Origin of the sequence: Edaphobacter modestus (assembly GCF_004217555.1) — a bacterium.
Lineage (GTDB): Bacteria > Acidobacteriota > Terriglobia > Terriglobales > Acidobacteriaceae > Edaphobacter > Edaphobacter modestus.
This window is the reverse complement of sequence record NZ_SHKW01000001.1, coordinates 1,499,462-1,960,834: the sequence shown is the minus strand read 5'-3', so window position 1 is coordinate 1,960,834 and position 461,373 is coordinate 1,499,462. Positions and strand designations below refer to the sequence as shown.

Here is a 461,373-nt window from a genome sequence, read left to right as displayed (position 1 = left end):
GAAGTGATCGAACAGGTTGGGCTGGACTTCGAAGGGCTGCACGAGCGCTTGCCCTGGCAGCTTTCAGGCGGCCAACGACAAAGGGTGGGGTTTGCCCGCGCTCTGGCGCTTGATCCGGCTGTACTTCTGATGGACGAGCCGTTCGGCGCGCTCGATCCCCTGACGCGGGGAGAGATGCAGACGATGCTCAAGGGACTGTTGGAGCGAATGGGGAAGACGGTTCTCCTGGTCACTCACGATCTGGATGAGGCGCTCTTCCTGGCTGACCGCGTCGTGATTCTGTCCAAAGGAGGGGTCGTAGCGGACCTACTTTCTGGCGACGTTGCCAGATCTCAAAACCCTCATGTAAAAGATTATGTTTCCGCCGTACACCGTATGGTGGGAAGATGATGGATCTCCTGCGGCAGCACGGCTGGGAGATCGCGCGACTGACGTTTGAGCACCTGTGGCTGACCATGAGCGCGATGCTCTTTGCGGTTCTCATCGGGCTTCCGCTTGGAGTTCTGCTGACCCGAAGACGCCGCTGGGCCCACCCTGTGATCGGGTTTGCGAATGTGATCCAGACGGTTCCGAGCCTGGCGCTCTTCGGCCTGTTGCTGCCCGTACCTTGGCTGGGAGAGAACGCCGCCCGGCTGGCGATCGTTGCCCTGACCGGATACGCGCTGCTGCCGATCCTTCGGAATACGTATGCCGGCATCGAGAGTGTAAGCCCGGAGTTGACCGGCGTTGCCGACGCGATGGGGATGACAGGGTGGCAGCGCCTAAGGAAAGTCGAGCTGCCGATTGCGGCGAGCGTCATTCTGGCCGGCGTGCGGACGGCGACGGTGATCTGCGTCGGGGTGGCGACGATTGCGGCTGCAATCGGGGCGGGAGGTCTGGGTGAGCTGATCTTCCGCGGCGTGGCGAGCGTGGACAACGGCCTGGTGCTGGCCGGTGCTATTCCTGCCGCCCTGCTGGCCCTGATCGCGGACGCGGGTCTGGGATGGGTGGAAAAGAAGCTTGCGGTGCGGCAGTCATGACGGAACGGCTTGCGAGAGCGCATACCGCAGTCGCTTCGCGGTTTTTGAACGGAAGCTTGATCTGTCTTTTGTTGTTTTGCATGGCCTGCGCCCCGCCCCGGTCGTCCCGGGTGACGATTGGGGCCAAAAATTTTACCGAGCAGGTGGTGCTGGGCGAGCTGCTGGCGCAGGAGATCGAAGCGGTAACCGGTAAAGGGGTGGAAAGAAGGTTTTACCTTGCGGGAAGTTATATCTGTCAGCAGGCACTGGTGAGCGGCCGCATCGATGGTTATGTCGAGTACACCGGAACGGCGCTCACCGCGATCCTGAAGCAGCCGCTGCCGCCGGTAGGGCAACGCGACGAGGCGCGAGTCTTCGAGACGGTACGGCGTCTGTACGCGCAGCGTTATCATGTCCGTGTTGAACCGGGGCTGGGATTCGAGAATACGTTCGCCATGGTGGTTCGTGGCGACGAGGCACAACGGTTCGGGCTGAAGACGATATCGGATGCGGTTCCGCACGCCAACACGATGAGGCTGGGCGTGGGGTATGAGTTCGAAGAGCGGCCGGACGGATTGCGCGGGCTTGAGGCGGCCTATGGGCTGAAGTTCGGCGACGAGCCGCGAACGATGGATCTGGGCCTGCTGTATCGGGCGCTCTCGTCGGCTCAGGTGGATATGGTTGCGGGGAACTCGACCGATGGACCAATCCGAGCGTTGCGACTGGTTGCTCTGGAGGATGACAAGCACTACTTCCCACCGTACGAGGCGGTTCCTTTGATCCGGGAGGATTCGCTGCAACGGCATCCAGGGATTCAGACCGCGATGGATCGGCTCGCAGGAAAGCTGACTGAAAATGAGGTTCGCGGAATGAACGATGCCGTGGATGGACAGCACAGGGATGTGGCTGACGTGGTGCGCGAGTTTCGGAGAAGCAAAGGGCTTTGAGGGAAGCCGACGGGCGCTCCGAATTTGAGTGAACGGATCGGAGTGTGGTCTCGGTCCGGGAGGTTCAGACTTGCCTCAATGGTCAACAGACCACGAGGTGGTGAGATGGCTGAGATTCGAGTGATTGCGTTGCCGACAGAGACGGCGAAAAAGGTGCTGGAGACGAAGAGCTCGCCGGGCTATGGACATCCGGCCCATACCGAGATTGCGCGAGGACATGGTCCCTGCAGACACTGCCTGAGACCGTTTCGAGTTGGCGAGGAGAAGAGGACCCTGTTTACGTGCAATCCGTTTTATAGGCTGGCTCCGGTGCCCGCGCCGGGCCCGGTGTTTATTCATGCGGAGCTGTGCCAGCGGTTCGATGAGGAGTCTGGTTATCCGGCGGAGCTGGTGCCTTATCCGGTGGTGCTGGATGGATACGATGGGGAACAGAGGCTGGTGACGGAACGGAGAGCGGCTGCTGGTGATCAGGAGGGGGTGATCGCCAGGATCTTTGAGGATGCTTCGATACGGTATGTGCTGGTACGGGATGGCGAGGCGGGATGCTTCGACTTCCGCGTAGAGAGGATGGAGGTGTCTTGATGGCAGGCGAGAGAGTTGAGCCCTGGCTTCGGGGGACGCGGAGTGAGGTGGATGCCGTGCGACGCGGGGTGCTGCACGCGCTGGAACTGGCAGCTGAGGACGTTGCGCGGTGGTGTGATGAATTGAATGGTGAGGAGATGGAAGCCCGTCCCCTGGGGCTTCCTTCGGTGGGATTGCAGTTGCGGCATGTCGCGCGTTCGCTCGATCGGCTGTTGACCTATGCCGATGGCCAGCAGCTCACGCCGCGCCAGTTGAAGCTGTTGAAGACGGAAGAAGAGTTCGTGGATCGCGAAGCGACCCTGATGGAGTTTGCCGAGGCGATTGAAGTTTCGATCAGGCGCGTGCTCGCTTTCTCGGACAGGAGCTACGACCAGCCGCGGGGGGTGGGAAGAAAGAAGCTACCGACTACCGTCGGCGGGCTGCTGGTGCACTGCGCGGACCACACGCAGCGCCACGTCGGGCAGGCCATCACAACTGCAAAAGTTGTGATGGAGCTTCGCGCGAAGTAGCCGATCACTTCTTGCGGTTGAGAAGACCGCCCAGTGCGTCGTTCAGCGAATCGGCTGGGTTTTGATTCTTCTGGCCGGGGGCGTTTTTTGTGCCGCCGGTGAAGGCTGAAGCGCCACTGCTGACGGCTCCGCTGAGGTTAGGCGCGAAGGTGGGGTTTGAGGTCGTGCCTCCGATTGCGACGGGAATGCCATTGCGCAGGGCGCTGGTGGCGACTCCCCCGACTGCGCCGGCGGTTCCACTGTTGGGAATCATGCCCATAAGCTGACCGGCGATGCCCCCGATTCCGGGAGCGCTTCCTGCGTTGCCGGTTCCCACGAGGCCCGTGAGCTTGAGGATGACGTTATAGTTGAGCGCGCCTGAGGGGGCGACGGTTCCGGCTCCGGTTGCGGTTCCGAGCGCGGGGACGTCGAGAGCAAGATTGTCGGTGCGGACGTTTCCTCCGTCGACGCGGATGTTGGTGCTGAGGGAACGGATCGCGGTGACCGATCCGGTTTTGGCTCCGGTAAGCGCGCTCACGGTCGAGAGCTTGGAACCGAGATCGAAGCCTGCAAGATTGGTGTTATCGAGACGAATCGGCCCGCTGATGATGGGATTGGCTGTGGAGCCGGTGACGTCGAGATTCGCGGTGAGGGTCCCACCCTGCAGGCGGGAACCGGTGGGGAGATTCACGCCGATGGAGGGAAGGAAGGCCTGGATCTCGTCGATGGAGAGCGACGGTGCGGAGACCTTCAGGTTGATGGCGGTGGTGGTTGGCCCGCTCGTCTGGTAGGTTCCGTTGATGTTGACGACGGCATTTCCAATCGTGACGGTTGCGCTCGGGATCTGCCCGGTCTGTTGCTGCACATTGTGCGCGAGGGTTACCTTCAGATCGACGGGCTTGTCCGAAGGAGTTCCGTTGCGGGCGAGACGAAGGTTCTGAGCGTTGGAAGAGACATTGGCGTTGATCGTTTTGCCGTCGGAGACAGCTTTGAGGTCCACGTTGGCGAGGCCGCTGATCCCGGTCTCGGGAGCGATAAGGCCGCTCGATGCGAGATCGATGTGATTGAGGACGGCGTGCGTGTTGAGCGGCGTGGCCGATGCGTCCTTGTAGTTGATTGGGCCGGCGGTTCCGTCCGCGTTGAGTGAGCCTCCGCCGGGGACCTGCGCACTGAGTTTGAAGGGCGAGGACGCGATGGGCGACAGGTTGGAGACCTCGGCGTTGAGCTGCTGGTAGACGGCTGGCTTCGACTGGCCGGCAGTGGACAGGGCGAGCGTGCCGTTCTTCACTTGCAGATGGTCGGCAACGAGGGTGCTCAGCATGTCGTTGCTATCGGGTGCGTTTGGGGCGCTGGCGGCTGGAGGGGTGCCCTTGCGGACGACGGTGAGATGAGGGGTGTCGACGGTGAGATTCGCGACGTGAAGCTGTTTGCCATTCCAGGTGGCTTCGACGTCAACCGCGTTGATGAGACCGGTGATTCCCTCGAAAGGTTCGAGGAAGCCCGAGGCTACGGGATCAAGGTGCTTGATTGCGAGCTTGGCTCCGAAGGGAGTAAGGGAGGCGTCAGTCGAATTGATGGGACCGGCGTTACCGTTCAGGTTGACGGTCCCGTCCCCTGGCAAGTGCGCCGAGACTGTGAAGGGGAACGTCCTGCTGAAGGCGAAGTTCTTCGCTTCGAGATTCACCTGGTCATAGGTCCGCTTGGGAGTTGCGGGAGTTCCCGGGGCCGATTCGGTGGAGACGCTGACCTGTCCGTGAGTGACCGTGACGTGGCCGACGGTGACGCCGCCCGTCATGGAACTGGATCCGTTGCCGTTGCCGGAGGATTTCGATGACGCGGCTCCGATGGTGGAGTAGTTCCAGGTGCCATTCGTATGGCGAATGAGATTGATCTTCGGCGTGTCGATGGAGAAGCCGGTGATATGAACCTGGCGGTTGAGGATGAGCGGAATCATCTCAACGTTGATCTTGACCGAGGCAGCCTGCAGAAAGGGCTGGTTGCTGAATGCGGGATTGTCGGCCAAGGTGGCATTCTGAGCAACGAGGCTTCCAGACCAGACGGAGAGGTCGAGCTTGCCCAGGGTTACCTTCCTGCCGAGCGAGGTGGAGAGCTCATTTTCGATGCGGGCGCGGAAGTTGTCGGCATTCAGAAACAGAGGGACAGCGAGGATGGCGATGACGACCAAAGCAACAAGACTACCGAGGATGATGAGGGGAGTTCGGTACCGTGCGGCCATTTGCAATCCCTTTCGTTGCCGACAGAGCTACTTGCAGATGCGATGCAGTTTATCTGAGATTCGGTGGCTGACCGTGGCCGCGTCTCTTGAATTTATGTACAAGTTGTTTTATTTGAGCAATTTCATTAAAACTGTCCAAGTTGTTCTTGAATGGGGCCGTCCGCACGAGTCTACTACTTGGGGAAGATTCCTCGATGAAAATGGCTCCCTCCAAAATCCTCGGCGCGGATGCTTTGAAGCTGGGTGGAATCGGGGAACGATCGTTGTCGCTAGCTAACGAGGTGGCCCATCTTTTCGCGCTTGGTCTGGAGGTAGCGCGCATTGGTCGGTTCGGGGGGAACCTCGGCTGAGATGCGCTCGACGACTTTGATTCCGGCTACTTCGAGGGCCTCGACCTTGGCTGGATTGTTGGTGATGAGGCGTACCGCAGGAACACCAAGCAGCTTGAGCACCTCGGCGGGAAGCTCGAACTCGCGGCAGTCAGCCTTATAGCCGAGCTCAAGGTTGGCCTCGATCGTATCAAGACCCTGATCCTGAAGCTCGTAGGCACGAAGCTTGGCCATCAGGCCAATGCCGCGGCCTTCCTGCTGCTCATAAAGCAGAATTCCTGAGCCGGTCTCGGCGATCATCGCCATGGCGAGCTCGAGCTGCTGGCGGCAGTCGCAGCGCAGGGAATGGAAGACGTCGCCGGTGAGGCACTGGGAGTGGATCCGGACGATGGGGGGAGCGTTGTGGATGTCTCCCATCACAAGAGCCACGGCGCCTTCAATGCGACGGGCGGGAGCGGGAAGAGCACCGTTACAGGATTCGGGCTTGTCGATGATGCCTTCGAAACCGAGGATACGGAACTGTCCCCATCGGGTGGGGAAATCGGCGTCGGCGACCTTGTTTACGGCGGTGAAAGGCATCTCTTTTTGATTATACGTTTTGGCGCTCACGAAGATTGGATTCCGGTGGAGGTGCCGACGATGCAGGATGCGGGGCAGGTTCACCGGAGGTGCCTGGACTTCGCCCTCGCGCAGGGTGACTGGATTGAGGTGGGGTTATGCCCCTGGGGTGCGCTGTCGTGGCCGCGGGAGGTATTGCAGTTTGAGGGAGAGCGTAGATTAAGGGGGTGGTGCATATCTCACAATCGCTAATTCTGATTACGCTGCTGGTGGAGCTGGGCGTGGCGGCGGCGATGTCGAGCTCGCTGGCGCGATCGAAGAAGTTCAAGGACACCCTGCTCGCACCGCGCAAGACGACGCGCCAGAAGGTCGAGCTGGTGGCGATGATCTGCGCACCGATGGTTCTGGGCGTGATGGTGCGGGTAAAGGTACCGAATTTTCTTGCGGCGGACCTCTCCCTTGAGACGACTATTCTGCTTGGAATCCTGGTGGGACCGCTGGCGGCGATGGCGGGAGGCGCAGCGCTTGCGATCCCGGCGCTTCTGCATCACGAATACTGGGCGTTGCCGGTGAACCTGATTGTGGCGGCGGTTGCGGGGAGCTTTTCGCGGTTTGCCGATCCTGAAGATGTGTGGTCGTTCTCTCCCATGATCGACCTGAGTCTCTATCGGTGGATCAGACGAAACCTGGAGCGGCCCCATCTGGACAGGCAGGTTCTGCTGCTCGTGCTGATTGCGGGCATGCAGTTCTGCGCAAGCCTGATCTCCTGGTTCAATCCGAGGCGATATTTCAGCCTGCACTCTACAGAGTGGTGGGTGGAGCTACTGATCTGTGCGAATGCCCCGGTGGTAGTGGGAATTCCTTTGAAGATATGGAATGCGGTTCGGGTGGAGAGAAAGCTGGAGGAGCAGGAGCGCCTTCTGCTGGAGGCACGGCTGGATGCGTTGCAAAGGCAGATCAATCCGCACTTCCTGTTCAACACGCTGAACTCCATCACCTCACTGGTGCGATCGCAGCCCGAGCTGGCACGGGAGATGATCGTGAAGCTGGCAAATATTCTGCGGGTGTTGCTGAAGGACCGGGACGCCTTCGTGCCTTTCCGCGAAGAGCTCGCATTTACCGATGACTACCTGGATATCGAGGTTGTCCGGTTCGGTGCGAAGCTGCGGGTGGTGAAGGAGATTGCCCCGGAGACGCTGGACATCGTAGTGCCGGGAATGCTTCTGCAGCCGTTGATCGAGAACAGCATCAAGCACGGCCTGGATCCGAGGATCAGCGGGGGAACAGTCACGCTGCGAAGCAGGATCGATGAGACCGGAATGCTGGTGGTTGAGGTCGAGGACGACGGGGTTGGAATGTCGATCGAGCGCAACCAGGTGTCCGGAGCTGAGTCGATGGTGCGGCAGGGCGCAGGGATCGGTATGAAAAACGTCCGGGAGCGGCTGGAGGTTCAGTATGGCAGTCCGGCGAGCGTAGAGGTGAACAGCAGGCCGGGGCGTGGGACGAAGGTCACGCTGCGAATGCCGGTGCTGGAAGCGCAGACCTGGTCCCAGAGCGGAAGGCATGTGCTGGAAGCTGCGGTGAGCGCCGTGGATGATGTGATGCGGCGGGCGAAGGTGCGAGGGTAAGGCTTTCTCCCGCAAGGCTTCGAACTGCGAGTTGGGATGACATCTCAGGTGCGGTCGAGGACACGTTGGTAGAAGTCCTCGTACAGCGGGATGATGCGCGTGGTGCAGAAGCGATCCTGCGCGGTGCGGCGGGCTGCCTGCGACATGGCCTCGAGGCGGCCAGAATCGGTGAGCAGAGCGACGGCGGCGCTGGCCATGGCATCGACGTCGCCGATCTCGAAGAGAAGGCCATTCACGTTGTCGTCGATCAGTTCGGGAACGCCGCCGACACGCGTAGCGATGGCGGGAACCCCACAGGCCATGGCTTCGAGCGCGGCGAGCCCGAAGGACTCCATCTGGCTGGGCATGAGCATGAGGTCGGCGAGAGGAAGCAGCTCGTGGACGGCATCCTGCTTGCCGAGAAAATGGATGCGGTCCTGGACCTTATAGCGAAGGGCGAGATGCTCGGCGAGGCTGCGGTCGGGTCCGTCGCCTATGAGCATGAGGCGCGCGGGAACGGAACGGACGATGCGGGCGAAGGTCTCGATGACATCGGGGACGCGTTTGACGGCGCGAAAGTTGGAGAGGTGTACGAGAAGATGCTCGCCGGGAGAGGCGAAGCGGGGACGCATCGCGGCGACGAGTTCGGGCTTCCGAACGTAGAGATCGCAGTTGACGAAGTTGCGGATGACCTCGATCTCGGATGTGACGCCGAAGGCCTCGCGGGTGCGGTCGGCCAGATGGGAAGAGATCGCCGTGACGCCATGAGAGCGCTCGATGGCGAAGCGGGTAATGGGCAGATAGGACGGGTCCAGGCCGATGAGGGTAATGTCGGTGCCGTGAAGCGTGGTGATGAAAGGAAGGCTTCGGCGTCGAGCAACGAGGGAGTGAGACTCGATCATCTGGCTGGCGAGGAGGGCGCTGACGGAGTGAGGAATGGCGTAGTGAACGTGGAGCAGGTCGAGCGAGTAGAAGTCCGCGACCTCGGCCATGCGAGTGGCAAGAGCCAGATCATAGGGTGGGTATTCGAAGAGGGGATAGGTGGAGACGGAGACTTCGTGAAAGTGAATGTTCGCCTCGCGTCCGGTGAGACGGAAGGGCTGCGACGAGGTGATGAAGTGGATCTGATGGCCGCGGGCGGCGAGCTCGATGCCGAGTTCGGTGGCGACGACGCCCGAGCCGCCGTAGGTGGGGTAGCAGGTGATGCCGATCTTCATTGAAGCTCCTACGGCTAAGGTGTGGAATCTAACGAACGTTGACGGCGTTCGGCCGTGAACTGTCTGCCGAACCAAGGCTACCGTAATGGATGAGCTCGATGCCGTTTGGTTGCGCGAGGGCCGGAGGGATGGTGGTGAGGAGGGCCTGCATCTCGATCTCCCGGTGCGAGCGGAGTCTCGTGGTAACGCGGTCGAGGTCGCGATCGTTATAGCCGGGGTGGCAGACAAGCTCAAAGGTCCCGGTTGCAGGCATTGCGCTCAGAATCTCTCCAAGAGTGGATGTGTTGAGATTTCCGGTGGCGGACACGCCGAGCGTTCCTTCGGTCGTGAGAACCTTCTGGTCGCCTACCTGAGGCTGACGTTCGAATGCAGGCCTCAGACGGTTGAGGATCTGGATCTGAAGCCGTCGCTTGATCCCTGCATGGGCAAGGCGTTGTGTGAAAGTGGGTTCGAAGGGATTGCGAATGGCGTGAATGTTTGAGCGTGCGAGAACCCGGAGAAGGGGGCGGGCAACGGCGGGAAAGAGGTGGGTGTGTTTATGCGTGTCGACGTGGGTAATGGTGATTCCCGCTTGTTGCAGCTTGTCGATTTGGGCCTGAGCCTCGCGTTCGATATCAGCCTCGCGGATCTGGCCGCGCAAAAGAGCGCGGACGAAGTCGAGCAGCGACGGACGGAAGGTCTTGCCATCGGGACCGAGAAGCGATGGAATGCTTTGGAGGGGAGCGGCCGGGACGCCGTCGGTGAGGACGATATGGCAGCCGACACCGAGAGACGGAATGCCGCGCGTCACGGAAATGGCGTCTTCGAAGGCGGGCCCTGTAGCCATGAGGGTGGCCGAGGTAAGGACACCGGCGTAGTGGAGCTCTGCAATGGAGCGGTTTATGCCTGGAGTAAGGCCAAAATCGTCTGCGTTGATGATGAGGCGGGAAGGCATGAGATCAACGACAGGATAGACACTCGCGAATAGGCGAACGTCGCACTGCTTGCATTACTTTAGCAGGAGATGCGTCGGGGCAGGGGTGTGAATGCTCGACGATATCGCGACAGCAAAATTACATTCGAGGTGAATCGCACGGTGATCTCTAAAGTCCAATCCTCATGTTGAAGACGGACGTATTTGTCTGCGGGGGTGGGCCTGCTGGCCTGGCGGCTGCGATTGCGGCTCGACGCCAGGGCCTGGATGTGATGGTTGCCGATTGCTTTAAGCCGAGGATCGACAAGGCATGTGGCGAAGGTTTGATGCCAGATGGCCTGGCGGCCCTGGCTGCACTGGGAGTGACCCCGACGGAGGAGGAGACGGGGACTTTCCATGGAATTCGATTTGTGGAAGACGGCCGTTCGGTGGAGGCGCGTTTTCCCGAGGGAGTGGGTAGGGGAATCCGGAGAACCGTTCTTCATGATCTGCTGCATCAGAACGCGATGGAGCTGGGGGTGAAGTTTCGGTGGTCGACGCAGGTTCTGAACGTACGCGATGGTGTGGTGCGTGCGGGAAGCGAGGAGATCCGGACGAATTGGTTGGTGGGGGCGGATGGGATTCGCTCACGCGTTCGCGAATGGTCAGGGCTTGGTGGAGGGAGGCGTCTGAGTCGACGGATTGGTCTGAGGCAGCACTTCAAGATCCGGCCCTGGGGTGAATTCATGGAGATTTATTGGTGCAATGGCGGCCAGGCTTACATGACACCCACTGGAAAGGATGAGGTCTGTGTGGTGGTCGTTGCCTCGCATCGTGTGAGATCGGTTCGCGAGGCTCTCGCTTCCTTTCCCGAACTCGCTTCGCGGCTGAAGGGGGCGGAGCCGGTAAGCACGGAACGAGGAGCGTTGACCGAGGGACATCTCTACGACCGAGTGACGGCGGGACATACGGCACTGATCGGGGACGCCTCCGGCTCGGTGGATGCGATCTCCGGCCAGGGGCTGGCACTTTCGTTTCTACAGGCAGAGGCGCTTGGGATTGCGTTGAAGAGCGGCGACCTACGGTTTTACGAAGCGGCCCACCGGCGTATTCGGAGAGTTCCGCTGTTTATGTCGCGGACGATGCTTCTGATGGACCGCTTTGGCCCGTTGCGGCGCTGGACCCAGGGAGCCTTTGAGAAGAACCCACGCATCTTCGAACAGATGCTCTCGGTGCATGTGGGGGCGACTCCGCTGACGACGTTGGGAATCGGCGGCATTCTAAGCGTCGGAATCCAGACTCTGATGCAGCAGGAAGGATAAGTTGCAGGCGGAGTTCGTCGAGGAGTTGCGCCGCGGCACGAAGAAGATCGACTAGCCGGGAGTGGGAGCATCCTTTGGGTAAGGATCGACTTTGGGAGAACGATCCCTATGCTGGCGGTGGTTGACCTGACGGTTCGCCACCAGGAACATTCCAGAGAAGGTCATGAGGATGAGCAGCGTGGCCTGGATGCCATGGACCTGGCCGGCGTCTCCATGGAGAAGTGCGAGTCCGACAAAGACGAAAAACAGATGGGCGCAGAAGACCGCGAGCGAGGCCTTCCCCAAGGTAAGGAACGGTTCGATGCTGACGATGCGCTTGACCAACCTTCGCGAACCATAGAGGAAGAGACCAAAGGCAAAGAGGTTGAGCATGCGAAGGGGACCGAGCTGCCACTTATCGAGCTGAAGTCCGAAAAACTGTGGGGAGAGTTGCGACCCGAACCAGGAGTGTCGAACGCCCATAAAGAAGAGACAGACGATTGCGCTCGAAAGATAGACGAAGCGGGGCAGCCGGGGAGCTGGCAGATCTCGGTCGGCAATCGAAGCCCCCACCCACAATCCGAGCACCCAGATAAGCTGCCAGGCGAACAGGTTGAACGCGCCCGTCTCCTGCAGCGGGATGTGGAGCCTGGTAGTCGCTACGACAACGTTGTGAACCCATCCTCGAAGACCGAACTGAGCCAGCAGCCAGATGCTGCCACTTGCCGCGAGAATCCATCCCCAGCCCTTTCGGGCGGCGAAGAGGAGCAAGGGCGGCGTGGCAAACATGAAGACGATGTACATCGGCAGGATATCGAGGAGTGGAGGGCAGTAGATGAGCAGGAGAGAAGAGATGATGGCCGAGAGCGGGTGCGAAAGGTAGTAGTTAAGAAGATTGAAGAGAGCGGTGCGGTGCGCGTGAGAGGCCACTGATGCCGCGACCGTGAAGGCGAACATCAGCATGAAGAGGTGGTACCCGTAGATGTGAAGGCTGCGCTTCCAGATCTTGTCCCGCATCTGCTCGGGCTCTTCCGCGGCGCGGCGAATGGAAAGCATCGCCAGCAGAAGGCCCGAGAGAAAGACAAAGCCCTCGGCGGAAGAGACGAAGCCGAAGGGTTGATTGACGTATTCGCTTAGCCGGGTAGGCAGATGGGTGAGGGTCATCCAGACCAGGAAGAAGCCGCGAAGGGCATCCAGTTCGGGCCTGCGCCTCGAGTGGCCGGAGTGAGAGACGGCGGTCGATGTTTGCTCTCTATCCGTTGCCACCGCAGTTACTCCTGTTTATAAAGACGCTCTCCTGGATACGATGTTGCGTTCTGTGGATTAGTTTCTGGTCGGAGAGCCGATGCGGAGTGTATTGCGAAGGGAATCGGTCGATCCGCGTTATCCGGTCAAGACAGCATCTTTTGATGCATCATCCTAGCTAAGGGGAGCGGAAAAAGAATGATTCTGAGGACGGTGAGCAGAGACTGGGTGGTCTGTCCTGGCTGCGGAGCAAAGCACGGCGAATGTGCTGACTGGGTGAAGAGCATGCCGCACAGGGAGATTTGTTCCTGCGGCGCGGAGATGCTGTGTTGGTTTGAGAGCGAGGTTACGTATCACGCAGAGATTGCAGGGCAACCAGCGCGAAAGAAGAAGAAAAAAGAGGGGAAGAACAAGAAGAAAAAAGCTGAGAAGAAAGACTTGAAGAAAAAGAAGAAGAATACAGAAGGAAAAAAGCGGAAAGAGCCTCGATGAGGCAGGCTTCGACCATTTCTGTACGGTTTAGCAGATTTACTTGGTGGGCAGAGAGGGACTCCGGAATATGGGGGCTAATTTCCCACTTTGTCCAAATCGGTCAACGTGCATTGTCTTCTAACGTACCGTAGGCCCAGATCAGTTGTTCGACACGCGAATGGGGCATAGGCATAGGTGATACTGGCACAATTTTAGTTTGGAGCAAAGACTCCAAATCTACCGATGTTCCGACTCGCTTCTGGAGGCCCCCAGAAATTTGATCATTAGGACAAAGGCGACAAGACCTTCGACAAACGTCAATGGAAAGACTAGCTGGATTGACTTGAACGGAAAAATCGAGCGAACTGCATATAGAACAATCACGTGGAAAAAGAGCAATAACCCTATGGCCGTCCAAAATCGTGGATGGCCTTTACGCGACCAGATTCCTGATATCACTGCACCAAGTACAAACACCGAATATAGTGCCATTTGTATGAATGAAGTGTGGCTTGGCCAGAACGCAATTCCGACAACGCCGAGTGTACCTACCGCAATTCCTGAAAGCGCTGATGACAATTTTGTGCTCATGTATAGAAATCCAATTCTCATCTACTTTTATGGATTTCACTTGGCAATTTTATGTGGGACCCGGCACACGACCATCATCCCCTTCGTTGTAAGACACCTTCGTCGTTGTAAGAAAAATTAGCCGAAGAAACCTAATTGCACGAAAATTCTGAACAAATTGAACACAATCGTTCTGCCCATAAGGTGGTTATTATGAGTTATTTGCGTTTGTTTTCAATCGTTTACGAAGTGGTTTGGTGGGCAGAGAGGGACTCGAACCCCCGGCCTAGTGCTTGTAAGGCACCCGCTCTAACCAACTGAGCTATCCGCCCACTTCGGAAAAGTGCAACGAAATTAAGTGTATGGGACAGGCGCGAGAGATGCAATGTTCCGTCGCTTAGGGACGATCGGTTTGTCAGGGGCCGAGGTTCGGGATATCTTCGTGACTTATGTGCGGTTGACAGCCTGGAGCGAGAGGAACGACAAGCATGGGGATTCGTTTGCATTTCTGGGGCGCGGCAAGGACGGTCACGGGATCGTCTCATCATCTGGAGTGTGCAGGGCGGCAGATTCTTCTGGACTGCGGACTTTTTCAGGGAAGACGGCAGGAGGCGCAGGAGATCAATACGCATCTGGCCTTGCACGCCGAAGAGCTGTCGAGCCAGAATGGCAACGCTCTGAGTGCTGTGGTGCTTTCGCATGCGCATATCGATCACAGTGGGAACCTGCCGGGGCTGGTCAGCCAGGGATACCGTGGGCCAATCTATACGACGCCGACGACAATCGATCTCTGTGATCCGATGCTGAAAGACAGCGCGCACATTCAAGAGGGTGACGCAGAGTTTATGAATCGGCGGCGATTCCGCCGGAAGATGGTTGGCGTGCCACTCGGCGCAGAGCCTTTCGAGCCGCTTTATACCCAGGAGGACGCAGAGCAGACGTTGCGACAGATGCGCCCGATAAAGCTGCATGAGCCTACCGTACTCGCAGGCTCGACCAGAGACGAGGGATTCAGCATATCGCTTACGAATGCGGGACACATGCTGGGCTCGGCATCGGTTCTGGTCGAAGCGGTGGAGCGCGGTCAAAAGACGAAGCTACTGTTCTCGGGCGATGTGGGCAGAAACAATCTGCCGATCATCCAGGACCCCGATAAGGCTCCCGTGGCTGACTATCTGATTATGGAGAGCACTTATGGCAATCGCCTGCATCAGCCGCCTGGACCTGTGAAGCAGAAGCTGGCACGACTGGTGAAACGTGTTGCCGCTCGCGGTGGCCGCATTATCGTTCCCGCGTTTGCTGTAGAGCGGACACAGCAGCTGGTGATGCTGCTGCATGAGCTGACTACGGAGAAGCAGATTCCTCAGCTTCCCATCTTCGTCGATAGTCCGCTGGCCAGCAAAGTTACCGATGTATTTCGCAAACACACGGAAGACTGGGACAGAGAGATCAGCGGTTTCTCTGAGAATGGGATCGATCCATTTGGCTGGGAGCAGCTGCGATACACGCAGACCGTGCAGGAGAGCAAAGCTCTCAACGACCTTCATGTTCCGTTTATCGTCATGTCGGCGTCGGGGATGTGTGAGGCGGGCAGGATTCTGCATCATCTGAAGAACGGAATTGAAGATCCGCGGAACCTTATCCTGATTACGGGATATCAGGCCGCGAACACGCTTGGGCGAAAGCTGGTGGACCGGCTTCCTGAGGTAAATATCTTCGGCGAGCCGATGCGCCTTCGGGCCGAGGTCGACTCGATCGGCGAGCTAAGTGGACATGCGGATCAGAACGAGCTGCTGTCGTGGATGGAACCGGCGGTGACGGGACTGAAGAAGGTCTTCCTGGTGCACGGCGAGCCTCTTGCCCAGCAGGCTTTGCAGGAGGAGATTGAGAGGCGATACAAGCTGCCGGTGGTCTGCCCAGCGCGCGGAGATCGCTTCGAGGTCAGCTAGCCCTGATACGCTACCCCTCACCCCGCCGAAGCCGCTGAAGAAGCTCAGGATCTCGGAATGATTCTGTTCCCCCAGGCTTCAAAGTGGAGATTGCCGCGGCCAGGTTCCCCATGGCTGCGCAGGCTTCGAGAGACTCTCCCTGGACGAAGCGGGAGAGGAAGCCCGCGTTGAAACTGTCGCCCGCGCCGATCGTATCGACGGGAGATGCGGTTGCGGGCGGAATCTCCCATCGTTGTCTCTGCTGCTGCACGATGGCGCCGCGGGAGCCGCACTTTACCGCGACGATCGGGACACGCTGCGCGAGCCAGTCGATGGCCTCGCTGAGATCGTCGTGCCGAGCCATTCGCCTGGCTTCTGCTTCGTTGGGCAGAAGAATGTCGATGACTGGAAGCATCGAAGAGAATGCATCTCCCCATCGATTGTCCGGATCGTCGTTGGTATCGAGAGAGACGGTCAAGCCGTGGGAGCGAAGGCTTCGGCAGAGCTCCGGAAGTCCCTTTTGCAGGGCCTTCTGCAGAAAGAAGGACGAGATATGGAAGTGCTTCGAATCGGCAAGATACTGGACATCGAGGTCTTCCGCACCCAGTTCGGCCATTGTTCCCAGGTAGGTGAGGATGTGCCGGCTCGCGCCGTGATGTAAAAGAACAGTGACGCCGGTCTGTGTGGCATCGACTGCCTCGATGCATCGAGAGAGATCGACGCCTGCCTGTCGCAGACGCCCGAGTGCGATGCTGCCCATCTCATCGTGTCCGACCTTGCCGATGAGACCCACCTTGCACCCCAGCGCCGCAAGATTGTGCGCCAGAATTGCGGAGGAACCTCCGAGCGTCAGCTTGAAGTCGTCTGCCAGAAGCTCGCGCTCTTCAGGCATCTGCGCAGGCAGACCATAGAGGATAAGGTCAAGGTTGATATCGCCCGCAATCGTAACGTCGAAGGTCTTCATTCCGGGTTTAGATCGTTACCACGCGGCTCAGGTTCCTGGGATTATCTGGATCGAGGCCTTTGGCAAGGCCGCGGTAGCTGCCGAAGAGCTGACCCCAGACGACGTAGACGGCGATGCGGGCAAGCTCCGGTACGGAAAGGCCAAGCTCAATCAGCAGATCCGCGGTGTTGCGCAGGGCAGGCGAGGCCGTGTTTGCGACCGCCATGGTATAGGCGTCGAGTTCTTTCATCTCACGCAGCACAGCCGCTTCCTGCTCGTAGCCTGTCTCTGAAAGCAGTGCGCCAACCAGGGTCTTCGGGCCCACGATGGATTTGGGGCCGTGGCGGAATTCGAGTGTATGGAAATACTGCGCATAGGTGCAGGAGGTTTCCATCACCTTCAGCGCTGTCTCCGATGCGATGGGATAGAGCGCTCCTTGCCCGAGAAACGCAACGTCCTCCACATCGATTTGCGCGAAGCTCTCGATCCTGGGGGTGTAGATCTCGAGCAGGCGGTTCAGCTCGGCTGGGAGTGTCTTCAGAGAATCAAGAAACTGCGTCTTGCCCGCGAGCGTTGCGGCCAGATATTGAAGCCCGAGCAGCATGGACGTGAACGAGGAGGTCATCACGGTGCTCTTCTCGACGACGGGCATCCTGAGCACGCGAGGCGTCATGTCCGTAAGTTCACGGCCGTCGCAGGTGACGGCGAGAAACGAGATGCCCTGGGACTGAAGATGTCGGGCTACCTGCAGAACCTCCGAGGTGTGGCCCGAACGGGAGATCAGTACCGGGAAATAGGATTTGCGGTCGTGGGGTACGACCAGCGTGGGGAACAGGAGGAACTCCGATGCCGGGATCGCTCGTGCGGAAACGCCGAGAAGCAGGTTGAGACTGGATGCTGCGGCTTGAGCAAGATAAAAGCTGGTTCCGCAGCCGATGAAGATCCACTCCGCTCTTTCCGGCTCGCGTCCCGCCACCAGTCCGCTGAGATCTGTCTGTTGCAGCATCCCGAGACATTCATTCCAGACCTGTGGCTGGCTTTGAATCTCGCGCAGCGTCCAAACATTCTCATGCATAAGAAGACCTTCCTTCGGGCGGTGTCCGACCGATACTGCCATGATATTAGAAATAAAACGAAAGAAAACAATAACAGCGAAACGTGCCGGTCGGTCTCATGCGCGAATTACGTCAATGCCCGAACTGCGAAGCGATTCGTAATCCTTTTCTGAAATCTGACGATCCGTGATGACGGTGTGGATTGCCGAAGGTGGAACGATGAGCGCCAGACTTCGGCGATCGAACTTCGTGGAGTCGCACACCGCGACCACTCGCCGGGATGCCTTGACCATCGCGCGATTGACCCTCGATTCAAGGACGTTTGGCGTGGTAACTCCGACAGCTGGATCGAAGCCATCCACACCAAGAAAAAGAATGTCTGCGTGAATCTCGCCCAGCATCTCCTCCGCCAGGGGGCCCACCAGGGAGAAGGAGTTTTTACGCATGGTGCCGCCGATGAGAATCACCTCGAAGTTGGTGCTGGCGAGCTCAGTGGCAATATTGACCGCGTTCGTAATCACCGTCAGGGAGTTGAAGCGGCGCAGAGCCTGTGCGACTGCTGTCGTCGTGGTGCCGGAGTCAAGAAGGACGCACTGACCGTCGTGCACGAGTTTCGCGGCTGCTTCGGCGATCCGTAGCTTTTCCTTGAGTCGCTGACGCTGTTTCTCCTTGAGCGTAGGGTCCATCAACGAGGTTGCCTGCGGAGCGAGCGCTCCTCCATGTGTTCGCTGGAGCAGTCCCCGGGCTTCGAGATTGTCGAGATCTTTGCGGATGGTGATCCGTGAAGTGCTAAGGGAGTCAGAGAGTTCAGCGACAAGCACTCGGCCGTTCTTATGGATCTGGCTCAGCACGTGCTGCCGCCGTTCCTCAATCAACATCGGACCGGCCTTTCTTTCAATCTGTGTCGTTCTCTTTTTCATGGTCGTTTCTGGTGGGGTCTATCCTACATCTTCTTTACACGCAGACATTGCTTGGATGCGTGGCAGGAGGATGCGGTCACTTTTTTGACGCAGAGGGCCCGGTTCATTATCTTTCGGGAAGCTATCTTACGGGGAAGACGCTGCGCTCAATGAAGAAGACGGATCTGAACGATAAGTTTGTCGATATGGTGACGGCCACGGCTGAAGTCGATCTGCGGCTGAGCGACTTTCGCCCGCGATCCTCGCTGGCGTTGGACGAGCATGCTGTCTTGAAGCCAAAGTATCCGGCGATCGATTATCACAATCACCTGGACTCCACCGAGCCGCGGGACGTGCTTGCCATCATGGATCGCTGCGGCGTGGAACACGTGGTGAACATCACGATGCAGGTAGGGCAGGCGGCGTTGGAGACGATGGATCGCTTCCATCGCGCGGCCCCGGGGCGGTTCTCCTCGATCGGCTGGATGGACTGGAATGGCGTGGATCGCAGCGACTTCGCCGAAGTCACGATCGATCGGCTGAAGCGGCTCGTGGATCATGGGGCCTGCGGCATCAAGTTCTGGAAGGATCTCGGCCTGACCCTGCGGGATGCCAATGGCTCGCTGCTGCGGATTGATGACGAGCGTTTCGCGCCGATCTTCGCGGCATGTGGAGAGCTCGGGCTTCCGGTCATGTTTCACACCGCCGATCCAACGGCTTTCTTCCAGCCGATCGATGAGTGCAATGAGCGGTACGAAGAGCTGGCGGCGCATCCGGACTGGAGCTTCCACGATTCGCCCGTGTCGAAGCGCGAGCTGCTGGAGCAGCGTAACCGCGTGATCGCTCGCCATCCGGAGGTGACCTTCGTTGGAGCGCACTGCGCGGAGTCTTCGGAGGATCTGCGCTTTTTGGCGCAGCAGCTCGACGCATTGCCGAATCTGCAGGTCGACATCAGCGCGCGGACCCCGGAGCTGGGACGGCAGCCCTACAGCGCGCGCGAGTTCTTCCTGAAGTACGCGGACCGCATCTTGTTCGGCACCGACCTGCTGCCCGATGACGCGATGTATCGGCTTTACTTCCGCTTTCTGGAGACTGCCGACGAATACTTCGAATATCCATCGCATGCATCGCGGCAGGGACGGTGGAACATCTACGGGCTCTATCTACCGGATGACGTTCTGCGCAAGGTCTACCGCGAGAATGCTCTCAAGCTGATGCCTCATCTCCGTTAGCGAGACGAGGCAGAGCGAATCGGGAAGAGTTGGCGGATACGCAGTTCGCGAAGCCAGAGACCGGCCCAGACGACAACTCCGACGAGGGCGGGAATCAGGCTTGCGCCAATGGATTCACCACCACGAAGGTTGATGGCTGTGGCCCCGCCAAGATAGCCGGTCATCAAAACGGCCCCGAGGAACGATGTGGCTGGAAACAGATACAACGCGGTGCAGGCAATCTCGAGGAAGGCAAGATGATGAATGTGATGAAGAGGGAAGGTTGGTGGTGGAGCGCCTGCCGGGGGCGTATAGATGAACTTCATCGCAGCGGTGAAGAGAATGAAGAGAGCCGAGATCGCTGTGAGCACATAGCCAGTCCGAAGTAGCTTTTTGGATGGGTTGGGTATAACTGCGGTTGAGCGGTGGGTCACAGGAAAGAGATCGCGAAGGCTCCGGTCGCGCAGCCAGATGCCTCCCCAGATAAAGAGAGCGATGTAGATGGGGAAGAGGGTGTGCGTGAAGAGTGGGTTGTCGACGCGTAGGTGCAGCGCGATGGCGCCGCCGAGATGGCCCGTGAGCATCAATGCGCCGAGCACCGATGTTGCTGGAATGACGTATAACCCGATCGAGACTAGCTCGAGGACCCCGATGCCCGGCAGGAGCCGCATGGGGAAGCCGAGTTGAGCCTGCGCCTGGACAACGTGCGGGTCGGTGGTGAACTTCATCCCCGCGTCCAGCAGGAGGAACAGGACGGCGAGCGTAGTAAAGGTGTAGCCGGTGTAGAGCCGGGTCTTGGATGGGGCGGCTTGAATGTCGACTGTCATGTTCGATCTTCTCTCTGTATTCGATTTGGCAGGCCGCGGCGTTGGACAGCGCCGCGGCGGCTGACGTGGGCGGATCAAGCTTACTTCTGGCGGGAGGCGAGCTCGGCACGGAGACGTTCTTCGCTCTCGCGTACCTCGGCGGGAAGCTCGGGGCCGAAGTCCTCGAGTTCGAAGACCTGGCGGATCTCGATCTCGCTCTCTTCATTGAAGGGATTGGGGCAGCGCTTTACCCATTCAATGGCCTCTTCCTTCGACTTGCACTGCCATATCCAGAAGCCGGCGATCAGTTCTTTCGTCTCGGAGAAGGGACCGTCGACTACGGTGCGTTTGTCGCCACTGAAGCGAACGCGCGCACCTTTTGAGCTGGCCTGGAGCCCCTCGCCCGCGAGCATGATGCCCGCGGCGACGAGTTCCTCGTTGAATTTGCCCATCTCCGTGAGCAGTTTTTCGTCCGGTGGTGTTCCATCCTCGGAGCTGGGAGTGGCCTTGATGATGATCATGAATCGCATTGGATTTAGTTTCCTTTCTCGAATAAGTGGTACTGGTTTGTCGTGGGTCAGGATGCTTTTTTGCTGTGCGGCTGCATTTCTGTGAAGCCCGCTGCGGCTTTTTGGACGTCGGCTGGAAAATCGGCGAGCTCCTGGACCTGGCGAATTTCAATGACTTCGTTTGCAGAGGCGGGGCAGCGTTTGGCCCACTCGATCGCCTCTTCGCGCGATCGAACCTGGATCATCCAGTAGCCGCCCAGAACCTCTTTGACCTCTGCAAAAGGACCGTCGGTGACGTGTGGCCTTCCGTCAGGAAAGCTTACGCGTGCCCCCATGGAAGGCGGATGAAGGCCGTCGAGCGCGAGCAGCACGCCGGCCTTTTTGAGGGATTCGTTGTACTTCATCATCGCCGCTACGGCTTCTGCGCTCGGCATCTCTCCTGGCTGGGCGCTCTCGTAGCCTTTGGGAATCATCAACATCATGAATCGCATGGGTTGCTCCTTAGGCCTGGTGGCTCAGTTTGACGGATTCAATGCAGTTGTCTGAATCGTGGACGAGGCGAATCTCCACCTCCCCATCCCCGGCGACATCGAGGAACTCACGCGCCTCCGCGATGGCCTCTTGCTTCGAGTTGACACGGAAGAGAGCAAAGCCCGCGATCAGCTCTTTCGCTTCGGAGAAAGGGCCGTCCGTTACGCTTAGCTTTCCCTTGGACAACTGCACCTTCGCTCCCTTGCTGGTGGCAGCGCAGCCTTCGGTCGAGAGCAATTTGCCTTCTTCGATCTTCTTTTGGATGAGGGTGCCCATCCGGGCCATCATCTCGGGCGTGGGAGGAACACCGGCTTCTACGCTGGCTGCATCGGAGGGACGATAAAGCATGAGAAATCGCATTCGAAAGAACTCCTTCGTTGTTCCGCTCTGTATTTCAGGGCTGGTTCAGGCCGTGGGCTGGTTGCAGTTGATCATCCAGGGAATGCCAAACCGATCCGTAAACATTCCGAATCGTGTTGCCCAGAAGGTCTGCTGCAAGGCCAGCGTAATCTTGCCCCCGGCGGAGAGCTCGTTGTAGACGCGCTCAGCTTTGGAGACTTCATCAATCTGAAGACTGACGGAGAATCCTCCGGGAGCGCTGTAGTGCTCAGGAGGAGCATCGGAGGCCATCAGGACAGCCTCGCCGACCGTAAGACGGGCGTGCATGATCTTGTCGCGCCACTCGGGCGGGGTGTTCTGTTCAGCGGGAGTTCCGGCGTGGGGGAGCAGGGCGTCAATCTTGCCATTGAGGACGCGCTCGTAGAATTTGAAGGCTTCTTCGCAATCGCCTTTATAGAAGAGATACGGCTGGATCTGCATGTGTCTGCTCCTTCGTGTTTTTGGGAGCGGTTTTTCTGCCGCTCTACATGTACGTCGAACGGGAACGAACAGAATCGACACAAACGTTGAAATTTTTAAATTATTTTTCGCGGAGAGACTTCAGGCGTGCGAACCCCGTGACGAGGAGGGATTTCCTCTGCCGCCGCTCCATGTGGAGACGGACCTAGTAGCGGAAACCTATTGAATGGCTGCGGTTTGTGTCCGGAGGAGTTCTTCGGCGTCGGCGGCCATGGTCTTTGAGGCGTGGAGGGTCAGTTCCTGGGCGTAGTCGGCGGGGAAGTCGGAGGCTTCGACGACCTGGCGAACCTCGGCCTGGGCGTCGAAGCTGCCGGTGAGTGTGGGGCATCGGCGGGCCCAGCGGATGGCCTCTTCGAGGGAGGGGACCTCGATGAGGATGAAGCCGGCGATGAGTTCTTTGAGCTCGGTGAACGGGCCATCGACGACGGTCTGCCTGCCCTGAGAGGCGACGATGCGTGCGGACTTAGCCGTGGGGCGGAGCCATTCGCCGGCGAGGAGGACGCCGGCGTCGCGCATGTCCTGGTAGTAGCGGCCGACGGCTGCGAGGAGGGCCTTGTCGGTGAGGGCTCCGGCTTCCATGTTGGCGTCGGATCTGCGGAGGATCATGAATCGCATGGTGAGTCTCCGATGCATATCCCAGAGGCTGAAGCCCCTGCTTTTAGGAGTCTAGAGGGATGGCCGAGCCTGGAGGCTTGCGTACCCAGAGGCAACGGCAAAATGAAACGTCATGAGCCTATCATCCTTCGAGGCCCCAGAACATCAGGCCCGATCATTTACAGAGGGAAACGAAACGTATCTCGCTGGTCACAAAAGGCTATGATGATCGTGTTCCGGTCTGATCCGGCTGGGCGATGAGTCTTATCGACGATCTGAGGGGGTCCATGGCTTTGAAGGGAAGAGATGTTTCGACACTTGTGGTATTTGCGTTGGTTGCGTGTTCGGGCATGAAGAATGAGGCGCTGGCGCAGACGCCTGCGATACCGGCACATAAGGCCGCGGTGGTTCTGTTCGATGGGAAGACCCTGAACAACTTCGATGTGTTTCTGAAGAGCAAGGGACTGAACGACGATCCGGATCATGTCTTCCAGGTGGAGAACGGAGTGATTCACGTCTCGGGCAAAGACATGGGCTACATCATCACGAAGAAGGAGTATCAGAACTACTATCTGCGGGCGGAGTTCAAGTGGGGAGAGGGGACGTATGGGTCGCGCGAGGGGAAGGCGCGGGATAGCGGGATTCTCTATGACATCCAGGGAGAGCAGAAGGTGTGGCCGCGGTCGCTGGAGTTCCAGATTATGGAGGGCGGCACGGGAGACTTCTGGATGACCGATGGGGCGGCGCTGACCGGCAAGGACGGCGTTCGGGTGGAAGGGCCGGCGGGGAAGGCGATGAAGATCGATCGCTTCGGCAAGGGGCCGTCGGAGAATGTCGTGGGTTTTCGCGATCCAGTGGGAGAGGTGGAGAAGCCTCATGGGGAGTGGAATGTCGTGGAGCTCGTGATCCAGGGGAACGACGTGAAGCAGTATGTGAATGGAAAGCTGGTGAATGAGGGGATGAATCCGTCGCCGACGAGCGGGAAGATTCTGTTTCAGTCCGAAGGGGCGGAACTTTACTTTCGGGATATGAAGCTGTATCCGCTGAAGTAACTCGGCGGTCTTACTCTCACTAGCAGTTCAACCCTGAGCAAACGGAGAAGATCATGCGCCTATGCCGAGATTTTATGATCGTCCCTCTGTTTCTTTGCGCTGTGGGTGGGTTCGCAATCGGCGGAGGGGTACAAGCTGCAGCGAATGATTCGGCGAAGTCTGCGGCGTCAAGCGACCAGCAGGCGCGGTTTACCGGGACGTATCGTTATGCGGGGAGCGCGCAGGGGGAAGAGGCGCGGAGGGCGGCGATTGATCATGCGGTCGAAGGGTTTTCTTTTGTCACTCGATCTACGGCGCGAAACCGCGTCTCGGCGACGACACAGATTTTGGGTTTCTATAGCTTCTCGTTTGAGCCGGGGAAGATCGTTGTTCGTCCGGAGGCTCGTCCGGAGATGGTCTCCGGGGATAAGGGAGAGCCAGTCGACTATGTGTACAACGGCAAGCACAGCACACTGACGCAGGTGCTTGCGGCTGACCGAATCTCGCAGGTTTTTGTATCGGACGACGGCAGGCGCGAAAACGAGTACACGCTCTCGAAGGATGGGAAGACGGTGACACTGAAGGTTACGTTGACAAGTGGCAGGCTTTCTAGTCCGGTTGCTTATAGCTTGTCTTACAAGAAAGCGGATTGAGTTCACGAAGGGGAGGAAAGAGCACCTCAGCGGACGAAGCCGCGTTTCTGGCGGGGTGATTGCGGCACGGCTGAAGCCGTGCCCTTGAGCGAGGCGGGTTCGAGTTGAAGCTCGAATGAACCCACATCTCAAAATCGAGATGTGGGGCACCCGGCGAGTATGAAAGCACCTGTGCCGTCTAATCTGTCACAGATGTGAACTCTCCTGAGACGAAACTTTGAGATGTTTTATCCCAGCTCCAACGACGGCGTTCAATGCGGATCAGGCGCTTCTCCACCCCATTCTCTCCCTCGAGAAAAGTTGTCGCGCGTGTCTCTTCTAAACTGCCATCTGGGAATGGCTGAAGCGTGCTTTGCTGTTCGACGGTCTTGTCCTCTGGGAGGCTTGTTTGCTTGCTGTACTCAGCGGTTCTGAGAACTGTGGACAGATGTCCGGTATCCACGGCGAACAGCAGCAGCATATCGTTCTGTACATAGCCGGAGCCGTGGCCAAGGTTGACATGATGGGCCAACACGGCTTGCTGGACGTGTCCGGGAATTGAAAGCAGTTCATAGGTTGCGTCCCCGTACCAGCAATCAAGTGGCACGTTCTCAGCCACGCGCCAGCCCTGCTTCGCAACTGGCCGGAGAAGTAACAGATGGGCTGTCGGAACTCCAGGGCCTGTGCAGGGCAAGAACAGGACGTGCATATTCTTGCCCTCAAGGCTGTCAACTTTGATGGTTGTCTCGGTGGTCGCCACGGATGCCTCGTGGGCAATTCCGGGGTGTACGCCAAGTCGTTTGAGCAGATCTTCGCGTTGCCCCGGTTCGCCTAATTGGAATTCGCTCCTCAACTCGTCTGCGGACACGGGGATAGGCAGTGGGCCAGAAGGATAACCCACCCTGTAATTCTGGTAATTCTGGGACCATGCCCGACTTTGAAAGCCATGATGAAGAAGCAAAAGGGAGAGAACGGTTGCCACTAAAGGCGCTCTGCCGATCAAACGAGAACCAGGCAATTGTAGTTTCATTGGGTTAGTGAAGGCCTTCGCTACGGCGATAGTAGGGCTATCGACACTATTCCACAAGGCCTTCTCTGCGAAGGAGTCTCTGTGATGATTTGAGCGAACCGATCGTTGCGCAAGCATCCAGGAACCCACCCTGAAGTCCAGGAATTAGCACTTGTCCGAAAAGTAGGCATTTCGGACAAGTGGCTCAATGGGGTGGGGGAATTCGTCCTTTTCTAATGCAACCCACCACTACAATTACTCGGCATCATTCGGAATGATGGGTTACCGCGCCATCCGTTCGAGGTGGCGGAAGCCTCCGGTAGCAATGAAAAGTGTGAGGAAGACCGAGAAGTTGTAGCTTGCGTGGACCACGGTCGAGCAGGCCACCGAGCGCGTTCGGATGCGGACCAGCGTCAGGATGAGCGAGACAAAAAACAGAACGCCGAGGGCGGCCCAGGCGTGGGCGAGCTGCTCCGCGTGAAGAAGAGCAAAGAAGATGCTCGAGAGGATAGCGGCAAAGACAAGCGATGCAGGGGAAAGCGCGGTGGTGATATGCCAGCGTTCGCGGGCGGCTGGAGTTTTGGGCAGCGAGAGCCAATCGTAGGCGATGGCAAATGCAGGAAGCAGAAAGCCGCGGAAACAGATCTCCTCAAACATGGGAGCGAGCAGGGTTCCGAAGGCGGCGACGAGCCAGACGTCGGAGGGTGTGCGGAAGAAGTTGTCCATCGGGATGGACTTCGGAACCGGAATGAGCGAAGAGATCGCCTGCACCGCGAAGCCTGTAATCAGGCCGATGGGAATGAGCTTGTGGAGATTGCGACGGGCGGTGCTGAAGTCCCACTGGATGCCGTTGCCGAAGCTGCGCTGCCAGAGAAGCGGAAAGACGAAGAAGGAACCGAGGAGCGTGATGACGTAGGTGATGGCCATCGCCGCCACCAGCAGCTTGGGATGCGCGGCAGCTGTGACCATCTTCTGAGCGTCCACGGCTGCATGGGTCATCCCCAGGAGAACGGTCTGGGTGAGGATAAGTACGAGTCCGGCGAAGGAGACAAAGAGGAGCGCGTGACCAAGGTGGGGAACGCGGGCGGGAACTCCGGGACCGGGCGCTTCCGACGGTGGAGGAGCCTCGATGACAATGGCGGTTCTACTGGGTGGGAGAGAGGGATCATCCGCTACCGGGTTCAGCGGCGGCGTAGAGAAGACTCGCGGGACTTCGTCCGGCAGCGGCGGGATGGTGGAGTGACTCATGTCTTCTTCTTCGGTCGTGCGACCTTTTTCGTCGCCGGAGCGGCTTTCTTCGAACGCGGCTTTTCAACCGCTTCGGCCAGTTTAGACGGGCGCGCGGTTGGAACGCCCGTTTTCTTCTCAGGGGCGACAAACTTCGACTTCAGCTTTTTGTCGGGATCAGCCGCAGCACCAAGGTTTGCAGGCTGCGGACCGGCATGGCTGGTGCCGTTGCGGCTGGCAAGTGTTGCCGGATCGTAGTGGCGGGCAAGAAACTCCGCTGTATAGGAACCGGCCACGGTGGCGACCTGCTCCGGCGTTCCATGGGCGATGATGCGTCCGCCGCCTTCCCCTCCCTCAGGGCCGAGATCGAGGATGTAGTCGGCGTTGCGGATGATGTCCAGGTTGTGCTCGATGATCATGACGGTATTTCCCAGATCCGTCAGCCGGTGCAGCACCTCGAGAAGCTTGCGGACGTCGTCGAAGTGAAGGCCGGTGGTGGGTTCGTCGAGCAGGTAGAGGGTGCGGCCGGTCTGGCGCTTCGAGAGCTCGCGGGCCAGCTTCATGCGCTGGGCCTCGCCGCCAGAGAGCGTGGTCGCGGACTGGCCGAGGTGAATGTAGCCGAGGCCGACGTCGACGAGGGTCTGCAGCTTGGCGTTGACGGTAGGAATGTCCTTGAGGATGGGCAGCGCGTCCTCGATGGCGAGGTCGAGAAGGTCGGCGATGGAGTAGCCGTTGAACTTTACGGCGAGGGTCTCCTGGTTGTAGCGGCGGCCGTTGCAGACCTCGCACAGGACGTAGACGTCGGGCAGGAAGTTCATCTCGATGCGCCGCTGGCCTTCGCCCTGGCAGGCCTCGCAGCGCCCTCCCTGCACGTTGAAGCTGAAGCGGCCGGGTTTGTAGCCGCGCTCGCGCGACTCGGGCAGCATGGCGAAGATGTCGCGGATGGCGGAGAAGACTCCTGTGTAGGTCGCTGGATTCGAGCGCGGAGTGCGGCCGATAGGAGACTGGTCGATCTGGATGACCTTGTCGAGCTGCGAGATTCCGCGCACCTTGCCGTGCTGTCCAGGCTCTTCGCGTGAGCCGTAAAGCTCCTTGGCGAGCGCGCGGTAGAGGATGTCGTTGACGAGAGTAGATTTGCCGCTTCCGCTGACGCCGGTGATGACGGTCATTACGCCAAGCGGGAAGTGGGCGGTGACGTCCTTGAGATTGTGCGCGTGCGCGTTCTCGACGGTGATCCAGTTGCCGGTAAGCGGGCGTGGAGCCTGGTTGGGAGTGGGGCGCGTGACGATGTCGATCTTTCCGGCGAGGTACTTTCCGGTGATGGAAGCATCGTTGTCCATAATCTGCTGTGGTGTTCCGTCCGCGATCAGGTGGCCGCCGTTCTTGCCGGCTCCGGGGCCGAGGTCGAGGACGTAGTCTGCCTTGCGGATGGTGTCTTCATCGTGCTCGACGACGAGGACGGTGTTGCCGAGGTCGCGCAGGCTCTCGAGCGCCTGGATGAGGCGCTGGTTGTCACGCTGGTGCAGGCCGATGGAGGGCTCGTCGAGGACATAGAGGACGCCGCGAAGGCGCGAGCCGATCTGGGTTGCGAGGCGGATGCGCTGGCCTTCTCCTCCGGAGAGAGTCGCGGCTGAGCGATCGAGAGACAGATAGCCGAGGCCGACGGCGTTCAGGAACTCCAGTCGCTCGATGACCTCACGCTGCAGGCGGTCGGCGATGATGCGATCGCGGCCGGTGAAGTTCATCTGGCGGGCATGCTCGAGCGCCCTTTCGAGAGACAGCCCGGTGAAGTCAGCGATGCTCTCGTTGTTGACGGTGACCGCGAGCGATTCGGGCCGCAGACGCTTGCCGTGGCAGCGCGGGCATGTGGTCGCGGACATGTACTGCATCATGTACTCGCGATACCCTTCGGACTTTGAATCCTCGAGATTGGCGCGGAGGTAGGCGAAGATGCCGTGAAAGCCCGTTCGTCCGGCCTCGCCCTTGGGAGGGCCGTAGAGGAAGAGGTTCTGCTGCTCGCTGGTGAGTTGATCGAAGGGCTTGCGGATGTCGATCTTGTACTTTTCCGCGGCGAGCTTGATGAGCCGCAGAAGATACTGTGAGGCCGATCCGGGTCCCATGGCTCCGTCGATCAGGGGCTTGGACCAGTCGGTGATGGTCTTGGCGGGATCGAAGTCGTAGATGGATCCAAGGCCGTGGCACTCGGGGCAGGCTCCGTAGGCGGAGTTGAAGGAGAAGCTGCGCGGCTCGAGCTTGGGGACGTTGATGCCGCAGTCCGGACAGGCCATCGAGGAGGAGTAGAGAGTCTCCTCCTGCTTGCGGGTGACCGGGTCCTGGATGCCGATGAGGACGAGGCCGCTGGCCATCTGCAGCGCTTTGGCGACGGCGGCTTCGAGGCGGCGCGTGTCGTACTTCGGTGAACCTGCCAGTGCGGCGTTCGCGTTTTCCGGCGGCAGCGGCTTGAGGATGATGCGGTCGACGATGGCCTCGACGGTGTGGTTCTTACGCTTCTCGAGGCGCATGCCTTCGGTGATCTCGGTCAGCTCGCCGTCGATGCGGACGCGGAAGCCCTGCTTGTCGATCGCCTCGAGCTCATCGCGGAACTCGCCTTTGCGGCCGCGGACGATGGGAGCGTAGATGGTGATGCGTTCGCCGGGGGAGAGGGAGACGATTCGCTCGACGATCTGGTCGGCGGACTGGCGCGAGATGGTGCGGCCGCAGTTGGGGCAGTGCGGCTGGCCGACGGAGGCGTAGAGAAGTCGGAGGTAGTCGTAGATCTCGGTGATGGTCCCGACGGTGGAGCGAGGGGAGCGCGAGGTGGTCTTCTGCTCGATGGAGATGGCGGGGCTTAAGCCATCGATGGAGTCGACGTCGGGCCGCTCCATCTGGTCGAGGAACTGGCGCGCGTAGGCGGAGAGCGTTTCGACGTAGCGGCGCTGGCCTTCGGCGTAGATGGTGTCGAAGGCGAGCGAGGATTTGCCGGAGCCGGAGAGTCCGGTGACGACAGTCAGCGTATTGCGCGGGATGGAGACCGAGACGTTGCGCAGGTTATGTTGCCGCGCGCCGCGCACGGTGATATGCGTGATGCCCTTAGGAGGCCGGGAGGATGTTTGCGTCGTGCCCATAGACGGTAGGTCAGGCTTTATGGCCAAGCATCTAGGATACGGCATCCGGGCTCTGGCGTGCAGGGGAGCGGAGTGGGACCGGAGCTGATCCAAAATGGGCCAATGTACCCGAAAACATACTATCGATCAGCGTGCAGGGCATTGTAATCGGGCCTGAGTCTGGGACAATAACCAGAGGAAATGATTCAGGAGTGGCAGTGAATTCGTCGATCGTTCTTATCTCTGCGGTGCTGGCTTCGCTGGCCGTGGGTGTGCTGGCAGCCCATGGGATCTGCATGACCATGTTTCGTCTTTTCCGGATCCATGCCCGGCAGGTAGCCGCGGAGAGACAGGCGCGGACCGTGGTTGCGCCGAACCGGGTCGCAGAGAGCTAGTACCCCCCCTTCATCCATCTTTATAACTTGTTTGTTTTGTTTATTTTACGTTGAGTTGTCCTTGTAAAATATTCAAAATAGATGGCTTATGGGGCAAAATATTGGAAAATAAGGACTTAAAGAAAGCCCCGGGTTTCCGGGGTTTTCTTTTGCTGGTTCTATTTTAGCAAGGGGAAGAAATCTAATCGGCATTTGGATGTGGTTTGTTTTGTTGTGTTTCGGTGGGTTTGGGGGTTGACAGGATTTTGGGAGGTTTGGCTGAAGCTGGAACGGTAAGTATGGTTCGAGCTTTCGTTGCTTGTCTGGATACGGAAGCGAGATTCAGGGGATGGCAGCCGTATCCATTTGGGGGAGATCCTGCAAAGAGATACTGGGATTCTTCGCCTTCGGCTCAGAATGACCCCGTGTGGGGGAGATTTTGATGATGGGCGTGTGGGGTGATGACGTCCGTGTGGAGAGGTTTTTGGGGAGGCAAGCGGTTCACGCCGATGATGGGTGCCGGAGGGTAGGAGTTGCTACCTGGATTACTGCTGTTGCCGGAGTTTCATGAGCTGGTCGTAGATCTGTTGGGGCGTCTTGACAGCATTGGGATCGGAGCTGGCGGGATCCTGTGGAGTTCCGCTGGGTGAGGTTGCTGGGGTCGCCGCTGGTGCGGCCGCCGGGGTGGCCGCTGGTGTGGGCGGAGCGGGCTGTTGCGGGGTGGCGACTGACTCCGACTCGGATGGGGGTTCGGGTGGATTCATCGGTGGGTCGTCCGAGTCGGCGCGTTCGTTGAAGCTCATGGAGCTGGGGCTGGGAGGAGTCGGGCCGCCTCGGCGCGGCGTGAGGATGAGCTGAGCCGGTTGGTCTTCGGTGCTCGAGATGAAGAGCATGTTGCTTGCGGTTCCGTCGAGGAGCTGATCGAGGATCTGAGAGGGGCTGGTGGGGCCGTAGCTGCCGAAGACCCGCTCTTCGGCGACGCCACCGGTGATGGTGATTCCGACGAGCTGGGAGACCTCATGGAGGATCTGATTGAGGCTGGAGTTATCGGCGGTGACGGTGAGCTGGTGGTCGAGATAGGTGATTCTGGCGTGATTCGCGGGGGGAAGCGGCGGTGGTGGTGGGGCCGCCGTGGGGGCAGGGGCAGGCTGCGACGGTGCAAGCGATGCCGTGGGGGCGGTGGATGGAAGCTGCGTGGACGCGGCGGGTGTCTGCGAAGGTGGTGGGGACGGGGCTGGTGTCTGTGGGGACGGAGCTTGTGTCTGCTGGGGCGGTGGGGACGACATTTGCGAATGACGGGAGTGTGCGTAGGGTGCGGACTGACCGGCGAGAGGCGCGGAGAGGCAGAGCAGGAGGAACAGTCGGATTGGTGTCTGGGTGGTCATGCTCTCAGACTGCTGGCGTAATGATACGACGCGCGGCTGAGCGAAAGGTAAACAGAGCCAGGTGTTTTGAGGGGACGAGGAGAGGGTGAACCGCAGGTCCTTCGACTTCGCCTCCTCGCGGTGAGACTGCGAGGAGGCTCCGCTCAGGATGACACTTTTTTTCAGGGCCAGAACTGTGATCCAGAGAGAGGTGACCCTGATGTGAGGCTAATCCGCCTGATTCCAACTGAGTCGCCGCGATGCCAGGCTGAACAGCTCGATGCGAGCTGGGTTGGCCTGGTACCGGAGCGGGCTTAGGTGTGGCGGCGGTATCCGGGGCGGAGATCCTGCAAAAAATGCTGGGATTCTTCGCCTTCGGCTCAGAATGACGGCGGCAAGGGGGCGGTGGCTCAGGGTGACGGCGGTTAGGGTGACGGCGGTTAGGGGCTGCGGCTCAGGGTGACGCTGCGGCCCAGGGTGACGGCAGTGAGGGGCTGTGGCTCAGAATGCTGTTCGTCTCTGATGTGGTCTATGCCTCCCCTGAGATCAGGCGGTGCGGGGCTCGCCCAGACGTGGAACGAGCAGCTGGAAGATCAGCAGGGCGGTGACATAGGCGAAACCGGCCATGGCGAAGATGGGCAGAGGGTGGAGAGAGAAGTAGTGGGAGACGATCCAGGTGAAGATGGCTCCGCCGATGGCCCCTGCAGTTCCTCCGATTCCGACGACTGTGCTTACGCTGGTGGAGGGGAACATGTCTGTCGGGGTGGAGAAGAGATTGGCGGACCAGCCCTGGTGAGCCGCGGTGGCGAGGCAGAAGAGGGCGATGGCGGGCCAGGCATTATTGGGGAAGAGGTCGTGCATGTGGGGCACGAGCATGATGGGCAGAACGCAGACGGCGCAGACGAGCATGGCGAACTTGCGGCCGGAATTGACGCTGTGTCCGTGCTTCATGCGGAAGCCGGAGAGCCAGCCGCCTGCGATGGAGCCGACGCTGGCGACGGTGTAGATGACGATGAGCGGGTATTTGACGTGGTTGAGATCGAGACCGTAGTTGTCATTGAGGAATTTGGGGAGATAGAAGAGATAGAACCACCAGATGGGGTCGGTGAGGCCCTTGCCGATGCAGAAAGCCCAGAAGCCGCGATGGCGTACGAGGACGGAGTAGATGGGACGGCCCCTGGTGACGGGAGCGAGATCGGCCTGGGTCTGGGTGAGGCCGCGCCGGAGTTTGTTGTAAGGGAAGAAGAGCCAGATGACACACCAGATAAGGCCCATGGAGCCGGTGGTGATAAAGGCTGCGTTCCATCCCCAGCGCATGGTTACGGCGGCGATAAGAACAGGTGCGACGAAGGCCGAGGCGTTGGAGCCGGAGTTGAAGAGGCCGGTGGCGAGTGCGCGCTCCTCGGAGGGGAACCACTCGGTGGTGGCCTTGATGGCGGCAGGGAAGTTTCCGGATTCGCCGAGACCGAGGAAGATGCGGGCGATGCAGAAGCCCATGACGCTGCCGACGAGGGAGTGGCTGATGGAGGCGCATGCCCAGACCAGGATGGCGATGGCGTATCCGGTCTTGGTGCCGAGCCTGTCGATGATGCGGCCGGCGAAGAGGAAGCCGATGCCGTAGGCGATCTGGAAGCAGATGAGGATGCGGCCGTAGTTCAGGTTGTAGACGGTTTGATGCGCGGCGTCGATGCCGGGAACCCAGCCCATGAAGTCGAGGTGAAGGAGCGGCTCGATGAGGGAGAAGACCGAGCGGTCCATATAGTTGATGGTCGTCGCGAGGAAGAGAAGGAAGCAGACGAACCAGCGAACATTGGACTTGTCTGGAGCGGAGGTGGTAAAGCCCGTATCGGACGGGCGGATGGCAGGATTCGTCGACATGAATCAAAGCTCCGGCGCAATGCAGGTCAGACCATTGCTGGAAGAGGGCCGCTAAGGCCGTTGGAAGTCAATGGAATATGTTCTGGATGAGGATAGTCGCTGGCGGGTCAGGTGTGTCAAGGAGCAAACGAGATACCCGGAGCAGGAAGTGGTCTATCCATTCTTAGGGAAAATGCCTGGGGACGCTAGAAGCTGCTGACGGCGGATGACGGCGAAGAAGCAGAAGACGAATGTGGATCTGCGGGTGTGGATGGATGGGATTCTACGATGGTGAAGTAGTGATTCAGGGGCTGAGGGAGGCGGTTCGAGCTTCGTTCGGCTGCCCCACCTTCGGCGCGATAGAGCTGCGCCGAAGGTGGGGTACTCGGTTTGTGGCGAGAGCCGGAGGTGGACACCGGCCATGGGGATGGCTGGTGTCACTTCACAGGCGATTTGCTTTTGAGATCCTGCAAAAAATACTGAGATTCTTCGCCTTCGGCTCAGAATGACGGCTGTGGGCGTGGGTCGTGGGCGTGGGTAATGATGCGATAAGGGTGGGTGATCATTTGGTGGTGTTCAGGACGAGGACGGTGGCGATGGGGTCCAGCGCCTTTGCGGGAAGCTGGACATCGAGCGCTGTGCCGTTCTGGGTGAACTTGAGCGGCTTGTGGGCGGAGTCGGCGAGCAGGTAGGCGCTGGCGACCTTACGGGGCATCTTGTCGACGTGGAAGGTGTTCTGCCATTCGAAGATTTCGACGTAGACCTTGTTGCCCTTGGTGGTGGAACGCCAGTTCCAGGTAGGAATGAACTTGGGCTGACCGCTGTGGCCCTTCTCGGTGGCGGAGAAGGTTCCGGTGGGGACATCGAAGAGGGTGGCGCTGGTTCCGTAGATGGCCTCGCCGTTGACCTTGAGCCACTGGCCGACCTGTTGCAGGCGCTCTACCTCAGGTTGCGGAACGATGCCCTTGGAGTCGGGACCGATGTTGAGGAGGTAGTTGCCGCCCTTGGAGGCGATGTCGATGAGGTTGCGGAGGAGGGTATCGGTGGGCTTGAAGTTGGTGTCGAAAGATTTGTAGCCCCAGGTGTCGTTCATGGTCATGCAGGACTCCCAGTCGCGGCCGGGGTAGCCCTGGGCGGGGATGTACTGCTCGGGGGTCTCGGTGTCGCCCTTATAGGTTCCGCCGAGGCGGTTGTTCCAGATGAGGTTGGGATGCTGGTTGAGGAGCTTGACGATCTCGGCGGAGCGCTCGGGGGTCATCATCTTGGTTGGGGTGTCGAACCAGACGACGACGGGGTAGTCCTTGTAGTTGGTCAGGAGCTCTTTGATCTGCGGGATGGACTTCTTGTGGAGATAGTCGTCGAAGCTGCCATCCTGAGCCTTGTCCCAGTGGCCGGTCTCCTTGTTGTGATCGCCGCGGACGGCGGCGGCTCCGCCGGGGGCGGTCCAGTCCTGGGCCTGGGAGTAGTAGAAGCCGAGCTTGATGCCCTGCTTGCGGCACTCTTCGGCGAGCTCCTTGAGCGGATCACGCTTGAACGGAGTCGCGGCGACGATGTTGAAGGGGTCGACCTTGGAGTCGAACATGGCGAAGCCGTCGTGGTGCTTGGCGGTGATGACGATGTACTTCATGCCGGCGGCCTTGGCGAGGGCCACGATGTCGTGCGCGCTGAAGCCGGTGGGATTGAACTGCGGGGCGAAGGCCTTGTAGTCGGCGACGGGGATGGAGAGGTCGTTCATGATCCATTCGCCGATGTGGTCGGTGCGCTTGCCGTGCCATTCGCCGGCGGGGATAGAGTAGAGGCCCCAGTGAATGAACATTCCGAAGCGGGCATCGCGCCACCATGCCATGCGCGCATTGCGCTGAGCGGGGGTCTCGGTGTCCTGGATGGCGGGAACCGGATGATTGGTGGGGGTGGCATCCGCTTTGCTGCCTTCGAGCTGGGCGTAGCTGAGCGAAGCGGATGCGAGGATGAGGCCGGTTGCGATGCTGCGGTGCAAAAGCTTCACGGGGATTCCTTTGGGTGAATTTATGGCACGGGAATTATAGGTGAAAGTTTACGTTTATTGGCAAACCTATTTTTGCGGCTGCTCTTTGTAGAGCGAAATTTTCCCGGGGGCATCTTATCTGGCGCAGGCCTGCTCGTGCAGGTTTTCGAGGGCTCCGGTCTTGCCAGGAGGAGGGTCGATGATGAGGCGGGTGGCGGTCGATAGGTTCGGCGTGACTTCGGCGAAGAGCTTCGACGAGGTTTTGCGTGGACTTGAGAAGGGGATCGGCAGACCCGATATGCGGGTTCTCAAGCCGCAGATGGATGGAGCCGAGTCTCTGGAGGAGTTCGAGAGGCTGATTCATGCGGCGGTGGGGAGCGCGGACCTTATGGATTTTCTGCGGCTGGATCTGGGAGCTGCGATCAAGAAAGACCCGGCGGCGAAGTCATTTCGAATCGTGAGAATCATCGCGGGGAATCCGCTGATCATGAAGCAGATGGTCGAGCGCGTTCCGGATGCGGGGTCGTATGCTCCGGTGACGATCCTGGTCTACGAGAATGACGGTGGAGTGCATCTGGCCTACGACACCATGTCGAGCTATTTAAATGGATGCGGAGATGAGGCAGTTCTTGCGGTGGCTCGGTCTCTTGACGAGAAGGTGATTGCCCTTCTGACTGAGGCTGCGGGTTGAGACGATGTGCCTGCGGCGCAGGATATGATCGCTGACGTGGACAGGAAGACGGCCGCATCAGGCAACGAGATCGAGAGGATGGTGGCGAGGCTGCGCCAGGGAGATGTGCGGGCGCTGGCCAGGGCGATCTCCATGGTGGAGGATGGCGCTGAAGGGGCGGAGACTCTGCTGGCCGAGTGCAGGAGATCCCGAGTGAAGGCTCTGAAGATTGGGGTGACGGGACCGCCGGGGGCGGGGAAGAGCACGCTGGTGGATCAGATGGCGCGTTGGCTGCGAGGGCGGGGAGAGGCGGTGGGGGTGATTGCGATCGACCCTTCGAGTCCTTATACAGGAGGGGCGCTGCTGGGTGACCGGATCCGGATGCAGGAGCCGGTGGGAGATGCGGGGATCTATGTGCGCAGCATGGCCTCGCGGGGTGCGGTGGGAGGAGTTGCGCGGGCGGTGCGTGATGTGTGCGACGTGATGGAAGCCTCGGGTCGCGGAAAGATCCTGATCGAGACGGTGGGGGTGGGGCAGGATGAGGTGGAGATCGCCCGGCTTGCCGATGTCACGGTGCTGGTGCTGGTGCCGGGCATGGGGGATGACGTGCAAAGCCTGAAGGCGGGCCTGATGGAGATCGCGGACGTGTTCGTGGTGAACAAGAGCGACCGCGAAGGGGCGGAGCGGGTGGTGGCGGAGATTGTCGGGATGCAGGGGTTGGCGAGTGTGCCTGGAGAGCGGGTTCCGGCTGTGGTGCAGACGGTAGCGACGACGGGTGAGGGTGTCGAGAAGTTGATGGATGCTATCGCGGAGTCGATGGATGCGATTGCGCGATGCGGCGAGGAGAAGAGCACGAGGGATGAGTCGCACGGGGCGCGAGAGTGGATGAGCGAGCTGGGCAACGAGCTACGGTTAGATCACCTTGGGGTTGCGGTAAAGAGTATCGCGGGAGCGCGCGGTTTTTACGAGATGCTGGGGATGGCAGTTGCGCAGGAAGAGAGGGTGGAGCATGAGCAGGTGAAGGTGGCGATGCTTCCGATGGGGGAGAGCCGGTTAGAGCTGTTGGAACCTACGGCGGAGGATTCGGTGATTGGGAGATTCCTGGCGAAGCGCGGCGAGGGGCTGCACCATATCGCGATGAAGGTGGCGGATGTGGATGCGATGTTTGTGCGGCTGAAGGAGAACGGTGTGAGGCTTGTGAGCGACCAGGTTCGCAGGGGCGCCGGGGGGCACAGGTATTTTTTTGTGCATCCCGCGAGTACGGGAGGGGTGTTGCTGGAGATTGTGGGTGAGGGATGATGCGACTGCTGCTGATTGATACAAGTGGAACGGAAGGCAGCGTTGCGCTGGCAGAGGGCGAGGGGGAACCGAAGGTTGTGGCGTCGGAGGTACTGCCAGGGCGAAGTGCTTCGGAGAGACTGATTCCGGCGATACGACAGAGGATGGCGGCGGAGGGCTGGAAGTTGAGCGAGCTTACGGCTATCGCTGTTGTGCATGGGCCGGGATCGTTTACCGGGGTGCGGGTAGGGCTGAGTGCAGCCAAAGGTTTGAGCGAGGCGGGGCGGGTTCCCCTGATTGCTGTCTCGCGGCTGGCGGTTCTGGCGGCGGCTGCGGGGAGTGTTGAAAGCGATGTGTGCGCGGTGCTGGATGCAGGCCGCGGGGAGTTTTACGGCGGTGTTTATGCGGCGGGTCGAAGGCGAAGCGAGGCGCTGTTGACCGCGCAGGAGGTGGCGGTGTTGGCGGAAGGAGCAAGCGCGGTGGTGGTATGTGAGCCGCGAGTTGCAGAGGCTCTGGTGGCGCTGCGACCTCGAGTAGTGGAGGAGCCCACAGCGAAGGATGTCCTGCCTCTGGCAGTGGAGCGGGTGAGAAGAGGGCAGTTCGACGACGTGGAGGCGATCGACGCGAACTACCTTCGGCGAATGGATCTGGAGATTCTGGCCAGGATAGGAAAGGGCTCCGAGGGGTGACGGGCGAGCTGAGGATAAGGGTGGCTCGAGCGGGCGATGTGGGGGCGGTGATTGCGCTGGAGCGAATGATCTCGACTGCACCCCATTGGGCCGAGAGGGAGTATGCGGGGATTGCCGAGGCCGATGAGGGTGATTCGGTAAAACGGGGTCTGCTGGTGGGGGAGGAAGGGACGTATCTGGTGGGGTTTGCCGTGGGCAAAGTGATTGGGGCCGGAGCCGGCTCGATTGCAGAGCTGGAGAGCGTTGTTGTGGCGGAGACGGCTCGAAGGAAGGGAGTTGGGCGGGCCCTGTGCGAGGCGGTGATTGCCTGGTGCGGAGCGAATGGAGCCGCTGGCGTGGAACTGGAGGTCCGTTCGGCGAATGCCGCCGCGATCGCACTGTATCGTCGCTTGGGATTTGTCGAGTTGGGGCGGAGGAAGGGGTACTACAGCGAGCCCAAAGACGATGCCGTGTTGATGCGGTTGGAGATGGCCGGGCCGGGCAGAGAGGGCTCGCCGCAGAGACCTTGAAGAGGATCGAAAGGTCCGATTTTCGACGGAAACAGCGATACAAAACGGTGGATAACTGGCTTTGCCTCACTTTGACGGGCTGTGTTAGCTTGTTGAGCCAGCGTTGGGAAGTTGAATGACCCTGGAGGTATCGATCGGATGCAGACTGCTAAATATACGGAGCTCCCGAATGTTACACAGCACTTATCCATTCAGCAGCTTGAGCAGGAACACAGCCTGTATGATCGCAGGCTGGACACGTTGCGTTCGAAGTTATTTCTGACCGAACCGGAGAAGCTGGAAGAGATACGACTCAAAAAGCTGAAGCTGAGCCTGAAGGATGAGATGGAGAGGCTTCGGCGTATGGAAGCATCAGACTCGCAGCACTGAGGGTTGAGAAGCCCGCTGGACTCAGGGGGATGCGCCGGAAGGTCAAGTGTGCGCATGGCCGTATAATCGTCACTTATGGTTCGAGATGGATATTTGTACGCGCTGGGTTTGGGAGTCGTAGCGGCAGCAATCTGGCTGCTGACGCACTCCTGGATTCTGCTGGCGCTTCCGCTGCTGCTTGCGGTTTTTTTTCTTTGGTTTTTCCGAGATCCGGAGCGCACGATTCCTACGGGGGCGGGCCAGATTGTATCGCCCGCCGACGGGCTGGTTACCGATACGGAATGGATCGAGACGACTGCCGGAAGCCGGTTGAGATTGAGCATTTTTCTGAATGTCTTCGACGTGCATGTAAACCGCTCGCCGGTGGCCGGTACGGTGAAGCTGGTTGAGTTTCGAAAGGGTGAGTTTCTGAATGCGATGAAGGCGGAGTCGGTTCTTAATAACGAACAGACCCTGATTGTGATCGACGCGGGAGACTATGAGGTAAGCTTCAAGCAGATTGCGGGCCTGCTTGCCCGTCGCATTGTGTGCAATGTGAAGGCGGGTGACAGAGTGGAGCGGGGACAGCGCGTCGGGCTGATCAAGTTTGGGTCTCGCGTGGACGTGTTGCTGCCTGCGGAGGCAGAGCTTAAGGTCAAGACGGGCTCGCGGGTACGAGGCGGGTTATCCGTGCTCGCTGAGGTAACGGATTCCGGGAACCGCTCAGCCAAGTCGGCTGCGGCGGCGGTGGCTTAATGGGAGCCGGACCATCTGATCTGGGGCAAAGAGGAGCGGCGGGAAGAGAGAGACGCCTGCCCAGCCGGGGTATGTATGTGCTGCCCTCACTCTTTACCGCAGGAAACATCGCGGCGGGGTATTACGCGATTACGCAGAGCATTCAGGGGTCGTTTGCTCAACCAGCGTTCTTCGACCGGGCCGCGATTGCCATAGGTTTCGCGGTGCTGTTCGATGGCGTCGATGGAATGATCGCGCGGCTTACGAATACGGCAAGCGATTTCGGCCGGGAGCTGGATTCTCTGGCTGATGTGATCACGTTCGGAGTGGCTCCAAGCCTGTTGGCTTATATGTGGGGATTCCGGATGCTGCCGCCGCTGACGGAGTATGTCCACCTGCGAGATCGCATCCTTCACCTGGGCGTCTTTGTCTGCTTTCTGTTTCTGATCTGCGGGGCGAGCCGATTGGCTCGATTTAACATCAGCGTCAACCCGCAGCCGAGGAATCCCGGGAGGCCAGGAAAGAAGTATTTCGTCGGCATGCCCATTCCGGCCGGCGCCGGCGTAATCGCTTCGGTCGTGCATTTCGAGAATGGAGATCCGATTGGGGATCCGCGATGGTCGGCTGTCTGGCTCTGCCTGATTCTCTTCACCGGATTTTTGATGGTAAGCACGTGGCGATTCTGGAGCGGGAAGGAGATCAGCCTGGGTCAGCGGCATCCCTTCCAGTTAGTAGCGGTGATCGTTGCGGTTGGCGCATTAATCGCGCTGTATTCGGAGTATGTGTTGATTGTTGTGGCGCTGGGATATCTGGTGTCGGGGGTTCTGGCGCGTTTGGCGTACTCGTGGGGACAGAAGAGGCGGCAGGCGGGCGTGCCGAGTTGAAGGTTTGACCGAATCTATTCAGTGCAGGTGGAGATGACAGGCAAGGTCTATCGGATTGGTGTGGTCGGAGCGTCGTCGCTGGCGGGGAAGGAACTAAGCGACGAGCTGGGTGAATCTCTGCTGGCGGCCTCGAACGTTGTGCTGCTTGAAGATGAAGAGGAGAGCACGGGCCAGCTGACTTCTGCGGGGGAGGAAGCGGCATTCATTCAGAAGATTGATAGCGGTTCTTTCGAGCACATGGACTTCGTCTTTTTTGCGGGAGATGGGAAGGGCACGTTGAGGCACTGGCAGGAAGCCCGGAAGGCAGGAGCGAGCATCATCGACCTGACGTATGCGCTTGAGGGCGAGAGCGAGGTGCTGGTGATGTCTCCGTGGGTGAGCGAGGCGCTTGGCAGGCAGGCAGCACTTGAGGTGGGGCTGCATCTGGGAACGCAGGCTGTGATTCCGGCGCACCCTGTGGCAGTGATGCTGGCGCTGGTGGCTGCAAGACTCCAAACGCGGATCCCGGTGAAGACGCTGGCCGCGACAGTGATGGAGCCGGCCTCGGAGCATGGGCGCGCGGCGATGGATGAGATGCACCAGCAGACGGTGAGCCTGCTGTCGTTCCAGGAATTGCCAAAAGAACAATATGATTCGCAGGTCTCGTTCAACCTGCTGCCGTCCCTGGGGTCTGCGGCGAAGGTAGAACTGGGAGCCACAGAATGGCGGATTCGAGCACAGTATAAGGCGCTTGCGAATAAGAAATTGCCTCCGTTGAACATGCAGCTGGTGCAGGCTCCGGTGTTTCATGGCTATGTCGCATCGGTGTTTGTGGAGACCAGCGATGCTGCAACCGTGGCGGAGTTAGAGGGGGCGCTGGCAGGAGAGCATCTCGATATCGTCACAGAGGGCTCGGAACCGCCAAGTAATCTGACCGCAGCCGGACAGGAGGAGATTATGGTCCGTGTGGTGCCCGATAACGATGACGAGGATGGTGGAACGCGATTCTGGTTATGGCTGGCGGCAGATAATCTTAAATTGACCGCTCTGCATGCGATTGCCTGCGCGGGGGAACTGCGCCGGCTACGACCTTCCGGGAAGGTGCAATAAATGATGAGAGAAGCGGTTGTTTCTAGAATGAGATCTATCTCCAAACCGAAAAGGATGACGGCAAAGTGCTGCTGAAGGAAAGGAATTTGCGGCCAGTGACTGAAGTGGGTATGCGTATTGGGATCGATCTTGGAGGGACCAAGATCGAGGCACTGGCAATGGATGAGCAGGGCAAAGAACTGGCTCGCTATCGCGTGGATACACCGAGAGATGATTACGATGGAACGGTCGCAGCGATGGCGGGGTTGGTTCACCTGCTGGAAGAGAAGACGGGAAGGACGGGAAGCGTCGGAGCAGGAATCCCGGGGAGTATCTCTGAGAAAAGCGGTCTGGTAAAAAATGCAAACTCGACATGGCTGAATGGTCGACCTTTGGATAAGGACCTTAGTGCGGCACTGGGACGTGAGGTTCGGATTGCAAATGACGCGAACTGCCTGGCCGTTTCGGAGGCGACGGATGGTGCGGCGGCAGGGAAGCGCGTTGTATTTGGGGTGATTCTGGGCACAGGTTGCGGAGGTGGCGTGGCCATCGACGGACGAGTCCATGCCGGCCCGAACGGTACGGGCGGCGAGTGGGGACATAATCCGCTGCCATGGCCTAATGCGGAGGAGAACCCGGGACCGCTTTGCTATTGCGGAAAACGCGGATGTCTGGAGATGTGGGTTTCCGGCACGGGGTTGGCGCGGGATTACCAGCAGACCACAGGGCGACAACGAAGCGCACGAGAGATTATTGCAGCGTTTGAGGCGGGAGAGAGGGAAGCAGCTGCAATCGTGGATCGACTGGAAGATCGGCTGGCGCGGGGTCTGGCTACAGTGATCAATACTCTCGACCCGGATGCCTTTGTGCTGGGGGGAGGACTCTCTTTGGCACAACACCTTTATGAGAGCCTCCCGAAACGTTTGCCTACGTACGTATTTGGACGAGAGGTGGACACACCGATCCTGCAGGCAAGATTTGGCGATTCAAGCGGTGTGCGAGGTGCAGCGTGGCTATGGCCTGTCTCACGAGAACGATCTACATTCTCGGCTTAGCTGGGCGTTTTTTTTATCTCAGTCAGAACCCTTCGACATGTATCCATGTGTGTTCGCAAGGCAACAAGCCATAACGGCCCTGACAGGAGAAGTTTTGTGAAATTAAATGTCGAGGGGAGTCTCTTCGCACTCTTTCTCGGAGCCCTTGCCGCGCTTCCTAGGCGCGCATTGCCGCGAATGCGACATCTGCAATGGCAGAGAAATTCTGCAACTGTTTTCCACTCCGAACGCGAAGGAGAGCCACGACACTCTGGTGCGACGATCAAGTCCAACGACGCATTGAGCCGTCACATTTCCTGCCGTTATCCTCGGCTTTTCTCAGCACATGAGTATGTCCACATCCTGTCAGTAAACGCGGGGTTCTTCGACGACAGGTAGAACCAGGGACTAAGGAGTGATGAGGAGCTTTCTATCGCTGCTTCGAGAAAGTGTGACCCTTGCCTTCGATGACCTCGAGGATATGGTCGGGAACCGGAGGTGGATCGAAGACCTCGGTAGAGCCGTTCGGCCAGCGAATCTCGATGGAATCAAGCTGAGTATCCGAGCCGAGCCCGAAATGGAGCCGGAGGTCGTTGGATGAGTTGTAGCTGGACCCGCTGCGAACCTCGTCGACCCATACGCGCGTACCGGCGCGGAGAGTGACGCGTGCTCCGATGGCGTCGCGGTTGGAGGTGGTTCCGACGAGGTGCACACCAAGCCAGTGGTTTCGATTGCGAGCGAGATTGACGAGAAGCATGGTGTCATCGGATAGGTTATTGATGACAGCCTCGATACGTCCGTCGTTGAACAGGTCGGCAGTCGCGAGGCCGCGTCCAGATAGGGGATTGAGCAATGCCGGACCGGATGTCTTGCTGATGTCCTTGAATTTCACGAGCCCGGAGGAAGTATGTCCGAGGTTGTAGTAGAGAAAGCGGGGCTCACGGAAGAAGGAGCCAAGACGAGCGGAGTCGACCTCGGGATAGACGTGTCCATTCGCGATGAGAAGGTCTGGCCATCCGTCATTGTCGACATCGGCGAACATGGTGCCCCATCCTAGCGCATCGGTGTTGATGGCGATCCCGGCAGAGTGAGTCTCGTCGGTGAAGGTGCCGTCACCCTGGGAGCGATACAGAGTGGACGTATCGTCGGAGAAGTTGGTTTTGAAGAGATCTAGATGGCCGTCCCGATCGTAGTCGGCGGAGGTGGAACCCATGCCGGCTTGCTCGCGGCCGTCCTCGTTGAAGGCGGCCCCAGCGTCGGCAGCTACGTCGGTGAAGGTGCCGTCATGATTATTTCGGTAGAGGATGGAAGGAGTGGAATCACAGGCGATGTAGACGTCGGTCCAGCCGTCTTCGTTGTAGTCAAGGGTGGTAACGGAAAAGCAATAGTGGCCGTTGGTGCGTTCGATGCCGCTCGGTTTGCTGACTTCTTCGAAGCGGACCGATTCTCCAGCACGACCGCCCCCGAGATTATGAAAAAGAGTGTTGGCGGCGTAGGGCAGTCCGCGTGGTCCACACATAACCGGGACACCCTTCCACATGCAGCCGGGACCGGAGCCGGGCTTAGGGATGGTGGCAAGGTCGAAGTGGACGTAGTTGGCGACGATGAGATCGAGTCGGCCGTCACGATCGTAGTCTACGAAGGCGCAGCCGGTACCCCATTCCTTCCCAGTACCAGAGACTCCGGACTGTTCGGAGACGTCTTTGAAAGTTCCGTTTCCTTGATTGTGGAAGAGATGATTTTTACCGTAGGCGGTGATGTAGAGGTCGTCGTATCCATCATTGTCATAGTCGCCGACACATGCGCCCTGGCCCCAGCCGGAGAAAGCGATCCCCGCACGAACGGTGACATCGGTAAAAGTGCCGTTGCGGTTGTTATGGAAGAGGTGGCTGGTGGGCTTGCTTTTCGATTTGGCGGCGTCGAGCGTGGTGCCATTAACGAGGAAGATGTCCTGCCAGCCGTCACGGTCGTAGTCGAGGATGGCAACGCCGGAGCCGGTGGCCTCGAGGATGTAGCGCTTGGCTTCCGCGCTTCCGTTGACGTTACGGACGAGAATGCCGGCCTTGGCCGCTACATCGACGAACCATGCAGGGGAGGGATGATCTGCGTTGGCTGGATAGAGTTGCGTTTGGCCGTGGGCGGCAAGGGGAGAATAAAAGAGGGCGACCGTGAGCAGGAGGCTGCAGAAGAAGTGGATCTCTTCACGGCGTCGACTTCTGTGCCGCGCTTGGGCGAGAAGCTTCCTGATTTGTTTAGGAATTGGGAACATCAGGACTTCGGTTCTGTAGTCTTCGATTCGATCCGCCCCATAGGAAGGGTCTTGAGAAGTTTGCCGCCTTCCTGAATGACGTAGAGATTGTTGGCGGCGAGTGCAGGAAGCTTGTCGATGGCCCCGGAGGGCCAGTGGATCTCAACGTCAGCCTTCGCGGCGAGGTCGAGGCCGAAGTGGATGCGGAGGTCGTTCTGTGAGAAGTAGCTGCCGCCACTGCGGACCTCATCGATCTGGACGAAGGGCTTCGCCTGGGGCTCATGTTGCGTGGTGATAAGAATGCGTGCGCCGATGCCGGTGCGATTTGATTTTGTGCCGACAGTTCGGATCTTAATCCAGTTGCGGCCAGTGGTGGAATCGCAGCGGAGGAGTTGTGGGAGGCTGTTGACACAGTTGACGGCGACGTCGATGTCGCCGTCGTTGTCGAAGTCGCCGAAGGCGGTGCCCCGAGCAGCGGCGGTCGCGTTGATTCCGGGACCAGCCTCGGCGGTAACCTCTTCGAACTGTCCGTTGCGGAGGTTGCGGTAGAGGTATTTGTGCTGGGCATAGGGTGCATCAACATTGGTGCCTTCGACCTCGGGATATACATGGCCGTTAGACATGAGCAGATCAGGCCAGCCGTCATTGTCCATGTCGAAGAAGCCGACACCCCAGCCCAGGAAGCGCGTGTTGACGCCCAGACCGGAAAGGTAAGTGTGGTCATCGAAGTTGCCACCGCCGAGGTTGACGTAGAGAGAGTCGGTATCTCCGGCGAAGTTGGTCTTAACGATGTCGAGCAGGCCGTCGCGGTTCAAGTCGCCGATGGACACTCCCATACCGGCTTGTGGTTTCCCGTCTGGAGAGTAGGCGATACCGGACTCGATGGCGACGTCCTTGAAGGTGCCGTTTTTCTGGTTCTGGTAAAACGTGGAGGCAGTGGAGTCGTTCGCTACATAGATGTCGGGCCAGCCATCGTTGTCGAGATCGGCGACGGAGACAGAGAGAGCGTAGGTCCCGATCGTCTCCCACATGCCGGATTTTTCCGAGACGTCTGTGAAGGTACCGTCACCGTTGTTGCGATAAAGAATGTTCTTCCCGCCCTGGAGACCGGGTGGACCGCAGGCGACCTGAATGCCTTTGTACGCGCAACCGGCAGCTTCGGGAAGCGGAGCCGTCTTGATGTCAAAGTCGATGTAGTTGGCGACGAAGAGGTCGAGATGGCCGTCGCGGTCATAGTCAAGAAAAGAGCATCCGGTGTTCCAGCGAGTCGTCGGTTGCGTAAGGCCGGCTTTAGCTGTGACGTCCGTGAAAGTTCCATCACCATTGTTGCGATAGAGAATGTTCTGACCGTAGTAGCTGACAAAGAGATCGTTCCAGCCGTCGTTGTTGTAGTCGCCGACGCAACAGCCCTGTCCCCAGCCGCTGCGACCGAGCCCGGCCTTTTGGGTGACGTCGGTGAAGGTCCCATCGCGATTGTTTTTGAAGAGATGGGAGAACGGTTCCTGACCCTTCGGAAAACCTTCAATGCGGGAGCCGTTGACGAGGAAGATGTCGAGCCAGTCGTCGTGGTCATAGTCGAAGAAGGCGACGCCGCAACCAGTCGTTTCGAGAAGATAACGATTCTTGTGCTCGCCACCGTAGATGGTTTTAGCGTTGAGGCCCGACTGCCGGGCCACATCGAGGAAGCTGACGCCGAGCGGAGTTCCAGCGACGGGGGAAGGCGGACCTTTGGGAGCGGGGCGTGGTTTGGCGTCGTAGGTAGGACGCGAGCCGATCTGCGGTGTGCTAGGAACCTGGGAGCCCTGTGCCAGGGAGAGAACATCATCGAGCGTGAGGACGAGCGCGGTTCGAGAGAGAGAGGTAAGGAACGTACGACGGGACCATGTCAAGATCGAGACTCTCCCTCTGTGGCCGCGATGCTAAAGGCTGCCCTAACGGGCATGGCCACGGTGCGTGAAGTATAGAGAAAGGTTGAATGCGAGGCAACGTGTTGTTATGGATCTCGAAAAGCGGACCATTCCATGACATGGCTACACCGATTGCTTCGTAAATCACGGATAGGAATCTGGTTTGGGCTGCGCGAGCCGTTGGGCTTGCTGACGCTCGAGCGCGGCATCGGCAGTCCGGCCCTGTTGTGTGAACGCCTCGGCGAGTGCAGCGTGAGCTTCGGCGAAGTCAGGATCGGCAACGACAGCAGCCTGGAGTTGCGTAATGGCTTCGGCAATCTGGCCGCGTTTCAGCAGGGCTCGTCCACTGTCGAGTGAGAAGTTTGCGCGCTGGCGGCTAACGGCCAGACGGCTCAGGTCTGCCGCAATTTTTCGCTCGGATGCGGCGCCCGTCGTGTCCCCCTGCCGAACGAGAATTGAGGCGAGGGTGATATGCGGGCTGGGCTGGTTTGGCATGAGCTGGATGGCACGCCGAAGAGCATCGATGGCTTTGTCAGGCTGATCGTTCTGCTTGTAAACATTGCCCAGCATCGCCCAGGCGTCGCCATGCCCCGGTTGCAATGAGGTGGCACGCTCAAGCTCCACCTGGGCTTCGGGAAATCGGGCGAGTTGCATATAGAGGATGCCGAGCGTGTAGGGCGGATCGGGGAGTTCAGGATCGAGTTTCGCCGCTTGCTCGAACTCGGGGATTGCGGCGTTGATATCGTCCTTGAGCTTGTAGGCAAGGCCAAGGTCGTAGTGGAGATGAGGGTTGGCGGGATCGACGGCGAGGCCGGCGCGGAACTGCTCGATGGCATGGTCGAGATCGGCCTGCTGCAGGAAGGCGACACCGAGATCTTCGCGAAGCGTTGGGCTTGCGGGTGTGAGCGTGAGAGCCCGCTTGTAAAGAGGAATGGCAGTTTTAGCGTCGCCGACCTGGACGAGAGCGAGAGCGTAGTTGGTGAGCGTGGGAGCATCCTGTTGCCGGACTTTGGCAACCTGCTGGAACAGGGGGAGTGCTTCGCGTGCGTTTCCACTGGCCTGAAGGCTGAGCGCCAGTTCGTACATTGCGTCGATGGAAGTGGGAACGAGTTGCAGCGCGTGGCGCAGGGTTGCGATCGACTGCTCATCCTGATTGGCGGCGCGAAGCGCGCGGCCAAGTTGAAGAGAGTATTCAAGGTTGCTGCTTGAGAGCCGGCTTGCCTGCGTGAGAGGCGCCAATGCACTGGCTGGATTGCGTTCAGCAAGATAGAGGGAGCCTAAGTGATAGTGCGCCGAGGCAAGCGAAGGATCGAGGGCGATCGCTCGCAGGAAATGGGGTTCGGCTTCACCGTATTGTTCCCCCCGAGCGAGCAACGTGCCAAGGGCATCAAAAAGCGTAGCACTCTGGGGCGAAGTTGTGAGGGCTTCTTCGATACGAACCTTTGCGGCAGAAAATTGAGCGGTGGCCTGGAGTGCGCTGGCGTAGGCGATCACCTGCTCAGCAGTGAGCGGTTGATGCACTTTGTCCACGGCCTGGAACAGTGGGATGGCTTTTGCGTTGTAATGAAGCTGCACGTAAGCGAGAGCGAGGTTGAGGATGGCATTGGTATCGTGTGGGTCAAGCTTTTGGGCCAGTTCCAGTTCGGAGACAGCTGCCTTTGGGTTGTTTTCGGCCAGCAGCACGGTGGCAAACGCGGTATGTCCGGCAGCGACGTTAGGAGCGAGGCGTACGACCCGGGCAAACTGGGCGTGGGCCGTGCGTAGGTCGTTGCGTTGGTAGGCTTCGGAGCCGGCACGAAAAGCGGCGTTAGCGGCTTTGAGATTGCCGGTAGCTGGGGGCGATGGGCTGCTGCTCTGAGCGTATGCGGCGCCAGCCATCAAGAGATAAAGGAATGTGATGCGTAGGACACAACGGCTCGTGAGACATCCTCGCATTTGGATGCAATCCTACGACTTGAAGAGCGGCTTCGCAACGCTAGCTTGTCATAAGCTCCCCGCGTAGTCTTTTTTTATTTCAGGCTGGCGATCCAGACCGCGTAAGCAGGTAACGCGATTCCGGTGAGGCTGGGCCGCCGATGTTCCAGCTAGGCGTCGCTTGCGAGAAAGCATGTTACCTCGCCGAGGGTGAGATGGTCGTTGGTGGGTTGAGTCTGCGCCAGCACCGCCTCGGGAGCGATGAGTGCGAGTGTCACAAAAAGAAGGGAATCGTGCGGCCAATGCGGGCGAGCCAATCTGTATATCTGTATCTTGACATGGGCGTGATACTTCATGTCGATCGCAGAAGACTCTAGCAGCACCACGCAGAAGATGACGCGGTGAATGGAACAATCCTCATGGCGTACTAGCAGGATGTTTTTTGAGTGAAGGACGAATAAAGCGCAAAGATGGCGCGAGGTCAGACCGATGGGGGCTTGTGCGGTAGGAGCCCGGTGGTCTTCCAGTTGCATCTGGAAGCCACGAACATTGCCGTTGACATTCTTCAGCAATGCGAGTACCGTTCGCGTTCGAACAGGGCTTTGGATTTTTGCTGTGCGAAGAGTGCTGAACCCCGGAGTCTAAGATCCTGCCTCAGCCAGAGGAGCTTGCGAACCACTCACGCGTCCGATAAGTTCGCAAAAGCACCCTTAGCAATGGGACAGGACAGAGCAGCATCCTTTTAGGAGAGTCTTGTCATGAGCGTCGCGACTCGAATCAAATTATTGTCTGTCGTCTTTTTTCTGGTAATCCTTTCGACCTCAACTCAAGCGCAGGCTGTTTACGGTTCGATCTATGGAACCGTCACCGATGCCACCGGTGCCGTAGTGCCGAACGCAGCCGTTACGGTAACAGATACTGCGAAGGGAACAACGAGCGTAGTTCAAACTAACGCGAGCGGTGAGTTCACGGCTGACCACCTGATTCCCGACATCTACGACGTGAAGGTTACAGCCCCGGGATTTCAAGGCTTTCAACAGTCAGGTATCCAGGTCTTTGCCGATACCTCGGTGAAGGTGCAGATCAATCTCACCGTGGGCTCCTCAGACCAGACCATCGAGGTTACCGCTGATTCCGTGCCGCTGCTGAAGACGGATCGCGCAGATATATCGACTGTATTCAACTCGAGGGAGGTCCAGAACCTGCCCCTTGTTGGGCGCAATTTCACCGGACTACAGCTGCTGTTGCCTGGGGCACAGGAACTGGGGTGGAGCCATGCCGCGAGCGAGAACCCGCAAGGCAGCAAACAGATCATGGTCGATGGTCAGGCCTTTGCCGGAGTGGCGTACGAGTTGGATGGAACGGATAATCAGGATCCCATCCTCGGCATCATCGTCGTCAATCCGAACCTCGATTCGCTGTCAGAGACCAAGATCACGACGCAGAATTTCGATGCGGAGTTCGGAAAGGCTGTCTCCTCTGTCGTGACAGCTCAGACGAAATCGGGCTCGAACAAGTTCCATGGCTCTGCATTTAACTATCGTCAAAGCGCCGCGAATCTTGCCAGAAACCCATTCACACAGGGACCGACCCAGGGCAAAATTCCACAAGCATTGAGGAACCAGTTTGGCGGTTCGATCGGCGGTCCAATCATCAAAGATAAGCTCTTCTTCTTCGGCGATTATCAGGGTGTGCGACAGAAGGTTGGAACATCCCAAACACAGACGGTCCCATCTTCCTTGCTGGTCCAGACCTGCCTTGGGAAGCAGGTAGGGCCAAGCGGTATTCCCGGTTGCGATTTCAGTGAATATGCAGCCAATGTAACCCCCGCGGGCGCCGGTGTCATTTATCAGCAAAACGGTCAGCCCTATCCCGGAAACGTCATTCCTGCGTCGCAGGTTTCACCCCAGGCCAGGAACTTCTTCGCAATGCTGGAGCCATACGCGCCGAATAATCCTGGGACCTTCAACGGACTCAGAAATAATTACAGCGGCGGCGGGACGGGCGGCCTGAACAGCGACCAATGGGACGTGCGCGGCGACTTCCAGATGAATGAGAAGGTTCATTTCTTCGGGCGCTTCAGCCGGTTCACCGATACTTTAAGTGGCGGAACGATGTTTGGCGCGGCTGGAGGAGCAGGATTTGGTTTAGGTGGCTATGGCGGCACATCGAAGGGGGCCAATGATAGCCTTGCCCTTGGCACAGACATCGTTTTGAATCCAAAGCTGGTGACTGATATCCGCCTTGGCTACTTTCGCTACAACATCATCACCTCAAAGTATGATCAGGACGTTCCACTCGCCAACGACCTCGGCATTCCGGGCATGAATCTGGGCACTCCTGCTACCGGGGGAGCTCCAAGTTTCCAGTTGGCTGAGGTTGGAACGACCACAGGACCGCAGCCCGCAAATCCACAGAGCCAGGGACCTCAGTACGGTGCAGGTCTCAACGTCAACCGTTGCAATTGTCCTTTGACCCAGAGAGAAGATCAGTACCAGATCGTGAACAACTGGACAAAAATACTTGGGACACACTCCATCAAAGTGGGCGCTGACCTGCGTTATGCTCGCAATCTACGTGTCCCAAGCGATAACGACCGCACAGGAATCCTGTTCTTCAGCAACCAGCCAACCTCGAATCCCTTGATCACCACCGGCCCCCAGGGTGGTATCGGTTTTGCAACCTTCGCCTTGGGCCAAGTGACGGGTTTCCAACGGTTTGTGAGTACTTCCACGAATGCGAAGGAGTTTCAGAAACGTTACTTCTTCTATATGCAGGACACGTGGCGCGCTACCGACAAATTGACCCTCAACTACGGGCTGCGCTACGAATTCTACTTTCCAGAGACAATCAACGCCCCAGCCAATGGTGCTCTGCTGGATATGAACACTGGTTACCTGAATGTTGCCGGTGTAGGGGGTGTTGCAAGCAATATGAATTGGGGCAGGAATACGAATACCTACAGCCCGAGAATTGGCGTAGCTTATCAGATTCGTCCCACCACGGTACTCCGAGCTGGATATGGGCGCAGCTTCGACATCGGTGTCTTCGGCTCGATCTTTGGGCACGCCGCCACGCAGAATCTACCCGTTCTCTCAAGCCAGCAAGTAGTCGCCACTGGCGGTCCGTTGAGCCAGGCGTTTACTCTCGCGTCGGGCCCCCCTGCTCCGGTGCCCATTGCGGTGCCTTCTAACGGGTTACTGCCGAACCCTGGTTACGCTGTCAACTCACGTGCGCGGCCCAATCCACTTCGGCTTCCAACTCTCGATGCCTGGAACCTGAGTCTGCAGCAGTCGCTGACGCCCACGCTGTCACTAACAATTGCCTATGTCGGCAACAAGGGCACCCATACTATGGGCGACAACAGCGCCAACACGGTCAATCCCATGGAAGCAGCAATCAATCTCCCCGCGGAGTACAGTATTACGGGTCAGCCTCTCCACTATGATTCTTCCGTCAGCTCAAGCACCAACTATGGTGTGAGGGCATTGAATGGACAGCCCGTTGTTGGCATCGCGCCCAATGGAGGTACGAACAACTCAATCTATCTACAGCGTTACTATGGCGGTAAGCTTGCGGCGTGTTCGGCTCCGGGCTATCAGACAAATGACCCGCTTATCTCAAATGGCCAGTGCGGCTGGACAAACGGCATCACGGACTACAGCAACAATTTTGACACGCACTATAACGCGTTGCAGGTCTCACTTGCCAAGCAGTTCGCGCGTGGGTTCTCTCTCAACGCGAACTATGCCTGGCAGCGTGCAACAAGCTGGGCACCGGGCTTCTCGACCTGGGACAAGAACGCAGTCAAAGGCCGGGACAGCGCGCTCAGGCAGCAGCAGATCATTATTTACGGTTTTTTCCAACTGCCGTTTGGCCGTAACAAACCCTTGTTTGGCCAGGTAAATCCTGTCGTCAACCAGATCATCGGCGGATGGGAAGTCATCCCGGTGATCAATTACTCAAGCGGCCTTCCCTTTACACTTTCCTACGGCTCATGCAGCACCAGCATTCCTTCATCGGCGCCCTGCTATGTGAATGGAAACCCCGGGGCGTTTCGTCCTCAGATATCCGGTTCTCCAGGGCATAACCTCACCTATTTCAAAGCACAAACATTGGGAGGCACCTTCACCGCCCCTGGTCCCGGTCAGATTGGAAACATCGGAAGAAACAGCGTCTTTGGCCCGAACTTTTTCAATTCGGACATGGCTATCCAGAAGAACTTCTCCGTTAAAGAGATGGCAACGCTCCAGTTCCGCATGGATGCCTTCAATGTCTTCAATCACATTAACTATGGCCTACCAACTGGCAACATTGAACAGGACGGTATCATTAGTGCAGGCCCAGGTGTCGATGGCACAACCAACCCACGTCAGTTGCAGTTCTCGTTCAGAGTGCAGTTCTGACTTCTTCAAGGAATGTCAATAAGGGGGAGCCATGGGTTCCCCCTTTGTCTATACACTCATGTTCACCATGGATCTTCCAATGTCGTTCAGGAGAGCACTGGCTCTGTCCGCGGTGATTGCGGTTGCGTCCTTTGGAAGAGGACAGCAATCTGGCTCGAGCGTGGTGAATTCACCCTCAAGCGCAATTGCCAACCTCACTCAACTGCGCCAGATGATCGATCGCGGCCACGCCGCCGAGGCTTTACAGCAGCTCGATCAACTGAAATCGCAGTCTTCGAACATTCCTGGCGTTGACCGGTTGCGGGGGGTTGCTTTCTATACGCAGAATCGTTTTGCGGAGGCGGATATCGCGTTCGCCTCCGCGCTCAAGCTGGACTCGCGCGATGAAGAAGCAATACAGATGCGCGGCTTGACTCTTTTCCGTTTGGGCAAACCGTCTGAAGCGATTCCCCTGCTCGAGGCGGCTCACAACTGGACTCAGGAGACGAGAACCGATCCCAGTTATGTCCTGGCGCTTTGTTACATCGACACTCGTCGTTACGACGATGCCCGCCGCGCCTTTGCCAGTCAGTATGGATTCCCTCCCGACTCGGCGGCCGCCTATCTGCTGGCGGCTCGCATGTTTCTGCGTCGTGAGTATGTTCCGGTCGCGAAGGAGTCTGCGATAAAAGCGCTCGATCTGGACCCGAAGCTGCCGATGGCGCACGTGTTGCTAGGAGAGATCGCGCTGGCCGGGGAGCATCTCGACGATGCGATCGCAGAGTTTGAGAAAGAGCGCGTTCAGAATCCATTGGAAGCCAGCAGCTATGACAGGCTAGGTGATGCGTATACGCGAGCAGGTGACTACACGCGAGCACAGCAGGCCCTACAGCAGGCCCTACTGCTGGAACCGAATTCAACTGGACCTTACATCCTGCTAGGAAAGGTGCTGTTGAAGCGTCAGGATGGCGTAAACGCCGCCATGTACCTGGAGCGCGCAGCAAAGATGGATCCCAGTAACTCCATGACCCACAGCCTGCTTGGACAGGCATATCGTCTCTTGGGGAGGACCGAGGATGCGAGCCGCCAGACTGAACTGGCGGAAAAACTCCAGTCTGCCAATCAGCCGAAGTTACAAAATATCCGGTAGCGTCGACCGTGTTGCCGGCCTGTATGCATGGAATCAGCTACTCGCAAAGTGAAGAAGTGCGAGAGAGGCAGCCTCGCTGCTCAAAGGCATAGCCATCCACACTACGTTGGTCATCCGTCAGCCAAGATGTTTGTAGACGAGCAGCTTCGCAGCAGGCCACCTCATCTTTTATATGGGAAGGCATAGTAAAACCCGCCTTCATGCTTGACCGAGCCGGTGACTGCCATCGTATTAGTGGAGTACGAAAGCGTACAGGGTGTCGCCCGCTGCTGCTACGACGTATTGCAGGCCATCGAGCTCGTAAGTGATAGGGCCATTGCTCACTATGCTATCGAGCCCAGCGTGCCACAGAACGGCGCCTGTAGCTGCGTTGAAAGCGACCAGGTTCGATGTGGTGTCGCCAGTGAAGAGCAGGTTACCGGCCGTGGTCAGAATCCCGGAGCGGCCGCCCGCACTGGGCCATTCATGGTTCCAGCGGATTTTTCCGGTCTTGTAATCCAGGGCGCGAAGCGATGCGCGTGACCATCCGCCACGGTCATTGCCGGCCCAGCCTTCGGGCTTCTTATTGTTGTCGTAGACGTAATAGACGCTGTAGGCGTCATAAGCCGGAACATAGAAGAGGCCGGTGGACGGGCTGAAGCTAGGTGGATACCAGTTGGCCGCACCTGCCTGGTTCGGCGCGACAAGCGCTCCGTTGGGTTTCGCCATCTTTTCGGGATTCGGAATCGGCGAACCTTTCGCGTCGACGCCAAGCGTCCAGTTCTGCTTCGCGAAGGGCGTGCTCAGCAGAGCCTTGCCGTTGCTGCGATCCAGAAGGAAGTACCATCCGTTACGGCTGGCCTGTGCGAGCAGCTTGCGTCTCTGGCCGGCGATGATGCCGTCGATCAGCACCGGCGTCTGTACAGCGTCCCAGTCGTGGGTGTCATGGGGATTCGGCTGGAAATACCAGACGAGTTTGCCGGTGTCGGGATTCAACGCGCAGATGGTGGAGGTGTACAGGTTTGCACCGGGCCGCGCGGCGCCGTTGATAACTGGCTGTGCGTTGCCGGTGCCGAAGTAGTAGAGATTCAGATCGGGATCGTAGGTTCCGGCGACCCATGTCATGCCGCCACCGTGCAGCATGGCTTCGTCATTCGGCCAGGTCTTAGCCTCGGGTTCGCCCGGATTGGGATGCGTGTACCAGCGCCATTGCAGAGCGCCGGTTTCCGGGTCGTGTGCTTCGATGTAGCCGGGAATATCGAAATCGTCGCCGCTGAGGCCGACCATCACATGATTCTTCACGATGACCGGCGCCACGCTGCCAAAGTAGAACTGGTCCGGATTGCCGATGGAAACGTGCCACTTCTCCTTACCCGTGTTGATGTCAATGGCAACAAGATTGCAGTCTTCCGTTTCGAAGTAAACCGTGTTGCCCAGAACAGCGGCGCCGCGATTGCCGATGGTCTCGCCACCCTTGCTGGGCCAGTCGAACTGCCAAAGCTTCCGTCCACTGCGAGCGTCGACAGCCCATACGTGACTGGGCACAGTGAAGTAGAGAATACCGTTCACTTCGAGCGGCGTCGCCGAGATTCGCTTACCGCCTCCGGTAGTGGTTTCGACTCGGAAGCTCCATGCGAGCGACAACTGCTTCACAGTCGTTGTATTGATCTTTGCCAGCGGGCTATAACGGCGGCCGGAGTAGTCGCCGTTGTAGGTGGGCCAGCTATCGGTTAGCTTCGCAAGGTCAGGCTTCGTCATCTCAGGCGTCAGCTGTGCATGGACTGCAACTGACGAGAAAAACAGGGCGAGTAGCGATTGAGTCAAAAGGTTCATTTGAGCGTTGCCAGATATGTTGTCATGTTATGGATGTCGGTATCGGTGTACTTGTCCAACAGATCGGCATGCGCAGCAAAGGGATCGACTGTCGTCACCTTTGTTCCCGCCGTGCGATTGAAAGAGCGGTATTGGCCCGACTTCTCCCGAAGCGCAATCGTGAAGTCGTCGATACGGATGAGATCGCCGGTGTAGATCTTGCCGGAGGGCAGATTTACTGTTACCTGCACCTTACGGCGAATGAACAGGCCATAGTTGGGGAAGAGGAACTTCTGTTGCAGCGCAGAGGGCGGGTATCGCTTTGCCAGGCCTGCGAGGTCGCCTGTTGCGGAGTGACACCTGCTGCATCCACCCGCCCCGTTGAAGTATGTCTCACCTGCCGTTGCATCGCCGCTCAACAGGTTTGTGGGTTCAGCGTTGTAGCCGCTCCTCAGGATGCCGTTGACCGATGCGGTTAGAAACTGCGATAGGTCGGCGAGCTGTTTTTCGTCGTACTTGAAGTTGTGGTTTGGGCCCGTCGTCAGCAGTGGACCAAGCTCCTTGCCGTACAGCATCTGACGACGGTCATGCAGAACAGCCAGCGAGCGCAGCAGATCGGGCGCGGTTGCCGTGCCGCGTGCATCATCTCCATGGCAACGCGCGCAGTTGCTGGCGTAGATTTTGGCTCCACTGTCTGCAGAAGCGGGATCCACGGTGGAGTGTGGAAACTGAGCTCGCAGTGGAGCAGCAGTGAGACATAGCAGAAACGTGGCATGCGCAAATTTCGAGAACGGCTTTTTCACTTTGTATTTAACTCCGCACGTTTCTATCAAAATCCATTGATCACACGCAATTTATAACGTACAGCACGCATGGAGTGTACCGCGTATCCTTTTTACTTTATACTTTGCTCGCCGCATAGGAGATCAATGAATCGTCGCGAGTTCCATAAATTATCGATGGTCGCATCGCTTACGTCTTTCTTGGCCGGTGGCGATGCGTTCGCCTCACCCGCTGCTGCTGCGCCTCCCGACAACGACGGCCATAAATTCTCCATCATGCTTTGGACGCTGCCCAAGAGCCTCACCTTCGAGCAGCAGCTTGACATGGCGTCGGCGGCGGGTTTCAACGGTGTCGAGGTTGGCAATGAGTATGAGAAGTGGACGCCGGAGGAATGGAAGCGAAATCTTGCAAAGAAGCAGGCGCTTGGCATCGAGGTCGACAGCGCCGTGCCGGGGCGCAACGCTCTCGCCGATCACTCCAAGCGCAACGCTCTTCATGACGATCTGATGAGAGCCATTCCCGGGGCAAAGAAGCTGGGTTGCAAACAGTTCATCTACACCGCGTTTACACGCGTGCCGGAACAAACACCAGAACAGCAGAGGGCGGCAATTGTTGACACACTGAAGTACGCCGCAGATGTCCTCGAAAAAGAGGAGATTGAAATCGTGCTGGAGCCGATTGATCTTCTGGAGCATAAGCAGGAGGCCGTGACCAGCGTTGCTGAGGCCTTCGAGATCACACGCGCTGTTGGGAGTCCACGGATAAAGGTGTTGTACGATTTCTACCATGAGCAGCGTCAGGCTGGGAACCTGATCGAAAAACTTGAGAAGAACATCGATCAGATCGGCCTAGTGCACATTGCAGACGTTCCGGGACGCCACCAGCCGGGCACGGGCGAGGTGAACTACAGCAATATCTACCGCAAGCTGGCCGCGCTGCACTATGACCGCTATATCTGTATGGAGTTTTCGCCCGTAGGTGATCCGGTGACGGTTCTAAAGTCCGCACGACTCGAGGCTATTGCGGCGATGAAGGTTGGTTAAGTGCTTTGTGGTGCAGGGGATTGAGTTCGGCTTGCCTTTCCTGCTTTGTGCAATTCGAAACTCTTACACGCATCAGCCCCTTGAAATTGCCGGCAGCTTGACGCTGCAGGCGATGCGTCAAGCCTCTCGAGGTACATCAGCGTCTCCGATCAACAGGCACCTGTTATTCCGAAGGATTTAACGCGAACGGCGGATTCAGCTTCGACCAACAGTGTGAGGATCAGTTTGAAGACAATGGAGACTTCGATGCATTCGCCTGGGCTGCGTTGGTAAGGACGATATTCTCCTGATCCTTGGTTTCGATCTTGTTATAGAAGGAACGCAAACTGGGGTAGTTCTTCGTTTCGAAGATAAAGTCGCCCATGCTGAAGTCGCGACGGATCGTGACGGCATCCGGCGCCTGTTCGCTCGTAAGCGTGTAGAGCGCATACTTTTCGAGCTGCTGCTTGTCAGAAGCGGGCACGGACTCAGCCCTGATGCCAGGCGGAAGATGAATGCGGACGGCATCCTGCACCATATAGGGGTAGTCAAAATAGACGGCAAGCTCCCGCTTTTCGTGTGGGAACATCGCTTTCGAGTTGCCGACAAAAATATCAGCAGGAACGAACAGACGCTTGCCGGTAGGCGCCCCGATTGGTCCCTTGATACTGTATTCAATGGTGAGCGGCTGCTCGTAGCTATCAGGCGGGGAGATAGATTTGATCTGTATGTTCGTGCCACCCGGAAGCAGGTGCTCACGGTTGGTGCAAAGTTCACGCTGAAAACTCTCATTGTCTCCCAACAGCGAACGGTGACGCCATACGAGCGCGGGCTCGCCCATGTATGTGATCTTGACAATGCCGTTGACTTCACCGTGCTCATCCATCTTCAGGTCCGCAATGCGTTGTGTGCGTGAAAAGCTGTACGAATCACCGGGTGTATCACCGAGAGTGGTTCCATTTTCTGTTTGGCGAACACCCGCTGTGAAGGTGTGCTTCCAGTCGAGGTGACTATAAGGGCAATAGCGCGATCCAGGATCGAAGAACAACTCCTTGCCGTCTACATTAACGACGGCGATGTAGTCATCGAGTTGCGACGTGCTGAGGTAGGAGTTTGTAAAAATGCTACGATCCCGATTGGTAACAGCAAAGAGGTAGGCCTTCAAACCTGTGGCACGGGCCATCGCAACAAAGAGCTCGGTGAGTTGATCTGCCGTACCGCGCTTGCGCTCAAGAATATCGTCGGTGTCACGAATCTCCCGCAGACCGGAGGCTTTGTCCTCCGACCGCTCATGCTCTCTCGTGAAATCGGTGTTCTCAAGAAGCATCACCGCTGCGTATAACTTGCGGAGCTTCTGGTCCTGGCTATCAGCGGACGTCGTTAGTTCGCGAACAGCGGCTGTAACCTTTGGGCCGGGTCCGATGAACTTGTCACGATCTTTAGACCAATACTTGCCTTCGCTCTTCCAATATTCGTCAGATGTGCGGTAAGGGGAGTAATAGAAGAGAACGCGATACGTGAAGCTGGAGATGGGTGGCATGTACTCCTCTCGAGGTGCGGGAGGAATATCGTGTACATGAAGATCAAAGATAAGCTGGCCGTCAGGGTCTGGTGAGATAGGTGGCAGCCGCGTCTGCTGGACCGTCATCCCCGAAGGAAGAATAGGAAGCCAGCCAATGCTGTTTGTAAGTTGTTCACGTCCATCTCGTTTGCTGACCAGCTGTTTGCTGGTAGGCTTCCAGACGTAGTGGCCTTTACGCAGATAAAGATCGGACTGGATATACCAATCGGGCGACATGTACAGGTGGTCATCGTAGCGCAAGGCGTAACGGTATTCGATGATGCTGCCAACCTCGACGTCGGGCATGGTGAAGACCTTAGCCATATGCTTATAGCCTTCGTAGCCTTGCGTCTTCTCGATCAGTTTCTCGTAGGGCTTTCCTGTAAACGGGATGATGGTGCCATCCGGGTGAATCGTGCGTCCAGAGATATCGTTGACCGTGTAACCGCCGCCACTGTTAGAGGAGCCATACTTCAACTCGACATTGGCATAGTCTTTACCTTTCTCAGTAAGAACTTTGAGACGCACATAGACGTTCCACATGTGCAACTTGTCCTCGGTGATCTCTTCGCGATCGAGGTAGACGCCAGCGATCCCGGGATAACCTTCCTGTGAGGTCATCGACAGCTCTTCCTTCGTGGGCGTAGTCCACTGGTCGGCATAGAGCAGTGGAGCGGCACTGGCAAGTACTGCAAGAATTGTGGCACAGAGGAGGTGCGAACCCCGGTTCATTTTCCACTTCCTTCTTCATCGGCAGTGGTTTCACTGCTTCTTGAGAACAACGCGGCTCTGTTCATCGGTGGCAATCACACTTGAGAGTTTTTGCAGGGCATCGTATTTTTCGGCAGTAAGGGTAACCTGGCGAACGGTATAGGTTCGCGAGTAGTGAAGGGCGTTCCCTTTCAGACGGGTAGAGCTTTCGTAAGAGGCAAAGCCGAGATCCAGCATGACGGCTTCTGGCAATTCATCGACAGCAAAACCAGCAGGGAGTTCGATATCGTATTCATCCTTCACCTGCATCGTCTCGCGAAGATCTATGGGAATCTTCCGGACCTTGTTATCGACGGGCGGTGCTTCTTCGCCAAGCACGCGCGGTCGAACGGTAAGGAGCGGTCCCATGGCACGGGCGTACCGCTCTACCTCAATGCTGTATGAGACAGTGAGATTTTTATTGAGAGCTTCAGCGTTCTCCACCCTCACGTCAGAAACCTTAAAGGTCGTGAAGTCCCGTCCGAGGACACGATCGAGATACTCGTTCTGCTCTTTGGCGTCGCCATGAGTATAGAGAGCACGCCGGCGGTCGGAGAGATCGCCAAAGCGATCTTCGGTTACTGTGCCTTTAAGGGAACCGTCCGGTGCGAGTTGCAGGCTGCCGACTCGATGGACGGTATTTAGCTCAGGCGCAAGTAAAGGCAATGCGATCACCTGGCTGTCCGATCCCTCCATAAGGAGACCATAGCCACCCTGTAACTCGTGTTCGAGCTGACCGAAGGGCGTCTTCTCCCAGGTGGGATCGAAGACGAGATAGCTGCGACCCGTCTTCGCGGTGACGACACTGCGAAGCTTCGGTGAACTGTAGCCCTTTGGAATCTCAATGGCGGTAACCATGTGGTTTCCGACAATGGAAGGCGCGTCCGGATCGATGACTCCGCGCCGGTCGTCGACCATGAGAAGCGCCGTGTGAACGCCCACTGTTGAAAGCATGGAAGAAAGGAGGGTTGCTTTGTCTTTGCAATCTCCATATCGATTGCGGTAGATGTCCCCTGCAAAGTGAGGCTGGTAACCACCGATGCCCATCTCGATGGCGAAATAGCGAACCTGTTTCTGAACGAACTCAGCGATGCCTCGGTTTTGTCGTAAAAGTCTGTCTTACCGGCAGTGAGTTCACTGGCCTTGGCGGTGATCTCGGGGGTTGACACGAGCCGATCGTGAGAGAGACGGTCGTACCACTCGCCGATACCCTGCCAACCATCCTTGCGAGCGGCGGACGAGGGGGCATATCGGACAGTCATCCGTCCGGCTAATGAGAGTTCTGACGGACTATGAAGAACGTGTTCCAGGTCGATGGCGGGGGTATCTTTGATCTCCCAGCGCCATCGCCGATTCTCTAAATCGGCGGCCTGAACCGTTGCATGATGAGCCCACACCGTGGTGTAGCTGAAGCCGGCCGGGAGCTCGAGTGTGAATACCTGATGGAGTCTTGGATTGCTGCCCTGAAGGAACCAGGTCTTTTCGGCAACATAGGGAAGCATGTGCTGCTCGTACTCGTAGGCAATGGTGCCGCCGGGATCCCGTCCGGGCGGCTTGGCCGCGCGAACGCGTGCGTCTTCGTAAAGATTTCCCTGGCCTGGATAGCCGAACTCGACCATCTCCTTGTCGCTGAGAGCGTACTCATGACCATCCGGGCCAACACTCCATACATGCATGGAGAGAATCTTCCGATCCTTATCGAAGGGAAGATAGACAAGGCCAGCATCGCGTCCCTGGGGACGAAGAATCTTGATTACGGTACGCGAATGCTCGATAGCGGTGCCGTCAGGATTAACAGTATAGGTGGTGTCATCGAGGAGTACGACGGCCTTCGTTTCAGGGGGATAGGAGGGCACGGCCTGCGCAGCAGCCGCTCGGACCCAATCGGGCACACTATCTTTAGCGAGAGCAGATAACGGAGAAAGCAGACACCAACCAAGGACAAACTTAGCTCTCAAACCCGGTCGCAGAAAATCAAAATTTCCAGCCATTCAGCCTCATACACGCAGGCTCACTTATGCCGGAAAGGTCAGTTGCCAATCCATGCGAGGTCCAGTTATCTGCGTCTGGTTGTTATACGACGAGCAAGGATTCTGGTTCAAGCAAATAGTTAGAGAAATCCACGATTCCGCGCCTCATGTGTCCGTTTCGGGCACAGACCGGCCTATGACGATGGATTCGGCGGAGTCGCCTCCTGATTGGGAGCATGGCGCTGCGTGTCGTACGAGATCGAGAGCGATCGGGTTTTTACGAAGTCTGCGCGTCCACGACGGCCAATATACTGCTGCCGAGCGAGTCGTTTGCTGGCTGCCAGAACTACCCCAGGTGTAAGTATCGCAACCAAATCGAACAATCAGTACATTGGTCGAGTGGATCACAAGTTCAAGAACTCAATCGTTACATCTATGGCATGCGTGACTTTCCGAACATGGATACGAACCTGAACTTCCGCTACACGGGAACATATCCTGTGCACAACGCAGCGCTGCAGTATATCCATGTCTTCTCGCCTGTGCTGGTGAACGAGGTTCGAGCGGGTGTGAATCTGCGTGGTCTGATAGCAAGCGATATGAACAGCAGCAATATCCGCGCAAAGCAATAATGTCGTAGCTCTGCCGTTTTCGGGCGCTTTGGAATTACTTCCTACAATGTATCGTCCGTCGCCCGACTGCAAGAGAAAAGCGGATGGACGAGAGCAGTCTGCGTCAATGTATCCGGCCTTTTTGTGGAGAGTGTTCCCGTGACCATGATGAGTTTCGCGCGTGCCTGTTCCTATAAGCCGAACGGCCGTGAAGACCATTGTCGGAAGCAGATTTCAGGCACGCCGTTGTGACTGTTCGTTCGTCTTCCTGTTCTGGTGCAGGCCTCGGTGGGAAGCTTGGGTTGTGTCTGGGTGGGCTACCTGTCCATATACAGTCGAGGCTCCGAGGTTTCCGACTCTCCCTTCGGAATGTATTCCGTTTGCTCTCCAGGAAGCGCAAATATATCCAATTTGAATCGCAGGCTCATTGCGGGTGAAGCAGGCGGGATATGCATGGCTTTCCGTGTGAGTGTCTTGTTACCAGCTGTGGGTAGCTACAACGACCGTTGATACCGGTTTGAAGTCCACGACCTTTATCTGCAGCACTGCCTGAAAATTTCGCGAGGACCATCGGGGTCCTAGCGCAGCGATGAGCTGGTCGAGATTTCCTGGCTTCGACACCAGTTCCGCGGCGGCGAGGGTGCCGTATTGGCCGAGGCCAGCGACGGCGAGCATCGGAGCTATATCCTTCGACCCAAGCAGGCGCGAGACGATGGCGTAATCTTCGGTGTCGTGAGAGTCGCTGGAGGCATGAAGCTCCCAGAAGCGGTTGGGGGCGGTACGGTCGATGATGCGATTTCTTCCCGCGAGGACGAAGGGAAGATTGCGAGTCAGCTCGAGTGCGGTGGGATTGTTGAAGCCGCCGATCAGAATGGTGGGATGATCGCGGACCTCGGCGAAGGAGCTATCGTTTGGGAAGCGTTCTTCAAAGTCCTGACCGAGGCGCGTCAGGGTACGGACGGCTTCGGAGGCTGCGGCGACGTCCCCCAGCGCGACGAAGCTGTCAGGGGCAGGATGGAGCCCGGTAGACGCCAGGGACTGATTCGGCGCAAAGGGCGGAAAAAACTCCATTCCTCCGCTTGTGATCTCATGCTGGCGAATGTATTCGTCAACCTGGGGATCGGCGACCCTATACACCGCATTACTGCCGATCGAAATAAGGACGGACTTGGAGTTTCCCAAAAATGGACTCCAGAAGGTGTGAAGCGTTCGCGTTCCTCTTGGCTGGTACCATGCTGCGCCCATCGCGACTGCAGCCACCAAGATGACTATTAACGCTATAAGCAGCCAACGCCGCATCGCAAGGCGAGGAGGAGCGGGAGGTGCTTCCCAGGCGATTGTAGGAGCGACTGGAGGAAGGAGCTGGCCGTGCAGGTGGCCTTCGACCGTCCCGCGCAGATCGACCGACGACGATGGAGTTTTCGGAGGTTCTTCTACTGTGTGGACGGCAGGTACGGTAGGGTGGTCTGCGGGTGGATTCCAGGTAAAGACGGCTTTGTAGGAGCCGGGCGGAACCTCGATCCGAAGCTCCGGGCTTTTGGAGAGCGACTGGTAATAAATCGCCAGACGCTTGCGAAGGTCGACAGCGCGGAGCCGCACGACAGGATCCTCACCAGGTTCGTAGTCGGGGCGGCGGCCGAAGACCTCCTTGCCGATCACCCGCTCCCGAAGCAAGGCCAATTCGCCGCTGAGGGTATGGTCGACGATGTACTGGAGAAGGTGCTGGCATTGTTGGCTGGACCGGAGGGACGGACTGGCGAGCAGCTCTTTGAGGCCCTGACGGATCTTACTCTTCTCGGTCTCTGAGAGCGAGAGAGTGGTATCAGGAGTCTGCGCATCCCGCGAACTGCTCTCAGTCCTGATCACAAGTACAGTATCGTACTGATCGGTTGCGAGAGAAGTCAATCTAATCAAATCAATCGCTTAGCGTGAAAATACCGTAGTGAACCTTGTCAGTCGTTTAATGCGACGCGTCTAGTTCTCTCGCTACGCAAAGCCCATCGATCATGACGCTCCAAGCGGTTGGAATGTCGCTCTACGAGACGTGGGCCTCTCTTGGGAGCGAAACGGAAGCGGAAGGAAGCAATGAATATTGGCAGGATCGCAGTCGCAGGAAGAGTCTTTTCTCGCACACTCTGCAGGATATCGGGCTGGGCAACAGGTGCCGGATTGATCTTGCTCTCATGTTGGTCGATGCAGGGACAAGAGGTGCTGGACCGGGGTCCGGCTACTGTGCTCATCGAGCCCTATGCTCCGAATATCGTCCGGGTAAGTTTGAGCCTGCGGCGCGAGGACGCGATTGCGGGTCCCGGATTTGGAATTCTCGCGAAGCCGTCGGCGGTGGGCTGGAGTTCGAGCCACAATGCAACCGGTGACGGGATGCAATCCGCAGCGCTGAGGGTTCAGATAACTCCGGCGCCCCGGCCCCGAGGTGAAGACGCCAACGAGATTGCCAGGTTCTTCAACGGATCGACGCCGTGGGTGAATGTGAGCTTCTCGACCGGCGAGGGTAAGCCCCTGGTCCAGATGCAGGAGTGGAGCATGGCAGTCCCCAACTATAAGGATGGGACCGCGTGGCTGAACAACGACCGCCGACCATCGGACCCACCGTTCTTCACCGTGGGAGCGAAGTTCTCGGCTGCCACTGACGAGCACGACTATGGGATGGGCCAGAACCAGGAGGGATATCTCGATCATCGCGGACGGGTTCTCCGCTGCGCGCACGATTACAACGCTCCGGGAGGCCAGAGCATCTGCGTTCCATTCCTTGTCACGAATAAAGGCTATGGCCTGGTGTGGGATAACGCTTCGAGGACGACCGCGGCGTTCGGTTTCAATAGCCAGAATGCGTTCTTAAGCGAAGTAGGGCAGCGGGTCAGCTTCTTCATCATTGCGGGAGACTATGACGCGATCTACCAGGGCTTTCGCCTGCTGACGGGGGACACTCCGATTCCGCCGAAGTCCGCCTTCGGTTATCTCCAAAGCAAGCAGCGCTACAGCACGCAGGCGGAGGTGCTGAGTGTAGCGCACGGATATCGGGAGCGGCATCTGCCGATCGACGACCTCGTGATCGACTGGTTCACCTATACGAAGATGGGCGAGATGGACATGGACCCGGCGAAGTGGCCGGACCCGGCGGCGATGAACCGTGAGCTGCACGCGATGAAGTTTCACACGATGATCAGCGTGTGGCCGAGGTTCGTCCCGGAAGACCGCTACTATAGCACCATCCTGAAGAACGGCTGGTTCATGCATCTGGCCGATGGCACACCGACCAATGGACTGCCGTATGACCGGGCCGGTGCGGACATCGACACCACGAATCCCGACGCAGCGCGCTGGTACTGGAATATCGTTCGCGAGAATTACGTGACGAAGGGCTTCGACGCGTTTTGGGCTGATGAGACCGAACCCGATCTTCCACCGAACGGAAGCTACTTCCATGTAGGTCCGGGAACGCAGTTCTTCAATGTGTATCCGCTGTTTCACACGGAGGCCTTTTACAAGGGGATGCGCGACGATATGGATCAACGCGCGGTGATCCTGGCGCGCGACAGCTATCTGGGGGCGCAGCACAATGGCGCGATCTTCTGGTCGAGCGACATTGCCCCGACATGGGACGTACTGCGGCGGCAGGTACCTACGGGAATCAACTTCACGGCGAGCGGCATGCCGTACTGGTCGACGGACATCGGTGGCTGGCAGAGCCTTTCGAGTGTGCACAAGCCGGAACATCCGCCTCTGCTGGACCCCAGTGATGCGCGGGACAACGTTGGCGGTTATGACGACTATCCAGAGCTTTACACGCGGTGGTTTGAGTACGGCGCTTTTCAGCCCAACTTTCGATCTCACGGTTCACGCAAACACAACGAGGTGTGGAGCTATGGCAAGGCTGCCGAGCCGATTCTGAAGAAGTATCTGCGGCTGCGCTATCAGCTGATGCCCTATATCTATTCGCTGGGCTACAGCGCGAACCGGACGGGCGCTCCCTTTATGCGGGGGCTTTTCCTGGACTTTGGTAGCGACCCCAAGGTTGCCGACATTGGAGATGAATATATGTTCGGGCCGGCGTTTCTGGTTGCGCCGGTGACCGAACAGGGCGCGACTTCACGAAGCGTATATCTGCCCGCAGGAGCGGATTGGTACAACTTCTGGACCAACGAGCGGCTCCACGGCGGACAGCGGATCACGGCGAAGGCGCCGATGGACACGATCCCGCTGTTTGTGCGTGCGGGGTCTATCGTTCCGATGGGTTCTCCGGTGGACAGCACGGTCGATAAGCAAACGATCGAGCAGGTGCGGGTCTATTCCGGGGCCAACGGCAGCTTCACGCTGTTCGACGATGACGGACAGACCTATGGCTACGAGGCGGGCCATTTCACCGCGACGGAGCTGCGATGGGACGATGCACGCCGGGAGCTGACGCATCGCGGTCCTTCGTCCTGGCAGGCGCCTGACAGCACTGTGGTGAAGGTGATTCGTCCTTGACGGGATTCGCGCCGCCGGTCCGGGCGTTTGCCTGGCAGAACGAGGCGAGCGGCAGACAGATGCGCGCAAAGAAACTTAGAGGGCAGGCCCATGGCAGGAAGATGCTTCAACAGCGAAGGCAGGTAATAACAATGAAACACCTGATTTTTCGATACCTCCACACCCTTGCAGTAGGAACAGCGTTGGCTGCTCTTGTTGCCGTGTCGCCACAAATGCTGGCACAAACTACAGCGAGCCTGTCGGGCACCGTACAAGACTCCACCGGAGCGGTGATTGCCGATGCCCACGTTACCCTGACCAACCTAGCTACGAATGAGGTCCGGACATTAGATAGCAATTCGTCAGGTTACTTTAGCTTTGCTGGCATTCTACCCGGAACCTACAAGGTAAATATCACAGCCAAAGGTTTCCGAGGCATTGAGCAGTCGGACATCATGGTCAATCCTGGCGACACGCGCACACTGAAGAGCCTGGTGTTGGAGGCCGGGAGTGCCACCGAGTCAATTACCGTGCAGAGCAGCGCCAACTATGTGGCTCCGGAGGACTCGGGAGAACGATCGGCACTGCTGACAAGTAGGGACATCGAACGTCTTCCCTTGGCCAGCCGCAACGCGTCCGAGTTGCTGAAGATTCTTCCCGGTGTGACGACAACAGCGAGCGGTACGGGGAATGGACCGGGCTTTGACTTTACCGACGCAGGCTCTTCAGGCTCAACCGTAGGCGTTGGCCTGAACACGAATGGTGCTCCCTACCGAGGAGGCACGGCTTATCTGCTGGATGGTGCAAGCATCATCGATCCCGGTTGTGCCTGTTGGTCCATCGCCACGGTAAATCCAGACATGACGCAGGAGGTGAAGGTGCAGTCGTCGAACTTCGGTGCCGATTCTCCGCAGGGGCCTGTCGTTATCAACGTGATCAGCCGCTCTGGCAGTGCGCAATTTCACGGCCAGGCATACCTGTATGTACGCAACGCGATCTTCAATGCGAACTCATGGCAGAACAAGCACAGCAACAACCCGACGCGGCGGCCGGATGCAGCGTACTACTATCCCGGCGGCAGCATCGGCGGACCGATTCTGATTCCGCATACCAATTTCAATCACAATCGCAAGCTGTTGTTCTGGGCCGGATTTGAAGCTTTTCGGCAGACGCTGCCCGCATCTTCGCCGCTCACTTCGTATGTGCCGACATCGGCTATGCGCAATGGCAATTTCAGCCTGAGCGATCCTGCAAATGCCGCACTGTGCGCTCAAAGCACGGGTAGCGGTGACTTCTGTCAATCGCTGACTGGAGGTTTCGCTCCCGACGGCACGCCGCTGAGCGGATATCAGATCCCTTCACAATATCTCGACCCTGGTGCACTTGCGCTGCTCAAGCTGTTCCCGGCGGCCAACACCGACCCTTCCACCAACGGCAGCGGGTATAACTATTACCTGCAGACGACGAGCCAGCACAATGGCTATATCTATCGCGGCCGTGTCGATTACAACCTGAGCGATCGCAATAAGATCTTCGTCAGTTATCAGTATGGCACCGACACATCGACCACACCGGCGCACATCTATTACACCCCCAGTAACTCAATTGCGTATCCCGGCGGCAACCTCATCAGCCCGGTACACTCTCATGTGCTGAGTGGAAGTTTTATCCACATTTTCAACGCATCGGCAACCAACGAGCTTCGCATCTCGCGCGGCTGGCTGGACAATCCGTACACGGCTTCGGATCTGGACGCCATTACCAAGAGCGCGGTCGGTTACACCTATGGCACGGTGTATAACAGCGCTTCAAACCTTGTTCCCTCGTTCTATTCGGCAGGCCCCCGTACGTTCCCTGAGGTTTCACAGCCTGACCTCTTTCAGCAGAATGGCACCTATAACTCTGTCAAGACATCGCCGTCCGTGTCGGACGACTTCACCGTGGTCTATAAAACGCACACGTTCAAAGTTGGCGGATACTGGAGCCAGGCAGGCAACAAGCAGGGTAGTTACGGCTATGCGAACGGCGTCTTCTCCTTTGGCAGTGGTATACAGGTCGACTCGGGAAATCCGAATAATTTCATCGGCACCAACAACCCGCTTGCTAATTTTCTGATGGGTGTTGCCAGCGCCTATCAGCAGACGAGCGTCAACCCCGTGAACGATATGCACTACAACACCGCCGCGGGTTACTTCCTCGACAACTGGAAAGTGATGCCGCAGCTCACCCTTAACCTTGGACTTCGTGTAGAACACGTTGGCCGCTGGAAGGATGGGACGGGGACAGGACTGGCGGTATGGGAACCCAACCGATATGGGAGCGACCTGGGTTCAGGCAAAGCTTACCCCGGCGTCTACTGGCACGCGATCGACGGCTCAGTACCGCTCAGCGGTGGGCCGGTGCAGAGCTTATTCCTCGAGCCACGCCTTGGCCTAGCCTATGACGTTCACAAGAATGGCGGAACTGTGATCCGTGGAGGTTGGGCTGCTTACCGCTGGAACGATCAATACAACGACTATGCCGGTCCTCTACAGACCTCGCTCGGTGTAAAGACTTACAACTCAAACTCCAACCAGGCGATCACTTTCAAAGAAGTCAGCGCGCTGGGCACCAACTCGGCTTCACTTGGCTCCTTGCCGTCCAGTGTCTACGCCGTCGATCAGACCGACGATCAGGTCGGTGTGACTTACTCTTATAACCTCACCATCTCGCAACGCTTACCGCGAGCGATGTTGATGGAGTTGGCCTATGTTGGCAACAACTCAGAGAACATCCTCATGGGTGGACAGAGCAATGGCTCGGGCGTGGCCAGCGGCAACTTCGTCAATCAGAACAAGATTCCTCTGGGCGGTCTCTTCCGTCCGGATCCGGTGACGGGCGCGCCTGCTCCTGCCGATCCGGAGAACGTGCCCAATGTCGTCGACTACTATCCGTACTACAAGGGCTACGGCAGCAATGCGATCAATGTTTCGTCGCACGTGGGATACGCGAACTATAACGGCGTGCAGGCCAGCCTACTGAAACAGACTGGCCACATCACATTCAATACCAATTACACTTACTCGAAGAGCCTGGGCATTGTGGCGAATACCTTGGATGCTTTTGTGGTGCGTAACAACTATGGCGTGCTGAACATTGACCGTCCTCACGTTGTGAACACTTCCTATGCCTTTGATCTCGGGCAGCCGCTTCACGGTAACTTCCTACTCAATGGCATCGTCAACGGCTGGACGCTTGCGGGGACCACAACCTGGCAGGCGGGCGGCAATATGCAGGCCAACCTTAGCCAGAATCTCGGTCTCACGATCAAGAACACGACGTTGAACCATAACATCGGTTCGTCCACTTATTACGGAACTCCGGTGCAGACGGTGCTGCCGGTCTACACCTGCAGTCCCAACTCAAACCTCGCATCGAACCAACATATTAATCTGTCCTGCGTTACAGCGCCGCAGATTGGACAGGTCGGTCCTCGGCAAGCACCTTACCTCAGCCTGCCCGCTTACTGGGACTCTGACTTGGGCATCTACAAGAGCTTCCACATTGCAGAACATCAGGCGCTGGAGGTTCGCGGTCAGGCCTTCAACTTCTTGAATCATCCGCTGCCGGGCTACAGCAGCAGCAGCCTTGTGCAGCCCAGCCTGGTAACAGCGGATAACAAGACCTTCACGCCGGCGGTTTCGAACATAGGCCGTGGCATTACCGATGCGAAGTACACACAGCGCACCATGTTACTCGCGATCAAGTACACCTTTTGATGGTTGCAGCGTTTGGCCGGAGGGTTTTTTCCGCGAGAAGACTGCCCTCCGGCCACAGCTTTGCTCAAATGCACCCAGGCAGTACTGGTGTTTGTACATTGTGGAGGCATATGACGGATTCTGAACGATCCATGTGGATCGCAAAGAGGGTAGGGCTGTGGGATTACAGAGCATAAAAACTATGGGAGAAACGCAGCCTGCTTGCAACACGCTGATTGAGTGCGGGGGTATCCGTCGCGTTTCTTCAGCAACCCCATTATGGAATCTGTGCGTCGAGTTTCGCGTAAAGCTTGCTGCGTTCCAGGCGAATGGCGCGACGCATCGTGAACTCAACACAAACCCAACCGACCTTTACGAGAGGCCAGATCGCATGCTTCGTCGATTTTTGTACCGATTCCAAAGTATTGCCCGCATCGCAATTGCCTGTATTGTGGCGGTGCAAGCGCCATTATGCATGGCGCAAGGGCCCTATCCATTTCAGAATCGAAAGCTCGACACGGAGGCGCGGATTACCGATCTGCTTTCGCGCATGACGCTCGAGGAAAAGATCGATGCGTTGAGCACGAACCCCGCGGTACCGCGCCTGGGAGTTGTAGGCACGGGCCATGTGGAAGGGTTGCATGGGCTCGCTCTTGGCGGTCCGGGAGGATGGGAAGGGAAAAACCAGACCGTCATCCCAACAACGACATTCCCGCAGGCTCGCGGCCTCGGGCAAACATGGGATCCAGCGATGATCGAAAAGCTGGCTGCCGAGGAAGCATTTGAAACGGACTATGCCTTCGGCAAGTATCATCGCGGTGGCCGCGTGGTGCGGGCGCCCAATGCTGATCTGAGCCGTGATCCGCGCTGGGGTCGCAGCGAAGAATCCTATGGTGAAGATCCGTTTCTCGTCGGCACGATGGCGACATCCTTTACTCGCGGGCTGCAGGGAGACGACCCACACTATTGGACTACATCGTCTCTGCTGAAGCACTTTCTTGCCAATAGCAACGAAGACGGCCGCGGCGGCTCTTCGTCAAACTTCGACGAGCGATTGTTCCGCGAATACTACTCCGTGCCATTCCGGATGGCGATCCAGCAGGGTCATGCGAATGCCATGATGACCGCGTATAACGCATGGAACGGAACTCCGATCGAGGTCAACGCAGTTCTGCGCAATGTCGTGATGAAGGAGTGGGGCTTTGACGGAGTTTTGTGCACGGACGGTGGAGCGCTCACCAATCTCGTCAAAGAACATCATGCCTTTTCTGATCTTCCGCATGCTGCGGCAGCTTCGATTCACGCGGGGATCAATCAGTTTCTGGATGACTATAAGGGCCCTGTGCGGCAGGCTGTTTCCGATGGCTTGATTACCGAAGACGATATTTCCAGGAACTTACGCGGCGTGTTCCGCGTTATGATCCGCCTTGGCATGCTGGATGCCGAAGCGCGTTACAACAGCATCGGTGAGAACACACATCCGGGGGAGGATCCGTGGTGGTCTGAGGGGAACCGTGTGCTGGCGCGCAAAGCGACAGAGGAGTCCATTGTCCTACTGAAAAATGAGGGTCAGATGCTTCCACTGCGCACGCCGAAGTCGATTGCGGTGATTGGTCCTCTTGCAGATCGCGTAGCCCTGGACTGGTACAGCGGGACGCCGACCTTTGTTGTCACACCGTTGGCAGGTATTCGCGCGCGAGCGCACGGAGCCGAGGTTTCTTATAACGAGGGCAGTGATATCGTCTCAGCCGCCGCGCTGGCGAAGAAGGCTGACGTGGTTATCGTTATCATCGGCAATCATCCAACGTGCGATGCAGGATGGGCTAAATGCCCGCTTCCGAGCGACGGTAAGGAGGTGATCGATCGCAAGAGTCTGACGCTGGAACAGGAGGCAATTGCAAAAGCGGTTTACGCCGCGAACCCGCGTATGGTGGTCGTGTTACAGGCCAGCTTTCCTTACACGACGACCTGGACCCAGGAGCATGTGCCAGCCATCGTTGAGATGGCTCACAGCAGTGAAGAACAAGGCGATGGGCTTGCCGACGTGCTGTTTGGAGACTACAACCCGGCCGGGCATCTAACTCAGACCTGGGTTGCAGATATGAGCGATTTGCCACCTATGATGGACTACAATCTGCGCGATGGACGGACGTATCTCTGGGCGCGGAGCAAGCCACTGTATGCGTTCGGATATGGATTGAGCTATTCGCAGTTCAGGTATTCGCACTTGAAGCTGAGCACTCACGAGCTACGATCAGGGCAAACACTCGATGTTTCAGTGGAGATATCCAATACCAGTGGTCGCGATGGAGACGAGGTTGTGCAATTCTATGCTGCACATCGAAACTCTGCGATCCAACGCCCGTTGGAAGAACTGAAGGATTTTCGTCGCGTGTTTGTTCCAGCCGGTAAGACGGTCGAGGTTGTGCTGCATCTTTGTGCGGACGATCTGCGCTATTGGGATGCAAGCCGCGATGCCTTCGTGCTCGAGAGCGATACCGTGGAAGTTCGGATTGCAGCAGCATCCAACGACATCCGCCTAAGGGGCAATGTCAGCGTTAGAGGCAGTTGAGTAAGTAGTCGTACACATCACAAGGGAAGAAGCGATTCATCTTTGAAGGAAACCCCCAGCCAGGCTCTTGATGGGACATGCGAAACCCTCTTTCATAACGATGGGGTTGGTGATCAGGTCGTCGATTCAGTCGAAGCTCGCCGTGCCGAAGGCGTTGGGTATTGTCATCAGAAGCGGTACGTCATATTCCTTATAGTAGTGGGCAGCACGGGTATATGGTGCTCTGCTGCCAACGCCGCAGAGGTCACGCCAGGCCTCCACAGAGCCGAGCCGTAAGATGTCTGGTTGCCAAAGGTCGAGAGCTCTTTTAGCGATAAGTTCTCTCAGTGCGACCAGGTTAAATTCGCGCTCTCCCATGGCCAGTGAGGCTCCTGCATGTTGACGCAATTGCTGGTAGCCGTCGAAGTCGGTATGGTTGAGCGGCTCTTCAAACCACGTGATCGCAGGCCGCGCACTGCCTATGCGAGGGCCATGGCGCCAGCCAGATCCATGCCCTGATTCGCATCCCATCATCATCGGTCTTGATGGGTGCCGTCCTCTCTGCGAGTGCAGTCTAGCTTTTACTTTTGTTCTTCTCGCCACACGGGATTAGAAAACGCCCCGCCTCCTGCTATGTCCCAAAGAGCGACACGAGCCACCTCAATGCAGGGGCGTTTACATTTTCACTGAAAAGCACGTTTTTCGAACTCATGCGTTGTGTCGAGTTCAAACTGTTCTGTGTGAGTGGTTTTGCCGTCCCCCCAAGCCACTTCAGCTATTCGGAATGGAAAAGTTGAGGATGTTTCAATCTTCACACATATGGAGCCACTGCCCGCTGAAGAGATTTTTGATTGCGGCATGAAGACCTCGCCCGTCGAAATAAAATATCGCCTGGAACTTCGTATCAAAAACGAACGATGCTGTTGAAAAACTCGTTGCGGCAAGTTGCTTCATTAAGTACTCGAAGAGTAGAGTGCTTTGAAAACTCTTGTAGCAGGAGCGAGGGTGTGATTCCGCTCTGACAGCGGCGGAGGGCACCGGGATGATGGGATGTCAGAGCGCGCAGGAGCAGCTTTTCTATTCATTTCGGTTTGAGGATCACATTCCCGGCGATCACCTGTTGCGGCAGTTCGACCTGAACTGATGCTGAGGATCTTGTTGATTGGCTATGTCTATGGCATTCGATCAGAGCGGCAGTTATGCAGCGAGGTTCATCTTAATCTTGCCTATCTCTGGTTTTGCCGCTTGGGACTTGAAGGAGTTGTGCCGGATCATTCCACCTTCTCTAAGAATCGTTATGGGCGGTTTCGTGAAAGTGGTATTTATCGGGTGCTGTTCGAGGACGTTGTTGGGCAGTGCTGTAGTGCAGGATTGGTGAGCAGCGAAGGCTTCGCCGTAGACGGCAGTCTGATAGGCAGCGATGCTGGACGTACCCGGCGGGTTGAGAGCGTGAACGCGATCCGAGAAGGAGAGGCTAGAAGCAGACCAGTGCGCGAGTATCTGGAGGCACTCGATGCCGGCAATCCGGTTCATCCGAACGAAGCGCGATATCTTTTGCCGACCGCTCCCGCCGCCGCGTGGAATGTGAAGGAAGGACGGGGTAAATTCGGATACTTCAATAACTATCTGATTGATACCGATCATGCCGTCATCGTTGATGTCGAAGCCACTCCGGCTCGACTGGCGCAGGAGATTATCGCCACCAACGCGATGCTGGAGCGTGTAGAAGAAAAACACCATCTCAGACCCGAAAGGCTGGCGGCTGATAAGGCTTACGGCACAGGCCCGTTTCTGGGCTGGCTATCGAAACGCAAGATCATCCCACATATTCCAGTGCTGGATCGACGGCGCCAGACAGACGGCCTGCTGCCGCGCGAGGCCCTCACCTTCAATCCCGACAGCAACCACTACACCTGCCCACAGAACAAGATTCTCAAGCACTGCACGGCGCGCACAGACTCTCCGATCCACATCTATCGTGCGATGGTTGGCGATTGCAAATCTTGTCCCATTCGCCAACAATGCACGCGCGGCACGCAACGTAGTTTATCGGTACCCTTCGACGAGAGCACTCGGCAAGAAGTCATGGCACTGCAGAATACGGAAGCCTTTCAACACTCGCGCCGCTTACGAAAGAAAGTAGAGATGCTGTTCGCTCACATGAAGCAACACTTTCGCTTCACGCGGCTTAAACTTCGAGGGCTGGCTGGAGCCGCTGAGGAGTTTTATTGGTGGCGACTGTTCAAAATCTGCGTCGCCTTGTACGACTTTGTCCGCCTGCGATTGCTGATACGCCTTGCCTCTCGACCACATGACGGGAAGCAGGCAAGCAAAACAAGCTCATACAGAGGCTAAACCGTAGACAACGACTCTCAAGAATGGACGCAGTCACCGCGGATTTTTCCTTCTCATTAGAAACACCACAAATCAAAAGTTGAAGCCGCTTCAGCAGAGAGTTTTCCAACAGCATCGAAGGTTAGTGCAACGATCTTCCCTTGTAGAAAAGCCCTGCATTTCGCATGCATAAAGGTATTGCGATTGGCTTCCTAAAGGCGACAGGTTTTCGCAACAAAGCTAAACGTACGATTTTTGACGTTTGGTGTGGTGACCCCAGCCTGCTCCATCAACTACCATCGGGAAGAGATGCAGCGTTTACCAAGCAGCCTGCCACCTGGCCGTGCCCACGCTGCCAGGGCCCCATGCGCGTGATCGAACGGCTCACCGCAGCGCAGATCCTCTTCGCCGAAACCAGACTTACATGCTCTTATAACACGTCCTGACCGCACCCTGAATCCGGCTACGTGTGCATACCTCTGGCTATGCTTTTGAAGCTGTATACCCACCCTCAGAAGAGGTCCCCGCAGCGATGTAACTACTGGCACATCCTCCCCTCTCGCATCGCCGCTCTGCACTCGCAGACGTCGCCGCCCGCAACTGCCGCGAGTTCCAGCAGCAACTCCGGCTATCCACGCCATTGAAAACCCATAGCCCCATCATCCTGCCCCGACCGCACCACCGGCTTCCTTCTTTACGGCTCTTTCCGATCGCTCCGCAAACAGCACTTGTCTCGATAGACCATGATGAGGTGGAGCGGTTCCGATAGAGTCCTACGTCACTCGGGAGCTACGCGCAGGTAAGGCAGAACCGCGGATCACTTCTGCTATGCCGAATTTTCGTTACCTCTCGAGGCGAAAACCTCGGCCCGCTCTTTATGTAGGCCCGATGCTTCACAACAAGGTCGGCTCATCAAATACCTCTCATGACCTGATCGTTCACCGACAGCATCCTCAGAATCTCCTTCTCCAATGCTGGCCACGAAGATCCTATCGGCGCCGCAATCTCGAAGTGACCAAGATCGGCGAAGCTGATCAGACTCACTTTCTCGTTGCTTCTTCTCGCAGCTTCTACGTAGCTCTCACCTAGAGAGATCGGCGCGAACTGGTCGCGCCGTCCCCACACCAATGTTTGTGCCACGCCCAGAGGCAGCTTACTGATCGCCGACGTATCGTAGTATCGTTGCGGAACTTCTGTGGGAGTTCCCCCAAGCATCTCTTCCACCACGTCTCGACCACAACCGCGCTGGAACGGAAGGAGAGCCGTCATATCAGGGGGGCCGGCAAGATCGATAACGCCGCGTCGCCGGAACAGGTTTCGAAATGGCTGAAGGTCCACTATCCCAGCAACGAGAGCATGCGCGTGTCCACGAAACCATCTACCGCAGCTTATTCATCCAGGCCCGGGCAGTGCTGAAAAAAGAGCTGATTCAGCACCTCAGGTCCAAGCGGCTGATACGTCGCTCACGGCACTCGCGGGCTGGCGGACAGTCCCGAGGTCAGATCGTCGATGCCATCTCTATTAGGGAAAGACCTGCGGAGGTTGAAGACCGCGCCATTCCCGGTCATTGGGAGGGCGACCTGCTTAGCGGCAGCAGCAATAGTCATGTCGCAACCCTGGTGGAACGACATTCGCGTTTTACCATGCTGGTTAAAGTGCCCAGCAAAGATACAGCGACGGTCGTCGCCGCGCTGAGCAAGCACGTGCGTAAACTGCCCGCGTCCCTGCGGCGCTCCTTGACCTGGGACCGGGGGCACGAGATGGCAAAACACAAGAGCTTCACGGTGGACACGAATGTGAAAGTCTACTTCTGTGATCCGCAGAGCCCCTGGCAGCGCGGCACCAATGAAAATACCAACGGCCTACTGAGACAATACTTCCCTAAGAAAACCAACTTATCCGGTTACTCTCAAGCCGATCTCAACAAGGTAGCTCTGCGCCTAAATCAACGCCCCCGAAAGACCTTGGGCTTTGAAACCCCGGCGAGTAAACTTCAAGCCAGTGTTGCATCGACCGGTTGAGACCGCCCGGGTTTTCGTGCACCTCAGTATCAGTTGACGATTCGGATTCGTGCACTCGCTTTAGGTTGTGGAGAGGTGCCATAGTTCTATCCTGAAGCGGTTGGCCCTATCGTCGGAATGGCAACGCCCCGTATGAAGAAGCATGTGCAGCATGTTGTCACCGCAAGGAGACCTGTATTCCCGAGGCACAAGCCGGCCTCCATTGATCACGCGCAAACCCCTATTTCTATTGACTCCAGCGAGGTATAGCACTATGTCACCAGTCTCTGGATTCTTCGCTCCGCTCCGAATGGAGATCGAATGATCCTTATCAGAGCGTCGATTTTCAGTGCTTGACTTCAGATTCTACATAATTGCAATTCTCGTTCGATGGCTGATGGAACCGGAAACCCGCCCATGTTCGCTGAACGAGCTTCTTGTCTTGACGGCTCAAACAGGCAACGAGTGGAACGATACCGCCCGTGATGTAGAAGCACACATACTCCCCCTCCTACATAAACACAACATTCGATTTGTCCAGGTGGCCCGACACGGACATCTTGAATCTGATGGGATTTCCTGTTTTATCGGGCACAAGAACCCGGATCGCCTTTTCGTCGAAGGAGATTACAAGCTCTCTGATGAACTCTTGTCATCCGGAAACAGCAATCCATCTCTCGGAGAGGGATTCAGAAACAGTACCTCTACAAATGTCCCACTGCAAGCAGAATGATCGATCTCGTCGGGCGGTAATTTCCTTCTAGTGTTTTTCAGAATCCGGAGAGTCATTAAATGAGAGTGGGAGTCCGTTGATGAAACTCCCACTCTCGCGTTGTGAGATAGTTTTAGGCTTCGATGAGCGACTTAGGTGCCTCAAGTCTTGAAGAGTTTTGAGAAGTCCCGATCGCCGGGTCCGTAACGCTGTCCTCGCCCGTCTCGATGTGGCCGGCGAGTCGGCGTTCGAAACTGGCATCTGGCACGGACTGAATGACGAAATCGTACCAGCCGTGAGTGGCGTGGCAATTGTAGTTCTGAGAGATAATCTGTCCAAGCCTGAGTTCATGGCGAACCGTTTCGCCGCTATAGACATCGGTGATCGCGATATCCCCGGCGACTCCGCGGTTGGTGATCTGAAGTGTGATGAGGCTCGCCAGCGGGTTATACATCGCAACCACGTCAAGATTTACTTTCTGGCCTCCTGAGATGCTTCCCTTCAGCGAGCGGACGAAGCCGTTTGGGCCATAGACGGACAGATCGTAGATCGACTCGTTGGAAGCACCGATATTCCAGGTGTCCTGGACCGTGTGACCAGCTTCGACCGTGTAGGTCCAGGGACCCACGGGAGCGTTGGTCTGTATGTTGGAGCGCACGTGGAAGACCGCCGTCGCTCTGCCAGTGTTGAGGAAGGTAAGCTGCACCCTCTCGTGCGCCAGATCTGCCGAAGCGAGAAGATTGAGCTCATAGGGAACCGCACGCGCCGGACGTGTGCCTGACTCCTGAACCGGAAGGGTCTGGTCAGTCGGAGGAGCCGGAACATAGTCCTCATGGCGCTTATTGTCCGGTGGCTGATAAGCCGCTGTGCTGGGAAGCGGAATCGACGCTGAGTTCGGCGACTTGAAGTTGAAGGCTGAGGTGAGATCTCCCGAGACTGACCTCCTCCACTTCGTGATGTTCGGTTCGTTGAGTCCGCGGAACTGGTTGCCGAAGCGCTTTTCGACGAAGCGGATCATAGAGGTGTGATCGAAGACCTCGGAGCTAACGTAGCCCCCCTTGCTCCATGGCGAGATAACGACCATCGGAACCCGCATACCAAGGCCGTAAGGTCCCGCAGGATTCGCTGCGTTGCCGGCGAAGATCTCATTCTCGATTGAGACGGTTGACTTACCCTGCGAACGGGTCTGCGGCGGAGTCGGAGGAACAACGTGATCGAAGAAGCCGTCGTTCTCGTCGTACATCAGGAAGAAGACGGTCTTGCTCCAGACCTCGGGGTTCGAGGTCAAAGCGTCGAGAATCTGCGAGACGTACCAGGCCCCGTAGTTCGCCGGCCAGTTCGGATGTTCGGTATATGCTTCGGGAGCCACCACCCATGAAACCTGGGGAAGATTGCCGGACTTTACGTCGTTCTGAAAAATCTCGAAGAGAGATTGGCCGCCGAGAGCATTCGTGCCGGTCCGACCCTTCTCCGCGAGCGGCGATCCCTGGGGAGCATTCTGGAACTGGTGAAAATAGAGCAAGGAGTTGTCGCCATAATTGCCGATGTAGGGGTTATCGCCGGTCCATCCCCAGGATCCGCTGGCGGTCAAACCCTCGCCGATGTCCTGGTAGATCTTCCACGAGACACCTGCCTTCTCCAGGCGCTCAGGATATGTCGACCAGTCGTACCCGGCCTCTGCGTTGTCGATCACTGGACCGCCGTTCTTCCCATCGTTTCCGACCCAGCCCGTCCACATGTGATAACGATTCGGATCGGTGGGGCCCAGCAGCGAGCAGAAGTAGGCATCGCATACCGTGAAGGCATCAGCAAGAGCATGGTGATAAGGAATGTCGGAGCGGGTAAGATGCGCCATCGTGGTGGCTCCCTTTTGCGGAACCCACTGATCGTTATGGCCGTTGTTCCACGCCGCATGCGTCGTGTCCCAGTCGTGCGCGAGATCCTGCAGAAACTGCAGGCCCAGATTCGGCCCGCCAGGATGAAATGGCAGAGTGTAACCGGAACCATTGGGCTGGTACCAGACAGGATTGCCGGTAGATAAAGTAACGGGGTGCGGATCGCCAAATCCTCGAACACCTCGCAACGTGCCGAAATAATGATCGAAAGAGCGGTTCTCCTGCATCATGAAGACGATGTGTTCCACATCGTTGATCGTGCCGGTGCGGTGGTTAGCGGGAATCTCAAGCGCACGGGCGATGCTGGAGGGAAAGCTTGCCGAGAGCGCAGAGGTACTGAGGAGCTGCAGGAAGGAGCGGCGATCAAGAGCCATAATCGGGGAGGCCTCGTGTAGGGGAGTAAATTTCAAGGCCGAGAGTATGACGAGGTTGTTGCGACAACATGAATGTAAAGATGAAGAAATGAGGTATTTCCTTCCAGTCGGTGGCAGCGTGAATACTTTCATCCGAACTGACAGCTCGCAGCGAATCTCGACCTGCACCGGCAGCCTGTGTTCGTAGATTCTGGGGAGCAGCCTATTTCCGCGAAAGATTGGAGAACGAGAATAAATGTCAGATTCTAACCAAACCTCTACCGTACATACGAACCGATGTACCGGTCATCCACTTCGCGGCTAGTGAAATCATGAACCTAAAAGCTCGGGGATTTCCTCTGGTCGAGAGGAGCGGCTCATGCTGATCGGCCCCGGTCTTTCTGAGCCAAAGTGAATGTTAGTCTTCGGCAAAATCTGAAAGGGGAGATTTTGCATGAAGAAGAAGCGTTTTTCGGTGGAGCAGATTGTGTTCGTGCTGAAGCAGGCAGAACTGGGAGTGCCTGTGGCGGAGGTGATTCGCAAGGTTGGGATCAGCGAGCAGACCTTTTATCGATGGAAGAAGCAATACGTTGGCAAGTTGACCGACCAGGCTCGGCAGATGAAGCAACTGCAGGAAGAGAACAGCCGGTTGAAACAACTGGTTGCAGATCTGAGCCTGGATAAGACGATGTTGCAGGTCGGCAACCCTTCCGTTACGCGCCCGGAAGATTTGTGCTTTTCTATTGACAAAGACTGGGTCGAAAATCGCTAGGAACCAAGCGACAGCCCCGAAAAGCATGATTCCGAAGCTCATTTGTAAATACTGGCCGACTTGCCGTTACTCCTCTGCTGAGATCATTCAGTCTCAGTCCATTCACTGTGTAACTTCGCCATCGCTACTAGCAGCTGTCTCGGAGGACTTCTGGAGAATTTGACTGGTTAGAGGGCATATTGGTCGGAACTTTCATAAGCTCGCCTGCGTAACTGTGAAAAAGGGAGCGTGCCTGTGCAGTCCTATCTTGATTACAAGCGTGCGATTTGGACCTTCTTGTTGGCTTACGTCGCGATTACTATCCTAGCGACGGGTTTCTCTGTTGCCGTTGCGAGGTTCATCCACTTTCCCGCAACAAGCGATACCGCTTTTCCTGGGCCTGCGTACCAATTCGCTGAGAGGTTTCTTCCATTGCTAAACCTATCGGTTTGGATGGCATTCGGGTGGTTGTACTTTCGCAGACGGCACAGCGATGAGCCAGGACTGGCCAGAGAGGCTCTTGTGCTGGGTGCTTTCTGGTTGGCGGGTGCTGTGATCGTGGACTATGTCTGCTTCGTGCGGATTAAAAACCCCATCTCGCTCAATGCGCACGATTTTTACATCGGGCAATTTCCATGGATATATCTGATTTATGTAACGGTGCTATTTGGTCCACTCTGTGGGATGATACTGCGCGGCAGGCCGACCTTATCGCAAATGGGAGTAGGTGGTGACGCCTGATGGTGTGTTGCAGTCCTGCGCTGGTAGCGGCGATCGTCAGAGGACAGACCGCTGCCAGCACCGCATCGCAGCTCTCTCCTTCGATCGCAGGATCGCGCTGACGGCATTTGGCGCTGTTGCTGTCAGCGTGACCGTCTTACGTCAGTGGGCAGTTGCGATATTTTTGGCCCCAATCACTCATCGAGGATGAGTTGCTGTCCTCTCTAAGAGGATTAGTAACGCTAAACGCCGTAGGGTGCGAAAGACCGGGTTGAAGATCTGGATCATGCTGTTTGCCACGGCGATTGGAGGCCGTATCAATGGCAAAGAGCAAGATGAAGCGCAAACGGGCACCCAAGTCCGTTCTGAAGCTCCCGGACCTCGAGCAGTCCAAGTTCGCTGTTCTGAATAGCCTGAGTTCTATATGTTCACAACGGACCTATGATCACTTCTTGTCGGAGGCGCCCAACGGCTCGCACGCGTCGTCTACCACGTCTTACACAGCAAAGAACCCTACACAGAGACAGTCTTCCACCACTGCGATGAACAAGAACAGCAACGAGCCGAAATGCGCCTTCGCAAACACGCCGCACTACTCGGCTTCCAACTCCTACCCATCCCAACAAATCCAGCAACTTAGTAAATTAGTTCCTGAGGAGTCGGCTTTTGACCAAGTTCGCGTTGGCGCGTCTCTGGGCCGGGTGAACTTGGCGAAAACCCCGTATTGCGGGAGGTTCGCTCGTCATTTCAGCTATGGCATGTTTACGCAGTTACTGCCTGGGGGCGGGCAGGCATTCGCTATGCGGTATAAAGTAGTCGGAGGTTCGCAGTTGACATTTGCCTCATATTTCTCACTTCGGAACGAATCATGGACGCGGCACAAGGCTCGCCAGTAAAAACACTCTGGCCAGTGTGGGTTTCGATTGCGTTGCCACTTCTTTTGGTCGCTCTCAACTCCACGCCCATCGGCTTGGATTTTACTTTCGTGATACTCGGTATCCCCGCCTTGCTGGGTGTGTGGGCGTGTTTGGGAATTTGGACGCTGGTCCTCACCGTTCGACATCTGCTAAGCCGTGAATGGTCGCGTGCAGTGGTCAGCGCCGTTCTCCCTTTGGTCATACTTGGCGCGGGCCTACGGTTCTGGCAGTTTATCCATCTCTGCAACGATGGCGGAGATGTTGGATATTTCTTAGCTGAACGTTCGTCCTACCTCGATAAGATTCGCACAATGCCGCCCAATGGAGAGCCTCGCCTATTGGTTTTCAACCGTGGCGGGATGTTGTGGGCGTCGCGAGGCTATGTGTATGACGAGAGCGATGAAGTCATGCGCGAAGAGCCTCTACGATCTACTAAATGGAGGGCGCGGGCGGACAACACGGAACTCACTTGCGGCTATTACGCCCAACCATTTCCCGGCCATTTCTCGTTCACACAACACTGGTATCTGGCTTCGTTCAATTGTTAGCGTGAAGTCTCTCGGCTGATGCGTTCCTTTTTTCGGAATCGAACTGCCGCTAAAGTCCGGTTATCGGAAAACGTCGCCAAAGAACTGACGGTCAGGGCATATGTTCAGGGCTGCACGCAACGCACGAGACCAAGTCTTCACCCGTCGCGTACCATGCAGCACCTTCCCTCTGGGGGTGCGGGAGAACCGACCACTCCACATTGTCATAGACGATGTGGCGGCTCTCATCGAAATCGCTTGTGATGCTCACTAAGGTCGCGATCACAACCTGCCCATCGCTGAAGTTCATCCGAACACGACGATCCTGGAAGGCCCGCAAGGCTTGGAACTCTTCGAGCGTCATTGGATCTCCTTTTCCCTATCCAACTTCAGGCTAACCCGTGAGTAGGCGCCTTGAAAGTCCGCTTTTGACCAAGTTCGCGTTGGCGCGTCTCTGGGCCGGGTGAACTTGGCGAAAACCCCGTTTGCAGGATGTTCGCTCCCTCTTATGCTAAGCCCATATCAACAGCAGACATGAACATGACCGCGTTTTCAGCGTATAGTGCCGTTAAAAAGAAGCTTTGTTGACAGAGGTTTAAGGGCACGCATGTTAAGCGCAATCTTCTTGCTCGCGATCGGGTTGGCATGGTTAGGTTCCGGTCTCTTTATGTTGGCTCGACCAGAGTCAGCCTTGCGCAAAACTCAATGGCCTTGGACTCGGCTCCCGAAATGGGGGATGCGACTCGCTGGCGTTATCGTTGTGGCGGGTGGTGGCTGGACTTTATATTTCGGTATCACCAAGATTCATCAGTAACGTTTGCGCTGCCGGTCTCTGTCGAGATATTCGACCATTCCTGAACCCTGCGGCTAGGTGCATGCCGCTGCTGTTGTCGAACATCCTGGAAAGTCGTGCGAGCTCAACCGGTCGATGCAACACTATCTAATCAGCTGATCCACAGATGCTTACCCTGAAGAATCGATCTGTTTGGCTGATGTGGCCAAACCTAGCCAGGGTAAGGTTCCGGCTGATCTAACCCTAGCCAGCGCATTTAGCTTTTGTTTTCAATGAATGTGGTCTGAGCTGAGTGTTGCGTCGACCCATTGAGACCACCCTGGTTTCCGGCAAGTTCGAGGGGTGCGGACCCAGAATGCGAAGTTGCCGAAATCCCCGTTTTGCACTTGTCCGAGAAGCCGACTATTCGGCAACTTGCCTCGATCTCATTGTCAATGAGTGAGTTGGCGATTGTGCGTCAATTGAATTCTCAGCCCGTAATCATTCCAAGTTTCATGCCGTTAGAGCATCCACCTTCGATTCGGCGATATAACTCCTCATCGCCTGACTCAGTTGCGAAGGCTCTGTTGCATTAACTCAAAATTGGCTTCTCGGCATACAAGCTGTAGCGGGCAAGCGCTACCTTCACCCCCTACAGCTTGTGGCTCGAAAAGTTAACGCAACAGAGCCAGCAAAAGCGCCTCTCAAACATTGGCCATCCTTTTCAGAATCACGAAGAGGTTTTTGAGAGGTTTGGCTCAATTGGATAACAATTTTGTGCCCACAATGGCGGCAGAGTCTAGCAGTAAGCTACGGTCTCCAAGTTCATCAGGTGGAATTTTCGAACGACACCCAATTCGTTTGCGACAGCCTGACAGCGAAATAGACTGTTGGGATGAACATCTCTCGCTCTTTGTTAATGCGAATTGTTTCTTGTGTGACGGTTATGCCTGCGGTAGTGGCGGTGCCTCGTGTTGTGGCGCAGTCACATGCGTCGGGGCAAGCTTCGTTGCTGGATAGGGGATTTCGTACGCCTCCGGCTGCGGCGAGGCCTTGGGTGTTTTGGATGTGGCTGCGGGTGAAGTCAAATCGCACAGCGATCACGGCCGATCTTGAGGCGATGCACGCGAAGGGGATCGAGGGTGCGATTCTCTATGACGGCGGTGTGGGCAACGAAATGCAGAGTGCGACCAAGATGGTTCTCGGCGACAAGGGATACGTCGAGCAGAAGACGACGGACTTCCCCGGCGCGCACTTCAGCGAGATTCCTTCCGGGCCGATGCAGTCGTGGCAACCGGAGTCGCGCGAGTTGGTGAGGTGGGCGGCGCAGGAGGCGGGTCGGCTGGGCGTGAAGCTGGTGGTGACGGTGGGGCTTGCGAGCACGTCGGGCGATATACCGCTCGAGTATTCGCAGCAGAGGCTGGTGTGGTCGGAGACGGCGGTAAAGGGGCCGGTGCAGTTTGATGAGGTGCTGGCCGAACCAAAGACCGTGATGCGCCCCAACGACAAGGCGGTTCGCTCGATGGTGGCGGAGAGATTTACCGTGCCGGATGTTGCGAAGTATCGGCATGAGATTGCGGTGCTTGCCGTACCGGATCGCGAGACCTTTGCCGAAGACGATGTGATCGACCTTACGAACAAGGTGGATGCCAGTGCGCGGCTGAACTGGCATGCTCCCACGGGCGCGTGGAAGGTGATGCGGTTTGCATACGAGCCGACGGGGATGCGGAATGCGTGGGGGTTGTACACAGATGGCATGAGCAGCGAGGCTCTCGACAAGACGTGGGAGGCGACAATGGGCAGGTCGCTCAGCGAGATGACTGCTGCGGAGCGCAAGGGACTGTACGGCGTTGAAGACGACAGCTGGGAGGCAGGGCCGACGACGTGGACCAAGCTGCTTCCGGCGGAGTTTGCGCGGCTGAGAGGATACGATCTTGTGCACTGGCTACCTGCATTGACGGGCAAGCGGATGGGTGATGCCGGAGAAGCGGCGGCGGTGCGGCGCGACTACTACCGCACGGTTGCGGATGTGATTGCGGAGAACCACTACGCGCACCTCGGCGAGATTGCGAAGCGCAATGGTCTCAAGTTTTATTCGGAGGCGGCGGGGCCGAACTCGGGACAGCTTGATCCGCAGCTGGACATCAGTGGAGTTGAGATTCCGATGGGCGAGTTCTGGGTGCCTTCACCGCATCGTCCGACGCTTGATCGCAGATTTCTGATGCGCGATACCGCGAGCGCAGGACATGTGTATGGCAAGCGCTTGCTGGGGTGCGAGAGCTTTACTTCGGTGGGGCCGCACTGGGAGGACTCGTTTTTCGAAATGAAAAACACGGGCGACCAGGGATTTGCGGATGGCTGCAATCTGATTGTGGTGCACAACTACAGCCAGTCGCCTTCGGTAACAGCAAAGCCGGGTTATGTGTATTTCGCCGGTACGCACTACAGCCGCAACACGACGTGGTGGGATGAGACACCGGCGTTCAACGCGTACCTCGGGCGCAGCGCGTTTCTGCTGCAGCAGGGATTGTTTGTCGCCGATGCGCTTTACTATCGCGGTGACGGCATCGGGCAGATCGAACAGAGGAAGACAGAGCCCACGCTTCCGGCTGAAGGGTACGACCACGACAACATCAACCTTGATGCTCTGCTGCATCGGCTGACGGTGAGCGATGGAAGGCTGATGCTTCCGGATGGGATGAGCTACCGGATGCTGGTGCTTCCTGCGAATGTGCCGATGTCTCCCGAGGCTCTGATGAAGATTGCGGGGATGGTGCGTGGAGGCGCGATTGTGGTGGGGCCGAAGCCGACGGGGATTGCGGGGCGCGTGCTGCGTGCGGAGGTGAAGCGCGAGTTCGACGCTACGGTGGCCGAGCTTTGGAGCGACAGAATTGAAGACGGCAAGATCTTTAGCGGGCGCGCTGAAGAGGCTCTGCACGCGTTGAAACTGCAGCCGGACTTTGAGTACAGCGGGTTGAGCGATAGAGGGACAATCGACTGGATTCACCGGCGAGCGGGGAAGGTGGATATCTACTTTGTTGCGAGCAAGTGGGACGCAGAGGAGAAGATAGCGGCTACGTTTCGCGTTGCGGGAAGGCAGCCGGAGTTGTGGGATCCGGTGACCGGTGAGATTCGTGATGCGCGATCGTTTACGCAGGCCGATGGAAGGACGACAGTGCCGCTGGAGTTTGGGCCGCGCGGGTCGGTGTTCGTTGTGTTTCGCAGGCCGATCTCAACACGCGTTGCAGGCAAGTCGCAGTCGAACTATCCGGAGCTTCATAAACTGCAGGAGTTGAAAGGGTCCTGGCAGGTGGCGTTCGATCCGAAGTGGGGTGGGCCTGCGAGTGTAACCTTCGGCTCACTGGTGGACTGGACGAAGCGGCCAGAGTGGGAGATTCAACACTACTCGGGAGCAGCGCGTTATACGAAGAGCTTTACGCTTGCAGCTGCACCCAAGTCGAACTCGCGAATAATGCTTGATCTTGGTGAGGTTCATGAGGTGGCCTCGGTACGCCTGAACGGCAGGGACGTTGGTGTGGTGTGGACGAAGCCTGCTCGCATCGACATTACGAAGTTTGCGCATGAGGGTGAGAACATGCTGGAGATCAAGGTTGTTAATCTGTGGCCGAACAGGTTGATCGGCGATGCTGGGTTGTCGGCTGAGAAGCGGCTTACGGAGACGAATGTGCACAAGTTCAGCGAAAAGACTCCGCTGTACCCTTCGGGGCTTGATGGGCCAGTGGTGCTGGAGCGGGCGACTTACTGAGCCGGTAGTTATAACTCGGGTTTCTGTAAATTAGAAACATGTTTGTCCACTCCGCGCTTCGTCCTCCTGCCGAAATGACATGCGATTGTGCGGAAGTTAAGAGGGTCGAGCATTCAAAGCTCAAATGATCAGCTCACTCCGTTCAGATGCGGCCAGGATAGTTGACCCAGAAGTCGAAAGATTTTGAAGAAATCGGTTTGTGACGAGAACGGACTGAAGGAGCGAAATCCGAACTGGCGCTTCCGCTTGTCCCGGAACTATCAGTTCCTCAGTATGTGAGTCCAATAATTGATGTGTCGTTTTGCTAATTAGTTGGCGTATGTTTTGTTCGAATTATCTGGCACACACATTCCCCGGAGGACCCAAAGTTGAACTCGAAAGCCTCGGGGAGCTTAAAAACTCCGTCTGCACGTGCCGTCCGCACACATCCTCGCACCTGATTCGCAGCCGGTGTGCCAAATAATTAGCTCAACACTGTGTCAAATAAAGCGACAAGCAACACTATGTTGGTTAGTGCATTTGTCTGCTTTGCATATCTCTACACGGTACCGTGTGCTGGTTCAAAACTCAAGAAAGAGACGGTTGCCGCATTCAATACAGCCGGAGTTGACGTGCTAACTCTGAACTGCTAGATCATAAAGAGAATTCTGACTCGTGTCCTAGTGTAAGGATCTAGGAGCTTGTTGAAATAGGTTCTGGCTTCGTCTGATCTGGGTGTTGGTCCGTCTCTGTTGTATGCGTGGCGACGAGCGGGTTCAGGGTGAGATGTTCAGTTGTGTGACGTTGGAGCAGCGGGTTCCACAGGATCATCCTTTGCGCGAGATTCGCAAGTTGACGGATGCAGTTCTGGTGTCGCTGAACGAGGATTTCGATGCGCTATATTCGGCATCAGGCCGTCCTTCGATTGCGCCCGAGTATGTGCTGCGGGCGCTGTTGTTGCAGGCGTTTTATTCGGTGCGTTCGGAGCGCCAGTTAGTCGAGCAGCTGAACTACAACCTGCTGTTCCGCTGGTTCGTCGGCCTGGGCATGGACGACGCGGTGTGGAACCATGCCGTGTTTTCCAAGAACCGCGACCGGCTGCTGACGTCGGACGTGGCGCAGCGGTTCTTCGCCGAGGTGAACGTGCTGGCGAAGCGCTTCATGAGTGACGAGCACTTCACCGTGGACGGCACGCTGATCCAGGCCTGGGCATCGCAGAAGAGCTTCCGGCCGAAGGATGGCTCCGATGATGGCGACGGCACTAACTTCCGTGGGCAGAAGAGGTCGAACGAGACCCATCAATCGACTACCGATCCGGAGGCGCGGCTCTACAAGAAGAGCTATGGCAAGGAGTCGAAGCTCGCGTACCTGGGCCATGCGCTGGTGGAGAACCGCAACGGCCTGATCGCCGCCGCGATGGCGACCCAGGCCGACGGCCATGCCGAGCGCGACGCCGCCCTGCTGATGCTCGACGAGCGGCAGAAGAACAGCTCGCGGCGCATCACGGTTGGTGCCGACAAGGCCTACGACGCGAAGGACTTCATCGCCGGAGCCCGCGCCCTCAACGTCACCGCACATGTGCAGAAGAACGACAAGGGACGCCGCTCGAACCTCGATGGCAGGACCACCCGGCACGCCGGCTATGCGCTCAGCCTCAGCCGCCGCTGGCTCGTGGAGAAGACATTTGGCTGGTTGAAGCAGACCGGTCCGCTCGACCAGCTGAAGGTGCGAGGACTCGCCAAGGTCGACTGGATCTTCGTCTTCAGCTGCGCCGCACATAACCTGCTGCGTCTGCCAAGGCTCATCCAAAGCCATACTCAGCAGGACCCACAGCAGCAGTGCGCCTGAAGGCCGGTTGAGTCTTCAACCCGGCAAGAAAACATGCCGCAGAATCCGCCAGCCAGCCGTCATAAACAACCCAACTCCCCTGCATCAACCCAAAACCTCATCAGTAAAGGAGTCAGCTCTAGCTATTTCAACAAGCTCCTAGAGGTGTAATCGATGTCTACAGGGCTTGCTCGCCGTCAATTCCTCCGCAATATCGCGACAACAGCTGCTGCACTTGCGGTTGCGACTCCGGCCTTTGCAGAACAAGAGCACTCCGCTGTCCTTACTTCTGCTAGTTCGGGCAACGATGGTTTTATCATTCGTGAAATGGAGCCAGAGAATCTAGAGTCGTCGGTTTCCGCGTTCTCTAGCTTTATAACTTCGGCAGACCAGTTTTACGTTCGCAACCACTTCAAACAACCTGAGTTGTCCTCCGCAAATTGGACCCTCGCAATCGACGGTGCGGTTTCTCACCCGCTCCAGATCACCTATGCGGAACTCACAGTAATGAGGTCACGAACCATGGTTTCCCTCCTTGAGTGCGCGGGTAATGGTCGAGTCTTTCTTGTTCCGAGGGAGGATGGTGCGCAGTGGGCGAATGGTGGAATGGGCAACGCCGAATGGACCGGCATCCCTCTCGCGGACGTTCTGAAGCTCGCCGGTATCAAATCGACTGCGGTCGATGTCATCTTCGAGGGAGCCGACTCCGGTGAGCTCACCACGCCCAATCCGAAGTCCCCTGGGGTGATTCCTTTTGCGCGTTCCCTGCCAATCTCGGAAGCTAATCACGGGGATGTCCTACTCGCCTACCATATGAACGGCAAGCAACTTCCGCCAACTCACGGTTTCCCCGTTCGACTTATCGTCCCGGGTTGGTATGGAATGGCATCCGTAAAGTGGCTGAAGCGTATTACCCTCACCGAGAAGCCCTTTGACGGCTACTTCCAATCACTCCAATATTCCTACTTCGAACGGTCCAACGGCATTCCGACCGTTCTTCCCGTAACTACAATCAGCGTCAAATCCGCCATTATTGCTCCCGGCTTCGCCCATAAGATCGCGAGAGGGCATGACTTCAAAGTGCGCGGTATGGCGTGGGCCGGCGTAAACGACATTACTTCCGTCGAAGTCTCGACCGATGCCGGAAAAACCTGGAATCCAGCCCAACTGATAAGCCCCACAATACGCTACAGTTGGCGTATGTGGGAATTTACTTGGCCTGCTCCCAGTGCAGGCAAACACACGCTTATGGCCCGCGCCACAGATTCCAAAGGGAACACCCAGGCAATGGAGCGAAATAAGGATTACCGCAGTTATGAGATCACCCACGTCATTCCCGTGATCGTTGAGGTCCTATGAGAAATAGGGCCGGCCCTCGAGCTGGCGAACCTCGTTTTGATCCAGGGAGCTGACGCGTAGGGAGCCGACCTGTTGGCCTTTGGACGGCTTGCGCGTTCGAGCGGGCCGAGGTGTCCGCAGAACCGCAAAACACGCAGAGGTTTTTGGGCGTAAGGGCCGCCACCGAAATTTCCTTATTCAAAAGCAGTGGCCGTCTTTCACAGATCACCTGTTCGAAATGTAGCAATCTCGCGGTAGGGTCATCCGTGTACACTTTTCGCATCCGGGCCTGCTCAACAAATCTTTCTTGAGGTACCTTTATGCTTCTGAAGTTGCTTATGGGGATCGGCGTCGGCTTCTTGCTTGCTTTCCCGGTTGTCTCGCATGCAGATACGCTCAATTTCACCCTGACTGAACCGAAGAATACGTACACATGGTCATTACCATCCAATCCTGTGCCGTCGAGTGTAATCCCAGGGAAGGAGTTTGCGTTCTATGACCTTCCCATTTCGCTCAACGGATCTCGATAGGAGCGACCTCGATTATGGAGTTTCTGCTATTCAGTGAGTCAGTAGGAGCCGAGTCAGGAGGCTTTGCAATATGCGCCGCTACCTGTCTTGTGGATGTGCACGGAGTACAGATCTATTCGGGCACCGAACAGAATCCGATTTTTGCTGTAGGTACGTTCCAACTAACGGAGTATGCAAATCCTCCGTCTCTCCCCACTGCGGTTCTCACTATTTCTGAAGCAGGCCTAGGTGCTCCCTCCCCGGTACCTGAACCGACGAGTCTGCTTCTTCTGGGAACAGGTCTGGCTGCTTTCGAAGGCCTGCGCCGTCGCATGGTATCGACATCGCGGGTCTAGCAGCCGATACGCGGATGACCGCACCTCGTGCGTTTCAAGACAGCGGCCACGTTTCTATCGCTCCGTGAGCGCCTGAGCGGCTCACGGCGCGCCGGTAGAGCCTGGTCGAGGAGGATCTCTAACATGTCACGGAAAGTGGATCTCTACGATAGTGCGTATGGAAATTATGAGTCGGCTACCTACCGCCAAGTGCGCATCGAGACCTATGGCGAGGATTTTGGGCAAACGAGCTGGGTTACAACGGAAGAATCTAATGCAATCCCCCAACTGCTGGGGCTGAGATCCGATTCGTTTGTGCTGGAAGTGGGGTGCGGTTCGGGGGGATATGCGTTGCACCTTGGAGAAAAGGTGGGCTGCCGGCTCATAGGGCTGGACATTAACAAACCGGGAGTTCGCAATGCGAACCAGCTTGCGCTGGCAAGAGGTCTCGCTTCCCAGGTGCGTTTTGAACAGTGTGACGCCTCGAAGAATCTACCTTTCGACGACAACACCTTTGATGCTGTGTTCTCGAATGACGTTCTGTGCCATCTTCCAGGACGCCCCGCGGTGTTGGTTGAGATGTTTCGCGTACTAAATCCCGGCGGACGGATGCTGTTCAGTGACGCTCTGGTAATTGGCGGAATGGTTACCCACGAAGAGATCGCTACGCGTAGCTCGATCGGCTTTTACGTGTACAGCCCGCCCGGAGAGAATGAACGCCTCATGGAGCGAGCGAAGTTTCGCCACATCCGGGTAAAAGACACAACCGAGAGCGCGGCTCGGATCGCGAAGCAGTGGTATCACGCACGGGAGAAAAGGAAAGAGGAACTGGTCGCAGCGGAAGGCAATACTAACTTCGAGGGACTGCAACGGTTCCTCTCCTGTGTACATGTTTTGACGAGCGAAAAGCGTCTGCTGAGGTATCTGTACGTTGCGAGTAAGGAGCCCCGAGATCATCTCACTCCGTGATTGCATGAAATGTGTCGCAGATACTGAATGCGGCGCTATGCGTCATGGTGGACGTATAGTCCCTACCAGTGACAACTGGAGACCTCACTGGTAGCTTCTGTATAGCCCGTCAACCGGAAGCTTCGACCCCTTCGTCACAGTCAATGAGCGCATTGGCGATTTTAGCGTGAATCCAGAATTCTTCCTGGCTACATGGGCGTTTTCCGAGGACCTATCCTGGTCGCTGCCCACAACGGCGTTATCAGGGACGGGAGCCCTTCTTTCGTGATGTAGAGATTGGAGAGTTCGAAGTCGAAGCACTGCGGTTTAGACCTGTGCAAGCTTTCCTTGCTTTCCGGGGAAATGACCACTTGGGAAATAGGCCTGCAAATCGACGCTGTACAGTGGCTTTGTCATGAAAAAGTTTATTAACCGTCCCGAAGATGTCGTGGAAGAAATGATGCAAGGCCTGGCCGTGCTTCACCCAAGTTTGGCCCGTTTGTTGGGACACAAGGTTATGGTCCGCGCAGATGCTGAACGAGCACGTGACCAACAGGTCGCGGTAATCGCTGGCGGAGGCAGCGGGCATGAACCAGCGCACGCGGGCTACATTGGCGTTGGTATGCTGAGCGCTGCTGTCGTCGGAGAAGTTTTCACCTCGCCAAGCAGTGACTCCATCTTAGCCGCTATCAAGGCGGTCTCGGGAGAGCCCGGTGCACTCCTGGTGGTCAAGAACTACACCGGCGATCGGCTGAACTTCGGTCTGGCGGCGGAGATGGCGCGCGCTGAAGGTATTTCGGTCGAAATGGTCATCGTAGATGATGACGTTGCCCTGAAAGGAACGGGACAGGCTACCGGGGCGCGCGGTCTCGCCGGCACTATTTTCATTCACAAACTGGTGGGGGCTGCCGCGGCTGAAGGCAGGAGCCTGGCCGAAGTAGCGGCAATGGGAAGAGCGGCGGTTGAGTCCCTAGCGACCATGGGCGTTTCGTTTTCTGCCGGAACTTCGCCTGCAGTCGGAAAACCCAGCTTTGAGCTCGGCGAGCATGAGATGGAGCTCGGCCTCGGCATTCACGGGGAACCCGGCGTGAAGCGGACGCGACTGCAGACTGCGGACGAGCTGACCGAGACGTTGCTGGCCGAAGTTTTGAAGCACGGAAGGTTTGGCGACGAGAAGCGCGTGGCGGTGATGGTGAATAATCTGAGCGCAACTACAGAGATGGAGTTGGCGATTGTGGCCCGCCATGCAATGTCCTTTCTCGAAAGCAAGGGAATTACGGTGGAGCGAATATATGCCGGAACATTTCTCTCATCACTTGATATGGCGGGGATCTCAATTACAGTTCTCGGCGTCAACGACGAGTGGCTGCGCTGGTTCGATGCAGTTACTACGGCTCCCGCATGGCCCAACGCGCTGAAACAACGCCCGGGCAAACCACAAGCGCAGATCGCAGCGGCGGTCAGCACGAAAGTGAGTTTGCCGACCGGCAGGGGCACGCAATCGGAGGCAGGCAGAAAAACAAAGCAGGCCATCGAGGCGGCGTGCAAGGCGCTGATCGGCGCAGAAGATGAGCTTACCGAGATGGACCGCGTTACAGGTGACGGCGACCTGGGCACCAGCATGGAGCGCGCGGCCGAGGCCGTGCAAGGTGCGGTAGGTTCGTATCCTTTGGACGATGTTCCCGCTACGTTTAGAGCGATCGGTCATACCCTACGGCGCGAGTTGGGTGGATCATCAGGGCCGCTCTACGGGGTGCTTTTTCTGCGTTGCGGCAGCGTTCTGGAGAAATCGGGCGCAACGGGATTGGCGCAGTGGGCCGAAGCGCTAGATCAGGGCTGCCGCGCCATCAGTGAATTGGGTGGCGCGAAGCCTGGCGATCGGACCATGCTGGATGCGCTCGATCCATTCGTGAAGGCTTTGAAGAAGGGGGGCAGCGGAAAGGCGTCGCGCGAGGCGATCCTGGCCGCTGTTGAAGCGGCGGAACGCGGCGTCGAAGCGACGGCCCGAATGAAACCCCGTCTGGGGCGGTCGAGTTATCTTGGAGATCGTGTGCTCGGCTATCCCGATCCAGGAGCGAAGGCGGTCGCAGTCTGGTTGCGTGCAACCTCCGAGGCGCTCTTTGCAAGCTAAGCCCTCGAATCGAGGCTCTGTTGCATTAACTCAAAATTAGCTTCTCGGCATACAAGCTGTAGCGGGCAAGCGCTACCTTCACCCCCTACAGCTGTGGCTCGAAAAGTTAATGCAACAGAGCCGACCAGTTCCGCGTAGACGTGTGGCTACAGGACTTCAAGAAGGACGAGGCTGCCGGTACCGTACCTGCGCTAAGCATTCTCTGGGTCATGTGCGACCACACCGGTGGTCCACCGACTGCGGATGCGGAACAGGCCGATAACGACCTGGCCATCGGACGCATTGTCGACTACGTCAGCCACAGCAAGGTGTGGGACTCGTCAGCGATCTTCGTCGAAGAGGACGACGCGCAGAACGGCGTCGACCACGTCGATGGTCACCGCAGCCCCGGCTACGTCATTAGCCCCTTCACGATACAGAATGGGCCCACCGATCATACCTACTACACTCAGGTCAACATGACCCGGACAATCGAGCAGATCCTCGGCCTGCCGCCCATGAACCAGTTCGACCTCGTGGCGTCCCCAATGAGGACTGCTTTTGTCGAAGGTGAGGCTTCGCCGGAGAACTTCAAACCCTGGACTCATGAACCGAACCAGGTTCCGCTGGACCAGGGCGTTACAACGAGTACAGCCAGCAATACAACGGACAGCACTTCGGTCAAGGCGCTGAGGGTGGCATGGATGAAAAAGAAGGAACACATCTTCGCCGGTAAGCTGACCAAACCTGATGCCGAAGATCGGACACGGTCAATCACTTGAACTGGTATCAATCCACCGGGTTCAAGCGGCCCTACCCCGGCGAGAAGACGGTCCGTCCACCAAGTGACTTCAACAGGCCGGCGCCTACCAAGGCTGATGTAGACGACTAAAACCTGCTGTAACTTCGAAAGCCCTCTCACCGATGACCGGGTGAGAGGGCTTTGTTCATGCTTTCAGGGCAAAACTCTCATCTGTCTTCTCTTCAACGGATCCTCGACGCGACCTACGTTTACGGCGATCCTTTCGGCGGGTATATCCCGATCGAAGACACACAAAGACGCGGCTCCGCCTCCTGACCCTCCTGATGCGCTGGAGCGGCCAGCGTAAAGGAAGCACTCGCGAAAAAAAAGAACTCGTTGTGATCCGTGGTTGTCGCCTGCAGTCTGCAGATCTGGACTTTTTCACGGACAGACTGAAGAGTCATTCAGGCGTACGCTTGAGGGGCCAAATCAAATCCAGAATGACGGAACGGACAACCTCCGCTTTTCCAACCAATAGGTCTTGTACAACAAGCTCGTTCGCGGACTAGAACAATCAGATCCGGCCTATCGCCCCTGATCCAACTTGATGGTATTCGTCGGCTCGTCCTCGTTCCGCACGGGTCGAAGATGATCTCGTAACTTGGAAAGATATCCAGATTACCATTTCTTGGTGCGGGTGCCATAAGCGGCATCGATAACGGTAACTTCCCGATGAGCGTCGGCAGGCTTGGCTCAAGTGTGCCTGTTTTGCTTTTATCTTCTGATTGCAGGGCGGTGCTATATTGCCCCACGTAAGCCGGCTAACTATTGGGGTGTTTGATGTCTATCGGATTGAGATTTTCTTCGCTTGCAGCGTGTGCGTTCCTACTTGTCCCGTCATCGTCCCAAAGTATCATCTATGGTCAGACGTCAGCTTCCGGTTCGGTGAAGGACCATGTCCTGGGCGAGCAGACGAAGCGGCTTCCCAAACATTTTGCTGACGGCTCGGACCTGCCGAACGGCTGGCGGATCACACCGGCGGGCAAGGCTGTGGGGGAGATGAACGATCTGGTACTGAATCTGGTGTCCTCGCCGGACGGTAAGGTTGTGGTGTCGGTCAATTCGGGCTTTTTGCCACATGGTATTGACGTGTTCGATGCGAAGACGCACAAGCATCTGCAGCACATTGAGCTGCGTTCGACGTGGCTGGGTATGGCCTGGTCGCAGAACGGCCGTACGCTGTATGTTTCGGGCGGGAACGCATCCGGGGCGAAGAACAAGGCGGAGCCAGTAGCGCCGATCTACGAGTTCGCCTATGCGAACGGCAGGCTGAGCGAACAGTCGACGGGCAAGTTGGAGGAGACGATCGATCCGAAGCTGGTGTGGTGGTCCGGGGTGGCTTATCTGCCGGGCAGACATCTGCTGTATGCTGCGAATCGCGGCACGGGAACGGGGCCGGGCGACGTCGTGGTATTCGACGCGAAGACACAGAAGATTCTGACGCGTATTCCAGTGGAGACGACACCGTACGAGACACTGCTTACGCCGAATGGAAAGCTGCTGTTTGTTTCGAACTGGTCGAGCGAATCGGTGAGCGTGATTGACACAGCGACGAACAAGGTGGTCCGCACGCTGCATGTGGGGGTAAACCCGAACGATATGAAGCTGTCTTCTGACGGGCGCTTGTTCGTTGCGTGTTCGAACGACAACACAGTGTATGTGATCGATGCGAACAAGCTGGAGGTGATGGAGCGGCTGTCGACGACGCTCACGCCCCTGGCACCGGAGGGCTCGACCCCGGACGCGCTGGCAATCGATGACGCGCGTAAGCTGCTGTACGTTGCGAATGCGGACAACAACTCGATCGCGGTGGCGCATATTGAGAACCGCCTGCACAGCACAGTGGTGGGCTTTATTCCGACGGGATGGTATCCCTCGGCGCTGCTTTTGACAGAGCAGAACCGCACGCTTTACATCGGTAATGCCAAGGGAGAGGAGGGTCATCCGGACCCGGATGGCCCGCATTTCGGCAAAGAGAGCGACAAGACGCTGCAGAAGAGTAGCCTCGAGGTACTGCCGGTGACGGAGCTGAAGGAGAAGCTGCCGGTGTGGACGCGCCAGGTGACGGCGAATACGCCGTATCATGACTCGCTGCTTGCGGAGGCGCGGATGCCGCAGGAGCCGAGCGTCATTCCACAGCGTGTGGGAGAGGCCAGCGACATCAAGCACATTATTTACGTCATCAAGGAGAACCGGACATACGATCAGGAGTTCGGCGATATACCGAATGCGAATGGCGATCCGAAACTGGTGCTGTTTGGCAAAGAGGTAACTCCGAACCAGCATGCACTGGCGAAGGAGTATGTTGTGCTGGACAACCTCTACTGCGATGGCGAGGTGAGTGTCGACGGGCATTCGTGGTCGAACTCGGCGTATGCGACGGACTTCAACGAGAAGCAGTGGCCCCCGGAGTATGGCGGCCACAGCAATGCATCGTACGGGGTACACGCGATGGTTCCCTCAGCGGGACATCTGTGGGACCTTGCGCGGAGGAAGGGACTGACGTACCGCTCGTATGGCGAGAGCGCCGCGCGCGCGAGCACGGCTACTGGCGCGACGATGGAGGCTGCGCCCGGATCCGACGGGCTGGTGGGACATGTCTCAAAAGAGTACGGCGCTGGGCTTGAAAACCGCGATACGGACAAGATCGCAGTCTTCCTGCGGGACTTCAAAGAGTTTGAGTCGAACTATGACAGTACGGATCCAGCGAAACGACTGCCTAACTACATTGTGATGAGCATGCCGGAAGATCACACACGCGGCACAGCTCCGGGAGCCTATACTCCACGCGCGATGGTGGCCAATAACGACTATGCGATCGGGCAGCTGGTGGATGCGGTGAGCCACAGCCGCTACTGGCCGAACACGGCGATCTTCATCATCGAGGACGATGCGCAGGACGGGGCAGATCATGTTGACGGGCGCCGCACAGTGGGACTAGTGATCAGCCCGTATGTGAAGCGTGGCGTGGTGGACAGCACGCTGTACACAACGAGCTCGATGGTGCGGTCGATGGAGTTGCTGTTGGGGCTGCCTGCGATGAGCCAGTACGATGCGTCGGCGATGCCGATGTATGCGTCTTTCGACACGACGCCGTCCGTGAAGACGTTCAACGTGATCAAGCCGATGATCGATGTGACTGCGAAGAATGCGAAGAACTCCTACGGCGCGAAGGAGAGCAGCAGGATGAACTTCAAAGAGCTGGACCGCGCGCCGATGTATGCGCTGAACGAGATCCTATGGAAGAGCATCAAGGGTAAGGACTCGGCGATGCCGACGCCTGTGCACCGCTTTCGACCGCTGATCGATGTCGCTGAATCGGGTAAGAACGGCAAGGATGATGATGACTAGTGCCCGATACGTCGCGAAGGCCTCTCGCCCGAGGAAAAAGTATGCGGCACAGTAACCAGTCCGCCCTTTCCTCGGGCACCCTTGCCCGTGAAAGACAATGTCCCGGCCTTCGAAGCGTGGGTTAACGCTCACAATGAAAAAAGCAATCTATACTCGGCCTACCCCGCTCTAACGGTGCAAACAATCCTGAATAGCTGACCGCCAGCTTAAATAATCGCCAAAACGACCTACTCAGGGCCCGCGCACATCGGGCCCTGAGCGTGTTAAGGAGTCGATTTGTCACTGTGCGGGAGGGCGAAGAAATTCGGCCTCCACACAGTGCGAGAGGTGTTTCTGCCTTAGAACAGGAGACCAAGTATGAAATACCTTTGCATGATTGCGCTGATGATGACCGGAACCTTGCTTCCGGCGCAGACTATTCCTCAGGACGCGGCTCCCAATTGCCAAGTCGCTTCGACGGCTCTGTTGCATTAACTTTTCGAGCCACAAGCTGTAGGGGGTGAAGGTAGCGCTTGCCCGCTACAGCTTGTATGCCGAGAAGCCAATTTTGAGTTAATGCAACAGAGCCAGATGCGGAGGTACTACGACCTGAACGCCCAGCTGATGGCCGAGAATCGCGGCTTGAGAGACATCGTTTGCGGCCGAGACCACAACCCAGGGCGGCCGGATGCGGCCCTGGGGGTCTGGACGCCGGATAAGCCGGACGGCTACTACAGCGGGGACTACCCGACCCAGCCGGGCGAACGCAGCGCAGTAGACTCGTTGCATGTTTAACGGCGGCACTAATTGGCTGTCTCAGTGGAATAAAGGCGGCAATGGTTGGATGGCTGAGTGGAATAAAGCTAAAACCTTCAGTCTGCGCATAGGGGAAATCTGCGCGGCAATCCCTCTGCCTGGGTCTTGGGAACCAAATGACCGTATCGCGTTGGCGGTGGCGTCGTTTGAGTTAGCGCTGGAGCACCATAGCTCTATTCACTTGCTTCTTCGGCATAACAAGTGCGCGAGCGCGAATGCGTTGGCTCGGCCGCTCCTCGAAGCTGCACTTCGCACCACCTGGCTCGCAGAGAAGGCAAGTGAAAAGGAAATCAGCGGCATTCTAAAGGGACGCAATGTACCAATTCTCGGAGAGCTGAATAGTGTCCTCAGCAGCAGCAAGTCAGATCCACTAGTGCATGGAGAACATGAAGGAGTGCTGCACTGTCTTACTCATGGTGGAAGCCGCGCCTTGGTCGCTCAGTATAACGAAGGTGAAGAGCGCGAACGTGCAAATGCAGTGATCGCCGCACAAGCGGGCTTTTCTCTCGGATCTGCCGGTTACACGATCGCTCATCACCTCGGCCAGCAAGATTTTGTGACCCAATTGGTCGAAGCTACTCCGATTCCGATTGTTGATTAGTCCCAAATTCGGGGCTTGAAAGTTCCAGAAAGGGAGCCATGCACCGGGTTCTGGTCAACGTCAGCAGCAGTGATTGGGCGGTTCACTTCATCGCGCCGGACGGCAAGACCCGCATCGGGCCTTGGCTGCTGCACGACACCCACGACGAGGTCCTGAAGATCCTCGACTGGTGCGGCATCACTGACGAAGAGCTGGCCGAGCATCACAGCGCGATTCGGCGCTGGGGCTTCTCCTCTGCGGTGGTCATGTTGACCGCCGCAAAACTGGCGGCGCTGATCGAGCGAGGCCGCGGCTGGCCGTGGAACGGCTACGAGCTGCGCCTGATGAAGGAGGCCGGCAAGTACCCGCCGCAACGTCTGTCAGAAAAGCTAAGGAACCTTTGAGTCCTGACAAGCGGCTGATGTCAGCCGGTTAGTGTCCGAACCGGAACCGCTCCGGCTTGACGCCACGGGGTAATGGATGGAATGCTGGTTCCGAAACCCCGCGAATTCCGGGAACCCTGCACCCGATATCCTTGCCGTCGATTCGCCTTCCTCCCCCTGCATCGTTGCTAAATCCAAAATACTGACGCAAGAGTGGAGATCCGTCATGTCCGAAAATACTAAGAATCCTGCCGCCCAGAACAAAACCGATTCCGTAGGTGAAGATGTCCACAAATATGGTGGATACGCGAAGAAAGACTCTTCTGACTGGCTGGGAGGGCCGCAGAACGGAAACGAAAACCCCGGCAAATCGACGGAAGGAGACCCGATGGTCATAGGAAAGGATGGTATGGTCATAGGAAAAGGGGGGCTTGGTCACAAATGAAAACCCCAGCAAACAGACCGAAGCCGCTAGAAACCCTTAGCGAGCTGTTTAAATAGCAAAGGGGTAGACCCGACATAACATTGCTGTCACCAAGGGGGCTGGTCGGTTTTCCGACCAGCGCTTTACCCCCAGAAAAAGTGCCTAGACAGTCGTCTAGGTTAATTGCCGGGCGTCATAAGGTCGCGCAACCGGTAAACGGGCGATGTCCTGGTCGCGCTCCTCGGCTGCGACTTCGGCCTCAAGTTCGGCGACCCGGGCCTTGGCTTCTTCGAGTTATTGGCGTGCTGCTTCCAGCACGGTCATGCCTTGCCTTCCTTTCGGCGCTGCCAGTAGGCGCGGTTGATGGCGTTCAGGGCTTCCAGCTTTTCGCTGAGAGTCGACGGCGAGGCCGGCAGACGTTCGCGGACGATGCGGGTGAAGGCATCGTCGTCCTTCTTCGCTGGTCGTGGAGTGTCGCTGTCGCGCCAGGACACCCCGTGCGGCGGCGCTCTTCTCTGCGAGCGCCGCCGCACTCCCCCTTCCACAGCCACCTGTTTTAGTCTGACCGTGGAATGCACAGAGTCCTGGTCAATGTTATGCAAAGTGGATGGAGCGTCCACTTCATCTCGCCGGACGGCAAAACACGTATCGGCCCATGGCTTCTGCATGACAGCCACGATGAGGTGTTGAAGATCCTCGAGTGGTGCGATATCACCCCTGAAGAGCTCGAGGAACACCACAGCGCAATCCGGCGCTGGGGGTGTAGCTCGGCAGTGGTGTGGCTGACCGACCCCAAGCTCGCCGCGCTCATCAAACGAGGCGAGGGGTGGCCCTGGAACGGCTACGAGCTGCGTCAGATGAAGGAGGCAGGCAAGTATCCGCCTGAACGGCTGACGCTGGCCAATGTTCGAAGAGCAACAGCAAAGAAGGCTTAGGAGGTGCACTATCTGCGGTCGCTACTATCGCAAAAGTGACAAGCAAAAGATCGCTGAGGCGTTTCAAGCCAAGAACGACACCACCGGTATCAGCCTGCCGCCGTGGGACTACAACGTCGCGCCAACCTCAACTCAGCCGATCATCCGCAACAGCCGCGACACCAACGAGCGCGAGTTGGCGGCACTGCGCTGGGGCTTGATTCCCTTTTTCACGAAGCAGATCTCTGACGTTAAAGGCATATCCACCATCAACGCACGCGCAGAAACCGTGGCGAAGGCCGCTACCGTGAGCGCCAAAATTGATCTCCGCACGTGGCGATCATATCAAGATTTCGCTTCGGTCCTGCTGACTAGGCGTTGGATATATTGACTAGGCGTTGGATATATTGACACGCGAAGACAAAAGAACTCTCTCCTCATTCGTAGAGAAAACAGAGCGAATGTCATCGTAAAGCGGCACTAGAACCGAGACGATGTTTTCGACAAGCACAATGATGTCGGAAGCCTCGGACGAAAGCGGAATGCCATGGCTTTGATGGTAGGTCCGAATCGCCTGCTCAAACTCCGTGGCCGAGCTCTGAAGATCGGGAACGGGACTCGGAACCTTCTCTGAAATGTAACTCGACATCGCTCGCATCATCGCGGCGATACTCTGCTCGAAGACTGTTCCTGTTCGAGCGATCTCCTCGGGAACTTCAAGCAGAGTTTGCTTTACCCTATATTGAGAGAGTGTGATCTGCAGCTGCAGAAGCGTCCGTATGGACGGCTGCCAGCGGCGGAAATGATCCCGGATCCTTAACTTTCTCTCGCGATCGGGACCGAACTCGAAGACAATCGCATCCGCCTGCGTCGTCACCGTGATGAAGCTTGCATTAATGCGATCGCGGAGTTGCCGAACCCGCAGAATTGCCTTCGTTACGTCTCGTCGCACCAGTTGCTCCGCAAACTCCGCCGACATCTCCAGAATTTGCGTGAAAGCGTCTCGCATCTCATCGAGCGCGTTCCTGACCCAGAGACGATCGAAGAGCAGCCACATGGAGAAGAGGCCAAGCAGAACTCCGAAGACACGATCTCGCGCAATCGCAAGGGAGGTTTGGATCGTGAACTCCTGCAAGTGAATCAGGTAGTAGGCGAGCGCCATTTGCACCCCCAGGTAGGAGAGGCGAGCCGAAGCGGTTGAAATCCAGGCCGAGATCGCCGTAACCACGGCAAAAAGAATCGTGAATCCCGCAATCGAGTCAAAATACGGAAGAAGAAAGATCTGCGCTCCCATTCCGAAGAACACGCCTCCAAGAATCGCGCCTCCAAGTCGAAGAATCTGCTTTTGCCGGGAAGATCCAATGGTTGAAAGCGCGGTAATAATACAGGTGGCAAGCGAGGTGCTAAGACCCCGCCAGTCAATCGCGGTGTAGACAACATAGCAGGCCATCGCTGCAAGCGTTCCGCGCAAGGCGAACTGAAGATGGCCCGAATTGCTAAGAGCATCAGCGACGAAGATTCGTTCATGAGGAATCTCATCGAGTGGCGTTGGGATGTAGCTCTTCACACTTTCTGTTGCCATGAACGCCTTGGGAATAAAAGCAACCGTCCTCTCCATCTCCGAAAGAAAGTTCAGAGAAGATAATTCGGTGTGCGATGGCATCTTGATGTCTTCAGGAAGCTTTCGCAACCAGAGCGCCTTGCGCAGCTCCGCGATCTGGTCTGCCAGCCGCCTGCAACGTTCGGCGTCCGTAGGATCGATCCGACTTCGACGCTCAATCAACGACTGTTTGAAGCTCTCCGCAATGTCGGTCAGGCGTCCAACCAGAGAGGCTGCCGCCGAGGCTTGTGCCTTGAACTGCGCACTGTATTCCGAGCGAAGAATCAGTCGTCTCAGTCTCGATGCTCCCACCGAGCTGTAAAGCTGAAGGCGTTCTTGCGTCTTGGGATCGACCGGCTCGCCCTCCGCCGTCGCACGCAGAATACTCTCCACGATCTCAAGCCGTGCATCAATTCCCTCCGTCAGATCGGTAATTGGATGAACGCTGCGGAAGACATACTCGACAACGATCGTTACAGCCACGCCGACCGCGACGCTGAACGTAATCCACAAGGTGCTTTCCAGACGCTCATTTACGTTGAGCGCATGTTGATCCCACACAGGAATCGCCCCGGCGATCATGAAGCCGAACGCGACCGCGGTGCCATAGTCCTCGAGAATCCGAATCAGATAAAAAGCGATAAACAGACTCACTACAATCCACAGAAAGTGGGTCACCGGATCGTCGATCAGCATTGCGGCCGTGACAATGGTGTAGCCCGTGGCGATAAGAAATGCGGCTACGGCTCTGAACCCTGCACGGAAGGTCGCCATCGGATTTTCGCGTGTTAGAAAGATAGTGAAGATTGCGCCGAGAAATCCTCCAGGAAGCCGGAACGTCATCACGAGAAGCATCACGATGGTGGATGCAATGGTCACCCGGCCAGCCACCCAGGCGCGGCCTGGATACGGAGTAAGCTCCTTCCGGATCAGCTGCCAGAACGACTGACCCAGCGCCGTAATCTTGGGAACCCCCGGCACCGCGTTGGTTTGCGTCGCCATCTAACGCTCCCTTTCATCTCCACGCATAACAACCACGGCAGACTCACTTAGGCGAAAGGGCTCTGATTCCCCGGCGTTGATTCGCACACGCACCGGAAAGCGGGTTGCCAGATGAACCCAATTCAGCGAACGCTGAACGTTCGGTAATCCAGACGCAAAGGAGCCAACCAGTGTGGTGTCCGGCTGAACACCATACCCGATGCTGTCGACGATGCCGTCGTATCGTATCGAAGGCCGCGAAAGCACATAAACATCGGCGTGCATTCCCGGATGAATGTGTCGAAGCTGGGTCTCGCGGAAGTTTGCAATAACCCACCAGGTCCGCGTATCGATTAGAGTGAAGACCTGCTGTCCCGTATGCGCATATGCTCCCTGCGAGATCGTCAGATTGGTCACCCTCGCGTCGAAGGGGGCATAGACCTTGGAGTTATTGAGGTTGTATTCGGCGGTTCGGATGGCGGACGCGCGCCCTTCTCTCTGTGCCGTGAGAGGATCGATCGTCAACACGCTGTGTTGCGACTGACCCAGTTGCGCATGGCTTTGTTGCATCGCAGCCGTCGCCTGTTCGTACGCCGCCTGGGCCGACTGCACCTGTGCTTCGGCAAGTGCGAGCTGAGACCGTTGCTGTTGCACCGCCTGTTCGCGCGCCGTAACCGCGGTTCTGGCCTGATCGATCTGATCGACGGTCACAAACTGTTTGGCGAGCAGCGGCTCGATGCGATGAAAATTGTTGCTTTGATAAAGCAGTTCAGCATTGGCTCGGTCCAGAGCTGCTCTCGCGTTGGCGACGTTCGCCTTCGCCTCGTTAACCGCGGCCGCTGCGCGATTGACATTCGCGGCGGCGCTCCCGACTCCGGCATGTGCAGCATCCACGGCACTCACCTGGGAGGCGATGGTTCTACGCTGATCGACGATCTGGCCCTCCAGCGTATTCATGTCAGACTTCGCCCTTTCGAGAGCATACTCATACGGGCGAGGGTCGATCTCGAACAGCAGCCCTCCCTGCTTAATAAAAATATTGTCCTGAACCGGCAGTTGCACGATGGGACCATCTACCTGAGGAGCGATACCGATGAAGTTAGCGAAGACCTCGGCATCGTCCGTACGGGGAAACCTGTTGGTCTGATTGATAACAAGCAGACCGGTGATCAGTGCGCATGCAATAATCGCGGCACTGACGATTCTCCCCAGTCGTTTGCGGGACGCTGTCGCAGTCGGTTCGCTTGCGGACATGCTCTCTTCTCCTTTGCGGTCAACTGAAAAATAGAAGCCACAGGGTAAACATGAAAAATGCGGTCAGACACGGATAGACGAGAATCAGCGGCGAAAGATACTGCTCAAAGCCAATCCTCAAAAAGATCTGCCGTGCGGCGACCGTAAGAAGAATGCCGATCACACCGCATAGCATCCACGAAGGAAAATAGGATCCAAGAAGATTGAACGTGGGAGCACGAGAGCATCCCAGCGCAGACAGCAGCAGCAACGCAGCGCCGGCGCTGGAGATGATGTGCCGCTGAAAGCGGCGTACGGCCAGGGATCGCTTCAACATGCTACGGCCCCTTCGCATAGAGTAAATTTCCTGTCTCAAAAGCCAGGGCAGCCACACCCATCAGCAACTGCGTGCGGGCGTTGACATCGGCAGTCCGTGCAACCGCCAGCGATCGCTGGGCCGAAACCACATCGATCTGGTTCCGCACCCCATAGGAGTACGACTGAAGCGCAGCATTGTAAGACTCCGTCGATGCAGCCAGCAGAGCCGCGGCCGCCCTTTGTTGTCGCAGCGCGGTGTGCGCTGTCGAGTAAGCAGCCCACACCTGGTTCTCTACCCGATCCTGAAGCGCCTTCAACTCCGCGGCAGCCTGATTTTGGTCTGCCTTCGCACGAGCCAGTCGGTTCTCGCGCGCAAAGCCGTCGAAGAGATTCCACGTAAGGCTAAGCCTCGCGTTCCACAACTCCTGATTCGGAGAATAGATGCCCGGCATCTGATTCTGTTGTCCATAGGTCTTTGCCAGTCCCGCTGCTCCACCGACCCTCAGCGAAGGAAGGTAATCTCTCTTCGCCAGCTTGACCACGGACTCTGCCCCTCGCAGACTCTGTACACGTTGCATCAAATCAGGCCGCTGCGCCAGCGCCTTGTCGATGGAACTCTCCACCGTTTCCGTAAGATCCTCCGGAATCGTTAAATTCTGAATGCTCTCCACCTGAAACGGCGCGGTCGGCGAGATGCCCATCGAAGTCGCCAGATCTCCGTGCGCGATCTCGGTAGCGCCAAACGCCGCCTGCAGATCGTAATCGGCCTGTGCGACGGCGCTCCGAGCCTCCAGAACGTCAGGCAGCGTCGCCAATCCCGTTTGCAGGCGCGCTTCCGCGGCATCCTGTACGGTCTGTGCATTTTTCAGAGTCGCCTCTGCGGCCTCTTCCTGCCCCTTGCTGTTGAGAAAGCGATAGTAGGCCTGCATCACCTGGAAGATAACCTTGCGATGCGTATCGTTGAAGAGAAAGTTTGCCGCGAGCAGCTTGCTCTTACTGATAGCGATTCGCTGCGTCCGTCTTCCAAAGTCGAAGACCACGTAATCGAGAGAGAGTGTCGGCGAAAAAGTCTCCGTGGTCTGACGATAAAAATTCGGGGCGAAGAAGACATTGTTGCGAGCGCTCTGAGCGATTGCTGTCGCCGCGAGGGCCGGATAGAGCTCAGCTTCCGCGATGCCGACCTCCGCAGCACGCGCTCTTGCATTCTGCCAGGCCACTCGCGTCTCGGGGTTGTTTTCCTCCGCCAGATTGATAAGCTCCGGTAAAGTATAGACCTCCGATGGATCGAGAACCGGAGCATTGGTTCCGGCTCCGCGCGTGTTCACGGGAGCGCCGGACGGTGGAGACCACGGTCGATCTGGAGATGCCGGGGCCTTCTGTGCGACAGAAGTCATCGACAGACTCAGGGAGATCAGGATCACTGACAGTCTGGACACGCCTGTTCGCCGCGAATCATCTCCGCATCGTCGTTCGATGCACTCCCCCCGGACGGATCGTTGATTTTCCATATCTCTCGAGAGGGCTCTATTCTATATCCGGAAAGCAGTCTGCCCGATGCAGACCGCGACTCTGCATTTGTCAGATCCCATTTGTGCCCTAACTCAGCCCTACGGCCTCCCGAAGTTTTTCCAGACCGGCCACAAACCCGGTGACACCCTGTCGGCATCGCAATGGTCAACATTAAACCCAAAGCAAAAGCGGACTGACCCGGACGGCAGTGTCTTCTCCTTCTCGACACCGCCGACTCGAACGTCTGGGTCAAATGTGGCCTCTATGACAGCGTGGACGGCTCTGTTGCATTAACTCTGTTGGTCGCAGTTCGTCCGTTGCGCGGTTTACATCAGACAGCGATAACGAAGATGTCGAACAGCTTGTTTACGAAGCGCACCTCGTCTTTGACATGCGGCTTACACGTGAGGCAATGTCCTCGGCGGATCATCCGCATCACCTCGAACCCCTTCATCGTAGCGGCGGCCGTCTTCATTGTCTGAAAGCCTCGCGTGGGGCGAATGATTCGCTTCAGTGCGCCGTGGTCGGCTTCAATGATGTTGTTCAGATACTTGCACGTGCGATGCTTGGGATTGCTTGATAGCTTGCCTTCTCGTTGCAGCCGGCTAATGGCTTTTGAAAAAGAGCCGAGTTGGTCCGTGGTGATGGAGGATGGCGGCCAGTGGCGCATTGTCGTCAGCGCTTTTCCCAGGAAACGATGGGCCGCACGGGTATTTCGCCGATCCATCAACATGAAATCGATCAACCGGCCATGCTTGTCGACGGCCCGGAACAGGTACTTCCAGTGGCCACCGACCTTCACATACGTCTCGTCCACTCGCCACGAGGTCGCACGGTACCCCTGGTACCAGCGGACCCGCTTCTCAAGCTCAGGCGCGTAGCGATGAACCCAGTGCATGATCGTGGTCGGATCCACGTCTACGCCGCGTTCCTGCATCATCTCCGCTAGATCCCGGTAGCTTATCCCATACTTGCAGTACCAGCGAACGCACACCAGGATGATATCCACAGGGAAACGACGGCGCTTGAACATGAACAAGGCTCCTCGGCGAACCACTCCAGACTACGACACCCCCGTTAATGCAACAGGAGCCAGAAAATGGGCGCTCCAGATACAGCACTAGGACTTCTAGGAAGAATTGAACGGTGATAACCATCATGCGGCGTATCGGGCCGTCCCGATGCGTCTAGAGTAAGTGACGTGGTGCAAGCTATCAATTCGTACACTTGTAGATGAGGAGCGCTATGTACCGAAAAGTTCTCGCCTGTGAGGGTATGCTGCCAGAACTCGGTCCAGCAGAGCAATCGACGTCAGCGAGGAGTCAGCGTCTCCTGTGTGTTCCATTGTGCTCACAGCGCGAACGCTTACTCCGCCCCACAAGCAAAGCTCGTCGCATCCTTCACATCCCCGCCGCCCTTGTACTTCGCCACCTGCGGATACGGGCACAGCGGCCGCGTCATCACTGGCTTATTGTCAGTCCCCAGCTTCACGGCAATCATCTCGCCTATAGGCTTCCCCGTCTCCACCCATTCCTGCAAATCCGCCAGCGCGCCCGTCCCGGGCCCCTTCGCGCTCGGAGCGCCCAACTGCCCAAACAGATTCGCCCCCGGCCCGCCAATGCAGTGCTCCATCCCCGGCACCATATACAGCCGCGCAAAGCTCGCCATCTTCTCCCCGCCCATCGTCTTCTGCACACTCTCGTAGTACGCAATCGAATTCAGTGGAGAGATCGCCGGATCGTCCCACCCGTGATATATCACCAGCTTCCCGCCCCGCGCCGCAAACGCCCCCAGGTCCGGATTCACCGCGTTCACATCTTTCCCCGTCTTTGCCTCCGCCGTCTGCAGCGCCGCATCCACATCCGCCGTCAACGGGTTCCACTTCGGGTCGTCAAAGACCATATAGCGGAAGTAGTTCTGCATATACAACACACCGCTCCCGCTCCCCGCCGAAGACCCCAACACCCACGTCGCCCAGCTTGTCCACTCGTCCCCCGGCATATATCCCGGAAAGAGCGAATGCCCCTTTGCATCCACGCCGCCCGCATACAGCTTCCGTACGGAGCTGATCTGCTTCTCCGTCAGGCACTCCCGCGAATCTCCACCCTTGCACAGCAGCACCGCCGGATCGAAGTGGCACGCCCGCGGATCGTTCAGCACCCCGTCTTTCACCCCATCCTGCGCATCGCACTGCTCCAGCACCGTCTTGGTAATCGCAGGCAGCTTCATCGAGCTCACATACGCCTCCGGATCGACAACCGCCTTCGTAATATCCAGACCGCTGCTCAGCATCCTGGTCCAGTTATTCGCCGGAGCACCCGCCAGTATCCCGTCATAATCCCCCGGAAACCGCTGCGCCTCCATCAGCGCCTCGCGCCCGCCATCGCTGCACGAGTCAAAGTAGCTCTTCTTCGCTCCATCGCCGTAGTACGCGGCAATCACCGCCTTTGCCGCCACTGCCGTCAGGTGCAGCCCTCTCCAGCCAAAATCAGCGATCTTTTCCGGATGCTTATACGCCCAGCTCGCATCCTCCGCCTGCCCCTCATGGCCCGTATCCGTGCCCGCTGTCGCATATCCCTGCTTCAGTGCTCCACCCATCTGCTCATAGCCAATTGACCCGGCAAAGCCGCCGTTCCCTACACCGAGCAACCGTCCATTCCAGCCGGAAGCTGGCATCCAGACTTCAAACTTGATGTTGGAATCCGCGGTCGGCCGCAGCACACCCGCCACCCTGCAGAACTCCGGTACCTCGCCGTGCAGCGGCTGTCCATACGGACTCACAAACCGACCCGCCTCCGTCACCGCGACCATCGTGATCTCGCCCTGTGGCAGCTTCAGGTTCGTTAATCCAGCACAATCCGCCGCCCGCGCCACCACTGGCGCGCCCACCATCACTCCCGCCAGCAATCCAGCTACCATATTCCGCATAGGTGCGCACTACTCTATCACGAGGTCATTACAAAAACTCAGTTCAGGAGATGGTAGAAGAACGCATTTGCTCTCGCTGAGAGCTATCAGGATTTGGAATTCTGCGTTCCGTCGCTGCGCTTTATCAGGATTGATGTAGCGCTTCCGTCAGTTTGTTTGCGCCGAGCACGTTCGTGATGCGCTTGTTGTATGCCATCGTCGCGAGGCGGAGTTCGCCCCTTCCAACCGTCGATCCGCACAACAGCAACCTGGATGGCCGGAGTGACTTCTAGTTTGTTTGAATGTAATTCAGTGAGGAGCACGAGGTGTTGCAAAGGCTGATCTCAGCGATGAGCCTGATTCAGAGAACTACCTCGGAGGCTCCTCAGAGACGAGATGAATTGCATCGGACTGGATGTTCACTAGAAGACGATCAGCTATTGCGTGAAGGACGCGGTGGGTCAGATCCATCATTAGGATTGTTTCGGGACTGGCAGAGAGTACAAACTCAATCTTCTGTTACGGCCCTTTGGAGCCCGAGACAGCAAATGGTTGTGTGAATCTCTGAAATTGACAGGTTGGGGGGCTTCGGCTTTCAACCTGTTTCCTTTGTGCGTGATGCACCTGTAACTAACGATATATGAACAATTTGCACGTATCGTGATGTACGAATTTAGGACCGGTCTAGATTATCTGGCGTGGTCCTGTTTTGTCCCTGATTACCATCCAGTTGTTGCACCGCGTTGTTGCATGGAGCACTTGCCGGTGTCAGTTGGCAGACCAACCTGTCCACACCTATTCCGATGACGCGCAGGGGAGCGCAGGTCGATTGCCGGAAAGACCTCCCCGGCAGTCTGTGGTGGCCCCCGTCGAACTTGCCGGAAACCGGACTTTTCTGGCAGTTCGGTTTCACCTTTCCGACAAGCCGGTTTTACGGCCATTTGCCCAAAACACAGATCGATCTGAATAGGTCGATGAGCGCATTTGCCTGTTGGCGACAACTGAACAGTGAGGGGAGCCGATTGGTATAGACCGGTCGACTTGGGGCAGCTGATTTTGAGCGCTCGTAATGAGGCTGCATCTGATGAATCGCTTACGGGCCGTCCGTGTGTCCGGGATGCTCCTTAAAGTACTGCAGGCAGGCCAAGAGAGAAGTGCTCTCACCATCGATATTGTTGACGGCAATCCGAGGTAATTGCACTTTGCCACCCGGGGCCACGATGACCTCGTAGATTCCCTGATTGCCGGAGCTGCTTGCGACCTCTGCTGGAACTCCGTAAGCTTTTGCAATCGCTTGATCCGGGTCAGCAAGCAAAGTAAACGTAAGTTCGTTTTTCTCCGCCCAGACCCTGTTGCTTTCGGGCGTTGTGCGGCCTATACCGATGACCGAGGCGTTGAACGCGTTGTACTTTGCAAGGTCCCGTTGCAAATTGCGCGCCGCCAAGCCGATCTCGTCGCTCGAATGGTCTCCAAAGAAGAACAGAATGATCCATTCCCCTTTATAGTCCTTGAGCGAAACTTTGGAGCCGGTTTGCGACTGAAGTTGGAAATCGGGCGCTGCATCTCCAGGTTCAGGCAGGCCGAATGCGAAGGGACTCACGGCCACCAAGAGCGAGCAGCAAACCACTCGGCGTATGAGAGTTGAGTATGTCATAGCAGGCCTCCGGCTCATTTCTTCATTTCCTTGTAATCACGACCACCCTGATGCAGGAACAGGTAGTCTACGCTGCCTTTATCGTCGGTATGAAATTCGATCTCGGCATCGACCACCTTCATAAAGAATCTGGACTCTGATTCTGGAAAGATGGGGAACTTTTTCTGACCTGTAGCCTGTGCGAAAAGCTGGTCCCCTTCGAGCGTGTAGACAACGCTAAAGGTGGGAGTAGCCATATAGGTTCCCACGTACCGTTCCAACATGCTTCGGTCCACCTTCGCCAGGGTGCGGGTGACGGGCTGTAAGTCTGGCCATTTGTACTCAACGGCTATACTTCGCATCAGCTCATTCGCGATTTCTGCTCCGCCAACTGCATTGGTCATCACGATTGCCCCGTCACCGCTCTTCTCGTAAGCAACGAGCAAGCTCTGGAATCCTTTGTTCACGCCCCCGTGAGTGAAGTATGGGTTCGCGTCGTTGCCACCAAGTTCTATACCGAGGCCCCAGTGATTCTTGCCGGGCGTCAGCATCGCGGTTGTCATGGCAGAGTCGAGAACGTGGTTCGCCTTTCCCGCGAGGGATCCCTGAACTTCGAGGATGTATTTCGCTAGATCGGACGGCGTGGTCCACAACCCGGCAGCGGCCATCTCGGGATAGATGAGTGCCCCTCCAGGCACGGGCAGGCCATCTTCTGTGTAAGCAGTAGCTGCATCGGCCATCAACGATGAGGGCAACGGCTGCTCATAGGTGCTGTGCGTCATGCCGATCGGACCCAGGACGGTATCTGCCATCAGTTTCGGAAAGGACTCGTGTGCCGTGTCCACTAACGCCTGTTGCATCACCGTGAAACCGCCGCCGGAATAGTTCCATTCGGTTCCCGGCGCTTTAGCGATCCGAATCGGAGGGGTGTTGGCCGGTTCCGTGCCATCCAGCACCTGCACCAGGGTAGGGACAGGTGACCCGGCTGTATATCCGCGAAATCCATGCACGGTGATGCCTGCAGTATGCGACAGCAGTTCACGGAGTGTCACGGTGGCATCGGGCGCTGCGGAACTGGGCGGGACGTGCCAGGACGTAAGCGCTCGGTTGATATCCGCATCCAGCGAGAGCTTGCTGGTTTGCACGAAACGGAGTGCGGCCATTGCGGCGAGTGGCTTGCTCATCGATCCAGCCTGAAACAGTGTGTTTTCGATGACCGGTTTCCCATCTGGTCCGGCAACACCGAACCCTCTCGCCCACGCGATCGAACCGTTGTGGACCACGGCCACGCTGACGCCCGGAATCTTGAGCTCGGCCATGCGGGCGGCCAGCGATTTGCACTCCGGGACTTCGCCCTGAACCAGCACCGGAGGCGGGAGACAGTTTGTCACGCGGTCCTGATGCGCATCCGCTGTTGTACTCTTTGCTGGCTCAGAAGCCCGGAGAGTACAAGTTGCCAGGAGCATGATTCCTATATGAGCAGACTTTGATCGGAGCATTGGCTATGCGCGCCCCACGTTCATATTGATAGGGCCCGAAACGATCCGGAAGACCAGGCCATCGGGATCGGAAACGTCTCTAATTGCCCTGCGAACTCGATGAATCTGCAACTCAATAGTGTCCATGTTTACCTGAAAGGATCAGAAGTGGCGTTTACCCTATAGACGAAGTAAGCAGCGCGACGCTCGATAAATTTTAATCGAGAATGGGACGTGTCTTGGCAGTAGATACTAAACAGACGTGCATGTCGCCAGGATCGATTCTCGATTGGTGCCAAATCGCCAATGCGCTCTCCGACAATGGAACGCGAGCCACATGGCCGAATAGTCGCCTTCTCGGACAAGTGAAAACGGGGATTTCGGCAACTTCGCATTCTGGGTCCGCACCCCTCGAACTTGCTGGAAACCCGACTTTCCGGGAGCGATCTGCTACTCGCCCCCGTCTAGCTGCGATCGGTCGTGCGAACTGCTTACTTTCCTTCTGGCGCACGCTTGTTTAGACTCCTGACGGTGAGGGTCAGACGTGAGAGGAGTTGTACTTTTCTTTGGAATGAGTCTCGCTTTATGTACCGCTCGAGGCCAGTCAGGCTTCGAGAAGGGTGCAACGATACCTACGATTCGAACAACAACCAATTTGGTAATCGCGCCCGTAGTCGTCCGATCTAAGGCAGGTAAGATCATTCGTGGTCTTCGACCAGATGATTTTGTGCTCACAGACAATGGGGTAGAACAAAAACTCTTCGCGGACGAAGTAACGAAGCAACATCTGGCCATCGTGGTAATCATACAAACCGGGGCCGGTGCGCCACGCGGCTTTCAAAACTATCGCACCTTCGGCAGTATGCTTGAGGTCACCGCCAACAGAGCAACCCGCAAGGTTGCTCTGATTACATTTGATAGCCAGCCGCGGCAAATATGGAACTTTCCGCCTCGAACAGACGGGCTAGAATATGCGTTCGAACATCTCGATAGTGGAGATCCAGGCGCTGCGATCATCGATGCCGTTAATAGTGGGATAGATCTCCTCCAACAACAGCCTCCCACGTTGGGACGCGTGATCCTCATACTCAGCCAGGCCCAGGACTCAGGAAGTTCAACGCCTCCGGCAGCGATCATTCAACGCCTTGGGGAGAACAACGTTGCCGTCTACAGCGTCACCTTTCCAACTGAAAGTCCGGCAGCTTCCGAATCCCTAAATACGTGTTCTGCGCATGAAGGCCAAGCCCCCGGTGGCGTTACATCTGCAAGTATGCCCTCGGTGGATATCTTAAAGCGAATTTGTCAGGAGACAGCCACTCAGCTTGCTAAGCTGTCCGGCGGGGAACATGTGCGCATTGAGAACAAGGACGATCTGATCGGAAGCCTGTCATTATTGCGAGAGGGATTTAGCAATTCCGTCCTGCTCAGCTTCCACCCCGAGCCTAATACGGTTGGTTTTCACGCTATAAGCGTGACGACTAGATCTAGTTCTTCTCATTTCGTGGTTTCTTCGAGGAGCTCCTATTGGGTTCCGAAACAAGCGTTATTTCGTTAGGCGACCGGAAGCATGAGAAACGTGGTTTCTATGAGAAGGTCACTTCTGTCAAGGGTTGGCTTTTCATGCGCATACGGGCACTCTATCGCTGGCGAAGAATTGAGTTCCGGCGGCAGCCGCTTCCTGAGAAAGTGGCTGCATTAATTTACCTTGATGCCGCCGGCCCATTCGCTTACTACGACCGTCGCCACGGAGATATGGTTCTCGACATGCTTGACGTTAAGAAGAAAATCAATGAGATGCAATCAGGTGAGATACAGGATCTAAAACGGTTTACCCAGGACATGCTAACTAGCGTTTCGCAGCTTGAAAAAGATCTGCAAAAAACCACGCAACAGATGGCAGCTATGCCTTCTCCCCCGCCACCTCCACCTCTCTCAATGGCAGTTGCGTTTGGTGAAAAAAAATACACCGAGATACACGTGCCTATTCTTGCGTTTTTCGCATGCCCTCACAATTTCGGCGCAGCATTCAAGGACAACCCTACTGCTAAAACAGCAGCTGTGGCGGATGCTTTTGCAGCAGGCATACCATCGGCTCACGTCGTCCGCCTGGAAGACGCCGACCACTATGTCTTCAACTCGAATGAAGCAGACGTCATCCCAGAGGTGAATGCATTTCTCCAGAAGCTACCCTAACCGGAAACGCCGATCTCGTCACTTTTCCGGTTTGTCGGCAATACGGAAGTAATTCATTGTCCTCTGTAGTGCACGAAAAACGGGGCGGTCTCAACCGGTCGATGCAACACGATCTGATATGAATTCATATTCTAAAGGTGGTGTTTATGGCACAAGGAAAACGGGACAGGCTTTCCACCGAGCAGCGGATCGACATGTGGCGCCGTTGGAAGTCTGGCGAGTCGTTGCATGAGATTGGCCGCGCCTTCGGTAAAGGCGATGGTTCCATTCGGTTCTTGTTGACGCAGCGCGGCGGGATAGTTCCTGATGCTCGTCGACGCTCGCTGCGAACGCTGACGCTGGCCGAGCGGGAAGACATCTCACGAGGAATTGCTTCCGGTTTGTCGATTCGTGAGATAGCCAACGGGTTGCAACGGGCTGTGTCGACAGTGAGCCGGGAGGTGGCGCGTCATGGCGGGGGTCCACTCTATCGAGCCAATGAAGCAGATCATCAGGCCTGGGAGTCGGCTCTGCGACCCAAGGTGTGCCTTCTTGCCATCGACGAGAAGCTGCGGACGATCGTGGCCAGTAAACTGATCCAGGACTGGTCGCCGGAACAGGTTTCGAAATGGCTGAAGGTCCACTATCCCAGCAACGAGAGCATGCGCGTGTCCCACGAAACCATCTACCGCAGCTTATTCATCCAGGCCCGGGGAGTGCTGAAAAAAGAGCTGATTCAGCACCTCAGGTCCAAGCGGCTGATACGTCGCTCACGGCACTCGCGCGCTGCGGGACAGTCTCGAGGTCAGATCGTCGATGCCATCTCTATTAGGGAAAGGCCTGCGGAGGTTGAAGACCGCGCTATTCCCGGTCATTGGGAGGGCGGGACCTGCTTAGCGGCAGCAGCAATAGTCATGTCGCAACCCTGGTGGAACGACATTCGCGTTTTACCATGCTGGTCAAAGTGCCCAGCAAAGATACAGCGACGGTCGTCGCCGCGCTGAGCAAGCACGTGCGTAAACTGCCCGCGTCCCTGCGGCGCTCGTTGACCTGGGACCGGGGGCACGAGATGGCAAAACACAAGAGCTTCACGGTGGACACGAATGTGAAAGTCTACTTCTGTGATCCGCAGAGCCCCTGGCAGCGCGGCACCAATGAAAATACCAACGGCCTACTGAGACAATACTTCCCTAAGAAAACCGACTTATCCGGTTACTCTCAAGCCGATCTCAACAAGGTAGCTCTGCGCCTAAATCAACGCCCCCGAAAGACCTTGGGCTTTGAAACCCCGGCGAGTAAACTTCAAGCCAGTGTTGCATCGACCGGTTGAGACCGCCGGGGTTTTCGGCAACTACGGAAACGTTACTCAGTTCTCTTTGGATAGCCAATCAAATAAGTTATCGGTACAAAGCCATTCCTCTTCGTTCCCGCTTGCCAGTGATAGTCCTTCACTCGTAACCGCTTTGACATCTGGAATAGCTCATCCTTCGAGTAAGCACGTAGGCATGACATGAGGCCCTCAAACCAGAGCATAAACGGAACAAGTGGTATGACATAGGTCCAGATAATTCGTGGCCAGCGGAAAGGCCGAATCGCTGGCGTAATAAGCAGAGCGACCATGGGAAAAAAGCAGATCGCGAGCATGACTCTCATATCTCTCTTTGCGCCCTCAAAGATAGCAATTCCCTGGCGATGCGTTGCTGCATCACAGAGTATTCTTCGCGCATCGTTGGGTGAAAAATGATGAAACGAGGAAAATATGGTTCGGAATCCGCTGAAGTGCGCAGGCACCTCTAGCGCCGAGACAGGCTGTGCGTATACATACCCAAGCCGGATGGGAAGCAGAGGCCGTTAGGTATACCCACAATCCGAGATCGGGTTGTGCAGACGGCGGCAATGTCGGTGCTCGAACCTATATTCGAAGCCGACTTGCAGCCTGAGCAGTATGCCTATCGGGCAGACCGCAGCGCGTTGGACGCAGTGCGACATGTCCATAAGCTGATCAACACTGGCCATAGGAAGATTGTAGATGCGGATCTCAGCAGCTACTTCGATAGTGTTCCACACGCCGAGCTTATGAGATCGGTGGCTCGAAGGGTCGTCGACGGAGCGATGCTGCATCTGATCAAGATGTGGCTGGAAGCTCCGGTTGAGGAAACCGATGAGCATGGAAATCAACGTCGGAGCGTGCGCAATCGGGACGAAGGTCGGGGTACTCCACAAGGAGCTCCGATCAGCCCACTGCTCAGCAATCTGTATATGCGCCGATTTGTACTCGGGTGGAAGGAACTCGGGTACGAGGCACGTTGGGAAGCGTACATCGTGAACTACGCCGATGATCTTGTCATCTGCTGTCGGACTGGAGCGAAACAAGCTCTAGACACGATGCAGAAGATGATGTCGAAGCTGAAGTTGACGGTGAACGACTCGAAGACGCGGGTCTGCTCTGTGCCGGAAGAGAAGTTTGATTTTCTTGGATACACGTTCGGTCAATGCTACAGCCCCAAAACTGGACGAGCCTATCTTGGCACCGTTCCAGCGCGAAAACGGGTGCGACGCATCCGTGGGGAAATACGCGAAATGACCGGACGGAGTACAACCTCGTTGGATCCATTAACAATAGTGACGAAGCTCAACCGCACAATGTGCGGATGGGCGAACTACTTTTGTCTTGGACCCGTCAGTACGGCCTATCGCGCTGTAGACGGTTACGCGGCGATGAGGCTGCGTCTGTGGTTGCGAACGAAACATAAGCTCTCAGGACGTGCAAACGGGATGTTCCCGGACACACATCTCTATGGAGCCTTGGGTCTTGTTCGTCTGGACAGACGGACACGCAACTTTCCGTGGGCGAAAGCGTGAGTCTTCTCCGAGAGCCGGATGCGGGAGATCCGCCTGTCCGGTTCGATGAGCGGGATGTGAAAACGGAGCACGGTCTGGATAATGAGGCACCGGCAGACGAAAGGGCCGGATACAGATAGGCCGAACCTAAACCACCGCGTCACATCTCGACTCTACCGCTTAAACCTCAATCTGGCGATGAGGATCTTATAGGCAGATTGAAGGAGGATCATCGACATGGAGATTCGTTCCGTAGGCATTGACCTTGGCAAGACGACCTTTCACCTGGTGGCTCTTGGCGATAACTGCAAGGTGCTGCTGAAGAAGAAGTTTACCCAGAAGCAGTTGATTGCCTTCACCGCGAACCTGCAGACCTCTTTGATTGGGATGGAGGCCTGTTCCGGGGCGCACTTCCTGGGCCGTACTTTACGAGAACAAGGCCACGATGTGAAGCTGATCCCGGCCCAGTTCGTGAAGCCATTCGTGAAGTCGAACAAGAACGACTTCCTGGATGCGGAAGCCATTGCTGAGGCTGTGGATCGGGAGAACATGCGATTTGTTCCGATCAAGACGGACGACCAGCTGGATCTGCAGGCATTGCATCGTGTGCGCGATCGTTTGATCGCGCGAAGAACCTCAGTCATCAACCAGCTGCGGGCCTTCCTGCTGGAGCGGGGTCTGGTATTTGCAAAGAGCCCGGCCAGGCTGCGCGAGCGCATGCCCGAGATCCTCGAGAACGCCGAGGAAGATCTCACTCCGCGTATGCGGAACCTGCTGGCTCAACTTTGGAACGAGTGGAAGGATCTTGAACAGCGGGTGGTCGATCTGAACCAGGAAGTGGAGCTGATTGCCTCAAGTGATGCGGCATGCACGCGGCTCAGGCAGATCCCCGGCGTTGGCCCGCTGGTCGCAACCGCGATCGTAGCCGCGATCGGTAACGGCGCAGCCTTCCATAAGGGGCGTGAGTTTTCTTCCTGGCTTGGGCTTGTGCCACGACAGCACTCGACCGGTGGTAAGGCCCGCCTCTTCGGTATCAGCAAGCGCGGTAACAACTACCTGCGCAAGATCTTCATCCATGGAGCCCGCGCAGTCGTATTGCGATCGAAGCGAGACCGCGTCGCCATGGGCGCGTGGATGACCGCTCTTGAAGCCAGAGCGCCACGCAACGTGCTCATCGTCGCCACGGCAAACAAACTGGCAAGGATCGCTTGGGCCGTGCTGTCAAGCGGCCAGGACTATCGGGCAGTTCAAGAGCCAGTCGCGGCCTAGCTAAGCGTAGCTATCAAGATCAAGTTCTCCCACCGAGGTCTGCACCGGATAAGTAAAGATGAAAGAACAGTCAAACGGCGTACCTGAAACCTGATTGCTCAATAGGCTCTTCCACAGCCGAGGGGTTTTGTAGGACAGGTACGCGGCGTATCTCATCATGGCCAGGAGACTGATCTCCACCAAAAGGCCGGATACATTGACGCAGACATTCCTTCATCCATAAACTTTCCCCTTGCATTCAGACGGCGGACCATACATTATGAGCAACTTCGCATTCTGGGTCCACACCGCCCTCGAACTTGCCGGAAACGTGACTTTCAGGCAGTTCGGTTTCACCTTTCCGACAAGCCGGTTAATCACTCAAGTGGTTCTGGCGACCAAGAGCATAGCATGGCGATCATCAGTCGCCGATCAGAAAAGCCGAGCGTCTTTGCCTATCTCATCCAAGACCTGCAGGTAGTACTCAAGGTCGTGTCCCCTAATTGTCTCGAGCTCTCATCTCCCCAGCTCATCGCAGGGCCCCACTTCTGCTTCACTTCTTTAGTTTCGTGATAAGTACGAGAGAAATCGTTGACATACGACGTGTCTCGTAATAAGGTTGTGCTCATGAGAAAACGAGCATCCTCGAAAGCGATAACGCCACTTCCCACCGAAGCTGAGTTATTGATTCTCAACATGCTGTGGACCGCCGGGGCAAGCACAGTTCGCGAGGTCCACAACGCCTTGAGCGACAAACAAATTGGCTATACCACAGTGCTGAAGCAGATGCAGGTGATGGCTGAAAAGGGTCTGCTGCTGCGAAGCGAGCGATTTCGCTCGCATGTGTATGAGGCGCGACTACCCAAAGAACGAACCCAGCAGCAACTGGCAAGAAATCTGCTCCACCGAGCCTTCGGTGGCTCTGCGAAGAACCTGGTACTTGGCGCACTTTCGTCACAAAAAGTTTCTCCGGCGGAATTGGCGGATATTCGTAAGATGCTCGATGAGTTCGAGAAAGGGGCGCAATGACTGACATTACTCTATTCCACGCGATGGGCTGGAGCCTGCTGCATCTTTTGTGGCAGGGCGCGCTTGTGGCACTTTTGCTTGCATGTGCTCTTGGCTTGCTGCGCGGACGTTCACCGCAATGGCGCTACCTGGCCGCATGCTGTGCATTGGCATTGATGATGATTTTGCCGGTCATCACGTTTTTTTATCTTGTGGCAAATTCACACAACGACTCTAAGGCAATCACAAATATAACTACCGTGGAGGGAGCAGAACTGAGCCTTCCAAATGGATTCGATCAGATATCAATTCCTTTGATAGAGCAAGCGGTAATTACTCTGGATCGATCGATGCATTGGGTGCTGCTTACATGGTTCGCAGGTGTCGTTCTTTTTATGGGCCGGCTAAGCACAGGGATGATTGTTGCGCGGAGGATGAAATCGGCTATATCGCAGCCGGTTCCAGTGGGCCTACAACATAGGTTTCAAGAGCTGCGTCACCGCCTTGGAATTACACAGCCGGTAAAGCTCATTCAATCAGCGGTTGTACAGGTCGAGGCTTTCAGACAATGAAGACGGCCGCCGCTACGATGAAGGGGTTCGAGGTGATGCGGATGATCCGCCGAGGACATTGCCTCACGTGTAAGCCGCATGTCAAAGACGAGGTGCGCTTCGTAAACAAGCTGTTCGACATCTTCGTTATCGCTGCCTGATGTAAACCGCGCAACGGACGAACTGCGACCAACAGAGTTAATGCAACAGAGCCCATTTTCTTGTAGTGAGCTGCGAGCGCCTTCCACGCCGGCAGTCCCGTGAGCGATTCCAGGCGTCCCGCCATTGTTAATCTCCTTTTGCCGATCGCTGCGGCGTCTTACGGGTCTTCTCTTTACCCTTCTTCTTGTCTAATGGGAGGTCTTCCACCGCCGCAGCCGCGCCAGATCCCGCGACACTACCCGGAAGGTGCTCGACAGCGTTGCCCCATAGGCGAAAGCCTCCTAAGAATGCATTGGCATTGTTGCCCGCGCGACAACCTGGAGGAAGCTGCTTCAGTTCTCTGACATTGCCGCCGCCGAGGACGATGTCATCGGGCTCCAACGCCGCCGAGAGCAGAGCGACGACATCAAAGACATGACTCTGCCATTTCTTGGGGCCCATTCGCTGAAAGCCCCGCAAACCAACGTAATCCTCATAGGTCGCGTGCTTGTATGGCAGGTGGGCCAACTCCATGGGCTGCACATCTCCGTCGACGATCATGGCGGATCCCAGCCCCGTCCCCAGCCCAAGGAACAGCATTCGCCCTTTCTTGTAGCTCCCTAGGGCCTGCATGGCCGCGTCATTGATGACCTTCACCGGCACGCGGAACGCCTTTTCGAAATTGAAAGCCACCCAACCGCTCGCCAGATTGTGCGGTTCCGAGATCGGCCGGTTGTGGGTCACCACTCCGGGATAGCCTATCGACGCCGCCTGATAGGTCCAGCCCTGCGCCAGCTTGCGGACCTGCGTGACCATCTGTCGTGGGGTCAGCTTCGGGCCCGAGACAAACTTGCGCGGTTCGTCCTGTCCGGTAGCGAGCAGCTTGACGTGGGTCCCGCCCACATCGACGCTCAGCACGTCCATTCCTAGGCTCCTTTCCCGATGGCTGCGCTCTTCGAAGCAATGACCTTCATCAACTCGTTCCAGGAATCGTCGCTGCTGAAGCTACGCTCCCAGCGCATCAATGTCTACCCCAGCCTGGACAAGCTGCCCCGGCACCTGTTCGCAGTCACCACCTGTACCGATCCGACATCGCCGTGATCGGCCAATGCCTTCAAAAGTTTCCGCGCCGGAAAGTATCACGCCTGCTATAACGTCAAGACGTCTTGTCTGTTTGGCTTGCGGGCGACGCTGCGGAAATCCTTTCTTCCCCGTCATCGTTCCAGTTGATCTGTAATTCTTCGGCGCGGTCGAGAACCGCATCACCGCGCGCCCCTCCGAAATAGTCCCAGGCCCACTCCAAAAAGGCCTCGATCTTCGCGCGAGTGGAGGATAGCAGCGCAGCGTGCACTCCGAGCCACGCCGCGAATGCGATAGCACCTTGAAGTTCGTGGCGATGCTCACCGACTTCGGCCACGGCAGAGTTACGTCCGATCATCGCCATGATGCCTTTATCAAAATAGTGGAACGGGTCTCTGGGCTTTCCTGCTATGTCCGACAAGATATTCCTTGCGGACCATTTGCCAGCCTGTTCCGCCACAGAAGCAAGCTGAGGCAGCGGTCTACCGTCCTTGTCCGCGATATTGGCGAAGTCTCCCAGGGCATAAACACCCGTTAAACCCGGCACCGTAAGGTCGGCTTCAACATCGATGCGGCCACCATGCCCAGTCTTGACCCCCAAGTTGTCTGATAACGACGCAGCCTTGAGCCCTCCTGCCCAGATGACGGTGTGCGTAGAAATCCTGGTGCCGTCTGAGAGCACCACGTGCCCACTCCCAACCTCCTTCACCCGTGTGCCCAGGCGAATTTGCACTCCGCGTTCCTCAAGCATTTTGGCCGCGTATGTCTGGGCCTTTGGGGAAAACGTACTTAACACCGCGTGGCCCCCATCCACCAGGAGAATCTGCCCCCGGTCCACGGCGAGGTTCTTATAAGCCTTGTCGCGGGTCCCTCTCTTCAGCGACGACTGCAGCATGTCCCCAAACGCACCTGCCATCTCCGTGCCCGTAGCGCCAGCGCCTACGATAACGAAGTTGAGCGCTCCCTTGGCAACGAGCGAGGGATCGCGATCCGCGGATTCGAGCATGGCGAGGATGCGTGACCGTAGTCGCTCAGCATCGTGCAGGGAGTACAGTGGATAGCTGTGCTCGTCCGCTCCCGGTGTGCCGAAAAAGTTTGCCTGCGAGCCGGCGGCCAGCACCAGAAAGTCACCCTCATAGTGCTGCCCCTGTGCGGTTTCCACCGTACGCGTGTTGAGATCGATCGAGACGACCTCTGTCATTTTCACGTCTACGTTCGGGTGGCTCCTAAGCGTTCCGCGCAAATTGAAAGCTATATTGCCCGGACCCAGGATCGCGGTGGCCACTTGGTAGAGCAGCGGCTGGAACTGCTGATAGTTATTCTTGTCAAGCAACGTGATTCGAACATTCGGATTCGCAGCCAGCTTGCGGGCGCAGTTCAGTCCGGCGAAACCACCACCTACGATCAAAACGTGCTTCGCGCCGTTCGGATTTTGTTCGTTGGACTGGGTCATGGTTACCTGACCTCACAAATACCAACAAATGTATAAGGAACACAACAACCGGTGCTACGGGAGAACTACTGGTGCGAACAATCGCCCTGAATTAGGCGCAGCCCTCGGATTCGCATAATTCCATGCTTTCCGTACCTTGACATATTCATTTTAGCCCGAGTGGCCGTGCCCCATCCACAAGAAATCGCCGGCTTGAGGCTGGTCAGGAAGCGTCCCAAGTGCCTGAGCCAATGAGTGCTAAATACGGGGTTAGCGGAAACTCCGCTTTCGTGGGACCGAACTTGCCGCAAATGCGACTTGCGGGAACGACAGTCTGATTGGTAAACGCGTTTATGAGGACCAATCTCATCCCTACTCAATGAGTTCGTTGGCTCGCCAACTGAGCTGAGATAGTCTCCCGAAATCAGCTAATTTTGCATGTCTCTCAATGGCCGAGATACGCGAGCGCGGCACGAAGGGGGGCGTCCGAGACACGAATAAATCCCTCGTACGGTGAATACATCTCCAGGATCAGCAGGATCGCCCCGGAAGCCGAAAGGGCTGAGGCCAACATCACAGCAATGACTGTTCCGTTGGGAGGTGCAAGGAGACCCCAGATAACAAACGTCACGGTCAACCAGAAGACCATAATGGCCAGCAACGGCTTGGAAACTGACAGAGTCCCCTGCTCATACATCAACATGCGCATCTGCCCGATATTCACAGCCATGCTCAGCGCTTGGGACTTTATCGAACGTTGTAAGTCATCGCTTGGATTAAGAGCCTGAATCTTGTCGTACAGGACACCACCGCCAATGGAAGTTGGGTCCAATCGGTAGGCTCTGGCACCGTCCTTCGACCCAGACTGATCGAGGATTATCTCAGTCGTATTGCACAAAGCTTCACGGGCTTCCTTTGTTTCGGGTCCGTAACGGGCGAGGGCGAGGTCGAGGAACACAATGTTCGCCGAAATATGGGTTATCTCCGTGGTTTGCCCATCATAAAAGCCCTTTGCCGAAGCGACGAGCAGGCCAAGAACCAGAGCAGATATTGTTCCGACCAGTCCCGTAGCAAGTTTGATTACGTCTCTTGAGTCATCACGGAGATGGTTATCAGGCAACGCACGGCGGAGAATCATCCCCACGATTGCGCCTCCAAATATGAATACGAAGGCAATCAGGCTCAAGCCAGGCGAACTCATAGTCTGCTCCGGTGCACCATCCAGTGATGCAAGGGACCTACACCTACTCAGGTCATGTCAGCGTCAAACGATCTTCAGTTGTCCCAGAGAGCAACGGGTCATGGGGCTTGCCAGGCGAGTGAGTAGATATCCTGAGTGCCGATATCCGAAGCAGCAGGGGGAGTCGTCTGGGGCGAGGCTTAGCGAGTCGCCCCAGTACCCTGTCACTGGCAGGTTCTTCAAATCGGCCACTTGTTCCACTTTACGGTCACTGATGTGGATCCGGAGGACTTAATTTGATTCGACATGGAGACATCTCCAGCTAATTGGATGCTGTCGACGACTGTGGCTTCACCTTTCGGAATTTGACAGCCTTTTAGGCACCCATTCTAGGACTTTCTTACGCCTCATAGCTGTTTCTTTGTTACGCTATCCGCCTGAACGAGGACTCCTGCGAGCTGCGGCATCCCGCGTCAGCATCGGCCCTGCCAGCTCGCCAGCCCCGTGTTGCTCCGAGACACTGTGGTTCACCGGAAAGACGGGCGAGATAGCCCGCGTCGAATTCGTTGGCGTCGAACGGAGCGGTGTCATCATCGAGCGGCGTGATACGCGGTGTATCCATGTGAATCCTCCTGTTCTGTGATCGGATATCAAAATCGACGGTTTATGGAACGTTTTTGAATCGTCTTTTGAAGTGAGTTATAAATCCTCTAAAATCGTATCATAACTCAAGTCACAAACAAATAGATTATGACATTATTTGTGATATCTTTTTCATGGTAATTGGATGTGCGCGCGTTTCGACGGACGACCAGACGAACGCGGCCCAGCTCGCGGAGCTTAAGAGAGCCGGTTGCAAAAGGATCTACGAGGAGAAGGTGAGTGGCCGGAACGTGGACCGGCCCGAGCTGACTCGATGCCTTGACCGTCTCGATGAGGGCGACACCCTCGTGGTGTGGCGTCTCGATCGCCTTGGACGATCGTTAACAGATTTGTTGGAGATCGTAAATACTCTTCAGCGGCACAAGGTCGCTTTCGTCTCTCTGAAAGAAAAATTTGATACTAGCCATGCCGCAGGACGCTTAATCTTTCACGTCTTCGCATCGCTGGCCGAGTTTGAGAGAGAACTGATCCGGGAGCGAACCATGGCGGGGTTAGCTGCTGGTATAGCTAGCGGGCGGCTGGGCGGGCGCAAGCCAAAGCTTGCAAAGGACCAGATGGATAAGATTTGCTCACTGTGGGATGGCAACCAGTATTCGAAGCAGGAACTTGGCACGATGTTTAGTGTGTCGAAGTCCACCATTGATCGGATCGTTAGACCGGGACCGGTGAAGCTGAAGGTTGCAACAAAGGCACGGAACCCGAAACGAACCACAATCAGGCCGAGGGGAGGGAAGTGATGCGAGTAATTTGCACTGGCGGCGGGTTCGCTGGTCAGTCATCCTGCTGTAGCCGCCCAGACGCAGTCCATGTGGCGGAACGCACGCGATCGTTCCCGGCAAAAACGCGGACCGCCCACGCTCTCCTTCGCAATATAAGACCCCTGCAGCTGCAGGGTGAAGTCCTTGTAAGCACATAAAGCCTCAAGAACTGGCGTATCACAAAAGCTATCGCGTTTTCGTCAGGTTCTGTGCTGAAACAGCGCCAGCACACCTCCCGGCGCCTGCCCAACGTCCCCGCTCACCAGCGACTCTATGGCTCGCCCGATCAATAGCAATAATGGCGCCGGCCCACACACCAACCCCGCAAAGTCCACTAATCTGCAAGCGGCATGACTCTGTCGCGCCGTCGCCACATGCGACACAGCACAGCAAGGCGTGGCCGTCTTCACGCCTGCCGCCATAAGTTCCCGCGCAATCCGCCCGAGGTCACGCCCCGGCATATACACCACCAGCGTCGCATCCTCGGGCACGGGCCACTCCAGATCGGGTGCAATCAGCCTTATCCGCAGCATGATGCGTCGTGCAAAAAATTAGCTTCGACGCGCTCTTCCTGTCCGTGAGCGGCAACCCAACATCGGACCCGCCGCCAGCGCCGCGGTCACACCTGGCACCACTTCAAACGAGATCTCCGCCCCACGCAACGCTGCAATTTCTTCCCCCGCACGCCCAAACACCAGCGGGTCCCCACTCTTGTGCCTAACCACCGAATACCCCGCACGCGCCGATTCGATCATCACTCATTAATCCTGCCTGCGTAATCTTCGGTCGCCCAAACCGCTTTCCGATGCTCGCCACAAGCGCACTCCGATGCACAAGTCCGAGCACTTCGTCCGGCACAAGGTCATCATGAAACACAACATCTGCCGTCTCCAGCAATCGCACAGCACGTACCGTCAACAGTTCCGGATCACCTGGCCCTGAGCCAACCAAATAGGCCTTGCCTTTCTCCGCCCGTCTCATATCCTCCTCTTCGTTTACGCCCACTGGCTTCGCTGGCAAAACGGTAATAATTGAGCTGCTGCTCCGACGAGCTTGTCGTTCTCCTCCGCCGTGCGGACCGCCATCCGTAAGTGTCTGGATGGCAGAGCTTCATAGTTTGAGCAGTCTCGTAACACCATATGGTGTTCAACGATCATCTGTCTCCAGAAGCGATCTGCAGAGATATGCTCGGGAAGGTGAAGAAGCAGAAAGTTTGCGGCTGAAGGATAGGCGTGGATGCTCAGGGCATCAAGTCCAGTTCTCAGATGAGCTCTTCGCTGGTCGTTGTGCAGCCTGGTGCGCTCAGCGAAGTGCTGGTCTGCTAACGCGGAAGCGACAGCGCACGAAGCCAGAGTCGTGATCGGCCAGGGCGGCAATGTTTCATTGAGGGCTCGCGCGCTAACCTCGTTGGCTACTGCATAGGCCACTCTGAGGCCCGGAATGCCGTGGAACTTTGTCACGGAGCGAAAGACGATCAGGTTTGTAAATTGTTCAACATCCAGCGTCAGTGAATCCAAAGGTGCGTAATCGATGAATGCTTCATCGAGGAGGACGATGATGTTTCGTTCCGCGCACTTTGAGACAAACTGGAGCAGAATATCCCTTGTTGTAAGGACGCCCGAGGGATTCTGGGGATTGGCAAGCAAAACAGCGTCGTGGCCACCATGCACCAAGGCGTGGATGTCATAACGGAAGTTGGAACCCGGACTGAGGATATGCGGTTCGATCTCTACTCCAGCACGTGCAAGGCTGCGGCGATACTCGACGAAGGCGGGCACTGGGAGAAGGCAGCGTTTGACCCCTAGTGTGCGAAGCGCAGACTCCAGCAGTGGAATGAAGCCGTTAGCGACTACGAGTTGTTTTGGGTGAACTCCGGCATAGTCAGCTATCGATTGCTTGAGGCCGACCTCTTCTAGATCGGGATATGCGGTCAGCATCGAGACGTCTTCAAGCCTTGTTCGCAAGGTGGACAAGACTGCGGGAGGAGGTCCGTCGGGATTGATATTGGCGCTGAAGTCGATCAGTTGCGACGAGAAAATATTGAAGCGCTCGGAGATCTGTCGCAGTTGGCCGCCGTGCGAGGGGGCGAGTTCGATCATCGGGACGTACCTGATGCTTCGCGTGACTGAACGCAGGCTGAGAGAAGAACGCCGCAGGCCACACCAAGTAGGGTAACGACAGAGACCAGCCGGATGGCTCCTTTGGCCTTCGGTAGTGATGGGCGTGAAAACTCGTGGCCGATATGCGCGGCCCGAATCAACTCGCCGCCGTAGGTATTGTCGCCTCCAAGTCGAACATGCAGGGCTCCCGCCATGGCGCTCTCGGGTTGGCCTGCGTTGGGGCTCTTGTGCTCGTCTCCGTCGCGACGCCATGTCTGCCACGCGGCCAGCGGGTCGGAACGTTCGTGGAAGTTTGAGACTGCCACGATGGCAGCTGCGGTCAGGCGTGCGGGCAGGTAGTTGGCTGCGTCGTCTAGCCGAGCGGCAGCCTTGCCGAAGTAGAAGTAACGCTCGTCTGCGTGTCCGATCATGGAGTCCAGTGTATTGATGGTTTTATAGGCCATAGCCAGAGGCACGCCGCCCAGCGCCATGTAGAAGAGCGGCGCAAGAATGCCGTCGGAGGCGCTTTCAGCCAGCGTCTCAATCAAGGCACGGCAGATTTCGTGCGTGTCTAGATGAAGGGTGTCGCGTCCGACGATGCGCGCGAGGCGGTGACGAGCGAGCGGCAGGTCTCCAGAATCGAGCGCATTAACAACGGAGATTGCTTCCTGTTCAAGATTGCGAGCTGCCAGGCAGGTCCATGCGAGCAAGACTTCCACTGTATTGCCCAGTGCGGGTGATAATCGGTTCGCTAAGCGAATCAACTGACGCGTTGCATAGTAACTGGTGGCAACGACAGCGAGGCTCAAGGTTCCGCCTGAGATAAATTCCGACAGCTCGCTCTGGTTGGGCCGACGAAGGGCAGCCTCACCACGCGCCGTGGCGAAACCGATTAGCCGCACCGGATGCGGGAGCCACTCGGGGTCGCCGGCGAGTTGGTCGAGGAGCCACGCAGCAGGAATGAGCGAGCAGCGATTCAACGGATTTGCTCCATGGTCTCAATCTGGCCTTGAGATTTGTACGGAAGGCCGGCCCAATCGAAGATACGGACCAGGTCCAACGATTCGCGAACGGTATCGGCTAGCTGGTTAAAAGAATCTTCGCGCTTCTGCTTCCAGTTCTCGAAGCGGGCCGCAGGAGCAAGTTGATGGAAGCTCCGAGCCGCGGCAAGGAAGGCGTGGCGGAATCTGTCGTCATCGAAGATGCCGTGCAGATACGATCCGAAGATTCGAGTGTCCGCGGAGATGCATCCGTCGAGCTCGTGCCCATTCAAGATTGAGAATGCCTGAGCGCCATCTGCATACATCGTTTCACCAATATGGATCTCATAACCGACGATATCCATCGCGGGCATAGGCTGACCGAAGAGCATCGATCGAGACAGTCGACCAGTTATCGCGCGCGTCACCTTGTCCGAGTTCATGCGAGTGGAAAACGGCAGCAATCCCAGCGCATCGGCTTGATCGCCATGCTCCATGGCACGTGGATCGACAATCGCAGTGCCCAGCATCTGCATCCCTCCACAGATGCCGACGACGAGGCCTTGGGCGGCATGCGCAACAATGCTGGAATCAAGATTGTGCCGGCGCATCCAGAGAAGGTCTTCGACCGTCTGTTTGCTGCCAGGCAAGATTACTAAGTCGGCCAGCGCAAGCTGCGATGGCTCCCGGCAGAAACCCAAGGAGACGGATGGCTCGTGGCGCAGAGCGTCGAAATCGGTGAAGTTCGAAAAGGATGGCAGGGCAACCACAGCGATACGCAATGGTCTCTCACGCACATCCTCCGGCAACCATGGCTTCGTTTCGCCAGTTATATCGGCAAGACCGAGACTGTCTTCCTCTTCGAGCGCAAGATGATGAATGTACGGGACGACACCCAGGCACGGCTTCTGGAGGCGATCTTCCATCATGCGGATACCGGGCTCGAGGAGCGCGACATCCCCGCGGAACTTATTGATGAGGAAGCACTTGATGCGGGTTTGTTCCGTCGAATCGAGCAACTGAACAGTGCCGAAGAGCGAGGCAAAGACGCCTCCGCGGTCGATGTCGCCGATGAGAATGCAGGCTGCATCGGCGATCTCGGCCATCCGCATATTGACAATGTCGTGCTGTTTCAGATTAATCTCCGCGGGCGAGCCGGCGCCTTCGAGGATGATGACTTCATGTTTCGCGGCAAGAATCTCGTAGCTCTCGCGAACAATGGGCAGTAGTTCTTCGACACGGCGCTGGTGATAATCGGAGGCAGAGAGCCTGCCCCATATTTTGCCGCGAACAACCACTTGCGATGTCATGTTTCCAGCAGGCTTCAGAAGGATGGGATTCATGTGGACCGAGGCGGGAATGCGGGCAGCCTCCGCCTGTAGAGCCTGCGCGCGGCCGATTTCAAGACCTTCCACACTCGCAGACGAGTTGAGAGACATATTCTGCGACTTAAAGGGTGCAACGCTCACTCCCTGATCCGCAAGGATTCGACAGAGTGCAGCCGCAAGTAGCGATTTTCCTACATGGGAACTCGTGCCGAGCACCATGATTGCGCGTGCCCTCATAGCTTTTCTGTCTCTTGGTTGCCGGATGCCTGTTGGCCAGGATAATAGTTGTAGGAGACGACCTCAGCGAGCGGTATCCGACTCTCCCACCCAAAGCGCTCGAGGTCCGGCTGTGTGGCGAAGCGGTCGACGTAGCCAAAGCAAAGATAGCCGACCGGCACGATGTTTGCTGGAATGTGCAGTATCTCGCGGAGACGATCCGGATCGAGAATGCTGACCCAACCTACGCCTACGCCTTCGACCCGGGCGGCGAGCCAAAGATTCTGTATCGCACAGACGGTCGAGTAGATCGCAGTCTCGGGCATCGTATGGCGGCCAAGTTGATGGCCGCGCTCACTCTGCGGATCGCTTAGAACGCACAGGTTTTGTGGAGCTTCCAAGATACTTTCGAGCTTCAGACTTGCGTATTGCTCGCGTCGCTCGCCGGTGTAGGTTGCCAGGGCCTGTTCGTTTGCCTGCAGAAATGCTTCATGGACGGCTTGGCGGACGTCGTAGTCTCGGACCAAAACGAACCGCGACGGCTGCATAAGACCGACGGAAGGGGCGCAATGAGCTGCGGACAGCAATCGCAAAATCAGCTCGTCAGGCAGAGGCTTCTCAAGAAATCCTCTGCGCACATCGCGCCGAGTGGCGATAGCGCGGTAGACAGCGGCGCGCTCCAACACATCAAACTCTGCGTGTTCGTTCATTACCATGCCCTCGACCACTTGGGTCCTGTCTTCGTCTCATCGCGGAGGCGGGCGTTGATGCCTGCGTTGAACTCGATGAGACGACCGAAGAGCCAGATTGTGTCGGAGAGCCGATTGAGGTAGGCGATGATCTCGGGTTTGACCACTCCGCCGTTCTCAATAAATCGAATCGCATTTCGCTCTGCGCGCCGGCAGACGGTGCGCGCCACCTCGTAGGCGGCGGACTCCGTGTGTGCGCCAGGCAGCGACCAGTCCGACAAGATGCCTTCAATCGCTTCAATCTTGTGGACGAGTTCGGTGAGTATGGCAACGTCTTCGGCAGAGATGACTGGCGGCTGCTTCTTGCTCTCGGGAGGAGTGGCCAGAGCGGAGCCGAGCCGGAAAAGTGTGCGCTGGATCGTTTCAGTCCACGCCTTGATCTCGGGGTTTTGGCAGATGCTGCGGGCGAAGCCGAGGACGGTGTTCAGTTCGTCGACGGTGCCGTAGGCCTCTACCCGCAGATCCGCCTTGGAGACGCGGATCCCGCCCGCGAGACCCGTCTGGCCGCCATCGCCGCGTGTGGTTGAAATGCTCATGGTTGCTCTCCTGAAATTGCTATTGGAAGTGGGAATGTGATGCTCTCTTCCATCGTGATACGCAACGTCTTGATGATTGGATGGCGCTCGTATTCGATGGTCAACGCATCATTGAGGAAGTCGCTGACAAACGGGGGGTGCTCCGAAAGAAGGATTGCCTCGGAGAAGAACTGTGGTTGGACGGCTCCGAGTTCTTCGAGAGTTCTGACGCGAACAATTACTGCCGGAATTTGAAAAATACCCGCCCGAAGCAGCATGTAGGCGCGGTGATAGCCATCGCGTAGGAACCAGCGCCCTGCGTATTGAGCAACCTCGAGGAAGGGACTGCCCGCGTACACGGCGACGGGCGCTGCGGGGTCTTGCGTCACTCGTAGCTGCACGTTGGGGTTGCTGGATTGCAGAATGACCGTTTTCTTATCTGTATCGTAGAGCACGTCGCAGATGACTGGATTTGGAGAAGCGAAAGCGATCTCGATGAGGCGGTCCCAATCATACTGCGGAGGGACGGTCATGGCGGGAAGTGTTGAATTGAAAGACAGCCTACGCTGAAAGGCGAGCAGCCGACGCAGGTCGACGACACCAAGAGACCAATCGAGGCCAACCATCTCCGCGTGGAGGTCGAGGCGGGATTGTTGTAGGACTAAGGTATCGCGAAGCAGTCGAGTCTCCTCTTCGCATAGCGCGCTGGAGGAATGATCCGACTGCCGACGTACGACAAGCTCTCGCGCTTTGACGGGCCTTTCGCGGTCAATCGACTCCGGACGGGATTTGTACTCGTCGAAGTCCCAAGCGATAAGCTCTATGGTACGAATCCGGTTGAGGATATCGGGCATCATCAGAGCACCTCCTGCAAGCGCCTATCGGGATGAGCATGATGCGCGTATCGAAAAGTGCAGCAGTGGGGTCTTGTCAGGGTCCATGTTGTCTTCTCGTCAAGACCGCAGAGAGTACGAAGGATCGCACGCATGACTCCGGCGTGCGTGACGACGGCGATCAAGCTGCTTTCGGACTGGCTAAGGAGATAGCTTGTCTCGGCCATCACTCTTGCTTCGAATATTTCGAAGGATTCGCCATCTGGTGGCGTCATGTGCGGAAAGGCTTCGAGCCACTTCATAGCGAAGGTTAAATCAAGCTTCTCGATCTCCTCCCAAGTCAGCCCCTCCCACTTTCCAAAATCGATCTCGCGCAAGGCTGGGCGGGTGATGCATGGAATGGCAAAGGACTCAGCGAGTGCGCGTGCGGTCGTCACCGAGCGTTGTAGATCGCTCGTGAAGACGGTCAAAATTGGTTCGGTGCGCAGGCGCTCAGCGAGTTTCTGGATTTGCCGATGGCCTGCGGCGTTCACGGGCGGGTCGGATTGACCGCAAAAGGTGCCGGCCATGTGAGTTTCGGCGTGGCGGATGAAAAGTAGATCGTTCATGCGAGCCATGCTCCGGTGAGGTAAACGGCTATTTCCGCGAGTTGATTGGTGGCGCCAAAACAATCTCCGGTTACGCCGCCGATTCTCCGATGGTAGTAGAGGCCACTCAAAAACGTGACCAAAATTGTTGCGGCAACAGCAGCAGCCGCGTGGGTTCGCAATGCAAACGTACAGATCGCAAGGCTGAAGATGGAGCCAACAATGAGTGTTCCGCGTGTGGTGAGCTTGGCGATTCGTGCTCCCTGACCGGCTCCCGCCTGGTCTTGCTGACTGCGGGCCGAAGCGAGGTAGTAACTCAACGGGAGAGTAGTCCAGCGGCAAAGAACGTGAGCTGCGATGAGGTACTGCGGGATCTGCGTCAACGGTAGCGAGGCAAGCAATAGGACGCGGGCAGAAAGACTGAGCGTCAGGGCTGCGCCGCCATAGCTGCCGATGCGGCTATCTTTAAGGATGATGAGAATCTGTTCGCGGCTCGAACCACCTCCGAAGCCGTCGGCAGTGTCGGCCAGACCATCCTCGTGCAAACATCCAGTGATCGAAACCAGAAAGGCAATGACGAGAAGAGCGGTGACGAGCCTGGGAAGGTGTGGCGTAAGAAGCTGGTGAAGCAGCGCGGCGGCGCTCCCGATGACCAGACCCACGACTGGAAAGAACTTAACCGCTCGCGAGAGCGAGTCTGGGTCGTAAGGGAGGTAGGGCATAGGGATCCGTGTGAGAAACTGCACAGCAGCAAGAGAGTCTGAGCCTGTTCCTTTCACGAACTTCCAGCCGCTCATAGAGAGGCCTCGCTGATGCCGGCAGAGGTGAAGGTGGCCATCTGCGAGTAGAGGCCGATGGCCGACTTAATGATGGACATGGCAAGAACGGCTCCGCTGCCTTCACCAAGGCGCATCTCGAGGTCCAGGATGGGAGTTAGTTTGAGGTAGTCGAGCAGCAATCTGTGACCCGGCTCCTCGGAGCGGTGGCCGGCGATCAGATATCCTTCCACTTTCGGTTCGAGGGCTACGGCAAGGGCCGCTGCTGCTGTGGAGATAAACCCATCGGCAATGATAGCGACACGGTTGCGTGCTGCTGCCAGGATCATGCCGGTCATGGCCGCAATCTCCAGGCCACCAACACAGCGCAGTACTTCGAGCGGATGGGGCGAAGTACTGTTTGCGAAGTGCTTTTTCAGAACCGCTTCGACTATTGCAATCTTGCGTGCATGAGCAGCATCGTCCAGGCCCGTCCCGCGCCCGGTTGCGAGTGACTCAGCAGAGCCCGTGATAGCGCAGGTAATGGCACTGGCGGCAGTGGTATTGCCGATGCCCATTTCACCCACGGCCAGTATGGTATGCCCGGCGACCGCAGCTTCATTCGCGAGTTGTGCGCCGACGAGCAACGCCCGCGAGAGTTCTTCGTCGGTCATGGCCGCTTCGCGCAGCATGTTTTTTGTCCCGTTCGAAACTTTGTGGTGGAGCAGGCCCTCAATGTTGTCGAAGTCCGCGGCGACCCCCACATCGACCACATGCAGCGCCACGCCATGCAAACGTGCAAGGACATTGACAGCGGCTCCTCCAGTCAGGAAGTTGAGCACCATTTGGTGCGTGACTGCGCTCGGGTATGCGCTCACGCCTTCGGCTGTGATGCCATGGTCCGCGGCGAAGACATAGACAGCTTTGTTGAGAGGCAACACAAGATGCTCGTGCCGGATCGCCACCAACTGAGCGGCGAGGTCTTCGAGCCTGCCAAGGCTGCCCAGGGGTTTGGTGAGCGTGTCCAGACGTGCGCGTGCACGAGTTCTCCAGATCTCGTTCGGAGGCTCAATTCCGCGGATCGATTCTGTTACTACCGTTGCGCTTAGTGGCGTCATTGGGGCACCATATTCGCGGTTCGACTGGCGATGGCCGCTTCAACGAAACTGCGAGCGATGCTTTGCTCTGAGCGAAAGTGCAGGTGCACGTAACTCGCGAGCATATTGCCCAGTCGATAACCTTCACTCTCCTTACGGCCCGAGAGTGAGTAACGGATGTGGTAATTCGTCGCGACTTGAAATTCATTCGAGATGCGAGAGTAATGGAAGCTGTGTCCACGGAGCACTGTGCCTGCCTTCCCAAGCAAGCAATCATTAGTCAATTCCACATTGACGTATCCGAAGTCGACGAGTCTGCCTGTCATCTCGATTTCGAAGGGTAGTACACCGGCCATCGGATATGTGGTTCCGTCGCGCATCATGAGTTGCTGCGAGAGGAAGATCATGCCTCCACACTCGGCATACACCGGACGACCGGATGCGACAAACTCGCGAATGGCCGAGAGCATTGCAGAGTTATCGCTAATTTGGGCCGCATAAAGTTCTGGGTACCCTCCGGCGAGATAAAGAGCATCCAGGTCCGGCGGCAGGCACCGGTCATGCATCGGGCTGAACGGCACGAGGGCGGCACCGTGCTGCTGGAGCAGGTCTAGGTTGTCTTCGTAGTAAAAGGAAAATGCCTGATCACGAGCTATTCCTATGCGAATCTGTTCTCGCGTTTGGCGAAGCGCTGGAAGAGCTTCAGGCTTTAAGTCCAGTCCACATTCCAAATCCATTAGATTGGGTATATCCAGGTGTTTATTCGCAAGGTCTGCAAGGGTATCGATCAGGTTTTCAAGAGTTCCGCCTGTCTCGCCTTCTTCCGCTGTCTGGAGCCCAAGGTGTCTCTCTGGGATGGCGACCGCAGGCTCTCGTGGCAGCCAACCCAGAACCGGCGTCTTGCAAGCTGATTCGATCGCAGCTTCCAACATACGGAAATGGCGATCGCTTGCAACACGATTTAGGATGACTCCGGCCAATGGGAGTTCAGGATCAAAGAGTTCAAATCCAAGTACCACGGCGGCGATGCTCCGAGCGGTCTTTCCTGCGTCCAGCACAAGCACCACGGGTAGCTTTAGAAGCTTTGCAATCTCCGCGCTGCTACCCATCTCGGTAGAGCCGTCTTTGCCGTCGAACAGTCCCATCATGCCTTCCACAAGGAAGACATCAGCGCCACGCGAAGCGTGACGAAGAACGTCGCGGTTGGCCTCGGCGCTGAGCATCCATGAGTCGAGGTTGCGTGCCGTGCGGCCGGAGATGCGGGCATGATGGCCGGTGTCGAGGAAGTCCGGACCTCCCTTGAATGGCTGCACCTTATAGCCGCGACGGAGGAGCGCCGCGATGATTGCGAGAGTGACCGTGGTCTTACCCACTCCGCTGGCCGTGCCGGCAACGAGGAATCCTTTCATCGATGATCTCCTTCGAGCGAACCTTTGAGGATAAGCGGAAGTCCGGCGACCATCAGGAGTACGGTATCGGCCACAGTCGCAACGCGCTGGTTGATCTCGCCCACAACGTCGCGGAAGCGGCGACCGAGCGCATAGGCCGGGACGACACCGCTGCCTACCTCGTTCGAGACCAGGATCACCTTGCGGGAAGTCGTCTTCAAAGCGGCGCAGAGGTCTTCGATGCATGCTTCGAGGCCCGCTTTGTTGCTGCCGTATGCTTCCATAAGATTGGCGCCGAAGAGCGTGAGGCAGTCGATAAGAATGGCGTCGCAGTTGTCTTCGCTGGTTTGAATGACGCGGACTAATGCGATAGGTTCTTCCACGGTTGTCCAGTGTGCGGGCCGGTCTGCGCGGTGGCGTTCGATCTTTCGGTGCATCTCCTCATCATCGCGACGCTCGGCGGTTGCAACGAACGTAACCCGGCTGCAGTGCTCGGCTAACTGCTGCGCGTAGCGACTCTTTCCACTTCGGACGCCTCCCAAGACGAGTATCACCGAATTGCCTTGGTTCTTCTGCACGCTACGCCCCCTGCCTTCGTGGCTTGCGGGGTTCGACGACTATCGAAAAATTCTCATTCTGCGCAAGCTCCTCCAGCGAGAGGTAGCGCGCGCCAAGAATCTTCGCTAATTCCTCGCATTGGCCCAGTCGTTGTGCGGCAGTCTCCGTATCGACGACGATTGCATTGCAACTCATCAGCTGCGCCGCATCAAGAGCCTCTTGCCACGGGTCTCCTCCATGCAGCGGGATATTTGCCCTACCGTCCGTGAGTAGGATGAGAAGCGTCGCGGGTGTCAGGTAACCACGCGCTTGATCGAGAGCGCAAGCCAACGGCGTTCGACCACCCGTAGGAAGATATTCGAGCGCAGCTAAAGCGTCGGGAAGTACTTGAGTTGGCTCTAGAACGACCTGCGCGGAAGTTCCGCGGAAGACTATCATTGCCACTTCGTCCTCTCGTTTGAAAGAGCGGGTCAGCAGGCTTGAAATAGCGCCTTTGACTATACGCATTCTCTGTTGGACAGCGTGCGAGCCGCTGGAATCGACGACGAAGAGATAGCGAGTTCCGGTCCTCGGCTTGCGCACTCGTTGGTGCAAATCCTCGACGCGAGGTTGCAGGCCACCGGTTTCACGCAGGGTGTGGCTGAGTGTGGCACGCAAATCAAGTTCGACAGGGAAATCTGCCTGACGATTGCCTATGATTGGACCGCAATCACAGCTATCTGCAGGCGCGCTGCCCCCTCGCGTCGCTGCTGCATTGAGCCGGACGTCGAGGGCAGGGGCCTTGGCTTCTGATGGAGTGAAGATACGTTCGTGGACACGCTGCGGGGCTTGTTGTCCGCCAGCCTCAGATTGTGATTCGGACTTAGTCTGTTGCGGCGGAGTTGGAGTTGGAGTTGGAGTTGGAGGCGGAGGCGGAGGGAGTGAGGAACGTCTGCCCTCTCGCGTCCGGTGAGCGAGGACAAGGGGTAAGACAGCGTCAACATGCTGTACTTCGACGCACGCATCGCCGGTGAGAGCTGCATATGCGATTGCAGCCCGTACGACTGCTAGATCGGCTCGCAAGGATCGAACGTGGTTTTCGCAGATGGTGAAGCTAATGTGTCCCATCATGTCGCAGGAACAGGTGATGCCGCCGAGAGACGCTCTAGCGAAAACAATCTGTGACTGCAAAGCCTGTTGAGCTTGTGACCACTCACTGGCAAATCGAATCGTGTCGCGTTCGAACGCAATTCTTCGCGCCATCACGAGTTGGCGTTCGGCTGGGTCGAGTGGAGCACAAACCGTCACTGCTAATGCGAACCGGTCTAGCAACTGGGGGCGCAGCGAACCCTCTTCCGGGTTCATGCTGCCAAGCAGAACAAACTCGGCTGGATGGGCGGCGCTTAAGCCTTCACGCTCCACCACGTGAACCCCGCTGGCAGCAGCGTCTAACAAGGCGTCGCCCAGGTGTGCAGAAAGAAGATTCACCTCATCCACGTAAAGCACGCCGCCATGGGCCTCGGCGAGCAGTCCCGGCTTCAGGACGGGATCACCCTTCAGCGTGCGCTCCAGATGAAGCCCCCCCAGCAGACGGTCTTCCGTGGCCCCGAGCGGCAGATTGATAAAACGTGCGGGTGCCGGCAACAGGGCAGCCAGGCCGCGCGCGGTGGTTGTCTTCCCCGAGCCTTTGTCGCCGCTCAGCAAAACTCCAAGCCGCCAATCGACAGCAGCCAGTAGCAGCGCGAGCTTCATCTCGCTCTGGCCGACGATTGCGGAGAAGGGATAGGCGGCCGGTCTCACGAAACAGCCCCCCGCTTCTGCTCGCCCTGCGCTTCCAGCAGCATTTCGGCTTCAAGCAGAACGCCGCGCAGTGCGTTGAGAGTCTCTGGTGCGGGAACTTCCCAGAGCTCGCGTTTTGCCGCCTCAAGCAATCGTTCGGCGATCGCATTCAATGCCCATGGGTTTGAAGCACCGAGGAAATCACGCATGTTTCGGTCTAACGCATAGTGCTCCGCAAGACCCTCGTAGATGAAGTCCGGAGCGATCTGCGCCGTGGCGTCGAAACCGAAGATGTAGTCGACCGTTGCGGCAAGTTCCAAACCACCTTTGTAGCCGTGACGTTTTATCGATTCGATCCACTTCGGATTCACCACGCGCGAGCGATATACCCGTAGGGCTTCTTCGCGCAGATCCCGAACCTGCGCCGATTCCGGACGGGAGCTATCGCCGAAATAGGCTTTCGGCTGTGCGCCCGTAAGCGCGCGAATGGAGGCAATCATGCCTCCGTGAAACTGGAAGTAGTCGTCCGAATCGAAAATGTCGTGCTCGCGGTTATCTTGGTTGTGCAACGCAACCTCGATCGATTTGAGCCGCTCGGCGAAGATGGGTTGTGCGTCGACTCCATCGGTACCCTTGCCGTACGCGTAGCCGCCCCAAGCGAGGAACGCTTGGGCAAAGTCATCATCTCTCTGCCAGTTTCCGGTCTCAATGAGCGGCAGAATACCCGCGCCATAAGAACCTGGCTTCGAACCGAAGATGCGATAGCGCGCCTGAGCCTCTGCCTCATGCGTCGGTAGGTCCTTTTTTGCCTGAATATCCGCGAGATAGTGTTTGCGCGGAAAGTTCTGATCGAGCGGTTCATCCAGTTCGATCAACATCGAGATGGCCTGGTCGTACATATCGATCAGGTGCGGAAACGCATCGCGGAAGAAGCCGCTGATGCGCAGCGTCACGTCCACCCGCGGTCGGCCGAGTTGGTCCAGAGGAATCACTTCGATGCCTTCGAGTCGACGCGACTGCGCGTTCCACAAGGGTTTGACGCCGAGTAGCGCAAACGCCTGAGCGATATCGTCGCCGTGGGTCCGCATTTGCGAAGTCCCCCAGACGCTTAGTCCCATCATCTCCGGATACTTGCCCTCTTCCTTGTAAAAGCGAGCGACAGCTTCACGGGCAAGCTGCTGGCCTACTCGCCACGCTGCCTGTGAGGGCAGGGCACGAGGATCGACCGCATAGAAGTTGCGGCCGGTCGGCAGAATGTGTGCCATACCGCGGGTAGGTGCTCCGGCTGGCCCTGCGGGGACATATTTTCCTTCAAGTGCATCGAGCAGGTGCTCGATCTCATCGCCGGACTGTTCAAGTTTCGGCACAAGTTCGTCACAGGCGAAGGTGAGTGCAGCTGCTATCCCCGCCGATTCAAGGCCGAGCACCGCGCGCTGCACTTCGCCGATGACGGTGCTCCGAAAGCCGAGCGTGTCGAGCATCGTGTAAAGGTCGAGTGAGGCGCGGTCGAAAATCTCCAGAGCATCGGCGCGGGTATGGCACGGCTGGCCCAGCAGATCTCGCGAAGGCTCAAGGCGTTCGCCCGGCCTGTTAAGTAGTTCGATCAATTCGAAGCCGAACGCCGTTGCAAGGCTCGCCTGCAGACTCGGTGCGCTGGCGTTTGCCAACCGCGTCAGGGAGCGCAGCATCTCTGGCAGCGGAGGCATCTGCCCGAGGATGTGCAGACCATCGCGAATCTGTGCCATGCCTAATTCGCAGAGATAGCCGTCAAGGTCTTCGATCAGGTGGGCCACCTCGTTGCCGTTCATGGAGGCGAGTTGTGTTGGTATGCCTTCTGGCGTTAGCGTGTCGTCCCACTCGTGGCTGTGATCGCCGCGCTCGCGGGTCATCATCGTCTTCAGGTCCAGGTCGGCCTTCAGGTTTGTGCTCTCAACCAATTGCCATATCTGCTGCTGGAGGTAGGGCAGCTTTACCGGGTCGAGCTTTTCGACGGCATAGTATTCGTTGACCAACTGGTTCAATTCGGCCAGCGGGCCATAGGTCTCCGCCGAGGTCATCGGCGGCGTCAGGTGGTCGACAATCACAGCGTGCGCGCGTCGCTTCGATTGGCTTCCCTCGCCAGGATCGTTGATGATGAACGGATAGACGAGTGGCATGTCGCCGAGTAGAAGGTCCGGAAAACACTCGCCGGAAAGCCCGACGCCCTTGCCAGGTAGCCATTCGAGCGTGCCATGCTTGCCCATGTGGACGATCGCATCTGCGCCCCAGCCGCCTTCCGCTTGGGAAGTTCCGAGCCAGCGATAGAAGGCTGTGTAGTGGTGCGTTGGGGGCAAGTCGGGTGTGTGGTAGATCGCATCAGGGTCGATGCCGTAGCCGCGCGGTGGCTGCAATGCGATCATTGCATTGCCAAGATCCATCGCGGCAAACAGATAATCGCGCTCGTCGGCCCAGGGCTCGTTCTCTTCAATCGAAACGACCTTTCCTGCGATCGTCGGGAGGAGTTTCTTGTCGGTTTTTTTGGCAGGCTTTACGCTGGGGCCGTGGTCCTGTGGCTGGCCCCAGAAATCCTGCATCCGACGCGCCGGACGGGCAGGGAAGACCGAATAAATCTTCCGATAGGCCGCTCGCGAAAACCGCATAGCCCGCGCCGGATCGAGCGGGTAGTTGCTATCGTAAGTTCCGCGCCCAAGCAATTCCTGTATCAGTTCATCGGAGGTCTCAGGTAGCTCGGCGATGGCATAGCGACGTGCCCGCATCGCATGCAATGTCGTGAGCAGGCTGGCGGGAGCATCGAGGCCAACTGCTCCGCCGACCTGTGATGCTTTGGCGGCGGAGTTCGTCAGTACAAAAGCTATGCGGCGGTTGCAGTTCGCCTTACCGCGAAGTCCGGCAAGACGGCTCGCTATTCCAGCGACGCGAGCAGCCCTGTCCTCGTTCACAACATACAGACTCTCCGCACCATTTTTACTGCGTTCCTTAAACGACACCGGCACGGAAATAATGCGTCCATCAAACTCCGGAATCGCGACGTTGACCGCAGTGTCGACCGAATTCAGGCCGCGGCGCGAACCCTCCCAGGCACCTTGCGGCATCTGGCACGCAATTGCCTGAACAACCGGAATGCCAAGTCTTTCGAACGACAACATCGCTTCTCCGGGCTGAGTGACGGAGCCCGTATTGACCTCGCCCAGCGCAAACGACAGCGTCGTAATCAGCACGTTGGCACGGCCTTCAATCAGTTTGAATACCGCCGGACGTCCATCTTCCTTCGCCTTCAGGCTTGAGGTAAAGATGCAGAGCGGATTCACCCCCTTAGCCTCCAGCGCCTGTGCAATCGTATCGATGAACCCCGTATTACCGCTCATTCGGTGAGCGCGGTAGAACAGCAGGGCGACGGTTGGACGCAGAGGGTTGGCCTGCCGCTCCCAGTCCTCTGCTGTGGCAACGTCCCCGCTTTCTTCGGATGGGTTCGACAGATAAATGCCGTGCTCCGGCATCGGAGTGGGCGGCGCATAGCCATAGCCCGTCAGCATCAGGCGATCGGAAAGGAATCGGAACAACTCGGCGAAGTTCTGCACCCCGCCGAGCGCGAGATAACCGCCCGCACTCTGCATAACGTCGGCGGGTACATTAATGGTCTCCGAGAACTCAGAACTGTTCTCTCCGCAACCGCTGACGAGCACCAACGATTGTCCACGCTCGATGCAGGCTGCGCGCAGCCGGTCGAAGCCTGGAATGCAACTAAGTGGTCCGTGGCAGCGCACAATAATCACCCGAGCCTTAGCCATTTCGCCGTTGATCAGCACGTCCAACTGATCTTCGTTGCGCAGTGCATTCAGCGAGAATGCACTCACACGAAGCTCTGCCGGGAGTAGTTCCGAAGCCTTTATAAGCGTGAGCAGATCGGTATCGGCATGCGAGAGCAGCATGATAGCGCCGGTTGCATCTGGAGCAGTCTTGACGAGCGTGGATGCAGCAACGATCTCACTCGGCTTGCGGACGTCCCAGTCATAGTAGTTAAAGACGAATTCACTCAATTCGGCTGGCGGCTGGAGAAAGCGATCGGCAGCCAGCATCGCGTCGATGTAGTCAAAGATCTGACGGACCTGCCAGGGGCTATTCACCGAATGGAACCAGATTGATCTGCCATCGAAGACGAGACTCACGACATTAGCGAGCGCGCAGGGGCCAAGGCAACCACCTTTCGTGAGATGAACGTGATTGCGAATTTTGCGCCCGAGCCACTCCTGCGTATAGACATCAACCGGGACGGCGGCATATCCGCGCTCCGTGATGCCGCAGCAGCAGCCGGTGTAGCAATAGGTCAAATGCGCCCGATGCTGGACGATGTTGAAAGCCCGGCCATCGGCGCGGATGACACGCTGTCGAAAAGAATCGGCCACGCTACACCTCATTCTCTGTCGCGTAGTCGGAACTATTGACGGTAATAGGACGGGTTGATGGTGCCGGGGTCAGGCGCATGGTTTCTGTTCTCCGCAGAAAATTGCTATGTACCCCGGGCAGGTCTCCTGGCTTCGAAGTGGCAACTTGTTGCCTTTGCCGAGCCTCCTCCTTCCCCGGCCTGACGGCCGAGTGGATGTTTGGCGACTCATCTTCGTTTACAGTGGCGGGACCGCACCGGGATTGCACCGGACTTCCCTTTTCAGCCCTTGTGGGCACCTTGGGTCTGAAACAGTTGTACCACGCCGTCGGGTTACTTGGGAGCAGGTTGCTCTAACGGACCGGCGAATGCGCGTTCCGGTCGCGCTCGGTCAACCAACCGAACAGGACCCCAAGCGTGCTCCAAAGCAGCAGCTGCATCTCCCAGGATGCAATCCGGAATTTCCAGAGCAGACTCGCAGGAAAGGTCGGCGGTACTTCATCGATAGCTGGAAGAAATCTCGAGAACACAATCGTTAGTAAGAAGAACAGGAACACTGCCAGCAAGGAGCCATTCCAGACTCCAAATCGCCGAGTCAGCCGACGGGCCAGTTGCAGAGAAAAAATCATGGCCGCCAGGGATAGTGCGATCGCGAGAAAATATGCTGCGGTACGTATTCCTATTGTCTCCGGACTGCCGACAGAAGGTGGACTCGCTGGATATTTGAGAGAAGGGATTAATGCTACGGAGACAAATCCCAGTCCCGCGATCCGTAACGCCAAAGCGCGCGGACTGCAGAAACCGAAGCGGCCCTGGGAGAAGGCGAAGACCAGCCCGAAGATGCCCCCTAGAGCAGAACTGTAAACTACCGAGCCTGTTAGGAGTCCAATGCCTCGCTGAATCCTGCGACTGACCATCTCAGGCTCGGGGCTTTCACCCTTCGCGTGATCCATGCTGGTTTCAAAAGCGATTGCCCTATCGACTTGCGGCTCCCCGGTCCACCGAGCGAAGGCAAAGACAAAAAGGCCGGCCACGAGGCCGACCAACATACCGCGAACAAGCAGGGTACGAGTCATAAGTGCTTGGCTAGTGGCAAGGAAAGCCGAGAAGATGCCGTCCGTCGTGGACAAACTCGTGGACTATTCGGCCATGAATAAGGGATGTGGCTCCCTGTTCTGCACCAACGAAATAGATCAGAAGCAGCATCAGCAAACCGCCGAATAAAGCCCAAGGCAAGAACTCGCGCAGTGGAATAACCGGTATAGATACGGACTGGGGGATCGAGCCAGCGAGAGGCTGAGTCATTAAGGGTGTCTCCTAAGGTATTGCTTGACTCAGAGCGTAGTGAACCACCCGATGTGTGTCAAGACCGCTACATCGGTCGATGGTAGGCTTTCCTGAGGTGACACCTTGAAAGAATCCGATCTGCCAGGACGGATCACGTTTATCAGTCACGCGCCGACCGCGGCTGTGCGGCGATCAGCTTTTCCTCTCGATGAACCTATTGAGCCACGCGAAGTTGAAAAACTTAGGTCGATTGGCTGGGTTCCGCCGCGAGTTCGTCAGGTCTATGCTGGGCCCGAGCAGAGAACAAGACAGACGGCTAACACCTTGGGGTTCGACCCGATCCTCTCCGCGGAACTGAAGGATTTGAACTACTGCTCATGGCGAGGTAAGTCTTTGGACGAAGTTCAGTCCACGGACCCGGACGGCGTCCGTCGATGGCTCACCGATATTGATGCCGCACCGCATGGCGGCGAGTCTATTGCAAACTTCCTCGCCCGCATCAAGCGCTGGCTGGCTGGGCAGCACGGCTCCGGTCACACCCTCGTTGTCACGCATCCCGCAGTGATTCGCGCCGCTGTAGTTCTCACGTTGCAGGCTCCCGCACAATCGTTCTGGCGTATCGATATCCCACCTGTGTCGATCACGGACCTTCGATGGAACGGCGGATTTTGGAGCCTGCGAAGCAGCGGTTGCTCGTTTTCGGGGTATGAAAATTAAAGCCAGACGATATTAGTCTGGTAGATTAGGTAAAGATTCTGGGGTGCCCGCAAGGGCGTAACAGGGAAGCCGGTGTGAGTCCGGCATGGTCCCGCCACTGTGTTCAGGAGACGGATTCTTCGTAAGCCACTCGGTTATTCCGGGGAAGGCGAAGATTCCAGAGCAGCATGAAAGTGTGCTCAGCCTGTCAATCAGGAGACCTACCTCAGATAGAGTTTTGATTCTTGTCCGCGTGGAAACGGAAAGCAATCGCTCATAGGTCTTTTGAGCCTTGTACCTCCTTCCCCGCTTCAGTGAGGTGCACGTGTTCAGGCCGAGGTCGATCTTCCCCGCTATCGCTCAGAAAGCAGGCGCTCCATGAGAGTTGGGGAGCACTTCTGTCCAGGTGTCTTTCATGCGGTCCAGGCGAAAGACGGTCTACTGATTCGCATCAGGGTGCCGGGAGGGTTGATTGAGCCAAATCAACTCAGGGCTGTCGCCGATTTGTCGCATAGCTTTGCTGGCGAAACCATCGAAATCACCTCGCGGGCGAACCTTCAGTTGCGAGCGATTCGGAATCAAGACCTTGACCAGGTCATAGAAAGCATTTCTTTGGCAGGTCTCCTGCCCTCGCCGCAGCATGATCGTGTACGCAATATTGTCACTAGCCCCATTGCGGGGCTCGACACCGAGGAACTTTTTGATCCGCGACCACTGGTTCATGAACTGGATCGACAGTTGCGTGCGGAACCGGCCTTTGCAAATCTCCACCCCAAATTCAGCTTCGCAATCCACGGCGGACCGAGACGGTTCCGCCGCGATCTCGACGATATCTCTCTTGAGGCAGCGAGCTTCGACGATTCACCTCATTTCTACCTCTCTATCGGCGGAACCTCTTCGGGATTTGTGGTGAAACGCGCCAACGCCGTCGAATGTATCTTGGCAGCAGCAAAGATGTGTATTGAACTCGCGCTTGAGTCCGGCGCACCAGTTCGGGCGAAAGCTATAGCAACAATCTCAGGAACACTGGAACATATTACCGGAGCTCTCTCACACTTGTTGATGGCGTCCCCCGTTGAGCCTCCCTCACCCATAGTCAATGAGGCCCTCATTGGTATCTATCCAACGGCTCAAGGTGGCGACAGAAGGAGCATCGTCCCATCTGTTCCACTCGGTAGGCTCACACCGGGACAGGCGCGCTATCTCGCTGACGCGGCGAACGAGTGGGAAGGCGATCTTCGGCTTGCTCCATGGCGTGGTATCGTCCTGGGTTCTATCCCGAAGAGTGCGGTGAACAAGATCGTTGATCACCTCCACACCATAGGATTGTCCTGTGAAGGACGAGACGGTTTTCAAGGAATTGCGGCTTGCGCCGGCAACAATGGGTGCGAGGCGTCGCTAGCCGATGTGCGCGGCGACGCAGCGTCGCTCGCGCGGCGTCTTTTAGGCCACGCTGCGCCTTCCGGATGGACGGTGAACCTTTCCGGATGCGAGAAACAATGCGCCCGACGGCACGGCGCGACCGCCGAACTTGTCGCCGGCCCGTTGGGCTACACCCTCAATATCGAGGGACGTCGTGTGGCGTCCGACTGTTCGCGTGAATTCGCACTCGATGTGGTCGCCGCGCTGCATGAAAATTTGCTGTCCGAGGTCGCTGCCCGATGAACTACGTCAAGGATGGCGCGGCCATCTATCGCGAGTCTTTTTCCATCATCAGAAGAGAGGCTGATCTATCTGCTTTTCAGACCGACCTTGCTCGCGTCGTCGTCCGCATGATCCATGCGTGCGGCATGACGGACCTGCCGCAGGATGTCCAGGCGTCGCCGGATGCCGCCTCGGCGGGCGTCAATGCGCTGCTCGCGGGTGCACCATTGTTTTGCGATGCGACGATGGTGGCGAATGGAATCACGCGTTCCAGGCTCCCACAGAATAACGAGGTCATCTGCACATTGAGCGATGCACGAACCCCGGAACTCGCGGCGAAGCTCCGCACGACTCGCAGTGCCGCCGCGGTCGGGTTATGGCGGGATAGACTCGCTGGCTCGGTTGTTGTTGTCGGGAACGCTCCCACCGCGCTGTTCCATCTACTCGACATGCTTGAGGATGGAGCGGCGCGACCAGCACTTATCATTGGTATTCCTGTTGGATTTGTAGGCGCGGCCGAATCCAAGGCAGCACTTGCCGCCAATCGGCTTGGATTACCCTTCCTGACAGTTCGAGGACGCCGCGGCGGCAGCGCCATTGCCGCGGCAGCAGTCAACGCGCTCGCGAGTGAGGAAGAATGAGCGTAGACGCACGAAGCGGACGTCTCTTCGGAGTCGGTGTCGGTCCCGGCGATCCGGAACTGATTACGGTCAAAGCGCAGCGTGTGCTCAGGCAGGCGCAGGTCGTTGCCTATCCGTGTGCCAGACATGGACAGAGCAACGCTCGTTCGATCGTTTGCGCAGAACTGATTCATGGCCAGATCGAGCTTCCGATGATGTACCCAGTTACGACAGAGCAGACTGACCATCCCGGAGGATACGAGGTGGCGCTGTCGCAGTTCTATGACGAGATGGCCGAACGCATCGCGGACCACCTTGCAGACGGTCGTGATGTGGCCATCCTGTGCGAAGGCGACCCTTTCTTTTACGGGTCGTATATGTATCTTCATGACCGTCTCGCTCATCGCTTTTCCACGCAGGTAATTCCCGGAGTCGCCTCAATCATGGGCGCAGCCGCACAGCTTGGAACTCCACTGGTCCGCAGGGACGCCGAGTTCACGGTGCTACCCGGAACTCTCTCGGAAGACGTATTGATCGCAAAGCTAAGCCAGCAGGGCGCGTTTGCCATCATGAAGCTCGGCCGAAACTTCGCAAAGGTAAAGCGGGCCATCGATACGGCCGGCCTCGCGGACAAAGCACTCTTCATCGAACGAGCAACGATGGCTGCCGAACGCATCATCCCGCTCCGCGAAGTCGACCCGATCCATGTCCCCTACTTTTCGCTCATCCTGATTCCCGATGCAAGTCAGTCCCAGCGGGAAGAAACCATTCGGAGTGCTGGTTGGATCTCCGTGCTCGGTCTTGGCCCGGGCGCTGCTAGTTGGATCACGCCCGAAGCTCAGCAAGCGCTGACCGAGGCGACCGACCTCGTGGGTTATCACACCTATCTCGATCGAATCCCCGTGAGATCCGGTCAGCGCCGCTTCGGCACCGACAACAAGGTTGAGGCGGACCGCGCACGACACGCTCTTTCGCTTGCTGAATTAGGCCGTCGCGTTTGCGTCGTCTCATCTGGAGACCCGGGCATCTTCGCCATGGCGTCGGCTGTTCTGGAATGTGTGGACCAGGGACCGCCAGCCTGGCGCTCGCTGGACATTCGCATCATTCCCGGATTGTCGGCTATGCAGGCAGCTGCTTCGAGAGTGGGAGCTCCTCTAGGGCACGACTTCTGCGTCATCTCGCTTTCCGACCGGCTCAAACCCTGGAAGATCGTGGTGAAGCGACTGGAAGCGGCGGCATCCGCCGACTTCGCGATCGCAATCTACAACCCGATCTCATCGGAACGGCTATGGCAGCTCGCCGAGGCGCGGACGATCATCGCCAAACACCGAGACCCTGAGACGCCTGTTGTCCTTGCACGCAGTATCGGCAGGTCCGACGAACGAACTATTATTACCGATCTTGAGCACTTCGATCCTTCGCTGGCCGATATGCAAACCATCGTCCTCATAGGCTCCTCAACAACTCGGGCGATTGCATTGTCGGACGCCAGGAAGCTCATCTACACTCCCCGGAGCTATGGCAATAGGAGTTATGGCGCATGACTGCCGCTGAGCATTGGTTGTCGATCGTAGGCATCGGCGAAGATGGCTGGGACGGACTGAACGATGAGGCCAAACGAGCGGTCGAGTCCGCTGAGTTGGTCTACGGAGGAGCTCGCCACCTTGCCCTCGTACCAACTGCCGTTTCTTCTGCAACCCGTATCCCTTGGCCTTCTCCGATGACCCCAGCCGTTCAGCAAATCCTCACGGAGTATCGCGGAAAGAAGAGAGTGACTGTGCTCGCCAGTGGCGATCCGATGCTCCATGGTGTGGGAGTACCTCTCACCCGCGACATTGTCGCAACCGAGTTTCGCGTTATTCCGCAGGTTTCCGCTTTCTCTCTCGCCTGTGCGCGACTTGGTTGGCCGATGGCGGAGACAACCCTGATTACGCTTGTCAACCGACCGGTAGAGCAGTTGCTTCGCCATCTCTATCCTGATCAACGCCTTGTAATCTTCTCCAAAGACGGCAGCACGCCGGCGACCGTCGCTCGGCTTCTGACGGAATCTGGTTATGGATCAAGCAAGATTGATGTTTTCGAGAATCTGGGCGGTTCCTCAGAGCGCAGCATCAGGGAACTGGCGGCATGCTGGCTGAACAAGGAGTGCGGCATGCTGAATCTCATGGCAGTACTCTGCGCTCCCGACACGACGGGCAGGCCGCTGTCCCTCGCTCCGGGTTTACCGGACGATACCTTTGATACAGATGGGCAGTTGACCAAGCGGGAGGTTCGCGCGGTGACGCTCGCCCGGCTCGCCCCGCTACCAAACCAAACCCTCTGGGACGTCGGAGCCGGTACCGGATCGATCGGTATCGAGTGGATGCGTGTTCATCCATCGTGCTCCTGCATCGCCTTCGAAGCACGAGAGGACCGGGCAGTTCGAATCCGGGAGAATGCCGCGCGGCTCTGTGTGCCGACCTTGAAGGTCATCCAAGGGACTGCACCCGCCACCTTTGCAAGCCTGCGCCCGCCGGATGCGATCTTCATCGGAGGAGGCGTCGGCAGCGATGAGCTGTTCGACGCTTGCTGGGCGAAGCTTTCCCCCGGTGGTCGTCTGGTTGCAAACGCAGTCACGCTCCAGAGCGAAGCGAGCCTTATCACGCGCCATACACTTTATGGAGGCGATCTGATGCGCATGACGGTTTCCCGAGCCGATCTGATCGGCGGCTTGTATGGATGGCGACCGATGATGCCGATTACTCAGTGGACGGTGACCAAAGCGTGACCGATATGATCCAGCACGAGCGTTTCTCCATCGGAATCGGCTGCTCCTCTCGCGCCTGCAGCGACGATGTCATCCGACTTATCGAAGCATCCGTCGATCAGATACCTTCCGGCACGATGATCGCGACGCTCGACCGTCGCGCTTCGATAGGCGAGATTGTAGCCTCGAAACTGGGGCTTCGTCTCGTGCTCTTCCCGGCCAGCATCCTTGCAAGCGTCGCGGGAGTCACCGCACACTCGCCATTGGCTCTCTCGAAAACAGGAACCGCGAATGTTGCGGAAGCTTCTGCGCTGGTGTCGCTTGGCCCCTCTGCGCGTCTCATCGCACCGCAAACGAAAGGCCGCTTCTGTACCTGTGCCGTCGCGGCGCTTCCCATAACGGTGCGTCCATGATCGTCCACTTCATCGGCGCAGGCCCAGGAGCCGCTGACCTCCTTACCCTGCGGGGCCGGGATCATATCCACAACTCACCGGTTTGTCTCTATGCCGGATCGCTCGTGCCCAAGGAAATACTTGCCCATGCACCACCCGGCGCCCGCATTGTTGATACGGCGGAGATGAACCTTGATGAGATCATCACGGAGATTGCCGAGGCATACGCAAAAGGACTTGATGTCGCTCGCATCCACTCCGGTGATCTTTCCATCTGGAGCACGATGGCAGAACAGATTCGCCGCCTGAAGCTGCTTGGTATTCCTTACGATGTCACTCCGGGTGTTCCTGCATTCGCCGCCGCCGCCGCTGCTCTCAACCAGGAACTCACGCTGCCGAACGTGGCTCAGACACTAATCCTCACTCGCACCTCGACAAGATCCACACCGATGCCTGCCGGAGAAGACCTCGCAACGCTGGGCCGCACCGGCGCGATGCTCGCCATTCATCTCTCCATCATGAACCTCGACCAGGTGTCCTCGCAGTTGTTACCACTCTACGGCGAAGACTGTCCCGTCATCGTCGTCTTCCGGGCCAGTTGGCCCGACGAACGCATCCTGCGCGGCACACTGTCGACCATCCATGGGATGGTCAAGGCATCGGGTATAGATCGCAATGCCCTCATTCTGGTTGGTAGATCTCTCGGCCAGTCGCCCTTCGGTGAGAGCTACCTCTATTCGACGGCGAGGGATCGTACGGATACTTCCAAGGAATAGCTCTATGGACGCAGACAAGGTTATCGAGATGCAATCCGTTACAAATCCAACTCGAAGTCACTCGCCACGAGTTCTGATTCTGGGTGGGACAAGCGAGGCCTCAGAGCTTGCCACGCAATTGGCAGCCAGAGCTGATTTGACGGTAATCTCATCCCTCGCCGGCCGAGTGAGCCGGCCCAGACTACCCGTGGGGATTGTTCGAGTTGGAGGATTCGGTGGGGCTACTGGATTGATCTCTTATTTGATCGATGAAAATATCGAGGTGGTCATCGATGCGACTCATCCCTTCGCCTCGAAGATAAGTGGCAACGCCGAGTTGGCCTGCAAAACCTTAGGCGTTCCGCTCATCGCATTGGAGCGCCCACCGTGGGAGCCAAAGGAGCACGATTGCTGGTGCGCTGTACCTGAAGTACAAGCCGCCGCGTCAATGGTGAACCATAAACGCAACCGAGTGTTTCTCTCGATCGGACGGCAGGAGCTTGGCGCATTTTCCAACTGCGAAGACGCATGGTTTCTGGTACGTGCCATCGATGAGCCGAACGAAAAGTTGCCGGCCAACTCGAAACTGATGCTGAAACGTGGCCCATTTCATCTCAACGATGAACTCCAGATACTTCGCGATGAGTTCATTAGCCTGATAGTGTCCAAAAATAGCGGTGGCACAGCAACATATTCAAAAATCGAGGCTGCGAGAGCCCTCCGGATTCCAGTTGTCATGATCGATCGCCCACGGAAATACAACTCACCGACCTTAGCCCGACCGGATGACGTGCTTCAAAAACTCACAGAATTCCTGTAAATGACGACCCCTGACTGCGCTGTCTATCCCACGGAGAAACGGTACCTATGAGAAAGCTTTATCTGATCGGCATTGGTGCCGGCAATCCGGAATACATCACGGTGCAGGCGATTAAAGCACTGAACGTCGTAGACGTGTTCTTTTTCATGGACAAGGGCGAAGCGAAGCAGGACCTCGTAACCCTTAGAAAAGAAATATGTGAACGATATGTCGAGAATAGGTCCTATCGGGTGGTGGAGGTAGATGATCCTGTCCGCGACCCAACCATATCGGATTACACAACTCGAGTTGAACTCTGGCATCGGCAGCGGGCCTTGGTCTATGAAGAGATGGTCGCAAAGGAACTTGAAGAGGATCAGTGCGGTGCTTTCCTGGTGTGGGGAGACCCATCGCTGTACGACAGTACGCTCAGAATCATCGAACATATAACGGCTCGTGGAAGGCTTTGTTTTGAGTTCGAGGTCATCCCAGGCATTACAAGCATTCAAGCTTTGGCCGCCCGCCACAAAATCACTCTGAATGGGATAGGTGAATCAATCGTCATTACGACAGGTCGCCAACTCTCTGCTGGCCTGAGTGGCGCTGCGGCAAGAACGATTGTGATGTTGGATGGGCAATGCTCTTTCAACAACGTACTCGATGAAGAGCTTGATATTTTCTGGGGCGCTTATCTGGGAATGGGAGAAGAGATCCTCCTATCTGGAAAGCTCAGTGAGATCGCGAGCAGGATTGAAGAAGTTCGCCATGAAAGGCGACAGAGGAACGGGTGGATCATGGACACCTATTTGCTCAGTAAACCAAGCGAGGCAGGCTGAATCATCTCGTGGCACACGATGGTGTCCTACTGAAGCTAATCCCGCTGAATAACTTTGGATTCTGTCCTTACGTGTCGAGCGACATTTCGGACTAAAAAGAGGCGCGAGGCTCGAGAGCCTGAACCAACGCCAAACAGGGATATGCAAACCCCTACCGAACTTAAGAAATGCCAGTCCAATGTGCGCGGCTAGCTTTCGTAGAGGAGCACATTGTTCCCGTGGTGAAAGCAGGACCGCATCCCACTGGCTATCATCATCCCGACCCAACATGGCACCACAACGGCAATGTATGCGTCCACGGATTTGGAAGTTGGAAGCGCGATGCTCAGCTCGCCGAACCCGGCCGCAAGAGCAAATCAATATCTGTTAATGATGAGGAATCAATTCATTTCGCCACGAATCATGATAGCTGCAGCAGCAACAGGTATCGAATGCAACCTTCTGTCGACAAGACCACAATTGTTATCGTGATAGCCTTGTATAAATAAGACGTCTTGGGTGTCCGCAAGGGCATAACAGGGAAGCCGGTGTAAGTCCGGCACGGTCCCGCCACTGTGATCAGGAACGAACTTTCACAAGCCACTCGATGATCGGGGAAGGCGAAAGTTAGAGCTGGCAGTATGAGCTCGCCTGTAAGTCAGGAGACCTACCTAAGATGAGTTTTTTGTGATTCTACCCCGCGAGGAAACGGGGCCGATCGCTCATCTGTGTCCTGAGCCATTCTGCCTCGTCGTCCCTGCGATTTGAGGTGCACGTGCGGTTCTCGAAGTTCAAGGTGTCGTTCCGTTTAGTCCGGCGTGTTCTCGTATCCGTCAGTTTTCTCTTCTGCGTTGCCCTGACAGTCCCACTTTCGGCAGCAACTGGTGGAAGCATCTCGGGCACGGTGACCGACCCGAGCGGTGCGGTTGTTCGTGGAGCAGCTCTCAAACTGGTCAATACAGCCCAGCGGACGAGCTACCAAGCTGTCACAAGCGCTCAAGGTCTCTATTCCTTCCCGAACCTACCGGTCGGGCATTACGATTTGACTATCTCTGCGGACGGGTTCTCCTTGCAACGCAAAGTCAACCTAAACGTGGACACCGACTCGGTTGTTCGTGTGGATACTGTTCTGACGATCGGTTATATATCCGATACGGTGAACGTGACCAGCGAGACGGGGGTTCAGGTTGAGACCGCAGCAACTCATCTTGGGGAGGTCGTCTCCGGTGATCAGATGACGGCACTTCCTCTGAACGGCAGAAGCTACACCGACCTGCTTTCGATCCAGCCTGGGGTTTCACCCGTCTCAACTTTGCTTCCGAACGCTGTCATTATGGCGGGAGTTACAGGTGGCATCTCTCCCTCTGGCGACGAGAACCCGGGCAACGTGTCGATCAACGGCCAGAGGGAATCCTCCAACGGCTTCATGGTGAACGGCGTAGACGTCCAGGAGCACATGAATGGGGGCACCTCAATTGTTCCAGATCTTGACTCCATCGAACAATTCCGTGTCCTGACCAATAACTTCGATCCCGAGTACGGCAACTACAACGGTGGCATGGTCACGGTTGTGACCAAATCGGGTAGCGGTCGGTTTCATGGAAAAGCTTTCGAATTCTTCCGTAATACGGCGCTCGACGCGAGGGGATACTTTGATCCAACGCGTCCGGAGTTTAAGCAAAATCAGTTCGGCGTCGCACTTGGCGGACCGGTGGGCGGTCTTCTCAAGCGAGCGAATCTCTTCTTTTTTTCCGACTATCAGGGAACCCGCAAGACGCAAGGCGTCTCCACAGGTAACATCTCGGTGCCGACCCTTGCCGAACGCTCTGGCAACTTTGCCGACGAGCTTACCGGCAAAGTAAGCGGTCCCTATCTAGCGTCGCTGCTCTCGCAAAAGCTCGGTTACACCGTATCCTCTGGCGAGGCTTACAGCAGCGTCTTTCCAAGTGGGGTTATACCGAAAGCTGCTTGGTCAGCGTCCGGACAGTCTCTGTTGGAGTACATCCCCAAGCCAAACGTAAATGTGACACAGTTCTCGAGCTCAGCCTTCGCGCAGACAAACCGGGATGACAAAGGCTCGTTCCGACTGGACGCCGACACCCGCCTGGGCCGGATCTCGGGATATTACTTCGTGGATGACTACACGCTCGACAACCCCTACCCTGGCGCACAGGGCGGAGCCTCAATCCCCGGCTTTGACGCTCTCACAATCGGCCGCGCTCAACTTTTCTCGTTATCGGATACGAAAGTAGTGGGTGCGAATACGGTGAATGAATTCGACGCGGGATATCTTCGCTATGCGAACGTGGTTGGTCAGCCGAAAGGTGGTCTTGGCGTCTCGCTTGCATCGCAGGGTTTTGCTACCGGAGCGGGAACGTCCGGAATCTTTGTACAGGCCCCACAGTTCGAAGGAGTCGAGAACATAACGTTCCCTACATTCGTCATGGGGGTTCCCATCACGAATGAAACTCAGGTTAACAATACTTTTTACGTCAGCGATGGCTTCTCACGGGTGCTCGGCTCGCATACCCTCAAGGTAGGTGTGCAGTTCCATGAAGATCAGGTCAATGAACATCCGAACGCAACCTTCAACGGAACCTTCAATATCAACGGCACTGAGACCGGCTCCGCTTATGCCGACCTCCTTCTTGGTACTCCCAGCAACTTCACACAATCGTCTGGTCAGCCGTTCTATCTGCGCAATCACTACCTCGGCTTCTTCGGTCAGGATAGCTGGCGCATTAGTAGCAGTCTCACCCTGAACGCAGGGTTACGGTGGGACATCATCGAACCTTGGTCCGAAAAGAACCATCAACTCCAGACCTATATTCCCGGCCGGCAATCGGTTCTCTACCCGGGAGCTCCTCCGGGCTTCGTTGTGGCCGGAGATCCTGGCGTACCGCAGACGCTTGCTCCGACGAGCTTCAAGAACTTCGCGCCTCGCATTGGATTGGCTTATGCACCGCATCTGGAGAACGGGTTCGGAAGACTGCTTTTCGGCGAGTCGGGGAAGAGTAGCATTCGTGCCAGCTACGGTATCTTCTACACTGCCTTCCCCGGTCTCGCTGCTGGCATCATGTATGCAGTTCCTCCTTTCGGCTATAACTATCTCAGCCCCGCCCCTCCACTGCTTGGAACCCCGTTCATTACCGCTGCGACAGGCTTCGATAACGGGCAGCGGTTTCCGTTTCCATTCCCACCCAACAACGTCTCAACGTCCAATCCGGACAATAACGTAGACTGGTCAAATTTCACACCGATTGCGGCGGACCCTTTCTTCTACTATCGCAATCGCGTTCCCTACATCAACAACTACATGCTTTCGATCCAACGAGAGATAACGCGCAACATTGTCTTCACTGCGAGCTATGTTGGAAATCAAGGACATCATCTGCTCACGCTCGTTTCGGCAAATGCAGGCGACCCGACACTTTGCTTATCTCTCTCGGGCTGTGGCCCATTTGGAGAGGACGGAACCTATACCAATGCAAGCGGTCAAACCATTCAAGGAACCCGTATTGGGCAAGGTCCAGCTTATGGCAATAACACCGCAGACAAGTCCATTGCGAACTCCAACTATAACGCCTTGCAAACTATCCTGAAGTACCAGCACGCAGGCTCGTCTTTTCTTCTCAGCTACACGTATTCGAAATCAATCGATCAGGGCTCGAACCTTGGGGAGCAACTCGATCCTATCGATCCACGCCACTCACGAGCGATCTCCGCGTATGACATGAAGCATGACTTCGTAGCCACATACAGCGTTGCGTTGCCCTTCGAAAGGCTATTGCACCATACAAACCGATGGACAAGCGATTGGAGTCTCTCCGGCACAACTCGATTTGCAAGCGGCCTTCCCGTCACACTTTCCGACAACTCCGATAATTCGTTGCTCGGAACGCTGGGAAATGGTGCGAACAACTTTCTCATCGACACGCCGCGATATATCCCTGGAGATTTACAAATCAACAAAAATGGCCGCAACGGGAAGCCGGCATTCAACACCGCGAGCTTCCCCGATGAGATCCTCGGTCAACTAGGGAACGCGAAGCGACGCATCTTCTACGGTCCTGGGATCGACAATTACGATGCCAGTCTGCAAAAGAGCATCCGCATTCACGACTCCAAATCTCTCGATCTTCGGTTCGAGGGTTTCAATGTATTCAATCATGCCCAATTCTTCGGCCCTGCGGCCGTTGATGGACAGAAGCAAGACCCAGCTTTTGGAACCATCGTCAGTGCGGCTGCTCCTCGACTTGTTCAACTGGCTGCAAAATTCGCTTTCTGATTGTTTGTGTCGGAGTTTTTAGCGATTCAGCGCACCTCTTGCCGCGGCGGTCGCTCTCCGATAGAGAAATCAGATAGCGCTGGTCGGCGCAACGCCTGGAATGCCGGTGAGGGTATGCCAAGCGATCACACGCTTATAGCACTCGGCTGGCTACGTGGCCGCTTGACGAACCGGCCAAAGCAAAGATGCGCTAATAGGTTTGATTGGAGAATTGAAAAAGTGACAACCACACCTGCTCTGTCTCGCGCCATTCGGATACCGTTCATTCCAGCAGGGCGGTCACGGGGATCGGCAGCTTACCTCACCGATCTGTTACAGGAGCAATTCAGTCGATTGCCTAATTTTCTTCAGCCACTGAACGCGCCCGGCTGCATCTCACTGTCTGTTCCGCAAAATAGGACTCAGAAGTGGTACCCTCTGCTGCTCGACGCCGCTGAGAAACACGCTATCCCGCGTACGCTGCGGAACTTGGCGGCGCTAAGATGCTTCCGGAGTTGGTTATCCTGGCCAAGAACCCGCAATCGATATTGCAAGCGGTGATGGCGATGGGCTCGACGGGCTCTAAGGAAGCAATTCCGATCCTCCTCGAATTATTGAAGGATCCAGATGTAGGCGTAAGAGACCGCGCAGGTTACAGCCTGAGACTGTTGACCCACCGCACTTCCACCCAGGACTCGAAGAGTAGCGACACACGTGGCAAATACATGCAGTGGAAGAACTGGTGGGCCAGCGAAGGCGCAACCGCTCCCATCTACAAAGACACGGAATGTGGGGAAATGGTTCCGCTGCCATAAATCGCCCTTAGCTAGGATTTGAGAGATTCTCATGTTAATTTTTTCGGACACTGATCCGCCATCGTCTGGGTTTCAGGCGACTTCTTCAGAATCCTTTCATCTCTTCTGTGCAAAATGAAGATGAGGGACTTATGTTAAGAGTTTTGGGACGGAAACATTCGAAGTTTCTGATTTTGCCGATTTTCATAGGCGTGTCAGTTCTCTGTGCTGCAACAGGATTGCAGTCTCAAACGAGCACGGGCAACTGGCATGCAAATGGTGGTCAGCAACAACCGTCAGCGTCCGATCTGGAGACCCCGGTGCGGCAAGCGCCGGACCCCGGAACTATCACTACGAGACAGACCATCAGTCCTGCCGGAGCCCAGAGCGTCTTTGAAAGCCGCGTCTATGCTATTACCTTTGGAAACTCCTCGAAAGAATTATACGCAGCGACAGCAGGCGTGCTTTATAAGCTCGACTGGCAATCGAACAAAGTGCTGGAGAAGTTGAAGACCACTGCGCCTGGACTACAGGGTTTGACCTATGATCCAGCCTCTCAATCGGTCCTCATGACCGTAATTCGGGCGGACAAGAATGTAGAACTGGTCCCGAAGTGGAGCGGAGGCGCTCAGGCAACACCAATTCCGCTCGGACAGAATGAGATTGCGGAGGTTGCGATATCGCCAGCCAATGCATCCGGCACACATTATGGAGTTGTCGCACTGACCTTCAATAATCAGGCCGCAATCCTCGATCTTTCTTCCGGCACGGTCCTCTCAAAGGTAAAAACCGGAGTTGCGCCTTTTGGCGTGATCATAGATGCCAAGAATACGACCGCGTTTGTCAGCAACTGGGGCGGAAGGTTTCCACGTCCAGGCGATTTAACTGGAAAGATGGGGCCTAAGCCCGATGCGGATAGGATGGTCGTCGATGCACGCGGTGTCGCGGCCTCGGGAACGGTCTCTCGAATCGATTTGACGACGGGAAAGGTGGCTGCCGAGATTGAAGTCGGTCTCCATCCGACTTCGCTGGCACTCGATGATTCACGCCACCTTCTCTATGTCACGAACAGCAATTCCGACACGATCTCTGTTATTGACACGGAGAAGAACGCAGTCGTAGACACCATCTCTGTTGAGCCTTTCGTTCACGACGTGGCGGGAATCGCACCCGAGGCACTTACGCTATCAAAGGACGGGAAGCACCTGTATGTCGCCTGCGCTGGTATCAATGCGGTCGCAGTGTTTGGGTTGAATGGCCCCCAAATGAGAATGGAAGGTCTGCTTCCAACCGGCTGGTATCCTGACTCGATCCAACTCAGCCCCGATGGGAAATACCTCGCTGTAGGAACGCTGCTCGGAGTAGGTTCGGGCTGGAAGCGAGCTCCATCGAAACGCTGCCTTACGCTTTCTCCAAGCTGCAGGTATGTTCACAGCAACCGTGCCACAATCCATGTCATCCCCGTTCCTGGGGCATCGGAGCTCCAACGATATTCCGTTGCAGTTGCGGAGAACACCCGCCTACGGCTCAAACGGAAGGGCGCTGCAGAATTGACTGAGAAAACCTCAGCATCGAATCATGCAATGCCCATGCCATTACGTGCTGGTGATCCATCTCCAATCAAGCACATTATCTATGTCATCAAAGAAAACCGTAGTTACGACCAGTTCTTTGGTTCTCTTGGAAAAGGCAACGGCGATCCATCTTTAGAGCAATATTCGGACGATGTCATTCCTAACCATCGGAAGCTGGCCAGAGATTATGTTCTCCTCGATAACTTCTTCGCTACTGGCGGGAACAGCGGCGATGGCCATCAATGGGTCACACAGGCCAACGAAACAGACTATAACTACCTGCCAGGTTACGGCGGGCGCAGCTATGCAGAAGACGGCGATCCCATGGATGGCGCACGTGGAGGCTTCATCTGGAATGCGGCAATCGCAGCAGGGAAGACCTTTATAGATTTTGGAGAATATACGGGGGATGATGCGCGAGAGTTTCCAATTCAGACAAAGGAACGGCTAGGGTTCCTCGAACACTTCAAGAATGATGCGACATACGTTCCCAGTATTCCTAACAAGGCAAATATGGACTCTATGGATCCGTACCTCGTGAAGGATTATCCGCTTTGGTCCTTGGGCGTGCCGGATGTTCTTCGCGCGCGAATCTTCACAAAATACCTGAAGCAGTGGGAAAACCAGAACAGCATGCCGGACCTGGTCATGGTGCAATTGCCAGCAGACCACACAGCAGGTACTCGGCCTGGGTTTTCAACGCCCAAGGCATGTACCGCCGATAACGACTACGCACTGGGCATGCTCGTCGATGAGGTGTCTCATTCGAAGTTCTGGGGATCGACGTTGATTTTGGTCGTAGAGGACGATGCGCAGGATGGTGTGGATCACGTTGATGGACATCGCACAGTTGCCCTGGCAATCAGCCCCTATATCAAGCGAGGCTCTGTCGACTCCACCTTCTATTCACAACCAAGCATGCTCAAAACGATCGAATTGATTCTTGGATTAAAAAACATGTCCCTCTTCGACCTCATCGCGAATGACATGCGAAACAGCTTCCAGGCTCAACCAGATCTAACTCCGTACACTGTCCAGGTACCAAAACAGTCTCTCTATGAAGTCAACCCTTCAATGCAGTCGCTTTCTGGGCAGGCACGAAGAGATGCGGAGGCTTCGCTTCGGATGAACTTTAACCTCCCAGATGCCGCTCCGACAGAGAAACTAAACCGAATCTTGTGGAGAGACGCCAAAGGTTGGAATGCCCCATACCCGAAGGTCACTCATGCTGTCTTTGCGCCTTACTCAAACGACCTGGATGACGATGAGAAAGAAGAGCGGTACAAACAGAGATAAATAGATATCGTGGTCCCAAAAATCGAATTATTTTGCCACTTTATCCGGCATCGATATCGGAGAGTTGTGCATGTGTTGACCAGTGTTGGTCAACACATGCTCGTCCATCCTGGCGGCTCACGCTTCGCCACCAGCAGGCGAACTTGGAGGTTTGCAAGCTCACCGAATGATGCAAGTATGCTTCGGCGCTAGAATCGACTTGTGCGAATCCCTATCATTGCTGCAAACCTCCTCTTGTTGCCGCTATCTCTGGCTCTGACCGGCTGCGGCAAGCCTTCTTTGGATGTGGACCCATCCCTGACAACCATCGGACAGGCAACGCCCGTTCCCGTCCACGTTCAAGATTCCCGCGGCGTCAGCAAGCTGACCGCGACCTTGGCGCAGAACGGCGCCCAGTATCAAGCCTGGCAGACTACTGCCCCTTCCAAAAGCGCGGACACTACATTTAACTTCAATGTGGGCTCCAAGACCACGCCGCAGCTGCGCGATGGCTCCGCCCATCTGATCATTGAAGCCACGTCCGGAGGTCTGTTCCACAGAACCACCCATTGGGAGCGCGAGATTAGCGTGGTTACCCAGCCACCTGTAGTCAGCGCAGACTCCGACCAGCACTACCTGTACCTCGGCATGGCCGATTTGGCCACCATGAACGTCACCGGTTCCTACACCTCCGCAGGCGTCCGCGTTGGTAACCAGACCTTCCGTGCGTGGCCGATGCCCGGCGGCAAACCCGGTCTCTTCTCCCTGTTTGCCTTTGCCTGGAACATGCCTCCCGGTACGATGCCGCTGGCCTACGCGTCGAACGCAGCCGGTAACGACGTGACTATGCCATTGACCGTCGTTTTCCCCAAGAAAGAACAGCCCGTCTATACGCAGCACGAGATCCAGCTCACTGACCAATTCATGCAGAAGGTTTTGGGCGAGCTTGATCCCAACGGCACTGGCGATCCCGTCGAGCGCTTCGTCAAGATCAACACCGAAATGCGCAAGTCCAACAACAAGACTCTGGCCGACCTACGCTTGAAGACTGTCGATCGATTTCTCTGGCATCAACCCTTCACGCGCCAGTCGCACGCCCAGGCCGAGGCCACTTTTGCTGACGTGCGCAGCTATATCTACCATAGCAAGAAGATCGACCAGCAAGTACACCTCGGTTACGATCTCGCCGTCACCCAGCATGTCGGCGTCGAGGCCTCGAATGACGGCCGTGTCGTTTGGGCTGCTCCCATCGGGATCTATGGCAACTGCATTGTGGTCGACCACGGCTACGGTCTGCAGACCATCTACGGCCACTTAAGCCGGATCGACGTACACGAAGGTGATATGGTCAAACGTTCACAGATTATGGGATTGAGCGGCATGACGGGAATGGCAGGAGGCGACCACGTCCACTTCGCGATGCAGCTCGATGGTGTTCAGATCGATCCCAAAGAGTGGTGGGACGAGCACTGGATCCAGGACCACGTCGTCCGCCGTGTCGATCTGCCCGGTTTCGGCAAATAATTACAGACCGAGTCAGGGAATGAATGATATGAGATCCAGAGACCGATCAAGGTCGCTAACGACAAGCAGCCTGTCAGAAGCACCGGTCGATTCCCGCTTCTTATCTCGTATGCGGGGAGGGCTCGCATTGCTAAGGTACTTAGCAGAACTATTGAACTATTTGGAGATGTAGATGCGGAAAACGTTGCTAAAAGGACTACTCCTGGTGCTAGCGGTAGCCACGCATTAATAAGGAGATCGTTCAGTACTTTGAGGTCAACGATGAGCCTTTCGTAGAGGATGCTGGACATGGTTTTGAATGTGTATATTCTGCGCGGTGACCATGAGGTCCCGGAAGCTTCGCTTCAATTGGCGCTTCTAATGAGCGGGGACATGACATTTCTAAGAGCGGCTACAGCACGTGTTGCTGCAAAGCGTAAGTGTCGTCAGCGATGCAAAGCTGAAATGTCATCATAATCGGTCGTAGTCGTCGTGCGGTGGGCGCCGCGATTTTTGCTTTGTAATCGGGCCCGTAAAGCTGTCGGCCTCGCTTCTGATATCCAAGCTTCTCGCTGTTGGTCCTTATCTTCGGTTGATGCTTCACATCCTGCTGCGCCTTGACCACAGCGAGGGCATGGCCGAGGCGTTTGTTCTCGACGACGGCTGTATGGGCTTACCCGCTGGTCCTTGCTGAAGACCCGGTAGGGAAGCGAGTACCCTTTCCATCGAACCTCTAAGGGCCTGTCGGAGAAGTCAAAGATCTCGACGTACTGACCGGCCAGCTTCTCCGATAGTTCACTCCGCTCCAGAATGATCTGCTTGCGATCATAGGCAAGAGTGAGTTGCTGGCCGACATGCCGTTGCTCGCGGTGGCAGAGGATATCGGTGAGTTGACTTGCCTTGACATGGAGTGAGCGGTGCAGGTTCTCTGGCTTCTGAGCAGGCACGGCGAAGCGCTCGTTGAAGTGCTCCAGGAACGTCGGCAGGAAGACGTTGCCAGCTGCCATATCGCAGATGCTAGCTAGTCGCAGGTCCTTGACCAGGCGGTCCTGGAGAGTGCGATTGGCTCGCTCGACCCGTCCCTTGGCTTGGCTGGAGTTCGCGCACAGGATCTCGATGTTCAGTTCTGCTAGGGCATGGCCGAACTGCGTCATGCCCGAGCCTCCCTTCGCGTCCGGCCTGTTCACGCGGAAGACGGTGTGCTTGTCGGAGTAGAAAGCGGGTAGGGCAGCCATGCGTTGTAAGGTAGCCGTCCAGCGCTTCGAAGTAGGAGTCCGTGCTCTCACTGGGCACGAATCGCAACTGCATCAGCTTGCTCGTGGCGTCATCGATGAAGACCAGCAACGTGCAGGGCTCGCCGCGCTGCTCGAACCAGCGATGATCGCTACCATCGATCTGGATCAGTTCGCCGTAGCTCTCGCGCCGCAGTCGAGGCTGGTGGAATGTTCGTCGCTGCGTACGCGACAGCCACAGGCCCTCCGCCATCATCCAGCGTCTCTCGGCCTACTCGAAGCTCGTGCTTGTCCAGCAGTACTTCGGTCGCCAGCGTCGGCCCAAAGTCGGCGTACTTGGTCTTGACCAACTCGACCGCATATTTCCGGATGCCTTCGTTCCTGCTCCGGTTCGACGTCCGGCCTCGAGCTTTATGAATCAGCCCACTACCGCCATCACGCTCGTACCTGGCTAGCAAGCGGTACGCCTGACGCTCGCTAACGGCCAGCACGGCTGCTGCCGCAGCCACGGTGCGCCGTCCCGTCCGCACCTCACTCAACACTTCGATCCGCCTCAGATCGCGTTCGCTCATCGATATCCATCCCATCCTTAGAGCCTGACAGTTCTAATGGGCGGAACCATGACATTTCTAAAGAGCGGCTACAGTTCAACTGTACATAGTGCGACTTATCATACTTATAATCAATAACTTACTTGGCTTAGTGACCAAGCAATCATACCAATCAAATTTAACCTCAGTGCAAGCAGGCGTATATCGCGAAGATCGTAGTCGATCACACGACCGGATGATGCCTGCTTCATGCTATTCAAGAGATCGGGAGGAACGTGAAGCGCCCTTCAGTTCCTCAATGAGCCGCTCGAGCTCCTGATGCATGTGCGGACTGAGTTCCTGGAAAACAAATCCTGCTCCATGGCCGAAGCGCACCATGCGCAAATTAGCCGAGAGCCGCAGCATAACGCCGTTCGCCCGGAAGACCATCTCAACCGGAGCGCCGATCGACATACGAATACGTGCCCTGGTCGAGATGAAACAGCCGGACAGGCTGATGTCCTGAACCCGGCCGCGAAACACCTGCGAGCCCTTCGCGACCAAGACCTCGGCATCGCCTTCAACGGCAAAGCGTTCATGACGCCGCCGCTCCGCTCCGATTGCATTCGTCTGGCCACAGTCCTTAGGACCGAGGTTCAATGGGTTCTCACTAAGCTCGTCCATGCTTCCTCTTCGATGGCGCCCCTCTCCTTCCAGAAGAGAAAAGGACCGCCGAATAGGTTATCGACGGTCCTTCCACATGTCTTGAGCTGCCTTGGAACTCAGACGGTCATCACTTCTTATGTCGCTTTCATGGCCATTCGGGGATGGCCTTTTTATGTTGACATTCTGTATGGTGCTGAGCATTTAACAAATTCATAATAAATGGCTTGACTCATACCCATAGCAATGGGATTCTTGTGCGGGCCAAACCTCCTCAAAATCCTAAGTTGCGAAATGGGGAGTTGCATTATGGCAGCAGCAGCAGCATTCAGCCTCACTGATACACAAACGATCGCCTTGCTTGCGAAGATCCGGCCTTACATCTGTGGAACTCCGGGTCATTGGCATTATGGTCTTCCATCGAGTTCGTTGTTCGCAGCCAGTGTGAGTACTGCGCCCGCACTCACCGACGAGGAACAGCAGATCGTAGATCGAGCTATACACCTATCGAATCAGGCTGCTCAAGTGACTCCCAGCGCAGCGAGCGCTATACCCGTCAACGTCACCCAAGCCGATACCGACGTTCAGTCGAAGGTGACTAATTTCCTTACGGACGTTGTCGATGTAAGCAAAATCGTCGAAGATATCGTGGCCATCCAGAAAGGTGGCAAGGCGCATGTCGACGGTGTGATCCTTGGCTGGCTTGCAGAACTGGACGAAGCAGCAACGCAGGCCTTGATCCACCTGCTTACGTCTGGTGTTCCGAGACTGGCTGGACTGCTCGCTCTATTCACCACTCAAGTGCCGGTGATTGCAGCGATCGCCGGTATTATCGCCATTATTGGTCCGATCATCGGCAACAGCGTGACGTCAACCGATCAAGGTTACGGGCTCGTTATCATGGGAACCCTCTGGTTGGGTATTCATTATGTTGCCCAGTGACTATACATAATCCGCACTCGGGGCTGCTCTGCGGGATTCCAGACTGTCTACTGCTACCCTTCTGCTAGATGTTTGGCCGGGAAATACCGCTAATCTGGGCCGAGGTGAGTTGCAGGGTACCGATGCGATCGGTGGTCGAGTCGTGAACGGCGATGCGGACGCTTTCGTCTCCTCGAACGTTAAGGGCAACGTTGTGGTGAAAGCGTAGGCCGCCCTGGATCATTCCCCGGTACCGGGCCGTGTCAAGAGCGAGGTCAGCGTGGTCGGATCTTGAGTCAACAACCTTTCCTTTGGCGTCGTAGAGCACCGTAGCGAAGTCGATGGAGGCATGCATTTTGCCATCGGGTGCGGCGATGAAGGTAAGGGTGGAGGCGTCTACGACCAAATTTAAGGAATACACCATGTGTGGGCCAGTACCTGCGGCGGATTCACCAATAGTTTTACCCGGAGGCGGCTGCTGGGCAGTCAGCGGTTCCGCAGTGAAAAGGACTTCACTGCTTTGCGGTATAAGCGGGCGCATGGCGCTGGCAAGCGTTGCGCTCGACGCTGAAGGCGCGACCACGCTTGCAGCCGCGTAATAGCCATGGCGAAAAGCCACGTGCAAACTTTTGCCTTTGACTTTAACGTCAATGGAGCGAAAGCTTCCATCAGCTAAAGTTCCGGGTGGTACGTAGGTAAGGGTGTAGTATGAGGAGCCATTTCGCTCAGCCTGGCGGAAGGCACTCACGAGGTCATTGGAATTGAAAGCAGCGCTACCACCCGTTGCTTCTGCCAGGTTCTCCATAGTGGCGTGTTGCTGCAACTGGTCCTGGTTAAAAGTGTCATCCGCAGGCGTGAAAGAGCTGCTGCCAGTAACGCGCCGGATAGCGGCAAGGTTGGTACTGGTGTTGGAATCGACGATCGTTGCGGATGGCGGTGGAACGATCCCGCTGGGATCGATGCGGTAGACAGCAACCCTACTATCCGCAAGGAGGTTGGCGGTCTCCTTAAATTCTTGCTCGAAGCTGGCAAATCCAGCAAAGGGATCTCCGGTGGTTTTGAGGTCCCTCTGGATGGGGGTTGGGAAAGACCCCGAGATCCAGATGAGATTCTTTCGCATACTACCGCCAGCAAGATACCTGAATACGGATGCGGTCCTGCCCGGATTGCTCCCGAAAGTTCGCCGTGACCACCGGGCTTTGTAGGCCTGCGAGCATGGCGGTGATGGCGGGATTAGTGGAGGCTTCAATCATGTTTTCGTAAGCTTGCACCATTGAGTCGGTCTTCCCGCTTTCTTCACGTAGAAGCGGCGAGAACTTGACGCCCTGCTTCAGGACGGCTGCTTTAAGCAGGACTGGATCGGTCGTGAAGTCCTGCAGTAAATGCAGGCTGGCGCCGAGAGCGAAGATCGCCGTTTGCGTGCCGGGCTGCTCTGCATTCACAAATTTGACGAGCTGGTCGCGCATATACTGCTGATCGCGAGGCGGAGTGTTGAGCCAATCGAGCAGCAGGACGTTTGCGGATGCGCCGCGGACCGTAATGGCATTGGTGAAAGTGCCAGACGCCGGGACATGCGGGGGCGTCGTGGAACTGCCGCTATGCTCGTCGAAGCTGTTGATCCGTTGGTCGATTTTACTCTCCCGGATGGTGAAATCGGTTTGAGGGCAGGTCGGTGACGGGATTGCCATAGCTGTCGGTAACGACCACGTCGACGGAAACAAGTCGAGCACCGGTGCGTAAAGTAGGCGCACTTAGTTCTGATTGCCGTTCGTACGACATTGAGGTTTGAGCTGCAAGTGGGATGGTCAAAGAAGCGGAAAGCAAAAAGGCAATGGCACGCATTAGTCGGAAGCTCCCTTGAAAACCTGATCATTCACTGTAATGTTTCCTTGCAGGTGCGCTGCAATCGAGCGTGATTACGAATGGGATCTGCGAGCCAGGCTGCAATTCAATACCAGTTCTAGTCATGGCAGGATGGTGGATGTCACTCGAAATTTCTCGCACGAAGTGACAGTATAAGTGCGCAACTCAAGGGATCGCTTCCAGTCGGAATTAGCGGTCACACCCTCCGGCTGCCGATTCGCCACAGCAATCGTGACTAAACTAGGAACATACATCTCGTCGTTTACTCGCTTACCTTCATACACCAGCGTGTTGAACGATCGGGGAATTAACAGTTGGTGGTTGTAGATGAGATCGTCTCGCGTGACTCCATGCATACTGACGATCGCGTAGTCCTGTTCGTCGATCAGTACGGTGCCTTCAAGCGATTTGGCAATCACTTCGAAAATTGTTCGGGGTTGCCTTCGGCGATCTCCCTTGAAGCGAAAGGAGATCTGGCTGCGGCCATCCCTGACGATACGCTTCTCCTCTGTAAACACATCCGTACGCAAGTACCACGCTGGCCAGCGTTACCGGCGGCACAATCGTTTTCTCTATCCCAACGGATTTCTGCGCATCTTCCTCCAACCTGTTCCGCTCTTTCGCCTTTTCGGCCTCAGACAAATGATGATCGTTGACCGCAAGTAGCCGGTGAACTTCTTTTCCACGAATGTAAAACGAATCGTAATCCTCCGTTATAGCCGCTTTCGACGATGATTCCTTGCTTGGCTGGATCAGAAGATGTGTACGGCACACATACTTCTGCCGCAGATCTGCATAACGATCTCCAGTAATCGTCGCCTGTTTGAGAAAAGCACCTGGTTCTGGGAGCGGCAAATTCGGTAGCCCGTCAAACTGCTTCATCGGATTATTCGAGCTTGCCTGAGCAGGAACAGCCTTCCATGCAGTCGAAAGAAAGAATCCAGTCAGGAGCACAAGCGCAGTAACGGAATATCTTGCTGAAGGAGGCATGATCATTGTCTCGTGTGTTCCTACTAAAAGAATTCCGCCAAATCAAAATCGCTGCGAAGATCCTAGACGCTAAATCCTAGTTGTTTCATTGCCGCACATTCAACTCCATGCCAATCCACTGTCATGGCCGACCCTGACCCCCTCGTATGCGCAACCTCGTCGGCGACCTTCTCTGACCAAGATTGCGTATCGTCATCTGCATCGACGGTTGCCGAGCAGGACGTGATTTGTGCCAGATCTTCGCAAGCTTGGCCCGGATCGCCTGGGCTGTCCTGACCCGTACAGGTCGCTCGCGATAGCCACTCCTGCCTGATCAATACGTGGGGTGCAGCTGCCGTCCCCAGACACAACCCAAGCTTCCCACCGAGGTCTGCACCAGAACAGCGAAGGCGAACGAACAGTCACAACGGCGCGCAGGAGAACACTCTCCACAAAAAAGGTTGGATACATTGACGCAGACTGCTCTCGTCCATCCGCTTTTCTCTTGCAGTCGGGCGACGGACCATACATTGTATGTGTATGGTCCGCCGTGTGAATGCAAGGGAAAAGTTTCGAATGAAGGAAAGTCTGCGTCAATGTATCCGGCCTTTAGGTGGAGAGTTTTCTCCTGGGCTTGATGAGATACGCCGCGTACCTGTCCTTTGAAAACGCCCGGCCTCGTATGGGCCATTTCGGCAAGCAGGTTTCAGGTGCGCCGTTTTGACTGTTCTTTCATCTTCACTTATCCGGTGCAGACCTCGGTGGAGAACTTGATGTTGCTGGTTTCTAAGCTTGCTTATGCCGTCAGTGCCTCGGGTACTGCTCGATAGTCCTGGCCCGTTGAGAGCACTGCCCACGCCATCCGCGCCAGTTTGTGTGCTGTTGCCACGATCAATACGTTTCGTGGCGCGATTCGGTCCCGCTTGGATCGCAATACGACCGCGCGTGCTCCATGAATCAGGATCTTGCGAAGGTAAGAGTTGCCGCGCTTGCTGATTCCATACAGCCTCGCCTTGCCACCGGTCGAATGCTGCTTCGGCAGCAGCCCCATCCAGGCTGCGAACTCTCGTCCCTTGCGGAAGGCTGCGCCGTTACCGATGGAGGCCACGATCGCGGTTGCAACCAGCGGTCCGATACCAGGAATCTGCCGCAGTCTCCGACACGCTTCATCGCTCGAAGCGATCCGTTCCACTTCGTCGTTCATCTGCACGATCTGAAGCTCCAGGTCCTTCCACTCGCTCCACAGCATGGCAACCAGGTTCCGCATCCTCGGGGTGAGGTTCTCGTTGACGTTCTCAAGCACCTCAGGCAGAGCTTCCCTCAGCCGAATCGGGCTCTTGGCGAACACTGTGCCTCGCACCAGCAGAAACGCACGAATCTGGTTGATCAGAGCGGTTCTTCGCGCCATGAGCCGGTCACGCACGCGATGGAGAGCTTGCAGGTCGAGCTGATCATCTGTCTTGATCGGCACGAAGCGCATGTTCTCGCGATCCACGGCCTCAGCAATCGCTTCAGCGTCGATGAAATCGTTCTTGTTCGACTTCACAAACGGCTTCACGAACTGGGCTGGAATCAACTTCACATCATGACCTTGTTCCCGTAAAAGCACGGCCGAGGAAGTGCGACCCCGAACATGCTTCCATCCCGATCAAGCAGGTCTGCATGTTCGCGGTGAAGGCAATCAACTGCTTCTGGGTAAACGTCTTCTTCAGCAGCACCTTGCCGTTATCACCAAGTGCCACCAGGTGAAAGGTCGTCTTGCCAAGGTCAATACCAACCGATCGAATCTGCATGTCGATGATCCTCCTTGAATCTGCCTACAAGATCTTCCGGGGAAGATCAAGCGGCGGACCATATATTGTAGGAAGTAATTCCAAAGCGCCCGCAAACGAGGTTATCGGCAAGTTCGATTGAAGTTGCCGAAATGTATGGTCCGCCGTCTGAATGCAAGGGAAAAGTTTATGGATGAAGGAATGTCTGCGTCAATGTATCCGGCCTTTTGGTGGAGATCAGTCTCCTGGCCATGATGAGATACGCCGCGTACCTGTCCTACAAAACCCCTCGGCTGTGGAAGAGCCTATTGAGCAATCAGGTTTCAGGTGAGGTTCTTCGCGCGATCAAACGATCGCGCACACGATGCAATGCCTGCAGATCCAGCTGGTCGTCTGTTTTGATCGGAACAAATCGCATGTTCTCCCGATCCACAGCCTCAGCAATGGCTTCCGCGTCCAGGAAGTCGTTCTTGTTCGACTTCACGAATGGCTTCACAAACTGGGCCGGGATCAGCTTCACATCGTGGCCTTGTTCTCGTAAAGTACGGCCCAGGAAGTGCGCCCCGGAACAGGCCTCCATCCCGATCAAAGAGGTCTGCATGTTCGCGGTGAAGGTAATCAACTGCTTCTGGGTAAACTTCTTCTTCAGCAGCACCTTGCAGTTATCGCCAAGAGCCACCAGGTGAAAGGTCGTCTTGCCAAGATCAATGCCTACGGAACGAATCTCCATGTCGATGATCCTCCTTCAATCTGCCTATAAGATCCTCATCGCCAGGTTGAGGTTTAAGCGGCGGACCATCTCAGTAACCCCGTTTTCGGGGAAAGCTCTGCGTCAGGTGATAATGACTGCCGAGAAACTGAATGAGCAGTGCTGAAGGCTGGTTAAAAGCATTCTTACCCGTCCGGAAGAATCGCAGTTCGAAGACGCGATCAAACGCTGACGCCGGCCTTTTCAGGCCGTCTACCGGACAGCATAAGCGGTTGATTGGTCACACAAGTTCCCGAAGTGGTTGTTCCAAGCGCCTTCACAACGTTGCGAGCTTGTTGAATCGAAGACCCTTTTGCTTCTCAAGCGTTGTCTGCTTGATAAACACCTCGACATCGGCTGGATTCTGCGCGGCTGTCTCCCGAGCGAACAGACCTTACTTTTTCGGAACGGAAATGGTGATGTTGCGGTAAGCGATGACGCCGTGGTGATCCCCCTGCAGATAGAACGGTCCTGGCTCGGCCTCATTGCTGTCAAGAGCACCTCCGGTCGGGCCAGGAATCTCGATATTGTCGTGGTACATCTTGCCATCGCGCAAAACCGTCACATGTCTGCCGACCAGGGTGACGTCGAAGGTCGTCCATTTTCCGAGACCAAGTTCTGAGCCCTCTGGCGGCGGATAGTAACTGTAGATCGCGCCCATTTCATGCGTCGGGAGCTTGCCGCCTTCGGTGCCCACTTGTAACTCATAGCGACCGCGCAGATAGATGCCGCTGTTACCACCTTCTGGGCAGTTCACTTCAATATGCAATTTGAAATCCTGGAACTTTTCTGTGGTCATGATGTTGGCAGCCCCGTGGGTTCTTTGACCGGGTACTTCGGGATTGTCATTCACCAGCTCGCCATTGCGCGCCACCCATTTGTTGTTCTCGACATTTCCTATCGGCTCCCAACCTTTAAGATCTTTTCCGTCGAAAAGAGGCTTGGGCTTGGTCCACTTCTTCGGCATTGGCCGATCAAGCGAAGGCGCCTTCACGCCAGCAAGTATCGGGCCCCCGGCGTCGCCGTGCTTCTCTATGCCGGTTAGCTTGCCTGAGCTGGGGGACGTGAGCTCCCAGCCAATTGCCGAACCAGAGCCCGCTTCCCCCACAGCCACGATCAGTCTGCCCGACTCCATGTGGGCGCCTGCGATCGGATGCCATGCGCCGCCCCTCGGCTGAACGCGACCTTCAATTTTGCCGCCGTTATCCGTAAGCTCCATCCATTGCGGATAAGGTTTGCCGGTGGCGGGGGTAACAGTCATGTCCCAACGGCCGAGAAACTCTTTGATGTCTTGCGCGGCAACGGTCGAGGCTAGCGCGGTCGCCAGGATAGGTATAAACAAAATCTTCATGGTCACTCGTTTGAGTGTAACGCTCATGCTCATAGCCGGGTTTTTAAATGTTTTGGGGAGATGATTGCTCCCGGGTCCATTATCAATTCGACCTCGAGCGGGATAATGACGAGGCGCTTGGATTCGTCGTCATGACGACTTAGCACACCGACGAAACTCTAGAGGGGCTCTTGAGCTCTTTCGTGACATTGCTTGGCCGGACGACGCCTTCTTGGCCAAGTCGCTGAGCCGTGTCGCCATAGCTATTGCTAACGATCGTTGGAAGACTTCAATGGATAAAGTGCTTGCGGGATGACTGCTTCTTCCAAAAACTGAAGTCGAGGTTCTCGACAAAAGTCGGCATTCGGCAACTTCCGAAAATCCCGTTTCTGAGAATTAGGCACGTACAGATGCTTCCTCATAGAGGAGATCCTGTTTACGATCTCAGCAGCTCCCATGCCGCGTTGGAGTAGACCCTCGTGACCCATAAGGCTCCAACAGCGAACGCACCTCCGAGCACGTAATAGCGGAGTTAGGGAATCGTAAAACTGATTACTCAAAAGTCGGCTTTTCGGCAACTACAACTCGGTTTCCGAAAACCCCGTTTTTCGACAGCGAGGGCCAAGCTCACCGAGATTTCCTACCGGTATGCCGACTTGAACGAAGCCGCTTCGAGAGCGGCGGATGCAGCGCGTGTGGTTGAGCCAGCCTTGATGGCGCTGAGCTAAGTTAGGTGGCAGGGGGTATCTCTCAGCGCATGAAGCGACCTTCGCTGGTGATGGCCGACATCGTTCACGGTGCTGGTGACGACTTCATAAAGCGCAGTCGCCGGTGGATTAGCTGGCAACATCAGAAGGTGTTGCTGACCATCACCCGTTGCCGCACCGCTGCGTTGGGCGGACATCGCGATCAGTGCTCCAGCTGCGGACATTCCGCCATCTCCTACTATTCGTGCCGTAATCGGCATTGCCCCGGATGCCAGGGCAACGCCCGTGTGCGGTGGCTCGAAGCCCGCCAACGCGAGCTGCTCCCCACCCGCTACGTGCATGTCGTCTTCACCCTCCCGCGCGAACTGGCCCCGCTTGCCCTGCACTTTGCTCAATGCAACAGTGGATGCGGGGATAAGCAAGTTTATCTTTTCGTCAAGCTGCGCTGTGTACGGTGCCCCGGAGCAGCTTCCTATCACCGAAACAACGCCACGATTTCCACTCAGTCCGTATGGCCAGACGAAAGCGGCTTTTGAAGATGCTTTGAAAAGTTAATCGGCCGCATACGGTCTCAAATTTGTCGCACTCCGGTACTTCAATGCTGCTCGTGCTGACGAGTCGGGGATGTTGGGGGAATTGCGGTCGCCGGAGACCCATCTCATACCACTTCTCCTAAAGCGGCTTCAGGACACTCTCCAGCAGTCAGCATTTTTGGGAACGACTACGACACTCCCGATAGCACTTGCATCCGCGACTATGTCCACGTTAATGACCTAGCTTCTGCGCACGTCAGCGCCCTGGATCTGTTGATCCACAAAGGGGGAATCTGACGTTTTAATTTGGGGGCCGGATCCGGCTTTTCTGTTTTTAGAGGTCATCTCTGCTCCGGAAGAAGTATCCGCTTTACATGTTCCACGACTCATTCTCCCAAGACGGCCAGGCGATCCGCCGATCCTTATTTGCGACGGAGAGTACGCCAGAAAGAAACTCCATTGGTCTCCTCAACGTGGCTTGATCGAGATACTTAGCACCGCTTGGAAGTGGCAGATAATCAATACAGCGGTCGGTGCTTTACGGCCAACATGCAGACTTCCTTGATCGGGATGGAGGCTTGTTCAGGCGCTCACTTCCTCGGACGTGTTCTGCGAGAAGAGGGTCATAACGTGAAGCTGATCCCCGCCCAGTTAGTGAAGCCGTTTGTGAAGTCGAACAAGAGCGACTTCCTCGATGCCGAGGCGATCGCCGAAGCTGTGGACCGGCAGAACATGCGCTTCGTGCCGATCAAGACCGACGACCAGCTCGACCTCCAGGCTATGCATCGTGTGCGCGATCGGATCGCCTCTTCCGACCCAGCCTGTCAGCGGCTAAGACAGATCCCTGGCATCGGCCCGTTGGTCGCAACCGCGATCGTAGCCGCGATCGGCAACGGCGCAGCCTTCCATAAGGGCCGTGAGTTCGCGTCCTGCCTGGGCCTTGTGCCGAGACAACACTCGACCGACGGTAAGGCAAAAGGCTGTTCGGGATCAGCAAGCGCGGTAATCGCTACCTGCGTAAGATCCTCGTCCATGGCACACGATCCGCCGTTCCCCGCGTCAAGCGAGAACGAGCCCCGTTCGGCGCGTGGCTCGATGCGCTCGAGACCCGAGCGCCGATCAACGTGGTGATCACGGCGGCAGCCAACAGGCTGGCTCGCATCGCCTGGGCCGTTCTATCCAGCGGACAAGATCGCCCAGCTGTGAGCCCCATGGGTGCCTAACTCGACCGCACCACGATGACGATTTAACGCTCTCACCAAGGTCTGCACTGGACAGCTAAGACGAACGAACAGTTTCTCACGGCGTGCTCGCAACCTGCTCCCGAAAATGGTCTTCCATGACCGTCCCGTTTATCAGGAAGAGCACGCAGCGCAACTCATCATGGTCAGGAGAATCTGCTCTCCACTCAAAGGCCGAATACATTTGCGCAGATCTGTCGATCGACCCTTCGCTTTTCCCTTGCAGTCGGGCGGCGGACCATACATTTTACGGGAGTGCTGTCGTGCGATACCCTTCAGGAAATTGGAAAATCCGCCAAGCCGCCAACGTTTCCCATATCGTGCCATCGAGGAGAAGGATGGGCAAAGGCCATATCTCAGGTTGAAAGACGACCCAACGAGGACGTGGGTCTTCAGAAGTCAATTTTCAACATAAATTGGAGTTCGCGTGGAGTACCCGTACCGACGGGATTGTTATTGAAGGATGTTGTGATGACCCCGAAGTTGTTTGGGTTCACGGAATTCCCCGTAGGTGCCACCCAGATGACAGCGGGCGTACCGTAGTGCGCGACGTTGAAGAGGTTGAAGGCTTCTGCTCTAAAGCTGACGCCCATTCTCTCCGTAAGAGAGAATCGCTTTTGCAAGGAGGTATCCATCTGCCATAAGCCAGGCGCGCGCGCGATGTTTCGTCCAGCGTTGCCGTGCGTACCAACTGGGGGAGCTGAGAAGGCAGCGACGTTGAGCCAGTTCCCCGGCGTCTTGTTCGAGGGATAGAGAGGCACTCCTACAACGCGATTAGGCCGTTGGTTCTTGTTCAGCTGATCGGGTAGGTCGGTCGCACTACGGCTCATCGTGACATTCAGAGGAAGACCGGCGCGTGCCGTGCCGATTGCACCAAATTGCCATCCTCCCAAAAGCAGTTCTGTTGTGCGGGACGCGTGCGACAGAAGCGTATGACCGCGACCGATCGGAAGCCGCCAGATTGAGCTCGCTGAGAAGTAGTGGCGCATGTCCTGATCGCTCGAAGAGACCTCACAACGATGGCAGTAGTAATCCTGAGGAATAACTGCTTCACCACCACCCAGGCCACCGTTATCGATGGAGTGGGAATACTGATAATTCGCCGAGATCAGAAGACCGGTATTTATGCTGCGTTGAAGGCTTGTCTGAAACGCATGCGTATGAGCGTCATTTGCAAATCCGCGATAGTCAATTGTCGAATAACCAGCGTATGGACGAAGACCCGTCACTGGATTGACGCCGTTGAGCGTCACATCAGAGAATGCGTGGGTCGTCTTGTTTCCGAAGTAGGCGACCTGCCAGATCGTGTTTCTCGCGATCTCGTTCTGCACCGAAAGGGTCCACTGATTCGATGCAGTGTCACGACGGTTGATCGGCGAACCGGAAGGACTGAAGCTGAAAGACACGGCTCCGAGGTATGGAGCGGTCGGATAGCTCAGTCCTGGCGCCTGCTTTTGCGTGAGCGTGTACTTAGTCGCGAGATTACCGATCGGAGTGCCGAGGTTACCGAACTGGCCGTTTCCATAGTAAATACCGAATCCTGCACGGATAGCTGTCTTGCGCGCGAAGATCTGCGGCTGCCAGGCCAGGCTCAGGCGTGGAGAAAAATCGGCGAGATTTGGCTGGTACCATTGTGTTCCCGCAGGACAGACAACATTCGCGCAGTTGATAGGATCGACGATGATTCCGCGGCCTTGCACTTCGTGATCGACACCGAAGTATTCGTAACGAAGGCCCAAATTCGCCGTGAAGTGCGATGACATCTGAAACTGGTCCATCACATAACCGAAGGACTGCGTCATACGTTGGCCGGTAAGAGGCACAACCCCGGCGTAGCTGTCGGAGTCCATCACGTTGCTGGTGAAGTTCGCGGGGCTGGTGTATGTATAGATCTCATCCGCAACGCTTGGTGAAGCTTTATTCTCCTGGATACGCCGCACGGTAGCACCGAATTTGATTGTGTTCCGACCACGGACGAGGGTCATATCGTCGACGAATGAAAACGAATTGTCGTAGCGCACAGAGCCTGTTGCGTCATCCAGTTTGGTGAAGCCCGTCACAACGACCGAGAACGGTAAGGTGTTCGTCTCACCCTGAGTGAACGCAGCGCGATTGAAGCCAAAACGAGCGTCATTCATCAGGCTCGATGTGATCGTGTTCTGAACACCCAGTACAATATTCGGAGTCTCAACCGTGGTGAAGCCAGAACCCGTAAGATCGGCGGGCGAGACCAGCGAGTAGTGATCTGTGCTGTAGCGCGCGAAGGCGCTCATGCGATCGCTGACGTGATAGTCAACTCGCAGCAGACCCGAGTCCTCGTGGTCAACCTGACGTCCACTTCCATACCACGTCATGACGCTCGGATTGTTAGTCGCAACCGTGCCGATGGGATACTGGGACAGAATGGTGAACAGCGATGGAGACTTTGCCAGTGTGGTTGCCCTGTATGCCGCGCTTGGAACCGAGCCGGTTACAACCTGGTCGAGGACCTGACGCAACGATTCGTAGTTCGCAAAGAAGAAGAGTCTGCTCCGCAGGAGTGGGCCGCCGAGGTTGGCGCCAAAGTTGTTCAGGCGCAGCGGTGGCAGAGAGCCGTTCGACCCCCAAGGCGCAGCATCGAAGACATCGTTGCGGATGAACTCCCACGCAGAACCATGAAAATTATTCGTTCCCGACTTTGAGACCAGCTCGATCTGACCACCGGGTGTGCCGCCCTGGTCCGCTCCATACGCCGTGCTGTTTGCACGAAACTCCGCGATCGCTTCTGTCGAAGGCTGCAGCCGGATTGCTACCTTCTGAAACTGGTGATTGATACCAGAGTTATCCACGCCGTCCAGATGCCAGGAGTTGTCCTCCGCCGAAAGTCCGGCAAAGCGAACCTGATCCTGCGTTCCGGTGCCGGAATCGATGGCACCGGGGACAAGCGCGACCAGGCTGACGTAGTTACGACCGTTCAGCGGAAGGTCCTGCGCCTGGCTTCCGTGCACGACTCCTCCAATCTCGGCGGAGGACGTGGAGAGACCTGAGTCTGCAGCTGTCACTTCCACCTGCGACGTTACGCTCTCGAGCGCCAGCTGAATCGCCACCGTTCGAGTTTGGCCTGCATCAAAGGTCAGGTTTTCCAGTTCCCTCTTCGCAAATCCATTGGCGCTGAACCGCGCCACATACGTTCCTACCGGGAGGGAAGCAATGGTGAAGACACCCTCGTGGTTGGTCTTGCTGATGCGATCCTGCGCTGTGGCCAGCGAATGAACCTCCACGTCAGCGCCGGCGATACGTGCGCCGGCGCCGTCGGTGACTGTGCCCGTCAGAGTGCCTCGATCTGTCTGCCCGAAGGCAGAGAACACGCACAAGAGTGGGAGTAAAAATATGGCGAGCTTTTTCACGGTCAACTCCTTGAGCACGGTTGGGTTTGTTACTTGTAGAGGGCGTCTCGACTTGGGATCTGGCGCTGAATCTCATCACGAATCTCTTCGCCGATCTTGAGTGCCTTCTCCGGACTGTTCGCGTTCTTGAAAGGCACTTCCATCACCACAAAGCCCTGACCGATGTCACGGCCTTTTGCGTCAGACAGAGGCAGGAAGAGATCATAGATACCATCCTTGTCGATGCGTTCGGCTGCCGGTTTGGCCTCCGATACCTTCTTCATGTCCTTGTCCGAAGATTTCTTGCCGACCTTTGCCGGTGTGTCGCTGCCAATGATGGCGTTGTCGCCGGCTGCGGGCGGCGTGGCATGCAAGCCGAGCTTCACAATCTCGGGATGCTTCTCCTTTGTTTCAACAGTCAGACGCTGTGCCATCGGCGCGCTGACACGAATGTAATTTGCCGGAAGAGGTGTGGGATGTTCCTGTGCTGCGGTGAATAGCGGTGCCGTCAACAGACTGGCAGCGACGAAGGTACGAAAGAGTATGCGAGTATTCATGCGAAGATCTCCTTAGTGGTGGTTTGGTCCTGGGTACGAACTACGGGTTGACTCGATAGACAAGAAGGCCCGCGTCGTCGATCGAGGTCTTCGGGTGGACAACATAAAGCTGCTTCAGCTGCGGAACGAGAAGGGCCGTTTTGCCACCGTTCGTGGGGATGTCCGTGAGCTTGGTGTAGTGGTCCTTGCTGTCCTGGTGAAAGATGGAGAGGCCCTGCGAACCGGCGATATAAATCCTCTTCATCTGCGCGTCCCACGCCATGCCGTCGGCGATGTTCACGCTCGGTTGCTTGTCCATGACCTTGCCTGTCGTCGTATCGAAGACATACAGCATGCCAGGCTTGCGGCCAACGACAAAGAGACGATGGTTTACAGCGTCGATTGACATGGCCGTATTCAGATTCAGATCCGGGGTCGTCCACGAATCAACGACTTTCGCGTCCTTCAGATCGACGACGCCGATTTGCTTCTTGTCGCGAATGTTGACATACAGCTTGTCGCTCGCTTCGTCGATGGCAATCGCTTCGAGGTTGATGCCTTCCACGCGAATCTTGCCAACGATCTTGTGAGTATCGACATTGACCTCCGCGATCTCGGAGTAAGGCAGGTTGGCGGATTTGCCCCCATTACCAATAAACAGGATCCGGCGCTTCACATCGAAGTAGCCGACGTCCGGCGAATCAGTCTTACCCGTAACCGATCCATCAATCAGTGGAATCCGGTCTGTCTGGTGAAAGTCTGCGGCGGAAAAGAACAGGCAGGATGAGTCACCGCCGTCCGCAACGACGAGCTCATCTTTCTCAGGTACGTAGGCAAGGGTGTGCGGCGTCTTCACCCCGTTGATGCTCTGCAGGTGCTTGCCAGTGCTCGCTTGAAAGACTTCGATGGTATGGTTCTCTTCGGCAGCGATGAACAGGTGATCCCGCTTCAGATCGATTGCAAGGAAATCAAAATCGCCTTCAATGCCGGGCAGAGGTGTCGATCTATGCAGCGTAACCGGGGAGCTCTGTGCATTCGCGGAAACAGGCGCATCGCACGACGCAAGCCCTGCCAACATGCTGCCGAGTACTACTGTAAACAACTTCTTCGTTTTCATAATCCCCTTATCTGGTCTGGTTGAATATGCTTTGTGAAATGAATTCTTTACTTGAGGCTGGAGGCGGTCTTTTTCAGGAACGGATCAGCCACCTCGGGCAGAATGTGGCCCACGGTACCGCTCGGAGCCTGGATACGAAGGATTGCCGCGAGAGTTGGAGCAACGTCGCTGATGCCGACCGTCTCGCTGTAAACGCCCGGGGCTACTCCGCCGCCCCAGAAGAGAAGCGGAACATGGCTGTCATAGTCGTAAGGAGAACCATGTGATGTTCCTTCTTTACCGAAAAGGTAGTAGGGCTTGAGAACAACCAGAACATCCGGTCCGCGCTGCGGGTAGAAGGCACGCGCGATATACTCATCAATCTGCGAATGGGCTCCTTCGTGCTTCATCAATTGCGTGCGGGTATAAGAACGAGCGACATAAGGAAGCTTCATCACCGTCGCGGCGACTTCATCCTCGACAGCGCTGTGCTTCAGCTTCTTCGATTCGATGAGTTCGTCGTCGAGATAGAATCCGGACTCCTGAGTTGCAATGACCCACTTGCCTTCGCCGAACTTTTTCTCAAGGGCGGACTCCACGGTATTGATATATGCCGCTTTGTCGGGACGGCCACCAGGCATCTTTCGCTGCTGGTTCACTTCAGGTACGGGAGCGACACCGTGATCGGCGGTGAGAATGACAAGGACGTTCTCCCTGCCCCCTGCCTGTTTCACTACGGCATCCAGAAGCTTTCCAATTGTGCGATCGGTGCGTACCGACATGTCCTCGACCTCAGGCGCATCGGGTCCAACTGCATGGCCGAGGTGGTCGTTTGCCGAAAAGCTGATCGTGAGAATGTCCGTCTGATCATGCTTGCCAAGCTTCTCATTGCTCATTACGCGCTCGGCTAATTCTTCGAGCATGTCATTGGCAAACGGGGTCTCCTCCCACTGTGAGAAGTAAGCTTTTCCGACGGTCGACGGGAGCTTCATCAGGGGCTTATCCGATGGAGAGGAGCCTGTGCCGAGTGCGTACCAGCTTGCACCGAGCGACTTGAGGGCAAGCTTCTCGCTGTTGAACTGCTTGATCCAGTCGGGCAACTGTTGCTGGTACCACGTGCTGCTGACAGCAGCGCCCGATGTGTTATCGATCCAATACGCAGCATCTGCCATCCGGCCTGCCGGTAGAATGGCCGCACGATCCTTCATCGAAATACCGATCACCTTTGAGGTGTTACGGTCGGCAATCTTTAGTTCATCGCCTACCGTGCTCACTATCAGGTTGTGAGGAGAAGAACCTTCCTTCTCTCCGTCCACACCCAGTAGTTTCGTCTCGGCGTCCTCAACAGAGGTGATTACCTTACCTGATTTGCGGTCATACCATTCGTTCCCGATGATGCCACTTGTCGCTGGCACAGAACCGCTCAGGTATGTGGCATGTCCCGTTGCGGTGACAGTTGGATAGTGATCCTGATGCGCATCCACGTAGACTGCGCCCTCGGACAGCATCTTCAACAGACCCGCTTGGTATCGTGCGCGGAAACGTGTGGTGTAGTCGAACCGGAACTGATCGACAGCGATCGCGACTATGAGCTTTGGCCTGTGGGCAGCGGGCACTAATGCGTCCGCGGCAACCGCCTGAGGCACAGTCTGGAGAGAGGCAATTAGAACTACAACAGCAATAGTCTTCATGGACGACCGATTCTCCTCACCTCATCGCAAGGGAGTGTCGGACGCGGACGAAACTCCGCATGACTCGTTGCGATCAGGAATGATCCGATTCAAACTGACCTTCCTGAGACGAAACTGAGAGAATGCGTTGAGTAACCTACTATTCACGGAATCACAGTTGAATGTTCACATTTCTCGTGCTCAATCAACCTATGAACGTTCTTGTCATAGAAGATGACAAAAGAATCGCCGGGGTTCTGCAGCAGAGCTTAACCGAAGACGGACATAATGTCTTTCTCTCGCACCGCGGCGACGAGGGCATAGATCTCATCAACCACGAACACTTCGACCTGGTGGTGCTCGACGTCATGCTCCCGGCCATCGATGGCTTTACTATCCTGACCAAGGTTCGCGCCAAGCGCTTGTCAATTCCGATTCTGCTGCTGACGGCTCGCGGTGACATGTCTGACATGGTTCGTGGTCTTGACCTTGGAGCAGATGACTATCTCACGAAGCCGTTCCAGCTCGACAACTTGCTAGCCAGGGTGCGGGCCGTAGGCCGCCGCAGCCATAACGCTTCTGACAACAAGATCGCGGTCGGCTCTCTTATCCTCGACCAGGCGGAGCAGATCCTGCGTAAGGACGGGGTGGAGGTCCCTCTCACCCGGAAGGAATTCCTGATTCTCGATCTATTGATGCGCCGGATGAGCAAAGTTGTGACGCGTGATCAAATGATCGCAGCTGGCTGGGGATTCGACGCAGAGGTCAGCGACAACTCAATTGACTTTTACATATCAAGCCTGCGCTCCAAGATCGACATGAAAGGACAGCCCAGTCTGATACGCACAATGCGTTCGATCGGGTATTGCTTCTCGCCAAACAGTGCTTCCCAATCACCGATCGCTTAGAGTACGGATATGCCTGTGGTATGTAACGCTGACCATAGCGTGCATGGGTACGCTTGGAGCGTTCTCTTTCTTTTACCTGCGGCGAGCTCTCGCCAGTTCGCGGGAGCATACGCTGCAACGGCGTGTCGATCGACTGACTCATTTCGTCAATGATGCCCCCCAGTCCACCACGACGGTCCCGCTACCCGTTCTGATTCATCAATTCAGTACCGTTATCCCCGAAAGTGACCTACTGCGCATAAGCAGTCTCGACGGTCGCAGCATCTACCCGTACAAAGGGGATATCAAAGATTTCTCCTGGCCCGCTGAGCGGTGTGACCTTCCATGCTTCAGCATGGTTAAGATTGAAACGAAGCACATGCGTCTCATTCAGCAAGTAATCACACTTCGCGGCGAAAAGGTTCGCGTTACCCTCGCCGGCCAGGTCGATGAACACTATGACATTCTGCGAATGGTACGCAATTCCTACCTTGTCAGCATCCCGCTACTGCTTGTCATTTCAGTCATTGGGGGACTGCTCCTGGCGAATCGCACTCTGGAGCCCATCGACCGCATGACGCGGGCAGCGCAAACCATCAGTATTCGCGATCTTCGAAAGAGATTACCCGTCCCGCCCACCGGAGACGAAGTCCAGCGCTTTGCGGTGGCCTGGAACGAGCTGTTGGCTCGACTGGAAACCGCGGTAGAGAGTCTGACACAGTTTACGGCTGACATCTCACACGATTTGCGGACGACACTCACGGTCATGCTTGCGACTGCGCAGATATCTATGAAGCGAGAGAGAACGCCTAGCGAGTATCAGAAGGCGCTGCAAACAATCATGTTGGAGTGCGAAGCAACGACTCAATTGCTTGACGATTTACTAGCAGCCTCGCGTGCTGACGTAGAGCAAGAGAATATACAGCTATGCCGCGTGCCGCTCTCCGAGGTCGTAGAAGAAACCTGCACACATCTTCAAGCGCGTGCCGAGGTGAAACAGCAGTCTGTCGGAATCGGCGTGGAGGCGGATCGCTGGGTGGAAGGCAATCTTTCGCTCCTGCGCCGTCTGGTAACTATCCTGGTCGACAATGCGATTAAGTACACGCCTCCTAGCGGGGAGATCAGCGTGTTGCTCTACTCCGAGCAAACGAACGCCACCCTGGAAATAACGGATACTGGAATTGGTATTGCGGCACACGATATCGATAAGATTTTCAATCGGTTCTATCGTGCTGATACTTCACGAAATAGAGACCAAGGAGGGGCCGGCCTCGGTCTCTCCATCGCAAAGTGGATCGTCGACGCGCATCGCGGCACGATCTCCGCGAAGTCCGATCCGATGAATGGAACCAGCTTTCTCGTTACGCTTCCCCTCTTGGCTCCCGAAGCGGAAGAGACGCTATGACTGAACATCGTCTAGAGATTGGCTTCCGACTCACGAGGTATCGCTGTGAATGAGACGAACAATGCGGATAGAGGTGACCAAGCGAGCCATGCCATTTGGAACTCCGATAAAGCTGAAGGTTTATCAAAATCCCTGGGAGGTGGAGATACGCCACTATCACCCTACACGGTCGACACGTCTGTTAATGCCACATCGTGACGTTGCGAGGTAAGAAGGTAGTACACCACCGGCGTCACAATGAGGCTCAGCAGAATAGAAATGAGAAGTCCTCCGATGACGGCGATCGCGAGGGGCTGCAGCATCTGCGATCCTGCGCCCAGGGCAAAAGCGAGCGGCAGCATTCCGCAGATTGCCGCAGTTGCGGTCATCAGAATAGGTCGCAGTCGTCGTTGCGCGGCATGAAGCATTGCGTCCATCGCCGAGGTGCCTTCCTTTCGATATTGTTCATCGGCATCGAGTAGAAGAATTCCGTTCTTCGCGACAATCCCTATCACCATGATGAGGCCCATGAACGATGCGACATCAAACGTCGTACCGGTAATTAAGAGTGCAAAAACCACGCCTGCCACTGAAAGGATGGAAGAGGTCAGGATCGCTAGCGGCGCCGAGAAATTCCGGAATTCGATCAGGAGTACTCCAAAGACGAGAGCAAGGGAGATGAGCAGCACCTGAAGAAGCTGATGGAAGGATTGCTGCTGCTCCTGGTAAGTGCCTCCGTATTCGACACGAACTGTAGGTGGCAGGTGCATGGCGCTTACGGTTCGTTGCACCTTTGCGATTGCAGTTCCTAGGTCAGAACCTTCGAGCTGTGCCGTAACGACGACCATCCGTTGAAGGTTCTCGCGGCGAATCTCGTTCTGTGGCGGGAGCTGCATAACCTGGGCAAGGGAACCTAGCGTTGCCAACTTTCCCGTTACACTATTGAAGACTGTGTTTTCGATGGTGTCGAGTGATAGCCTCGTCTCATCCCCCAAGCGTACGCGCACTGTATACGGGCGGCCATTCGCAATAAGCGGAACCATTGTGGTGACTCCATCAAGAATGGACGTAGCATCTTCGGCCACTTCCTGCGGTGTGAAGCCCATGCGACCGGCAACGGTAGGATTCACCTGGAAGCTGGTGGCCGGGCCACTAATGGTGTTCTCGATGCCATTTTCCACGCTAACGACGCCGGGAATCTTGCTGATCGCATCTCCAACACGCGGCGCAATGTTTGTGAGAAGCTCCGAGTCGGTTGCAAAGAGCTTAATCTGAATGGGCTCAGGCGCATTGGAGAGATCGTTGATCATGTCCTGAAGTACCTGCACGAACTCAACGTCCATCTGCGGCTCTGTCTTCTTGATCTCGGATCGGGCCTCCGCAATGATCTCGTCGATGTCGCGGCTACGGTTTTTCCGGAGCTTCACCGTCATATCGCCGGTGTTAGCTTCAGTTACGGCAGCGAGCCCCATCTGGAGACCGGTACGGCGTGACGTGCTTTCCACTTCAGTAATGGAATGGAGGATCTTGTCGACATGCTCGAGGACTCGGTTCGTTTCGGTGAGAGAGCTGCCTGCCGGCATGATGTAGTCCAGGATGAATCCGCCTTCATCCATAGATGGCAGAAGATCGGAACCCAAGGCCTGATAGCCAACGCATGTGCCGACCACAAGAAGCCCGCAAAGGCCAAGCAGTATGAAGGGCCGCGACAAGGCCCAGGATAAGGTCCGCTGATGCCAACGAAGAACAGTGGTCATCGCGCGGCCGTATTCATCATGGCGCGCAGGATGGGACGAACGATCTCGGAGAAGCACGAGGCTTAATGCGGGTGTCCAGGTAACTGCGAGCATCAGGGAGGTGAGCAATGCGACGGTCATGGTAATGGCCAGTGCGCGGAAGAAGCTTCCGGTAACACCCGTAACCGAGATCAGAGGTAGAAAGACCACAACGGGGGTTATGGTTGAGCCGACGAGTGGTACAGCGATCTCGCGTAGAGCTACCCGCGCTGCTTCCGCACGTGACTCGCCGCTGTCTCGGTGCAGGACGATGTTCTCTACGACAACGATGGCGTCGTCGATCACCAGACCAATGGCTGCGGCCAACCCACCGAGTGTCATAAGGTTGAAGCTCTCACCCAATACCCAGAGAGCAAGCACCGTGATCGCTACGGTCACAGGGATTACAAGACCTGCCACCAAGGAAGAGGTCCAGTCGCCCAGGAAGAGAAAGAGGATTATGCATGCTAAGCCCAGACCGATCAGGATGGCATCGCGGACACTGCGAATGCTCTCACGCACTAACTCGGACTGGTCATAATAAGGCTTAAGTTGAACACCTGCGGGCAGATTTCTTTTGAGTTGTTCGATCTGGACCGCCACGGCGTCCGCGACTGCGACCGTATTACTCGCCGGCTGGCGAGTGATGTTGAGAAGAACAGCGGATTTATTGTCCGCCGTAACTGTGGTGTAGACGGGTAAGACTCCTGGCTGTACCGTCGCCACATCAGAGACACGAACCGCGCTTCCACTCGCGGTGGTCTTTACGACTAGCCCTCCAAGATCATGGGCATCGTGGGCTTGAGCTCCAACAAGACCTAGGATCAGCTGATGATTCGCCTCATACAAGCCGGGCGAATCAATGATGTTCGAGGCCTGCACCGCATTTACCATGTCCAAGATGGTGACACCGGCCGTTTGCATCCTCGCCATGTTCGGGACGATGTGGTACTCAGGTACCTTGCCACCCTGGATTGTTACCGTGCTGACTCCTTGAACACGGTTAATCGGAGGTTTCAGCTGGTACGTAGCAATCTCCCATAGTTGTGTCTGGGAAAGACGGTCGGAGGTGAGGCTGTAGCCCAGGATTGGAAAGGTTGCAAAGGTCAGGCGATTCGTCGTTATCGACGCGGTAGCTGGCAGTGTCTGGCGCGCCTTGCTCAACGCCGCATCGACAAGTTGCAGCGTATGGAACATGTCAACATTCCAGTCAAAGAACAGGCTGACTTCAGCTGAGCCTCGACTGGTTGTTGACCGTACGGTTGCGAGTCCGGGAACCGAGTTGACCGCGTCTTCGATGGGCTTAGTTACCGTGATCTGCATCTGTTCCACAGGCATCACGCCATTATCGATACCAATAACCACGCGAGGGAAGTTGGTGTCGGGAAAGACGGAGATCGGAACGCGTTGCGCCGTGAAAATGCCGGCGATAGAAAGGACAATCAGAAAAAAGAATATCGGGCCGCGAAAGCGAACAAGCCAATAGGGGGTAGCCGGAGCAACAGTTAGCTGGTTCATTATTTCTCGTCTCCCATTGCGTCTGTTTTCCCCACGGCGACCTTAGTCCCTTCGTCAAGGCCATATTCGCCTTTTGTGATGACGGTCTCAGTGCCATTCAACCCCTGTGTCACCTGTACGTCCTCGCCATCATTGATTCCGAGTTGGACGTTTACCTTGTGGGCTGTGCCAGCTGCGTTCACGACCATGACGGACTTCGACCCGTCCTCCGCGGTGAGAATGGAGGAGATTGGAACCTTGACTGCTTTGGGAACGGTTCGTCCGATGATCGCGACACGGACTGGTGTGCCTGCCTTGTACTTGCTGGTGCTGTTGTCGATCTTTAGCCAGACCTCAACGGTCGTGCTTCCAGGATCGAGAGCCGGGCTGATCAAAGTCACCTTGCCTGAGACAGGCTCCTCAACACCCGGAACAGTGATGGCAGCCTTGTCTCCGAGGTTGAGGCGTTGGGCAACGATCTGCGATAGATGGACCTTCGCGAGCAGAGAGGAGGTGTCCAACACTGTAACCAGCGGGGTTCCTGTGTTGGCTGTCTCCCCTGCAAATAGCGGGCGTTCCGTGACGATCCCGTCGATAGGGCTATGGATCTCAGAGTATGAGACCTGCGCTTCTGCTACTTCATATTTCCCCTTGGCGGAAGACAGCTGGCCCTGAGCGAGTTGGAGGGATGCACTCCGGCTCACACTCTTCAACGAGTAGAGATGATTTCTGGAGGTATCGTAAGCCGCCTGTGCCTGTGCAAGCGCCGCTATAGCCGTGTCGTAGTCTCGCCCGGCAATCGCTCCCTCCTTAAAGAGCTTTTTGCGAGAAGCTACGATCTCTTCTTGAAGATGCAGCTGTGCTCCGGCTTGTGCCACGTCCAGTTCCGCCTTGGCATAGTCTTCCGGTACCTGCGCTTTCGTCTGCATGTCGTAGGTGGCCTGGGCGGCAGTGAACTGGCCCTTGTTGTCGAGAGCCTGTGCCGACAGGTCGCGATTCTCGAGTATGGCAAGAAGCTGACCGGCCTTTACCTTCGAGCCGCGTTGAACGTAGAAGTTGCGCACCGGCGCTGTAATCTTGGGTGAGATGGCGGCCTGTGCCAATGCCGACAGACTGGCATCAGCCACGATGTGCTCCGAGATGTCGCCAACTTCAGGATGTTCCGCCTCGACCGTAACGACCGACTGCGCGGTATCATCCGTGGCCTTTTTGCAGGCAGTCAGGCCGATGGAGCACAGCAGAGCTCCGTTCAAGATGAGGCCAAATGGGATCGATCGAGCGTTATCGTTGAATCTCATAGTTCAAAGGCTTCCTATTAGAACCTGGAGTGCCGCCAAGGCGGTTTCGAAACGAGTAAGCCCATCGGCTTGAGAGGTCTGTGCGGTAAGATAGGCGTTTTGAGCGTCGACGACCTCGAGCGCCGTCGCCTCGCCGGCGGTATAGCGGAGCTTGGTGAGGCGGAGGCTCTCATTTGCTGTGCGAACACTTTGGTCAAGGAGATCGAGCTGATCGCGCGCGGTAGCAGCCTCGGCGTAACTCTCTTCGAGTGTGGCGATGAGGCGACGCTGCGCTGCAGTCAAGGTAACCTTCGCAGCATCTCTGCGAATCTCACTCTGCTTTACCCTCTTCTGGGTCGAGAACCAGTCCCACATTGGAATATCGAGAGTGCCGCTTACGGAATAGCCGAGATTTTTCACTTGGTCAGGCCCGCGCTTGGCGAACTGCGGGGCATCGATTCCGTAGGTGAAGTTCAATGCAAGATCCGGGAGGTAGGCTAATTTCGCAGACTTCACTCCAGCATTCGTCGCACTCAGATCGGCAAGCGCACTGCGAATCTCTGGGTTGTTGGCCGAGGCAAGTCGATCGACCTCATCCCGTGTGGGAAGCGCTGGCGGTGCGCCAGGGGAATCCGTGGTGTACACCGTTCGTGGGTCAGGAAAGAGCAGCACCGCTAACTCGAGACGCGATTTATTGGCGATGATGATTGCGTCGGCGAGATCACGCTGCTTTTGCTGCTGCTGGAGCTCAGCTTTGACGACATCAGCGTGAGCAATCTCGCGAGCTGCCTCTCGTTTCTGAGTCAAATCAGTGAAGTCCCGCGCCTCTTGGAATGCCTCCTGCTGAACCTTTCGCTTCTCCTCAGCTGTTGCGACCGTATAGTAGAGGGCGACGACAGTAGATACAAGGCCCCGTCGTGCAATCTCCAGTTCGGCATTGGCACGAGCAGAGTTCGCTCCTACGACCTGTGCATCGGCAAGTTGTTTTAGCCCAATCGTCTCATTGATTGATGCCTGACTGGTGTACTCATGGATGGCGTTATTCGCGATAAATATCGGTGACGCCTGAGCACCAACCTGGCCGCCCTGGTTCGTCTGACCGTTGGGTTGGGTATAGAGCATTTGATTGTGGTACGTGACGGAAGGAAGCAGCGCGGCTTTGGCAAGATAGCTGTCAATCTTCGTGGACCTTTGCGCTGCAAGTGCCGCTGCGAAGATCGGTTCGTTGGTCTGTGCTTGCTGAATTGCTTCGGTCAATGACACATGATGCGGCGGATCGCTTTGTTGTGCGACAACAAACGACGAACTCCCCAATGTCAGCGCGATTACGGCGACGGTTTCACTTAAGGAAAATATCCCTTCAGCCATCTTTGTAGCCTAAGAGGTCAACCTTAAGCCTTACTGAAATGTCTCGCGTATTTTTCGAATAGCGAGGCTCATCCGAAGATGAGCCTCCGAGCAGTGAACTTACAAGACCTCAGGGTTGAACGACGATTACCTGAAAGCTGTCTGGTACCACAGCTGCCCGAGGATGGGGTACAGCATGCGAGGAGGCAGGCGCGGGTTCATACTCTGCTGCCCCAATAAAGATGCGCCCCGTCGTGGCATCAAAAGCCATTGTCTTAGCCCCCTTAGCCGTTGGAAGACTGGTTGCCGTAGGGAAAGTCGGCTTGGTCGTATCGATGACGCTAAGAGTACCGTCGCCACCATTCGATGAGAAAGCCAGACCCCGCTTCGCATCGAAGGCGGCCGCATCCGGCGAGTCCCCGATGGTTGCCAGGCTGAGGAGTTCACCGGTTCCATAGTCTACGATAGCCATCTTATTTCCGTCGCACACTGAGAAGAGACGATGTTTGGCGTGATCGATCGCCATTCCCGACGGTGCCTCACATCCCTTCAGAGACCATGTCGCGACCATCTTCTGTGAGGCTGCATTGAGCTTCACGATCACATTTTTGTCTTCTATGTTGACGAAGACGGAGCCGTGGCCGTCAACTTGGGGAAACTCTGGTTTACCGGGGAGCGGGATAGTCGCAATGACCTGGTTCGAGGCAGTATCAAGCACCGTGACATTGCTGCTCTTGCCATTGAATGCCCAGACGGTCTTCGTTGTCGGTTCGAACGCAATGCCGTCAGGGTTGGTACCGGCTGGTACGGTCTTGAGAACAGATAATGTCTTTCTATCGAAGATGCCGATAGCATTGCCTGCTCCATCGCTGATGTAGCCAACGCGACCATTGGGATCGAGTGCAATACCGTGGGTGCTCTTAAATCCCGTTACCGCGCCAAGGACTTTGCCCGTCGTCGTGTCGATGACCTCGACGCGAGCATTATGCGCAATGTAAAGGCGATGGGCGGCATCGTCGGAGAGCAGGTAATCCCATCCTCCCTGGCCACCAACCCTCCAATGCTCGGAGACGTGATAGTGCTGTGCCGCGGCGGTTGCCACACTGGCGCAGAGTAGAGCAAGGCCAATCATCCCTTTACGGAGACGCATAGATCAGAACTCCTAACGATAGGCTCGACATTGCTGTCGGAGTCTGAAGTATGGAGGGCGGAGCCTTAAGCCAACCTGAATATGCGCTGCCCAAACAAGATTATTCTCAGAAATGAAACCTTGTCCGATTAGTTCTCCGACGGATCTTCTGGATCAGAGGACCTTGTAGCCACCGGCAAAGTGATCGTCACAATAGCTCCTCCGTCAGCATGATTCTCTATTTCGATCGTTCCGTTGGCTCGATCACAGATAGCTTTGCATATCGATAGGCCCAAACCGGTTCCACCGCTCTTACGGCTGCGAGACGGGTCTCCACGATAGAAGGGGTCAAACAGAAACGGACGATCGTCCTCATGAATTCCTCGGCCGTGATCACGGACCGTGATCTTAACCGTGTGTCCAACCTTTGCGGACACGATTTGAAGCTCGGACCGCGGCGCACTGTGCTGGATGGCATTGATCAGAATGTTCGAACCCAAAAGGACTGCGTCATCGCGCCCAATAGGGACGCTTTCTCCCGCTTCAAGCTTAGTTTTGATGCTGATGTTCTTTACTTCTGCGAATGCAGAACTTTGCGACAGTGTGTCCAGCAGGACATCGTCTATCCGGCAGGAATGAAACTCCGATGGCTGACCTTGATCAAGACGGGCCAGGGTGAGCATTTTCTGGACAGTCTGTTCCAGTCGACCGATATCGCGGACCCCAATCGCGATACCTTTCTCGTACTCCCCTACGCTGCGTTGTTTCATCGCGATGACTTGAAACGATGATTTGATGATCGCGATATCCGTCTTAAGCTCGTGGGCCGCATCGTTAGTCATCTGCCGCTGTTGCTCAAAGGCTCGATGTAGTCGAGTGATGGTCCTCTCGATTGCCGAGGCTAGGGGACTGAGCTCCGTAAACTCCTTTGCGCTAGGAGGACTGTTGAATTGCCAATTATTTGAGTTGATCTTGTCGGCTTCGTTAGCCAGCTCACGGATCGGCAGCAGAGAATTGCGTATGAGCCAGGAGAGAAAAACGGCTGTGATGCCAAGAAGGGCAATGGTCGCGATAGCAAAAAAGCGAATAGCCTCAATGATCTCGTGCCACACCCGTCCTTCGGGTTGTCCGCAAACAACAGTGATGTGATGGCGTACGCCTCGAGTATATCCAGGGTCTACGAGCCGATCTCCACTCATGGAGAAGAATCGATAGGTATGACCGTCGATGGGGACATCCTTAAATTCACCCGGCGCTAGGTAGACGGGCGGATCAGGGCCTCCTGCTCCGAGGACTCTCCCATGTTCGTCTGTGACACGAAACGTAGATCTCTTTGGGATATCAAGATTGTGAAGGTCCAGAATGACGCTTCCATCGCTACCTTCTCCTTCCTGCACGGCACCTAGCAGCGCGTTCGATGTGGCCCGCAAGTTGGCGTCAAATGTCTCAAATTGGACATGCCGCTCGTGAATTGTCACGGCCCCAATCAGTATAATTCCTGCCAAGAGTTCCAAAGCTAATACCGAAACCGTCAGCCGCCTGGTGATCGATGTGGTCTTTTCCACTAGCCTGGGTCCTTTCGCACCCGATATCCACGATGCCGGATAGTCTCAATTACAGGACTGGTTTCGGTGTGGCCCAATTTTCTACGCAGGTTCGATAGATGCGCCTCAATGACATTGGAATGGTGCTCCCAGTCGTAGTCATAGAGGTGTTCCAGGAGCTCCCGCTTCGACACGATCGCCATCGGTCGATAGCCTAGATACTCAATGACGCGATACTCCGTTGGGGAAAGATCGATCAACATTCCGCCTCGCGACACGGTTTGGTGAACCGTGTCGATTTGAATGTCTAAAAACTTCAGCAAGGGAGCTGATGCTCCCTTGGAGCGACGGATGAGTGCCTTGACTCGAGCGATCAACTCCCCAAGATCAAATGGCTTCGCAAGATAGTCATCGGCACCCGTGTTGAGAAGTTGGACAAGGGTTTGTTTCCCCTCAACTGCAGTCAAGATGAGCACCGGCGTATGAATGTTGTTCTGTCGGAGGATACGAAGAACGCTTTGGCCATCGCGGCCTGGGAGCATTAGGTCAAGTATGATGGTGTCAAAAAGACCTTGTTTGGCATAAGACAGGCCTTCATCTCCATCGGCTGCATGATCGACAGCAAAGCCTGAGTCGCGTAGAGCGATGATGATGTTCTCTGCTAGTCGCAGTTCGTCTTCGATTAGGAGTAACCGCATCAGTTGCCGATTGTCGCACTTTCAACCTTAATCATTCCTGAACGAAATCGATAATTTGCTCGGCAGGATAAGATATCTCGCTAGCATTGGGCTCACGGTGCATTCGCAAGCGGGCGCTAAACGACATCGAAATCTCGGAAGCAGCTTAGATTGCGGAAGATATAGGCGTGCCGGAGCGTGTTAGGACGTTTTGGTTTGTCGGCGTAGTTCTGTAGCAGGATGGCGAAGAACAGGCCCAGGACAGAGGCTACGAAGACTGGCCACTTGGAGTCGCGGAAGTGGTCTACCAGGACGCCTGCGACCGGTGGGCTGACGAGGCATGCAGCTCCCAATCCGGGGAAGAGGATGCCGAGGAGCTCGCCCAATACTTCGATGCCGAAGGTAGAGGCAGTCACGGCTGGCGACGTTGTTGCGATCCCGCCATAGCCAACTCCCATGAGGAGGGCAAAGATCACAAGTGCGGTGTAGGAGTCTGCCGCCAACCATACTCCAAAGCTGATCAGCAGGATCAGATAGGAAGCCTGATACATCCTCATCAAACCGAATCTCGGCGCCAGAGCGCCAAGACCGAGACGGCCTGCGACGCTGGAGGCGCCGATGTAGCCTACGAGCCCGGCTCCTGCTACCCAACTGGCGCCGATGTCTCCTGCATAAGCGGGAAGAAAGACGAACGAGGCGTAGATGGCAATTTCGGAAAAGAAGAGGGAAGTGTACTGGCCCAGGATAGCCTTCATAGCCAATACCGACTATCCTTTCATGTGGTCACATGGAACACCCGCGGTCTGAGTTATGTCCTTATCTCGAAGAGTCCAGCGGACTCTAAAGGAAATTGCGACAAATGTCATGAAGGAGCTTCCGAGAACCACAATAGCGAGATCCTCAGCCTTGAAGGTTAGGCTGCGACAAGCCGGAAGCGATTTAGACTTCGATCCTTCGTCAACTTCTCACACAGCCGGATGTTTGGAAAGTAACTTATTCCGCCTGAAGTTCGTCTTCTGTAAGCTGTGAGTCAGCAAGCGCAGAAGATGTTTCCAGATGAGGGTGATTACGCCGCTTGGCGACCATCGCCAGCGATAGGCCTTCCTCTTCTATCAGGTGAAGATGTTTGCTGCTGCCCACACGCTGCGCGAGATAAATTCCGGCGTGCCCTGAAAATAAATAGCTGGCCACGCATGCAACTGCGGCATACGTGCCTGCCTCGGCGCCGAACAATTCCATCGCCATCAGGGTCGACGAGATAGGCGTATTGGCTGCGCCGGCAAAAACCGCAACGAATCCCATTCCCGCAAGAAGGGACGGTGGCAGGGGAAGCACATACGAGAGGGCGTTGCCGAGAGTGGCACCGATAAAGAACAGCGGTGTTACTTCACCGCCTTTAAAACCTGCTCCCAGCGTCACCGCTGTAAAGAGAAACTTGGCGGCGAAATCGTAAGGGGCTTGTCGCCCATGGAAAGCCGCAACAATAGTAGGGATGCCGAGCCCGATATACTTCGTCGTGCCGAGAGTAAATACGGCAACTGCGACCAGGATGCCGCCGATAAAGGGCCGCAGAGGAGGCCAGGCGACATGCTTCTTAAAACGATGATGGATCGCGTGAGTTGTTTTGGCGAATCCCTTGCCCACCAGGCCAAACACGGCCCCGGCTATTGCAGCGATAAAAATCTTTCTTACATCGAAAATTGGGATATCCGTGATTCGATAGATCGTGTGGTGAACACCCCATGCGCTGGTGGTGAGATCACCGATGAAGGCAGCTATGAAGCACGGTGCAATCGCGCTATAGCTGATCACACCAAAGGCCAGAACTTCCATTCCAAAAATCGCTCCCGCCAGCGGCGTTCCGAATACGGAGGCGAAACCGGCACTGATGCCGGCCATCAACAAGATGCGACGCTCGTGGGGATTCATGCGAAATGGCTTCGCCAACTGATCAGCGAGCGAAGCTCCTGTTTGTATGGCTGTTCCTTCTCGCCCTGCCGAACCGCCAAACAGGTGAGTGAGGAAAGTTCCCATCAGGATGAGTGGCGTCATCCGCACCGGAATGGTTTGCTTTGGATCATGAATCTCATCGAGAATCAGGTTGTTTCCTGCCTCAACCGAGGTTCCAAAGCTCCGATAGAGAACGCCGACCAGAAGGCCAGCCAGGGGAAGCAGCGAGATCAACCATTTATGGCTCTCGCGCACATCGGTAGCAACCACCAGGGACCACAGCAGAAGAGCTGAGGCCGAGCCGCCCAGAATACCCGCGAGTACCCCAACGGGGGTCCAGCGCACAAGGTAACGCAGTATGCTTACGAATTCGGATTGAGAGAAAGGACGTGATTTAAGCAAAATAACTCCTACCTTTGAGTAGGAGTCATCAGCAGCGATGTTCTGCGTGCAGTTACGGCGAACCCCATCGCCATAGCTTTTAACCAATACGCTAGCAGCTTCAGAAGCTGCGGGTCAACCTGCGCAAGCCCTAAATCTTTTCCAATCGGCCATCTGAAGGCCAATCTTCGCCGATTTCGTTTGCTAAATATTCTGCTTGCCCAGTTCCTCCGCCAGGTGTTCTGACGCTCGCATGGACGACGCGAGAATCGTCATCGTAGGATTCTGCCATCCCGCGCTCGTGAAGCTTGCGTTTCGCGGATAAGAATGCCTCGGCTACTGGTTACATTCAGTGCATAGCCGCGGAGGAAAGCTGCCCATCAGATCCTTAGTCCCTTTGCCTTTGCACGCTTCTGGACCAGAACACGTCAAGCCGGCGCCGTAGATTTGATCCATCAAAAAGTGCCCATAACACCGCTCGAATTGCCAAGTTTCGAGTTGAGAAGAAGACGGGTGCTCTTCAGGGTTCCGGCGCCAGAACGATGACTCGTACTTTGACGTTCATCTCGCGGTGAGTGAGCCGATCTCAAAGCGACAGCCATTCGGCAGGCCTGTACTTTTATCGACGGTCAACTCGCCCACGACAGCATTTGCATGCACCTCCTTTCGATCGGCTCTCTACGATCCAACGAAATAGATTCTGCGTCCATCCTCTCAGCTGTCGTGAGCTCGTGTTGCCATCATGCTTGTTCAGACTCACCTACTCCGCGGTCTTGTTTTTGGGCTTGCATCCGCACGATTCGCGAATCGTCAACGTAACGGGAAGAACCGTCCTGACACTGGAAGTTTTGAACTCACCGTTAATTCTCTGCAAAAGCTGACGAACCGAAACGTTGCCGAGCTCCGACGCGGGTTGACGGACTGCAGTGACGGAGGGAGTGATCAGTGTAAAAAAATCAACATCGTCAAAACCCACGAGGGCGACATCCGTTCCCATCTGAATCCCTAAATCCCTAAGTGCCTCGATCACCCATATCGTTGACGCATTGTTTGCGGTAAACAGCGCGTCCGGACGAGATCGTCCAGCAAAGAGTTTCGACAGTGCGGCCTTCGCGGAGAGCTGGTTCGATAAATTCAATTCTTTAAGGTACGGTACTTTGGCGCGCCGCATGGATTCTTTGTATCCAGCGATACGCTCCTTGATCGTCAGCAGGTGGGAGTTCGCAGCGACGCAGGCGATCTTTCTGTGTCCATGCTGAAGAAGATGCTCTACTGCCATGCGCGCTCCGGATCGATTCTCGACCTGCACCGAATCACTTGTGGCAACCTCCATTGGGCGATCGATGGTGACGATTGGGGTCGATCCTGTGACGATGGTCTTCAGGTAGGCGTTTCTACTGTCAGATGGGACAAGCAGGATGCCATCCACGGGATGATGCGTCATCATCTCTACCTGTGCAGCTTCAATCAGAGGATCCTCATCGGAGGCGGCCAGCCACACCAGATAATCATTTGCCCGGGCGGTGTCCTGTACCGCATGGCTTACGACCGAGAAGAATGTATCAGAGATATCGGGAACGATCAGCCCGATCGAGCGCGAGAGTTTGCCCGTCAACATTCGGGCTGCATGATTCGGCCGATAGTCGAGGCGTCGAATCGCCTCCCGAACCTTTTTGGCCGTCTCCTCCGCGACGTAAGGATGGCCGTTGATCGTACGAGACACGGTCATGGGCCCAACTCCGGCAGCCTTGGCCACATCCTGGAGTGTCGCCCGCCTTTTAAGAACAGAACTGCGCACTTAATTCTTCCTTTATGAGAGGGCTACCATGTGTTGAAACTTCGGCGAAGTCTCGATTCACAGTAAATTTAGCAGCTCCTGTATTGACAACCCTATGCTAAGGCGCGTAAACATTTGTGCGCTGTGATAGCGCAATCATAATTACATTTTACTGATTCGTTTTCGAGGAGGCTGAAGTGAAAAATAATAGGCATTTTGCCCGAAGGCTGTTGCTCGTTCTGATTTGCTTGTATACAACCGGGATTTTGCTCCACGCTCAAGATACGTCGTCTCTTACCGGCACCGTTGCAGATTTATCCGGTGCCCTGGTACCGAAGGCGAACATCACGCTTCATAACGAAGCAACGCGCGCAGAGATTCACGCGGTCACCAACGAAGGCGGCAGCTACACTATCACCAATCTCACGCCTGGACGTTACTCGATGCGTGTCGAGGCGGCGGGCTTCCAGTCGACGGACCTCAGCGCAATCCAAATTGACCCGAACATCGGCCGCCGCGTCGACGTCACGATGAAGGTTGGCGACACAACCACCTCCATTACCGTCGAGGCCAACGCAAACGTCGTGCAGACCGAGAGCGGCGCTGTCGGGCAGCTTATCTCTCAGGAGCAGGTCAAGAACATCCAGCTCAACGGACGCAATCCGCTTTACCTCGCCCAGATCGAACCTGGCGTCGTACGTGGCCAGTCGATGGCTGCCTTCTCTTTCGGTCTCGACAACGGCATCAACGTAAACGGTGCGCGCTCGCAGGAGAGCCTGATCACGTTCGACGGCGCACCCATGGTGCGTACGCGTTCCAACGGCACCAGCGTCGGCGTCGCCGACGTCGACTCCACCTCGCAGGTGCAGGTGCTCACCACGAGCTACGGCGCTGAGTATGGCCGAACCTCCGGCGGCCAGATCCGCATGGTTCCCAAGAGCGGTACCAGCGAGTTCCACGGCAGCGCCTTTGAGTACTTCCGCAATAACGTGCTCAATGCCAACACCTGGCAGCGCAACTTCAACGGCCAGTCGCGCGCCGCATTCCGCTTCAATCAGTTTGGCTGGAATCTGAACGGCCCCGTCTTCTTCCCCGGCTTCAACAAGAACCACGACAAGCTCTTCTTCCTCGTTGGCCAGGAGTGGATCAAGTACAACCACGACGACCCCGCGCAGCAGAAGGTTCCCACTGCGCTCATGCGTCAGGGCAACTTCAGCGAACTGCTTGGCCCCAATATCTTCTACAGCCAGCCCGTGCAGCTAGTGAACCCGAACACCGGCGTGGCCTATGCAAACAACATCATTCCTCAGTCCCAGCTCAGCCCGAACGGCGTCGGCCTGCTGAATGCTTATCCGAGTGAGAACAGCCCGAACAACGCCAACGGAAACTGGATCGACTCGGCGCTCTACACCGAGAGTCAGCGCAAAGACAGTGTCGTCGTCGACTATGTGCCGACTGACAAGCACCACATCCGCTTCAGCCTGTTGAACTACAACTACAACGACTACGAGCCTCACTTCGGCAACTTCAACACTAACCCGCGCATCTTCAAACGGCCCAACCAGATCGGCGTTGTGCACTGGACCTATACCATCAGTCCCACCTTGGTGAACGATGCCTACGTCTCCGGCGCAGCCGATCACGTCACCATCGACATCGACACATCGTCGGGACTTTCCGACCGCACCAGGTACGGCATCAATTACCCCTATCTCTTCGGATCGGCCGGCAAGGTCGTTCCTGATAAAATTCCGACGATACAGCTCCAGAACTTCGGTACGCTCGATGGCGGTCCTTACCCGTCCCGCTCCGGCGGTATCGTCTATGACTTCGGCGACACGGTGACCAAGGTCTGGGGCAACCACACGTTGAAGTTCGGCGGACTGTGGGAGTATGCCGGCGAGAACAACTACGACCAGATCAGCGTCGACAACACGCGCCCTGGCACCACCAACAACCAGAACGGACTCTTCGTCTTCACCGACGCCCGTGGCGGAAGCGGCACAAATCCCGTTCCTACTTCGAATGTCGCCGCTGCCAACGCCGCGCTGGGCCTCTTCGATACCTATGGCGAAATCGGCACACGTTCCTACACTCTGTTCCGCGGTAACATGTTCGAGGGCTTCGCTCAGGACCAGTGGCGTGTCAACTCCAAGCTCGTCCTGGAGCTCGGTCTCCGCTACTCCTTCATGGAGAACTACCACGCTCTCTGGGGTAATCAGGCCTTCTTCAATCCCAGTGTGTGGACCGCCAGCCAGGCGCCAACCGTCAACCCGACGACCGGCTTCATCACCGGTGGCGATCCTTACAACGGTGTCGTGATCCCCGGCAGCGGCTTCCCCAGCTCAGCCCAGGGACACGTGCCGGACGCCATCCTCGCCAACGGCTATGCCCGTCTCTTCCGCGGCTTCGATTCAAACTACTCGCCGACGGTGAAGACCAACATCCAGCCGCGCGTGGGCTTTGCCTACCAGGTCAATCCCGGAACGGTCATCCGCGCCGGCTTTGGACGATACATTCAGCGCCTCGGCATCAGCGATACCGTGCATGTCGGCGGCAACGCTCCATTCCAGCCCGCTGCGACGGTGACGCGCGGAAGTGTCGACAACCCAGGTGGTGTCGGCGTCAACCAGGCCCCTCTGGGGTTCTACTCGCATGCCTACGACTATCCCAACCCCGAGGCCTGGGGTTGGAACATGACCGTCGAGCATGAGTTCACCAACTTCGCTGTCTTCACCCTCAGCTACGTCGGCCGCCGCGGTCTTCACCAGGAGCAGTTGATTAACCGCAACCAGCTCCAGCCCGGGACCGCCACTGACCCGGCAAACAGAGGCGTCAATCCCGACGCTCTGCGTCCCTTCCGGGGCTTCTCGATTATCAACGAGGCGCGGAACGACGGCAGCTCCAATTACCACTCGCTGCAGGCCAACGTGAAGCGGCGCCTCACCAAGGGCACCCTCTTCGGTGTGGCCTACACCTGGTCCAAGAACCTCGACTTCGGCTCCGCCACCGGAACCAGCCAGCCGAACGCCTACAGCAATCGCAACTTCTACGGTCCCAGCGACTTCGATACCCGCCACGTGCTGGTCATCAACTACGTCTGGGATATCAAGTACGGAAACACCATGAGCAACGTCTTCGCTCGGGGCTTATTGAGCGACTGGCAGTTCTCCGGAATCATCCAGGGGCAGTCTGGCCGTCCGCAGACCGTCTCGCAGAACAACGACCGTGCCGGCGTAGGACCCGGATCGGGTAACCAGCTGTGGGTCGCCTCGCAGAATCCGACTCTCCCTCACGGGTTTGCCGGTGGCAAGACCACCGACCAGTGGTTTCAGACCAGTGTCTTCGCACCGGCGGCTCTGGGTACGTTTGCTCCGCGCGGTATGCGTGGCTTGATCTACGGTCCCGGCTTCATGAGCGCTTCGGCGGCACTGCAGAAGGCCTTCCACATCATCCCCAACCATGAGAACCATCAACTGGTCTTCAAGGCCGAGAGTTTCAACTACCTCAATCACCCCAACCTCGACAACCCGGACGTGAACCCGACCAGTGGCACCTTTGGTCGCGTCAACGGCAAGGGCACCACGTACGCTTCAGAACGGCAGTACCAGTTCAGCCTTCGCTACGCCTTCTAGGTGTGCGCGATTTCTCTGGATGGTCGATCCCAGGGGGAAAGCACCATCGACTCATCCAGAGCCATGACTAACCAAACCAGAGATCCCGCAGAATTCAGTTCTGCGGGATCTCTTTCCTCATCGACGACAAATCTAAAAACGCTGTCCCATTGTGGCTGGCGAATGGACGACTCTAACCATGCGATCAGTGCAGACCTCGCGATTATCTTCTCGAAGAAAATTCACTCTCCGAAGCTTTCGGCTCTCCCTGCTTTGCTTCGTACTGACAGAGTTCACCGTACCGGGCCCCGTTCCTGGTCAGACCATGAAGGCCCCGGACATCACGAAACAGCCCACGCTGTATGTCGTTCCGTACGCGCATCTCGATACCCAGTGGCGATGGGAGTTTCCACAAACAATCAGCGAATACCTGCTGAAAACCATGCGCGTGAACTTCGACTACATCGACCGCTATCCGCATTACATCTTTAACTGGACCGGTGCGAATCGTTACAGACTCATGAAGGAGTACTTTCCGGAGGACTATGCCAAGATGCAGAAGTACGTTGCAGCCGGGCGCTGGTATCCTGCTGGTTCTTCCGTGGAGGAGGGTGACGTCAATCTTCCCGGCGCGGAAGGAATCTTTCGCCAGATTCTGTACGGAAATGAATATTTTCGAAAGGACTTTGGGAAGGCAAGTGCGGAGTATATGCTGCCCGACTGCTTTGGCTTCCCCGCATCGCTCCCCAGCATTCTGGCACACGCAGGTGTCAAAGGCTTTTCCACCCAGAAGCTGAATGCACAGTGGCAACCCGCTCCAAAGATAGGAGGTCCTGGCTCTCCGGAAGAGACACCGGAGGGAATTCCTTTCAATGTGGGAATGTGGCTGGGCCCTGACGGTAAGGGTGTAGTTGCTGCTCTCAATCCCGGAGGCTATGGAAGCAACGTATATACCGACATCAGCAAGGAACCTTCAGGGCCGGCGGCGGCCTCTGGTCCGCAGCTGACAAGCGAGGAGCGGGCACGGCTCACTCCGCAACAGAGGGCTGCGTTCGCAGGCCGCAGACCGCTCGAACAAAATTGGGTCAAGCGTATCGATGTGAATGGAAAGGTAACCGGCATCTTTGCCGACTACCACTATGTCGGCACCGGAGATATTGGAGGAGCCACACAGGAATCGAGCGTGAAGTTGCTCGAAGCGATTGTGACCACGAGCAACACCGTGTTGCCCACACCTCCGCAATCTGCCTTCGCTATGGGAGAGACCCCCAAACCCGCACCCGGAGGAGTTGAGGTGAAAGTAGGAGACGGCCCTGTTCACGTTGTGGAAGCCGCCGCCGATCAGCTCTTCAAGGACATAACGCCAACCATGTCCTCGCGTCTGCCGGAGTACAAGGGCGATCTGGAGCTCATCAATCACTCGGCCGGTTCTCTTACGTCGCAGGCGTATCACAAGCGCTGGGTCTTGAGGAATGAAGCGCTCGCGGATGCAGCAGAAAAGACGTCGGTGGCTGCCTCCTGGATGGGAGGCCGAACCTATCCTCAACAGCGGATCAACGACGCCTGGATGCTGGCGCTCGCAGGGCACTTTCACGATACCGGAGCCGGAACCGCAACTCCACGCTCGTACGAGTTTGCATGGAACGATGACATCATCGTATCGAATCAATTTGCAGACATTCTCACAAACGCCACAGAGGCTCTCGCGTCAGGACTCGATACCGAGGGAGCCGGTGTTCCCGTCGTCCTCTTCAATCCGCTCAATATCGCCCGCGAAGATGTTGTTGAGGCAAAGGTCTCCTTCTCCGGAGAAGCGCCGAAGGCAGTCCAGGTGACCAACGAAAAAGGACAAGTTGTTCCTTCGCAGATGGAGGAAGGTAAGGTACTCTTCGTCGCCAAAGCGCCTTCCGTCGGATACACGGTTTATCACGTCGCTCCCGCGGCGAAACCGGAGGCATCGTCAGAACTTAAAGTCACGGAATCTTCTCTTGAGAATGCTCGTTATCGCGTCAAGCTGAATTCAGACGGCGATGTGTCCAGCATCTACGACAAGCAGTTGAACAAAGAACTGCTCGCGGCTCCGATCCGGCTTGCGATCTCCAACGACAAGCCCAAGGTCTACCCCGCCTGGAATATGGACTTCGACCAGGAACAGGCCGCTCCGCGCGCCTACGTCTCGGGTCCGGCTCAGGTCCGGATCAAAGAGAATGGGCCTGTCCGTGTCTCGATCGAAGTAACGCGCGAGACGGAAGGCTCGAAGTTTGTGCAGACGGTAAGCCTCTCGGCAGGAGATAGCGGGAATCGTGTCGAGTTTGGCAATGCCATCGATTGGAAGACCTTGTCCGCGAATCTCAAGGCCACCTTCCCGCTCAGTGCTTCAAACGAAAATGCTACCTACAACTGGGACATCGGAACCGTGCAGAGGCCGAACGCGAACGAACGCCAGTTCGAGGTTGCGTCGCACCGCTGGATCGATCTCTCCGACAAGAGCGGCAGCTACGGAACGACTCTTCTTACCGATTACAAAAATGGATCCGATAAGCCGAACGACAACACCCTGCGTTTGACCCTCATGCGGTCACCAGGAATCGAGCCGCCTGCCAACGGTCGTCCGTCCGGATACACCGATCAGGCGAACCAGGACTGGGGTCATCATGAATTCGTATTCGGTTTAGCCGGGCATGCCGGCGACTGGCGCAGCGCACAGACTGACTGGCAGGGCTACCGGTTGAATGAGCCGATGATGACCTTCCAGACCGTGAGGCATGCGGGTTCTCTCGGCAAGAGCTTCTCCCTCCTCCACCTCACTGATTCGCGAGTGCGTGTGCTTGCCCTGAAGAAAGCGGAGAACAGCGACGAGATCATCCTTCGGATGGTGGAACTGAATGGCAAGCCTGCGCCGGATGTTCGCGTCTCGTTCGCTGGTCCAATCACCGCTGCACGCGAAGTCAATGCCCAGGAACAGCCGGTCGATTCCACCAATGTAAACAATGGCGAGCTCAAGGTAGCATTCACCCCGTACCAGACACGGACCTTCGCCCTGCGTCTCGCAGCTCCGGCTACCAACGTCAGGGCTGTAACTTCGCATCCGGTCACGCTTCATTACGACCTCGCCGCGGGAAGCAGCGACGATACTCGAACCTCAGGCGGTGGCTTCGACGGCAAAGGCAGAGCCATGCCGGCTGAGATGCTTCCCGCGAAGATCCAGTACGACGGAGTGGAGTTTGACCTTGCATCCGCGAAGACGGGCAATCCTGATGCCGTGGTTGCAAAAGGCCAGACGGTCGCGCTGCCTGAGGGACGGTACAACCGCATCTACCTTCTCGCCGCATCGGCAGATGGCGATCAGCGGGCAACGTTCCAGCTCGGCAGCGTAAAAGCCGATCTCACAATCCAGGACTGGACCGGATTTATTGGCCAATGGGATACGCGTCTCTGGAAGAAGCAACAGGAACGCGACTGGGCCATCTCGGCGAACCATGCAGCATGGCCTCCCGCGGACCTTCAACAGCGGGAGCAGCGCCCCGCGTCGCCACGCTACCCGGAAGATTACATCGGCCTGCGACCCGGCTATGTAAAACCCGCCAACCTCGCGTGGTATGCCTCACACCTCCATACGCCTGAAGGACTCAATCAGCCCTATCAGTACTGTTATCTTTTCGCCTATGCGATCGACGTGGATGGTAGCGCCCGAACGCTGAAACTACCGGACAACGACAAGATTCGAATCCTCGCGATCTCAACCGCAGAGGAGAATCCAAAACTTACCGCCGCATCGCCTTTGTACGATACATTGAACGAAACCCAACCACCGAATCGAGAAGTGAGATCATCCAACTAGCCCTATCGATCCTTCACGAAGGTTTGCATGGTATGCGAATTCGTCTGACGTCTTGTGTTTCACTCCTTGTACTCACCACAGCCGCTCTTGGTCATGCCCAGAGTGCGGCTGAGATCGACACTATGCTTGGCGCAGATAAGGGCGGCAATGTCTTCGTCGGTCCGGCTCTTCCCTTTGGAATGGCAAAGCCCGGGCCGGACTACGGGGATAATGAAGCAAATGCCGGATGGAAGGCGAGTGGCAACCTGAATGGCTTCTCGCAACTGCATGTCTCCGGCACGGGTGGAGGTCCGAAGTACGGCAATATCCTCCTGCAGCCGATGATGGGCAAGGCCGACCCTGCACATAGCTCCGCTCCGCGCGAGCAGGAGCATGCGGAGGTTGGATATTACTCGGTCAAACTTGGTGGCTCAGGGATTCGAGCAGAAGTTACCACGGCGCGACGAGCTCCTGTCTACCGGTTCACCTATCCCGCAACCGGCGAGCGGACCCTCCTTGTCGATGTGGGACACCTGCTAATGCGCCGGCATGATTCTCCCCATCGTTATCACGAAAGTCAGGTCGTTTACTCAACCGATGTCCAAGTCCTCTCGCCTACTGAGATCGTCGGAATGCAGGCATCCGTTATGGGGTGGAACATCCAGACCACACCCATGAAGGTTTACTTCTACCTTGTGACCGATACACCTGCAGCTGCGAGCGGCACATGGGAAGACGGAAAAAGCGTACGGCCCGGATCAAAAAGTGCAAGCTACAAGATGCCTTTCACTATGGCGACTCTCCCGAAACCTCCTGCACCCATTGTGAGCACCGGAGCCTACCTGACCTTTGCTCCTGGTAAAAAGCCTGTGACGGTGAAGGTGGGTGTCTCGTTTGTCTCCATCGAGCAAGCGAGGAAGAACGCGACGAGTGAGGTCGCTGGCTTCGATTTCGAGGGAACACGAAAGGCGGTTGTTGCCGCATGGGACAAAGAGCTTTCGACGGTGAAGATCGAAGGAGGCACGCCAGGTGAGCGCCAGCAGTTTGCGACAGGCCTCTATCACTCGATGCTGATGCCCGTAGATCGCACCGGCGAAAACCCTCTATGGCACAGCGCGACTCCGTACTATGACGACTTCTACTGCATCTGGGATACCTTCCGATCGTCAACACCATTGTTGACGCTGCTTCAACCGAAGCGGGTTACCGCCATCCTGCAATCCCTGCTTGAGATTCAGGATCACGAGCACTTCTTCCTGGATGGTCGCTCCGGTAATTTTTCCGGAAGAACGCAAGGCGGCTCGGACGCCGAAATGATGTTTACAGACGCTTTTCTAAAGCATCTTCCCGGGCTGGATTGGGAACGCGTCTATCGGGCCTTGGTCCACGACGCCGATGCGGAATCCCCGGAACCCATACGCTTCGGCCGAGGCGATATGGACGAGTGGAAGCGCTTGGGATACCTCTCTATCGAACACTCCGATCCGGCTGGCGGTCCCGATCGCCCGGGCTCGCGTTCCATGGAATACGCCGCAAACGATTACGCTGTCGCATTAATAGCCAAGGGCCTGCATCATCAGAGCGACGCAGAGAAGTTTATGCGCCGCTCAGCGAACTGGAAGAAGCTATGGGATGCTGACGCGGTCGACCACACCGAGGCGGGCGATGTAAAAGGCTTCATCTGGATGCGTCACGATGATGGAAGATGGAAAGAGAACTTCGATCCACGCCTCGTGGGTACCTGGTATCAGGACAACTTCTATGAGGCGACCACCTGGACATACTCCCTCTATGTGCCGCAGGACGTTCGAGAGCTTATCCAGATCGCGGGTGGGGAAGCGGCCTTCAAAAAACGTCTCGATCTTTTCTTTGCCCTCGGCTCCGCCGGACGGTACCGTTATGACGTAGGCAACGAGCCCGGCTTTCTCACGCCATACCTCTACAACTGGATTGGCGATCAGAGCAGCTCTGCAAAGACGATCCGTGCCATTCTTCCTGCAAGCTATCACACCGGAAAAGACGGTCTGCCGGGAAACGATGACTCGGGCGCGATGGGATCTTTTCTTGTCTTCAATCAGATGGGGTTCTTCCCGGTAGCAGCCCAGGATGTTTACCTCATCGGCTCTCCAACGTTTCCGCGGTCCTCTATCACGTTGACCAACGGAAAGACCTTCTCAGTCGTGGCAAAAAACTCCTCGCCAAAGAACGTCTATATCGCGGAGGTTACGTGGAACGGCAAGCCATACCATCGTTCATGGTTTACCCATGAACAGCTGATGAGCGGCGGGGAACTTACGCTCACCATGACGGACCGGCCAACTCACTGGGACACCGGAGTCCCGCCGCCCTCGATGTCGGACCGCTAGCTTTCTCAACTACCGCTTCCATCGCAGTTCATTCGAGCTGACGGACCTCTATCATTGTCGAGTAATCCGGAGATCATGATCGCCGGGCCGTATCCGGTGCGGCAGATCGTGATCTATAATCAAGTGCATCGAGCGGGAGTAGCTCAATGGTAGAGTAGCGGCTTCCCAAGCCGTTGGTTGCGGGTTCGATCCCCGTCTCCCGCTCCAATCGATTCCTTCTACTTTGACTTCATCGTCTGCGCTGTGAATCGCAGAAGCATCTTTCCATCTTCATTCGAAAGCTCAAGCTGGCGGTTCGAAATCTTCCAGCTTCGTACACCTTCGAGCGCCGTCAGGAAGTTCGATTCGGTCTCCATTCCGTGCAGGCATGCCATTCTTGTGGAAGCAATGCCGCTGACACGGAGCGCATCATTGCTTGCAGTGTAGGAACCCGCCAGGCGATTACAACCTCCTGACCCGGTAAGATGCTCATCCTCTATTCGAAAGATGAGATATGCTTCTTGCTGCTGGTCGGCAGGAGTGATTTGCCGGTCACCGATCTGCACCAGCTTCCAGTAGGTTCCTCGCAAAGAAAGAGGCGCGGCGGCCGGGCTCGCCGCTCCGGAGACATGATGCAGCATCATCATTCCTATCTCGCTGCCATGCCCCTGTGTAAGAACCTGGTAGCGCTGATCGGTTGTGAAAAGGGGGCGGCCATTCACCGCAATGCTGGCTCGGACGACATAAATATGATTCGGCTGAATCTGCGTCGGATCGTATTGAATGCTGAAATGAAAAGGCGGATTCCCCGGCTGTTCGATCTGAGTCTGCCCCAGGACCGATGCGGTGGCGTCAACCCGCGATACATCCTCGAGCGTGGCTTCGAAGACGGCATCCGGAGGCAGAGCCATACGTTCACGATACGTCGCCGTTCCCTCGATCGAAAGCATCCCCTGGCCACTGGCTCCAGTCGCGATCAGCAGAAGGGAAGCGGCCATTACAACTCCACGGACAACGTCCATCCCCCTCATCGTCCCTCCTGATCACCACCGGACAGGTCCCCGTGCAATGAGAACGCCCGCATCGCTTAGCGACACGGGCGTATTTTCGAGTTACCTCTGACCTAATTACGGGCTGGATTCGTCTTCTGGGCGAGTTTCAGGTGATCCTGCAGCGTCTGCGCCTCCGGAAGATACGTGACGGCCTTCGCAATCTGCGGATCCCATTCCGCACGAACCTTCAAGCCCTCAAGTTGTCCGAACTGCGAGGTGAACAGGTCGCTCTTGATGCTCTCTTTAAGCCAGTCCTGCACACCGGCAATATCCTGGTCGGTGTAGTCGATATCCTGCGACTTCAGGAAGCTCTTGAACTCCTGCATCACAGCATCGTCGACGTTAAAGTCCTTGCTCACCGAGTTATGGACAGCCAGGTAATGTTTGCTGAAGTTGAAGAAGGCGTACTTCGAGAGCAACGAGTTCTGGAAGCGATTCGACTTGAGGTTCTCGATCGGCTGATCCGGTGTAATGCCGCCGCCACCGTAAACGGTCCGTCCCGAATCCGTCAGCTTCACCTCGCGATTCGTCTTGTCCTGCAGTTGCGAAGGATCGCGAACGTAGTAGTAGTCGTACAGCGAAACGTGATTGTAGTTGCGCTGAATCAAGCGGCCCGAGGGGGTGTAGTAGTGATAGGTGGTCAGAGCGAGGCCGGTGTTTTCGGAGATCTGGAAGACCGTCTGGACCAGACCCTTCCCGAACGTCGTCTCACCCACAATCAAGGCTCGGTCGTGATCCTGCAATGCTCCGGAGACAATCTCCGCTGCTGAAGCAGTATTTCGATTGACCAGCACAACGATGGGATACTTCGTGTCCGATCCATGAGCCGCGCGATAGACCTGGTCCGGGAAAGCGCGTCCACGCTGGGAGACCACAATCTGTCCCTTCTGTAGGAACTTGTCGCTCATGTTGACGGCTTCGTTCAGCAGACCGCCGGGATTTCCGCGCAGATCGATCACCAGGCCGTTGATGTCGCCGAATTTATCTAACGCGTCGCCAACCTCTCGGCTCGTCGTCTCCATGAAGTTGGTCACGTGCATGTACCCGACGCCCGGGCGGATCATGAAAGCAATATCCACCGACTGACGGGAAACCTCATCACGAACCAGGTCGAACTCCAGGGGCTTCGCTGCACCCTCCCGGGCCATAACCACCTTCACGTGAGTATTTCGGGGCCCCTTCAGAAGAGCCGCGACCCCTGCCGTATCCATTCCCTCGGTGCTTTTGTCGTCGACCGAAAGGACCGTGTCGCCTGGACGAATGCCGGCTTTAAATGAAGGTGTTCCCTCGAACGGATAAAGCACAACGATCTTGGTGCCGCCCTTGGCCTTCGGATCCGGCTGCGGCTGAATCGTCATGCCGACGCCGTAGTATCGTCCGTGCTGGTCTTCCCGCATCTGCGCATACGCTTTGGGATCGTAGAAGTTTGAGTGAGGATCGAGCACGTGCAGCATGCCGGGAATCGCGCCGTCATAGATAGCCTTGTCCGTTTTATCGGTGGTCATCTTGTCGGCGTAGTTCTGCTCGACCAGCGAATAGACGCTGGTAAAGTTCCGCAGACTGTCGCGCAGGGTCGACTCGTCGGTGGCCGATTGCGCATCGACCCTTTGGTTGATCAACGTACCGGCCACCGCGCAGGTAGCCAGAAAGACGGTAACGGAGAAGAGTGCGCGGCGTGTGCGGGGTGCCATCGGTTCGCTAACCTCGATAAGAGCAAAAGCTGCGCGGAATTCCTGCGCGAGACGATCTACCATTCAGCATAGACTGGCGTCCTACATTGGACGGAGTATAGCATCGGCAGGTAAGCCTTTTCCTCCCAAAACCGGATTCGCCTCCCCACGCGAGGACGGTTAGAATGAGGGGACGGATAGCGTCCCGTCTCCGGTGAGGTCCAGACCGGGATGAAGGACGAGGGCGTAAGCTGCCTAATCCGAGGATGTTGGCAGAGATAACGAGTGACGATGACCCTTCGAGTTTCGCAGTTCAGCGCAGTATGCGGGCTTACCCTGCTGATGCTGCCACTTTCGGCGCTGGCCCAGGCGCCACGGTATCAGAGCCCCCTTTCCGTCCCTAATGAGCCGCAGCAGCAGTTAACGCTGCCCACGCCGACTGCAATCACTCCCAATGGCACGGTGGTGGAAGACGTTATCGGCCGCGTCAATGACCGGATTATCAGCCGTAGCGACCTGGAGCGCAGCGTGCAGCAGCTTGCGGCTGAAAACCAGCAGAACCAGGTCAATCCGGAAGAATCGGCGGACCGTCAGAAAAATCTGCTGCGCGACATGATCGATCAGCAGCTTCTTCTGTCCCGCGCCAAGGAACTCGGCTTGAACGCCGATGCAGAGGTCATTCGCCGGCTCGACGAGATTCGCAAGCAGAATCACATGGATTCGCTGGAAGATCTTGAGAAGGCAGCCCGCCAGCAGGGAGTTTCCTTCGAAGACTTCAAGGCAAACATCCGAAACGGGATTCTTACCCAGCAGGTGGTTCGCGACGAGGTTGGACGTCATCTGCAGGCGACGCAGGGACAGGAGCAGGCATATTACAACGCTCATAAGAATGAGTTTGCTCAGCCCGAACAGGTGCGCCTGAGCGAAATCCTCGTTCCCACTCCTGCCGACGCCTCCGACGCTGTGGTGGGGCAGGCGAAGGCCAAGGCCGAGGGAATCGCGGAAAAGATTATCGCGGGCGGAAACTTCGACGATCTCGCGAAGGCTAACTCCGGTGGCCCGACAGCCTCGCAGGGGGGAGATCTCGGGCTCTTCAAAAGGGGAGCGCTCGCCAAGGTCATTGAAGATCAGACGTTTTCGCTTCCCACGGGAGGCGTGACGACGCCCATTCGCACACGCCAGGGCTTTGTGATCCTCAAGGTCACCGAACATCAGGCCGCCGGTGTTCCTGCTTTGAAAGACATCGAGCCGCAGATCCAGGAAGCCATGTACATGCAGGCGATGCAGCCCGCGCTCCGCGCTTATCTCACCAAGCTGCGGGAAGACGCCTACATCGACATCAAGCCCGGCTTTATCGACTCCGGAGCCAGTTCCCAGCAGACCAAGCCCGTCTTCAGCGCCTACGCTCCTCCAGTCCCCAAGAAAAAGAAGGAAGCGAAGGAGCGCTTCGATCGCGGCGGACGTTTCTCGACTGTAAGCAAAACCGCCCCGGCGCCGCCGGCAGCCCCCGCGGTAGCCGCTCCGGTTCCTACCTCTTCCGAAGCCGCTCCGGCAACGGCATCTTCGGAGGCCACGCCTGCGGCGACTGCCGCGTCTGGTACTCCAACCCAGTCTGCAAGCAAGACCGCAGCCGCGACCTCGAAGCCGAAGAAGATCAAGCGTGAAAAGGTTCGCTTCGGACAGGCTCCGCGAAACGCCCTTCCTCCCGGTCCCCAGGAGACTGCCGAAGGAGCTGGCGCAGGAATAGCCTCTTCCACTCAAGCTGCCACGTCCGGGGATGCTGTCGCTCCCGGAACCGCCATTGCTCCTCTCGACAACTCCAACGCCCTGGCAGCCAATCAGGATCCGTTGGCTCCTAAGCCCGAGAACACAGGCAAGACGCGCTACAGCTATCGCGCCAAGACCGAAGATGCCGACAGGGCTGCTAAGAAACAGGCCGCAGTCAAGCAGAAGGCAGTATTCACGCCCGTCGCTCCCACAACCGCGGAGGATCAGGATCGAAAAGAGCAGGCTACCCCGCTCGGTCTGAATGGCGACACGGCGACGAAGAAGAAGCCGGTCAAAGTCAAGGGAGCTTCCAAGGAGCGTCTCCAGAACAAGCCGGTGACTCCGCCTCCTCCCGGACCTCCACCGGATCCGACGGTAAATCCCTCTCTCGGCGCCACGCCGGAAGGGGTCACGCCGTCTCCAGTTCCCACGCCGCACGGCACGGCTCCCGCGCCCGCGCAGCAACCGGAACCTTCGGCTCCCACCCCGCAGCCAAACAACTAGCCTGCAACGAGGTTGCAGACAGACGCGAGGCTTTCCGGCCTCGCGTCTTTGTATCTATCACAGCGTATTCTGAATGCAATGAAAGACTTCTTTATCGCGGATGCGCCCCGCTTCGATAACGCCTTCGTCACCTCCTACTTTGTTCTCTCCTCGCTTCAGGTTCGCGAACGGCGTCAGGGCGGACAGTTCCTCACCATTACCCTTACGGACAAGACCGGCTCCATGCCGGCCGTGATGTGGGAGGACTTCGCCGACTCCATCGCGGTCTGCTCCGAGGGCTGCTACGTCAAGGCGCAGGGCCAGGTCACCCGGTACCAAAACAAGTTTCAGATGGCGCTGCAGCGTCTGCGCTTTGCGGCCGAGACCGAGATCGATCCGACCGACTACCTTCCCATTACGCGTTTCGACATCGACGAGATGTGGGACGAGCTGCGGGGCTACGTCCTGCGTTTCACCAATCCCGATCTCCGCCGCCTCGTCTTTGCCTTCCTCGACGAACCGGCTATCGCTTCCGCTTACCGCATGGCTCCTGCAGCCAAGGTCCTGCACCATGCCTGGATCGGCGGTCTGCTCGAGCATGTTGTGACTCTCGTCCGCGTCTGCGTGGCTACGGCTCCGTTCTATCCGGAGGTTGATCCTGATCTGCTCGTCACGGGAGCCATCCTGCACGACGTTGGCAAGATCCGTGAGCTTCATTGGAAGTCGAGCTTCGGCTACACCCTTGAGGGCCAGCTCATCGGGCATATCAGCATCGCGCAGGGCATGCTGATCGAGAAGGTGCGCGAGCTGGAACCCTTTCCGGAGAGGCTGCGTCTGCTGGTCGAGCACATGATCCTCTCCCACCACGGCAAATATGAGTTCGGCTCGCCCAAGCTGCCCATGACTCCTGAGGCGCTGCTTCTGAATATGCTGGATGACCTCGAGGCCAAGATGCAGACGCTGCGTAATGCCTTCGCAAACGCCGAGGTTCAGGGCAAACGTCCGGGCGAGGTCACCGACTGGATTCGATCCATGGATCGCCCTCTCTTCAACTCCAGTGCCTACCTCAACGAGCGACCGGCATCCGGTGCTTCCCCCGCCATCGACGCGTCTGGAGCTTCCTCCGCCGTCGAGCAGAGATCGTTTTTGGACGCTGTGGAAGACAATCAGCCTGCCGTTGAGGTTCCGGAGCAACCGATCGACTGAGGTTTTTGCCAGCTCCATCCTTGGGCACACCGGGGCACCCCCCTCACCCCCGGTAAGGGTAAGTTATTTTTTATCTGCCAAATGTGCGATTTCAACAGGGTAAAATATTGTAAATAAATGACTTAATTATCAAAATATTGAAAACAAAGGGCTAAAGGGAAAGCCTCGGAGATTTCGCCGAGGCTTCTTCACTCTGGTTTTATTTTACCAAGGCGACAGGAACTGATCGGCATTTAGATTTGGTTTGTTTTGTTCCACTTAGAGGGAATCGGGGCTTGACAGGGTTTTGTGGTTGCTACAATAAATTTTTCGGTTTCCACCAATAATGTTTTCGGCTTCCACGCCAGAATGATAAGGGTTACGCGGTTTCATGCTTCGATTTTCCACAGCAGGTGAGAGCCACGGCGAGAGTCTCGTCGCCCTGGTCAGCGGTCTTCCGGCCGGTGTTCCGGTCGATCAGGAGTTCATCAGCCACGAGCTCTGGCGGCGCCAGCGCGGCTATGGCCGGGGCGGACGCATGCGCATCGAGCGCGATGCCGCGCACATTCTCTCCGGGGTTCGTCACGGAAAGACCATCGGCTCGCCGATTGCGATGACCATCGCAAACAACGACTGGAAGAACTGGACCGAGATTCTCCCGGTGGAAGAAGGAGACCCGTCCAAGCACAAGGCGGTCGCCTCTCCGCGCCCCGGACACGCGGATCTGGCCGGCGCGCTGAAGTACAACTTCCCCGATGCGCGCTACGTGCTCGAGCGCGCGAGCGCCCGCGAGTCCACGGCGCGGGTCGCCTCCGGGGCTCTCGCGAAGCTGCTGCTGCGTGAGCTTGGCGTCGAGGTTCTCTCGCACGTCATCCGCGTAGGGAAGGCCGAGCTTTCGCGCCCTGCGCAGTGGGAGGAGATCGCAGCTCTCTCGCAGAAGGAAGAGATCCTTCTGAATTGTGTCGACGCTGAGGACGAGGCTCGCATGAAGGCCGAGGTGGATGCGGTGCTTCGTACCGGCGACACGGTGGGCGGTGTCTTCGAGGTCGTCGTCCATGGGCTGCCTCCCGGCATTGGAACTCACATCAACTGGGACGAGCGCCTGGATGGTCTGCTGGCGCAGGCGGTGATGAGCCTTCAGGCGGTGAAAGCCGTCGAAATCGGTCGGGGCGTCACCGCAGCCGAATCCCTCGGCTCAACGGTCCACGACGCAATCGGCTACGAGGGCTCCGAAGACGACTTCACGAAGTTCTCGCGCGAGCACAACAACGCCGGAGGCATCGAAGGCGGGATCTCAAACGGAGAGAACGTCGTCGTGCGCGGCTACCTGAAGCCCATCTCGACGCTGCGCCGTCCGCTTGGCAGTGTCAGCTTTGAGACGCGCGAGCCGGTGAAGGCCGCTTACGAGAGGTCCGATGTTTGTGTCGTTCCCGCGGCTGGAGTCGCGGCAGAGGCCATGGTTGCGCTTGCCGTGGCGCGCCTTGTGCTCGAAAAGTTCGGAGGCGACTCTCTCCCCGAGCTCGAGCGTAACTACAATGGCTATCTTGAACAGATAAGAGCATATTGACGTGGCAAAGAAGACGAAAATCCATGAGATCGTGAAGTATCCCGATCCCGTGCTTGCGAAGCGCGGCGAGCCGATCACCGAATTCGACGATGACCTGAAGACCCTGGTCGAGGAGATGTTCGAATCCATGTATGCCGCTCACGGCATCGGTCTTGCGGCTCCGCAGATCGGCGTTTCGAAGCGGCTTACCGTGATCGACGTCAACTTCAAGAAGGACCCCGCAGACAAGCTGGTGCTGATCAACCCTGAGATCGTCGAGCGCCAAGGCCAACAGTACGAGGAAGAGGGCTGCCTTTCTCTCCCCGATATCCGTGACAAGGTCAAGCGCGCGGCAAAGGTCAAGGTTCGCGCGCAGAACGCCGACGGCGAGTGGTTCGAGATCGAAGGCGAAGAACTCCTTTCACGCGCCTTTCAGCATGAGATCGACCACCTCGATGGCGTGCTCTTCATCGATCGCCTCAGCCGCCTAAAAAAAGACCTCACTGTTCGCAAGATCAAGAAGCTGATCAAAAACGGCGAATGGTAGCTTCCGGTATCGCCCTTCGCTGAACCGGTTAGCATAGAAAGCGAATGAGACTCGTCTTCTGCGGAACCCCGCAATTCGCCGTGCCGGTGCTTGAGGCCGTCCTCGATGCAAATCACGAGGTCGCGCTTGTGATTACGCAGCCTGATCGCCCGGTGGGCCGCGACCAGAAGCTGCAGGCCCCCCCGGTAAAGCTGACCGCGCTCGCGCATTCGATTCCAGTGGTGCAGCCGGAGAAGATCAAGACCAACGCAGAGCTGCGCGCGCAGCTCGAAGTTCTTGCGCCCGATGCCATCCTCGTGGTCGCGTATGGGCGCATCATTCCGCAGTGGATGCTGGACCTGCCGAGGTTCGGCAACATCAATCTTCATGGCTCGCTTCTGCCGAAGTACCGCGGCGCGGCGCCGATTCAGTGGGCCGTCGCGAGTGGCGAGACCGTCACCGGAGTGACGACGATGCGGCTGGACGCCGGTCTCGATACCGGCCCCATGCTGCTGGCGCAGGTCGTTCCTATCGGGGAAGAGGAGACGGCGCCGGACGTGTATGAAAATCTCGCCGAGGTAGGTGCTCCGCTGATGGTGGAGACTCTTTGCAGGTTGGAGGCGGGAGATTTGTACCCGACGGCGCAGGACGATGCCCTGGCCACCCATGCCCCCGTTCTGACTCGTGAGGACGGGGCGATCGATTTCAATCGTACTGCCAAGCAGATCTACGACCGCTGGCGCGGTTTTCAACCCTGGCCGGGAGCCTTTGCCCGGCTGCGCGGCAAAAAGCTAATCGCGCACCGCCTTCACCCGGTACGACACGCCCAGAGCATCGAACCGGGGATCGTCCACCTTCACGAGGGACGTCTCTTTGTGGGCTGCGGCGAATCGACGGTGGTGGAGCTGGATGAGGTGCAACTGGAAGGCAAGCGCCGCATGTCCGCTGCCGAGCTGCTGCGAGGCTATCAGATGAATTCGGGCGAGCGTCTCGGGGAGTAGAGGGCTGGCGGGACCGCGCGATTGGGCTTTACTAAATGCTATGCAGGAGAAGCAGGAAGATTCCCGCAGCGGCGAGCAAGGAAGCGATGAGGGTGAGGGTGATATAGAGTGCGGCGACGCGCTCCTGCCCGGGCCGCGGCCGCGTGATTCCTACGCTCCAGATAAAACTTTCGCTCACCAGGTCAGTCAGCCTTCTCATGGGATGCCTCCATTACGAAGATGCGGCTTGTCGCCGCCCCCGATATGCAATTCCTGCGGCAAAATCCGGGTTTGCTCCGTTGGATTGGCGGGTGCATCCTAAAAGGGTGGCAGACAATGGGCAGAACAGGATCTCGGTAGTCCGGGGCAATCGGGTGGTTCCGCTGCTGCCGTCTGTTGAGCGCGAGGGCAGGCACGAGAGCAGAAAGGAGCAGCCCTGGCGCGGGGTTCTGCTGGAACGGCACACCGTCTCCGCGATCGAGATTCCTGAGCACGAGCACCGGGAGCTTTGCTTCCATCTTCAGATCGCCGGGGAAGAACCGATGGAGTGGTGGTCGGGCGGACGGCGGGGAGTTGAGAAGACGGCCTCCGGCTCGATGATTCTGCTGCCTGCCGGAACCCGCGATCGGCTGCGGTGGCAGGGAGGCTCGGAGCGGCTGATCGTGTCGGTCGATCCCGAGCCGTTGAACCGAGTTGCGGAGGAGGCTGGTGTCTCTACTCCGGAGTTTGAGCCGCAGTGGTCTCTACAGGATCGGGCGGTCGAGCAGGTGGTGTTCGAGATGGGACGCGAGGCACGGGAGGGCTGGCCGCTGGGCCGGTTGTACGCCGATCTGACTGCCGCCGGTTTTGTGAGCCTTCTTTTGCGCCGGCATGCGGTTGATCCAATCGATCTCGGCCACATTCAGGGTGGTCTTCCGATGCTGCAGCTTCGACGTGCCATGGAGTTCGTGTCGGCGAACCTCGACCGCGACCTGCGTCTGGAAGAGATCGCGAACGAGGTGAATCTGAGTCCGTTTCACTTCGCGCGGGAGTTTCGCAGCCGAACGGGTCAGACGCCGTACCAATACCTGCTGGATCAACGGATGGAGCGGGCGAAGGATCTTCTGAATCATAGCTGGACCGTTCAGGAGGTAGCCGCTATGACGGGCTTTCGTTCGCCAGTCAATTTTGTGCGGGCTTTTCGCCAGCGCGTCGGGGTGTCTCCGGGCGTGTGGCGGAAAGGCGCATAGGTCTCCGAGTCAGAAGGGTTATTCTTAAGTGTGAAAGTGCCTCCCTTGTCCAGACGTCCTAGCCAGCCCAGAGCCTCCGTCCAGCCGAAACCCATCTCGCCTGCCCGCACGGCGGCCTTCGAGATTCTGATGCTTGTTGCCGAAGGCAAGGGCAACAGCGACGACCTTCTTCACTCCTCTCGCACGGCGCAGCTCTCCCCGGAGGATCGCAATCTTGCGACCGCGCTGGTGCTCGGTACGCTGCGGTGGCAGATTGCGCTCGATGCGAAGATTCAGCCGCTGTTGCAGCGGCCCGATCAGCGACTCGCCGAGCCGGTCGCGATCGCGCTTCGTCTGGGAGCCTTCCAGCTCGTTCACCTCGATCGCATTCCGCCGCATGCCGCACTAAATGAGAGCGTGGAGCTTACCCGTGCCAGCGGTCAAGCTCACGCTGCAGGCATGGTCAACGCGATTCTGCGCAAGCTCGCCTCTGCAAAGCCGCCGGGTCAGCCGCTTCACGAGAGCACAGCCGCCATCGCACGCCGTCTGGGGCATCCGCAGTGGCTTGTCGAGCGCTGGGTCGCGCGTTATGGCCGGGAGGCCGCAATCAGGATCTGCGAGGCGGGACAGAGAGAGCCGGGAGAGCCCAGCTTCTTCGACGAGGCTCCGGATGTGGATCTTCCGCGGATGGACGATGGCTCGCGCCTTGTGGCCGAACTCGCCGCGGCTTCGGTTCCGCAGGCTGAGCGCATCTGGGATGCCTGTGCGGCGCCGGGGGGCAAGGCGCTGGTTCTCAGTCACCGGTTGCCGTCCGCGACGATTCTGGCGAGCGATGTGAGTGCGCGACGTCTTGGCGCGATGCGCACGAGGCTTGCGCAGTATTCTTACGCGGCGAACATCCAGACCGAAGTAGTTGACGCCACTGTGCCCCCGCCGTCTGTCGGAGATTTCGATCTCATCCTTGCGGATGTTCCCTGCAGCGGGACGGGAACCCTCGCTCGCAATCCGGAGATTCGTCTTCGCCTCGAGGCTTCCGACCTTGCGCGTCAGGCCAGCCGTCAGTGTCAGATTCTTCGCGCTGCGCTCTCCCGTCTGAGGCCTGGAGGCCGGTTACTTTATTCGACCTGCTCGCTGGAGCCGGAGGAGTGTGAGCAGGTCGTCGAGGCTGTGACGGCAGAGGCCGAGTTCGCTGCGACCATCAGGGTTCTTCCTCTCGACCCCTTGTTGGATGGCCTCACGGTCTCGGGCCGGTTCCGCGAACCGCTGGCAGATGCTGTCCGGGGCGCTTATCTGCGCACGCTGCCTGGTGTTCATCCTGGAGACGGGTTCTTCGCCGCCCTGCTCGAGCGCAGCGTGTAAGAGGCCGTGCTGGTCTTCGACTAGTGGGTGAGGGAAAGCTGCACCGCATCGCCTCGCGTAACTCGATGGCCGGCGAGCGGACTTTGTGCGACGACGACTCCAGGCGTGAGAGCCGCAACGGGGCTTGTGGTGGCGATAGGGGCCGGTCTGGCCGGCTCGGCGGGTTGTCCGGCAGCAGCAGGTTGTCCAGCAGCGGCAGGGGTTACGTCTTCGGCGCTGACGATTCTCAGACCGGCGGCGCCTGCCCGGACATAGGCTCCCAAGATCGTCAGGCCCACGAGCGAGGGCATGACGTATCCGGAAGAGACGTCCTGGGGACCGTCGTTCAGAAGGATGCTTACGCTTGGTCTGTCGACTCCTTCGGCGCCAGGAGCTGGGGTCTGCGCCACCACCACGCCGACTGGCCCTGGCATCGCGACGTGCCCAACTGTCCCTAACTCCAGGCCCAGGCGTCTGAGGTTGATGGAAGCTGCGCGCTCGCCTTCGCCTTGCAGGTTCGGAATGGAGACCTGTTGCGAACCCAGGCTCTCGGTGACCCTCACGGGCCATTGCCGCCGCACGGTTGCCCCGGCTACCGGATACTGGGCCAGCACCTGACCGGCGGGAATGTTGGGGGAGTAGAAGCGGTTTTCCAGCTGCAGCCTTAGACCCATGGAGCTGGCTCTTCGGCTGGCTTCGGAGATCGTCATGTGCGTCAGTTGCGGAACCTTGACCTCGCGTCCGTGGATCGCCAGGCGCATTGCCAGAAAGGCAGAGATCATCGCGACGGCGATCATGGCCATCGCGCCCAGAACAATATTGAAGAAACGCCGGACAGGGGCCCAGCCTGTAAATCGAACGCGTACTGTTGTCATCGTCGGTTATCCGTCGCGGGCTCGGGGTGGATGAGAAGGCGGTCCACCTCGGGTGCGTCCAGTTTAAAGGCTCCCTCGAGGGCGGTAATGCCGGCGTGGACCTTTGCCATCGGCAGATCGTCGGGCATGGTGCAGTGACAGTTCACCTGCAGATGTGCACCGATACGGATGACCATCACGTCATGAATGTCCTGGATCTCCGGGAACCCGGCGGCTACGCGTCGCAACCGCACCTCCAGTTGCCGATCCCTCTCCTGCGATTCCGGTTGCTCGATGGTCGCCGGTTCACTTTCGATGTGGGTCAGGATCGACGTCACCTCGGGAATCTCCTGCTTGATCTCGGCCTCAAGCCGCGTTGCCAGCTCATGAGCCTGCTGCAGGTGCATGGTCTCGTTCACCTCGAGATGCTGCTCTACCTGCAACTTCTGCCCAAAGCGGTACACGGACACATCGTGAGTCGAGAGGTTCATTCGCGCCGCGACTGCTCGAACGCGCTCGTGGACGCTCTCCGAGCCCGTCGCCATGGGCAGGGTATGAATGACGACGTCGGCTCCGGGCAGATGCCGCTCCACGGCAGCCGTTGCCTCACGCGTGATCTGTTCGGTTCGTTGGAAGGTAAGGTTCTGCGCGAGTCCCAGTGTCAGGTCGGCAAAGTAATCCGCGCCCGACCTGCGCGTTCGAAAGCGGTTCACAGCGAGTACTCCCGCGATGCCTTTCAGTTCTCGTTCGAGCCCCCGCGTCGCCTCGCGGGTCTCCTTGGGCGTTGCATCCAGAAGTGCATCGATGGTTCGACGCGCCAGCCCCCAGGTAACGTGCAGGATGATCCCTGAAACCACCAGGGCAGCGAAAGGATCTGCCAGCTCGAGCCAGGGTATCTTCCACCGGTTGCCCACAAAGGAGGCCGCCAGTCCTATCACCACGGCCAGTGAAGACCAGATGTCGGTGCCGAAGTGAATCGCGTCTGCTTCGAGGGCCTGGCTCGAGGACTCAATGGCGATTTTGTGCAGCTTTCTGGAGCGTGTGAAGTCCACCACGATGGAGAGGATGAGGACGACGAAGGGCCACGGTGAAGGCGTGAGCGACAGATGCTCGCGCGAGGTGATTCTGCGGATGGCCTCGGTCACGATCCAGACACAGGATCCCAGCATCAGCACGGATTCCACGAATGCGGAGAGGCTCTCTACCTTGCCATGTCCATAGTTGTGGCTATCGTCGGCGGGCCTGTCCGACACCTGCACCGAGAACAATGTGATGCCGGCCGCGATCAGGTCCACGGTCGAGTGTGCCGCCTCCGACAGCATTCCCAACGATCCGGTGAGAATGCCGGTGAGGAACTTCAGCGCCGTGATGCCGAATGCTGCCAACACGGAGAATAGTGCCGCCGAACGCTTTTCCTTTAGCGCCGCCATGCGTGACTTCTCGGAGGTGATGACAGAGCTCATCGACACTCAATCGTACCGTGTCCGCGCTGGACTTCCCACTACGGCTTGGTCGCGCGATAGAGCCCGGCTGTGCCGAAGGTAAATCCCGTCCAGCTCGCGTCGCGAAAGCCCGCAGCCCGGATCAACTCCAGCATTCGTTTCGGGCGAGGGAATCGCTCAACCGATGCAGGCAGATAGCGGTAGGCGCCGGCATCTCCCGAGATTCTTCCACCCACCCAGGGCAGTACACGCTTGAAATAAAGGTTGTAGAGCGTGCCCACGACGCCATCCGGTTGATTGCAATCAAGAATGCCGATCTGGCCGCCGCGGCCCAGTACGCGATATAGCTCCGCCAGTCCTTCTTCGTAGTTGGCAAGATTGCGGAAGCCGAAGGCGGAGGTGACGAGGGCCAGCGAGTTGTCGGAGAGCGGCAGGTGAAGCGCGTCGGCCTCGACGGCAACGATATTGTAGCCCGCGAACTTTTCCTTTCCGCGCTCCAGCATCTCGTGGGAAAAATCCACAGCCAGCACGGGAGCCTCGCCCACTCCTACGGGACGATACTTCATCAACGCCAGCGTCATGTCGCCCGTGCCGCAGCAAAGATCGAGCACCGCAGCCTGGGGTTGTTCGAGAACAGCACGAAAACTCCGCGCTGTGCGTGCCCACCACCATCGGTCCAGACCCATCGACAGGAGATGATTCAGCAGATCGTACTTCGGCGCAATCGAATCGAACATCTGCTGCACGTTGGCCGCCGCAGCCTGCTCCGTCGTCGCGCCTGCCGGTCGCGCTCCCATCGAAAGCTCATGCTCGGGTTGAATCCGATCCTGCGCCATGATCATTTCCGCTTCTGCTTCTGCTTTGCGGCTGCGCCCTGCTCGCGTACCAGCTCGAGCGTCCACTCCGCCACTGCCAGCATCTCTTCGCGGGTGACATCACGAACAATCACCGCCTCGCCGATCTTCGCCGGCAGAACAAAACTGAGCGTTCCGCTGCGTTTTTTCTTGTCGCTGGATGTGAGGTCTACCAGCCTGGCCGCCGTCGCCTTGAAGCTCCGCAGAGGACCATAGCGCAGGATCAACCGTATGATGCGGTCGGCCTCGTCCTTGCCGATCATTCCTCGCATCAGGCCCAGGCGCGTGGCCGCGATGCTCCCCCAGCCTACAGCCTCGCCATGGAGAAGCTGCTTGTAGCCGGTTGCGGCTTCGATTGCGTGACCAAGCGTGTGACCGTAGTTGAGAATCATGCGCAGGCCGGACTCGCGTTCGTCGTTTGCGACGACATCGGCCTTCACGCGAACGCTCGCAGCTACAACATGCGTCAACGCCTTCGCGTCTCTGCCGAGCACGGCATCGGCGTTGTTCTCGAGATACCCAAACAGCTTCGGGTCGCGAATGATGCCTGCCTTGATCGACTCCTGGAGGCCTGCGCGAAGCTCAGCAGCCGGGAGAGTGTTGAGGAGGTCCGTGTCGGCCAGTACCGCGAGCGGATGATGAAAGCTGCCCACGAGATTCTTTCCGGCTGCAAGATTTACGCCGGTCTTGCCGCCGATCGAGGAGTCTACCTGCGCCAGCAGCGTAGTCGGAACCTGCACGTAAGCCACTCCGCGCATATAGATTGCGGCGAGGAAACCGGTCACGTCGCCGACAACGCCTCCGCCGAATGCCACCAGCAGGGCATCGCGATCGGCCCCTGCGGCCGCCATCTGTTCCAGTAGCGACTCCAGCGTGCGCAGGCGCTTGTGCGTCTCGCCTGCCGGGAGAAAGAGAACCGTCGGCGATTCTTTTCCAAAGGCCGCGATCACCTGCTTGCCCCAGAGACCCCATATCTCGGGTGAGGTCACAAGGAAGGTGCGAAATGGCTTGCCGGCTTTCAGTTTCTTCAATCGCGCCGGAAGCGTCTTCACCAGTCCGGAAGCAATCACGATCTCGTAGCTTGCGCTTGGCGTCTTGAGTTGAATCGAAGGCACAATACCTTCATCCTATCGTAAGGATTTCATTCAGACCCGCTTGATCGAGTAGCATCAAAGGCGAGGAGACGTTGTGCCGACCGCAGTGCCGTCCGCTGATTCCACCCCCGTAGACCCAACCGCAGATCAGGTTGATTTCCTTGTTATCGGAGCCGGAATCGCCGGTCTGAGCACGGCCATTCGCCTTGCCCGCACCGGTTCCGTGCTCGTGGTCACCAAGGAGGAGCTTGCCGAATCCAACACCGCTTACGCCCAGGGAGGCATCGCGGTAGCGATGGGCGGTGAGGAAGATGTCGCGCTTCACCTGGAAGATACGCTCGCCGCAGGCGATGGGCTGGTGGAGGCCGAAGCTGCCCGCATTCTTGTCGAACAGGGTCCGAAGCGAGTCGAGGAGCTGCTGGAGTGGGGAACCGCCTTCGATCGTGAAGACGGTGAATTGATGCGCACTCGCGAGGGCGCGCACAGCCGCTCGCGCATCCTTCATGCCAATGGCGACGCGACGGGCAAGGAGATCGCGGTCTCGCTGCTTCGTCACGTCCGCGCTCTGCCCAACGTCCGCCTGCTCGAATGGACCACGGGGATCGATCTTCTGGTTTCTTCCGATGAAGGACAGTACTGCGTCACGGGAGCTACGCTTCTCGATGGGGAAGGCGGAATTCTCACCATCCATGCGCGTGCCACGCTCATCGCCAGCGGAGGAGCCGGCCAGGTCTATAGCGACACGACAAATCCTGCTGTCGCCACGGGAGATGGCATTGCGATGGCGTGGCGTGCCGGCGCGGCTGTGAGCGATATGGAGTTCTACCAGTTCCATCCGACGGCCTTCAGCGCGCCCAATGCACCCCGGTTTCTTATGAGCGAGGCTCTCCGCGGGGAAGGAGCCTATCTGATCAATGCCAAAGGCGAGCGCTTCATGCAGCGCTACCATCGGCTGCTTGAACTCGCCCCCCGCGATGTCGTCGCACGCGCCATTACGCGCGAAGGGATGGATGGTCCCGTTTACCTCGACCTGCGGCACGTCACTCAAGACCTTCATGCCCGCTTTCCGGGGATCTCGGGGTTTCTCGCCCGGTATCACCTCGATCTGAACCGCGACCTGATCCCAGTCCGACCGGCCGCGCACTACCTGATGGGAGGCATTCTCACCGATGTGAATGGCCGCACGACGCTCCGCGGTCTTTATGCAGCGGGTGAGGCCGCCTGCACCGGTGTCCACGGAGCCAACCGCCTCGCGTCGAACTCTCTGCTGGAAGGACTCGTCTTCGGCGCCCTTGCGGCGGAGGCGATGATCGACTGCCGTGGTTGCTCTACGCTCCCATTCCATTCCACGAAGCCTGAAGCTTCTGCTTCCTTTGCAGAAGGCCGCACGCCTGACGAGCAGATCGAACGCTGGGTCCAGGATCTCCGCAGCAACATGTGGAAGTACGCGGGGCTGCTCCGCGACGCACAGGGGCTCGAGATGATGCAGCGGATTCTCGAAGCCCTGGCAGCGACCATGCCGCGGGGACTCTCGCGACCGGCCATAGAGGCGCGGAATCTTCACGCCGTCGCCGCGATGATTGTGAATTCAGCGCTCGCGCGCCGGGAGAGCCGAGGCGCCCACTACCGTCACGACTTTCCCCAGCATGAGTCTGTCTCCCGTCACTCCGTGCTTCAACAAGACGATCTCAGTTTTCACGAATCTCTGCGGAAGAGCCGTGTGCAATAAAGAGCTTGTCGTGCAGGCAAAGAGAACTGCGGTTCTTAGTCAAACGACAGAGAGCAAATGGCGCGATCAAATATATCGCGCTGTGTTTTTTCAGGCAGAGCCCGGACGAATCTTATCTAGACAAAGGACAGGATCACGGGGATCACCGTTCCAAGGATCAGCAGGGCCGTCACGATGGTGCGATTTCGCATGTACTTGTACGACATGTAGATACCCGTCAACGTCGAGAGAAACAGCGAGACCGAGACGATCAGGAAAAAGATCTTGAGGGGGAGGGGGTGATGCTTCCTTCCTGGCGTTGCGGGTGGAGCCTCCGACACGGCTGCCGCGCTTGCCCCCCGTCCAGCGTTGGCATCGCCTCGAGGGCTGGCGTCGTTTCGAGCCCCCGGACCCTGCTCGCGGTCCCGGCCGCGGCCCTCCGGGGCAACTCCGGCGGGTGGAGGCCTCCGCACCGGCACGACCGGCGTCTGCTTTTTATGAAGCTGGCCCAGCGTTACTGCCCAGGCTGGTGGTTTGTAGGAGCTGCCGCGTGTCGTTTCGTGAAGACTGAAGGTTTGGAGCGCTCCCGTAAAGGCAAAGAACAGCAGGGCAGGAGCGGTAAAGACACCAAGATAGAGATGGATCAGGCGATTCGCCTGCAAAAAGGCATGTCCGGAGGAACGTGTCATGATTCCTCAGTTTTAGCGGAAAAAGTTAAATACGACAAGTATGGTCCGAATTTATCTTGTTGCTATCTATACCTTCTCGGCTTTGCGGGCTCCGGCGAGCAAAGATACACCCACCGTAATCGCCAGCATCGCGATAACGACGCTCAGGGAAACCAGAGGCCCGATCCTGAAAAAGTGCGCAGTCAGCATCTTTGCGGCGGCAAAGATAAGTATCGCCGCCAGACCGTAATGGAGATAGCGAAGCTTCGTCAAAAGATGTGCCAGCAGGAAATACAGAGACCGTAACCCCATCACGGCCATGATGTTCGATGTATAGGCCAGGAAGGGATGCCGTGTGATGGAGAGCACTGCCGGGATCGAGTCGATTGCGAAGATCAGGTCGGTGACCTCGATGGCAATCAGAGCCAGCAGGAGCACGGTTACCATGCGGGTGCCGTCTTCTTTGGTTACGAAGACATCCTGTCTCAGGCTTACCGGCCTCAATCGCGAGATCCATACCAGCCATCGCGGGTTTTTTTTCTCATCGTCCGCATCCTGCGGGAGCAACAGCCGGATCGAGGCGATCAGCAGTACCAGGGCGAACAGGTAGCTGACCCACTCGAAGCGTGTCAGCAGTTCAATGCCCGCGCTGATAAAGAGCCCGCGCATCACAATGGCTCCGGCAACGCCCCAGAAGAGAACCCTGGGCTGATTCTGTGGCTCAATTCGAAAAAGCTTGAAGAGGAGGAGGAAGACAAACAGGTTATCGACAGAGAGCGCTTCTTCGATGGCATACCCGGCGAGGTATTGGGTTGCGGCCTCGCTTCCCATCGCTCGAAGAATAAAAACAGCCAACCCCAGGGCCGCACACACCCACATAATGGTGGCAACGACCGAAGTGGAGTGGAGGGTATCCTTTGCCGGGCGCCTTGAACGCATCCAGCGGACATACAGATAGTCCCCGGCCATCAGGGTAAAAACGAAGATATGAAACCATATCCAGGTACTAACCGGAGTCGCGTCAGGCATCTCTCTAGGATGCTAACGCTCCTTACCGCATTTATGGCAAGCGCGTCTTAATGAGTTCCTGCAACGATCCCGTAGATTGTGTAGACGCCAAACGCCAGCAAGCCCCAAAGCACGGATGTATACACGATCCCGCGAAAGACCTCAGCGAGAGGATGTATATCGAAATAGTTCAGCTTTTTCTCCCAGACGCCGGGAAGGATCTCTTGTTGCCGGTCCCGCCAGCCGGCCAGTCTCATGCTTCGCATCAACTTGTCTCCTTTGGGTATGCACAGACTAGGCACCCGCATACCAATGCTCTATCCCACGAAGGAGTTATCGGCGTCTATCGATCCAGCTTGAGAATTCGCTGATCGAAAGTAGGACACAGGTCGACCCGATTTGGGAATGAGAGAGCGAGAGAGGCTGTATCGAGCGACGATTTTGTATGGTCGAGAAATCAGAGGGAATCGAAATGCCGATTTCCATTCCCATACAACTGGACCCTAAAGAAGCTTTTTCCGATCGATCAGTATTAGCGATGCTGGTCGATCAGCCTGATCATCTCCACCAGAAGGTCTCCGGAGATCTGCAGCGAGTGTGCACTCACCTTATCGAGGGTATCGAGCGCGGTGTGATGGTATCCGCCCTCGGGATGCTCCGAGGTTGGGGGCCCGTAGTCGAGATCGACGACATCCAGCACGGGAACGCCGCGCTGGCGGAAGGGGAGATGGTCGTCCATGACGGTCGTCTCGTTCATGAAGACGTAGGAGCTGTGTCCGGTATTCTTCGCGGCGGTGGCCAGCAGGTCAAGCAGCCACGGAGTGGAGTTGGAGTCGCGATCGACGTTCAGGTCTTTATCTCCGATCATGTCGGCGACGAGGAAGGCTTTGATCTTCTTAATGGTGCCGTCCTGGGACCACTTTGCCGCCAGGTGTCGGGTTCCATAGAGCGAGTCGCGATCGCTCCACGATTGGATCGCCTCCTCGCCGTCGTCGAAGACCAGCCAGACGCTGTATCCCTCGGGAGGGTGCGCCCGTAGATAACGCCCCAACTCGATCAGCAGCGCGGTTGTCGCTCCGCCGTCGTTGGCTCCGACGAAGTTGATATCGCGCAGCGGATAGTTGGTCTCGTAGTGGGTCGCCACGACGATGACGCCATCCTTCTTGCCCGGATAGCGCACGATGAAGTTCTTCATCGCCAGCTGACCTGCGGGGGTCGAAGCGCTGAAGTTGTCGGTCTCGAAGTTACCTTTGGCCGCTTCTTCGGTGAAGTGGGACCGGATGAACTCCTCGGCTTTAGCATGGTCCGGCGAGCCAATCCAGCGGTGTGGAGCTGCCGCGATGTACTGTCTGGTCAGCTCATAGGCGGCCTGTCCGCTTATCTTGGCTGCCGGTCTGGCCGCTGTGGTTTGCGCCTGAGCGGCAGGCACGCTTACCAGAAGCAAGGCGGAGAGGGTAAAGAAGACCGACCGAAAAGTCGAACGCAGAGCGTCCTCTTTCATGCTCATGCGGACTTCGCCTCTTTTCGGCGCGCCGGGTTGAAGATCCACGCTACCCCTACTCCGACCATGTACAAAACGAGCATCGGCATAGCGAACAGGCACATGCTGACCGGGTCGGGGAGCGGGCAGATGATGGCCGCGATCACGAAGATGATCAGGATGGCGTAGCGGATGTGGCGGATCAGGAACTTCGCGTCCACGATGCCGAGGATCGACAGGAAAAAGATCAGGATCGGAAGCTCAAAGGTGATGCCGAGGCCGAGGATCACAGCCATAAAGAAGCTGGTGTAGTCCTCGATGGTGATGATCGGATGAAAGCGCTTTCCGAAGTCGCCGATCAGCACCTTCAGAGCGCCTGGGAGAACCCACTGATACCCGAACCAGACACCGGCAAGGAAAAGCGTAACGGTCGCGCCCATAAAGGGAAAGACGTAGCGCTTCTCGGTGGAGTACATGCCCGGAGCGATAAAGAGCCAGATCTGGTAGAGGATGAAGGGGGAGGCGAGGATTGCGCCGCCAACCAGTGAGGTCTTCAGATAGAGGTTCAGGCCGTCGGTGGGATGGGTAAAGTTCAACGGCAGGTTCAGCATGTCGATGGGTCTCGACACCAGGCCGTAGAGGCGTTCGTGAAATGCGTACGCGATGGCGAAGCCGATCAGCAGATAAACCACCGAATGGATCAGCCGCTTGCGCAGCTCGTCCAGGTGCTCCATCAGGCTCATGCCTGGAAGCTCGGCGCGGTCCGTAACCGCCGCGCGGGCGCGGTCGACCAGATCAGCCATGCAGTGCCTCACTTGCTACGTGGTCCGGAGCGTCCGGAGTATGCCCCTCGGAGGGGTCTGTTCGTGAACTTGCCAGTTCGGGATCTTCGACGTGAGGGACTGAGTCAAACGCGTTTGAGATCGAAGAACTTTCGACAGGAAGCCCGGTTGATGGAGGCATTAGATTCAGATCGCCTGAAGTTGCAATCGGCAGGGGAGTCGTTTGCGTGGCCGCAGAGTTGTCTGCGGAACCATCTTCGGATGCCGCAGGCGGCGCAATCGTATTTTCGGTCCCATCGGAGATGGCGGGTGTTGGCGGAGCGGCAGCTTCCATGGCAGCGATCTTCTTCTGCTGCTCAGCCTGCTCAGACAGGCGAAGCTCGTCCTCCATCTGCATGCGGAACTCGTTGGAGGCGCGGCGGAACTCGCCCATCAGCTTTCCGAGCTGACGCGCAAGTTCAGGAAGCTTCTTCGGGCCGAAGAGGATCAGGGCAAGGATAAAGATGAAGGCGCTGTCGCCGAAGCTCGGCATAATTGCTCTAATGATACGGCCTTGTTCGAACAGCGACAATGGGAGGCGAATCTCCTTTATCCTGTTGTAAGATCGATGATGTAAGGCGGCTTCGTTGGAAGTGAATTCGGATGGGAACAAAAAGATGCGTCATTCCCTTCCGGAGATCGTCCAATAAAGTGGGCGGCGAAAGCCGTCGCAGGTGCGGTAAAGCAGGTTGTAAGAAGTCTGGTTGCAACATCCCCGTGGGTTGGGTAATGGCTTGATTCCAAGCCGGTACAGCGAGCCCACTGCAGCCGTTGGCAGTGCATGCTTTCAACATCCCCGTCTCAGAGGCAAGGGACGGCGCCGTCCATCGGTGCCCGACGCTTCGGTGAGACTGAAGGCGGAGTACTTTGAGCGTACTGATGGAAGAGGTCGCGGTAACGTCCGCGACAGGTGCTGTTCAGGATTCGTGTTCTCTCGATAACTACCTTTCGCTGCCCGACCATACGATGGATGAGCGCATTGCCGCGGCACGCACCATCCTGGGGACCGATGTTGTCCTGCTGGGGCATCACTACCAGCGCGATGAGGTAATCCGGTTTGCCGATTACACCGGCGACAGTTACAAACTTTCGAAGATCGCCTCGCAGACGGATTCGAAGTACATGATCTTCTGCGGCGTGCACTTTATGGCCGAGACGGCCGATGTGCTGGCCAAGCCCTGGCAACAGGTGATCCTGCCGGATCTGAACGCAGGCTGCTCGATGGCGGATATGGCGGAGATTGGCCAGGTAGAGAACTGCTGGGATTCGCTCGATCGCGCCGGCATAACTGACGATCTGGTTCCGCTTACGTATATGAACTCGGCTGCAGCCATCAAGGCGTTTTGCGGCGAGCGCGGCGGGCTGGTCTGTACCTCCTCGAATGCGCGCGGAGCCTTCGAGTGGGCGTTTGCTCGCGGCTCGAAGATTCTCTTTCTTCCGGATCAGCACCTTGGACGCAACACAGCATTTGCCATGGGAATTCCGCTGAGCGAGATGGTGGTATGGGATCCGTACCAGATTAATGGAGGCCTTGCGCCGGATCGTCTGCGCGCGGCGAAGGTCATTCTGTGGAAGGGACACTGCTCGGTGCATCAGCGGTTTCTTCCCGAGCACGTGGACCGCATTCGCCGGGAGCGTCCGGAGATGCAGGTGATCGTGCATCCCGAGTGCCGCTGGGAGGTCTGCCAGAAAGCCGACGCTCTTGGCTCGACCGAACGGATCATCGAGGTGATCGAGAAGGCTCCCGAGGGCTCGAGCTTCGCGGTCGGAACCGAGATTCACCTGGTCAATCGCATGGCAAAGCGCTTCGCCCCGCTGGGTAAGGAAGTGATTACTCTCGATGACGCGGGATGCCTGTGCACGACGATGTATCGCATCTCTCCGCAACACCTGGCGTGGTCGCTCGAGAATCTTATCGCCGGCAACGTTGTGAACCGCATCAAGGTCGATGAAGACGTGAAGCACTGGGCCAAGGTTGCGCTTGATCGTATGCTGGAGGTCAGGGCTTGAGCAGGACGTTTACTCTCGGAGAGGCGCAGACACTGCTTCCGGTGGTGGAGGCACTTCTGCGACGGGCCCAGAAGTCCGGTACGCGGGCCGCTGAACTCGAGGGGGAGCTCGACCAGCAGCGCCAGCGTATTTTCTTGCACGGGGGTGTCCACGTGGATGTGGCGCTGACAGCGCGGCGCCGCGCGGAGCGGGATAAGACCTTGCAGGAGACGAAGGATACGATTGCGGAGATCGACGCAATCGGTGTGCAGGTGAAGGATCTCGACAAGGGTCTGCTCGATTTTCCCTGTGTCATGGATGGGGAGACGATCCTGCTGTGCTGGAAGCTGGGCGAGAAGGAGATCGGATACTGGCACTCTATCGAAGAGGGGTTTGCAGGGCGTAAACCGATCGATGCCCGGTTCGGGCGAACGGAGCGCGAGAGGCCGAACTAAGACGACTCCGCAAGGGGGTCAGGCGAGATGCGAGGAGAGAATCGCGATCGCCGCGATGGCTGCAGTCTCGGCGCGCAGGATGCGCGGCCCGAGAGTTACGGACAGCCATCCATGCTGCGTAAAAAGATTCATCTCCTCGGGGGTCCAGCCGCCTTCGGGACCGATGGCCAGGGCGTACCCGGATTGACCACCAGGCGCACCGGCCAGTGCGGAGGCGATACTCGTGCTTTGCTCTGTCTCGGACAGCAGAATGCGCATGGGTTCGTCCGCGTCGTCGAGAGCTGATTTGAGAGCTGCCGGTTCGGAGATCTCCGGGATTGTCGTGCGGCGGGACTGCTTGGACGCTTCAAGCACAATACGCCGCCAGCGTTCCGCCCGTTTGGAGGATGCCTGTGCCAGATGTTTCTCGGTTCTGCGAGCAAGAACCGGGGTGATCTGCGCGACGCCAAGCTCGGTCGCTTTCTCGATAGCCCACTCCATGTGATCGAACTTGAAAACTGCCAGCAGCAGATGCAACGGGAGGGCTGCGTCCGATTCAAGCTCCTCATGCAACGCGAAGACTACCTCGGAAGGCTGAACGCTGAGGATCTCGCCACGATGCAGAAAGCCCCCGGCGACGATGTCGTAGACCTGTCCCGGCGCAGCGCGTAGCACGCGCGCGAGATGCTCGGCCTGTTCTCCAGAGAGTGTGGCGGTTGTAGCGGTCCAGGTGTCGGCGATCCAGCGGCGACGCGTCATTCTTCGCCCAAGGCGCTATCTTCATTGGTGGACACCTCATCGGCGACCGGAATCACGATGGAGACATCTCCCTGATGATACAAGGCGATATGAAGGGTTGCCGAGCGACGGTGTTTCCAGACCTCTTCGGTGACCGGGAAGTGCAACAGCACCATTCCTTCGACGCCCTTTCCGGAGTCGATGAGGGTGTCGCGCAGCAGAGGCTCCGAAGCGAGCGGCCGTAGCGCTGGGAAGGTGGTGTAGAGGTTCTCAAGATCCTGTTTCTGAACCGCGCTGGTCTCGATCTTCTCTCCGTCGGCCGTAATCAGTGTGGCGGTAAAGTCCTTGATGAAGAGAGGCAGGTTCAATCGGTCTTCCATGCGCAGCCGGGTTACGACATAAAGGTCGTCCTGGGAGCGATCGCGATTGACCAGGATGGAGTCCGATTTGAATACGGTATGGGCAGGGTAGACCGATGTCTTGAGGATGGTGAGTTTGGCGGTACTGTGGGGGGTATAGCGCAGTACCAGAGCGATAGCGATTCCGAGAACCAGGAAGGCAATGAGGACAGGAGCCAGAAGATTACGGCGATCGGATTGTGCAAACTTCGGCTCAGACACTGAAATCAAGATAGCAAGCCCGTGTTGTATAACGACATTTTTTTTCTGTCGGTCGGATGAAGGTGATCAGTATACCGTTTTGTCACAGAAACCTGCCTGATTTGTATAGGAACTAGGTTGCCTTGTCGTGAACAGCATACTCCTCGAGCAGAACAGCTATAAGGGCTGCGGTGGGCACCGCGACCAGGGCACCCACGACCCCTGCCAGGGAAGTTCCGCAGAGCAGGGCGATCAGGATCGTAAGTCCCGAGAGTTCGACGCTGCTCCCCATGATTCGTGGGATGAGGTAGGCATTCTCGACATTGATATAGAGAACATAAAAGATCAGCACGCCCAGACACTTGGTCCAGGAATCGAAGGCGGCCACGATTGCGGAGAGGGTAATCGTGACTACCCCGCCCGCGATGGGGATGATATTGAACAATCCCATCAGGAATCCGAGCAGGAGGAAGTAGCGGACGTGCAGGATCGCGAAGACGATAGTGGAAGAGATTCCCAGGAGCAGCATCAGGAATCCCTGGCCGATGAGCCAGTTGCTGATCTTGTCGTCGGCCCGCTCCAGGGTCGCGCTTAGCCTCTCGCGATGCGTTGCGGGGACCAGGGACAGGGCAAAGCGATAGGCGGTGTCTCCTTCGAGCATGAAGTAGATGCAGAGAAACAGAGCCGAGAGAATATCGAACAGATGGGAGAGCCAGTTGGGAAGCGACGTCATGAGATAACTGGCCGTCGCTGTCAGCGCGCCTTCCGCACGTCTGGCGATGTCATCGACTCCCAGACGGTGGGTGATCGGGAGCTGGTCCACGCGCGACATCATCTTCGGAATGCGGGCAGGAAGGTCAGCAGAGAACTGGTTGAGGTCATGAAGGACCGGAGGAAGGCCAACCGTCAGAAAGACACCGACGACGAGGGCCATGCCGGCGACGATCAGAAAAATAGCGGCAGGTTTTGACGCTCTTCGGCCGAGTAGGTTGATCTTCATGATGCGGTTGACGACCGGCATCAGGACGGCTGCAAACAGTGCGCTCACATAGATGAGAAGGATCTCTTTGGCGAGCAGCCAGGCAAGGCCAAGCGTCAGGAGCAGCCCGAAGGCAAAGAGGATGTGCCCCCGAACTATGCGGCGAGCTCGTTTTTCCTCGGGAATAGGATCGGTCGAGTGAGCCAGCTTCTTCTCCTGTGGAGCCATGCTGTTGATTTTGATGCTGATAGTTTGCCTTTTCGAAGCTATGGCCGGGAGTACGGAATCTGGTTCAGCTCGTCGAGGATTGCCTTGGCAGTCTCCTCCGGGCTAAGTCCCGTTGTTTCTACGACCAGCCGGGAAAGTCGCGCATAGAGTGGGCGGCGACGTTCGAATCGAAGCGCGGCAGTCTCGGGGTCCGCAAGAACGGGGCGAGAGATCTCCTGCAACATGCAGCGATCGAAGAGGGTCGAAAACGGCGCATCGAGAAAGATCGTGAAGGTGGAGGGTGTCTGCTCGATGAGGAGCCGATTGGTAAGATCTTCCGGAGTTCCTCCACCGAGTGCCAGCACAACGTGAGAACGGCCGAGGGCCGAGGCCAGGGCGGTCGACTCCAGGCGTCGGAAGTGAGCCTCTCCATGAAGGGAAAAGAGTTCGGCGATGGTAGCGCCGGTTCGGTTCTCCAAGTGACTGTCGAGATCGAGAAACTGCCAGCCGAGGTGAGAGGCGAGCAGGCGCCCTACGGTGGATTTTCCGGCTCCCATGAACCCGGTGAGGACAAGTCGGCGCAGAGGGAAGGGTCGCATCTGCTGCGGATCGGGCTCGGTCTGGCTGAGGGCTTCCTGCTGATTGGCTTGCATCGTACTTTCTCCGTTATGTGTATTGGTCTACAAACGAAAGCCGCGACCTTTACGGTCGCGGCTCGGGAAGATCGAAGACTCTGAAGTTCAGCTTTTCTCAGAGGTGCATACGAAGGCTCCGCCGGCCGCCGACTGATACCAGTAGCTAAATCGGCCGAACTGAAGAGCGTTCACCATACCCCTTAACAATACACCGGTTACAGGACCCGGGCAACGAAATTTGATTGTCTATTTTTCGTTGCGCTCGACAGCATAGCTGGAATCAGAGGCCAGACCCTCCTGGATCTTCTTCCAGACATTGTCGCTGGGTTCGTGGGTGGGCTGCAGTAACTGCTTGGCCTGGTCAGCGATGTATTGCAGATCCCGTACAAGGGCGGAACAGTTTGCGCAGGTCCTCAGGTGCTCCAGAAGGTCGGGATCATTGATGTAGCCGTTACCGCCAGCAGCAAAAAGATCGGGGAGCTGCTCCTGAAATTCGGCGCAAGACAGGGGTTTCGGACTGGAGTTATGCAAGGTCATAGCGCCGCTTCCTTAAGATCGGCCTGGGGGGTTGATTCCGACTGACGGAGAAGCTCCCGAAGCTTCAGACGAGCTTTGTGAAGCTGAGATTTGCTGTTGCCCGTGGAGCACTCCAGCATCATCGCGATCTCGTTATGTTCGAAACCTTCCACATCATGAAGCACAAAGACCATCCTATAACCGGGGGGCAGGGAGGCGACGGCACGCTCCAGGGCAACGCGGTCGACCGAGCCTGCCAGTTGCGTGTCGCGGCTACCGAAGTCGCGCTTCGGCGAGTCTTCTTCCGAAGGGTTGATGGTCTCCTCGAGCGAGACGAGTTGAAGGCCCTTCTTGCGAAGGTGCATCAGGACAAGATTCACCGTGAGGCGGTGAAGCCAGGTGGAGAAGGCACTCTCTCCGCGGAAGCTGCCGATTTTGCGGAAGAGATGCAGGAACGCCTCCTGCGTCATGTCTTCGGCTTCGGAGACGTTGCCGAGCATGCGAAGGCAAAGCGTATAGACGCGTCGTTTGTGGAGGGCATAAAGCTTGGAAAACGCCTCGGCGTCGCCTGCTTTGGCGCGCTCGATAGCTTCGGCTTCTCCTGCGATCGGCGGATTTCTTTTAAAAAGTCCGGGGGCGGTCTTTGTTTCGGTCATCTGTAGACCTTGGACTTCCATGGCTCAGCTCCGGGTTGTGTTGATTTCTTCAAACGTTCCAATTCCGCCTGTTTTCAAGCATTTGGTGACAGAAAGAGAGACTTTATCTGTAGTGCTGTTGGAGTTGGCGGCAGTGAAAAAGGTTGCACCATGTTGCGAATGGGCACGTTAGGAGCCGATGAAGCGTGCGTAGAGAGAGCGTGCCACCGTTACATCGGTCGTGCCCTGGATGATCGCTCGACCATCGGCGAAAAGTGTAAGGGTGTGTGGCTCACGCTCAAATCGAAGCAGAAGATCGTTAAAGCGAACCCTTCCGTGGGGAGCGAGACGGTCCCGCATCGCAGCGAAGTCGACTGGGCGATGATGCTCGTGAATCTGAACGGAGTTTCGCCCGCAAAGAGTGATATGAGGACGGCTTTCGCCGCTGAGATGGCTGAACTCACGGTGATCGCACACGGCGCATCCCTTGCGCGGCTTCGCAGTGGCGATCTCGGAACGCTCCGAGGTCCAGAGGTCGAACGAGAGCAGTGTCCGACGCATGAGTGCCGACTGGCCGGTAAGGAATTTAAGCGCTTCGGTCACCTGGATAGAAGCAGCCAGATTCACCGCGGTGGAGAGAATGCCGGAGGTGTCGCAGGTCTCGACAGGACCGGAGGGCGGTTTCGAAAAGAGGCAGGCGAGACAGGAGGTAGGCTCCCATCGGGCGTCAGAAGCCGATGCAGGCAGGGGAAGAATATTCATGGTGGCGGCATACGCCCCAATGGCGGCCGCATAGATCCATGGCCTGGCCTGTTGCACGGCAAAGTCGTTGATGAGATAGCGGGTCTCGAAGTTGTCCGTCGCGTCGAGGATGAGGTGGCTGGTGCCTGTGAGGCCGGCGATGTTGCCGGGAACCAGGTCGGTGACGTAGGCGCGAACCTCAATGCCCGAGTTGAACTGTGCGATTTTGCGGCGTGCGGCTTCGGCTTTGGGAAGCGCCTGCAATGCATCTGCTTCGTCGAAGAGTATCTGGCGCTGCAGGTTGGAGGGCTCGACGAAATCGCGATCGATGAGGGTGAGCGTACCGACTCCGGCGCGTGCCAGCAATGCGGCCGACGCGGCACCGGTAGCTCCGCAGCCAACGATGCAGACGTGTGCTTCGGCCAGCCGGGCCTGTCCTGCTGCGCCTATGCCCGGAAAGAGGATCTGGCGAGAGTACCGCTCCTGATTATCGATAGGGTTGTCGATGGGAGAGGAGGCTTCGCCGGAAGCTGGGGTGGGAACGAACTCGGGCGAGGTGTGCTGCATGGACCATGCTTTCCGTGTCCCGAAGGACTCTGCTCTTTCGTAGTATAGGGAATGCACTGTCGCACGGGGAACTGCTGACTGCGGAGGGATGGAGCCGCATCCAACTGGAGGCAATAAAACTCCAGCGTAGGGTCCGGTAAGTGGCCCGGAAGAGAGATAACCGGGACTTTGGTGTTGGACGAGGAAAGGTGTTTTTTGGGTCAGTCGCGAAGAGGTCGAACGTCGAGCGGGAGCGGTAGGACCATAAGACATACCGCGATCGCTGTCCTGCTTTTATGGACAGCGCTGGCACGACCCTGCCATGCACAGACCGAGCCGATCGGCGGGACCCCGAGGACACCCGCAGACTCTACTCCGCCTGCAAATCAGCTTCCAGCAACTACTGTGCAACCAACCCGTCCTCCCACAGTTCCTCAGGCATCGCAGGTTCCGGGGCCGGCTCGCGGGCGGAATGACGCGCCCGTGATCTCGACCGGCCCAGGTCTGTCGACTTCGGTCTGGGAGTGGAAAGGGCTTCGTGTGAACCGGATTGAGTTTGTGGGGGTCACTTTCGAGGCATCTGACACCTTGCCGAAGGAGTTGGCGCAGAAGGCGGGTGAGCCACTCGACCCCCAGAAGGTGCGCGAGAGCACCCGTCGGCTCTTCGAGAGCGGGCGATATCGCGATGTCGCAGTCCGTGGCGTCCGGGAGGGCGGCGGCATGACTCTGATCTTTGAGGGGACGCCGCGATACTTCGTGGGACGCGTAACGATCACCGGTGTCAAGAACGACCGGCTCGCTTCGTTACTGGAGTACGCGACGAAGCTGAATCCGGGCACGGCGTACACCGATACGTCGGTGGCGACAGGAACGGAAGGGATCCGCGACGTTCTGCGCTCTCAAGGCTACTACGAGCCAAAGGTATACGCCGGAACAACACTGGATCGTCCCAACAGTCAGATCAATGTCGAATACGACGTCGGCGTGGGTCCTCAGGCGCGTATTGGAGACGTTACCGTGGAGAGCGCTGACCTGGGCATGACGCTCGACGAGTTTCGCAAAAAGGGAAAGTTGAAGCGAGGGAGTAAGGTCACTCGCGACACTACGAGCAATGCGCTTTCGAAGCTGCGGTCGCAATATCAGAAACGCAACCGGCTGGAGGCGACGGTCAGTGTGCAGAAGCAGACCTACAACCCGCCACGACGCCAGGTGGACTACGACTTCCACGTAAACCAGGGCCCTGAGGTGAAGGTTCTGATCGAAGGCGCAAAGGTATCGAAGAGTCGCTTACACTTGCTCGTTCCGATCTTCGAAGAGGGAACGATTGACAACGATTTGCTGAACGAGGGCATGCACAATATTCGCGACTTCGTGCAGCAACAGGGCTACTTCGACGCTACGGTGGATGTAAAGGTGATCGGCCGGGACACCGCGAACGCCCGCGTGATCTATACCGTGGACCGCGGAATCAAACACAAAGTGGTATCGGTTGAACTGAAGGGAAACCACTATTTCTCGGAAGACATTCTCCGCGAGAGGATGCAGGTCAAGAAAGCGGATGCGTATCAGCGAAGCGGCCGCTATAGTCCCGGCCTGGTCGCAGGCGATGTCGCGTCCATGCAGGCTCTCTATCGGGCCAATGGCTTTGACCAGGCGAAGATTACGACCGACGTCAGCGACACCGATGAGAAGAAGGGAACTCCAAAACAGAAGAACGGCCAGATCGCCGTGGTTTACAACATCGAGGAAGGACCGCAGAAGAAGTTCGGCACGGTGGATGTGGTGGGTGTCGGTCCCAGCCGTCTGGAGGATGTGAAGTCGCTGATGAATACTCAGGAGGGGCAGCCATTTTCGCTGGTGACCCTCTCCGGTGACCGCGATGCTGTCATTGCCTACTATCTCGGCCACGGTTTCGACCAGGCGAAGGTCGATCTTCAACTGCACAAGCGAGACGACCCAACCCGCACCGATGTCTCACTCACGGTGGCCGAAGGGCCGCAGGTCTTCGTCAATCGGGTTTTACTCTCGGGCCTTGAACTTACACGTCCGAAGGTTGTAGAGAGTCAGATTCGGGTTCATCCAGGGGACCCGCTTGACCAGACAGCGCTGCTCGAAACCCAGAGGAACCTCTACGGCCTCGCACTCTTCAATTCGGTAGTGACAGCAGTCCAGAATCCGACCGGAGATACGCCTCGCAAGAACGTGCTGGTGCAAACGACCGAGGCGAAGCGATGGGCTGTGACCTATGGCTTCGGCTTCGAGGCGCAGACAGGAAATCCAGGCGGAACGATTCAGAGCAATTCCAGCAACCCGAGCGCATACTCTCCGGAGGGACGGGGCAGTGTCAGCCCTCGCGTCTCTCTGGATGTCTCACGTATCAACCTCCGCGGCACCCAAGACTCGCTGAGCCTTCGGACGACCTACGGCCTGCTGGAGCAGATTGCGGTTCTGACCTTCCAGAACCCGAACTCGTTCGGAAAGCGGAATTTCTCGACTACGGCGTCGGGTGGCTACACCAATATTCAGAACATCACCACATTTGCTTCCTCGACGCTTCAGGGCAGTATGCGGGTCACGGAGAAGGTGCATCGGACCGATACGTTGATCTACGAGTTTCTCTATCGACGCGTAAAGGTGGATCCCAACAGCCTGCGAATCTCAGCCGATCTGATTCCCCTGCTTTCGCAGCCGGTGCGGGTAGGTGGACCAAACTTCACCTGGTTCCACGACACCCGGCAGCCCTCGCCGCTGAATGCTTCCAAGGGAATATACGCCTCGCTGCAGGCCTTTGTTGCCTCTTCCAAGTTCGGCTCGCAAACAGATTTCTGGAGGCTGGATGGCACCAACTCCACTTACTATCCGTTGTTTCATCATCGTTATACCCTGGCGCGAAACACGCGTATTGGCTACGAGCATACATCTGGAGTGAATCCGAATGCCGACAGTCCGGTATGCGCAGGGATTCTGCTAACGACCAATCCTACCTGTAACGCGGTGCCCCTTCCGGAGAGACTCTACGCCGGAGGCGCGACCTCGCACCGAGGATTTGGAATCAACGGTGCCGGACCCCGCGACTTGCAGACCGGATATCCGGTAGGCGGCTCAGCGGCCTTCGTCAATACGTTAGAGCTGCGTATGCCGCCTCCCACACTTCCTTACGTCGGAGATAGCGTAAGTTTCGTGCTTTTTCATGACATGGGGAACGTGTTTCAGAATCCTGAAGATATGTTTCCGAGCTTTCTGCGTTTTCACCAGCCGAATCGCGACACCTGCCGTGATGTCTCAGGAACGATCGGGACTTGCAGTTTCAATTACTTTTCCCACGCTGTGGGAATCGGCGCGCGATACCGGACGCCGGTCGGGCCGGTGCGTTTCGATTTCAGCTATAACCTGAATCCCCCCATCTATCCCGTCATTGATGACTACAATGGTGGGCCGCCCTATGTAGGCCAGGGCAATCACTTCAACTTTTTCTTCAGCATCGGACAGGCCTTCTGAAATGCGGAACCTGACGCAAAACCCGGCGATCCGTTGGCTCGAGAGGACGTTTGCCGTAGCGATGCTGGCTGTGTCCGCGGGAGCGCAGCAGCCAGGCGTTCCTCCCTCCATTCCCTTGACACAAACTCCGGGGCAGGGGCGTGGAACCGAGATCGACGGCGTCGTTGCCGTGGTGAACGGAGACGTCGTTCTCGAAAGCGATGTGGATGAAGAGCGCAGGTTCGAAGCGATTCAGCCCTATCGCGGGTCCACGGCCGAGTTTTCGCGGGACCGTGCCGTTCAGAGGTTGATCGATCGCACCCTCATTCTTCAGCAGGCAGTGCTCCAGGCCGATCGGGTAGCGGTTTCGGATGAAGAGCTGGACAAGCAGTTGCAGACGCTGCGAAAAGACATTCCCGTGTGCCAGCAATATCACTGTGAAACAGACGATGGATGGCAAAAATATCTCGCCGCACACGGATTTACCCAACAGGAGTTTCGCGATCGATGGCGCAAGCGGATGGCGCTGCTGCGTCTGATCGAGGTGCGCTTCCGCAGCGGCATCCACATTTCAGAGGAACAGGTTAAGGAGTACTACGAGAAGACCATGCTTCCAGAGTACGCCAAGCAGAAGGTGACACCGCCGAAGCTTGAGACGATCTCGAAGCGCATTGAGGAGGTGCTGTTGCAGCAGCAGGTAGGAAGTCTCATGCGCGATTGGCTGCAGTCTCTCCGGGCGCAGGGGAACGTATGGATCATGAGGCCCGGAGAGGTGGCGCCGTGAGCGAGCAACAAGTGCCTCCGACCCGTCCTCCGGACGATGACCATCGCCGGCGCCTCGAAGAGCGCCTCGAGGAGAAGCGTCAACAGCTGGAACATAGGCTTGAGGAGAAAAAGGAGCGGATCGAGCAAAAGCTCAAGCAGGTGAAGCGATCGATTGCCGCGCGCATCACGCGTGGCACCCTGTGGATAATCGGCGGGATACTTCTGCTGGTCGTGGTTCTCTTAGGCGCCTTCGCCTGGTACACCACCACCCCTGACTTCGAGCGTCGTGTGGCAGCTGAACTCGTCACTGTGCTTGGCGACGCTACCGGCGGGCGCGTCGAACTGAAACGGGTGCGGTTCAGGCTTGCGCATCTCGAGGTTCAGGCCGATGGATTGGTGATCCATGGGCTTGAGGGGCCCGAAGAGGCGCCTTATCTTTCCGTCGACCGGATCCTCCTGCGGGTCAAGATCGTGAATCTCTTTTCACGGGTTGTTACCAGGGGACTCGCCTCCCATGTTTCCCTGAACTATCTACGGGTGGATCATCCCCAGTTCCACCTGATCGTGGACAAGGATGGTCGAACGAATCAGCCGGTTCCAAAGCACCCCCGTACCAGCAATACTCCGATCACCGATACGCTGCTCGACCTTAGAGCCAGAAGCGTGGAGATCGCCAACGGTGTTGCGCGGATCAATGATCGTGCCATTCCTTTCGATCTTGCGGCACGCGATCTGGAGGCTGAGATTCATTACATCTTCCATACAGACCGGTACGGGGCGGAGATCGATCTGAAAGACTTGCGTACCCGGCTTAAAAACGAAGCCGAGGCCAGGTCGTCTTTGCATATGGAGGCGGAGTTAGGAAGGGACGAAGCCGATCTGAGCCGGCTTGAGCTGCGTACGGGCGAGAGATCGCAGCTTCAGATATCCGGTACGCTCAGACACTTTTCCACGCCCGAATGGCAGGCGACGGCCACCGGCTCGCTGGATCTGAGTCAGATCGCGATGCTGACGGGTGTCGACGGTCTCAAGGCAGGAAGTATAGATCTCAACCTGAGGGGGCGGAATTGCGTGGCCTCTACTCCTCAATCGGAGAAGAAGCCTCCCCTCTGGCGCCGGCTCCGCCCACAGCAACAGCAGAAGGTCCAACAGCCTGCCGCCCACGAGCCGGGATGCCCGGCCATGTTCCTCGTTGCTGGATCAGCGAAGCTGCGTGGCGCGGGGTATCGCGACGAGTATGTGACCTTGCGGGGCATCGATGCAACAACACAGATCCGCATGACGCCAGCCGAGCTTGCGGTGACCGAGATCGCGGCAAGGCTGCCTGGCGGCGGCTCCGTAACCGGCGACCTGCGAATTGAAAACTGGATCGGGGAGACTCCGGTCGAAAGCTCCGAATCGCCTACCGTCAAAGCAGCAGCTTCAACCGCCAATAAAACGGCTGCGACGCTGAACGCTAAGACTCCCGTGAGCAAAGTACCGGAGATCAAACCATCCCATGCTTACGTCAACGCCGTGCTGAACGGAGTTCCTTTGAGATCGATCATGGACATCACGGCAGGGAGTTATGGCGATCTGGGCTTCGATACGGCAGTGAGCGGGCCGGTGAAGGTTCAATGGGGCGGAACTGCGAAGGACGTGGCTGATACGGTTGAGCTGGATGGCGATCTGAAGCTTGCACCCACCGGAGTTAGGCGGCCGGGCATCTTCTCAAATGTTCCCCTCACAGGACAGGTTCTGGCGCACTATACCGGACGAAACGAGACGGTGCAGATTCAGCAAATCCACCTCCAGACGCCTCAGTCGACCGTAGAGGCTTCGGGGATTCTCGGTGTGAACCTGGGCGACCCGCTGACGGCGCTGCATGTCGATCTGACCGTACGCGATCTCGAGGAATATAACCAGCTGCTGACTTCGCTGGGCCTGGAAGGCAACGGAAAGAAGGGAAGCGCCGCAATCCCGGTGAGACTTCATGGGGCACTGCACTTTACAGGTACGGCGCAGGGAATGGCCCGCGACCTCGACGTGAAAGGGCACGTGGAGGCCTCTGAGATCGAGTTCGCGATGGGCTCTACCGATGCATTGATTGATTCTCTTGTCGCGGACGCTGAATATTCGCCGAATACTGGAGTGGCAGTTGCGGACTCGACCATTCATCGTGGAACTGCAGTCCTGAATGCGTCGGGCACCGTTCAGCCTCGGCGCGAGGTCTCGCGCCGAGGAGTGGAGACCTTCGTATGGGATAACGGATTGGCCATCGACGCGCAGCTACGGCTCGCGGAGGCGAAGATTCCCGATCTGCTCGAGATCGCAGGCCAACAGCAGAAGGTTCCAGTAACGGGAACCATAGCCGCGAACGCCCACGTCACCGGGACGATAGAAGATCTCGATGGGAACGGACACGTCTCTCTCAGGGACGGCGTCGCCTACGGCGAATCGTATGAAGCCGTATCCGCGGACTTAACCGCGAAGGGAAAGGCGATCGATGCAACCCATGTCTCTCTGAAATTGCACGGTTTCGCGGTTACGGGCAATGGTGGATACGACATGGGGACCGAGCATTTTCACGGTCATCTTGAGGGCCATGACCTTCTGCTTTCGAAGTTCGACACCATAAAGAAGAAGGGAGCGGACGTCGATGGCAGATTGACACTGCTGGTAGACGCGAACGGTACCGCCACAGAGCCGGCGCTGAATGCCAATATCAAGCTGTCCGGCGTAACCTACGCCGGACAGCCTATGGGCGAGGCGAGTGCTGAAGCGCACAGCCAGCAGAGCAGGCTCTTCTTCACGGCGAATGCGAGCCTTGTGGGTGCTGCGTTGAGCCTTCAGGGGCAGACAGATCTCACCGGAGATTATCCAACCCAGGCGAAACTCTCACTAGCGAACCTGGATATCAGCCGGCCACTCACGATGTTCGGTCCGAAGGACATTAAGGCTCAGTCATCCATCGCGGGTGTGGCTACGATCAATGGTCCTTTGAAGACTCCCAAAGCGCTCAACGGCAGCGCTGAGCTGAACGCCGTTGACGTGAAGCTGCAGGGGATTGAGCTCAAGGCGGCCGAGCCGTTGCGCGTCAATCTTCGCGATGGCCTCGCTACCATCGAGCAGTTTCATATCGTCGGCCAGGATACCGACTTGCAATTCTCTGGCACGGCGCAACTCTTCGGCGCAACCGATCCCAAGGGTGGCAAGCTCAACGTAAAGGGCGGCGGGGGCATGAGCATGGCTCTGCTGCACACCCTCGATCCGGACGTTCTCTCCAGCGGCAGAGTGCAGTTCACCATGACCGTCGGCGGAGTGGTCGGTAATCCCAAGCTCAGCGGCAAAGTTCAGCTGGAGCATGTGAACATGGCGCTCGACGGCGTTCCCAACGGCTTGAGCGACATGAATGGCACGCTGATCTTCACCGACGACCGCCTTCAGCTGCAGAACGTCACAGGGAAGACGGGCGGTGGAGAGTTGAAGCTCGGCGGTTCCCTGTTTTTTCGCAACGGCTTTTATGTGGACCTCACGGCGACTGGCGATGCCGTGCGCGTTCGAATGTATGGGCTGAGCGCCACAGCGAATGCCAATCTCAAACTGCAAGGTACTGCCTCTAGCTCGTTGCTGAGCGGCAGCATCCTGGTCACACGTTTTGGCGTAGGGCCCGATGTTGACTTTGCGGCGTTCGCCGGAAGCGGAAGCGCAATCAGTGCACCGCCCGACCCGGACGCTCCCTCGAACAAAATTCGTCTTGAGGTTCGCATTACGAGCGCACCGCAACTGGATTTTCAAAATTCGTATGCCAAGCTGGCCGGTTCGGTCGATCTGAATATCCGTGGGACCGTCGCTACGCCGTCCATCCTCGGCCGCATTCAGATTACCGATGGCAGTGCAACGTTTGCCAGCACGAACTACCAGTTGCAGCGCGGAGACATTTACTTCACGAATCCTGTCCGTATCGATCCAACGATCGACATCGATGCGATGGCGCAAGTGGAAAACTATGAAATCACGGTTGGACTCCATGGTACGGCGAGCAACCTCAAACCGACCTACCGTTCCGAACCTCCATTAAGTGAAGCGGATGTGTTTGCCCTGCTTGCCCTCGGTCGAACTCAGGAGGAGGCACAGATCTATCAGGAAAGCCAGATCGCTGCCGGCACCGATCCTACGACCAGTGCTTTGCTTAGTGGTGCGTTGAACGCGACCGTGAGTTCCAGAGTTGAGAAGTTGTTTGGCGTAGGAAGCGTAAAGATCGACCCGGCTTTCGTCGGAACTCTCGGAAATTCGTCCGCCAGAATTACGATCCAGGAGCAGATATCCAAGCAGATCACCGCGATTTTTGCCACGAACGTGAACACCTCGGCGCAGCAACTCATTCAGGTGCAGTATGACCTCACCCATAATTCTTCGATCGTGGTGACACGCGATGAATCAGGTGTATTTAGCATTGTTTATAAACTACGCCGTCGATATCGTTAGCGGTTTGTCGCCACGGGGACGCATGTTCTTTGATTCGATTAATCGGCGCGGCTCACTTCTGGAGGAAAAGCAGGATGAATACGGGAAAAAGGAATGGCGTAATCGCTTCAGCGCTGATGGCGGCATGTCTCATCGGGGGGGCTTTGAGAGTTCCGGCTCAAACAGCGCCGAGCAATCCACAGGACGCCACAATCCAATCGGATGTGACCAAAGCGCTCGATAATAAACGCTTCAAGGATGTAAGTATCGCTGTGCAGAATGGCGTGGTCACCCTGCGGGGAACTGTCGGCCTCTATGCAGACAAAGAAGATGCGGACAAGAAGGCGCATCATCGCCGAAATGTGAAGGCGGTGGAGAATCTCATCGAAGTCGCCGGCCCGACAGTTGAAGATGTCACGCTGCGCAATAAACTGGCGGAAAAGCTGACCTACGACAGGGTCGGATATGGAACGACGGCCTTCAACGCTTTCACGATCGGCGTCCAGAATGGTGTAGTGACTCTGGGAGGTGTGGCTTACGGGCCTACGGACAAAGACTCCGCAATCAGTCTTGTCGCGAACTTTCCAGGAGTAAAAGATGTTGTGGACAACATTGAAGTCGCTCCGGTTTCGCCCATGGACGATCGGATCCGGCTCGCGACAGCGCGCGCCGTCTATGGCGCTCCTCAGCTGAACAAATATGCCATCGATCCCGCAAAGCCGATTCGCATCACGGTTGTGAATGGCAATGTTACTCTCTCCGGAATGGTTGATAACCAGGGCGATAAGGATGTCGCAAACATTCGCGCCAATGGGGTCCCAGGAGTCTTCAAGGTAACGAATAACCTCCAGGTAGCCAACTCTTCACAGGAAAAATAGGTTCAGCCCGGTTCCTCCGCTCCAGGGCCGCAGAGAGAGGTGCTCTCTGCGGCCTTCATCTTTTAGGATGGAAGTATGAGCTTGTGGAAGAGTACGGCGGTCACGTTTGAGATGATCAAGTGGGAGCACTCCATCTTTGCGCTGCCCTTTGCACTTACCGGAGCAGTTCTGGCGGCTGGAACCTGGCCGCCCCTGCGTGTGTTGGGATGGATCATCGTATGCATGGTTGCGGCGCGTTCCGCTGCGATGGCCTTCAATCGCCTTGTCGATGCTCGGTTGGATGCGGCCAATCCTCGAACCGCCATGCGTGCCTTGCCCGCCGGCGCTTTGACCACGAGCTTTGTTGCGGGCTTTGTGCTCATCTCGGCAGTGATATTTTTCCTCGGCGCGGCAATGCTCAACCACCTCACGTTGCTACTCGCCCCCGTTGCCCTCGGGGTCGTGCTGGCCTATAGCTACATGAAGCGAATCACCCGCTGGTCGCACCTGGTTCTGGGACTTGCTCTTGGCATAGCGCCATCCGCAGCATGGATCGCCGTTCGCGGCTCACTGGATCCGAGAATCATTATTCTCACGCTCGCCGTACTTCTCTGGGTAGGGGGCTTCGACGTTCTCTATGCTTGTCAGGATTTCGAGCATGATCGCAGCGCGGGACTCAACAGTGTTCCACAGGCGTTCGGTCTCGATGCCGCCTTCTGGATCGCGCGGGTGATGCATGTTGGAATGCTCGCCACCCTGTACTGGATGGTGGTTTCCTTTCAGTTGGGGAGAGTCGCGATGATCGGAATCGCGGTAGTGGCACTCCTGTTGCTTTATGAGCATCTCCTCGTCTCGCCCAGGGATTTGAGACGCATGAATGCTGCATTCTTCACCCTGAACGGGATCATTTCGGTAGTGTTCTTCGCGTTTATTGCGACCGATGTTCTTCTTCGATGACGAAGAAAAGGCCCGCCGTACAGGCGGGCCACAGATTCACTCTCTTGAATAAGCTCTAGACATCGCGACTGCGGTCTCGGAGGTTATCCAGCTTTTCGCTCACCTTATTTTTCACGTTTTGCGCGGTATCAACGATACGATCTCGTGCACGATCGGCGCTGTCTTCTCCCCGAGCCCTCAAGTTGTCTTTATCGGCTTCGGTATTAGCTGCAACGTCCTCGCGTCTCTCAGAAGACACATCCTTTGCCTTCCCCCAGGTCTCTTTCGCTGCTCCCTTAACCTGGTCTGCGACGCCGGAATTGGCGAGACTCTGATCATTGAAGGCTTCGCCAACCTTCTGCTTGATAGCACCGGCGACTTGATCGAATTTCCCTGTCACAGTTTCTTTATTCATAATTCACTCCACTCATGCGACGTCTTCCAACTTCGTTTGGATGTTTCGAGCAGGTACTTGAGCAACTTCAGAGGATAGACCTGTTCGTCACAAAGCTCTGCGGCCACTTAGCAGGTTGAAGATCAAAACGATGATCGCCAGGACCAGAAGAATGTGAATCCAGCCGCCAAGGGTATAACTGCTGACCAGTCCAAGGATCCAGAGAATAAATAGAATGATGGTGATCGTCCAAAGCATGGGTGAACTCCTCAAAGATGGATGCGACTTATGCCGTAATCACAAGGCTTTCGAACTGCCCTGCCTGCGCGGCCTTCCTGTTGGTAAGTTGCCTTCGCCGCGGTGGAGGTTGCCATTCATGAATAAAATAGAAGTTCAACGGAGCGTGCTTTTTGAAGATTGCGATTCAAGGGGAGCTGGGTTCCAACAGCCACATGGCGACCATGTCGATGTTGGGCAACGAAGTGGACGCGCTAAGCATCCTTCCCTGCAACGTCTCGGCGGAAGTCATGGCGCGCGTTATCTCAGGCGACGTCGATGCCGCAGTTCTGCCTATCGAAAACAGTCTCCACGGCTCTGTCGCCGAGCACTACGATCTGTTGCTGGAGCTTGATGTACGCATCGAAAGCGAGAGTCTTCTTCGTATCCGGCACAACCTGATCGTCGCACCGGGCGTGACGACAGGGGAAGTGCGCCGCGTACTCTCGCATCCGGTCGCGTTATCCCAGTGCAGAAAGTTTCTTCAATCGCATCCAGAGTTCGAGGTGATGCCGTTCTACGATACGGCGGGTAGCGTAAAGCACCTGATGGAGCAGAACCTGCGAGATATTGCGGGAATTGCGCCGCAGCTTGCGGCCTCACACTATGGCGCTGAAATCCTTATTCCATCCATCGAAGACCATACGCAGAACTTCACGCGCTTTCATCTCATCCGCCGCACCGAAGATCCGTGGCTGATTGAACCCAAAGGTCCGGAAAACAAGATGAGTCTGGCCTTTGCGATTGAGCACCGGCCGGGCACGCTTGTTGCAGCCCTGGAAAGGCTGGCGTGGGCAGGAGTCGATCTGACAAAAATCGAGTCCCGCCCCGTTCCCGGCAGCCCGTGGGAGTATGTCTTTTACGTGGATGTGAGGTTTGACGTGCCTGGAAAAGCTGAGGCAGCCGTTGCCGCCCTGATGGAGCACTGCAGGATGGTCAAGGTGCTTGGCAAATATCGCGCAGCGACCTTCACGGATGAATAAGCCACTCGTACTGTTCTTCGGAGAGAGGAACGACAGAGAGGCGAAACTGGCGGAAGAGAATCGATCCCTGGAAGACTGCGGCCTCGCGAATCTCGGCAAGTGGCCTCTCGCGTTTCAATGGCTTCACCGGCGCAATGCGCACAATCGGGTTCTTCGGGTCCGTCGCGTCAACGGAGACAACCTTTGCCGTGCCCACGGCGGCCTTGCCCACATTGGAGTGATAGATAACAAGCTTGTCGCCCTTCTTCATGTTGCGAAGCGTCAACAGCGCCTGGTTATTTGAGATTCCATCCCACGTTGTCTCTCCATCGCGGATGAGATCGTCGTAGGAATATTTGTCTGGTTCCGTCTTCAACAGATATGGCATGCAGACAGATTACCGCGCAGACGATTTCGGCATCGACGAAAATCTTAGCCGCCCAGGTCGACCAGCTTCACGGGCGGCAGCGGTTGCCGAAGGAATGCAGACCCGAGCCGCTGAAATTTCTCGATCGAATCCGTCGCGTAGAAGACTCGGTCAGGCATGACGATTGCGCCCGGCCCTGAATCCATTGCCAGTGCGGCGACCGCACTGGCCGTGGCCTCCGCAGAATCGATAATCTGCATCGGGTGATGCAGATTCTTGAGCGTAGTCTCGATCAGTGGTTTGAGCAGTGGATAGTGCGTGCAGCCTAGTAGAAGAATATTGGCGGCTGGAGCCTGTTCAAGAGCCTCCAGAAGATAGATGCGCAGAACCTCAAGAGTCACGGAGGTATGAACGTCTGAATGCAGCCATCCTTCTTCCACCAGCGGTACAAGCAGCGGGCAGGCCTTCTCGACGGAGCGAAGACCGAGTGCATTCAACGCTCGGGTATAAGCTCCCGACTGCGTCGTCGCAGAGGTCGCGAGCACGATAACGCGCGACCCGCCGGTTCCCGCGGAACTCGCTATGGCTGCTGTCAGTGCAGCGTGTGCGCCGGGCTCTACGACTCCAACGATCGGAACAGGTACGGCAGCCCGGATGTCGTCGAGGGCGAGCGCCGTTGCCGTGTTGCAGGCAATCACCAGCAGATCCGCTCCCTGGTCGGCGAGAAATCTGGCGCTCGATACCGCATAGCGCGCAATCGTCTTTCGGGACTTCGAGCCATAAGGAAGCCGCGCCGTGTCTCCGAGATAGACATAGCGCGCATCAGGAATTAATTGGAGGAGCTCACGAAGAACCGTAAGCCCGCCGAACCCGGAATCGAATACGCCGATCGTCTTCATGGCTGAGCCGCTGCCTCGCTTGGAGCAGTTGGACGAATCGTCGTGTCTGTAAGCGGAAACGCCTGATCGAGGGCGGCATGGCCAGCGAGCGTCTCACGCGATTGACCGTCGACAAGAAATCTCACCTCGGTGGACTCGGGAAATGCCGCATGCAGCGTGCCAATGATGGAATTCAGCGTGAGCTGCTCCACTTCAATGCCGGAAGGGTGATTGTCGACGAAAGAGCTTCGCAGGTTTACCGCGATCGCCTTGCCCGTATTCGGACGAGAAGAGTCCGTCAGGAAAAACACATCGTCAACCGATGGCCCGCTTTGAAGCGGATGTGCGGAGTCGGGGAGCGAATACTGCGCAAGAAGATGTTCCAGCAGTGTTCGCGCCCGCAGCGAAGGGTCCTGGGGGAGTGCGAGCTCGGATCGAGCTGCCGTAATCGTAGCGTCAGCGTCGGAGGCGACGTATAACGTTACCTCTTCCGTTGCGGCGGCCGTTGGGGCTGCAATGGGGGTCGCATCGTTGAGCGCAGTAAGACGCTTCTGAGCCACGCGGCAGCCTCGTAAAAGAAACCCTCCCATCAGGAAGATGCAACCCACAAGACCCCAGAAGAGGATGCGCTGATAGCGAGGAATCATTGCGGCACTCCTGGGCGAGGGAGCAATCCAGGCGTGGCTGGCGGCGCCGGAGCATTGTGATTGCGGAAAGATGCCAGCCCTGCGGCAATCGCGGTCGCGGCGCGTTGTTGGTACCCGGAGTCGGTTGCTGCGGTGGAGGTGCCAGAAGATGTCTTCAAGGGGGCGAGCTCGATCGCGATCGCCGGGCAGACGAGATTGTCGAGCGGAGGAACAGAGGCACGGAGCAGCAACACCGGCAGCTGCGCCGCGTCGATCGTGAGTCCAACCTCATTGGCCAGCCGAAGACTCATTCCCACCACGGGGGCCTGCGCCTTGTTCCAGACCAGTGCGCGACCGGAAGTGGACTTCGCCACGCTCTCCGGAAGTGACGATGACACGAGATGAACGCCCGACCCGGTTGCGGCGGCATGAATCACAAGGCAGGCGAGAGGCCGGACATGGTTGGCTGTTCCCGCGCGCTGATCGGTTGTGAGCTCCTCGGGAGGGTCCGAATCCCGGGTCACGACGACGGTAAATCCTTGTGCGGTGAGTGCAGGCCGTAGCTTCTGCGCAAACGCGAGAGTTACATCTTTTTCAACGGCACTACTCGAAAGCTGGGCGCCATTATCCCGTCCCCCGTGCGCCGCATCCAGCACGATCAGGTTGCGGTAAAAGGCTGGTGGTGGTTTGGGCGGCGCTGCTGGCTGCATCGCCGGGCCTGCAGCGGCAGGGGGGGCCTGCGGAGGCCGCGCCGTTTCCTGAGACTGCGCCACCATGGAGTGTGCCCCGCCGGTCAGGAGGGAGACTGCCAACGTGAGAATGGAATTGCGAAGTCGAGTCACGGTTTGGGGAGTGTGGCTTTGATTGTATCGGGCAATCCTGACCCGTGAACGAAGAGCTTTATCAGATTACGAAGGAAAGGCTTCGCCGCATTCGGCGAAGCCCGGGGCCTCCAGCCAGTTAGTCGAGAGCGTAGATCGCGAGTCCGCTCAGCAGTTTGGGATAGAAATCCGTCGACTTCTGCGGCATCACATCTCCTGCGAGGGAGACGTCCTTGAGCTGTTCCAGCGTGATCGACTTGATTAGAAAAGCGATGTTGGCATCTCCCTCGGTAACCATCGAGGCGGCCTCGTCGGCCTCCCGAAGGTAGCTCACGCTTCCAAGCCGTGTAATCGTCTCCTGGTCCAGGCCGAGCAGCTTATCCAGCACCACCCGGTGAAGCTGCACAACGTCCAGCTGGCGCTGCCTCAATGGAAGATCCTGAAGCAGGGCGTCGATTCTATCCGGCTTCGCCGTCAGCAGATAGCTGCCGTCAATCGTTACGGCAACGAACGCTGTGCGGTCAGTTTCCGCGAGTACCGCCACGTCATGAGACGCAAGCTCCTTGACCTCGAAGTACGCGCTGGCGCGGGTGAGGAAATCCGGAGACGAGAAACCCTCGATCCCATAAACCACGCGGTGCGTCGGCAGAATCGTAATGCCAGGAGCATCCATGTTGACGAAGGTCATCATCATCGCTGCCTCCGGGAAGGAAGGCGCAGGCAGGTGGCCCGGCGAAATCTTCTCCTCTTCGTCGCGTGGTTGGTTCAGCGGAAGTTTCAGCTGTGCCGACCGTTCCTGGGCGTAGGCGACCGAAGTTTCATAACGATGGTGCCCGTCGGCGATGATCAGCTTCTTATCGGCCATCGCCGTAACAATCAGATTGATCAGGTTGGGATCGGTCAGCTTCCACACCCGGTGGACAACTCCATATTCGTCTGTAATCGCCAGGTCTGCCGGATTATTGTCCTTGCCGTCCGGCTCGCTCACCCCGAAGATCAGCTTCTCGGCGGTGAAGGCGGGATCGGAGTAAAGCATGTAAATCTGCTCGCAATAAGTCCGGGTCGCCTTGAACAGACTCATGCGGTCGCTCTTATGCTTTGGAAACGTCTGTTCGTGGCGATAAACGACCTTATCGGCGTAGTCGTACAGGTGGCCAAGGGCGATAAAGCCCCGCCGTTCCCTCACCTCGCTGGTATGGGGAACCGTGTAGGTCTGGGAGTAGCCGTACAGGGCCGGCTCCGCCTCTTCTTCCAGAACGCTCTCTTTCCGCCACGCCCGAAGGGTCTCGGCGGCCCGGGTATAGACGTTTTCCTGGTCATTGTCGCCGGGCAGGTGCTTGCCCAGGATGACTCGCACGAGGTTATACGGGCTCGCATCGTAGTAGCGGTCCTGCATGGCCGGGCTGATCTTGTCGTACGGCTGGGTAACGACTTCTTCCATGTTGACGCGGGCGGGGTCGTAGCGAAGGGCGCGGAAGGGGTAGATGCGAGCCATGCGGATTCTTTTGTTCTCCCTCAAATGACTGATATGGATTGATTGTACGGGGACGGGCAGTTGCCTGTTGAAGCAGACGCAACAACTGTTTGCAAAAGGATGACAAATGGACCAAAAAACGCGTCTATAAGAGAGAGGAAGAGAGCGAATCGAGCCGATTCGGTGTATATTCTGCGGACGGAGTTGCAGTAGCCAGATATTGGGTGTGTATTGAGCTGACGGATCTCCACCGAGGTGCGGAGTCAGCAGGAATCAGGTCGCGGAGATGACCAGGCTATGCAGGATGCGAATACAGAGTTCGGTTGTCGGCGGAAATGGACAGAGCCTCTCTCACGGGAAGCTCGACGATCTCGACTTGTGTCCGTTCTCGGGGTTCTGCTCGCTGCAGTGATGATGAGCGGAGCCGGTGCTTGCAGAGTCGAGGCGCAGGAGAATCCTTTGGGTGAGGTTCATACCCAGCCCCCACCTCCGCCTCCAAAGTCTCCCCAGGATGCGAGGCCGGTTGTGGAGGGAGCAGACAACGTCGCGGCTAGTGGGACCTCTCGCCGTGATTCGCGGCTGCGCGTCGATGTAAATCTCGTTCTGGTTCCAGCAACCGTTACGGACCCGCTGAACCGTCTTGTGACAGGTCTCGAGAAGGAGAACTTTGAGATCTATGACAACAACATAGGGCAGGTCATCAAGAGCTTCTCCACCGAAGACGCACCGGTGACGATTGGAATCGTCTTCGACCTGAGCGGCAGCATGAACTCCAAGTTCAACCGCGCCCGCAGAGCCCTCAGCGAATTTCTTCGTACCTCCAATCCCCTGGATGAGTTTTTTGTCGTCGGTTTCAACGACAGGCCCGCGGTGATCGTCGATTACACCTCGGATGTGGATGACGTCGAGGCGCGTATGGTGATGCTGAAGCCGGAGAATCGCACCGCCTTGATCGACGCCTCTTACCTGGGAATGACCAAGCTTCGGGACGCCAAGTATGAACGCAAAGCCCTGCTCATCATCTCGGACGGGGGCGACAATCGTAGCCGCTATACCGAAGGAGAGTTGCGGCGCGCTGTCCGTGAGAGCGATGTTCAAATCTATTCCATCGGGATCTTCGATCAGTACGCGCCCACCCAGGAAGAGCAACTCGGCCCGGTTTTGCTGAGCGACATCTGCGAGATGACCGGAGGAAGAATGTTCCGTGTGGGCGATGTCGCCGATCTGGGAGATATCGCGACGCGCATCAGCGCGGAGCTGAGAAACGAGTATGTCCTCGGTTACAGGCCGTCCGAGGTGAAGAAGGATGGCAACTGGCGTAAATTGAAGATTAGACTGGTGCCGCCCCCGGGACTTCCTCCGCTGACGGTGCACAATCGCCAGGGGTACTATGCACCTTCGGACTAAAGCATTGCCGTGGGCGGCTGCAGCCATGTTGTTGCTGCCGCGACCGGGTTGGGCAAGCGGGTGGGGCTGGCAGGGGAATGCCTCGCAGGCAACCAATCCAACGCAGCAGAGTCCAGCACAGCCGGCGTCTCAGCCGTCCCTGACGGTGGACCGCGATCCTGTTGCTTCGCCGGATCCTGACACACCTCCGCCTACCGGGAAGGGAGGGGCCAAGGCTCCGGAGGGCCCGGCCGGACCCATTCAGCGTGGCGCGGGCGGAAAATATACCCTCAGGACCGATGCTTACGAGGTCCGGTTGAATGCAACCGTGCTTGATTCGGACGGCAACTCCATTCTGACCCTTAACAAGGATGACTTCCGTGTCTTCGAGGATGGTGTTCCGCAGACCATCGCCTCTTTTCGCCATGAGGATCTTCCCGTCTCCCTTGGAATCCTGATCGATAGCTCCGGTTCCATGTATGACAAACGTGGGGCGGTGGAACAAGCTGCCCTGGACCTCATCAAGCTGTCGAACAAAGAAGATGAGGCGTTCGTGGTGGACTTCTCCTGGGAGGCGTTCATCGACACGGACTTCACCAACGATATCGACAAGCTGCGCGAAGGCCTGAGCTACGTCAAATCCAGCGGCGGAACGGCGGTTTATGACGCTCTCGTGGCTTCCGCGGATTACCTGACCAAGAACGCCAAACACCCCAAGCAGGTTCTGCTGGTCGTTACCGACGGCGAAGACAACGCATCCAGCGCTTCTCTCGAGCAGGCAATTCGCAGGATCCAGGATCTCGACGGTCCTGTCATCTACTCCGTGGGTCTTCTCTTCGGGCAGGACACGGACAAGAGAGAGTCGCGCCACGCAAAGCGCGTGCTGGAGACGCTGAGCGAACAGACCGGAGGAGCGGCGTACTTTCCAAGATCTCTCAAAGAGGTTGCTTCGGTCGCCGCCCAGGTCTCACAGGATATCCGGACCCAGTACACGATTGCCTATCAATCCACCAAGTCGCCGACGCTTGGAGGCTATAGAGAAGTGCACGTGGACGCAAAGGCGAAGGGGATGGGGAAGTTGTCGGTTCGAACGCGAACCGGATACTATCCCCGAATAGCGTCCGCTGCCTCCTCGCAAGGGCAGGCGGCGGCCAACCCACAAGGAGCGAACGACGCGCCAGCGCGGCCCTGAGAATGCGGAGAGCGGAGACGATTACAGAGCTGGTAGGCGGTACGCCGATGGTGCGACTGACTGCGCTTGAGCCTGAGGGCGGAGCGCAGATCTGGGCCAAACTGGAATATCTCAATCCCGGTGGGAGCGTGAAGGATCGCGCGGCCCTGGGAATCGTTCTCGATGCCGAGCGTCGCGGCGTGCTTGGCCCCGGATCGACGATCGTTGAGGCGACGGCCGGGAACACTGGAGTGGGATTAGCCCTGATCGGTGTCAATCGCGGGTACAAGGTCGTGCTGTATGTTCCGGAGCAGTTCGCCGAGGAAAAATGCATTCTGATGCGCGGGCTGGGGGCGACGGTGATTCGAACTCCCGAGGCGGAAGGAATGGCCGGTGCGATTCACCGGGCGCTTGCCTTCGAGCGAGAGACGCCGGGCGCATTTGCGGCCCTGCAGTTCGAGAATCCTGCGAATCCTGACTTTCACGAACAGACAACCGCGGTCGAGATCTGGGAGCAGATGGAAGGCCGGGTCGATGCCTGGGTTTCAGGCGTGGGCTCGGCTGGGACGTTTACCGGCGTCTCACGGTTTCTGAAGCGGCAGAGCGAAGCGATTCTGACAGTCGCGGTGGAACCTCAGGGAAGCGTGTTGCAGGGCGGAGAGCCGGGGAAGCATCGAGTGGAAGGAATTGGCGTCTCATTCATTCCAGCTACTTTTGATCGAAGTGTCTGCGATCGGGTGATTCGTGTGATGGATCCTCCTGCGTTTGTTATGGTGAAGCGACTGGCTGCTGAGGCCGGCGTGTTTGCGGGTTCGAGCGCCGGAGCGGTGGTTTGTGCGGCGGTTGAAGTTGCAGGCGAGCTTGGCGCGGGACGGCTCGTGATTACGGTGATTCCTGATTCGGCGGAGCGATATCTGTCGAAGGGGTTGTTGACCTAGGGTTGGTTGCGCTTCGGGCGAGCTACTGAGATTCTTCGCTTTTGGCTCAGAATGACGGTTTGAGAGGCAATGATGGCTGAGAAGAAGCACGGGTTTGCGACGCGGGCGATTCATGATGGACAGGAGCCGGAGAAGGTGACCGGCGCTGTGAACGTTCCCATCTTTCTGACCTCGACGTATCAGCAGGAGGAGATCGGCAAGAACCGAGGGCATGAATACGCGCGGCTGACGAATCCGACTCGCGATGCGCTCGAGGAGAGTCTGTGCTCGCTCGAGGGCGGGACCAGCGCTCACGTCTTCGGCTCAGGGATGGCGGCGATTACGGCTATGTGCACCATGATGAAGGCCGGCGATCACGTGGTGTGCTCAGACAACGTGTACGGCGGAACGCAGCGGGTCTTCGACAAGGTGCTGGCGAACTATGGCCTGACGTTTACTTACGTCGATACGAGCATGGCCGAGAATGTTGCGGCGGCGATTCGCCCGGAGACGAAGCTGGTCCACATCGAAACGCCGACGAATCCGATGATGGCGATTACGGACATCCGCGCCGTGGCGGAGATCTGCCATGCGAAGGGCGTCGAGCTGAGCGTCGATAACACCTTCCTCTCGCCCTATCTGCAGCAGCCGATCGCGTTGGGCGCGGATATCGTGATGCACTCGACGACGAAGTTTCTGAACGGCCACTCGGACGGACTCGGCGGCGTTCTGATCTGCACCACGCCGGAACAGGCGGAGCGCTTCCGGTTCGTGCAGAAGTGCACGGGGGGAATTCTCTCGCCTTTCGAGAGCTATCTGTTGCTGCGTGGCGTGAAGACGCTGGCCGTGCGGATGAAGCAACACGATGCCAATGGGCGTGCGGTGGCGGAGTTCCTGGCCGGACACAAGGCGGTCGAGAAGGTCTTCTATCCGGGGCTGACGGATCACCCTCAGCATGAACTTGCGAAGCGGCAGCAGAGCGGGTTTGGATCGATGATCTCGATCGAGCTGGGCTCGCTGGAGAGGGCGAACGAGTTTGCCAAGCGTCTGCGGCTGGGACTGCTCGCTGAGTCGCTGGGTGGCGTGGAGACGCTCGTGTGTCATCCGGCGACGATGACCCATGCGGCGGTCGGGCCGGAGGGGCGGGCGAAGCTGGGGATCACCGACGGTCTGATGCGAATCTCGGTCGGGATCGAGGATGTAGAGGACATCATCGCGGATCTGGACCAGGCACTGGCAGGGTAGGGCCCTCCCCATACGATTTCGCGCAAAATATTCATTTTGCTTGACTTAGGTGTGGACTACTGCCGCAAAGTATTCAAAATCAGTATCTTACATGTAAATTATTGAAAAGTAGTTGGTTACGGGCGAGAGCGGTGTAAACTTATTACTCCTCGCTGAATTAATCATAGCGGATTGCGCGAAACTAAAGCGCAAACCGATCTCTTTTGGAATCAGTCTGTTATGCCGAAAGGGACTTGACAGCCTGGTGCGTGGACCTGGTAGGTATTCAGGGCGCCGGAGTGTAATCGGATGTGGTTCGTCTCGATCTTTCCGTTGAAGGGCGAATGGCGGCTTTTCGAAATAGTCGAGCGAGACGGGGAGCCGAAGTCCAGCCGATATCTAGGCTGTCGTTCGTGGTAAAACCCCAATGGAGCGATAAGGTAAGAGGAACCGCCATTCGCTGCCTCTCCTGATCAATCGTTTGCTACTTCACCTCTTCGAAGTCTCCGGGTTTCCAGGATCCGTCAAAGGCTGCTTTTTCAGGACCGTAGACGCGGAAGTAGACGAACCAGCCTTTGCCGGAGATGGTTTTGATCCACTGATCTTCGTGTCCCTGAGGAGCTTTGGGGCCGAAGTAGAGCTCGGTGGGCTGGGTCCTGGAGACGTCCTTCAGCTCGAACATGGAGCGCAGCGCGGCCTTGGCCTGGTCGGTGATGACCTGGCTTCGCGTGTCGGTGTCGTAGACGGTGACGGACCAGAAGAGCTTGCCGGGGACGGGCTGGGGGACGGAGAGCTTGTAGCTTTTGCTGCCGTCGAGGGTGGCGCCGGTGGAGTCGCGAAGGCCAAGCCAGTACAGCGAACCTGCAGTGGGATCGCGCTTGAACATGGCGGGCGAGGCTCCGATGGCTTGATAGAACCACTTGTCGCGTGCGTAGAGATCGGCGTAGTTGCTGGTGTTGAAGTCGCCGTCTTCGAAGCGGAGCGCGGCCCATTCCCACTTGCGATCGGGCCAGACGATGCGGTCGGGACGACGGTCTCCGAAGGATTCGACGCGCATCTGTGCGTTGCCGATCTTCGCGGCTCTCTCAAGGATGGCGGTCATACGGGCGTCGGGAGAGAATGGTTTGCCCTTTTCGAGGCCTAGCGCGGCGAGCTCGCCGTACATGTTGTGAAAGCGCGGATTGGGGACTTCGGTGTTGATGACCTCATAGAGCTCACGCCAGAACTGCATGTTGTTCTCCCAGGCGAGCGGCGTGGTGTCTTCCGGGGGCGGTGTGAGATCGAGCCATTGGGTTTCAGGCCATCCTGGGACGGACTTGAGCGGATGAACTTTTACGGTCTTGATGCGGGCGATGGCTCCGGGAACGTCGCCGTTGACGGGAAGGGAGCGGATGCCGACGAGCATCTTGTTTGAGGGAGAGGTTGCGATGCGGTAGCCGGCCGGAGGTTTGTTCTTATAGCCGGGAGGGAGGAAGACAACTTTGTCTCCTTTGCCGGCGGCAGGGCCGGGCAGGCCGAGATCGGCGACCCAAAGCTGGTTGATGTCCATCGCGATACAGATGAGAGGACCGGGGGGCAGCTCGACGACCATAGGGCCATCGGTGAGGTCGAGCAGCAGCGGAGCATAGGGTGTGTCGGAGTTGAGGGTGAAGCCGACGTGCCTGGGTTGAGTATCGAGCGTGCCGAAGACCTTGTTGGGGATGACGCCGAGTTTTGCATTGCCCTTGAAGATGGCTGAGCCGGAGACGGTCGGGTAGAAGAAGCGGTAGGCTTCGACGGCCCGGTTGAGGTCGGCATCGTCGTAGGCCTTTTGCGCGGTGTTGCCGATGGGGAAGCCGCGTTGGAAGATGTAGCCGCTGGCGGCGGCCAGGAGGCCGGGAGGGGCGGCGGCAGGGGACCGGTTCTGCTTCGGCTGCTGCTCGCATCCGATGAGTGAGGCGGTGAGGACGGTGACGATCAGCGCATGGCGTCTCTGCATGGGTGGCTCTCTCCTCGCAGGAATCAGATAGTACGAGAGAAGCTACTGCACCTTTTGGATGTCCGGCAGCTTCCAGGTCTTATCGAAGAAGGGCTTTTGTGGACCGTAGAGGCGGAAGAGGACCTCGAACTTGCCTTTGGCGTCGGTGGGAATCCAGTTGGATTCTTTGCCTGCGGGGGCCTTTGGCCCGAAGTAGATGTCTACCGAGCCATCGGGGTTCTTCTCGAGACCTGTGGTCAGCGAAGAGCGGCTGGGCCACTGCATGTTGCGGATGAGGGCGTGGGTGCTGCGGTCGTAGGCAGTGGCTGACCAGTAGAGGGTGACGGGCGCGTTTGCCGGCACGTTGAGCCGATAGCTGCTTGCGCCGTTGAAGGGCTTCCCTGCCTTGTCGTTAATCGCCATCAGATAATACTGACCGGCCCCGATATGCTTTGCGCTGAAGAAGACGAAGGTGTATGTGAGACCTCGTGTATCGACGGGATAGATTTCCGGATCTGCATAATTTGACTGGATTGCCTTCGCGAATTCCGCCGAGGCGGGAAAGGCCCAGTGGTTGCCCTCATTGAAAGGCTGCGCGAAGACATTTTCATAAAGGGGCTGGAACCATGCATGAGCTTCGAGAACAGCCTGTTTGAGGATGTCTTGTGTTGCCGCGTCGGGGTTGAAGGGCTTTCCTTTCTCGATGCCGATGGACTTGAGCTGGTCGATCATGGCCCGGTCGCGGTCCAGCCAGGGTTCGGTCTGCACCATGCGGTCGAGGGACTGGAAGAAACGCAGGTCGTAGGGAATGGTGGCGTCGTAGACGACGTCGATGGCGTCGACGAACTGCGTCTCGGGCGGATGGGCGGCCTGCGAGAGCGGGTAGAACCTGACGCGCTTGCCGTAGGCGACAGCACTGGCTACGTCGGGCTCGCTGGAGCTCTTCGGGTTTGAACGAAGGAGGGCGAATCCCTGATAGGTAGGGGACGCATGGCGATGTAGCCGGAGGGCACCTTGTCTTTGTAGCCGGGAGGAAGAATGAGATACTTTCCTCCCTTGCCCTTGTCGACGCCGGCGGGGCCGACGTCTTCGATGGCGGTCTGCCAGCAGTCATCGACGGAGCCGGTGATGGTGCCGGTGTCGGCGGGAGGGATTTCGAGCACCATGGGTCCGGCGTCCCTGGTGTTGTAGAAGGGCATGAAGTAGAGGGTGTCGGGGTTGGGGGTGAGGGTCTGGTTCTTCCAGTTGAAGAGACGCGACCAGAAGACGACTTTGTTGCTGCCCTCGCCAGCCTTGGCGTCGTGAACCATGGTCTGGACCATGCGGTCGAAGTTGACGGCGGGCATGCCCCAGATGACAGCCTCGACGGCGCGGCGGCGAAGGGTGCGCTGGGCGAGATCTTCGGAGGAGAGGCTTGCGGAGGCGGCATCTGCAGGTGGCGCGGGCCTTGGCTGGTTGCAACCGGAGATGGTACCGAGGAGAACGACGGCTGCCGCAAGGGAGATCGCGGGGTGCTTCTGCATTCTTCCTCCTGGCTTCCGTTATTCGATAGAGCTTTCTATCGCTTTCGTACAGCGCAGACTCAGGGAAAGGATTGCAGGAGCCGTAATTGCAGACTCTTTGTACTACGGATAGGAGAGTTTCACCAGTTGGATAGTGGACACAGCAGAGGGAGACAGAATCAGGCGCGCAGGAGTATTGTTTCTGGTGATGATGGCATTAGTTTTGATTATGAGTGAGAGGAGATTCCGGAATGTTTCTGACAGAGGAGCAGGAGCAGTTACGTAAGGAAGTGCGGGCCTTCGCGGAGCGCGAGATTGCGCCGCATGTGTCGGAGTGGGATGAGAAGAGCGAGTTTCCTCACGCGGTGGTGAAGAAGCTGGGAGAGATGGGGCTGCTGGGCGTGATCTTCCCGGAGGAGCTGGGCGGCGCGGGGATGGGGTATGTGGAGTACGTGGTCGCGATCGACGAGCTTTCGCGTGTCGATGGGAGCGTGGGGATCATTGTGGCGGCGCACAATTCGCTGTGCACGAACCACATCATGCTGGCGGGGAACGATGAGCAGAGAAAGCGGTGGATTCCGAAGCTGGCGAGCGGCGCGTGGTTGGGTGCGTGGGGTCTGACCGAGCCGGGGTCGGGGAGCGACGCGGGCGGGGCACGGACGACGGCGGTGAAGCGTGGGGATAAGTGGGTACTGAATGGGTCGAAGACATTTATCACGAATGGGACGTACGCGAACTGCGCCGTGATCCTCGCTGTGACGGATAAAGAGAAAGGTCCGAGTGGCGGGATCTCGGCGTTTGTCGTGGAGAAGGGAACGCCCGGATTTCGGCCGGGGAAAAAGGAGAACAAGCTGGGCCTGCGGGCGAGCGATACGGCAGAGCTGATCTTTGAGAACTGCGAGATTCCGGAGGAGAACCTTGTGGGCAAACTCGGGGAGGGTTTCAAGGATGCGATGCGGGTTCTGGATGGCGGAAGAATCTCAATCGCGGCCCTGAGCCTGGGGATGGCGCGCGGCGCTCTGGATGCCGCGATCAAGTACTCGAAGGAGCGGCGGCAGTTCGGCAAGACGATCAGTGAATTTCAGGCGATCCAGTTCAAGCTGGCCGATATGGCGACGGAGCTGGATGCGGCGTGGCTGCTGACGATGCGCGCGGCGCGGATGAAGGATGAGGGAATGCGGGTGACGCGCGAGTCGGCGATGGCGAAGCTGTATGCGAGCGAGGCTGCCTGCAGGATCTGCGACGAGGGTGTGCAGATTCATGGAGGGTATGGGTTCATCAAGGACTATCCGGCGGAGAAGTTTTACCGGGATGTGCGGCTGTGTCCGATTGGTGAAGGGACGAGCGAGATTCAGAGGATGGTGATTGCGCGGGAGCTGTTGGGGAAGGCTCCGAGCCGGGGGTAGGGTTGGAGCTGCGCTTCGAGTGGGGCAACGCTCTGGGGGAGTGGTGCTGGAGGTGGAGACCCTGCGAAGAGATACTGAGATTCTTCGCTTCGCTCAGAATGACGATAGAGTGTGGGGCTAATGATGACGATGTGGGGCGGAATGATGACGAGTGTGGTGGGTTAGACCCCTCGAATGTGGTGGGTTAGACCTCGAAGTTTTCCCAGCGTTCGCGGACGCGATCGACGAGCTCGTCGAATTGCGGGGTCTGGCGGACGGGCGTGAGCAGCGGGTCCCAGCGGCTGATCATGGGGTAGTTGATGAAGCCCTTGTTCATGGCCTTGTCGATCCAGGCGAGCGCGTTGGTCGTATCGCCGATGAGGGCAAAGCACTGGGCCAGGTTCCAGGAGTAGTGGGGGTCGTGCTCGGAGATCTGGAGGAGTTCGGTCGTGGCTGCCTTGTCGAACGCTTTGCGATCGCCGAGGAGAGCGGCCTGCATGACAGCACCCAACTGTGAGAAGAAGTGGGTGGGATCGAGTTGCTGGATTGCGCGGAACTGCTTGATGGCCTCTTCATCGCGGCGCAGCAGGGCGAGGATTTGGCCCTTGCACCAGAGCAGCATGGTGTTGGAGGGATCGAGGCGAATGGCGTCCTCAAAGGAGGGAAGCGCGTCGTTGAACTCGCCGCCCATGAGGGAGAGCAGGCCGGGGATGAAACGGTAGACGGGCGTGAGGGGATCGATCTCAAGGATGCGGCGGGCCAGCGGCATGGCGGCATGGGCTTTTCCACTGAGGCCGCAGACGGCGGAGTACCAGCTGAGCGTGTCGGAGTCGTTGGGATCGGCGGCGATGGCTTTTTTGAGCAAATGTACGGCACGCTGGCTGTCGCCTTCCTGTACGCTGATTAATCCGAGCAGGCGATAGGCGTGGGCGGAGTTCGGGTCGATCTCGAGGGCCTGATTGGCGCAGTCGCGAGCCTTTGCGAGGTACTCGGTGTCCGAAGAGATTCCGGCGTTGATGTACTGCCAGTAGACCTGACCCTTGGCGGCGAGCAGAAGAGCATTTTTGCCGACGATGTTTTCGCCGGTGTCGAGGTATTCGAGCGCGCGCTCGAGAGCCTCGCCGGAGTAGTTGAGAATTTCGTGCTTCGCCATCAGGTAGTAACGGTACGCTTCTACGTCCGGAAGAGGCCGCTCATGCATATGTTGCTCCTCGGCAGGGGTGAGCTTGATCTTGAGCGCGGAGACGATCTGGCGCGAGATGTTTTCCTGAATGGCGAAGACGTCGTCGAGGGTGCCGTTGTACTTGTCGGCCCAGAGCAGGGACTGGCTTTCCGGGTCGATGAGCTGGGCGGTGACGCGGATGTTGGCTTTGCCCTCGCGCGAGGTGTTATTCAGCCGGACCGAGCCCTCGAGAACGTAACGCACGTTGAGATCGCGGGCGATCTTGCGGGGCGAATCGTTGGTTCCCTTGAGCTGCATGGCGGAGGCGCGGCAGATGATACGCAGCGCGCGGATGCTGGAGAGGTCGGTGATGATCTCCTCGGTGAGGCCATCGCAGAAGTAGTCGGTGCTGTTGTCTGCTGGCGCGGTGGTGAAGGGGAGGACAACGACGGAGGGCTCATCGATATTCTGCCGGTAATCGACGAGCAGAGTGGGCAGCGCGACGGTGTAGTTGGACGCAGAGCGGCGGAACTGGGAAAACGGCTCGAGGGCGGTGAGGAACTGTGCCGCGTCCTGGAAGCGTTGATTGGGATCCTTCGCGAGGGAGCGATCGATGAGCTGGAGAAGAGGCTCGGGAAGGTCGGAGCGATAGTCGCTGAGAGGGCGCGGCGAGGTGTGCAGGATGGAGTCGAAGACGGCGTAGGGCGTGGTGCCGGGAAAGGGAAGCGCGGCTGTGAGCATCTCGTAGAGGACGACGCCGGTGGCCCAGAGATCGGCGCGGTGATCGACGGGGCGGGAGAGCACCTGCTCCGGCGCCATGTAGCTGATGGTTCCAACGAGGACGCCGGTCTCCGTGAGGGCGCGGGCGACGTGAGGACGCCGGGCCAGGCCGAAGTCGACGATCTTGACCTCGCCGTCGGGATTGACGATCAGATTGGAGGGCTTGATATCCCGATGGATGATGCCCTTGCCATGGGCATGCTGCAGTCCGGAGAGGAGCTGGAGGGCGATCAGCGATGCCGCGGAGGGATCGAGAGCGCCGCGGGTAAGGCGCTGGGCGACGGTCTCGCCCTCGTAGAACGCCATGACAAGGATGATCTGGCCATCGGGGAGCTCTTCAATGTGATGGATGCGGCAGATATTCGGGTGATCGAGGACGGAGGCGGCACGGGCCTCTTCAAGCAGGCTGCGCTTGAGCGCGGGGTCGGCAACGGCGGCGGGAGAGAGGCTTTTGAGGGCGACGGTGCGGTGGAGGAGGAGGTCTTCCGCCTTGCAGACGACCCCCATGGCTCCGGAGCCAAGATGTTGCAGGACCTTGTAGTGCGAGATGGTCTGTCCTTCGATCATTTCCTGCCGTGCGTTTTCTTACGATGCCCTGAGAGAGCGAAGCCTGATCTCGGGAGAGGTGGCGTGAAGCGCCACGAGCTCTTCGAAGACGGAGGCGACTGCATCGATGGTGTGAAAGGCGCTGAGCGCGATGTATTTTTGCTGCTCCTCGGTGAGCGGCATGGAGTCGAGGGTGCGATTGAGATCCGCGATGTGGTGAGGATCGTTATCGGCGTGCGCGATGAGACAGCGGAAGGCGGTTGCCGGCAGCCGGGTGCGTTTGCGGATGGCCTCGAGCTGCTCGGTGAGTGGAGGGTAGCCTTCGAGAACGATGAGGTAACCGAAGACGGTGACGGGATGGATGTGCAGCGCCCAGAAATACTGGGCTCCCACGAGAGAGACAACCGCCGGCACCGGTGTGGCCGCTGCCACCTCCGCGGGAGAGATTCCGAGTGTTCCGATATCGTCGAGCAGCCAGTCGTCGTGATCCTGCTCCTCGAGGATGTGCTGGTCGAGATAGGGGGCGACGATTCGGGCGACGGGATCGTCTGGAAGGGTGAGGGCGCGGTCGCGCGCGGTCCGCATCAGGTGAAGGCCACCCTGCATGACGCGATGGAGCTGCACGAGAAAGACCGGCAGCAGTTGCGCAAGCTCAGGATGCGTCCAGAAGTCATCGCTGGCGGCGTTGAGCCGGCCTTCGGCAAGACGGATTTTTGCCCAGAGGAGATCGCTGTGAGACGAAAGCATGGCGGCATTCCTGAGAGATCGAAGATGGCCTCCGCTGAGAGGGGCCGCAGATGCGGCAGCCCTCACGTGCGGGCATAGAGGAAGGGTTCGTTATACCGGAAAATTCGGACGAACGCTGGCCTTGGTGGAGAGAGGGGCATCCCCCATCTTCTTGCGCAACTTGATAAGCGTGTTGACCTCGGAAGCGCTGAGCTTGTCGATAACAGCCTGATCGTGATCCGCAATACTTTCCTGGGCGATGACGCCGGCTGCCGTGAGGCGCTCGAGGTTCGAGACCTTCGGAGCAGACTTCTTCTTTACAGCCTTCTTAACCGGCGACTTCTTTGCCGGCGATTTTTTTACGGCTTTCTTCGTTGCTGCTTTCTTGGTTGCCACGGTATTTCTCCTTTAGGCGCAGGGGTCTGACGCCAGACGTACTCTTGTATGGGGCCCGGAACAACAACAGATTGCATTGAATCTGCGCCAATTGTATACGCGACCGATCCAACGGGATGAGGCTTTTTGCGTAAGGTCTGTCTTCGGTCACGTCCGGAGATTATGGAGCAGTCGGCTGTGTCGCGGAGAGCTCGACGAAGTTGCGTCCGGCGTAGAGCCGGTAGGTGCGGGCAGCTGGTGCGGCAAGAATCTGAAGCGGCGTAGGCCGGCGCAGGTCGGCGTCGTGGGAGGCTGCGGTGGTGAAGAGATCGTGGCCGCCGATGTCCATCACGACGAAGGTTTCGTTGGCGACGAAGCCGCAGCCGTAGGCTCCGGGGGGCAGCCTGTGGCCGCCAATCTCAAGGGCCGTTTCGGTGATGAGATAGGCCTGGTATTTCTGCTGTACGGAGCTGGAGTAGCCGGAGGTATCGACGAGCGCGGCGAGCAGAAAAGCGTCCTTCGAAAAGCGGATTCCAGCCGAGTTCCGTGCCTGGATGGAAGCAGTCTGACCGCGAAAGAAGACGGCCGGCGGAAGAATGGCTCCAGCTTCAGAGGCGTTAAGGATCGCAGGACTGCTTCCGGAAGCAGACGACTGAGCCAGGGTGGAAAGTGGCACGGCGGCCAGGGCGAGGGCGAGAAGGCATCGAAGCATGCGCTGCCATCCTACTTCCGTCCATGGTCTGGTGCAATGGACGGAAGCAGGATGCACGTCTTATTGCGGGAGCGCTATCTCGGGCGAAGTACCGGACGCCTGGAACGGATACGCAGTCCTGGTCCGGTTAACGCCTGTGTGGGCTGGAAACGGGACGTTGCGGGAAAAGCTGGAGCGGTGTATCTCGGCGTGGCGGGCGGAGCGGCTGGTGCCGTCGATCCGGAGCTGATAGACGTCGGAGTCCGAGTCGTAGTCGCGATACATGGAGGCTGCCGCCCGCCTTCTGGCGGCCTGAGCGAGCAGGTTGTTCATTTCCAGGTAGACACCATTGGTCCAGCCGAAGCCGACCACGTTGCTCTTATAGCCGGTGGCTATATCGACATTCGCGGAGCCGCTGACTACGTTGTACTTTTCGCGGATGGTGCCGTCATGGAGGAAGTTATCGAGGATCGTCCCGGAAAATTTGTTTGCGATCCGGGTGGCGTCGGCAGTGAAACCGTATTGAGAGAAACCTTTCACGGTGAGCCAGGTTGTAGGTGCCCATCCATAGGGCAGGTCCCACTGCGTTCCGGAGTCGAAATCGCTCATGGCGATCCCGCCTGAGCGTTCCATCAGCGGGAGATGAAGACGGAGCGCGGCGGCCTGCGCGGGAGAGGCCAGACCGGCCCAGAGAGGATAGAACGCCGTAATGTAGTTATAAGGAGATGGACGGTCGTTCACGAAATCGTAGTCGTAGAACATACCGGTCTTCGCGTTCCAGAGGTATTTGTTGATCGCGGCCTTGCGGGCGGTCGCGCGGCGGGTCCATTCGGCCGCCTCCGCGGGACGGTGAAGCAGGGTGGCGAAGTGGGCCATGTCGCGCTCGTATTTGTAGAGAAGACTGTTGAGGCAGACTGGAGCGTAATCCTGTGTCGATCCGCTGAAGGGTCCGAAGCGGAAGCTGGGATCGAAGCCAGACTCGCGCATGGCCCGGTCGCCGCGGTAGAAGGAGGCGGTGAGGCGGTGGCCGTCGACATGGGCGGCGGCGCAGACCTTGGAGGCGGAGATGTCGCAGCTTGTCTTTGCGAGCTCGGCGGCCTGGGCGGGGGTGGGATCGTCGGGGGCGTCGATGAGGTAGTCGGTATGCACGCTGGGATGGGAGAGCAGCCAACGGATGACGTCGGGATAGTAGGTGCTGTCGTCGGCCATCTCGGGAACGGGCCCGGCGCCTACGTCGAAGTAACGGGCGAGACTGGTATCACCGGCCAGATGAGGCTCTGTAATCCAGACGTTGTAGTCACGCTTCGCATAGTCGTAGGCGCGAGCGAGCCAGGCTGCTGAGACGGGGTGACCGGCGGGATGCTCATAGACCTCGCGGATCATGGAGGTGAGAAAGGGAGGCTGCGAGCGGGTGAGATGGTAGGTGCGGTTGGCGTTGAGAATGGAGCCGTAGTTTTCGATCTCGAAGAAGAAGTTTTCAATCATGCCGCGAGCCAGATCGGTGCGCCGGTCGGCGACCAGGCCCAGGAGGATGAAGTAGCTGTCCCAGCCATACATCTCATTAAACCGGCCGCCAGGAACGACGTAGGGGTTGGGGAGATAGAGCAGGCCCTCGTCCTTGACGTCGGCGGCGGTGACGTCGCCCATGTGAGTGATCTTGTGGGGGAGATTCCGGACTTCGACCCTGCATTGCTGCTGCATGGCGGCGACCGACGATGGAATGGCCATACCGGCGGGAAGATAGAGGACGGGCGTCGTGGTGACCTTGGGATCGACGACGGAGGTGCAACTGGACATCGATCGTGAGAGAGTGTTCCAGCCGGTATGAATGTAGGAGAGAATCTTCGCCTTGTCCGCGGCCGAGGGACCGGCAGACTGCGCCTGGACCGCCACGTCCATAAAGAAAGGGCTGAGGAGGAACAGGATAAGGGGCAGGCGAAGGAGTTGCTTCATTTGAAAGATCTCCGCATTTTTGAATCACGCGAATCTCTTGTTATTGTAGGCTGCACATTTCCATTCGCGGACGCGGTGGATAGAGATGAGGAGAAAGACGGCCGGCTAACTAACGGCCGACAAGGGGAACCGCAGGGCGGGCAAGATCCGGAGAAAACGTCGAAGAGCAAGGCGACAGGATGCGCTTGCATAAATTTTAGTTTCAATAGAGACTTATTTTCGGAAAGGGAACGGTGCACTCATGACGAAGAACGGAGCGACGCAATCGAAGCAGGACAAGATTTGGGAAGCACTGGATCGTTTCCGAATCGAGATTCCTTCGTGGGGCTTTGCCAATACCGGAACTCGTTTCGGCAAGTTTGTGCAGCATGCCGCCGCGACCAGCATCGAAGAGAAGTTTGCCGACGCCGGTGAGGTGAACAGGCTGACCGGCGCCAGCCCGACCGTTGCGCTGCATGTGCTGTGGGATGTGCCGAACGGCACCGCGGACGTCGAAAAGATCCGCGCCCTGGAAAAGCAGCATGGGGTGAAGTCCGGCTCCATCAACCCGAACCTGTTTCAGTCCCAGGAGTATAAATTCGGCTCGATCGCGAATCCTAGTGCCGAGGTTCGCAAGGTTGCGCTGGGACACCTGCTGGAGTCGGTAGAGATCGGACGTGCCCTGGGCACGCGCGATCTCTCCATCTGGGTCTCCGATGGATCAAACTATCCCGGGACACAGTCGATCAGCCGGCGTATCGGTTGGATGGAAGAGGTGCTGGGGGCAATGCACGCTGCAACCAGTGAAGGCCAGCGGCTGCTGATTGAGTACAAGCCTTTTGAGCCGGCTTTTTATCATACCGACATCGCCGACTGGGGAATGGCGCTTCACCTCGCGCAGAAGGTGGGTCCGCGCGCGAAGGTGCTGGTGGACACGGGACATCACTATCCGGGCACCAATATTGAGCAGATCGTCGCCTGGCTGCTCTATGTGGATGCGCTTGGCGGTTTCCACTTCAACGATCGCAAGTATGCGGATGACGACCTGACCCTGGGCTCGATCGATCCCTACCAGGTCTTCCGCATCTTCCATGAGATTCTGAGCGCGCCCGCGGCGGCTACGGAGGGCATCGCCTACATGATCGACCAGAGTCACAATCTGAAGGGCAAGATGGAGGCGATGGTTCAGAGCGTGGTCACGGCCCAGGAACTGTTTGCCAGGGCCGCCATGATCGACCGGGAGGCGCTGACGGTTCTGCAGGATGAATGCCGGCTGATCGAAGCCGAGGAGTTGTTCCGCGACAGCTTCTGGACCGATGTTCGCCCGATGGTTCGGGCATGGCGCGAGGCGCGGGGCCTGCCCGCCGATCCACTGCAACAGTTGCGGGACAGCGGTTACGTCGATCGCATCGCCCGTGAGCGTGCCCAGCGGAACCGGAGTGCCGTTTCGAGCTACGCCTGATCGTTCTCGATGGAGGAATCGGGGGCTCGGGTGATAATAGTCCGAGCTTAACAAGGAGCTGCACGCGTTGGCCAAGACATCGAAGCGTCTCTACCTTATTCCCGTCCTTTCGAAATCACTGGATATCCTCGAATTGCTGCAGGCGGAAAACCGCCCGATGTCTCTCGAGATGATTCATCGCCGCACTCGAATATCGAAGACGACCGTCTATCGCGTGCTGAAAACCCTCGTGCATCGAGGGTATCTGGCGCAGTCGCCCGACGGCATGTACCGCCAAGTGATGCGGCCGAAGAAGCTGCGTTTCGGATTTGGCGGCCAGAGCGCGGACATGCCGTTTTCCGAAGAGGTGACGCGCAGCCTGCGGGATGCGGCAGCGGCCTCGGGAGTCGATCTGGTCGAACTGGATAACCGGTACGACGCCGCGACCGCGGTCCAGAATGCCGAGGAGTTCATCCGCAGCAAGGTCGATCTCATCATCGAGTTCAATGTGGAGCAGTCCGTCGCGGCAATCATCGGGGACAAGGTTGCCTCCGCCAATATCCCTCTTATTGCCATCGATATCCCGCATCCCAATGCCACCTACTTCGGTGTCGACAACTACCGTGTGGGGGTGGAGGCCGGGGAGATGCTGGCCCGGCATGCGCAAACGGAGTGGAATGGCAAGGTTGACCGTGTCATCGGACTCGATCTGCCGGAGGCCGGCCTGCTGGTTCAGGGTCGCATCCTGGGTGCGTTCGAGGCTGTGCGGTCGGCCCTCCCGAATCTTCCTGCAGACGCTTATCTTAGGCTGGATGGACGGGGGATACGTGAGACCAGTTCGAAACTGATTGCGGACTATCTGAAGAAGTATCCGAAAGACCGTCACATCCTGGTTGCCGCAGCGACGGACACCAGCGCGCTGGGCGTGGTCGACGCGGCTCGTCAGCTTAAACGGCAACGCCACATTGCGGTTGTGGGCCAGGACTGCATCGCCGAGGCTTTGGAAGAGATTCAGTCGCCTTCGTCGCCGCTTATCGCCTCCGTCTCGCATGAGACCAATGCCTATGGGCCCAATCTGATGCAGCTGGGGCTGGCGCTGTTAAAAGGGCAGATCGTTCCACCCTACAACTATGTCTCTCATAAGCTGGTCACTCGCACGTCTCTCCCCTGAGAAAAGGTCGTCGCGAGGGGAGAGGCGGCACACAGCTGGATGGCTGGCAGGTTTCCAGCCTTTTGATGACCTTGGCTGGGCCACCCTCTATTTCGAATCAGAAACATTTGCCGTATTGGTGTCCTCTATGGAATGATGGTGATCGAATTTCGAAGGAGAGGATGCAATGGCTGCTGATGGAAGGCTGAAGTTTCTGGAAGACAAATGGGATGAGGCGGTCGCAGCGAAGCTGGACGCCCCGGAGCTTCTGCGCTACCGCAGCAACCTGCTGGGTTCAGATCTGCGTATCACCAACTTCGGGGGAGGCAACACCAGCTCCAAGCTCGACGAGATGGACCCGGTAACGGGCGAGACGGTCAAGGTGCTTTGGGTAAAGGGGTCCGGTGGCGATCTGGGCAGTATCAAGCGCGCCGGCTTCGCGACGCTTTACCTGGATCGGCTGCTGGCGCTGGAGAAGCAGTACAAGGGCGTGGCGGAAGAGGATGCGATGGTGGCTCTCTATCCTCTGGTCACCTTCAACAACAATCCCACCGCGGCTTCGATCGATACGCCGTTGCATGGCTTCCTGCCGTTTGCGCATGTCGATCACCTTCATCCCGACTGGGGAATTGCCCTGGCTGCCTCTGCGAACGGCAAGCAGAAGATGGAGGAGTTCAACAAGGAGTTCGGCCATAAACTCGCCTGGCTGCCGTGGCAGCGACCGGGCTTCGAGCTGGGCATGATGCTACGCAAGATCGTGCAGGAGACGCCGGGCTGCGATGGCGTGGTGCTGGGCGGCCATGGCCTGTTCACATGGGGCGACACGCAGCGCGAGGCTTACCTGAACACGATTACGATCATCGATCAGCTTGGACAGTTCATCGAGCGTCACGCATCGCAGCCGAATTACATCCGCTTTGGTGGGTCGAAGGTGAAGTCGCATGCCGAGCGCGTAAAGATCGCCGCCGAAGTGATGCCGTCCCTGCGCGGGGCAGTCTCCCGCAGGCAGCGATGGATCGGCAGCTTCACTGATGCCGATGCGGTGCTCGGCTTTGTGAACTCCAGGAACGCGGAGCAACTGGCCCATCTGGGTACGAGCTGCCCGGACCATTTCATTCGCACCAAGATCCGCCCGATGTTTCTCAAATGGGATCCGGCTACGGATCCGAAGGAGATCCCGGCGCTGATCGAAAGCTCGCTTGAGACCTACCGCGCGGAGTACGCGGACTACTACAAGAAGCACGCGCTTGCTGACTCTCCAAAGCAGCGTGACGCCAGCCCCACGGTGGTGTTGCTGCCCGGCGTGGGAATGTTCACCTTCGGCAAGAGCAAGACTGAGGCTCGTCTGACCGGCGAGTTCTATATCAATGCCATTGGGGTGATGCAGGGAGCCGGCGCCCTTGGCGGAGGGGTGGAGTGCAAGGACATTCCGCAGGCCGGTCCTGCCGCCTCTGCCGATCAGTTCACCATGTATGACAACTACGTTGCGCTTCCTCCGAGCGAGGCCTTCCGTATTGAATACTGGGCACTCGAAGAGGCCAAGATTCGCCGCCAGCCGCCGGAGAAGCAGTTGAGCCGGCAGGTTGCGTTGATCGTCGGTGGAGGAAGCGGCATCGGCCACCAGGTTGCGCTGATCGCGGCCGAGCGCGGCGCTCATGTCGTAGTTGCAGATCGCGACGCCGCCGCAGCGGAGCGTGTTGCCGAGGAGTGCAAGGCAATCGCCGGCAAAGAGGCCGTGGGCTTTACGGCGATTGATATTCGCGACCGCAAGGCGATTCAGTCCGCGCTCGAGGCTACCATCAAGCTGTTCGGCGGCATCGACATCCTCGTCAACACAGCCGCCATGTTCCCGTCCTCGCCGGATGGAATCATCACCGACGCGCAATGGGGGCTTACGCTCGAGATCAATGTGACCGCGAACTATCTTCTAGTGGATGAGGCGCAGAAGATTCTCAAGGCGCAGGGCCTGGATTCGAGCGTTGTGCTTACCAGCTCGGCGAACGCCGTGGTTGCGAAGCGTGGAAGCGAGGCCTACGACGTGAGCAAGGCGGCCTTGAGCCATCTGGTCCGCGAGCTTGCGGTCACCCTCGCGCCTAAGGTGCGGGTCAACGGCATCAGCCCGGCCACGGTTGTAAAGGGATCAACGATGTTCCCGCGCGACCGCGTGAAGGCATCGCTCACCAAGTACAAGATTCCTTTCAGCGAGTCGAGCACGGACGATGAGCTGCGCAATGCACTGGCGCAGTTTTATGCGGAGCGCACGCTGACGCATACGCCGATTGATCCCAGGGACTGCGCCGAGGCGATCATGTTCCTCGCCGGTCCGCTGACTCGCTGCACGACAGGACACATCATCCCCGTGGACGGCGGTCTGGTGGAGGCCTATCTGCGATGAGCGAGGCGCCGGTGCCGCGTTCTCCCAAAGACAGCCGTGCCTCGATCGCCGTCGACCTGGGTGCGGAGAGCTGTCGCGTAAGCCTGCTGCGCTGGCCGGACGGAGCTCCGCAGACTCAGCTTGTCCATCGCTTCGGCAATGGACCGGTGCAGCGGGAAGATGGGCTGCATTGGCCGCTCGACCGCATCGTCGATGGAGTGGAGGAGGGGCTGCGCAAATGCGCAGCTCTTGCTCCCGAAGGGATCCGCTCGATCGCGGTCGATGGCTGGGCGGTGGACTATGTTCGCCTGAACGATGAAGGTGTTCCCATCGCCGAGCCATTCTGCTATCGCGATGAGCGCAATGTTCGTGCAGAGGCTGAGCTGCATCAGCACCTTTCGCCGGAGCGAATGCGTGAGGCGACCGGGATTCAGCAGCTGTCGATCAATACGCTGTATCAGCTCTATGCGGATCGCAAGGCCAGGTATCCTCCTTCGCGCTGGCTTAATCTCCCGGAATACATGCTTGCGTGGATGGGGGGAGAACCTGTCGCCGAGTTCACGAATGCGACGCACTCGCAACTTATCGATGTTCATACGCGGGAATGGAGCGCCGAAATCTTTCGCGAAGCCGGACTGAGGCTCGACCTCGCACCGCGCCTTGTTCCTCCTGGCACAAGGCTAGGGAAACTGCGGGGGCCGCTGCAGCAACTGGACGCCTTCCGCGATACAGAGTTGATTGCTCCTGCCTGCCATGACACGGCCTCGGCGATTGCAGGCATTCCTGCGGTTGGAGAGGACTGGGCGTACATCAGTTCGGGAACATGGTCGCTTGTGGGAGCGCTTACGTCGCGGCCCGTGGATAGCCCTGCGGTGCGCGAGGACAACTTCACCAATCTGGGAGCGGTAGGTGGCGCCAACTGCTTCCACAAGAACGTGAATGGCATGTGGCTGTTGAAGCAGTGCGAGAGCGCGTGGACCGAGCAGGGTTTCACTCCGGGCGTGTCAGAGCTTCTCCGCAGCTGCGAAGGCCTGGCGCCTCCCGCAACTTTGCTTGAGGTCGACGACCCGGATCTTCTTCTGATGGGGCAGATGCCGCAGCGGATCAATCGCCAGTTGGTGGCGAAAGGTGCGAGTCCACTCGATGAATCCCCAGACGGTGCGCCTACGTTTGTCTCATTGATTCTCTACAGTCTTGCATCGCGGTACGCGGAGGTCCTTGGTCGGGTGAAGCAGCATACCGGCAAAGAGTTGCGTCGTGTCTTCGTTGTGGGTGGAGGATCGCGAAACGCGCAGCTGAATCGCCTCACTGCGGAGATGACGGGGCTGGAGGTCTGTTGCGGCTCCGTGGAGAGCTCAACCCTGGGCAACTTCGCCGTGCAACTGGCCACACTCGAGAGCGCATGCTCGCCGTCTTCGTCGAGCTTCGCCGGAGAGGTCTGCGAGTGGGCGCGTCAACTCTCATAAATCCGGATTGGAGTCAAAGATGAATCGCATTGCAGGTGTTCCAGGAGGCCGCATCGTTTCCGCCATGCTCGCTGCCGCGATGGGGATGGCCGCCTATACGGCTCCGTTGCAGGGCCAGCAGAGCGTCGATCAGCTACGGCGTGAGTTCGCGAATCCGCCGAACGATGCGCGTCCAATGGTTCGCTGGTGGTGGTTCGGGCCGGCGGTCTCGAAGGAAGAGATTTCGCGTGAGATTCACCAGATGCACGAAGGCGGCTTCGGAGGCTTTGAGCTTGCGTCGGTCTATCCGCTTGCACTCGATGATCCGCAGAAGGGAATCCGAAATCTTCGTTATGCTTCGCCCGAGATGGTCGACATGCTCCGCTTCGCACGAGAGCAGGGCAGCGCACTGGGCATGCGCGTCGATCTCACATTAGGAAGCGGCTGGCCGTTTGGAGGTCCGCAGATTCCGATTGATCAGGCAGCAGGGCGGTTGAAGATTGTGGCTGCGGCTCTGCCGGTGAATCAACTGTCGGAACTCGCGGAAGGCGATACTCCAGTTGCGGCGTTCCTCGCGAAAGGTACCCCGGAACATTACGACACTGCGACAGCGAAGCAGATCCAGTTCCCTGAAAACAGCAGCAGCCTCCCCGCGGCCAATACAGGGGAGCCGCAGATTCTGCTTCTTTTCATCAACAGTCATACGCGCCAGATGGTGAAACGCGCGGCCGTGGGTGGAGAGGGTTTTGTGCTTGACCATATGTCGCGCGAGGCAATCGATACGCATCTGCAGACGGTTGGCGATGCTTTGCTGAAGGGGTTTGTCGACGCGCCTCCCTATGCCATCTTTTCAGACTCGCTGGAGGTTTACGGCAGCGACTGGACTCGCCAGCTGCCGGAGGAGTTCAAGAAGCGCCGCGGCTATGATCTGATCCCCCATCTTCCCGAACTCGCCGCGGGTGTAACTCCAGAGGCGGAAGCAATTCGCCACGACTGGGGAGTGACTCTCTCCGACCTTGTACGTGAGAACTATCTGAAGCCACTGGCGGACTACGCGACGGCACATCACACCCGCTTTCGTTCGCAGACCTACGGCTCTCCCGCGGCCACATTGAGCGACGAGCGCATTCCGCAGCTTCCCGAGGGCGAAGGACCCCAGTGGGATCGTTTCTCATTCACGCGATGGACTTCGTCAGCGAACCATCTCTTCGGCAACAACGTCACCTCTGCGGAGACGTGGACATGGCTGCACTCGCCTGCCTTTCGCGCGACGCCTCTTGATATGAAGGCGGAAGCGGATCGCATGTTTGTCGAGGGCGTGAACCAGATCATCGGCCATGGCTGGCCCTACTCGCCGTCGTATGCGACCGAGCCAGGATATTCGCTGTATGCCGCTGCAGTCTTCAATGCGCACAATCCCTGGTATGCCGTGATGCCCGATGTTACGCGTTACCTGCAGCGTGTGAGCTGGATGCTTCGACAGGGTGAGCCTGCAAACGATGTCGCCCTGCTGCTGCCGGAAGATGACGCGCAAGCCGACTTTCGTCCCGGGCATGTCTCGGTAACGGACGAGATGAAAACGAAGATCACGCCGGCGCTGATGCGGGCGATTCTGGGCAGTGGGCATAACGTGGACTATGTTGACGGATCGGCGTTGTACGATCTTCACAAGCATCCGCTGCTCATTGTTCCTCCGACGAAACGCATCCGTCTGAAGGCTGCCGAGGGGATCGCCGCCTATGCCAAGAGCGGAGGGAAGGTGATCTTTATCGGCACCACTCCTTCCGTGGCGCCTGGGGTGAAGGACGCGAAGGATACACCGGAGATTCAGAAGGTCATGGCACAGCTGATCTCAAGCTCTGCGCACATCAGCAACGAGGACGAGCTTCCAGGGGCGATCGATCGCCTGGTACGGCCGGATCTCGATGTGCACACGGCCAGTGGAGCCATCGGTTTCCTGCATCGCCACCTGCAGGATGCGGACGTGTACTTTATCGCAAATGTTTCGTCATCCCCTCAGACTCTTCCGCTGCATACCGGCAGTACCTATACCACTGCCGAGTGGTGGAGCCCCGAGGACGGAACCGTCATCGCTGCGGAGCGCGAGAGACCGTTCACCCTCGAGCCGTACGGCTCCCGGCTGCTTGTTCTCCACGGTGGCAGCGCTCCAGCAGGCGTTTTGAAGCCAAAAGATCTGGTTGCGTCAACCGTCGCGCCGATCGCGCTGAGCCACTGGTCCGCCGAGTTCCCCGGAAGCAAGGGATCGCCCGCGCTGCCCACGCAGACCGATGCGAAGACGATGTGGACGGACGAAGCATCGGAGAAGTTCTACTCCGGCGAAGTACGCTATCGCGCTGGCTTCCGATCCGCAGCGCCAAAAACCGGAGAACATCTTCTTCTCCATTTCGCCGAAGGGAAGGCGTTGCCGGACACACAGCCTGAAGGCAGGAATGGGATGCGCGCCTGGTACGACGCTCCTATCCGCGAAGCGGCAGTTGTGTTCCTCAATGGCGAACGGGTTGGATCGCTCTGGCATCCGCCTTACGAGCTCGATCTTACAAAGTTCATCCATGCCGGTGAAAACACCGTGGAGATCCGTGTGTACAACACGGGGATCAACGAACTCGCAGGACAGCCGCCGCGCGATTACACAGCTCTGAAGGCGAAGTATGGAGACAGATTTCAGATGCAGGATATGGAGGATCTTCAGCCCGTGCCCTCCGGAATCTCTGGCCCCGTGCAGATCGTCTACCGGACCGAGCGAAGCCTGCCTTAGTCGGGACATGCTGCCCAAGATTCAAGCTGCTTTTCTGAAGTCCGCGAGCACGATCGCGCCGCGGTTTTACAGATTCTGGTTTCGACAGAAAGAGAGGCAGCTTTTCTATCTTCCGACCTGAACCATGATCTTCGTGAAGGCCGCGGGCGCTGCGGACCACTCCGCGAGGATTGCAGGCGCCTCTTCCATGGGGACGATTGCCGAGATCGCTCGCTCGACCGGAAATCTTCCATGCTCGAGCATCGCAATCACTTCGCGAAAGTCCTCGGGTAGAGCATTGCGTGATCCCGTGATGTCGAGTTCTTTCTGTACGAAGAGCCTTGTTTCGTAAGCGACGGGTTCTTTCGCGTAGCCGACATAGACCACTCTCCCGGTGAAGGAGACCTCTTCGACGGCGGCACGGAAGGTCTCGGGTAGGCCGATGGCTTCGACGATGACGTCGGGACCGTGGCCGTCTGTCATTTCGCGCAGGCGGGTGCGAAAGTCTTCGCGTGCGGAATGGATGAGGTCTGTCGCGCCTGCGGCCTGTGCGGTTTCCAGCTTGATATCGTCCAGGTCCACAGCGATGGTTCGAGCACCGCGGAAGACTGCGCCGGCAATCGCTCCCAAGCCCACCCCGCCGCAGCCGAAGACGACGACAGTGTCGTCAGCCGTGACCCGGCCGCGAGCGACAGCGTGGACACCCACGGTGAGTGGCTCTACCAGGCAGAGTTCCTTGAGGGAAAGTCGGGATGGGTAGACCTTCTCCTCGGACACGGAGATCCACTCGGTCAGCGCGCCATCGCGCTGCACGCCGAATGTCTGGTTGCCTTGGCAGGCGTTGAATCTTCCCCGGCGGCAGGAGGCACAGCTTCCGCAGCTGGTGTAGGGCGAGACCGTGACGTGCGTTCCAGAGGGAATTGCCGACGAGCCCTCGACGACTGTAGCGGCGATCTCGTGGCCGATGATGCGCGGATAGGTTACAAGGGGATTTCTGCCGCGAAAGCTATTAAGATCCGTTCCGCAGAGTCCGACCATCTCCACCTTCAGCAGGAGTTCTCCAGGCTGCCTGTGCGGCTCACGAATATCGACTACACGCGCCTGACCGGCTTCGACCAGCGATACGGCCTTCATGGCTTTCCTCGATTTGCGTTCGCTCTGGCATAAACGAACAGTAATTTACCTTCAGAATAAACTTGAATCCCTCCAGCAGCTTCTTGGAAATATTTGTTGGAACAGCCAGTGAGTTGGATCTTAGGCGTCGCCATATTTATAAGCGGATCATTCCTGTAATCCTAGTCGAGAACCAGAGAGGTTCTCCGAGAACGATGCATCCGTCTCTATTCGTTGCGTGTAGAGATGAGCGATCGAACGGAGTGCGCCATGAGATCCGAGCAGGAGGAAGATGGTTATTCCAAGATGGCGAAGACTGACTTCGCTCCATTGTTCCCAATTGACAACCCAGAGAACGAAGAGAGGCAGAAGAACTGAGTAGCGTACAAAGCTCACTGGCAGGTCGGTCGTGGAAGGTCTGCGGGTGGTCGTGAACGGGATGCCATAGAAGCGTAGAAAGAAGAGGTCGGTCAGAAGAACGGTGAGGCCGAGGCCGAGTAGAAGTTGGGTGACGAAAGAGGTTGTGCTCCGTTGCGCTGCTGGCGTGATGAAATGAAGTACGCATAGAGACGATGTCGTCACGAGACCGACCGCAAGGATGCCCCAACGATGAACTCCCTGTAGATGTTCGGGAAGCGGCTTGCCGTGGATGAGGAGAAAGATCCAGCCTCCATTCATCCCGATAGGAGCATTGAGAGCGGTTCTGATGCCTATGGGGAGCAGGAACGCAAAGATCGGCACCACGGTACGTATACCCCAGGTAGAAAGGCCGAAGTGGATATGGCCTGGACCGATCTTCAGCAGCAGGATGCTGGATAGAGCAAGGGACAGTGCTGCTCCTGCATAGAGAGAGAGATACAAGCGAAGGCGAGAGGTACGCAGTAACGTCTGGCCGATGAAGTGATAGATGGCCCGTTGCTGGGGAGATCGAAGGATCGTCGCATGCAGCAGGGGATGGAACAGAGCGAAGAAACCGAACTCACGCTTCAAGATTGGATTTCCCTCCACGAGTTGCCGGGTACGGCGGGTATAAGCAAGAGGGTAGGTGAGGACGGCAAGCGTAAGGGCTGCGATGGTGGACAAAACAGCAGTGGCTGCGAGAGGAACGAACAGGGGCAATACCGCCGATCCCCACAACAAACGCTCATACAGACCGAGGAACCAGAAAGGAGGAAAGAGCCGGACAGCGATGCTGCTTGATTCCAGAAGCGGCCTAAGGTGGATGCAGAGGAGCGGCGTGAGAAAGAGAATTGTTAACAGGGCCACGATTGAGATCGCCTGCACAGCTGGTGAGATCCAGCCGAAGAGCTTTCGTCCCAGCACGCACAGCAAACTTCCCTGAAGAGCAATGAAGAGAGCTGCAGCGAAAGCTCCCGCCATAGCGACGGTAGCGAAGTGTGCCGATACGTGACGCCACCACATGCCGCGAAGATCGGCGACGGCAGGAAAGAACAGCGTTCCCAGGATATTTGTACTGAGCAGCACCAGCGTAAGGAAGATGGCAAGAGCGAGCAGGCGCGCCGACAACAGTTGGCGGCGGCCAATGGGCAACGAAGTGAGTACAAACACATCGAGAAGGTCAGGGAAGAGGAGGTCCCATTCAAAGACCGTAACCGCGCCCAGCACGACGAAGGCATACATGCTGTAGACGTAGTGGTCGGAGATCTGCAACCAGAAGGGGCGAGGTCCGATCGCGTGTGGCTGATGATACGCAGCGAAGAGGTACAGGGCCATGAGAACTCCCGGCAGCGCGAACATGTAGGCCAACTGCAAAACGCGAGTAGGGATCTCCTCGCCGAGAGCCTCATTGTGGACGAGTCGGTCGAGCAGGTGCCGCGTCAATGCTTCGAAGACGGTCGGCTGTTCTATCGGGGTGGCCGCTTGTGCCTGCACCGCCAGCGACCGCACGCTCTGCTCCGGCCCACGCAGGATAAGGCTAAGACGAATCATGCGTTCCCCCGAATCGTATTGACCAGCTCACTTGCGATCGCCTTCGTATCCTGCTGCTGGACAAGCTGTGCAAAGACATTTTCAAGAGTGCTTAGCTTCATAAGAGACGTCAGCTCTGAAGGAGCCGCATCCGCCAGAATCTTTCCCTGCGAAAGAACAATGACACGATCGCACACCTGTTCCACGACCTCGAGCACGTGAGAGATGTAGAGAATGGCCTTGCCCTCGCTCGCAAGTTCACAAAGGAGGTCTTTAAAAAGACGAGCTGAAACCACATCCAGTCCCGAGAGCGGCTCGTCAAAGATCAGCAGCCTCGGGTTGTGCATCAGCGCCGCAGCCAACAGAACGCGCTGCTTCATTCCCTTCGAGTAAGAGGAGATTGGGGAGTGTCGCGAAGACCGCAGCCATAAGAGTTCGAGAAGGCGATTCGCTCGTTCTTCGAGCGGACGCTCCTCGATGCCGCGCAGACGCCCAACCAGTTGCAGGTATTCGAGTCCCGACAGATGCGTGTAGACGTGAGCTTCCTCGGGAACGTAGCCAAGGGCAGCGCGGAACCCAGTCAGATTCTCCTGAATATCGCGGCCCTCAAACAAGACATGTCCGCTGCTGGGTTCAAGGATGCCGGTAATGATCTTGACCGTGGTGGACTTTCCGGAGCCGTTCGGCCCGAGATAGCCGACGATCTCGCCCGGGCGCACGCGAAAGCTGACGTCCTCGACGGCCGGGATACCACGATAGCGCTTGGAGAGATTCTGTACTTCGAGCATGCGGTTTTCCTCGAACCCTATGTAGCAAACTACTCTTAGCCTTGTCAAGTAGTGTGCTACATAGGTAGAATTTCGCGCATGCCAGGCGAGGTGAAACTCTCCCACACAGCCGCGATGATTCTCCACGCGATCCACGCGGGGTCAATCTACGGTTTCAGTGTGATGGAGACGACGGGGCTACCCAGCGGAACCGTATACCCTGCCATGCGCCGGCTCGAACGTGACGATCTGATTCGGTCAGAGTGGGAAAAGCAGTCGATTGCCGACAAAGAGCTTCGACCGCCGAGAAAGTATTACCACCTGACCAAGGCAGGCCGGGCCACCCTTGAAGCATCTCAAAAGCGATATCCATTGCTGGCGAAGCTTTTTGCCTCTGCGGAGCGGGAGAAGGTATGAGCACACTGCGCGCGCACTGGTCCCTCATCACTCACGCTATGCTGCGATGCGCCGGCTTTCTGGTGCCCTGCGATCAAAGGAATGTCTGGTTGCAGGAGTGGCGATCTGAGCTGTGGTATGTTTCGCGTGCGGACTCCCAGGAGCCCGACTCCGTTCTCGCATCCGAGAAAAGAGCGGCGAATTTCTGCATGGGAGCATTTCAGGATGCGTGGTATTTGCGCCGTGACAGCAGGCCGGCACCCCAGCCCTTCGTCCGCACCTCGCAGTCCGCAATGCGCTGTGCTGCGGCGCTATTTCTGATTACCTGCGTGAGTTGTATTGCGTCCCTGTTGCTGCCACGCGTTCGATCCGTCATGGAATCTCTACCCTACGCAGATCCGGGACACATTGTCCTGATTGCGTCGGCAGGTTTTTCTTCGCCGGAGCTTCCCTCTGTGCGCATGCGCGAGCTGCGCCTTTGGCAAAGCCGTACCCGCCAGATTTTTTCTGAGTTTGCGTTTTATCAGCCCATTACGCGACCGATTCGTCTCTCCTCGCATTACACGCCTGAGTTGCGTATCGCGAAGGCCACGCCGAATCTATTTTCCCTCCTGGGAATCCGCCCTGCCATTGCCGCCATGGAGCATCAGAGTATGCCAGTGCTCCTGGTGAGCGAGAATGTCTGGCGAAAGGAGTTCCACGGCGATCCTAACCTTATTGGAAGTACTGTCGAGATTGGTCTCCACAAGGCAAAACTCGGCGGCGTGGTCGCGAAAGATCAATGGCGGCTCCCGGGAGTCTTCGACGCCTGGTTGCTGGAGCCGGAGACGGCAACGACAATCTCCAACAGCGCTCGAGGATTTGTTCTCGGTCGCCTCTCTGTGTCTGCTTCGAACAGAGATCTTGGCGGGAGATGGCACATGGTCGCTCCTCAGACCGATGGAGATCCTGGAGACTACGAGTGCGTGACCTTGCCGGAGAGAGAGGGCGCGCCTACACACATTTACATCTTTGCGGTTTTACTGGCGCTCCTCGCTTTGCCCGCAACGACCTCTCTTCCGCTTGGAGAGTATCCGGTACAGGGAAGCCAGATGTCATGGTTGCTTCGTTTGCGGCGCTGGGTGTTTCTTGGGGTCAAGTTCGTTCTTCTGCTGCCAGCCGTTTACTTCACTTCGCTTGACTTCGCCCACGCCTTTGCCGTCAGCCTTGTAACCGCGCAATATATTCAGCTCGTCCTATCTTTTCTGATGGCACTCTTCGGCTTCCGGTGGATTCTGAAAGACCAGAGGCGTCGTTGCCCGGTTTGCCTGAATACTCTGACGAGTCCAGCCCGTGTGGGCGAGCCCTCCCGAAACTTCCTGGGCTGGAACGGGACGGAGCTCATCTGCTCTGGCGGGCATGGGTTGCTTCATGTCCCGGAGCTTCCTACGAGCTGGTTTGCTACGCAACGCTGGCTCTATCTGGATGCTTCCTGGAGCAGTATTTTTCTCGGATCTGTCTGAGCAACTGCAAGCTGATGGTCTCCTTTCTCAACCCCTTTAGCCTTCGATCGGATCGAACACTAATAAAGCGCAGGACATTTCGCGGCACCTGGAGTATAAGATTTGTGCCGAGAGAGGCCGGCTATGGTGATGAGGAGACGAGCAGTCACGGTTGCTGGAATGCTATTCGTTGCCGGATCAATAGCGACACACGTAGAGGCTAAGTCGAAAGTCATTTAAGAATGTTGCGCGATATCAATGTGATATTGAAGGCACAAAGATGGGCCTCAGCAAAAAGTCATTCTTGATCGAATATCTCAAAGACGAGACCAGGAATGTTGCGATCATTCCTCTCGCCGATAAGAAGTCAATGACGCTTTCCCGAGTCTCTTCGACTGCAGGTGCAAAATATGTCTCCGACGATTTCACCTGGTTGGTTCCCGGAGACAGCGCACCTACACTCACATCACAGAGAATGGCAGGTCAGCCAAGCGTGACTTGCAAGCAGTAGGATTGGACGAATCCGGGAGAGGGTTCTTATCAGAGCTTTGACTCCGGGCCCAGGCGGCTATTCTCCAGCACCACCCGCGATGAGATAACGTCGAGCCATCGAATCTAATCCTTCCAGCTCCCACCGAACCTGTCCTTCACCTCTTCCAACTCGTAGCGGTTGGGGAACTCCACTGTCTCTCCTGCCTTCAGCTTCCCGACCACGTGCCGCGCCAATTCGGGTGACACGATCTTGCTAAAGTCGCTCTCATAGGTACCGACATTTACTGTCCACCACTTGTGCGTGGCGTGTTCGGCGGTTGCAATGAATGTAACAGTCTCTAGGTATCCTTTGAACTCTCCCTCGCAAAGCAGGAACGGCATGGCAATGAGTTTGTAAGTAGTGGTCACGAGTCGTCATCTCCTCTGGAGTTTCTGGTACAGATCGTCTGTCAGCTTTAAGAACAACCCTTCATGTCGCCTCTTATTCCAGCCTGCAACGCCTTCCTCGCCGCAACATCTGTTAAGCAATGGCCTCGCTCTCCCAGTTTCTATAGCTTCTGCCCATCCTGCAGTCTTAATTGAAGTGGAAGGCGCTGTTGTGGGGCGCAGTTCTTACGGCCGGTGCAATGGATTTTGCCTGCCGGCCATTTGTCAGTCGCGGTGTGCCGCTCGCACCCCATGGGCGAATAATAGGCGAAAATAATGTGGATTACTTAACGAGTGAAGGAGTTCCCTTAGCTACGTAGCAACCATAGCCATGTAAAACAGGGCAAGCTTCAGTTTGAAGGCGAATCTGGAAGAGTGAGGGATTTATATCTAACTGCAAGTTGTTGATACAAATTAATATGCATCCTATCGTCGGGATCGCAAGAGAACCACGTCACGAAATTCCAAATACTCAGGGATTTCAAGGAATAGCCGCGCTTCCTTGTTAGCTTTCGCCTTCACAGCCATATAGACGGTACAAACTACTGTTGTTTTTGCTTTAGGCCGCCACATCCTAATACATCATGAATTCGGCCTCGGTCTCCATCTCGACTGGGACTGGTTTGCCTCGAAACGTGCCTGGTTTGAAGCGATATTGCTTCGCGGCCTCAAGTGACGGTTGGTCGAAAAGAACTGCCGCCTCGCGGTCCTTCTTCTCTTTGTAGCGTTCTGCCGCAGAGCGGATCACCTCAGCATCGCGTACGTGTCCATCGGTGTCGACAAACGATGCGAACCCTGGTGGAACCCGATAGCCGATGTTTGCGTGCTTTCTCCGGTAACTCTGCTTGGACCGAATAGGCGAGTTCGGGAATAGAGACGACTCCCTTCTCGAAGTGATAGACGCCGTTGGCATCGGGGTTGGGCTTCGGAGCCTGTGCCTGCGGCGCGGGTGCTTCTGGGAGTGGCTGCGTTGCTTGTTGTAGGGAAAGAGAGATGAATAGCAGAAATAGGGTGGCGGGGAGAGGCATCGCTCCATCCTCCGACACCGAGAGCATATCACCGCATCCATTTCCTCATCCGCGCTCTCATCTCATGGCCTTTGCACAAACTACTGCTGTTTGTGCTTCAGTGAAGAAGTCTGTCGCCGCATGTGTAGATCTCAGGCAAACCTTGGATCGATTCTCTATAATTGCTGAAGCCTGAGCGCGAGTCGTGGGCGAAATCGGCACGTGATCGTGGAACCTAATCTCAATACGAGGAAAGGAAATGCCACACGCTACAAACAAGCTCGTCCGATTGATGAGGAAGTCTCCCCCGGAATTAGCCGCCTCTGTAAAGTGGCACATCCTTAATCTTCAAAGGTCTTGCATCTCGAAAGCACGCTTCGGCTTAACTCGGTGGTCGCCTAATGGTGTTCTTCCTCACTTCACCGCTTATTATCCAGATTCAATTCACTCATTTCCTGACCGGGACGATCTGTATCGTCGTTGGATCCGCGGCAATAAGATAAACAACAACGGCGATGCGCCCAGATTTATGGGGCTTTTACTGAATTTGCGTCAGCTTCAAAACGAAGCAATCGACGGCGACTTTGCGGAGTTGGGCGTCTGGAAAGGAAATTCCGCGGCAGTTTTGGCTGCGTATGCCGCAGGGTCGCAAAGAAAACTGTACCTTTTCGACACCTTCGCTGGTTTTGACACACGGGATACAGTCGGAGATCACCGCGCTAAGCCCGGTTATTTCGCGGATACTTCTATCGACTATGTGAGAGCAACGGTGGGCCACAACTCCACGACCGTATACGTCCCTGGATATTTCCCCGACTCGATCACTCCTGAAGTTCAGGCCTCCAGGTTTGCTCTCGTCCACATCGATTGCGACCTCTATGCGCCAATGAAGGCCGCCTTGGAGTTTTTCTATCCCCGTACCACCAGAGGTGGAATGTTGATTCTTCACGATTACTCCTCTGGCACTTGGAGCGGTGCCACTCGGGCCATTGATGAATTCCGTAAAGCCACCGGGGAATATGTTTCCCTGTGGCCGGATAAGTCAGGAACTGCCATGCTCAGAAAGTCACGGTAGGCACCTAGGAGCTTGTTGAAATAGCTAGAGCTGACTCCTTTACTGATGAGGTTTTGGGTTGATGCAGGGGAGTTGGGTTGTTTATGACGGCTGGCTGGCGGATTCTGCGGCATGTTTTCTTGCCGGGTTGAAGACTCAACCGGCCTTCAGGCGCACTGCTGCTGTGGGTCCTGCTGAGTATGGCTTTGGATGAGCCTTGGCAGACGCAGCAGGTTATGTGCGGCGCAGCTGAAGACGAAGATCCAGTCGACCTTGGCGAGTCCTCGCACCTTCAGCTGGTCGAGCGGACCGGTCTGCTTCAACCAGCCAAATGTCTTCTCCACGAGCCAGCGGCGGCTGAGGCTGAGCGCATAGCCGGCGTGCCGGGTGGTCCTGCCATCGAGGTTCGAGCGGCGTCCCTTGTCGTTCTTCTGCACATGTGCGGTGACGTTGAGGGCGCGGGCTCCGGCGATGAAGTCCTTCGCGTCGTAGGCCTTGTCGGCACCAACCGTGATGCGCCGCGAGCTGTTCTTCTGCCGCTCGTCGAGCATCAGCAGGGCTGCGTCGCGCTCGGCATGGCCGTCGGCCTGGGTCGCCATCGCGGCGGCGATCAGGCCGTTGCGGTTCTCCACCAGCGCATGGCCCAGGTACGCGAGCTTCGACTCCTTGCCATAGCTCTTCTTGTAGAGCCGCGCCTCCGGATCGGTAGTCGATTGATGGGTCTCGTTCGACCTCTTCTGCCCACGGAAGTTAGTGCCGTCGCCATCATCGGAGCCATCCTTCGGCCGGAAGCTCTTCTGCGATGCCCAGGCCTGGATCAGCGTGCCGTCCACGGTGAAGTGCTCGTCACTCATGAAGCGCTTCGCCAGCACGTTCACCTCGGCGAAGAACCGCTGCGCCACGTCCGACGTCAGCAGCCGGTCGCGGTTCTTGGAAAACACGGCATGGTTCCACACCGCGTCGTCCATGCCCAGGCCGACGAACCAGCGGAACAGCAGGTTGTAGTTCAGCTGCTCGACTAGTTGATCGCGGACGTGTCGATGACGAAGTCACCGGTGGCGTCGAGCAAGCCGGGGCGCAGGGTGCGGTCCTCGACCTCATCGTCGAAAATGATCATGTCGGTGCGGACCTGGTTGGCGACGGCCTCGACGTACTCAGCGAGCGTGTTGGCGTGGGTACGCTTCGCCTCCACTACCGCCCCCGGCGACATCTTCATCGCACATTCGCTCTCCGCCCCATGGCTAATCTCAGTCCAACACGCTGGTGTTGCCCGCGAGTTTGGACCATCGACACTTCCCGGTCCTGGCGCCTCAACGCAAGTCTTCCTGAACCTCACTGAGCTCCATCGCGCCATCGCCCGCACCTACCAGCTCAGCGTCAGCCTGCCGCAGCTCCCGCTGCAATCCTTTGAAGGGCAAACCGAAGCACTGCCCCGCGAGACCGAAGCCGACCGTGTCGTCATCGCCCGCGTCGGCCAGGACATCTTCCGCCAGGCCCTGATGGAGTACTGGAATGGCACGTGCCCGCTCACCGGCATCACCGACCCCGCGCTACTCCGCGCCTCGCACATCGTCCCGTGGGCCGAATGCGAGAACGATGCCCTGCGCCTGAACGTCTACAACGGTCTGCTCCTCTCCTCGCTGTGGGACGCCGCCTTCGACGCGGGACTGGTCAGCTTTACACAAGAGGGAGTACCGATCGTGTCGAGTTCTCTCAGCTCTCATGCAGCCGAAGCCTTGGGCCTTAACACCAGCCCAGTTCTGGAAAGACTGACACCGCAGCATGACAGCCAGTTGAAGCGGCACCGCGAGAAGCACAAGCTGACTGAGCGCGGAACCTAGTCGGACGGCACCTAACCTTAACGAACTGAAAGGCCCCTGATGTTTGTATTGCAGGAAGACGGATCGCTGACCGCTATGAAGCCCTCACTGTTTGCGCTAGAAGAGGACTTTCAGCGCCTACTCGAAGAACACCCTGAACTCTTAGCAGGTGAACTGATCGATCCTGAAGAGCCCCGCCGCTGGCTTCTCGTGACGCGCGAGATCGGTATTCCAGCCGAGACCGATGGGCCAGGTTGGTGGTCCGCGGATCACCTGTTCCTCGATCAGGACGGAATCCCCACGATTGTGGAAGTAAAACGGCAGACTGACAGCCGCATAAGGCGAGAGGTCGTAGGACAGATGTTGGACTATGCCGCGAACGCGGTCGTCAATCTGAAGATCGAAGTTATACGCGGAAAATTCGAAGAGAACTGCCAACGCAACAAGGTCGAGCCAGACCAGGAACTGCAGCAGCGCCTCGGCCAGGAGATAGACGTCGAGAAGTTCTGGATGCAGGTGAAGACGAACATTGAGGCGCAGAAGATCCGGCTTCTGTTTGTGGCGGATGATATCCCGAGGGAGCTGAAGAGGGTCGTTGAGTTTCTGAACCGTCAGATGAACCCAGCGGAGGTCCTGGCACTCGAGCTAAGGCAGTTCCTGGGAGATAACGGTCTGCGAACGATCGTCCCGACACTGTACGGCCAAACCGAAGAGACACGAGGGCTGAAAACTGCAGCCCCGACCAGAAAGTGGGACGAGGCAAGCTTCTTTGAAGAACTCACCATCCGTCATCCCGAAGCAGTGACGGTTGCACGAAAGATCAGGGACTGGATGGGGCAAAATACGGATCGCGTCACCTACGGGAAGGGGATTATCGACGGCACCATTAACGCAGTGTCATTGTGGTCAGGGCAGAAGCTCTATCCGCTGACAATCTCCACCCAGGGCAAGCTTATCGTCAACTTTGGCTATTGCAAGCGAGGCCCGTTCGAATCAGATGTAATGCGCGAAGAGTGGCTGAAGCGGCTCACCCAGATCCCAGGCCTAACTCTTTCGACAAAGGGCATCGATAAATATCCGGTAGTGCTCCTCGCATCGATGCAGGTCGGGAACACCTTGAGCGAGTTCTTCCAGGTGATGAGCTGGTTCGTAGACGTGTTGCGGGAATGGAAGGCCGAGCCGTTGCCAACGGCGAGTATGTAGCGCTAAGAGCGGATGTCGTCGAAGCAGGTGGCGTGGGACGGGTCCGACTCGCATTCAAGGACGCTCAGTCAGTCATGGAGATGCGCCCGGAAGGTGACGCAGCCGAGCTACAGTGGCGCTACCTCGTAATGCCCAGAAGGCTCCGGCGGTTCGATTGAGGGCTTTCGCTCATTCAAGGCTCCTTTCTTACCCCCGGCAGCGACAGAATTAGGCGCATCAGCTCGGCTTGGCGGTGAGTCCCAGTCTTTGCCAAAATCCGCTTCAGGTTGAAACGGGTGGACTCGACAGTGATCCCGAGCCGGTCGGCAGCTTCGCGGACCTCAAGCCCTTCCAGTAGCACATCCGCCAGTCGTGATTCCGCCGGTGTCAGGCCGTATAGAGCTCGCAGGACAGCATCACGCGATCGGGGAATAGCCGAAGGATCACTGAACTGCACCAGCGCCGTCGCCTCTGACTCTGATGCCAGTACTCCCGAACAGAATGGGTAGACCACCACTTGCAACGGACGTGCTGGTGGTGTTCGCGAGATCAGCATCGCTCCTCCAGACCGCGCCGTCCAAGCCCGTACCTTATGTCCGCCCGCCGCATTTCCACGCACCCTTCCTGAGCCATCGAATCCATGACCCGCACCGGTAAGGCAGGCCCCAGCAATCATGCCATCCAGGGTCACCTGTTCGGAAAGAGCCTGAGTCCGAAGACGACCCGACCGAAGCGAGATCCCGTCTCCCAAGTCAAATAGGTGTATTGCCCCTGCGGTAGATCGAAGCACCGAGCCGTCCTGTTTGACCAGACATATGGCAATCTGCATCCCATCAAGACTCTCCGTCAGCACCGCGTTGGTTGTTTGCAACTCGGCGAGTGACCGGGAGAGTTTCAGCGCCTGACGTAGATGTGGCGTAAGGGCGGTGAGCAATTCAAGCGAGTAGTTGTCGAAGAACTCTGCTCCATCACGGCGGACAATGCTGATTGAAGCGTGGCAATCGGGTCTCTGGGCGAGCTTCGCCCAGGCCATCGGTCCAATGTCAAACGGAACCATGTAATCGGCATATGTCTCAGATTGTTTTCTCTCGGCTTCGGTGACAAGGGACTGGCTGAGGCCGCAGTCTGCGTCTCGGTATCGCTCCAGAGCGTTCTTCAGATAGATATCGTTTCTGTGGATGTAGTCCCGATATCTGGCTAAGGCTTCGTCCGAGTAGCCAACGGTCTCTGAAAGCGTTGTCTTTCCTATCCGCACTTCCTGCTTCGTGCTGAAGACGTGTTCGCGGATGACGGCACCTTTTGCGTCCATCGTCTTTACCAGGGCGTCGAGAAACATTTGCATCTGGCCGGGTGTCGATGCGCTCTCGTACAGCAGAAGCAGTAAACGGGACAGGCGTTCAGAAGTAACCAAGGCTCGAACCTCACAGAATCATCAGCAAACGAACAGCGACCTGCAACATCCAAAAGCCATCCGGGGCTTGGTTCGCCTCATGGTTGGCTTAGCCAAAGTTCAAGCACATAGGGAGGGAAATCCGATTGTCGCACAAAATATCTCCCAAATGGGAGATGGGCGTTTTCACATGGGACGCAGAGAATTAGGCAGCGTCAACTTACGTCTGGATCCTTGCAGCATTCTTTTCACAATCCGTCTCAACCTCTTTCACCTTGCGGTGAGGGGGAAGCACAACGATCTTCCACCGGGTCAAATTTCATTCGCGGAGCCGCAAAAAATGATAAAGCTACGTAAATCGACTCTCACTGTAGTTTTCTGTCTCTTGGCCACAACGTACTCCGAAGCACAAGTCAATGCCGTCGACGTCTGCTACTCGATGGCTCAGAACGCGCTTCACAACATCACAGTTAGCCAGACGAACGATGCTGCGGTCTCGGCTACTTTCTCCAACTACTGCTACGCCGATGGGAGCACGAACGACAATGCCATCAACGCGTCTGGAAACGCGGTTGTTCAGGGGCTACCGATAGGTGCGGCCTTCGCCAGTAAGGACAAGGCGACCAGATTCAAGCAGTTCTGCAGTCAATATCAGTCGTCTTCGGCGGTATCAAACAATCAATACAACTATTCAAATCTTGTATTGTCGAGGGGGCTCGATTCGGTGAACGACTGCCTCAGAGCGGCAGGAGGCCAGTTCAGCCTGTCATATAAGACGCTTACACCTAGCACAATGGTGATCAACTTCTCCATTCCGGCAGGTCAGTCCATCACTGTAAACGGCATCAAGCCCGACAATGGAGTGCAGTGCACAGGCTACAACTTTGGAGCCGGAGGGGGCATCGTTACGTATGACCAAGGGACGAAGGAAACTATCAACTCTACGGATGCCAATGGCTCCATCACATGTACCCGAGACCCGAGCGGAGTGATTAACGGCAATCAGTTCTACTCAGATAAAGCTGTCGTCGTCTCTACAAACGTTGGGCCTCTGAACATCTTCTGGGCTCAGGACTCAGTGTTCCCGATCGTCACGGCTTCATCAATCCAGAACAACATGAACGCACTGCAAGCCCAGATCAGCCAAGTTCAAGCGTCGGAGACCCTGAATACTCTACCAGTCGGATCCATCCTCCCGTGGTTCAGCACTGCGGCTCCACCGAAAGGCTGGGCGTTGTGTGACGGCAATACGGCCGGCGTCCCGAACTTAAAAGGTCGCTTTTTGCGTGGAGCCAACGGAGACTTTGGTGGCTCGGGTGGCAGCGATACGCAGAGTGTGTATGTGGGTGCCTATCGTCCGGGTACTGTAACCAAGGATGGTGATGGGAACGGCTTCAACTCGGGAGGTACCAATTACCGTGTACAAACCGTACCCTTCAGTATCGATCCGCCGTACACCAATATCAACTACATCATGAAGGTCTCGTAGGGAAGCTGAAGACAGCGGTAGAAGGTCGGGCCTCTAGGGGACGCGGCCTTCCACTAGCCGTTCTTCACCATTGTGGTAGGACGCCCTCAGGGCGGGTGCGAGCCTCGACCAGGATGATGTGCGGCATCACTCTTCGCGTTCGGCTCATTCCGCAACACACCCCGACAGACATAAGACCAAGGCCATTACTGGAAAGGAAGGGGCTCTGCTGCATTAACGGGGGTGTCATAGTCTGGAGTCGCTCGCCGAGGAGCCTTGTTCATGTTCAAGCGCCGACGTTTCCCTGATCGGTGCTCTGGCCGACGTGATGGTGACGCGAGGAATACCGGAACACCTTCGCTCGGACAACGGTCCTGAGTTCGTCGCGAAGGACCTGCGCAAATGGCTCGCTGAGCCTGGCGCAAAAACACTGTACATCGAACCCGGTTCTCCGTGGGAGAACGGCTACTGCGAATCGTTCAACAGCAAGTTGCGGGATGAGTTCCTCAACGGAGAACTCTTCTACTCGATCAAGGAGCTGCGTGTGCTGGCCGAACGCTGGCGCATCCACTACAACACCGTCAGACCGCACTCCTCGCTGGGTTATAGACCACCGGCTCCAGAAGCGTGGCTGACCACAGCCAACAAAGGGGATGGAGAAGTGGAAACCGCTACGCGCTTCCCACTTCTCCACACCCCCGACTGCGACTATCGATCGACAAAGATAGCTGCGTTACACTAACTTCTCACTGACACAAAACATCGGGCAATCCAACAGTACTTCGTGACTGGTGTACCGGCGCTTGTAACGAACCCCGCAGTGACCGAAGTCTTGAGATTTTGATAAGCTCTCCTGGAAATGGGAGGTCACAAATGCCGCAACCGTCCAACGCGACCGTTAGCATCGACGGACAAAAGTTCAATGCTGTTTCTGCCCATGTTGGGATGGATGCCCTTCATGACCGCTATGGATTACCACATATGGGGTCACTCCGCTGTTCGATCAGCTTTGTCGTTGACATTCACGACACACAGAACATGCCTTTTGCCACGCTGCAGAATCTCTTCTCACTTGCGGGCGTCGTCACCCGAGACAAGATCAAAAACATCAAGGTTGAGTTCTGGCAGGATGAAAATCAAGAGGACGCCATTTGCACCTATAGTTTTCAAGGGTGGATCAGTGGCTTTCACACGTCTGGAGGCGGAGGGAGCAATCATATCCTGAGCATAAAATTGCAGCCTGCTCTGGACCAGAAGCAATACATCGATATCAAGATGGGGAATTGATCCATGCTGAGTATTGATAACGACGGAGTCATTCGTGATGCTCGTATCAAAGTGGAGTTGATTCCTCAGATTTCGCATGGCCCGCTGACACTGATCGATGCGATTGTGGTCCATCAAACGGATTCATCGACCGCCAAAGGCACTTTAGCAGGCTATCGCACAGGCGCTAAAGGAACCGGCGCTCACCTTTTGATCGACAAGGATGGAACTCTGTATCAGACGGTGTCGTTTCATCAAAAATGTTGGCATGTAGGTCCAATCCTATCAAGGTGTTATCAGAAACACTCCTGTGTTCCGAAAGACGAAGAGTATTATCACTCGCTTACCAAAATTACGGGTGGGATTAACGGTAGCTATGCGCGAGCAATGGATAAGCGAGAGGAAACCAAGAAGTATCCTGACCGTTACCCAAGCAACAGCGATTCTATTGGAATAGAGATAGTAGGAAGGAGCTTGGACAGTTTTGGCAATCACTACGAATCCCCCACCACACAGCAGCAGCAGTCGTTGCATTGGCTGATCGAAGGTCTTTTAGATTCGCTTCATTTACAACGCACCGATATTTATCGTCACCCACAAATATCGAGGAAAGGCGCAGGGGAGGCTGCCGATGCGACGTGGTAGTTTACTTTTCTTAAGTGTGATCCTGCTTGGAGCAAAGCAGCAGCCGGCGCACTATCCACTTCCAAAATCAGCCGACATTACGATTGGTCAGCCACAATGGAAACAAGGGGATATAGATGCAGATTCTTGTAGGCAATATCATCTAACCCCTGAACAGATACGGAAACAATTTCGCACCTACCGCCTTCTCAGTCCGGGAGACGTGCATGACAGTTACACTGTTTTTCAATGTTGGATAAATGGAACTGTGAAAGTGGCTGGTAAGACGTTTACATGGGAGAGTCGTCCCGGAAATCTAATGGAGACGAATTGGCCGGACGGCGCAAAAAAGATGCTCGGTGGAAAGCCATCAGGAGAATTAAAAGATTAAAGGCAACCAAGAGCGGTGGTTTTAGGCTCATTCGTACCTGATTGTGAGGATACCCTCGGCCTCCGCGCAGCACTATTCAAATCCCATAGCAACCCAACTGCCAGCGGCTTCCTTCAAGTCGCTGTATCCGAAGCGCCCTCACAGCGCTTCAATCAAACCAACTGAAGAAAATGGGCGCTCCAGATACAGCACTAGTGGCCTGTCGCAAAGAAAACGTTAGTAGGTCAGAGAGGTCATTCTTGGGAGACCTGAACCAGTCCCCGTCTCACGAATTCGACTGGGCCGCTCGTGAGTGGTAACGAACTCTCTGCGACAGGCTACTAGGACTTGTGGGTATCAATCCATCCCTCGCTGAGTGCATCGGCAATTTGGCAATAACTAAGGGTGCAGCGGCTCCTAGTTCCGGCAAGTTACCGCAAACCTCATTTTCGGGTAGGTCGAAGTCGATAAACTAACTGCGGGCGAGGATTTTGTCAGAATTGGGCACAGTTCATTGCTTGATCAGCCCCGCAAGCCCTCGGTGGTAGTCTGGATCCCGCTTGAACTCTTCTCCGATGCCAACAATTTTAGTTTTAGTCGTTGTTGGAGGCGAATCAGTTGGCTTCTCTTCGTCTTCACGCGATAATTTCGATCGAATTGCAGGGGACACCTGCAGGTATCGCACCAAATCAACCTTTTCAAGCGATTGTCGGGGTATGACAATATCGCGTGAGTGCGGGGTGCGTATTTCGATGCCTACACGTAGGAGAGCCTTGAGCGCATCATTTTTAAACCACAATTCAGCGAGCCCCCCTGTAACCTCGAAATCCCCAATTTTCAGTGACTGTTCCGGGTCATCCGAAATCGCCATCACTTCGAGGGCGAATAGCAGTTTTCGAGAGGACAGGGCGTCGGTTATCAAGGAGGGCCATCTGAGGGTTATGACCAGAAGCTTCGCGAGAATCTCAGGCGTAAAACCCGCGAAGCCGATTCCTGGATCAAACAATCCGGTTTGACTAGCGATGATCGCGGACAATCGGAATTGATTGATAAATTGTTTTATGCGTCGCGGGTTATATTCGAGCGCTGGTGCAACGTCCGCTACAATCCGCTTGACCATGGGAGAATCGGCTTTCGCATAGAACATGGTTCCCGCAGAAGGGGAGGCACCAGGATATTCGTCGGGCTTCCGCCGGTTTTCATTAAGTGCGTCCAAGAAGAGTTTCACTTCGCGTTTCGTCGGACGAGGAACCTGAAAAGGTATTTGGATGAACTTTTCAAGGAAAGAGAAGCCGAACTCAAGCCCTAGGCGGCCAAGTGAAATCTCCTTGCGTTCGTCCAGATATGGCAGAAGAACATGATACTTCGCGGCCAACCCGGCAGCAATCTTCTCGCGGTCAATGCCGAGGATATGGACGATTTGAGAAGAATCGCTTAGTAACAGATTGATCGACTGCATCAACTCCGCTGCTCGAGGAATCTCGCATCGGTCCAAATCATCGATGAAGATGAAGATCTTCCGCCCCTCGGAATATGTTTCAACGATCTTTATAAAGTCCTCATGGAACGTCTGAATGAATGCGCGGCGATCGTCGTAACGGGGATCCGACGAGTACTTTTGCCAATCGATCTCAAGCGGGTTGCCAACGATCTCCGTGGCCTTTTTGAGTAACCACGCCACCAGCAGGATGTAGCCGGCGCCGCCCAAACCTGTAAACAAGATTTTGATTAGGACGTCTTCTGGCTTTGGAGACTCTGCCTTTTGGGGCTCTGGTTTTGCGATCTCGGGTTTTGGGGGCTCAGGCTTTAAGGATTCCGATTTGCCACACCAGGACTTTGTGAAGATGATTGGCCCGTGGCCCCGGACTTCGCAGTTGTTGCAGGTTGCGAAGGTGCCCTAACGGCTTCCGTGAACGGGTTGATCGAAGTTAAATGCGACGACAGATACCCAACCATCGCGATGCCGGTGTACCCCAGAAAGAGGCAGACCAAGGTAAAACGGACAAATGAGAACCACCCTCGTGACCAGTCTGTCCGGAGCCACCTAAGCTTAATGTCGGCCCGCAAACGACCGAAGAAATCCAGCTTCTTCCGCAGGTCTTTGGTAACGCTGAGCGCGAAGGCTGCCCAAAGAGATTCACCCTTATCGAGACGCCATGCGTTGAATTTGATGATTCGCGGGCAATCCGGTGCCTCCTTCGTCGTCTTCTCAATCTCGTTGGCCAATTGGCTCATAAACGAGGATTTGCCGCATCCCCATGCCCCCTCAATGGACATAGTCAAAGGTGGCTTGGTGTCTTTGTGTGTAAGGAATGCCGCGACGGATTCGACATAGATGCCGAATCCGAGCTCGTCTTGATCTGTTGGCATGTCGCGCAGGCCGGCGGCGCCAACAGACGCTTCATTGCTACTTGAATCCGGAGTTTTGGTGGATTCGTCGGGATCACCACCATCGGAGTGGTCTTTGGCCGCTTCCTCGGCAACAAGATCATCATCATCGTCGTCTGGGCCGTCAGAGTCTGCGCTGTCGATCATGTCCGAAGCCTCCTTCCTAGTCTTCTGAAATGTAAGCAGATGAAAGCAAGATATCCCATGTCTCGACGGGCGACCAAGCGATCGAATGGGTACACGGTACTGATAGTCAGCCGGCGCCAAGCACTATTGAGCATCCCCAGACCATTGCTCCGGCTAGCGCTTGCACTGGTCAAGCTTACGTTACAGTATGCGCGGTTGCGGGACCGACCAAACATTGGTAATGAGAAACGCGCTTCTCGGAAGTAATCTGTCGCCTGACCTATGCTGGTTCAATGAGAGGTAAGGCCTATTAGCGTTAGTTGAGAATTAATTGAACCACCCTCCTATAATGATTCCGGAAGAGCAATGGCCCCTTCATGATCGAAGGGGCCATTCCTGTTTCGCCCTGAAATTCAGTTTTTGAGGTTCAGTTTCATCTTATGGGGCTACCAGTTTCAACTTATGGGTTCAGGGCGAGTAAGGTGCGGTTTGCCGACCATCGTGCGCCATGAGCGTGAAAGGCCGTGAGGCCAAGTAGCGCGTAACTGCTTATCCGATGAGGGGAGGCCCCTCGGAACCTGCTTGCAGGAGCAGGTTCCAAACCACCTTCGGCGGCTGTGGCCCCAAAGCCATGGTCGTGAGCGCGGAAGGAAAAGGCCTGGCATTGACCGGGTCAGGTATCAGGCAAGAAGAGGACTGCAAAGGAACCACTGTTGAAGTGTCGAAAGCAATTCGATGATGTCAAAACCGCGGCGTGATTGTTACTGCGGGACAAAGCTCCGACGAAACCTGTTTACGGGCGGAGTGGCATCCGGCATGAGAGGTGGCCTGAGCTTGCCAATGAGGCAGGTAGGCGGAACATGGGAAGTCTTCAAGTGATGCTAAGAGAAAACCCATAAGTGGGACCCACGAAAGGGAAATATCGATGCACTTGAAGTTGGCGGATCATCCTGTAGTAGCGTTGAAGCGTCTGTAACGGACGGGGAGCGAAGAGGATGACATAGCTCGACGGAGAGCTTGGCCAACTAGGCAACCAGGAGGAGCCTCTACCTCCAGAGACGGTTTGATCTCGCAAGAGACAAGCCTCAGCTATGAAGAGCCGTGTGAATCGAGAGGTTCACGCACGGTTCTGTGAGGGCCTCGGGGTTGAAATTCCCCGGGGCTACTCGACCGGAAGTGAAATACGAGATGCGTTTTTCACTCGATTGATTATGGCGCCGGGAATAATTGAAAGGTCGGATGGCGAGATCATACGAGCGAAGACGTGGTGAAGTTTACGGTGTCCATGGCTTCGCCGGAGCAGAATTAGCCCCGGTACGCTTCAGTTCTTCAGCGAAATCGTCCGCAAGGTGATAAGCTTCCCGCCAAGAGTCACCTATGCGTACGATGCGCCGCTGGGGAACCGTCGCGGGGGATGGGGCCAGGGCGGTTGGCTGGTTGGTGCGTGTGTGTGTGTTGCTGGTGTGCGGGCTGGGTGGGCCGGTGGCATGGGGCGATGTGGCTCAAGGTCAGTACCAGATGCCGATGAAGGCGGCGCCGACGTCGGTGGCGGAGGCGATTGCAACGCTTCCGGATCGCCAGGACGCGGTGATTACGGCGATGGCGTGCGGTATGGAGCTGGACTTTGTGTCCCTGTTCCAGGGGTCGGCGAACAATGAAGATATCGCGGCGGAGGTGCTGGGGAAGCTGGCATGGATCCAGCGGCATCGGCAGCAGGTGACGTCGACGACGTCTCATATGGATGTGTGCGAGTTTACGAGCGACATTACGCCGGGGCAGATCTGCAAGTGGTTTGACGCGAAGTGCGCGTCGGGTGACGACACGGTGCGGGCGGCGGCGGAGAAGGATTTTCTGACGAAACCTGTGTGGACGGCGCTGGCCACTTTTACGCTTCCGCTACGGGTCGAGATGATCGTGCGGCTGCCTCCGGAGTGCAGGGATACCGGGACGCAGGAGATCAGGATCCTGCCGAAACCGCGCGTGGGGGCTCCTGAAGGGACGGCGGGCTTGACGTTTCAGATTACGGAGAAGTGTCTTGTGGCGGAGGTGGATGCGGCTCTGCTGCGGATTGAACGCCAAGCCAAGCAGGTGGGCACAAATGGCCTGCCGTGCAACTACTGGACGGGTGGGACGACGGAAGGGGACTGGGACTCAACGCTGAAGGTACTGATCCGGGTGGCGGAGCTGGATCGGCGGGTGCCGGTGTTGAGCGATGAGGCGCGTAAGAAACTGAACGACCGGCTGATCGACATCGATGGAGGGCCGGCGCAGGAGCGGTATCACCTTTGGGAGTGCGGGAATGAAGAGCAGAGCGTTGGCGATCCGCAGGAGCGTTCAGATGATCGCGATGGAGTGGACGGATTTCTGGATGACCTTGGGGGCATCGCGGAGGATTTCGGGTGGATTCTGCTGTTGCTCTTATTGGTCTACTTTTTATTCTTCGTGGTGCCGTTTTTTGCCGCGATGATGGGGGGGGGCCCGGCGGCCGCGGCAGCGGTGTTGTCGGGGGTTGCGGGGCTGGTCGCGGTGGCAGCTGTGGGATCGCTGTTCTTCACGATTCCGGAGTCGGAAAATCACCTATGGATGATCAATTCGACGAAATACCTGAACAACCAGTACCTGATCACGCATGGATCGACGGGCTACTCGGGTGACCAAGCGGATCTGCGGGAGTGGATTCTGAAGGAGCTACAGCGGATATCGCAGCATGACTTTATCGAGTACAACAGCAGGCCGTATGCGCGGTACACGATGGTATCGATAGGCAACCTGGCGGAGTTTGCGACGGACCCTGATATTCAGACGGGGGCACGTGCGATTTTGGAGTATTCGATTGCGAAGTATGCGGTGACGAGCAGCGAGGGGAGGCGGCTTGCGCCGTATCGGCGCAAACGGGAGGCTATGGAGTATGTGGACGCGGTGTGGCGGGACAAGAGCAAGGGCTCCCCGACGAATGGACTGTTCGACCTGATCTTGGGGTCGGATCATCTGCATGCGGTGGGGCTGTACTTCTTTGGAGACTCGCTGAATCTACCGAGCTTCGCGGGGAATCCGTATGCGGCGACGACGGCGGGGTATCCTGCGCAGGCGATCTACTATGCGACGTCGGGCTATCGTCCGGATGAGGCGACGTACTCGCTGGCGATGGAGCGGACGACGGCACTGGTGCACCAGCGGATCCACCACTCTGGATGGGAGATTGTGTCGAGTGGGGAGAGCTTTACGATTACGGCAGGCGGGCATACAACGGGGATCGCGAAGAATGCAACCGTGGACTTCATCGACGAGATGTTCAAGAAAGACGACCTGGGGGCGGCGGTGCCGACGACGCTGATGCTGGCGGGTGCTCCGGATATCAAGCCGGGGTTTGGGAACGATAAACCTGCGATTCCGCGGGCGGAGGAGACGCGGCGTTCGACGCTCGACCGCTTTCTTCGGTTCGAGGGGCGCCGACCGGTGATGGAGCCTACGGATGCGTCGTACGACCACAATCTATGCGTGTGGGATGGGTTTGCATGTGGGGTGAACCTGGTGATTCCGGCGGATATGGGGACGCCATGCATGATCTTCGATGCGCGGAGCAACTGGTACTTCATCCGATCGGACTCGGATGCTTGCCCGGGATACAAGGCGGGGCCGGTGTTCTGGATGGCTCTGTACTTCAAGCGGGGGCCGGCGATCGATGTGTCGGACTGGGGAAGTGTGGACAGCTTCGGCTTCTTCGAGATTGTGGATGGATCGACGATGAGCTTTGAGGAGTTTCGGAGCCGGGTGTTGGCGCGGAATCCGGGGCCGGGAGAACCGATGCATCTCTCGGGCGGCTGCGCTGGGGTGTATGTTTCGGCGCGTGGATCGCCGGGGCAGCGGATTGAGTTTTCGTGCGAGCAGGTGGACAAGGTGGACTCGGTGGTCCAGCCTGCGCGGGAGGACTGGACGTTTGCGGGGTCAGCGCCCGGGGCGCTTGGGGTGGCGCCGATTCAGTCGAGCGGCAATGCCGTGCCGATTCAGTCGGGCGGCAATGGCGTGATCGAGATTACGAGTGCCGCGGCGAAGCGGAAGGTCAAGCTCGACTTTCAGCGGTGGGACGACCCGCGGTTCGATACGGCGGTGTTGCCATGAGGATGCTGCTTTTGTGGCCGATGCTGGTGATTCTGCTCGCTGGCTCTGCGCGGGACGCTTATGCGGATGCGACGGTGACCGTGTGTGGCAAGGATTCGGTGCCAGGGGATCCGCGGGTGGATCTGACCGAGGCGCTGGCCGTGGGCGGACGGATCGAGTTTGTATGTTCGGGAGTGATTGCGTTCACCGGCAGCCATGCGCTGCTGAAGGATGCGGCGATCGATGGAGGTGGTGCGATTACGCTGGACGGGAAGGGGAACCGGATGTTCGGGATGGGTTCGGGACGGTCGCCGAAGGTGTCGTTCAAGCGGATACGGATCGAGGGGGGTGGAGTTGGTTCGTCGGGCTTGCCGGGAGGGGTGATCTCGGGGGAGGGGAACGTGTCGTTGCTGGAGGGGACGATCATCTCCAAGTCGCAGAAGCCGGTTTGGGTGATCGCGGGCTCGCTTGAGGTTCGGGGTGCGTGGTTTGCGGAGAATGTTGGACCTGTGGTGGTTGTGTCCGAGGGGACACTGGTGGTGTCGAACGGGACGCGGTTCACGGACAATGTGGGGCAGGTGATTGGGACGGGGCCGGCGACGCGGACGCAGATCAGCGATACGCAGTTCTTCCGCAACGGTGGGTCGAATTTTGGGGGCACTGCGGCGAAGGGATGCGAGGTGGCGATTGCGGGTTCATGGTTCGCCGACAACAGGGTTGCGGAGGATGGTGGGGCGTTTACGTCGCGGTGCAAACTGACGGTGGAGAACACACAGTTCGAGCGGAACCACGCGGGGCGCGATGGGGGCGCGATGTATCTGGGAGTGAGATCGGAGGTGACGATGCGGGCGGTGCAGTTCCGGGATAACCAGGCGGTTCGGAGTGGGGGAGCGATTGCCAGTATCGGCGATCTGGCGGGGGGAAGTGCGCTGCGGGTGAACAACGGGCGGTTCGAGCGGAACATCGCCGGGGCAGCGGGCGGGGCTATCTCGGCGGGGGAAGCTGGACGAGTGGAGATCGGGGTTGGGGCGTTTGTGGGGAATGTGGCGACGACTGCGGGAGGGGCGATGTATGTGCGGCAATCGCCGCTGAAGGTGAGTCGGAGTCTGTTCCTCAGGAACCGATCGAGCCAGACGGGCGGGGCGATCGAGTCGTTCTGCATGCCGGCTACCGGTGGACAGGTAACGAATACGATCTTCGCGAGCAATGTGGCAGCGAATGCGGGAGCATTCTTTGGGACGCAGATGACGTTTGTGAATACGAGTATTGTGTCGAATGGAAATCGACCGGTTCAGCAGGGACAGAATTGCTCGGGAGCGTCTGCGATCTCGTTTGTGAATACGATTATCGAGGGTGGTTTTACTGGTGGATGTTCGGGTGGGGATGCGAACCGGATCTATAAGGATCTGGGGCACAATATTCAATTTCCGGGCAAGTCGTGCGGGGCGACGATCGCCTCGGTGCCGCCCCTGCTTGGACTGTACTTCACGCCATTCCGGCCTTTCAGCCCTGCGGGTAGTGCGGGGGACAAGGCGATCTGCCTGTCGCCGCCGGTGGACGGACGGGACATCTACGGAGCTCATCGGACGCAAGGCACGACGTGCTCGATCGGTGCAGTGGAAGGGGATCTAACAAACGCGATCCGCAGAGCGTTCCAGCCTCCGCGGGGCGAATCGCCGCAACGGTGATCGTATTATTGTCCTGGGGTACTGCCGACTGGGCGCGATCAATATGCTAGGTAGAACCTGCAGGAGAGGAAGATGGTGTGCGCGACGGACGGGGTAAAGCTGGCGATGAGGGCCTGATTTGGAGAAATCCTTTTCGCTCCAACCTTAGGCGGGTGCATACCTGAGTCTCTGCGCTGATCTAACAAAGTCCACTTTGGCAATCTGAAGAGCAACACCGAGGTCCTTTTCGCCGGTTAGTACCAATAGGTCGCCTTCAAGAGGTGACGGTCACTCCCGAGTGACGGGCACCTTACTGCCTGTTTCTCCGACTGGGGTCGCCATGCCGCCTCGGGTAAGCTGAAATTAGCTCACCCCCATAAGCTGCAATCTCCTTCTTGTATGGCCCCATAAAGCGAAACTGCTTTGAATCTTCAGCGCACTTTACTTCCCACAAGCCGACTTGAACGAAGCCGCTTTGAGAGCGGCGGACGCATGCGCGTGTGGTTGAGCCAGCCTTGATGGCGCTGCGCTAAGTTAAGTGGCAGGGGTATCTCTCAGCGCATGAACCGACCTTCGCTGGAGATGGCCGACATCGTTCACTGTGCCGGTGACGACTTCATAAAGCGCAGTCGCCGGTGGATCAGCTGGCAACATCAGAAGGTGTTGCTGGCCATCACCCGTTGCCGCACCGCTGCGCTGGGCGGGCATCGCGATCAGTGCTCCAGCTGCGGACATTCCGCCATCTCCTACTATTCGTGCCGTAATCGGCATTGCCCCGGATGCCAGGGCAACGCCCGTGTGCGCTGGCTCGAAGCCCGCCAACGCGAGCTTCTCCCTACCCGCTACGTGCATGTTGTCTTCACCCTCCCGCGCGAACTGGCCCCGCTTGCTCTGCAGAACAAGCGGCTGATTTATAACCTGCTGTTCCACTCCAGCGCCGCGACCCTGCTCGAGATCGCTCGCGATCCCCGACACCTCGGCGCCGAGATCGGCTTCTTCAGCGTGCTCCATACCTGGGACCAGCGCCTGCAACATCATCCCCATGTCCACTGCGTGCTCGCCGCCGGCGGCCTCGCTCCAGACCACTCCCGCTGGATCTCCTCCCGCCGCTCCTTCTTTCTCCCCATCAAGGTGCTCAGCCGCGTGTTCCGCGGCAAGTTCGTCGCCGGACTCAAGAGCGCCTTCCATACAGGCACACTCCAGTTCTACGGCAACCTCGCACCACTCGCAGCACAGGGGACCTTTACCTCCTGGCTCAGACTCCTGTTCCGCCACGACTGGGTCGTCTACGCCAAGCGCCCCTTCGGCGGGCCGGAACACGCACTGCGCTATCTCAGTGCCTACACCCACCGCATCGCCATCTCCAACCACAGACTCGTTGCCCTCGCCAACGGCAACGTCACCTTCCGCTGGAGAGATTCCGCTCACGCCAACAAGAAGCGGCTCATGATCCTGCCCGTCGATGAGTTCCTGCGCCGCTTCCTCCTCCACCTGCTCCCGCGCGGCTTCGTGCGCATCCGCAACTTCGGCTTCCTCACCAACCGGTACCGCGCTACGTTGCTGCCGCTCTGCTTCCACCTGTTCCACAGCACTGGACCGCCCCGACAGATAAATGCAGCGCAGACTTCAACCCATAGGAGCTCCGCATCGCTCTGGAACTGCCCTGTCTGCGGCGGAACCATGCACGTCGTCGAACACCTCTCCGCAGCTCAACTCCTGCTTCGCTCTCCTCCGCTGTCCCGCGAGTGTGCCGCATGAACCCACAGTTCCAACCTCGACCTGCTTACCTGCTCCGGCACGCACAGAGTCCCTGTGTCGCATCTCGCTCCAACCGCACTCGAGACCACCGCTTCACCCGCTGTCTGCTGCCTCATCCAGAAGCTTTGCCCCCGCGAACTCTTCCCACAATCCGCATCCGCACCACGCACCACCGACCTCCGATGCCCTCGGCCTCCGCGCAGCACCATTCAAATCCCATAGCAACCCAACTGCCAGCGGCTTCCTTCAAGTCGCTGTATCCGAAGCGCCGCCCCACAGCGCTTCAATCAACCAACCGGAAAAAATGGGCGCTCCAGATACAGCACTAAGACTTCACGTTACACAAGCGATTAGCTCTCAAAACCGGGCGAGTCCACGAGCGACAGCACCAGCCGGAGCACCTGACACCGGACGTGCAGAGTGTTCGACCTCCGCCAACCATACAGGTTCAAGAGAGTCTGCCCCGAACCTTGGTGAATCTGATCGGTTCACCACCATCGCTGAACCTGAAGTTTGCAGACAGCGTCCGCAAGCTTCGTCCGAACTGTTCCGACGTTTCTCGATCGGAGACTGCGCGTGTTGCCTACGTGATGGGCAACTTTTAGCAACCTTCTGAAAGCGTGGAAAGGGTGGACTAGAGTTCTGGAAATACCGCATGAGAGAATTGCTTTTCAGTTTAATTTCCTCTGCACTTCAACGCTGCAAAGCGGAACGGGTCGGCTGCCAACGACGTATGGATCGTCTTCAACAACTCAGCTATGAAAAGGACTTTCGTATCGCATTCCTGGAAGCCCGGGGCGATGCGTTCCAGCGCCTTTTCGAACGGGTCATGTCCCTGGCCTATTGTAGAGATTTTCTGGCGTGCAGGCCTTGGGGCAACGTTGGGGATCGGAAAAACGACGGTTACCTTCCATCTCAACGCACCTTGTTTCAAAGCTACGCCCCCAATGACATGACAGCCGCCGACGCTATCAAGAAGATCACGGAGGACTTCGAGGGAGCTAAGAAGCATTGGGAGCAGTATTTCGATACGTGGGCGTTTGTTCACAATGCGCACGATGGTCGGCTCGGGCCTCATATCATCGAGTGTCTTGAAGATCTCAGGGCTCAAAACAAGAAGATCAAAGTCATTCCTTTCGGGTACCCAGAACTCCTGATCGAGTTTCGCAAACTCACTATGCCCGACTTGGAATCTTGGTTCGGCCCTTCGATTACCGTAACAGTGAATCTCAACCTCGGCTATCAGGATCTCAAGGCTGTTCTGACTCACATTACGCAAACCTCACCGCCCACTATGACCGAGATAAGTGAGGTTTCACCGGGCAAAATTGAAGCTAATCTCCTTTCAGATGCGGTCGCGAATTTTCTCAAGATCGGAATGCAAAAAGCAGCTTTAGTGACCGGATTCTTCGAGCGATGGCCCGATCCCGACTACGGCGAAAGGGTAGCTGAGTCGTTCCATGAAAAGTACATAGAGCTTCGGAAGGTCAGGCCGGTCCTCCATCCCGACGAGATATTCGGGCACATCGAATCCTGGGCAGCTGGAACAGCAGACCACACACCCCAGCACAAGGCAGCAGTTCTCGCGGTCATGGCGTATCTGTTTGACCGATGCGAAATCTTTGAAGATGCAAAAGCGGTGACCGCACCGTGATACTTCCCTCGAAGCATCTGCCACCAGAGCGTGCCCTGCTCACCGTGGGAGCGCAGCTTCTCCATTCGCTAGCCATTCCGCGAACGGTCTCCTCGCTTTGGGAAGAGCTGAACCGAAGCATCGACGCTACGCCGGATCGCAGCCGTAAGCGGATCTCTTACGACTGGTTCATCTTGAGCCTTGACCTGCTCTACGTTATTGGGAGCGATTGCCTTTGAGGATGGTCTCGTCATCCGGAGGTCGGCATGATTCATCGCATCTTCAGTAGCCTTCCGACCTTCAAGAATCTGGCCCCGCTAAAGCCGGGCCTTAATGTTCTCATTGCGGAGAAGAGCGCAGGAGCAACGGACAAGCAGACCCGCAACAGGGCTGGTAAATCCAGTCTGATTGAGATCATTCATTTCTTGCTCGGCTCCGATGCTGGCAAAGACTCGATCTTTAGAACACCCGATCTGCTAGATGCCACGTTTGGAATGACCTTCGATTTGAAAGGCATCCAACAGGAGGTGGAGCGGAGCGGTGGAACCAAAGCGAAGGTAAAAGTCCTTGGTCCATTAGGCCTGCCGCAAACGATCTCGGTAAGTGACTGGTGTGACGTTCTAGGTGAGGAGATGTTCGGCCTGACAACGCGTGAGGCGAACGGATCGAAACCTCCTTCATTTCGGTCGCTCTTCGCTTATTTTGTACGAAGACAGGCCAGTACTGCATTTGTTACGCCAGAAAAGCAGGCAGTGATGCAAGGAATAGGCGATATGCAAATAGCGCTCATGTTCCTCTTGGATCTCGATTGGCAAATCGCTCGGGACTGGCAAGCTGTGAGAGATCGAGAAAAGACGTTAGAAGAATTGAAAAAGGCTGCCGGATCGGGAGCCTTTGGATCGATCATTGGAAAAAGCGCCGACCTCAGAACTCAATTGACTATTGAAGAGGCGCGTCTGAAGCGTCTTCAAGCAGAGAGCGCGAACTTCAATGTTCTCCCCGAATACAAACAGCTGGAAGTTGAGACATCCGCGCTCACCAGGCAACTAAACGATCTGTCAAATTCGAATACCTTGGACCTCTCGGCGATACGCGATCTCGAAGAGGCGCTCACTTTGGAAGTTGCACCGGAACCAAATAACCTCAGGCAGGTCTACAAAGAAGCAGGGCTTGTCTTGCCCGACCTGGTGAGGCAACGCTACGAAGATGTCAGGAATTTTCACGAGTCGGTGGTGCGAAATCGTCGCGACTACCTGACCTCGGAGCTCGAGGCCGCGAGACGACGTATCGAGCAGAGGGATGCCGAGATGGTTCAAGTGGATCCCCAGCAATGAGAATCCTATCGTCAAGCTGTACGTAACCATGAACGTCGAGCTGGACGAGGAAGGCATCCAGCGCCTCTACGAGCAGCTGTCACACTTCGCAGAGCGAGAGGTCGGAGACCTGTAGTAGGCATTGCGGCTAGCCGACCTCCCACCCGATACGCCCGCCCCAAAGCTAATGGTCGCAACGCGTGCTTCAACCCCACGATAGGTCCACTGTAAGAATTTCTCGCTCTTCCCTACCGCTACCCACCAATACTTTCATAACCCAAAGGTCTTATAGTCATGCTTGGCGAGCCTGGCGTGAACTCTGGTATTTCGGTAGCGCCACGAGTTCTGGGTATCGCGTCAGCAACGCTTGTGTAACCTCTATTTTCCAGCGTTTCTTTTGGCTGCGCAGATTCCATTTATCGAAAGCTTTGCTGAGTATTTTGGCTGCCACAATCTCATCGCACTTATTTATCCGGCAGAGATGTCCGACTACATCGTCCACATAACCAGCAAGTATGGATCGACCTGCGTGCAGGACCGAGTTGCAGCGCTCGCAAACCATTTCGAAGCCCGAGAGTTTTACAGTGGTTCTCTGATCACTGAAACGCCACTTCTCATGACAAAAAAGAATCTTGCCGCGCTGTCGGCAGACAATGCAGCGGTGCGCAGCCTCCACAAGAGCTGCGTCCCTAATCTTCTTCCAGGCGACCCGACCTTTCAGCATACGATGTGCACTTCGACCCCAAAGCGGGGCTGGAATAAGTTCAGGAACTATCTTGTGCGCTCTAGCAGGCATGTGCAGAGATGATAGCGCGTAGCTTCAGATTGGCAGTCGAGCGCATCGAGAACGGTATGCCGCCTAGCGAGATGAAGGAGTCTCATCGCGTACCCCCTGCATAACTCTCGAACCCCTGGAAGGTGCTATTGATGGTCTTCCGGATCGTCGCATCGTCCGCGTCGGCGATGTACTTGAGGGTAGTGTCGAGGTCACTGTGACGGAGGTACCGTTGCAGTGTCTGCGCTGGGAGCCCTTTATGGTGGAGGGTTGTCGCAAACGTCTTTCTCAGTTTGTGCAGCACAAACTGTCGGCAGACCGGGTGGGTGGCGCAGGATTTACCTGCCTTGTTGCGACACTGACCACAGTTAACTCCAGCACGAAGGGCCAGCCGCTTGATGACGCGGAGGGCGTGACCGTTGGGCTTCCCGCCCTTGCCCGGAAATATCAGGCGCGTCTGTGGGTACCGTTCCCGCCGAGCCTTGAGGACCCGCACAAGAACATCGGGGATCGGCAGGGAGCCTTCCTCCTTGTCCTTGGGTTGATATCCCAGATCGAGATGTTCGGTGACGGTATAGGTTTTGAGTTCGAGGTCTACATCGGTCCAGCAAACAAACTGAGCCTCCTGCTCTCTCGCGCCGGTGCAGAGGAAGAAGTGAAGGAGATCTGCTTCATCCTGCGTCGCCTCGGCGAAGAGTTTGGCGAGCTGGCTGGGGTTGTAGGCGCGAACCTTCTTCTCGGTGTACTGAGGCAGGTCCTTGCCAATTAGCAACGACGGGAGGCCGTAGTGGTGCAGGAAGATCTGGAAGAAGTCGACGCGATTGCGGACGGTGCGAGGGACACTGCCCTGGACCTTCTTGAGGAACTCGACGTAGTCGAGCATGTCCTTGCGCGTGATGTCGGCAAGTGGTTTGTTCACGAACTGCCGGGTGATCTTGGCGGTGGACTCTTTCCGCTTGTGCCCAGCGATCTTTACCTGGGTGTCCTTGGCAGCCTCCTTGGCGGCGTCAGGGCTGAACAAGAAGAGGGTCGTCCGGTAGGCGGCGAAGGTCTTCGCTGACCTATGAGTCTTTACCTCGGCCAGGTACTCCTTGATTGCCTCGTTGAGGAGCAGCGGCGGCTTAGGCTGCTCAGCAGTCAGAGAGGTACGGGCTGCGGCGTCGGCGACAACCTGAGGGACAATGTCATCGCCATCATCGTTGACATGCTGAAGGTCACGCACTTTCTGCTGGACCCGGGTTAGGGCCAGGATAGGGTCCTTTCCGACCGGCTCCCAAACCCGCTTTTCTCCGATGCGATAGCGTAGGTGGTAGGAAGCGCCAGGGAACTCGGTGGCTCTGCCGGAGTGGATGGCATGGTGGGGGCGTAGGCGGCCATTCGCTGCAAAGGCGGCCCTGAGGTAGGGATAGCTTCCGTCAGGCAGACGGACACGAAGATACAGCTGGACGGGTGACTTCACATTAGCCTCTCGGGCTAATACCGTCGCCAGGTCGCGTTCAGTGATTATGGAATCGGCTTGGCCTGCAAATCGGGTAGCAACTGCTGGTAGCAGATAGGCCCGAGTGGCTCATAACCTATTGATGTAGAAGGATTTGTAAAATTTCTGGCGGAGAGTGAGGGATTCGAACCCCCGATAGCCTTGCGACTATGTCTGATTTCGAGTCAGGTGCATTCAACCGGGCTCTGCCAACTCTCCGTTGATTCAGTTTACCCTGAATCTGGCGCCGGATGAAAGTGTCCGCGAAGGAGTAGGAAGTGTCGGTTGCATGGACCCCTGAGCTTGCGGCGTGGATTGAAAAACAAGCACTTGAAACGGGCTTCGATGCCGCTGGTGTCGCTCCTGTTCCCGAGGCAGGAAGTGCTGTGGCTGAGCGCGATGCAGGCCGCTTTTCCTCCTGGGTCGAAGCCGGACGCGCAGGGGAGATGGAATACCTGAAGCGCCGTGGGGAAGACGGCATCCTGGTACGCAGCGCAGTGCGAGCGGCGATGCCCTGGGCGCGGTCGGTCATCGTTTGTGCCCTGAACTATAACGCTGCCGCGCCACCCTCGATTGCGCCTGCTCCCACCGGTGCCGGCTGGATCGCACGCTATGCCTGGAGCGGGCGCACCCTCGACAATGGCGAGACCGTTCCCACCGACTACCACGAGGAGCTGCTTGGACGTCTCCACAAGCTGGAAGCATTGCTCAAAGAGCGCATACCGGCCGAGACGCGCTGCTATGTCGATACCGGCCCGCTTGTTGAACGATCGATGGCCGCTCATTCGGGCCTGGGATGGATCGGAAAGAATACCTGCGTTATTCATCAGCAGCTGGGATCCTGGCTATTACTTGGTGTCATCGTTACGTCGATCTCCGTTGCGCCGCACGCCGTTCCGGAGCTCGCGACGGATCGCTGCGGAACTTGTACCCGCTGCATCGATGCCTGCCCCACAGAGGCTCTGGTGGCTCCGCGCGAGATGGACGCCTCCCGCTGCATCGCCTACCTGACGATTGAAAAGAAAGGGGAGATTCCGGAAGCACTGCGTGCAGGAGTGGGACGGCAGGTCTTTGGGTGCGATATCTGTCAGGACGTCTGTCCCTGGAACCGCAGGGCTCCAATCGCCGTAAAGCAAGGCATGGAGGCCCGCCCGGAGCTGGTGAATCCCGCACTTCAATGGCTGGCGAGCCTCGATGCGGCGGGATTTCGCAAATCCTTCAAGGGATCGCCGCTGGAACGAACGCGACGAAAGCGTCTGCATCGTAACGTCGCAATCGCCATGGGAAACAGTCATGACAAAAGCTTTCTGTCTCAACTTGAAGCATGGACTCTCAGCGAGGATGAAGTGCTAGCTGAGGGTGCACGCTGGGCAATCCGCCAGATCACAGAATCCGCACTGCACGATTGATGGAATCGGAAGTCTTACTCCGGTCGCTTTCCATTCGGACAAGCTGCGATGGTCTGCTTCACTCTGCTAGCATCAAGGTGGATCACGGAGGGATGTTGGCATTCCAATTGCCACCGGCTGCCGGTCCTCGGTCCTTCCCCAATATGTTCTCGATCCGACCACCCAGAGCAGAAGCAATGGAGCAGGCTAAATCGATCGCTGCGTCTCCCACGCAGGCCGAAGCGACGGCGATGACCTCCGATACTCCTATCGAGAAGGTGCCTCCTTTCGTTCCGTACGGAGGCTTCTGGTCTCAGGTGAATGCGCTGCTTCATTACATGGCGCGGACCGAAGTGCATACCTACGCCTTCAGTGTCGCGGCCAACGCCATTCTGTCACTGTTTCCGTTTATCGTCCTTCTTCTCACCCTCTGCAGACGAGTCTTTCATTCCCGGACCATGGAGCAGGTCGTCGGCGACATGATGCATGGGTTCCTGCCGGTCGGGCAGGACTTTGTGATGCGGAATATGCAGCTGCTTGCGCATCCGCGAAAGGGCGTACAGATCTTCTCGCTGCTGATGCTGCTGGTCAGCTCTACGGGCGTCTTCCTACCGCTTGAGGTTGCGCTGAACAGCGTCTGGGGGGTGGCAAAGAATCGCAGCTATCTGCGCAACCAGGCCGTCTCGCTGGGACTGGCGTTCGCGGTCGGTATTCTGGCCCTTGCCTCGGTTGCCTTCACTTCAGGTTCGAAGACCCTGTTGACCGTTCTCTTCTTTGGCCATACCGAAAATCTCGCCTACGATCTCGCTGACCAGTGGTTTATGAAGATATGTGGCATCGGGCTGAGCATTTTTCTGTTCTTTTTGATCTACTGGATTCTTCCGAATCGCAAGGTTCCGGCCCGGGCCGTAATCCCCACCGCCGTGATGGTGGGTCTTCTATGGGAGCTGGCGAAGTATCTTTATGTACGGGCACTGCCGTGGCTCGATTTCCAGTCGGTCTATGGTCCGTTCTATATCTCAGTAGGACTTATGATGTGGGCGTTCCTCTCGGGTCTGCTGGTGCTGGCGGGCGCACACGTCTCAGCGACACGATATACCTTGCGGCTTGCTCGCCAGGCAAAGATGGAGGAGCAGCCAACAGCGCTCGAGGAGCAGACGAAAAAGAACGATGCAGACCGCTAAGGAAAACCGATGGCCGAAATGGATGGGCAGGAAGCCTCCGACGGGACTTCCCGGAGCGGTATTCTGGCTGGCGGTCTGGTTTTGCCTCCTCTTTCTCCTGAGGAGATTTCCGGGCGGAACCGGTGCTTTCTTCGCGCTGGTGCAGCTGCTGGTGGGAATCGCGCTGGCGGCGACGGCGCTGCCGTTGCTGGTACGCATTGTGCGGCGACGGATGCTGTGGAGCCTTCGCAACAAGCTGGTGATTACTTACCTGCTGATCGGCCTGGCTCCGGTGATCCTGTTTCTCACGCTCGTGCTGATCTCGGCCTATGTCGCGGCGGGTCAGTTTGCGATTCATCTGGTGGACTCCCGCATCCAGGAAGAACTGGCGCAGATGAGCAGCGACAATGCGCATCGTGTCGAACTGGCAGCACGCCTTCTGCAGGGCAGTCAGATTCCGCCTGCAGCTTTGAACAGTGCCGAGCTGAGCGGTGGACTCGATGCTCCGCGCAGGCGGCTGCACCGGGAGAGCTTGACCTACATCAACGGAGCTCCCATGGTGCAAGGAGCCAATAAAGGCAAAACTCCCATGGGGCTGCCGCCGTGGGCAGCGGAGCTCAGGAACGGACAGTTCAACGGCCTGGTGCTGGACGGGGGCGATCTCTATCTGACGGTGGTCAACCAGCACAGGATGAACGATGGCCGTCTGTTGAGCCTGGTGACCAGCCTGATCGTGGACAAGCAGGTGATGGACATGATCGCCGGCGGGCTGGGCCATGCGCAGCTCTTTGCCGAGAGACTGGGAAGCGATCCTTCCGCGAAGCAGCCGGCGAACTCTCCCGATGCGAACGGCAGGACGGCAGTGGGAGAGCGTCTGGGGCGGCGGCGAGAGGCCTCGATCTCGGGAGGCATGCAGGCTCCGGGCGCGAACCTTGCCGACATCCAGGTCCGCTTTCTGTCGACACTCGGCATGACCGACTGGGGGACGGGGGAACGAGACAATGTTCTGGTAAACGTCGACTCGCGTCCCTCCCTGCTTTACAACCAGCTGTTCGGCGCATCGCTGGGGGGATTGTTCCCGGATGCCTATCGCATCGGCCTGATCGCGCTTTGCGTCTTCTTCGCGCTGATCGAGCTGCTGGCGCTGGTGATGGCGATCCGGCTGAGCAAGACGATGACGGCGTCGGTCGCGGACCTCTACCATGCGACTCAGAAGATCGATCAGGGCGAGTTCAGCCACAGGATCGGGGTGACGCGTGAGGATCAGCTTGCCGAGCTGAGCCGCTCGTTCAACAAGATGACGGGCTCGCTGCAGCGCCTGCTCCAGGAACAGAAGGAGAAGGAACGGCTGCAGAACGAGCTCACCATCGCGCAGGAGGTTCAGGCAAACCTGTTTCCGCGCCAGGTTACGAATCTGCCAACGCTCGAGCTGCATGGAGTCTGCCGCCCGGCCCGCTCGGTGAGCGGGGATTACTATGACTTCCTCGTGTTTCACGAAGCTGCGCATAACGGGCACGTGAGCCGGAACGAGACCGGAGTTGGAATCGCGATCGGCGACATCAGCGGGAAGGGAATCTCCGCCGCGCTGCTGATGGCGACGCTGCACTCAGCGGTGCGAGCCTACCGTTTCGCCAGCGAGGAGCTGGTGTACAGCGAGTCGGCGCTTGCGGGCCTGCTGTCAAACCGCGACGAGCTTGGAAGCGACTGCGACGAGCTGTTCCAGTCTCCCGGCCGGATTCTGTCGCTGCTGAACCGTCATCTCTATCGCAGCACGCAGCCGGAGAAGTACGCGACGCTGTTTCTGGCGCACTACGATGCGCGCTCGGCGATGATGACCTACTCGAATGCAGGTCAGCTTCCACCGCTGGTGCTGGGGCAGGACGGCGTAGTGCGCCGGCTGGACCGGGGAGGCACCGTCGTGGGGCTGATGGACGGAATGCAGTACGAGGAAGACCGCTTCCAGATGCGTCCGGGCGACATCCTGGTCGGTTATTCGGACGGCGTGACGGAGCCGGAGAACGACTTTGGAGAGTTCGGAGAAGAACGGATGATGGAGGTTGTGCGCAGGTACCGCGACCAGCCGTTGCACGTGATCTCAAGCCAGGTGATGCAGGCACTCGATGCGTGGATCGGTGCCGAGGAGCAGCCGGACGACATTACGCTGGTCCTCGCACGACAGGTGTAGTACCCCCCAGGTGTAAATCTTATTAGCCTTTTATTTTCAATAGTTTGTGCGTTTTCAACAGGGCAAAATATTGGAAATAAATGAGTTAGGCGTCAAAGTATTGATTCTAAAGGGGAAAAGTCTGCCGCGTTTTCGGGGACATTCTAGTTTTTGTCTGATCTCAGTATAGCGACTGAGGGGAAACTCATCGGCACATTTATCTGTTGGTTTTTGTGTGAGTTGCAGCAAACTGACTTGACAGGTTTTAGACCCTGGAGGCGACGCGGGAGGAAGGGCTGGGCCCTTCGGCTACAGGAGGGCCAATTTTATGGCGTCAGGGAAGAGTTGCCGGACCTGTTTACCGGACCGGCTGAATCGCTTTGATCGCGATGGCATTGGGAGAGGAGCCTGCGGGCAGGAGGGTGAAGAGGGCAGCTCCCTGTTTGCCCTGGGTTCGGATGACGGAGACGTCGCCGGAGTGAGCGTCGATGGCGAGCAGGAGATGCTCATCCGCGGAGAAGGCGAGGGCATCGGGTGCGGATCCGGTGTGGACGGTGGTGACGAGCCGGCCGTCGTCGATGCTGTAGATGCTGATGAGATCGGAGCCGAAGTCGGCGACCCAGAGGGTGGAGTTGTCGCGGGTGATGATGCCGTGGACTGGCTTGTTGCCGATCATGTAGGTTCCGAGGACCTGGTTGTTCCAGGTGTCGATCTCGGAGATGGAGTCGGAGTCGAAGTTGGAGACGAAGATCTCTCCTCCATCCGGCTTGAGGGCGAGATGGACCGGGGTCCGGCCGACTACGAGCATGGTGAGGAGGTGGTCGGAGGTGGCGGCGGGGTCCTGCCGGGCCTGCCAGGAGCCGGGTGCCGCGGCCAGGCTGATGACCATGATCTGATGACCGCCGGAGCAGGCGATGAAGGCCTTGGAGGAATCCGGAAGTATAGCGACATCGGTAGCGCCGGGGCAGCCGGGAAAGGCGGCACGGAGCTTGAGAGGCGGGCCGGGTTTTGCCTCCTGCGGGGAGGACTGGGGCGATTCCGGGGAGTCCTGCCGCGAGACGAGGGGAGAGGTGTAGGGAACGGCAGAGTAGATGGAGACGCTGCCGGATTTGCGGTTGGAGACGACGAGGGACCGCATGTCGGGAGAGATGCGCGCGAGGCCCGGCTGCTCGCCGGTACCGACGACGGCGATCTCGCGGCGGTGATCGAGATCGATGACGCTGACGGAGTTGGAGCCGGAGTTGGCGACGTAGGCGCGGCCTCCCGCGGAGTCGACGCTGATGAAATAGGGCTGCCGATGAACTCCGATGGTGGCGACGACGGTGTTGCTCGCGGCGTCGATGACGGTGACGGTTCCGGAGCGGGTGTTGACGGCGTAGATTTCGTTGTGCACCGGATTTGCGGCGATTCCGGTGGGGTTCTCGCCAACCCGCAGGGTTCGGTCGGTGCGCAGGTTGACGAGGTCGAGGACGCTGACGGTGTTGGAGTTTCCGTTGGTGACGTAGGCGAACTCGCGATAGCCCGCGGGAACATCGGGAAAGCTGCTGCGGCGGCACCCAAGGGGCAGAATCAGCGCAAGACAGAGCAGGGCGAGCGAGCAGTCTCGCAGGGTATGGCGGGATTTCGGCACTGGAGCGAGTCTATCGGTCGGAATCGGGGTGTCGCAAGTTACGGGCAGTTGAAAAAAAAGATTTCGAAATGCGAAACCTTTCGTTCAGAAAGTGTGTCTACGCATTTGATGTGAAGAGTTGCCAGATGGGGAGCTCTTGCATCGTCTGTAAATCCTTCTCGGACAACGAAGCTACTTCATGTAGCTTCGTTGATTTTTTTAAGTTGGGTGTTCGAAGGGTATGGACCCTTTTTTGAGAGCGTGGCGGCGCACGCAGAATACTGAGATTCTTCGCTTCGCTCAGAATGACGGCCGAGGGGGTGCGTTCAGAATGTCGATCGAGGAGATGTGATCAGGATGACGGTCGAGGAGATGTGCTCAGAACCTCGATGGGATGAGGGTGGGAGAGGCTTAGCGGATCAGGCTTGGGGCAGGGTAGCTGCGCGTGGAACGGACAGGCTAGCGATTGGTGGAGGGTTTGGTGCGAGACCAGTTGCGGGCGATCCAGCCGATATAGACCAGCTGCACGGCGATGACTCCTCCGTAGACGAAGACTAGGTGGCGGTGGGCCATGGTGGAGAGGTCGAAGAAGGTCTGCCAGGTCATGTGGTGCGGCTCCGTTATTGAGGGGTCTCGAGGGAGGCTTCGAGGGCGACGAGGGCGGCCTCCTGCTCGGCGAGCTGGCGTCGGCGCTCGAGGGCGAAGCGGAAGCCGATGAGCAGAAGTCCCCACATGGCCCATCCGGCGAGGTTCCAGAGAACCGCGGGGACCATGCCGGGGTCGATGCCGCCGCCGTCGGGACCGAAGACAGGTGCCGGGTGCTGTGTGCGCCACCAATGGATAGACATGAAGACGATGGGGACGTCTACCGCAGCGAAGACGGCGAGGACAGCGGAGAGAACGCCAGTCTGGCCGGTGGGGGAGAAGCGGCGGAGCAGGAGATAGCTGACGTAGAGGAGCCAGAGGATGAGCTCGGTGGTGAGGCGGGCGTCCCATGTCCACCAGATTCCCCATGCAGGCTTGCCCCAGAGCATTCCGGTCACGAGGCAGAGGCCCGCGTAGAGGACGGTGACCTCGGCCGAGGCTACGGCGAGAGCGTCGGCGCTGAGCGCCTTGAGGGGATCGCGATGCCGCCAATAAAGGTAGGCCAGCGATGCCGCTACGTTGATGTAGGGGAAGACGAGCGAGAGGATGGCGTGCGCGAGGTGGTAATAGAAGATGCGCTGCAGATTGCCCATGGTCTCTTCCATGGGCGCCAAGAAGATGGCCTGGCGAAAGCCGATGACCAGGACCGCAATGGTAGCTGCGAGCCAGAGCCAAGCGAGATTGCGGAGAGTGGAGGAACGCGCCACGATGGGATTATTTTATCGCGGATTCGGGGGGACGGTAGGAGATTTGGTATTTCAAGAGCCCTATCTCGGTGGCGATGCTGTGGCGGGGGTAACGAGTCAGTGAGTTTTACTCAATCGGCGGTAATAATCCGCCACAGACTCTTCGTATCCGGAGGGAACGGCATCGGGCTTTCCAGCACGGGCTTCGGTGGCCGAGCCGGCTCGACTTAGCTGAAGTTCGATGCGGTCAATGGAGTCGAGCATCTCCTGCTGCATGTGTTCAACAATCTCTGGGTTACCGGGAAAACGACGGGGATCCAGCGTTTGCATCTGCCTCGTCAAATCTCGAATTTCTTTCGAGACATTGGGGTCATTCCGCACCATCCGGCCGAGTTGATTCAGCTGACGCATCTGTTGCTCATACGTGTACTCGTTATCACGCGGATTGCCGGAGGCATCCAGTGGAACCGGGCGCCGGGTCCCGGGAGCGTAGCTATTGCCTCCGGTATTTATGTTGCCCCAGGCTACGCCATCGTTTCCTCCGCCCGTGCGTATCTCCCCGTTTGCGCTGCCTGTCGATCCTGGGCGGTCGTTTCCTTGCTGGCCGAGGCCGGCTTGCTGCCGTTGATCATTCTGCGAGCCGAGGTTTGACGATCCTGAACCAGGATTCCGACCCTGGGTTCCGGGTTGAAGATTACGACGTTCTGCGGTAGGCCCCTGTTGATTTCTTTGAGGATTCGATCCTGGAGTTCCGTTTTTAGCGGCCATCGCTTCGAGCTGTCCTCGCAAACGTCTGATCTGATTGAGCGCCGCTGTCTGATCCAGCGAAGATGGATCGCTCTCTCTTCCAGGGTTTCCTTGTCCCATTTGCTTTTGCGCATCCCGAAGCTGCTGGCTTAATTTTTGAAGTCCCTGCGCAATATTGGATTCAGTTCCATTGGAGTTTGGATTGATCCCTCGACGCAGCCAGTCAGCGGTTCTCTGTACGTGGTTGTCGAGATCGGATTGGTCCATCTCGGTCAGTGCTTCCCTCAGCTTCTGAGCTACCCCTGGCTGATTGGGAGCCATCGTGCGCGCAGAGTCGCGGATATTTGTCTGGAGCCTGGAGAGATCGTCGGAGAGCTGTTGCCGTTCTCCGGCCAACTGGTTGCGCTCTCGAGAACGTGCCATCATGCTATCGCGGTCGACAGGATTGGTTTCCCCTGTCCGCGAGGCGAATTTGTTGATCCGATCAATCTGGGCGCGCTCCTCTTGCGCGAGGCGGTCCGCCTCTTGAGAGAGAGAACCTAGTTTGGCAGAGGAAAGCTGTTGTCGGACGCCTCCAAGCAGATTCTTTGCTTCCTCAAGTCGCTCAGAGGCTTGTTGGGCGGACTCAGAATTTTCCTGGGCTCCACTGCCCCGCTTCATCGCATCGCCGGCTTGTCGTAAACGACTCAGCGCCTGTTCGATCCTCTGGTCACGAAGATTTCCACTAGCCTGAGAAGAAGAGTTGCCGGACGAAGAATTTCGAGACTGTTGCGAACCATTTTGGCTTGAGGATCCTCCCTCAGTGCTCTGTCCGGATTGCGCTTCTTTGTTCTGTTGGCCTTGACCGTTGTTCCGGGCCAGCTGTTCCATCTGACGCTGTAATTGTTCAGCCTCGCGCCGTAGCATCTCCTGTTGCCAGCGCTGCTGGAAGCCCTGCTGCGGATTTTGTTGCTGCCTGGAAAGCTCTTCCTGCCGTTTCGCCAGGGCGTCGAGTTTTGCCAGCACATCTTCTATATCCTTCTGTTGCTGCTCGGCGGGGGAAGTATTTTGCGCTGTCTCATACTGGTTTTTTTCTGTGTCGAGTTCCAAATCAAAGAGGCTTGCGAGGTCGCGTCCAGCAGAACCAGCCCCTCCTCCCCCTCCTCCCTGTTGGCCAAAAGCGACCTGAATCTTCCGGAATGTCGCTTCCGCACGCAATAACGCCTGCAGCGCTTTCTGCTCGAAGGGAAGAGCGTCCTGCCAATGCATTCCCTTCAGCTTCTCCGCCGACGGAGCCATCGCCTCCGCGGCCACCTGCATATCCTTTTCGAAGCCGCTCAACTCCTCGTTCGCCTCAGAGAGGTCACGGCTTTGCATGCGCGTGGAGATCGCCAGAACCTGATCGCGTAATTTCTGTTGCGCATCGGAGAGAAACTGGCCCGTCCCTTCAGCATCCTTCGGACGAGAGGCCTTCTCGTTCTGCTGTCTCCACGTTGCTGCGATCAGCTCTTTTTCGCGCTTAGACAAATCGGCCTGGTTATTCTGTCCATTGCCTCCGCCGCCGCCACCCCCGCCACCCTGCTGTGACTGGGAAAACTCTCGTTCGAAGGGATCGACCTGGATGAAACTAATATTCGTTCGCGCTTCCGAATGGCCATCTTTCGCTGTGGCATACAGGCTCACTAGGTCGCCAGGTACCAGATTGAACTCTTCGAGACGGAAGGTGTGTGAACCTTCAGTGCTTTTTGCGCCGCGTGCTTTTAGTATGTTGAGTTCCTGGTTGGGGCCACCGTTTACGGAATAGTGCAGACGAACATCGTTTAGGCCAAATTGACCTGCCGCCTCAATACCGACCTTTACTTCTTCAATGGGAGAGGCTCGATAGTCCCCACCGGGACGCACGATATTTATTTGCGGCGGCTCCGCTTTATCGGTCGCAATGAAGTAGTCCTCTGAAAGACGCAGGGATTCACCCTGCTCGATCGCAGCGATGTGATAAGCGCCATCCTTATCCATGTGAATCGTGCCTTTATATTTGTTAGCTTCGCCACCTGACAACACGATTGCTTTATTGTTATCGAGAGCCAATTTGCCATCTCTCAATGGCTTATCCATCTCTACTTCAATCGACGCATCGGTCCCTTCGATCGCTCTTAGATCACCGGCTTGTTTCTGTATGGTGGATTTCAGGCCTGTCCACTGTGGGTAGCGGTAGGTGACTTGAATCGCCTTTACTGAGGGAAGGTCCACGACTCGCACTTTGTAGTGTTGTGAGACTAACGGCCCTGCCTTTACGTAGTACTCGACACTTTCAGGCAAGCCGGCAAGCACGAACTGGTAATTTGTTGCGCCCCCTTGATCGGGCTGAGTCTGCATTGTCACGGGTTCCCATATGTTAGTGCTCTGATAATGAGCAAACATCTGGACTTTTTCGGGATGTAAACCAACAACGCGCGCCGTAATAAGCTGGTCGCTGTTACGGCGGACGGTTACATCGCCTGGACTGACTGAAATGCTGTACGGCGGCGTTGTGTTCTGTCGAACTCCAGTCCACAGCAGCGCAGCGCCATAGCCCATAGAACCCGGCACCAAACAAATCATCCATAGGAGGGTGCCAAGACATCCCACCCCAATTCCGGTCAGGGCGAGAAGGCGGTGCCCTGAAGCTAAGGACGAAGGTGCGGCATCCTGGGTGCGCGCCAGGGTATCAGCAGCCAGCAGCTCAAGAAATGGATTCGAACCTTCCTGGTGTCGTTCATGAAATGTTTTGAGCCGTTGATCGAGAGCCGGGTGCATGGCCTCTGCTTTGGTGACTGCGAACGCCGGGGTGAGGCGAAGCAACGGCGCGATAATGCCGAAACCTACAGCGGTTATTAAGGCCAGCAAGAGCGCCAATCGCGCTCCAACAATTGCAGTTGTGGGGAAGGCATAGTGTTTGAGTATTAGAACAAGCGTAATCGTGGTCAGGAGTGCCGTACTCGTTAGTACAGCGCCACCCAGCAGCCAAGCACGCAGCCGCAACCTGCCCAGAAGCTGCATGATGTAGGAGTTGAGCTCGCTCTGCTTGCTCATAATTCCTCCCGCTGCGTACCCAGGTAGCGGCTGGAGAGAACAATTTCGGCGATTGCCACTACCAATGCAAGCAGCATAACGTACCACCAAAGACTTATGCGCTGATATTTCTCTCCTGCCGCAATTATTTTCTCGGGTTCAGGAGAGGCGATGTTGCTACCCGTCCAGAGTGTCTGCAACTCAGCAGAAATGGGTTCGAGATCCGATTCGCGGCGGTCAGGGTTTACGCCGAGGACGCCTTCATGACCATCGGCAAAATGGATCTGATAAAAACCAGTTTGCGCCAGGCGGAAGACTTGTACGGTTCGCGTCTCATTCAAAGAGAGTGGCCGGTGTCCTTGAGGATCAATAACTTCACTGGTTGTGGTCTTGCCCGAAGCGTCAAGGGAGTGGCGAAGCTGCACGAAGGAGTCCACAACTCGCGCACCGCTTTGTTGTTCTGTTCCAGCAAGATACCGGGAAGTTTTGTCAATGAATGCGACAAAGATTGGATGGAGAGGCAGGTCATTCGTTATGTTGTCGAATCCCGACGCAAACAAAAGTACGTGACCTTCTCCAATTTGACGTTCAAGCAAAAGAGGAGTCCCGTTGCTCAAGCGGGCAGCAACACGGGCGTGGGATGGGTCTACCGCTGTCGCATAGTAGATTTTCGTTCCCGCCCAACCTCCGTTGTCGCGTGCGGGTGACGCCTGCTCTAACGCAGGGTAGGTGAAATCGACCTGGCCGACGCTGGCTGCACCTGACGAAACGAAGTTGTATGGCTTCGGTAAACCTTCCTTCCACAATGGGATGCGGGTGCTTCGTCCGGAATTCAGGCCTGTTGCAATTAGAACGTTTCCTCCCTTTGAGATGTACTGCTCGAGAGTATGTTCGAAGATCGAGGGCAGGGACGTTGTGTCGGATAGAACAGTGAAGGCGAATTTTGATGGGTCGACACCAGATGTTTGTTCTGCCGCCATAGATTGCAAAACAAAAGCGCCATGACTCGCTGCGTTGAGCGCGGATCCGAAGTACAACATTGACCTTTCGTCCGTTGCTGTGTGGACAAATAAGATCCGCTGGGGGTCCAGCCGGCGCACGGCAAAGAGACTCCCGTTATCTGCAGGGAAAGAATCGTCGTTTTCAATTCGTACTTCGCAACGATTAAAACCGTATGCCAGGTCCAGTGGTGCGAACTCAACTGTTGCGCGACCGTTTGCAGGTACCGTCACCTTGCGCGTGGCGATTACCTTACCATTTACAGCGAGGGAGACATTTTTCTCGGCCTCGGACGTTCCAAAACCAACCACTGTGGATTGCACCCGCGATCTTGCGATGTCTTTGGGATCGGTAAGCTCGGTGGGTGCGTTGACGTTCTCAATCGTCCAGTTAGGCGCCGATGTCGCTTTTACCGTCTGGTGCAGTGTCAGCTTGACATTTGGTGGAAACACCAGGTCTGCGAAATTTCCAGGCATCGCAGTGCGTTGCATGTCGCTGAAGAGGTGGAGATCAATCGGCTCGCGCGACGTTTCACTGAGAGCTCGAACAGCTCTTCCCAAATCTCCGAAGCTGCTGTGACCATCTCCGACCTGAATACTTTCAAGAGTCGATCGTAAGAGATCGGGATCAAGGGTAGGCTGCGTCAGCAGTTGAGGCGGTCCGCCGAGTGACAGTATCTGTGCTCGCTGCGCGCGTGGTTTGGCCGCAAGAAGATTTAGAGCCTGCTGCCGGGCCTCTAAGAATCGCGTGCCGGTCCGCATACTGTACGAGTTGTCGAGAACAATGACCAGCAGGTGTCCGGTCAGGTTTGCCGGCCGGCGTAAAAACGGATCGGCAAACGCCAATACAACAAACAGCAGAAGAGCCAACCGAAACGTTAGCAATAAGAGATATTTCAGGCGCTTATGTCGCGTAGAACTTTGAATCCCCCGTTCAAAGAACATCAGGGAACTGACTGGCCGCGGGATCGTAACGTGCTTCCGCAATAAGTGGACAAAAACCGGCACGCCCAGGGCGGCGAGCCCTGCTAGAAACCATGGCGCCAGAAATCCCATTATCTTGTCCGCCGCAACGAGAGATATTGACGCAACACAGTGTCTAACGGCTGATTGGTCAGAAAAAGGTGATAATCCAATCCACTTGACTGTGTGAGCTCCCGAAGTTGTTGGATATGAGCCTGGACCTTAGCTCGATAAGTTGATACGTATTCCGGAGTTACTTCAAGCCTTCGATCGGATTCCATGTCCACGAGAACCGTGGGACTTTCCAAGTCTGGATCGATCTCCAGGGGATCCAGAATATGAAATAGAGCTACGTCGTTTCCGCGAAAACGCAGCGACTCGATCGCCTGCACGATCGCTGCGGGATCTTCGTAAAAATCGGAGATCACAATTACGATTCCGCGCCGATGCAGTAGCGCCTGGAAACGGGCCAGCGGCTTTAAGAAATCTGTCCGAGCACGAGGCTCGGCCTGCTCAAGCGCCACGAACAAGCGCGTCAGCTGTCCCTGGCGAGTGGACGGGTGGACATAATCTCGAATTTCATCATCAAACACGATGATGCCTGCCGCATCTCGTTGGTTATGGATCGCCATGTAGAAGAGCGAAGCTGCGATATAGCGCGCGTAATCGCTCTTCGCAGGTATTCCGGAGCCGTACTGCATCGAATTGCTGGCGTCGAGCAAGATCATCAACTGGCTATTTGTTTCGCCTTCATAACGTTTCAAATAGCAACGCTCGGTTCGTGCGAAGAGGTTCCAGTCCACATGACGCAGATCATCGCCTTGCGCGTAGGCGCGGTACTCGGCAAACTCCTGACTGAAGCCAAAGGCTGGCGACCGGTGCAGGCCAGCAACAAAACCGTCGACAACCGTTTTAGCAATCAGTTCTAACGAAGAGATGCTAGCCAATACCGAAGGATCGAGAAAGCGCTGCATCATTCCTCCCTGGAAGGGGGCATATGTGCCAGAAGACGCTTAAGAATGTCATCTGTGTCAATTCGTTCGGATTCGGCATGAAAGTTCAATAGAACGCGATGCCGTAACACCGGTATGGAGAGAGAGACTATGTCTTCATACGTGACGTGATATCGCTTTCTGGATAGTGCCTTTGCCTTTGCAGCCAGAACGATGAACTGAGCTGCTCGAATGCTCCCACCGTAATCCACATATTTCTTCACGAAATCCGGAGCATCTTCGCTCTTGGGGCGGGTCGCGCGCACAAGCCTGATTACGTAGCGCGCCAGGGAGTCTGCAATAGGAACCATTCTTACGAGCTGTTGAAAGTCGAGCAGTTCTTCCGCAGAAGTTACGGGCTTAACATTGGCCGAATGCGTGGTGGTTGTGAGGTTTAGGACTTTGAACTCCTCTTCGGGATCCAGGTAGTCCAACACTGCATTGAAGAGAAAGCGGTCGAGCTGCGCCTCCGGCAAAGGGTAGGTACCCTCAAGCTCAATCGGGTTTTGCGTCGCCAAAACAAAGAATGGAGCTGGGAGAGGATAGACATGACCTCTTACGGTGCATGCCCGCTCCTGCATGGCTTCAAGCAAGGCTGCCTGAGTTTTCGGAGGTGTGCGATTAATCTCATCGGCCAGAAGAATGTTGCCGAAGATCGGACCGCGGACAAATGTCCATTTGCGATGGCCGGTCGCAAGGTCTTCCTCGATGATGTCCGTGCCTGTGATATCGGAGGGCATTAGATCCGGAGTAAATTGAATCCGACGAAACTCGAGGCCGAGTGCATCTGCGATTGTGCGCACCATGAGAGTCTTCGCTGTGCCGGGCATACCCGTCAGTAGGCAATGTCCGCCAACGAAAAGCGATATGAGGGCCTGATCCAGAACCTCGTCCTGCCCAACGATGACCTCTCGGACCTGTTGGACTATGGATTCATGGACCTTATGAAATCGCTCGATGCGCTGCTGGAGTTCGGCAGCATCCACATTCAGATCAGTAAAAGTAGCCATTCGATTGTCGGCTCCTGAGATTATTTTTCTGTGGCTTGATGAAGCTCCAATAACAATTTTTGTGCTGGACCATATCCAGGGGCGATTTCAAGAGCTGCCAGCACACTTTCTTCCGCTTCCTTGTTATGTCCAGCAGCTAGGTATGCCTTCGCCAAGCAGAAATTTGCCCCTGCCTTGTCTAAAGGATGAGAAGCAACAGCGGCAGCATATTCGTGGATGGCACGGTCGTAATGATTTTGCTGGTAGAGCAGATCGCCAAGGTGACTATGAAGCTCTGCATTGTTGACCGGGTAGATGTAATTCACTTGCTCCAGCGTAGCGATAGCGTTCGTCTTGTCACCATTGTTCTCATAAAGAGTGGCTAACCGTTTCAGAGTTTGGGGATCCTCGCCTCCGATCTGCTTATATGCCGCAAGAATCGCGAGCTCTCCTTTAACATCTGCTTTTGTTTTGTAAGCATCCGCCATGAGCTGGTAGACGTTTCCCTCACCAACGTACTCAGGGTAGAGAGCTCTAACTGCTGGTCCCTGTGCGATGACCAAGTCAAATTGCTTTTCTTGTGCAGCGGCAATAAGTGCTTTCAACTTGTCGCGCCACTCATTGAGATGCGAAGCCTCGGCGCCATATCTTTTATCTATCCATGCTAGATATTCCTTATCAAACGCCTCGGGCGCCATGCCGAGGTCATGTTCGATGACTTGCGAGGTCGTCTTCAATTGCGCATAGGAGTGCATGACCGTCAGGAGCTTTTCCTCGCCCCAGCGCGCCTTTATAAAGTCGCAGATGCTGCCGGCCTGAAAATAGGACACGACTACCTGAGAAGGATACTCAGGGTAGATAAACCCGCGATCCAGCCTCAGAATTGGCAGCAGCTTTTTGTCCCGAATCGCTTGAAGGACTTCAGGTGTCGCTCGGTTGCTCCATTCCGAGGATCGTTCTCCCTCCTCGTGAACAGCCAAGCCTTCAGTAAACCATCGGGGAACGTGATTCTTAGTCGCTGTAAGCACATAGACATGGCTCATCTCATGCCATAAAGTCGCACCCCAGTTGAAATCTCCCGGCTTTCTCGCGGATGGACTATCCATCGCGATCACTTCTCCGAAGGTCACTCCCAGAGCACCAAGGCCTGGCATGCCCGTCGTTCTGACAGCGAAATCTTCGTGATCTGGGTAAACTTCCACCTGAATGACGCCTGGTAGCTTCATGGCATACTTCGCATCATAGGTTTTAACAATTGTGTGCAGTTCGTCCTGCAAGTAGGGCCGCAGCAGATCTGCTTCTGTCTTCTTCAACTTCAGAACTGTTACGTTGTCGCGAAAGGTTACATAATCTTTATAGCTGTCGAGTAAGCGAAGACTGTTTACCGTCGCTGCATTACGGTATCCGTTGCTATAGCTCAGCTCGAGCTCCTTTTGGGCCTCTTCCTGTTTGCCCATCCTCATAAGGCTTATTCCCAACGAGGAGTGTGCCGACCATAGCTGAGGCTCAGCTTCAACTGCTTTGTGGTAGTAGGTGGTTGCGTCTTCGTGACGGTAGTGAAGTTCGAGGTGGTGGGCAATACGGGAGTACGCCTCTCCATAATGAGGATTGACCGCGATGATCCTGCCAATCCATACGTCAGGGGATCGTTGACTAATAAGATCAATCGCCGCATGAATCGCCATCGCATCGAGCGCGTCGCCTTCGAGGGCGATTGCCTTGTCGGCTTCATCCGCCGCGAATTGAAGATCATCGTTTTCGAGGGCGAGGTTTGCCATCCTCTCGTGTGCGGCAGCTTTTTTGGGGTCAAGGCTAAGAGCCTTCGTCAGATAGAAGGTCGTCTTACCATCAAAACTTTCTGCCGATATGGTTGCAAGCCCCATGTACGCATCGACGTTAGAGGGGTCCTGCCCGAGCGCTTCGCGAAAGAGATCAGCTGCCTCCTTATTATTGAAGCGCTCGTGCAGTAACATCCCCCATCGAATCTTGGTGCCTGGTGCACCGCCGGAGGTTTGTGTCGCCAGCCGAAACTGTTCATTGGCTTGATCCCAGTTCTCCAGGCCCCAAAATCCCTCCGCCCGAACTGCGCTGTCTTCACTTCGCGTTAGCTGCTCGAAACATGTTTGAGCGTCTGACTCACGTCCGTGTTTTCGCAGCGACCAGCAAGCAGAGGGAACAGCCGCAAGAGCTGTTGTGCTTAGCAGAAGGATGGTAAGAGGCTGAATGATGCGTCTCATTTGTCCAACTCCTGCTGCACCCTGGCCAAATCCAGCAACATTGTCGTCAATTGTTTTTTATAGTCTGCGGGGTCCATTGCGGCCTTCTGATATTTGAGGATGTCGATCTGTTGTTCGAGTTCTTCCTTCTTCATCAGAAGCTGACGTTTCGCCGGATCATTTGCGGCCTGCTGATTCTTTCCGAATCGAAAGAGCGTAAAGCTGGCCAAATACGCACCTTGCTTCGTGTCAGGCTCGCGTACAGGTTCCCCATGGCCGATGTCATCGAAGACAGCATGCTCAGTAGATAGGCGCTTTTGCGAATCATAGAACGCAGCAGTTTTCTTGGAGGCGTAGGTGAATGCCTCTAAGGCGTCAATGGACCCGCTTTTATCCGTGTCGGATGCAGGGTCCTGCAATGCCTGCACCCAGTATCTTGCGAATACCGTTGCATTCTTTTCTGTGCCCGACTTCGTGGCAGCGACAACAGCGCGTCCGGGCCGTTCAAAGGCCCGCATTGCACCGCCACTTGCACTCGATGTATCCACGATGAGCTGGCGTCGAGTGGGAACATGATTGCACATGTCTGCGATCTCTTCGCCAGTTACATCCGGACCCGGTAGGTTGAATTTGTATTCCGTTCCATCGAATGAACCGTGGCCGATTAGGATCAACACCAAATCGTCCTCGGCCCTCGCTGCGTTTACAACGGTACGGAAGGTGTCTTTGAGGTGGGAAGCCGTGGCCTCAGGTCCACTCAATACATAGGCTTGCGTGTTGGTGCCGGCGCTTTTGAATGTCTTTTCAAGATCTTTTGCTGCTGCATTGAAGCGCTGCTCGTAGTCAGGTTCACCTCCCAACCCGGCAACAACGACATAGTAGGTTGAGGCGCGTACTTGAGGCGCAGCCATCCCGAGCAGCGCAAAGAGCGCGATGATGGTTCGCCTATCTATTTGCCGTCTCAATGCTTGCCTCATACCATGCCCCATTTGCGTCGGAGTAACCATTCCGTGACAGGGATAGCTATAAGGAGGAGAAACACGATCGGCATATTCCACAACTCATTCGTGGTGCGGACGGAGACCCCGCCCTCAGAGTACGAAATAGCCTGAGGCAGATCTTTGATTGCATCCGGCGTCCAGTAACGACCTCCGGTCTGAGAGGACAATTGCCGCAATAGCTGACGGTTCTGCTCGGTATGGAAGTCTTCCGCAATGCCATCCTCACGGCGAAATGTCAGCACATCGCGGCCCATCTCCTGCTTTTGTTTGCTACTATCCTCCGCGACAATTTCGGTTAGATAACTTCCCGGCTTGTCGGCACTCCACTCTGTTGCGTAGACGCCGGGCATATCCTGCGACGGCTGAAGATCAATCAACGCGTTGATCCCATCGGGCCCCAGAATGTGGGCGCTTACGTGAGCATTCGCTGCAGGTTGAAATTGGGCATCATGAACTTGCGCTGTCAAACGCAAGCTTCCCTCATCCGAAAGAGTGTGAGATGAAACGGAAGCACTAACAGGACCAGCAGTATCCGCCACGAGCCAGCGTAGGAGTTGTTGCCAGAAGAGGTTGTGAGAGGGATCACCCAAGGTCTCAGCCATCTGCCAACGCCACGTTCCACCTGTAGCTAAAAGTGCGGTGCGGCCGTGGCCATAGCTTTGGGTAATCAGCAGCGGCAGTTTTTTGCGGCCGGCAGACATTTGCACCAGGACAGAAGCTCCGGGCTTTGGCGAACCGGCGTCCTGATAATCGGCTAAATAGGTTAACTTTTTCCAGCGGTCCGCGTTTTTCGATGGATCGTCGAGAAGACGAGTGATTGGAGAATCCTTACCTTCTGCCGTCAGCTCTACGGTCGCCGGATTGCGGTGGAAAGTGTTACGCGCGGCGGGCAGGAAGGTCGGGATAAGCTCGTTCAGGCTCGATGCCTCCCATCCTCCGTTACCTAACGACATTCGACCTCCTAACAAGAGCAGGCCCCCACCGCGACGGTCAACATATTCGCGCAGCAGTTCTCGTTGTAATGGCGTGAAGTAGTTAACATCAACCGAACCGATAACGATGCCGGAGTAGCCGAACAGGTCCTCCGGCCGAACCGGAAAACCATCTGCGAGTTCGCTGGGATCTTTTATTCCCTGTCGATAGATCTTGTTCTCACTTGTACGCAGCATGGAAACAAGTTGTATGGTCGGGTCGTCCTCTTCAGCGCGACGGATAAATTTAAATTCCCATCGAGGTTCTCCCTCTATGTAGAGGATCCGGCGCTGCTTGTCGGTTATTAGAACCGGACGTGTTAGCTGGTTGTTTTTAAGGTTCTCTTCATCGCTCAATGGCTCGATCACGAACTGAAGATTTCTAGCGCCAGCATCGCCGGCAGAGAAAAAGAGTGATTCTGTTTGAAGAACTCCGTTAGGCGCTAGCTTTACCTCCTGACTCGAGAGGAGTTTGTTTCCATCTCGAACTCTGATCTTTGCGACCTGGCCTGCGTAGCCATACTGCACAAAACTGATTGCGGCAGACAGGCGCGAGTTAACGACTGCGGTCGCGGCTACGCTTACATTTTCGATTTCGAGGTCCCGCGCGAGTTCTGGACGGCCAAAGCCAATGGTATGAACTGGCAATCGTCGATTATGCAGCGCTTGCAACGATTCAAGAGCGACTCCCGAGCTTCCCATTTCTACGCTGTTCTGCCCTCCATCGCTAAGCAGGAGAACAGCACCGATCGGAAGATCCGTCGTGTCCTCGGCGAGGTGCCTGAGACCCCTGTTGATATTTGTGGCCGTATCGGGAGGCTGAGTGTTTGTGAAGCGATCAACCTGCTTGATATCTTTTCCGAGGTGATACAAGCGTATTTGAAATCTGTTCTGTAGTCCTGGAAGCAGATTTTTTTCGAGGACATCCAGTGCGGCTGCTTCACGTGTTCTGCCATCCTCGTCGGAGATGGCCATGCTTCGGGAATTATCCAGAACCACGGCAATAATATTTTGATGTGAACTCAATGCGGCAACCGTCATCGCGGGTTGCCAGAGCAACAGCAGGATTAAGGCCAGAAATGCCGATTGCATTGCAGCCAAACTCCATACGCGCCAATTTCTTAGCTTAGGCACCACGTGAGGGATTCTTCGGTACGTGAGCAGCGCCAGGCTTACGCAGACGCAAACAATCAGCACAGGCAGCAGCCACACCGGTAGTGCGGAGAGAAACACAAGCCGCCCTTTGGTAAAGACCGACCCCGGATATTTGAAGAGGAATTCAAACATGCCTGTTGGACCTGAAATTTTCCTAAATGCCGTTAGTGAGTCATTCCATAGATGATGTAATCAAGTCCGACTCGGAAGGCCATCGAGGCGAATTGTTCCGGATAATTCGGGTCATCGGCCCACTCCCACGCATCGCCAAGGTGCATGTTGTGACAGATGGCCACCATGATGCGACCTCTGCTGTCACGGATCGCTCGCCATTTCGGCTGATATCCATCTTTTTCGTAAGTGCGGCCGGTGCGAATCCAGTGTTCTCCTGGAATCTGCATCTTGTCCTCCACGTCATAAAGTGTGTGGAAGATCTCGTCACTACTCCGAAGATCTTCAATCGGGTACTCGGGAAGCACCTGACGCATTCCATTCATAAAGTTTTCCCAGTCCTCGGTGCCATGAAAATCGTCGACCATAAGGAATCCGCCCTTCAGCAGGTATTCGCGTAGCCGATGGGCCTCTTTGTCGGTGAATGACCACATCTGGACCTGGACCGCGTAGATCCAGGGATAGTTGAATATTTCGTCCGAGTCGAGGGTGACTACCTGTTCAGTCGGACGTCCCTCGATGCGTGTTAGCCTGTGCATCGCTATGAGAAATTGCCTATCTGCCTTCGGGTAGTCCCTGGACCAGGCGTTCCTCCGCCAGTACCCGAAACCACCAAAGTTGTTCAATCCTTGAAGGTTCGAGGAAAACGCGAGGCGCGACCAATAAAACTCGGCTTTGATATTCGTTGGAGAATCTTCGTTTCCAAAGCCAAGGTCCGCAACTCGCTGGTAGCCTCGTAATCCGACGCAACAGACGGCAGCGATTACAGATACAAAGCCGGCCTGCGAGAGCTTCATCCAAAGACCTCCGGGTTGGAGTGATGAGGAGAGTACCAGAAATCGGTGTAGCCCTGTCTAATAAGCGGGTAGACGAAGCAAACTGCGGTTTTGTAGCAACGAAATCTGGAATTTACCGGTTTTTCTGGTTAGACGACTCCGGAAGGCTTGAGGAGAGTGACAGATTGATAAAGCGAAGAGATCTACTCAAAATCAGCGGAATGGGCTTTGCCCAAGCTGCGTTGATGCAGTTCCCACTTCCGGGGCAGTCAAAGTCTCCAGCCTTGCTGGAGGCGGCTTCCGAAAGCAAAGCGGATTACACTCTCCGGATCTCCCCAGTCGCGGTTGAACTCGATCGCTCACACATCCTTTCCACCACAGGCTATAACGGTAGTGCCCCAGGACCGGTGCTTAGAATGCGCGAGGGTAAAACAGTTACGGTCGAAGTGATCAACGATACGGATACTCCGGAACTCGTACATTGGCACGGGATGCTTATCCCGTCGGAGGTGGACGGGACGGAAGAAGAGGGATCTCCCTTCGTTCCGCCACATGGCCGATATCGATTTCAACTCACCCCAGGACCCGCCGGAAGCCGATGGTATCACTCCCACGCAATGGCGATGGATGATCTACATAAAGGTTCCTTCACGGGGCAATTTGGCTTTGTCTATGTGGATGGAGGAAATGATTCAGGGCGATACGACCAGGAGCTGTTTCTTGCCTTACGCGATTGGGAACCATTCTTTACCAGCACGATGGAGGATGACGACGACGATACTCACAATGATCCGGTGCTCGAAAAACCGTCCACAGTAAATACAGATCCGAACGGTCTGGAAGTAGGATCAATGATTTACTCCATCAACGACAAGGCTTTAGGTTCTGGAGAGCCTATCCGTGTCCGCGAGGGACAAAGATTGCTCATCCATTTTCTTAACGCCAGCGCAATCGAAAACCGACGCATAGCGTTGGCGGGGCACAAAATGAGGGTGATCGCGCTGGATGGCAACCCGGTGCCGACACCTCGTGATGTTGATGCGGTATTTTTGGGGGCTGGTGAACGGGTTGATGTCATCGTAGAGATGGTTCATCCCGGCGTGTGGATTTTGGGAGCAACCGAAAAGATGATTCGTGAAGCCGGGCTGGGAGTGATTGTGGAATACGCGGGCCAGCATAAGCAGCCGCAGTGGGTTGACCCACCCAGATTCACGTGGGATTACACAATATTCGGTGACCCCAATGCTCGCCCAAGTACTCCAGAAATGACTATTGAGACCATCTTCGAGAAGATTCCAGGAGGTGCCGGCAAGTTCAATTCCTGGTTGGTTAACGGCAAACCCTATCCTCACGAGCGGGAGTTCGTACTGCAAGAAGGAACGAGATACCGATTAGTGATGCGTAACCGGACCGACGATGCGCATCCCATGCATCTACACCGACACCTCTGGGAACTGAGCGAGATCAACGGGAAGAAAACAGCCGGCATTGTCAAAGACACCGTCGTTGTTCCTTACTATGGACGAGCAATTGTTGACTTTACCGCGGACCAGCCCGGCCTTTCCCTCTTTCATTGCCATCTTCAACAGCACATGGACTACGGATTCAAAGCGCTTTTCCGTTACGGGTGATCGTTGTCGGTACCTCGCAAATCATCAAGGAGCGTCCTATGAAAAACCTGAGGCTAGCAGGCGGTGTATTCGTCTTCCTCGGAGTCATCATCGGTGTGGTCCTCGCCCAGCAGGCTTTTCGCGAATATCCCTCTGTGGAATACGGCCATAGTGCGCCGCTACCCGTGGACTGGAACAAGCCTGCTGAATGGACCTTCGCTCGCCTCATGTTTCCTCCCGGCCCCCTTGATGGCTATCGTGGAAGGTTCGACGGGCCATGGCAGCAAGGACTTTCGCTTTGGACGCAGGACTACCCCCGCGCCGATCGCGCGCTCGCAAACGCCATTCGGCGCCTTACCCGTGTAGATGCACGATCCGTTGAGCAGCCGGTGAATTTAGACACCGGGGACGAAATCTATAACTGGCCGTGGCTCTATGCGGTGCAGGTTGGCGAATGGGGGCTGACTGAGCCTCAGGCCAAGAAGCTGCGCGATTACCTGCTTCGAGGCGGCTTTTTTATGGCAGACGACTGCCATGGCACGGAGGAACAAGCTTATTTCGAAAAGACAATGAAGATGGTATTTCCTGACCGAGAACTCGTGGATATTCCCGATACTGATCCAATCTTTCACACTTTTTATGATCTCGATGATCGCTTTCAAGTTCCTGGTGCAGAGCATTTAAGTACCGGTCACAAGAAAGACGGAGTGGTTGCACACTGGAAGGGAATTTATGATGACAAAGGCCGCGTTATGGTCGCGCTCTCGCTGAACTCTGACCTCGGTGATTCGTGGGAGTTTCTGGATGAGCCCCGTTACCCGCCTAAATATACGGTCATGGGCACGAAGATCGGCGTGAACTATGTCATCTACGCCATGACACATTGACGCTTTGCCGGTTAGTTTGTCCCTTCCGATAGGAAACTGAGGGGAAGAGTTTGCGTTAGCGCCTGCGACTCAGTGACCTCGAATTCGGCGATCCAAAACTCGTTCCGCCTCATGAACCCTGAGCGGGGTGTTTTAGTCAAGATCCGATGGGAATCTTCACAGGTCTCGGCTATATTTGACTGAACAAACGCCGCTCCCCTGTACGCGAGTTTTCCTAGAGGCAAAAGTAAAAATCACGATAAGCAATCTTCTAGTAATGGATAACGATTTCGGACAATTGAGACCTCTGAATATTTCCAGGACTGTAATGACTACCTCTGCCGGTTTGGGCATCTACAACCGGGCTATCAGAACTTTTTTGTCGTGAAGGCGGAAAACTATATGTGGCCTCCCAACGATCCGCAGGAAGAAGATCGTCGCCGGGACGAATTGCGTCTCCTTTCCCTAGCGATTAATGAAACCGATCGGGCAGTCCTTGTACTGGACGAACACCGGCGGATTGTATATACAAATCGCGCCTTTACCGTGATGTTCGGCTATACCCGGGACGAGGTACTTGGAAAGCGACCTACCGAATTCCTCGCAGGGGAACACACAGATCTCGCGACTCTCCAGCGCATACGTGAGAAGGCCTGGAACAAGAATGCTTTTAATGATGAGACCCTGTTTTACCGGAAGGACGGGCGAGAGATATGGACCTCAGCTCACGTTAATCATGTTCTTGATGAAAAAGGGAACGTACAGAATCTGATCGTAGTTTTCGCCGATATGACGGAGACCAAGCAGATCCAAAGGCTGCAACGAGTCGTTCTCGAGGCCGTAGCCAGCAACTCTTCGCTCAGAGAGGTGGCCGATCTGCTATGCCGGCAGGTTGAGGCAATTGCGCCAGAGGTCGTATCCTCCATGATTTTAGTGGACAGTGAGAAGAGATTGCGGCCGCTCGCTGGTCCCAGTCTGCCATCCTCCTATTCCGGAGCCGTGAATGGTCTTCCAATAGGAAAAGACGCGGGTTCGTGTGGTACTGCCGCGTATTCCGGTGAACCGGTTTGCGTGGCGGACATCGAAACTGACTGGCGTTGGGCACCCTATAAGTCTCTAGTGCTACCGTATGGCTTGCGTGCGTGTTGGTCATCGCCGATCAAGATGCGAGATGGCCGGGTTGCTGGAACTTTCACATTCTTTTTCCGAGAAAAACGCGGTCCCAGCCCCCTTCACAAGGAACTTGTCTCTGCTTGTCTACATCTCTGCGTGCTTGCCATCGAACGAGACGAGGCGAAACGACAGATTGAGCAGCTATCGCTCTACGACTCTCTTACCGGGCTTCCGAACAGAACCTCGCTCTATGGCATCACCAATGAGCTACTGCGCGAAATCGATGAAGATGAAATTGCCTTCTTCGCGCTGGATATAGATCGCTTCAAAGACGTGAACAGTACACTCGGTCATTCCGCTGGTGAGAGAATTCTGGTTGAAACAGCAGCCCGGTTGAAGAAATTGTCTCAACCGTCAGGCATAGTATGCAGAACTGTGGGAGATTCCTTTGTTCTTGTGGTTCCACGCTGCAACGCTTCTCGTGCGTCCGCGATGGCGGACAAGATTCTCCGTGTTCTTAAAGAGCCCATCGATACGATGGATATGAGGCTCTCCATTTCCGCGAGTATCGGGATCACCTTAGCCGACGACGACAGCATCCCTGCGCAGGCTCTTATCGAGCAGGCCATGACTGCCTTACATCAAGCGAAACTGGCGGGGCGGGCGAGCTACCACTTCTATCACCCCGAAATGAATAAACTAGCGCAGGATCGTCTCCTGCTGGGCGCAGCTTTGCGCAACGCCATTTCCCAAGGATCCCTTGAGCTTTATTATCAGCCTCAGTTCCGGCTCAAGACCCTGGAGTTCATCGGGGTCGAAGCATTGCTTCGATGGAAAGACCCAGAACTCGGGAATATTTCTCCGGAACAATTCATTCCGCTTGCGGAGGAAATTGGACAGATCGAGTTCATCGGTTGCTGGTCGCTACGGGAAGCATGCCGCCAGCTTTCGATATGGAGGGATCAAGGAATAATCGTGCCCGCGGTCTCTGTAAATCTCTCGCCTTCCCATTTCCGTAGTCGAAATCTTCCTGCCTTCGTTAGTGATCTGCTGGAGGAATATCATATGCCGGCCACCCATCTCACAATTGAGATCACAGAGGGCGTTATGATGGATTCGCATCCAGAGAGCCTCGAAGCGGTATCGCAGCTTCACGACATAGGAGTGGGCTTGTCGATCGATGACTTTGGAACCGGCTTTTCGAGTCTGGCGAGATTGACTCGTCTTCCGATCACGGAGCTTAAACTTGATCGCAGCTTTATGCGTAATTTTGAAACCGATCCGGGGGCACAGGCAGTCGCGACTGCCGTGATTCGGATCGGGCAAAGTTTAGGGATGACAGTGGTAGCCGAGGGAGTTGAGACGGAAGCCCAGGCAAAACTTCTTACGAGCCTTGGATGCGATGCGGTACAGGGGTATCTGTATGGAAGGCCAATGCCTTCGCGAGACTTGGAGAAGTGGATAGCGACCGCCGTAACATCATGACGGCGGTTCATCGGCGTAGCTATTTATGAGTCAGCGACCGGTTTGCGATCGGAACTAACCCAAATAAGAGAGATTATGGCGAAGATCATTCTGTTGTTTTTATGCCTTGCAAGCTTTCCTCTTTCTTCCTATGCACAGGCCGTAGAAGACCTCGTCCATCCACTTGTTGGAACAGAACGAGAGGGGCAAACCTATCCGGCAGTCGGGGTTCCTTTTGCGATGACAAACTGGACTCCACAGACCCGGGCGGGAGAGACCAAATGCATAGCTCCCTATTACTTCACCGATGCAAAGATCCAGGGATTTCGTGGATCACATTTTCTGAGCGGAAGCTGTGTTCCGGATTACGGGAGCATTACTCTCATGCCGGGCATCGGCGAAGTAATGACTGGGGCCGTCGAGCGGGCATCTTCTTTTGAGAGAGTCTCCGAAAGGGCGACTCCGTATGAATATACGGTCCATCTGACAGATTCTGATGTCATCGCTCAGATTACCGGAACCACAAGATCTGGAATGATGCTGTTTCGCTTCAGCAGGGAAGCGAAACAGGGGTGGATCGTGATCGAAAATAATTCCAGAGGCGGCGATGGCTGGGTTCACATCGACCCTGCGAAGAGGGAGATTACAGCAAAAGTACCGGTGAGACGCGAGTATGCGGGAAGTGGAAAACTCGCAGGTTTCAGCACATACTTCGTTATTCAATTTGATCGGGCGTTTAGGACTGAGGGGACATGGGTCGGTGGAACGGCAGATGCCGGGAACCTGGAACAGGATGGTGATGGAAAGCCGCCTGGCGTTATCACAATCCCGGCGATGATGACATCGACGGGAGGGGCATCGGCCGCATCCGTAAAAGTTCCGACGGGTAATCCGCGTGGCGGCTTTGGTGCTTACATCCTCCTGGGCGAGGTGAAGGGGGGCGAAGCCATCAAGGCTCGAATAGGTACGTCCTTTGTCAGTCTCGACGGGGCACGAAGAAATCTCCATGACGAAATTCCTGACTGGAACTACGCTGCCGTTCGAGACAAGGCTCGTTCGCAATGGCATCGCGAACTGAGCAAGATTGAAATCAGAGGCACCTCGCCGGAGCGAACGGTTTTTTATACCTCGCTCTACCATGCCATGCTGCATCCCCGCACCTACAGCGATGTAGACGGGAGCTACCCGCGTTTCGCCAGCGACGGCAAGATTGAACCGGGAAAGGGATTTGTTGTTTATGGCGATTTTTCATTGTGGGATACTTTCCGCGCGCAATTGCCTCTCCTGACCATCATCGACCCATCGCGCGACTCTCACATGATGAAATCCCTTGTACTGAATGGCACAGAAGGAGGATATCTGCCCATCTTCCCGGCGTGGAACAGCTATACCTCCGAGATGGTAGGGGACCACGCATCGGTTGCGATAATCGATGCTTTTAGCAAAGGAATAAGAGGGTTCGATATCCAAAAGGCCTACGAACTCATGCGAAGAAATGCAACCGAAAAGCCTGTTTCGCGGCAGGAGTATCTTGACGGCAAAGGACGGCGTGGTCTCGATTCTTACCTGAGATATGGATACATCCCCTTAGAAGACCACATCGAGGATGCGTTTCATAAAAACGAACAGGTTTCGCGAACGCTCGAGTATTCCTATGACGATGCGATGCTGGCCCGGATCGCGGCCGTTCTTGGCAAGCAGGCGGATGCGGCACTCTTCAGCAAGCATGGCGAAAATTGGAGAAATGTTGTTGATCCACAAACAGGTTTTGCGCGCGGTCGCTATAAGGACGGATCATGGGCCACTCTATTCGATCCAGCGGGAACATATTCCTGGATAACCGAGGGGCTACCTTGGCAATACACCTTTTTCGTTCCTCAGAATGTATCTGGACTCATTGAGCTGGAAGGCGGCAAAGAGAAGTTCGTCGATAAGCTTGACAAGCTTTTTGATGAAGGCCATTACGAGCATGGAAATGAACCAAGCCATCATATTGCGTATCTATACAACGCGGCAGGAGTTCCATGGAAGACACAGGAACGTGTACGCGCCTTGATGGATTCCGAGTATCACGACGGACCGGGTGGTCTTGCCGGTAATGATGATGCCGGCCAGATGAGTGCCTGGTATGTCCTAAGCGCACTCGGATGGTACGAAGTATGTCCTGGTATTCCCGAATACTCGATCGGATCACCACGTTTTGACGATATGCGCGTTCATTTTGAAAACGGCCGTGCCCTTCACATCGTCGCAACTGGGACGGAGAGCGGAAAGCGATATGTCAGACAGGTTCTTCTTAATGGCCGCAAAATAAATAACTGGAAGCTGACTCATGCCCAGATTCAGCAGGGCGGCGAGTTGCGTTATGAGATGACACCGTTGCCCGAGGCAGCCCCGTAGGGTGCCCCGTAGGGTGCCGCTGGTTGTAGTTGCCCAATTTTATATAATATTGAAATTATCGTTGTGGTGCGAGCCACTTTATGTCAACCCGATACCCAGGGTTTCTGCCGTCCGGAAATCCAATATGATATATACAAGTTCTGAATAGGCTGATGCACGTTGCGTGTGCCTATTCGTCCGTACAACAGAGTGATTCATAAGTTTCATTGGTGAGGTATAGAGCATGAAAAGGGCCTGCGTAGGCATGACTGTCGGCACATTTGTGGTGGCGGCAACTTTTTGGTTTGGATTCTCGGCGCAAGGAGCATCGTGGCAGGAAGAACCGGCAGCTGCCTCTGCTTCCAAAGCTCTCTTCAATTCCCGTTGTGCTCTCTGTCACGGTCCCGATGGCCACGGATCCGACATGGGGAAAACCTTGAAGGTCAAGGATCTCAGCTCGAAAGAGGTGCAGTCTTTGTCGAATGATGACCTTATTCAGGTGATCTCTGCGGGGAAGAATAATATGCCGCCATTCAAGGACTCCTTAAAGAAGGAAGAGATCAGCGGTCTAGTTCGATATTTACGTACCCTGAAATAAAACGAATCGCAGGGCATGCGGTTCGTTTTATCAATGCATCTTTCATGCCGTAAATGGAGCTTATGCCGCGCAGCTTTCGCCCGCAATCCAGCCGTTCAGCGTTACTTATCAGCACGCTTCTCCTGTTTCCTTTCGCTCTAGCGGGTTGCAGGCAAGACATGCAGGATCAGCCAAAGATGTTTCCTCAACGCTCGTCGACTCTGTTTCCTGACGGACGTTCGGTGAGACCTCAGGTAGTGGGCACGGTTGCTCGTTCTCAGCTCCAGACGGGATATCTCGCAAGTGGAATGATTGGCGGCGCTGAAGCTGACGGCCTTCCTTTTGCAGTCACGTATGATCTGCTGCGACGTGGGCAGGAGCGTTATAACATCTTCTGTTCTCCATGCCATTCTCGTGTCGGCAATGGAAAGGGAATGATTGTTCAGCGTGGATATTATCCGGCCACGAATTTACATACCGATCGACTTCGGCATGCTCCCCTGGGACATTTCTTTTCAGTCATCACCAACGGCTATGGTGCTATGCCTGATTATGCCGCTCAGATCTCGCCACAGGATCGTTGGGCGATCGTGGCATACATTCGTGCCCTCCAGTTAAGTCAGAACGCGACTGATAACGATGTGCCTCATGGCGAGAGGGTAACGCCAATGAATGCATTGGCCGAACGATCTGGACTCTCCAAAGACTTTCTGGGTGCGTGGGTGACTTCCTCTTCTACGATATCTCCCGTAACAGCTTCAGCGACTAGTGCTCAGAATGCACAATCTTCAGTTCCAGGTTCTCCCGACGTCTCTCAAGTGGCGGTTCCAACGGGCGGGAAGGCGGATGGCGGAGCCAAACCTCTAGCGAGTGCCACTAAGGCCACCACTCAGCAAGTCCGCGGAAATGCCGAGAGCGGCAAGACGATCTATGCGGCGAATTGTTCGGTCTGCCATCAGCCAACTCGAGCGGGCATGCCTCCAGTTTTTCCGTCGCTACTTGGAGTCGTGGATAGGGTGGGAGAGAGCAGGGTCCGCACGGTGGCCAGAGTAGGTATTCCTGACGCAAAACCGCCTATGCCGCCACACCCCAATCTAACGGATAAAGACATTACTGATCTGATTTCATACCTGAAGACAAAGTAATTGGATCAGTAACGCGTTTTGTAGTCCGTTAAAGAGAGCGATTTGCTCGTGGGCTCGATTCTGCTGAATTTCTTGTTTGGCTAAGATCGATGAATTATGAGAAATGCCTTCACTTCTTCCAGGGTCGGCAACGAAGGCTGAGCACCAGCTTTTGTTACGGAAATGGAGGCCGCCGCAACGGCCCATCGTGCGGCTTCCATCGTAGCCATCCCGCTGGCTAGTCCCATAGCGAAAGCACCATTGAAGGCATCGCCGGCGGCGGTTGTGTCGATGGCATCGACCCGGGCGGCCGGGAGGTGAGTCACTGCTCCGTTCGCTTCCTTTAGCACCACACCTTGATCACCCAGCTTGAGAACAACGTTCTGCACGCCGAGATCCTGTAACTCTTGCGCGTCGGAGAAAATTTGGTCCATGGAATTCAATTCGTTCAGGTCGGACGGTGCAGCTCTCGTCTTGCTCAGAAGCTTAGCTTCGGTTTGATTCGGAGTAAGCCAGGATACGCAGCGAAGAAGCTCAGGCGGCAACGCGCATGCTGGAGCGGGATCCAGAATGACAGGAACGCCAGCGTTGTGCGCGATCTCTGCTGCGCATGCTACGGCCGATATAGGAATCTCAAGCTGAAGCAGCAAAACTGCCGCTGATTCGATTCTGTTGCGATGCTTTCGAACATAGGTTTCATCGACCCGCGCGTTGGCTCCCGGTATCACTACGATCTGATTGCTTGCGTTAGCGTCGATATTGATGAGCGCGACCCCGGAGGTGATCTCCTGCGTCTCGGCAAAAGAAATGTCGACGCCGGCGTCCTCCAGAGAGGAACGAAGCATCCCTGCGAAATCATCGTTTCCAAACACCGTGAGGAATTCCACTGGGAAATCAAGACGAGCGATCGCAACTGCCTGGTTCGCCCCCTTACCCCCAGGATGAATTGCGAATAAATCGCCGTGGACGGTCTCTCCTGGCGTCGGCAATCGGGAACTTCGAGCAACCAGATCGGCGTTTGCGCTTCCTAGGACAACGATAGGTCTCTTATTCACGTAAGAGGTCACCTCGAGCGGTACACGTCGCCGACGCAAACCTCTGACCGCAGGCCACCAGGCAGGCCAAAAAAGATGATCGGACTTTGGTTTAGACGAAAGGGGAACACACAGTCATGCTGACTATTAGATTTGCTTGCTGCACCCAATCTATTTGTCACTGTAGGACGCCATCAATTCTAAGTCCTTAGAATCTATGGCGGGGACGACGGGGCTCGAACCCGCGACCTCTGCCGTGACAGGGCAGCGCTCTAACCAACTGAGCTACGTCCCCAGCTCCTGCTATCAGCCGGATACAGATTTAGTTTAGCAGAAGATGATGTAGACCGCATGTCGATCTTTAGAAAATGGGCTGTGATACCACCGTTAGCTCTACAAACCTACCGGGCCGAAGTAGTGCCTTGGCTTCGCCACGCAGCAATTTCGCATGTTCTCTGTTTGTTGGCGACGCCTGGGTTGGGATTGCGAACCGACAGTTTCGGGCAGCGCCAGTTGCGATATGACGGCCACAAAAAACCAGGACGAATACGAAACCGCAGTTTGACCAGATCGCAAGGGCACTAGCAATCCTTACATTTAGATGCGCATATAAGCATGGAACGATAACTTTGCCCCCAGGACGCCGTTGCTCGGAGATGCCTAGATGTGGATTATTAGACTCGCGCTGAATCGACCGTATACATTCGTTGTTGCCTCGATCGGCTTTACCTCCATTGCCACCACGCCGGCCGATTTCTTCCCAAACATTGATATTCCTGTCGTGACCGTGATCTGGTCCACTCGATCTGACACAAGCCTTGGAAAAAGGCGGAGCTGGATCGCTTGAAGACACACGACAGGCTGAAGAACTCTTGTATGCAGCCGAGGAAAATCTACCCCAGATCCGCCGCGAGATAGCAATTCAGGAAAATACCCTCAGCGTACTTCTAGGCCATAATCCTGCTAGATCGATAGAGGCCTTCAAATCGCCGATCAGCCGCATCCACAGGAAATTCCGGTCGGGATACGTCGGAACTGCTCGAACGCAGACCGGATGTTCAGCAGGCAGAGCAGAAGCTTGTTGCATCCAATGCGAGAATCGTGTCGCGCGTGCACAATATTCCCCCCAGCTTGCGTTAACGAGTCTGGGCGGAGCTGCGAGCAATCAGTTGAACTACGTCTTCACGGGGACCTGCTTCCTATTGGTATGCGTCGGCTCCATCACCGAACCTATCTTCGATGGAGGCAGAATCCGCAATAATTATCGGCTCTCGCAGCAACAGCAAAAAGAGATGCTCCTCTCCTATCAGAGCACCGTGCTGAACGCGTTCAAGGATGTTTCGAATGCCTTGGTCTCCTATAAAAGAGACTCGTGAGCATCGTGAACGGCAGGCAGGGCAAGTGAAATCTGCGATGGATGCAGTTCGCCTGGCGCGCCTTCGCTACTCCGGAGGAAAATACGGGATATCTCGAAGTGTTGACGACCGACACAGATCTCTATGGCGCTCAGTTGCGGTTGGCACAGGCTCAGGAACAGGAGGCAGCATCTCCGGTGCAGTTTTATGCGACACTTGGAGGTGGATGGCGCTGACACCGAGGAGCGCGGGCCAGCGGGCTATCGTTCCGGCACCTGCCAGCCCGCGAGTGTCTGTGCCAGGGTAATCTTGTCGGCGCCGCCAGTCGTCGTGGCCTGTTTCATCTTGGGGAATGCGTCCGCTATATCGGAAGCCTGAGCCCAGACCGGAACATTCTTGAACTGATAGCGATAGTTGATCTCCGTCTCGGGAAAGCCGCTCGGCCCGGTCTTTGGCGGCGTGAAGCTGTCGATCGCGCTAATTTCGCGGTACCCATAACAAAAGCGTGGTGCGAAACGTTCCCCGGTCCGGCTCACCGTGTAACGAGTCGTCTTGACGGCTGACTCATAGCTCGATTCGAGGAGACGTGATCGGACCAGAGCGTTCATCTGCTTAGTCTCTGCAGCGTCAGCCGTCGCGTAGGGAAAACGAATATTCGGGAAGAGGCACTCTGGGCGATCCAGAAAATAGGTGTTGATCGCCTTGGTGAAATTTTCGGGAGTCGCCTTGGTCTTGGTGTTACAACCGGCAATCAGACAGAGCATGCCAATAAAGACCGACATGCGTGCGGCCAGTTTGACCTGCTTCTGTTTTTTGTAAGTATCGTGCATTTGATCTCCTCGAATCGCCGCTGCGAATAAATTTCGACTAAGAACCTGAGAGTCCTGAATACGTCCAACCTGCTCGGATACATTCAATCTGATTGAGATGCGGCCTGCGTTCGCGAAGGACTCGACAAAAGTCTTTCGCTATGCAAAATACTTTCGTTGAGTAAGACGTCGGCCTATACTCATACCGTTTCCCCGGCCCTCTCCGTGTGGGTGCACTCACGTCACAGGTCATATGACAGTGTCCAGAAGTATTTACCTTCGATACATCCTTGTCGGCCTGACAGGAATCACGCTGGCCGTCGCTATCCTCGCCCATTCCCACCGTTCCGCTGGCCTCGCCACACCGAAGAGTAGAAAACCCGTGCCGCCACTGACTCTGACACTGCTCGATGGTCAAACGTGGAAACTCTCCGATCACCGTGGCCAGGTTGTTGCAATTAACTACTGGGCGAGTTGGTGCGTTCCGTGCTGGGAAGAAACTCCAATTTTGATGCACGTCAGTCACGATTTCGGTGCACAGGGATTCACCGTGGTTGGGGTTGCCATGGATGAACGAGACTCCAATGAGGTTCCTGTCGGAGTAAGTCGTTTTCTTGAAACGCTTCACGTGTCCTATCCCGTGGCCCTCATTCGGCCGATGTCGCAGGTTGGCTATGGAATGGACGGTCTCCCCACAACGCTTCTGATAGATCGCAGCGGGCGTCTAGCCCGGACCTACGTCGGCGCGGTCCGGGAGAAGGGTTTTCGTCTCGATGTGGAGCTTCTGCTCAAGGAGCCGGGCGACTGATCCGCGTCAGGAGGTTTCCTTCTTGAAGTAGAAATGTTCGACACCCAGACAGAAGATGTGTTCAAGCGCCAGATGACTCTCCTGAATGTTCATCGTCACATTAGAAGGGATGATGACGTTGTGATCGCACAGAGCCGCCATTCGGCCGCCGCCATTGCCGGTGAAACCAACCGTTGTGATGTTCAGCTCTTTGGCCTGTTGTACGGCCTGAAGGATGTTCTTCGAATTTCCTGAGGTGGAAATGCCTAAGAAGACATCGCCCGGCTGGCCCAGCGCCTCAACCTGGCGGGCAAAGATACAGTCGTAGGAAAAGTCATTTCCGGCTGCCGTGATGATGGAGGTATCAGTCGTTAAAGCGATCGCTCTCAATGCAGGCCGATTCTCCACCAGCCTGACGACGAACTCCGCAACAAGGTGCTGGGCATCGGCTGCTGAGCCGCCATTTCCCGCAACCATCAGCTTGCGGCCCGCCAGCATTGCGTTGGCGGTCAGTTCTGCAATGGTCACAATGGTATCGGCTATGTTTCGATCCTCCATCGTAGCCTGCAGTGTGGAGATCGACTGTGCGAGTTGCTTCTGAACCAGATCCTTCATTTGTTCTCCCGATGCTTTGACCCAACGATAGGGTACGTGATTCTCCGTGAAAAAATCTATCCGTGCGTCTGCCACCTTTCGGGGAGTTGTTAGAGTGGAGCAACGTGAGGAGAAAATTCAACGTGCGATTTACCGCGGCGTGCTCGATGGTATTGACACTCGTTTCACCTGCAGTCTTCGCTCAGCAGGGAACAAGCCCGGCAAACCCCGGGCCGGAAATCCTCTTGTGGCCCTCAGGCGCTCCCGGAGCCCTTGGCAGCGATGACACCGACAAGCCCGAGCTGACGGTCTTTCTGCCGAAGGGTGCAAATTCAACGAAAACCGGAGTCGTTGTCGCGCCCGGTGGTGGATACCAGCATCTCGCCATCGACAAGGAAGGTTTTGCGGTTGCCCGATGGTTGAACGACCGTGGCGTAGCTGCCTTTGTCCTCCGTTATCGCCTTGGGCCGAGGTATCACCACCCGGTAGAGCTTGGCGATGCGCAGCGGGCAATCCGGCTGGTGCGCGCAGACGCCGGAGAATATGGAATCGCCGAAGATCACGTAGGCATTTTGGGCTTCTCTGCGGGAGGACATCTGGCTGCATCCGCCGGAACCCACTTCGCCCCCGGCGATCCAAACGCGGTCGATCCTATCGAGCAGAAGAGCAGTAAGCCCGATTTCCTCATTCTGGCGTATCCCGTCATCACGATGATGGATCCATCGGTTCACGCCGGCTCCAGACTCAATCTTTTAGGGGAGACTCCGGATCCTGCTTTGGTAAGCGCACTCTCCGAGGAGACGCAGGTTACGGCCCAGACGCCGCCTACGTTTCTGTTCTCTACCACCGATGACAAGACCGTCCCGGTCATGAACAGTGTGATGTTCTATGAGGCGCTGGTCCGTTCCGGTGTTCCCGCCGAAATGCATCTGTTCCAGCATGGAGCGCACGGTGCTGGGTTGGCGACTGCCAACCCGCAGCTAAGCGTGTGGCCCGATCTCCTGATCAAGTGGATGCGGGAACGCGGATACGCCGCGCCTGCGCAATAGGGGGCAGACCGTCATGACGGAAGCAGAATTCAAAGCAGCCGATCCGGATCAGTTTCAAGGGGCCGTGCTGGCCTTGTGGTGGGATGTCCAGGGCAACTGGGAACGTGCTCACGAGGTGGCGCAGGACGGGGAGGACGCAAACAGTGCATGGGTTCATGCGTATCTGCATCGTAAGGAAGGCGATGAGGGAAACGCAGCCTACTGGTATCGTCGAGCCGGAAGGCGGATGGCAACCGGCAATCTCGAAACGGAGAGGCTCTTGATTTTGGAGACAGTGCTCGCCGGGCAATAGCCCTGAGGAAGAGAGCAGGGAAGAGGGCACAAGATACGAAACGCTGTCTGAGGATTTCCCGCTTTGTGATGCGCTTCCCCTTGTGTAGATTAAATACATCAGTTCGACATAAGTCTTTGCTCCCACGCCGTAGCGAAGACAAAACTGCAGGTTTGTCGTTCCTCTCCGAGCGGTTCATTCTGCATGTCTCTTCCGAATTTTCAAATCTTTATCAAGACAGGTGATTGATCCATGCGTGTTGCCGTAGTGAAGGTGTTTCTGGCGTTTCTGCTCGTGTTTGGAGTGAGCGGCCCGATGCTGGCTGGGCACACAGCCCTCGCGGAGGCCCCCGTAGCACTTGCTCCTTCTTCGCAGGCGGATCGGCTGGCGACGCTCGAAAAGCAGACAGCGGACAACACCACCGCGATCGCCGCGGCGCAGACCTCAGGCGACAATGCGTGGATGCTGGTCTCCTCGGCACTGGTGTTGATGATGAGCGGCCCCGGATTGGCACTGTTCTATGGCGGTCTGGTACGCAAGAAGAATGTTCTTGGCACCATGATGCAGACCTTCGCCATGATGGCCATGGTGACGGTGCTGTGGGCCCTGGTGAGCTACTCGCTCGCCTTTGGTCAGGGAAACTCGTTTATTGGTGGCTTTCACAACGCCTTTCTTCACGGTGTAGGCTTGGCGCCCGATCCCGCATATGCGGCGACGATTCCGCTCCAGACCTTCATGGTCTATCAACTGATGTTTGCAATCATTACCCCGGCCTTGATTACCGGAGCTTTCGCCGAGCGTGTGAAGTTCTCCTCGATGCTGGTCTTCATGGCGCTGTGGACACTGTTCATCTATAGCCCCATGGCGCACATGGTCTGGGGTAAAGGTGGTCTGTTGAATGCGGCGGCGGGCGGGCGAATTCCATGCCTCGATTTTGCCGGCGGAACTGTCGTACACGTCACATCAGGTGTCTCGGCCCTCGTGACGGCGATCTATCTTGGCAAGCGTCTCGGATTCCCCAAGGAACCCATGCCGCCTCACTCCGTCGTTCTCAGCTTTATCGGCGCCTGCCTTCTCTGGGTGGGCTGGTTCGGCTTCAATGCCGGTTCCGCGCTGTCGGCAGGAACTCTGGCGACCTCTGCCTTCGTGACAACCCACTTCGCTGCAGCTGCGGCAGCGATTGGCTGGATCGCCGCGGAATGGAAGCGGCAGGGCAAGGCCTCCGCACTCGGCGCCATCTCGGGAGCCGTCGCCGGACTGGTTGCCATCACTCCAGCGGCAGGCTTTGTAACGCCGATTTCGGCGCTCTGGATCGGTCTGATCGCAGGTGTCTTCTGCTACCTGATGGTCGTGAAGGTGAAGGCCTGGTTCGGTTATGATGACTCTCTCGACGCCTTCGGCGTTCATGGAGCTGGTGGAACCCTCGGAGCAGTTCTGACCGGAATCTTTGCCAACAGTGCCATCAATCCTATCTTCGGTGCGGGAAAGGCTACCGGACTGATTGAGGGAAACTGGCACCAGCTCCTGAATCAGATTGGTGGGGTCGCAATCGCATGGACAATTTCCATTGTGGGTACGATCATCATTTTGTTCGTCGTGGACAAGTCGATGGGGCTTAGGGTGAGTGAGGAAGAAGAACGCGATGGTCTTGATCTCTCCCAGCACGGCGAAGAAGGTTACGACTGGGCGCACTAGAGTTGAGAGCAAAGGCCTGAGAGGACGATACGAATATGCAGAAGATTGAGGCGGTGATCCAGCCGTCAAAGCTCGACGCGGTGAAGGATGCACTGGTAGAAATCGGGGTCGATGGAATGACGATCCTCGAAGCTCGCGGGCATGGCCGGCAGAAGGGCCACACCGAGGTCTATCGGGGCCGTGAATATTCGGTGGACCTGCTTCCCAAGGTAAAGCTCGAAATCGTCGTCACTGATGAGATGGTTGACGGTGCGGTAAACGCAATTATCTCCGCAGCCCGAACCGGAACCATCGGTGACGGAAAAATCTTCATCTCGAAGATCGACGATGCAATTCGAATCCGCAACGACGAACGGGGCGAGATCGCACTTTAGTCTCCAGTTCGAGGCGAGGTGTTGCGTTCCAGAGAAGAAGCCGAACCCGAAGTTGTGAGACGGGTGAAATATCCTGAAGGCTCGGGGAGAGTGAATGCAGGCGAGCGAGTCCACAGGCAACGAGCGGCGCAATCTGTATCAGCGAAGGATGTTTGAGATTCGCGGGGCCTTCGAGGCTGGCGCTTCAGGCTTGGCGACTCTCGCCGCCAGAACCTCGGCTGTGGACGAGTTGACCTGCTCTCTCTGGCAGGAGGCTCTGGAACAAAATCCCCGTCTTGCGGGAGGGGTTGCTTTACTGGCAATCGGGGGTTATGGACGCAGAGAACTGTTTCCGCACTCCGATGTCGATCTGCTGTTCCTTCTCGATGCCAAGGCCAGCGAAAAAGACCTGAAAGAGTCGATCCGGCGCATCAGTCAGGAGATGTGGGATTGCGGCATCCGGGTCGCGCAGACCATTCGCAGGCTTCCGGAATGCGAGCGTTTTTCCCCGGACAACGCTGAGTTTACTCTCGCACTGCTCGATCATCGTCTGCTCATTGGTGACGCCGGGCTCTATGCCAGGCTTTCCAGGGATACTTTGCCGAAGCTGGTGGAGCGCGATCGAAACGCAGTGGTGGACCGTCTGCTGGAGCTGACCCGTGAGCGTCACACCAAGTATGGCAGCACGCTCTTTCATCTTGAGCCGAATATCAAGGACTGCCCTGGAGGTCTTCGCGACGTTCATGTCTGCGGGTGGCTTGCGATCCTGGATGGCGCGTCCGGTCACAGCGCCTCCTCTGCAGCTGAGGACAATGGATTCCGTCAGGCAGTTGAATTTCTGCATCTGCTGCGATGTTTTCTTCATTACCGCCACGAGCGTGACGACAACACGCTCGATTGGCAGGCTCAGGATGCCGCCGCAGCGATGTCGACCGGACTCAACGGAGATCGCGGTAGCCCTGTTGATGCTGCTTACTGGATGCGGATTTACTTTCGCCATGCGCGCAGTATCGAACGCGCTTTGAAGCGGGGAATTGAAGATCTGCCTGCTCGCAAGCAGTCCAGAAAAATCATGCTGAAGCGCCCCCGTGCGGCCGAATCCTTTGGAGAGTTTCGTATCGAACGAGGACAGCTGATACTCAGGTCGGCTGTGGCTCTCGGGTCGAGGGCGGAAGATCCGGCGCACAATCCCGAGGTAGTGCTGGAAGTCTTTGCCGCCATGGCCCGCAGCGGCTGCACGCTGGACCGTGAGACTGAAGAGAGGCTTTCCCATGCTCTCGGGCCGATCTCCGCCAGCCTCGAGGAGGGCCCCGCTTTGTGGAGCCGGCTCAAGGATATTCTCGTCGGGCCCTATGCCGGCCACGCTCTTCGCGCCATGCATGCGCTGGGAATTCTCGAATTACTGGTTCCTGAATTCCACGGGATCGATGCGCTTGTCATCCGCGATGCGTATCACCGCTACACGGTAGACGAACACACTTTTGTCCTGATCGATACGCTTCACAGTCTCGAAAACTCCCCCGTCGCCACCAGGCTGGAATGGGGCTCGCATGCCGAGTGGGCCTCGCGCTTTGGAGCGTTGTTGCGCGAGCTTCCCCATCCCGCGCTTCTGTACCTTATGGCGCTTCTCCACGACACCGGCAAGGGGCGCAGCACGGGAGATCATGCGGAAGAGAGCGCGCGGATGGCGCGAGCGCTACTGGCGCGGCTCGAGCTCGATTCCTACGAAAGTGATCTGGTTACCGGCCTCATCGCGAATCACCTGGAGATGTCTTCGACTTTGCGCCGCGATATCTTCGACGCCGAGACGGTGCGAGCCTTTGCGGGCAAGGTGCAGACGCCGGAGCTGCTCCGAATGCTGACTCTTTTCACCTATGCGGACATCAATGCCGTCCATCCCGATGCCTTGACTCCCTGGAAGGCGGAGAACCTGTGGCGCCTCTATATCGCGACCGCTAACTATCTGGACCGGAGCGTTGACGATGATCGTGTAGGCGCGCAGGAAGCCCAGGAGCTGGTCGATCGGGTTTCGGCGCTGATTCCCGATCGAAGAGCCTCCGTCGCAGAGTTTCTCGAGGGCTTTCCCGAGCGATACGTTCTGACCCGCTCCGCCGAACAGATCCGCACCCACTTCAGCATGGCCGAACGGCTCAGCGAAGACAGGGTGCAGCTGGACTTCCGCTACTCCCCCGCAGTCAGCGAGCTCACAGTGGTCACACCGGACCGCGCCCTGCTCTTTGCCAATATGACCGGAGCCCTGTCCGCCTGGGGAATGAATATCGTGACCGCGGACGCATTCTCCAACCGCAAAGGAATCGTGGTCGACAGCTTCCGTTTCACCGACACGTTCCGGACATTGGAGATGAACTCGTCGGAACATGATCGCTTTGTAAAGAGCATCTACGACGTGATGACGGGGGCTGTGCCGGTCGAAAAGTTGTTGAGCGGGCGGCGTCGCGGACGGCGGAAAGCTCCAAAGGTCGCCGTGCAGCCGCGTGTCGAGTTCAACGACGAGGCATCTTCTCATAGCACCTTGGTGGAAGTTGTCGCGCAGGATCTTCCCGGACTTCTTCGCGCATTGAGCCTTACCCTCGCTGCCCACGGTCACAACATCGAGGTCGCCCTGGTCGATACAGAAGGCGAGACGGCAATCGACGTCTTTTATCTCACGCACGAAGGTGCCAAGCTCGAAAAGCAACAGCAGCGGTCCCTGCGTTCGGCTCTGCTGCATGCGATGGAAGAGAACGCGCGCTAACCGGACGTCGTTCTCGGCAGCGTTGAGAACCGATCGTCTTCAGAGACACTCTCGGAATGTTGTCGAAAGATCCCCCGAATGGCAAGCTCGGCTCTATTATTAGGGTATGAGCAAAGGATCAGAGAATACCAGTAGCGGTCGCCCGACAGAAGTGCCTCAAAAGGGAGACCGTTATCTCTTTGGCAGCCTCGATAGCTTCGCCAAGAATCAGGAAAAGCTGAGAGAGGTTAACTGGGGGTACGATCAGCCGGAAGGGATCGTCCTGGCGTCGCTCGACGCTGCGATCAACTGGGTGCGCAAGAATTCGGTCTGGCCGATGACCTTCGGTTTGGCCTGTTGCGCGATCGAGATGATGTCCATGGGAGGATCCCGCTATGATATCGCCCGCTTCGGTGCTGAGGTCTTCCGGCCCTCACCTCGGCAAAGTGATCTCATGATCATCGCGGGAAGGGTCTCGCAGAAGATGGCTCCGGTAATTCGTCGGCTCTACGAGCAGATGCCGGAACCGAAATGGGTGATCTCGATGGGCGCCTGCGCAACCTCCGGCGGCGTCTTCAATAATTACGCCTTGCTTCAGGGAGTCAATCAGGTTATTCCGGTTGATATTTATGTGCCGGGCTGCCCTCCACGTCCCGAACAGTTGCTGTACGCTATCACGTTGCTGCAGGAGAAGATACAACGCGAACGCGGGTCCGTCCGAAAGACTTTGAATCTCGCCTGATCTTTCGGAATTGCTAATAACTGGGAAGGTTCTCCCCTGGTCCTTCCGCACGTCGTTCGATGTAAAGTATTGAAAATATAGTTGCCGCAGAGTATTTTTTACCGGTACAGCTAGCAACCTGCGGTAAGCTTTACTGAATCAGAAGCACCATATCAACAAGATTGAGCCGAAAAGGCTCCTGACACTGGAAGAATTTGAGCGGAGGAAGTCGAATGGTTTATAGCCCTTTACGTAATTTTGGCCGGTTCGTACTGGCTGCATGTGCAGTCAGCCTTGGAGTCGCGAGTCTGGGTGCGCAGACTCCCAGCACAGCCGCCCCCGTGGGCACTAACCCCTCCCGAATTGATGTTTTCACAGGGTATTCCTATTTCGGGGCACACGGTCAGTTGAAGCCGCTGGGCGTCAATTACAGCTCCATTGATCTGGGAGCCATCGGAAGTGGCGCGTATTACTTCAATAAGTACTTTGGTGGCGAAATCAACTTTGTCGCCCATCCGGACGGTAAGAACGACGGATTGTATAGTGCTTCCGCTGGTCCGATCTTCCGCGCTCCGATGCAGAATTTCACCCTCTTCGCTCACGGTCTGGCCGGTGGCGGAAAGTTGGTTGGTCCGAACTCCTATCGCTCGTTCCAGTACCACAATCCCTGGACCTGGGGACCGACCCTTACGGCCGGTGGCGGTATGGACTATGATCTGCCCTTCTTCAATAACCGATTCTCGTTCCGCCTGTTTGAAGCCGATTATCGCTACATCCACGCCAACTTCGGTCCCTATACTCCTCCGCCCAGCGGACCAACCGGTGGACGCGCCAATCTGAGCGGCGTGGACCTGAGCACGGGTATCGTGACGCACTTCGGTCACATCATTCCTCCTCCCCCCGTTACCTTCACCTGCTCGGCTTCGCCGTCGACGGCTTACCCTGGCGACCCGATCACTGTGACCGGAACGGCTGCAAACCTCAACCCGAAGAAGACCCCCACCTATAACTGGACCTCTGATGGCGGCACTGTCTCCGGAACTGAGACCACCGCGAACGTCACGACGACGAACCTCAACCCTGGCAGCTACACCGTCAAGGGGCACGTCTCCCAGGGCAACAAGCCCGGCGACATGGCCGATTGCTCGGCTCCGTTCACCGTTCAGCAGTTCCAGCCGCCCACGGTCAGCTGCTCGGCGAATCCCTCGACTGTTGCGCCCGGCGATTCTTCGACCATCACCGCCAACGGCACCAGCCCGCAGAATCGTCCTCTGACCTACAGCTACAGTTCGACGGCTGGATCGGTCACCGGAAACACCTCCACCGCTACCCTGAACACCACGGGCGCTGCTCCGGGAACCATTACGGTAACGGCAAATGTGGTTGACGATAAGGGTCAGTCTGCTTCCTGCACCGCGACAGTAACGGTGAACGCGCCTCCACCTCCGCCGGCGCCGACCACCCAGGCTCTCTGCTCGATCAACTTCGATCGTGACAAGCGCCGTCCGACTCGCGTTGACAACGAAGCCAAGGCTTGCCTCGATGAGGTTGCTCTCAACCTGCAGCGCACCTCGGATGCGAAACTCGTAGTTGTCGGCAACGCCGCCAGCACCGAGAAGGCCGGAGTCAAGGCTGCCTCCGCTCGCGCTGTCAACACGAAGGACTACCTGGTGAAGGAGAAGGGCATCGACGCCAGCCGCATCTCGGTCTATTCCGGATCGCAGGACGGCAAGACGGTCACCTCCACGCTGGTACCCACCGGAGCAACTCTTGATCAGACCGGACTTACGCCGGTTGACGAGAGCGCTGTGAAGGTTGTCCCTCGCACTGGCGGGGCACATCACCGCTAGTCATCGCAACGAAAGAACGAACCAAAAGGCTGACCGGGAATCTTCCCGGTCAGCCTTTTGTTATCGAGTCAGCTAACATCTAATGGCCACGGTTAGTTAAACTTTGGTCAGCAGGATCTATGAGACAACTTAAAAAACGGACCTCTCTCCTCGCAGTTCTTATTACCCTATTTAGTTTCTCAGCCCGCTCTGAAGCGATCCCTCCTAACTGGCTGCCGTTCGGACCTGATGGTGGAGATGCGCGCTCGTTCGCAGTCGATCCTCATGACAACCAGCATCTCTATCTGGGCACCGCGGTTGGCTGGATCTATGAGTCGCATAATGGTGGAGGGGAGTGGAAACGGCTAGCCCGCATCGGAAATCGCGACGATCTCGTTTTAGACAACATCATCATCGATCCATCCACTCCAAAGAGAATTCTGGTAGGGGCCTGGGTGTTGGGCAGCACCGATGGCGGACTTTTTGTCAGCAGCGATGGTGGTGCAAGCTGGAACGTCGAGTCCCAGATGAAGGGGCAGTCGATCCGGGCATTGGTAAACTCACCCTCCGATCCGAAGGTATTCGTTACCGGAACACTCAAAGGTGTTTATAAGAGTGTCGACAGTGGAGCAACCTGGAAGCTCATCAGTCCTGAAGGAAGTACGGAGATTCATGAGGTCGAATCGATCGCCATCGACCCGAAGGACCCGAAGATCATCTACGCGGGAACATGGCATCTGCCGTGGAAGACCACGGATGACGGCGCGAACTGGTCGAATATCAAAGAAGGCGTGATCGACGACTCTGACGTGTTCTCGATCATCATCGATCCGAAGGATCCCAACGTGGTTTATGCGAGCGCTTGTTCGGGAATCTACAAGAGTGAGACTGCAGGCGGACGTTTCCAGAAGATTCAGGGGATTCCTTCCACTGCCCGCAGAACCCGCGTTCTCATGCAGGATCCTCAGCACCAGAACATCGTCTTTGCCGGGACAACAGAAGGGCTCTATCGCACGAGCGATTCTGGAAAGACGTGGATCCGTACGACAGGACCGGAGTTGATCGTCAACGACGTCTTTATCAATCCGGCGGATACAAACCGAATTCTGCTGGCGACCGATCGTGGAGGCGTTCTGGTCTCGAACGATGGAGGTGCCAGCTTCCGGTCCACCAACACCGGATTCTCCTCGCGACAAATTACGTCTTATGTCGAGGACATGCGTCAACCGGGAACGATCTATGTCGGCATGGTGAATGACAAAGCGTGGGGCGGAGCCTTCGTGAGCACGAACGGAGGGCTGACGTGGACGCAGAAGAATGGAGGGCTTGACGCCCACGATGTTCTCAGTCTTGGTCAGGGTCCGGATGGAACCATTCTCGCGGGTACCAGGCACGGAATCTACAGGCTGAATGGAGAGCTCTGGAACAAGGTAGACCGTGTATCTTTGGAACTTCCTGTGACGGAGGAGCCTCCAGTCGCAAAACCGGTTGTCGTCAGGAAAAAGGGAGCAGCGGCTCGGAAAGTTACTCCGAAGGCACCGGTGAAGAAGAAGCCTGCTCCGAAACCATTCGACGGATCCGTATTCGCCTTTACTCGGGACGGGCAGCAAATCTTCGCCGGGACCCAGGACGGGATTTTGAAGAGCGTCGATGGAGGTCTGAGCTGGAACCTGACTGCAGATCCGCAGGGGCATGTCTGGTCCGCGATCTCCTCCTCAAAATCGACGATTCTGGCTGCATCGCTGTCGAAGGCGTCTCTGACGACCGATGACGGTCGCACGTGGACTGCGATCAATCCTCCGTCGGAGCTGACCCAGATTACAGCGGTTGCCGTGGACGGCTTCGGCGGCCTGTGGATCGGCGGACGCGAGGGAGTCTATCTCTCGGAAGATAAGGGAACGACCTGGCAGGTGGTGAAGAACCTGTTTGTGCGGGATGTGAACAGCATCTTCTACGACGAGAAGGGACAGCGGGTGCTGATCACAGCCAACAGTCCTACGACGATCGCGTTTTCGGCGCACCTTCCGGATAAAACTGTGTCGTACTGGAATACCGGATGGAACCTGCGCCTGTTGCGGCCAGTCGGAGAGCATATGGTGGGGGCGACTTTGTACGACGGTGTCGTCATCCAGCCGGAGATGGTGAACTCTACCGAGGTCGCGAAGCACTGAGTCAGGTTTGCGACCCTGGCAAAGGATTAGAATTGTTGTATGAATCCGATTGCCACCACCGGGAATCCCAGTGCCATCTCGCTGACCCATGTTGCCGCTACGGCAGGTCTTCAGGGGTCGCCCGCACGGCCTCGACACTCCTTCCAGACCGACGATCGAGCGCTCGAGGCGATCGCGGAGAAGGTGCTGGCTGGAGAGCGACTGAGCTTCGAGGATGGTGTTCGCCTGTATCGCAGCGGCGACATTCTCGCGGTGGGTTGGCTGGCGAACTTCGTGCGCGAAAAGCTTCATGGCAATGTTGCGTATTTCAACGTCAATCGTCATATCAATCCCACCAATGTCTGTGTTGCCTCGTGCAGGCTGTGCGCGTTCGGCCGTAAGAAGGGCGAGGTGGGGACGTACACGATGGCTCTTGAAGAGGCATGGGAGACCGCGGGCGCCGGTTACACCGAGGCGGTGACGGAGTTCCATATCGTCGGCGGTCTGCATCCGGATCTTCCTTTTGAGTACTTCATGGACCTGGTTCGCGGCCTGAAGGAGCGATTTCCCAAGGTTCATATCAAAGCGTTCACGATGGTGGAGGTTGCGTTTCTTGCCAAGCGGGGCAAGATGACCATCGCTGAGACGCTGGAGCGGATGAAGGCTGCGGGCGTCGATTCGATGCCGGGTGGCGGAGCGGAGATCTTCGCCGATCGAATCCGGCACATTATCTGCGACCACAAGATCGACGGGTCGGAGTGGCTGGATACGGCGCGGCTGGCGCACAAGATCGGGCTGCGATCGAATGCAACGATGCTCTACGGGCACGTGGAGAACGACGAGGATCGCGTGGATCACCTGGTTCGGTTGCGCGAGGTTCAGGATGAGACGGGCGGATTCCAGACGTTTATTCCGCTGGCGTTTCATCCGGATAACACGGCGCTGGCCCACATTCCGCGGACGACCGGAATGCTGGATGTGAAGCAGATCGCCGTTGGACGGTTGATGCTCGACAATTTCTCGCACATCAAGAGCTACTGGCAGATGGTCTCGCCGAAGATGGCTCAGATCTCACTGCGGTTTGGAGCCGACGACATCGATGGCACCGTGATCGAGGAGAAGATCTATCACGATGCCGGGGCGACGACACCGCAGGGGCTGCGGCGGAAGGACCTGGTTCGCTTGATTACCGAGGCGGGCCGTGAACCGTTTGAGCGGGATACGATGTACCGCGCGGTGACACGGACCGAGGATACGTTTACGGTCGCGGTCTAGTTGATACCCCCCTCACCGTTTTTGTAAGTATATAATTTTCAGTAACTTAACTGGATTTTCTGCTGTAAAATATTGTATGGAAAGGGTTTAACCCCAAAAATATTGATAACAAAGGGTAAAGGCCCGAGCCTGGGAGCTTTTGGGCCTGTTTTTCGATCCCTGTATTTAGTTTAGCAGCGGGGGCTAAACTGATCGGCAGATTTATCCTGTTTGTTTTTAGTGGTTTGTATGGTTTTGGGGCTTGACAGGTTTTAGCCCTATGGTCGGGTGTCTCTCCATGATCGGGGGTCGCGCTTCGGGCGATTGGCAGGCGTTCATCGGCTTTCGCAAACTCTTTCCCAATCTGCTGCCGGGTAAAAAAGAATATCCCTCTGGACACCGCTAAAGAGAGAAACGGCTCGCAATACGAGAGAGAATCTTGGCCGCCTGCGACGCGAATATGGGCACCCGGTGCCCGGCTTGCGACGATCCTTGTGGGAGTGCGGGCGAAATACTGGGATTCTTCGCTACGCTCAGAATGACGGCATATTTTCAGAATGACGGTAAGTTTTCAGAATGACGGTATGTTTTCAGAATGACGGTATGTTTTCTGACGTAATTTCTACGTGGGATCTCCTGTTATCTTTTGTTGCTGTCGGTGAGGTCTTGGCGACGATAAGACCGTCGCGAAGATGGGGCACCAATCGTGGAGGGGCAGTTTCCGTGCTTCGAGAACCGCAGATCCTTCGACTTCGCTACGCTTCGCTCAGGATGACACTTGAGATTTGTGGATGACGTCTTGACGCTTTGCTGATGACACTTTTGAGGTTTGTGGATGATGTCTTTGACGCTTTGCTGATGACACTTTTGAGGTTTGTGGATGATGTCTTTGACGCTTTGCTGATGACCCCTTTTTTTGAGGTTTGTGGATGATGTTTTTGACGCTTTGCTGATGGCCCTTTTTTTGAGGTTTGCGGGTGAGGGCTTTTGGGGCTTTGTTGAAGTGTGGTCAATGCGCGAGGGCTTCGGGGCGGAGTTTGCCGATGCGGCCTTTGGGGCCTACGACGAAGGGGAGCGAGAGGGCGTTCCAGTTTTTGTCTGTGTCGGGGGCGTCTTGTGCGCTGGGCTTTAGGGTGCTCCAGTTCTTGCCGTCGTCGCGGGAGATGTCGGTTCCGTTGGGGCCTACGGTGATCCAGGTTTCAGTGGTGGAGTCGTAGGCGACTGAACTGCGGTAGCCGTGGGGTGGGGTTTGCGATGCGGTCCAATGTTGACCGCCGTCAATGGTGAAAGCCGCTGTTTCACTATGTTCTTCTGGTTTCTTGTAATCACCGCCGACAGCTATGCCGTAAGTTTCGAAAACGGGGCCTGTGCCGACATTGAGAGAGTCGCGCGATACTAGTTCGGATCTCTTGAACGAAACGGAGAAAATTCCAGCAGCGTCCCCCTTTGCCAGAGGCACTGGCCAGTTTATTGACCTCCATTCGCCACTTCCAAGCTCGATTCGATCGTCTGGGAAGCCGATATGTTGCTGAAAGACGTTGAGGTAGATTTTTGCCCCAGCTTTCCCACCAGTTCCGAACCAAACTCCCGGCCAGCCTATAAATAGAGAGCTATTGCTTGCTGCAAACGCACCCTGCGTTGATATATCCGCTTCGTTCCCAAATGATGTTCGGTATAAGAAGTGATCTCCTCCATCCTCTGTATAGAGCAAAGCAAAGCCGGTAAACTTTCGGCGCCTCGGCTTCGCATAATTGAATGCTCTCGTGATCGGGTCGCCCAGGATGAAGCCAAGCTTAGGATTTGGAAATTTGATGGCGTCCCAGAAGCCTTCTTTGTCGGGGTTGGTGAAGAGGAGCTTCCAGGTCTTGCAGGCGTCCGTTGTTTTGTAGAGGCGGGAGAGGTTTCCTTGGCCTGACGACATGACGATGGCGGTGTTCTGGTCGAAGGCCTGGATACCGCGGAAGTCTAGTTTTTCGGCTTCGGGTGGGGTGGTGCAGCGCTGCCATGTCGTGCCTTCGTCGGTGGTGCGGAGGACAGTGCCCTCGGTTCCGCTGGCCCACACGACTCCGTTGCCGACGTTGTGAATGCCACGGAAGCTGGCGGTGGTGTGGGAGTCCTGGATCTGCCATTGGGCGTGAGCGGTGGTGGTGAGGAGGGCCGCAGTGAGGACAATCCAGAAGGGCATGAGCGAAAGGATAGCAGGCAGCACTACGATAAACGGCTGCATCCGCTGCGAGGGACATGACGCTGCCGCTACATGGCCAGAGTGATGAAGTGGTGAATGTTGTGTGAAATGAATTGCCGTGGCAAGGGGAAATGATTTAGCACTGGCATCGGCCTAAAACGTGGAGATGGGAGCGTTTCAGGGGATGAGGAAGGGTTTTTAGGGGAGAAACTTTAGATTTCCGAAATGGCTACAGGGTTGCTAGGTGAAGTGTACTGGCACTTTGTTTTTTGGCCTGAGGAGGCTTTATGTACCTTTTGTTTCTCCCGTCCTTGGTTGCTCTCATAGTTATCGGCGGCATCACCTTGAAGGACCAGTTTAGGTTCAGAGCGCGCTAAGCCGAAGGTGGCAAGAAGGCCAGGCCTACCCGCCTGGCTCTTCTTGTGCCCGCTCTACGGTTGATTATGTCTGCTGATGGCAGGCCAGGATGCATGGAGATCACGCTTCGGATCGAGGCGTGGAGAATTGTGTTGGCAGGATACCGGCTGAGAGGACGAGCATCAGTGCGATTCCGACGGTGGGCACGAGAAGGCCGGCGCGAAGACCACCGAAGTGAGTGGAGATGACTCCAGTGAGCCATGGAAGCGTGGCTCCTCCGATCGAGGCTGAGGCGAAGAGGCGGCCGAGCCTGGGATGATTCGAAGTCCGCGCGAGCAAAAAAGCAATGATGAGCGGGTAGAGGGGGCCGATGGCTGCTCCGCTTACGGCGGTGACGATGAGGATTGTGGTCGGCGAGGGATGCGGAATGAGGATCAGTGCGGCCTGGGTGATGAGAAGAAGGATGAGGGAGCCTCGATAGAGGGCGGCCTCTGAGATGCGGTGGAGGAGAGCGGCCATGGCGAGACGACTGGTGAGCTCCGAGATCCAGTAGAGGAGGGCGATGTTGGAGGCAGCGAGGGTGGGGTCGTTGCGCAGGGCGAAGCTGGGAAGCCAGCCTCCCAGGGAGTTCTCGTTGCCGATGTAGAGGAGCATGGAGGCGGCGAAGAGCGTGAGGGGAAGAAGAGGCAGGAAAGCAGGTATGGGAGCCGAGGCCGAGGGTGAAGCTGGCGGCTCGTTCGTGAGGGTGCGGGGAAGAGTCGCGACGAAGAGGCCGCCGACGATGACGATCGCCGCGGTGATGAGAAAGAAAAGCCGAGTGTTGGAGGCTCCGCAGAGACGGGCGAGCACGGGGCAGGAGATCGCTCCGATGCTCCAGCTTACGTTGAAGAGGGCGAGGGTTGTGGCACGACGGGTGATGGTGGCGGTTCCAGCGACAACATTGCCGGCAGTGATGCCAGCGGAGAGACCGAGTCCGGCGGCGAAGAGGGCGATGTGAGCCCAAAAGAAGCCGGTCCAGGCGAGTGCGGCGACGCCTGCGGCGGTGAGAGCAGCGCCGCAGAGAAGACTGAGACGAAGGTTGCGGGTCGCGAACCAGGCGCCTACGAGCTGGCCGAGGAAGGAGGCGGTGAAGAGAGTTCCGGCCTGCGAGTCCTGGATATGCCAGCGTGCGATGAGCGCAGGGAGCAAAGGGCCCAGCATGACGGTGACAACACCCCAGGCCATGGTGCAGACGAAGAGGGGAGAGAGCTGCCGCCAGATGGCGTATGAGGAGGCGGGGGGAGAGAGGTTGTCGGGTACTGAGGGCATCCGGGCTCTAGGGTATAGGGGAATCGAGGGTATCGGTTTGGGGCGAGAGACTCAGAGGGACCTGGCGGCGCGACGTGGCTTTGGGGATGGCGCGACTGCAGTGGATTCGCGGACGACGAGCTCGGGTGTGAACCAGACGGTTTCAACGAAGGGCTGATCGGGGTACTGGATGCGCTTGATGAGGAGCTCGGCGCCGGCGACACCCATTTTGTGCAGCGGCTGGCGCACGGTGGTGAGGCGGGGGTTGGTGTACTCGGCGACGAGGATGTCGTCGAAGCCGATGACGGAGATGTCGCGGGGACAGGAGAGGCCGGCATCTTCGATGGCGCGGATGGCTCCGATGGCGGCGGTGTCGTTGAAGCAGAAGATGGCGGTGAAGTCGCGGGTTCGGGCGAGGAGATCGCGGACGGGCGGGTAGCCAAGCTCGGGTGACCAGGAGTTTTTTTCGAGATAGATGCAGAGCTCGGGGTGGATGGTGATTCCGATCTCCTTGGCGATAGCGTTGATGGCCTGCCAGCGGGACTCGGAGTCGAGGGAGAAGGCCTGGCCTTTCATAAAGGCGATGCGCCGGTGACCGAGCTCGTAGAGGTGACGGAGGGCGAGACGGGTAGCGCGGTCGTGGTCGAGGACGAGATTGGTGACTCCGGGAACGCTGATGTGGGAGGAGATTCCAACTGCGGGAAGGGGGACGCGCTTGCGCAGTTCGGTGTTGACGAGAAGAAGACCGTCGACTGCGCGGCTGATGAGGAGGTTGGGGTATTCCTCGATGAGGTCGGGTCGGCAGAGATGGCTGACGGTGAAGTAGAGATAGCCGGCTTGAAGGAGATATTCTTCGACGCCGAGCATGAGGCCGGTGAAGTAGCCCTCGCTGAGCTCGGGGACGACGACGCCCACGGTGTTGGTGAGCCGGGTGCGAAGCATGCGGGCGTGTACGTTGGGACGATACTCGAATTTTTTTGCCGCATTGAGAACCCGCTGGCGAGTCTCGGGAGAGATGGACTTGGCTACGGGCGAGTTGTTGAGGACGATGGAGACGGTTGCGGGCGAGAGATCAAGATACTCGGCGAGTATTTTGAGGGTGACCGGCCGGGTCGCGTCGGGAACCTGTTTTTTTCTGGCGGCCATGAGCTCCGGTACAGTCTTTCGAGAATGGAACAGTTTTACACTGCCGAGTTGGAGAATGGAATATCGGGAAGAGAACGGCATAGGATGCCTGGTGGGAATCTGGCGGAGAAGTGAGGGACGACGCTGTGGAACGTTTCGAGATGACACGCGAAGGCATTCGGTATCGAAGCTACGGCTGGCGCGATCTGGAAGGGATGGTCGAGCTGGACGCGGCGTGCTTTTCGGCGCCGTTCCGTTTCAGCAGGGCTGCCATGCGCAGGTTCGCGGAGGCGAGGAACGCGTGGGTTATTGTTGCCGAGGAAGAGAGTGAGCTGGCGGGATTCTGCATTGTGCACTGTGAGAAGACGGTGGGGGGCGAGATTGGTTATGTCGTGACGATCGATGTGGCTGAGCGGTGGCGGGGGAACGGCATTGGAGAAAAGATGCTGTCGCAGGGGGAAGCGTGGGTTCGCAGCTGGAACGGGACGGGAATGATGCTGCATGTGTTCGCGCAGAATGTGGGCGCGGTGCGCCTCTATGAACGCATGAGCTACAGCCGGGTTGGAGTGCAGCGAAGCTTTTACGGAAGCGGGCTGGATGCGGTGATGTATTGGAAGGAACTGGGCCCTGGGAAGCCTCGATAGTTGCTTTGTGCGGAGGGGATGTTGGTGGCTTTCCTGTGGAAGTCGCGGTGCCGGATTCTTCGCCTTTCGGTTCAGAATGACGGCAGCTGAGGCGTCATTCTGAGCCAGAGGAAAACAACGGGCAAAGAGGATTACTTCTTGCCGAAGACATCGCCCATGCGGCGGATCTGGGCTCCGACGCCGCGGAGTTTTTCTTCGAAGCGCTCGTAGCCGCGATCGAGATGGTAGACGCGATCGAGGATGGTCTCGCCGTCGGCAACGAGTGCGGCGAGGACGAGAGAGGCTGAGGCGCGGAGGTCGGAGCACATGACGGCGGCAGATTGCAGGGGCGATTTGCCGCGGACGGTGGCGGTGCGGCCCTGCACGGTAATGTTGGCTCCCATGCGGGAGAGCTCGCCGACGTGCATGAAGCGATTTTCGAAGATGTTCTCGCTGATGGTGGAGGTGCCTTCGGTCTGGGTGGCGAGGGCCATGTACTGCGCCTGCATGTCGGTGGGGAAGCCAGGGTACTCTTCGGTGGAGATGTTGGCGGCCTTGAGGTCGCCTCCGCCGGAACGGACGCGGACGCAGTCTTTGCCTACGTCGAGGCGGACGCCGCACTCTTCGAGCTTGGCGATGAGGGCGCCGAGGTGGGAGGGTTCGCAGGAGTCGACGTTGAGGTCGCCGCCGGTGATGGCTCCTGCGATGAGGAAGGTTCCTGCCTCGATGCGGTCAGGGTTGATGCGGTGACGGGCACCGTGGAGGCTGGTGACTCCCTGAACGCGGATGGTCGAGGTTCCGGCGCCTTCGATCTTTGCTCCCATGGCGACGAGCATGGCGGCGAGGTCGGTGACTTCGGGCTCACGCGCGCAGTTTTCGAAGAGGGTTTCGCCGTCGGCGAGGACGGCTGCCATCAGGAGGTCTTCGGTTCCGGTGACGGTGATCTTGTCGAAGACGATGTGCGCGCCCTTGAGGCGGTCGGCGCGGGCTTCGAGATAGCCGTGATCGTAGGTGATGGTGGCCCCCATGGATTCGAGGCCCTTGATGTGGAGGTCGATGGGGCGGCCGCCGATGGCGCATCCGCCGGGCATGGCGACGCGGGCCATGCCGGTGCGCGCAATGAGCGGGCCGAGGACGAGGGAGCTGGCGCGCATGGTCTTGACGATCTCGTACTTGGCGACGGGATCGGAGAGGATGCCGCACTTGATGCGGGTGCGATGCTGGGCGCGGCCGTAGCCGAGCTCAACTTCGGCTCCCATGGAGGCGAGGAGCTTGCGCTCGGTCTCGATATCGCGGACCTGGGGAATGTTCTCGAGGATGACCTCGTCTTCGGTGAGGATGGCGGCGGCCATACAGGGGAGGGCGGAGTTTTTGGCTCCGGAGATCTTGATGGTTCCGAGAAGTGGATTTCCGCCGCGTACAACAAACTTGTCCATCTTCCCAGTTTACGGAAGAGTGACGAGGAAATGGGTACTGAGATTGGTACCAACAAGGCGAAGCCGCCCTTGTGAGGCGGCTTCAGCCGGGAGAGAACGGGCAGTTAGCTTGCGGAAGGTGGCGTGGTCGAATCGGGCTGCTGTTGCTGCTGCCGCGAGGGCCGACGGCCATGGAACCGACGCATTGATTGAAGCTGTTGCAACTGGTCGGGAGTGAGAACGCTGGAGAGCTGTGTTTGTGTCTCCTGATGGATGGTGCGGAACTGCTCACGACGCTGATCGGGCGTGAGACTGGTGTTGGAGCGCAGGGAGGCGATCTTCTGCTGCTGCGTAGCCAGGATCGGCTCGAGCTTCGCGGTCTGGTCACTGGTGAGATTGAGGCGCTTGCTGAGATGCTGCGCGGCCTTGTGAGGATCGAAGCTGTGGTGATGGTGGCCGTCGTTCGCGGCCGGCTGCTGTGCCGTGGCATCGTTGGCAGGCTGCTGAGCGGCGGGCTGCTGGGAGAAGGCCGCAGGAGCGGCGAGGGTAAGTGCCAGGGCGGAGGTGAGAAGTAAGCGTTTCATTGTTGGTGCACTCCTTGTGGTAGCGCCGTGCTAGCGAATGCTGCTGATGGAATAAACACCAAGAATGGGGAATGTTGTGGTGATGTTTTCGATGGGGGTCGGTTTTATTGGCAAAACAAGAGAAAAGGCCTGCCGGAACAGTGAGTTCCCGCAGGCCCAAGGATGGAGATGTTCCTGGTTAGAAGAGGATCGTGCCCTGAGCTGAATCCGGCGATTGGGAAAGTAGCTGCTGCTTCCAAGGATCTTTCCGAAGTGGCGTTCGAAAGTTTCTGTTGGCTGGCCGAGATTGGTGAGATGGAAGTTCGCCACGGCGATCTGAGGCACCTGCGCGACTCCCTGGATCTGGAACGAATTCCTTGCTCGCAGATCTGTCCGCTTCGCATTCCTGGTTGAGACCCGGTCCAATCGTGGTCGCCAATCCATAGAGAGCAGGTTGTCATAGAGCGATATATTTGTTTTCGTCATCGATTCCGATGACGCTATAGTGATGTCGGGATCTTCCTCGAAAACCTATTCCTTTCAGTTCAGCGGGCTTATCGGATAAGCCGGTGCGTCTTTGTTGCTTGCATCGCTTTATCGGTCACCCCTGGCTGGACGCAAAGTCCACAGTCGATCCAAAGTCAAAACACGCAGCAAGGGAGGGCGGGAAGAGATCGCAAGAGGGTGCTCCTGTTGGAATGGGCGGTCACAGCGGGATGAACACACAGCCGCAGGAAAGGCCGGGAGTTACCAGAATCTACTTCATAGCTGCCGATGAAGTTAACTGGGACTACACGCCTCATGGAAGGAATTTAGCCGGGGTTCCTCATCCTGAAGCGGCAGAAGATGAATCGGCATCCGGATTGAATCACCGGGTTTATCACAAGGCGATTTACAGGGAGTACACAGATGCGACTTTCAAGACACTAAAAGACCGGCCGCAACAATGGTCGCATCTTGGGATTTTGGGGATGGGATCGCCGAGGGATGTCGACCGAGAGTTCATCGCCAACTTTGCTGTTTTTGACGAGACAGACAGCTGGTTTTTCGAAGAAAATCAGGGGAAAGAAGCCAGAGCGGCGCGCCTAAAGGCAACCGACCTGTTGCTTCGCGATCAGAATCTCTTTATTCGATTAATGGTTATATCGAAGCAAATCTGCCGATGCTTACGATGCGAAAGGGAGAACATGTACGGTGGTATCTTCTCTCAAATACCAACGAAGACGATGTCCATATGGCGCACTGGCATGGGAATACCGTTACATGGAACAACATGCGGATGGATACGCTGTTTCTTGGTCCAATGGCTATGGCCAGCGCTGACATGATTCCCGACAGCGAGGGCCATGTGGCTCTTTCATGTCATCTAACTGACCACTACGCGGGTGGCATGATCGCAAGGTATCAAGTGTTGCCTTAGAGCGGCAGAACGATGCCGTGAACCGGTATAACCGAGCTGAGACAGAATTGAGACCTAAGCGCTTAAGCCGTGTTGCTGAATCTTATATAGAAGGCTCCGATAGCTGATGTTAAGATTCATTGCCGCTCGTCGCCTGTTCCAGTTAGAGGCCGAGAGTGCATCCCGCAGCATACGGATTTCAGTCTGATTTTTTATCTCACTGATTGCATCCTTCATTCCAGAGAGGTTTGCCGTCTTTCTATTTCCTGCATCTCCAGTAACACTTGCCGCTGACATATTGCTTTGTGTTTGCGTCTTGCTTCGAAGATAGGCGTAGGCAGACTCCTGGTCTCGAAGAATGAGCGTTCGTATGACGAAGTTGCGAAGTTCGCGGAGGTTTCCAGGCCAGTGGTACTCCAGAGCGGCGTCAAAGATACGATCTGATAGGACAAGAGGCTCTCCGATACCGGATCCTCCTCTGCGATTCAGTTCCTCCATCACCAGGGGAATCTCTTCTCGCCGCTCGCGGAGCGGGGGAATGATAAGTGTCAAAGTATTCAGGCGATAGTAGAGATCTTCGCGAAATCGTTTTTCAGTGATCGCGGTCTGCATGTCGATGTTGGTGGCGGCCAGTACTCGAACGTCAACCTTGGTTGGGGAACGCCCACCGAGACGGCAAAAAGACCCATCCTGCAAGACATGGAGCAGTTTGGCCTGCATCTGCGGGCTCATCTCTCCGATCTCGTCCAGCAGGAGAGTTCCCTTATTGGCGAGCTCGAATTTGCCCGGTTTCGACTTCATTGCGCCGGTAAATGCGCCTGCTTCGTAACCGAACAGTTCACTCTCGAGGAGTTCGGTGGGCAGGGCCGCACAGTTGACATTCAAGAATCTGTTCTCGGAACGAGTGTGGTACTTATGCAGCAACATGGCGACAATCTCTTTGCCCACGCCGCTTTCGCCGAGGATAAGTACCGGAATGTCGACTGGAGCGAGTACTCGTATATCGCGATAGAGTTGCATCATGACTGGCGATGCAGCAAGGAAGAAGCGGTTGTCATCCAGTTCCTCCAGATGGTAGCCGCCTGCAGCTTCCGACGGGGTGTTGGCGGAAGGAGAGGGCGCTGCATGCTGCCATCGAGCAAGTCTCTCGATGTGATGGCGAGTTAAAGGCTTCGTCCACACGGTTTGAATATTCCAATTCGCAGCGCTGCTTTGCCAGTGGGTATCTTCTTTCTCGGTAAGAAGGCAGAGTTGCTCACTCCGAACCATCTGCAGGAGAGCAGGATCAAAGAGTTGCTCATTTGACTGGCTCTTCGCCACGTCAATCAAGACGAACTCCGCCCGCACGCCTCGACTAAGCATCTGAATGGCGTCAAGAGAGGTAGGAACGCATATCGCTTGATGACCGTGAGAGGAAAGTGAAGTGTGAATCAAATTGCAAACATTGATGTCGTCACTAATAGCAAGAATTTGCACGGCGTCCTTCATGTAAAAACACCTCAATGGCAGAAAATGCGCAGCAGTTACTTTCCGCGATCGGCAGATACTGCCGATACAAATGGGCTCGGGACGTTATGCAGCTTAGGAGTCCGGAGAACCATGCAGAAAATTAGACCCGCTCACTAGGACACACCTAGGTGAGTTAGGTAAAGCAAGCCCAGTAACAGGCGGCTAAGTTACTGGCCTGGTTATGGCCACGCTTATACCGGACTGTTGTGATGCCTGAAGTGGAGCGAATTTAGCTCTATCCCACAGAAGAGTCAAATAAAAAGTTGCACTTCTAGTGTGCACATTGTTTGTAGAGTCCCGGCAACTTAGTTAAGTACTGTTCCAGCTTGACTTAGAGGATGTATGCCGTACGTTTCCAAAGTGCATTGAAGTTCAGAATTGGTAAAAATGTGAGAGTTACGAGCATATATTTAGGTAACCTGTAAGTTACTGGGCTGGGTTCTGTCATGTGCTAATTTTGTATGGCTACTTGAGTGCAGTCCTGACCGAGATAGAGCAATCTTGAAAGTCCGACAGCTTTTTTCAGGAGATCGTGCGAGAGCGTCGGCGACATGACATCAGCCAGGTATCGAACGAAATGCTAAACCAGTCAAAGTCAGCCGAAATAGCCGGCCTCAATTTATCCCAGGTTGATGTTGCAATTATCGGCGCAGGGATTGTAGGGCTGGCAACGGCTCGCGAACTCTGTACCCGCTTTCCTGGCGTTTCGCTAGTCGTCCTGGACAAGGAGCGCACCGTCGGCGCTCATCAGACCAGTCATAACAGCGGTGTGATTCACTCGGGTATCTACTACAAGCCGGGCAGCCTGAAGGCGCGCCTTTGTGTCGAGGGAGCGAATGCCTTGATCCATTTCTGCCGGGATCATGGCGTACCCTATGAGATTTGCGGGAAGGTGATTGTAGCGACCACGGAGGAAGAGATTCCACGGCTGGAGGAGCTATATCGTCGTGGTAAAGGAAACGGCCTCGAAGGATTAAAGATGATCTGTGCGAAAGAGATCCGGGACCTGGAGCCATACGCGGCCGGTATTCGAGGGATTCATGTTCCGGGAACCGGGATTGTCGACTACGGTAAGGTTGCCGGGAAGTATGCCGAGCTGATCACAGCACGTGGTGGACAGATTCTGCTCTCCTGTGAGGTTATCGGGCTGAGATACGTCCATTCCGAGACGGTAATGGAGACGACACGTGGGGAGATCACAGCGAAGTTTGTTATCAATTGTGCGGGGCTGCAAAGTGACAAGATCAGCCAAATGGCGAACGTAAAGCTTGATCTGAAGATCATTCCATTTCGGGGAGAGTATTACGAGCTCTCGCCCTCAAAACTAGGGAACCTCAGAGGTTTAATTTATCCGGTCCCCGATCCCCGGTTCCCGTTTCTCGGCGTGCACTTCACGCGGCGGATTGAAGGCGGAATTGAGGCAGGGCCGAACGCAGTATTGGCGCTGAAACGTGAAGGATACTCCAGAGGATCGTTTGCATTCGGCGACGTGCTGGATTTTGCGACATTCCCCGGTTTCTGGCGAATGGCCGCGAGCTACTGGCACACGTCCGTTGAAGAGTATTACCGTTCCTTGAGCAAGGCTGCTTTTTTGCGTGCGCTGCAGCGGTTGATGCCTGATGTCAGTATGGAGGACCTAAAGCCCGGCGGTTCCGGCGTTCGGGCCCAGGCGCTCGGTATTGACGGGAAACTAATTGATGATTTTTACTTTGCTCATACTGACGGAATGGTTCACGTTTGCAACGTGCCCTCACCTGCTGCGACAGCCTCATTGGCCATAGGAAAACATATTGTGGATACGGCAGTTGAACGAGCCGGCAGCATTCTGCTGCGCTTCATATAGGTGAAAGTTGCCAAAATTTACTGCCCCATTTGTGTCATGGTGCGCGAGTGTGTGTGATGTCACGGTGGGCCGTGAGGAAGGGGACGTCACCCTTTCTCCGCCTTGGAAATGATTCAATGTTTCGCTTTCAATACTTGCGTGGCTTTCTGCAACTGTTTGCAGGTTTTTGATTTCCAAAGGGGTGATGTCCGTGTGGCACCAGCTTAGTGTTGCTTTTTTCTCAAAGGCGTTTCATCGCGACAATTGTGCTTCAGGCTTCAGTCGAGCGCGTGTGGCGACAGCTGTTCTCCCTGCCTGCGCTTGTGTGCCTTGCTGTGTCTGTGAGCGGTTGTGGTTCTGGCATAGTTGGAGCGTCTTCAGGGATGCTGATGGGCCCCGGTATTTCTGAGCCAATAGAGATGTTAGTTTCCGCCCAAATTTAGCCTGAGAAGGCGGAGGGATTTGGATGCGGAAGAAGCGGTTCACTGTAGAGCAGATGATTGGCGTGTTGAACCAGGCGCAGGTGGGTGTTCCGGTTGCGGAGGTGATCCGCAAGGCAGGAATCAGCGAGCAAACGTTCTACCGATGGAAGGCGAGGTACGCCGGCCTGGAGGTGGACGAAGTTCGTAAGATGGCGCAGTTGCAAGAGGAAAATCTGAAGCTGAAGCAACTTGTTGCGGAGCAGACGCTGGACAAGACGATGCTGCAGGATGTGCTGTCAAAAAAATGGTGAAGCCTTCGCGGCGTGGGCCGATGGTGGAGCGTCTGGTTGGATGCTACCTGGTAAGCGAGCGGCGAGCCTGCAGGGTTCTTCGAGTCCCTCGAGCGACCTACCGCTACCGAAGCTGCCTCGATCCGCGGACTGAACTGCGGATGAGGATCCGCGAGATCGCACAGAGCAGGGTGCGCTACGGGTATCGTAAGATCCGCGTGCTGTTGAACCGCGAGGGCTGGGAAGTGGGCAAGTATCTGGTGTGCCGGTTGTACAAGGAAGAAGGGCTAACCCTGAAGAGGATGAAGCCTGCCGGGAAGCGAAAGGCTGTGCGAACGCTGAACCGGTTGAAGCTCGACCGCGGCGTCCCGAAGGTGCTGTTCAGCGACAACGGCAGCGAGTTCACCAGTCAGGCGATGGATCTGTGGGCCTATCGGCACAGTGCCAAGATCGACTTCTCTCGACCAGGCAAGCCGACCGACAATGCCTTCGTCGAGAGCTTCAACGGCACGTTTCGTTGGGAATGCTTGGACACTCACTGGTTCCTGGTCTGAAGGAGGCAAAGCATCTGATCGAAGCCTTGAGACAGGAATACAACGAGAGTCGTCCTCACCGATCTCTCTGCAACCTAAACAGGTCGAAGACTAACCCTGACCTTGGTACAGAAAAACTAGGCCCTTCACGGGGGGGGAACAGAACATTTCAAGTGTTATTTTTCGTTTTTTTGTCACGTTAGCGAGAACGTGACAAAATCGGCGGGAATTTATTCATTGGTGTTCTGTTCTTTTACGACTATTTGCGCTGAGCGCATCAGCGTCTCTAACGGAAAGGATTCGATTTCTTTCAAACAACGTCTTCTCCATTGACGATGTGTCACTGGATCGAGGTCTTCTCCAGTGACGGCCTAGATGATGAGAGAAACTGGGCCATCATGCCATTTGCCAGTTGCATCTTTTACATATTTGGTGATCGGATATCGCACGTCCGCGAGATGCGTCTTCATCTGTTCAAGGAGGATAGAAAAGACATCAATAAGTAATTTGTAAAAATGTAGGTGACTTACCATTTCTTGACATGAAGGAGTTATCTCTTTAAAGGGCCATTCAGATAAAAATCCTGGCAGCAACGAATTGAAGAGGCAAGCCGTCGAGTCGAGGTGTTCGCTAATGTGTGTTAGGTGTCTTTCGCAGTCGGGGGTTCCGCAAATCAGGTTTTGCAATTTGGTTGGAAGTGTCGAGCTATCACTCAATGCAGCAAGAACCAGTTCGTTACAACCGCCTTTAACCAGTTTCTCGAGTTCCTGCTGGGGAATCGATTCGCGAAGAGCAGTTGAGCGTTCCTTGGCCCCTGAAGAAGCTCCGAGTGTAGATCACAATTTTGAGCTAACAAAGAGTTGAAAGCACGTAATAGCCAATCCCGAATTGCCTCTGAGCTTAAAACGCGTAATATCTGCTCCCGATTCGACTCTGACGAGTTATGGTTCATAGGCGTTTGTCGAGGACGAATAACAAATGCAGATTGTATAGAAGGACGCTCTATATGGTGAATACAAAATCTAGTCTGTTATCCATTAAAGGATTTCGGCGTAGAGCACTAGAGAGAGAAAGCGTGTTGACGCGAGGTGATTATATGAACGGTATGTTATTGCGAAGCCTCGGTAGATATACCGAGGAAGTGAACGCCGATGTGCAGAGCGTGGTGCTAAATCTAACGGGCACAAATAAGCTACATCACGCAACGTGACGTCTTCGACGAGATGGATTTGTCCCAACAACAGGAATCCTTCGAGACAAAGATCAAAGTGAGGTGTGTCGTAAGCTCGTCGATCACATTGAATGCGGACACTATACCCAGGCCGAGCTCGCGCAAAAACTTCAGATTTACCAACCTGATGTCAGCGATCTGCTAGATGGGCACCGATTTATCCCATGCCCTAGCTCGTTGGCAGGTTGCTTCGCTAGCCAATCCGAAGCCAAGTAAGTTGCGTGAACCACCGCTCCATAAAAATCGCTCCGCCAGCCAGAGGAAGGGCTGCAGTCTTGTGGTTGTGCCTGGATTCGATGCGAGTCATTTGCGGGCATTGCTTACGGTGCTCGAGGTTGAAGCGTGATCGGTCTGCCGAGCTTGAGATCTCTGGATGGAGCGCAGGGGGCGTGCATCTGGCTTGAGGCCGAGGCAACGGACATGCGCTGCGGATTTGATCGTCTGGCCGAGCGGGTGCGTGCAACGATAGGAGAAGACCGTCTCAGCGGGCACTACTTTTGCTTCGTTCGCGCCGCGGTGACCGGTTGAAGATACTTGCGTGGGATCGCGATGGTTTGTGCTCTGGTATAAGCGGCTCGAGGCTGGAGTTTTCAAGTTGCCGCGCATGACGCTTGTGCTGCTCCTCTTTCTGGGAAAGCCCGGCGCATTAACCCCCACCGAGGTTATGTCGGCGCACAAGGCGGGAGCCGACTTTGTCAAGGTTTTCCCCTGTGCCCCAGGCGTTTCCAGCTTCGTGCACGAGTAAGTCCACCATGGCTCACCGGCGTCTCCGCAAGCAAATTCCGCGGGACGGTTCAGTTGCAGTTTATATGCAAGACGTCTCCTAGTTCACGACAGCTTTACTTCCCATGAGCTGTCTTTTGAACCCATCTTCTCCGTCCAAAGATTTGCTGCCAACAGTCAGAGTAATAGACATTTACGTGGTGGGTTATGGCTGACAGCTCAATCGATTGATTCTGTAATCCCATTTGGTGATCCACGTGCTTACCTGTTAGGTACAGCCGTGAAACCAAGACTCTGGACCGGAGTTGATCTTCACAGAAACCGGTTGTGGTTTACGAGTAGTTTTTCAGCAGCCTTGTCATGGAGAGCGTCTTTGAACGACAAAACGATTCTGATCACTGGCGGGACGGGGTTCCTTGGTAAGAAACTCGGACTCGCATTGAAATCCGACTATCGGATTATTCTCGCGGGCCGCAATAATAGCCTCGCAAAGCAAGCTCAGGATCGCACGGGCTGTGAAGCCGTGCCACTCGACGTAACGAATATTGAGTCGGTTCGTGACATCGTGGTGGCAGCGCGTCCTAACATCATCATCCACGCAGCGGCGACCAAATTCGTGGACAATGCGGAACACCAACCCATGGAGTGCATTGATGTAAATGTTCTTGGCTCACAAAACGTCGCGCGGGTCGCCATGGAACGCGGCGTGGAAACCGTGATTGGTGTCTCTACGGACAAGGCATCACCTCCCGTCCGGAATACCTACGGTATGTCTAAGGCCCTTATGGAGCGTATCTTCTGCTCCTGCAATCGCATGACTGACACCAGGTTTGTATGCGTGCGATTCGGCAATGTTGTGTGGTCCACAGGGTCGGTATTTCCGCTTTGGAGGAGCATGCACGAGAAGACGGGCGTGATAGGCACAACCGGCCCTGAAATGCGACGGATGTTTTTCACTGTCGACGAATCCGTTCAACTCGTTTTGGCAGCGCTAAAAAACGCCGAACGGTTCCAAGGCAAAGTACTCTGCCGCAAGATGAAGGCGGCGCAAATCGAAGATATCCTGCGCGTCTGGTGCAGGCATAAAGGCGGCAGCTGGGAGAGGGTGTCAGGACGTCCCGGCGAGCGCGACGATGAATTCCTGTTCGGCGATATCGAGATTCCCTATACCTCTGAATTGGAGTTGGATGGCGTCACCCATTATCTGCTCTCCTTCAACGAGAAGGCGGAAAAGCCAGTGTCCTACGGATTATCGTCGGCAAATACCGACCGGCTGACCGATGCTGAAATCCTGGATTTAATTAGCAATCCACCACGCGAGGAGGTGTAGCGTATGACACGCATCCGACATGCACTCATCATGGCTGCGGGACGTGGCGTTCGTATGATGCCCCTGACGGCTGTCATCCCTAAACCAATGGCCCCACTTCAAGGATCGACACTCATCGCCGATGGGATCCGCCGGATTCGTGGGCACGTTGACGTGATTCATATCACAGTTGGGTATAAAGGACCGAAACTCGCTGAGCACGTGATCGACCTAGGAGTTGATTGCGTTTACAACACCAGCGGCAAGGGAAACTCGTGGTGGATTTACAACACGATGCTCAAGTACTTGGACGAACCCCTGCTCGTACTGACTTGCGACAACGTTGTGGAACTCGATATTGAACAGCTAGAGTTGGAATACGCCCGGCATAACAGCCCTGCGTGCATGGTGGTTCCTGTTGTTCCCGTCCCGGGGCTGGAAGGTGACTACATCTTTCAAGAGGATGGTGTAGTGACGAGGCTAGATCGGGATACGCCATCCGACAGGTATTGCTCCGGGATTCAAGTTCTAAGTCCCGCGATGATCAACCGCATCACTTCGCGGCAGGAGGACTTTTACGCGGTTTGGGAGCAGTTGATTTCCAAGCGCCAAGTCTATTGCTCGTCCATCTATCCCAAGCGCTGGTTTGCTGTGGACACGTTCGAGCAGCTCTCCTCGATTAACCAAATGGTAATGTCATCTAACGAAATGGTAGTGTCATCCGCGTCACAGCTGGATTGATTTCTCGACGGAAGGTATCCCCGATATGAAGATGCCGGCAGTTTCAGTAATCATACTGACCCACAACCGCAAGGATCTTTTACGTCAATCGTTAAGCAGTTGCCTCGGATTGAATTGGCCCGAATTGGAATTCATCGTTGTTGACAACGTCTCGACTGACGGAACTCCGGAGATGCTCCAAGAAGAGTTCGGCTCGCGAGTGCGCGTGATTCGCCGGACGGTGGATTCTCCTACTGCTGGGCGAAATGAGGGCTTTCGTAGTGCGAAGGGAGATTTCATTCTTTCCCTCGACAACGACATGATTGTTTTGGATCCCGAGAGTATCCATAAGGCTGTGGCCCTCTTCCATCAGTTTCCAAAGGTGGGACTTCTGACGTTACGGATCGCGGGAGTGGAAGATCCAGGCAGCCCATTACGTGAACACTGGTGGCATCCGGTACCGTTTGAGATCGGAAAAGACCGCTTCCACCTTACCGACTACTTCAGTGAGGGAGCGCTGTTTATAAGAGCCTCAACCCTCCGCGACACCGGCGGTTACGACGACGACTTTTTTGCCTGTTTCGAGTGCGTCGATCTTGCGCTTCGCATTCTGCGAGCCGGCTATGACATTCTTTATGTGCCCACAATCGGGACTGTGGAACTGCAGGTAAGTCGACACGAGAACAAGACCCGCAGCCAACGCAACTACTACTTCCTACGGAACAAGATTTGGACAGCGTGGAAGAATTGTACGCTGCTGCGCGCGATCAGCTTTGTTGGGCCGCGTGTTTTGAAAGATGGCATGCTGTCGGTTCGATATGGTTGGGTCGATTTATGGTTTCGCGCCGTGAGCGAAGGAATCGCTGCTCCCTCCATGATCCGCCGTAAACGGGATCCTCTGCCGCCATCCGCCTGGATACGTATTCAGCATATACGCAAAGGTCATACGTTGGTACTGAAAGAAACGCCCCAATCTACTGGTCACTTTGATTAGCAACGGCTAAGGAAACCGTTCTCTCTAGGCGTAGGCGGGTAAACGTCGCACGTAGGGACGCAAACGGTGCGGGACACTCGTAGAATGTAGGTCGGTCTGACCACGCACACGTGGCCTGCCATCCTCAAGAACGAAGAGGTCGGACAACTGGCTCATCGTCCTCGTCTGGTAGCGGTAGGCGGTGGTTAGGCGACTACGAGATATACGAAGAGGAATTGAGATCAAAGTCGTAAACCAAGGTGCCCGGCGGACATTATGCGGTGACCCCGCTGACGCGGACGATGCAAGGCGAGAATCCTGTATTCAGGCGGTAGGCCTGTCTCTATCACCTGACCAGTCACTTGCGATCGTATTGCCTGGTAAGTACCGAAAAATGGGATGAGCAGGTCCTTCGGATCGGAGAGATTACTCCCATGAAAAACTCGTCGCAGCACCTCATCGCGCGTAACGTTGCACACTGATGCATGGAGACGCGCGAGCATGAACGCCGATGCCAAGCGTGGATAGATTCGAGTCTTCTTGCCATGCGTTTTGGGCGCTGCAGTGGCCCTGTAAATAGACGTGCATGAGAAGATGCTCTCGTGAAGTGAGGGCCTCTTCTCATGCATTAAATCCGATGAGGTTTATGGGTTCGGAATAACGACAGTTGCCTGATTGGAATATCCGCTCTGAGTACCATTCGTGCCAACCGCTGTGATTGTGTAGTAGTACGTTGCTCCACCAACTACAGTTTGATCGCTATAGCTGACAGTCGTTATCGTCGAACTGTTGATCTTCGAATAGGGTCCACCGGAGACTGTGGAGCGATATATGTTATAGCCGGAGACCTGAGATGAGCTGGGGTTCCACGACAACGTAACGGTGCGATTTGCGGGCGAGACACCAGTACCGGTTAGCGAGACTGTCAGCGTAGAGTTCGATGCATTGCTTGTGATGGTCAAGGTTCCGGAGGCCGATCCATTTGCCGTGGGGGTAAGGGTAACGGTGATCTGTCTCGATTGGCTGGCCGCAAGAGTAAAGGGAGTTGTGACACTACTGATGGAAAATCCTGTCCCTGTCACTCTTACGGCAGAGACAGTGATTGTTGTGGATCCTGAATTTGTGATTGTCACCGTTTTCGATTGAGCGTTGTTGACGGCGACGTTGCCGAAGGCAAGTGAGGTTGCGCTGGATGACAGTGTCGCCACCTGGGTCGAGCCAACACCTGTTCCAGTGAGAGACACAGACACGTTGGGATTTGTGGCTGCATTGCTGACAAAGGCGATGGTTCCGTTTGCAGTTCCGGTAGTGGTTGGCGCAAAGACAGCAGAATAGTTTTGTGTCTGGCCAGAAGCCAGCGAAAACGGACTCTGAAATCCGGATACGCTGTATGGACCGGAGACCTGTACGGAACTTACTGTGACAGTCGTCGGACAGTTGCTCGTGATGCTGCCCGAAGAGGAGAGTGTGTAGCCCACGGTCGTGTTCTGGAAATTAATGGAGCTTGGATTTGCGACCAGCTGGCAGGTCGGTTGAGTCGAGGTTCCGGGGACTGTGACCGACTGACCGTTGACGGTGATGGTTTGAGTGTTAGTTTTTTCCTGGATCTGCACCGTTTTGTACACGCCGGGAATGGGGTCCACATTATTAAATGCGGCTGTGGACACAGTGACACTCGCGGTGGTTGAGCCAGAGGATGGACTAAATGTCTGCGGCGAGGTCCATGTCTCCGGAGTGGGGCGTCCGGGACTCGCTCCCTGGCAGGGCCCGCTGTTTACCGCGACGACGGCACAGGTGGAGGCCAACTGACCGTAGCGAAGAGTAATCGGAGCGGACGCGGTAATAACCGTGCCTTCCGGAGCCGTGAGAGTGAACCAGACCGAAGAAGACGGGGGAGTCGAGGTTCCGGGGACTGTTCTCGACTGACCGTTGACAATGATGGTTTGTGCGGTAGTCTTTTGCTGGATTTGCACAGTCTTGTAAACGCCGGGAAGTGGGTCGACATTATTGAACGCCGCTGTGGACACGGTGACACTTACGGTTGATGAGCCAGAGAGCGGACTAAATGTCTGCGGCGAAGTCCATGTCTCCGGAGTAGTGCCGCCGGGATTTGCTCCCCGACACGGGCCGCTGCTTACTGAGACGACAGAGCAGGTAGAGGCTAACTGACCGTAACGAAGAGTAATCGATCCGGATGCGGTAATCACCGATCCATCGGGTGCATTGAGAGTTAGCCACGCTCCAGAAGACGAGGGAGGAGAGGAAGGAGATGACGAAAGTCCCGGGACAGTAACTGACTGACCGTTGATGGTGATGGTTTGGGAATTCGTCTGTTCCTGTATCTGCACGGTCTTGTATACGCCGGGAATGGGATCGACACCGCCAAATGACGTTGCGGTCACAACGACATTCACGGTCGCTGATCCAGATGTCGGCGTGAAGGTCTTGGGACTTGTCCACACTTCAGGACTAGGTGTCCCGACACTTACTCCACTGCATGGGCCGCTGCCCATTACCGCGGCACAGGTAGAAGCTACCTGGCCGAAACGGAGAGTTATGGTGCTGGAAGCTGTAATGACGGATCCCTCGGGCGCATTGAGGGTAAACCAGACAGGAGACGATGATTGGGAAAAACTCAGAGCTGGAAGGATGAGAGAAAGCACGACGAAAACAAGCGTCGAGAGTTTACGCATGGTGCCTGCCTTTCTGAAATCTCAAGTAACCAGAAAGGCCCGCCACATCAGCAGCGCCAACCCAAGAGACCTTGTAACAGGTAGGGCATCAATCCATCGTTGCCGTCTTACGCGGCTAAAAGTAAAATCGCCCACACAATTAGCGAATGGGTTCGAGTTGGATCTATAAATTTGTCGAGACAAAGCGGGATAATCAGTTTTTGCTGCGATTTTTATTGTACCTTGCTGAGACGAAAATTTATGAGTTTCACACTCAATAATTGAGCGTGAAACTTACAAGTGGATGTCGCAAAATGATGCTTACTTTTAGGATCTTGTGTCCAAGGATACCTTGCAAGTGCGTGACGATCAGATATTAATTAGCAATTCGTATGATCGTGTAAACTGCTTATGAAATTCCAGACTATCCAGTACAGTTATGCCCTCTCTACTTTCTGTAAGTCTTAAGTCTGAAGAGGTAAACGTTTGCGATGAGTACGTACGGCTCCTCCCTCCGTCGTCTAGTAAGTTTTTTTAGTTTTTTGGCCCCAGAGATAAAGAGAATTCGCATTGGCTTTGTCGCCTCTCTCTCTCTTCCGATAGTTTGTCTGACGGTCGTGATGACTGGTTGCGGATCGGGCACCGTCGCACCGCCGGCTGGCTCTGTTTTAGTTTCACCTAGCACGCTGGACTTTGGTGATGTGGTTGTAGGACAGACGACCCATAGCAATGTTACGGTTTCAAATAACAGTTCGATAACTGTTGATATATCCAAACTTAGTTTCTCTTCGGCGGCTTTTTCCGTCGCTAGCGATGAAAAGTATCCGATCAGCATTGCTCCTGGTGGCACTCATACATTCTCAATCGGTTTCTTTCCTACGGCGGCATCTGACTATTCAGGTCAGATCACTGTTGCAGATACGGCTTCAAGGCCGCTTGCACAGCTATCGGCACATGGACGAGCCGATAGCAATGTTCAGTTGATTGCGCAATTGTCGCAAAGCACTAGCCAGCTCAATTTCGGCAACGTGATGACAAATACCTCGATGATGCGGTCGGTAACCCTGACCTCAACGGGGACGTCGCCGGTGACGATCAATCCCGCCACGATTAAGGGGCCGGGCTTTGCTGTTGTAGGAAACAATCTGCCGGTGACGCTCAACCCAAGTCAGTCGATCACGGTGCAGGTGATATTCAGTCCGACCAGCACTGGACAAGCCAGCGGTCAGCTCACTATCAGCAGCAATGCTTCGGCCGGAAGCATGATGGTGGTGATGCTAAACGGGACGAGCACGGCAGCACCGAGTCCTCAGCTGACCGTAAGTGCTGGAAGCCTTAGCTTTGGTAGTGTGACAGTGAACACTGCGACGACGCAGGCACTGACGCTGAGCTCAACAGGAACAGCGCCAGTAACAGTGAACTCGGCTACGATTGCCGGGGCCGGCTTCACTCTTGTTGGCGGCACTCTTCCGGCCACACTGAGTCCAACGCAATCTTTGACGCTGCAGGTGCGATTTAGTCCCCTAGCAACAGGCTCAGCGAGTGGGCAACTGGCTATAAACAGCGACTCTTCGGCAGAGAACGTTATGGTCGTTGCGCTGAGCGGGACGAGTACTGCTGCAGCGAATCCGCAATTGACAGTGAGTGCTGGTAGTTTGAGCTTTGGCAATGTGACCGTAAATACCACGACTACGCAGTCTCTCACTCTGACTTCGACTGGAACCGCTCCGGTGGTTGTCAACTCCGCTGCGATCACCGGAGCGGGTTTTGCCATCGTTGGAGGGAATCTTCCAGCAACGTTGAACCCAACGCAATCGCTGACTCTCCGGGTACAGTTCAATCCTAAGACGACGAGCTCGGCAAATGGGCAGTTGACTATTAACAGCAATGCTTCGACTGGAAGCACGATGGTGGTAATGCTAAATGGGACGAGCACGGCAGCGCCGAGTCCTCAACTGACGGTAAGTGCTGGCAGCCTTAGCTTTGGCAATGTGACAGTGAACACGGCGACGACGCAGGCACTGACGCTGAGCTCAACAGGAACAGCGCCAGTGACGGTGAACTCAGTTACGATCGCCGGGACCGGCTTCACTCTTGTTGGCGGCTCTTTGCCGGCGACGCTGAACCCAACGCAATCGTTGACCCTGCAGGTGCGGTTCAATCCTACGGCGACAGGGGCAGCAAACGGACAATTGAGGATTAGCAGTAACTCATCAACGGGAAGTAACTCGGAAGTTGCGCTGAGCGGGGCCAGCATTGCCGCACCGAGTCCGCAGCTGACATTAAGCTCCGGAAGCCTGAGCTTCGGCAGCGTAACAGTAAACACGACGACTATGCAGTCGCTGACGCTGACCTCAACCGGGACAGCGCCGGTGACGGTAAACTCGGCCACAATTTCGGGAGCTGGCTTCTCACTCAATGCTCAGAGTTTCCCGATAACACTGGATCCAGACCAGTCGATAACTTTGCCTGTACGATTCAGTCCCACGGCCCCGGGTTCAGCAAACGGACAGTTGATCATCAATAGTGATTCGTCGACAGGAAGCACAGCGACAGTAGCACTGAGCGGAACGAGTGTCCCGGTACCGAGTCCTCAGTTGACAATAAGCTCTGGAAGTCTGAGCTTCGGTAACGTAACGGTGAACACATCGACAACGCAGTCACTGACGCTGACCTCAACAGGAACAGCACCGGTGTCTGTGAGCTCAGCCAGGATAACCGGCGCCGGCTTCACTCTTGTCGGAGGTGGTCTACCGACAACTTTGAATCCAACCCAATCGATGACTCTGCAGATACAGTTCAGTCCAACGGCGGCGGGCTCAGCAAGTGGACAGTTGATCATTAACAGTGATTCGTCGACAGGAAGCACAGCGACAGTAGCGCTGAGCGGAACGAGTATCCAGGCACCGAGTCCTCAGTTGACAGTAAGCGCCGGAAGTCTCAGTTTCGGCAGTGTGACAGTCAATTCGTCGACTACTCAGTCGTTGACACTGACTTCAACGGGAACCGCGCCCGTGACGGTGAATTCAGCTACGGTTACGGGAGCTGGCTTCGCTATTATTGGCGGTAGCCTGCCGGAAACTTTGAATCCAACGCAATCAGTGACATTGCAGGTGCAATTTAGTCCTACAACGACTGGGTCAGCGAGTGGGCAACTGACAATTAGCAGCAATTCGTCGACGGGAAGCACCGGTATTGTTTCACTGAGCGGGACCGGCATTGCAGCATCGAGCCCGCAGCTGACAGTGAGCGCCGGCAGTCTGAACTTTGGCAGCGTGACAGTGAACACATCGACTATCCGATCACTTACACTAATCTCAACGGGAACCGCGCCAGTGACAGTGAATTCAGCTGTGGTCACGGGAGCTGGCTTCACGATTCTTGGCGGCGGCCTGCCGGCAACGTTGAACTCAACGCAGTCAATGACGCTGCAGGTGCAATTCAACCCTACGTCGACCGGGTCAGCGAGCGGGCAACTGACGATCAGCAGCAACTCGTCGACGGGAAGCACGGCTGTTGTTTCACTGAGTGGTACCAGCATTGCAGCGCCGAGCCCACAGCTGACAGTGAGCGCTGGCAGTCTGAACTTTGGCGGCGTGACGATGAATACTGCGGCGACGCGGGCTCTGACTCTGACATCGACGGGAACCTCACCGGTAACCGTAAATTCGGCAGCTATCAGCGGGGCTGGGTTCACTATCCTTGCGCAGAGGTTCCCGATGACACTGAATCCGACGGAGTCGGTAACTTTGCAGGTACAGTTCAGTCCTATGTCGACGGGTTCGGCTGGCGGGGAGGTAGCAATCAACAGCAACTCGACCAGCGGTAGTACCTCCGTGATAGCTCTAAGCGGTACAGGTACTGCTGCGAATCCTCAATTGACGATCAGTGCTGGAAGCCTGGACTTCGGCAGCATTGCAGTAAATACTTCGACGACAAAGCCTCTAACGCTGACTTCAACAGGAACTTCGCCGTTGACGGTAAACTCAGCCATTGTCTCGGGGACGGGATTCGCACTGGTCGGAGGAAGCTTTCCAGTGACGCTGAATCCGACACAATCGTTGACGCTGCAGCTACGGTTTCTGCCAACGACAGCGGGATCCCCGTCGGGCCAGATCGCAATTAACAGCAACTCAACCAGCGGTAGTACATCAGTCGTCGCTTTAAGCGGTACAGGCACGGGGGTGTCTCATGAGGTCGATCTAAGCTGGGATGCGCCCGCCAGTTCGCCTGTTCCAGTGGCAGGGTACAACGTGTATCGGTCAGTCGGCAGCAGTGGGTCGTTTGGAACGATCAACTCATCGCCAATCCCAACGCCGGTCTATGTAGATAGCGCGGTTGTTAGCGGAACGACTTACCTTTATGTCGTCAAATCGGTTGATACCAGTGGTAAGGAGAGCAGTCCATCCAATCAGATCACGATCACGGTTCCCTAGCTTCCCAGGGGGAGAAAGCTCCGTGCACCATGGATCTTTGCTGGTCCGAGAGGGGCAAGTCAGCCGCTGATGTCGATTCTCCAGTTGGGAGAGATTCACCGAAGCGAGCTGACGAAGGAAGAGTAGGGGCGGCTCAGGCTAGTCCGGTTCGAGCCGAGGGAAACGGTTCAGTGCGCACCGGGTTGGATGGTTAATCTATTATAAACTACACAAAATAAATAAGTTACTGCTGAGATGAGGGGTGAGGATGCTTGCGGCAACCCTCATTTTAGGGAAGGTCTAACAATCAGCCCCTAGCGGAATCGCCCATATCTACGATCCGGCCGCGATTTTGTGCATTCCCCTCATTTCAAGGGTTCGACACCTATGCCGATATTTTGCAAAGTGCGCAATTTTCTGCGAACCATCCGCAATCTATCTAAGCATTTTGAGCAAGGTCCTGCGTAAGTGTGCAAAAAACCACCATAGATTGAGTGGCTGGTTTTTGGCCATTTATTTGCACTGTGATGTATGCGGAGCTGCGATGCACACATTTCAATCCACGTTACGGCTTGGGGTATCGGTTTTACTTATTGCCTCTTCAACCAACAGTTACGGACAAAATGTTGCGACCGCTCAGCCAAATTCGGCGCGTGTTCTAGCAGATACCCCAACATCTATCAATTCCATTCCCAACGCTTCAGCCGCTACATCGCAGTTGATCCTTGGACCTGCGGACGTTATCCGCATCAATGTCTGGAAGAATACGGATTTATCGCAGACGGCCACTATCGGACCGGATGGGTTTATCTCTCTTCCGCTACTGGGCGACGTCCACGTCTCGGGTATGACTGCCAATCAGCTGGCTCAAGATCTCAAGTCAAAGCTCGCTAGCTATGTAGTAAATTCCCAGGTTACGGTCAGCGTGGTGGATATCCGCAGCAGACAGGTCTATTTGACAGGCCAGGTCGGGAAACCTGGAGGATATCCACTTATAGCGCCGATCACGGTGTTGCAGTTGATCGCCCAGGCAGGCGGGTTAAATACTTTTGCCAATCGGAAGGAGATCGTGATCCTTCGTAACGTTGGCGGTAATGTTCAGCGACTGAAGTTCAATTACAACAACGCCGTTCACGGTGATCCGAAGCAGAGTATCAGTCTTCAGCCGGGCGATACGGTCATTGTTCCATAGTGAAGAGAATGAAGAGATATGGCAATCTTCGTTGTGCTGCTGCCGTATTTGCAGGGCTATGTTCTGGAGCATTGTTGGCCCAGAGTCCGGGCGAACGGGTGGACAGTAGCAGCGCAGATACGCCTCAGTCTACGGTATCGAATGTTGACGATACTACGGGGGCGTCGCGCGAAGTAAGTTCCCAGGAGCCGCAGTATGCTGCTGCCCTGAATGGAACTGGGTTGATCTCGATGGAGGATGTCGGCAAGCGCGTGTTGCTATCCACTACAGTTGGCGGAGGGTGGGACAGTAATCCCAGCAATGCGACGGATGGCGGATCTTCCGGCTTATATAGCGTGAGTCCATATATCGGATTTCGGGGTGCTTCCCCGAAGACACAATATATAGTGCAGTATCAGCCGACCATGCTGGGATATATGTCCAATCTCTATACGAGACAGACCCTGCACCGCACATCGGCTTCGTTCATTGGCAATCCGAGCGAGCGATGGAAGTGGGGATTGAATGTGTCGGGCAGCTATGGGCCGAATGGGACACGACTTCTTGCGTCGCAGCAGACGGTGGCTGTGGGCGAGGTTCCAGGAACGGGATCAGGTTCCGCGTCCTATCTGTCGAATGCGGGAAACATTACTTACGTCGTGGGGTCTATCGACCTGAGCTATAGAAAGTCGGAGAGAGATACTCTCGTTTTGAGCGGATCGAATTCCTTCAGCAGCATCAGCGGCTTCAACCAGCAGGGAAGCGTTGCAGGGGGGAAACTTAGTTATATCCGGGACCTTTCGCCGGCACTGAGCTTCACAAGTTACGGTCAGGCTTCACATTTCTATGGGGATTTAGATTGCGAAAGTTTTGGAGTGGGAGGCGGGATGAGGTGGCAGCCAAAAGAAAGGACGTTTCTTTCAGTAAGTGGTGGGCCACAGATCAGCACGCATACCTGTAGCGGTCAGCAACTGGGATTCACCTATAGCGCTGCTTTCAGCGCGAGGGTATCGCGAAAGTCGCAATTCTATCTTTTGTCGGATTATCTGCCGACGGTGTCTTATCTAGGGCCCGGCTTATGGCAGCGTAGTGCTTCCGGAGGGTATCAGTACCAGGTTACCCGGATTGGAGTGCTGGGAGCGGATGTGGGGTATGTCGGCAGTGACACCCTTACTGCCGTCAGCTCTTATCGAGGGACATTCTGGGGAGCTAACTATGGCTTTCGACTGCACCACGGAATCGCAGTGTCGTACAGCTATCGGGGATATATAACCGACACCGGGGAAACTAGCTATAAGCGGAACCTTGCACAATTTTCGATCACCTGGACGCATAATGCGGGTCAGGTATTTCAACAGTCAAGTTATTGAGGGGTCATGATCTCAGAAGAGGAAGCGGATTCGTCCCGATCATCGCTAACCGTCAAGCAATGCAGTGCAGCAGTGCGGCGGCATATCCACCTGGTGGTTGCATCCGGTCTCGGCATCCTGACTGTGGGAGTCGTAGGGACATCTCTGTTACCTAATATCTACCGCGCTACGACGACCATTCTTGTCGATCCACAGAAGATTCCGGAGAAGTACGTTTCATCGACGATTACGAGCGACCCCAATGCGCGGATGAATACCCTCGCGCAACAGGTCCTGAGTGCGAGCCGCCTGCAAGAGATCATTGAGAAAAATAATCTCTATCCAGAGATGCGAAAGAAATCTTCAAGGGAAGAAGTCCTTGACTATATGCGCTCGAAGACGAAGGTCGATATCAAGCCAAGTCCAGAGCCTGAGCAAGGATTGAGCAGTTTCACCATTACCTATGACAGCACGGACCGCGACCAGGTGGCTCCCATAACGAATCAGCTGGCATCGAGTTTTATTGCGTGGAATCTGAAGGCTCGTCAACAACAGGCCCTAGGAACTACACAATTTCTCTCAAGTGAGCTGGAAGAAGCCAAGAAAAGCCTCGAAGAACAGGAAGGTGCGCTCCAGGCTTACCGCATGCAGCACGCCGGTGCGACGCCCGATGCGCTGACGGGCAATCTGCAGGCACTCTCGCGCCTGCAGGCTGAGAGCGAATCGAATGCAGACGCCATCAGCAGGCTCGATCAGGAACGAATCCTGCTGACTCAGGTGAGGTCTACGGATCCTCGTGAAGCTCCCCTAACCGATCGCGATCGGCTTTTGCAGGAGAAGCGGCGGCTAGAGACGGAGCGCTGGAATCTGAAGCGGCAGTTCACCGATACGTATCCAGACGTGATTGCGGTTACGGAGCAGCTGAAGGATGTGAATGCTCGTCTCGCTACGATGCCTGAGTCTGCTACGAACCCCGTCGAGCAGGTTGATTCCAATGCAAGAGTACGTCTTGGCTTAATTGAAAAAGATCTGCAGCGCCATCGCGAGTTGCAGGCCAACCTACAGCGACAGACACAGTCGTTTCAAGGAAAGGTTGACTCCGTGCCTGTTCTTGAAACGCGTCTCGCAGAACTCTCGCGTAATTACGAAGTTTCGCGACAGAACTATCAATCTCTCCTCGACAAAACACTCTCCGCAGGCATGTCGGAAGAACTAGAGCGAAAACAGCAGGCAGAACGATTCACGATTCTCGATCCGGCGAAGACTCCGGAAAAGCCGATTAAGCCGAAGAGAATCCCATTCTTCGCTGGCGCTATTCTTGCGGCCTTGCTATTTCCTATAGGCATTACGATCGCAATAGAAGCCCTTAGTGGTGCAATCAAGAGTGAAGCTCAACTAAAGGAAATGCTGCCGCCTAAAGTTCTTCTACTCGGAACGATCCCTCCCATTGCGAATCAGATGGACCTTCGCCGAGCGAGGCTGATGGCGGCTCAGACATGTCTTTTGCTAGTGATTGCGGTTACTGCACTCGCAATTTTTCTTTTCAAGGTCAGGCCAATCCTATGAGTGCGATTCTTGGATTAAACATCTCAAGTACTGCGCGTCCTGTCGCGACCACAGCCCGGCAATTTTCTTCTTCCGAGAAACGGATTGTAATACATCCCAACCGCAATTCACGCCTCGTATTCTTGACAGAACCTGCAGGACTAGCTGTTGAGCGATACAGGCTGCTTCGACGGCGTCTATGCACGCTTTATCCTCACGGCGGCGTCGTATTGATCACAAGTCCGAACCCGGGCGAAGGGAAGACGTTAACCTCAGTCAATCTCGCCTGGGCCTTTGCAGAAGCGGGTCACGCTGCTTGCCTTGTCGATCTTGACTTCAGAGCTCCCGGTGTCTCGCGAGCGTTGAACTGCATATTCGAAGAGGGCGGAGTGAAGGAGGTGCTCGAGGGTAAGGCAGAAGTTAATGAGTTGATCCGCCGGGTTAGCGAGACTTCTTTTCATGTCTTGGGAATCAAAGAGCGCATGACTTCGCCCGGACACCTTCTCTACTCCCAGGCACTGGCCTCCATGATGGCTAATCTTCGCGCAAGGTTTCAGTGGGTTGTACTGGATTTCGCTCCAGTGATCCCTATGGCGGACGTCTCGGAGGTGATCGCTCACGTCAATGGGGCCATTCTGGTTGTTCGAAATGGAAAGACCGAGAAGGATATGCTTGCACCTGCTATTGAAGCAATAGGACCCAAGCTTTGGGGCGTGGTTGCGAATGATTGCCCGATCAATGGCAGTGCCTACTACGGAAACTACGGAAAATCGCCAAGATTAGGCCAAAGTAAGTGACTATTGCCCTAGGGGCCTACGACGGGGGGCGGTCTTTTTAATATTGAAGACCGAGGACCCATTCTGCATTTTGCAAAGAATGATCGTTGCCGAGACTCTCTTCGTAGGGCGAAGCTGTGAGCTTGTGCATATTGTTTGCAAACATTTGTTAGTTTTCCGTCAAACCACTTTTTTCAAGCTGTTACAGCGAACCAGTCCGAGCCCATAATTCATTTGAGTGAGAGGACAATGCTTCTCCACCGCCCAGATGAAAGCTCGACTTTCTTCCAGTTTGTACTGTTTGTAATCCAGTACGGGTAATACAAGGTCGGGGAATACCACTTGTGGGATAAAGCGGTCTTCGTGTTCGCATAAAGTGTCCAAAAGTGTCATTGGTGAAGTAGCGAAAATGTTTAAAGGCAGCTGGCATTTCAATTGCTTAACTCACAAGTAGTCTATCCGACGTTTGATAAGTAATTTTGCCTATCCACCTTTGGCTTTGATGGTTTTGTCAATTGCCTTGGAAGTAGATGTTCAGTTGAAACCCATTGTCGAGATATAACTGCTCTCTATGCAAGTACGGCCACAGTTTACAAGACATAGTGCTTCAGTCAGTTCGCACTTCAAGGACTTCTAGATGGCTATTCATAAATCGGCTCTTTTCACGGGGACAAACGATTCTTCATATGAAAAGATTCCGGACAGCGCCTTCGATTCCCTTCTGGATGTTGCCGTCATACCGGAAGCGGCCTTCGTACGCATGCTTCGGCTTGAGCGGCGTAGGACAGAGCGCTCCGGTAGGCAGTTCATGCTTGTTCTCATAAGTTATGAGAATTTTCACGCTAATGCTAATGTGGAGTGCATTTTGCTTGATCATGTCGTTGCTGCGGTATCAAGCGTAACACGTGAAACCGATATTCTTGGCTGGTATCAGCATGGTACGATACTGGGGATCTTGATGACAGAGCTCGGTCAAGCCAGCACTATGACGGTCAACACGATTACGAAAAAAATTTCGATGGCAGTCCAACAGACAGTTTCGCCAGAGAAATTTCGTAACCTGTCGTTCCAGTTTCGCCTCTTTCCACAAGAAATAGAAAAATCTTCTGGCAGCAACGACAACCATATTCATTACCCCGATCTCTCACGACGACACCGGTCGAAACATTCTTCCGGGCACCTTCTCAAGAGAGCTTTTGATATCGCTGGCAGCCTCCTCGCATTGACTGCGTTCATGCCCCTCTTTCTGATCATTGCTATACTTGTGAAGCTGACCTCGCGCGGCCCCGTACTGTTCTGCCAGAGGAGAGTCGGTCGTTACGGCAAAGAGTTCAATTTCTATAAGTTCCGCACGATGTATACGGGGAACGATCCGCAGATCCATCAGGAGTATGTCGCGAAGCTGATAGCTGGAAATCTCGACGAATCAAACGGAGTCTACAAGATAGTCAACGATCCCAGAATTACACCTTTAGGTAGATTTCTCCGAAAGAGCAGCCTTGATGAGCTTCCACAATTCGTAAACATACTGAAGAACGACATGTCTCTTGTCGGGCCACGTCCACCATTACCGTATGAGTTTGAACGGTATCAAACCTGGCACAAACGCCGGGTGCTCGAATTGAAACCTGGATTGACAGGGTTGTGGCAGGTTGAAGGTAGATCACGTACGACGTTCGATGAGATGGTCCGCATGGATATTAAATATGCAATTGAGCGATCCTTGTGGATTGACGTGAAAATTCTTCTGCAAACTCCCTCTGCAATGTTTTCTGGCCGCGGAGCCTGCTGACTCATCTGTCACGTAATTAGGCTTGGATCCAAATTTATGGCTACTATCCCATGCTCCAATTCGATAGATGAAACCTCACAGGGAGCCACAGTACACGATACGGAAGTAATACCGAAGAAGAGCACTCACGGACAGATTCTGAAGTCATCTGCACTCGTGGGAGGATCTTCGCTATTGAATATCGGAGTTGGAATTGTTCGTACGAAGGCCATGGCAATGCTTCTTGGCCCGGCAGGATTTGGTCTATTCGGTCTTTATAACTCGGTTGCGAACATAACCCAGACATTAGCCGGTATGGGAGTGAACAGCAGCGGGGTTCGTCAGATCGCAGATGCCGCGAGTTCGGGAGATGAGGAGCGCGTCGCGCGAACTACAGTAGTATTGCGGCTCGTCTCCATCTTCCTGGGGGTCCTGGGCGCCGCTTTCCTCATTGTATTTTCCGCGCAGGTTTCTGCGGTTACGTTTGGCAGTCGTCAAAACGCTTCGGAAATATCGCTTCTTTCTATTGTCGTATTTCTCATGCTCATTTCTGTCGGCCAGAGTGCCCTTATTCAGGGGACAAGAAGAATCGCCGACTTAGCGAGAATGAACACGTTTGGCGCAATCTCGGCCACTTTATTTAGTATTCCATTGGTCTATTTCTTCCATGAAAAAGGAGTCGTGCCTGCACTCGTTGCGGTAGCTGCAATGACATTGCTGTCGTCATGGTGGTACAGCCGAAAAATACAGATCAAATCGCTTAATTTGAATATCCCAGCTATGTGGCAAGAGATAAGTGTTCTGCTCAAGCTGGGATTTGCCTTCATGTCAAGTGGTCTGATGACCATGGGGGTTGCATATGTCGTTCGTCTAACGGTTCTGCGCAAGGTTGGTTTTGAAGCGACTGGTTTATACCAATCGGCTTGGACGCTCGGTGGCTTGTACGTTGGATTTATCCTGCAGGCAATGGGAGCTGACTTCTACCCACGACTAACTGCGGCCGCTAATGACGACAACGAATGTAACAGACTTGTTAACGAACAGACGGAGATAGGCGTTCTTCTGGCGGGTCCTGGAGTATTGGCTACTCTCACGTTTGCACCGCTAGTTCTTGGGATCTTTTATAGCGCTAGGTTCATTGAGGCTGTTTCGATTCTTCGTTGGCTAACCCTTGGAACGGTTCTGCAAGTCATAACCTGGCCGATCGGATTCATTGTCATAGCAAAGGCCAAGCAAAAACTATTTTTCTTGTGCGAAACGGCATGGGCTGGAATCAGCTTGATTCTCGCATGGATGTGCGTGAGTACCTTCGGATTGACGGGCGCGGGGATTGCCTTTTTCGGATCATATATATTTCACGGCGTCATGATGTATATCGTGGTTCGTCGTCTTACTGGTTTCGGCTGGTCAACCGAAAACAGACGCATCCTATTACTTTATCTCCCTCTGATATCTATCGTTTTCGGCTGCTTTTATTGGTTGCCCTTCATTCCAGCGCTGTGCATAGGCTCTACAGCGGTGATTCTTAGCAGCATCTATTCTATTCGGGCATTGATGAACCTAGTGTCATTGGACAAGATTCACCCCTTTCTTCGTCGCATTACAGACCTTATTAGCTCCGTCATGCCAGGAGCAAAAAAAAGTGAAAGCTAATATAAGCAGCTTTTGGAGATACGAGTTCTTTACTCGTGCTCAATTTCCAGCAAGGTAAATCGGCTATGCATTCTCTTGATCTTTCTATCGTGATTGTGAACTGGAATTCAAAGCAATTTATTGAACAGTGCCTCACGAGTATTCGGACAAACGTCAAGTTCGCACGTTATGAAATTATCGTTATAGATAATGCTTCATATGATGGCTGTAGGGAGATGCTCGAGAACAAATTTCCTGATGTTATGTTCATTCAGAGTGCTGAAAACCTGGGTTTTGCACGAGCCAATAATCTAGCTTACGGTCAGAGCCGGGGGCAGAACATGTTGTTTCTTAATCCAGATACTGAAATACAGGGATCTGCGATTCAAATACTTCTGGATGCACTTAAATCGATTCCCGATGCAGGTATGGTTGGAGCTAAATTATTAAACTCTGACAGGACATTGCAAACTACCTGCATTACCGCTCTCCCCTCAATACTCAATCAAGCCCTGGCGTCCAATTATCTTCGCCGGCGCTTTCCTAATTGGAATCTCTGGGGTATGCGTCCGCTGTACATGAAGAAACAGGATGTGACCGCTGTAGAGGCTATCTCTGGTGCGTGCATGATGGCCAAACGAGACCTCTTAGAACGGATCGGTTGTTTTACATCCGACTATTTTATGTACTCAGAAGACATGGATCTCTGCGCCAAAATTACTCAAACAGGGACCAAGATCTACTACGTCCCGGAAGCTGTAATCGTGCATCATGGCGGGGGCAGTTCCTCCCATTCGGAAAGCAATTTTAGTTCCGTGATGCAGCGTGAATCACTCACTAAGTTTTTCCAGTTACACCGCGGCCGGACATATTCCTTGATGTATAGAGCGAGCACTGCCGTTGTCTCAATCTGCAGAATGGCTTTGATCATTGGGGCCTTCCCATTGACGGTTTGCGTCAAGGGCTACAAATTCTGGTTCAATAGAACTAGTAAGTGGTCCGCAATTCTTTGCTGGTCTCTTAACATAAGTCGATGGTAAAACAGTTAGCTCTTGTCGAGCGGAGAGGCAAATCTAGCAGATGCTCATTATCGTCTTCCTCCAATCGGTAATAGTGGTCGCTTTGATTGTCTCCGGGAAGCGGCGGCTTGAGAATGCCCTACCCCTCTTTTGCTTCATCTTGACGCTTATGCCTCTGGAGGCGAAGCTTGTTATTCCGGGCCTCTTTGATCTCAATATTATGAGGGTGTCTCTGCTCACATTGTTGGGGCTGTTTTTAGTCAAGAGAAAAAAATCTCCCCGAGAGAAGTTGCCACTAATAAAGTTGATGTATATGCATGTTGCGTGGGCATTGTGTTCCACAGTATATTCCTTGTCTTTTGCAACCAGCATTAAGCAATTACTAGCGCAACTTATTGAGTTTTATCTAATGTATTATTTGCTCGTCCGGACAATCACAAATATAGAGACGATTCATAAAATGCTTTACGCGATGGCTATGGCAATAGGCATTTGTTGTATATTGTCGCTTTTTGAGGTTTATGCATCATGGAGCATTTTGAGAATATTTCCAACGAGTAATTGGATCACCTATAACGGCGGTCTAGACCCGTTGTACTCCGAACTGGGCAGGGGACTGAGAGTTAGATCAACGTTTCCCCACCCCATTCTGTTCGGCGATGCTCTTGCTATCAGCATCATCTTGAGTTTATATCTGCTGGGATACTGGGCTAAGGGCAATCGCCGGTTGTTTTTGTGGGTAAGCCTAATGCTCATGTTCTGGGCGATCTACAAGACCCAAAGCAGAGGACCTTGGCTTGCCACTATCATCTGTTCCTTTCTTCTGTTTTTGATGGTCAAAAAGGAAATAAGAAAGTACCTGATCACAGCTGCTGTTATGGCTCTTGTGGTTTTACTTGCGCGACCCGGAGTGTGGCAATCCATCGACGCTTTATATCAAGCGAGCACTGATCCGAACCAACCCGTGGGCACATCCTACCTTTATCGTCATGCTTTAGCAGACTCCATTGTGAGTGCGGTTCAAAAAGAGCCTGGACGCTTGCTCTTAGGATACGGGTTGGGCACATTTCGTGTGCTAGGGCTCGAGGTTAACTTCTTAGGTGTGACGAAGCGATGGTATACCTGCGACAACAACTGGGCAGCATTTCTCTATGAGACCGGCTATGTTGGGCTCATTCTTATAGGAATATTGCTGTTTTGGCCTCTCATACTTGCCTTCAGGAATTATTGGAAGTTGCCTAAACCAGAAAGCACGCTTAGCGGTGTGCTCTTTATATCAATTGCGGGATTTTATTTTCTTATGCTGAGTGTTGCGGCCTACAGCTGGGGACAGCAGGGCTATATGAACTGGATTCTGATTTCCATGTCTATAAGCCTTCCGGCGATTGCGCGAAGGAGACGGAGGGCCATAAAGGAGAGCAGAAAACAGAACGGAAGTGGGCAAGGGTTCGACTGCCATCCGCATCTGGCTCATGGTCCTGAAGGCCTGGCAGATGATCAGCTAACCCAGACTGCTTTATTGACTAGCCATTGACACGCACGTCCACGTCAGGAAGCTTTATGGTTGGCAAGCGAATGCCTAAAAATTGAATCTACCGTTTTGCCCGCGTGATCCCATGTTGTACCGTGAACACTCGCCGCCGCGGCCTGAGAGAGGGAATCGAAGGCCTGATTCGTGACGAGCGCTTCCAATTCGTCTGCCAAGGCTCGGGGATAGGGAGACGCATATCGCACAAAAGAATTATCAAGAACAATTCGATTTTGGACAGCATCGTTGACAACGGGTATGCAGCCAGCTGCTAACATCTCGTGAGGAACAAGCGACACATTTGTAAGTGACAAGGACAAGCCTGCATAACACTGGTTATAAATTTCGTTAAGCTTGGCAGGTGAGATGTGTCCGTGATCGATGAAGCGGAACGGTAGTTTCCCCATCTTGTCACCGTAGAAGTGTAGGTCAATATCAGGCCGGCGAGCGGCGAAGATCTCCATTGCCAGAAGTCCCAGCTCAAAGCCACGACGCGTTGCTTCAGGTCGTGCGTAAAATACAAGGCCTGAGCGGATTGAATTCCCAGAGCGGCAATATGTGGATGTATCGCAACCGAAATCGAAGGAGTCAGCCGACATTCCGAATTCAGCATTCAGCTTTTGCGCGAGCCATTTTCCAGCTGTAATCGCGTGGAAACCCATACGGTACGTATTTTCGGCCATGAGGCTGATCGCGCCAACAGAATGAAAGTATGGCTCATAATCCTGCACAAAGTAAAAGCGTTTTCCCCGGCACCGAGAGTTAAAAACAGGATAGGCAGTAGCCCAGGCCGTGGCGATAACCGCATGCGCATCTTCCATCTCTCGTTCCATTTTCCCCACGTATCCGTGAAAATCATAGAAGTTGCGGATGATCGATTCGTAGTATTGATGATCTGCTTCATATACGTTGTAAAAATAAACCCGGTTTATGTAGCCATGAGCCTCAAGATAACGAATGATGCGAAAGATCGTTGTATGTCCGCCGGAGCCCGGGCCGGGTGGAACCATAACCCAATTGAGGTGTAATGGCTTTCCAGGCAAGATATCGGGGATTAAAAACTGAACAGGATGAGATAAATCTGCAGCCAATACCTGATCGCGCCCAACCGGTAGGGGAACATTCTTTGGCCTAATATGCTCTGCGGCGGTCGTCCGTATAAGATCGAGGATCGTGCGCGCCTCTTTCCTGGAGAGAAACTTTCGGAGTTGCCGGTACCGCCGGCCAAATTGATTGGAAACTTGTTGGAGATTCATATTCCATGTTGCAGCATGCGCTTTTTCTTTAGTCTACGGTTTAGCCATCGAATTGAAGCTGGGATGATAAAGATCTGGGTGCGATTGCAAAAAGTGGCTCCGAGACGTCGACGCCTTTTGAGTGCAGCGTACTCGGGCAACAATTGAGCATCAGAACAAGTGTCTATAGCGAATTGGACAAGCTCCTCGGTACGAGCAGACTCTATGTGGTTGTGATCATAGGCTCGGCACGCATCCCACAATGCTTCACGTGCCAGTGCGCGATTCACGGTTTGGTGCCGATTGGGATTGCTAGCAAATGATGGATGATGTTCGAAAAATAGATCGAAGGCAGCCTTGCGATGGACTAGATCCACCAAGCTACTTTTGTACTTCGTGCGCTGCATACTTGAGGAATGTACGCGATAATAAGCTTGTACATTACGCACGTATGCGATGTTCGATACGGCAGCAATTCGCATCCACATCTCCAGATCGCCGCTATGTGGCAGTTCTGGTCGGTATCCACCGACCAGTTTTTGAATCCTGCCTCTTACGACCACCTCTGGTGAGGTGATGACATTGTAGCCAGCGTGTAAACGTTTCTCGATCCAAGTAGCTCCCAGGAATCGATCGAAGCCGGTAGCAGTTTCGATCGATTCAGGGAGTTCGTGTTGGTGCTGGAAGTGAAGCGTACGTCCGTACACCATCCCCACGGACTTGTCCGCCTGCATGATACGAATCGCCCGTTCTAAGGCGCCAGGCGCCAACATGTCGTCGGCTGAAAGTAGGACAACATAGTCCGCAGTTGACCATCCGAGCAGCCCTTCGTTGTAGGTTGCAATATGTCCTTTGTTGACATCATGCCGCCGGAACTCTACGGTATGATGGCGACTTGCGAGTTTTTGTCCAACGTCTGGGGTATTGTCTGGGGATGCGTCGTCGATAACGAGAACGCGAACGCTGACGTTCTGTTGAGCCAGCACACTTTCTACGCATGGGGTTAAAAAGTGGCCATAGTTATAACAAGGGATAACCACGTCGACAGTAGGTAAAGCCGGCAAACCCTTGACAGCCGCATCTATTTCTGTCACAAAGTCTCTGACGTTTGATGACCTCGCCAAAATTATCTCCGTTACTCAGTTTGTTCTGGACAGGGCGGTACATCACACCACGCATTTCTTCCTGCAACTTTGATGCCATTCTTTCCTGTTTGTTTCTTCGCACACGCTGCAGTTCAATCATAACGACGCTGAGCATCGGCGCTCTGATTATAAGCGCCAGTGCTCAGAGCAATTCGGTTGAATTCGATTTATCATGGGTAAAGATATTCTTCGAACCAGCTTAAGGGACCACAACTCCTTTTAGATTGGTTGGTGGAGCTGGCACCGACGTATTTCCTGAATACTGGAAAGCTCCTCTATTCCAAACGCCATCGGGCCCAGGACGAGCGTTCCCCATGAAATCCACATTGTACGGAGCAGTTAGCGCTTGGCCACCTGTCCAGTTAGCATTCTGGCTAGTCAGAGTGAAGACGACATTTGGCCAGTCAGTAAAAGGATTGGGCGCTCCGGTTGGTATGATGATATCTGTTGAGTTGGTACCAGATTTGGGAGTTCCGGAGTTTAAGTAGGTGTTGTTACCTTCCGTCAACGATCCGCCGCAGAGTTGGAAATCTATTCTGTCTGATGGAGTGATCCCATAGAATAAATTGTTTTGCCAGATAAATGTATTGGGGTTTCCATCACAATGCGTTCCTAATGCTCCGGCATAATCAGCAGTGTAGTTGATAACATCATTTCCTATGAACGCCCAGTTTGTACACCTATTACCCGGATTGATGCAAGAAAAGATCCCATTTGAAGTGCCAGGACGCGTACTTCCAGAAGGACGCCAAATCACATTGTTGTAAATTGCGAAGTTGCTTGCTTGGCATCCTGTTAGGCAGACCCAAATTCCAGTGCCTTGAATGTCTTGAATCACATTGCTATGGAAGTCAACATTTGAGACATTTACCTCGCTGTACCATAGCTGGCCGTGACATGTCGACGAAGACTTATTTTGTTTAATGTAGCTGTTCTGAACAATAAAAGAAGTCGTCCATGGAATTTTGAAAAAGTCGCAACCAGAATCGTGAAAATAGACGTGATCAACTAAGAAGTCATCGCACGCCCCACGGCAACGTATCGCCTCTTCGGACTGTGAACCATTATTGGCGTCACCGCCACCCTGGATCTCTACATATTTGATAGTCCATGATGGTGAGCGATGTTGCCCATCATTGTTATTCCGGCCAATATCAAAGTCACTATCCTGTCCGATCCTTGCAGTAATTTTTAAGCCGCAATCGGAAGGGGTGGTCTGCGTTGTGGGGGATATTCCGCAACCGGGAATCGTTGATTTTCCATTTCCATCAAGTGTGAGATAGCCCGGCTGTGGAGTGTTACCGCTACCGAAGAATTCGCCCCAGTTGGCTTGTCCAGCACCCATTGTGCCTTGATTCCAGCCCGCTGATATATCGTTCGAACAACCGTCCGAAGATCTTCCGTAGTCGTAAGCCTGGGCTTTTTTTATCGTAATGCGTGTTGTATTCAAATTTGCCGTGCTAAAGGTGTAATTCCCGTAGTCGCCGTCAGCAAGATAATAAACGTCGCCGCGGGTTAGAGTTGACGGAAGGCTTTTCATACGATTGGACCAGTTCGATCCTGATCCATCCCCAGTCGAAGTTACACCGACGGCATGGCAAGCACCTAAACTAGGTATTACAGTTGCAATCCAAGAAACTATCAAGGCCGTAATGACTCGTTTTTGCATGATTTGATCTCCGGCGGCTGATCTTCTTGCAGAGGGAACGGGAAGTAGAGACCGTCTGCTTTTGAATTATCTCAGATGAGACATAGCCATTCCTAAACCATTGGCAGAACCCAAGGATGATAAATATGATGACAAATACAAAACCGTCAATGTCAATGACCTAACAAGAGTCTAATCCTAGCAACCCGATGTTAGACGGTAACTTAGACTGTTATTACTGATCGTTGCATAAGCGATCCTCGCGCGATCGGCGCCGTCACCCTCTATATGCCATTGCTCACCTTTCCCTACAAGGCGCATTTTGGCTCGCTGTCTCCACCAAGTATTAACTTCTCCGGGTGGTGCAATCCATAAACCCGCATTGCTGCGGATCTCGGATAAGTGAGCGAGTAGTTGAAGATACGCATCTCGGGATTTGGTCGTCTGAATGTAATCAGGGTGAACAATAAACGAGATTAGACCGTGCTGCTTCATGATCAAATCCATCTGCTCCCGCCACAAATCTAGAGAGTAAGTTTCCAAAACATTAAAAAGAGTGTGGTCCTGCGTCATTGTCACGGGGATTTCGAGGATGTCTCCAACGAAATAGGGCATGACGGTGCAACAGCCTCCACGTTGTGGATCTAAATGCGCCACATTTGGTACCGACATGTCGTAAGAGAATCGAAATTCGCTATACCATTCCTGATTCCGATAGAGGGCTCCGGAGCGAAAACCTTTGCTCTCAAATTGGTCAATGAAGGCATTGATTTTGAGTGCGGCTTGCCTGAATCTGTCATGATTATCATAAAGATGGCCATCATGTTTGAGGTCATGAACGTTGACCTCGAATCCTCTTGTCTTAATTGACGCCAGTATTTCTGGAGTCACAACATACCGGGCGTCGGGAATGAGCTGAAACGAACTTTTGATTGAGAAGGAATCATTGATATCCATCAATTGCGAAGTAAAAGCCAGGCCGGTAGCAGACTCAACGTCGTGCGTCATGATCGCGCAGCTTGATCGTGCCTCTGGCCAGAACCAGATGAACGGAATTTCGATGCCTCCCTGAGACTGTATTGCCAAATGCATGAGTCTTTCGAACATCTGGTCGATACTTCGATCTACGGGCCAGCGGGGAAAAGGCCTTTTCCTCCAATCTCTTAGCCAGATGCGTTGCAGATGGCGTCGAAAGGCAACCGGAAATGCAGGGCGTAAAGCGTAATACACCTCGCGAATGACATTCTTCCAAAAAGAGCTATCAACTGTCTTTTCGTACCGTTCAAACCTGAGGTTATCGGCGACCTCCGTTGGGCTAAACGGAAGTCGGCAAATCTTTCCATCGATTTGGGTGGATGCAAAGGCATCTGAGAGCTGAGCCTCCAAACTGTCGGTTGCTAATGGCGACTTGCCGTAACAGATCGCGTCCGGTCCAAATTTGAAATATCCCTCCTTCATGCTGGAAACCTGGTTCCAGAGGGGTTCAAGCTTGACAAGCGATTCAGGGCAGCGAAAATAATCAACAAATGCTTGATTCATGTATGGAAGGCTCTCAGGGGCTATCCCATGTGTCGGTAAAGTATATTGCCTACGCCAGCTAAGAGCGGGTCTGGTAATCGTGAAAGCGTATAGCGCATCAATGATGCGACACCGGTTTTTGAGAACGAGCTTTCGTTCTTGAGAGGCGAACCTCGGAAATATGTAATGTTTTTTGCTATGGCACCCAGATGTTCTTTGAAGGCAATGAGTCCGTCGTCTTCGTAATCTGAACGACCCAAATCAAATTCAGTCAAACCTGTCTCTTTCGCTTGTTGGATGACCTTCCAGAAAAGATAAGGAGTGCCACCCAGATTACTGAACGAAGAATCGGAGCAGCCATATTTGTAGACGATAGTGTCTCTATGGGTCAGGGTAAGAATACTGGCGATAGGCTTATCGTTTTTCGAAACCATGTGAATCTTCAACCGGTTGCCGAGAAAGTGCGCTAGATTGTTGAACCAAGATGCAGGAGGAGGAGGCAGTCGGTGCCGACGACGGGTAAGTAAAAAAAGGTAGCGAAAATTACGGAGCAGGCGTTCTGAGGACCCTCCCTCATAAAACAATTGCTCTTTCTCTGCGCGCTTGATCTTGCGCCGGATGCAACTCTCATGCATCCCACGGTAGAGGATAGCAATATCCTTACGAAGGTTTATCGATTGGAAACAAAAATGCTCGGTACCAGTTATGCTGGCGATACATGACAGCTTGTCACCTTCCAATGGTCTGAATTCTACGTATTTCATTCCTTTGGCATATGAATGCGACTGAAGGTGCTGAACAATCATGTTTATTGCATCTTGATCCGCCAATGGTTGACAGTGATCTGAAAATGGAAGAGAAACTAGCCGTTTTCCTGTCAATGAGCTTTTTATTTTGCAGAACACAATTGCATTATTTAGCTCCGGACCTTTTGATGTTGTAAGTGCAATTGGCTGGTAGCCATATGTGTGATGTAAGCTAGTCAGCCAATCCTTTGTATGGAATATTGTCGAGTCCGCATGTTGAATGACAAACTCGGACCATCTTGGATCGGTCAATGGATCTAACTCATACACCGCCACAATATGCTCCTTTATTGAATAGAACGGATTATACCAACGCAAGATCAAGAAGGTTCGAACAATTTATTATTCACCGATGTTAAAAGACTCAATACTACTGTCGATAGATAAACGTCCTAACCTTATTCATCTGCTCTTTTCGGAGAAAGTCGACAATTTCGGGAGGTACTAAGGGCAGCTCGGAGTTGAAGTAAGAAGAAAAAAAACCTGCTAGTCGCGCGATCGTCCCGACGCAGGCGGGGTGTTCGGGAAACCGTCGGGCGCACTTTACTAACTCAAACGCCGGATGACTTCCAACAGAAAAGTCCATTTTGCCTTCACGAAAACGGTGTCGCAGCAGGGAATCTGCTCCCCCCGTTACTCTGTGGTGCATTACTTTCAATTCGGGAAGGGCTCTGACATGCCATCCCTTACTGCGTGCGCGTATCTCTGCGTACCAATCTTCACCCCCATACTCCAACGCGATATAGCCTCCGATTTCGGAATAGCATTGTCTTCGCACCAGCTGCGCAGCATGAGCAACTGAGCTAATGCTATTGGACACTCGTGGACGAAAGGATGCTCCCCGCTTTTCATAGATAAGACCGCCGGCGATTCCAAGAGAAGGATTCAGTTGGAAACAACTGAGGAGACGTTCGAAGTACTCGTTATCAAAAGAAACGTCGGCATCGAGATTTCCCACATAATCGTGATCGCAGCTCAATATCTCATTGGACGCGGCCATCAATGCGTTGACCTTCGCGATCGTTCCCCGGTCACTATTTTTGTTAAGGCGGATGAGTCGCATGAAGCTATGTTTTGCGCAGTACTCCTTGACAATATTGTCCGTGTCATCTGTCGAGCGATCGCTGACGATGACCCATAGAGATGGGAGAGCAGTCTGCGCCAGAACAGTTTCTATGGTCGCACCAATAAGCTTAGCCTCATTGTGCGCGGCCGTCATAAGTACGTAGCGTTCCATATGTCGTTATAGGACCAAAGCGATCTGGAGATCTGGATTGATAAGTGAGTCAATGAGTTGGAGATACTCATGCTTGCGAGCGTCCCAAGTGTTGTCCTCTAGGTATCGTTTCGCATTCTCCGCCAACGATCGGCGCAGCTCGGGATTGTTCTTGAGGCGTAAGATCTGTTCCGCCAGCTGAAATTCGTCGTCGTTATCGTAGTATTGAATAATCGAGTCGTTATAATAGTACGCGTGAATCTTAGTTTTGGATGCGATTACAGGTACACCTAGGGACATGAATTCGAGAATCTTCGTACTTAGCGCTTCATTACCAAAAGCCGAGTTGGATCGCTTAGGTTCGATAGCGAGGTCGGTATTTGCCATCACTTGAGCGATATCGCGACTAGGTAAGAAGTTATGGAAGAAAATTCTATCTGCCATGGCAAGTTCATCCACCATGGCGATTAGGGATGTTTTGGCTGAGCCCTCCCCGTAGATATGGAACTCTGCTTCTGGTATCCGATCCGAGATACTGGCAAAAGCACGGATGGCAACATCAAGACCTTGGTGCCAGTTTAGTGAGCCTGGATAGGTGAGAATGAATTTCTGATCGTTACCTCGTTTATTGATCTCCTGTTTCGTAAAGATACTGAGGTCCGGGCGATTGCGGACTACACTGCACTTTTCTGCGGAAGAAGAACGAGAAGCGAGACGGTGACGCCACAAATGATTCGCGATGATGACGTGATTCGCAAATGCGGCTGAACAGCGCTCAGAGAATACGAGTGCCTTGAAGAGCAGGGAGTTGTGGCTGATGTTGAACTTACTTGCATAGAACTCAGGTAGGAGATCGTGAATGTCGAGAACAATACATCCTCCTCTCAGCTTTGGATAGATTGCCGAGAAGACGAGGAAGTCGGGAACATTGTGGACGTGAATTACGTCGTAAGGATGTTCATTGTATTTTCGAAAAAGAAACAGTGCTGACCGGAGAGCGAAGCGCGTAATGCGGCTGACATAGCTGAGAATGCCCTTTTCGTTCAAAATGCGATCCTGAATTCTATACAGATTTACACCGTCGAGCTGTTCAAAATCCGGCAATCCAGGGTCCCGCTTAAGGGCAATCACATCAACAATATCTCCCCGCTCCGCGAGGGATGCAGCATACTGGAGGATTCGTGTGTCCGTTTCGTAGAAGGCATAAGCGAGCATGCAGATTCGTAGCTTCTGTCTCTGGAGCGATGGAACATGTGCGCTGATGGTGTGGTGGTCGTTCATCAGCTTACTTGACGGTATGGATGACATGTTTTCCTCGATCCATCCCCAAAGTAGAGGATGGAGTATTTAGGCAGGGCTTCGGCGTCATGACTCACGTACAGTCACTTCGAGATGTATAAGATCAACGCCGGCAATGCCTTAAAGTGACAAGGTGCCGGATTCCTCGATCATCAAGCTTGCAATTATTGTTCCAAGCCTGAAATGTGAGTAAATTCATGCGATTACATAGACAGCACTGGAATTGAGGCTCTGCCATTAAAGGAAGTGGAGGATCCCGGTTCGGACGTTTGTCACTATGTGCAATACCTTGCACGCTTTCGACAATTACCGTTTCCGGTTTGTTTTCGCCTTTACCGCTCTGATCCCGCACGTTCATCCAAAAGATTTGTTCAGCAGAGCCGGATTTCGAAAGCTCGAGACCTGACGAGCAACTGTCTTGCATACTTTTTACAATTTGTTGGTTACAAAATCGATTTCGGGGACTTCCGATTAACTTCAGAAGGACGGTTATTTATTCAGCGGAGGTTCAAGGGGATGGGGTGAATGGCTTTTTTGCGAGTCATACGAATACTCATTTTGATTGACGCTTGACCCTGCGGAGCGGCACTGCATTATCCGGAAGGTGCAAGGCATCTTCAAGAATCAATGACAGATAGGTACTAAAGATTCCGCGTGCGTATTGTTCTCCGATATGCCAATTTAGGTTTCAGTAAGTGTACGAGCGACCGCTTTCGGGGAATTAACAAAGGGGTAGGTTGAGTGTCTGACCCGCTCTTAGCCATGTCGCAGAAGTAACAGCCGAAGGTATTACTAGTTTGGACTTATAGATGCATCTACTCCGTTCAAGTCACAATCGGAGTGTGCGCCATCAAAACCGAGCCGACAAGTCGCCTCTCTCTTCCGCTAGCGTTTCGATCCCTTGTAGCTCCTAAATGTTCGTTCGGGATGATCTTGCTTGTGTTTCTTGCGGTTTCGGGTCAGATGAAGGGTCAATGCAACAATCCGGCGAATGCCATTGTCGCGGAAAATTGCTTGCCTGGAAGCTCAGATTCGGAATGGGATGTAAAAAATGGTTTCGAGGGAGATCACTCGATTCAGGGGTTTGCCACCGACATCAGTGTAAACCGTGGCAGCACCATTTATTTCAAAATCGACACGCCGGCGCCATCGTACACAATCGACATCTATCGTATGGGTTATTACGGCGGAATGGGGGCGCATAAGGTTACGAGCATCACCCCGTCTGCAACCTTACCTCAGACCCAACCGGCATGCAGGACAGATACGACCGTCGGTTTGATGGATTGTGGGAACTGGGCCGTATCTGCGTCTTGGCCGGTCCCGGCAACTGCTACATCGGGCGTCTATTTTGCTCACTTAATCCGTCGGGATACGGGTGGGGATAGTCATATCGTCTTTATTGTTCGCAACGACTCAAGTAATTCACCCATTTTGTTCCAGACCGCCGATGAAACATGGCAAGCCTATAACTACTATGGCCTAGGGAGCGTCTACAGCCAGGATACTCCGGTCTGGGACCTTGCAGGGCGCTCGCTCAAGGTGAGTTATAACCGCCCATTTTATACCAGGAATTTTAACCAGGAAAATGTCACGTTTGTCTTTGGTGCTGAATTCGCGATGATTCAGTGGTTAGAACAGAACGGCTACGACGTCACCTATTTCACAGGGGTTGATGCAGCTCGATATGGAACGCTGATTAAAAACCATAAAGTTTATATGGATGCGGGCCATGATGAATATTGGTCAGGACCCCATCGGGCTAATGTGCAAGCCGCTCGCGATGCCGGCGTAAATCTTGCCTTCATCGGCGGCAACCAGATGTTTTGGAAGACCCGTTTGGAAAATAGTATAGATGGCTCGAATACACCAAACCGAACACTCGTCTGCTACAAAGAGACTTTGGCGTTTGCAAAGATCGATCCATCCCCAACATGGACCGGTACCTGGAGGGATTCGAGTCTGAGTCCGCCAGCGGATGGTGGTTTGCCAGAGAATAGTCTGATGGGCAGCTTGTTTATGGTCAATGGTACGAGCCCTGATAACGATGGTAGTTTGCAAATTCAGGTTCCTGCCGCAGATGGAAAGATGCGGTTCTGGCGGAATTCGGCGGTTGCCGGCCTCTCGGCGAATCAAACATACACTCTTCCGCTGGGGACGCTTGGCTTTGAGTGGGATGAGGACGTAGATAATGGATTTCGTCCTGCTGGAGTGTTTCATCTATCTACAACTACGCATACATTGACATCGGATTACCTATTGGATGCAGGTGCGACATACGGTGCCGGAACTGCAACTCATCATATGACGCTGTACCGCGCCCCCAGTGGAGCGCTGGTTTTCAATGCAGGGACTATCCAATGGTCCTGGGCATTGAACAGTAATCACGATAATCCGTTTCAATTCGATGCACAGACGGATAGAAACGCACAGCAAGCAACTGTGAATCTGCTCGCAGACATGGGAGTACAGCCGGCGACGTTGCAGGCAGGCGTTATGCCTGCGACCGCATCTACCGACTCGGCTCCTCCAGCTTCGGCGATCACTTATCCCACAGAGAATATGAGCATCAATACCGGAACTGCGGTCACCGTTACGGGAAATGCGATTGATGCTGGCGGGGGTGCAGTTGGCGCAGTCGAGGTTTCCGGGGATGGTGGAGCCACTTGGCATCCGGCGACCGGGCGTTCAAGTTGGAGTTATGTCTGGATACCGTCGGCAACGGGCCCCGCCACTTTGATGAGCCGAGCAGTGGATGACAGCGCGAACCTGGAGACGGCCCACGGCATTAATCTCAATGTTTTGCCGCAAGTATGTCCTTGCCGTATCTGGACTTCCTCCGTTACACCCCAAACCATTGATAGTGGTGACGGCAACGCGGTCGAAGTAGGGTTGAAGTTCCGAGCAGATTCGAACGGCTCGGTTTTGGGTGTTCGTTTTTATAAAGCAACAACAAATACAGGCACACATGTAGGGCATATCTGGTCCAGTTCAGGCGCGCTACTCGGAACCGCGACCTTTGCAGGGGAAAGCAGTTCTGGTTGGCAGCAAGTTAATTTCTCAAGCCCTATACCTGTTACGGCCAATACCACCTATGTTGTCTCTTATTTGGCACCGTCTGGCCACTATTCCGTAAATTCCGGCTTTTTTGCCCAATCAGGAGTGAACAACCCCCCTCTTCACGCACTAGCGGATGGTGTAGATGGTTTGAATGGTGTTTATACGTATGGCGCGACCGGTGGATTCCCAACCTCGAGTTCCCAGTCGGGCAATTACTGGGTAGACGTGGTTTTTACCTCCTCCAACACCTACAATATCTCCGGAGCGATTAGCGGAGCCAGTGGTGCGGGAGCGACAGTGGCTTTGACGGGGGCGGCGACAGCTTCCACTACGGCGGATACGTCGGGTAACTATAGTCTTAACGGGCTGGTGAATGGAGCGTATTCGATAACTCCTAGCAAGCCGGGCGTAACCTTCAGCCCGGGGAACCTTCCAGTAACGATCAATAACACATCAGTGTCAGGCGCAAACTTCACTGCCACTGTAACCAATCCACAGACAATCTCCGGTACGATCACAGGGCCCGGAGGATCTGGCGCGACAGTAAATTTAGGCGGAGCTGCAACCGCGACAAGTACAGCGGATTCATCCGGGAACTATTCTTTTACCGGTCTTCCCGGTGGCAGCTATAGTGTTGAACCCTCGGCAGTAGGAATTATATTCACTCCTGGGGTGCGCTCCGTCGTCCTCTCAGGAGCTGGTGCTGCAGGTGTAAATTTCCAGGCCCAAACGTGCAACTGCATCTCTATTTGGCCAGCTTCCGCCACCCCAGCGATAGTGGATAGCAATGACGCCACTCCTGTCGAAGTTGGTGTCAAATTTGTCAGCACACTGCCGGGCGTAATCTACGGTTTGCGCTTTTATAAGGCAAGCGCAAACACCGGTACCCACGTCGGGCATCTCTGGTCTAGCACTGGAACTCAGCTTGCGAGTGCGACATTCACAGGAGAGACTGCATCTGGATGGCAGCAGATCATATTTTCGACGCCGATCTCGGTGACACCAAACGTTACATACGTCGCTTCATATTTTGCACCAAATGGACACTACTCAGCAGATACAAATTATTTTGCAAGCAACGGAGTGAACACCCCACCACTGCAGGCTTTGGCGAGCACCACGAACTCATCAAATGGGATCTATCTTTATTCTTCTAGTGGCGGCTTCCCAACAAACAGCTACGCTTCGAGCAATTATTGGGTCGATGTTCTTTTTGTGGCTGATCAATCGCATGCCGTGAGTGGAATCGTGACTGGTCCGGGAGGAGCGGGAGCAACCGTTACACTGACTAACGACTCTGGAACCATTACCACAACAGCAGATTCTTCAGGAAAGTACCTATTCAACGGTGTCACCGCGGGTTCGTATTCGGTAAGGCCGAGCAATACGAATGCCGCGTTTATCCCCGCAGTTCAAAATGTTCTTGTCAGCAGCGCCGATATAACCGGATTGAACTTTGTCGGATCGAGTCTCTGCCCGTGTGGCACGATTTGGCAGCCCTCTGCTTTGCCGGCCGTTATTGACTCAGGAGATGGATCTTCGGTCGAGACGGGGGTGAGATTCCAGGCCGACTATGACGGCTACATTCTCGGCGTCCGCTTTTATAAGGCTGCAGCGAATACGGGCAGCCATATTGGAAATCTCTGGTCGGCTGCTTCGGGGAGTTTACTTGCCACTGGTGGATTCACTGCCGAAAGCGGGACCGGATGGCAGCAGGTCATGTTTGCCAATCCAGTGCCTGTTTCCGCAAATACTCCTTATGTTGCATCCTATTTCAGTCCACAAGGACACTATTCCGCTACCAACCTCCTTTTTGCAAGCGCAGGTGTAGACAGTCCTCCACTCCATGCTTTGGTCAATACTGCAAGTGAGCCCAACGGGCTATTTTCCTATTCTCCGACGAGCACATATCCGACCCAAGACTATAACGCCACCAACTATTGGGTCGATGTAGTCTATGCTCGAGCGACGGCGTTTTCGATAAGCGGGATAGTATCAGGTCCAGGGGCAGCAGGGACGTCCGTTACGCTTAGTGGTCCGAGCGGTACGTCTAGTACTGTTGCTGATGCTGCGGGTAACTATCGCTTCAACGGGCTCGCTAACGGGACATATACCGTCACCCCAACTGGCGCGAGTGGAGTAACGTTTGGCCCCTTCAGCCAGAATGTAACGATCAGCGGGGGACACGTTTTTGGTATCAACTTTACTGCTTCACAGCTTACTTATTCGATTTCGGGAACAATTAGTGGAGTATCAGGTGACCCTGTAGTGCTTTCGGGAGCCTCGAATGCGATAACGACGACCGATAGCTTAGGAAACTACACCTTTACCGGCCTGCTTAACGGATCTTATACGGTTACTCCAGGAGCCGTAGGATATGTAATCAACCCCTCAAGCCAGAACGTTACCGTAAGTGGAGCAAATGTCTCCTCGGTAAACTTTACCGGATCAAGCTTAGCGTATTCGATCAGCGGTGTGATTACAGGCGGAGCCGGAGCCATCGTAACTCTCGCGGGAGCAGCTAACGTAACGACTACTGCGGATAGTTCTGGAAATTTCAGCTTTCCAGGTCTCACCAACGGTTCGTATACTGTAACCCCATCACGTGTAGGCATGGTTTTCAACCCCGCAAGTTTGGCGGCTACAGTCTTTGGAGCAAATGTCACCAACGCTAATTTTGTGGTGCCGGCAAACTGCCCATGCAACACGATCTGGCAACCTTCAGCTACACCTGTAACGGTAGATCCAGGGGATACCCATTCGACCGAAGCCGGAGTCGTCTTCCGAGCGGATTCGGACGGATACATCGCAGGAATCCGGTTCTACAAGGGATCGGCTAATACCGGGACACACAAAGGCAATCTCTGGTCAAATTCCGGAGCTTTGCTCGGTACAGCTGATTTCAGCAATGAAACCGCGTCGGGTTGGCAGCAGGTGATGTTCAGCAGTCCTGTTCCCGTGGTGGCAAATACTCCTTACGTAGGGTCGTATTTTGCTCCGGTTGGACACTATTCAGGAGATTCACAGTTCTTCGCTACCGGAGGTGTCGATGTTCCACCTTTGCACGCGCTGCAGAATGGCGTTGCTGGTTCGAACGGTATCTATATCTACACTTCGACCAGTGTTTTTCCGACGTCTACCTTCAACGCAGCAAATTATTGGGTTGATGTTATATACCTTCCAACTGCGACCTATAGTGCCACCGGAAGCATTACCGGAGGTGGTGGAGTTAGTGCTACTCTAAACCTCAGTGGAGCTAAAACGGCTACCATCACTGCTGATTCTTCGGGCAACTTCAGCTTCTCTGGTCTAGCGAATGGGACCTACACCATAACTCCAAACACCGCTAACGGTTATGGCTATAGCCCCGCGAGTCAAACAATTACAATTAATAACGCGCATGCTCTGGGCTTAACCTTTACAAGCCAGCAGACCTATGCAGTTAGCGGTACTGTGAGTGGTCCCGGAGGGCCAAATGCTCTGGTGGCGCTAAGTGGGACCGCTACGGCTACGGTTACGGCAAATTCGTCCGGTGTTTATACCCTTGCGGGACTTGCCAACGGTTCGTACACCGTTACACCAACCAAAACCGGCTATGTCTTCTCACCGGCCAGCCAACCCGTAGCGGTGAGTGGAGCTAATGCCACTGCGAATTTCAATTCTACTGCTCAGACCTATACGATTAGCGGCACTATTAGCGGAGGAGGTGGTGCCAGTGCAACTGTAAAGCTGACTGGAGCAACGACGGCCACCGTCACGGCAAATTCTTCCGGTGTTTATACCCTTGCGGGACTTGCCAACGGTTCGTACACCGTTACACCAACCAAAACCGGCTATGTCTTCTCACCGGCCAGCCAACCCGTAGCGGTGAGTGGAGCTAATGCTACTGCGAATTTCAGTTCCGCTGCTCAGACCTATACGATTAGCGGCACTATTAGTGGAGCAGGTGGGGTTAGCGCAACTGTAAAGCTGACTGGAACTACAACGGCCACCGTTACGGCAAATGCTTCCGGGGTCTATACCTTTACCGGAGTTGCCAACGGTTCCTATACGGTCACACCAACTAAAGCCGGATACGTGTTTACACCTGCTACCCGATCCGTCACAGTGAATGGGGCTAATACAACCGCGAATTTTTCATCCACCAAAACGTACAGCATCAGCGGCACGATAAGCGGAGGCGGTGGAGCAGGGGCGACAGTAAAACTGACTGGAGCCGGGACAGCGACCGTTACGGCAAGTTCATCCGGTGCCTATACCATCTCAGGTCTGGTCAGCGGTTCCTATACGGTTACGCCAAGCAGATCGGGACATATCTTCATTCCATCCAGCCGTTCAGCTACTGTGGGTACCTCGGATGTCACTGGCCTGAACTTTACTTCGTTTTAGGACGGAGCTGGTTCTACGAAGCGGAATCGCGTTGAGATTTTGGCCCGCTCGTGAGGGGCGGGTGATCATTAATTTTCCTTTGCGTTGATCCCTCCCCACTCTATAGTATTGATGTGATACCGTCAGCAGATCGTTCATTTCTCTTTGTGGTTCAACCGTTTAGATCAGCAGGAGTCGGATCTGGGCATCGGTGGAGTGGCCGAACTTCCGGACTCTGCAAGGCTGGCATCGCAGCTTTGTTTGCTTTATTTGCCACTCCAGGTTGGCCGCAGAGCGCGAAGGCAACTACTCAAAACCAACATTCACGCGTAGAGGCGGCGAGCGGAACTCATCAGCAGAACGGCCAAGCACCAGCCAAACAGTCTGAGGAAGCAGGGGTGACCCGCACCTACTTCATTGGCGCAGATGAAGTAGACTGGGACTACACTCCTCAAGGAAGAAACCTGGCCGGAATTCCTCATCCCGAGGCAGGAGAAAATGAATCAGCGTCCGGAATCAATCACAGGATTTACCATAAGGCGATTTACCGGGAGTATACGGATGCGACATTCAAGACGGTTAAAGTCCGTCCTCAGCAGTGGTCGCATCTGGGGATCCTCGGGCCGCTGATTCGTGCTGAGGTGGGTGATTCGATACGGGTCGTCTTCCGGAATAACACACACCTCACTGTAACGATGCATCCGCATGGAGTCCAGTACACAAAAGATTCAGAAGGCGCCACGTACAACGATGGCACAAGCGGAACCGTAAAGGCTGATGACGCTATTCACCGCGGCGGCACCTACACGTACATATGGACCGTACCAGAACGCAGCGGTCCTGGTCCCATGGATGGAAGCTCTGTCCTATGGATGTATCATTCGCATTTTGTCGAATCGACAGACATCAATACCGGGCTCATCGGCCCAATTATTGTGACCCGGAAGGGAAGCGCCAGACCTGACGGCTCACCCAAAGATGTCGATCGCGAGTTCATTACAGATTTTGCAGTCTTCGATGAAACCGATAGCTGGTTTTTTGAGGGAAATGTAGGAAAGCAAGCCAGAATAGCTCGCATGAAGACGACTGACCCATTGCTGCGCGATCAAAATCTGCTTTATTCCCTCAATGGCTATATCGAGGGTAATTTGCCGATGTTGACGATGCGAAAGGGAGAGCGGGTACGATGGTATCTGCTCTCGAACAGCAATGAAGACGATGTACATATGGCACATTGGCACGGAAACACCGTCACATGGAACAACATGAGGATGGATACGCTATTTCTTGGCCCGATGGCGATGGCGACTGCAGACATGATTCCCGATGGCGAAGGAGTCTGGCTCTTTCATTGTCATGTGAATGATCATTATTCTGGCGGCATGGTTGCAAGATATCAAGTGTTGCCGTGAAACCTCAATTCTTGAGGCGTTCCTTTCTGTAGTTTACAGACGAGTGGGCCATGTAGACCTTTCCCACATGGGGCAAGTGGAGAGTGCCATGAAATGACGCAGTCGAAGCACCAGCATCTCCGAGGTCTGATATATCCAGTTCCTGATCCGCGGTTTCATTTCTCGGCGTGCATTTTACCCGGCGTATCGAGGCGGACCGAACGCCGTACTGGCATTGAAACGCGAAGGCTATCTAAAGAGATCATTCGACGCTAGCGATGTGATGGAATTCGCCACGTTTCCAGGATTCTGGTAGATGGCGGCGAAGTATTGGCAGACTTCTTTGGGAGAGTACTATCGTTCGCGGAACAAAGCTGCCTTTTGTTCGCGCTCTGCAGCGGTTAATGCCAGATATTACGGCTGAAGATTTGATACCGGGCGGATCAGGGGTTCGCGCGCAAGCTTTGGATACACACGGAAAACTTGTCGACGACTTTTACTTGCTTACACAGGCGGGATGGTTCATGTATGCAATGTGCCGTCACCTGCGGCTACCGCTTCACTGGCAACTGGAAAGTACATCGTAGACACAGCGATCCATCGAATGAATCAACTGAAGATTGTAACGAATGCGAACTACAGGGCGCTTGCGGGCCACACTCGCACAGTTGTAGGCTCGTTTTTTGAACTCCTATCTCGCGATAGAGTAAAGGACCTCGATGATATAGTCTTGATCGGCTTCGGTCATCTGATGGAACAACGGGAGAATGAGTGCGGTATCGGTTACGAGATTCGTTTTTGGCAAAGCGGTTTCCCACTGCTCTGAGCGATAAGGTAGCTCCCGGTGGATTGCCATGATCGCTCTCCGGCTAGAAATGTTCTTCTCGAGCAACCTCTGCATGATTAAATCGCGTTTTGCGGCTGAAGCATCAACCAAGCGAATCATGTACGACTGATAGTTGTGACGGCAGTTCGAAGGAACGGATGGTGTTTCGAGCCAGGGGAGGGGTTGGAGTGCTTCATCGTAGCGTGAGGCTAAATGTCGGCGCCTTTGCAGAAAACTCTGCAGGCGGTCGAGCTGTACAACTCCCATAGCGGCCTGCATGTCGGTCATGCGAAAGTTATAACCTACTTCGTCATAGGTTTCGGCCGTCACTTGTTTTGCGTTATGACGGACAACATCAGACAAGCTCATTGCGTGTTGCCGTAGCTTGCGGAGTTTGTCGGCTAGGTCGGCGTCATTTGTCGTGATCATGCCGCCCTCGCCGGTCGTCAAGATCTTGCGAGGATGGAAGCTGAAGCATGCCATTGTGCCCAGCGGCTTCCCAATAAGGTTGCCCTCATATTCTGATCCGATAGCGCAGGCTGCATCTTCGATGACGGCCAGGCCATACTTTTTAGCAACCACCAAAATCCCTTTCATTTCGGCGGACAAGCCGATCTGGTGAACTACCAGAATCGCCTTGGTGCGTGGAGTGATTAGTCCCTCAAGTGCCGAGGGATCAAGATTGTACGTTGCGAGATCGATGTCGCAGAAGACCGGGGTAGCGCCCACATAGGCAATTGAATTCGCGGTAGCGATAAAGGAGAGGCTCGGGCAGATAACTTCATCGCCGGAACCGATCCCGCTTGCCACCAAGGCAAGATGAAGCGCCGTGGTGCATGAAGATACGGCGACCGAGTGATCGCAGCCGATATACGCCGAGAATTCTCTTTCGAACTCAGCAACGCGAGGGCCCTGAGTCACCCAACCCGAACGTAGAACCTCAATGACTGCGTGCTCTTCCTCCGCACCGATGAAAGGTCGGGCGACTGGGATCATTGCTGCGGCTTGTACTGAGATGGTGGTCACTTTGTGCTCCCCGTTGTTGCAGTTAGCTCGAACTTAACTTGATCGCGCCATTCGATAAGCAACTTCAGGCCCGTCTCAAGATCGACGCCTGCTTTGAAGCCAAGCATTCTTTCTGCTTTCTCAATAGCTGCTCGTCTCGCTTGAACGTTATTGACCTTACGGGCCTCGAGATACTCAGGGTTGAGTTTTGACCCAGTGACTTTCAGTAGTGAGTGGCAGAGCTCATTTAAATTTGTTTGAACGCCCGTCCCTACATTGAAGACTTCATCAGTTGTGTCGGATACAAGGCCAGCGACATTCGCTCTGGCAACATCATCGACATAAACGAAGTCCATCGACTGAGAACCGTCGCCGAAGATCTTAGGCGACTGACCTCCTTCGATCGCATCCATCCAGCGAACCAAGACCTCGGTATAAACACCATCGAGATCCATCCTGGGTCCGTAGATATTGAAGTACCGAAATGCTACATAGGGCAGCTTGAACATTTCGTAATAAGAGCGAAGCATCTGTTCATTAGCGATTTTCCCCGCACCATACAGTGTGCGATTGTTGAATGGGTGACTCTCATCCATCGGCAGATAAGACGGATCACCGTAGACCGAAGCGGAAGAAGCAGCAACAACCTTTTTGACCTTGTGGCGGACCGCGCTTTCCAGGACATTTGATGTGCCATCTACTAGAACTTGAACGGCCTCCCGCGGAGCTTCCGCGCAACGAGTAATTCTCAACGCTGCCTGATGGAATACGTAGTCGACACCCTCGGTTAGACTATCCACCATATCTGCATCGCGGATATCACCAGCAACAAGCGTAAGACGCCCAGTCTTCTGAGCTGCCTCTAGATTGCGAGTGTTTCCGCGGATGAAATTATCAAGGACCCGTACTTCGGCGGCTCCCCCGCTCAAGAGTTGATCCACGGTGGCACTTCCTACAAATCCAGCCCCACCAGTTACGAGTATCCTTGTACCCTCAATAGGATTCATTTGCTCCCCTTCTGCTCCGCTGACTCATTGGCTTCCATAGTCCTTTGAATTACTAGAATCTCGTGTATTGTTGCTACTGGCGATAACGGATAACTTTTGCCGGTATACCGGCTACAACAGCATATTCGGGCACATCAGTTGTCACAACGGCACCTGCGCCTACGATGGCGTTGGCGCCCACGTGAACGCCAGGAAGGATTGTTGCATTGGTGCCGATGTCTGCTCCATAGCCGATAACGACCGGCTTAATCGTAAGCTCGGTCGCAATGATGGGAACATCGATTGGATCGCCGGTATGTGAAGAGCCAAGCACCTTGGCGCCCGGACCCCATCCAACATAATCTTCTATAACCAAATTTCGCGCGTCGAAGTAGGCGTGAGGGCCAATCCAGACATGGCTGCCAATACGGCATGTACCATCATAACGACCTTGAATCATTGTTTGCGATCCGATGAAGACGGCGTCGCCCAGTTCCATGGTATCGGCATGTTTTAGGACGATTCCGGGTCCGGTCTCGAGGGAATGCCCCGCAGTCCGGCACATTGCCCGAACGAGCACTCGTCGCATCTGTGACTCAAAGGGACTCTCTTCATTCCTATATCTGGAAAAAAGAGCCAGCAACTCCGATGGCGAGTAAGTCTGCTTCAGGTGAGAAGCGAACTCCCACTCCCAAGAGGGATCTTCCACGAGCTTTTTGCTTCCGAAGACAGCAGGTACCGTCCTCGCTTCCGAGGCGATCGTAAATTCGTGGTCAACCGACATAACAACTCTCCTTCAGTTCCGAGACGACTCGCCCAATCGCTTCAGAATGGATTCCTGGATACATAGGGAGCGACAGGATACGGTCCTTTACTCTCTCGGTAACGGGAAAATCTCCCTCTTTGTAAGAGAGGAAACGATACGCCTCCTGAAGATGTAAAGGTGTCGGATAGTGCAATCCGGACTCGATGCCGGCTTCCGACAATTGCTCGCGAAGTGAATCGCGCTTATTCGATTGAATAACGTAAAGGTGATAGACGTGCCGGTTGTAAGGCATTTCGGTCGGGACTTCAACTTCTGTCCCCCTCAGTGCCGCGTCATATTCAGCTGCGGCCACTCTGCGCTGATTGTTCCAGCGATCGAGATACTTCAGCTTCACAGAAAGAATTCCACCCTGAATTCCCTCCATTCTCATATTTAGTCCCGGAAAGACGTGCTCGTAGCGCTTGGAGGATCCGTGATCCCGCCACAGCCTAATCCGGTGAGCGAGCTCCGCATCGTTGGTAGTAACAGCCCCCCCTTCGCCGCAGGCACCGAGATTCTTTCCTGGGTAAAAGCTGAAACATCCGGCAACTCCGAACGATCCGGCTCTCCGACCCTTGTACTCCGCACCGTGGGCCTGGCATGCATCTTCAATAACAGGTATGCCGTGGCGGTCAGCAATCTCCTGAATCGAATCCATGTCCGCTGTCTGTCCATAGAGATCTACCGGAATGATGGCACGGGTTCTGCTAGTGATCGCTGCTTCAAGCAAGTTGGGATCCATTGTGAAGCTTACGGGGTCGATGTCGACAAACACCGGTCGTGCGCCAACAGCCGAGATGGCCTCAGCAGTTGCAATGAACGTATGCGGGACGGTGATTACCTCGTCTCCGTTACCAATATTGAGTGCAGCTAATGCAAGATGTAATGCTGCAGTCCCGGTGTTTACAGCGACACAGTGGCTTGTTCCAACATATGCAGCGAACTCCTGCTCGAACCGTTGAACTTCCGGGCCCAACACAAAGGCCGAGCTATTGAGAACACGGTCAAATACTTCCCGAAGCTCATCATTGATTTCATCGTGCAGGGATCTAAGATCGACAAAGGGAATCTTCATGCTTCCTCCACTATTTTCAAAAAACGAGCAGGATTACCGGCCACAACAGTGTTTGGTGGAACATCACGAGTGACAACGCTGCCTGCACCTACAATGGCAGATTCACCAATCGTGACTCCGCAGAGAATTGTGCAGCTTGTTCCTATGGATGCGCCTCGCTTTACGACTGTCGGTACAACCTGCCAGTCTGCCTCGTTCTGCAAGCTACCGTTAGAATTTGTGGCTCGAGGATGCTTATCGTTAATAAACGAGACATTATGTCCAATAAAGACGTCATCCTCTATCTTGACTCCCTCGCAGATGAAAGTATGGCTCGAGACTTTGACATTCTTGCCGATTTCCGCGTTTTTTTGAATCTCGACAAAGGTTCCAATCTTACTGTTATCTCCGATGGAACAACCGTAAAGATTGACGAATGCAAAGATACGCACACCGACACCCAGCCTGACATCCGGAGCGATACGACTAAACTCTGCCGAGACCGCATGATGCGGAGTCTGCGCAACATCTGTACTATGATCCATCTGAAGCGGATCCCTCGCGAGTTGACTTATCATGTTAGGCCGCTCCGCGACTCAGAGTAAGTTCGTCGGCGAGGGTGACGAGTTTGCCGCGCTGTTTCATCGAAAGAGACGCGCTCTCCAGAATGCGAACTACTCGAAGGCCAGCCTGCCCTCCGGTGATAGGCTCCGCTCCTGTCTTGATGCAATCTGCGAAGTGCTGGATCTCGACTTTGAGTGCTTCCGATACATCCAGCTGAGGGGCGAACATATCACCCGAACGATATCCAACCAAGGCCTTGTAAAGAGAATCGGGTGTCGAGTTTACCGTGATTCCTTTGTCATAGACCTTGACCTTTTCACTGGGCTCCATGTCGTCATACACAATCATCTGCTTGTTGCCACCTACCAGCGTGCGTCGCACTTTGACAGGAGAGAGCCAGTTTACGTTCACATGAGCAATTACATTTTCTTCAAAGAACATAGTGATGTAAGCCAGGTTCTCGGTGCCACCGAAGACATGATTGATGCCTGTGGCTGCAACCGCGCACGGAGTCGATGGAAGAATATAGTCCATGATCGCCAGATCGTGAACGGCAAGATCCCAGATCACATCAACGTCCCGTTGAAAGAGGCCGAGATTGATCCTGGTCGAGTCGTAATAGAGTATTTCTCCCAATTGTCCGGAATCAGCAATCTCTTTGATCTTGCGTACGGCGCCGGTGTAGACAAACGTGTGGTCTACCATAAGTACGAGATTGCGGCTGGCAGCTTCGTCGATTAACCGCATTGCCTGCTCCGAAGTGGATGTCATGGGCTTTTCGACCATGACGTGTTTACCACTTTGTAAAGCCTGCAAAGCAAGGTCGTAGTGTGTAAAGACCGGCGTTGCGATCGCAATCGCATCGATCTTCGGATTGTTGAGCAATTGATGGAAGTCCGTCGTCGTTTCAACAGACGGATAACGGCTCTTAACCAACTTCAGCCGCTCCTGATTCATGTCGCTGACTGCTACAACCTGCGTCTCTGGAACCTCAAACAGATTGCGGACCAAGTTTGGTCCCCAGTATCCATAGCCAACTACTCCGAAATTCACCACGCGGACTCTCCCGGATTGCGTATTTTTTCGTCGAATTGCATACTCGTGCAAATCATTTGCATATTTTCTGCACTAGAACGACGTTCATGACATCACTTGCATGCTTTTGGAACTGCTGATTGCTGCAACGCAATCTTTAGGAGCATGTGAGCTTCCAAACATGTCGGCATGAAAAGGACAGGACGCAGATTGATCTTTCGGTCGGAAGCGATTAAGTCAAGGACGTCTTGCTCGATCGTGGCAGGCCGCCCTCTTTTATCTTGTACAAGAGCGTGCGGTAACTGATATCGAGTGATCGGGCGGTTTTTCTGCGGTTCCAATTGTGCGCTTCCAGCACACTCAAAATAATCTTGCTTTCAAGGTTTCGGATTGCTCGCTTGGTTTGAACCCTCAAGGGAGTTGTAAGATCGATCGCTTCAGAACGAGCCAACTGCTGTGGAGGTAGCTTCATCACCGACAGAACGTGATCCTCCCCACCTAGCACAACATATCGTTTGGCCATATTTTCAAGCTCCCGTGTATTGCCGGGCCAATGATACGACTCAAGCACTTTCATAAAGGAAGGGCTTGGCGGAACAGGATCTTTACCGAATTTCTCGCTATACAGTTTGACGAAATGACTCATCAGAATCGGCACATCCGTTACGCAGTCACGTAGAGCTGGCATCTGCATTCTCAACACGTTAATGCGATGGAAAAGGTCAGCCCGAAAGGCTCCATTTGCGATTTCGGCTTCAAGATCGCGATTTGTTGCACAGATCAAAAGAACATCAATAGGTCTCTCGTTCTCTCCACTAAGACCCATGAAGCGAAAATCCCGCAACATATGCAGAAGTTTGCTTTGAAGGGCAAGGTCTAACTCCCCGATCTCGTCCAAAAACAATGTGCCGCGATCGACTTGCTCTGCCTTGCTGAATAATTCCAGTTCGAAGAATTGATTCGATATTGCCGAACAATTTAATTTTAAGAACTTGTTCGCACACCGCGTGCTCATGTCGTGCAAAAGTTGGGCGGCCAATCCTTTACCTGTTCCACTCTCGCCCGTAATAAGCACAGGAATATTGGTCAGAGAGGCCTTCTGCAACTGGTCGCAAATCCGATAGATTTCCGGGGAGTTACCTATAAAAAAATCCCCCAGTTGACAGCCATGAATTTTAGACATTTTGGGTCTCAGGAAACACCATGCCAGCACGTAAAGTACCAATGCTGAGACGGTCGCCTATTAAGTTAATTTTCAGGAAAAATAAAGGATGGTAATTTGAATAGCATTACTCGATATTCGGGCAAGCTCGATGACTGAACATTGAATTTGTACTTCGAGACGCTTAGGAGACCCATCTGACCACGTCTAAGTATCATCCATTCGCAATCGATCTAGTGATCATCGGCGAAATTTCGTTTCGTTTTGCCGCTTGATTGGATGCGTGATTTTCCAGTTAAAATGGTTAACGGTTGCAATGTGCTGCACTAGTATGCCAACTCTTGCATTCATCGTTCCCTAGCTCTGCAGATGACAGGAAGTACGGCCTCCGAGGGGCTGAGAGTCGAGAGCAAAAAATATTTTCCGCGTGCATGCCATTATTCGCGTGAGATTTGAACATCGTGCAACCCTCCAGGCAGAGTTTTGGAGGTTACAGGACTGAGAAGATTCGTCTCATGATGTGAACATCCGCCGAGCCCTGTCAGACTAGTTAATTGAACGAGTGTTTGAATAAACTAGCTAGGCGTTCAGTGTGACCTTCGGGCCTCTATGGGAAAGAGGTTGAGAGCGATCACGTTCACACGTGCCGATTCTCCGGTCACAATCATTTAACCGTTCTGGCCTTCAAGATGGATCGTGGAATAGCTCGCATTTCCCGTTGACCAGGTCTTAGACAAGATCATACAAGCTATGACACAAACGTTGTGCGCTCGATCTCCGTAATCCGAAGCTCAGTGGACCGCATGGCATGCGACGGAAGCGAGACCCCGATGCTCTCCCAGGAAGCTAGCGACCTACTGCGGGAAGACGAAGATCACGTCATCCGGGTCATCTCTCGCACACCCAGACTCGATTTCGAGGCGGAGACTGCAGAAGAGCTCGACGCTGTCGATCGTTTTGTTCGCGAGCGCTACGGACTCACTCCGAATGAAAATATTTACGATCTTGTTCCTGCCAACGCGACGGCCGTCGACCCAGAGGGTGTGCCGAAATTCGGAAACGTCGGTGCGGCTAGCCGTAGACCGGCAGCAGCGAGACTTCGTGCCTGCGGAAGAACGCCGGGCTGGGGCAGCATAAGACTGCCTTCAAAGAAACGGGATGAACAAAGCGCAGACTGCCAGGTTCTGCCGATTGCCGACTGAGCGAAGGAGATCACACTTCCGAGGCTCTCTACGAATTGTTTCGGGACTGGCAGAGAACACAAGCTCAATCTTCTGTGACGGCCTTTCAAGGCCCGAGACAGCAAATGGATGTCTGATTCTGCCAAGTGCAGGAACCGATGCCGAGAGGCACACAGTGCGTGCTGAACATCCTGGAAATAAAGACAGTTGGAGCGAGCGCCTGCACCGGAATTGAGGGTGTTGTCCTCGCGGTCGAAGGGTGCCGGGTCGAGTGCGCGATGGACATTGTCCGCAATCCATGCAGAGAGGTAGCGCAGGCGGAACGCCATCGGGTAGGCTGACGACGCGGGCACTAGCTTCGGTAGAGGAGCAAGGATTCGTTGCTTCTCCCGTGGGAGAGGCAAAATGAGGGCACCGGAAGGAAGAGGGAGGGCAATGAAGCCGATTGATGTACACGAGCCTGGCAGGACCCGATTTTCCATTATCGCGGATGATCTGACAGGGGCATGTGACTCAGCCGTCGCTTTCGCTGAGCGTGGCCTTCCGGTGGAGGTTGTGTTGGAAGAGGGGACCGGCCCCTCTGTAGATGGCGTGTGGGCGATCAGTACAGAGAGCCGGGATCTTCCCGAGGATGCGGCTGTTGAGAGGACCGGCGCTGCCATGGTTGCGGCGAGGCAGGCTGCGGAGGTCTTCAAGAAGGTAGATTCGGTTTTTCGAGGCAATACTTTCGTGGAGATTCGCGCCGCGATCGAGGGTTTTCCTTGCGAGCTGGTGGTGATGAGTCCAGCTTACCCGGCGATGGGACGGGTAGTGCGAGATGGAGTATTGCGAATCGAGGGCGGTGGAGAGAGTCGCACGATCGATCTGTGCGAAGGTTTGCATCGTGCCGGCGTGAGAGATGTTTCTTTGAGGCGCGTCGGGCATGATGCCGGCTTGATGGGTGATGAACCGGTGGACAGAAGAAAGGCTGACCGCAGGCTTGTGCTGTGGGATGCGGAGTCGATGGCGGATCTGCATCGTACGGTGAAGGAGGCGCGAGACGCCGCCAGAAGCATTCTGTGGATCGGATCGGGGGGATTGGCTCAGGCCCTGGCCTCCGAGATCCCGCAGGCAGGGGTGGCGCGAAGAGTCCCTCCCGCCGAAGGGATCGTGGTCCTGTTTGTAGGTAGCGATCATAGCGTGACGAAGAGGCAGATCGAGGCTCTGCATGGAGCCGCAAAGGTGTGTGAGGTTCGGATAGAGGATTTTTCCGGGGTCCCCGCCGAGACTCAATTCGTGGTTCTGAAGGTGCATCGCGAATCGACGACGGTAGACCAGATCCGACTTGCCATGACGTTACTGCGTCCGCATGGAATTGCCTGCTGCGTGCTGACGGGAGGGGATACAGCGGCGATGGTATGCCGCGCTCTGGAGGTGGGTTCTCTGCGCCTCGTCGAGGAGTTCGCGCCGGGGCTTCCGGAAGGCATCGCCATGGGGGGATCCCTGGATCAGATTCCAGTTATTCTGAAATCGGGAGGGTTTGGAAAAGATGATGTTCTCTGGGGGCTCTCGAAACGGTTGATGAACAGAAAGGAGCCAGTGTGAGCGAACGTTTGCCAAAGATTGCCATTACCCTCGGAGATCCTGCCGGGGTTGGAGGTGAGGTCATCCTGAAGGCGTTAGCCGACCGAGAGATCTCTTCCTCAGCGGAGTTTCTTGTTCTCGGTGATCAGGCGGCGATTGAAGCGGCGCAGCGAAGTACGGGAGTCCAGTTTGATGCGCTGGGAGTAGAGTTCCGCGATTGCGGCGTTCTTGCGCCGGGGGAACCGATCGAGTATGGCGCGCTGCGCGCAGCGTATGGCAAGGCAGCGGTGCGGTATGTTCACGACGCGACGCTGATGTGCCTGAACCACGAAGTGGAAGCAATGGTCACCGGTCCCCTGAATAAAGAGGCGGTGACGCTTAACGGGATGCAGTTTTCCGGTCATACGGAGTACATCGCTGAGTTGTGCGGAGTGACGGGCTCGCGCATGCTTCTGGCAGGAACGAAGCTGAGCGTCGTTCATGTTTCCACCCACGTAAGCCTGAGGAACGCCTGCAACCTGGATACGTCGCGCATTATAGAAACGATCGAACTGGGCAATGAAGCTATGAAGCTTCTGGGAAAAGCCGAGCCGCGCATCGCAGTGTGCGGGCTGAACCCACATGCCGGGGAGCATGGTTTGTTTGGAACGGAGGACGAGGAGTTTATCAAGCCGGCGGTGGAGGCCTGTAAAGCTCGGGGAATCAGGTGCGAAGGACCTGTGGCGCCAGACACTATCTTTTTCAAGGCGGCGAGGGGATCCCACGATCTGATTGTGGCGATGTATCACGATCAAGGCCACATTCCCATGAAGCTGCTGGACTTTGAGGCTACGGTCAATACGTCCCTTGGGATTCCGATCATTCGCACTTCGGTGGATCACGGAACGGCGTTCGATATTGCGGGCAAGAATCTTGCGAGCGAAGCGAATATGAAGGCGGCGATCCGTATGGCTGTCACCATGGCCCATCATCGGCTTCTGCCAACGGTACAGGCATAGGCAAAGAGACGAGTGCGCGCTTTGGATCTGGCAGTGGTTGCGGCATACGCGTCGCCCGCAAGCAGAAACTACGGACAATTATTTATGGCAAATCGTTCGATCCCCGGGGGATTGCGTCCGCAGATTCGCGGAGAGTGTACATTTTTAAGAGAAGGTGAGGGACGCGGGAAGTGGTGGAGATGCGTCTGTCTGGTTTGGAATTCCGAATCGGATGCGACGCCGATGAGCCGTACCCTAGCGTCCGGAGGTTCGAACTCTCTTTTAGGAGCTGATTGGCAGGCGGATAAATCATTTCGTTTTACGAGACGGAGTCGAGTTTGGAAGACATACGCAAAGAGAGTTCCCGGGAATCGGCACCTGCGCTTCAACCGCCGGGTGCCTCCAAGGGTAGAGGGCGGCATCGGAGTCTGGAGGCCGAAGATGCGATTTTGAAGGCTGCGCTGTACCTTCTGGAACGCAAGCCGCTTCGCAAAGTGAGTGCAGACGCGATTGCCCAGAAGGCCGGTGTCAGCAAGGCGACGATCTACAAGTGGTGGTCGAACAAGAGTCTTGTTGCTTTAGATGCTTTTCTTGCAGGTATGACAGAGCGTGTCCCGATGCCGGATACGGGGTCCGCGGAGCAGGATTTTACGCGGCAGTTACAGGCCGTGATGGCGTTCTACAGCTCCCCATTGGGGAAACTGTTTGGCCAGTTTATCGCTGAAGGGCAGAGTGACCCCGATTTCCTTCATCTCTTCCGGCAGCGGTTCCTCTATACCCGGCGTGAAGCAGCGCGAATCATGTGGCGGCGTGGCGTGGATCGAGGGGACATCCGACAAGAGATTGATCCGGAGATCGTTCTCGACCTTATTTATGGGCCGATGGTGTTCCGTTTGCTGGCAGGACATGGCTCCCTGAGCGAGGAACAGTCTGCGATTATGGTTAAGACTATATTTAAAGGCCTACAGTGTTCCGAGGACAGACACCCAACACCGGATGGGGAGAATGGTGATCGGCCTTACGCGGGGAAAGATCGTGAGTCTTTCTCGGGGAGCAAGACGTCCAATACTAAACTGAGTGTCTAGTATTCTGGTATTGCCTGACTTGCGCAGAGCAGCCTATTTCGCCGAGTTGAATCTGACTGCTGGCATATTGTCGGTCGCTGGAAGTGTTTTTTCGATGGAGTTCCGATGTGGATTGTTCGACTTGCACTTAGAAGACCTTACACGTTTGTCGTGTTGTCTCTTCTTCTTTTTATTGTTGGTCCTCTGGTGGTGTTGCGAACTCCTGTCGACATCTTCCCGAACATTGATATCCCAGTCGTATCGGTAATTTGGAATTATGCCGGTCTTTCTCCGGAACAGCTTGGCGCTCGTATTGTGCTTCCGTTCGAGCGAAACCTGACGACGACCGTGAACGACATCGATCATACGGAGTCGCAGACGCTGAATGGCGTTTCGGTGGTGAAGGTTTATTTCCAGCCGACGGTGAATATCTCCCAAGCGGTAGCGCAGGTTACGGCGGTGGCGCAGACGGCTTTGCGGCAGTTTCCGCAAGGTACGACTCCACCGCTGGTGATCCAGTACAGTGCTTCGAGCGTGCCGGTCCTCCAGCTGGGTCTCTCGGGAAATGGCCTGAATGAGCAGCAACTGAACGACTTTGGACAGAATTTCATCCGGACGCAGCTGGCGACGGTCCAAGGGGCTGCGGTTCCTTTCCCTTACGGTGGAAAGCAGCGGCAGGTGCAGGTCGATATCAATACGCAGAAGCTGCAGGCCTTCGGACTGTCGGCATCGGATGTCGTCAACGCGGTCAACGCACAGAACATAATCCTTCCTGCGGGCGATGTGAAGATGGGGCACGTGGACTACCAGGTGGAGACGAACAGTGCACCGACCTCAATCGAGGCGCTGAACAATCTTCCCATCAAGACCGCGAATGGGGCGACCATCTACATTCACGACATCGGCAACGTACGCGATGGATTCCCGCCCCAGACCAACGTCGTTCGGGTCGATGGACAACGCGCATCGCTGTTGACGGTCATGAAGACCGGCAATGCCTCGACCCTGGACATCATCAAGAACGTTCGGGCTCAGCTGCCCTCCATTGGGGCGCAGCTTCCGCCCGCACTTCGCATTAATCCGATTGGCGATCAATCGGTCTTTGTGCGGGGAGCGATCAGCGGCGTCGTGCGCGAGGCTTTGATCGCCGCTTGTCTGACTGCAGCGATGATCCTTCTCTTTCTGGGAAGCTGGCGGTCGACGATTATCATCGCGGTCTCGATTCCTCTGTCGGTCCTCTGTTCGTTGTTAATGCTGGCCGCTCTCGGCGAGACAATCAACATCATGACCCTGGGTGGGCTGGCGCTCGCGGTCGGAATCCTGGTCGACGACGCTACGGTTGAGATCGAGAACATCAATCGCAATCTCGAGGAGGGTAAAGAGGTTGAGCAGGCGATTCTCGATGGTGCGGCACAGATCGCAATTCCGGCGTTTGTTTCGACACTGTCGATCTGTATCGTCTTCGTGCCGATGTTCTTCCTTGGTGGCGTCGCGCGTTACCTGTTCGTTCCTCTGGCGGAAGCCGTGGTCTTCGCCATGCTGGCCTCATACTTCCTCTCGCGAACGATTGTGCCGACCATGGCGAAGTATCTGCTTAAGCCGCATGATCCGGACGGCGCAGAGAAGGGAGCGAAGAGCAGAAATCCTTTCACGCGGTTCCAGCTTATCTTCGAGTATTACTTTGAGAAGATACGCAACTGGTACCATGGCATGCTGAACTTCTGCCTGGGAAATCGCGCCTTATTTTTGTTTTCCATCGTTGCGTTTTGGGTCGTCTCGATCGCCCTCCTGTATCCATGGCTAGGGCAGGACTTCTTTCCCTCGGTCGATGGTGGCCAGTTCAAGCTGCACGTGCGGGCGCACACGGGAACTCGAATTGAGGACACTGCCGCACTCTGCGATGAGATCGAGAACGTCATTCGACAAGAGATTCCTCCCTCCGAACTTGGAACGATCATCGATAACGTTGGCCTTCCTTACTCGGGTCTGAATCTCTCTTATTCGAACTCAGCCACGGTGGGGACCGCGGATGCGGACATTCTGGTTTCGCTTGGTGAGGATCACAAGCCAACCGGTGACTACATGCACACGCTGCGCGACAAGCTGACTGTAAAGTTTCCGGGTACTGAGTTCTACTATCTTCCGACCGATATGGTCAGCCAGATTCTGAACTTCGGCCTGCCTGCGGCGATCGACGTGCAGGTAATTGGACAGCAACTGAACCAGAACCGGGCGCTGGCGGCAAAGATGATGCAGCAGATCAGCCAGATTCCGGGTACCACCGATCTTCGCATCCAGCAGCCGTTCAACCTTCCAATGTGGAAGGTCAATGTCGACCGCACACGAGCTCAGCAGGTCGGCTACAGCCAGCGGGACGTGGCGAACAACTTGTTGATCGCCCTGAGCGGCAGCTTCCAGACTTCGCCGACGTTCTACCTCAATCCACAGAACAATGTCAGTTACAACATCGCGGTGCAGACGCCGCAGTATGACGTAAAGAACCTGCAGGAGCTGCAAAACTTCCCGATCTCGTCGTCGGGCGGCATGGCGCAGTCGCAGATTCTAGGCAACCTTGCCTCGATCGATCGTGGCGCGGAACAGGGCACTGTAAGCCACTACAACGCGCGACCCGTCATCGATATCTACGGCGCTGTGGAGGGAACGGACCTCGCGAGCGTTGCCGGCAAGATCAACAAGATTGTCGCAGACAGTAAAGGAAAGCTTCCTCGAGGAAGCGAGATCTTTGTGCGTGGTCAGATTGAGACGATGCATACCTCCTTTGTCGGCCTCGTCTCAGGACTGCTGTTCTCGATTGTGCTGGTCTACGCCTTGATCGTGGTGAACTTCCAGAGCTGGCTCGATCCTTTCATCATCATCTCGGCTCTGCCAGGTGCGCTCGCCGGCATCGTCTGGTTTCTCTTTCTCACAGGAACTCATATCAGCGTTCCCGCGCTGACGGGATCGATCATGTGCGTCGGCGTGGCGACGGCGAACTCAATTCTTGTGGTGAGCTTTGCGAAGGAGAAGATGGAAGAGGGGATGAACTCGACGGAGGCTGCGCTGACGGCGGGATTCACCCGGTTCCGCCCCGTCATTATGACTGCGCTGGCGATGATCATCGGCATGGTCCCGATGGCTCTGGGCCTGGGCGATGGCGGAGAGCAAAACGCGCCCCTCGGTCGCGCCGTGATCGGAGGCCTGCTGCTGGCCACGTTCGGCACGCTCACCTTCGTGCCGACGTTCTTCGCCTTTATGCATCGAAACGATCCGCTGCTGACGAACGATCAGGGCGTCACTGCGGACGAGGATTATCTATGAGCGTCGCGAGAAAGACCGCTTGCAGCAATTCCAGGAACAAGAACTTACAGGGAGAGAATCGATGAGCGGCGAAGAGCAAAAGAGGCAGCAAGCGGCGCAGGGAGGTGCTGAGCCGCACAGGGAGAGCGCGCATCGCGCGGATGCCCGGCATGAGCCTCCGCCGGTCTCACGCGGTTCTCTGGTTGCGATTGTGGTGGTCGTTCTGTTGATTGCGGCGGTGATTGCGGTAGTTGGAATTCTTCGCCGCAAGCACAGCAGCGCGGAACTTACGAATTACACCAGCGGCACCGCTGCTCCGCCGGTCACGCTGGAGACACCGAAGCTGCAGCAGAACGCCTCTGAGATCGTGCTTCCCGGCAACATGCAAGCCTATACGCTCGCTCCAATCTATGCGCGGACAACGGGGTATGTGAAGGTCTGGTACCACGACATTGGTTCGCGCGTTCGCAAGGGCGAATTGCTTGCGGTGATCGAGACCCCGGAGCTGGATCAGCAACTCGCCGCCTCTAAGGCAGACCTGGCGACGGCCGTGAGCAACGCCGGCCTGGCCAAGACGACCGCTGAGCGATACAGCGACCTGGTCGGCAGCAACGCTGTCTCGCAGCAGGATACGGACAATGCGGTGAGCCTGTTGCAGGCGAGAAGCACTGAAGTTGCATCTGCGGCGGCCAATGTACGACGGCTGGAGCAGCTCGTCTCCTTTGAGCGGGTTGTGGCGCCCTTTGATGGTGTAATTACGGCGCGCAACCTCGATACCGGCCAGCTCATCACTGCTGAGGGAAGCACGACGACTGCAGGCGCGGGCACGGTGCGCAGCAGCCGCGAGATCTTCGATATCTCCGCCATCGATACCCTTCGTGTTTTCATCAATGTGCCACAGATCTATGCACCGGATGCGCGGAGGGGTGTTACGGCGACATTGACTTTGCCGCAGTATCCTGGCCGCGATTTCAAGGGCAAGCTGGTGCGTACCGCGAACTCCGTCGATCCTGCGACTCGCACGCTGCTGGCTGAAGTCGACGTAGATAACCGGGCAGGCGAGCTCTTGCCTGGCAGCTACACGCAGGTGCATCTGAACGTATCGAGGGCGGCCATGGCGTTGATCGTTCCCGTGAGCTCACTCATTCTGGAACCGGATGGACTCCATGTTGCCACGGTGGATGAAAATCATCGCGCACATATCCTAAACGTGACGCCGGGGCGCGACTTCGGATCGACGGTTGAGATTCTGAGCGGTCTGAAAGAGGGCCAGCCGGTCATCTTCAATCCTCCGGACTCGCTGACGGAGGGCGAAGAGGTACGAGTGGTAAATCCGGTGCAACACCATCCGGCTCCGCCGGAGGAGGCTCACCGATGAAGTCCGGCAGCATCACGAAGTTGGCTGCCTTGCTTGGGACTCTGGCGATAGCCGGATGCAAGGTAGGGCCGAACTATAAAGTCCCTGCCATGCCCGCGCCTCCTGCGTACAGCGACGACGGACACAATGGTGCGTGGACGGCCGCCAAACCGGCTGACAGCACGACGGATCGCGGAGCATGGTGGACGATCTACGGCGATACAGAACTGAACGATCTGGAACAGCGATGCGCTACTTTCAATCAGAGTATTGCAGCGGCACTTCATGCCTATGAGCAATCGCATGATCTGGTACGCCAGAGCAGGTCGGCACTTTATCCAACCGTTGGGATCGGTGCTTCAGCGATCCGGAATCGTATCTCCAGCACGCGGCCACTGCGGCCCGCGAATGCAGCCCAGGACTACTGGGATTTTCTGATTCCCCTGAGCATCTCCTGGGAGCCTGACCTTTGGGGGCGAGTTCGCCGTCAAATTGAATCGAACACGGCGAATGCACAGGCGTCTGCTGCGGATCTTGCCAATACTCAATTGAGTCTGCAGGGTCTGCTGGCTGTAAGTTACCTCCAATTGCGCGGAGTTGATCTTCAAGCACAATTATTGCGAAATACGCTGGATGCCTTTACGCAAACCCTGAAGCTTACCGAGGACAGGCTTAAAGGAGGATTGAGCACGGAGAGCGACGTGGAGCAAGCGAAGACTCAACTGGAGCAGACGCGAGCACAGTTGATCGATCTCGGGGTAGGACGGGCGCAGCTGGAGCATGCAATTGCCCTGCTTGTTGGAGCTCCCGCAACGGGATTTCATATTGCCGAGCGGCCGCTTGCCGGAGATCCTCCCGCTCTTCCGACGGGAATTCCCTCGGAGATTCTGCAGCGAAGACCGGACATTGCAGCGGCGGAGCGGCAAGTGGCTGCGGCGAATGCGCTGATTGGGGTCGCGAAGTCTGCCTACTACCCCACGATCGTTCTGGGAGCGAGCGGTACCGTCGAAAGCAGCCAGCTCAGCCAGCTATTCAACCCGGCAAGCGCAGGGTGGAATGCAGGGCCCAGTGCAAGCCAGATCTTGTTCGATGCTGGCCGAAGACGAGCTCAGGTCGATTTTGCCGTGGCGCAACGAGAGCAGGTGACCGCGCTCTACCGGAATCAAGTGCTCTCCGCTTTCCGCGACGTTGAGGACCAGCTCTCTGCTTTGCGTGTGCTCGAAGAAGAAGCTGCGGTACAGAATAGAGCCGTGGAGGCTGCGAGGCGAAGCACGCAGCTTTCGACCCTTCGCTATAAGCGCGGACTGGCTCCTTACCTTGAGGTACTGACGAACCAGACGATCGAGCTGACGGCTGAGCGAGTTTCTGCTTCCCTGGTCGCGCAGCGGATTGTGGCAAGCTCTCGCCTTCAGATCGCGCTGGGTGGAGGATGGAGCTCGACGCAGCTGCCCAAGAATTGAGCGGGGTGCGCTGGAGAGGAGACCTTTGCAGCGAAGATGGCGCAGCTATAAATTTGCGGAAGCCAATCTGCAATCCAGACTGGCTTCCGCTTTGACGTATTCCTACCCGTTCTGACTTGCGGGATGTATGGTGCGGTAACTTGCGTTGCCTTTGGACCAAACAAGCAGGAGCAGGTCTTTGCCGGAGGCACTCTGGTGGACCTGGTCGACGAATTGGCTTGCAGACGAGGTGGGACGACGGTCGACCTCGAGGATGACGTCCCCGGGCTGCAGGCCGGCATCTTCCGCGGGACTGGCTGGGCGAACGTTCTGGACAACGACGCCGTGAAGCTGATCGGGCGCATTGATCTCCTGTTTTACGTCGGGCGTCAGGTCGCTTACAGCCAGACCGAGTTTTCCACTCTGCGGCCTGTTTCCATCCTCGTTATCGGCTACATCAGTGTTCTTTTGGAACTTTCCGACTACAAGGTTGACCGTCATCGGCTTACCATCGCGAAACACCTCGAGCGAGATGTTGGTTCCCGGGGTGATCTGGCTTACTGCAACCTGGAGAGCGCTTCCATTGGGTATCTTCTTCCCGTTGATCTGAGAGATGACGTCGCCGGTGTGCAAGCCGGCCGTACTCGCAGGGGAGTCCGGGGATACCTGGGAGATGATGGCTCCGGATGCCTGCTGCAGATTGAAGAAATGCGCGTTTGCGGGTGTGACATCGTTGAGGCTGATTCCAAGGTAGCCGTGATCGACCTTGCCGTTCTTCATCAATTGCTCGGCGGTGGAACGAACGATCTGCGAGGGAATTGCGAAGCCCGCCCCGGCGAAGGAACCATTATTGGAGATGATGAACGTGTTGATGCCAACAAGTTCACCGTGGGAGTTGACGAGTGCCCCACCGGAATTACCGGGATTGATCGCGGCATCGGTTTGAATGAAGCCCCCGGGCTTGCGGGGATCGTCGGAGTAGGGGTTCGGACGATCGACTGCGCTGACGATGCCACGGGTAACGGAGAACTGGAAGTAGCCGAAGGGACTGCCGAATGCGAGTACGGTCTGGCCGGGCTGCAGTTTACTGGAATCGCCCCAGGCGATGCTGGGAAGATCGCTTGCGTTAACTTTCACCACAGCTAAATCGGTCAGCTTGTCGGTTCCGACGAGCTTCCCTGTAAGGACGCGTCGATCGTTCAGAGTCACCTTAATCTGGGTGGCGCCATCGACCACGTGACCGTTGGTTATGATGTAGCCATCCGGAGAGATGATGACTCCGCTGCCGATACCATGCTCGGTCTGCGGCGGCTGTGGTACGCCTCGGCCGCCGAAAAACTGCGCGAAACCAGGAGGGAGACCCTGCTGCGGATCGTCAGAATCCGCGGTGTCGTGCTGCTGTCCCTTGCTGGTGACCGCTATATTGACGACGGCCGGGGTGACGCGTGAGGCAACCGACTCCATCGCCTGATCGAGTGCCGTAAGAGCAGAGACGTTGTGGTCGTCGAGCGGCGATGCGGTGAAGGCAGCGGCATGGACTCCCCCGTTACCGACAAAAAATGCAGCTCCAAGAGCGAAGCTCCCTGCAAGGGCTGCCGGAAGGGCGAATTTCCTAGCCGTAACTACTAAATGATTAGTTGATGCGGGCATAAATAGCGACTCCTAGACGCAAATGAGTGGTTAGAGTTGAATGATGAGCCAGCCGTCCTCGACAGGAACGGCTGCATAAGCAGTGGCGGTGGTCTCCGAAACTGCAAGCACTGGCCGGGGCGATACAGAAGCTGCCTGCCAACCCGTAAGAACGATCCATCCCTGCGGCTTTGGCTTAGGCGCCCGATGAACAGTCTTGATCATCCGGGTATGGCGTGGCTTTTTCGCTGGGGGAGCGGTCAGGTTTGACCGAGACTCAGGCTCGGGCATAGTTGCCTTCACCAGTGTCGGTGAGAAATCCCGAACATGAGTGACGGGGGTCGAGACGGCTGTCACGGGCATATCTGGTTGAGCTGCCGTGGACGCTTGAGGGGAGAAGCTAATCAGCGCGGGGCTGTGCGCCAGAGTGACCGCACCTCCAAGGAGGCCGGTTATCAAAACTCCGATCACGATGTTTGCCGGGGTGTGGCTCATCGTGTTTTCAGGTTTACTCAGAATGCGATGAACGCGCCGACCTAATTCGGACTGTCTTTCCCATGCTCCGAGGGCAAGAGAGGCGCTGCGTCGGAGCAAGGAGTGTTCGGCGAGATTGGTCAGGCAAACCGCATATGTTTTGCGGACATGGGTGGAGTCGAGGACGCGATCGTCGCAAGCAAGCTCGCGTTCGAGACAGAGGCGGCGCTCTACCCAGAAGAGGACGGGATCGAGAGGAAAGAGAATCAGGGCTATCTTCTGGATGAGATTGGTCCAAGCGTCGCCGCGGCGTAAGTGCTCTGATTCGTGCAGGAGGATCTGTTCGAGTTCCTGCGGGGAAAGGCTGTGGAGCAGCGCAGAAGGCAGGAGAATACGAGGGCGGAAGAAGCCGACGACGCTCGGGCGATCTACCTCGGAGGAGGTGCAAAGCTCTACCGTCCTGCTACTGCCATGGAGAAGACCGGTATATCTCGAGTCGGAGGCGAGTGGTATTGCAGCGGCTGCAACACGTCGTAGTTCGATGGCACCCCTAACCAGGCGAATTGCCCGTGTGAGGGAGAGCGCAGCCCATACGGTTGCGATCACGATGCTCCAGTAGGCACTGAGATGAATGGAGGTGGCGGATGCAGGGTTGGGGGAGACCAGACTGTCCCTCAGCTGGGGAAGAAAGTGGAGCGGCAGCACGGCGAAGAGGACGGCGAGCCAGATGATAAAACGGGCAGCCGGTTTTATCCCGGGAAGAAAACGCAGGCAGATTCCGACGAGAGCTGCCAGGATCACGCCTTCTACGATTGCATTGACTAAGGAGGTCGCCGCAGTGGCGGACAGCGCCATGATCGTATTGAGTTGATGCTCCATGGATTAGCTGTCCTCCTCGTCGGGAGTGGCTGCGATGGCTTCTTTGAGTCGCTTTAGTTCTTCGGCGCTGATCTCATCGTCGCCCAGGAGAGAGAGCAGTAGCCTCTCCCGTGAGTTGCCGAAGAACCGGTGGAGAAGCTGGCGAACTTCGCTTTTGCCTGCGTCCTGCTCCGCTACACAGGGGCTGTAGAGGAAGGCACGTCCCTCCTGACGGTGGAGAACATACCCTTTTTTCTCGAGAATGCGTATGGTTGTCAGCACCGACGTGTAGGCCAGGGGAGTGGTATCCGAGATTCCCGATACGAGATCGGATACGGCGGATTCACCACGTTCCCAGAGAACTTTCATGAGTCGAAGCTCGGCTTCCGTTAGCGTGTTGGATCTCTTCGGTGGCATATCGTGCAGTTATGGGACGAACAACTAATGAATTAGTTATCACGGAGTCCAAATTTCCGCAGGGCTATCAGCCAGGAATCCGACAATCGCTGGGAGAGGGCTGATTTGCGCCTATTTCGGAGACATTATTGGGTAGATCTTGACTAGCTCGCCTCGCGTCGGCTCAGCATTGTGAGCTGCTGTCGGCTGGGAGCGGGAAGAGATGTTCACGAGCTGGCCACTGGAGAGCGTGGAAGAAGCGCAATCCGTGACGTGCACACGAAAGATCTTCCCGTTCCTTCGGTGCGACGAAGTTCCCCTCGCGCGGGCAATTAAAGGTAGTGGGTCATTTTGAACTGACCCACTACCCAATTAAACGAGCACTCGCCTTCGTGAGCGGAATGAGGTAGGGTGGATGAAACTTTAAAGCACGTTGGATTGCGCTCTGCGCAACCAGGACAATCTTGTGCTGTCGCGAGCGGAGATGAATAAGACAAAGATGCGAGGTGCGGTACTGCTGTGGGGAACGATGGCAGGAGTGCTTTGGATAGGGCGAAGTCTCTCTCCTTATGCTGCAGAGGGCCAGGCGGTCCGCGCGCAGAGTCCAGAGATGAATGCCCACATTGAGGCGGGAAACACGCAATTCCAGCAGAAGTGTGCGTTCTGTCACGGTCGCGATGCCGGTGGGGGCGAATCGGGCCCCGACCTGACGCGTTCGAAACTGGTTCAAGACGACGTGAACGGGAATAAGATTGCGGAGCTTGTGCGGACTGGACGTCCAGGAAAGATGCCACCCTTCGATCTTGCTGACCCGGATATGAAAGACCTGGTCGCGTTTATCCATGCGCAACAGCAGAAAGCTGTAAGTGCGGGACAGAGAAAAGGTGTGGATGTGTCAGATCTGCAGACCGGCAATGTAACGGCGGGTAAGCAGTATTTTGAAGGAGCAGGAACCTGCTCGAAGTGTCACTCGGCAACCGGCGATCTGGCTCACATCGCCACCAAATACCAAGGTTTGAAGCTTGAACAACACATGCTCTATCCGCATGAAGCGAAAAGTACTGCAACCGTCACACTGCCTTCTGGCGAAAGCTTGCGAGGGCAGGTCGAATATCACGACGAGTTTACGCTCGGTATTTTTCTGGCAGACGGAACCTACCGGTCATGGCCTGTGAACAGGATCAAGTACAAGATCGACGCTCCGCACGAGGCTCATGCGGAGCTCTTAAGCAAGTACACGGACGACGATATTCACAATCTAATGGCATATCTGCAGACGTTGCGCTAATCGTGCTCAAAATCAGAGAGAGATCTATGAATCGACGGAAAGATGCGATGAGATTTGCAGCGTATATTCTGGCAGTCATGCTTGGATCTGCTGGGTTTTCTTCCGCAGAGGGCCCCGATCAGGCTATGCTTCTAAAGCCAGGAGCCGATAGCTGGCCTCTTTATCATGGCGATTACACGGGCCAGCGGCATACTACCCTCACTCAGATTACGCCGCAAAATGTGAGCAATCTGAGCCTCGCCTGGGCCTTTCAGACCGGGTCGCAGGCCGGCCTGAAAGCGTCGCCGCTGCTGGTCAACGGAGTCCTTTACTTCACCGTACCGGACAATGTCTGGGCGATCGACGCACGCTCCGGCCATTTACTCTGGCACTATACCTATCCGCCCAATAAGGGACTGCACATCGGTCAGAGAGGGGTCGGAGCATACAAGGGCTCAATTTACTTCCTGTCACCAGATGGGCACCTACTTTCGCTCGATGCGAAGACGGGAGCGGTTCGTTGGAATGTCGAGGTAGCCGATGTTGCGAAGGGTTACTGGACAACGATGTCTCCTTTTGTAGTGGGCAATCACGTGATCATCGGTGTTTCCGGCGATTTCGATAACCTTCATGGATATTTGAAATCCTTTGATCCTGAGACAGGCAAAGAACAATGGCACTGGGACAGCACGCCTCCAGAGCTGACAGGTGGCATGACGTGGATGACGGGGACCTACGATCCAGAGCTCAACCTGATCTACTGGGGAACCGGGAATCCAACGCCTGTTTTGACGGGGGCGACGAGGCCAGGTGACAACGCAAATACATGCAGCATCGTGGCTCTCAATCCTGATACCGGAAAGCTGACCTGGGCCTTCCAGGTCTCTCCGCACGACACGCATGACTGGGATGCTGCTGAGACACCCATGCTGGTGGATGGCACTTTCAAGGGACAAGAACGCAAGATGCTGATGCAGGCGTCGCGCAATGGATACTTCGTTGTGTTGGACCGCACCAACGGAAAGAACCTTCTCACGGTGCCGTATAGTCCAGTGAACTGGTCTCTCGGTTTGGATAAGGACGGGCGTCCGATTCCAAATCCTGCGAAGGAGCCAACTCCAGATGGGCGATTGATTGCTCCCGACGAGAATGGCGCAGCGAACTACCGTTCCCCAAGCTTTGATCCAAAGACGGGTTTGTTCGTGGTCAGCGCTCGCGAGGCATACAGCATTTATTTTTCGAAGCCAGCTGACGGAACCTATGGCTGGGCTGGTGCCGACTATAGTGTGTGGACGAAGGGCGTAATTAAGGCGATTGATTACAAGACAGGAAAGATTCGTTGGACGCACGACATTGGCGAAAGCGCGACTGCCGGAGTCTTAACGACCGATTCCGGCGTAACGTTTACCGGAGACTTTCACGGCAACGCGCTGGCGCTGAACACTACAGATGGCAAGACTCTTTGGCACGCGAACACCGGAGCAATCATTGCAACCTCTCCAACGAGCTATGAACTGGACGGCAAGCAATACGTTCTGATCGGCAGTGGTGGCGTTATGTTCGCCTGGACTCTGCCAGGCGACTCAGTTTCAAAATGAAGCTTCGAATTTTTACTGAAACTAAACTTATTTCGCCGAAGGGACCGGTCGAGGTACTGGAACTGGGCCGTTAACTCCATTCTTGTATGCGGGGTCCATTGCGGCGAGATCGGTGCGGAAACTTACCGTGTTCGCGGTGGGAAAGGTGCCGGGGATCTTCTGTGTGACTTTGCCTGTGGCCGCCCACTCTGTGCCTCGCTGGAAGGTGGTTATGAAACCTACACAGCTGAGGGCAGCAACGTCATGGCCCAGGAGGGTGTGGAAGATGCGGCCTTTGCCATACTTGAGCACGAGCAGCATAGGCTCATCGTGTCCGGTGCCTTTATTTTCAGGGTCGGAATATGCAGTGGCGAGGACCGTCATATTCTGACCAGGCCCGCGCATCTTTGAGTAGAGTTCGTCGGCGTAGTGCATCCAGGAGGGGGGAAGGCCTTTCATGATGGGATGCTGAGGCTCGCGGGCGTCAACGCGGAATGGCATGCGCAGGCCGTGCGACCCCGCGTTGCCAGGAGAGGGGTCAGAGACCAGCTTTCCGTCCTGGAAGTACCACATCGGGCCGGCTTTTTCGGTTCGCTTACGCCATCCACCGATGCCGGCCATCTGGTTGAAGGCTGGCCAGTCGGGGAAAGAGTTGTCAGCCGCATGGACGATCACCAGGCCGCCTCCATTGCCGACAAATTGTTCGAACTGAGACTTTAGATCAGCAGGCCAGTCCGGCGAATCGAGGTTTGAGACGATGACCTGGTATTTGCTGAACTCGGGATGGAAGCCACTGAAGTCGCCAGATGGAGACTCTGGCGAGGTAGCCACCGTGACTTGAAACAGGCCTGTCTCCTCCAGCTCCTTTTTGAGAATGGGGGTGGTCAATTGCCACTGGTGATAAGCCCCCGCCGCCTGACCATCGATTAGGAGTACATGGATGGGAGTGGCGGCATAGCCAACAGAGAATGAGGACACGAGCGCGAACAAGATGAAGAGAGCAGATCGTTTCATAGGTTAGCGAACCTTCTGAAGCAGCGAAATATCTTGCGGGTAAGTCTATATAAATTTATTGCCGAACGATCATCTAACGTCCCCGGCTGTTTGGAGAGTATTCTTTTGTTGCGTGAAAAAAAGAATCAAGAACCGGGACTTGAGGAGAAAAGTATGAAGGTTGGCGTATTCACACCGTTGTTGTCGCAATTGCCTTTCGATGCGGTGTTGAAGAAATTGAGATCGTACGACATTAATGCAGTGGAATTGGGCACCGGTAATTATCCGGGAGGAGCGCATTGCAAACTCTCCATGCTCGAAAACGCTACTGAGCTGGCGGAGTTCCAGCGCAAGCTGAATGATCATGGCGTAACCATCAGTGCTCTGAGCTGCCACGGAAACCCGTTGCACCCTGACAAGGCACAGCGCGAAGCGATGCTGAAAGTGAGCCGCGAAACGATTCTGCTGGCCGAAAAGCTGGGAGTGAAGACGACGGTGGACTTCTCCGGTTGTCCCGGTGATTCGCCTACGGCAATCGCGCCAAACTGGGTGACTTGTCCGTGGCCACCTGAGTTCCTGAAGATTCTAGACTGGCAGTGGAACGAGGTGGTAGCGCCGTTCTGGATTGAGCACGCAAAATTTGCCGCTGATCATGGCGTTCGCATTGCCGTTGAGATGCACCCGGGCTTCGTAGTCTATAACCCAGAGACAATGCTAAAGCTGCGCGCTATTGCCGGGCAGAATGTGGGGTGCAATTACGACCCCAGCCACATGTTCTGGCAGCAGATAGACCCCATTGCAGCAATCCGTGTCTTGGGAGATGCGATCTTTCACGTTCATGCCAAGGATACTCAGATTTATTCGGCCAATCTCGTGAAGACAGGCGTTCTCGATACGAAAGCTTACACTGATGAGCGAAATCGGAGCTGGATCTTCCGCACGTGTGGGTATGGCCACGGCGCTGAGTGGTGGAAGGAGTTCGTCTCGACCCTTCGCATGTTCGGCTATGATGATGTGCTCTCGATCGAGCATGAGGACAGCTTGTTGTCGCCGGAAGAGGGCCTTACCAAGGCTGCACAGTTTCTAAAAGAGATTGTTATCAACGAGCAACCTGCCGCGGCGTGGTGGGTATAACAACCGAAGAGCGAACCTCTAAGGGAGAGCGAACGTGAGACGGCTGAAGACTGCGGTCATTGGAACAGGGTTTATGGGTCGGGTACACCTGGAAGCACTTCGCAGGGTGGAACATGTAGATGTTATTGCTGTGGTTGGACGGCGGATGGAATCCGCGAAGAAGCTTGCCGAACTTTATGATGTTCCAACGGCTCTTGATGATTACAGTGAGTTGCTGAAGAACACGGATCTGGACGCCGTTCATATTTGTACGCCGAATGCCTCGCATTACCCGATGGCAAAGGCGGCGATATTGGCAGGGAAGCACGTTCTTTGCGAGAAGCCGGTCGCGATCTCAACGAAGGAGGCAGAGGAGTTGTCGGCGCTTGCAGCCAGTGCAGAAGTACGAAACTGCGTCTGTCACAATTTGCGCTACTACCCTATGGTGCAGCAGATGCGTAGAATGCGGGAAGATGGCGATCTGGGACAAATTCTTGTTGCTCAGGGAAGCTATTCGCAAGACTGGATGTTGTATGACACGGACTGGAACTGGCGCGTAGACGAGGCTGCTTCCGGACGCTCCCGCGTGATGGCAGACATCGGTTCGCACTGGTTCGATATGGTGGAACACATTACGGGACTTCACGTAGAGTCGCTCTGCGCTGATCTGCAGATTTTTCATTCCACTCGTAAACGCCCCAAGCGCAGTGTAGAGAGTTTCACAGGAAAGCTTCCGACCGCCGAGGACGTCGATGAGGTGTCTGTTGCGACGGAGGACTTTGGAGCGGTGATCTTCCGTCTTGGTAAATCAGCGCGGGGCGCGATGACCGCAAGCCAAGTTTCGGCAGGTCGTAAAAACGGACTCAGTGTAGAAATCTACGGAACGAAAGCATCGGTCAGTTGGAATCAGGAGAGACCTGATGAACTCTGGATAGGTAATCGCAACATGCCGAACCAGATTATCGTCAAAGACCCTTCGCTTTTACTTCCTGCTGCGGGTGGATACGCGGACCTTCCCGGCGGACATAGCGAGGGGTACGACGATACGTTCAAGCAGCTGTTTAGAAGATTTTATGTGTCAATCTCGGATACCTCGTCCAGGGCGGAATATCCTCAGATGATAGATGGATTGCGCCAGATGCAGATTCTGGATGCTGAGCTTAGAAGCTCACAAAGTCGCACGTGGGTCAATCCAAGGTAAGTTCGCGTCGAGGCAGGCAGCTATTTACGTATGCTCAATTTTGGTAATTTCTCGCTAGTTGATGAGCGAACTAGAGGCTGCTATTTGCTAAAAATCGATGCATTCGATCTACGCACCTTTTGCTTATCTGGTTGTTTCAGCAGGGCCCAATGGGTAGTGGTTCAGGCTGTTCGGGGCGATATAGGACGGTCAGAGCCGCCCCGAATCTGCATGTAGGGCACGGGTCTACGTGCGGCTCCAAGACCGAGCAGGGTTTGAAAAGCGGCCATAGGTGTCTGACGGCGATTGTGACGGAAAACGAACTCATCCAGGGTAAACCTGGAGTTGCTCGCGACTCACGCCGTGATAGGTCCCGATCAACCACTGTTGCAGGTTCCCAATGGATCGATCGGCCAGTGGCACCACCGATTTCGAGCCTTTGCGAAGGTCGCCTTGCAGGGGCTGGGTACGCGGAACATGCCGGAATCCCACTTGTTCAAAACGGGTGAAGCTTTTGAGCCGTGTAGATGGTCGAGCCGGAAGCCACATTTTGTTGGACAAACGCATTTAGGGTAACGCTCTTGAAGTCCGGGATGACCGCCATTCGTACTCGTCCTGACGCTTTTCCCCGTTTCTCCACAGCTACGATGACCAAGGCCGCTTTCCGGCCTTTCAGTTGACGGCTTCCCCGCAGACCAGCTTGCGTGCCTCCAACCCAGGTCTCGTCAACCTCTACCTCGCCCCACAGCGGCTCGCGTTCCATGTTCACCATGGTATCGAACTTGCTCTCTCCCCTTTGAGAAGCCTCGTATCCAGAGTCAGCACCCTTCCGAGCTAGCTGCCTCCATCCGCGAAATCCTCCACCAAAATTGATTTGCGCCTGACCGCCCCAACGGTGTAGCGTTTTCCCATCGAGCAAGTCGATCACCGTGGAGAGGAGGCCGATGAATCTTCAAGCCGAAACAGTGGAGACGCTGAACGCGACATCCGTTGGCCGCATCATTCGTAGAGCGGCGCGGCCTGCGGTGCATCTTGTCCGCCGGATGCTGCATCCGGGAGTTCCGCCGCAACTGCAGTTAACCCGCCTGAACTGCAATGGCCAGCGCACCGCCATTCTGCATCGCCGCACCTTTGCTGACTATTCCGTGATTCGACAGTGCTTCGCAGATCGCCAGTACGATCTTCCTCGACACGCGCACTCTGCCATGATCGATAACCTCTATCAACAGATTCTGGCCTCAGGACGGCAGCCTCTTATCGTGGACTGCGGCTCCAATATCGGGGCGAGCGTTTTGTGGTTCGCTTCGCATTATCCGCGCGCGCATGTTCTTGCTGTAGAACCCGCGCCAGACAACTTCGAGCTTCTCCGGCAGAACTGCGCGCACCTGGATGCGGACCTGCGTCTCGCTGGCATCGCAGCCGAGGATGGCTTCGCCTGCCTCACTGATCCAGGGGAAGGAAGCCTTGCCTACCGCACAATACCCGCAGGACCCGAGAGCGGTCTCCCGACATTCAGCCTTCCAACCCTGCTGAAGTCAAAGTCACCGTTGACCTACACACCTTTTCTGCTGAAGCTGGACATCGAAGGCGCGGAGAAGACGCTGTTCGATGGCGACTGCTCGGCGATCGCGCACTTCCCCATCATCATCATGGAACCCCACGACTGGTTCCTTCCCGGCCAGGCGACGTCGCTCGGCTTCTTTCGCTTTCACGCGGCCGCCGGGCGCGAGCTTCTTATCCAGCACGAAAACATCATCTCCATCGACTGTGGCGCCGCCGCAGGTTTCACGTTTGATTCTCTTTTCCAGACTGTCGCGACGGCGATAAGACCGGCGACGCCAATCAACCAAGGCATATGCTCCGAAGGACATCAAAACTGACTTGCTGGCCCCGAGTGCCCACTATATCGGCGGAGGTAACCACTCTCTAGCTGGACAGTTATCCCGTTTGCTAGGAAAAATTCCTTTTCAACTACGACGCCGGAGTGGCGGCTGTCTCTGCCTTTAATTGCGTAGACTTTTTCACGACGCTGGCTTTCTTCACTGGAGCAGTTTTCCGATCGACCGCCTTCGCCGTCACCATTTTCTTAGCTGGTACTGGAGCAGCTTTGTGTGCAGCTTTTTTCGCGACTCTCTTGGATTTTGCCCAGCGAGCCTTTTGTGCTGCAGCGATCTTTGCACGGCCTTCCGCGCTCATGGTGCGTCGCTTAGTTTTCTTCGCAGATTCGACTGGATTGAAGCTAGTTGCCTTGTTGGGCGCGGCCACACCGACCGAGCGGCCTGGCTTTCGTTTCGTGGTAAGGTCGGTGCCCGTCAAGAGTGCCTTCACCCTCTGCAACTGCGCAATCTCAGCATCGATCGCGACAACGATATCGCTTGTGTTCATGAATCCTCCACTCTCGAGCATAGCGTATAAATCCGACCCAAGTGTCTCCGCAACTCATTTCCGACAGTGCGCTACTGCTGGGCTCAATGGTCCGTGCGGTGAAGAAGTCTATGTGGACGCAATCCTGAACGGGAAGAAAGTTGAGTCGTTCGGCGTCGTCGATAAGCACCAAACGCTCCTTATCGTACCCGGCGACTATCGGGCCATGCTCCCGAATAAGCCCCGTGCTAGCGGTAGCGAGGTTCTTTTCCAACACTATTATGTGCTTTTACCGGATAAGACCGCATGGCCTTGTGAGGTTACCGGCTTTTACTAATACACGGCAACCTCTGAGCGTATTGGTGGGTTCGGGGCATAAGAGACGGGCAAACCGGAAGTAATCCCGCAGTGCCTGCGAAGTCGCATTTTCGGCAAATGTTTCCAAAACCGCGTTTCGCGGGAAGTGGATGAGTGCAAGGTGAACAAAGTACTGTATTTCAGTCCTTGCCCAAGGGCGACGTCTCTGCTTTAGGATGGTTCGATGAAAAGTGGATGGTTGCTTTGGGCTCTTTGTCTATCAATGCAATGCAACTTTGGTTCGCTAATGGCCCAGTCTATGGCTCCAGCTCCGCCCGCGGCGGTACGCCCGGCCCGCCCGACGCCGCCTGCCCGTGATCCCCATACATCCGGTTATGTTACCGCCAAGGAATTACCCGACGCCACCGTTGCTCCGAAGGATGCCGACGGAAACTTTATTCTTGGCCCTACTCACATTCCAGCACCGGAGATGACACCGCAGGCAGGCGTGCCGCAGGGAACGGTATCTACCTTCACCATGCAATCGTCTGATAGTAAAATCTATCCTGGCATCGCACGAGAGGCCAATACGTTTGGCACGGCAGATCCCACTGATCCTGCCAAAATGGTGGTCACCACCAGCCATCCCGCTCCCTACACTCGCCGAGTGACGGTTTATGTTCCCAAACAATATGTCCCCGGAACGGCCGCGCCATTTATTGTGGGGGCTGACGGACCCGACCAGGCGTTATTCACGGTGTTGGATAATCTGATCGCCCAACATCGGGTGCCAGTGATAATCGCCATCTCCATCGGCAATGGCTCGGGCGACGCCCAAGGCAGCGAACGTGGCCTGGAATACGACACCATGTCAGGCCTGTACGCGGAGTTCGTCGAGAAGCAAGTGCTGCCCCTCGTAGAGGGGCAATACAACGTGAAATTGACCAAAGATCCCGAAGGCCGGGCGACGATGGGCGGCAGTTCAGGAGGCTCATGTGCGTTGATCATGGCCTGGTATCACACTGAGCTATACCACCGCGTGCTCACCTATTCGGGCACTTACGTGAATCAACAGTGGCCATCCAACCCCCAGACCCCCCATGGCGCATGGGAATTTCATGAACACCTCATCCCGAATAGTCCGCGCAAGCCACTGCGAATCTGGATGGAGGTGGGCGACAGAGACCATCTAAATTCGAATGCCTTGCGCGACAACATGCACGATTGGGTTGTCGCCAATGAGAACATGGCCAGAGTGCTAGCTGCCAAAGGCTATCATTACCAGTTTGTCTTCGCCCGTAACGCCGGGCACACGGATCGTGACGTGAAGCAACAAACCTTACCGGAGGCTCTGGAATATATCTGGCAGGGCTATCCGGTCGCAGGGACAAAGAATTGATTTGAGTACGGTCCATCTGTCCCAGTAATCGTCTATCGAGCTTTCCACGCTGCCACGAGATCAGCTTCGCAAGTTTTGCGATTGTTGGCGTCCAGTAAACGTCGAACTTGAGATACTTCGGCAGTATCCTTATTCCTGCAAAGTCTGGCGGTCTCAACCGGTCGATGCCACACCATCTGATATGAATCATTTTTCTAAAGGTGGTGTTTATGACACAAGGAAAACGGGACAGGCTTTCCGCGGAGCAGAGGACCGAGATGTGGCGCCGTTGGAAGTCGGGCGAGTCGTTGCATGAGATTGGGCGCGCCTTCGGCAAGACCATGGCTCCATTCAGTTCTTGTTGTCGCAGCGGGGCGGGATAGTTCCGGCCGCTCGTCGGCGCTCGCTGCGAACGCTGACGGTGGCCGAGCGGGAAGACATCTCACGAGGAATTGCTTCCGGTTCGTCGATTCGGGAGATAGCCAAAGGGTTGCAGCGGGCTGCGTCGACGGTGAGCCGGGAGGTGGCGGGTCACGGCGGGGGTCAACTCTATCGAGCCAATGAAGCCGATCCTCAGGCCTGGGAGTCGGCTCAGCGACCCAAGGCGTGCCTTCTTGCCATCCGCGGGAAGCTGCGGACGATCGTTGCCAGTAAACTGATCCTGGACTGGTCGCCGGAACAGATTTCGGGATGGTTGAAGATACGGTATCCCAAGAACGAGAGCATGCGCGTGTCCCACGAAACCATTTACCGCAGCTTATTCATCCAGGCACGAGGAGTGTTGAAGAAAGAAAGAGCTGATTCAGCACCTGCGGTCCAAGCGGTGTATCCGCTGCTCACGGCACTCTCGGGCTGGCGGACAGTCCCGAGGTCAGATCGTCGATGCCATCTCCATTCGGGAAAGACCTGCAGAAATTGAAGACCGCGCCATTCCCGGTCATTGGGAGGGCGATCTGCTCGGCGGCACCAGGAACAGTCACATCGCAACACTGGTGGAACGACATTCGCGTTTTACCATCCTGGTCAAAGTGCCCAGCAAAGACACAGCGACGGTCGTCGCCGCGCTGAGCCGGCAGGTTCGTAAGCTCCCCGTGTCCCTGCGGCGCTCGTTGACGTGGGACCGAGGGCTGGAGATGGCCAAACACAAGAGCTTCACGGTGGCCACGAATGTGAAAGTCTACTTCTGTGATCCGCAGAGCCCTTGGCAGCGCGGCACCAACGAAAACACGAACGGGCTGCTGCGACAGTACCTCCCTAAAAAAACCGCCTTGTCCGGCTATTCTCAATCCGATCTCGACAAAGTAGCGCTGCGCTTAAATCAACGCCCGCGAAAAACCTTGGGCTTTGAAACTCCTGCGAGTAAACTCCAAGCCGGTGTTGCATCGACCGGTTGAGACCGCCCTGGCTTGCGGCAAGTTCAAAGCCGTTCGGCTCTTCGGGCGGCCCAAGTTGCCGCCATCCCGTTTTTAGTGCTCGACTTCTCGCTCTCAAAACGCCGAGATAGGATGACCACACTCGGAGACAGACAGTCTATATATGGAAGGGTTGTATACGAAGGGAGAAAGTGTTCAGTTGGATGCGGTGGGCAATTAAACATTCCCACACCAAAGATAAACAGGATAACAATACGCATGTTATTGGAAGAAACCTAGGGTCGGGGGTTACGGATATGCCATCTACTCACTATTTTGAGGAGCTGTATGGTGTCACGGAAGAACGAGCTCTTAACTTCTGGGCCTCACATCTCGACGAAGCGATAGGAAGTAAGCAGTGGTCCCAGATTCGCGACTCTACGGGTGTCTACCTCGCAAGCGTGCTTGGTCATTTTTGCCTGCAGTCGGTAGATCGGATGGAAATCCTTTCTCCGGATTACAGCCCGAACGATCTGGAATTCCGGCAGTTCGCGGATCTGACCCAGATCGCTGAACTCATGATGCGGCAGCTCACTAGCGCCATGAACCCTCTCTGGATGGAGTCAGCCGGTGCGCACATTCTTCTCTACGCCGGATTCTTTCAAAACCAAAACAAGGGCCGGCACAACATTGAGTTCTATTCAGCCATGGGCAGAGAATGCTATCTGATGGCGGCAGTGGGAAAGAGGGCAAGGGTGATGAAACTGATGGCAACAGACTTTAATCAATACCTCTTCTATTTGGCCAACCTCCATCGACATCTGCGGGAAAGCAGATATCTGATAAGGACGGAGAACTAGATTTACTTCTGACGCGTGTGGCAGGGCTACCCGATTCGGTATCCGGCATCTTCGAAGCGCCTGAAAAATTCTATAAGAGGAGTCAACAAAAAACACTTCACCTTCGGCCGGATTTTGTGGATTTCCAGCCCCGCTTGTTATCGAGCAGGATTTGTTCCCGCTTTCCGGCAGTTTCGGGGGCGGTGCGGACACAGAATGCGAAGTTTCCGATAATCCCGTTTTTTGCGAGCTTGCTTATGATCGCAAGAGCTACCTGTCTCTGGGCAGCCGGACAAGTGGCCCGACCGCGCGGCACCTTGCGTTGCAAAAACAGAGCAGCGCACCAACGGTTCAAGAGTTCAAGAGGGGATGTGGATTTCTATCCCCTCGAGGTCAGCGTTAGTTACCCGGATGTTTGTGGCAGCAAACTTCCGAAGCACGCTCGTGCGGCCGTCTGGCTCTGGCGGCGCAAACTCCCAGACCTCGACGGCGTAATCGCCTGACTGCACCTGATGTTCAAAGGTTCCGTCTTGCCCCACCTTAGGTCCGCCACCTCCGCCGATGCCCATTGTTCGCGAGAACATCACATTGATTAGGCGAGGCCCTGTTGGCAGTTTGCCTGTTGCTTTGCCCCGAACCGTATACCAGACTGGACGGGGAATCTGTAGTTGCAAACCCGAGATCGTCTGGCCGAGTTCAACATCGAAGCCCGTCGCGTCCGAGATGTCCTGAGCGTCGGGATACAGAAAATCGAAGATGCGCTGTTGCATGGCGAGGTGACGCGGTTCGGTTGGGACAGCGTCTGCTGGCTTACGAAGAATGCCGGCGAAGCGCAGAAAGTATCGAGCTGGAGGGAGGGGCGGTGAGCAGAAGGTGCCGTCGTCGGAGACTTCGTGGTCACCCGAGTCGCTGATGTATTCTGACTCGCCCCTTCTTTCACCGGCTCGGATCAAGGTGAACCAGCAGCGCTCAGGCGGCTGTTGCCTATCGTCGAGGATCCTCCCGGACAGGAACCCCCCAGGTCTGAGGGCGATGTGCAGGAACGGCATGAGTTGACCCTGAGCAAGAGTCAGACGTTCGTACCGAGGAACATAGTTCTTATCGTAGAAGGCTAAGGAGTATTCACCCTCGGGGGCACTGTTGCATTAACTCGAAACTAGGCGATCAGCATACAAGGCTCTGTGGTATTAACTTTTTTGGCTACAACCTGTAGCGGTCAGACCGCGACTAGCCACACCACTCCTTGTATGCTGATCGCCTAGTTTCGAGTTAATGCACCAGAGCCCTGGCGCTCACCCTCGTTTTGAACAAAATCGTTGCGAAGTGGGCTGACGTCAATGCACACGACCCAATCGTTCTTCTCGTGGGTGTCCTGGTGCTTGGTCTTCTGGCAGGTACCGCATGTGCAATTCCGGCGCGGCGTGCATCTCGCGTCAATCCAATAACAGCATTGCGTTGTGATTGAGGATTTCACTATCCCAGCGACTAGCTTTCGCACATAATGTCGTGACGAACTCTAATGCTATTAGAGTGACCCAGGCTCGAAAGTCGAGCCCTCGCCTTACCTCCAAATCATCACTTTGGTCCTCTCCGCCCCCTGCCTTCCTTGACAGATTAGGAGAGCCCGCGCTACTCTCCTAATCAATTTAGAGACACAATGAAGGCACAAGCGCAACTTCTCCCAGGCACTCTTGATCTCCTCATTCTAAGAGCGGCTTCTCTGGGGCCGCTGATGGCTATGGAGTTCTATTGCGCCGCTCCTTGGAGGGAGGGCGCTGTCGCTTCGCAATGGTCGTGACGCGTTAGAAAGTCAGCTTTAGACCAGCCTGCATCACCCGCGGTTTGATGGGACCGGTGGCCGTGATACGGCCGTAGGTGCCACTCGATGGATTGTTGTCAGGGAGGTTGAAGTTGGCGTGATTGAAGGCGTTGAATAGCTCCCAGCGGAACTGTACTTTGTAGTGTTCATGTGCGGTCCAGTTCTTCATCAATGCCGCATCGCTGTAGTTTATTCCGGGACCCTTCAGAAGATTTCGTCCCGTGTTGCCGAAGGTGCCGGGAGCATTCTGCCGGAAGGCCGCAGTCGTGAAGTATTGATTCAACCACTGCTCCTTGTTTCCCTGGTGCGTCTGCACAACCGCACCGGGTACCAGGTCAGCACGATCTCCATAAACCAGGGAGCCTGAGTTATTGTTGCCGTTGCCTCCGCTGATACTGAACGGCTGGCCTGATTGCAGCGTATAGATCGCACTGACCTCCCACTCGCCAAGCACGCCGCGCACAAGCCCGCTATGTCCGTTGAGCGCAGGCGTCGTGTAGACCGCATTCGTCACTGAGACAAACGGATAGTTGATGTCGGAGATGCCGCGATTGAAGCGGAGATCGTACGGATTGCCGAGACCATTGCCGGTGAACGAAGCGTTGCCTGTTGCGGCGATGTCGAGGTTCTTGGACCAGGTAAAACTCGATTGCGCCTGGAAGTTATGCGAAAAGCGCTTCTCAAACTGCGCCTGCAATGAATGGTAGCTGCTTGTGCCGTTGCTGTTGATTGTCAGGATCTGTCCAAAGTCGTTGAGCGCGCGCACACCGCGCACACCCGCGGCAATCTGGCCTGGGTTGGCATCGATAATGAGTGTTTGATGATACGACTGGCTTCCGACGTAAGCCAGGTGCATCACCAGGTCATTGCTGAACTGCTGCTCGACTGACATATTCCAGCTCTGCGTCATGCCAAGTTTGAAGCCCGGACGGAACGCTGCCGGTACCGTAGTCTGTGCGCCGAAGTTGAAGTTCGCCGGTGGCTTTACCTGCTCATAGGCAAACGGCGGAAACGGACTGCTGTTATTCGTCGAACCGAAGTTCGACCACGGGTTAGAAAAGTCGATTGGGTTCGTGGCACTGCCGTTCAGTGTGTAGGTCGGGCTGAATGGGCTCACGTCGGCCACGTGATTGTAGGCCGAGTAAGGCAACGGTGCTGTGAATAGTCCAAAGCCCGCGCGGAGCGCCGTCTTCGGCGATGCCTGGTAGGCGACAGCGATACGTGGCTCCCAGTAGCCATAGGTGTTCGTGGCCAGGCTGTCGGGAACACCGCGGTCGCCCGGGAATACCAGACCCCTCGGCGCGCCCGGGAACGTTGTGCTCTGTTGGCCCGGGTTGTAAACCGCGCCGCGCCCATCTTTCGATGCAGGAGCAAGGTTCGGATCCCAACGAATTCCCAGCGTCAACGTTAGGTTGGGACGCACCTTCCACTGATCCTGCCCATAGGCACCCAGCAAAATTCCTGTTACATCGGCGATCTCTCCCGCACCTTGCGTGAATGTCCCGACGCGTCCCAGCAGGAAGTCCGCAAGGCCAAATCCGGTCGAGTAGCCATTGAAGCCGATGATTGGAGCCGCCGGATAGTAAGTCTGCTCGCGAGCGCGCTGGTGCCACAAATCCGCACCAACCGAGATCGTGTGGTTCCCTTTGATCTTCGTCAGGTAGTCGGAGAAGCCCCACGAGCGCCGCATCTCGCCCGTGTACTCCGAGTACGGCGTGCTGAATCCGCCATTCGCGTTCAGACCCTCGGAGTAGCACGTGCCCGCCGGATCGGCGACGGTAATGTACTTCGAGAGACAGAATGCACCTCCGGCAGAGTCAAGCTGGATACCGGCGTTGTAGACATGCATCTGATTCCAGAACAGCGAGAGAGCATTTACGGTCGTCGGATTGATCGTCCAGGTGTGGTTCAGCACCTCGTTGAAGAACTTGCCCTGCTTGCCGGGAGTGATTGCCAGGATATTGCCCGGCGTCGCCGACTCCTTACGGTTGTAGTACTGGATGAAGCTGCGCAGCGTCAGGCGGTGCTTGTCGTTGGGCGCATAGTCCAGTCGGCCCGTGCCTTCGTCATACCTCTCTACGGATGCAGGCGCGGTGTAGTAGACCAGGCCGCTCGTCGGGTCCTGCCCCAACGGAAGCGCCGTGCGTGCAATGCGCACCGCCGCCGGATTGAACAGCGCTGGATCGATGCGGTTGTTCACGAATCCTCCGGTAAGCGTCTTCGGGTATGCCGAGAAGTCTCCATTCAGCATCGCTGCCGTCGGTGTATTCGTGCTGTTGCTCGTAGCCGTGGTCGACTGTCGCGTCCCCTGGTAGTTGCCAAAGAAGAAGAGACGGTTCTTCTTGATTGGGCCGCCCAAAAAGCCGCCGAACTGGTTGCGTTTCAGCGGATCGACTTTCTTAGAGAAATAATCAGCGGAGTTCAGCGCACTGTTACGTAGAAACTCGAAGACACCGCCGTGGAATGCGTTCGATCCGCCCTTCGTGTCGATGCTGACTACCGCGCCTGGTGAGAAGCCGTAGTGTGCATCGAAATTGTTCGAGATCACGCGAAACTCGCCTGTGGCGTCGGCATTCGGCGAAGGCGCCGAGAGCGACATATACGTGTCCATGTTCGGTACCCCGTCCAGCAGGTACAGCGTGCTGCCTTGGCGGCCGCCTCCTGCCGAGGCCCCCGTCTCATTGGGGAAGGTCGTTTCGCCCTGCAATGTACCCGCGCCTGTGTTCAGCACGTTCACCGTTCCCGGCGACAACAGCACCAGGCTGGAGGGATCGCGACCGTTCAACGGCAGCTCGCGGATTGCATGCTCGGCAACGGTATTACTCACCTCGGCATTGGTCGTGTTGATCAACGCTGCGCCTGCTTCAACGTTAATCGTCTCCGTCTCGCTTCCCACCCGCAGCGCAATGTCGATCGAAGCCTGCTGGCTGACCGTCAGCACAATACCCGACTGCTGGAACTTCTGGAAGCCCTTCATATCCGCTGCAAGCGAATAGTGTCCGGGAGGGACAGTGGGAAATCGGTAGAGACCTGAGGTGTTGGTCTCAGCCGCCAGAGTGAGGTTGGTCTCGACATTGGTCAGCGTGACGTGGGCTCCCGGCACAGCTGCCCCAGAGGGGTCGGCGACGGTACCGCTAAGAACGGCATTGCCTCCCTGGGCAAATGCGGTCGGAATGAAAACGCTTAGAGCAAGAACGCACAAGGAAAGCGTAATCAGCTTTTGAATCTTCATCAATTGGGCCTCAAAAAATAGCGCTTGTTCGGTGTCGATCCCGTGAGCTGATCGCTCCTCTCTCCGACAACAGGTTCGGAAACAAGACAGTCCCTGGTTGGCTTCTTGATAGCTCGCTATCGGCAGAGCCTCCGGCGACAGCAACCAGAATAGGCAAGATGAACCTGTCTGTCGAATCCTCTAAATCAAGCAGCAAATAGAGATAAAGGCTATTTTCGAGATGACCTAGACGCTGTTTTTTTTGCGCTCGCGTTATCGCCGCACTAGAGCCTTCCTGGGTCCCGTCAGAAAACGGACAATAGAGCACGCTAAGGCTTACGTTGAGGCGGAATAAGCCCTACCGTCACGCAAACATCCCGCTTGCCCAATGCACTGGAGGGCCCTTTTCATGGGCAACTTCTGGATTGCCCGTAAACCGGGAGCAACCCGGAAGCGGGCGAGCCTTTGTACGGGGACGACCACACGTCCGGGTGGATTTCCGACCAGCCCGGGGCGGCAAGACTCAGAAGTGACTTCCCGTAAATGCAGCCTCTTCATCGATCGTAGAGCGGCATATCTTTAACTTTCGTCCTTAAGGCGTCCGGCAATACGCTGCTCGATTGACCGCAGTACGTTCTGAGTATCTTGAAACGTGGTGTGTGGATCGTTGTTATAGTCCACCAGGAGGTGATGGTATTTTTCTCCAATCGGGCTCCACATCTTCAATTACAAGTTCGATATTCCGCGCGTCGTCGTCCCAGTCGCAAGACATGGACCATCGCCAGATGGCCAGCGTGGGCGGTTGTCGCCTCCGCCATCGCCCCGTACGGTGCTCCGGGAGAACGAAGTATGCCCGTCGACCATCCTGCGTTATGCCAACTCCGTCTATCGATTAGTCCCGGAAGATGCTCTTCCCATCACTGATTCCTGACGAGAAGAGATCTCGATACAACGCGTGATTGCCCGGATTTTGTTAACACCTAAGCAAAAGCGCCTCTCAAACATTGGCCATCCTTTTCAGAATCACGAAGAGGTTTTGAGAGGTTTGGCTCAATTGGATAACATTTTTTTTGCACACAACGGAGGCAGAGTCTAGCAGTAAGCGACGGTCTCCAGGTCATCAGGTGGAATCTTCGAACGACATTCAATTCGTTTGCGACAGCCTGACAGCAAAATAGACTGTTGGGATGAACATTTCTCGCACCTTGTTAAGGCGAATTGTTTCTTGTGTGACGGTTATGCCTGCGGTAATGGCGGTGCCTCGTGTTATGGCGCAGTCACATGCGTCGGGGCAAGCTTCGTTGCTGGATAGGGGATTTCGTACGCCTCCGGCTATGGCGCGGCCTTGGGTGTTTTGGATGTGGCTGCGGGTGAAGTCGAATCGTGCGGCGATTACGGCCGATCTTGAGGCGATGCACGCGAAGGGGATCGAGGACCAATTTCTCTAGACAATTGTGGGCGAGGGAAATGGAATACATAACGGCGAATTAGCCGCCGAATTCACGGAAAGTCTATTCCCACATCATTTGGAAACACATCCTCAATAGCTGTCAGGAAGGAAGACCGTTTCTTCGGACGCGGGACTGTGCGATTATGGCGCTGAACACCGGAGATACTGCTCATGCCAAATTGTCGTTTCAGTCTCCCCCTGCTTTACATGATGATTGGAGTTCATTCGGCAAGTCATGCGCAGGTTCTGACCGCCCAGTACGATAACTTCCGGACTGGCGCAGACCTGCACGAGACGGTGCTGAAGCCGTCGAACGTTAACGTCCGTGATTTTGGAAAACTGTTTTCCAGAACTGTCGACGGGGATGTTTTTGCCCAGCCTCTGTATGTTCCGTCGCTCGCGATTCCCGGAGTGGGAAAGCGCAATGTGGTATTTGCGGCGACCGAGCATGACAGCGTCTACGCATTCGACGTGAACGGCACTCGCGATGCTCCGTTGTGGAAGACCAGCTTCGTCGACCCGCAGCATGGCACAACGACACTGACCGAAGACGATGTGCTTTGTCCGTTTATTACGCCGGAGGTGGGGATTACTCCGACGCCGGTGATCGACGCGGCAAGCAGAACGATGTACGTGCTGGCGCGGACGAAGGAGCATGGCATGTTCGTGCAAAAGCTGCATGCGCTCGACATCACCAACGGCAAGGAAAAGCCGGGCAGTCCGGTGGTGATTTCGGCGACTGTGCAGGGCTCCGGAGACGGGGCCGTGGGCGGCAAGATTAGCTTCGATCCGCTGAAAGAGAATCCGCGAGCCGCGCTGCTTCTTGTAGGCGGTGAAGTGTATTTGACGTGGGCTTCGTCGTGCGACGTCGGACCCTATCACGGCTGGGTGATGGCGTACGATGCCCATACTCTGCAACAACGCGCCGTGCTGAATACTTCTCCGGACGGCGGGGATGCGGGGATCTGGCAGTCGGATGCGGGACCGGCGGCCGACAACGAAGGCAACGTGTATGTAGCTACGGGCAATGGTGACTTCAATGGAGCAAAGGCGGGCGGGCGGGACTTCGGCGACAGCGTGTTGAAGCTGCGGCTGGAAGGACAGCGGCTGGTGGTGCGGGATTACTTCACTCCGTTCAATCAGAAAGTGATGGACGCGAAGGATTGGGACCTGGGGAGCCAGGGACCTGTGCTCCTTCCGAAGCAGGCGGGGGTCCATCCGCATTTGCTGGTGGTTGCGGGGAAAGAGGGCAAGTTGTACTTGCTCGATCGCGACAAGCTGGGGAAGTTTCAGGAGGGGTTCGACAGCCAGATTGTACAGTCCGTCAAAGGGGTTAAGGATGCGTATGGAGCTGCGGCGTATTGGAACGGGCACATCTTCTTTACTGATCGAAGCGATACGACGCGCGACTTTGCGATTGAAAATGGGCTGCTCGTGACGAAGGGAATGACTGCGCGAATGTCGTCACCTGGGGCGACACCGATCGTTTCGGCTGACGGGACGAGGGATGCGATTCTGTGGGTGGTGTCGACAAAGGAGTGGAACGAGGCGCACACGGACAGGCCCGCAGTACTGCATGCGTACGATGCGAGGGACATTACGCATGAGCTGTACAACAGTGAACAGAAGAGTGAACGGGACCGTGCCGATATGACCGTTCGTTTCGCCATACCAACGATTGCGGACGGTCATATGTTTATCGGTGCTCGCGGACGATTGGATGTCTATGGCCTGCTCAACCGAGACAGTCGCTCTCAGAAGTGGGTTCGAGGTCGTAAGCCTTTTGGGCTTTGAAACCCCGGCGAGTAAACTTCAAGCCAGTGTTGCATCGACCGGTTGAGACCGCCCCGTTTTGCGGCAACCACTGGACCCCAGACGCCGGATCGGGCCGGAATTGCCCGAAGGAACGGTTCAGGTACCCCAGTTATGACGAACCCTTGTTGGCCGCTTATGGGGGTGCGTCACGAAACGATTGCTTTTCAGTGCCTGGGTAAATCTGGAGTAGACGACCGACAGAATCGTTTTCGATGTTCTTGAAGAGGGGCATCTCGGGCGCGGCGACGGCGAGTGGTCTGCTCTTTGTGCCCGAGGCTCGGTTGAAAGATTTAGCAAGCGTAGATGTTCGTACAATCACATCATCACCGAAACTTACCGATATGGAAATGGCGGAGGCATAGAGCCTCCGCCATTTGTTATAGGGTGCGGATTGCGGTTTTAGAACGCGTAGTGAAGGTTCAGCTGCAGATTGCGCTCCTTCGATCTCGTGTTTGTGATCTGCCCGAACTTTTCATCCGTGACCGAATTGTCAGGATTCTGATAGGAGGCGATGTTGAAGAGGTTAAACGCGTCCACACGGAAGCCGATCAGATGTTTCTCCGTGATGTGAAAATCCTTGAAGGCGGAGGCATCGATCTGCGCAAATCTCGGGACACGCTCGGAGTTTGTGGAGGCGGTGCCAAAGGTGTTTGGCGCGGCGACACCATATGCGCAGATGCCGTTGTCAGGTCCATTGCACGGGGTTGCGGAGAGGTCGGTTCCCCACCAGTTGTCGATCGAACGGTTCCGAATGATCAGCTTGCGGTAGTGGTTTGCACGAGCAGTGGAGAAGTTGTTGTTTGTGTTTGAGACGTTCGGAGCCTGAATCGTGATCGGCAACCCGGTAAAGGCGATGACCGAAGAGGAGATCTTCCATCCGCCTGCGACCAGGTCCAGCGCACGGTTCATGTGAGTGCCGTATAACTGATCCCGTCCGAACGGCAGCGCATAGACGCCCACGGCGTTTACGTTATGACGAACATCCTGTCCAGAAGGAGCATAGTCGGCCTGGGGATTGTAGGCGTCCTGAAATGCTCCTGTGGATCCACTGATTCCGGGCTGACCGTAGTTACCTGCCGAGTTGGTCATTGCCTTTGCATACGTGTAGTTGACCGTATATTCGAAGCCTCGATCGGCATGATGCCGCACCGTCAACTGGCCACCGTTATAGTTCATCATCGCGGCGGACTCCGTCACCAGCAGAGCACCGTTCTGCCCGACCAGCGACGCATAGGGAGCCTGTGCCGCAGCTGGAACGGGAGCGCCGTCGGGCAGAGCCGCGGCCGCGATGATCTGCGCCTGTGCCTGGGTGAGTTGATTGGCGTTGCGATAGTCGATCAGGTGATGGCCGCTTTCGCCAAGGTATCCCACTGTGAGAGAGGTCTTGTTTGAGAGAGCGAACTCGGTGGTCAACGAGTACTGATGGATGTACGCAGGCTGAATGTTCTGCGGCCACACAGAGTACTGGCTGGTTGCGCTGAATTGTGGCGTGAATCCATCTTCGATGCGGAAGGGAGATCCAGGATTTCCTTGGCTTGGCTTGGTCGCGACGAGATCGCTGCCCTGTGCAAAGGGCGGAGACGAGGTGAGACGTTGGTTTCCGGCATTGCCTTCGAAGAAGCTGGTCGCACCGTATCCTCCGCGAACGACCATGCGCGGAGCGACCTGGAGAGCGAATCCAATTCGAGGCATCCACTGCGCGAAGTTGGGATTGTAGCAAGCGCGTGTGGCACACAGCTTCGATCCTGCGGGCGCACCTGCGGGAATACTGCCTGCGTACTCCACGGTTCCGGTGCTGAGATCAACGTTCGCAGTCTTGTTATTGACCTCGTACCACGGCTGGTCGAACTCATAACGAAGCCCGATGTTCACGGTCAAGCTGTCTGTGGCCTTCCAGTCGTCCTGGATGTAGCCGGCCGTGCGCCACTGACGATTGCCGACCAGACCGATCGAGGATCCGAGCCTCGATTCGGCAACACGATCGAGCACGAAGTCCGCCGGGCCGTACCCGGCTCCGCCAGGCAGGCCGGTGAAGGCGCCTGAGTAGTCGAACTCCCCGAGGAAACCGAAATTTGAGGAGTTGATGTAGTTCTGCTGATAACGAGTGGCCTGTACGCCAATCGAGAGCAGGTGACGTCCGCGCTGCCAGGTGAGGTTGTCGTAGTAGTTGAAGGTGTTGTCGCGAAGGACTTGGATGTTGGCATTGGCTCCGAGGAACGAGGCGTTGTTCCCCAGGCTCTGGCCGGAAAATCCTGGATACGACTGCGCTCCGAAGGGAATTCCAACGATGGAGTTGCCATTCAGGCCGAAGGTGCCTGAGGGATCGGTAGGTATGCCGTTATCCCAGCGCACCCGGGTAAATCCGAATCGAGCCTCGTTGACGATGGCAGGAGAGAAGGTATGGATCCAGCTTCCTCCGCCGAGTTTTGTGGGATAGACGTTCTGCGGGGGGAAGAAGATCGGGATCAACGATGTCTGCGTGTCGCCCGCATTGGACTGCGAATAGAAGACGGTGAACTTGTTCGACTGCGAGGCTGCCCACTCTACTTTGGCATCGCCCTGATCGTTTCGGACGAACTTGCGTTGCGGCCCCTGGAAGTTGTTCTGCAGCAGTCCATCGGTCGGAGCTGCATTGTCCAATGGGTAGAGCTCTGGATGCGCGAAGAGATACTTCGCTACGGGGTTCAGAACGGCAACCTGGTTATTGGTGTAGGGCGCGAAATCATTCTGCGTGTCGTAGAGCTGGATGGGGTCGGTGGCACGGAGAAGAGAAGAGAAGTCTCCGTTGCGCATCGCCGAAGGAAGTACGCTTGCCTGTTGCAATCCACCGGTATGCGAACGGGCGCCTTCGTAGTCCACAAAGAAGAAGATCTTGTCCTTCTTGATGGGACCGCCGAAGGTTCCGCCAAACATCGTTTGCGTATAAGGATTGATCGCAATAATGGGGTTGGCGTGCTTGTTGCTCCATGAGTTCGCATTCAGATTCTGATTCTGCAGGAAGGCGTAGGCGGAACCGTGGAACTGGTTGGTGCCTGATTTGAGGACCGAGATGACAGCGCCGCCGTTGGCATTGCCATAGGTTGCCGGGGCGTTTGCCGAGATGACGTGGACCTCGGCGATGGCGTCGGGAGCTGGATTGTAAGCGATCAGGTTGTTCTGCGGCTCGTTGAGGTCGGCTCCATCGAGCGTGTAGTAGTTTGCCTGGTTGCGATTGCCGTTGACGGAGGCAACACCGTTATTGAAGGTGCTGCGTTCGATCGCGTTGTTGCCGGTCATGCCCTGAGGGTCGGTTGCGATCGCGCCCGGCTGAAAGAGAGTGACCGAAGAAAAATTGCGTCCATTCAGCGGAATGTTGGCAATCTCGTTGGTGGAGAGTGAGATTCCGAGAGAAGAGTCGTTGGTATTGAGAATCGGCGCGACAGCAGCGCTTACATCCGCGACGGTGGTGAGATTGCCCAGCTGCAGCCTGGCATCGAACTTCGCGGTTTGATTGATTTCCAGCGTGAAGGGGTTGAACTTCGCGGTCGAGAAGCCCGGTGCTGATACAGTCACCTGATACTGCCCGATCGGTAGGAAGCGGGCGCTGTAGAGGCCAACATCATTCGTCGTGGCCATCGTGTCGACTCCGGTTCCGACGTTATGTACTATAACCATGGCTCCAGGAATCACAGCACCGCTGGGATCCGTTACGATACCACTCACCGCGCCAGTTACATTTTGCGCGCACAGCCATCCAGAAAAAAGACAAAGCACCGCCATAACGGCGACGCAATACCTATAGCGTCTCATGATTCTCCTTCACATCAGACAGCCTGCTATGACGAACCAGACCTACTGAAGAGTGCCGGAGTGAACACAGAAAATATTAAAGAGTTGCGGGGTTTTGGAATTTTCTTTCTCCTTTTGGGCGCGGAACTGACGCTGGATAAGACGATGCTGCAGGATGTTCTCTCAAAAAAATGGTGAAGCCTTCGCGGCGTGGACCGATGGTGGAGCGTCTGGTGGAAAGCTATCTGGTGAGCGAGCGGCATGCCTGCCGTGTTCTGTGGGTTCCAAGAGCGACCTACCGCTATCGAAGCTGCCTCGATCCACGAACTGAGCTGCGGATGCGTATCCGCGAGATCGCTCAGGCAAGAGTGCGCTATGGATACCGTAAGATCCGCGTACTGTTGAACCGCGAAGGCTGGGAAGTGGGTAAGTATGTGGTGTATCGGTTGTACGTGGAAGAAGGCCTGACTCTGAAGCGGATGAAGCCAGCCGGCAAGCGCAAAGCAGCGCGACATCGCGAAGAACGGTTGAAGGCAACCGGCCCGGATCAGGCCTGGAGTATGGACTTCGTAGCCGACCAGCTGCAGGATGGCACAAAGTTCCGCTCGTTGACCATCGTCGATGTCTATACCAGAGAGGCGGTGGCAATCGAAGCTGGACAAAGCTTGAAAGGAGACGATGTGGTACGAGTGTTGAATCGAGTGAAGCTCGAACGCGCCGTTCCAAAGGTGCTGTTCTGTGACAACGGCAGTGAGTTCACCGGCCAGGCGATGGACCTATGGACCTATCGGAATGGTGTGAAGATTGACTTCTCCCGACCGGGCAAACCGACTGACAACGCGTTCGTGGAGAGCTTCAATGGGACCTTCCGCTCAGAGTGCCTCGACACCCACTGGTTCCTGGATCTGAAAGAGGCAAGGAAGCTCATCGAAGCCTGGAGGCGGGAATATAATGAGAGCCGTCCTCACGCATCTCTCGATGACAGGACACCAAGCGAGTTCGCCAGCCAGATCGCGGCTAGCCGCGATCTGGCTGCAACCTAAACCGGCCGCGACTAACTCTAGGCTTGGTACAGAAAAACTAGGCCCTTCATAAAACGCGCTACACTAACTCCTCACTGGTACAAAACATCGGGCAGGCCACATTTAGAGGTGCAGAAAGTCCTTGCCGCGCTACTCGTCGTCATGGAAGACCACTTGGATACGGAGGGAAGTCGTCGCCGGTGCTCTGAAGGTAATGGGAGCGGCGTGCCTTCTGGCGCAGGCGCATAGCCCGGCGCCGCCACCTCCTGCGGGTGCGAAGACTTTGGCGTGCAAGGGGCGAGCCGTTCCTGAACTCGTCGACGTTACGGAAAGAGTGGGGGTGCGCTTTCGGCATCTGTCGGCACCCGAGAAGAAATACATCGTCGAGTCGATGAGCGGCGGTGTGCTTGTTGTCGACTACGATCGCGATGGATGGCCGGACCTTTACTTTACGAATGCTCCCACTGTCGAGATGGCATTGAAAGGCGAGAAGGCGCAGAGCGCTCTGTATCACAACAATCGCGATGGAAGCTTTACTGACGTGACGGACAAGGCTGGAGTGGCGACGCCTTGTTTCGCGATGGGTGGAGCGGTCGGCGACTTTAATAACGATGGGTATCCGGACATCTACGTTACATGTCTCGGTGGGAACGTTCTGTATCGCAATAACGGCGATGGCACGTTTACCGATATAGCCAGGCAGGCTGGAGTGCTGGATGGGCGCTGGTCAACGGGTGCTGCCTTTGGCGACTACGACGGAGATGGTTTCGTCGACCTGATGGTCACGAACTACGTGGATTTCAAACTGAGCGATCTTCCGGGGTTCGGCAAGGCGCCGACCTGCCGATACAGGGGGATCGACGTGCAGTGCGGCCCCCGTGGACTGAAGGGCGCGGGCGACTCGCTGTTCCATAACAACGGCAACGGAACGTTCACGGACGTTTCCAAGGCAGCCGGCGTAAGCGATCCCAACGGCTACTACGGGCTGGGAGTAGTGTGGTCCGACTTCAACAACACGGGGCGTCCCGATATCTATGTGGCCAACGACTCCACGCCGAGCTTTCTTTATCGGAACGATGGCAATGGGAAGTTCAGTGAGATCGGACTCGAGTCGGGAACCGCAGTTAGTGCTGACGGGGCGGAACAGGGCTCGATGGGGGTGGCTGTGGGTGACTATGATCACAGCGGACGATTTTCGATCTATGTCACGAACTTTTCAGACGAGGACAATGCGCTGTATCGCAACCTGGGGAAGGACGACTTTCGTGATGTCTCCTACGACGCGGGCGTTGCTGTTGCGACTCTTCCCTGGGTGAAGTGGGGCGATGCTTTTGTCGATGTGGACAATGATGGGTGGTCTGACCTGATCGCAGTCAACGGTCAGGTGTACCCGCAGGTTGACTCTCTGCCATCGGGCGCGCGGTACCGACAGCCGAAGAACCTCTTCATGAATGAGCGAAATGATACGTTCTGCGATGCCGGTCAGGAGGCAGGCTTGGCCCTGCAGGAGCCGAGAGTGAGTCGAGGCCTGGCCGTGGCGGACCTGGACAACGATGGAAACGTGGATGTTGTCGTCTCCGACATCGACGGGACCGCGATGATCCTGCACAACAAAGGCGTCGCGGGAACACATTGGGTGAGCTTTGAACTAGCTGGCGCAAAGAGCAA

The 461,373-nt window shown here is 56.3% G+C and carries 346 protein-coding genes, 4 tRNA genes, 17 pseudogenes and 4 riboswitches (2 of these 371 only partly in view); of the genes and pseudogenes, 186 read left to right on the top strand and 181 right to left on the bottom strand.

Annotated elements, in window-relative coordinates; genetic code table 11:
* The 5 genes from BDD14_RS08115 to BDD14_RS08095 form a co-directional block, all read left to right on the top strand.
* Positions 1-390, top strand: partial view of an ATP-binding cassette domain-containing protein gene (locus BDD14_RS08115; protein ID WP_130418357.1) — the 3' portion only. Its footprint begins 372 nt before the window's first position; only the last 390 of its 762 coding nucleotides appear in the window; its start codon lies off the left edge, out of view; the stop codon is at positions 388-390.
* A complete protein-coding gene (locus tag BDD14_RS08110; protein WP_130418356.1) occupies positions 387-1,019 on the top strand; it encodes an ABC transporter permease in 633 nt (210 codons plus the stop codon). Before BDD14_RS08115 ends, BDD14_RS08110 begins: the two co-directional genes overlap by 4 nt.
* Before the next feature lie 80 nt (positions 1,020-1,099).
* Entirely contained in the window at positions 1,100-1,945 is an 846-nt protein-coding gene (locus tag BDD14_RS08105) for a glycine betaine ABC transporter substrate-binding protein (protein WP_242617822.1), read from the top strand.
* A 105-nt stretch (positions 1,946-2,050) separates the two neighbouring features.
* Positions 2,051-2,527, top strand: coding sequence for a DUF1203 domain-containing protein (locus tag BDD14_RS08100; protein ID WP_165419979.1), 477 nt, complete (start codon positions 2,051-2,053; stop codon positions 2,525-2,527).
* On the top strand, positions 2,527-3,036 hold the full coding sequence (locus BDD14_RS08095) for a DinB family protein (RefSeq protein WP_130418353.1): 510 nt from the start codon (positions 2,527-2,529) through the stop codon (positions 3,034-3,036). The genes BDD14_RS08100 and BDD14_RS08095 overlap by 1 nt, the downstream gene beginning before the upstream one ends.
* Before the next feature lie 4 nt (positions 3,037-3,040).
* Here BDD14_RS08095 and BDD14_RS08090 read toward each other — a convergent pair whose 3' ends face one another.
* Together BDD14_RS08090 and ribA are read right to left on the bottom strand one after the other, a co-directional pair.
* Positions 3,041-5,251 (bottom strand): DUF748 domain-containing protein, encoded by a 2,211-nt coding sequence (locus BDD14_RS08090; RefSeq protein WP_130418352.1) that lies wholly within the window; start codon positions 5,249-5,251, stop codon positions 3,041-3,043.
* A gap of 269 nt (positions 5,252-5,520) precedes the next feature.
* On the bottom strand, positions 5,521-6,159 hold the full coding sequence (gene ribA, locus BDD14_RS08085; protein ID WP_130418351.1) for a GTP cyclohydrolase II: 639 nt from the start codon (positions 6,157-6,159) through the stop codon (positions 5,521-5,523).
* A gap of 206 nt (positions 6,160-6,365) precedes the next feature.
* Here ribA and BDD14_RS08080 point away from each other — a divergent pair, with 206 nt between their 5' ends.
* Positions 6,366-7,766, top strand: coding sequence for a sensor histidine kinase (locus BDD14_RS08080; RefSeq protein ID WP_242617821.1), 1,401 nt, complete (start codon positions 6,366-6,368; stop codon positions 7,764-7,766).
* Positions 7,767-7,810: 44 nt separating this feature from the next.
* Here the strand turns inward: BDD14_RS08080 and bshA are convergent, their stop codons facing one another.
* Together bshA and BDD14_RS08070 are read right to left on the bottom strand one after the other, a co-directional pair.
* Positions 7,811-8,962, bottom strand: coding sequence for an N-acetyl-alpha-D-glucosaminyl L-malate synthase BshA (gene bshA, locus BDD14_RS08075; RefSeq protein WP_130418350.1), 1,152 nt, complete (start codon positions 8,960-8,962; stop codon positions 7,811-7,813).
* Positions 8,963-8,990: 28 nt separating this feature from the next.
* Positions 8,991-9,896, bottom strand: coding sequence for a ChbG/HpnK family deacetylase (locus BDD14_RS08070; protein WP_130418349.1), 906 nt, complete (start codon positions 9,894-9,896; stop codon positions 8,991-8,993).
* 164 nt (positions 9,897-10,060) lie between these two features.
* On the opposite strand from BDD14_RS08070, the gene BDD14_RS08065 reads away from it, so the two are divergent.
* The gene (locus BDD14_RS08065; protein WP_130418348.1) at positions 10,061-11,176 is read left to right on the top strand and encodes an NAD(P)/FAD-dependent oxidoreductase; all 1,116 of its coding nucleotides are present in this window, start codon (positions 10,061-10,063) and stop codon (positions 11,174-11,176) included.
* 51 nt (positions 11,177-11,227) lie between these two features.
* Here BDD14_RS08065 and opgC read toward each other — a convergent pair whose 3' ends face one another.
* Positions 11,228-12,421: an OpgC domain-containing protein gene (gene opgC, locus BDD14_RS08060; RefSeq protein WP_130418347.1), complete on the bottom strand. Its 1,194-nt coding sequence runs from the start codon at positions 12,419-12,421 to the stop codon at positions 11,228-11,230.
* Between the two features lie 177 nt (positions 12,422-12,598).
* On the opposite strand from opgC, the gene BDD14_RS08055 reads away from it, so the two are divergent.
* Positions 12,599-12,892 (top strand): hypothetical protein, encoded by a 294-nt coding sequence (locus BDD14_RS08055; protein WP_130418346.1) that lies wholly within the window; start codon positions 12,599-12,601, stop codon positions 12,890-12,892.
* Between the two features lie 804 nt (positions 12,893-13,696).
* On the opposite strand, the gene BDD14_RS08050 is transcribed toward BDD14_RS08055, so the two are convergent.
* Positions 13,697-13,773, bottom strand: a tRNA-Val gene (locus tag BDD14_RS08050).
* Between the two features lie 156 nt (positions 13,774-13,929).
* Between BDD14_RS08050 and BDD14_RS08045 the strand changes: the two genes are divergently transcribed.
* Positions 13,930-15,390 (top strand): MBL fold metallo-hydrolase RNA specificity domain-containing protein, encoded by a 1,461-nt coding sequence (locus tag BDD14_RS08045; protein ID WP_130418345.1) that lies wholly within the window; start codon positions 13,930-13,932, stop codon positions 15,388-15,390.
* A gap of 10 nt (positions 15,391-15,400) precedes the next feature.
* Here BDD14_RS08045 and BDD14_RS08040 read toward each other — a convergent pair whose 3' ends face one another.
* The 3 genes from BDD14_RS08040 to agaR all read right to left on the bottom strand — a co-directional run bounded on the left by BDD14_RS08040 (position 15,401) and on the right by agaR (position 18,287).
* Entirely contained in the window at positions 15,401-16,333 is a 933-nt protein-coding gene (locus BDD14_RS08040) for a carbohydrate kinase family protein (protein WP_130418344.1), read from the bottom strand.
* A 7-nt stretch (positions 16,334-16,340) separates the two neighbouring features.
* Positions 16,341-17,387 carry an SIS domain-containing protein gene (locus BDD14_RS08035; RefSeq protein WP_165419978.1) on the bottom strand — a complete coding sequence of 349 codons (1,047 nt, stop codon included), beginning with the start codon at positions 17,385-17,387 and terminating at the stop codon, positions 16,341-16,343.
* A gap of 96 nt (positions 17,388-17,483) precedes the next feature.
* Complete coding sequence (gene agaR, locus BDD14_RS08030) at positions 17,484-18,287, bottom strand: transcriptional repressor AgaR (RefSeq protein ID WP_242617820.1); 804 nt, start codon at positions 18,285-18,287, stop codon at positions 17,484-17,486.
* 149 nt (positions 18,288-18,436) lie between these two features.
* Here agaR and BDD14_RS08025 point away from each other — a divergent pair, with 149 nt between their 5' ends.
* A complete protein-coding gene (locus tag BDD14_RS08025) occupies positions 18,437-19,498 on the top strand; it encodes an amidohydrolase family protein (RefSeq protein WP_130418342.1) in 1,062 nt (353 codons plus the stop codon).
* Here BDD14_RS08025 and BDD14_RS08020 read toward each other — a convergent pair.
* From BDD14_RS08020 to BDD14_RS07995, 6 genes are all read right to left on the bottom strand, one after another.
* On the bottom strand, positions 19,495-20,304 hold the full coding sequence (locus BDD14_RS08020) for a DoxX family protein (RefSeq protein WP_130418341.1): 810 nt from the start codon (positions 20,302-20,304) through the stop codon (positions 19,495-19,497). The two genes, BDD14_RS08025 and BDD14_RS08020, sit on opposite strands and share 4 nt — an antisense overlap.
* Positions 20,305-20,384: 80 nt before the next feature.
* Positions 20,385-20,813: a YciI family protein gene (locus tag BDD14_RS08015; RefSeq protein ID WP_130418340.1), complete on the bottom strand. Its 429-nt coding sequence runs from the start codon at positions 20,811-20,813 to the stop codon at positions 20,385-20,387.
* A gap of 47 nt (positions 20,814-20,860) precedes the next feature.
* The gene (locus BDD14_RS08010) at positions 20,861-21,283 is read right to left on the bottom strand and encodes a YciI family protein (RefSeq protein WP_130418339.1); all 423 of its coding nucleotides are present in this window, start codon (positions 21,281-21,283) and stop codon (positions 20,861-20,863) included.
* 10 nt (positions 21,284-21,293) lie between these two features.
* Positions 21,294-21,683 carry a YciI family protein gene (locus tag BDD14_RS08005; protein ID WP_130418338.1) on the bottom strand — a complete coding sequence of 130 codons (390 nt, stop codon included), beginning with the start codon at positions 21,681-21,683 and terminating at the stop codon, positions 21,294-21,296.
* Positions 21,684-21,728: 45 nt separating this feature from the next.
* Positions 21,729-22,142 (bottom strand): VOC family protein, encoded by a 414-nt coding sequence (locus tag BDD14_RS08000; RefSeq protein ID WP_130418337.1) that lies wholly within the window; start codon positions 22,140-22,142, stop codon positions 21,729-21,731.
* Between the two features lie 198 nt (positions 22,143-22,340).
* Complete coding sequence (locus tag BDD14_RS07995; RefSeq protein ID WP_130418336.1) at positions 22,341-22,796, bottom strand: YciI family protein; 456 nt, start codon at positions 22,794-22,796, stop codon at positions 22,341-22,343.
* 266 nt (positions 22,797-23,062) lie between these two features.
* Here BDD14_RS07995 and BDD14_RS07990 point away from each other — a divergent pair, with 266 nt between their 5' ends.
* Complete coding sequence (locus tag BDD14_RS07990; RefSeq protein ID WP_242617819.1) at positions 23,063-23,827, top strand: 3-keto-disaccharide hydrolase; 765 nt, start codon at positions 23,063-23,065, stop codon at positions 23,825-23,827.
* A 53-nt stretch (positions 23,828-23,880) separates the two neighbouring features.
* Positions 23,881-24,459: a hypothetical protein gene (locus BDD14_RS07985; RefSeq protein WP_130418335.1), complete on the top strand. Its 579-nt coding sequence runs from the start codon at positions 23,881-23,883 to the stop codon at positions 24,457-24,459.
* A gap of 178 nt (positions 24,460-24,637) precedes the next feature.
* On the opposite strand, the gene BDD14_RS07980 is transcribed toward BDD14_RS07985, so the two are convergent.
* The 3 genes from BDD14_RS07980 to uvrA all read right to left on the bottom strand — a co-directional run bounded on the left by BDD14_RS07980 (position 24,638) and on the right by uvrA (position 29,799).
* Positions 24,638-25,525 (bottom strand): hypothetical protein, encoded by an 888-nt coding sequence (locus BDD14_RS07980; RefSeq protein WP_130418334.1) that lies wholly within the window; start codon positions 25,523-25,525, stop codon positions 24,638-24,640.
* A gap of 204 nt (positions 25,526-25,729) precedes the next feature.
* Positions 25,730-26,695 (bottom strand): CPBP family intramembrane glutamic endopeptidase, encoded by a 966-nt coding sequence (locus tag BDD14_RS07975; protein ID WP_130418333.1) that lies wholly within the window; start codon positions 26,693-26,695, stop codon positions 25,730-25,732.
* Positions 26,692-29,799: an excinuclease ABC subunit UvrA gene (gene uvrA, locus BDD14_RS07970; protein ID WP_130418332.1), complete on the bottom strand. Its 3,108-nt coding sequence runs from the start codon at positions 29,797-29,799 to the stop codon at positions 26,692-26,694. The genes BDD14_RS07975 and uvrA overlap by 4 nt, the downstream gene beginning before the upstream one ends.
* Before the next feature lie 197 nt (positions 29,800-29,996).
* Between uvrA and BDD14_RS31675 the strand changes: the two genes are divergently transcribed.
* On the top strand, positions 29,997-30,173 hold the full coding sequence (locus tag BDD14_RS31675; protein WP_165419977.1) for a hypothetical protein: 177 nt from the start codon (positions 29,997-29,999) through the stop codon (positions 30,171-30,173).
* Between the two features lie 524 nt (positions 30,174-30,697).
* On the opposite strand, the gene BDD14_RS07965 is transcribed toward BDD14_RS31675, so the two are convergent.
* The 3 genes from BDD14_RS07965 to BDD14_RS07955 all read right to left on the bottom strand — a co-directional run bounded on the left by BDD14_RS07965 (position 30,698) and on the right by BDD14_RS07955 (position 35,378).
* The gene (locus BDD14_RS07965; protein ID WP_130418331.1) at positions 30,698-31,537 is read right to left on the bottom strand and encodes a hypothetical protein; all 840 of its coding nucleotides are present in this window, start codon (positions 31,535-31,537) and stop codon (positions 30,698-30,700) included.
* Positions 31,538-32,062: 525 nt separating this feature from the next.
* The gene (locus tag BDD14_RS07960) at positions 32,063-33,394 is read right to left on the bottom strand and encodes an MFS transporter (RefSeq protein WP_130418330.1); all 1,332 of its coding nucleotides are present in this window, start codon (positions 33,392-33,394) and stop codon (positions 32,063-32,065) included.
* A 541-nt stretch (positions 33,395-33,935) separates the two neighbouring features.
* Positions 33,936-35,378, bottom strand: a complete 1,443-nt coding sequence (locus BDD14_RS07955; RefSeq protein WP_130418329.1) for an alpha-L-fucosidase — start codon at positions 35,376-35,378, stop codon at positions 33,936-33,938.
* A gap of 178 nt (positions 35,379-35,556) precedes the next feature.
* Here BDD14_RS07955 and BDD14_RS07950 point away from each other — a divergent pair, with 178 nt between their 5' ends.
* From BDD14_RS07950 to mak, 9 genes are all read left to right on the top strand, one after another.
* Positions 35,557-36,048, top strand: coding sequence for a DUF302 domain-containing protein (locus BDD14_RS07950; RefSeq protein ID WP_130418328.1), 492 nt, complete (start codon positions 35,557-35,559; stop codon positions 36,046-36,048).
* A gap of 36 nt (positions 36,049-36,084) precedes the next feature.
* Complete coding sequence (gene meaB, locus BDD14_RS07945; RefSeq protein ID WP_242617818.1) at positions 36,085-37,326, top strand: methylmalonyl Co-A mutase-associated GTPase MeaB; 1,242 nt, start codon at positions 36,085-36,087, stop codon at positions 37,324-37,326.
* The gene (gene tsaB, locus BDD14_RS07940) at positions 37,323-37,994 is read left to right on the top strand and encodes a tRNA (adenosine(37)-N6)-threonylcarbamoyltransferase complex dimerization subunit type 1 TsaB (RefSeq protein WP_130418326.1); all 672 of its coding nucleotides are present in this window, start codon (positions 37,323-37,325) and stop codon (positions 37,992-37,994) included. Before meaB ends, tsaB begins: the two co-directional genes overlap by 4 nt.
* Before the next feature lie 20 nt (positions 37,995-38,014).
* On the top strand, positions 38,015-38,503 hold the full coding sequence (locus BDD14_RS07935; RefSeq protein ID WP_130418325.1) for a GNAT family N-acetyltransferase: 489 nt from the start codon (positions 38,015-38,017) through the stop codon (positions 38,501-38,503).
* Positions 38,504-38,641: 138 nt separating this feature from the next.
* A complete protein-coding gene (locus BDD14_RS07930) occupies positions 38,642-38,872 on the top strand; it encodes a hypothetical protein (RefSeq protein ID WP_130418324.1) in 231 nt (76 codons plus the stop codon).
* Positions 38,873-38,947: 75 nt separating this feature from the next.
* The gene (locus BDD14_RS07925) at positions 38,948-39,607 is read left to right on the top strand and encodes a phosphatidylserine decarboxylase (RefSeq protein WP_130418323.1); all 660 of its coding nucleotides are present in this window, start codon (positions 38,948-38,950) and stop codon (positions 39,605-39,607) included.
* On the top strand, positions 39,607-40,470 hold the full coding sequence (gene pssA, locus BDD14_RS07920) for a CDP-diacylglycerol--serine O-phosphatidyltransferase (protein ID WP_242617817.1): 864 nt from the start codon (positions 39,607-39,609) through the stop codon (positions 40,468-40,470). Before BDD14_RS07925 ends, pssA begins: the two co-directional genes overlap by 1 nt.
* A 33-nt stretch (positions 40,471-40,503) precedes the next feature.
* On the top strand, positions 40,504-41,559 hold the full coding sequence (locus tag BDD14_RS07915) for an Asd/ArgC dimerization domain-containing protein (protein ID WP_130418322.1): 1,056 nt from the start codon (positions 40,504-40,506) through the stop codon (positions 41,557-41,559).
* A 110-nt stretch (positions 41,560-41,669) separates the two neighbouring features.
* Complete coding sequence (gene mak, locus BDD14_RS07910; RefSeq protein WP_130422853.1) at positions 41,670-42,593, top strand: fructokinase; 924 nt, start codon at positions 41,670-41,672, stop codon at positions 42,591-42,593.
* Between the two features lie 409 nt (positions 42,594-43,002).
* Here the strand turns inward: mak and BDD14_RS07905 are convergent, their stop codons facing one another.
* The 4 genes from BDD14_RS07905 to BDD14_RS07890 form a co-directional block, all read right to left on the bottom strand.
* On the bottom strand, positions 43,003-44,841 hold the full coding sequence (locus BDD14_RS07905; protein ID WP_130418321.1) for a CRTAC1 family protein: 1,839 nt from the start codon (positions 44,839-44,841) through the stop codon (positions 43,003-43,005).
* Complete coding sequence (locus BDD14_RS07900) at positions 44,841-46,709, bottom strand: CRTAC1 family protein (protein WP_130418320.1); 1,869 nt, start codon at positions 46,707-46,709, stop codon at positions 44,841-44,843. The genes BDD14_RS07905 and BDD14_RS07900 overlap by 1 nt, the downstream gene beginning before the upstream one ends.
* A 162-nt stretch (positions 46,710-46,871) precedes the next feature.
* Positions 46,872-48,662 carry a tetratricopeptide repeat protein gene (locus BDD14_RS07895; RefSeq protein ID WP_242617816.1) on the bottom strand — a complete coding sequence of 597 codons (1,791 nt, stop codon included), beginning with the start codon at positions 48,660-48,662 and terminating at the stop codon, positions 46,872-46,874.
* 149 nt (positions 48,663-48,811) lie between these two features.
* Positions 48,812-49,213 carry a hypothetical protein gene (locus BDD14_RS07890; protein ID WP_130418319.1) on the bottom strand — a complete coding sequence of 134 codons (402 nt, stop codon included), beginning with the start codon at positions 49,211-49,213 and terminating at the stop codon, positions 48,812-48,814.
* 186 nt (positions 49,214-49,399) lie between these two features.
* On the opposite strand from BDD14_RS07890, the gene BDD14_RS07885 reads away from it, so the two are divergent.
* Together BDD14_RS07885 and BDD14_RS07880 are read left to right on the top strand one after the other, a co-directional pair.
* Positions 49,400-53,047, top strand: coding sequence for a TonB-dependent receptor (locus BDD14_RS07885; protein WP_130418318.1), 3,648 nt, complete (start codon positions 49,400-49,402; stop codon positions 53,045-53,047).
* A gap of 31 nt (positions 53,048-53,078) precedes the next feature.
* Positions 53,079-54,176, top strand: a complete 1,098-nt coding sequence (locus BDD14_RS07880; RefSeq protein ID WP_242617815.1) for a tetratricopeptide repeat protein — start codon at positions 53,079-53,081, stop codon at positions 54,174-54,176.
* 231 nt (positions 54,177-54,407) lie between these two features.
* Here BDD14_RS07880 and BDD14_RS07875 read toward each other — a convergent pair whose 3' ends face one another.
* Positions 54,408-55,988: an acido-empty-quinoprotein group A gene (locus tag BDD14_RS07875; RefSeq protein WP_130418317.1), complete on the bottom strand. Its 1,581-nt coding sequence runs from the start codon at positions 55,986-55,988 to the stop codon at positions 54,408-54,410.
* Positions 55,985-56,770, bottom strand: coding sequence for a c-type cytochrome (locus BDD14_RS07870; RefSeq protein WP_165419976.1), 786 nt, complete (start codon positions 56,768-56,770; stop codon positions 55,985-55,987). The genes BDD14_RS07875 and BDD14_RS07870 overlap by 4 nt, the downstream gene beginning before the upstream one ends.
* Before the next feature lie 126 nt (positions 56,771-56,896).
* On the opposite strand from BDD14_RS07870, the gene BDD14_RS07865 reads away from it, so the two are divergent.
* Positions 56,897-57,793 (top strand): TIM barrel protein, encoded by an 897-nt coding sequence (locus BDD14_RS07865; RefSeq protein WP_165419975.1) that lies wholly within the window; start codon positions 56,897-56,899, stop codon positions 57,791-57,793.
* 220 nt (positions 57,794-58,013) lie between these two features.
* On the opposite strand, the gene BDD14_RS07860 is transcribed toward BDD14_RS07865, so the two are convergent.
* From BDD14_RS07860 to BDD14_RS32955, 3 genes and pseudogenes are all read right to left on the bottom strand, one after another.
* The gene (locus tag BDD14_RS07860; protein ID WP_130418314.1) at positions 58,014-60,065 is read right to left on the bottom strand and encodes a DUF3857 domain-containing protein; all 2,052 of its coding nucleotides are present in this window, start codon (positions 60,063-60,065) and stop codon (positions 58,014-58,016) included.
* 30 nt (positions 60,066-60,095) lie between these two features.
* The gene (locus BDD14_RS32960) at positions 60,096-61,037 is read right to left on the bottom strand and encodes a hypothetical protein (RefSeq protein ID WP_242618285.1); all 942 of its coding nucleotides are present in this window, start codon (positions 61,035-61,037) and stop codon (positions 60,096-60,098) included.
* Positions 61,038-61,456: 419 nt separating this feature from the next.
* A pseudogene (locus tag BDD14_RS32955) lies at positions 61,457-62,074 on the bottom strand (DUF3857 domain-containing protein); the annotation flags it as partial.
* A gap of 419 nt (positions 62,075-62,493) precedes the next feature.
* On the opposite strand from BDD14_RS32955, the gene BDD14_RS07850 reads away from it, so the two are divergent.
* Positions 62,494-62,685 carry a hypothetical protein gene (locus BDD14_RS07850; protein ID WP_130418313.1) on the top strand — a complete coding sequence of 64 codons (192 nt, stop codon included), beginning with the start codon at positions 62,494-62,496 and terminating at the stop codon, positions 62,683-62,685.
* Positions 62,686-63,141: 456 nt separating this feature from the next.
* On the opposite strand, the gene BDD14_RS07845 is transcribed toward BDD14_RS07850, so the two are convergent.
* Positions 63,142-64,530: a hypothetical protein gene (locus BDD14_RS07845; protein WP_165419974.1), complete on the bottom strand. Its 1,389-nt coding sequence runs from the start codon at positions 64,528-64,530 to the stop codon at positions 63,142-63,144.
* 219 nt (positions 64,531-64,749) lie between these two features.
* On the opposite strand from BDD14_RS07845, the gene BDD14_RS07840 reads away from it, so the two are divergent.
* The 3 genes from BDD14_RS07840 (at position 64,750) to BDD14_RS07830 (ending at position 73,440) form a co-directional block, all read left to right on the top strand.
* Positions 64,750-67,152, top strand: a complete 2,403-nt coding sequence (locus tag BDD14_RS07840) for a glycoside hydrolase family 31 protein (protein ID WP_130418311.1) — start codon at positions 64,750-64,752, stop codon at positions 67,150-67,152.
* Between the two features lie 131 nt (positions 67,153-67,283).
* Complete coding sequence (locus BDD14_RS07835; protein WP_130418310.1) at positions 67,284-70,889, top strand: carboxypeptidase-like regulatory domain-containing protein; 3,606 nt, start codon at positions 67,284-67,286, stop codon at positions 70,887-70,889.
* A 370-nt stretch (positions 70,890-71,259) separates the two neighbouring features.
* Positions 71,260-73,440, top strand: coding sequence for a glycoside hydrolase family 3 C-terminal domain-containing protein (locus BDD14_RS07830; RefSeq protein WP_207231705.1), 2,181 nt, complete (start codon positions 71,260-71,262; stop codon positions 73,438-73,440).
* Positions 73,441-73,566: 126 nt separating this feature from the next.
* On the opposite strand, the gene BDD14_RS07825 is transcribed toward BDD14_RS07830, so the two are convergent.
* Positions 73,567-73,956, bottom strand: a complete 390-nt coding sequence (locus BDD14_RS07825; protein ID WP_130418308.1) for an enolase C-terminal domain-like protein — start codon at positions 73,954-73,956, stop codon at positions 73,567-73,569.
* A gap of 505 nt (positions 73,957-74,461) precedes the next feature.
* Here BDD14_RS07825 and BDD14_RS07820 point away from each other — a divergent pair.
* A pseudogene (locus tag BDD14_RS07820) lies at positions 74,462-75,734 on the top strand (transposase).
* 931 nt (positions 75,735-76,665) lie between these two features.
* Here BDD14_RS07820 and BDD14_RS31670 read toward each other — a convergent pair.
* The gene (locus BDD14_RS31670; RefSeq protein WP_165419816.1) at positions 76,666-77,091 is read right to left on the bottom strand and encodes a hypothetical protein; all 426 of its coding nucleotides are present in this window, start codon (positions 77,089-77,091) and stop codon (positions 76,666-76,668) included.
* Here BDD14_RS31670 and BDD14_RS07810 point away from each other — a divergent pair.
* Positions 77,056-77,774 (top strand): annotated as a pseudogene (locus tag BDD14_RS07810) (IS30 family transposase); the annotation flags it as partial. The gene BDD14_RS31670 and the pseudogene BDD14_RS07810 sit on opposite strands and share 36 nt — an antisense overlap.
* Before the next feature lie 824 nt (positions 77,775-78,598).
* Here the strand turns inward: BDD14_RS07810 and BDD14_RS07805 are convergent.
* Complete coding sequence (locus tag BDD14_RS07805; protein WP_130418306.1) at positions 78,599-80,734, bottom strand: phosphocholine-specific phospholipase C; 2,136 nt, start codon at positions 80,732-80,734, stop codon at positions 78,599-78,601.
* A gap of 433 nt (positions 80,735-81,167) precedes the next feature.
* On the opposite strand from BDD14_RS07805, the pseudogene BDD14_RS07800 reads away from it, so the two are divergent.
* Both BDD14_RS07800 and BDD14_RS07790 read left to right on the top strand, forming a co-directional pair.
* Positions 81,168-81,410, top strand: a pseudogene (locus BDD14_RS07800) (transposase); the annotation flags it as partial.
* A gap of 1,642 nt (positions 81,411-83,052) precedes the next feature.
* Positions 83,053-83,649 (top strand): hypothetical protein, encoded by a 597-nt coding sequence (locus BDD14_RS07790; RefSeq protein WP_130418304.1) that lies wholly within the window; start codon positions 83,053-83,055, stop codon positions 83,647-83,649.
* A gap of 91 nt (positions 83,650-83,740) precedes the next feature.
* Here BDD14_RS07790 and BDD14_RS07785 read toward each other — a convergent pair whose 3' ends face one another.
* On the bottom strand, positions 83,741-83,992 hold the full coding sequence (locus BDD14_RS07785; RefSeq protein WP_130418303.1) for a hypothetical protein: 252 nt from the start codon (positions 83,990-83,992) through the stop codon (positions 83,741-83,743).
* 1,303 nt (positions 83,993-85,295) lie between these two features.
* On the opposite strand from BDD14_RS07785, the gene BDD14_RS07780 reads away from it, so the two are divergent.
* The 12 genes from BDD14_RS07780 (at position 85,296) to BDD14_RS07725 (ending at position 101,568) form a co-directional block, all read left to right on the top strand.
* Entirely contained in the window at positions 85,296-88,166 is a 2,871-nt protein-coding gene (locus tag BDD14_RS07780; RefSeq protein WP_130418302.1) for a glycosyl hydrolase, read from the top strand.
* Positions 88,167-88,901: 735 nt separating this feature from the next.
* Positions 88,902-89,993, top strand: a complete 1,092-nt coding sequence (locus BDD14_RS07775) for an IS5 family transposase (protein WP_130417184.1) — start codon at positions 88,902-88,904, stop codon at positions 89,991-89,993.
* 153 nt (positions 89,994-90,146) lie between these two features.
* Positions 90,147-91,331 (top strand): sulfite oxidase, encoded by a 1,185-nt coding sequence (locus BDD14_RS07770; RefSeq protein WP_130418301.1) that lies wholly within the window; start codon positions 90,147-90,149, stop codon positions 91,329-91,331.
* Between the two features lie 523 nt (positions 91,332-91,854).
* Entirely contained in the window at positions 91,855-92,175 is a 321-nt protein-coding gene (locus tag BDD14_RS34390) for a PEP-CTERM sorting domain-containing protein (protein WP_130418300.1), read from the top strand.
* Positions 92,176-92,298: 123 nt separating this feature from the next.
* Positions 92,299-93,123 carry a class I SAM-dependent methyltransferase gene (locus BDD14_RS07760; RefSeq protein WP_130418299.1) on the top strand — a complete coding sequence of 275 codons (825 nt, stop codon included), beginning with the start codon at positions 92,299-92,301 and terminating at the stop codon, positions 93,121-93,123.
* Positions 93,124-93,517: 394 nt separating this feature from the next.
* Positions 93,518-95,233 carry a dihydroxyacetone kinase subunit DhaL gene (gene dhaL / locus BDD14_RS07755; protein WP_130418298.1) on the top strand — a complete coding sequence of 572 codons (1,716 nt, stop codon included), beginning with the start codon at positions 93,518-93,520 and terminating at the stop codon, positions 95,231-95,233.
* Positions 95,234-95,373: 140 nt separating this feature from the next.
* Positions 95,374-95,994, top strand: coding sequence for an alkaline phosphatase family protein (locus tag BDD14_RS07750; RefSeq protein WP_130418297.1), 621 nt, complete (start codon positions 95,374-95,376; stop codon positions 95,992-95,994).
* Between the two features lie 905 nt (positions 95,995-96,899).
* Complete coding sequence (locus tag BDD14_RS07745; protein WP_242617813.1) at positions 96,900-99,365, top strand: alkaline phosphatase family protein; 2,466 nt, start codon at positions 96,900-96,902, stop codon at positions 99,363-99,365.
* 555 nt (positions 99,366-99,920) lie between these two features.
* Complete coding sequence (locus BDD14_RS07740; protein WP_130418295.1) at positions 99,921-100,139, top strand: hypothetical protein; 219 nt, start codon at positions 99,921-99,923, stop codon at positions 100,137-100,139.
* Positions 100,132-100,761 (top strand): DUF6988 family protein, encoded by a 630-nt coding sequence (locus tag BDD14_RS07735; protein ID WP_130418294.1) that lies wholly within the window; start codon positions 100,132-100,134, stop codon positions 100,759-100,761. Before BDD14_RS07740 ends, BDD14_RS07735 begins: the two co-directional genes overlap by 8 nt.
* A 38-nt stretch (positions 100,762-100,799) precedes the next feature.
* Complete coding sequence (locus tag BDD14_RS07730) at positions 100,800-101,144, top strand: hypothetical protein (protein WP_130418293.1); 345 nt, start codon at positions 100,800-100,802, stop codon at positions 101,142-101,144.
* Positions 101,145-101,349: 205 nt separating this feature from the next.
* Complete coding sequence (locus tag BDD14_RS07725; protein ID WP_130418292.1) at positions 101,350-101,568, top strand: hypothetical protein; 219 nt, start codon at positions 101,350-101,352, stop codon at positions 101,566-101,568.
* Between the two features lie 299 nt (positions 101,569-101,867).
* Here the strand turns inward: BDD14_RS07725 and BDD14_RS07720 are convergent, their stop codons facing one another.
* Positions 101,868-102,041: a hypothetical protein gene (locus BDD14_RS07720; RefSeq protein WP_165419972.1), complete on the bottom strand. Its 174-nt coding sequence runs from the start codon at positions 102,039-102,041 to the stop codon at positions 101,868-101,870.
* A 102-nt stretch (positions 102,042-102,143) separates the two neighbouring features.
* On the opposite strand from BDD14_RS07720, the gene BDD14_RS07715 reads away from it, so the two are divergent.
* Together BDD14_RS07715 and BDD14_RS07710 are read left to right on the top strand one after the other, a co-directional pair.
* Positions 102,144-102,482: a hypothetical protein gene (locus BDD14_RS07715; protein ID WP_130418290.1), complete on the top strand. Its 339-nt coding sequence runs from the start codon at positions 102,144-102,146 to the stop codon at positions 102,480-102,482.
* Positions 102,451-102,852: an SOS response-associated peptidase family protein gene (locus BDD14_RS07710; RefSeq protein WP_130418289.1), complete on the top strand. Its 402-nt coding sequence runs from the start codon at positions 102,451-102,453 to the stop codon at positions 102,850-102,852. Before BDD14_RS07715 ends, BDD14_RS07710 begins: the two co-directional genes overlap by 32 nt.
* On the opposite strand, the gene BDD14_RS07705 is transcribed toward BDD14_RS07710, so the two are convergent.
* The 8 genes from BDD14_RS07705 to BDD14_RS07670 form a co-directional block, all read right to left on the bottom strand.
* Positions 102,853-105,063 carry an FUSC family protein gene (locus BDD14_RS07705; protein WP_130418288.1) on the bottom strand — a complete coding sequence of 737 codons (2,211 nt, stop codon included), beginning with the start codon at positions 105,061-105,063 and terminating at the stop codon, positions 102,853-102,855.
* On the bottom strand, positions 105,064-106,296 hold the full coding sequence (locus BDD14_RS07700; protein ID WP_130418287.1) for an efflux RND transporter periplasmic adaptor subunit: 1,233 nt from the start codon (positions 106,294-106,296) through the stop codon (positions 105,064-105,066).
* 19 nt (positions 106,297-106,315) lie between these two features.
* Positions 106,316-106,612: a YtcA family lipoprotein gene (locus BDD14_RS07695; protein ID WP_130418286.1), complete on the bottom strand. Its 297-nt coding sequence runs from the start codon at positions 106,610-106,612 to the stop codon at positions 106,316-106,318.
* A gap of 1 nt (position 106,613) precedes the next feature.
* A complete protein-coding gene (locus BDD14_RS07690; RefSeq protein WP_242617812.1) occupies positions 106,614-108,029 on the bottom strand; it encodes a TolC family protein in 1,416 nt (471 codons plus the stop codon).
* A 404-nt stretch (positions 108,030-108,433) separates the two neighbouring features.
* Positions 108,434-109,135 carry an IS6 family transposase gene (locus BDD14_RS07685; protein WP_130418284.1) on the bottom strand — a complete coding sequence of 234 codons (702 nt, stop codon included), beginning with the start codon at positions 109,133-109,135 and terminating at the stop codon, positions 108,434-108,436.
* Positions 109,136-109,467: 332 nt separating this feature from the next.
* Positions 109,468-111,030 (bottom strand): tannase/feruloyl esterase family alpha/beta hydrolase, encoded by a 1,563-nt coding sequence (locus BDD14_RS07680; protein WP_242617811.1) that lies wholly within the window; start codon positions 111,028-111,030, stop codon positions 109,468-109,470.
* Positions 111,031-112,102: 1,072 nt separating this feature from the next.
* Positions 112,103-112,663, bottom strand: a complete 561-nt coding sequence (locus BDD14_RS07675) for a peroxiredoxin family protein (protein WP_165419971.1) — start codon at positions 112,661-112,663, stop codon at positions 112,103-112,105.
* Positions 112,664-112,677: 14 nt separating this feature from the next.
* The gene (locus tag BDD14_RS07670; RefSeq protein ID WP_165419970.1) at positions 112,678-114,033 is read right to left on the bottom strand and encodes a serine hydrolase; all 1,356 of its coding nucleotides are present in this window, start codon (positions 114,031-114,033) and stop codon (positions 112,678-112,680) included.
* Positions 114,034-114,691: 658 nt separating this feature from the next.
* Between BDD14_RS07670 and BDD14_RS07665 the strand changes: the two genes are divergently transcribed.
* The 8 genes and pseudogenes from BDD14_RS07665 (at position 114,692) to BDD14_RS34380 (ending at position 122,101) form a co-directional block, all read left to right on the top strand.
* Positions 114,692-115,675, top strand: coding sequence for a VWA domain-containing protein (locus BDD14_RS07665; protein WP_242618235.1), 984 nt, complete (start codon positions 114,692-114,694; stop codon positions 115,673-115,675).
* Positions 115,645-116,313, top strand: coding sequence for a hypothetical protein (locus tag BDD14_RS07660; RefSeq protein ID WP_130418280.1), 669 nt, complete (start codon positions 115,645-115,647; stop codon positions 116,311-116,313). Before BDD14_RS07665 ends, BDD14_RS07660 begins: the two co-directional genes overlap by 31 nt.
* Before the next feature lie 146 nt (positions 116,314-116,459).
* Positions 116,460-117,622: pseudogene (locus tag BDD14_RS07655) on the top strand (IS30 family transposase).
* Positions 117,623-118,101: 479 nt separating this feature from the next.
* A complete protein-coding gene (locus BDD14_RS07650; protein ID WP_341273326.1) occupies positions 118,102-119,154 on the top strand; it encodes a reverse transcriptase domain-containing protein in 1,053 nt (350 codons plus the stop codon).
* 216 nt (positions 119,155-119,370) lie between these two features.
* Positions 119,371-120,402, top strand: coding sequence for an IS110 family RNA-guided transposase (locus BDD14_RS07645; RefSeq protein WP_130417512.1), 1,032 nt, complete (start codon positions 119,371-119,373; stop codon positions 120,400-120,402).
* A gap of 606 nt (positions 120,403-121,008) precedes the next feature.
* Positions 121,009-121,410: a BlaI/MecI/CopY family transcriptional regulator gene (locus BDD14_RS07640; RefSeq protein WP_130418279.1), complete on the top strand. Its 402-nt coding sequence runs from the start codon at positions 121,009-121,011 to the stop codon at positions 121,408-121,410.
* Positions 121,407-121,961: a M48 family metalloprotease gene (locus tag BDD14_RS34385; protein ID WP_130418278.1), complete on the top strand. Its 555-nt coding sequence runs from the start codon at positions 121,407-121,409 to the stop codon at positions 121,959-121,961. Before BDD14_RS07640 ends, BDD14_RS34385 begins: the two co-directional genes overlap by 4 nt.
* Complete coding sequence (locus BDD14_RS34380) at positions 121,958-122,101, top strand: hypothetical protein (RefSeq protein ID WP_165419969.1); 144 nt, start codon at positions 121,958-121,960, stop codon at positions 122,099-122,101. Before BDD14_RS34385 ends, BDD14_RS34380 begins: the two co-directional genes overlap by 4 nt.
* A 127-nt stretch (positions 122,102-122,228) precedes the next feature.
* On the opposite strand, the gene BDD14_RS07630 is transcribed toward BDD14_RS34380, so the two are convergent.
* Positions 122,229-123,005: an ROK family protein gene (locus BDD14_RS07630; RefSeq protein WP_130418277.1), complete on the bottom strand. Its 777-nt coding sequence runs from the start codon at positions 123,003-123,005 to the stop codon at positions 122,229-122,231.
* An 18-nt stretch (positions 123,006-123,023) separates the two neighbouring features.
* Here BDD14_RS07630 and BDD14_RS31660 point away from each other — a divergent pair, with 18 nt between their 5' ends.
* Positions 123,024-123,182: a hypothetical protein gene (locus BDD14_RS31660; protein ID WP_165419968.1), complete on the top strand. Its 159-nt coding sequence runs from the start codon at positions 123,024-123,026 to the stop codon at positions 123,180-123,182.
* A 55-nt stretch (positions 123,183-123,237) separates the two neighbouring features.
* On the opposite strand, the gene BDD14_RS07625 is transcribed toward BDD14_RS31660, so the two are convergent.
* The 3 genes from BDD14_RS07625 to BDD14_RS07615 all read right to left on the bottom strand — a co-directional run bounded on the left by BDD14_RS07625 (position 123,238) and on the right by BDD14_RS07615 (position 126,395).
* Positions 123,238-124,614, bottom strand: a complete 1,377-nt coding sequence (locus BDD14_RS07625; protein ID WP_130418276.1) for an NAD(P)/FAD-dependent oxidoreductase — start codon at positions 124,612-124,614, stop codon at positions 123,238-123,240.
* 424 nt (positions 124,615-125,038) lie between these two features.
* Positions 125,039-125,779, bottom strand: coding sequence for a bestrophin-like domain (locus BDD14_RS07620; RefSeq protein WP_242617810.1), 741 nt, complete (start codon positions 125,777-125,779; stop codon positions 125,039-125,041).
* 418 nt (positions 125,780-126,197) lie between these two features.
* Positions 126,198-126,395 (bottom strand): hypothetical protein, encoded by a 198-nt coding sequence (locus BDD14_RS07615; RefSeq protein ID WP_130418274.1) that lies wholly within the window; start codon positions 126,393-126,395, stop codon positions 126,198-126,200.
* 154 nt (positions 126,396-126,549) lie between these two features.
* Between BDD14_RS07615 and BDD14_RS07610 the strand changes: the two genes are divergently transcribed.
* A complete protein-coding gene (locus BDD14_RS07610; protein WP_130418273.1) occupies positions 126,550-127,173 on the top strand; it encodes a recombinase family protein in 624 nt (207 codons plus the stop codon).
* A 221-nt stretch (positions 127,174-127,394) separates the two neighbouring features.
* Here the strand turns inward: BDD14_RS07610 and BDD14_RS32945 are convergent, their stop codons facing one another.
* The 18 genes from BDD14_RS32945 to BDD14_RS07530 all read right to left on the bottom strand — a co-directional run bounded on the left by BDD14_RS32945 (position 127,395) and on the right by BDD14_RS07530 (position 145,743).
* Complete coding sequence (locus BDD14_RS32945; RefSeq protein ID WP_242617809.1) at positions 127,395-127,727, bottom strand: SAM-dependent methyltransferase; 333 nt, start codon at positions 127,725-127,727, stop codon at positions 127,395-127,397.
* An 18-nt stretch (positions 127,728-127,745) separates the two neighbouring features.
* The gene (locus BDD14_RS33700) at positions 127,746-127,949 is read right to left on the bottom strand and encodes an SAM-dependent methyltransferase (protein WP_278045519.1); all 204 of its coding nucleotides are present in this window, start codon (positions 127,947-127,949) and stop codon (positions 127,746-127,748) included.
* Entirely contained in the window at positions 127,912-128,175 is a 264-nt protein-coding gene (locus tag BDD14_RS33695) for an SAM-dependent methyltransferase (protein ID WP_278045472.1), read from the bottom strand. Before BDD14_RS33695 ends, BDD14_RS33700 begins: the two co-directional genes overlap by 38 nt.
* Positions 128,176-128,189: 14 nt before the next feature.
* Complete coding sequence (locus tag BDD14_RS07600; protein ID WP_130418272.1) at positions 128,190-129,293, bottom strand: pyridoxal phosphate-dependent aminotransferase; 1,104 nt, start codon at positions 129,291-129,293, stop codon at positions 128,190-128,192.
* Positions 129,290-130,273, bottom strand: coding sequence for an adenosylcobinamide-phosphate synthase CbiB (cbiB, locus tag BDD14_RS07595; protein WP_130418271.1), 984 nt, complete (start codon positions 130,271-130,273; stop codon positions 129,290-129,292). The genes BDD14_RS07600 and cbiB overlap by 4 nt, the downstream gene beginning before the upstream one ends.
* Complete coding sequence (locus BDD14_RS07590; protein WP_130418270.1) at positions 130,270-131,838, bottom strand: cobyric acid synthase; 1,569 nt, start codon at positions 131,836-131,838, stop codon at positions 130,270-130,272. Before BDD14_RS07590 ends, cbiB begins: the two co-directional genes overlap by 4 nt.
* Complete coding sequence (bluB, locus tag BDD14_RS07585) at positions 131,835-132,527, bottom strand: 5,6-dimethylbenzimidazole synthase (protein ID WP_130418269.1); 693 nt, start codon at positions 132,525-132,527, stop codon at positions 131,835-131,837. Before bluB ends, BDD14_RS07590 begins: the two co-directional genes overlap by 4 nt.
* Complete coding sequence (locus tag BDD14_RS07580) at positions 132,527-133,102, bottom strand: cob(I)yrinic acid a,c-diamide adenosyltransferase (RefSeq protein WP_130418268.1); 576 nt, start codon at positions 133,100-133,102, stop codon at positions 132,527-132,529. The genes bluB and BDD14_RS07580 overlap by 1 nt, the downstream gene beginning before the upstream one ends.
* Positions 133,099-133,938: a hypothetical protein gene (locus tag BDD14_RS07575; RefSeq protein WP_130418267.1), complete on the bottom strand. Its 840-nt coding sequence runs from the start codon at positions 133,936-133,938 to the stop codon at positions 133,099-133,101. The genes BDD14_RS07580 and BDD14_RS07575 overlap by 4 nt, the downstream gene beginning before the upstream one ends.
* Positions 133,938-134,522, bottom strand: a complete 585-nt coding sequence (locus tag BDD14_RS07570; protein WP_130418266.1) for a histidine phosphatase family protein — start codon at positions 134,520-134,522, stop codon at positions 133,938-133,940. Before BDD14_RS07570 ends, BDD14_RS07575 begins: the two co-directional genes overlap by 1 nt.
* Positions 134,519-135,298, bottom strand: coding sequence for an adenosylcobinamide-GDP ribazoletransferase (gene cobS, locus BDD14_RS07565; RefSeq protein WP_130418265.1), 780 nt, complete (start codon positions 135,296-135,298; stop codon positions 134,519-134,521). The genes BDD14_RS07570 and cobS overlap by 4 nt, the downstream gene beginning before the upstream one ends.
* Complete coding sequence (gene cobT, locus BDD14_RS07560; protein WP_130418264.1) at positions 135,295-136,374, bottom strand: nicotinate-nucleotide--dimethylbenzimidazole phosphoribosyltransferase; 1,080 nt, start codon at positions 136,372-136,374, stop codon at positions 135,295-135,297. Before cobT ends, cobS begins: the two co-directional genes overlap by 4 nt.
* Positions 136,371-137,762, bottom strand: a complete 1,392-nt coding sequence (locus BDD14_RS07555) for a cobyrinic acid a,c-diamide synthase CobB (protein WP_130418263.1) — start codon at positions 137,760-137,762, stop codon at positions 136,371-136,373. The genes cobT and BDD14_RS07555 overlap by 4 nt, the downstream gene beginning before the upstream one ends.
* Positions 137,759-138,319, bottom strand: coding sequence for a bifunctional adenosylcobinamide kinase/adenosylcobinamide-phosphate guanylyltransferase (cobU, locus tag BDD14_RS07550; protein WP_130418262.1), 561 nt, complete (start codon positions 138,317-138,319; stop codon positions 137,759-137,761). Before cobU ends, BDD14_RS07555 begins: the two co-directional genes overlap by 4 nt.
* A 1-nt stretch (position 138,320) precedes the next feature.
* Positions 138,321-140,078, bottom strand: a complete 1,758-nt coding sequence (locus tag BDD14_RS07545; RefSeq protein WP_130418261.1) for an ATP-binding protein — start codon at positions 140,076-140,078, stop codon at positions 138,321-138,323.
* A complete protein-coding gene (cobN, locus tag BDD14_RS07540; protein ID WP_242617808.1) occupies positions 140,075-144,460 on the bottom strand; it encodes a cobaltochelatase subunit CobN in 4,386 nt (1,461 codons plus the stop codon). Before cobN ends, BDD14_RS07545 begins: the two co-directional genes overlap by 4 nt.
* Before the next feature lie 99 nt (positions 144,461-144,559).
* Positions 144,560-144,756, bottom strand: a riboswitch (cobalamin riboswitch).
* A 35-nt stretch (positions 144,757-144,791) separates the two neighbouring features.
* The gene (locus tag BDD14_RS07535) at positions 144,792-145,514 is read right to left on the bottom strand and encodes a CbtA family protein (protein ID WP_130418259.1); all 723 of its coding nucleotides are present in this window, start codon (positions 145,512-145,514) and stop codon (positions 144,792-144,794) included.
* 10 nt (positions 145,515-145,524) lie between these two features.
* Positions 145,525-145,743 carry a CbtB domain-containing protein gene (locus BDD14_RS07530; protein WP_130418258.1) on the bottom strand — a complete coding sequence of 73 codons (219 nt, stop codon included), beginning with the start codon at positions 145,741-145,743 and terminating at the stop codon, positions 145,525-145,527.
* Between the two features lie 105 nt (positions 145,744-145,848).
* Between BDD14_RS07530 and BDD14_RS07525 the strand changes: the two genes are divergently transcribed.
* The 13 genes from BDD14_RS07525 (at position 145,849) to BDD14_RS07465 (ending at position 163,626) form a co-directional block, all read left to right on the top strand.
* Positions 145,849-146,442: a histidine phosphatase family protein gene (locus BDD14_RS07525; protein WP_130418257.1), complete on the top strand. Its 594-nt coding sequence runs from the start codon at positions 145,849-145,851 to the stop codon at positions 146,440-146,442.
* 24 nt (positions 146,443-146,466) lie between these two features.
* Positions 146,467-146,664: riboswitch (cobalamin riboswitch) on the top strand.
* A 135-nt stretch (positions 146,665-146,799) separates the two neighbouring features.
* A complete protein-coding gene (gene cobG, locus BDD14_RS07520) occupies positions 146,800-148,086 on the top strand; it encodes a precorrin-3B synthase (RefSeq protein ID WP_130418256.1) in 1,287 nt (428 codons plus the stop codon).
* Positions 148,083-148,706 (top strand): precorrin-8X methylmutase, encoded by a 624-nt coding sequence (locus BDD14_RS07515; RefSeq protein WP_130418255.1) that lies wholly within the window; start codon positions 148,083-148,085, stop codon positions 148,704-148,706. Before cobG ends, BDD14_RS07515 begins: the two co-directional genes overlap by 4 nt.
* Positions 148,703-150,229 (top strand): precorrin-2 C(20)-methyltransferase, encoded by a 1,527-nt coding sequence (locus tag BDD14_RS07510; protein ID WP_130418254.1) that lies wholly within the window; start codon positions 148,703-148,705, stop codon positions 150,227-150,229. Before BDD14_RS07515 ends, BDD14_RS07510 begins: the two co-directional genes overlap by 4 nt.
* The gene (gene cbiE, locus BDD14_RS07505; RefSeq protein ID WP_130418253.1) at positions 150,226-151,452 is read left to right on the top strand and encodes a precorrin-6y C5,15-methyltransferase (decarboxylating) subunit CbiE; all 1,227 of its coding nucleotides are present in this window, start codon (positions 150,226-150,228) and stop codon (positions 151,450-151,452) included. The genes BDD14_RS07510 and cbiE overlap by 4 nt, the downstream gene beginning before the upstream one ends.
* 5 nt (positions 151,453-151,457) lie before the next feature.
* Entirely contained in the window at positions 151,458-151,844 is a 387-nt protein-coding gene (locus BDD14_RS07500; protein WP_242618234.1) for a cobalamin biosynthesis protein, read from the top strand.
* Complete coding sequence (cobM, locus tag BDD14_RS07495; RefSeq protein ID WP_130418251.1) at positions 151,841-152,599, top strand: precorrin-4 C(11)-methyltransferase; 759 nt, start codon at positions 151,841-151,843, stop codon at positions 152,597-152,599. The genes BDD14_RS07500 and cobM overlap by 4 nt, the downstream gene beginning before the upstream one ends.
* Before the next feature lie 4 nt (positions 152,600-152,603).
* The gene (locus BDD14_RS07490) at positions 152,604-153,398 is read left to right on the top strand and encodes a cobalt-precorrin-6A reductase (RefSeq protein ID WP_242617807.1); all 795 of its coding nucleotides are present in this window, start codon (positions 152,604-152,606) and stop codon (positions 153,396-153,398) included.
* Between the two features lie 47 nt (positions 153,399-153,445).
* Positions 153,446-154,213 (top strand): precorrin-6A synthase (deacetylating), encoded by a 768-nt coding sequence (gene cobF, locus BDD14_RS07485; protein ID WP_130418250.1) that lies wholly within the window; start codon positions 153,446-153,448, stop codon positions 154,211-154,213.
* A gap of 479 nt (positions 154,214-154,692) precedes the next feature.
* Positions 154,693-154,881: riboswitch (cobalamin riboswitch) on the top strand.
* A gap of 86 nt (positions 154,882-154,967) precedes the next feature.
* Positions 154,968-158,480 (top strand): outer membrane beta-barrel protein, encoded by a 3,513-nt coding sequence (locus tag BDD14_RS07480; RefSeq protein ID WP_242617806.1) that lies wholly within the window; start codon positions 154,968-154,970, stop codon positions 158,478-158,480.
* Between the two features lie 482 nt (positions 158,481-158,962).
* On the top strand, positions 158,963-159,274 hold the full coding sequence (locus tag BDD14_RS07475) for a HEAT repeat domain-containing protein (RefSeq protein ID WP_130418249.1): 312 nt from the start codon (positions 158,963-158,965) through the stop codon (positions 159,272-159,274).
* Between the two features lie 299 nt (positions 159,275-159,573).
* Positions 159,574-162,123 (top strand): bifunctional YncE family protein/alkaline phosphatase family protein, encoded by a 2,550-nt coding sequence (locus BDD14_RS07470; RefSeq protein WP_165419966.1) that lies wholly within the window; start codon positions 159,574-159,576, stop codon positions 162,121-162,123.
* 201 nt (positions 162,124-162,324) lie between these two features.
* Entirely contained in the window at positions 162,325-163,626 is a 1,302-nt protein-coding gene (locus tag BDD14_RS07465) for a M23 family metallopeptidase (protein WP_130418247.1), read from the top strand.
* A 517-nt stretch (positions 163,627-164,143) separates the two neighbouring features.
* Here BDD14_RS07465 and BDD14_RS07460 read toward each other — a convergent pair.
* Positions 164,144-165,424, bottom strand: a pseudogene (locus BDD14_RS07460) (ISNCY family transposase); the annotation flags it as partial.
* 216 nt (positions 165,425-165,640) lie between these two features.
* Positions 165,641-166,051, bottom strand: coding sequence for a PilZ domain-containing protein (locus tag BDD14_RS07455; RefSeq protein ID WP_130418246.1), 411 nt, complete (start codon positions 166,049-166,051; stop codon positions 165,641-165,643).
* Between the two features lie 288 nt (positions 166,052-166,339).
* On the opposite strand from BDD14_RS07455, the gene BDD14_RS07450 reads away from it, so the two are divergent.
* Positions 166,340-166,972: a hypothetical protein gene (locus tag BDD14_RS07450; RefSeq protein ID WP_130418245.1), complete on the top strand. Its 633-nt coding sequence runs from the start codon at positions 166,340-166,342 to the stop codon at positions 166,970-166,972.
* Between the two features lie 64 nt (positions 166,973-167,036).
* Here the strand turns inward: BDD14_RS07450 and BDD14_RS07445 are convergent, their stop codons facing one another.
* From BDD14_RS07445 to BDD14_RS07415, 7 genes and pseudogenes are all read right to left on the bottom strand, one after another.
* Complete coding sequence (locus tag BDD14_RS07445) at positions 167,037-168,071, bottom strand: VWA domain-containing protein (protein ID WP_130418244.1); 1,035 nt, start codon at positions 168,069-168,071, stop codon at positions 167,037-167,039.
* A 1-nt stretch (position 168,072) separates the two neighbouring features.
* Positions 168,073-168,702 carry a vWA domain-containing protein gene (locus BDD14_RS07440; RefSeq protein WP_130418243.1) on the bottom strand — a complete coding sequence of 210 codons (630 nt, stop codon included), beginning with the start codon at positions 168,700-168,702 and terminating at the stop codon, positions 168,073-168,075.
* A gap of 213 nt (positions 168,703-168,915) precedes the next feature.
* On the bottom strand, positions 168,916-169,233 hold the full coding sequence (locus BDD14_RS07435) for a hypothetical protein (protein ID WP_130418242.1): 318 nt from the start codon (positions 169,231-169,233) through the stop codon (positions 168,916-168,918).
* Positions 169,214-169,810, bottom strand: coding sequence for a hypothetical protein (locus BDD14_RS07430; RefSeq protein ID WP_130418241.1), 597 nt, complete (start codon positions 169,808-169,810; stop codon positions 169,214-169,216). Before BDD14_RS07430 ends, BDD14_RS07435 begins: the two co-directional genes overlap by 20 nt.
* A gap of 769 nt (positions 169,811-170,579) precedes the next feature.
* Positions 170,580-171,576: pseudogene (locus BDD14_RS07425) on the bottom strand (IS110 family RNA-guided transposase).
* Positions 171,577-171,883: 307 nt separating this feature from the next.
* Positions 171,884-172,285, bottom strand: a pseudogene (locus BDD14_RS07420) (IS110 family transposase); the annotation flags it as partial.
* 412 nt (positions 172,286-172,697) lie between these two features.
* Positions 172,698-173,681 (bottom strand): 3-keto-disaccharide hydrolase, encoded by a 984-nt coding sequence (locus tag BDD14_RS07415; RefSeq protein ID WP_242617804.1) that lies wholly within the window; start codon positions 173,679-173,681, stop codon positions 172,698-172,700.
* A 709-nt stretch (positions 173,682-174,390) separates the two neighbouring features.
* On the opposite strand from BDD14_RS07415, the pseudogene BDD14_RS32935 reads away from it, so the two are divergent.
* The 3 genes and pseudogenes from BDD14_RS32935 to BDD14_RS34370 all read left to right on the top strand — a co-directional run.
* Positions 174,391-174,723: pseudogene (locus BDD14_RS32935) on the top strand (transposase zinc-binding domain-containing protein); the annotation flags it as partial.
* The gene (locus tag BDD14_RS34375; protein ID WP_423201788.1) at positions 174,680-174,895 is read left to right on the top strand and encodes an NAD-dependent epimerase/dehydratase family protein; all 216 of its coding nucleotides are present in this window, start codon (positions 174,680-174,682) and stop codon (positions 174,893-174,895) included. The pseudogene BDD14_RS32935 and the gene BDD14_RS34375, both read left to right, overlap by 44 nt.
* A gap of 515 nt (positions 174,896-175,410) precedes the next feature.
* Positions 175,411-176,096 (top strand): annotated as a pseudogene (locus BDD14_RS34370) (IS110 family transposase); the annotation flags it as partial.
* 410 nt (positions 176,097-176,506) lie between these two features.
* On the opposite strand, the gene BDD14_RS07400 reads toward BDD14_RS34370, so the two are convergent.
* The 4 genes from BDD14_RS07400 to BDD14_RS07385 are packed head-to-tail and all read right to left on the bottom strand — an operon-like array spanning position 176,507 to position 182,802.
* Positions 176,507-179,500, bottom strand: coding sequence for a TonB-dependent receptor (locus BDD14_RS07400; protein WP_130418239.1), 2,994 nt, complete (start codon positions 179,498-179,500; stop codon positions 176,507-176,509).
* A gap of 29 nt (positions 179,501-179,529) precedes the next feature.
* On the bottom strand, positions 179,530-180,036 hold the full coding sequence (locus BDD14_RS07395; protein WP_130418238.1) for a hypothetical protein: 507 nt from the start codon (positions 180,034-180,036) through the stop codon (positions 179,530-179,532).
* Between the two features lie 40 nt (positions 180,037-180,076).
* Positions 180,077-181,132 carry a YncE family protein gene (locus tag BDD14_RS07390; RefSeq protein ID WP_130418237.1) on the bottom strand — a complete coding sequence of 352 codons (1,056 nt, stop codon included), beginning with the start codon at positions 181,130-181,132 and terminating at the stop codon, positions 180,077-180,079.
* A gap of 47 nt (positions 181,133-181,179) precedes the next feature.
* A complete protein-coding gene (locus BDD14_RS07385; protein WP_130418236.1) occupies positions 181,180-182,802 on the bottom strand; it encodes an alkaline phosphatase family protein in 1,623 nt (540 codons plus the stop codon).
* A 161-nt stretch (positions 182,803-182,963) separates the two neighbouring features.
* On the opposite strand from BDD14_RS07385, the gene BDD14_RS07380 reads away from it, so the two are divergent.
* Positions 182,964-183,689 (top strand): response regulator transcription factor, encoded by a 726-nt coding sequence (locus BDD14_RS07380; RefSeq protein ID WP_242617803.1) that lies wholly within the window; start codon positions 182,964-182,966, stop codon positions 183,687-183,689.
* Between the two features lie 43 nt (positions 183,690-183,732).
* Entirely contained in the window at positions 183,733-185,073 is a 1,341-nt protein-coding gene (locus BDD14_RS07375; RefSeq protein ID WP_130418235.1) for a sensor histidine kinase, read from the top strand.
* A gap of 161 nt (positions 185,074-185,234) precedes the next feature.
* Here BDD14_RS07375 and BDD14_RS07370 read toward each other — a convergent pair whose 3' ends face one another.
* The 9 genes from BDD14_RS07370 to BDD14_RS07330 all read right to left on the bottom strand — a co-directional run bounded on the left by BDD14_RS07370 (position 185,235) and on the right by BDD14_RS07330 (position 198,385).
* A complete protein-coding gene (locus BDD14_RS07370; protein WP_130418234.1) occupies positions 185,235-188,345 on the bottom strand; it encodes an efflux RND transporter permease subunit in 3,111 nt (1,036 codons plus the stop codon).
* Positions 188,345-189,622 carry an efflux RND transporter periplasmic adaptor subunit gene (locus BDD14_RS07365; protein ID WP_130418233.1) on the bottom strand — a complete coding sequence of 426 codons (1,278 nt, stop codon included), beginning with the start codon at positions 189,620-189,622 and terminating at the stop codon, positions 188,345-188,347. Before BDD14_RS07365 ends, BDD14_RS07370 begins: the two co-directional genes overlap by 1 nt.
* Positions 189,623-189,625: 3 nt before the next feature.
* Positions 189,626-190,969 carry a TolC family protein gene (locus tag BDD14_RS07360; protein WP_130418232.1) on the bottom strand — a complete coding sequence of 448 codons (1,344 nt, stop codon included), beginning with the start codon at positions 190,967-190,969 and terminating at the stop codon, positions 189,626-189,628.
* Positions 190,970-191,078: 109 nt separating this feature from the next.
* Entirely contained in the window at positions 191,079-192,098 is a 1,020-nt protein-coding gene (locus BDD14_RS07355; protein ID WP_130418231.1) for a YncE family protein, read from the bottom strand.
* A gap of 128 nt (positions 192,099-192,226) precedes the next feature.
* The gene (locus tag BDD14_RS07350; protein WP_165419964.1) at positions 192,227-193,582 is read right to left on the bottom strand and encodes a sensor histidine kinase; all 1,356 of its coding nucleotides are present in this window, start codon (positions 193,580-193,582) and stop codon (positions 192,227-192,229) included.
* Positions 193,583-193,641: 59 nt separating this feature from the next.
* On the bottom strand, positions 193,642-194,319 hold the full coding sequence (locus BDD14_RS07345; protein WP_130418229.1) for a response regulator transcription factor: 678 nt from the start codon (positions 194,317-194,319) through the stop codon (positions 193,642-193,644).
* A 116-nt stretch (positions 194,320-194,435) separates the two neighbouring features.
* Positions 194,436-195,053 carry an MFS transporter gene (locus BDD14_RS07340; RefSeq protein ID WP_130418228.1) on the bottom strand — a complete coding sequence of 206 codons (618 nt, stop codon included), beginning with the start codon at positions 195,051-195,053 and terminating at the stop codon, positions 194,436-194,438.
* A gap of 238 nt (positions 195,054-195,291) precedes the next feature.
* Positions 195,292-196,650, bottom strand: a complete 1,359-nt coding sequence (locus BDD14_RS07335) for a voltage-gated chloride channel family protein (RefSeq protein ID WP_130418227.1) — start codon at positions 196,648-196,650, stop codon at positions 195,292-195,294.
* 12 nt (positions 196,651-196,662) lie between these two features.
* Positions 196,663-196,731: riboswitch (Fluoride riboswitch) on the bottom strand.
* A gap of 658 nt (positions 196,732-197,389) precedes the next feature.
* Entirely contained in the window at positions 197,390-198,385 is a 996-nt protein-coding gene (locus tag BDD14_RS07330; RefSeq protein WP_278045518.1) for a LacI family DNA-binding transcriptional regulator, read from the bottom strand.
* A gap of 218 nt (positions 198,386-198,603) precedes the next feature.
* Here BDD14_RS07330 and BDD14_RS07325 point away from each other — a divergent pair, with 218 nt between their 5' ends.
* The 4 genes from BDD14_RS07325 (at position 198,604) to BDD14_RS07310 (ending at position 208,413) form a co-directional block, all read left to right on the top strand.
* Positions 198,604-202,041, top strand: coding sequence for a TonB-dependent receptor (locus BDD14_RS07325; RefSeq protein WP_242617802.1), 3,438 nt, complete (start codon positions 198,604-198,606; stop codon positions 202,039-202,041).
* A 304-nt stretch (positions 202,042-202,345) separates the two neighbouring features.
* Positions 202,346-205,861 (top strand): alpha-mannosidase, encoded by a 3,516-nt coding sequence (locus BDD14_RS07320; RefSeq protein WP_130418226.1) that lies wholly within the window; start codon positions 202,346-202,348, stop codon positions 205,859-205,861.
* Positions 205,862-205,893: 32 nt separating this feature from the next.
* Positions 205,894-208,206 (top strand): GH92 family glycosyl hydrolase, encoded by a 2,313-nt coding sequence (locus BDD14_RS07315; protein ID WP_130418225.1) that lies wholly within the window; start codon positions 205,894-205,896, stop codon positions 208,204-208,206.
* A 132-nt stretch (positions 208,207-208,338) separates the two neighbouring features.
* A tRNA-Gly gene (locus tag BDD14_RS07310) sits at positions 208,339-208,413 on the top strand.
* 11 nt (positions 208,414-208,424) lie between these two features.
* On the opposite strand, the gene BDD14_RS07305 is transcribed toward BDD14_RS07310, so the two are convergent.
* Both BDD14_RS07305 and BDD14_RS07300 read right to left on the bottom strand, forming a co-directional pair.
* Entirely contained in the window at positions 208,425-209,207 is a 783-nt protein-coding gene (locus BDD14_RS07305; protein WP_165419963.1) for a YbaY family lipoprotein, read from the bottom strand.
* A gap of 101 nt (positions 209,208-209,308) precedes the next feature.
* Positions 209,309-210,928: a S41 family peptidase gene (locus tag BDD14_RS07300; protein ID WP_130418223.1), complete on the bottom strand. Its 1,620-nt coding sequence runs from the start codon at positions 210,926-210,928 to the stop codon at positions 209,309-209,311.
* A gap of 270 nt (positions 210,929-211,198) precedes the next feature.
* On the opposite strand from BDD14_RS07300, the gene BDD14_RS07295 reads away from it, so the two are divergent.
* The 5 genes from BDD14_RS07295 to fmt all read left to right on the top strand — a co-directional run bounded on the left by BDD14_RS07295 (position 211,199) and on the right by fmt (position 217,415).
* Positions 211,199-213,178 carry a peptidylprolyl isomerase gene (locus BDD14_RS07295; protein ID WP_130418222.1) on the top strand — a complete coding sequence of 660 codons (1,980 nt, stop codon included), beginning with the start codon at positions 211,199-211,201 and terminating at the stop codon, positions 213,176-213,178.
* Between the two features lie 78 nt (positions 213,179-213,256).
* Positions 213,257-214,363, top strand: a complete 1,107-nt coding sequence (locus BDD14_RS07290; protein ID WP_130418221.1) for a 3'-5' exoribonuclease YhaM family protein — start codon at positions 213,257-213,259, stop codon at positions 214,361-214,363.
* Between the two features lie 370 nt (positions 214,364-214,733).
* Positions 214,734-215,909, top strand: a complete 1,176-nt coding sequence (gene aroC / locus BDD14_RS07285) for a chorismate synthase (protein WP_130418220.1) — start codon at positions 214,734-214,736, stop codon at positions 215,907-215,909.
* Between the two features lies 1 nt (position 215,910).
* A complete protein-coding gene (gene def / locus BDD14_RS07280; protein WP_130418219.1) occupies positions 215,911-216,435 on the top strand; it encodes a peptide deformylase in 525 nt (174 codons plus the stop codon).
* A 44-nt stretch (positions 216,436-216,479) separates the two neighbouring features.
* Positions 216,480-217,415 carry a methionyl-tRNA formyltransferase gene (fmt, locus tag BDD14_RS07275; RefSeq protein WP_130418218.1) on the top strand — a complete coding sequence of 312 codons (936 nt, stop codon included), beginning with the start codon at positions 216,480-216,482 and terminating at the stop codon, positions 217,413-217,415.
* Between the two features lie 31 nt (positions 217,416-217,446).
* On the opposite strand, the gene BDD14_RS31645 is transcribed toward fmt, so the two are convergent.
* Positions 217,447-217,614 (bottom strand): hypothetical protein, encoded by a 168-nt coding sequence (locus BDD14_RS31645; protein WP_165419962.1) that lies wholly within the window; start codon positions 217,612-217,614, stop codon positions 217,447-217,449.
* Between the two features lie 91 nt (positions 217,615-217,705).
* Between BDD14_RS31645 and BDD14_RS07270 the strand changes: the two genes are divergently transcribed.
* Positions 217,706-218,623 (top strand): AraC family transcriptional regulator, encoded by a 918-nt coding sequence (locus BDD14_RS07270; protein ID WP_165419961.1) that lies wholly within the window; start codon positions 217,706-217,708, stop codon positions 218,621-218,623.
* A gap of 36 nt (positions 218,624-218,659) precedes the next feature.
* Positions 218,660-219,961: a transcription antitermination factor NusB gene (locus BDD14_RS07265; RefSeq protein ID WP_423201787.1), complete on the top strand. Its 1,302-nt coding sequence runs from the start codon at positions 218,660-218,662 to the stop codon at positions 219,959-219,961.
* Positions 219,962-219,981: 20 nt separating this feature from the next.
* Here BDD14_RS07265 and BDD14_RS07260 read toward each other — a convergent pair whose 3' ends face one another.
* Genes BDD14_RS07260 through aroB form a run of 4 tightly spaced genes read right to left on the bottom strand, consistent with a single transcriptional unit; the run spans position 219,982 to position 224,205 of the window.
* Positions 219,982-220,815, bottom strand: a complete 834-nt coding sequence (locus BDD14_RS07260) for a PASTA domain-containing protein (protein WP_130418216.1) — start codon at positions 220,813-220,815, stop codon at positions 219,982-219,984.
* Entirely contained in the window at positions 220,812-222,257 is a 1,446-nt protein-coding gene (locus BDD14_RS07255; RefSeq protein ID WP_130418215.1) for a cation diffusion facilitator family transporter, read from the bottom strand. The genes BDD14_RS07260 and BDD14_RS07255 overlap by 4 nt, the downstream gene beginning before the upstream one ends.
* Before the next feature lie 38 nt (positions 222,258-222,295).
* Entirely contained in the window at positions 222,296-223,072 is a 777-nt protein-coding gene (gene ubiE / locus BDD14_RS07250) for a bifunctional demethylmenaquinone methyltransferase/2-methoxy-6-polyprenyl-1,4-benzoquinol methylase UbiE (protein WP_242617800.1), read from the bottom strand.
* Positions 223,073-223,074: 2 nt separating this feature from the next.
* Positions 223,075-224,205 carry a 3-dehydroquinate synthase gene (gene aroB / locus BDD14_RS07245; protein ID WP_130418213.1) on the bottom strand — a complete coding sequence of 377 codons (1,131 nt, stop codon included), beginning with the start codon at positions 224,203-224,205 and terminating at the stop codon, positions 223,075-223,077.
* 73 nt (positions 224,206-224,278) lie between these two features.
* Between aroB and nadB the strand changes: the two genes are divergently transcribed.
* Positions 224,279-225,913, top strand: a complete 1,635-nt coding sequence (gene nadB / locus BDD14_RS07240) for an L-aspartate oxidase (protein WP_242617799.1) — start codon at positions 224,279-224,281, stop codon at positions 225,911-225,913.
* Between the two features lie 116 nt (positions 225,914-226,029).
* Here the strand turns inward: nadB and BDD14_RS07235 are convergent, their stop codons facing one another.
* The 6 genes from BDD14_RS07235 to BDD14_RS07210 form a co-directional block, all read right to left on the bottom strand.
* Positions 226,030-226,581: a PepSY domain-containing protein gene (locus tag BDD14_RS07235; RefSeq protein ID WP_130418212.1), complete on the bottom strand. Its 552-nt coding sequence runs from the start codon at positions 226,579-226,581 to the stop codon at positions 226,030-226,032.
* A 66-nt stretch (positions 226,582-226,647) separates the two neighbouring features.
* Positions 226,648-227,589, bottom strand: a complete 942-nt coding sequence (locus tag BDD14_RS07230; RefSeq protein ID WP_130418211.1) for a TerC/Alx family metal homeostasis membrane protein — start codon at positions 227,587-227,589, stop codon at positions 226,648-226,650.
* 47 nt (positions 227,590-227,636) lie between these two features.
* A complete protein-coding gene (locus BDD14_RS07225) occupies positions 227,637-227,834 on the bottom strand; it encodes a hypothetical protein (RefSeq protein ID WP_130418210.1) in 198 nt (65 codons plus the stop codon).
* A 266-nt stretch (positions 227,835-228,100) separates the two neighbouring features.
* Complete coding sequence (locus BDD14_RS07220; protein WP_130418209.1) at positions 228,101-229,075, bottom strand: M28 family peptidase; 975 nt, start codon at positions 229,073-229,075, stop codon at positions 228,101-228,103.
* On the bottom strand, positions 229,072-229,851 hold the full coding sequence (gene tatC, locus BDD14_RS07215; protein WP_130418208.1) for a twin-arginine translocase subunit TatC: 780 nt from the start codon (positions 229,849-229,851) through the stop codon (positions 229,072-229,074). The genes BDD14_RS07220 and tatC overlap by 4 nt, the downstream gene beginning before the upstream one ends.
* Positions 229,844-230,362, bottom strand: coding sequence for a Sec-independent protein translocase subunit TatA/TatB (locus BDD14_RS07210; RefSeq protein ID WP_130418207.1), 519 nt, complete (start codon positions 230,360-230,362; stop codon positions 229,844-229,846). The genes tatC and BDD14_RS07210 overlap by 8 nt, the downstream gene beginning before the upstream one ends.
* A gap of 374 nt (positions 230,363-230,736) precedes the next feature.
* Between BDD14_RS07210 and nadA the strand changes: the two genes are divergently transcribed.
* On the top strand, positions 230,737-231,879 hold the full coding sequence (gene nadA / locus BDD14_RS07205) for a quinolinate synthase NadA (protein WP_242617798.1): 1,143 nt from the start codon (positions 230,737-230,739) through the stop codon (positions 231,877-231,879).
* Complete coding sequence (locus tag BDD14_RS07200) at positions 231,876-232,313, top strand: DUF2203 domain-containing protein (protein ID WP_130418206.1); 438 nt, start codon at positions 231,876-231,878, stop codon at positions 232,311-232,313. Before nadA ends, BDD14_RS07200 begins: the two co-directional genes overlap by 4 nt.
* 18 nt (positions 232,314-232,331) lie before the next feature.
* Here BDD14_RS07200 and BDD14_RS07195 read toward each other — a convergent pair whose 3' ends face one another.
* The 7 genes from BDD14_RS07195 to BDD14_RS07165 all read right to left on the bottom strand — a co-directional run bounded on the left by BDD14_RS07195 (position 232,332) and on the right by BDD14_RS07165 (position 237,909).
* Positions 232,332-233,051, bottom strand: coding sequence for an RsmE family RNA methyltransferase (locus BDD14_RS07195; protein ID WP_130418205.1), 720 nt, complete (start codon positions 233,049-233,051; stop codon positions 232,332-232,334).
* A complete protein-coding gene (locus BDD14_RS07190) occupies positions 233,048-233,650 on the bottom strand; it encodes a hypothetical protein (protein WP_130418204.1) in 603 nt (200 codons plus the stop codon). Before BDD14_RS07190 ends, BDD14_RS07195 begins: the two co-directional genes overlap by 4 nt.
* A gap of 112 nt (positions 233,651-233,762) precedes the next feature.
* Positions 233,763-234,836, bottom strand: coding sequence for an AI-2E family transporter (locus BDD14_RS07185; protein WP_130418203.1), 1,074 nt, complete (start codon positions 234,834-234,836; stop codon positions 233,763-233,765).
* A gap of 38 nt (positions 234,837-234,874) precedes the next feature.
* Positions 234,875-235,468, bottom strand: coding sequence for a shikimate kinase (locus BDD14_RS07180; protein WP_130418202.1), 594 nt, complete (start codon positions 235,466-235,468; stop codon positions 234,875-234,877).
* Positions 235,469-235,696: 228 nt separating this feature from the next.
* Complete coding sequence (locus BDD14_RS07175) at positions 235,697-235,987, bottom strand: hypothetical protein (RefSeq protein ID WP_130418201.1); 291 nt, start codon at positions 235,985-235,987, stop codon at positions 235,697-235,699.
* Entirely contained in the window at positions 235,984-236,643 is a 660-nt protein-coding gene (locus tag BDD14_RS07170) for an RNA polymerase sigma factor (RefSeq protein WP_130418200.1), read from the bottom strand. Before BDD14_RS07170 ends, BDD14_RS07175 begins: the two co-directional genes overlap by 4 nt.
* A gap of 147 nt (positions 236,644-236,790) precedes the next feature.
* On the bottom strand, positions 236,791-237,909 hold the full coding sequence (locus tag BDD14_RS07165) for a ThiF family adenylyltransferase (protein ID WP_130418199.1): 1,119 nt from the start codon (positions 237,907-237,909) through the stop codon (positions 236,791-236,793).
* Positions 237,910-238,293: 384 nt separating this feature from the next.
* On the opposite strand from BDD14_RS07165, the gene BDD14_RS07160 reads away from it, so the two are divergent.
* The 5 genes from BDD14_RS07160 to BDD14_RS07140 all read left to right on the top strand — a co-directional run bounded on the left by BDD14_RS07160 (position 238,294) and on the right by BDD14_RS07140 (position 248,390).
* Positions 238,294-241,386 carry a POTRA domain-containing protein gene (locus BDD14_RS07160; RefSeq protein WP_242617797.1) on the top strand — a complete coding sequence of 1,031 codons (3,093 nt, stop codon included), beginning with the start codon at positions 238,294-238,296 and terminating at the stop codon, positions 241,384-241,386.
* Between the two features lies 1 nt (position 241,387).
* Positions 241,388-242,149, top strand: a complete 762-nt coding sequence (locus BDD14_RS07155; protein ID WP_130418198.1) for a SurA N-terminal domain-containing protein — start codon at positions 241,388-241,390, stop codon at positions 242,147-242,149.
* A complete protein-coding gene (locus tag BDD14_RS07150) occupies positions 242,146-246,597 on the top strand; it encodes a translocation/assembly module TamB domain-containing protein (RefSeq protein WP_242617796.1) in 4,452 nt (1,483 codons plus the stop codon). Before BDD14_RS07155 ends, BDD14_RS07150 begins: the two co-directional genes overlap by 4 nt.
* 74 nt (positions 246,598-246,671) lie before the next feature.
* Positions 246,672-247,454: a BON domain-containing protein gene (locus BDD14_RS07145; protein ID WP_242617795.1), complete on the top strand. Its 783-nt coding sequence runs from the start codon at positions 246,672-246,674 to the stop codon at positions 247,452-247,454.
* 75 nt (positions 247,455-247,529) lie between these two features.
* On the top strand, positions 247,530-248,390 hold the full coding sequence (locus BDD14_RS07140; protein WP_130418196.1) for a UbiA-like polyprenyltransferase: 861 nt from the start codon (positions 247,530-247,532) through the stop codon (positions 248,388-248,390).
* 55 nt (positions 248,391-248,445) lie between these two features.
* On the opposite strand, the gene BDD14_RS07135 is transcribed toward BDD14_RS07140, so the two are convergent.
* Together BDD14_RS07135 and BDD14_RS07130 are read right to left on the bottom strand one after the other, a co-directional pair.
* Positions 248,446-248,784 carry a CsbD family protein gene (locus BDD14_RS07135; protein WP_130418195.1) on the bottom strand — a complete coding sequence of 113 codons (339 nt, stop codon included), beginning with the start codon at positions 248,782-248,784 and terminating at the stop codon, positions 248,446-248,448.
* 87 nt (positions 248,785-248,871) lie between these two features.
* On the bottom strand, positions 248,872-249,021 hold the full coding sequence (locus BDD14_RS07130) for a lmo0937 family membrane protein (RefSeq protein WP_130418194.1): 150 nt from the start codon (positions 249,019-249,021) through the stop codon (positions 248,872-248,874).
* Between the two features lie 152 nt (positions 249,022-249,173).
* Between BDD14_RS07130 and pheA the strand changes: the two genes are divergently transcribed.
* A complete protein-coding gene (gene pheA, locus BDD14_RS07125) occupies positions 249,174-250,022 on the top strand; it encodes a prephenate dehydratase (RefSeq protein WP_130418193.1) in 849 nt (282 codons plus the stop codon).
* Here the strand turns inward: pheA and BDD14_RS07120 are convergent.
* From BDD14_RS07120 to BDD14_RS07100, 5 genes are all read right to left on the bottom strand, one after another.
* The gene (locus BDD14_RS07120; RefSeq protein WP_130418192.1) at positions 250,009-250,389 is read right to left on the bottom strand and encodes an EVE domain-containing protein; all 381 of its coding nucleotides are present in this window, start codon (positions 250,387-250,389) and stop codon (positions 250,009-250,011) included. The genes pheA and BDD14_RS07120 overlap by 14 nt on opposite strands.
* A gap of 44 nt (positions 250,390-250,433) precedes the next feature.
* Positions 250,434-251,267, bottom strand: coding sequence for a glutamate racemase (gene murI / locus BDD14_RS07115; protein WP_130418191.1), 834 nt, complete (start codon positions 251,265-251,267; stop codon positions 250,434-250,436).
* Positions 251,264-251,893 carry a GerMN domain-containing protein gene (locus BDD14_RS07110; RefSeq protein ID WP_130418190.1) on the bottom strand — a complete coding sequence of 210 codons (630 nt, stop codon included), beginning with the start codon at positions 251,891-251,893 and terminating at the stop codon, positions 251,264-251,266. Before BDD14_RS07110 ends, murI begins: the two co-directional genes overlap by 4 nt.
* Positions 251,890-252,684: an N-acetylmuramoyl-L-alanine amidase family protein gene (locus BDD14_RS07105; protein WP_130418189.1), complete on the bottom strand. Its 795-nt coding sequence runs from the start codon at positions 252,682-252,684 to the stop codon at positions 251,890-251,892. The genes BDD14_RS07110 and BDD14_RS07105 overlap by 4 nt, the downstream gene beginning before the upstream one ends.
* Positions 252,685-252,832: 148 nt before the next feature.
* Positions 252,833-254,188, bottom strand: coding sequence for a DUF1015 domain-containing protein (locus BDD14_RS07100; RefSeq protein WP_130418188.1), 1,356 nt, complete (start codon positions 254,186-254,188; stop codon positions 252,833-252,835).
* Between the two features lie 357 nt (positions 254,189-254,545).
* Between BDD14_RS07100 and BDD14_RS07095 the strand changes: the two genes are divergently transcribed.
* The 4 genes from BDD14_RS07095 to BDD14_RS07080 all read left to right on the top strand — a co-directional run bounded on the left by BDD14_RS07095 (position 254,546) and on the right by BDD14_RS07080 (position 258,886).
* Positions 254,546-255,574, top strand: a complete 1,029-nt coding sequence (locus BDD14_RS07095) for a VWA domain-containing protein (RefSeq protein ID WP_242617794.1) — start codon at positions 254,546-254,548, stop codon at positions 255,572-255,574.
* Positions 255,558-256,745: a VWA domain-containing protein gene (locus BDD14_RS07090; protein ID WP_242617793.1), complete on the top strand. Its 1,188-nt coding sequence runs from the start codon at positions 255,558-255,560 to the stop codon at positions 256,743-256,745. Before BDD14_RS07095 ends, BDD14_RS07090 begins: the two co-directional genes overlap by 17 nt.
* Positions 256,746-256,747: 2 nt before the next feature.
* Positions 256,748-257,662 (top strand): PLP-dependent cysteine synthase family protein, encoded by a 915-nt coding sequence (locus tag BDD14_RS07085; protein ID WP_130418187.1) that lies wholly within the window; start codon positions 256,748-256,750, stop codon positions 257,660-257,662.
* 69 nt (positions 257,663-257,731) lie between these two features.
* Positions 257,732-258,886 carry a trans-sulfuration enzyme family protein gene (locus tag BDD14_RS07080; protein ID WP_242617792.1) on the top strand — a complete coding sequence of 385 codons (1,155 nt, stop codon included), beginning with the start codon at positions 257,732-257,734 and terminating at the stop codon, positions 258,884-258,886.
* 463 nt (positions 258,887-259,349) lie between these two features.
* On the opposite strand, the gene BDD14_RS07075 is transcribed toward BDD14_RS07080, so the two are convergent.
* The 3 genes from BDD14_RS07075 to BDD14_RS32370 form a co-directional block, all read right to left on the bottom strand.
* A complete protein-coding gene (locus tag BDD14_RS07075) occupies positions 259,350-260,843 on the bottom strand; it encodes a DUF1254 domain-containing protein (protein WP_130418186.1) in 1,494 nt (497 codons plus the stop codon).
* A gap of 42 nt (positions 260,844-260,885) precedes the next feature.
* Entirely contained in the window at positions 260,886-261,593 is a 708-nt protein-coding gene (locus BDD14_RS32375) for a DUF1214 domain-containing protein (RefSeq protein WP_207231702.1), read from the bottom strand.
* A gap of 149 nt (positions 261,594-261,742) precedes the next feature.
* Positions 261,743-262,345, bottom strand: coding sequence for a DUF1254 domain-containing protein (locus BDD14_RS32370; RefSeq protein WP_207231701.1), 603 nt, complete (start codon positions 262,343-262,345; stop codon positions 261,743-261,745).
* Positions 262,346-262,575: 230 nt separating this feature from the next.
* On the opposite strand from BDD14_RS32370, the gene BDD14_RS07065 reads away from it, so the two are divergent.
* Entirely contained in the window at positions 262,576-263,730 is a 1,155-nt protein-coding gene (locus BDD14_RS07065) for an acyl-CoA dehydrogenase (protein ID WP_130418185.1), read from the top strand.
* 184 nt (positions 263,731-263,914) lie between these two features.
* On the opposite strand, the gene BDD14_RS07060 is transcribed toward BDD14_RS07065, so the two are convergent.
* The 5 genes from BDD14_RS07060 to BDD14_RS07045 form a co-directional block, all read right to left on the bottom strand.
* On the bottom strand, positions 263,915-266,218 hold the full coding sequence (locus BDD14_RS07060) for a protein kinase domain-containing protein (protein WP_130418184.1): 2,304 nt from the start codon (positions 266,216-266,218) through the stop codon (positions 263,915-263,917).
* A gap of 18 nt (positions 266,219-266,236) precedes the next feature.
* Positions 266,237-266,944, bottom strand: a complete 708-nt coding sequence (locus BDD14_RS07055) for an iron-containing redox enzyme family protein (RefSeq protein ID WP_130418183.1) — start codon at positions 266,942-266,944, stop codon at positions 266,237-266,239.
* Positions 266,945-267,034: 90 nt separating this feature from the next.
* Positions 267,035-267,319: an aroma-sacti cluster domain-containing protein gene (locus BDD14_RS31640; protein ID WP_165419960.1), complete on the bottom strand. Its 285-nt coding sequence runs from the start codon at positions 267,317-267,319 to the stop codon at positions 267,035-267,037.
* 160 nt (positions 267,320-267,479) lie between these two features.
* Positions 267,480-268,010, bottom strand: a complete 531-nt coding sequence (locus BDD14_RS07050; protein ID WP_130418182.1) for a hypothetical protein — start codon at positions 268,008-268,010, stop codon at positions 267,480-267,482.
* A gap of 60 nt (positions 268,011-268,070) precedes the next feature.
* Complete coding sequence (locus BDD14_RS07045; protein ID WP_130418181.1) at positions 268,071-269,942, bottom strand: trehalase family glycosidase; 1,872 nt, start codon at positions 269,940-269,942, stop codon at positions 268,071-268,073.
* A gap of 241 nt (positions 269,943-270,183) precedes the next feature.
* On the opposite strand from BDD14_RS07045, the gene BDD14_RS07040 reads away from it, so the two are divergent.
* The 5 genes from BDD14_RS07040 (at position 270,184) to BDD14_RS07020 (ending at position 279,107) form a co-directional block, all read left to right on the top strand.
* Positions 270,184-271,383, top strand: a complete 1,200-nt coding sequence (locus BDD14_RS07040; protein ID WP_130418180.1) for a sugar isomerase — start codon at positions 270,184-270,186, stop codon at positions 271,381-271,383.
* Positions 271,384-271,450: 67 nt separating this feature from the next.
* Positions 271,451-272,533 (top strand): substrate-binding domain-containing protein, encoded by a 1,083-nt coding sequence (locus BDD14_RS07035; protein WP_130418179.1) that lies wholly within the window; start codon positions 271,451-271,453, stop codon positions 272,531-272,533.
* A gap of 166 nt (positions 272,534-272,699) precedes the next feature.
* Positions 272,700-274,907, top strand: a complete 2,208-nt coding sequence (locus tag BDD14_RS07030; protein WP_130418178.1) for a bifunctional rhamnulose-1-phosphate aldolase/short-chain dehydrogenase — start codon at positions 272,700-272,702, stop codon at positions 274,905-274,907.
* Positions 274,904-276,352, top strand: a complete 1,449-nt coding sequence (locus tag BDD14_RS07025; protein ID WP_130418177.1) for a rhamnulokinase — start codon at positions 274,904-274,906, stop codon at positions 276,350-276,352. The genes BDD14_RS07030 and BDD14_RS07025 overlap by 4 nt, the downstream gene beginning before the upstream one ends.
* A 19-nt stretch (positions 276,353-276,371) precedes the next feature.
* Positions 276,372-279,107 carry a glycosyl hydrolase gene (locus BDD14_RS07020; RefSeq protein ID WP_242617791.1) on the top strand — a complete coding sequence of 912 codons (2,736 nt, stop codon included), beginning with the start codon at positions 276,372-276,374 and terminating at the stop codon, positions 279,105-279,107.
* 105 nt (positions 279,108-279,212) lie between these two features.
* Here BDD14_RS07020 and BDD14_RS07015 read toward each other — a convergent pair whose 3' ends face one another.
* The 3 genes from BDD14_RS07015 to BDD14_RS07005 all read right to left on the bottom strand — a co-directional run bounded on the left by BDD14_RS07015 (position 279,213) and on the right by BDD14_RS07005 (position 282,916).
* Positions 279,213-280,220: a zinc-binding alcohol dehydrogenase family protein gene (locus BDD14_RS07015; RefSeq protein ID WP_130418176.1), complete on the bottom strand. Its 1,008-nt coding sequence runs from the start codon at positions 280,218-280,220 to the stop codon at positions 279,213-279,215.
* Positions 280,221-280,367: 147 nt separating this feature from the next.
* Positions 280,368-282,149, bottom strand: a complete 1,782-nt coding sequence (locus BDD14_RS07010; RefSeq protein WP_130418175.1) for a hypothetical protein — start codon at positions 282,147-282,149, stop codon at positions 280,368-280,370.
* Positions 282,146-282,916: an ABC transporter ATP-binding protein gene (locus BDD14_RS07005; protein ID WP_130418174.1), complete on the bottom strand. Its 771-nt coding sequence runs from the start codon at positions 282,914-282,916 to the stop codon at positions 282,146-282,148. Before BDD14_RS07005 ends, BDD14_RS07010 begins: the two co-directional genes overlap by 4 nt.
* A gap of 78 nt (positions 282,917-282,994) precedes the next feature.
* Here BDD14_RS07005 and BDD14_RS07000 point away from each other — a divergent pair, with 78 nt between their 5' ends.
* The 3 genes from BDD14_RS07000 to BDD14_RS34365 all read left to right on the top strand — a co-directional run bounded on the left by BDD14_RS07000 (position 282,995) and on the right by BDD14_RS34365 (position 285,283).
* A complete protein-coding gene (locus BDD14_RS07000; protein WP_130418173.1) occupies positions 282,995-283,312 on the top strand; it encodes a PadR family transcriptional regulator in 318 nt (105 codons plus the stop codon).
* Positions 283,309-284,793 (top strand): ADOP family protein, encoded by a 1,485-nt coding sequence (locus BDD14_RS06995; protein ID WP_130418172.1) that lies wholly within the window; start codon positions 283,309-283,311, stop codon positions 284,791-284,793. Before BDD14_RS07000 ends, BDD14_RS06995 begins: the two co-directional genes overlap by 4 nt.
* Positions 284,794-285,052: 259 nt before the next feature.
* Entirely contained in the window at positions 285,053-285,283 is a 231-nt protein-coding gene (locus BDD14_RS34365) for an MliC family protein (protein WP_130418171.1), read from the top strand.
* A 104-nt stretch (positions 285,284-285,387) separates the two neighbouring features.
* Here BDD14_RS34365 and BDD14_RS06985 read toward each other — a convergent pair whose 3' ends face one another.
* A complete protein-coding gene (locus tag BDD14_RS06985) occupies positions 285,388-285,672 on the bottom strand; it encodes a hypothetical protein (protein WP_130418170.1) in 285 nt (94 codons plus the stop codon).
* A 592-nt stretch (positions 285,673-286,264) separates the two neighbouring features.
* On the bottom strand, positions 286,265-286,603 hold the full coding sequence (locus BDD14_RS06980; protein WP_130418169.1) for an energy transducer TonB: 339 nt from the start codon (positions 286,601-286,603) through the stop codon (positions 286,265-286,267).
* 353 nt (positions 286,604-286,956) lie between these two features.
* On the opposite strand from BDD14_RS06980, the gene BDD14_RS06975 reads away from it, so the two are divergent.
* Entirely contained in the window at positions 286,957-287,772 is an 816-nt protein-coding gene (locus BDD14_RS06975) for a TylF/MycF/NovP-related O-methyltransferase (protein WP_130418168.1), read from the top strand.
* Positions 287,773-287,918: 146 nt separating this feature from the next.
* Here BDD14_RS06975 and BDD14_RS06970 read toward each other — a convergent pair.
* Positions 287,919-288,773, bottom strand: a pseudogene (locus BDD14_RS06970) (IS5 family transposase); the annotation flags it as partial.
* A 93-nt stretch (positions 288,774-288,866) separates the two neighbouring features.
* Between BDD14_RS06970 and BDD14_RS06965 the strand changes: the two are divergent.
* Entirely contained in the window at positions 288,867-289,592 is a 726-nt protein-coding gene (locus tag BDD14_RS06965) for an HNH endonuclease (protein WP_165419959.1), read from the top strand.
* A 39-nt stretch (positions 289,593-289,631) separates the two neighbouring features.
* Positions 289,632-290,774: a PDDEXK family nuclease gene (locus BDD14_RS06960; protein ID WP_130418166.1), complete on the top strand. Its 1,143-nt coding sequence runs from the start codon at positions 289,632-289,634 to the stop codon at positions 290,772-290,774.
* Positions 290,775-290,946: 172 nt separating this feature from the next.
* Here the strand turns inward: BDD14_RS06960 and BDD14_RS06955 are convergent, their stop codons facing one another.
* Entirely contained in the window at positions 290,947-292,164 is a 1,218-nt protein-coding gene (locus BDD14_RS06955; protein ID WP_130418165.1) for a helix-turn-helix transcriptional regulator, read from the bottom strand.
* Positions 292,165-292,483: 319 nt separating this feature from the next.
* Between BDD14_RS06955 and BDD14_RS06950 the strand changes: the two genes are divergently transcribed.
* The 5 genes and pseudogenes from BDD14_RS06950 to BDD14_RS06930 all read left to right on the top strand — a co-directional run bounded on the left by BDD14_RS06950 (position 292,484) and on the right by BDD14_RS06930 (position 295,892).
* A complete protein-coding gene (locus BDD14_RS06950; RefSeq protein WP_130418164.1) occupies positions 292,484-293,632 on the top strand; it encodes a phage tail protein in 1,149 nt (382 codons plus the stop codon).
* 283 nt (positions 293,633-293,915) lie between these two features.
* A pseudogene (locus BDD14_RS06945) lies at positions 293,916-294,353 on the top strand (integrase core domain-containing protein); the annotation flags it as partial.
* Positions 294,354-294,484: 131 nt separating this feature from the next.
* Entirely contained in the window at positions 294,485-294,898 is a 414-nt protein-coding gene (locus tag BDD14_RS06940; protein ID WP_130418163.1) for a hypothetical protein, read from the top strand.
* A 3-nt stretch (positions 294,899-294,901) separates the two neighbouring features.
* The gene (locus tag BDD14_RS06935; protein ID WP_130418162.1) at positions 294,902-295,522 is read left to right on the top strand and encodes a peptidoglycan recognition protein family protein; all 621 of its coding nucleotides are present in this window, start codon (positions 294,902-294,904) and stop codon (positions 295,520-295,522) included.
* Positions 295,509-295,892: a hypothetical protein gene (locus BDD14_RS06930; protein WP_130418161.1), complete on the top strand. Its 384-nt coding sequence runs from the start codon at positions 295,509-295,511 to the stop codon at positions 295,890-295,892. Before BDD14_RS06935 ends, BDD14_RS06930 begins: the two co-directional genes overlap by 14 nt.
* Positions 295,893-296,382: 490 nt before the next feature.
* Here BDD14_RS06930 and BDD14_RS06925 read toward each other — a convergent pair whose 3' ends face one another.
* Both BDD14_RS06925 and BDD14_RS34360 read right to left on the bottom strand, forming a co-directional pair.
* Complete coding sequence (locus BDD14_RS06925; protein ID WP_165419958.1) at positions 296,383-297,591, bottom strand: P-loop NTPase fold protein; 1,209 nt, start codon at positions 297,589-297,591, stop codon at positions 296,383-296,385.
* Between the two features lie 377 nt (positions 297,592-297,968).
* Positions 297,969-298,241: pseudogene (locus BDD14_RS34360) on the bottom strand (P-loop NTPase fold protein); the annotation flags it as partial.
* A 1,521-nt stretch (positions 298,242-299,762) separates the two neighbouring features.
* Between BDD14_RS34360 and BDD14_RS06915 the strand changes: the two are divergent.
* The 7 genes from BDD14_RS06915 (at position 299,763) to BDD14_RS31635 (ending at position 308,990) form a co-directional block, all read left to right on the top strand.
* Positions 299,763-302,504 carry a hypothetical protein gene (locus BDD14_RS06915; RefSeq protein ID WP_130418158.1) on the top strand — a complete coding sequence of 914 codons (2,742 nt, stop codon included), beginning with the start codon at positions 299,763-299,765 and terminating at the stop codon, positions 302,502-302,504.
* Positions 302,501-304,171: a hypothetical protein gene (locus BDD14_RS06910; protein ID WP_130418157.1), complete on the top strand. Its 1,671-nt coding sequence runs from the start codon at positions 302,501-302,503 to the stop codon at positions 304,169-304,171. The genes BDD14_RS06915 and BDD14_RS06910 overlap by 4 nt, the downstream gene beginning before the upstream one ends.
* A gap of 540 nt (positions 304,172-304,711) precedes the next feature.
* Positions 304,712-305,908 (top strand): IS91 family transposase, encoded by a 1,197-nt coding sequence (locus BDD14_RS06905; protein ID WP_130417055.1) that lies wholly within the window; start codon positions 304,712-304,714, stop codon positions 305,906-305,908.
* Positions 305,909-306,563: 655 nt separating this feature from the next.
* Positions 306,564-307,562: an ABC-three component system protein gene (locus BDD14_RS06900; protein ID WP_207231700.1), complete on the top strand. Its 999-nt coding sequence runs from the start codon at positions 306,564-306,566 to the stop codon at positions 307,560-307,562.
* Entirely contained in the window at positions 307,559-307,780 is a 222-nt protein-coding gene (locus BDD14_RS06895; RefSeq protein ID WP_207231699.1) for an ABC-three component system middle component 6, read from the top strand. The genes BDD14_RS06900 and BDD14_RS06895 overlap by 4 nt, the downstream gene beginning before the upstream one ends.
* A gap of 393 nt (positions 307,781-308,173) precedes the next feature.
* The gene (locus BDD14_RS06890) at positions 308,174-308,875 is read left to right on the top strand and encodes an ABC-three component system protein (RefSeq protein WP_130418156.1); all 702 of its coding nucleotides are present in this window, start codon (positions 308,174-308,176) and stop codon (positions 308,873-308,875) included.
* On the top strand, positions 308,841-308,990 hold the full coding sequence (locus BDD14_RS31635; RefSeq protein ID WP_165419956.1) for a hypothetical protein: 150 nt from the start codon (positions 308,841-308,843) through the stop codon (positions 308,988-308,990). The genes BDD14_RS06890 and BDD14_RS31635 overlap by 35 nt, the downstream gene beginning before the upstream one ends.
* 156 nt (positions 308,991-309,146) lie before the next feature.
* Here BDD14_RS31635 and BDD14_RS06885 read toward each other — a convergent pair whose 3' ends face one another.
* From BDD14_RS06885 to BDD14_RS06875, 3 genes are all read right to left on the bottom strand, one after another.
* Positions 309,147-309,578, bottom strand: a complete 432-nt coding sequence (locus BDD14_RS06885; RefSeq protein ID WP_130418155.1) for a hypothetical protein — start codon at positions 309,576-309,578, stop codon at positions 309,147-309,149.
* Positions 309,579-309,732: 154 nt separating this feature from the next.
* On the bottom strand, positions 309,733-311,088 hold the full coding sequence (locus tag BDD14_RS06880) for a tyrosine-type recombinase/integrase (RefSeq protein WP_130418154.1): 1,356 nt from the start codon (positions 311,086-311,088) through the stop codon (positions 309,733-309,735).
* A gap of 145 nt (positions 311,089-311,233) precedes the next feature.
* Positions 311,234-311,325 (bottom strand) — tRNA-Ser (locus tag BDD14_RS06875).
* Between the two features lie 59 nt (positions 311,326-311,384).
* Between BDD14_RS06875 and queG the strand changes: the two genes are divergently transcribed.
* The 3 genes from queG (at position 311,385) to BDD14_RS06860 (ending at position 315,842) form a co-directional block, all read left to right on the top strand.
* Positions 311,385-312,515: a tRNA epoxyqueuosine(34) reductase QueG gene (gene queG, locus BDD14_RS06870; RefSeq protein ID WP_130418153.1), complete on the top strand. Its 1,131-nt coding sequence runs from the start codon at positions 311,385-311,387 to the stop codon at positions 312,513-312,515.
* Positions 312,516-312,691: 176 nt separating this feature from the next.
* Positions 312,692-313,678: a YihY/virulence factor BrkB family protein gene (locus tag BDD14_RS06865; RefSeq protein WP_130418152.1), complete on the top strand. Its 987-nt coding sequence runs from the start codon at positions 312,692-312,694 to the stop codon at positions 313,676-313,678.
* Entirely contained in the window at positions 313,665-315,842 is a 2,178-nt protein-coding gene (locus BDD14_RS06860) for a PP2C family protein-serine/threonine phosphatase (protein ID WP_130418151.1), read from the top strand. Before BDD14_RS06865 ends, BDD14_RS06860 begins: the two co-directional genes overlap by 14 nt.
* Before the next feature lie 337 nt (positions 315,843-316,179).
* Here the strand turns inward: BDD14_RS06860 and BDD14_RS06855 are convergent, their stop codons facing one another.
* The 11 genes from BDD14_RS06855 to BDD14_RS06810 form a co-directional block, all read right to left on the bottom strand.
* Complete coding sequence (locus BDD14_RS06855; protein WP_242617790.1) at positions 316,180-317,451, bottom strand: YncE family protein; 1,272 nt, start codon at positions 317,449-317,451, stop codon at positions 316,180-316,182.
* Positions 317,452-317,889: 438 nt separating this feature from the next.
* The gene (locus BDD14_RS31630; RefSeq protein ID WP_165419955.1) at positions 317,890-318,036 is read right to left on the bottom strand and encodes a hypothetical protein; all 147 of its coding nucleotides are present in this window, start codon (positions 318,034-318,036) and stop codon (positions 317,890-317,892) included.
* A gap of 14 nt (positions 318,037-318,050) precedes the next feature.
* Positions 318,051-318,782: a cytochrome c biogenesis protein gene (locus tag BDD14_RS06850; RefSeq protein ID WP_341273297.1), complete on the bottom strand. Its 732-nt coding sequence runs from the start codon at positions 318,780-318,782 to the stop codon at positions 318,051-318,053.
* A gap of 96 nt (positions 318,783-318,878) precedes the next feature.
* The gene (locus BDD14_RS06845) at positions 318,879-322,559 is read right to left on the bottom strand and encodes a coiled-coil domain-containing protein (RefSeq protein WP_130418149.1); all 3,681 of its coding nucleotides are present in this window, start codon (positions 322,557-322,559) and stop codon (positions 318,879-318,881) included.
* Positions 322,556-324,592 (bottom strand): vWA domain-containing protein, encoded by a 2,037-nt coding sequence (locus tag BDD14_RS06840; protein ID WP_130418148.1) that lies wholly within the window; start codon positions 324,590-324,592, stop codon positions 322,556-322,558. Before BDD14_RS06840 ends, BDD14_RS06845 begins: the two co-directional genes overlap by 4 nt.
* A complete protein-coding gene (locus BDD14_RS06835; RefSeq protein WP_130418147.1) occupies positions 324,592-325,476 on the bottom strand; it encodes a DUF58 domain-containing protein in 885 nt (294 codons plus the stop codon). Before BDD14_RS06835 ends, BDD14_RS06840 begins: the two co-directional genes overlap by 1 nt.
* The gene (locus BDD14_RS06830) at positions 325,473-326,501 is read right to left on the bottom strand and encodes an AAA family ATPase (protein ID WP_130418146.1); all 1,029 of its coding nucleotides are present in this window, start codon (positions 326,499-326,501) and stop codon (positions 325,473-325,475) included. The genes BDD14_RS06835 and BDD14_RS06830 overlap by 4 nt, the downstream gene beginning before the upstream one ends.
* 20 nt (positions 326,502-326,521) lie before the next feature.
* The gene (locus tag BDD14_RS06825; RefSeq protein ID WP_130418145.1) at positions 326,522-328,717 is read right to left on the bottom strand and encodes a tetratricopeptide repeat protein; all 2,196 of its coding nucleotides are present in this window, start codon (positions 328,715-328,717) and stop codon (positions 326,522-326,524) included.
* Positions 328,714-329,661, bottom strand: a complete 948-nt coding sequence (locus BDD14_RS06820) for a hypothetical protein (protein WP_242617789.1) — start codon at positions 329,659-329,661, stop codon at positions 328,714-328,716. The genes BDD14_RS06825 and BDD14_RS06820 overlap by 4 nt, the downstream gene beginning before the upstream one ends.
* Before the next feature lie 8 nt (positions 329,662-329,669).
* On the bottom strand, positions 329,670-331,955 hold the full coding sequence (locus BDD14_RS06815) for a glutamine amidotransferase (RefSeq protein WP_130418144.1): 2,286 nt from the start codon (positions 331,953-331,955) through the stop codon (positions 329,670-329,672).
* Positions 331,956-331,987: 32 nt separating this feature from the next.
* Positions 331,988-332,791 carry a DUF4159 domain-containing protein gene (locus BDD14_RS06810; RefSeq protein ID WP_130418143.1) on the bottom strand — a complete coding sequence of 268 codons (804 nt, stop codon included), beginning with the start codon at positions 332,789-332,791 and terminating at the stop codon, positions 331,988-331,990.
* 23 nt (positions 332,792-332,814) lie between these two features.
* Between BDD14_RS06810 and BDD14_RS06805 the strand changes: the two genes are divergently transcribed.
* From BDD14_RS06805 to BDD14_RS06780, 6 genes are all read left to right on the top strand, one after another.
* A complete protein-coding gene (locus BDD14_RS06805; RefSeq protein ID WP_242617788.1) occupies positions 332,815-334,401 on the top strand; it encodes a multicopper oxidase family protein in 1,587 nt (528 codons plus the stop codon).
* Positions 334,402-334,439: 38 nt separating this feature from the next.
* A complete protein-coding gene (locus BDD14_RS06800; protein ID WP_130418142.1) occupies positions 334,440-335,267 on the top strand; it encodes a DUF4159 domain-containing protein in 828 nt (275 codons plus the stop codon).
* 381 nt (positions 335,268-335,648) lie between these two features.
* Entirely contained in the window at positions 335,649-337,844 is a 2,196-nt protein-coding gene (locus tag BDD14_RS06795; RefSeq protein WP_130418141.1) for an EAL domain-containing protein, read from the top strand.
* Between the two features lie 75 nt (positions 337,845-337,919).
* Complete coding sequence (locus BDD14_RS06790; RefSeq protein WP_130418140.1) at positions 337,920-340,223, top strand: GH92 family glycosyl hydrolase; 2,304 nt, start codon at positions 337,920-337,922, stop codon at positions 340,221-340,223.
* A 244-nt stretch (positions 340,224-340,467) separates the two neighbouring features.
* Positions 340,468-340,800: a c-type cytochrome gene (locus BDD14_RS06785; protein ID WP_165419954.1), complete on the top strand. Its 333-nt coding sequence runs from the start codon at positions 340,468-340,470 to the stop codon at positions 340,798-340,800.
* Between the two features lie 176 nt (positions 340,801-340,976).
* Positions 340,977-341,924, top strand: a complete 948-nt coding sequence (locus tag BDD14_RS06780; RefSeq protein WP_242617787.1) for a cytochrome c — start codon at positions 340,977-340,979, stop codon at positions 341,922-341,924.
* An 80-nt stretch (positions 341,925-342,004) separates the two neighbouring features.
* Here BDD14_RS06780 and rbsK read toward each other — a convergent pair whose 3' ends face one another.
* Together rbsK and BDD14_RS06770 are read right to left on the bottom strand one after the other, a co-directional pair.
* The gene (gene rbsK, locus BDD14_RS06775) at positions 342,005-342,958 is read right to left on the bottom strand and encodes a ribokinase (RefSeq protein WP_130418137.1); all 954 of its coding nucleotides are present in this window, start codon (positions 342,956-342,958) and stop codon (positions 342,005-342,007) included.
* A gap of 197 nt (positions 342,959-343,155) precedes the next feature.
* Positions 343,156-343,232, bottom strand: a tRNA-Asp gene (locus BDD14_RS06770).
* Positions 343,233-343,755: 523 nt separating this feature from the next.
* On the opposite strand from BDD14_RS06770, the gene BDD14_RS06765 reads away from it, so the two are divergent.
* Together BDD14_RS06765 and BDD14_RS31625 are read left to right on the top strand one after the other, a co-directional pair.
* Positions 343,756-344,313 (top strand): TolC family protein, encoded by a 558-nt coding sequence (locus BDD14_RS06765; protein WP_165419953.1) that lies wholly within the window; start codon positions 343,756-343,758, stop codon positions 344,311-344,313.
* Positions 344,314-344,354: 41 nt separating this feature from the next.
* A complete protein-coding gene (locus tag BDD14_RS31625) occupies positions 344,355-344,528 on the top strand; it encodes a hypothetical protein (RefSeq protein WP_165419952.1) in 174 nt (57 codons plus the stop codon).
* A gap of 24 nt (positions 344,529-344,552) precedes the next feature.
* Here BDD14_RS31625 and BDD14_RS06760 read toward each other — a convergent pair whose 3' ends face one another.
* Complete coding sequence (locus BDD14_RS06760) at positions 344,553-345,122, bottom strand: hypothetical protein (RefSeq protein WP_130418135.1); 570 nt, start codon at positions 345,120-345,122, stop codon at positions 344,553-344,555.
* A 238-nt stretch (positions 345,123-345,360) separates the two neighbouring features.
* Here BDD14_RS06760 and BDD14_RS06755 point away from each other — a divergent pair, with 238 nt between their 5' ends.
* A complete protein-coding gene (locus tag BDD14_RS06755) occupies positions 345,361-345,909 on the top strand; it encodes a TlpA family protein disulfide reductase (protein ID WP_207231698.1) in 549 nt (182 codons plus the stop codon).
* A 6-nt stretch (positions 345,910-345,915) separates the two neighbouring features.
* Here the strand turns inward: BDD14_RS06755 and BDD14_RS06750 are convergent, their stop codons facing one another.
* Positions 345,916-346,503: a D-sedoheptulose-7-phosphate isomerase gene (locus BDD14_RS06750; protein ID WP_130418133.1), complete on the bottom strand. Its 588-nt coding sequence runs from the start codon at positions 346,501-346,503 to the stop codon at positions 345,916-345,918.
* A 122-nt stretch (positions 346,504-346,625) separates the two neighbouring features.
* On the opposite strand from BDD14_RS06750, the gene BDD14_RS06745 reads away from it, so the two are divergent.
* The 9 genes from BDD14_RS06745 (at position 346,626) to mqnE (ending at position 358,559) form a co-directional block, all read left to right on the top strand.
* The gene (locus BDD14_RS06745; protein WP_242617786.1) at positions 346,626-347,531 is read left to right on the top strand and encodes an alpha/beta hydrolase; all 906 of its coding nucleotides are present in this window, start codon (positions 346,626-346,628) and stop codon (positions 347,529-347,531) included.
* Between the two features lie 13 nt (positions 347,532-347,544).
* Positions 347,545-347,823: a hypothetical protein gene (locus BDD14_RS06740; protein WP_130418132.1), complete on the top strand. Its 279-nt coding sequence runs from the start codon at positions 347,545-347,547 to the stop codon at positions 347,821-347,823.
* Between the two features lie 231 nt (positions 347,824-348,054).
* The gene (locus BDD14_RS06735; RefSeq protein WP_130418131.1) at positions 348,055-349,497 is read left to right on the top strand and encodes an ammonium transporter; all 1,443 of its coding nucleotides are present in this window, start codon (positions 348,055-348,057) and stop codon (positions 349,495-349,497) included.
* Positions 349,498-349,532: 35 nt separating this feature from the next.
* The gene (locus BDD14_RS06730) at positions 349,533-349,871 is read left to right on the top strand and encodes a P-II family nitrogen regulator (protein ID WP_130418130.1); all 339 of its coding nucleotides are present in this window, start codon (positions 349,533-349,535) and stop codon (positions 349,869-349,871) included.
* 94 nt (positions 349,872-349,965) lie between these two features.
* The gene (gene glnD, locus BDD14_RS06725) at positions 349,966-352,605 is read left to right on the top strand and encodes a [protein-PII] uridylyltransferase (protein WP_130418129.1); all 2,640 of its coding nucleotides are present in this window, start codon (positions 349,966-349,968) and stop codon (positions 352,603-352,605) included.
* Between the two features lie 106 nt (positions 352,606-352,711).
* A complete protein-coding gene (locus BDD14_RS06720) occupies positions 352,712-353,326 on the top strand; it encodes an NADH-quinone oxidoreductase subunit B (RefSeq protein ID WP_130418128.1) in 615 nt (204 codons plus the stop codon).
* Between the two features lie 212 nt (positions 353,327-353,538).
* On the top strand, positions 353,539-355,155 hold the full coding sequence (locus tag BDD14_RS06715) for an OmpA family protein (RefSeq protein ID WP_130418127.1): 1,617 nt from the start codon (positions 353,539-353,541) through the stop codon (positions 355,153-355,155).
* 119 nt (positions 355,156-355,274) lie between these two features.
* On the top strand, positions 355,275-357,305 hold the full coding sequence (locus BDD14_RS06710) for a WD40/YVTN/BNR-like repeat-containing protein (protein ID WP_165419951.1): 2,031 nt from the start codon (positions 355,275-355,277) through the stop codon (positions 357,303-357,305).
* Positions 357,306-357,344: 39 nt separating this feature from the next.
* Positions 357,345-358,559, top strand: a complete 1,215-nt coding sequence (gene mqnE, locus BDD14_RS06705) for an aminofutalosine synthase MqnE (protein WP_242617785.1) — start codon at positions 357,345-357,347, stop codon at positions 358,557-358,559.
* Between the two features lie 988 nt (positions 358,560-359,547).
* Here mqnE and BDD14_RS06700 read toward each other — a convergent pair.
* The 3 genes from BDD14_RS06700 to BDD14_RS06690 all read right to left on the bottom strand — a co-directional run bounded on the left by BDD14_RS06700 (position 359,548) and on the right by BDD14_RS06690 (position 363,513).
* Positions 359,548-360,765: a beta propeller repeat protein gene (locus BDD14_RS06700; protein ID WP_242617784.1), complete on the bottom strand. Its 1,218-nt coding sequence runs from the start codon at positions 360,763-360,765 to the stop codon at positions 359,548-359,550.
* A 435-nt stretch (positions 360,766-361,200) separates the two neighbouring features.
* Positions 361,201-362,388 carry an MFS transporter gene (locus tag BDD14_RS06695; RefSeq protein ID WP_130418126.1) on the bottom strand — a complete coding sequence of 396 codons (1,188 nt, stop codon included), beginning with the start codon at positions 362,386-362,388 and terminating at the stop codon, positions 361,201-361,203.
* Between the two features lie 51 nt (positions 362,389-362,439).
* A complete protein-coding gene (locus BDD14_RS06690) occupies positions 362,440-363,513 on the bottom strand; it encodes a LacI family DNA-binding transcriptional regulator (RefSeq protein ID WP_130418125.1) in 1,074 nt (357 codons plus the stop codon).
* 140 nt (positions 363,514-363,653) lie between these two features.
* Between BDD14_RS06690 and BDD14_RS06685 the strand changes: the two genes are divergently transcribed.
* A complete protein-coding gene (locus tag BDD14_RS06685; RefSeq protein WP_130418124.1) occupies positions 363,654-364,136 on the top strand; it encodes a GNAT family N-acetyltransferase in 483 nt (160 codons plus the stop codon).
* A 131-nt stretch (positions 364,137-364,267) separates the two neighbouring features.
* Here BDD14_RS06685 and murA read toward each other — a convergent pair whose 3' ends face one another.
* The 3 genes from murA to BDD14_RS06670 form a co-directional block, all read right to left on the bottom strand.
* The gene (gene murA, locus BDD14_RS06680; protein ID WP_130418123.1) at positions 364,268-365,551 is read right to left on the bottom strand and encodes a UDP-N-acetylglucosamine 1-carboxyvinyltransferase; all 1,284 of its coding nucleotides are present in this window, start codon (positions 365,549-365,551) and stop codon (positions 364,268-364,270) included.
* A 104-nt stretch (positions 365,552-365,655) separates the two neighbouring features.
* A complete protein-coding gene (locus tag BDD14_RS06675) occupies positions 365,656-366,114 on the bottom strand; it encodes a hypothetical protein (RefSeq protein ID WP_130418122.1) in 459 nt (152 codons plus the stop codon).
* 30 nt (positions 366,115-366,144) lie between these two features.
* Positions 366,145-366,579, bottom strand: a complete 435-nt coding sequence (locus BDD14_RS06670) for a hypothetical protein (RefSeq protein WP_130418121.1) — start codon at positions 366,577-366,579, stop codon at positions 366,145-366,147.
* A gap of 676 nt (positions 366,580-367,255) precedes the next feature.
* On the opposite strand from BDD14_RS06670, the gene BDD14_RS34355 reads away from it, so the two are divergent.
* Positions 367,256-367,513, top strand: coding sequence for a multicopper oxidase domain-containing protein (locus BDD14_RS34355; protein ID WP_130418120.1), 258 nt, complete (start codon positions 367,256-367,258; stop codon positions 367,511-367,513).
* 54 nt (positions 367,514-367,567) lie between these two features.
* Here BDD14_RS34355 and BDD14_RS06660 read toward each other — a convergent pair whose 3' ends face one another.
* Positions 367,568-368,854: a sigma-54 interaction domain-containing protein gene (locus tag BDD14_RS06660; RefSeq protein ID WP_165419950.1), complete on the bottom strand. Its 1,287-nt coding sequence runs from the start codon at positions 368,852-368,854 to the stop codon at positions 367,568-367,570.
* Positions 368,855-369,533: 679 nt separating this feature from the next.
* Between BDD14_RS06660 and lhgO the strand changes: the two genes are divergently transcribed.
* From lhgO to BDD14_RS06625, 7 genes and pseudogenes are all read left to right on the top strand, one after another.
* Positions 369,534-370,844, top strand: a complete 1,311-nt coding sequence (gene lhgO, locus BDD14_RS06655) for an L-2-hydroxyglutarate oxidase (RefSeq protein ID WP_242617782.1) — start codon at positions 369,534-369,536, stop codon at positions 370,842-370,844.
* Between the two features lie 445 nt (positions 370,845-371,289).
* Positions 371,290-372,271: pseudogene (locus BDD14_RS06650) on the top strand (integrase core domain-containing protein).
* Positions 372,272-373,641: 1,370 nt separating this feature from the next.
* Positions 373,642-373,827, top strand: coding sequence for an IS66 family insertion sequence element accessory protein TnpB (gene tnpB / locus BDD14_RS06645; protein ID WP_130418118.1), 186 nt, complete (start codon positions 373,642-373,644; stop codon positions 373,825-373,827).
* A 10-nt stretch (positions 373,828-373,837) separates the two neighbouring features.
* Positions 373,838-374,044 (top strand): hypothetical protein, encoded by a 207-nt coding sequence (locus BDD14_RS32365; protein ID WP_207231697.1) that lies wholly within the window; start codon positions 373,838-373,840, stop codon positions 374,042-374,044.
* Between the two features lie 351 nt (positions 374,045-374,395).
* Positions 374,396-375,352, top strand: a complete 957-nt coding sequence (locus BDD14_RS06635; RefSeq protein ID WP_130418117.1) for a polysaccharide biosynthesis protein — start codon at positions 374,396-374,398, stop codon at positions 375,350-375,352.
* Between the two features lie 3 nt (positions 375,353-375,355).
* Positions 375,356-376,072 carry a nucleotidyltransferase family protein gene (locus BDD14_RS06630; protein WP_130418116.1) on the top strand — a complete coding sequence of 239 codons (717 nt, stop codon included), beginning with the start codon at positions 375,356-375,358 and terminating at the stop codon, positions 376,070-376,072.
* 25 nt (positions 376,073-376,097) lie between these two features.
* On the top strand, positions 376,098-377,045 hold the full coding sequence (locus BDD14_RS06625; protein WP_130418115.1) for a glycosyltransferase family 2 protein: 948 nt from the start codon (positions 376,098-376,100) through the stop codon (positions 377,043-377,045).
* Between the two features lie 623 nt (positions 377,046-377,668).
* Here the strand turns inward: BDD14_RS06625 and BDD14_RS06620 are convergent.
* On the bottom strand, positions 377,669-379,717 hold the full coding sequence (locus tag BDD14_RS06620) for a choice-of-anchor D domain-containing protein (RefSeq protein WP_130418114.1): 2,049 nt from the start codon (positions 379,715-379,717) through the stop codon (positions 377,669-377,671).
* A gap of 470 nt (positions 379,718-380,187) precedes the next feature.
* On the opposite strand from BDD14_RS06620, the pseudogene BDD14_RS34350 reads away from it, so the two are divergent.
* From BDD14_RS34350 to BDD14_RS06575, 10 genes and pseudogenes are all read left to right on the top strand, one after another.
* Positions 380,188-380,565 (top strand): annotated as a pseudogene (locus tag BDD14_RS34350) (hypothetical protein); the annotation flags it as partial.
* 123 nt (positions 380,566-380,688) lie between these two features.
* Positions 380,689-384,132, top strand: a complete 3,444-nt coding sequence (locus tag BDD14_RS06615) for a beta strand repeat-containing protein (protein WP_242617780.1) — start codon at positions 380,689-380,691, stop codon at positions 384,130-384,132.
* Between the two features lie 523 nt (positions 384,133-384,655).
* Positions 384,656-385,303, top strand: coding sequence for a polysaccharide biosynthesis/export family protein (locus BDD14_RS06610; protein ID WP_130418112.1), 648 nt, complete (start codon positions 384,656-384,658; stop codon positions 385,301-385,303).
* 74 nt (positions 385,304-385,377) lie between these two features.
* Positions 385,378-386,652, top strand: coding sequence for a hypothetical protein (locus tag BDD14_RS06605; RefSeq protein WP_130418111.1), 1,275 nt, complete (start codon positions 385,378-385,380; stop codon positions 386,650-386,652).
* A 6-nt stretch (positions 386,653-386,658) separates the two neighbouring features.
* Positions 386,659-388,197 carry a GumC family protein gene (locus BDD14_RS06600; RefSeq protein ID WP_130418110.1) on the top strand — a complete coding sequence of 513 codons (1,539 nt, stop codon included), beginning with the start codon at positions 386,659-386,661 and terminating at the stop codon, positions 388,195-388,197.
* On the top strand, positions 388,128-388,973 hold the full coding sequence (locus BDD14_RS06595; RefSeq protein WP_130418109.1) for a nucleotide-binding protein: 846 nt from the start codon (positions 388,128-388,130) through the stop codon (positions 388,971-388,973). The genes BDD14_RS06600 and BDD14_RS06595 overlap by 70 nt, the downstream gene beginning before the upstream one ends.
* 616 nt (positions 388,974-389,589) lie before the next feature.
* Positions 389,590-390,744, top strand: a complete 1,155-nt coding sequence (locus tag BDD14_RS06590; protein WP_207231695.1) for a sugar transferase — start codon at positions 389,590-389,592, stop codon at positions 390,742-390,744.
* A gap of 36 nt (positions 390,745-390,780) precedes the next feature.
* Entirely contained in the window at positions 390,781-392,376 is a 1,596-nt protein-coding gene (locus BDD14_RS06585; RefSeq protein WP_130418108.1) for an O-antigen translocase, read from the top strand.
* Positions 392,377-392,411: 35 nt separating this feature from the next.
* On the top strand, positions 392,412-393,395 hold the full coding sequence (locus tag BDD14_RS06580; protein WP_165419947.1) for a glycosyltransferase family 2 protein: 984 nt from the start codon (positions 392,412-392,414) through the stop codon (positions 393,393-393,395).
* Positions 393,396-393,435: 40 nt separating this feature from the next.
* Entirely contained in the window at positions 393,436-394,908 is a 1,473-nt protein-coding gene (locus BDD14_RS06575; RefSeq protein WP_130418106.1) for an O-antigen ligase family protein, read from the top strand.
* A gap of 14 nt (positions 394,909-394,922) precedes the next feature.
* On the opposite strand, the gene BDD14_RS06570 is transcribed toward BDD14_RS06575, so the two are convergent.
* From BDD14_RS06570 to BDD14_RS06540, 7 genes are all read right to left on the bottom strand, one after another.
* Positions 394,923-396,158, bottom strand: a complete 1,236-nt coding sequence (locus BDD14_RS06570; protein WP_130418105.1) for a glycosyltransferase family 1 protein — start codon at positions 396,156-396,158, stop codon at positions 394,923-394,925.
* Positions 396,155-397,261 (bottom strand): glycosyltransferase family 2 protein, encoded by a 1,107-nt coding sequence (locus tag BDD14_RS06565; protein WP_242617779.1) that lies wholly within the window; start codon positions 397,259-397,261, stop codon positions 396,155-396,157. The genes BDD14_RS06570 and BDD14_RS06565 overlap by 4 nt, the downstream gene beginning before the upstream one ends.
* 220 nt (positions 397,262-397,481) lie before the next feature.
* Positions 397,482-398,951 carry a hypothetical protein gene (locus tag BDD14_RS06560; RefSeq protein ID WP_130418104.1) on the bottom strand — a complete coding sequence of 490 codons (1,470 nt, stop codon included), beginning with the start codon at positions 398,949-398,951 and terminating at the stop codon, positions 397,482-397,484.
* Positions 398,952-399,128: 177 nt separating this feature from the next.
* Complete coding sequence (locus BDD14_RS06555) at positions 399,129-400,469, bottom strand: polysaccharide deacetylase family protein (RefSeq protein WP_130418103.1); 1,341 nt, start codon at positions 400,467-400,469, stop codon at positions 399,129-399,131.
* A gap of 20 nt (positions 400,470-400,489) precedes the next feature.
* Positions 400,490-401,530, bottom strand: coding sequence for a GNAT family N-acetyltransferase (locus BDD14_RS06550; RefSeq protein ID WP_130418102.1), 1,041 nt, complete (start codon positions 401,528-401,530; stop codon positions 400,490-400,492).
* Between the two features lie 94 nt (positions 401,531-401,624).
* The gene (locus BDD14_RS06545) at positions 401,625-402,491 is read right to left on the bottom strand and encodes a glycosyltransferase family 2 protein (protein ID WP_130418101.1); all 867 of its coding nucleotides are present in this window, start codon (positions 402,489-402,491) and stop codon (positions 401,625-401,627) included.
* 6 nt (positions 402,492-402,497) lie between these two features.
* Complete coding sequence (locus BDD14_RS06540) at positions 402,498-403,778, bottom strand: glycosyltransferase family 4 protein (protein ID WP_130418100.1); 1,281 nt, start codon at positions 403,776-403,778, stop codon at positions 402,498-402,500.
* Between the two features lie 930 nt (positions 403,779-404,708).
* On the opposite strand from BDD14_RS06540, the gene BDD14_RS06535 reads away from it, so the two are divergent.
* On the top strand, positions 404,709-411,218 hold the full coding sequence (locus BDD14_RS06535) for a DUF4082 domain-containing protein (RefSeq protein WP_242618229.1): 6,510 nt from the start codon (positions 404,709-404,711) through the stop codon (positions 411,216-411,218).
* 377 nt (positions 411,219-411,595) lie between these two features.
* The gene (locus tag BDD14_RS06530) at positions 411,596-412,609 is read left to right on the top strand and encodes a multicopper oxidase domain-containing protein (RefSeq protein ID WP_242617778.1); all 1,014 of its coding nucleotides are present in this window, start codon (positions 411,596-411,598) and stop codon (positions 412,607-412,609) included.
* Between the two features lie 670 nt (positions 412,610-413,279).
* Here the strand turns inward: BDD14_RS06530 and BDD14_RS06525 are convergent.
* From BDD14_RS06525 to BDD14_RS06495, 7 genes are all read right to left on the bottom strand, one after another.
* Entirely contained in the window at positions 413,280-414,440 is a 1,161-nt protein-coding gene (locus BDD14_RS06525; RefSeq protein ID WP_242617777.1) for a DegT/DnrJ/EryC1/StrS family aminotransferase, read from the bottom strand.
* The gene (locus tag BDD14_RS06520; protein ID WP_207231694.1) at positions 414,437-415,426 is read right to left on the bottom strand and encodes an NAD-dependent epimerase/dehydratase family protein; all 990 of its coding nucleotides are present in this window, start codon (positions 415,424-415,426) and stop codon (positions 414,437-414,439) included. Before BDD14_RS06520 ends, BDD14_RS06525 begins: the two co-directional genes overlap by 4 nt.
* Positions 415,427-415,499: 73 nt before the next feature.
* Positions 415,500-416,189: an acyltransferase gene (locus BDD14_RS06515; protein WP_130418097.1), complete on the bottom strand. Its 690-nt coding sequence runs from the start codon at positions 416,187-416,189 to the stop codon at positions 415,500-415,502.
* Complete coding sequence (locus BDD14_RS06510; protein WP_130418096.1) at positions 416,179-417,285, bottom strand: DegT/DnrJ/EryC1/StrS family aminotransferase; 1,107 nt, start codon at positions 417,283-417,285, stop codon at positions 416,179-416,181. The genes BDD14_RS06515 and BDD14_RS06510 overlap by 11 nt, the downstream gene beginning before the upstream one ends.
* Positions 417,282-417,809: an acyltransferase gene (locus BDD14_RS06505; RefSeq protein WP_130418095.1), complete on the bottom strand. Its 528-nt coding sequence runs from the start codon at positions 417,807-417,809 to the stop codon at positions 417,282-417,284. Before BDD14_RS06505 ends, BDD14_RS06510 begins: the two co-directional genes overlap by 4 nt.
* Before the next feature lie 34 nt (positions 417,810-417,843).
* The gene (locus BDD14_RS06500; RefSeq protein WP_130418094.1) at positions 417,844-418,884 is read right to left on the bottom strand and encodes a Gfo/Idh/MocA family protein; all 1,041 of its coding nucleotides are present in this window, start codon (positions 418,882-418,884) and stop codon (positions 417,844-417,846) included.
* 211 nt (positions 418,885-419,095) lie between these two features.
* Complete coding sequence (locus tag BDD14_RS06495) at positions 419,096-420,046, bottom strand: sigma 54-interacting transcriptional regulator (RefSeq protein ID WP_130418093.1); 951 nt, start codon at positions 420,044-420,046, stop codon at positions 419,096-419,098.
* Between the two features lie 782 nt (positions 420,047-420,828).
* Here BDD14_RS06495 and BDD14_RS06490 point away from each other — a divergent pair.
* The 8 genes from BDD14_RS06490 (at position 420,829) to BDD14_RS06455 (ending at position 430,924) form a co-directional block, all read left to right on the top strand.
* Positions 420,829-421,227: a hypothetical protein gene (locus BDD14_RS06490; RefSeq protein ID WP_130418092.1), complete on the top strand. Its 399-nt coding sequence runs from the start codon at positions 420,829-420,831 to the stop codon at positions 421,225-421,227.
* A 137-nt stretch (positions 421,228-421,364) separates the two neighbouring features.
* Positions 421,365-421,547 carry a hypothetical protein gene (locus BDD14_RS06485; RefSeq protein ID WP_130418091.1) on the top strand — a complete coding sequence of 61 codons (183 nt, stop codon included), beginning with the start codon at positions 421,365-421,367 and terminating at the stop codon, positions 421,545-421,547.
* A 94-nt stretch (positions 421,548-421,641) separates the two neighbouring features.
* The gene (locus tag BDD14_RS06480; protein WP_165419944.1) at positions 421,642-422,790 is read left to right on the top strand and encodes a four-carbon acid sugar kinase family protein; all 1,149 of its coding nucleotides are present in this window, start codon (positions 421,642-421,644) and stop codon (positions 422,788-422,790) included.
* The gene (gene pdxA, locus BDD14_RS06475; protein ID WP_130418089.1) at positions 422,787-423,767 is read left to right on the top strand and encodes a 4-hydroxythreonine-4-phosphate dehydrogenase PdxA; all 981 of its coding nucleotides are present in this window, start codon (positions 422,787-422,789) and stop codon (positions 423,765-423,767) included. The genes BDD14_RS06480 and pdxA overlap by 4 nt, the downstream gene beginning before the upstream one ends.
* Positions 423,768-424,084: 317 nt before the next feature.
* Positions 424,085-424,831, top strand: a complete 747-nt coding sequence (locus BDD14_RS06470) for a TetR/AcrR family transcriptional regulator (protein ID WP_130418088.1) — start codon at positions 424,085-424,087, stop codon at positions 424,829-424,831.
* Between the two features lie 105 nt (positions 424,832-424,936).
* Positions 424,937-428,128: an efflux RND transporter permease subunit gene (locus BDD14_RS06465; protein ID WP_130418087.1), complete on the top strand. Its 3,192-nt coding sequence runs from the start codon at positions 424,937-424,939 to the stop codon at positions 428,126-428,128.
* Between the two features lie 61 nt (positions 428,129-428,189).
* Positions 428,190-429,485 (top strand): efflux RND transporter periplasmic adaptor subunit, encoded by a 1,296-nt coding sequence (locus tag BDD14_RS06460; protein WP_130418086.1) that lies wholly within the window; start codon positions 428,190-428,192, stop codon positions 429,483-429,485.
* Entirely contained in the window at positions 429,482-430,924 is a 1,443-nt protein-coding gene (locus BDD14_RS06455) for an efflux transporter outer membrane subunit (protein ID WP_130418085.1), read from the top strand. The genes BDD14_RS06460 and BDD14_RS06455 overlap by 4 nt, the downstream gene beginning before the upstream one ends.
* Positions 430,925-431,026: 102 nt before the next feature.
* Here the strand turns inward: BDD14_RS06455 and BDD14_RS06450 are convergent, their stop codons facing one another.
* From BDD14_RS06450 to BDD14_RS06440, 3 genes are read right to left on the bottom strand one after another with little or no spacing between them, the layout of a single operon-like run.
* Positions 431,027-432,553 carry a Do family serine endopeptidase gene (locus tag BDD14_RS06450; protein ID WP_130418084.1) on the bottom strand — a complete coding sequence of 509 codons (1,527 nt, stop codon included), beginning with the start codon at positions 432,551-432,553 and terminating at the stop codon, positions 431,027-431,029.
* A gap of 30 nt (positions 432,554-432,583) precedes the next feature.
* The gene (locus BDD14_RS06445) at positions 432,584-433,885 is read right to left on the bottom strand and encodes a M56 family metallopeptidase (protein WP_130418083.1); all 1,302 of its coding nucleotides are present in this window, start codon (positions 433,883-433,885) and stop codon (positions 432,584-432,586) included.
* 3 nt (positions 433,886-433,888) lie between these two features.
* Positions 433,889-434,281: a BlaI/MecI/CopY family transcriptional regulator gene (locus tag BDD14_RS06440; RefSeq protein ID WP_130418082.1), complete on the bottom strand. Its 393-nt coding sequence runs from the start codon at positions 434,279-434,281 to the stop codon at positions 433,889-433,891.
* A gap of 463 nt (positions 434,282-434,744) precedes the next feature.
* Here BDD14_RS06440 and BDD14_RS06435 point away from each other — a divergent pair, with 463 nt between their 5' ends.
* Both BDD14_RS06435 and BDD14_RS06430 read left to right on the top strand, forming a co-directional pair.
* Complete coding sequence (locus BDD14_RS06435) at positions 434,745-435,548, top strand: c-type cytochrome (RefSeq protein ID WP_130418081.1); 804 nt, start codon at positions 434,745-434,747, stop codon at positions 435,546-435,548.
* Between the two features lie 26 nt (positions 435,549-435,574).
* Positions 435,575-437,125 carry an acido-empty-quinoprotein group A gene (locus BDD14_RS06430; RefSeq protein ID WP_165419943.1) on the top strand — a complete coding sequence of 517 codons (1,551 nt, stop codon included), beginning with the start codon at positions 435,575-435,577 and terminating at the stop codon, positions 437,123-437,125.
* Positions 437,126-437,152: 27 nt separating this feature from the next.
* Here the strand turns inward: BDD14_RS06430 and BDD14_RS06425 are convergent, their stop codons facing one another.
* Positions 437,153-438,118, bottom strand: coding sequence for a ThuA domain-containing protein (locus BDD14_RS06425; RefSeq protein ID WP_130418080.1), 966 nt, complete (start codon positions 438,116-438,118; stop codon positions 437,153-437,155).
* Between the two features lie 153 nt (positions 438,119-438,271).
* On the opposite strand from BDD14_RS06425, the gene BDD14_RS06420 reads away from it, so the two are divergent.
* On the top strand, positions 438,272-439,231 hold the full coding sequence (locus tag BDD14_RS06420) for a sugar phosphate isomerase/epimerase family protein (RefSeq protein WP_130418079.1): 960 nt from the start codon (positions 438,272-438,274) through the stop codon (positions 439,229-439,231).
* Between the two features lie 34 nt (positions 439,232-439,265).
* Complete coding sequence (locus BDD14_RS06415; protein ID WP_130418078.1) at positions 439,266-440,411, top strand: Gfo/Idh/MocA family protein; 1,146 nt, start codon at positions 439,266-439,268, stop codon at positions 440,409-440,411.
* Positions 440,412-440,572: 161 nt separating this feature from the next.
* On the opposite strand, the pseudogene BDD14_RS06410 reads toward BDD14_RS06415, so the two are convergent.
* A pseudogene (locus BDD14_RS06410) lies at positions 440,573-441,174 on the bottom strand (IS1595 family transposase); the annotation flags it as partial.
* Between the two features lie 160 nt (positions 441,175-441,334).
* Between BDD14_RS06410 and BDD14_RS06405 the strand changes: the two are divergent.
* Positions 441,335-442,270, top strand: coding sequence for an FkbM family methyltransferase (locus tag BDD14_RS06405; RefSeq protein ID WP_130418077.1), 936 nt, complete (start codon positions 441,335-441,337; stop codon positions 442,268-442,270).
* Positions 442,271-442,361: 91 nt separating this feature from the next.
* Here the strand turns inward: BDD14_RS06405 and BDD14_RS32360 are convergent, their stop codons facing one another.
* Positions 442,362-442,775: a hypothetical protein gene (locus BDD14_RS32360; RefSeq protein ID WP_207231693.1), complete on the bottom strand. Its 414-nt coding sequence runs from the start codon at positions 442,773-442,775 to the stop codon at positions 442,362-442,364.
* A 520-nt stretch (positions 442,776-443,295) separates the two neighbouring features.
* Here BDD14_RS32360 and BDD14_RS06395 point away from each other — a divergent pair.
* The 3 genes and pseudogenes from BDD14_RS06395 to BDD14_RS06385 all read left to right on the top strand — a co-directional run bounded on the left by BDD14_RS06395 (position 443,296) and on the right by BDD14_RS06385 (position 446,641).
* Positions 443,296-444,450 carry an alpha/beta hydrolase gene (locus tag BDD14_RS06395; RefSeq protein WP_242617776.1) on the top strand — a complete coding sequence of 385 codons (1,155 nt, stop codon included), beginning with the start codon at positions 443,296-443,298 and terminating at the stop codon, positions 444,448-444,450.
* 209 nt (positions 444,451-444,659) lie between these two features.
* Positions 444,660-445,823, top strand: a pseudogene (locus BDD14_RS06390) (IS30 family transposase).
* Between the two features lie 170 nt (positions 445,824-445,993).
* Positions 445,994-446,641, top strand: a complete 648-nt coding sequence (locus BDD14_RS06385; protein WP_130418076.1) for a hypothetical protein — start codon at positions 445,994-445,996, stop codon at positions 446,639-446,641.
* Positions 446,642-446,979: 338 nt separating this feature from the next.
* On the opposite strand, the gene BDD14_RS06380 is transcribed toward BDD14_RS06385, so the two are convergent.
* Entirely contained in the window at positions 446,980-447,669 is a 690-nt protein-coding gene (locus BDD14_RS06380) for a hypothetical protein (RefSeq protein WP_130418075.1), read from the bottom strand.
* Positions 447,670-448,422: 753 nt separating this feature from the next.
* On the bottom strand, positions 448,423-451,671 hold the full coding sequence (locus BDD14_RS06370; RefSeq protein ID WP_130418074.1) for a TonB-dependent receptor: 3,249 nt from the start codon (positions 451,669-451,671) through the stop codon (positions 448,423-448,425).
* A 1,247-nt stretch (positions 451,672-452,918) separates the two neighbouring features.
* Between BDD14_RS06370 and BDD14_RS06365 the strand changes: the two genes are divergently transcribed.
* Together BDD14_RS06365 and BDD14_RS06360 are read left to right on the top strand one after the other, a co-directional pair.
* Entirely contained in the window at positions 452,919-453,098 is a 180-nt protein-coding gene (locus BDD14_RS06365) for a hypothetical protein (protein WP_130418073.1), read from the top strand.
* Positions 453,099-453,271: 173 nt separating this feature from the next.
* Entirely contained in the window at positions 453,272-454,894 is a 1,623-nt protein-coding gene (locus BDD14_RS06360) for a PQQ-binding-like beta-propeller repeat protein (RefSeq protein WP_130418072.1), read from the top strand.
* Positions 454,895-455,314: 420 nt separating this feature from the next.
* Here BDD14_RS06360 and BDD14_RS06355 read toward each other — a convergent pair whose 3' ends face one another.
* The gene (locus tag BDD14_RS06355) at positions 455,315-458,704 is read right to left on the bottom strand and encodes an outer membrane beta-barrel protein (RefSeq protein WP_130418071.1); all 3,390 of its coding nucleotides are present in this window, start codon (positions 458,702-458,704) and stop codon (positions 455,315-455,317) included.
* Positions 458,705-458,874: 170 nt separating this feature from the next.
* Here BDD14_RS06355 and BDD14_RS06350 point away from each other — a divergent pair, with 170 nt between their 5' ends.
* A complete protein-coding gene (locus tag BDD14_RS06350; protein ID WP_130418070.1) occupies positions 458,875-459,726 on the top strand; it encodes an IS3 family transposase in 852 nt (283 codons plus the stop codon).
* Positions 459,727-459,847: 121 nt separating this feature from the next.
* Positions 459,848-461,373, top strand: partial view of a CRTAC1 family protein gene (locus tag BDD14_RS06345; RefSeq protein ID WP_242617775.1) — the 5' portion only. The gene runs 271 nt beyond the window's last position; only the first 1,526 of its 1,797 coding nucleotides appear in the window; its start codon is at positions 459,848-459,850; its stop codon lies off the right edge, out of view.

Bases quoted from the DNA above. Each gene is read 5' to 3' on its own strand.
- BDD14_RS08110 (WP_130418356.1), top strand. From the start codon at position 387: ATGATGGATCTCCTGCGGCAGCACGGCTGGGAGATCGCGCGACTGACG.
- BDD14_RS08105 (WP_242617822.1), top strand. From the start codon at position 1,100: ATGGCCTGCGCCCCGCCCCGGTCGTCCCGGGTGACGATTGGGGCCAAA.
- BDD14_RS08100 (WP_165419979.1), top strand. From the start codon at position 2,051: ATGGCTGAGATTCGAGTGATTGCGTTGCCGACAGAGACGGCGAAAAAG.
- BDD14_RS08095 (WP_130418353.1), top strand. From the start codon at position 2,527: ATGGCAGGCGAGAGAGTTGAGCCCTGGCTTCGGGGGACGCGGAGTGAG.
- BDD14_RS08090 (WP_130418352.1), bottom strand. From the start codon at position 5,251: ATGGCCGCACGGTACCGAACTCCCCTCATCATCCTCGGTAGTCTTGTT.
- ribA (WP_130418351.1), bottom strand. From the start codon at position 6,159: ATGCCTTTCACCGCCGTAAACAAGGTCGCCGACGCCGATTTCCCCACC.
- bshA (WP_130418350.1), bottom strand. From the start codon at position 8,962: ATGAAGATCGGCATCACCTGCTACCCCACCTACGGCGGCTCGGGCGTC.
- BDD14_RS08070 (WP_130418349.1), bottom strand. From the start codon at position 9,896: ATGCCTTCCCGCCTCATCATCAACGCAGACGATTTTGGCCTTACTCCA.
- BDD14_RS08065 (WP_130418348.1), top strand. From the start codon at position 10,061: ATGTTGAAGACGGACGTATTTGTCTGCGGGGGTGGGCCTGCTGGCCTG.
- BDD14_RS08055 (WP_130418346.1), top strand. From the start codon at position 12,599: ATGATTCTGAGGACGGTGAGCAGAGACTGGGTGGTCTGTCCTGGCTGC.
- BDD14_RS08045 (WP_130418345.1), top strand. From the start codon at position 13,930: ATGGGGATTCGTTTGCATTTCTGGGGCGCGGCAAGGACGGTCACGGGA.
- BDD14_RS08040 (WP_130418344.1), bottom strand. From the start codon at position 16,333: ATGAAGACCTTCGACGTTACGATTGCGGGCGATATCAACCTTGACCTT.
- BDD14_RS08035 (WP_165419978.1), bottom strand. From the start codon at position 17,387: ATGCATGAGAATGTTTGGACGCTGCGCGAGATTCAAAGCCAGCCACAG.
- agaR (WP_242617820.1), bottom strand. From the start codon at position 18,287: ATGAAAAAGAGAACGACACAGATTGAAAGAAAGGCCGGTCCGATGTTG.
- BDD14_RS08025 (WP_130418342.1), top strand. From the start codon at position 18,437: ATGAAGAAGACGGATCTGAACGATAAGTTTGTCGATATGGTGACGGCC.
- BDD14_RS08020 (WP_130418341.1), bottom strand. From the start codon at position 20,304: ATGACAGTCGACATTCAAGCCGCCCCATCCAAGACCCGGCTCTACACC.
- BDD14_RS08015 (WP_130418340.1), bottom strand. From the start codon at position 20,813: ATGCGATTCATGATCATCATCAAGGCCACTCCCAGCTCCGAGGATGGA.
- BDD14_RS08010 (WP_130418339.1), bottom strand. From the start codon at position 21,283: ATGCGATTCATGATGTTGATGATTCCCAAAGGCTACGAGAGCGCCCAG.
- BDD14_RS08005 (WP_130418338.1), bottom strand. From the start codon at position 21,683: ATGCGATTTCTCATGCTTTATCGTCCCTCCGATGCAGCCAGCGTAGAA.
- BDD14_RS08000 (WP_130418337.1), bottom strand. From the start codon at position 22,142: ATGCAGATCCAGCCGTATCTCTTCTATAAAGGCGATTGCGAAGAAGCC.
- BDD14_RS07995 (WP_130418336.1), bottom strand. From the start codon at position 22,796: ATGCGATTCATGATCCTCCGCAGATCCGACGCCAACATGGAAGCCGGA.
- BDD14_RS07990 (WP_242617819.1), top strand. From the start codon at position 23,063: ATGGCTTTGAAGGGAAGAGATGTTTCGACACTTGTGGTATTTGCGTTG.
- BDD14_RS07985 (WP_130418335.1), top strand. From the start codon at position 23,881: ATGCGCCTATGCCGAGATTTTATGATCGTCCCTCTGTTTCTTTGCGCT.
- BDD14_RS07975 (WP_130418333.1), bottom strand. From the start codon at position 26,695: ATGAGTCACTCCACCATCCCGCCGCTGCCGGACGAAGTCCCGCGAGTC.
- uvrA (WP_130418332.1), bottom strand. From the start codon at position 29,799: ATGGGCACGACGCAAACATCCTCCCGGCCTCCTAAGGGCATCACGCAT.
- BDD14_RS07965 (WP_130418331.1), bottom strand. From the start codon at position 31,537: ATGACCACCCAGACACCAATCCGACTGTTCCTCCTGCTCTGCCTCTCC.
- BDD14_RS07960 (WP_130418330.1), bottom strand. From the start codon at position 33,394: ATGTCGACGAATCCTGCCATCCGCCCGTCCGATACGGGCTTTACCACC.
- BDD14_RS07950 (WP_130418328.1), top strand. From the start codon at position 35,557: ATGATGAGGCGGGTGGCGGTCGATAGGTTCGGCGTGACTTCGGCGAAG.
- tsaB (WP_130418326.1), top strand. From the start codon at position 37,323: ATGATGCGACTGCTGCTGATTGATACAAGTGGAACGGAAGGCAGCGTT.
- BDD14_RS07930 (WP_130418324.1), top strand. From the start codon at position 38,642: ATGCAGACTGCTAAATATACGGAGCTCCCGAATGTTACACAGCACTTA.
- BDD14_RS07925 (WP_130418323.1), top strand. From the start codon at position 38,948: ATGGTTCGAGATGGATATTTGTACGCGCTGGGTTTGGGAGTCGTAGCG.
- pssA (WP_242617817.1), top strand. From the start codon at position 39,607: ATGGGAGCCGGACCATCTGATCTGGGGCAAAGAGGAGCGGCGGGAAGA.
- BDD14_RS07915 (WP_130418322.1), top strand. From the start codon at position 40,504: ATGACAGGCAAGGTCTATCGGATTGGTGTGGTCGGAGCGTCGTCGCTG.
- mak (WP_130422853.1), top strand. From the start codon at position 41,670: ATGCGTATTGGGATCGATCTTGGAGGGACCAAGATCGAGGCACTGGCA.
- BDD14_RS07905 (WP_130418321.1), bottom strand. From the start codon at position 44,841: ATGTTCCCAATTCCTAAACAAATCAGGAAGCTTCTCGCCCAAGCGCGG.
- BDD14_RS07895 (WP_242617816.1), bottom strand. From the start codon at position 48,662: ATGCGAGGATGTCTCACGAGCCGTTGTGTCCTACGCATCACATTCCTT.
- BDD14_RS07885 (WP_130418318.1), top strand. From the start codon at position 49,400: ATGAGCGTCGCGACTCGAATCAAATTATTGTCTGTCGTCTTTTTTCTG.
- BDD14_RS07880 (WP_242617815.1), top strand. From the start codon at position 53,079: ATGGGTTCCCCCTTTGTCTATACACTCATGTTCACCATGGATCTTCCA.
- BDD14_RS07875 (WP_130418317.1), bottom strand. From the start codon at position 55,988: ATGAACCTTTTGACTCAATCGCTACTCGCCCTGTTTTTCTCGTCAGTT.
- BDD14_RS07865 (WP_165419975.1), top strand. From the start codon at position 56,897: ATGAATCGTCGCGAGTTCCATAAATTATCGATGGTCGCATCGCTTACG.
- BDD14_RS07860 (WP_130418314.1), bottom strand. From the start codon at position 60,065: ATGAACCGGGGTTCGCACCTCCTCTGTGCCACAATTCTTGCAGTACTT.
- BDD14_RS32960 (WP_242618285.1), bottom strand. From the start codon at position 61,037: ATGCTTTCAACAGTGGGCGTTCACACGGCGCTTCTCATGGTCGACGAC.
- BDD14_RS07850 (WP_130418313.1), top strand. From the start codon at position 62,494: ATGCGTGACTTTCCGAACATGGATACGAACCTGAACTTCCGCTACACG.
- BDD14_RS07840 (WP_130418311.1), top strand. From the start codon at position 64,750: ATGAATATTGGCAGGATCGCAGTCGCAGGAAGAGTCTTTTCTCGCACA.
- BDD14_RS07835 (WP_130418310.1), top strand. From the start codon at position 67,284: ATGAAACACCTGATTTTTCGATACCTCCACACCCTTGCAGTAGGAACA.
- BDD14_RS07830 (WP_207231705.1), top strand. From the start codon at position 71,260: ATGCTTCGTCGATTTTTGTACCGATTCCAAAGTATTGCCCGCATCGCA.
- BDD14_RS07825 (WP_130418308.1), bottom strand. From the start codon at position 73,956: ATGATGATGGGATGCGAATCAGGGCATGGATCTGGCTGGCGCCATGGC.
- BDD14_RS07805 (WP_130418306.1), bottom strand. From the start codon at position 80,734: ATGGCTCTTGATCGCCGCTCCTTCCTGCAGCTCCTCAGTACCTCTGCG.
- BDD14_RS07790 (WP_130418304.1), top strand. From the start codon at position 83,053: ATGGACGCGGCACAAGGCTCGCCAGTAAAAACACTCTGGCCAGTGTGG.
- BDD14_RS07785 (WP_130418303.1), bottom strand. From the start codon at position 83,992: ATGACGCTCGAAGAGTTCCAAGCCTTGCGGGCCTTCCAGGATCGTCGT.
- BDD14_RS07780 (WP_130418302.1), top strand. From the start codon at position 85,296: ATGAACATCTCTCGCTCTTTGTTAATGCGAATTGTTTCTTGTGTGACG.
- BDD14_RS07775 (WP_130417184.1), top strand. From the start codon at position 88,902: ATGCGTGGCGACGAGCGGGTTCAGGGTGAGATGTTCAGTTGTGTGACG.
- BDD14_RS07770 (WP_130418301.1), top strand. From the start codon at position 90,147: ATGTCTACAGGGCTTGCTCGCCGTCAATTCCTCCGCAATATCGCGACA.
- BDD14_RS34390 (WP_130418300.1), top strand. From the start codon at position 91,855: ATGGAGTTTCTGCTATTCAGTGAGTCAGTAGGAGCCGAGTCAGGAGGC.
- BDD14_RS07760 (WP_130418299.1), top strand. From the start codon at position 92,299: ATGTCACGGAAAGTGGATCTCTACGATAGTGCGTATGGAAATTATGAG.
- dhaL (WP_130418298.1), top strand. From the start codon at position 93,518: ATGAAAAAGTTTATTAACCGTCCCGAAGATGTCGTGGAAGAAATGATG.
- BDD14_RS07740 (WP_130418295.1), top strand. From the start codon at position 99,921: ATGCAACAGAGCCAGATGCGGAGGTACTACGACCTGAACGCCCAGCTG.
- BDD14_RS07735 (WP_130418294.1), top strand. From the start codon at position 100,132: ATGTTTAACGGCGGCACTAATTGGCTGTCTCAGTGGAATAAAGGCGGC.
- BDD14_RS07730 (WP_130418293.1), top strand. From the start codon at position 100,800: ATGCACCGGGTTCTGGTCAACGTCAGCAGCAGTGATTGGGCGGTTCAC.
- BDD14_RS07725 (WP_130418292.1), top strand. From the start codon at position 101,350: ATGTCCGAAAATACTAAGAATCCTGCCGCCCAGAACAAAACCGATTCC.
- BDD14_RS07715 (WP_130418290.1), top strand. From the start codon at position 102,144: ATGCAAAGTGGATGGAGCGTCCACTTCATCTCGCCGGACGGCAAAACA.
- BDD14_RS07710 (WP_130418289.1), top strand. From the start codon at position 102,451: ATGTTCGAAGAGCAACAGCAAAGAAGGCTTAGGAGGTGCACTATCTGC.
- BDD14_RS07705 (WP_130418288.1), bottom strand. From the start codon at position 105,063: ATGGCGACGCAAACCAACGCGGTGCCGGGGGTTCCCAAGATTACGGCG.
- BDD14_RS07700 (WP_130418287.1), bottom strand. From the start codon at position 106,296: ATGTCCGCAAGCGAACCGACTGCGACAGCGTCCCGCAAACGACTGGGG.
- BDD14_RS07695 (WP_130418286.1), bottom strand. From the start codon at position 106,612: ATGTTGAAGCGATCCCTGGCCGTACGCCGCTTTCAGCGGCACATCATC.
- BDD14_RS07685 (WP_130418284.1), bottom strand. From the start codon at position 109,135: ATGTTCAAGCGCCGTCGTTTCCCTGTGGATATCATCCTGGTGTGCGTT.
- BDD14_RS07680 (WP_242617811.1), bottom strand. From the start codon at position 111,030: ATGCGGAATATGGTAGCTGGATTGCTGGCGGGAGTGATGGTGGGCGCG.
- BDD14_RS07675 (WP_165419971.1), bottom strand. From the start codon at position 112,663: ATGACATACTCAACTCTCATACGCCGAGTGGTTTGCTGCTCGCTCTTG.
- BDD14_RS07665 (WP_242618235.1), top strand. From the start codon at position 114,692: ATGAGTCTCGCTTTATGTACCGCTCGAGGCCAGTCAGGCTTCGAGAAG.
- BDD14_RS07645 (WP_130417512.1), top strand. From the start codon at position 119,371: ATGGAGATTCGTTCCGTAGGCATTGACCTTGGCAAGACGACCTTTCAC.
- BDD14_RS07640 (WP_130418279.1), top strand. From the start codon at position 121,009: ATGAGAAAACGAGCATCCTCGAAAGCGATAACGCCACTTCCCACCGAA.
- BDD14_RS34385 (WP_130418278.1), top strand. From the start codon at position 121,407: ATGACTGACATTACTCTATTCCACGCGATGGGCTGGAGCCTGCTGCAT.
- BDD14_RS34380 (WP_165419969.1), top strand. From the start codon at position 121,958: ATGAAGACGGCCGCCGCTACGATGAAGGGGTTCGAGGTGATGCGGATG.
- BDD14_RS07630 (WP_130418277.1), bottom strand. From the start codon at position 123,005: ATGGACGTGCTGAGCGTCGATGTGGGCGGGACCCACGTCAAGCTGCTC.
- BDD14_RS31660 (WP_165419968.1), top strand. From the start codon at position 123,024: ATGGCTGCGCTCTTCGAAGCAATGACCTTCATCAACTCGTTCCAGGAA.
- BDD14_RS07625 (WP_130418276.1), bottom strand. From the start codon at position 124,614: ATGACCCAGTCCAACGAACAAAATCCGAACGGCGCGAAGCACGTTTTG.
- BDD14_RS07615 (WP_130418274.1), bottom strand. From the start codon at position 126,395: ATGGATACACCGCGTATCACGCCGCTCGATGATGACACCGCTCCGTTC.
- BDD14_RS07610 (WP_130418273.1), top strand. From the start codon at position 126,550: ATGGTAATTGGATGTGCGCGCGTTTCGACGGACGACCAGACGAACGCG.
- BDD14_RS32945 (WP_242617809.1), bottom strand. From the start codon at position 127,727: ATGCTGCGGATAAGGCTGATTGCACCCGATCTGGAGTGGCCCGTGCCC.
- BDD14_RS33700 (WP_278045519.1), bottom strand. From the start codon at position 127,949: ATGATCGAATCGGCGCGTGCGGGGTATTCGGTGGTTAGGCACAAGAGT.
- BDD14_RS33695 (WP_278045472.1), bottom strand. From the start codon at position 128,175: ATGAGACGGGCGGAGAAAGGCAAGGCCTATTTGGTTGGCTCAGGGCCA.
- BDD14_RS07600 (WP_130418272.1), bottom strand. From the start codon at position 129,293: ATGATCGAACTCGCCCCCTCGCACGGCGGCCAACTGCGACAGATCTCC.
- BDD14_RS07590 (WP_130418270.1), bottom strand. From the start codon at position 131,838: ATGAGGGCACGCGCAATCATGGTGCTCGGCACGAGTTCCCATGTAGGA.
- bluB (WP_130418269.1), bottom strand. From the start codon at position 132,527: ATGAACGAACACGCAGAGTTTGATGTGTTGGAGCGCGCCGCTGTCTAC.
- BDD14_RS07580 (WP_130418268.1), bottom strand. From the start codon at position 133,102: ATGAGCATTTCAACCACACGCGGCGATGGCGGCCAGACGGGTCTCGCG.
- BDD14_RS07575 (WP_130418267.1), bottom strand. From the start codon at position 133,938: ATGATGCCCGATATCCTCAACCGGATTCGTACCATAGAGCTTATCGCT.
- BDD14_RS07570 (WP_130418266.1), bottom strand. From the start codon at position 134,522: ATGAACGATCTACTTTTCATCCGCCACGCCGAAACTCACATGGCCGGC.
- cobS (WP_130418265.1), bottom strand. From the start codon at position 135,298: ATGAGCGGCTGGAAGTTCGTGAAAGGAACAGGCTCAGACTCTCTTGCT.
- cobT (WP_130418264.1), bottom strand. From the start codon at position 136,374: ATGACGCCACTAAGCGCAACGGTAGTAACAGAATCGATCCGCGGAATT.
- BDD14_RS07555 (WP_130418263.1), bottom strand. From the start codon at position 137,762: ATGAAAGGATTCCTCGTTGCCGGCACGGCCAGCGGAGTGGGTAAGACC.
- BDD14_RS07535 (WP_130418259.1), bottom strand. From the start codon at position 145,514: ATGACTCGTACCCTGCTTGTTCGCGGTATGTTGGTCGGCCTCGTGGCC.
- BDD14_RS07530 (WP_130418258.1), bottom strand. From the start codon at position 145,743: ATGACTCAGCCTCTCGCTGGCTCGATCCCCCAGTCCGTATCTATACCG.
- cobG (WP_130418256.1), top strand. From the start codon at position 146,800: ATGAGAGTTGGGGAGCACTTCTGTCCAGGTGTCTTTCATGCGGTCCAG.
- BDD14_RS07515 (WP_130418255.1), top strand. From the start codon at position 148,083: ATGAACTACGTCAAGGATGGCGCGGCCATCTATCGCGAGTCTTTTTCC.
- BDD14_RS07510 (WP_130418254.1), top strand. From the start codon at position 148,703: ATGAGCGTAGACGCACGAAGCGGACGTCTCTTCGGAGTCGGTGTCGGT.
- cbiE (WP_130418253.1), top strand. From the start codon at position 150,226: ATGACTGCCGCTGAGCATTGGTTGTCGATCGTAGGCATCGGCGAAGAT.
- BDD14_RS07500 (WP_242618234.1), top strand. From the start codon at position 151,458: ATGATCCAGCACGAGCGTTTCTCCATCGGAATCGGCTGCTCCTCTCGC.
- cobM (WP_130418251.1), top strand. From the start codon at position 151,841: ATGATCGTCCACTTCATCGGCGCAGGCCCAGGAGCCGCTGACCTCCTT.
- BDD14_RS07490 (WP_242617807.1), top strand. From the start codon at position 152,604: ATGGACGCAGACAAGGTTATCGAGATGCAATCCGTTACAAATCCAACT.
- cobF (WP_130418250.1), top strand. From the start codon at position 153,446: ATGAGAAAGCTTTATCTGATCGGCATTGGTGCCGGCAATCCGGAATAC.
- BDD14_RS07475 (WP_130418249.1), top strand. From the start codon at position 158,963: ATGCTTCCGGAGTTGGTTATCCTGGCCAAGAACCCGCAATCGATATTG.
- BDD14_RS07455 (WP_130418246.1), bottom strand. From the start codon at position 166,051: ATGGACGAGCTTAGTGAGAACCCATTGAACCTCGGTCCTAAGGACTGT.
- BDD14_RS07450 (WP_130418245.1), top strand. From the start codon at position 166,340: ATGGCAGCAGCAGCAGCATTCAGCCTCACTGATACACAAACGATCGCC.
- BDD14_RS07445 (WP_130418244.1), bottom strand. From the start codon at position 168,071: ATGCGAAAGAATCTCATCTGGATCTCGGGGTCTTTCCCAACCCCCATC.
- BDD14_RS07430 (WP_130418241.1), bottom strand. From the start codon at position 169,810: ATGATCATGCCTCCTTCAGCAAGATATTCCGTTACTGCGCTTGTGCTC.
- BDD14_RS07415 (WP_242617804.1), bottom strand. From the start codon at position 173,681: ATGAGCGTTACACTCAAACGAGTGACCATGAAGATTTTGTTTATACCT.
- BDD14_RS34375 (WP_423201788.1), top strand. From the start codon at position 174,680: ATGTCGTCTTCACCCTCCCGCGCGAACTGGCCCCGCTTGCCCTGCACT.
- BDD14_RS07395 (WP_130418238.1), bottom strand. From the start codon at position 180,036: ATGAATACTCGCATACTCTTTCGTACCTTCGTCGCTGCCAGTCTGTTG.
- BDD14_RS07390 (WP_130418237.1), bottom strand. From the start codon at position 181,132: ATGAAAACGAAGAAGTTGTTTACAGTAGTACTCGGCAGCATGTTGGCA.
- BDD14_RS07385 (WP_130418236.1), bottom strand. From the start codon at position 182,802: ATGAAGACTATTGCTGTTGTAGTTCTAATTGCCTCTCTCCAGACTGTG.
- BDD14_RS07380 (WP_242617803.1), top strand. From the start codon at position 182,964: ATGTTCACATTTCTCGTGCTCAATCAACCTATGAACGTTCTTGTCATA.
- BDD14_RS07375 (WP_130418235.1), top strand. From the start codon at position 183,733: ATGGGTACGCTTGGAGCGTTCTCTTTCTTTTACCTGCGGCGAGCTCTC.
- BDD14_RS07370 (WP_130418234.1), bottom strand. From the start codon at position 188,345: ATGAACCAGCTAACTGTTGCTCCGGCTACCCCCTATTGGCTTGTTCGC.
- BDD14_RS07365 (WP_130418233.1), bottom strand. From the start codon at position 189,622: ATGAGATTCAACGATAACGCTCGATCGATCCCATTTGGCCTCATCTTG.
- BDD14_RS07360 (WP_130418232.1), bottom strand. From the start codon at position 190,969: ATGGCTGAAGGGATATTTTCCTTAAGTGAAACCGTCGCCGTAATCGCG.
- BDD14_RS07355 (WP_130418231.1), bottom strand. From the start codon at position 192,098: ATGCGTCTCCGTAAAGGGATGATTGGCCTTGCTCTACTCTGCGCCAGT.
- BDD14_RS07345 (WP_130418229.1), bottom strand. From the start codon at position 194,319: ATGCGGTTACTCCTAATCGAAGACGAACTGCGACTAGCAGAGAACATC.
- BDD14_RS07340 (WP_130418228.1), bottom strand. From the start codon at position 195,053: ATGAAGGCTATCCTGGGCCAGTACACTTCCCTCTTCTTTTCCGAAATT.
- BDD14_RS07320 (WP_130418226.1), top strand. From the start codon at position 202,346: ATGAAGGCCCCGGACATCACGAAACAGCCCACGCTGTATGTCGTTCCG.
- BDD14_RS07315 (WP_130418225.1), top strand. From the start codon at position 205,894: ATGCGAATTCGTCTGACGTCTTGTGTTTCACTCCTTGTACTCACCACA.
- BDD14_RS07305 (WP_165419963.1), bottom strand. From the start codon at position 209,207: ATGGACGTTGTCCGTGGAGTTGTAATGGCCGCTTCCCTTCTGCTGATC.
- BDD14_RS07300 (WP_130418223.1), bottom strand. From the start codon at position 210,928: ATGGCACCCCGCACACGCCGCGCACTCTTCTCCGTTACCGTCTTTCTG.
- BDD14_RS07295 (WP_130418222.1), top strand. From the start codon at position 211,199: ATGACCCTTCGAGTTTCGCAGTTCAGCGCAGTATGCGGGCTTACCCTG.
- BDD14_RS07290 (WP_130418221.1), top strand. From the start codon at position 213,257: ATGAAAGACTTCTTTATCGCGGATGCGCCCCGCTTCGATAACGCCTTC.
- aroC (WP_130418220.1), top strand. From the start codon at position 214,734: ATGCTTCGATTTTCCACAGCAGGTGAGAGCCACGGCGAGAGTCTCGTC.
- fmt (WP_130418218.1), top strand. From the start codon at position 216,480: ATGAGACTCGTCTTCTGCGGAACCCCGCAATTCGCCGTGCCGGTGCTT.
- BDD14_RS31645 (WP_165419962.1), bottom strand. From the start codon at position 217,614: ATGAGAAGGCTGACTGACCTGGTGAGCGAAAGTTTTATCTGGAGCGTA.
- BDD14_RS07260 (WP_130418216.1), bottom strand. From the start codon at position 220,815: ATGACAACAGTACGCGTTCGATTTACAGGCTGGGCCCCTGTCCGGCGT.
- BDD14_RS07255 (WP_130418215.1), bottom strand. From the start codon at position 222,257: ATGAGCTCTGTCATCACCTCCGAGAAGTCACGCATGGCGGCGCTAAAG.
- ubiE (WP_242617800.1), bottom strand. From the start codon at position 223,072: ATGGCGCAGGATCGGATTCAACCCGAGCATGAGCTTTCGATGGGAGCG.
- BDD14_RS07235 (WP_130418212.1), bottom strand. From the start codon at position 226,581: ATGACACGTTCCTCCGGACATGCCTTTTTGCAGGCGAATCGCCTGATC.
- BDD14_RS07230 (WP_130418211.1), bottom strand. From the start codon at position 227,589: ATGCCTGACGCGACTCCGGTTAGTACCTGGATATGGTTTCATATCTTC.
- BDD14_RS07225 (WP_130418210.1), bottom strand. From the start codon at position 227,834: ATGCGAAGCATGAGACTGGCCGGCTGGCGGGACCGGCAACAAGAGATC.
- BDD14_RS07220 (WP_130418209.1), bottom strand. From the start codon at position 229,075: ATGAGCATGAAAGAGGACGCTCTGCGTTCGACTTTTCGGTCGGTCTTC.
- tatC (WP_130418208.1), bottom strand. From the start codon at position 229,851: ATGGCTGATCTGGTCGACCGCGCCCGCGCGGCGGTTACGGACCGCGCC.
- BDD14_RS07210 (WP_130418207.1), bottom strand. From the start codon at position 230,362: ATGCCGAGCTTCGGCGACAGCGCCTTCATCTTTATCCTTGCCCTGATC.
- BDD14_RS07195 (WP_130418205.1), bottom strand. From the start codon at position 233,051: ATGACGCGTCGCCGCTGGATCGCCGACACCTGGACCGCTACAACCGCC.
- BDD14_RS07185 (WP_130418203.1), bottom strand. From the start codon at position 234,836: ATGGCTCCACAGGAGAAGAAGCTGGCTCACTCGACCGATCCTATTCCC.
- BDD14_RS07180 (WP_130418202.1), bottom strand. From the start codon at position 235,468: ATGCAAGCCAATCAGCAGGAAGCCCTCAGCCAGACCGAGCCCGATCCG.
- BDD14_RS07175 (WP_130418201.1), bottom strand. From the start codon at position 235,987: ATGACCTTGCATAACTCCAGTCCGAAACCCCTGTCTTGCGCCGAATTT.
- BDD14_RS07170 (WP_130418200.1), bottom strand. From the start codon at position 236,643: ATGGAAGTCCAAGGTCTACAGATGACCGAAACAAAGACCGCCCCCGGA.
- BDD14_RS07165 (WP_130418199.1), bottom strand. From the start codon at position 237,909: ATGCAGCACACCTCGCCCGAGTTCGTTCCCACCCCAGCTTCCGGCGAA.
- BDD14_RS07155 (WP_130418198.1), top strand. From the start codon at position 241,388: ATGCGGAACCTGACGCAAAACCCGGCGATCCGTTGGCTCGAGAGGACG.
- BDD14_RS07145 (WP_242617795.1), top strand. From the start codon at position 246,672: ATGAATACGGGAAAAAGGAATGGCGTAATCGCTTCAGCGCTGATGGCG.
- BDD14_RS07140 (WP_130418196.1), top strand. From the start codon at position 247,530: ATGAGCTTGTGGAAGAGTACGGCGGTCACGTTTGAGATGATCAAGTGG.
- BDD14_RS07135 (WP_130418195.1), bottom strand. From the start codon at position 248,784: ATGAATAAAGAAACTGTGACAGGGAAATTCGATCAAGTCGCCGGTGCT.
- BDD14_RS07130 (WP_130418194.1), bottom strand. From the start codon at position 249,021: ATGCTTTGGACGATCACCATCATTCTATTTATTCTCTGGATCCTTGGA.
- BDD14_RS07120 (WP_130418192.1), bottom strand. From the start codon at position 250,389: ATGCCATATCTGTTGAAGACGGAACCAGACAAATATTCCTACGACGAT.
- murI (WP_130418191.1), bottom strand. From the start codon at position 251,267: ATGAAGACGATCGGCGTATTCGATTCCGGGTTCGGCGGGCTTACGGTT.
- BDD14_RS07110 (WP_130418190.1), bottom strand. From the start codon at position 251,893: ATGATTCCTCGCTATCAGCGCATCCTCTTCTGGGGTCTTGTGGGTTGC.
- BDD14_RS07100 (WP_130418188.1), bottom strand. From the start codon at position 254,188: ATGGCTCGCATCTACCCCTTCCGCGCCCTTCGCTACGACCCCGCCCGC.
- BDD14_RS07090 (WP_242617793.1), top strand. From the start codon at position 255,558: ATGCACCTTCGGACTAAAGCATTGCCGTGGGCGGCTGCAGCCATGTTG.
- BDD14_RS07085 (WP_130418187.1), top strand. From the start codon at position 256,748: ATGCGGAGAGCGGAGACGATTACAGAGCTGGTAGGCGGTACGCCGATG.
- BDD14_RS07080 (WP_242617792.1), top strand. From the start codon at position 257,732: ATGATGGCTGAGAAGAAGCACGGGTTTGCGACGCGGGCGATTCATGAT.
- BDD14_RS07075 (WP_130418186.1), bottom strand. From the start codon at position 260,843: ATGCAGAGACGCCATGCGCTGATCGTCACCGTCCTCACCGCCTCACTC.
- BDD14_RS32375 (WP_207231702.1), bottom strand. From the start codon at position 261,593: ATGGTGCAGACCGAACCCTGGCTGGACCGCGACCGGGCCATGATCGAC.
- BDD14_RS32370 (WP_207231701.1), bottom strand. From the start codon at position 262,345: ATGCAGAAGCACCCCGCGATCTCCCTTGCGGCAGCCGTCGTTCTCCTC.
- BDD14_RS07065 (WP_130418185.1), top strand. From the start codon at position 262,576: ATGTTTCTGACAGAGGAGCAGGAGCAGTTACGTAAGGAAGTGCGGGCC.
- BDD14_RS07060 (WP_130418184.1), bottom strand. From the start codon at position 266,218: ATGATCGAAGGACAGACCATCTCGCACTACAAGGTCCTGCAACATCTT.
- BDD14_RS07055 (WP_130418183.1), bottom strand. From the start codon at position 266,944: ATGCTTTCGTCTCACAGCGATCTCCTCTGGGCAAAAATCCGTCTTGCC.
- BDD14_RS07050 (WP_130418182.1), bottom strand. From the start codon at position 268,010: ATGCTTCGATGCCTTCTCGCCCTCGCCCTGGCCGCCGTGCCACTTTCC.
- BDD14_RS07045 (WP_130418181.1), bottom strand. From the start codon at position 269,942: ATGAAGCAACTCCTTCGCCTGCCCCTTATCCTGTTCCTCCTCAGCCCT.
- BDD14_RS07040 (WP_130418180.1), top strand. From the start codon at position 270,184: ATGACGAAGAACGGAGCGACGCAATCGAAGCAGGACAAGATTTGGGAA.
- BDD14_RS07030 (WP_130418178.1), top strand. From the start codon at position 272,700: ATGGCTGCTGATGGAAGGCTGAAGTTTCTGGAAGACAAATGGGATGAG.
- BDD14_RS07025 (WP_130418177.1), top strand. From the start codon at position 274,904: ATGAGCGAGGCGCCGGTGCCGCGTTCTCCCAAAGACAGCCGTGCCTCG.
- BDD14_RS07020 (WP_242617791.1), top strand. From the start codon at position 276,372: ATGAATCGCATTGCAGGTGTTCCAGGAGGCCGCATCGTTTCCGCCATG.
- BDD14_RS07015 (WP_130418176.1), bottom strand. From the start codon at position 280,220: ATGAAGGCCGTATCGCTGGTCGAAGCCGGTCAGGCGCGTGTAGTCGAT.
- BDD14_RS07010 (WP_130418175.1), bottom strand. From the start codon at position 282,149: ATGATTCGTCTTAGCCTTATCCTGCGTGGGCCGGAGCAGAGCGTGCGG.
- BDD14_RS07005 (WP_130418174.1), bottom strand. From the start codon at position 282,916: ATGCTCGAAGTACAGAATCTCTCCAAGCGCTATCGTGGTATCCCGGCC.
- BDD14_RS07000 (WP_130418173.1), top strand. From the start codon at position 282,995: ATGCCAGGCGAGGTGAAACTCTCCCACACAGCCGCGATGATTCTCCAC.
- BDD14_RS06995 (WP_130418172.1), top strand. From the start codon at position 283,309: ATGAGCACACTGCGCGCGCACTGGTCCCTCATCACTCACGCTATGCTG.
- BDD14_RS34365 (WP_130418171.1), top strand. From the start codon at position 285,053: ATGGGCCTCAGCAAAAAGTCATTCTTGATCGAATATCTCAAAGACGAG.
- BDD14_RS06980 (WP_130418169.1), bottom strand. From the start codon at position 286,603: ATGCCAACGGCGTCTATCACTTCGAGAAGGGAGTCGTCTCTATTCCCG.
- BDD14_RS06975 (WP_130418168.1), top strand. From the start codon at position 286,957: ATGCCACACGCTACAAACAAGCTCGTCCGATTGATGAGGAAGTCTCCC.
- BDD14_RS06965 (WP_165419959.1), top strand. From the start codon at position 288,867: ATGTCGGTGCGGACCTGGTTGGCGACGGCCTCGACGTACTCAGCGAGC.
- BDD14_RS06960 (WP_130418166.1), top strand. From the start codon at position 289,632: ATGTTTGTATTGCAGGAAGACGGATCGCTGACCGCTATGAAGCCCTCA.
- BDD14_RS06950 (WP_130418164.1), top strand. From the start codon at position 292,484: ATGATAAAGCTACGTAAATCGACTCTCACTGTAGTTTTCTGTCTCTTG.
- BDD14_RS06940 (WP_130418163.1), top strand. From the start codon at position 294,485: ATGCCGCAACCGTCCAACGCGACCGTTAGCATCGACGGACAAAAGTTC.
- BDD14_RS06935 (WP_130418162.1), top strand. From the start codon at position 294,902: ATGCTGAGTATTGATAACGACGGAGTCATTCGTGATGCTCGTATCAAA.
- BDD14_RS06930 (WP_130418161.1), top strand. From the start codon at position 295,509: ATGCGACGTGGTAGTTTACTTTTCTTAAGTGTGATCCTGCTTGGAGCA.
- BDD14_RS06915 (WP_130418158.1), top strand. From the start codon at position 299,763: ATGCGTACGATGCGCCGCTGGGGAACCGTCGCGGGGGATGGGGCCAGG.
- BDD14_RS06910 (WP_130418157.1), top strand. From the start codon at position 302,501: ATGAGGATGCTGCTTTTGTGGCCGATGCTGGTGATTCTGCTCGCTGGC.
- BDD14_RS06905 (WP_130417055.1), top strand. From the start codon at position 304,712: ATGAACCGACCTTCGCTGGAGATGGCCGACATCGTTCACTGTGCCGGT.
- BDD14_RS06900 (WP_207231700.1), top strand. From the start codon at position 306,564: ATGAGAGAATTGCTTTTCAGTTTAATTTCCTCTGCACTTCAACGCTGC.
- BDD14_RS06890 (WP_130418156.1), top strand. From the start codon at position 308,174: ATGTTCGGCCTGACAACGCGTGAGGCGAACGGATCGAAACCTCCTTCA.
- BDD14_RS31635 (WP_165419956.1), top strand. From the start codon at position 308,841: ATGCCGAGATGGTTCAAGTGGATCCCCAGCAATGAGAATCCTATCGTC.
- BDD14_RS06885 (WP_130418155.1), bottom strand. From the start codon at position 309,578: ATGCTGAAAGGTCGGGTCGCCTGGAAGAAGATTAGGGACGCAGCTCTT.
- BDD14_RS06865 (WP_130418152.1), top strand. From the start codon at position 312,692: ATGGAGCAGGCTAAATCGATCGCTGCGTCTCCCACGCAGGCCGAAGCG.
- BDD14_RS06860 (WP_130418151.1), top strand. From the start codon at position 313,665: ATGCAGACCGCTAAGGAAAACCGATGGCCGAAATGGATGGGCAGGAAG.
- BDD14_RS31630 (WP_165419955.1), bottom strand. From the start codon at position 318,036: ATGACCTGGCAGACCTTCTTCGACCTCTCCACCATGGCCCACCGCCAC.
- BDD14_RS06845 (WP_130418149.1), bottom strand. From the start codon at position 322,559: ATGAGCAAGCAGAGCGAGCTCAACTCCTACATCATGCAGCTTCTGGGC.
- BDD14_RS06840 (WP_130418148.1), bottom strand. From the start codon at position 324,592: ATGGGATTTCTGGCGCCATGGTTTCTAGCAGGGCTCGCCGCCCTGGGC.
- BDD14_RS06835 (WP_130418147.1), bottom strand. From the start codon at position 325,476: ATGATGCAGCGCTTTCTCGATCCTTCGGTATTGGCTAGCATCTCTTCG.
- BDD14_RS06830 (WP_130418146.1), bottom strand. From the start codon at position 326,501: ATGGCTACTTTTACTGATCTGAATGTGGATGCTGCCGAACTCCAGCAG.
- BDD14_RS06825 (WP_130418145.1), bottom strand. From the start codon at position 328,717: ATGAGACGCATCATTCAGCCTCTTACCATCCTTCTGCTAAGCACAACA.
- BDD14_RS06815 (WP_130418144.1), bottom strand. From the start codon at position 331,955: ATGTTTGAATTCCTCTTCAAATATCCGGGGTCGGTCTTTACCAAAGGG.
- BDD14_RS06810 (WP_130418143.1), bottom strand. From the start codon at position 332,791: ATGAAGCTCTCGCAGGCCGGCTTTGTATCTGTAATCGCTGCCGTCTGT.
- BDD14_RS06805 (WP_242617788.1), top strand. From the start codon at position 332,815: ATGAGGAGAGTACCAGAAATCGGTGTAGCCCTGTCTAATAAGCGGGTA.
- BDD14_RS06800 (WP_130418142.1), top strand. From the start codon at position 334,440: ATGAAAAACCTGAGGCTAGCAGGCGGTGTATTCGTCTTCCTCGGAGTC.
- BDD14_RS06795 (WP_130418141.1), top strand. From the start codon at position 335,649: ATGTGGCCTCCCAACGATCCGCAGGAAGAAGATCGTCGCCGGGACGAA.
- BDD14_RS06790 (WP_130418140.1), top strand. From the start codon at position 337,920: ATGGCGAAGATCATTCTGTTGTTTTTATGCCTTGCAAGCTTTCCTCTT.
- BDD14_RS06785 (WP_165419954.1), top strand. From the start codon at position 340,468: ATGACTGTCGGCACATTTGTGGTGGCGGCAACTTTTTGGTTTGGATTC.
- BDD14_RS06780 (WP_242617787.1), top strand. From the start codon at position 340,977: ATGTTTCCTCAACGCTCGTCGACTCTGTTTCCTGACGGACGTTCGGTG.
- BDD14_RS31625 (WP_165419952.1), top strand. From the start codon at position 344,355: ATGCAGTTCGCCTGGCGCGCCTTCGCTACTCCGGAGGAAAATACGGGA.
- BDD14_RS06760 (WP_130418135.1), bottom strand. From the start codon at position 345,122: ATGCACGATACTTACAAAAAACAGAAGCAGGTCAAACTGGCCGCACGC.
- BDD14_RS06750 (WP_130418133.1), bottom strand. From the start codon at position 346,503: ATGAAGGATCTGGTTCAGAAGCAACTCGCACAGTCGATCTCCACACTG.
- BDD14_RS06740 (WP_130418132.1), top strand. From the start codon at position 347,545: ATGACGGAAGCAGAATTCAAAGCAGCCGATCCGGATCAGTTTCAAGGG.
- BDD14_RS06735 (WP_130418131.1), top strand. From the start codon at position 348,055: ATGCGTGTTGCCGTAGTGAAGGTGTTTCTGGCGTTTCTGCTCGTGTTT.
- BDD14_RS06730 (WP_130418130.1), top strand. From the start codon at position 349,533: ATGCAGAAGATTGAGGCGGTGATCCAGCCGTCAAAGCTCGACGCGGTG.
- glnD (WP_130418129.1), top strand. From the start codon at position 349,966: ATGCAGGCGAGCGAGTCCACAGGCAACGAGCGGCGCAATCTGTATCAG.
- BDD14_RS06720 (WP_130418128.1), top strand. From the start codon at position 352,712: ATGAGCAAAGGATCAGAGAATACCAGTAGCGGTCGCCCGACAGAAGTG.
- BDD14_RS06715 (WP_130418127.1), top strand. From the start codon at position 353,539: ATGGTTTATAGCCCTTTACGTAATTTTGGCCGGTTCGTACTGGCTGCA.
- BDD14_RS06710 (WP_165419951.1), top strand. From the start codon at position 355,275: ATGAGACAACTTAAAAAACGGACCTCTCTCCTCGCAGTTCTTATTACC.
- mqnE (WP_242617785.1), top strand. From the start codon at position 357,345: ATGAATCCGATTGCCACCACCGGGAATCCCAGTGCCATCTCGCTGACC.
- BDD14_RS06700 (WP_242617784.1), bottom strand. From the start codon at position 360,765: ATGCAGCCGTTTATCGTAGTGCTGCCTGCTATCCTTTCGCTCATGCCC.
- BDD14_RS06695 (WP_130418126.1), bottom strand. From the start codon at position 362,388: ATGCCCTCAGTACCCGACAACCTCTCTCCCCCCGCCTCCTCATACGCC.
- BDD14_RS06690 (WP_130418125.1), bottom strand. From the start codon at position 363,513: ATGGCCGCCAGAAAAAAACAGGTTCCCGACGCGACCCGGCCGGTCACC.
- BDD14_RS06685 (WP_130418124.1), top strand. From the start codon at position 363,654: ATGACACGCGAAGGCATTCGGTATCGAAGCTACGGCTGGCGCGATCTG.
- murA (WP_130418123.1), bottom strand. From the start codon at position 365,551: ATGGACAAGTTTGTTGTACGCGGCGGAAATCCACTTCTCGGAACCATC.
- BDD14_RS06675 (WP_130418122.1), bottom strand. From the start codon at position 366,114: ATGAAACGCTTACTTCTCACCTCCGCCCTGGCACTTACCCTCGCCGCT.
- BDD14_RS06670 (WP_130418121.1), bottom strand. From the start codon at position 366,579: ATGACGAAAACAAATATATCGCTCTATGACAACCTGCTCTCTATGGAT.
- BDD14_RS34355 (WP_130418120.1), top strand. From the start codon at position 367,256: ATGCTTACGATGCGAAAGGGAGAACATGTACGGTGGTATCTTCTCTCA.
- BDD14_RS06660 (WP_165419950.1), bottom strand. From the start codon at position 368,854: ATGCTTAGTCGAGGCGTGCGGGCGGAGTTCGTCTTGATTGACGTGGCG.
- BDD14_RS06630 (WP_130418116.1), top strand. From the start codon at position 375,356: ATGACACGCATCCGACATGCACTCATCATGGCTGCGGGACGTGGCGTT.
- BDD14_RS06625 (WP_130418115.1), top strand. From the start codon at position 376,098: ATGAAGATGCCGGCAGTTTCAGTAATCATACTGACCCACAACCGCAAG.
- BDD14_RS06620 (WP_130418114.1), bottom strand. From the start codon at position 379,717: ATGCGTAAACTCTCGACGCTTGTTTTCGTCGTGCTTTCTCTCATCCTT.
- BDD14_RS06610 (WP_130418112.1), top strand. From the start codon at position 384,656: ATGCACACATTTCAATCCACGTTACGGCTTGGGGTATCGGTTTTACTT.
- BDD14_RS06600 (WP_130418110.1), top strand. From the start codon at position 386,659: ATGATCTCAGAAGAGGAAGCGGATTCGTCCCGATCATCGCTAACCGTC.
- BDD14_RS06595 (WP_130418109.1), top strand. From the start codon at position 388,128: ATGTCTTTTGCTAGTGATTGCGGTTACTGCACTCGCAATTTTTCTTTT.
- BDD14_RS06590 (WP_207231695.1), top strand. From the start codon at position 389,590: ATGGCTATTCATAAATCGGCTCTTTTCACGGGGACAAACGATTCTTCA.
- BDD14_RS06585 (WP_130418108.1), top strand. From the start codon at position 390,781: ATGGCTACTATCCCATGCTCCAATTCGATAGATGAAACCTCACAGGGA.
- BDD14_RS06575 (WP_130418106.1), top strand. From the start codon at position 393,436: ATGCTCATTATCGTCTTCCTCCAATCGGTAATAGTGGTCGCTTTGATT.
- BDD14_RS06570 (WP_130418105.1), bottom strand. From the start codon at position 396,158: ATGAATCTCCAACAAGTTTCCAATCAATTTGGCCGGCGGTACCGGCAA.
- BDD14_RS06560 (WP_130418104.1), bottom strand. From the start codon at position 398,951: ATGCAAAAACGAGTCATTACGGCCTTGATAGTTTCTTGGATTGCAACT.
- BDD14_RS06555 (WP_130418103.1), bottom strand. From the start codon at position 400,469: ATGAATCAAGCATTTGTTGATTATTTTCGCTGCCCTGAATCGCTTGTC.
- BDD14_RS06545 (WP_130418101.1), bottom strand. From the start codon at position 402,491: ATGGAACGCTACGTACTTATGACGGCCGCGCACAATGAGGCTAAGCTT.
- BDD14_RS06540 (WP_130418100.1), bottom strand. From the start codon at position 403,778: ATGTCATCCATACCGTCAAGTAAGCTGATGAACGACCACCACACCATC.
- BDD14_RS06520 (WP_207231694.1), bottom strand. From the start codon at position 415,426: ATGAATCCTATTGAGGGTACAAGGATACTCGTAACTGGTGGGGCTGGA.
- BDD14_RS06515 (WP_130418097.1), bottom strand. From the start codon at position 416,189: ATGTCGGTTGACCACGAATTTACGATCGCCTCGGAAGCGAGGACGGTA.
- BDD14_RS06510 (WP_130418096.1), bottom strand. From the start codon at position 417,285: ATGAAGATTCCCTTTGTCGATCTTAGATCCCTGCACGATGAAATCAAT.
- BDD14_RS06505 (WP_130418095.1), bottom strand. From the start codon at position 417,809: ATGGATCATAGTACAGATGTTGCGCAGACTCCGCATCATGCGGTCTCG.
- BDD14_RS06495 (WP_130418093.1), bottom strand. From the start codon at position 420,046: ATGTCTAAAATTCATGGCTGTCAACTGGGGGATTTTTTTATAGGTAAC.
- BDD14_RS06490 (WP_130418092.1), top strand. From the start codon at position 420,829: ATGGCATGCGACGGAAGCGAGACCCCGATGCTCTCCCAGGAAGCTAGC.
- BDD14_RS06485 (WP_130418091.1), top strand. From the start codon at position 421,365: ATGCCGAGAGGCACACAGTGCGTGCTGAACATCCTGGAAATAAAGACA.
- BDD14_RS06480 (WP_165419944.1), top strand. From the start codon at position 421,642: ATGAAGCCGATTGATGTACACGAGCCTGGCAGGACCCGATTTTCCATT.
- BDD14_RS06465 (WP_130418087.1), top strand. From the start codon at position 424,937: ATGTGGATTGTTCGACTTGCACTTAGAAGACCTTACACGTTTGTCGTG.
- BDD14_RS06460 (WP_130418086.1), top strand. From the start codon at position 428,190: ATGAGCGGCGAAGAGCAAAAGAGGCAGCAAGCGGCGCAGGGAGGTGCT.
- BDD14_RS06455 (WP_130418085.1), top strand. From the start codon at position 429,482: ATGAAGTCCGGCAGCATCACGAAGTTGGCTGCCTTGCTTGGGACTCTG.
- BDD14_RS06450 (WP_130418084.1), bottom strand. From the start codon at position 432,553: ATGCCCGCATCAACTAATCATTTAGTAGTTACGGCTAGGAAATTCGCC.
- BDD14_RS06445 (WP_130418083.1), bottom strand. From the start codon at position 433,885: ATGGAGCATCAACTCAATACGATCATGGCGCTGTCCGCCACTGCGGCG.
- BDD14_RS06440 (WP_130418082.1), bottom strand. From the start codon at position 434,281: ATGCCACCGAAGAGATCCAACACGCTAACGGAAGCCGAGCTTCGACTC.
- BDD14_RS06435 (WP_130418081.1), top strand. From the start codon at position 434,745: ATGAATAAGACAAAGATGCGAGGTGCGGTACTGCTGTGGGGAACGATG.
- BDD14_RS06430 (WP_165419943.1), top strand. From the start codon at position 435,575: ATGAATCGACGGAAAGATGCGATGAGATTTGCAGCGTATATTCTGGCA.
- BDD14_RS06425 (WP_130418080.1), bottom strand. From the start codon at position 438,118: ATGAAACGATCTGCTCTCTTCATCTTGTTCGCGCTCGTGTCCTCATTC.
- BDD14_RS06420 (WP_130418079.1), top strand. From the start codon at position 438,272: ATGAAGGTTGGCGTATTCACACCGTTGTTGTCGCAATTGCCTTTCGAT.
- BDD14_RS06405 (WP_130418077.1), top strand. From the start codon at position 441,335: ATGAATCTTCAAGCCGAAACAGTGGAGACGCTGAACGCGACATCCGTT.
- BDD14_RS32360 (WP_207231693.1), bottom strand. From the start codon at position 442,775: ATGAACACAAGCGATATCGTTGTCGCGATCGATGCTGAGATTGCGCAG.
- BDD14_RS06395 (WP_242617776.1), top strand. From the start codon at position 443,296: ATGAAAAGTGGATGGTTGCTTTGGGCTCTTTGTCTATCAATGCAATGC.
- BDD14_RS06380 (WP_130418075.1), bottom strand. From the start codon at position 447,669: ATGCCGTTCCTGCACATCGCCCTCAGACCTGGGGGGTTCCTGTCCGGG.
- BDD14_RS06370 (WP_130418074.1), bottom strand. From the start codon at position 451,671: ATGAAGATTCAAAAGCTGATTACGCTTTCCTTGTGCGTTCTTGCTCTA.
- BDD14_RS06365 (WP_130418073.1), top strand. From the start codon at position 452,919: ATGGCGCAGTCACATGCGTCGGGGCAAGCTTCGTTGCTGGATAGGGGA.
- BDD14_RS06360 (WP_130418072.1), top strand. From the start codon at position 453,272: ATGCCAAATTGTCGTTTCAGTCTCCCCCTGCTTTACATGATGATTGGA.
- BDD14_RS06355 (WP_130418071.1), bottom strand. From the start codon at position 458,704: ATGAGACGCTATAGGTATTGCGTCGCCGTTATGGCGGTGCTTTGTCTT.
- BDD14_RS06350 (WP_130418070.1), top strand. From the start codon at position 458,875: ATGGTGAAGCCTTCGCGGCGTGGACCGATGGTGGAGCGTCTGGTGGAA.